General features: G+C 64.7%; 362 protein-coding genes, 1 tRNA gene, 2 pseudogenes and 1 riboswitch (1 of these 366 only partly in view). Of the genes and pseudogenes, 183 read left to right on the plus strand and 182 right to left on the minus strand.

What is annotated here, in order from left to right:
- A protein-coding gene (locus R3P95_RS18465) for a TetR/AcrR family transcriptional regulator (protein WP_317549100.1) crosses the window boundary here: on the minus strand, window positions 1-692 show its 5' portion. It extends 496 nt beyond the left edge of the window; only the first 692 of its 1,188 coding nucleotides appear in the window; it begins with the start codon at window positions 690-692; its stop codon lies off the left edge, out of view.
- Window positions 693-976: 284 nt separating this feature from the next.
- On the opposite strand from R3P95_RS18465, the gene R3P95_RS18470 reads away from it, so the two are divergent.
- Entirely contained in the window at window positions 977-1,351 is a 375-nt protein-coding gene (locus R3P95_RS18470; RefSeq protein ID WP_317549101.1) for a LuxR C-terminal-related transcriptional regulator, read from the plus strand.
- A 74-nt stretch (window positions 1,352-1,425) separates the two neighbouring features.
- Here the strand turns inward: R3P95_RS18470 and R3P95_RS18475 are convergent, their stop codons facing one another.
- Together R3P95_RS18475 and R3P95_RS18480 are read right to left on the minus strand one after the other, a co-directional pair.
- Window positions 1,426-2,097, minus strand: a complete 672-nt coding sequence (locus R3P95_RS18475; protein ID WP_317549102.1) for an SDR family oxidoreductase — start codon at window positions 2,095-2,097, stop codon at window positions 1,426-1,428.
- 13 nt (window positions 2,098-2,110) lie between these two features.
- On the minus strand, window positions 2,111-2,626 hold the full coding sequence (locus R3P95_RS18480; RefSeq protein ID WP_317549103.1) for a DinB family protein: 516 nt from the start codon (window positions 2,624-2,626) through the stop codon (window positions 2,111-2,113).
- Window positions 2,627-2,732: 106 nt separating this feature from the next.
- On the opposite strand from R3P95_RS18480, the gene ggh reads away from it, so the two are divergent.
- Complete coding sequence (gene ggh / locus R3P95_RS18485; protein ID WP_149408122.1) at window positions 2,733-4,070, plus strand: glucosylglycerate hydrolase; 1,338 nt, start codon at window positions 2,733-2,735, stop codon at window positions 4,068-4,070.
- Window positions 4,071-4,077: 7 nt separating this feature from the next.
- Here the strand turns inward: ggh and R3P95_RS18490 are convergent, their stop codons facing one another.
- Window positions 4,078-4,764, minus strand: coding sequence for a thioesterase domain-containing protein (locus tag R3P95_RS18490; RefSeq protein ID WP_317549104.1), 687 nt, complete (start codon window positions 4,762-4,764; stop codon window positions 4,078-4,080).
- Between the two features lie 217 nt (window positions 4,765-4,981).
- Here R3P95_RS18490 and R3P95_RS18495 point away from each other — a divergent pair, with 217 nt between their 5' ends.
- The gene (locus tag R3P95_RS18495) at window positions 4,982-5,674 is read left to right on the plus strand and encodes a glycoside hydrolase family 25 protein (RefSeq protein ID WP_394855444.1); all 693 of its coding nucleotides are present in this window, start codon (window positions 4,982-4,984) and stop codon (window positions 5,672-5,674) included.
- Window positions 5,675-5,747: 73 nt separating this feature from the next.
- Here the strand turns inward: R3P95_RS18495 and R3P95_RS18500 are convergent, their stop codons facing one another.
- Both R3P95_RS18500 and R3P95_RS18505 read right to left on the minus strand, forming a co-directional pair.
- Window positions 5,748-7,805, minus strand: coding sequence for a PhoX family protein (locus R3P95_RS18500; RefSeq protein ID WP_317549105.1), 2,058 nt, complete (start codon window positions 7,803-7,805; stop codon window positions 5,748-5,750).
- A 72-nt stretch (window positions 7,806-7,877) separates the two neighbouring features.
- Complete coding sequence (locus R3P95_RS18505) at window positions 7,878-8,990, minus strand: beta-mannosidase (RefSeq protein ID WP_317549106.1); 1,113 nt, start codon at window positions 8,988-8,990, stop codon at window positions 7,878-7,880.
- Window positions 8,991-9,278: 288 nt separating this feature from the next.
- On the opposite strand from R3P95_RS18505, the gene R3P95_RS18510 reads away from it, so the two are divergent.
- The 4 genes from R3P95_RS18510 to R3P95_RS18525 are packed head-to-tail and all read left to right on the plus strand — an operon-like array spanning window position 9,279 to window position 15,940.
- Window positions 9,279-11,261 carry a hypothetical protein gene (locus tag R3P95_RS18510; RefSeq protein ID WP_317549107.1) on the plus strand — a complete coding sequence of 661 codons (1,983 nt, stop codon included), beginning with the start codon at window positions 9,279-9,281 and terminating at the stop codon, window positions 11,259-11,261.
- Window positions 11,262-11,271: 10 nt separating this feature from the next.
- Complete coding sequence (locus R3P95_RS18515; protein ID WP_317549108.1) at window positions 11,272-12,792, plus strand: DUF2339 domain-containing protein; 1,521 nt, start codon at window positions 11,272-11,274, stop codon at window positions 12,790-12,792.
- A gap of 11 nt (window positions 12,793-12,803) precedes the next feature.
- Window positions 12,804-14,297: a glycosyltransferase gene (locus R3P95_RS18520; protein WP_317549247.1), complete on the plus strand. Its 1,494-nt coding sequence runs from the start codon at window positions 12,804-12,806 to the stop codon at window positions 14,295-14,297.
- Window positions 14,294-15,940 carry a glycosyltransferase family 39 protein gene (locus R3P95_RS18525; RefSeq protein ID WP_317549109.1) on the plus strand — a complete coding sequence of 549 codons (1,647 nt, stop codon included), beginning with the start codon at window positions 14,294-14,296 and terminating at the stop codon, window positions 15,938-15,940. The genes R3P95_RS18520 and R3P95_RS18525 overlap by 4 nt, the downstream gene beginning before the upstream one ends.
- Before the next feature lie 10 nt (window positions 15,941-15,950).
- Here R3P95_RS18525 and R3P95_RS18530 read toward each other — a convergent pair whose 3' ends face one another.
- The 4 genes from R3P95_RS18530 to R3P95_RS18545 all read right to left on the minus strand — a co-directional run bounded on the left by R3P95_RS18530 (window position 15,951) and on the right by R3P95_RS18545 (window position 19,965).
- On the minus strand, window positions 15,951-16,679 hold the full coding sequence (locus tag R3P95_RS18530) for an amino acid ABC transporter ATP-binding protein (protein WP_068047565.1): 729 nt from the start codon (window positions 16,677-16,679) through the stop codon (window positions 15,951-15,953).
- A 1-nt stretch (window position 16,680) separates the two neighbouring features.
- The gene (locus R3P95_RS18535; protein ID WP_094687327.1) at window positions 16,681-18,489 is read right to left on the minus strand and encodes an ABC transporter substrate-binding protein/permease; all 1,809 of its coding nucleotides are present in this window, start codon (window positions 18,487-18,489) and stop codon (window positions 16,681-16,683) included.
- Between the two features lie 149 nt (window positions 18,490-18,638).
- Window positions 18,639-19,409, minus strand: a complete 771-nt coding sequence (locus tag R3P95_RS18540; protein WP_269596245.1) for an LLM class F420-dependent oxidoreductase — start codon at window positions 19,407-19,409, stop codon at window positions 18,639-18,641.
- 46 nt (window positions 19,410-19,455) lie between these two features.
- The gene (locus tag R3P95_RS18545; RefSeq protein WP_317549110.1) at window positions 19,456-19,965 is read right to left on the minus strand and encodes a TIGR04338 family metallohydrolase; all 510 of its coding nucleotides are present in this window, start codon (window positions 19,963-19,965) and stop codon (window positions 19,456-19,458) included.
- A gap of 98 nt (window positions 19,966-20,063) precedes the next feature.
- On the opposite strand from R3P95_RS18545, the gene R3P95_RS18550 reads away from it, so the two are divergent.
- The 6 genes from R3P95_RS18550 to R3P95_RS18575 all read left to right on the plus strand — a co-directional run bounded on the left by R3P95_RS18550 (window position 20,064) and on the right by R3P95_RS18575 (window position 27,137).
- Window positions 20,064-20,789, plus strand: a complete 726-nt coding sequence (locus tag R3P95_RS18550; RefSeq protein WP_317549111.1) for an ATP-binding cassette domain-containing protein — start codon at window positions 20,064-20,066, stop codon at window positions 20,787-20,789.
- Window positions 20,786-21,532 carry an ABC transporter ATP-binding protein gene (locus R3P95_RS18555; protein WP_317549112.1) on the plus strand — a complete coding sequence of 249 codons (747 nt, stop codon included), beginning with the start codon at window positions 20,786-20,788 and terminating at the stop codon, window positions 21,530-21,532. Before R3P95_RS18550 ends, R3P95_RS18555 begins: the two co-directional genes overlap by 4 nt.
- The gene (locus tag R3P95_RS18560) at window positions 21,529-23,043 is read left to right on the plus strand and encodes an ABC transporter substrate-binding protein (RefSeq protein WP_317549113.1); all 1,515 of its coding nucleotides are present in this window, start codon (window positions 21,529-21,531) and stop codon (window positions 23,041-23,043) included. Before R3P95_RS18555 ends, R3P95_RS18560 begins: the two co-directional genes overlap by 4 nt.
- 3 nt (window positions 23,044-23,046) lie before the next feature.
- Entirely contained in the window at window positions 23,047-24,798 is a 1,752-nt protein-coding gene (locus tag R3P95_RS18565; RefSeq protein WP_317549114.1) for an ABC transporter permease subunit, read from the plus strand.
- Window positions 24,795-26,060, plus strand: coding sequence for an MDR family MFS transporter (locus R3P95_RS18570; protein WP_317549115.1), 1,266 nt, complete (start codon window positions 24,795-24,797; stop codon window positions 26,058-26,060). The genes R3P95_RS18565 and R3P95_RS18570 overlap by 4 nt, the downstream gene beginning before the upstream one ends.
- 264 nt (window positions 26,061-26,324) lie before the next feature.
- Complete coding sequence (locus tag R3P95_RS18575; protein WP_317549116.1) at window positions 26,325-27,137, plus strand: MerR family transcriptional regulator; 813 nt, start codon at window positions 26,325-26,327, stop codon at window positions 27,135-27,137.
- On the opposite strand, the gene R3P95_RS18580 is transcribed toward R3P95_RS18575, so the two are convergent.
- Window positions 27,138-27,956: a DUF2786 domain-containing protein gene (locus R3P95_RS18580; RefSeq protein WP_317549117.1), complete on the minus strand. Its 819-nt coding sequence runs from the start codon at window positions 27,954-27,956 to the stop codon at window positions 27,138-27,140.
- 189 nt (window positions 27,957-28,145) lie between these two features.
- Between R3P95_RS18580 and R3P95_RS18585 the strand changes: the two genes are divergently transcribed.
- The 4 genes from R3P95_RS18585 to R3P95_RS18600 are packed head-to-tail and all read left to right on the plus strand — an operon-like array spanning window position 28,146 to window position 31,475.
- Window positions 28,146-29,426 carry an ABC transporter substrate-binding protein gene (locus R3P95_RS18585; RefSeq protein WP_149408105.1) on the plus strand — a complete coding sequence of 427 codons (1,281 nt, stop codon included), beginning with the start codon at window positions 28,146-28,148 and terminating at the stop codon, window positions 29,424-29,426.
- Window positions 29,427-29,440: 14 nt separating this feature from the next.
- The gene (locus R3P95_RS18590) at window positions 29,441-30,487 is read left to right on the plus strand and encodes a carbohydrate ABC transporter permease (protein ID WP_317549118.1); all 1,047 of its coding nucleotides are present in this window, start codon (window positions 29,441-29,443) and stop codon (window positions 30,485-30,487) included.
- Complete coding sequence (locus R3P95_RS18595) at window positions 30,484-31,305, plus strand: carbohydrate ABC transporter permease (RefSeq protein WP_317549119.1); 822 nt, start codon at window positions 30,484-30,486, stop codon at window positions 31,303-31,305. The genes R3P95_RS18590 and R3P95_RS18595 overlap by 4 nt, the downstream gene beginning before the upstream one ends.
- The gene (locus tag R3P95_RS18600; RefSeq protein WP_317549120.1) at window positions 31,302-31,475 is read left to right on the plus strand and encodes a hypothetical protein; all 174 of its coding nucleotides are present in this window, start codon (window positions 31,302-31,304) and stop codon (window positions 31,473-31,475) included. The genes R3P95_RS18595 and R3P95_RS18600 overlap by 4 nt, the downstream gene beginning before the upstream one ends.
- 3 nt (window positions 31,476-31,478) lie before the next feature.
- On the opposite strand, the gene R3P95_RS18605 is transcribed toward R3P95_RS18600, so the two are convergent.
- The 4 genes from R3P95_RS18605 to R3P95_RS18620 form a co-directional block, all read right to left on the minus strand.
- The gene (locus R3P95_RS18605; RefSeq protein WP_256980785.1) at window positions 31,479-32,204 is read right to left on the minus strand and encodes a peroxiredoxin; all 726 of its coding nucleotides are present in this window, start codon (window positions 32,202-32,204) and stop codon (window positions 31,479-31,481) included.
- Window positions 32,205-32,251: 47 nt separating this feature from the next.
- On the minus strand, window positions 32,252-32,620 hold the full coding sequence (locus tag R3P95_RS18610; protein WP_068047505.1) for a DUF5313 family protein: 369 nt from the start codon (window positions 32,618-32,620) through the stop codon (window positions 32,252-32,254).
- 88 nt (window positions 32,621-32,708) lie between these two features.
- On the minus strand, window positions 32,709-33,596 hold the full coding sequence (locus R3P95_RS18615) for a LysR family transcriptional regulator (protein WP_317549121.1): 888 nt from the start codon (window positions 33,594-33,596) through the stop codon (window positions 32,709-32,711).
- Window positions 33,587-34,006, minus strand: a complete 420-nt coding sequence (locus R3P95_RS18620) for an MmcQ/YjbR family DNA-binding protein (RefSeq protein ID WP_316631460.1) — start codon at window positions 34,004-34,006, stop codon at window positions 33,587-33,589. The genes R3P95_RS18615 and R3P95_RS18620 overlap by 10 nt, the downstream gene beginning before the upstream one ends.
- A gap of 108 nt (window positions 34,007-34,114) precedes the next feature.
- On the opposite strand from R3P95_RS18620, the gene R3P95_RS18625 reads away from it, so the two are divergent.
- Window positions 34,115-34,465 carry a nuclear transport factor 2 family protein gene (locus tag R3P95_RS18625; RefSeq protein WP_317549122.1) on the plus strand — a complete coding sequence of 117 codons (351 nt, stop codon included), beginning with the start codon at window positions 34,115-34,117 and terminating at the stop codon, window positions 34,463-34,465.
- A gap of 141 nt (window positions 34,466-34,606) precedes the next feature.
- On the opposite strand, the gene R3P95_RS18630 is transcribed toward R3P95_RS18625, so the two are convergent.
- Together R3P95_RS18630 and R3P95_RS18635 are read right to left on the minus strand one after the other, a co-directional pair.
- Window positions 34,607-35,689 carry an inositol-3-phosphate synthase gene (locus R3P95_RS18630; RefSeq protein ID WP_032396939.1) on the minus strand — a complete coding sequence of 361 codons (1,083 nt, stop codon included), beginning with the start codon at window positions 35,687-35,689 and terminating at the stop codon, window positions 34,607-34,609.
- On the minus strand, window positions 35,682-36,272 hold the full coding sequence (locus R3P95_RS18635; RefSeq protein WP_068047497.1) for a PadR family transcriptional regulator: 591 nt from the start codon (window positions 36,270-36,272) through the stop codon (window positions 35,682-35,684). The genes R3P95_RS18630 and R3P95_RS18635 overlap by 8 nt, the downstream gene beginning before the upstream one ends.
- A gap of 121 nt (window positions 36,273-36,393) precedes the next feature.
- Here R3P95_RS18635 and R3P95_RS18640 point away from each other — a divergent pair, with 121 nt between their 5' ends.
- Window positions 36,394-36,801, plus strand: coding sequence for a fatty acid desaturase family protein (locus tag R3P95_RS18640; protein WP_269596053.1), 408 nt, complete (start codon window positions 36,394-36,396; stop codon window positions 36,799-36,801).
- A 35-nt stretch (window positions 36,802-36,836) separates the two neighbouring features.
- Here R3P95_RS18640 and R3P95_RS18645 read toward each other — a convergent pair whose 3' ends face one another.
- The gene (locus R3P95_RS18645; RefSeq protein WP_317549123.1) at window positions 36,837-37,367 is read right to left on the minus strand and encodes a GNAT family N-acetyltransferase; all 531 of its coding nucleotides are present in this window, start codon (window positions 37,365-37,367) and stop codon (window positions 36,837-36,839) included.
- 191 nt (window positions 37,368-37,558) lie between these two features.
- Here R3P95_RS18645 and R3P95_RS18650 point away from each other — a divergent pair, with 191 nt between their 5' ends.
- From R3P95_RS18650 to R3P95_RS18660, 3 genes are all read left to right on the plus strand, one after another.
- A complete protein-coding gene (locus tag R3P95_RS18650; RefSeq protein WP_170944655.1) occupies window positions 37,559-37,990 on the plus strand; it encodes a DUF5318 domain-containing protein in 432 nt (143 codons plus the stop codon).
- A gap of 315 nt (window positions 37,991-38,305) precedes the next feature.
- Window positions 38,306-40,801, plus strand: coding sequence for a transglycosylase domain-containing protein (locus tag R3P95_RS18655; protein WP_411741442.1), 2,496 nt, complete (start codon window positions 38,306-38,308; stop codon window positions 40,799-40,801).
- A 112-nt stretch (window positions 40,802-40,913) separates the two neighbouring features.
- Entirely contained in the window at window positions 40,914-42,365 is a 1,452-nt protein-coding gene (locus R3P95_RS18660; protein WP_068047521.1) for a glycosyltransferase family 87 protein, read from the plus strand.
- Here the strand turns inward: R3P95_RS18660 and R3P95_RS18665 are convergent.
- The 9 genes from R3P95_RS18665 to R3P95_RS18705 all read right to left on the minus strand — a co-directional run bounded on the left by R3P95_RS18665 (window position 42,340) and on the right by R3P95_RS18705 (window position 52,165).
- The gene (locus R3P95_RS18665) at window positions 42,340-43,572 is read right to left on the minus strand and encodes a TerD family protein (RefSeq protein ID WP_317549124.1); all 1,233 of its coding nucleotides are present in this window, start codon (window positions 43,570-43,572) and stop codon (window positions 42,340-42,342) included. The genes R3P95_RS18660 and R3P95_RS18665 overlap by 26 nt on opposite strands.
- Window positions 43,573-43,662: 90 nt before the next feature.
- Complete coding sequence (locus R3P95_RS18670; RefSeq protein WP_032378705.1) at window positions 43,663-43,890, minus strand: helix-turn-helix domain-containing protein; 228 nt, start codon at window positions 43,888-43,890, stop codon at window positions 43,663-43,665.
- Window positions 43,890-44,489 (minus strand): hypothetical protein, encoded by a 600-nt coding sequence (locus R3P95_RS18675; RefSeq protein ID WP_317549125.1) that lies wholly within the window; start codon window positions 44,487-44,489, stop codon window positions 43,890-43,892. Before R3P95_RS18675 ends, R3P95_RS18670 begins: the two co-directional genes overlap by 1 nt.
- Before the next feature lie 84 nt (window positions 44,490-44,573).
- Window positions 44,574-45,305: an ESX secretion-associated protein EspG gene (locus R3P95_RS18680; RefSeq protein ID WP_317549126.1), complete on the minus strand. Its 732-nt coding sequence runs from the start codon at window positions 45,303-45,305 to the stop codon at window positions 44,574-44,576.
- A gap of 17 nt (window positions 45,306-45,322) precedes the next feature.
- Window positions 45,323-46,738: a PPE domain-containing protein gene (locus R3P95_RS18685; RefSeq protein WP_317549127.1), complete on the minus strand. Its 1,416-nt coding sequence runs from the start codon at window positions 46,736-46,738 to the stop codon at window positions 45,323-45,325.
- Window positions 46,739-46,777: 39 nt separating this feature from the next.
- On the minus strand, window positions 46,778-47,581 hold the full coding sequence (locus R3P95_RS18690) for an HAD family hydrolase (RefSeq protein WP_317549128.1): 804 nt from the start codon (window positions 47,579-47,581) through the stop codon (window positions 46,778-46,780).
- Window positions 47,578-49,911, minus strand: coding sequence for a phosphoribosyltransferase (locus tag R3P95_RS18695; protein WP_317549129.1), 2,334 nt, complete (start codon window positions 49,909-49,911; stop codon window positions 47,578-47,580). The genes R3P95_RS18690 and R3P95_RS18695 overlap by 4 nt, the downstream gene beginning before the upstream one ends.
- Window positions 49,908-51,056 (minus strand): HpcH/HpaI aldolase/citrate lyase family protein, encoded by a 1,149-nt coding sequence (locus R3P95_RS18700; RefSeq protein WP_149408095.1) that lies wholly within the window; start codon window positions 51,054-51,056, stop codon window positions 49,908-49,910. Before R3P95_RS18700 ends, R3P95_RS18695 begins: the two co-directional genes overlap by 4 nt.
- Before the next feature lie 23 nt (window positions 51,057-51,079).
- Window positions 51,080-52,165 (minus strand): hypothetical protein, encoded by a 1,086-nt coding sequence (locus R3P95_RS18705; protein WP_317549248.1) that lies wholly within the window; start codon window positions 52,163-52,165, stop codon window positions 51,080-51,082.
- Between the two features lie 219 nt (window positions 52,166-52,384).
- Between R3P95_RS18705 and R3P95_RS18710 the strand changes: the two genes are divergently transcribed.
- The gene (locus tag R3P95_RS18710) at window positions 52,385-52,960 is read left to right on the plus strand and encodes a TerD family protein (RefSeq protein ID WP_032396932.1); all 576 of its coding nucleotides are present in this window, start codon (window positions 52,385-52,387) and stop codon (window positions 52,958-52,960) included.
- Window positions 52,961-53,052: 92 nt separating this feature from the next.
- Window positions 53,053-54,150, plus strand: coding sequence for a DUF475 domain-containing protein (locus tag R3P95_RS18715; RefSeq protein WP_068048447.1), 1,098 nt, complete (start codon window positions 53,053-53,055; stop codon window positions 54,148-54,150).
- Between the two features lie 9 nt (window positions 54,151-54,159).
- Here the strand turns inward: R3P95_RS18715 and R3P95_RS18720 are convergent, their stop codons facing one another.
- From R3P95_RS18720 to R3P95_RS18730, 3 genes are all read right to left on the minus strand, one after another.
- Window positions 54,160-54,525: a helix-turn-helix transcriptional regulator gene (locus R3P95_RS18720; protein WP_149408094.1), complete on the minus strand. Its 366-nt coding sequence runs from the start codon at window positions 54,523-54,525 to the stop codon at window positions 54,160-54,162.
- Window positions 54,526-54,863: 338 nt separating this feature from the next.
- Window positions 54,864-55,562 carry a response regulator transcription factor gene (locus R3P95_RS18725; protein ID WP_149408091.1) on the minus strand — a complete coding sequence of 233 codons (699 nt, stop codon included), beginning with the start codon at window positions 55,560-55,562 and terminating at the stop codon, window positions 54,864-54,866.
- A 21-nt stretch (window positions 55,563-55,583) separates the two neighbouring features.
- Window positions 55,584-56,987: a hypothetical protein gene (locus R3P95_RS18730; protein ID WP_317549130.1), complete on the minus strand. Its 1,404-nt coding sequence runs from the start codon at window positions 56,985-56,987 to the stop codon at window positions 55,584-55,586.
- Between the two features lie 162 nt (window positions 56,988-57,149).
- Here R3P95_RS18730 and rpsF point away from each other — a divergent pair, with 162 nt between their 5' ends.
- The 7 genes from rpsF (at window position 57,150) to R3P95_RS18765 (ending at window position 64,814) form a co-directional block, all read left to right on the plus strand.
- Complete coding sequence (rpsF, locus tag R3P95_RS18735) at window positions 57,150-57,437, plus strand: 30S ribosomal protein S6 (RefSeq protein ID WP_008711385.1); 288 nt, start codon at window positions 57,150-57,152, stop codon at window positions 57,435-57,437.
- A 57-nt stretch (window positions 57,438-57,494) separates the two neighbouring features.
- Entirely contained in the window at window positions 57,495-58,046 is a 552-nt protein-coding gene (locus R3P95_RS18740; RefSeq protein WP_037195207.1) for a single-stranded DNA-binding protein, read from the plus strand.
- A gap of 42 nt (window positions 58,047-58,088) precedes the next feature.
- Window positions 58,089-58,331, plus strand: coding sequence for a 30S ribosomal protein S18 (gene rpsR / locus R3P95_RS18745; RefSeq protein ID WP_032396926.1), 243 nt, complete (start codon window positions 58,089-58,091; stop codon window positions 58,329-58,331).
- A 14-nt stretch (window positions 58,332-58,345) separates the two neighbouring features.
- A complete protein-coding gene (gene rplI, locus R3P95_RS18750; protein WP_032378698.1) occupies window positions 58,346-58,801 on the plus strand; it encodes a 50S ribosomal protein L9 in 456 nt (151 codons plus the stop codon).
- Between the two features lie 234 nt (window positions 58,802-59,035).
- Window positions 59,036-61,315 (plus strand): bifunctional SulP family inorganic anion transporter/carbonic anhydrase, encoded by a 2,280-nt coding sequence (locus R3P95_RS18755; RefSeq protein WP_317549131.1) that lies wholly within the window; start codon window positions 59,036-59,038, stop codon window positions 61,313-61,315.
- A 521-nt stretch (window positions 61,316-61,836) separates the two neighbouring features.
- The gene (gene dnaB, locus R3P95_RS18760; RefSeq protein WP_317549132.1) at window positions 61,837-64,479 is read left to right on the plus strand and encodes a replicative DNA helicase; all 2,643 of its coding nucleotides are present in this window, start codon (window positions 61,837-61,839) and stop codon (window positions 64,477-64,479) included.
- Window positions 64,480-64,556: 77 nt separating this feature from the next.
- Window positions 64,557-64,814: a DUF3297 family protein gene (locus R3P95_RS18765; RefSeq protein WP_269596037.1), complete on the plus strand. Its 258-nt coding sequence runs from the start codon at window positions 64,557-64,559 to the stop codon at window positions 64,812-64,814.
- Between the two features lie 42 nt (window positions 64,815-64,856).
- Here the strand turns inward: R3P95_RS18765 and R3P95_RS18770 are convergent, their stop codons facing one another.
- The 8 genes from R3P95_RS18770 to R3P95_RS18805 form a co-directional block, all read right to left on the minus strand.
- Window positions 64,857-67,037 (minus strand): heavy metal translocating P-type ATPase, encoded by a 2,181-nt coding sequence (locus R3P95_RS18770; protein ID WP_317549133.1) that lies wholly within the window; start codon window positions 67,035-67,037, stop codon window positions 64,857-64,859.
- Between the two features lie 19 nt (window positions 67,038-67,056).
- Window positions 67,057-67,341: a DUF1490 family protein gene (locus R3P95_RS18775; protein WP_068049254.1), complete on the minus strand. Its 285-nt coding sequence runs from the start codon at window positions 67,339-67,341 to the stop codon at window positions 67,057-67,059.
- Window positions 67,342-67,432: 91 nt separating this feature from the next.
- Window positions 67,433-68,188: a class I SAM-dependent methyltransferase gene (locus R3P95_RS18780; RefSeq protein WP_317549134.1), complete on the minus strand. Its 756-nt coding sequence runs from the start codon at window positions 68,186-68,188 to the stop codon at window positions 67,433-67,435.
- Between the two features lie 23 nt (window positions 68,189-68,211).
- Window positions 68,212-68,685, minus strand: a complete 474-nt coding sequence (locus tag R3P95_RS18785) for a GNAT family N-acetyltransferase (protein ID WP_317549135.1) — start codon at window positions 68,683-68,685, stop codon at window positions 68,212-68,214.
- Between the two features lie 14 nt (window positions 68,686-68,699).
- Complete coding sequence (locus R3P95_RS18790) at window positions 68,700-69,035, minus strand: hypothetical protein (protein WP_149408082.1); 336 nt, start codon at window positions 69,033-69,035, stop codon at window positions 68,700-68,702.
- A gap of 39 nt (window positions 69,036-69,074) precedes the next feature.
- Complete coding sequence (locus R3P95_RS18795) at window positions 69,075-69,584, minus strand: putative immunity protein (protein ID WP_317797930.1); 510 nt, start codon at window positions 69,582-69,584, stop codon at window positions 69,075-69,077.
- Window position 69,585: 1 nt separating this feature from the next.
- Complete coding sequence (locus R3P95_RS18800) at window positions 69,586-69,762, minus strand: hypothetical protein (RefSeq protein WP_188078866.1); 177 nt, start codon at window positions 69,760-69,762, stop codon at window positions 69,586-69,588.
- Window positions 69,763-69,926: 164 nt separating this feature from the next.
- Window positions 69,927-70,298 carry a VOC family protein gene (locus tag R3P95_RS18805; RefSeq protein WP_317549137.1) on the minus strand — a complete coding sequence of 124 codons (372 nt, stop codon included), beginning with the start codon at window positions 70,296-70,298 and terminating at the stop codon, window positions 69,927-69,929.
- A gap of 148 nt (window positions 70,299-70,446) precedes the next feature.
- On the opposite strand from R3P95_RS18805, the gene R3P95_RS18810 reads away from it, so the two are divergent.
- Both R3P95_RS18810 and R3P95_RS18815 read left to right on the plus strand, forming a co-directional pair.
- Window positions 70,447-71,127: a thiamine pyrophosphate-dependent enzyme gene (locus R3P95_RS18810; RefSeq protein WP_317549138.1), complete on the plus strand. Its 681-nt coding sequence runs from the start codon at window positions 70,447-70,449 to the stop codon at window positions 71,125-71,127.
- Complete coding sequence (locus R3P95_RS18815; RefSeq protein WP_317549139.1) at window positions 71,127-72,026, plus strand: transketolase family protein; 900 nt, start codon at window positions 71,127-71,129, stop codon at window positions 72,024-72,026. The genes R3P95_RS18810 and R3P95_RS18815 overlap by 1 nt, the downstream gene beginning before the upstream one ends.
- Here R3P95_RS18815 and R3P95_RS18820 read toward each other — a convergent pair whose 3' ends face one another.
- The 3 genes from R3P95_RS18820 to R3P95_RS18830 form a co-directional block, all read right to left on the minus strand.
- Entirely contained in the window at window positions 72,027-72,485 is a 459-nt protein-coding gene (locus R3P95_RS18820) for a DUF6194 family protein (RefSeq protein ID WP_317549140.1), read from the minus strand.
- Between the two features lie 76 nt (window positions 72,486-72,561).
- Window positions 72,562-73,185 carry a luciferase domain-containing protein gene (locus tag R3P95_RS18825; RefSeq protein WP_317549141.1) on the minus strand — a complete coding sequence of 208 codons (624 nt, stop codon included), beginning with the start codon at window positions 73,183-73,185 and terminating at the stop codon, window positions 72,562-72,564.
- 66 nt (window positions 73,186-73,251) lie between these two features.
- Window positions 73,252-73,830 (minus strand): hypothetical protein, encoded by a 579-nt coding sequence (locus R3P95_RS18830; protein WP_317549142.1) that lies wholly within the window; start codon window positions 73,828-73,830, stop codon window positions 73,252-73,254.
- Between the two features lie 277 nt (window positions 73,831-74,107).
- Here R3P95_RS18830 and R3P95_RS18835 point away from each other — a divergent pair, with 277 nt between their 5' ends.
- Window positions 74,108-74,383: a PLD nuclease N-terminal domain-containing protein gene (locus R3P95_RS18835; RefSeq protein WP_317549143.1), complete on the plus strand. Its 276-nt coding sequence runs from the start codon at window positions 74,108-74,110 to the stop codon at window positions 74,381-74,383.
- On the opposite strand, the gene R3P95_RS18840 is transcribed toward R3P95_RS18835, so the two are convergent.
- Window positions 74,376-75,770 (minus strand): aminotransferase-like domain-containing protein, encoded by a 1,395-nt coding sequence (locus R3P95_RS18840; RefSeq protein WP_317549144.1) that lies wholly within the window; start codon window positions 75,768-75,770, stop codon window positions 74,376-74,378. The two genes, R3P95_RS18835 and R3P95_RS18840, sit on opposite strands and share 8 nt — an antisense overlap.
- On the opposite strand from R3P95_RS18840, the gene R3P95_RS18845 reads away from it, so the two are divergent.
- The 4 genes from R3P95_RS18845 to R3P95_RS18860 all read left to right on the plus strand — a co-directional run bounded on the left by R3P95_RS18845 (window position 75,769) and on the right by R3P95_RS18860 (window position 80,272).
- Complete coding sequence (locus tag R3P95_RS18845; protein ID WP_317549145.1) at window positions 75,769-76,710, plus strand: DMT family transporter; 942 nt, start codon at window positions 75,769-75,771, stop codon at window positions 76,708-76,710. The genes R3P95_RS18840 and R3P95_RS18845 overlap by 2 nt on opposite strands.
- A complete protein-coding gene (locus R3P95_RS18850) occupies window positions 76,707-77,927 on the plus strand; it encodes a pyridoxal phosphate-dependent aminotransferase (RefSeq protein WP_149406755.1) in 1,221 nt (406 codons plus the stop codon). Before R3P95_RS18845 ends, R3P95_RS18850 begins: the two co-directional genes overlap by 4 nt.
- Before the next feature lie 124 nt (window positions 77,928-78,051).
- The gene (locus tag R3P95_RS18855) at window positions 78,052-79,215 is read left to right on the plus strand and encodes an NADH:flavin oxidoreductase/NADH oxidase (RefSeq protein ID WP_149406756.1); all 1,164 of its coding nucleotides are present in this window, start codon (window positions 78,052-78,054) and stop codon (window positions 79,213-79,215) included.
- 115 nt (window positions 79,216-79,330) lie between these two features.
- Window positions 79,331-80,272 (plus strand): DUF808 domain-containing protein, encoded by a 942-nt coding sequence (locus R3P95_RS18860; RefSeq protein WP_094638341.1) that lies wholly within the window; start codon window positions 79,331-79,333, stop codon window positions 80,270-80,272.
- Window positions 80,273-80,284: 12 nt separating this feature from the next.
- Here the strand turns inward: R3P95_RS18860 and R3P95_RS18865 are convergent, their stop codons facing one another.
- The 3 genes from R3P95_RS18865 to R3P95_RS18875 form a co-directional block, all read right to left on the minus strand.
- Window positions 80,285-80,497: a hypothetical protein gene (locus tag R3P95_RS18865; RefSeq protein ID WP_149406757.1), complete on the minus strand. Its 213-nt coding sequence runs from the start codon at window positions 80,495-80,497 to the stop codon at window positions 80,285-80,287.
- Window positions 80,498-80,505: 8 nt separating this feature from the next.
- Window positions 80,506-81,048: an ArsR/SmtB family transcription factor gene (locus tag R3P95_RS18870; protein ID WP_317549146.1), complete on the minus strand. Its 543-nt coding sequence runs from the start codon at window positions 81,046-81,048 to the stop codon at window positions 80,506-80,508.
- Between the two features lie 93 nt (window positions 81,049-81,141).
- Entirely contained in the window at window positions 81,142-81,513 is a 372-nt protein-coding gene (locus R3P95_RS18875) for a VOC family protein (RefSeq protein WP_317549147.1), read from the minus strand.
- Between the two features lie 63 nt (window positions 81,514-81,576).
- Between R3P95_RS18875 and R3P95_RS18880 the strand changes: the two genes are divergently transcribed.
- Window positions 81,577-82,011, plus strand: coding sequence for a MarR family winged helix-turn-helix transcriptional regulator (locus tag R3P95_RS18880; RefSeq protein ID WP_269596015.1), 435 nt, complete (start codon window positions 81,577-81,579; stop codon window positions 82,009-82,011).
- A gap of 2 nt (window positions 82,012-82,013) precedes the next feature.
- Here R3P95_RS18880 and R3P95_RS18885 read toward each other — a convergent pair whose 3' ends face one another.
- From R3P95_RS18885 to R3P95_RS18895, 3 genes are read right to left on the minus strand one after another with little or no spacing between them, the layout of a single operon-like run.
- Window positions 82,014-82,823: an alpha/beta fold hydrolase gene (locus R3P95_RS18885; RefSeq protein WP_317549148.1), complete on the minus strand. Its 810-nt coding sequence runs from the start codon at window positions 82,821-82,823 to the stop codon at window positions 82,014-82,016.
- A 13-nt stretch (window positions 82,824-82,836) separates the two neighbouring features.
- The gene (locus R3P95_RS18890) at window positions 82,837-83,559 is read right to left on the minus strand and encodes a pirin family protein (protein WP_149406762.1); all 723 of its coding nucleotides are present in this window, start codon (window positions 83,557-83,559) and stop codon (window positions 82,837-82,839) included.
- A complete protein-coding gene (locus tag R3P95_RS18895) occupies window positions 83,556-84,008 on the minus strand; it encodes a MarR family winged helix-turn-helix transcriptional regulator (RefSeq protein WP_094669507.1) in 453 nt (150 codons plus the stop codon). Before R3P95_RS18895 ends, R3P95_RS18890 begins: the two co-directional genes overlap by 4 nt.
- 85 nt (window positions 84,009-84,093) lie before the next feature.
- Between R3P95_RS18895 and R3P95_RS18900 the strand changes: the two genes are divergently transcribed.
- Window positions 84,094-84,585, plus strand: a complete 492-nt coding sequence (locus tag R3P95_RS18900) for a VOC family protein (protein WP_149406763.1) — start codon at window positions 84,094-84,096, stop codon at window positions 84,583-84,585.
- Window positions 84,586-84,615: 30 nt separating this feature from the next.
- Window positions 84,616-85,398 carry a pirin family protein gene (locus R3P95_RS18905; protein WP_149406764.1) on the plus strand — a complete coding sequence of 261 codons (783 nt, stop codon included), beginning with the start codon at window positions 84,616-84,618 and terminating at the stop codon, window positions 85,396-85,398.
- Here the strand turns inward: R3P95_RS18905 and R3P95_RS18910 are convergent.
- Window positions 85,395-86,951 (minus strand): cation:proton antiporter, encoded by a 1,557-nt coding sequence (locus tag R3P95_RS18910; protein ID WP_317549149.1) that lies wholly within the window; start codon window positions 86,949-86,951, stop codon window positions 85,395-85,397. The genes R3P95_RS18905 and R3P95_RS18910 overlap by 4 nt on opposite strands.
- A 58-nt stretch (window positions 86,952-87,009) precedes the next feature.
- Window positions 87,010-87,813 (minus strand): SDR family oxidoreductase, encoded by an 804-nt coding sequence (locus R3P95_RS18915; protein ID WP_317549150.1) that lies wholly within the window; start codon window positions 87,811-87,813, stop codon window positions 87,010-87,012.
- 35 nt (window positions 87,814-87,848) lie between these two features.
- On the opposite strand from R3P95_RS18915, the gene R3P95_RS18920 reads away from it, so the two are divergent.
- Together R3P95_RS18920 and R3P95_RS18925 are read left to right on the plus strand one after the other, a co-directional pair.
- The gene (locus R3P95_RS18920; protein WP_149406766.1) at window positions 87,849-88,649 is read left to right on the plus strand and encodes an ABC transporter ATP-binding protein; all 801 of its coding nucleotides are present in this window, start codon (window positions 87,849-87,851) and stop codon (window positions 88,647-88,649) included.
- Window positions 88,646-90,229 carry an ABC transporter permease gene (locus tag R3P95_RS18925; RefSeq protein ID WP_317549151.1) on the plus strand — a complete coding sequence of 528 codons (1,584 nt, stop codon included), beginning with the start codon at window positions 88,646-88,648 and terminating at the stop codon, window positions 90,227-90,229. Before R3P95_RS18920 ends, R3P95_RS18925 begins: the two co-directional genes overlap by 4 nt.
- Here the strand turns inward: R3P95_RS18925 and R3P95_RS18930 are convergent.
- Window positions 90,221-90,781, minus strand: a complete 561-nt coding sequence (locus tag R3P95_RS18930) for a sugar O-acetyltransferase (RefSeq protein ID WP_149406768.1) — start codon at window positions 90,779-90,781, stop codon at window positions 90,221-90,223. The two genes, R3P95_RS18925 and R3P95_RS18930, sit on opposite strands and share 9 nt — an antisense overlap.
- A gap of 10 nt (window positions 90,782-90,791) precedes the next feature.
- On the minus strand, window positions 90,792-91,298 hold the full coding sequence (locus R3P95_RS18935) for a GNAT family N-acetyltransferase (protein ID WP_317549152.1): 507 nt from the start codon (window positions 91,296-91,298) through the stop codon (window positions 90,792-90,794).
- 32 nt (window positions 91,299-91,330) lie between these two features.
- Between R3P95_RS18935 and R3P95_RS18940 the strand changes: the two genes are divergently transcribed.
- Together R3P95_RS18940 and R3P95_RS18945 are read left to right on the plus strand one after the other, a co-directional pair.
- A complete protein-coding gene (locus tag R3P95_RS18940; protein WP_317549153.1) occupies window positions 91,331-92,281 on the plus strand; it encodes a D-2-hydroxyacid dehydrogenase in 951 nt (316 codons plus the stop codon).
- 53 nt (window positions 92,282-92,334) lie between these two features.
- On the plus strand, window positions 92,335-92,778 hold the full coding sequence (locus R3P95_RS18945) for an SRPBCC family protein (protein ID WP_317549154.1): 444 nt from the start codon (window positions 92,335-92,337) through the stop codon (window positions 92,776-92,778).
- Here R3P95_RS18945 and R3P95_RS18950 read toward each other — a convergent pair.
- Window positions 92,775-94,025, minus strand: coding sequence for an Nramp family divalent metal transporter (locus R3P95_RS18950; RefSeq protein WP_300514765.1), 1,251 nt, complete (start codon window positions 94,023-94,025; stop codon window positions 92,775-92,777). The genes R3P95_RS18945 and R3P95_RS18950 overlap by 4 nt on opposite strands.
- A gap of 97 nt (window positions 94,026-94,122) precedes the next feature.
- On the opposite strand from R3P95_RS18950, the gene R3P95_RS18955 reads away from it, so the two are divergent.
- Both R3P95_RS18955 and R3P95_RS18960 read left to right on the plus strand, forming a co-directional pair.
- The gene (locus R3P95_RS18955; RefSeq protein WP_317549155.1) at window positions 94,123-94,467 is read left to right on the plus strand and encodes a class I SAM-dependent methyltransferase; all 345 of its coding nucleotides are present in this window, start codon (window positions 94,123-94,125) and stop codon (window positions 94,465-94,467) included.
- Window positions 94,464-94,883 carry a hypothetical protein gene (locus tag R3P95_RS18960; protein ID WP_317549156.1) on the plus strand — a complete coding sequence of 140 codons (420 nt, stop codon included), beginning with the start codon at window positions 94,464-94,466 and terminating at the stop codon, window positions 94,881-94,883. The genes R3P95_RS18955 and R3P95_RS18960 overlap by 4 nt, the downstream gene beginning before the upstream one ends.
- On the opposite strand, the gene lppU (R3P95_RS18965) is transcribed toward R3P95_RS18960, so the two are convergent.
- Window positions 94,880-95,506, minus strand: coding sequence for an LppU family putative lipoprotein (gene lppU / locus R3P95_RS18965; RefSeq protein ID WP_188078723.1), 627 nt, complete (start codon window positions 95,504-95,506; stop codon window positions 94,880-94,882). The genes R3P95_RS18960 and lppU (R3P95_RS18965) overlap by 4 nt on opposite strands.
- A gap of 96 nt (window positions 95,507-95,602) precedes the next feature.
- Window positions 95,603-96,847: a molybdopterin-dependent oxidoreductase gene (locus R3P95_RS18970; RefSeq protein WP_317549249.1), complete on the minus strand. Its 1,245-nt coding sequence runs from the start codon at window positions 96,845-96,847 to the stop codon at window positions 95,603-95,605.
- 236 nt (window positions 96,848-97,083) lie between these two features.
- On the opposite strand from R3P95_RS18970, the gene R3P95_RS18975 reads away from it, so the two are divergent.
- The 3 genes from R3P95_RS18975 (at window position 97,084) to R3P95_RS18985 (ending at window position 100,712) form a co-directional block, all read left to right on the plus strand.
- Window positions 97,084-98,367: an HNH endonuclease gene (locus R3P95_RS18975; RefSeq protein ID WP_317549157.1), complete on the plus strand. Its 1,284-nt coding sequence runs from the start codon at window positions 97,084-97,086 to the stop codon at window positions 98,365-98,367.
- Window positions 98,368-98,487: 120 nt separating this feature from the next.
- Entirely contained in the window at window positions 98,488-99,726 is a 1,239-nt protein-coding gene (locus tag R3P95_RS18980; RefSeq protein ID WP_317549158.1) for a lipase family protein, read from the plus strand.
- Between the two features lie 14 nt (window positions 99,727-99,740).
- Complete coding sequence (locus R3P95_RS18985) at window positions 99,741-100,712, plus strand: endonuclease/exonuclease/phosphatase family protein (RefSeq protein ID WP_317549159.1); 972 nt, start codon at window positions 99,741-99,743, stop codon at window positions 100,710-100,712.
- A 15-nt stretch (window positions 100,713-100,727) separates the two neighbouring features.
- On the opposite strand, the gene R3P95_RS18990 is transcribed toward R3P95_RS18985, so the two are convergent.
- Genes R3P95_RS18990 through R3P95_RS19020 form a run of 7 tightly spaced genes read right to left on the minus strand, consistent with a single transcriptional unit; the run spans window position 100,728 to window position 103,477 of the window.
- A complete protein-coding gene (locus tag R3P95_RS18990; RefSeq protein WP_094638315.1) occupies window positions 100,728-101,306 on the minus strand; it encodes a hypothetical protein in 579 nt (192 codons plus the stop codon).
- Entirely contained in the window at window positions 101,303-101,845 is a 543-nt protein-coding gene (locus R3P95_RS18995; RefSeq protein ID WP_317549160.1) for a DUF6286 domain-containing protein, read from the minus strand. The genes R3P95_RS18990 and R3P95_RS18995 overlap by 4 nt, the downstream gene beginning before the upstream one ends.
- A complete protein-coding gene (locus R3P95_RS19000; RefSeq protein ID WP_317533048.1) occupies window positions 101,842-102,222 on the minus strand; it encodes an Asp23/Gls24 family envelope stress response protein in 381 nt (126 codons plus the stop codon). The genes R3P95_RS18995 and R3P95_RS19000 overlap by 4 nt, the downstream gene beginning before the upstream one ends.
- Complete coding sequence (locus R3P95_RS19005) at window positions 102,215-102,394, minus strand: hypothetical protein (protein WP_027495126.1); 180 nt, start codon at window positions 102,392-102,394, stop codon at window positions 102,215-102,217. Before R3P95_RS19005 ends, R3P95_RS19000 begins: the two co-directional genes overlap by 8 nt.
- Before the next feature lie 15 nt (window positions 102,395-102,409).
- Window positions 102,410-102,694: a hypothetical protein gene (locus tag R3P95_RS19010; protein ID WP_149406778.1), complete on the minus strand. Its 285-nt coding sequence runs from the start codon at window positions 102,692-102,694 to the stop codon at window positions 102,410-102,412.
- Window positions 102,695-102,698: 4 nt separating this feature from the next.
- Window positions 102,699-102,974, minus strand: a complete 276-nt coding sequence (locus tag R3P95_RS19015) for an Asp23/Gls24 family envelope stress response protein (RefSeq protein WP_068049455.1) — start codon at window positions 102,972-102,974, stop codon at window positions 102,699-102,701.
- Between the two features lie 11 nt (window positions 102,975-102,985).
- Window positions 102,986-103,477 (minus strand): Asp23/Gls24 family envelope stress response protein, encoded by a 492-nt coding sequence (locus R3P95_RS19020; RefSeq protein WP_068049443.1) that lies wholly within the window; start codon window positions 103,475-103,477, stop codon window positions 102,986-102,988.
- A gap of 149 nt (window positions 103,478-103,626) precedes the next feature.
- Here R3P95_RS19020 and R3P95_RS19025 point away from each other — a divergent pair, with 149 nt between their 5' ends.
- The 8 genes from R3P95_RS19025 (at window position 103,627) to R3P95_RS19060 (ending at window position 112,269) form a co-directional block, all read left to right on the plus strand.
- A complete protein-coding gene (locus R3P95_RS19025; RefSeq protein WP_082898669.1) occupies window positions 103,627-104,214 on the plus strand; it encodes an RNA polymerase sigma factor in 588 nt (195 codons plus the stop codon).
- Window positions 104,199-104,657: a hypothetical protein gene (locus R3P95_RS19030; RefSeq protein WP_149406779.1), complete on the plus strand. Its 459-nt coding sequence runs from the start codon at window positions 104,199-104,201 to the stop codon at window positions 104,655-104,657. The genes R3P95_RS19025 and R3P95_RS19030 overlap by 16 nt, the downstream gene beginning before the upstream one ends.
- 89 nt (window positions 104,658-104,746) lie before the next feature.
- A complete protein-coding gene (locus R3P95_RS19035) occupies window positions 104,747-104,830 on the plus strand; it encodes a potassium-transporting ATPase subunit F (protein ID WP_082898670.1) in 84 nt (27 codons plus the stop codon).
- 7 nt (window positions 104,831-104,837) lie between these two features.
- Window positions 104,838-106,502, plus strand: coding sequence for a potassium-transporting ATPase subunit KdpA (gene kdpA, locus R3P95_RS19040; protein WP_317549161.1), 1,665 nt, complete (start codon window positions 104,838-104,840; stop codon window positions 106,500-106,502).
- Window positions 106,499-108,499 (plus strand): potassium-transporting ATPase subunit KdpB, encoded by a 2,001-nt coding sequence (kdpB, locus tag R3P95_RS19045; protein WP_094670695.1) that lies wholly within the window; start codon window positions 106,499-106,501, stop codon window positions 108,497-108,499. Before kdpA ends, kdpB begins: the two co-directional genes overlap by 4 nt.
- Before the next feature lie 2 nt (window positions 108,500-108,501).
- Window positions 108,502-109,158 (plus strand): potassium-transporting ATPase subunit C, encoded by a 657-nt coding sequence (locus tag R3P95_RS19050; protein ID WP_317549162.1) that lies wholly within the window; start codon window positions 108,502-108,504, stop codon window positions 109,156-109,158.
- Window positions 109,142-111,595, plus strand: a complete 2,454-nt coding sequence (locus tag R3P95_RS19055) for a sensor histidine kinase KdpD (protein WP_317549163.1) — start codon at window positions 109,142-109,144, stop codon at window positions 111,593-111,595. The genes R3P95_RS19050 and R3P95_RS19055 overlap by 17 nt, the downstream gene beginning before the upstream one ends.
- The gene (locus R3P95_RS19060; RefSeq protein ID WP_300514710.1) at window positions 111,592-112,269 is read left to right on the plus strand and encodes a response regulator; all 678 of its coding nucleotides are present in this window, start codon (window positions 111,592-111,594) and stop codon (window positions 112,267-112,269) included. Before R3P95_RS19055 ends, R3P95_RS19060 begins: the two co-directional genes overlap by 4 nt.
- Before the next feature lie 12 nt (window positions 112,270-112,281).
- Here R3P95_RS19060 and ggt read toward each other — a convergent pair whose 3' ends face one another.
- The 3 genes from ggt to R3P95_RS19075 form a co-directional block, all read right to left on the minus strand.
- The gene (gene ggt / locus R3P95_RS19065; RefSeq protein WP_394855445.1) at window positions 112,282-114,204 is read right to left on the minus strand and encodes a gamma-glutamyltransferase; all 1,923 of its coding nucleotides are present in this window, start codon (window positions 114,202-114,204) and stop codon (window positions 112,282-112,284) included.
- A gap of 30 nt (window positions 114,205-114,234) precedes the next feature.
- Complete coding sequence (locus R3P95_RS19070) at window positions 114,235-116,466, minus strand: putative bifunctional diguanylate cyclase/phosphodiesterase (RefSeq protein WP_317549165.1); 2,232 nt, start codon at window positions 116,464-116,466, stop codon at window positions 114,235-114,237.
- Between the two features lie 166 nt (window positions 116,467-116,632).
- The gene (locus R3P95_RS19075) at window positions 116,633-117,607 is read right to left on the minus strand and encodes an NAD(P)/FAD-dependent oxidoreductase (RefSeq protein ID WP_149406787.1); all 975 of its coding nucleotides are present in this window, start codon (window positions 117,605-117,607) and stop codon (window positions 116,633-116,635) included.
- A 237-nt stretch (window positions 117,608-117,844) separates the two neighbouring features.
- Here R3P95_RS19075 and R3P95_RS19080 point away from each other — a divergent pair, with 237 nt between their 5' ends.
- Window positions 117,845-118,087 carry a hypothetical protein gene (locus tag R3P95_RS19080; RefSeq protein ID WP_317549166.1) on the plus strand — a complete coding sequence of 81 codons (243 nt, stop codon included), beginning with the start codon at window positions 117,845-117,847 and terminating at the stop codon, window positions 118,085-118,087.
- On the opposite strand, the gene R3P95_RS19085 is transcribed toward R3P95_RS19080, so the two are convergent.
- Entirely contained in the window at window positions 118,084-118,239 is a 156-nt protein-coding gene (locus R3P95_RS19085) for a hypothetical protein (RefSeq protein ID WP_300514699.1), read from the minus strand. The genes R3P95_RS19080 and R3P95_RS19085 overlap by 4 nt on opposite strands.
- 254 nt (window positions 118,240-118,493) lie before the next feature.
- On the opposite strand from R3P95_RS19085, the gene R3P95_RS19090 reads away from it, so the two are divergent.
- The gene (locus R3P95_RS19090; RefSeq protein WP_317549167.1) at window positions 118,494-119,384 is read left to right on the plus strand and encodes an SGNH/GDSL hydrolase family protein; all 891 of its coding nucleotides are present in this window, start codon (window positions 118,494-118,496) and stop codon (window positions 119,382-119,384) included.
- A gap of 63 nt (window positions 119,385-119,447) precedes the next feature.
- Entirely contained in the window at window positions 119,448-120,089 is a 642-nt protein-coding gene (locus R3P95_RS19095) for a LysE family translocator (RefSeq protein ID WP_317549168.1), read from the plus strand.
- Here R3P95_RS19095 and atzF read toward each other — a convergent pair.
- Genes atzF through R3P95_RS19120 form a run of 5 tightly spaced genes read right to left on the minus strand, consistent with a single transcriptional unit; the run spans window position 120,014 to window position 126,753 of the window.
- Entirely contained in the window at window positions 120,014-121,774 is a 1,761-nt protein-coding gene (atzF, locus tag R3P95_RS19100) for an allophanate hydrolase (RefSeq protein WP_317549169.1), read from the minus strand. The genes R3P95_RS19095 and atzF overlap by 76 nt on opposite strands.
- A complete protein-coding gene (locus R3P95_RS19105) occupies window positions 121,764-123,776 on the minus strand; it encodes a 5-oxoprolinase/urea amidolyase family protein (RefSeq protein WP_317549170.1) in 2,013 nt (670 codons plus the stop codon). Before R3P95_RS19105 ends, atzF begins: the two co-directional genes overlap by 11 nt.
- Entirely contained in the window at window positions 123,773-124,414 is a 642-nt protein-coding gene (locus R3P95_RS19110; protein ID WP_149406791.1) for an urea amidolyase associated protein UAAP2, read from the minus strand. The genes R3P95_RS19105 and R3P95_RS19110 overlap by 4 nt, the downstream gene beginning before the upstream one ends.
- Window positions 124,411-125,199: an urea amidolyase associated protein UAAP1 gene (locus tag R3P95_RS19115; protein ID WP_317549171.1), complete on the minus strand. Its 789-nt coding sequence runs from the start codon at window positions 125,197-125,199 to the stop codon at window positions 124,411-124,413. The genes R3P95_RS19110 and R3P95_RS19115 overlap by 4 nt, the downstream gene beginning before the upstream one ends.
- A 6-nt stretch (window positions 125,200-125,205) precedes the next feature.
- Complete coding sequence (locus R3P95_RS19120; RefSeq protein ID WP_068049473.1) at window positions 125,206-126,753, minus strand: amino acid permease; 1,548 nt, start codon at window positions 126,751-126,753, stop codon at window positions 125,206-125,208.
- Between the two features lie 188 nt (window positions 126,754-126,941).
- On the opposite strand from R3P95_RS19120, the gene R3P95_RS19125 reads away from it, so the two are divergent.
- The 4 genes from R3P95_RS19125 to R3P95_RS19140 are packed head-to-tail and all read left to right on the plus strand — an operon-like array spanning window position 126,942 to window position 129,594.
- Window positions 126,942-127,643, plus strand: a complete 702-nt coding sequence (locus R3P95_RS19125) for a TetR/AcrR family transcriptional regulator (RefSeq protein WP_283347180.1) — start codon at window positions 126,942-126,944, stop codon at window positions 127,641-127,643.
- Window positions 127,640-128,305: an SDR family NAD(P)-dependent oxidoreductase gene (locus R3P95_RS19130; protein WP_317549172.1), complete on the plus strand. Its 666-nt coding sequence runs from the start codon at window positions 127,640-127,642 to the stop codon at window positions 128,303-128,305. Before R3P95_RS19125 ends, R3P95_RS19130 begins: the two co-directional genes overlap by 4 nt.
- Window positions 128,306-128,336: 31 nt before the next feature.
- Window positions 128,337-128,777: a cupin domain-containing protein gene (locus R3P95_RS19135; protein ID WP_317549173.1), complete on the plus strand. Its 441-nt coding sequence runs from the start codon at window positions 128,337-128,339 to the stop codon at window positions 128,775-128,777.
- Complete coding sequence (locus tag R3P95_RS19140) at window positions 128,770-129,594, plus strand: spermidine synthase (RefSeq protein WP_317549174.1); 825 nt, start codon at window positions 128,770-128,772, stop codon at window positions 129,592-129,594. Before R3P95_RS19135 ends, R3P95_RS19140 begins: the two co-directional genes overlap by 8 nt.
- Before the next feature lie 12 nt (window positions 129,595-129,606).
- Here R3P95_RS19140 and R3P95_RS19145 read toward each other — a convergent pair whose 3' ends face one another.
- The 5 genes from R3P95_RS19145 to uraD are packed head-to-tail and all read right to left on the minus strand — an operon-like array spanning window position 129,607 to window position 133,540.
- Entirely contained in the window at window positions 129,607-130,383 is a 777-nt protein-coding gene (locus tag R3P95_RS19145) for an IclR family transcriptional regulator (RefSeq protein ID WP_317549175.1), read from the minus strand.
- A 31-nt stretch (window positions 130,384-130,414) separates the two neighbouring features.
- Window positions 130,415-131,815 carry a nucleobase:cation symporter-2 family protein gene (locus tag R3P95_RS19150; protein ID WP_317549176.1) on the minus strand — a complete coding sequence of 467 codons (1,401 nt, stop codon included), beginning with the start codon at window positions 131,813-131,815 and terminating at the stop codon, window positions 130,415-130,417.
- Window positions 131,816-131,827: 12 nt separating this feature from the next.
- Entirely contained in the window at window positions 131,828-132,718 is an 891-nt protein-coding gene (pucL, locus tag R3P95_RS19155) for a factor-independent urate hydroxylase (RefSeq protein ID WP_283347185.1), read from the minus strand.
- A gap of 5 nt (window positions 132,719-132,723) precedes the next feature.
- Window positions 132,724-133,062: a hydroxyisourate hydrolase gene (gene uraH, locus R3P95_RS19160; protein ID WP_317549177.1), complete on the minus strand. Its 339-nt coding sequence runs from the start codon at window positions 133,060-133,062 to the stop codon at window positions 132,724-132,726.
- Entirely contained in the window at window positions 133,055-133,540 is a 486-nt protein-coding gene (gene uraD, locus R3P95_RS19165; protein ID WP_317549178.1) for a 2-oxo-4-hydroxy-4-carboxy-5-ureidoimidazoline decarboxylase, read from the minus strand. Before uraD ends, uraH begins: the two co-directional genes overlap by 8 nt.
- Window positions 133,541-133,817: 277 nt before the next feature.
- Here uraD and R3P95_RS19170 point away from each other — a divergent pair, with 277 nt between their 5' ends.
- Genes R3P95_RS19170 through allB form a run of 7 tightly spaced genes read left to right on the plus strand, consistent with a single transcriptional unit; the run spans window position 133,818 to window position 141,251 of the window.
- The gene (locus tag R3P95_RS19170) at window positions 133,818-134,213 is read left to right on the plus strand and encodes an allophanate hydrolase-related protein (protein WP_032385160.1); all 396 of its coding nucleotides are present in this window, start codon (window positions 133,818-133,820) and stop codon (window positions 134,211-134,213) included.
- Between the two features lie 12 nt (window positions 134,214-134,225).
- Window positions 134,226-135,050: a hydroxypyruvate isomerase family protein gene (locus R3P95_RS19175; RefSeq protein ID WP_317549179.1), complete on the plus strand. Its 825-nt coding sequence runs from the start codon at window positions 134,226-134,228 to the stop codon at window positions 135,048-135,050.
- Between the two features lie 9 nt (window positions 135,051-135,059).
- Window positions 135,060-135,956 (plus strand): 2-hydroxy-3-oxopropionate reductase, encoded by an 897-nt coding sequence (locus tag R3P95_RS19180; RefSeq protein WP_283347189.1) that lies wholly within the window; start codon window positions 135,060-135,062, stop codon window positions 135,954-135,956.
- Window position 135,957: 1 nt separating this feature from the next.
- On the plus strand, window positions 135,958-137,757 hold the full coding sequence (gene gcl / locus R3P95_RS19185) for a glyoxylate carboligase (protein ID WP_317549180.1): 1,800 nt from the start codon (window positions 135,958-135,960) through the stop codon (window positions 137,755-137,757).
- A gap of 2 nt (window positions 137,758-137,759) precedes the next feature.
- Window positions 137,760-138,893 carry a glycerate kinase gene (locus R3P95_RS19190; RefSeq protein WP_317549181.1) on the plus strand — a complete coding sequence of 378 codons (1,134 nt, stop codon included), beginning with the start codon at window positions 137,760-137,762 and terminating at the stop codon, window positions 138,891-138,893.
- Window positions 138,890-139,933: an allantoicase gene (gene alc / locus R3P95_RS19195; protein ID WP_317549182.1), complete on the plus strand. Its 1,044-nt coding sequence runs from the start codon at window positions 138,890-138,892 to the stop codon at window positions 139,931-139,933. Before R3P95_RS19190 ends, alc begins: the two co-directional genes overlap by 4 nt.
- Window positions 139,884-141,251, plus strand: a complete 1,368-nt coding sequence (allB, locus tag R3P95_RS19200) for an allantoinase AllB (protein ID WP_394855439.1) — start codon at window positions 139,884-139,886, stop codon at window positions 141,249-141,251. The genes alc and allB overlap by 50 nt, the downstream gene beginning before the upstream one ends.
- Window positions 141,252-142,266: 1,015 nt before the next feature.
- Here the strand turns inward: allB and R3P95_RS19205 are convergent.
- Entirely contained in the window at window positions 142,267-143,850 is a 1,584-nt protein-coding gene (locus tag R3P95_RS19205) for an integrase (RefSeq protein ID WP_317549184.1), read from the minus strand.
- A 404-nt stretch (window positions 143,851-144,254) separates the two neighbouring features.
- Between R3P95_RS19205 and R3P95_RS19210 the strand changes: the two genes are divergently transcribed.
- A complete protein-coding gene (locus R3P95_RS19210; RefSeq protein ID WP_317549185.1) occupies window positions 144,255-146,168 on the plus strand; it encodes a nucleotide-binding protein in 1,914 nt (637 codons plus the stop codon).
- A gap of 603 nt (window positions 146,169-146,771) precedes the next feature.
- Here R3P95_RS19210 and R3P95_RS19215 read toward each other — a convergent pair.
- The 6 genes from R3P95_RS19215 to R3P95_RS19240 form a co-directional block, all read right to left on the minus strand.
- Window positions 146,772-147,854 carry an XdhC family protein gene (locus R3P95_RS19215; protein ID WP_317549186.1) on the minus strand — a complete coding sequence of 361 codons (1,083 nt, stop codon included), beginning with the start codon at window positions 147,852-147,854 and terminating at the stop codon, window positions 146,772-146,774.
- Window position 147,855: 1 nt separating this feature from the next.
- Complete coding sequence (locus R3P95_RS19220; RefSeq protein WP_149406809.1) at window positions 147,856-149,298, minus strand: NCS2 family permease; 1,443 nt, start codon at window positions 149,296-149,298, stop codon at window positions 147,856-147,858.
- A 122-nt stretch (window positions 149,299-149,420) separates the two neighbouring features.
- The gene (locus R3P95_RS19225) at window positions 149,421-151,745 is read right to left on the minus strand and encodes a xanthine dehydrogenase family protein molybdopterin-binding subunit (RefSeq protein ID WP_283347194.1); all 2,325 of its coding nucleotides are present in this window, start codon (window positions 151,743-151,745) and stop codon (window positions 149,421-149,423) included.
- Entirely contained in the window at window positions 151,742-153,094 is a 1,353-nt protein-coding gene (locus tag R3P95_RS19230) for an 8-oxoguanine deaminase (protein WP_317549187.1), read from the minus strand. The genes R3P95_RS19225 and R3P95_RS19230 overlap by 4 nt, the downstream gene beginning before the upstream one ends.
- The gene (locus tag R3P95_RS19235) at window positions 153,091-153,564 is read right to left on the minus strand and encodes a (2Fe-2S)-binding protein (RefSeq protein WP_317549188.1); all 474 of its coding nucleotides are present in this window, start codon (window positions 153,562-153,564) and stop codon (window positions 153,091-153,093) included. Before R3P95_RS19235 ends, R3P95_RS19230 begins: the two co-directional genes overlap by 4 nt.
- Before the next feature lie 2 nt (window positions 153,565-153,566).
- Window positions 153,567-154,433 (minus strand): FAD binding domain-containing protein, encoded by an 867-nt coding sequence (locus R3P95_RS19240; protein WP_317549189.1) that lies wholly within the window; start codon window positions 154,431-154,433, stop codon window positions 153,567-153,569.
- Window positions 154,434-154,587: 154 nt separating this feature from the next.
- On the opposite strand from R3P95_RS19240, the gene R3P95_RS19245 reads away from it, so the two are divergent.
- Window positions 154,588-156,087 carry a PucR family transcriptional regulator gene (locus R3P95_RS19245; protein ID WP_317549250.1) on the plus strand — a complete coding sequence of 500 codons (1,500 nt, stop codon included), beginning with the start codon at window positions 154,588-154,590 and terminating at the stop codon, window positions 156,085-156,087.
- Between the two features lie 24 nt (window positions 156,088-156,111).
- Window positions 156,112-156,408, plus strand: coding sequence for a putative quinol monooxygenase (locus R3P95_RS19250; protein WP_068048495.1), 297 nt, complete (start codon window positions 156,112-156,114; stop codon window positions 156,406-156,408).
- Between the two features lie 24 nt (window positions 156,409-156,432).
- On the opposite strand, the gene R3P95_RS19255 is transcribed toward R3P95_RS19250, so the two are convergent.
- From R3P95_RS19255 to R3P95_RS19265, 3 genes are all read right to left on the minus strand, one after another.
- Window positions 156,433-158,277 carry a bifunctional diguanylate cyclase/phosphodiesterase gene (locus R3P95_RS19255; protein ID WP_317549190.1) on the minus strand — a complete coding sequence of 615 codons (1,845 nt, stop codon included), beginning with the start codon at window positions 158,275-158,277 and terminating at the stop codon, window positions 156,433-156,435.
- Between the two features lie 91 nt (window positions 158,278-158,368).
- Entirely contained in the window at window positions 158,369-160,738 is a 2,370-nt protein-coding gene (locus R3P95_RS19260) for a lysylphosphatidylglycerol synthase transmembrane domain-containing protein (protein WP_317549191.1), read from the minus strand.
- Between the two features lie 9 nt (window positions 160,739-160,747).
- Entirely contained in the window at window positions 160,748-161,335 is a 588-nt protein-coding gene (locus tag R3P95_RS19265) for a GNAT family N-acetyltransferase (protein WP_068048498.1), read from the minus strand.
- A 204-nt stretch (window positions 161,336-161,539) separates the two neighbouring features.
- Between R3P95_RS19265 and R3P95_RS19270 the strand changes: the two genes are divergently transcribed.
- Window positions 161,540-162,688, plus strand: coding sequence for a macrolide family glycosyltransferase (locus R3P95_RS19270; protein ID WP_317549192.1), 1,149 nt, complete (start codon window positions 161,540-161,542; stop codon window positions 162,686-162,688).
- Window positions 162,689-162,695: 7 nt separating this feature from the next.
- Here the strand turns inward: R3P95_RS19270 and R3P95_RS19275 are convergent, their stop codons facing one another.
- From R3P95_RS19275 to R3P95_RS19300, 6 genes are all read right to left on the minus strand, one after another.
- A complete protein-coding gene (locus tag R3P95_RS19275; RefSeq protein WP_283347203.1) occupies window positions 162,696-163,166 on the minus strand; it encodes a hypothetical protein in 471 nt (156 codons plus the stop codon).
- 69 nt (window positions 163,167-163,235) lie between these two features.
- A complete protein-coding gene (locus R3P95_RS19280) occupies window positions 163,236-163,562 on the minus strand; it encodes a hypothetical protein (RefSeq protein ID WP_037194906.1) in 327 nt (108 codons plus the stop codon).
- Between the two features lie 85 nt (window positions 163,563-163,647).
- On the minus strand, window positions 163,648-164,427 hold the full coding sequence (locus tag R3P95_RS19285; protein ID WP_317549193.1) for an AIM24 family protein: 780 nt from the start codon (window positions 164,425-164,427) through the stop codon (window positions 163,648-163,650).
- On the minus strand, window positions 164,397-165,074 hold the full coding sequence (locus R3P95_RS19290) for an AIM24 family protein (RefSeq protein WP_094669906.1): 678 nt from the start codon (window positions 165,072-165,074) through the stop codon (window positions 164,397-164,399). The genes R3P95_RS19285 and R3P95_RS19290 overlap by 31 nt, the downstream gene beginning before the upstream one ends.
- A gap of 1 nt (window position 165,075) precedes the next feature.
- Window positions 165,076-165,684: an AIM24 family protein gene (locus tag R3P95_RS19295; RefSeq protein ID WP_068048507.1), complete on the minus strand. Its 609-nt coding sequence runs from the start codon at window positions 165,682-165,684 to the stop codon at window positions 165,076-165,078.
- Window positions 165,685-165,751: 67 nt separating this feature from the next.
- Entirely contained in the window at window positions 165,752-166,729 is a 978-nt protein-coding gene (locus R3P95_RS19300) for an LLM class F420-dependent oxidoreductase (RefSeq protein ID WP_283347205.1), read from the minus strand.
- Window positions 166,730-166,788: 59 nt separating this feature from the next.
- Here R3P95_RS19300 and R3P95_RS19305 point away from each other — a divergent pair, with 59 nt between their 5' ends.
- Window positions 166,789-167,202, plus strand: a complete 414-nt coding sequence (locus R3P95_RS19305; protein WP_283347206.1) for a VOC family protein — start codon at window positions 166,789-166,791, stop codon at window positions 167,200-167,202.
- 3 nt (window positions 167,203-167,205) lie between these two features.
- On the opposite strand, the gene R3P95_RS19310 is transcribed toward R3P95_RS19305, so the two are convergent.
- Window positions 167,206-168,309: a S1C family serine protease gene (locus R3P95_RS19310; RefSeq protein WP_317549194.1), complete on the minus strand. Its 1,104-nt coding sequence runs from the start codon at window positions 168,307-168,309 to the stop codon at window positions 167,206-167,208.
- Window positions 168,310-168,403: 94 nt separating this feature from the next.
- Between R3P95_RS19310 and R3P95_RS19315 the strand changes: the two genes are divergently transcribed.
- Entirely contained in the window at window positions 168,404-169,237 is an 834-nt protein-coding gene (locus tag R3P95_RS19315; protein WP_317549195.1) for a DUF72 domain-containing protein, read from the plus strand.
- A 41-nt stretch (window positions 169,238-169,278) separates the two neighbouring features.
- On the opposite strand, the gene R3P95_RS19320 is transcribed toward R3P95_RS19315, so the two are convergent.
- The gene (locus R3P95_RS19320; RefSeq protein WP_317549196.1) at window positions 169,279-170,085 is read right to left on the minus strand and encodes an IclR family transcriptional regulator; all 807 of its coding nucleotides are present in this window, start codon (window positions 170,083-170,085) and stop codon (window positions 169,279-169,281) included.
- A gap of 109 nt (window positions 170,086-170,194) precedes the next feature.
- Between R3P95_RS19320 and R3P95_RS19325 the strand changes: the two genes are divergently transcribed.
- The 5 genes from R3P95_RS19325 (at window position 170,195) to R3P95_RS19345 (ending at window position 175,264) form a co-directional block, all read left to right on the plus strand.
- A complete protein-coding gene (locus tag R3P95_RS19325; protein WP_394855440.1) occupies window positions 170,195-171,070 on the plus strand; it encodes an isocitrate lyase/PEP mutase family protein in 876 nt (291 codons plus the stop codon).
- A gap of 5 nt (window positions 171,071-171,075) precedes the next feature.
- Window positions 171,076-172,341 carry a 3-isopropylmalate dehydratase large subunit gene (locus tag R3P95_RS19330; RefSeq protein ID WP_394855283.1) on the plus strand — a complete coding sequence of 422 codons (1,266 nt, stop codon included), beginning with the start codon at window positions 171,076-171,078 and terminating at the stop codon, window positions 172,339-172,341.
- Window positions 172,338-172,886 carry a 3-isopropylmalate dehydratase small subunit gene (locus tag R3P95_RS19335; RefSeq protein WP_317549197.1) on the plus strand — a complete coding sequence of 183 codons (549 nt, stop codon included), beginning with the start codon at window positions 172,338-172,340 and terminating at the stop codon, window positions 172,884-172,886. Before R3P95_RS19330 ends, R3P95_RS19335 begins: the two co-directional genes overlap by 4 nt.
- Window positions 172,883-174,202, plus strand: coding sequence for an MFS transporter (locus R3P95_RS19340; RefSeq protein WP_317549198.1), 1,320 nt, complete (start codon window positions 172,883-172,885; stop codon window positions 174,200-174,202). The genes R3P95_RS19335 and R3P95_RS19340 overlap by 4 nt, the downstream gene beginning before the upstream one ends.
- An 81-nt stretch (window positions 174,203-174,283) precedes the next feature.
- Complete coding sequence (locus R3P95_RS19345; RefSeq protein ID WP_317549199.1) at window positions 174,284-175,264, plus strand: NAD-dependent epimerase/dehydratase family protein; 981 nt, start codon at window positions 174,284-174,286, stop codon at window positions 175,262-175,264.
- Window positions 175,265-175,444: 180 nt separating this feature from the next.
- Here R3P95_RS19345 and R3P95_RS19350 read toward each other — a convergent pair whose 3' ends face one another.
- Window positions 175,445-176,011: a TetR family transcriptional regulator gene (locus tag R3P95_RS19350; protein ID WP_149406825.1), complete on the minus strand. Its 567-nt coding sequence runs from the start codon at window positions 176,009-176,011 to the stop codon at window positions 175,445-175,447.
- 119 nt (window positions 176,012-176,130) lie between these two features.
- Between R3P95_RS19350 and R3P95_RS19355 the strand changes: the two genes are divergently transcribed.
- Window positions 176,131-177,714 (plus strand): MFS transporter, encoded by a 1,584-nt coding sequence (locus R3P95_RS19355; RefSeq protein WP_094640520.1) that lies wholly within the window; start codon window positions 176,131-176,133, stop codon window positions 177,712-177,714.
- Between the two features lie 65 nt (window positions 177,715-177,779).
- Here R3P95_RS19355 and R3P95_RS19360 read toward each other — a convergent pair whose 3' ends face one another.
- The 3 genes from R3P95_RS19360 to R3P95_RS19370 form a co-directional block, all read right to left on the minus strand.
- Entirely contained in the window at window positions 177,780-178,532 is a 753-nt protein-coding gene (locus tag R3P95_RS19360; RefSeq protein ID WP_068282717.1) for a GTP pyrophosphokinase, read from the minus strand.
- Between the two features lie 422 nt (window positions 178,533-178,954).
- Window positions 178,955-179,110: a DUF6131 family protein gene (locus tag R3P95_RS19365; protein ID WP_094611554.1), complete on the minus strand. Its 156-nt coding sequence runs from the start codon at window positions 179,108-179,110 to the stop codon at window positions 178,955-178,957.
- Between the two features lie 93 nt (window positions 179,111-179,203).
- Window positions 179,204-181,153 (minus strand): DEAD/DEAH box helicase, encoded by a 1,950-nt coding sequence (locus tag R3P95_RS19370; protein ID WP_317549200.1) that lies wholly within the window; start codon window positions 181,151-181,153, stop codon window positions 179,204-179,206.
- A gap of 48 nt (window positions 181,154-181,201) precedes the next feature.
- Between R3P95_RS19370 and R3P95_RS19375 the strand changes: the two genes are divergently transcribed.
- From R3P95_RS19375 to R3P95_RS19395, 5 genes are all read left to right on the plus strand, one after another.
- Complete coding sequence (locus R3P95_RS19375) at window positions 181,202-181,915, plus strand: type 1 glutamine amidotransferase (RefSeq protein ID WP_317549201.1); 714 nt, start codon at window positions 181,202-181,204, stop codon at window positions 181,913-181,915.
- Window positions 181,916-181,924: 9 nt separating this feature from the next.
- Window positions 181,925-183,103, plus strand: coding sequence for an alpha-hydroxy-acid oxidizing protein (locus R3P95_RS19380; protein ID WP_317549202.1), 1,179 nt, complete (start codon window positions 181,925-181,927; stop codon window positions 183,101-183,103).
- Window positions 183,103-184,398, plus strand: coding sequence for an alpha-amylase family glycosyl hydrolase (locus tag R3P95_RS19385; RefSeq protein WP_317549203.1), 1,296 nt, complete (start codon window positions 183,103-183,105; stop codon window positions 184,396-184,398). Before R3P95_RS19380 ends, R3P95_RS19385 begins: the two co-directional genes overlap by 1 nt.
- Before the next feature lie 74 nt (window positions 184,399-184,472).
- A riboswitch (TPP riboswitch) is annotated at window positions 184,473-184,565 on the plus strand.
- A gap of 49 nt (window positions 184,566-184,614) precedes the next feature.
- Window positions 184,615-185,376 carry a 3-oxoacyl-ACP reductase gene (locus R3P95_RS19390; protein WP_317549204.1) on the plus strand — a complete coding sequence of 254 codons (762 nt, stop codon included), beginning with the start codon at window positions 184,615-184,617 and terminating at the stop codon, window positions 185,374-185,376.
- A 1-nt stretch (window position 185,377) separates the two neighbouring features.
- The gene (locus tag R3P95_RS19395) at window positions 185,378-186,646 is read left to right on the plus strand and encodes an LLM class flavin-dependent oxidoreductase (RefSeq protein ID WP_317549205.1); all 1,269 of its coding nucleotides are present in this window, start codon (window positions 185,378-185,380) and stop codon (window positions 186,644-186,646) included.
- Between the two features lie 10 nt (window positions 186,647-186,656).
- On the opposite strand, the gene R3P95_RS19400 is transcribed toward R3P95_RS19395, so the two are convergent.
- From R3P95_RS19400 to R3P95_RS19410, 3 genes are read right to left on the minus strand one after another with little or no spacing between them, the layout of a single operon-like run.
- Window positions 186,657-187,547, minus strand: coding sequence for an alpha/beta fold hydrolase (locus R3P95_RS19400; protein WP_317549206.1), 891 nt, complete (start codon window positions 187,545-187,547; stop codon window positions 186,657-186,659).
- A 12-nt stretch (window positions 187,548-187,559) separates the two neighbouring features.
- Window positions 187,560-188,666: a PDR/VanB family oxidoreductase gene (locus R3P95_RS19405; protein WP_121871449.1), complete on the minus strand. Its 1,107-nt coding sequence runs from the start codon at window positions 188,664-188,666 to the stop codon at window positions 187,560-187,562.
- The gene (locus R3P95_RS19410) at window positions 188,663-189,562 is read right to left on the minus strand and encodes a metal-dependent hydrolase (RefSeq protein ID WP_094669920.1); all 900 of its coding nucleotides are present in this window, start codon (window positions 189,560-189,562) and stop codon (window positions 188,663-188,665) included. The genes R3P95_RS19405 and R3P95_RS19410 overlap by 4 nt, the downstream gene beginning before the upstream one ends.
- Window positions 189,563-189,676: 114 nt before the next feature.
- Between R3P95_RS19410 and R3P95_RS19415 the strand changes: the two genes are divergently transcribed.
- Window positions 189,677-190,192, plus strand: coding sequence for a hypothetical protein (locus tag R3P95_RS19415; protein ID WP_149406833.1), 516 nt, complete (start codon window positions 189,677-189,679; stop codon window positions 190,190-190,192).
- A 78-nt stretch (window positions 190,193-190,270) separates the two neighbouring features.
- Here the strand turns inward: R3P95_RS19415 and R3P95_RS19420 are convergent, their stop codons facing one another.
- Window positions 190,271-190,738 (minus strand): 2-isopropylmalate synthase, encoded by a 468-nt coding sequence (locus R3P95_RS19420; RefSeq protein ID WP_317549207.1) that lies wholly within the window; start codon window positions 190,736-190,738, stop codon window positions 190,271-190,273.
- A gap of 229 nt (window positions 190,739-190,967) precedes the next feature.
- On the opposite strand from R3P95_RS19420, the gene R3P95_RS19425 reads away from it, so the two are divergent.
- A complete protein-coding gene (locus tag R3P95_RS19425; protein ID WP_068048586.1) occupies window positions 190,968-192,170 on the plus strand; it encodes an ATP-binding protein in 1,203 nt (400 codons plus the stop codon).
- Window positions 192,171-192,177: 7 nt separating this feature from the next.
- Here the strand turns inward: R3P95_RS19425 and R3P95_RS19430 are convergent, their stop codons facing one another.
- Window positions 192,178-193,359 (minus strand): alkane 1-monooxygenase, encoded by a 1,182-nt coding sequence (locus R3P95_RS19430; protein WP_317549208.1) that lies wholly within the window; start codon window positions 193,357-193,359, stop codon window positions 192,178-192,180.
- 173 nt (window positions 193,360-193,532) lie between these two features.
- Between R3P95_RS19430 and R3P95_RS19435 the strand changes: the two genes are divergently transcribed.
- Window positions 193,533-194,387, plus strand: coding sequence for an alpha/beta hydrolase (locus tag R3P95_RS19435; RefSeq protein WP_317549209.1), 855 nt, complete (start codon window positions 193,533-193,535; stop codon window positions 194,385-194,387).
- Between the two features lie 28 nt (window positions 194,388-194,415).
- A complete protein-coding gene (locus R3P95_RS19440; protein ID WP_317549210.1) occupies window positions 194,416-195,261 on the plus strand; it encodes a patatin-like phospholipase family protein in 846 nt (281 codons plus the stop codon).
- Between the two features lie 9 nt (window positions 195,262-195,270).
- Here the strand turns inward: R3P95_RS19440 and R3P95_RS19445 are convergent, their stop codons facing one another.
- Entirely contained in the window at window positions 195,271-196,179 is a 909-nt protein-coding gene (locus R3P95_RS19445; protein ID WP_283347216.1) for an amidohydrolase family protein, read from the minus strand.
- Window positions 196,166-196,852: a dienelactone hydrolase family protein gene (locus R3P95_RS19450; RefSeq protein WP_283347217.1), complete on the minus strand. Its 687-nt coding sequence runs from the start codon at window positions 196,850-196,852 to the stop codon at window positions 196,166-196,168. The genes R3P95_RS19445 and R3P95_RS19450 overlap by 14 nt, the downstream gene beginning before the upstream one ends.
- Window positions 196,853-196,990: 138 nt before the next feature.
- On the opposite strand from R3P95_RS19450, the gene R3P95_RS19455 reads away from it, so the two are divergent.
- Window positions 196,991-197,968: an NADPH:quinone oxidoreductase family protein gene (locus R3P95_RS19455; protein WP_283347218.1), complete on the plus strand. Its 978-nt coding sequence runs from the start codon at window positions 196,991-196,993 to the stop codon at window positions 197,966-197,968.
- Window positions 197,969-197,988: 20 nt separating this feature from the next.
- Here the strand turns inward: R3P95_RS19455 and R3P95_RS19460 are convergent, their stop codons facing one another.
- Window positions 197,989-199,329 (minus strand): ABC1 kinase family protein, encoded by a 1,341-nt coding sequence (locus R3P95_RS19460; protein ID WP_283347219.1) that lies wholly within the window; start codon window positions 199,327-199,329, stop codon window positions 197,989-197,991.
- Window positions 199,326-199,889: a TetR/AcrR family transcriptional regulator gene (locus tag R3P95_RS19465; protein ID WP_317549211.1), complete on the minus strand. Its 564-nt coding sequence runs from the start codon at window positions 199,887-199,889 to the stop codon at window positions 199,326-199,328. Before R3P95_RS19465 ends, R3P95_RS19460 begins: the two co-directional genes overlap by 4 nt.
- Window positions 199,890-199,990: 101 nt before the next feature.
- Here R3P95_RS19465 and R3P95_RS19470 point away from each other — a divergent pair, with 101 nt between their 5' ends.
- A complete protein-coding gene (locus tag R3P95_RS19470) occupies window positions 199,991-200,608 on the plus strand; it encodes a DUF998 domain-containing protein (protein ID WP_188078732.1) in 618 nt (205 codons plus the stop codon).
- Here R3P95_RS19470 and R3P95_RS19475 read toward each other — a convergent pair.
- Window positions 200,591-201,370 carry an enoyl-CoA hydratase/isomerase family protein gene (locus R3P95_RS19475; RefSeq protein ID WP_317549212.1) on the minus strand — a complete coding sequence of 260 codons (780 nt, stop codon included), beginning with the start codon at window positions 201,368-201,370 and terminating at the stop codon, window positions 200,591-200,593. The genes R3P95_RS19470 and R3P95_RS19475 overlap by 18 nt on opposite strands.
- Before the next feature lie 77 nt (window positions 201,371-201,447).
- Here R3P95_RS19475 and R3P95_RS19480 point away from each other — a divergent pair.
- Window positions 201,448-201,521 (plus strand) — tRNA-Met (locus R3P95_RS19480).
- 55 nt (window positions 201,522-201,576) lie between these two features.
- Here the strand turns inward: R3P95_RS19480 and R3P95_RS19485 are convergent.
- The 5 genes from R3P95_RS19485 to R3P95_RS19505 form a co-directional block, all read right to left on the minus strand.
- The gene (locus R3P95_RS19485) at window positions 201,577-202,215 is read right to left on the minus strand and encodes an LON peptidase substrate-binding domain-containing protein (protein ID WP_149406842.1); all 639 of its coding nucleotides are present in this window, start codon (window positions 202,213-202,215) and stop codon (window positions 201,577-201,579) included.
- Window positions 202,212-203,126, minus strand: a complete 915-nt coding sequence (locus R3P95_RS19490; protein WP_317549213.1) for an alpha/beta fold hydrolase — start codon at window positions 203,124-203,126, stop codon at window positions 202,212-202,214. Before R3P95_RS19490 ends, R3P95_RS19485 begins: the two co-directional genes overlap by 4 nt.
- Window positions 203,127-203,225: 99 nt before the next feature.
- Window positions 203,226-205,781: an alpha/beta fold hydrolase gene (locus tag R3P95_RS19495; RefSeq protein ID WP_317549214.1), complete on the minus strand. Its 2,556-nt coding sequence runs from the start codon at window positions 205,779-205,781 to the stop codon at window positions 203,226-203,228.
- A 183-nt stretch (window positions 205,782-205,964) separates the two neighbouring features.
- Window positions 205,965-208,487, minus strand: a complete 2,523-nt coding sequence (locus R3P95_RS19500; RefSeq protein ID WP_317549215.1) for an ABC transporter permease — start codon at window positions 208,485-208,487, stop codon at window positions 205,965-205,967.
- Window positions 208,488-208,555: 68 nt separating this feature from the next.
- On the minus strand, window positions 208,556-209,290 hold the full coding sequence (locus tag R3P95_RS19505; protein ID WP_068048639.1) for an ABC transporter ATP-binding protein: 735 nt from the start codon (window positions 209,288-209,290) through the stop codon (window positions 208,556-208,558).
- A gap of 75 nt (window positions 209,291-209,365) precedes the next feature.
- On the opposite strand from R3P95_RS19505, the gene R3P95_RS19510 reads away from it, so the two are divergent.
- Window positions 209,366-210,130, plus strand: coding sequence for a deoxyribonuclease IV (locus R3P95_RS19510; protein ID WP_317549216.1), 765 nt, complete (start codon window positions 209,366-209,368; stop codon window positions 210,128-210,130).
- Here the strand turns inward: R3P95_RS19510 and R3P95_RS19515 are convergent.
- The 5 genes from R3P95_RS19515 to R3P95_RS19535 all read right to left on the minus strand — a co-directional run bounded on the left by R3P95_RS19515 (window position 210,108) and on the right by R3P95_RS19535 (window position 214,681).
- On the minus strand, window positions 210,108-210,803 hold the full coding sequence (locus tag R3P95_RS19515; protein WP_149406848.1) for a condensation domain-containing protein: 696 nt from the start codon (window positions 210,801-210,803) through the stop codon (window positions 210,108-210,110). The two genes, R3P95_RS19510 and R3P95_RS19515, sit on opposite strands and share 23 nt — an antisense overlap.
- A 106-nt stretch (window positions 210,804-210,909) precedes the next feature.
- Window positions 210,910-211,386: a DUF309 domain-containing protein gene (locus R3P95_RS19520; RefSeq protein ID WP_317549217.1), complete on the minus strand. Its 477-nt coding sequence runs from the start codon at window positions 211,384-211,386 to the stop codon at window positions 210,910-210,912.
- A 39-nt stretch (window positions 211,387-211,425) separates the two neighbouring features.
- On the minus strand, window positions 211,426-212,691 hold the full coding sequence (locus R3P95_RS19525; RefSeq protein ID WP_394855441.1) for a multidrug effflux MFS transporter: 1,266 nt from the start codon (window positions 212,689-212,691) through the stop codon (window positions 211,426-211,428).
- Window positions 212,692-212,751: 60 nt separating this feature from the next.
- Window positions 212,752-213,696 carry an aldo/keto reductase gene (locus R3P95_RS19530; RefSeq protein WP_283347282.1) on the minus strand — a complete coding sequence of 315 codons (945 nt, stop codon included), beginning with the start codon at window positions 213,694-213,696 and terminating at the stop codon, window positions 212,752-212,754.
- A gap of 52 nt (window positions 213,697-213,748) precedes the next feature.
- Entirely contained in the window at window positions 213,749-214,681 is a 933-nt protein-coding gene (locus tag R3P95_RS19535; RefSeq protein WP_283347225.1) for a DNA-3-methyladenine glycosylase family protein, read from the minus strand.
- A gap of 176 nt (window positions 214,682-214,857) precedes the next feature.
- On the opposite strand from R3P95_RS19535, the gene R3P95_RS19540 reads away from it, so the two are divergent.
- The 4 genes from R3P95_RS19540 to R3P95_RS19555 all read left to right on the plus strand — a co-directional run bounded on the left by R3P95_RS19540 (window position 214,858) and on the right by R3P95_RS19555 (window position 219,347).
- Window positions 214,858-216,051 (plus strand): MFS transporter, encoded by a 1,194-nt coding sequence (locus R3P95_RS19540; RefSeq protein WP_283347226.1) that lies wholly within the window; start codon window positions 214,858-214,860, stop codon window positions 216,049-216,051.
- Window positions 216,052-216,171: 120 nt separating this feature from the next.
- On the plus strand, window positions 216,172-216,714 hold the full coding sequence (locus R3P95_RS19545; protein WP_283347227.1) for a ribonuclease H family protein: 543 nt from the start codon (window positions 216,172-216,174) through the stop codon (window positions 216,712-216,714).
- 171 nt (window positions 216,715-216,885) lie between these two features.
- Window positions 216,886-218,295 (plus strand): hemolysin family protein, encoded by a 1,410-nt coding sequence (locus R3P95_RS19550; protein WP_223145655.1) that lies wholly within the window; start codon window positions 216,886-216,888, stop codon window positions 218,293-218,295.
- Window positions 218,292-219,347 (plus strand): hemolysin family protein, encoded by a 1,056-nt coding sequence (locus R3P95_RS19555; RefSeq protein WP_149406853.1) that lies wholly within the window; start codon window positions 218,292-218,294, stop codon window positions 219,345-219,347. The genes R3P95_RS19550 and R3P95_RS19555 overlap by 4 nt, the downstream gene beginning before the upstream one ends.
- Here R3P95_RS19555 and R3P95_RS19560 read toward each other — a convergent pair.
- Both R3P95_RS19560 and R3P95_RS19565 read right to left on the minus strand, forming a co-directional pair.
- Window positions 219,315-220,202 carry a pirin family protein gene (locus R3P95_RS19560; protein ID WP_317549218.1) on the minus strand — a complete coding sequence of 296 codons (888 nt, stop codon included), beginning with the start codon at window positions 220,200-220,202 and terminating at the stop codon, window positions 219,315-219,317. The genes R3P95_RS19555 and R3P95_RS19560 overlap by 33 nt on opposite strands.
- Window positions 220,199-220,570: a hypothetical protein gene (locus R3P95_RS19565; RefSeq protein ID WP_317549219.1), complete on the minus strand. Its 372-nt coding sequence runs from the start codon at window positions 220,568-220,570 to the stop codon at window positions 220,199-220,201. Before R3P95_RS19565 ends, R3P95_RS19560 begins: the two co-directional genes overlap by 4 nt.
- Window positions 220,571-220,871: 301 nt before the next feature.
- Here R3P95_RS19565 and R3P95_RS19570 point away from each other — a divergent pair, with 301 nt between their 5' ends.
- Complete coding sequence (locus R3P95_RS19570; protein ID WP_317549220.1) at window positions 220,872-221,990, plus strand: GGDEF domain-containing protein; 1,119 nt, start codon at window positions 220,872-220,874, stop codon at window positions 221,988-221,990.
- A gap of 96 nt (window positions 221,991-222,086) precedes the next feature.
- Here R3P95_RS19570 and zapE read toward each other — a convergent pair whose 3' ends face one another.
- Entirely contained in the window at window positions 222,087-223,013 is a 927-nt protein-coding gene (gene zapE, locus R3P95_RS19575) for a cell division protein ZapE (protein WP_317549221.1), read from the minus strand.
- A 59-nt stretch (window positions 223,014-223,072) separates the two neighbouring features.
- Between zapE and R3P95_RS19580 the strand changes: the two genes are divergently transcribed.
- On the plus strand, window positions 223,073-223,633 hold the full coding sequence (locus tag R3P95_RS19580) for a TetR/AcrR family transcriptional regulator (RefSeq protein WP_317549222.1): 561 nt from the start codon (window positions 223,073-223,075) through the stop codon (window positions 223,631-223,633).
- An 11-nt stretch (window positions 223,634-223,644) separates the two neighbouring features.
- Window positions 223,645-224,688 (plus strand): glycerophosphodiester phosphodiesterase family protein, encoded by a 1,044-nt coding sequence (locus R3P95_RS19585; protein ID WP_317549223.1) that lies wholly within the window; start codon window positions 223,645-223,647, stop codon window positions 224,686-224,688.
- A 10-nt stretch (window positions 224,689-224,698) separates the two neighbouring features.
- Here the strand turns inward: R3P95_RS19585 and R3P95_RS19590 are convergent, their stop codons facing one another.
- Complete coding sequence (locus tag R3P95_RS19590) at window positions 224,699-225,586, minus strand: oxidoreductase (RefSeq protein ID WP_317549224.1); 888 nt, start codon at window positions 225,584-225,586, stop codon at window positions 224,699-224,701.
- A gap of 35 nt (window positions 225,587-225,621) precedes the next feature.
- Here R3P95_RS19590 and R3P95_RS19595 point away from each other — a divergent pair, with 35 nt between their 5' ends.
- The 5 genes from R3P95_RS19595 (at window position 225,622) to R3P95_RS19615 (ending at window position 231,950) form a co-directional block, all read left to right on the plus strand.
- A complete protein-coding gene (locus R3P95_RS19595; protein WP_269595683.1) occupies window positions 225,622-225,831 on the plus strand; it encodes a helix-hairpin-helix domain-containing protein in 210 nt (69 codons plus the stop codon).
- 211 nt (window positions 225,832-226,042) lie between these two features.
- On the plus strand, window positions 226,043-226,825 hold the full coding sequence (locus R3P95_RS19600; RefSeq protein ID WP_317549225.1) for a putative protein N(5)-glutamine methyltransferase: 783 nt from the start codon (window positions 226,043-226,045) through the stop codon (window positions 226,823-226,825).
- 46 nt (window positions 226,826-226,871) lie between these two features.
- Complete coding sequence (locus R3P95_RS19605; RefSeq protein ID WP_149406861.1) at window positions 226,872-227,573, plus strand: type 1 glutamine amidotransferase domain-containing protein; 702 nt, start codon at window positions 226,872-226,874, stop codon at window positions 227,571-227,573.
- Window positions 227,574-227,681: 108 nt separating this feature from the next.
- Window positions 227,682-229,997 (plus strand): endopeptidase La, encoded by a 2,316-nt coding sequence (lon, locus tag R3P95_RS19610; RefSeq protein ID WP_317549226.1) that lies wholly within the window; start codon window positions 227,682-227,684, stop codon window positions 229,995-229,997.
- 87 nt (window positions 229,998-230,084) lie between these two features.
- Entirely contained in the window at window positions 230,085-231,950 is a 1,866-nt protein-coding gene (locus tag R3P95_RS19615; protein ID WP_317533508.1) for an ABC transporter ATP-binding protein, read from the plus strand.
- Here the strand turns inward: R3P95_RS19615 and R3P95_RS19620 are convergent.
- The 3 genes from R3P95_RS19620 to R3P95_RS19630 all read right to left on the minus strand — a co-directional run bounded on the left by R3P95_RS19620 (window position 231,947) and on the right by R3P95_RS19630 (window position 236,733).
- Window positions 231,947-232,936, minus strand: coding sequence for an iron-siderophore ABC transporter substrate-binding protein (locus R3P95_RS19620; protein WP_317533507.1), 990 nt, complete (start codon window positions 232,934-232,936; stop codon window positions 231,947-231,949). The two genes, R3P95_RS19615 and R3P95_RS19620, sit on opposite strands and share 4 nt — an antisense overlap.
- 85 nt (window positions 232,937-233,021) lie before the next feature.
- Window positions 233,022-234,236 (minus strand): lipase family protein, encoded by a 1,215-nt coding sequence (locus R3P95_RS19625; RefSeq protein ID WP_068048673.1) that lies wholly within the window; start codon window positions 234,234-234,236, stop codon window positions 233,022-233,024.
- A 226-nt stretch (window positions 234,237-234,462) separates the two neighbouring features.
- A complete protein-coding gene (locus tag R3P95_RS19630; RefSeq protein WP_149406865.1) occupies window positions 234,463-236,733 on the minus strand; it encodes an ATP-dependent DNA ligase in 2,271 nt (756 codons plus the stop codon).
- Window positions 236,734-236,792: 59 nt separating this feature from the next.
- Between R3P95_RS19630 and R3P95_RS19635 the strand changes: the two genes are divergently transcribed.
- Complete coding sequence (locus tag R3P95_RS19635; RefSeq protein WP_179272040.1) at window positions 236,793-237,221, plus strand: type II toxin-antitoxin system Rv0910 family toxin; 429 nt, start codon at window positions 236,793-236,795, stop codon at window positions 237,219-237,221.
- A gap of 159 nt (window positions 237,222-237,380) precedes the next feature.
- Here R3P95_RS19635 and R3P95_RS19640 read toward each other — a convergent pair whose 3' ends face one another.
- Together R3P95_RS19640 and R3P95_RS19645 are read right to left on the minus strand one after the other, a co-directional pair.
- Window positions 237,381-237,785, minus strand: coding sequence for a hypothetical protein (locus R3P95_RS19640; RefSeq protein ID WP_149406866.1), 405 nt, complete (start codon window positions 237,783-237,785; stop codon window positions 237,381-237,383).
- Window positions 237,778-238,158 carry a hypothetical protein gene (locus R3P95_RS19645; RefSeq protein WP_149406867.1) on the minus strand — a complete coding sequence of 127 codons (381 nt, stop codon included), beginning with the start codon at window positions 238,156-238,158 and terminating at the stop codon, window positions 237,778-237,780. The genes R3P95_RS19640 and R3P95_RS19645 overlap by 8 nt, the downstream gene beginning before the upstream one ends.
- Before the next feature lie 250 nt (window positions 238,159-238,408).
- Between R3P95_RS19645 and R3P95_RS19650 the strand changes: the two genes are divergently transcribed.
- From R3P95_RS19650 to R3P95_RS19685, 8 genes are read left to right on the plus strand one after another with little or no spacing between them, the layout of a single operon-like run.
- Complete coding sequence (locus tag R3P95_RS19650) at window positions 238,409-238,933, plus strand: MSMEG_0572/Sll0783 family nitrogen starvation response protein (RefSeq protein WP_068048684.1); 525 nt, start codon at window positions 238,409-238,411, stop codon at window positions 238,931-238,933.
- Between the two features lie 9 nt (window positions 238,934-238,942).
- Complete coding sequence (locus tag R3P95_RS19655) at window positions 238,943-239,998, plus strand: MSMEG_0568 family radical SAM protein (protein WP_149406868.1); 1,056 nt, start codon at window positions 238,943-238,945, stop codon at window positions 239,996-239,998.
- Entirely contained in the window at window positions 239,985-241,415 is a 1,431-nt protein-coding gene (locus R3P95_RS19660; RefSeq protein ID WP_262498485.1) for an MSMEG_0567/sll0787 family protein, read from the plus strand. The genes R3P95_RS19655 and R3P95_RS19660 overlap by 14 nt, the downstream gene beginning before the upstream one ends.
- Entirely contained in the window at window positions 241,412-242,305 is an 894-nt protein-coding gene (locus R3P95_RS19665) for a carbon-nitrogen hydrolase family protein (protein ID WP_149406869.1), read from the plus strand. Before R3P95_RS19660 ends, R3P95_RS19665 begins: the two co-directional genes overlap by 4 nt.
- Window positions 242,298-242,588, plus strand: a complete 291-nt coding sequence (locus R3P95_RS19670) for an MSMEG_0570 family nitrogen starvation response protein (protein ID WP_149406870.1) — start codon at window positions 242,298-242,300, stop codon at window positions 242,586-242,588. The genes R3P95_RS19665 and R3P95_RS19670 overlap by 8 nt, the downstream gene beginning before the upstream one ends.
- Window positions 242,585-243,859, plus strand: coding sequence for an MSMEG_0569 family flavin-dependent oxidoreductase (locus R3P95_RS19675; RefSeq protein WP_149406871.1), 1,275 nt, complete (start codon window positions 242,585-242,587; stop codon window positions 243,857-243,859). The genes R3P95_RS19670 and R3P95_RS19675 overlap by 4 nt, the downstream gene beginning before the upstream one ends.
- Window positions 243,860-243,866: 7 nt before the next feature.
- The gene (locus tag R3P95_RS19680) at window positions 243,867-244,718 is read left to right on the plus strand and encodes a carbon-nitrogen hydrolase family protein (protein WP_037194809.1); all 852 of its coding nucleotides are present in this window, start codon (window positions 243,867-243,869) and stop codon (window positions 244,716-244,718) included.
- Window positions 244,715-245,776, plus strand: coding sequence for an MSMEG_0565 family glycosyltransferase (locus R3P95_RS19685; protein WP_149406872.1), 1,062 nt, complete (start codon window positions 244,715-244,717; stop codon window positions 245,774-245,776). Before R3P95_RS19680 ends, R3P95_RS19685 begins: the two co-directional genes overlap by 4 nt.
- On the opposite strand, the gene R3P95_RS19690 is transcribed toward R3P95_RS19685, so the two are convergent.
- From R3P95_RS19690 to R3P95_RS19700, 3 genes are read right to left on the minus strand one after another with little or no spacing between them, the layout of a single operon-like run.
- A complete protein-coding gene (locus tag R3P95_RS19690; protein WP_149406873.1) occupies window positions 245,758-246,789 on the minus strand; it encodes an adenylate/guanylate cyclase domain-containing protein in 1,032 nt (343 codons plus the stop codon). The two genes, R3P95_RS19685 and R3P95_RS19690, sit on opposite strands and share 19 nt — an antisense overlap.
- Entirely contained in the window at window positions 246,782-248,209 is a 1,428-nt protein-coding gene (locus tag R3P95_RS19695; protein ID WP_149406874.1) for an HAD-IB family hydrolase, read from the minus strand. The genes R3P95_RS19690 and R3P95_RS19695 overlap by 8 nt, the downstream gene beginning before the upstream one ends.
- The gene (locus R3P95_RS19700) at window positions 248,206-250,503 is read right to left on the minus strand and encodes a glycerol-3-phosphate 1-O-acyltransferase (protein WP_149406875.1); all 2,298 of its coding nucleotides are present in this window, start codon (window positions 250,501-250,503) and stop codon (window positions 248,206-248,208) included. Before R3P95_RS19700 ends, R3P95_RS19695 begins: the two co-directional genes overlap by 4 nt.
- Window positions 250,504-250,899: 396 nt before the next feature.
- Here R3P95_RS19700 and R3P95_RS19705 point away from each other — a divergent pair, with 396 nt between their 5' ends.
- A complete protein-coding gene (locus R3P95_RS19705) occupies window positions 250,900-251,625 on the plus strand; it encodes a DUF6319 family protein (protein ID WP_149406876.1) in 726 nt (241 codons plus the stop codon).
- A 66-nt stretch (window positions 251,626-251,691) separates the two neighbouring features.
- The gene (locus tag R3P95_RS19710) at window positions 251,692-252,348 is read left to right on the plus strand and encodes a chymotrypsin family serine protease (protein WP_149406877.1); all 657 of its coding nucleotides are present in this window, start codon (window positions 251,692-251,694) and stop codon (window positions 252,346-252,348) included.
- A gap of 82 nt (window positions 252,349-252,430) precedes the next feature.
- Here the strand turns inward: R3P95_RS19710 and R3P95_RS19715 are convergent, their stop codons facing one another.
- Window positions 252,431-253,039 carry a TetR/AcrR family transcriptional regulator gene (locus R3P95_RS19715; RefSeq protein ID WP_317549227.1) on the minus strand — a complete coding sequence of 203 codons (609 nt, stop codon included), beginning with the start codon at window positions 253,037-253,039 and terminating at the stop codon, window positions 252,431-252,433.
- A gap of 192 nt (window positions 253,040-253,231) precedes the next feature.
- On the opposite strand from R3P95_RS19715, the gene R3P95_RS19720 reads away from it, so the two are divergent.
- Window positions 253,232-255,370 (plus strand): MFS transporter, encoded by a 2,139-nt coding sequence (locus R3P95_RS19720; RefSeq protein WP_394855442.1) that lies wholly within the window; start codon window positions 253,232-253,234, stop codon window positions 255,368-255,370.
- 203 nt (window positions 255,371-255,573) lie between these two features.
- Here R3P95_RS19720 and ilvD read toward each other — a convergent pair whose 3' ends face one another.
- On the minus strand, window positions 255,574-257,289 hold the full coding sequence (gene ilvD, locus R3P95_RS19725; RefSeq protein WP_317549229.1) for a dihydroxy-acid dehydratase: 1,716 nt from the start codon (window positions 257,287-257,289) through the stop codon (window positions 255,574-255,576).
- 223 nt (window positions 257,290-257,512) lie between these two features.
- On the opposite strand from ilvD, the gene R3P95_RS19730 reads away from it, so the two are divergent.
- From R3P95_RS19730 to R3P95_RS19745, 4 genes are read left to right on the plus strand one after another with little or no spacing between them, the layout of a single operon-like run.
- Window positions 257,513-258,514, plus strand: a complete 1,002-nt coding sequence (locus tag R3P95_RS19730; RefSeq protein ID WP_317549230.1) for an Acg family FMN-binding oxidoreductase — start codon at window positions 257,513-257,515, stop codon at window positions 258,512-258,514.
- A complete protein-coding gene (locus R3P95_RS19735) occupies window positions 258,511-259,413 on the plus strand; it encodes a universal stress protein (RefSeq protein ID WP_317549231.1) in 903 nt (300 codons plus the stop codon). Before R3P95_RS19730 ends, R3P95_RS19735 begins: the two co-directional genes overlap by 4 nt.
- Window positions 259,410-259,772, plus strand: coding sequence for a hypothetical protein (locus R3P95_RS19740; RefSeq protein WP_149406882.1), 363 nt, complete (start codon window positions 259,410-259,412; stop codon window positions 259,770-259,772). Before R3P95_RS19735 ends, R3P95_RS19740 begins: the two co-directional genes overlap by 4 nt.
- A 37-nt stretch (window positions 259,773-259,809) precedes the next feature.
- Window positions 259,810-260,688, plus strand: coding sequence for a universal stress protein (locus tag R3P95_RS19745; protein ID WP_317549232.1), 879 nt, complete (start codon window positions 259,810-259,812; stop codon window positions 260,686-260,688).
- Window positions 260,689-260,702: 14 nt separating this feature from the next.
- Here the strand turns inward: R3P95_RS19745 and R3P95_RS19750 are convergent, their stop codons facing one another.
- On the minus strand, window positions 260,703-262,139 hold the full coding sequence (locus tag R3P95_RS19750) for an MFS transporter (protein ID WP_317549233.1): 1,437 nt from the start codon (window positions 262,137-262,139) through the stop codon (window positions 260,703-260,705).
- The gene (gene lppU, locus R3P95_RS19755) at window positions 262,136-262,735 is read right to left on the minus strand and encodes an LppU family putative lipoprotein (RefSeq protein ID WP_317549234.1); all 600 of its coding nucleotides are present in this window, start codon (window positions 262,733-262,735) and stop codon (window positions 262,136-262,138) included. Before lppU (R3P95_RS19755) ends, R3P95_RS19750 begins: the two co-directional genes overlap by 4 nt.
- Window positions 262,736-262,821: 86 nt before the next feature.
- Between lppU (R3P95_RS19755) and R3P95_RS19760 the strand changes: the two genes are divergently transcribed.
- The gene (locus R3P95_RS19760) at window positions 262,822-263,871 is read left to right on the plus strand and encodes an ATP-dependent DNA ligase (RefSeq protein ID WP_094669158.1); all 1,050 of its coding nucleotides are present in this window, start codon (window positions 262,822-262,824) and stop codon (window positions 263,869-263,871) included.
- Window positions 263,872-263,873: 2 nt separating this feature from the next.
- A complete protein-coding gene (locus R3P95_RS19765) occupies window positions 263,874-264,959 on the plus strand; it encodes a DNA polymerase domain-containing protein (RefSeq protein ID WP_317549235.1) in 1,086 nt (361 codons plus the stop codon).
- Between the two features lie 132 nt (window positions 264,960-265,091).
- Here the strand turns inward: R3P95_RS19765 and R3P95_RS19770 are convergent, their stop codons facing one another.
- Entirely contained in the window at window positions 265,092-265,478 is a 387-nt protein-coding gene (locus R3P95_RS19770; RefSeq protein WP_317549236.1) for an SdpI family protein, read from the minus strand.
- Window positions 265,479-265,621: 143 nt separating this feature from the next.
- Window positions 265,622-267,478: a Na+/H+ antiporter NhaA gene (gene nhaA, locus R3P95_RS19775; protein WP_317549237.1), complete on the minus strand. Its 1,857-nt coding sequence runs from the start codon at window positions 267,476-267,478 to the stop codon at window positions 265,622-265,624.
- A gap of 222 nt (window positions 267,479-267,700) precedes the next feature.
- Here nhaA and R3P95_RS19780 point away from each other — a divergent pair, with 222 nt between their 5' ends.
- Complete coding sequence (locus tag R3P95_RS19780) at window positions 267,701-268,726, plus strand: zinc-binding metallopeptidase family protein (RefSeq protein ID WP_149406888.1); 1,026 nt, start codon at window positions 267,701-267,703, stop codon at window positions 268,724-268,726.
- A gap of 118 nt (window positions 268,727-268,844) precedes the next feature.
- Window positions 268,845-269,585: a GAF and ANTAR domain-containing protein gene (locus tag R3P95_RS19785; protein WP_269595231.1), complete on the plus strand. Its 741-nt coding sequence runs from the start codon at window positions 268,845-268,847 to the stop codon at window positions 269,583-269,585.
- Window positions 269,586-269,612: 27 nt separating this feature from the next.
- Here the strand turns inward: R3P95_RS19785 and R3P95_RS19790 are convergent, their stop codons facing one another.
- The 4 genes from R3P95_RS19790 to R3P95_RS19805 are packed head-to-tail and all read right to left on the minus strand — an operon-like array spanning window position 269,613 to window position 272,735.
- Entirely contained in the window at window positions 269,613-270,278 is a 666-nt protein-coding gene (locus R3P95_RS19790) for a class I SAM-dependent DNA methyltransferase (protein WP_262498487.1), read from the minus strand.
- Window positions 270,275-271,024 (minus strand): PIG-L deacetylase family protein, encoded by a 750-nt coding sequence (locus R3P95_RS19795; protein WP_149406889.1) that lies wholly within the window; start codon window positions 271,022-271,024, stop codon window positions 270,275-270,277. Before R3P95_RS19795 ends, R3P95_RS19790 begins: the two co-directional genes overlap by 4 nt.
- On the minus strand, window positions 271,018-272,013 hold the full coding sequence (locus R3P95_RS19800; RefSeq protein ID WP_317549238.1) for an acyl-CoA dehydrogenase family protein: 996 nt from the start codon (window positions 272,011-272,013) through the stop codon (window positions 271,018-271,020). Before R3P95_RS19800 ends, R3P95_RS19795 begins: the two co-directional genes overlap by 7 nt.
- Window positions 272,010-272,735, minus strand: a complete 726-nt coding sequence (locus tag R3P95_RS19805; protein ID WP_149406890.1) for a glycosyltransferase — start codon at window positions 272,733-272,735, stop codon at window positions 272,010-272,012. Before R3P95_RS19805 ends, R3P95_RS19800 begins: the two co-directional genes overlap by 4 nt.
- A gap of 296 nt (window positions 272,736-273,031) precedes the next feature.
- On the opposite strand from R3P95_RS19805, the gene R3P95_RS19810 reads away from it, so the two are divergent.
- The 5 genes from R3P95_RS19810 (at window position 273,032) to R3P95_RS19830 (ending at window position 278,329) form a co-directional block, all read left to right on the plus strand.
- Window positions 273,032-273,943, plus strand: coding sequence for a L,D-transpeptidase (locus tag R3P95_RS19810; RefSeq protein ID WP_317549239.1), 912 nt, complete (start codon window positions 273,032-273,034; stop codon window positions 273,941-273,943).
- A 133-nt stretch (window positions 273,944-274,076) separates the two neighbouring features.
- Window positions 274,077-275,009: a carbohydrate ABC transporter permease gene (locus R3P95_RS19815; RefSeq protein WP_176460333.1), complete on the plus strand. Its 933-nt coding sequence runs from the start codon at window positions 274,077-274,079 to the stop codon at window positions 275,007-275,009.
- Complete coding sequence (locus R3P95_RS19820) at window positions 275,006-275,896, plus strand: carbohydrate ABC transporter permease (protein ID WP_317549240.1); 891 nt, start codon at window positions 275,006-275,008, stop codon at window positions 275,894-275,896. The genes R3P95_RS19815 and R3P95_RS19820 overlap by 4 nt, the downstream gene beginning before the upstream one ends.
- A 28-nt stretch (window positions 275,897-275,924) precedes the next feature.
- Window positions 275,925-277,250, plus strand: a complete 1,326-nt coding sequence (locus R3P95_RS19825) for an ABC transporter substrate-binding protein (protein WP_068048804.1) — start codon at window positions 275,925-275,927, stop codon at window positions 277,248-277,250.
- Window positions 277,250-278,329: an ABC transporter ATP-binding protein gene (locus R3P95_RS19830; RefSeq protein WP_317549241.1), complete on the plus strand. Its 1,080-nt coding sequence runs from the start codon at window positions 277,250-277,252 to the stop codon at window positions 278,327-278,329. The genes R3P95_RS19825 and R3P95_RS19830 overlap by 1 nt, the downstream gene beginning before the upstream one ends.
- Here the strand turns inward: R3P95_RS19830 and R3P95_RS19835 are convergent.
- Entirely contained in the window at window positions 278,307-279,617 is a 1,311-nt protein-coding gene (locus R3P95_RS19835; protein WP_317549242.1) for a cytochrome P450, read from the minus strand. The two genes, R3P95_RS19830 and R3P95_RS19835, sit on opposite strands and share 23 nt — an antisense overlap.
- 32 nt (window positions 279,618-279,649) lie before the next feature.
- Window positions 279,650-281,608: a M13 family metallopeptidase gene (locus R3P95_RS19840; RefSeq protein ID WP_317549243.1), complete on the minus strand. Its 1,959-nt coding sequence runs from the start codon at window positions 281,606-281,608 to the stop codon at window positions 279,650-279,652.
- A 54-nt stretch (window positions 281,609-281,662) separates the two neighbouring features.
- Here R3P95_RS19840 and R3P95_RS19845 point away from each other — a divergent pair, with 54 nt between their 5' ends.
- The 4 genes from R3P95_RS19845 to R3P95_RS19860 all read left to right on the plus strand — a co-directional run bounded on the left by R3P95_RS19845 (window position 281,663) and on the right by R3P95_RS19860 (window position 285,952).
- Complete coding sequence (locus tag R3P95_RS19845; RefSeq protein ID WP_317549244.1) at window positions 281,663-282,277, plus strand: TetR/AcrR family transcriptional regulator; 615 nt, start codon at window positions 281,663-281,665, stop codon at window positions 282,275-282,277.
- A complete protein-coding gene (locus R3P95_RS19850; RefSeq protein WP_317549245.1) occupies window positions 282,274-283,152 on the plus strand; it encodes an ABC transporter ATP-binding protein in 879 nt (292 codons plus the stop codon). Before R3P95_RS19845 ends, R3P95_RS19850 begins: the two co-directional genes overlap by 4 nt.
- The gene (locus tag R3P95_RS19855) at window positions 283,149-284,732 is read left to right on the plus strand and encodes an ABC transporter permease (RefSeq protein WP_317533492.1); all 1,584 of its coding nucleotides are present in this window, start codon (window positions 283,149-283,151) and stop codon (window positions 284,730-284,732) included. The genes R3P95_RS19850 and R3P95_RS19855 overlap by 4 nt, the downstream gene beginning before the upstream one ends.
- Window positions 284,733-284,833: 101 nt before the next feature.
- Window positions 284,834-285,952, plus strand: a complete 1,119-nt coding sequence (locus tag R3P95_RS19860; protein WP_317533491.1) for a GGDEF domain-containing protein — start codon at window positions 284,834-284,836, stop codon at window positions 285,950-285,952.
- 18 nt (window positions 285,953-285,970) lie between these two features.
- Here R3P95_RS19860 and R3P95_RS19865 read toward each other — a convergent pair whose 3' ends face one another.
- Both R3P95_RS19865 and R3P95_RS19870 read right to left on the minus strand, forming a co-directional pair.
- Window positions 285,971-286,447, minus strand: coding sequence for a DUF4190 domain-containing protein (locus R3P95_RS19865; protein ID WP_317533490.1), 477 nt, complete (start codon window positions 286,445-286,447; stop codon window positions 285,971-285,973).
- Between the two features lie 111 nt (window positions 286,448-286,558).
- Window positions 286,559-287,323, minus strand: a complete 765-nt coding sequence (locus tag R3P95_RS19870) for a pirin family protein (protein ID WP_317533489.1) — start codon at window positions 287,321-287,323, stop codon at window positions 286,559-286,561.
- 157 nt (window positions 287,324-287,480) lie between these two features.
- Here R3P95_RS19870 and R3P95_RS19875 point away from each other — a divergent pair, with 157 nt between their 5' ends.
- The 4 genes from R3P95_RS19875 (at window position 287,481) to R3P95_RS19890 (ending at window position 290,804) form a co-directional block, all read left to right on the plus strand.
- Window positions 287,481-288,866, plus strand: coding sequence for a maltokinase N-terminal cap-like domain-containing protein (locus R3P95_RS19875; protein WP_317533488.1), 1,386 nt, complete (start codon window positions 287,481-287,483; stop codon window positions 288,864-288,866).
- Between the two features lie 86 nt (window positions 288,867-288,952).
- Complete coding sequence (locus R3P95_RS19880) at window positions 288,953-289,120, plus strand: hypothetical protein (protein ID WP_156516139.1); 168 nt, start codon at window positions 288,953-288,955, stop codon at window positions 289,118-289,120.
- Window positions 289,121-289,284: 164 nt separating this feature from the next.
- Window positions 289,285-289,719: a GtrA family protein gene (locus tag R3P95_RS19885; protein WP_394855318.1), complete on the plus strand. Its 435-nt coding sequence runs from the start codon at window positions 289,285-289,287 to the stop codon at window positions 289,717-289,719.
- A 128-nt stretch (window positions 289,720-289,847) separates the two neighbouring features.
- Window positions 289,848-290,804, plus strand: coding sequence for an acyl-ACP desaturase (locus R3P95_RS19890; protein ID WP_149406902.1), 957 nt, complete (start codon window positions 289,848-289,850; stop codon window positions 290,802-290,804).
- Between the two features lie 17 nt (window positions 290,805-290,821).
- Here R3P95_RS19890 and R3P95_RS19895 read toward each other — a convergent pair whose 3' ends face one another.
- From R3P95_RS19895 to R3P95_RS19910, 4 genes are all read right to left on the minus strand, one after another.
- On the minus strand, window positions 290,822-291,514 hold the full coding sequence (locus R3P95_RS19895; RefSeq protein ID WP_317533487.1) for a response regulator: 693 nt from the start codon (window positions 291,512-291,514) through the stop codon (window positions 290,822-290,824).
- Window positions 291,507-293,189 carry a sensor histidine kinase gene (locus R3P95_RS19900; protein ID WP_394855317.1) on the minus strand — a complete coding sequence of 561 codons (1,683 nt, stop codon included), beginning with the start codon at window positions 293,187-293,189 and terminating at the stop codon, window positions 291,507-291,509. The genes R3P95_RS19895 and R3P95_RS19900 overlap by 8 nt, the downstream gene beginning before the upstream one ends.
- A 47-nt stretch (window positions 293,190-293,236) precedes the next feature.
- The gene (locus tag R3P95_RS19905) at window positions 293,237-294,622 is read right to left on the minus strand and encodes a GntP family permease (RefSeq protein WP_317533485.1); all 1,386 of its coding nucleotides are present in this window, start codon (window positions 294,620-294,622) and stop codon (window positions 293,237-293,239) included.
- A gap of 90 nt (window positions 294,623-294,712) precedes the next feature.
- The gene (locus R3P95_RS19910) at window positions 294,713-295,726 is read right to left on the minus strand and encodes a Bug family tripartite tricarboxylate transporter substrate binding protein (protein WP_262498490.1); all 1,014 of its coding nucleotides are present in this window, start codon (window positions 295,724-295,726) and stop codon (window positions 294,713-294,715) included.
- 109 nt (window positions 295,727-295,835) lie between these two features.
- Between R3P95_RS19910 and R3P95_RS19915 the strand changes: the two genes are divergently transcribed.
- Entirely contained in the window at window positions 295,836-296,540 is a 705-nt protein-coding gene (locus R3P95_RS19915) for a M50 family metallopeptidase (RefSeq protein ID WP_094640494.1), read from the plus strand.
- A 25-nt stretch (window positions 296,541-296,565) separates the two neighbouring features.
- Here the strand turns inward: R3P95_RS19915 and R3P95_RS19920 are convergent, their stop codons facing one another.
- Window positions 296,566-297,036: a YdeI/OmpD-associated family protein gene (locus R3P95_RS19920; protein ID WP_317533484.1), complete on the minus strand. Its 471-nt coding sequence runs from the start codon at window positions 297,034-297,036 to the stop codon at window positions 296,566-296,568.
- Between the two features lie 130 nt (window positions 297,037-297,166).
- On the opposite strand from R3P95_RS19920, the gene R3P95_RS19925 reads away from it, so the two are divergent.
- Window positions 297,167-298,129 (plus strand): SMI1/KNR4 family protein, encoded by a 963-nt coding sequence (locus R3P95_RS19925; RefSeq protein WP_317533483.1) that lies wholly within the window; start codon window positions 297,167-297,169, stop codon window positions 298,127-298,129.
- A gap of 40 nt (window positions 298,130-298,169) precedes the next feature.
- Entirely contained in the window at window positions 298,170-298,778 is a 609-nt protein-coding gene (locus R3P95_RS19930; RefSeq protein WP_317533482.1) for a YdeI/OmpD-associated family protein, read from the plus strand.
- A 7-nt stretch (window positions 298,779-298,785) separates the two neighbouring features.
- Here R3P95_RS19930 and R3P95_RS19935 read toward each other — a convergent pair whose 3' ends face one another.
- Window positions 298,786-299,364 carry a TetR/AcrR family transcriptional regulator gene (locus tag R3P95_RS19935; protein ID WP_317533481.1) on the minus strand — a complete coding sequence of 193 codons (579 nt, stop codon included), beginning with the start codon at window positions 299,362-299,364 and terminating at the stop codon, window positions 298,786-298,788.
- Between the two features lie 56 nt (window positions 299,365-299,420).
- On the opposite strand from R3P95_RS19935, the gene heR reads away from it, so the two are divergent.
- Window positions 299,421-300,203, plus strand: coding sequence for a heliorhodopsin HeR (gene heR / locus R3P95_RS19940; protein ID WP_317533480.1), 783 nt, complete (start codon window positions 299,421-299,423; stop codon window positions 300,201-300,203).
- Window positions 300,200-300,985 carry an SDR family oxidoreductase gene (locus R3P95_RS19945; protein ID WP_317533479.1) on the plus strand — a complete coding sequence of 262 codons (786 nt, stop codon included), beginning with the start codon at window positions 300,200-300,202 and terminating at the stop codon, window positions 300,983-300,985. Before heR ends, R3P95_RS19945 begins: the two co-directional genes overlap by 4 nt.
- Here the strand turns inward: R3P95_RS19945 and R3P95_RS19950 are convergent.
- A complete protein-coding gene (locus tag R3P95_RS19950; RefSeq protein WP_317533478.1) occupies window positions 300,982-302,385 on the minus strand; it encodes a GntP family permease in 1,404 nt (467 codons plus the stop codon). The genes R3P95_RS19945 and R3P95_RS19950 overlap by 4 nt on opposite strands.
- Before the next feature lie 116 nt (window positions 302,386-302,501).
- On the opposite strand from R3P95_RS19950, the gene R3P95_RS19955 reads away from it, so the two are divergent.
- The 5 genes from R3P95_RS19955 to R3P95_RS19975 all read left to right on the plus strand — a co-directional run bounded on the left by R3P95_RS19955 (window position 302,502) and on the right by R3P95_RS19975 (window position 306,889).
- On the plus strand, window positions 302,502-303,467 hold the full coding sequence (locus R3P95_RS19955; protein WP_149406912.1) for a lysophospholipid acyltransferase family protein: 966 nt from the start codon (window positions 302,502-302,504) through the stop codon (window positions 303,465-303,467).
- 96 nt (window positions 303,468-303,563) lie between these two features.
- Entirely contained in the window at window positions 303,564-304,559 is a 996-nt protein-coding gene (locus R3P95_RS19960) for an ABC transporter ATP-binding protein (RefSeq protein WP_317533477.1), read from the plus strand.
- Complete coding sequence (locus tag R3P95_RS19965; RefSeq protein WP_317533476.1) at window positions 304,556-305,311, plus strand: ABC transporter permease; 756 nt, start codon at window positions 304,556-304,558, stop codon at window positions 305,309-305,311. The genes R3P95_RS19960 and R3P95_RS19965 overlap by 4 nt, the downstream gene beginning before the upstream one ends.
- 15 nt (window positions 305,312-305,326) lie before the next feature.
- The gene (locus R3P95_RS19970) at window positions 305,327-306,064 is read left to right on the plus strand and encodes a lysophospholipid acyltransferase family protein (protein WP_149406915.1); all 738 of its coding nucleotides are present in this window, start codon (window positions 305,327-305,329) and stop codon (window positions 306,062-306,064) included.
- Between the two features lie 66 nt (window positions 306,065-306,130).
- Window positions 306,131-306,889, plus strand: coding sequence for an SDR family oxidoreductase (locus tag R3P95_RS19975; protein ID WP_032396725.1), 759 nt, complete (start codon window positions 306,131-306,133; stop codon window positions 306,887-306,889).
- Between the two features lie 79 nt (window positions 306,890-306,968).
- On the opposite strand, the pseudogene R3P95_RS19980 reads toward R3P95_RS19975, so the two are convergent.
- The 5 genes and pseudogenes from R3P95_RS19980 to R3P95_RS20000 form a co-directional block, all read right to left on the minus strand.
- Window positions 306,969-307,968 (minus strand): annotated as a pseudogene (locus R3P95_RS19980) (SDR family oxidoreductase).
- Window positions 307,952-308,746 carry an SDR family NAD(P)-dependent oxidoreductase gene (locus R3P95_RS19985; protein WP_149406916.1) on the minus strand — a complete coding sequence of 265 codons (795 nt, stop codon included), beginning with the start codon at window positions 308,744-308,746 and terminating at the stop codon, window positions 307,952-307,954. Before R3P95_RS19985 ends, R3P95_RS19980 begins: the two are co-directional and overlap by 17 nt.
- Window positions 308,747-308,864: 118 nt before the next feature.
- Window positions 308,865-309,713: a 3-hydroxybutyryl-CoA dehydrogenase gene (locus R3P95_RS19990; protein ID WP_317533528.1), complete on the minus strand. Its 849-nt coding sequence runs from the start codon at window positions 309,711-309,713 to the stop codon at window positions 308,865-308,867.
- Window positions 309,714-309,718: 5 nt separating this feature from the next.
- A complete protein-coding gene (locus tag R3P95_RS19995) occupies window positions 309,719-310,876 on the minus strand; it encodes an acyl-CoA dehydrogenase (protein WP_068048956.1) in 1,158 nt (385 codons plus the stop codon).
- Window positions 310,877-311,023: 147 nt separating this feature from the next.
- The gene (locus R3P95_RS20000) at window positions 311,024-311,671 is read right to left on the minus strand and encodes a TetR family transcriptional regulator (RefSeq protein WP_317549246.1); all 648 of its coding nucleotides are present in this window, start codon (window positions 311,669-311,671) and stop codon (window positions 311,024-311,026) included.
- Window positions 311,672-311,787: 116 nt separating this feature from the next.
- Between R3P95_RS20000 and R3P95_RS20005 the strand changes: the two genes are divergently transcribed.
- The 3 genes from R3P95_RS20005 (at window position 311,788) to R3P95_RS20015 (ending at window position 315,391) form a co-directional block, all read left to right on the plus strand.
- Window positions 311,788-312,132, plus strand: a complete 345-nt coding sequence (locus tag R3P95_RS20005) for an ArsR/SmtB family transcription factor (protein WP_149406920.1) — start codon at window positions 311,788-311,790, stop codon at window positions 312,130-312,132.
- Window positions 312,133-312,240: 108 nt separating this feature from the next.
- Window positions 312,241-313,938, plus strand: coding sequence for a SulP family inorganic anion transporter (locus tag R3P95_RS20010; protein ID WP_317533474.1), 1,698 nt, complete (start codon window positions 312,241-312,243; stop codon window positions 313,936-313,938).
- Between the two features lie 40 nt (window positions 313,939-313,978).
- Window positions 313,979-315,391: a xylulokinase gene (locus R3P95_RS20015; RefSeq protein WP_149406922.1), complete on the plus strand. Its 1,413-nt coding sequence runs from the start codon at window positions 313,979-313,981 to the stop codon at window positions 315,389-315,391.
- A gap of 42 nt (window positions 315,392-315,433) precedes the next feature.
- On the opposite strand, the gene R3P95_RS20020 is transcribed toward R3P95_RS20015, so the two are convergent.
- The 7 genes from R3P95_RS20020 to R3P95_RS20050 form a co-directional block, all read right to left on the minus strand.
- Window positions 315,434-316,507: an SDR family oxidoreductase gene (locus R3P95_RS20020; RefSeq protein WP_149406923.1), complete on the minus strand. Its 1,074-nt coding sequence runs from the start codon at window positions 316,505-316,507 to the stop codon at window positions 315,434-315,436.
- A gap of 65 nt (window positions 316,508-316,572) precedes the next feature.
- On the minus strand, window positions 316,573-317,310 hold the full coding sequence (locus R3P95_RS20025) for a sulfite exporter TauE/SafE family protein (protein ID WP_394855316.1): 738 nt from the start codon (window positions 317,308-317,310) through the stop codon (window positions 316,573-316,575).
- Window positions 317,310-318,305 carry an ABC transporter ATP-binding protein gene (locus R3P95_RS20030; RefSeq protein WP_317533473.1) on the minus strand — a complete coding sequence of 332 codons (996 nt, stop codon included), beginning with the start codon at window positions 318,303-318,305 and terminating at the stop codon, window positions 317,310-317,312. Before R3P95_RS20030 ends, R3P95_RS20025 begins: the two co-directional genes overlap by 1 nt.
- Window positions 318,298-319,317 (minus strand): ABC transporter ATP-binding protein, encoded by a 1,020-nt coding sequence (locus R3P95_RS20035; protein WP_317533472.1) that lies wholly within the window; start codon window positions 319,315-319,317, stop codon window positions 318,298-318,300. The genes R3P95_RS20030 and R3P95_RS20035 overlap by 8 nt, the downstream gene beginning before the upstream one ends.
- On the minus strand, window positions 319,314-320,300 hold the full coding sequence (locus R3P95_RS20040; protein WP_149406927.1) for an ABC transporter permease: 987 nt from the start codon (window positions 320,298-320,300) through the stop codon (window positions 319,314-319,316). Before R3P95_RS20040 ends, R3P95_RS20035 begins: the two co-directional genes overlap by 4 nt.
- Before the next feature lie 8 nt (window positions 320,301-320,308).
- Window positions 320,309-321,238 (minus strand): ABC transporter permease, encoded by a 930-nt coding sequence (locus R3P95_RS20045; protein ID WP_068048905.1) that lies wholly within the window; start codon window positions 321,236-321,238, stop codon window positions 320,309-320,311.
- Between the two features lies 1 nt (window position 321,239).
- Window positions 321,240-322,817 carry an ABC transporter substrate-binding protein gene (locus tag R3P95_RS20050; protein ID WP_094640497.1) on the minus strand — a complete coding sequence of 526 codons (1,578 nt, stop codon included), beginning with the start codon at window positions 322,815-322,817 and terminating at the stop codon, window positions 321,240-321,242.
- Window positions 322,818-323,156: 339 nt separating this feature from the next.
- Here R3P95_RS20050 and R3P95_RS20055 point away from each other — a divergent pair, with 339 nt between their 5' ends.
- Window positions 323,157-324,152: a 2-hydroxyacid dehydrogenase gene (locus R3P95_RS20055; protein ID WP_317533471.1), complete on the plus strand. Its 996-nt coding sequence runs from the start codon at window positions 323,157-323,159 to the stop codon at window positions 324,150-324,152.
- Window positions 324,149-324,544, plus strand: a complete 396-nt coding sequence (locus R3P95_RS20060) for a universal stress protein (protein WP_149406930.1) — start codon at window positions 324,149-324,151, stop codon at window positions 324,542-324,544. The genes R3P95_RS20055 and R3P95_RS20060 overlap by 4 nt, the downstream gene beginning before the upstream one ends.
- A gap of 7 nt (window positions 324,545-324,551) precedes the next feature.
- Here R3P95_RS20060 and R3P95_RS20065 read toward each other — a convergent pair whose 3' ends face one another.
- Window positions 324,552-324,728 (minus strand): hypothetical protein, encoded by a 177-nt coding sequence (locus tag R3P95_RS20065; RefSeq protein ID WP_188078738.1) that lies wholly within the window; start codon window positions 324,726-324,728, stop codon window positions 324,552-324,554.
- 708 nt (window positions 324,729-325,436) lie between these two features.
- Entirely contained in the window at window positions 325,437-326,579 is a 1,143-nt protein-coding gene (locus R3P95_RS20070; protein ID WP_287454789.1) for a hypothetical protein, read from the minus strand.
- Between the two features lie 173 nt (window positions 326,580-326,752).
- Between R3P95_RS20070 and R3P95_RS20075 the strand changes: the two genes are divergently transcribed.
- The 7 genes from R3P95_RS20075 to R3P95_RS20100 all read left to right on the plus strand — a co-directional run bounded on the left by R3P95_RS20075 (window position 326,753) and on the right by R3P95_RS20100 (window position 334,360).
- Complete coding sequence (locus R3P95_RS20075) at window positions 326,753-328,243, plus strand: site-specific integrase (protein WP_235386888.1); 1,491 nt, start codon at window positions 326,753-326,755, stop codon at window positions 328,241-328,243.
- A 236-nt stretch (window positions 328,244-328,479) separates the two neighbouring features.
- Complete coding sequence (locus tag R3P95_RS20080) at window positions 328,480-330,036, plus strand: hypothetical protein (protein ID WP_052683786.1); 1,557 nt, start codon at window positions 328,480-328,482, stop codon at window positions 330,034-330,036.
- Entirely contained in the window at window positions 330,033-332,210 is a 2,178-nt protein-coding gene (locus R3P95_RS20085) for a hypothetical protein (protein ID WP_052683785.1), read from the plus strand. The genes R3P95_RS20080 and R3P95_RS20085 overlap by 4 nt, the downstream gene beginning before the upstream one ends.
- On the plus strand, window positions 332,192-332,578 hold the full coding sequence (locus R3P95_RS20090; RefSeq protein ID WP_287454774.1) for a hypothetical protein: 387 nt from the start codon (window positions 332,192-332,194) through the stop codon (window positions 332,576-332,578). Before R3P95_RS20085 ends, R3P95_RS20090 begins: the two co-directional genes overlap by 19 nt.
- A 139-nt stretch (window positions 332,579-332,717) precedes the next feature.
- A complete protein-coding gene (locus R3P95_RS26175; protein ID WP_045196664.1) occupies window positions 332,718-333,116 on the plus strand; it encodes a GNAT family N-acetyltransferase in 399 nt (132 codons plus the stop codon).
- A gap of 125 nt (window positions 333,117-333,241) precedes the next feature.
- A complete protein-coding gene (locus R3P95_RS20095) occupies window positions 333,242-333,874 on the plus strand; it encodes a class I SAM-dependent methyltransferase (protein WP_235386886.1) in 633 nt (210 codons plus the stop codon).
- 321 nt (window positions 333,875-334,195) lie between these two features.
- A complete protein-coding gene (locus tag R3P95_RS20100) occupies window positions 334,196-334,360 on the plus strand; it encodes a hypothetical protein (RefSeq protein WP_156399697.1) in 165 nt (54 codons plus the stop codon).
- 141 nt (window positions 334,361-334,501) lie between these two features.
- Here R3P95_RS20100 and R3P95_RS20105 read toward each other — a convergent pair whose 3' ends face one another.
- Window positions 334,502-335,395, minus strand: coding sequence for a LysR substrate-binding domain-containing protein (locus R3P95_RS20105; RefSeq protein WP_317533469.1), 894 nt, complete (start codon window positions 335,393-335,395; stop codon window positions 334,502-334,504).
- Window positions 335,396-335,549: 154 nt separating this feature from the next.
- On the opposite strand from R3P95_RS20105, the gene R3P95_RS20110 reads away from it, so the two are divergent.
- Window positions 335,550-337,058 (plus strand): SulP family inorganic anion transporter, encoded by a 1,509-nt coding sequence (locus R3P95_RS20110; protein ID WP_269595170.1) that lies wholly within the window; start codon window positions 335,550-335,552, stop codon window positions 337,056-337,058.
- A gap of 30 nt (window positions 337,059-337,088) precedes the next feature.
- Complete coding sequence (locus tag R3P95_RS20115; RefSeq protein ID WP_149406932.1) at window positions 337,089-337,496, plus strand: MerR family transcriptional regulator; 408 nt, start codon at window positions 337,089-337,091, stop codon at window positions 337,494-337,496.
- An 8-nt stretch (window positions 337,497-337,504) separates the two neighbouring features.
- On the opposite strand, the gene R3P95_RS20120 is transcribed toward R3P95_RS20115, so the two are convergent.
- Both R3P95_RS20120 and R3P95_RS20125 read right to left on the minus strand, forming a co-directional pair.
- Entirely contained in the window at window positions 337,505-338,761 is a 1,257-nt protein-coding gene (locus tag R3P95_RS20120; protein WP_317533468.1) for a lipase family protein, read from the minus strand.
- Between the two features lie 158 nt (window positions 338,762-338,919).
- Window positions 338,920-340,506 (minus strand): ribonuclease J, encoded by a 1,587-nt coding sequence (locus R3P95_RS20125; RefSeq protein WP_373454847.1) that lies wholly within the window; start codon window positions 340,504-340,506, stop codon window positions 338,920-338,922.
- Between the two features lie 377 nt (window positions 340,507-340,883).
- Between R3P95_RS20125 and R3P95_RS20130 the strand changes: the two genes are divergently transcribed.
- The 4 genes from R3P95_RS20130 to R3P95_RS20145 are packed head-to-tail and all read left to right on the plus strand — an operon-like array spanning window position 340,884 to window position 345,473.
- A complete protein-coding gene (locus R3P95_RS20130; RefSeq protein WP_317533467.1) occupies window positions 340,884-342,374 on the plus strand; it encodes a SulP family inorganic anion transporter in 1,491 nt (496 codons plus the stop codon).
- A gap of 56 nt (window positions 342,375-342,430) precedes the next feature.
- Window positions 342,431-343,969, plus strand: a complete 1,539-nt coding sequence (locus R3P95_RS20135; RefSeq protein ID WP_317533466.1) for a flavin-containing monooxygenase — start codon at window positions 342,431-342,433, stop codon at window positions 343,967-343,969.
- A complete protein-coding gene (locus R3P95_RS20140; protein ID WP_317533465.1) occupies window positions 343,966-344,811 on the plus strand; it encodes an SDR family NAD(P)-dependent oxidoreductase in 846 nt (281 codons plus the stop codon). The genes R3P95_RS20135 and R3P95_RS20140 overlap by 4 nt, the downstream gene beginning before the upstream one ends.
- Window positions 344,808-345,473 (plus strand): TetR/AcrR family transcriptional regulator, encoded by a 666-nt coding sequence (locus R3P95_RS20145; RefSeq protein WP_317533464.1) that lies wholly within the window; start codon window positions 344,808-344,810, stop codon window positions 345,471-345,473. Before R3P95_RS20140 ends, R3P95_RS20145 begins: the two co-directional genes overlap by 4 nt.
- Here R3P95_RS20145 and R3P95_RS20150 read toward each other — a convergent pair.
- From R3P95_RS20150 to R3P95_RS20170, 5 genes and pseudogenes are all read right to left on the minus strand, one after another.
- Window positions 345,466-345,690: a ferredoxin gene (locus R3P95_RS20150; protein ID WP_317533463.1), complete on the minus strand. Its 225-nt coding sequence runs from the start codon at window positions 345,688-345,690 to the stop codon at window positions 345,466-345,468. The two genes, R3P95_RS20145 and R3P95_RS20150, sit on opposite strands and share 8 nt — an antisense overlap.
- The gene (locus R3P95_RS20155; RefSeq protein WP_317533462.1) at window positions 345,687-346,901 is read right to left on the minus strand and encodes an NADH-ubiquinone oxidoreductase-F iron-sulfur binding region domain-containing protein; all 1,215 of its coding nucleotides are present in this window, start codon (window positions 346,899-346,901) and stop codon (window positions 345,687-345,689) included. Before R3P95_RS20155 ends, R3P95_RS20150 begins: the two co-directional genes overlap by 4 nt.
- Window positions 346,898-347,455 carry a ferric reductase-like transmembrane domain-containing protein gene (locus R3P95_RS20160; RefSeq protein ID WP_149406939.1) on the minus strand — a complete coding sequence of 186 codons (558 nt, stop codon included), beginning with the start codon at window positions 347,453-347,455 and terminating at the stop codon, window positions 346,898-346,900. Before R3P95_RS20160 ends, R3P95_RS20155 begins: the two co-directional genes overlap by 4 nt.
- Window positions 347,452-348,411 (minus strand): annotated as a pseudogene (locus tag R3P95_RS20165) (FAD:protein FMN transferase). The gene R3P95_RS20160 and the pseudogene R3P95_RS20165 overlap by 4 nt, the downstream one beginning before the upstream one ends.
- Window positions 348,408-348,668, minus strand: coding sequence for a hypothetical protein (locus R3P95_RS20170; RefSeq protein ID WP_149406941.1), 261 nt, complete (start codon window positions 348,666-348,668; stop codon window positions 348,408-348,410). The pseudogene R3P95_RS20165 and the gene R3P95_RS20170 overlap by 4 nt, the downstream one beginning before the upstream one ends.
- A gap of 113 nt (window positions 348,669-348,781) precedes the next feature.
- Between R3P95_RS20170 and R3P95_RS20175 the strand changes: the two genes are divergently transcribed.
- Window positions 348,782-349,456: a response regulator transcription factor gene (locus tag R3P95_RS20175; RefSeq protein ID WP_317533460.1), complete on the plus strand. Its 675-nt coding sequence runs from the start codon at window positions 348,782-348,784 to the stop codon at window positions 349,454-349,456.
- A 6-nt stretch (window positions 349,457-349,462) separates the two neighbouring features.
- Window positions 349,463-350,848, plus strand: a complete 1,386-nt coding sequence (locus tag R3P95_RS20180) for a sensor histidine kinase (RefSeq protein ID WP_317533459.1) — start codon at window positions 349,463-349,465, stop codon at window positions 350,846-350,848.
- A gap of 4 nt (window positions 350,849-350,852) precedes the next feature.
- On the opposite strand, the gene R3P95_RS20185 is transcribed toward R3P95_RS20180, so the two are convergent.
- Window positions 350,853-351,779 (minus strand): alpha/beta hydrolase, encoded by a 927-nt coding sequence (locus R3P95_RS20185; RefSeq protein WP_317533458.1) that lies wholly within the window; start codon window positions 351,777-351,779, stop codon window positions 350,853-350,855.
- 81 nt (window positions 351,780-351,860) lie between these two features.
- On the opposite strand from R3P95_RS20185, the gene R3P95_RS20190 reads away from it, so the two are divergent.
- Window positions 351,861-352,403, plus strand: coding sequence for a TetR/AcrR family transcriptional regulator (locus R3P95_RS20190; protein ID WP_317533457.1), 543 nt, complete (start codon window positions 351,861-351,863; stop codon window positions 352,401-352,403).
- Window positions 352,404-352,425: 22 nt separating this feature from the next.
- Here the strand turns inward: R3P95_RS20190 and R3P95_RS20195 are convergent, their stop codons facing one another.
- From R3P95_RS20195 to R3P95_RS20210, 4 genes are read right to left on the minus strand one after another with little or no spacing between them, the layout of a single operon-like run.
- Window positions 352,426-353,373 carry a GGDEF domain-containing protein gene (locus R3P95_RS20195; protein WP_149406945.1) on the minus strand — a complete coding sequence of 316 codons (948 nt, stop codon included), beginning with the start codon at window positions 353,371-353,373 and terminating at the stop codon, window positions 352,426-352,428.
- Window positions 353,374-353,423: 50 nt separating this feature from the next.
- Entirely contained in the window at window positions 353,424-354,692 is a 1,269-nt protein-coding gene (locus tag R3P95_RS20200; protein ID WP_394855315.1) for a glucarate dehydratase family protein, read from the minus strand.
- Entirely contained in the window at window positions 354,692-355,618 is a 927-nt protein-coding gene (locus R3P95_RS20205) for a 5-dehydro-4-deoxyglucarate dehydratase (protein ID WP_317533455.1), read from the minus strand. The genes R3P95_RS20200 and R3P95_RS20205 overlap by 1 nt, the downstream gene beginning before the upstream one ends.
- A gap of 32 nt (window positions 355,619-355,650) precedes the next feature.
- Window positions 355,651-357,249, minus strand: a complete 1,599-nt coding sequence (locus tag R3P95_RS20210; RefSeq protein ID WP_149406947.1) for an aldehyde dehydrogenase (NADP(+)) — start codon at window positions 357,247-357,249, stop codon at window positions 355,651-355,653.
- Window positions 357,250-357,537: 288 nt separating this feature from the next.
- Here R3P95_RS20210 and R3P95_RS20215 point away from each other — a divergent pair, with 288 nt between their 5' ends.
- From R3P95_RS20215 to R3P95_RS20230, 4 genes are all read left to right on the plus strand, one after another.
- Window positions 357,538-358,884 (plus strand): enolase C-terminal domain-like protein, encoded by a 1,347-nt coding sequence (locus tag R3P95_RS20215; RefSeq protein WP_317533454.1) that lies wholly within the window; start codon window positions 357,538-357,540, stop codon window positions 358,882-358,884.
- A gap of 14 nt (window positions 358,885-358,898) precedes the next feature.
- Entirely contained in the window at window positions 358,899-359,855 is a 957-nt protein-coding gene (locus R3P95_RS20220) for a 2-hydroxyacid dehydrogenase (protein ID WP_317533525.1), read from the plus strand.
- A gap of 263 nt (window positions 359,856-360,118) precedes the next feature.
- Entirely contained in the window at window positions 360,119-361,432 is a 1,314-nt protein-coding gene (locus tag R3P95_RS20225; RefSeq protein WP_317533524.1) for a TrkH family potassium uptake protein, read from the plus strand.
- On the plus strand, window positions 361,425-362,090 hold the full coding sequence (locus tag R3P95_RS20230) for a potassium channel family protein (RefSeq protein ID WP_149406950.1): 666 nt from the start codon (window positions 361,425-361,427) through the stop codon (window positions 362,088-362,090). Before R3P95_RS20225 ends, R3P95_RS20230 begins: the two co-directional genes overlap by 8 nt.
- Here R3P95_RS20230 and R3P95_RS20235 read toward each other — a convergent pair.
- Window positions 362,074-363,549, minus strand: coding sequence for a mannitol dehydrogenase family protein (locus tag R3P95_RS20235; protein ID WP_149406951.1), 1,476 nt, complete (start codon window positions 363,547-363,549; stop codon window positions 362,074-362,076). The genes R3P95_RS20230 and R3P95_RS20235 overlap by 17 nt on opposite strands.
- A complete protein-coding gene (locus R3P95_RS20240; protein ID WP_149407089.1) occupies window positions 363,546-364,568 on the minus strand; it encodes an NAD(P)-dependent alcohol dehydrogenase in 1,023 nt (340 codons plus the stop codon). The genes R3P95_RS20235 and R3P95_RS20240 overlap by 4 nt, the downstream gene beginning before the upstream one ends.
- 115 nt (window positions 364,569-364,683) lie before the next feature.
- Here R3P95_RS20240 and R3P95_RS20245 point away from each other — a divergent pair, with 115 nt between their 5' ends.
- Genes R3P95_RS20245 through R3P95_RS20265 form a run of 5 tightly spaced genes read left to right on the plus strand, consistent with a single transcriptional unit; the run spans window position 364,684 to window position 370,007 of the window.
- Complete coding sequence (locus R3P95_RS20245; RefSeq protein WP_094640484.1) at window positions 364,684-365,709, plus strand: sugar-binding transcriptional regulator; 1,026 nt, start codon at window positions 364,684-364,686, stop codon at window positions 365,707-365,709.
- Window positions 365,706-367,058 carry an extracellular solute-binding protein gene (locus R3P95_RS20250; protein ID WP_441344161.1) on the plus strand — a complete coding sequence of 451 codons (1,353 nt, stop codon included), beginning with the start codon at window positions 365,706-365,708 and terminating at the stop codon, window positions 367,056-367,058. Before R3P95_RS20245 ends, R3P95_RS20250 begins: the two co-directional genes overlap by 4 nt.
- Window positions 367,055-368,005 carry a carbohydrate ABC transporter permease gene (locus tag R3P95_RS20255; RefSeq protein ID WP_037196012.1) on the plus strand — a complete coding sequence of 317 codons (951 nt, stop codon included), beginning with the start codon at window positions 367,055-367,057 and terminating at the stop codon, window positions 368,003-368,005. Before R3P95_RS20250 ends, R3P95_RS20255 begins: the two co-directional genes overlap by 4 nt.
- The gene (locus tag R3P95_RS20260; protein WP_068049004.1) at window positions 368,005-368,889 is read left to right on the plus strand and encodes a carbohydrate ABC transporter permease; all 885 of its coding nucleotides are present in this window, start codon (window positions 368,005-368,007) and stop codon (window positions 368,887-368,889) included. Before R3P95_RS20255 ends, R3P95_RS20260 begins: the two co-directional genes overlap by 1 nt.
- Window positions 368,890-368,900: 11 nt before the next feature.
- Window positions 368,901-370,007: an ABC transporter ATP-binding protein gene (locus R3P95_RS20265; protein WP_094640485.1), complete on the plus strand. Its 1,107-nt coding sequence runs from the start codon at window positions 368,901-368,903 to the stop codon at window positions 370,005-370,007.
- Here the strand turns inward: R3P95_RS20265 and R3P95_RS20270 are convergent.
- Window positions 370,004-370,477: a DUF3995 domain-containing protein gene (locus R3P95_RS20270; protein WP_317533453.1), complete on the minus strand. Its 474-nt coding sequence runs from the start codon at window positions 370,475-370,477 to the stop codon at window positions 370,004-370,006. The two genes, R3P95_RS20265 and R3P95_RS20270, sit on opposite strands and share 4 nt — an antisense overlap.
- Before the next feature lie 77 nt (window positions 370,478-370,554).
- On the opposite strand from R3P95_RS20270, the gene R3P95_RS20275 reads away from it, so the two are divergent.
- Entirely contained in the window at window positions 370,555-372,270 is a 1,716-nt protein-coding gene (locus tag R3P95_RS20275) for an AMP-binding protein (protein WP_394855314.1), read from the plus strand.
- 68 nt (window positions 372,271-372,338) lie between these two features.
- Here the strand turns inward: R3P95_RS20275 and R3P95_RS20280 are convergent, their stop codons facing one another.
- Entirely contained in the window at window positions 372,339-373,124 is a 786-nt protein-coding gene (locus R3P95_RS20280) for an alpha/beta fold hydrolase (protein ID WP_317533452.1), read from the minus strand.
- Window positions 373,125-373,286: the final 162 nt, after the last annotated feature.

Genomic DNA, 373,286 nt, shown 5'->3' on the forward strand with positions numbered 1-373,286 from the left:
GCGAGCGTCACCAGGAAGTATCCGTTGTCGAGGAAGAGCGCTTCCGTGGCCGCGATGACGTCGGCCTCCAGGTCGGGGCGGAGGGAGGCGGCATCGTCGAGCGCGCCGACGGGGTCGGGTTCGGTCGAGTTCCGATCGGAATGCACTGGGTCGACGGCCCAACGCAGGATCGAGGTGACTGCCTCGGCTACCTCGCTCGTGGCAACGGAACCGGGCGTGAGCATCTCGCGAAGAGCGTAGCCGTCGAGAAGTGCGCCCAGGGCAGTGGACAGGGACGTCAACGACAGCGGCCGACGCACGGACCCGCCCTGAGCTTGGATGGCCTGACCCACCATGGTGCGCAGGTCGGCATTCAGGCGCTCGAATTCGGGGGTGACGGCTTTGCGTGCCCCGTCGTGGTCGCTGGCGAGCAGGGTGGCGACCAGGCGCCGACGCATCAGGCCGGAGGTCAGGTCCTCGAACAGGGCGGACATCGGTGCGGCCGCGTCTCGCAGCCCGGCAGGCGGGTCGATGGGCGTCGTGCCGGTGTAATTCACGGTGAGGTTTTCGAGAAGATCCGCCACGAACGCTTCTTTGCCGCCGGAACCTCCACTGCGGGAGTTGCCTGGGTAGGTGTTGTGGAACGTTTGATGCGACAGCCCAGCACCGTCGACCACCGCCGAGATGGACAGCGAACGGGCGAGGCCGGTCATGTCCACGTCGTTCAGGAGCCGGTATCCGGCGTGGAGAAATTGTTCACGCGGGACGGGCCTGGGGTTCAACGTCGACCGCCTTCACTGGACTTCACAGCACCTGAATGGATCACGAACCATAGCAATCGAGTGACCGAGCTCGCAGTGTTTAGTTCTAACTACATGTCTGTGTAGTCGAAACACTCGAATCGATGTTGTTCTCGAATTGGTTTGTGTTGCAGGGGGTTCGCGGGCCGTGGTCCGATACTCATCGGCCTCAAGGCCGGTATCTCGAGGAGGACCCGATGGTGTTGATCGATCGTCGACCCCAAGTCCAGACGCGCGTCGCAGTGCCCGGGACAGTGCGTAACCCTCTCGGCCCGAGGCCGCCCGTCACCCGTTCCACTCTTGCATCGGGGCGAGTCCATGGCCGACGGCCAACGCCGACGTACGCGTCACCCGGACTGACCGAGCGTGAAGTTGCAGTCCTGAAGGTCTGGTTGGACTGCGACTCCAAAGTCGAAGTCGGTGCGCGCCTCCACATCGCCCTGGGAACCGTCAACACCCACCTGACACGAATTCGAGACAAATACTCCCGCGTCGGTCGGGCAGCACCGACCAAGGCGGCACTCGTCGCCAGGGCCCTGCAAGACGGCATAGTGAAACTCGACGACCTCTGAGCGCTGTGAGCGGAAACTCGACCCCTGCTACGAGGCCGGAGTGGAGTGTGCGCAACGACCGAGGGGACTTTCGCTCACCTGGTGCGCAGCACCACTTCGGTGGGATGTGCGTCGGCAGGAGTATCGATGGCGTTGCGTACTGCACGGGCAACGGTGCTGGGCTGCAGGAACTTCGAGCCGTCGTATTCCCCACCCTCGTGCGCGACGATCTCCTGCTGCATCTCGGTGTCGATGCGTCCGGGATGCACCGACGTCACGCGTAGCGACGGTTCCTCCTGTCGCAGTGCATCTCCGAAGGCCCGGAGCGCGAACTTGCTCGCCGCGTAGCCGCCCCAACCGGGGTTCGCACGAATACCCGCACCCGAATTGATCAGCACCACATGGCCGTTCGCCTTTCGTAGTGCAGGAAGAAGCAAACGAGTCAGCTCGACGACGGCGATCACGTTCACCTCGTACTGCCGCCGCCAGTCATCGGCAGTCGACTCCTCGACCGTCCCCAGCGCCGCGACTCCGGCGTTGTGCACCAACACATCCAGAGAATCGATGCCCGACGCGGCCGCCGCAACCGCGTCGGGATCGGTCAGTTCCACCGGCCACGGGGTAGCTCCTGCCAGTTCCGACGCGATCGGCTCGAGAGATTCGGCCGATCGTCCGCCGAGCAGTACGTGGTGATCCGGCGCGAGAAGTCGGGCGATATGGGCCCCGAGGCCACGGCTTGCTCCGGTCACCAACGCAGTACGAGTCATGAAAGCAGGTTACTCAAAAGCTCATACCGGCTTCGGCTGCCCAGGTCCGGGTGGTGTTCGCTCCGTCGAGTTCTTCACGAATGATGTCCGCATGTCCCGCGTGCTGGGAGATCTCGCGCAGAATGTGAAGCACCGTGAATCGTGCGCTCTGCCAGATGCGTTCGGGTGCCCATGGTGCCGTCGGCACCGGGACCGACAGGTCGAGGTCCAACGTCTCGAGCGCAGCCGAGGTGGAACGCGCAACCTCTTCCCATTCGGCGATCAACCCCGCGACGGTTTCGTTCTCGGCCATGACGTACTCGCCGCCGGCGCTGGCCATGTCGAATTCCGCGTTCTCGTCCAGGTCGGCGATCACCTTCATCCAGTGCCGTTCGTTGCTGATCACGTGATGCAGCAGCCCACCGAGGGTCAGCTCGCTCGTGGTGGTGCGGGTGCGCGCCTGTTCCTCGGTGATTCCGCGGACGGTGATGTGAAAATTGGCGCGTTGTTCGTCGAGCATCTTCACGATGTCGGTGTTCTCGGTGGTCATTGTTCCTCCTGGTGGTTGGTGATGTTCACAGTAGGAGCGATCGAGGACAGGTTCGGTCCGCAATTTCAAACGAGCGGAATGTCGCCTGTGCACGCAAACTGTCTGCATGGGCGATCGAGGTTTCACTTCCACGCAGCTGGCAGCGCGCGCGGCATATCTGCTCAGGGGCAACGACCTGGGCACCATGACCAGTGCGGCTCCGCGGCTGTATCCGCACATGTGGAGCTGGGATGCGGCATTCGTCTCCGTCGGACTGGCTCCGCTGAGCGTGGAGCGGGCCGTGGTGGAGATGGACACCTTGCTCTCCGCGCAGTGGAAGAACGGGATGATCCCGCACATCGTGTTCGCCAACGGTGTCGACGGCTACTTCCCCGGGCCGGCGCGGTGGGCCACCGGCACGCTCGCGTCGCACGCACCGATGAGCCCGCAGACCTCGGGCATCACGCAACCCCCGGTCCACGCGATCGCGGTGCAGCGCATCCTGGATCACTCCAAGCGCCACGGACGCACGACGCGTGCCGTCGCCGAGGAGTTTCTCGATCGCCGCTGGGGTGATCTGGTGCGGTGGCACCGCTGGCTCGCCCAGGCCCGCGATGTCGACGACAACGGAAGAATCGCGGTTTTCCACGGCTGGGAGTCGGGGATGGACAACTCGCCGCGGTGGGACTCGGCCTACGCGAATGTGGTTCCGGGAGAAATGGATCCATACTTCCGGGAGGACAAGGCGGTCATCAGCGACGCCTCCCAGCGGCCCAGCAATCTCGAGTACGACCGCTACATCTGGCTCGTGGAGGAGATGAAGCAGGTCGGGTACGACGACGACGCATTGAAGACGAAGATGAGCTTCGCCGTCGAGGATGTGTTCGTCAGCGCCATCTTCGCGGTGGCCTGCGATGTGCTCGCGACCATCGGCGAGGACCATTCGCGTCCGCACTCCGATGTTCGGGAGCTGCGGTCGTGGGGGGAGAAGTTCCGCAAGGGAGTGATTGCGACGACGGACGCGCGCTCCGGCGGGGCCCGCGACTTCGATCTGCGGACGGGCCAGTGGATCGGCACCGAGACCATCGCGATGTTCGCGCCGTTGCTGTGTGGCGGCCTGCCCCGCGAGCAGGAACGCAATCTGCTTCGGATCTTCGAGGGCACGAGATTCTGCGGGCACCCGGATCTGCGCTACGCGGTTCCGCCGTCGACGTCGCCGGTCTCGAAGGACTTCCGTGCCCGTGAGTACTGGCGCGGGCCGGTGTGGCCGGTGATGACGTGGCTGTTCTCGTGGGCATTCGCGCGTCGTGGGTGGTCCGAGCGGTCACTGTCGTTGCGCGACGAAGGCCTGCGCCAGGCCAGCGACGGCAGCTTCGCCGAGTACTACGAGCCGTTCACCGGCAAGCCGCTCGGCAGCATGCAGCAATCGTGGACGGCCGCGGCCGTGCTGGATTGGCTGGGGTAGAGCGAGATCAGCTGAGGTAGCTGTCGACCAACGGGCCGACGACGTCGAACGAGGTGGCGTCGGGCACGAGGTACTTGGCGACGGTGCCGCAGACGAAGGGATGCCACGCGGAACCGGAGTCGGTCCCCAGGGACGAGACGGCCAGGATGTCGCCGAAGTAGATGCCGGGCAGGTGGCGCTGAACGAGTTCGTCGTTGTGCGAGGCGACGGCGAGCAATTCTTCGACATGGCTGCGATCGATCTCGTCACCCATGGCGGCGAGGAGATCGGCACCCTCGGCGCGGGCCCGGACAGGGTCGCTGTCGAGCAGCGTCAGTGCGCCGACCGTGACGTTCCGATTCTGCAGTTCGACGGCGATGGCGTGAGCGAGAACTCCACCGAACGACATGCCGAGGAGGTGGACGGTGCCGTCGGTCTGGATGCGAACGATGTCGTCGGCGTACCGCGCAGCCAGTGCCGCGAGGGATTCGGCGCGCTCACCGGACGCGGGTACCTGGACGCCGTAGATGGGGCGGTCGTCGTCCACGTGAGCGGTCAGGCCCGCGTAGCAATCGACGAGACCCACCAAGGGGTGGATGCAGAAGACGGGGTCGAGGTGTCCGGTGGTTCGGATCGGTGCGATTGTCGGCACCGCGTAGTCGGACGGGTCGAGCTCCGTGAGAGCCAGATGCGAGAGATCGTTCACGACAGTCATGGGTGCGCCTCCGAGCCAAGAGATGTAGTTCGTGTTTCCATTGGACTTGTTTGTTCGTGCCGACTCTGGGTATGTCGCCATCGGCAGCGTGAGTGTTACCCACGTCTCATCACCGACGACTCAATCACGTCTGTGGACAGAACGCATTAGTGACTGTTCACCATTGAGTGCCCAGGTCCGGGCCCCTAACCTCACCCGGGTGGTCTTCTCCCGCACGGTGCGTGCCCTGTTCGGATTGTTCTCGGTCGGCGTCATCGCCTGCTCTGCGCCCGGGATCGCGTCCGCTGTTCCGCAGGGTCCGGACGTCTCGTCGTGGCAACACATCGACGGCACCGCGATCGATTGGCATGCCGTCGAGGCTGCGGGCCACGGCTTCGCGATGGTCAAGGCCACCGAGGGGCTGGATTACGTCAACCCGTACTTCGTCGAGGACTCCATCGTCATGCGCACGGCAAACGTGGCGCGCGGGGCGTACCACTACGCCGATGTGACGTTGTCACCCGAGCTGCAGGGCGCGTACTACTCGGCACTGGTGTTGGGCATCAACGGTCCAGGCGATCTGCCGCCGGTGCTCGACCTCGAAGATGCCAAGGGTAGGTCGCCGGCCGAGGTGATCGACTGGACGCACCGGTATCTCGATACCGTCCAGACGCTGACCGGACGTCAGCCGATCATCTACACCTATCCCAACTTCTGGCGGACGGCGATGGCCGACACCCACGAGTTCAACAACTATCCGCTGTGGATCGCCGACTACGGCGACGAGCTGGGGCCGCTGCCCGGCGGCTGGACTGACTGGTTGTTCTGGCAGTTCACCGACCGCGGCACGATTCCCGGAATCGACGGGCGTACCGACATCAACCACTACGCGGGCACATCGGAATCGTTGAGGACATTGGCTCGCTGGTAGTCGACCCCACCACGCCGTGATCGCCGCGAAGGTCCATGACCTCGCGGCGATCCGGCGCTGACGTGTACCGCTACTACGCCGACTTCCACACGGCGACGACGGAGGGCCGCGGCTGGGTGTCGCCGCCGTCGGGCCAATGCGAGATCGGCGCGTCGGCGGTGGCGTCGTCGCTTTCGCCGGGGTGCTGCACGCACACCACGACCCGCTCGTCGGAGATGATCGGGCCGCAGGTCTCGCCTCCAGCGGGAACGGTCAGGAACTGGCGGGTCTCTCCGCGGCGGGGGCCGTCGAGTACCACGGCGAACAGGCCGTCGTTGGAGTCGAGTGCGTTTCCGTCGGTGGAGACCCACAGGTTGCCCTTGGCGTCGAACGCGAGGTTGTCGGGGCAGGAGATGGGGCTGACCTGGCTCTTGTCGAAGCCGCCGAAGTACGTGTCGGCCTCGTTCGGGTCACCGCACACCAGCAGCAGGTTCCAGGTGAAAGACGTACCCGCGTGGTCGTCGTCGAGCTCGAGTACCTGGCCGTTCTTGTTGGTGTTGCGAGGATTGGCCGTATCCGCCGCGGCCTTGCCCTCGGTGCCGCGGTTCGAGTTGTTCGTCAGCGCAACGTAGACCTTGCCGGTCACCGGGTTGGGCTCGAAGTCCTCGGGGCGGTCCATCTTGGTCGCGCCCACCTTGTCGCCTGCCAAGCGGGTGAACACTGCGACCTCCTCGGCGGACATACCGTCGACGAGCGACGTGCCGCGGCCGTCCTCGCCGGTCTCGAGCAGCGGGACCCACGTTCCGGTGCCCTTGAACTCGCCGCTCGGGGGGAGACTGCCGGAGCCGTCGATCGCGTCCGGGGAGTCACCGGTGAGGGTGGCGACGTACAGCGTGCCCGCGTCCAGCAGTGTCATGTTGTTGCGCATCGCCGCTGCGCCGGTGCCGGGCATCATCTTTCGGCTCGAGACGAACTTGTACATGTAGTCGAAGCGCTCGTCGTCACCGCTGTAGGCGACGACGGTGCCGTCGTCGGTGACGTAGATGGTGGCGGCCTCGTGCTTGAAGCGTCCCAGCGCGGTGTGCTTGATCGGAGCCGACTGCGGATCCCACGGGTTCACCTCGACGACGTACCCGAATCGGTGGGGCTCGTTGGGCTCCTGCGCGATGTCGAAACGCTTGTCGAAGGTCTCCCACTTGCGGTCGCTGGCGGCACCCTCGATGCCGTAGCGGGCGAGTCGCTCCGCGGCCGCGGTCTCGGTGACCGACTCGGCGTTGCCGAAGTACTGGTTGAAGTTCTCTTCGCCGGAAAGCACAGTGCCCCAGGGCGTCAGGCCACCCGAGCAGTTGTTGAACGTGCCGAGCACGCGGGTACCCGTCGGATCGACGCTCGTCTTGAGGAGGTCGCTGCCCGCGGCGGGGCCGGTGACGACGAACTCCGTCGTGCCGGTGATGCGTCGGTTGTACCGGCCCATCGCAGGGGTGAGCTTGCCCGAGTTACCCTCGCCCTGAACCTGAACCACGCTCAGGCCGTGTGCGGCCAACGCGATCTCGAACTGCTCGCGCGTCGGGTTCTCTTCGTCGTAGCCCTTGAACATCGCAGGCTCGGTGGAGTACTCGTGATTGACGACCAGCAGGAACGCGTTGGGGGTGCCCTCCACCGGCAGCAGACCGGCGAAGTCGTTGTTGAAGCCGAACTGCATCGCCTGGGCGGCCGCGGTCTGGTTGTCGAAGTCGAATGCCGGAGCGCCCTCGACCACCGGATCGCCCCAGCGGATCACGACGGCCTGCTCGTGGCCCTCGGGGATCACGACGGCGTCCTCGGTGTTCGGTTCGACCGCAACGAAATCCACACCGTCGACGGGCGGGGTGTCGGCACCCGACGTGCTCGAGGTTCCGCTTCCGGTGGTGGCGGGCTCATCGGTCGAGCACGCCGCGAGAGCGCTACCGGCACCCACGGCGAGCACCGCCATGGCACCGCCCTTGATCACACCGCGCCGCGACATGGCGGTCTTGACGATGTCGCCGAAGTACTGACCCTTCGACGTGTTGGGAACCTCGTGGAAACACGCATCCCCGCACTTGTACTTGCACGTCAATGCTGACCGCTTGGAGCTTCCGTCGTGAACCGCGAACAAGGGTAGTGGCTTCATGTCACGGCACGCTGTCACCCAAAAGCGAAAGTAAAGGAACGCTCAGGTGAAGTCGCGGACAACGAGGATGCCCTAACGTCCGATCGTCTGCCACAGCGGATCGCCGGGTCCGATGTCGTAGGTGCACTCGCCCGGCCGCGGGTCGGGTACGAAGGCCCACAGCAGAGCTCCGGCTGTGCCTGCGGCGCGTTGGCCGTCGATCTTGGTGGCGATACTCGTTGCGCGAGAGCCGATATCGCCACAGGAACCGGCGAGTTGGCCGATCTCCCCGACCAGGAGGGGTTTGCCCACCGCAGCGCTCTGGGTGATCCGCCGCTGCAGCCCGTTCCACTGATCTCCGGGCAACGGCACACCGTCGAATCCGTAGTCGTGGTACTGCAGCACATCGACGAACGACGACTGGGCGAGGTACTCGTACTCGTCACCCTGGCTACCGCACTGTCCGCCGCCGGTGAGACCGGCGGTGATCAGGGTGCGGGGATCGACAGTGCGGAGCTGCTGCCCCGCGGTGTCGAAGAAGGAGCGCAGAACCTGGGCGGCGTCGGCGGTGCATGTCCGGGTGGTCCACGAGCACGCCGCGTCGGTGCACGAGCTGGTTTCCGGTTCGCCGACCAATTCCCATGCCGCCAGCGCGGGCGAATCCTTCCACCGGTTCACAGCGGTGAGCATCCACTGCTCGAAGCTCGTGACCGCATTCGTGTCGGCGACGGCAGGGGGCGTCGTCCATCCATCGATGTACCACTGCCTGCCTTTGAAGACGTTTCCTTCGCAGGCCCCGTCCTGGGGCGAGAGAACCGGGACGACCAGTTGTCCGTGCGCCTCGGCCGCCGCGAAGACCGCGTCCATCGGGCGAAAGTCGAGTGCGCCGGTGAATCGGTTGATCGCCAGCGCCTGGAATGCGTTGAACCGCGTGAGGGAATGTGGAGGCAGGGCACCGAAGTAGCCGTTCAGGTCCACCATCGCTCCACAGCCTGCGTTGGCCGACCAATCGGTGGCAAGCTGATAGGCGTTGAATCCGGTCGGCCACCAAGGATTTCCGTCGAGTGCGAGACCGTCGGCGCTTGCCGTGACGCGGGCACCGGACCCGGGGGCTGCTGCCGCGTCGGGCACACCGGTACTCAGCGCGAGGGACAGCACTATTGCTGCGCCCACTGCGCACCGTGAAAACATCGAAACGATCCGCATCGGTGTAATGCTAGATGTCTGCTGCGCGAATTTCTAAAATCGTGAATTCGACGGCCCCTGGACGGAAATATCACCGTATTCGTACAATTCGACGAGCACCGTTGTGTCGGAATTCGATTCCACCGGGCCGAGCCGCTCATTGAGTCGAACTTTCGTGTCGCCCAGTATGTTTCTGGCTGCATTTCGATCCAGATGGGTAAATGCACGACTTTCCGATGTACCGAAGATCGGGAATACGCAGTACAGTTCGGGTTTCCGTTTCATTATGCGAAAGCTGGAAATCCCCCAATGCGAATCGCATACGTTGCATCGACGGCAGTTCTCGTCGCAACTACGTTTCTGCTTACGGCCCCGTTCGTATCGGCGCAGCCGATCGATGGAGAGCAACAGGATTATGTGGACCGCTTCACCTTCGGCGAATTGGGACTGGGTCGGTCCACCACCGTGGACTCGACCGGACAGACCACCAGACTGACCGTGCCGTCCCCTGCAGGCTCGGTGCCCTCGATGCTCGATGCAGTGTTGACGGTGCCTGCCTGGCTCGACCGGGGGTGGGTCGACGTCGAATCGGACGGTCGGCCGATCACCCGCCTCACACTCGACAACACCGCACCGACCACCGCGGTGTCGATTCCACTGGCTGCGGTGCCGACGGTCGACGGAGCAATCGCCCTCGATCTGATCCCGTCCCTCATTCCCGACGATCGATACTGCCCCGATCCTGCGTCCGATGCGGTCCGATTGATCGACGCGACCGTGGCCTACCAGGGGCAACCGGCGGTGCCTGGGACCATTGCGGACTTTCTGCCGGTAGTGCTGACGACGCTGACGCTGTTCGTTCCATCGGACGGGGATCGCGAAACCATCACCGCCGCAACGATTGTGGCAACCTCGGTGATCCACCACTACGGGGCGCAGCCGGTCCGGGTGGCCGTGCGGCCGGACAGTGAGCTGGCAGGGGCGGCACCGGACGGACCGTTCGAGAGGTCGGTCGTATTGGCGAAGAACTCCGACGCCGGTGTGGAACTGATCTACCCCGTCGACCAGGCTCCACCACGGATGTACCTCACCGGTACCGGATCGGATCTGACCGATCAGGCCCGCCTCATCACCAGTGATCTCTCCGACATCGCAGTCTCCACGGCTGCTTCGGCAGGACCATCGTCGGCAACAGCGCAACTTCCGCCCGAATCGATCACGCTCGACGACCTCGGCATCGGCACGGTGACCGGTTCGGGCGGTGCCACGGCGACCGCGTCGATCACGATCGATCAGACCCGGCTCGGCCGATCTGCATCGAACCTGTCCGTGCACCTGATCGGCAGCTACACACCGGGCGCAGGATCGGTGCGGGCCACGGTGAACGGGTCACCGCTCGCAGTGTGGGAGGCCGACGACACCGGTCGGCTCGATCGTTGGATCGACGTTCCGAATTCGGCACTGTCCCGCGTCGAGACACTCGACATTTCCGTCGACCATCCGTCGACCACGGGTGGCGGTGGTTGCTCCGCGGCCGCCGATACGAGTGTGACCGTGGACGGTTCGACTCTGGTGCGGTCGTCGGATTCCACGACACCGGTCCCGCTCGGCCTGCGATCGATGCCGCAGGCGCTGATGCCGCAGTTCGAGATCGCGATGGCCGACGAGTCCTACGCGGGAGTCGTCCGAGCGGTCACGATGGCAACCGGACTGCAGCGTCTGTCGAGTCTGCCCCTCCTCCCGGAGGTCGTGTCGATGGAGCAGGCGCTCGACGGTAGCGCCCCCGCGCTCGTGATCGCGCCGGTCTCGGAATTGCCGGACACGGTGACGCTGCCGCTGTCGTCGATCGACGAGACGACATTTCGGGTCGCAGATCCGGAGTCCGCCGGCGGTGCCGTCGAATTGACGGTCGACACCGACGAGCCCTTCGCGACGGTGCAGGTGACGTCGGTGCAGGACAACGCAGTTCTCGTCGGATCCTGGAACTCGGCTCCGGACCGATTCGACGCGATGCTGTCCTGGCTCGACGACGACCCGGCTCGGTGGTTCGCGCTCGACGGCGACATCGTGTTCGCCGCGCAGAACACCGAACCGATCTCCCTGTCGAGCGCGGCACTGTCCGGTGCGGACGACACCGTAGCGGCACCCGAGAACACAACCGACCGAACGACGGTGCTGGTCGTGGGAGTCGGTCTTGCGGTCCTCGCAGTCGCAGGCGTGGGCGCACTCGTGCTTGCGCTTCGAGCGCGCCGGTCGACGACCGAGCCGAGCCGGCACAGCGACTCGACATGAGCGACTCGACATGACAGTGGACATCGCCCCGAACACGGGCGCGGAGCCGACCGCGCCGCCTCGGTGGCGAGCACGGCGTCCGCTCGGCATCCTGGTCGTGCGCTGGGTGGTCCTTCTCGCCTGTGTCGTTCTCGCGTTCCTTCCCACCTGGGTGCGGCTGGCGCAGGAGGCGTCCGACGGTGCCATCACCGCGTACATCTTCGTGTTGCCCCTGCTCGCTGTCGTTGCGGCGCAGGGGGTAGCGCGGCGTAGGGCAGACGAGTTGCCCATTCACGACCGGCAGACCGACAACATCGTCGGCGGTATCGGCTTGTTGGTGTCCATCGCGATCAAGGCGCTGTGGCTGCCGCGCTACGCCGACCAGTACGAGCTTGCGCACCTGGATGTCCTTGCAGCGCTGGCATTCTTCTTCGGTGGCGCGATCCTGATGTTCGGACTGCGGCCGGTGGGTCGGTTCTGGTCCGTCTGGCTGTTGCTGCTCGCGTTGAGTCCGCTGGGCTACCGGTTGGTCGCCATCGGTTTGGGCGGAGGCCGTTTCGCTTACGCGGCGGTAATGGTGCTCTTGGCGGGAATAGCCGGTGCCATCGCCGTCGGCCGCACCAGGCGGCGCGGATGGCTCGGGTTCGTCTGCACCGTCGCGTCCGGATTGGCAGTTGCAGCAGCGATGTTGACGGTGTGGCCACAGATCGACATCGTCTGGCTGCAGCTCGTCCCGACCGTCGGCGCGGCAGCAGTCACCGGAAGCGCCTTCTATCTCGCTGCTCGTCGCGGCCGATTCGACGAGCGTCGGCCGCGCCGCCTCGCTGTCCCGACGGCGAAATGGTCGCCGAGCTCGATCGTCGTCGCGATCGTGGCGGCAGCGGTCCTGGCTCTCGTTCCCCTACCCGACCGCACCCCCGTGGCGGCACCGGCGGGACCACCTGGTGCGGCATCTGTTCCCTTGGTTCCGCCGGTCGGTTTCAGCGAGATCGACATCGAGCAATTCGATTGGGTCCGTGCGTTCTTCGGAACTCGAGCCACTCTGACTCGGCAGACGATGCGCGCCGACGAGGGCAATTCCGCCTGGGACCTGCGGTCGAGACCACGGACCGTGGTGGTCGACGTTCTGTCGACGACCAATCGGGCCAGTCTGGCCGTCTATCCGGAGAGCACCCTGTATCGCTTGACCAACACGCGCACGAGCCAACCCCTGACCGTCGATCTCGGACGCGGGGTGACGGGTGCGCTGTACACCTCGGTCAGCGACGCACTGCTGCTCACCTGGACCAAGCTCGTGTTCCAGTGGCAGCGAGGCGATGTGTTCCAACGTGTGACCGTCATCAGCGTCGACAATCACGACCTCGACGCCGCGTTCCCGCAACCGATGCCGTCGATGGCATCGAATCTCGGTACGGCGATCGGCACCTTGCTGCGAGGCAACGCCATCTCCATCGACGACGATCCGGAGTACAAGGATCGTGAGCTGTTGACGACCTTCGGCACCGGACTCGTTCGCCAGCAGTGGGCCCTGGCGGACGGTGCGCCGCTGTGACCACAACTCCCATGGAGAGACGACCGACGCCCCCGCGTGTCGGAACGGAAACCGAAGAGTTCCGAGCAGCTGCGCTCTACGACGCGATCAACGGGTTGGCCGATCGAAATCCGCTGGCGTCGGCCGCAATTGCGTTCGTTCCCTGGCAGAAGTACACGGCGATCGGGGCTGCGCTGTCGCTCCTCGCCTGTGGAGTGTTCGCCCCGGTCGGAACGCTGCTCGCGGTCACGGTCGTCTGCACCATCGGGTATCTGCTGGCGATGATCGACCGCCTACTGCTGTTCTCCCGTGGTCTGGACGCGTCGGCGATCGTCACGGTGACCGACGAGGAAGCCCGAGCCGTTCCCGATGATCGGCTGCCGTACTACACCATTCTGGTTCCGGCGTACGACGAGCCGGAGGTGGTGGGTGACCTCATCGCGGCGATGACCGGACTCGACTATCCCGCCGACAAGCTGCAGGTTCTGTTGCTGCTCGAAGAGGACGACGAGGTCACCATCGAGGCGGCCGCGCGCAGCGGCGTCAGCGATTCGGTGGACGTGGTCCTGGTCCCCGCAGGCGACCCTCGCACCAAGCCGAAAGCATGCAACTACGGATTGCATTTCGCCACCGGGACGATCGTGACGATCTTCGATGCCGAGGATCTGCCCGAGCGACTGCAACTGCGTCGCGTCGTCGCTGCTTTCGAGCGGCTGCCCGACACCGTCGCGTGCGTGCAGGCGAAGTTGGCTTTCCACAACGGTTCTCAGAATCTGCTGACCGGGTGGTTCACCGCGGACTACGCACTGTGGTTCGGGTATCTGCTGCCCGGTCTGATGGCCAGCACCTCGCCGATTCCCCTCGGCGGAACATCCAATCATCTGCGCCGCGATGTCATCGACGAGGTGGGGGCCTGGGACGGCTTCAACGTCACCGAGGACGCCGATCTCGGTGTGCGCATCGCGGCCTCGGGCTACTCGACGGCGGTGCTGGACTCCACCACTCTCGAAGAGGCCAACAGCGATCCGATCAACTGGGTTCGCCAGCGCTCTCGTTGGTACAAGGGCTATCTGCAGACGTGGCTGGTGCACATGCGCAGACCGGTCGCCACGGTTCGTGCCCTCGGCCCGGTCGGCACCTACCGCTTCACCTTGTTGCTCGCGGGAACACCGATCACCGCATGCATCAACATGGTCTTCTGGTTCACCACGGCGGCATGGATTCTCGGCCAGCCGGCATTGGTGGCCGAGCTCTTTCCGCCGTACATCTACTACTTCTCGTTGCTGTCTCTGGTGGTGGGCAACATCGCCACGGTGTACATGTACCTCATCGCGAGCCGAGAGAGCGACAACGCGTACCTGCTCGTTCCCAGCCTCACGATGCCCCTGTACTGGGTGATGATGAGCGTGGCCGCCATCAAGGGGTGTTGGCAGCTGGTTCGCAATCCGTCGTACTGGGAGAAGACGTTCCACGGCCTGTCCGGCCCCGCCGCGCCGCCGCCGGTCGGCGAAGAGCAGAACACGTGAATCGGCGCACCCCCTGGATCGTGTTCGGCAGCGCGCTGGCGGGCTACCTGGCGGTGGGGCTGACTCTGAGCATGCGTTTCGGCTATCTCCTCGGCGACGCATTGTCGCGAACCTCGGCCGCGCAGGCGGTGCTGCTCAGCCGCGATCCGCACGTGTCGGCCATCGGCTTCATCTTCACGCCGTTGACGGCCCTCGCACAGTTGCCCATGGTCGCCTTCGCATCGTGGTGGCCGGCGATCACCCGGTGGAACATCTCGGGCATCGCGGTGTCGGCGGTGTTCATGGCCGGTGCAGTGGTGATGATCCACGGGATCTGCCGAGACCGCGGACTCCCCGGCCGATACAGCCTCCTGGTCACCGTCGTCTTCGCGATCAACCCGATGATCGTCTTCTACGGAGCCAACGGCATGAGCGAGGCAGGCTTCCTGTTCTTCCTCTGCTGGGCTGTACGACGGTTGATTCGATGGATGAACACCGACGACGTTCACGATCTCCTGTTGGCAGGCGTCGCATTGGCTCTCGCCTTCCTCGCTCGCTACGAGGGCGTCGTCCCGATAGCTCTGGCCGCGGTCCTGGTGGCGGTCGTGACGGCTCTTCGTCAGGGCCGGCTGTATTGGAAAAGCATGCGCCGCAGAGCAATTCTGGACGCAGTACTCGTGGCAGGGCCCGGCACGGCAGTGTTTCTGGTGTGGATCAGCACGAGCTGGCTGATCACCGGTGAGGCGCTCGCCCAGCTGTCCTCGAGCTACGGAAACGCCGCAATTCTGACGCAGTCCGGCGGGCCCAGCGGTGACCTGATCGGCACCGGCCTGTTCTCGCTCGGTGCCGTCGTCGTGCTGGGACCGGCGTTGCTGGTGACGCTACCGCTGGCCGCGATGCTGGCGCTGCGTCGCCGAGACCTCGAATTCCTGGTGGCACCACTGCTTTTCGGTGGGGTGCTCGGATTCCAGGCCGCAAGCTACATCACCGGTTCGACGTTCGGCTTCCTGCGATTCTTCATTTGCGCCGTTCCATTGGCCGCAGTCGTTGTGGTGCAACTGTTTCCGGCTTCCGGAGAACGGCCGACCCGGCGCGCAGGGGCCTACCGGCGGCACCGCCCGGTGCTCGCGCCGCTGCGTCCTGCCGCCGCGGCGGTGGCAATGACGGTCTGTGCGCTGGCTCTTCCTGTGACGGGGTGGGCGATGGTGCAGCCGGGTCTGTCCAGTCAGCAATACGCCCTCGGCAGTCTCCTCGACGAGAATCCCCGAGCCGACGATCCCCAGGCGATCGCGGCCCGTCGAGTCATCGATTCCTTCTCCACCGAACGTCGACTGGCGTCGTACCTCGACGGCCAGAACCTACCCGAGGGCTCGATCCTCCTCGACACCGTCTACGGGTTCGCCGTCGTGGCAGCGTCGGAACACCCGAAGCGGTTCGTGGTTCCGTCCGACCTGGACTTCACCGAGATCCTCAACAACCCGGCATCGGCGGGCGTGCAGTATCTGCTGACGGTGCCCAACGAGGGCCGCGGAGTGTCCGACGCGGTCAACCGGCGATATCCGACGATCTACGACAACGGAGCCGACCTGTATCCACTCGTTCTCGAAGTTCCGAACGACGGTGCAGATCAACCGGATTGGCGTCTGTACCGGGTACCGGGCTGACCGACACTCGCTACAGCACCTGCGACAGAAACGTTTTCAGCCGATCGGTGTGCGGATCGTCGAACAACTGCTCCGGCGTTCCGGTTTCGACGGCGCTGCCGTGGTCCATGAACAGCACCCTGTTGGACACCGATCGCGCGAAGCCCATTTCGTGGGTCACCACGACCATGGTCATTCCGCCCTTCGCGAGGTCGGCCATCAGCGCCAGTACGCCTTTCACCAACTCGGGGTCCAGAGCGGAGGTGGCCTCGTCGAAGAACATCACCTCGGGCTTCATGGCCAGGGCCCGGGCGATGGCGACACGTTGCTGTTGCCCACCGGACAGATTGCCCGGACGCGAATCCGCCTTGTCGGTCAGTCCCACCAGCTCGAGCTGATCCATCGCCGCCGCACGAGCCGCCTCCTTGGACAGGCCGAGCAGCTTGCGCGGGCCCAGAGCGATGTTGTCCGCAACGGTCTTGTGCGGAAACAGGTTGAACTGCTGGAACACCATGCCGATGCGCTGACGCAGCTCGTCGGGGTTGTCCTTCAGCACCGACTTGCCGTCGAGCAGGATGTCTCCCTGCTCGGGCTCGTGCAGTCGATTGAGAGCACGCAGCAGAGTCGACTTACCCGAGCCCGACGGTCCGATGACCGTCGTCGTCGTGCCCGCCGGAACGTCGATGCTCACCCCGCGTAGCACCTTGTTGGTACCGAAGGACAGGTGAATGTCCTTGCCTACGAGCGAAACAGAAGTCATGTCAGCCTCTTTCCACGACGACGGCCTGCTCGACCGGGTCCAGCGTCTGCTCGGCCTTGCCGGTGCGCAGTCGCTTGTCGATGTAGTTCACGAGATGGGTGAGCGGCACGGTCAGCACCAGGTAGAACAATCCGGCGGCGACGAGCGGGGACAGATTTCCGGTCTGTGCGTTGAGATCTCGACCGACTGCGAACAGCTCGCGTTGAGTGGCGAGCAGTCCGAGGAAGTAGATCAGCGACGAGTCCTTGATCAGTGAGATGAACTGGTTCATCAGCGCCGGCAGAACGCGTCGGACACCCTGTGGGACGACGACCAGGTTCATCGACCGGCGACGGCTGAAGCCCAGTGCCCGCGCAGCTTCCATCTGACCGGCCTCGACGCTCTGGATGCCGGATCGGAAGATCTCACCGATGTACGCGGCGGCGAGCAGTGACAGTGCCGCGGCACCGAGCCAGTACGGATTGCCGCCGGTCACCCCCTGCACCACCGGTCCGATTCCGAGTCCGATGATCAGAATGATGACCACGGCCGGCAATCCGCGGAAGATGTCGGTGTAGACGCGCGCCGGCCAGCGCAGCCAGCGTGTGCGAGACAGCCCGGCCAGGGCCAGCAACATGCCCAGGACCGTACCGATGATGCCCGACGCCAACGCCAGAATCAGCGTGTTGGGCAGGCCCACCTTGAACAGGTCCGGGATGGCGGACTTGTACAGCGACCAGTCGAAGAACGTATCCCCCAGCTGTGCCAGCGTGGATTTGGGTTGAACGGCAACGGCTTCGGGAGCGTCGGCGTCGTTCTGTGCTGCGATGGCAGCGAAGTCGGGTAGCTCGGGCTCGGGGGCGGCCTTGCTGCCGGGCTTGAAGCCGTCGGGCAGCTCGCGTGGAACCCAGTCGGAGTACAGGGTCGCCCAGGTGCCGTCGGCGATCACCGCATCGAGCCCGGAGTTCAGCGCGTCGATCAGCGGCTGATTGTCGCGAGCGACGGCCCAGCCGACGAAGTTGTTCAGCGAGAACGTGTTCTGCGTGATCGCGGTGCCGTCTTCCGGCTTGACCAAGCCTTCCGCCTGTTGGGACGGGGCCACCCAGGCGTCGATCTGCCCGGTGCGCAGGTTCGCGTACGCGGTGTTGTAGTCCGGGAACTTCACCGGATCGAGGCCGAGCGTGTTCACCACGTAGTCGTCCTGCACGGTGCCCTGCACCACGCCGATCCTGCTGCCTGCGTTCAGGTCCTCGAACCTGGTGATCGGACCGCCGGTGGTGGCCACGAGGGAGAAGTAGCCGAAGTCGTATCCGTTGGTGAATCCGACGGTGTTGCGTCGCTCGTCCGTCGTCGTGATCGAGGACGACCCGACGTCGAAGCGGCGGCCCGCAACCTGCGCGAGCAGACCCGAGAACTCGGTGCCCGAGAAGTTGATCTGCAGACCGAGCTTCTCGGCGACAGCCTTCAGCAACTCGTTGTCGTACCCGGTGTACTGACCGGCCGAGTCCAGGCAGATGCTCGGCGGCGCATCGGACAGGGTTCCGACGGTCAGCACTCCCGGCGTCGCCAATCCGAGGGACGCGGTGTCGATCCGGTCCAGCGGGGTGACATTGTCCGTCGTGTACCTGTCCTCCGTCGCGGCCGCTGCGGCGGCGTCGAAGTTCGTCGGGGTGGACGACGCACTGTCGACTCCGGGAGGGGCGCACAGGTCGGTCGGACCTGCCGCCGCCTGATCATCGGAATTCGACGTGCCACACGCGGCGAGCGTGAGGGCCATCAACAGTCCGAGAACGAGAACCACGAGCGCGCGTGAGGCGCGTACGGCAACCATGTACAAAACCCTAAGCGGACCAGGGCCCACTCACCCAAACGCGCCACGCGCAAGGGTTTCGCTCAGCGAACTGGAGTGGGCTGCGTAACTGGTCGTTCCGCAGGCTCCACTCCTGCGTAACTGGTCGTTCCGCAGGCTCCACTCCTGCCCTACTTGTGCGCGTCCCGCCACGCGATGGCCTGGCCCAGTTCGGCCAGGTCGTACTCGGGTCCGTTGACGCCGACGGTGAACAGGGTGGCTCCGGCGTCGACGAAGTCCTGGGCGGTGTCCGCTCCCGGCCACGCGACCGAGCGGGTGATGACCGAGACGTCGCGTCCGACGGTGGTGCCGTGCTCGGCGAGGATCTCGGACTTGCGCTTCAGCGCCTCGAGGTCGGCGAAGCTGTGCCAGATGTGCGCGTATTCGGCCACCATCTTCAGGGTCTTCTTCTCTCCGCCGCCGCCGATGAGGATCGGGATGTCGCGGGTCGGTGCCGGATTTCCGACGTCCAGTCGGTGGCGGATTCTGGCGAGGCTCTCTTTCAGCAAGGCCAGTCGCGAACCGGCCGTGCCGAACTCGTACCCGAAGTTGTCGTAGTCCTTCTCGTTCCAGCCGGCGCCGATGCCGAGGATCAGTCGGCCGCCACTGATGTGGTCGACGGTGCGTGCCATATCGGCCAACAGGTCCGGATTGCGGTAACCGCCGCCGGTGACGAGTGCGCCGATCTCGACGTTCGACGTCTGCTCGGCCCAGGCCCCCAGCATCGTCCAGCACTCGAAATGCGCGCCGTCGAGGTCGCCGTACAGCGGATAGAAGTGGTCCCAGTTGAAGACGATGTCGACGCCCGCATCCTCCGAGCGCAACACCGCGTCGCGGATCAACTGATAGTCGGGAGCGTGCTGGGGCTGAAGCTGAACACCGATCTTGACGGTCATGGACATCTCCTCGTCGTGTGGGCTGCGTCTCCCATGATGCACCCGAACGGCATCAGCCGATGCGGACGCCGCTCTCGGCCATCATCGCGCGCAGTACGAACCCGGCCTCCGAGCCGACGATCTCGCCGACGAGAGTGATGTAGCGGTCGACGAATGCGCCGCCGTGCTGCTCCTCGTTCTCGTCGGCGAAGTGGTGCGCGAGCTCGTGCAACACCACCAGTTCCCGCAACGCCCACGCCCTGTTGCCCCGATGCAGGGGCACCGCGATGGTGGCGGTGTCCGATTCGTAGTGCGCCGCAGCCGAACCCGATCGGGCTCGGACGGTGACCACACGACCGGCATCGGGCCACGTTGCGGCAACCCAATCCAGAGCGAGCACCGCATCGACATATGCCTGCACCGAGTCGATGGAGGCAAACTTGCGCTCGATAGGCAGCGTGATCTGCGAACCCATCACCTGCACCATGCGAAGGTCCCGCTCCTCGGCGCGATCGAACATGGTGCGAACCAGTTGTTCTGCGTCGTAGACGGCCGCTCGTTGCGCGTCCCTCGCCCTGCTCATTCGGTCAGCCTAATTTGTGTCGTCCTCCCGACTCGCCTACAGTCGTCTATCGACAACGATTGTCGAAGTCGTTCCCATTTCTATCCTCAGGAGAATCCGTGCTCGCCGTCGATGACCTCTGCATCGACGCCGGACGCGCGCGGATCGTCCGGAACGTGTCCTTCGAGATTCCCGACGGCCGACGCCTGGGCCTGCTCGGCGCGTCCGGATCAGGAAAGTCGCTGATCGCGTCGGCGTTGGTCGGAGCGCTCCCGCCGGGCATCACCTGCACCGGCCGCATCGTCGTCGACGGCCACGGCGTCGCCGGAGTTCCGACGCCCCGCCGGCCACGCCCCGCCCGTCCGGCGATGGTCTTCCAGGATTCGGCCACCGCACTGAACCCGATGGTCACCGTCGGCAAGCAACTCCGCACACCCGACGCCTCCGCGCTGCTCGAGCGCGTGGGTCTGCGCGACACCGAACGCATCCTGGCCTCGCACCCGCTCGAGCTGTCCGGTGGGCAGCGTCAACGCGTCTGTATCGCAGTCGCATTGGCGCGTGAGAGTCCGCTGGTGATCGCGGACGAGCCCACGACGGCCCTCGACGTGATCAGTCAGGCGCGGGTGCTCGACGCTCTCCGTGAGGTTGCGTCGCTGCTGCTGATCACGCACGACATCGCCGTCGCCGCGCAGCTGTGCGATCACCTGATGGTTCTCGACTCGGGCAAGGTCGTCGAATCCGGTTCCACGGCAGCAATTCTCGACAGGCCCGAATCCGATCTCGTGGTGCGCATGCTCGATCGGGCTCGCGCCGCCGATCCGTTTCGTCAGCTGGTCGCGCCATGACGGGCTTGGTGGCCACGGACATCACGCGCACCTACGTACGGCACGGCTCTTCTCGTACCGCGCTGGACGCTGTCTCGTTCACGCTGCCACCGGCCGGTCGCATTGCCGTGGTCGGCGAATCCGGTTCGGGGAAGACGACGTTGCTGCGCATGCTGTTGGCGCTGGATGTGCCCTCCGAAGGGGCCATCGAATTGGACGCCCGCACAGTACGTCCGGGTTCCGCGCGATCGCTTCGGTGGTTTCGCAGACTCGTGCAGTACGTACCCCAGGATCCGGCCACCAGCCTCGATCCACGCCGCAGTGTGCTGGATCTGGTGGCGACGCCGCTTCGACTTCTGGGCGTCGACGGCGATCATCGAGCCAAAGCAGGTGCCGCAGTCGCCGCTGTCGGGCTGGACGAGCGTTATCTGCAACGCCGACCGACGGAACTGTCCGGTGGTCAGAATCAACGCGTCGCCATCGCGCGCGCGGTGGCATGTGAACCGCAGTATCTGCTGGCGGACGAGCCGGTCAGTGGGCTGGACCCGGATCTGCGTGAGCAGGTCCTCGCAGTCCTGGCCGGACTGCCCAGCGCGTTGCTGATCGTGAGCCACGACCTGTCTGCAGTCGCTCGACTCTGCAGCGACGTATCGGTGATGCACGACGGCCGAATCGTCGAAACCGGCAGCGTACGAGGCATTCTCACCGAACCACAGCACTCCTACACCCGAGACCTGATCGACGCCGTACCCCGGCTTGCATGACCACCACAGGAGATCCATTGACCACCACTCTGTTGTCTACCAACGTGTTCCGTATCGGCGCCCTGGCAGCGGTAGGTGCCCTCACACTCACCGGCTGCTTCTCTTCGGGTGCCGCCGACGACACCGCAGATCGAGCCCGCGTGGCGATGCTGCAACCACCACGATCGGGGCTGTCGCAGTTCAGCGATGATGCCTTCAAGCTGTCGCGCTGGTCCACCGCCGAAACCCTCGTCACCCTCGATGATCTCGGCGACACCGAGCCCGCGCTGGCCACCGCCTGGAATCGCGTCGACGACCGGACCTGGAGTTTCGACCTCCGGCCCGACGTGAGGTTCCACAACGGTGCGCCACTCGACTCCGCCGCAGTTGTCACCGCACTGACTGCTGCCACTACCGCCGCGCCGAAGCCGCGCATCCTCGACGGTGTCGAGCTGACGGTGACCGCCACCGACGACGACACGGTGGAGGTGGCGACCGAGGACATCGATCCGCTCGTGCCGCAACGCCTCTCGAGCCCGCAGCTCGCCATCCTTGCGCCCGAGGCCTATTCCGCCGGCGGCAGCAACCCCGTCGGAACCGGCACCGGACCTTTCGTGCTCACCGCAGTGAACGGCACGTCCAGCGCCACGCTGGACCGCAACGAGAACTACTGGGGTGAGCCCGCGAAGCTCGCCGGCATCGACGTCGACTTCGTGCCCGACGGTACGGCCCGCGCAGCAGCGCTACGTAACGGCACCGCCGATGTGGTGGAGGCGATTCCGGTGTCGCAGGCCGCCAACATCGACCAGTCGCTGGTGCACGAGGTTCCGATGCCGCGCACCAACACCCTGTACCTGAACACGTCGTCCGGAGTGTTCGCGGACCCCGCCATGCGCGCCGCCGCACGGGAGTCGGTGGACAAGGATCGTCTGGTCGAGCAGGTGTACGAGGGTCGCGCCGACGCCGCGAACGGACTGCTCGGCCCCGCGCTGCCGTGGGCGGCGGACCGTCCGGCGCGCACCGAGACCCCGGCGGGCGATGCCACCGGCAAGAAGATCACCCTCGCCACGTTCACCGACCGCGCCGAACTTCCCGAGGTCGCCGTGCTGCTGCAGCAGGAACTCGAGGCGAAGGGCTTCGTGGTCGAGCAGGTGGTGCGCGAATACCAGTTCATCGAAACCGACGCGCTCAGTGGTGCATTCGATGCCTTCATCCTCTCCCGCGCCACCGTCCTCGACTCCGGTGACCCGGTGGCATACATGTACTCCGACTTCGCCTGCGAGGGATCGTTCAACATCTCCCAGTTCTGCGACCCGCAGGTCGACGCGGCGCTGGCTGATGCCTCGGCCACCGAACCCGGAGACGACCGCCGCGCCGCGATCCTGGACGCCGAGAAGCTCATCCTGGAGAAGGATGCGGCCGTGCCGATGCTGCACGAACGCGTCATCCAGGGTGAATCCGAAGGCCTCACCGGTGTCGCCCGCGATCCGCGGGAACGCATGCTCATCACCAACCAGACCGCCTTCGAGTAAGCAGTGAGAACAGCGGTCTCGCGGCTGGTTGCCGTCGCCGGTGTGGTCCTGATCGTCGGGATGCTGCCGTGGCTGTCGAACCGCGATCCGGCACTGAGCATTCTGCGGGCCCGCTCGGCCGAACAGGAAGCAACCCCCGAGGCCCTGGCGGCCATTCGCCGCGACCTCGGTCTCGATGCCGGGCCGCTGCGGATGTTCTGGGACTGGCTCACCGGCATCGCGTCGGGCAATCCCGGAACATCGTGGAACACCGGCAAGCCCGTACTGCCCGGTGCCCTGGATGCATTGACGGTCTCGCTCACCCTCATGGGCTTCGCGATGCTGGTTGCGGTCGTCACGGCCGCCCTGGTCGTGCTTCCCAGCGTGCGGGCGGGGTTGCGTGGCACCCCGAAGCGAACCGGGGGTGGCGTCGCCGCAGCGCTCACGTCGATGCCGGAGTTTCTGCTCGCGTCGGTGCTGGTCCTCGTCGGAGCCGTGTGGTTGTCGTTCCCGGCGTACGGCTGGAACGGCCCGGAGTACGCGGTGTTGCCTGCACTCGCGCTCGGGTTGCCTGCAGGCGGGCTGATCGGACGCCTTCTCGCCGACGCGATCGCCGTCACCTTCACCGAGGGGTGGGTCATCACGTGGACGGTCGCAGGCTTCTCGCGGCGGCAGATCGCCGGTGCGGTTCTGCGCCGTGCCCTCCCCGGGCTCGCATCGCAGATCGGGCTGATCATGGTCGCCATGACCGGTGGCGCAGTGGCCGTCGAAAAGGTCTTCGCCATACCGGGATTGGGCCGCACCACTCTCGGTGATGCGCAATCACAGGATCTTCCCGCCCTGCAGATCGACATCATCCTTCTGCTGGCTGTCAGCGCCGTTCTCGGGATCACGGCAGAATTGGCTCGACGGCTACTGCTCGGCAGCGCCCTGCACGAGAAGGCGATGCCCATCCCGTCCGGCGTGTTCCACCCGTCACCGCGGCGTTGGGTGGTGCCGATCGCTGCGGCGTCGGTCCTGCTGACCATGGTCGTGGCCGGACTGCCACGCGACGGCCAGGCGACGACGCGGGAGAAGTTCGCGGCGCCATCATCGGCCCACCCCTTCGGTACGGACGCGTCGGGCCGAGATCTGTTGGCCCGCGTCGCCGACGGCGCACTGCGCTCCATCGGACTCTCGCTCGCGGTGACGTTCGCGGCCCTGGTGGTCGGCGTGCTGCTGGGACTGATTCCGCGGGCCTCGCGAGGTCTGGTGGAGGTCACCAATGCGGCACCGCCCGTCGTCACCGGCATTCTCATCGCGGCGATCTGGGGTCCGAGTGCAGGCGGGGCGGCCGTTGCCGTTCTCATCGTCACGTGGGCTCCGCTCGCCGCGCACACTGCCGCTCTGGTCGAGGAGACTCGTGCTCGGCCGTACATCTCCATTCTGCCGACACTCGGGGCAGGCAATGCGCGAATCCTGTTCGGATCCATCGTGCCCAGCGTCGTTCCGGTAGTGCTGCGGCACGCCATGATTCGGCTTCCCGGTGTCGCTCTTGCTCTCGCGGCCCTCGGATTCCTCGGCCTCGGTCCGCAACCCCCCACTGCGGATTGGGGATTGATACTGTCCGACGGGGTCGCCGCCGTCGAACGGGCACCGTGGGTCACCGCCGCTCCCCTCGCGTCCTTGATCGCACTCGCCGTTCTCGCAGTCTCACTCGCCGGTGCCACCTCGGGGCGTGTGCGCAAGACCGGTAGCGTCATCGAGAAAGTCGACGCAGGAGGGCGCAGTACGTGAGCACGAGGACCGACGGATCGCCGACGCGATGGCGGTGGTCGTTTCTGGTCGATCTGCGACGGGCCACCCCCACCGTCCGCTTGCTCGTCCTCACCCAAATGACCTTCAACATCGGCTTTTTCATGGTGTTGCCCTATCTGTCGGTGCATCTGACGAGCGACCTCGGGCTCGGTGCCGCGCTCGTCGGAGTGGTTCTCGGAATCAGAACCTTCTCGCAGCAGGGACTGTTCTTCGTCGGTGGCACCCTCGCCGATCGGTGGGGTATCAAGCCGGTCGTCCTCGTCGGTTGTGTTCTGCGGGTGCTGGGATTTGTCGGTCTCGCCTTCGCCGATTCTCTGCCTGCCGTGTTGATCGCCACGGTGATGGTGGGATTTGCAGCCGCATTGTTCTCCCCTGCAGTCGAATCCGCAGTGGCGATCGAGGCGGGCAAGAGCGAACGCGACGGCGGACCCACGCGCGTGGAGAGCTTCGCGCTGATGTCGGTGTGCAGCCAGATCGGCTCCTTCACCGGCCCGCTCGTCGGATCGGTGTTGCTGCTCGTCGATTTCAGGATCGCGTGCCTCGTGGCCGCGGCAATCTTCGTTCTGGTCGTCGCCGCTCACGTGCGGTGGCTGCCGCGTGAGCGCGGCGAACATCGCGACGACCCATGGCTCTCGGGCTGGACCGACGTGGTGCGCAACCGAACCTTCGTGCTGTTCGCGGTGGCGATGAGCGCGCAGTTGGTGGCCTACAACCAGCTGTACCTGCTGCTGCCACTCGAGGTCGAACGCGCCTGGGGCTCGCAGACCGTGCTGGGGTGGTTCTTCGCGATCTCTGCAGTACTCGTGGTGGCAGCGCAACTGCCCATCACCCGACGCGTCGCCGCGGTATCACCGAGGATCACGCTGCCGATCGGATTCGCCGTCATGGCAGTTTCTTTCGCCCTGGTCGCGGCATTCAGTCCCTTCGAGTTGGAAGGTCTGGTCGGTCTCGTCCCGGCCGCCCTGTTCGTGCTGCTGCTGGCACTGGGGCAGATGATCGCCATGCCGCAGGCCAGGGATCTGGTGCCGCGTATGGCCGCCGAACGTCGACTGGGCTCGTACTACGGATTCATGGCCTCGCTCGGGGGCATCGGAGTGCTCATCGGATCGACCGCACTCGGTGTGGTGATCGACGCCTCCCCCGACACCGGCTGGGGCGCAGCCATCCCATGGCTGGTCGCGGCCCTGTTCCCCATCGCCAGTGTCATCGGACTGCGCGTGGTGCTCGCTCGCCTCGACTGACCTGACCCGCCGCCCCCAAGCCCGCCGCCCCTGAGCCCCCGTCGCCCCCGAGTCCCCGCAAATGCGCGCGCGTTTGTCATACGCGAGCAGATTCGTCTCCGATTCGACGCGAATCCCCGCGCACCTGGCGAATGCGCACGCATTTGCGACCGGCCCCGGCTACACACAAATCCGCAGCATCGAAGTTCGGCCGTGAACCGAGTGTCACCCCTGTCCCAAGGCAAGAGTTCACTCTCCCGCAGGGGGAGGGGTCAGAATGTCGACATGAACGGTTTGCTGACGATCGGTGAGTTCTCTCGGATCACGCACCTGTCGGTCAAGACGCTGCGGCGCTATCACGAGTCGGGTCTGCTCGAGCCTGCGACCGTCGACGACTACTCCGGTTATCGGTACTACGACACCGATCAGGTTGCGACGGCGCAGGTCATCAGGCGGTTCCGCAGTATGCAGATGCCCGAGCGTGAGGTGAGGGCGATCGTCACCACACCTGATCCCGACGCCCGAGCCCGACTGATCACCGAACACCTCACTCGGCTCGAGCGGCAGTTGGACGACACCCGATCAGCGGTCACGGCCCTGCGGCGACTCCTCGACCCGACGCCACCGACCATCGAGGTTCGACGCATCCTCACCGAAGAGTGCTCCGTCGCAGCGATTTCCGAGATGGTCGACGCGTCCGACGTGCTGGATTGGTACAGCGAGGCGATGGCCGAGATCGACGCAGCTGCATACGAAACCACCGGACCTCCGGGTGGGTTGTACGACAACGAGTTGTTCACCGAGGGCCGCGGCGTCATGACGGTGTACGTGCCCACGCTGGAGCCGTTGTCCGTCAACAGGATTCGGCCGATGGTGTTGCAACCCACCGAACTCGCGATGACGGTACACAGCGGTGCCCACGACGACATCGACGTCACCTACGGCGCTCTGGGGATCTACGTGGAGACCAACGGCCTGGCCATTGCGGGGCCGGTTCGTGAGGTCTACGCCGTCGGGCCGCGTGATACCGAGGATTCGTCGCTGTGGCGCACGGAAATTGGATGGCCGGTGTTTGCGGCATCGCCGCGAACTCGGTAGTCAGCGACCCAACTGCCGGCTCGCGGCGTCGATTTCGGCATGACCGCCGATCTTCGCGTTTCGACCCGCTCGATCTCCGGCCTTTCGGGCACCCTCGGAGTAGCCGGCGTTCGCGCTCTGGCCGCGCCAGTGTCCGCGCGCGGTCGAGGTCTGTCGGTAGTAGTCGCGGAGTTCGATCTCCTTGTTGCGCAACACCAACGCCGTACCAGCGCCCTGTTGCTCCTGTGCGATGGCCTTGGCCTCGGTGTCCGTCTTCACGTCACCGAGTCGTTGACCGATGCGCGACGCGAATGCGGTCTGGAAGTTGAGCCGCGCCGTCACCGCAGCGACGGGCACTTCCTCACGCCGGGTGTAGCGTCGGCGATTCTTGATCTCGGTGACGGTACGGATGGCCGTCTCGGATTTGTAGGCACCGGACTTGATGTACGCGTCGGAGGCTCGCACCATCTGGATCAGCAGCGAGGAGTAGAGGGCTTCGGTCGTCTCGATGTCGGAGTCGAAACCGTAGGCGAACACCTGCGTCGACGATCGGGACACATCGCATTGGACGTCGTTGGCGTGCGCGATGGACACGAACAGTTGCACGTAGGTCTTGAGTCCACGCTTGCCCGGTTCTCCGATGGGGATCACCTTCTGGCTGGGTGTTGCCTGCCGTTCCCGCGACGCGCTGTGCGAACGAGCCACTGCCAGATCGACCGACGCCGACGTGGCCAGACGCTGAGCTGCCTCCATGAAGGCCTCGGCCTCGTGTGGATTGTCGGTGGACTCGGCCTGGCGCAGCAGCCCGCCGATCCGCGTCAGCATCTTGTCCGAACTCATGAGCGAAAGGCTACCGGCCCCCTACGACACGTCCTGGTTGACCGATTCAGGAACGCAATAACGACCACTGCGCGGTGCGATGTGTGCCACAGTACCCATCGACATATGTGTCGGGGGGAGCATCACAGCGAGATTCTGCGTGCCCATCTCCGGGCACATACCACCGCGTAGAAGTAAGTGGAGAGAACAATGGCGTCTTTGATCACGAAGGTGGCGGTGGTTGCAACGGCAGCCACGCTGCTGACGCTCACCGGATGTTCGAGCGACAGCGGTTCGGGCGGCGATTCGGGTGCTGCATCCGAAAATGCCGACGGCCGTGGACCTATCACCTATGTAGAGGGCCAGGACACCACCGAGACCGGTGTCGTCCAGCAGATCATCTCGGAGTGGAACTCCAGCCACCCCGACGAGCAGGTCACCTTCAAGGAGCAGTCTGCCGACGCCGATCAGGCCCACGACGACTTCGTCCAGCAGCTGCAGGCTCAGCAGAGCGATTACGACGTGATGGCACTCGACGTCGTCTGGACCGCCGAGTTCGCGGCCAAGGGCTGGCTCGTGCCGCTCGAGGGCGAATTCGCGCTCGACAACGCAGGCGTTCTTCCCGCGACCGTTGCCAGCGCGACCTACAACGGCACGCAGTACGCCGCACCGAAGAACACCAACGGCGGACTGCTCTACTACCGCAGTGATCTGCTCCCCGAGGCGCCCACCACCTGGGCCGAGCTCACCGAGGACTGCCAGGTCGCCCGGGACAACAACATCGACTGCTACGCCGGACAATTCGCCCCGTACGAAGGTCTGACGGCCAATGCGTCGGAGATCATCAACGCGCACGGCGGATCCATCGTGGACGAGGACGGCAAGACCCCCACCGTCGACAGCCCGGAGGCGAGGGCAGGACTGCAGACCCTCGTCACCGCGTTCGAGACCGGCGTCATTCCGGCTCAGGACACCACGTTCAAGGAGTCCGAGAGCCAGCAGGCATTCCAGGACGGTCAGACCTTGTTCCTGCGCAACTGGCCGTACGTCTACGGCACCGCGGCCGAGGAAGGATCGACTGTGGCCGGAAAGTATTCGGTCGCACCGCTTCCCGGAGTCACCGGAGTCGGCACCTCGACGCTCGGCGGATACAACGCCGCGATCAGCGCGTACTCCGAGAACAAGGCCACCGCTGCCGACTTCCTGCGATTCCTGCAGGGCGAGCAGGCTCAGCGCATCATCGCCGAGGGTGCACTGCCGCCCGTGCTCGCATCGCTGTACGACGACCCCGCACTGATCGCCGCGATGCCGTACCTTCCCGCACTGAAGGAATCCATCGAGAATGCAGTTCCGCGTCCCGTAACCCCGTTCTACCCGGCCGTATCGAAGGCCGTGCAGGACAACGTGTCTGCCGCCATCAAGGGTGAGAAGAACGTCGACCAGGCGATCACGGACATGCAGGCCGGCATCGAAACCGCCGGCGCCAACTGATTTCGGGAGAACCAATGGCTGTACCTGCTGGTGTGACCAGTGGGGCCGGCGCAACCACCGCGGCCGGGGGCTCGTCCCCCGGCCGCGGTCGGCATGTGCGGTCCAAGAACAAGCGCTTCGGCCTGACGCCTGGTCGGGCCTGGCTGCTGATCGCACCGACGCTGGTGATCCTCGCGATCGTCATCGTCTACCCGGTCGTTCGAGCTCTGGTGATGTCGTTCTCCAAGGATCCCGGTCTCGATCCGGCCACCGGCATGTTCGTCTCCGGTGGCTCTGCGGGTTTCGCCAACTACACGCATTGGATACTGCAGCAATGCACGTCGGCGTCGGGCACGCTGGTGCCCTGCCCGCCGGGAACTCTCGGTTCTCAGTTCTGGGGCGCGGTCGGCAACACCGCGTTCTTCACCGTCGTGACGGTGTCCATCGAGGTGGTCATCGGCTTCGCCATGGCCGTGATCATGGGCAAGACCTTCGCCGGACGGGCCCTGCTGCGCGCCGCGATCCTGATCCCGTGGGCCATCCCGACGGCGGTCACGGCCAAGCTCTGGTACTTCATCTTCGCGTACGACGGTATCGCCAATCGCATTCTGGGAACGAACATTCTGTGGACCGGTGATGCCTGGCCCGCGCGTTTCGCGGTCATCATCGCCGATGTCTGGAAGACGACGCCGTTCATGGCGCTGCTGATCCTGGCCGGGCTGCAGATGATCCCGGCGGACGTCTACGAGGCAGCTCGCGTCGACGGTGCGTCGGCATGGCAGCGTTTCACCAAGATCACGCTGCCACTGGTCAAGCCCGCGCTGATGGTCGCAATTCTGTTCCGCACCATGGACGCGCTGCGGATGTACGACCTTCCCGCCATCCTCACCGAAGGCAATCCCGCCACTCGAACCATCTCGATTCTTGTGGTGGAGCAGATCCGGCAGGGATTCAACAGCGCTGCGTCACTGTCGACCATCTCGTTCGTCATGATCTTCGTCGTGGCGTTCATCCTGGTCAAGTTCCTCGGTGCCAATGCCGTTGCCACTCAGGACAATCAGCGTAAGGGGGCCGGCCGATGAAGCAGGCTCGCATCTATCTCGGCGTTGTGGTCATTCTCGTGTGGGGACTGGCACCGTTCTACTGGATGGTCGTCACCGCGTTCCGCGACCCGCGCTACACCTTCGACACGACGCCGTGGCCGACGCATGTCACGTGGGAAAATTTCGACAACGCCCTGTCGACCGCGAACGGCAACAACTTTCTGCGGGCGGTGGGCAACAGCCTCATCGTCGGCGGAGCGACCACGCTGATCGCACTGACCATCGGCATCTTCACTGCGTATGCACTCTCGCGCATCGACTTTCGCTTCAAGTACGTGGTGACGGGCATCATCCTGGGTGCCTCGATGTTCCCGGTCGTCGCGCTGGTCACCCCGCTGTTCCAGTTCTTCACCAACATCGGATGGATCGGCAGCTATCAGGCCATGATCATCCCGAACATCTCGTTCGTACTGCCGTTGACGATCTACACGCTGGCAGCGTTCTTCGCCGAATTGCCCTGGGAGCTCGAAGAAGCCGCCCGGATCGACGGTGCCGGACGCTTCCAGGCCTTCCGATTGGTGATGCTTCCACTTGCCGCACCTGCCCTGTTCACCACCGCCATCCTCGCGTTCATCGCCGCGGTGAACGAGTACCTGCTGGCGAGTCAGCTCTCGAGTGACAGCACCGAGCCGGTGACCGTGGCCATCGCGCGGTTCACCGGCAACGATCCGCTGGTGGTGCCGTATGCCGCGATCATGGCCGCCGGGACCATCGTGGCCATCCCGTTGGTGATCATGGTGCTGCTGTTCCAACGCCGCATCATCTCCGGCTTGACCGCAGGCGGCGTCAAGTCGTGACGGCACAGGATCATCTGCAGCTGCTGGCGGGCATTCTGGGATTCTTCGCGCTGGTGGCTCTCGGGTTCGCGGTCGCCGGGATCATCGGGGGTGATCCCGGCGTACTGCCGTCGCTGGCGCTGCTGGGTCTGCTTGTCGCACTGTGGTTCACCGTCAGGAAGGTTCGCTGACTCTCAGCGTGCGCGGATAGCACCTTCGATGTCTTCTGCACTGATCGACCGTGTGCAGAAGAACCAATCCTGGCATTCCACGTCGGAATCGGTACCGTCCATTCGGTCCGCGGCAGTACCGCAAGAACCGGCCGGTGGCACGATGACCGGGTCGCCCGGGCGCCAATCTGCCGGCGTCGCAACGTCGAATGCGTCTGCGGTCTGCAGTGCCTTGATCAGACGCAGGATCTCGTCGAAGTTCCGACCGGTGCTCAGCGGGTAGTAGATGACTGCGCGCACCACACTCTTCGGGTCCACGACGAACACCGCCCGCACTGCCTTCGACGAACTTTCGCCGGGCATGATCATGCCGTACGCGCGGGCGATGTCCATCGAGATGTCCTCGACCAGAGGAAACTTGACCTCGATGCCGGACATCCCGTTGAAACTGATCTTGTCCTTGATCGTGCGCAACCACGCGATATGGCTGTACAGACCATCGATCGACAGTCCGACCAATTCGGTGTTGTACTCGCGCAATTCGTCGGACATGGCGGCGAATGTGATGAACTCACTGGTGCAGACGGGTGTGAAATCTGCGGGGTGCGAGAAGAATATGACCCATTTTCCGCGGTAGTCGGCGGGGAAGTCGATCGGCCCTTGCGTGGTGACTGCGGTGAACGACGGAGCGCGGTCTCCGATTCGTGGCATTCCGACGTCGGTCGCGGGCTCTGTCTGGGTGCTGGTCATGGGTTCCTCGTCCTGTGCTGTTTTCGGTCGGGTATCGGGTGTGGTGGTCAAGGGTGCCTGTAGTTGGCCTCGTAGGTCTTGCGGTCGCGTTCCGCACTGGGCGTAGCGCGCGGAATCGAGGCTGCGTCGATCCCGTGTTGCCCGAGCCGGAACGCGCGATAGATCAGATGCAGTGCCGAGGCGAAGTAGACGACCGGGACGAAGATCAGCATCATCATCAGACCCGCAATCCAGTTCGGCCCTGGAAACAGGAGGAACAGCAAGAGCACGGCGGCCAGTGGAACGAGGAATCGGGCCAGATAGCGCGGAGTGGATCCACGTCCGGTCAGGTCGTGGAGGACCCAATCCCGTAGGTCGTCCGGGAGGACGCCGCCGACGTCGTAGCGAAGACGCTGACCGAAGGTGGGAGTTTTCATGTCTTCGACCGTAGGTTCGCATCGGCACCGGGCGCTGGGGTAGGAAGTCCCGACCTGTGCGCCGAACGACTCCGGTTCTCGATCCGGTTCAGATCGCGGTGGAACCGAAGGCACCCAGCGTCATCGAGACCAACCTCGCCGACGCGGCGTTCGGTTTCGGGGTCCAGACGAGAGCCAACATCGCTGCCGTGGTCGAATCCGCCAGCTCCACAACAGTAAGTCGATCGCCGTAGGTATCGATCATCGATGCGCTCAGAATCGCCACTCCTACACCGCGCGCAGCGAGGTCGGCGACTGCGTCGGGAGCGCTGGCCTGCAACGTGATCGACGGTGACAGTCCCGCTCCGGCGCAGTCACGGTCGAACACCGCCCGCACTCCGGTACCCACCGGAAGCGAGACGATCGGGTAGTGGTTCACCTGCGCCAATGTGGCCCGCTCGAGCGATGCCAACGGATGGTTCTGTGACACGGCCGCGCAGATTCGCTCCTCGATGATCACCGTCGATTCCAGTCCATCGGGGGTCCGAGCCGCGACGCCGACGAGTGCGAGATCCAGTTCCCCTGAGCGCACATCGGCTACCAGACGATCCGAATTTCCCTCCTGCAGAGCAAGTTCGACGCCAGGATACGTGGAACGGAAGCGGGCCAACGCGTCGAACAGTTGTGGGACGGTGCACGCGGTCACCATGCCGATCCGTACCGATCCGCGTAGAAGTCCGGCAACATCGTCGACGGATTGCCGAACCGAGTCGGCGGCGGCCAGAGTCGCACGGGCGTGTGTCAGCGCGGCCTGGCCTGCGGTGGTCAATGTTGCTGTGCCGCCGGATCTGTCGATCAATTCGGCACCGAGTTCTCGTTCGAGCGCGCGGATCTGGGCGCTGACGCCGGATTGGCTGATGTGAACTCGGGCCGCGGCGCGCGTGAAGTTCGCTTCCTCGGCCACCGCGACGAAGTACTCCAGCTGCCTCAGTTCCACTGCTGAACACCCAGATTCGGACCCTCGCCGGCGTCGAGTCTGGCGACGTTGCGCTTCGGGGCAGTGATGCGGTAACTGCAGTCGATCAGTTCGGCGGCCTCGGCCCAGACGTCGTCATCGGCGTCGGAGAGGTCGAAGCCCACCCAGCCGGCCGGTCCGAGGTAGGCGGGGTGGAAGTACCGGGGTTCGAGCTCGCAGGCACGCTGTTCCTCGGCGCTCTCGCATTTGACCAGAATCGAGAGGTCGTGTTGGTCGCCGCCTTTGACGCCACCGCCGAAGTACACGAAGACCGAGGACGTACGGAAGGTCGGCCGTCCATGGGAGATCTTCTCGGACACCTCGGGATAGGCGAAGGCCAGCGCGCGGACGCGTTCGAGGACCGGATGCTTGGACGTGGGATCGATGGCCACCAGCACACGATAGCGCGCTAGCTTCAGCTGGGGCTATGAGTAGAACTTCTGATGATCATCGGAATCAACTGTTGGACTTCTGACCCGGTGCTCTCGAGACTCGATGTCATGACACGGACACCGAAAGAAGTTGCCGCGACCTACTTCGAGGCCTGGAAAAGCAAGGACTTCGACACTCTGACGTCGATCCTGCACGAGGACGCGACATTCCGGGGGCCACTGGGCACAGCGGCCAACGGCGCGGAATGTGTGGCGGGATTGAAAGGAATGTCGGAGATCGTCACCGACATCGATATCACCCACGTCTTCGTGGACGGCCCCAACGTACTGACGTGGTTCGATCTGCACACGTCGATCGCCTCCCCGGCAAGCACCGCCAATTGGCAGCGAATCGAGGACGGAACAATCAGGGAAATCCGGGTGACATTCGATCCACGAGAAATCACCGCGGCCGGATAGACGAACGCCCACCGGTCCACTCAATGTGACATTCAGTGACCTTTTCGGGGGTCAATGTCACATCGAGTGGACCGGCGGGCGGGGGCAGTGGCGCGGATGAGTGCCGTCGCGGGCGCTCAGTCACATCACTGTCGCAGGCACCTATGCGTCGATGATGAACGCTTCGAGTTGTTCGCGAGCGACGTCGTCGGCCAGCTGCTTCGGCGGGCTCTTCATCAGGTAGGCCGAAGCCGGGATGACCGGTCCACCGATGCCGCGGTCCTTGGCGATCTTCGCGGCGCGGACTGCGTCGATGATGACGCCTGCGGAGTTGGGCGAGTCCCATACTTCGAGCTTGTACTCGAGGCTCAGGGGAACGTCACCGAAGGCGCGGCCTTCGAGGCGGACGTAGGCCCACTTGCGGTCGTCGAGCCAGCCGACGTGGTCGGACGGTCCGATGTGGACGTCCTTGGCGTTGAATTCCTTCTGCAGGTTCGACGTGACGGCCTGCGTCTTGGAGATCTTCTTCGACTCGAGGCGGGTGCGTTCGAGCATGTTGAGGAAGTCCATGTTGCCGCCGACGTTGAGCTGCATGGTGCGGTCGAGCTGCACGCCGCGGTCTTCGAAGAGCTTGGCCATGACGCGGTGGGTGATGGTGGCACCGACCTGGCTCTTGATGTCGTCGCCGACGATGGGGACGCCCGCGTCCTCGAACTTCTTGGCCCAGACGGGATCCGAGGCGATGAAGACGGGCAGCGCGTTGACGAAGGCGACGCCTGCGTCGATGGCGGCCTGTGCGTAGAACTTGTCGGCTTCTTCGGATCCGACGGGGAGGTAGGACACGAGGACGTCGACCTTGGCGTCGCGCAGGGCCTGCGCTACGTCGACGGCGTCGCCGTCGGCCTCGGTGATGGTCTCGCGGTAGTACTTGCCGAGGCCGTCGAGGGTCGGTCCGCGCAGGACGTGGACGTCCTTCGGGGGTACGTCGGCAATCTTGATGGTGTTGTTCTCGCTGGAGAAGATGGCCTCGGAGAGATCGAAGCCGACCTTCTTGGCGTCCACGTCGAACGCGGCGACGAACTCGACGTCGCGGACGTGGTACTTGCCGAACATGACGTGCATGAGGCCGGGGACGGTGGCGTTCTCGTCCGCGTCCTTGTAGTACTCGACACCCTGGACCAGGGATGAGGCGCAGTTGCCCACACCCACAATGGCCACGCGGATTGCGTTGTTGTTCTCACCCATGGTCGGGTTCTCCTTCTGTCTTGACTGTCCTGTTTGGTGCTGTGCGGGACGGTGCTGGGTTGGGGTCGGCCTGCTCGGCTGCGATGACTTCGTTGAGCCAGCGCACCTCGCGTTCGCTCGATTCGAGTCCGAGCTGATGTAGCTGCCTGGTGTAGCGGTCGAGTGTCCCGTTCGCCTTGGCCACAGCGTCGCGGAGGCCTTCTCGGCGCTCCTCGACCTGGCGACGTCTGCCTTCGAGAATGCGGACTCGAGCTTCCGCGGGAGTCCGACTGAAGAAGGCAAGATGTACGCCGAATCCGTCGTCGGTGTAGTTCTGCGGTCCGGTGTCGGCCACCAGTTCGGCAAATCGTTCCCTGCCGAGCGGGGTGAGCTGATACACCCGTTTTGCTCGTCTCTTCACGAGCAAGTCGGGACCGGCGTCCTCGGCGATGAGACCGTCGGTTTGTAGTCGACGGAGTGCCGGGTACAGCGATCCGTACGAAAACGCTCGAAAAGCTCCGAGCAGGCCGGTCAGCCGCTTGCGGAGCTCGTAACCGTGCATGGGTGATTCGAGAAGCAGTCCGAGAATTGCGAGCTCGAGCATGCAACTCCCCCTTCTCGAATCCAACGGTCACATCATGACGATGCGATTGATCGCACTATCGAAGAATGTATCGCGCCGATACATATTCTGACAACTCGGCCGTGCACGTATCGTGCGACACATGACCCCGGTCGACGCGCTTCTCGCCGCCGCGGCCCTCCACCTGGGCTTTCAGATGGTGGTGACCGGCGTCGTCTATCCGGCGCTGGCGGAGGTTCCGGACGACGACTGGTCGCGTGCCCACGACGCGCACTCGCGTCGGACAACCCTCGTCGTCGGGCCGGTCTACGGTCTGCTCGCAGCTGCGTGTCTGTGGGTGTTGGTGTCCGGGCCGATCGATGCGGTTGTCTTGACGAGCATCGGCGGCGCGGCGGTCTCGGCGTCGGCGACTGCCTTCGTGGCTGCCCCCACCCATGGCGAACTGGGGCGTGCGGGACGCAACGAACACCTGATGAGTCGGCTGCGATCGGCGGACCGCGTACGTCTCTGCGGTGCAGTGGTGTGTGCGTTTTTTGCACTGTCGGCGTGATCGAGCGCGGGTGAACGTGCAAGTGGCCAGTCGGCTCAGTGAGACGGTGCCACCATCAGCACGGCGTCGACTCGATACTCGCCCCACTGCTGTGCAGACGTCCCGATCTGTTGCCACCCTCGCCTCCGGTAGAAACCGAGGGCAGCGCTACTCGGCTCGACGAGCAGAACCGCCACGCGCCCTGCATCGCGCGCAGCATCGATCGCGTGTGCAAGCAGAGTCGTTCCACTGCCCGGTACCGAACCGTCGGTGACCAAGCGCGACACCACAGCGAGTCGATCGGCAGCCACCCCCGTTGATCGGCACCACTGCGCGCTTGCGTCGTCCGCACCGGGATCGGTTCCCGGTGCTGCCGTCGAGTGCAGCGCGATATGGCCGACGACGGCGTCGTCGGACTCGGCGACCCAGGCCGCGAGTTCGTTCGGTGGGACGAGCCAGTCGGCTCGCACCGCCACTGCGCGCACGGGATAACGGTGTAATTCGTGCGCACGTTGCAGGATGGGCAGGAGAGTGGTCAGGTCGCCGTGTCGTCGGGGGCGCACGTGGATTCCCGATGTGGCCGACATGCGAGCAAGTGTAGGGACCGGAGCTCACACCGAATCGACGTCGGTGCGATCTGCGTCTCTCGCCTGCGTCGAGGGGCAGACCGCGTCGGCACAGGTGGAGAGGAGTTTCCGAGGGCCGAAATGGGCCCTGCTCGCCGTCGAGGCGGGGTTCGCAGGTCCGCATCGGATGGGCCGCACGTACTCTGGTCCTCGTGCGACTTCAGCGACAGGTGGTGGACTACGCCCTTCAGCGTCGGTCGCTGCTGGCCGAGGTGTACTCCGGAAGGACGGGCGTCGCAGCGGTCTGTGATGCGGATCCGTACCTTCTTCGAGCCGCCAAGTTCCACGGACGTGGCAGCGATGTGGTGTGCCCAATCTGCCGCAAGGAGCAGCTCACGCTGGTGTCCTGGGTGTTCGGTGAGAAGCTCGGGGCACTGTCCGGGTCGGCGAGAACGGCGGACGAACTCGTCCGTCTCGCGGCGACCCAGGAGGAGTTCTCGGTCCACGTGGTCGAGGTGTGTAGGTCGTGCAGTTGGAACCACCTCGTCCAGTCCTATGTCCTCGGGGCCGTCCCCGCGCCCAAGCAACCCCGTCGTCCGCGATCGGGTTCCCGTCAACCGAACCGTCGAACAGCGAGTGAGTGACACAATCGCTCAGCTGATCCCATCCACCGAGAATTCGACGCGGCCGCCGAAATTACTGGAGATTCGTACGTGAGTTCCCCCTACGACAACAATCCGGGTAGCAACGAACCGGGCCGTAGCGACTCCGGACGGCGTCCCGACGTGCCCGGGCCGCCGCGCGGCAGTCGCCATTCCGACCCACCCGGGCGTCGCCCGGTACCTCCTCCCGGCCAGCGTCCGATGCCCCCGCAGGGCCGTCCCCCGATGCCTCCGCCCGGCCAGCGACCGGTACCCCCTCCCGGTCAGCGACCGGGACCTCCTCCCGGGCAGCGTCCGATGCCGCCGCAGGGCCGTCCTCCGATGCCTCCTCCCGGTCAGCGACCCGGTCCTCCTCCCGGGCAGCGTCCGATGCCCCCGCAGGGCCGACCTCCCATGCCCCCGCAGGGCCGACCCGTTCTGGGCAGGCCGCCGGTGGATCCGGTGAGTGGACGTCCCGCAGGCGAACGTCCCTACGGCGAACGTCGGTACGGAGAGCCGCCCATCGCGCCTCCTGTCCGATCCACTGCCCCGACGGGCGTCACTCGGTCCGGCGCTGTGCCACCACCCCACGAACCGAACGATCCATCAGTTCTCTCCTCGGGCAGCGAGCCGCCCGAGCCGCCCGAAAGAGGTCCCGCCGCGAAAACGAAGAAGAAGTCCAAGTGGCGGGTCGCTCGACGCACGATGTACGCGTTGATCGCCCTGGGTCTGATCGTGCCGATCCTGGCGTTCATGGTGGCCTACACCGTCGAGGACGTGCCGCGTCCCGGCGACATCAGAACCAACCAGGTCGCCACGATCTTCGCGGCCGACGGCTCGAGTGTGCTCGGCAAGGTGGTGCCGCCCGAGGGCAACCGAACCGACGTGACGATCGATCAGATCCCGGAGCACGTGCGCAACGCCGTTCTCTCGGCCGAGGATCGCGACTTCTATTCCAATCCGGGATTCTCGGTGACCGGTTTCGGCCGGGCTCTGCGTGACAATGTGCTCGGACGCGACAGTGCCGGCGGTGGCTCGACCATCACCCAGCAGTACGTCAAGAACGCGCTGGTCGGTAACGATCGGACGCTGACCCGAAAGATGCGTGAGCTCGTCATCTCCTCGAAGATGGCGCGGCAGTGGTCCAAGGACGACATTCTTGCGGCGTACCTGAACACCATCTACTTCGGACGCGGTGCCTACGGCATCGCCGCCGCGTCGACGGCGTACTTCGGCAAGTCCGTCGACCAGCTGTCGGTGGAGGAGGGTGCGGTTCTCGCCTCCGTCATCCAGCAACCCTCCAATCTCGATCCCGAGTTCAACCCCACCGGCGCGCAAGCGCGTTGGGACTACGTGCTCGACGGCATGGTCTCCCAGGGTCAGCTCGATGCGACCCAGCGGGCGTCGATGATGTTCCCGGCGGTGGTTCCGAGCGCGCAGGTCGATACCGGTGATGCTCAGGATGCCGGGCCGGACGGCTTGATCAAGGCCCAGGTGCTGCGAGAGTTGTCGGCGGTGGGTATCAGTGACCAGGACCTCAACACCGAGGGGCTGCAGATCACCACGACCATCGACCCGAACGCCCAGGCGGCCGCGGTCGAGGCCGTGAACGGCAACATGGAGGGCGAGCCCTCGGAGCTGCGGACGGCGTCGGTGTCGATCGATCCACGCACCGGTGCGGTCCGCTCGTACTACGGCGGTGCGGACGGTCGAGGATTCGACTTCGCCCAGTCCGGCTTGCAGACCGGATCCTCGTTCAAGGTGTTCGGTCTTGCCGCCGCGCTGGATCAGGGCATTCCGCTGTCGAAGATGTACGACAGCTCCCCGCTCGACGTCAACGGCATCGAGATCAGCAATGTCGAGGGTGCCTCCTGTGGAACGTGCACCATCGCCGAGGCGCTGAAGCGTTCACTGAACACCAGCTTCTACCGGATGATGCTCAGCATGGACAACGGTCCGCAGGCCATCGCGGACATGGCACACAAGCTCGGCATCCCGCAGGAGATCGAGGGCGTCGGACCCACCCTCACCGAGCCCGACAACGCGGGCCCCAACTACGGAGTCGTGCTCGGCCAGTACCAGTCTCGCGTCATCGACATGGCTTCTGCCTACGCGACATTGGCTGCGTCCGGCGTCTATCACACTCCGCACTTCGTGCAGAAGGTCGTCACCGCCGACGGCACCGTGCTGCTCGACCGGGCTCCCGAAGCCGGCCAGCAGGTCGTCTCGGCTGCGGTTGCGGACAACGTGACCTCGGCGATGCGTCCGATCGCCGGCTACTCCAACGGTCACAACCTCGCCGGCGGTCGCCAGTCGGCAGCCAAGACCGGTACCGCTCAGCTCGGAGACACCGGTCAGAACAAGGATGCCTGGATGGTCGGCTACACGCCGTCGCTGTCGACTGCCGTCTGGGTGGGCACCGAGCAGGGTCTGCCGCTCGAGAACAGTTACGGCGGACCGATCTACGGATCGGGCCTACCGTCGGACATCTGGAAAGACACGATGGACGGCACGTTGGACGGCACCTCGAACGAGACCTTCCCGACGCCCGAGGCCATCGCGGGTCAGGCCGGTGTGCCGCAGTACTCGGCACCCGCTCCGGCGACGACGGTGGCACCATCGACAGCTCCGCCACAGGTGACTCTGCCCATTCCGACGGAGATCTCGCCGCCGGTCGTCATCACTCCGCGGCAGGTCGAGATTCTGCCCGGCGTGACCATCCCGCTTCCCGGACTGGCACCGGCGCAGCCCGCGGAACCCGAACCGGCGGCACCCGAACCGGCAGCGCCCGAACCGGCAGCGCCCGGGCAGTAGCGACGCGGCGGTGACGACCGAACCCGACCGCAAGGGTCGAGCCGTGGCGAGCCCCGGTCGCCTCGATTCGGCGAGCGCTGCGGACCGCGATCTACCCAGTCGTACCGATCCGATGACCGAGGAACTGTCCTCGGTCATCGGCGGTCCGGTCGGCAAGCACGCGGTGATCGGTCGGCAGCGCTGGTTCACGGCGCTCCGGGTGATTCTGCTGCTCGCGGTGGTCTTTCTCTGCTTCGGTTGGTTCGCCAAGGCCGCGTGTATCCAGCAGGCACCGGTGGGACCGGGCGGTGAGCTCGGACTCGATTGGAGTGGCAGTCGTCAGTACGTGGCGATGTGTTACTCCGATACCGTGCCGCTGTACGGGGCGGAGCGACTCGATCAAGGTGCGTTCCCGTACAAGAAGTCCTGGGAAGAGACCAAGGCCGACGGGTCGAGTCAGATTCGGTACATGGAGTACCCGGTGCTCGCCGGGCTCTACCAGTACGGGTCGATGGTCGTCGGAAAGGCATGGAACTCACTCAGTTTCCTGCCGCAGGCGTTGCCGGTCGTCGTGTACTTCAACGTGGTTGCCCTGGGATTGGCCGTCGCCTGGTTGGTCACCGTGTGGGCCACTGCAATAGCCGCCGGACGCCGCATCTGGGACGCGGCCCTCGTGGCGGCCTCACCTCTGGTGATCGTGCACGGATTCACCAATTTCGACGCTCTCGCAACGGCTTTCGCGCTCACCGGTTTGCTGGCATGGGCCAAGAAGAAGCCGGTACTGGCCGGAGTTCTGATCGGTCTCGGCGGTGCCACCAAGCTCTATCCCCTGCTGTTCCTCGGGCCCCTGCTGGTGCTGTGCTGGCGCACCGGAAAGATGCGCGAGTGGGGCATCACCGCCGGTGCGGCGATCGGTGCCTGGTTGGCGGTCAATCTTCCACTGGCGCTGCTGTATCCGTCGGGATGGTACGAGTTCTTCCGGCTCAATTCCGAGCGTGGTGCGGACCCGGATTCGCTGTACAACGTCGTCACCTCGTTCACCGGTTGGACCGGTTTCGACGGTCCCCTGTACCCGGGCGACAAACCGTTGGTTCTCAACGCCGTGACGCTCGTGTTGTTCGCCATCGTGTGTGCGCTGATCGCGTACATCGGCACGACGGCACCGACGCGGCCGCGGCTCGCGCAGCTGGTGTTCCTGGTGGTCGCCGGGTTCCTGCTCACCAACAAGGTGTGGAGTCCGCAGTACTCGCTGTGGCTGGTTCCGCTGGCCGTACTGGCGTTGCCACATCGTCGAATCCTGTTGGCGTGGATGACGATCGACGCCTTCGTCTGGTTCCCGCGGATGTACTACTACCTGGGTGTGGAGAACAAGGGTCTACCCGAACAGTGGTTCACCGCGACCGTCGTGGTGCGCGATGTCGCCGTGATCGGATTGTGCGCGTTGATCGTTCGGCAGATCTACCGTCCGGCGGAGGATCTCATTCGGAACGGCAGCGCCGTCGACCCGCTCGGTGGCGTGCTCGACGGCGCTGCAGATCGGACGACTACCGCCCGCAAGGTCACATATAGCGGCCGAGCTGTTTGACGGCTTCACCGGCATGCTTGGCCTGGATACCGTCGCCGATGGCCTGGAGCTTCCATTCGCTGCCCTGGCGGTACACCTTCGCCATCACCAGACCGGTGAACGGCATGCCGCCCTGCAGGGTGAAGCGGGCCAGTTCGGTGTTGGTGGTGTTGTCGACGAGACGGCAGAATGCGTTCGCGACCTGCTCGAACGTCTGACCGCGGTACGACGTGACCGTGAAGACGATGCCGGTCACGTGCTTGGGTACCCGCGTCAGGTCGACCACGATCACCTCGTCGTCGCCCTCGCCTTCGCCGGTGAGGTTGTCACCCTGGTGCACGATCGAGCCGTCCTTGGCATTGAGCTGCCCGTAGTAGACGACATCGTTGACGTTGCGGTCGGCGAGCATGATCGCCGACGCGTCCAGGTCGATGTTCGCTGCTCGGCCGCCGCCGCCGAAGAATCCGCCCTTCTTCGGAGTGGTCACCGGGTCCCAGCCGAGACCCATCCGGATGACCGTCAGAGCCACGCCGCCGTCCTTGCGGAGGGTGACCTTCTGGCCCTTCGTGAGGCTGACGGGCTTGGACTTGGTGAGGCTGACTTCCGGAGCCTCGGTGGGGACCGGTGCGGCGGGTGGTGCCGGCGGGGCAGCCGGCGGCGGTGGAGTGACGGGAGCGGGAGGCGGTGTCGGTGCGGAAGGTGTGGGAGCAGGGGCGTCGTCCACGGACACACCGTGATCGGTCACCAGGGCGGCGAATCCGCCCGCGTAGCCCTGCCCGACGGCTCGCACCTTCCAACTTCCCTGACGGCGGTAGATCTCCAGCGCGATCACGATGGACTCCGAGCTCAGGCCATCGATTGTGTACTCGTACAACACATTTCCGGCTGTATCGCTCACTCGCGCCACGGGGGCGGTGGATCGCCCGAAGTTGCTCGACGCGTCGTCGAGGGTGATGACCGCGCGGATCTGCTCGATGTCGGCGGGCACTGCAGCGAGCGACACGGCGAGCCGGGCCGGTCCGCCCTGGCCGGGCTCGAGGCGAACACCGGGGCCGGTGGGCTGATTGAAGAACACGAAGTCGGCGTCGGTGCGTACTTTTCCGGCGTCGGTGACCAGTAGCGCGGACAGGTCCGCAGGTACGGCCAGCGAGATGGAGACGACGACGTCACCGACGGTGAGGGGGCCGTTCTGACCCTTGGACAACGGTTGACCGGCCGGAGCAGACAATGTGATGGACTCTCTCTCGTAGTGCTGGTTACCGTCATCCAATGTACTTGTTCGATTTGTCCGACTGGTGTGGCTGCGATCGGGCGGACGTCAGATCTGGCGGAGGGTGAACAGGTCGCCGGGTGTGCAGCCGAGGACGCGACAGACTGCGGTGAGCGTCGAGAATCGGATGGCCTTGGCACGGTCGTTCTTGAGCACCGACAGATTGACGACGCTGACCCCGGCGAGACGGGAGAGTTCCGCGAGGGTCATACCGCGGGCGTCGAGAATCTCGCCCAGATGACAGACGACGAGGTGGTCTACGAATTCCTCCGCCATCAGACCAGACCATCGGCATCGCGAGCGAGCTTGGTGCCCTGGGTGATGGCGGCGTAGACGAACTGCAGGAAGGTTGACACGGCGATTGCGATCCAGAGGCCGGTCACAGGCCGCACAGTATCGATGGTCGTGCTCAGCTCGAGCGCACCGGCGACGCTGTTGGTGCCGAGCATGTTCATGAACCCAGTGATGATGGGGTACGCGAGAATGCACACGCCGATCAGCACGACGTCGGTGCGCGCGGCGTTGGTGAACGTATTCCCGGCGATCACACGGTTGCAGAAGCGGTAGAAGAACAGTAGACCCGCCAAGATGATGACCAAACCGACGATGATCGCGCCGTAGCGCATCACGTCGATGAAGCCCAGCAGTCGCGCGACCTCGGTCTTCGGAACACTGAGCTCGATCGAGTTTCCCGGTTGCAGTTGGCCCCCGAACAATTCCACGGGTGGTGTGTTCCACTCCGGTTCGACCGTGGCGAGGACGTAGTCCGAAGAGTTGTACTTCCACATCTTCCAGCCGGACCAGCCCACGGCCAGTGCCGCGTAGAACACCATCGCCCACTTGTTGGTCCGCATCGAGCTCAGTCCGTATGCCATCCCGCCGCCTCCATATCGATAGTCGATAACAACGAATATCGATAACCTATCGAAAATCGATAGGGTGTCAAGAGCGCGCCGTTCTCACCGCCTCAGCGCCACTGCCACGTGCCGTCCGATCTCCGACGCCAGGCCGGTCGTATCGGCGGGCGCGATGTCGATCGTTTCCGCGGAGTGGACGATGTACCGGCCGTCGTGCTCGAAGTCCATCCAGAAGAACGACACGGCATCGGTGTCGCGGCGGTTGTCGTAGGTCTTGCCGCGCGCGACGATGATCTCGCCGACTGCAGACCGTGGGCGGTCGAAGAACGACCGGAACCGCTCGTCCGCCGTCGCACCCCGGGTTGCGGTGGACAGATGCGACCCACCCGAAGTCGTTGCAGCAATGGCACGTTCGAGTCGCTCGGCCGGTCGGCGGCCTGCAGCGATGTTCGGTACGGATCCGAGAACGACGGCGGGGGCATGGGCAGGGCCGGTCAGTTCGACGGTGACGGCACCGCCCGAGGAGGCGTCGGGCCCGAGCTCCTGAGTGAGCACCGCGGCAGTGTCGTGGCGAATCGCTGCGTGGCTGCGCACGATGCCGTGACGAGAATCGATTGTCTCGCCGCGACATTCGATGCGAACGATCGGGTCGACGACGGTCCGAACAGCTGCGCCGAGCTTCTCGTCCATCATCGCGTCGATCCTCGCCGACGCCTCGCTCCGCAGCTGTCGGAGTTCGTCCACGGTCTCGACGTCGATGGTGACCGCCAGGGGGTACGGCAGTCGGTCGCGTCCGAATCGACTGCACAGCATCATGAAGTCGATGCCGGGCATGGTCCATTTCGTCACCGTCAGCCGCCGAGTACCGGAGGTGCGACCAGGGGTAGATCGCCGATCAGTTCGCTGCCGTTGCTCACATCGACGAGGTAGCCGGGAACGGCGTGCTCTCCGTCGTTGTCGCCGGCTCCCCGTGCGCCTGCTGCGCCCATGGCACCCATTCCCGGCATTCCGTGTGCTCCCGTGCGGCCGGCCGACGCCGCAGCTGCGCTGCCCGCACCGCTGCCTCCCGCACCGCTGCCTCCCGCCCCGCTGCCGCCCGCACCGATCCCGCCCGTGCCGCCGCCGATCGGAGAGCCGAGAATCGAGCCGCCGTAACCCGATCCGGTACCGGAACTGCCTCCGGATCCGGACCCGTATCCCGCACCGCCGCCGTAGCTCGAACCATTGGATCCTGCGAAGCCGCTGCCGCCCGGTCCTGTTCCGCCGAACCCCCCGCCGGGACCTGCGCCGACCCCGGAACCCGCACCACTGCCGGAAGCGCCCGGCCCGGTGGCCGAGGCGGCTCGAGTTTCGCCTGAGTTGTCGGCCGGAGGCAGGGAACCCGAACCGCCCGACCCGGGCTGCTCCGATGCCGCAGTACCTGCTCGACCCGCTTCGACAGCCTCGGTGCCGCCGGCCTGCGCCTGCGCTGCCGTATCAGCCCCACCCTCGGTACCGGAGCCGCCGGGCGAGGTCGACCCGATACCCCCATCTCCGCCCCCGGCAGAACTGACGAGTCCCCAGCTGCCGCCGGAACCACCACCGTCAACGACCGGGTTGTGCGCTGCCGGTAGCACCGGGACCTCGGAATCGGACTGCAGCACCCCTGGTACGTAGACCGAGCGCATGATTCGGCGTGCTTCTTCCTGCTGCTCCTCTCGGGCCGACACCACCTCTTTCGCGGCGAAGGGGATGGGCAGCAGGGAATCGATCAAGCTGCTTTCGGCTCCCGCAACCACCGGCGGCATCCTCGACTTCGTCTGCGTGAAACCGGAGTGCGCCTCGAGCAACTTGTTGCTGATCAGACTCATGGAGGTGGACAGCGCGTTCGCAGACGAGACGTAGTCGCCCACACCGCCGCGGACGGCGTCGGCTGTAGGTCCCGACCAGCCCGACGTCATGGCCGCCTCGATGCCGGACCGGAAGCCGTCGGATCCGCTGTTCGCGGCAGCGGACAAGTCGTTCCAGTTCTTGGACGATTCCCCGATGGTTTCGGTACCCAGCGATTTCACCATGGCCGCGATCTGCTCGTGCGGCATCACCTCGAACGCCTCCGTGATGACCACTTCGGCCGGCTCGAACTCGCCGCGGTAGTCGAGGGCCACGTTCGCCTTCTCGAATGCCGCATTCAGAACGGAGCCGAGAAATTCGGGGCCGACCGGCGTCACGAACGCACTGGTGACGATGTTGTCGATCGTCGCCGCGAGTTCCTCGTACGGATCCGTCATGCCCACCCCTTGCCCTACGTCTGCCTCCCCGACGAACAGTTAGACGCGGCGCACGGCGGTTCGGTTCCGCAGCCACTCGAGAATTTCCTCGCTGGCCCGGACACCGGAGGACTCGGTGACGGTCAAACCGGGTCGAGTGAATCCGAGCAGCTCCAGTTCGCCGTGCCGCGGACGGATCGCGGCGTCGGCCGCGATGAGCATCTCGGCGTCGAGTGCACCGTCACCTGCGGCGAGGACTCGGGCGTCGGCGTCGAGGGTGCCGTCCTGTACCAGCCTGGTCCGAACCTCGGCCACCGCAGAGCTCTTGCACACCGCGTTGGGCATCGTGTAGATCTTGCGCCCCTGTTGCGAGACGTTCCAGTCCCTAGCGGCGCACCACTGCGACCACTCCGCGACGAAGCCCTCGGGCACGGCCGCCGTGTTCACCACCAGGTAGCAGAACAGGCCGTCGGCTTCGCGGTACTTGAGGACCCAGTCCTCGGAGACCCTCGATCTCAACTCGGCACCGATGCCGGTCAGGTTCAACTCGAACCCGTTGCGCCAGTGCATGTCCGGCTCGCCGTCGACAAGAATGTTGCCGCCGTTGCTGGTGATGGCGTACCGCCACGGGGCACCTGGGAGTGCGATCCGCCGAAACTGCTCGATGGTACGTGTCGTGGTCGGCACGACCACAACATTCTCGCTCAACTCGCGCAGCAGAGAGATCGAACGAGAAGACATGTACGACAACGGCTTTCCCTCGTACAGCTCCACGCACTCGAACGAATCGTCCAGGGGCACACCGAGTGCGCCCTCGGAGAAGATCATCGTACGGTCGAGATCCACCGCGACGAGAGCGCTCACGACGCGTCCCCGCTCGACACGTTCTTGATCAGCCCCATACACGAATATGCGAGGTCGGGAACCACATCCACCGGCACTCCCCTGGCCGCGGCGAGCATCCTGATGTGTTCGTGCTCGGGCGCATCGGCCTCGCGCACCAGTACTCGCCACGGGACACGACGCAGCAGCACCCGAGTGGTTTCGCCGACGCCGGGTTTGACGAAATTGACGTGCGATATGTCGTACTCCTCGCGGACCTTCTCCACCGATGCCCAGCCGGACCACGTGGGCGTTCGGTCGGAGCCGAGAACCGCTGCTACAGAGGCATCGACCTCGTCCCGGACGTCCTCGAAACGGGCAGCGACGGTGTCGAGCAGGTGACGCGAGACGTCGTCGGGGGCGAGATCGGCGTAGTACTTCGCGCCGTGGAAGTCCCCGGGACGAATCAGACTGTCGTTGAGCACGGTTCGTGAAACCAGGCCCGACACAGTCGAGTTCAGACAGGCCGAGGCGATGAGGAAGTCGTCGCGGGTGCCGTAGGTGCGAGCGCAGTTGCCCGGATCGGCGAGCACGGCGAGGTCGTCGTCGAACTCGGCTCCGGGGAATTCGCGCAGCGCCGCGGTGAGCTCGCGGGCGATCGCGCCCTTGCCCGTCCAGCCGTCGACGAACACCACCGAGCGCGAATCGTGATGCTCGGCCAGGTAACGCAGGGCCACGGCGTCGATGCCTCGATCGCGCACGATCGAGACGGCATAGTGCGGAATCTCGAGGCCATGGGCTGCGAATGCCCAGCGGCGCATAAGAATTCCGACGGGTGTCCCCGCGCGGGCCAAGGACGCCAGTGCGATGTCGTGTCCGCGCTCGGCCAGCACGACCTCGGTGACGGTGCCGACCGCGACCGCCAGCCGTGACGCGCTCTCCTGCAGCACTTTCTCGAACAGTTCGCGGTAGGCAAGATCCGGTTGATACTCGACCGGAAGCGATTCGGCGTAGTGGGCTTCGCCGGCCTGAATGCGCTTCTCCCGCTCCTCGATTCCTGCTTCGAGTGAGACCGACGAGAGGTCCTTGAGCAGCCAGGTGACTTCGTCGGCTGCGTACGAACCGAATTCCGGCCCTCGCAGCGGACGTGCCCGCCGCGAGACTTCGAGAGCCACCGGGTCCGCGCCCGTGACGACGACCAGCAGCACGTCGGTACCCGAGGCGGCCAGGGTCTCGGCGGCTGCTGCCAGAGCGTCGGTGTCGGCGGGGGCGTCGGCGACGAGCACCAGTGTCGCGTCGTCCGGTCCGGACGCGTTGTAGAGGTAGCGCAATCCCGATTCGTCCTCGGGCGCAGTGAACTCGAAGCCGCGGCGCAGGGGGTAGCCGGGCACGTCGAGAACGTAAGCCGGTGACCGAGTGGTGGTCTGGAACAGTGCGGTGTGCCCGCGCTCCTGCAACGCCGCCGCCAGCCGGAGCGGCAGGTACATGAGCTCCTCGTGGCCGATGACGACCACCGGTGCCGATCCGGGGAGCGAGGAGTCGACGGTGGTTGCGAGAGCATCGATCGCCGAGTCGAAACCGGCGGCGTCGGATCGGAGGAACCCGTGCCGGCCGCCGTCGGGCAGGGTTGCCGGCCACTGCGCATCGACGCGGCGAACCGAACCAGGCTGTGCAGCAACCGGATCGAACTCCGGATCAGGGAGGGCCAGCACCGTCTCCACCAGGCCTGGCTCGAGCTCAACCGATCCCTGCGCCAGGCTCACGTTGTCGATCCGAACGCCGAGTTCTGTTGCCACCGCCGCAGCTGCAGCGAGATGCTCGGTGGTGCGCATGTCCACCAGGGACGCGATGACGTAGTGCGCGCGGCCGGCGGATGCGTGAATCTGCCGAAGGGCATCGAGCGCGGTCGCTCCGGTCGAGATCTCGTCGTCGACGAGTATCAACGGTAGGTCGCCGGCCAGAAGGTCGGCCGAGGTGGGCATCAGCAGGTGGTCGGTGGCGTGTGAGTGACCCTCCTCGAACTCGCCGTGCACGGTCATGCCGGGAACGTGGCGACGCGTCGAGTGCAGGTAGCAGTGCGCGCCCAGAGCCGTCGCGACGGTATGGCCCAATCCGGTTGCAGTTTCGGCAAATCCGAGCACGTCGACATCGGAGCCGCCCACCGCGGTCTGCACCAGGGCGGCCAGTTCGTTGCCGGCGGAGATGACGACGTCCGGATCGACGGGTATGTGTTTGCCGAGCACCGTCGAGACCAACAGGTGGGCGCGGCGAGGGTTCCGACGCAGACCGGGCAGCACCAACTGTGTTGCCGTCCAGGACGACGACGAACCGGTGTCGGTGAGCACGATTCCGTCGGCCGGATTCGCGTTCATCGCTGTGCCAGTGCGGTCAGTAGATCCACGAACGTGATCCCCTCGTTGGTGACACCGAACGCCCTGGCGCGTACCACCGTCTGTTTCGCCCAATTGCGGTGCGGTCCCAGCTCGTTCATCTTGTTGCGGTAGCCGGATGCCTGGACGCCGCCCTGGTCGGAGGAGAGAATGTCGAGTGCGTCGTGGTATTCCTCGTGCGTCACCGCGGACAGCGCGTGCACGGCAGGCACGTGCGAGGGGTGGATGACGGTCTTGCCCTGAATGCCGTTCGCGCGGTCGAGTGCCACCTCGCGCAGGAGGGCGTCGAGGTCGCTGCTCACCAGTTGCTGGCGAAAGCGCACGGCCTCCTGATCGACGAACGGCGTCTGGCGCAGCAGCGGGCGGAACATGCGTTCGTGGTCTGCGAAGTACTCCCACACCGGTCCGGTGATGACGAAACCCGATCCGTCGTAACGACCCAGGTGATTGACGATGGCGCTGATGACGTCGGCGACGACGCGGACGTCGTAGATCGTCAGGTCGCGATCGCGGCGGATGCCGAAGGTGCCGCACATGTCGGTGGCCCCGATTCGCACCGCCAGCACGGTGTCGCGGTACTCACCGAGGAGTTCACGGATGGCAACCAGTTCCGCGTCGCGTGTCTCCCGGTGCACCACTTCCGTGGATTCGAGGACGGGCATGGCGAACAGACGGGTGCCGTGTGTCGTGGACGCGGCGACGATCTCGTCGAGGAACTCGGCTCCGCGTGCTGCCGTGAACTTCGGTACGACGAATCCGGCGAGCCCGGCGGCACCGTGGTTCAGGCCGGCGCAGATGCTGCGGATGTGCGCGGCGGTGCGAGCTCGAACGAACACCAGTGATCCCGAACCCGAGAGTTCGTTCAGAGTTCGTACGGTGTTGGCCAGCGCTTCTTCCAGATTATGGTCCGCCACAGCGTCTTCGAGATCGATGACGATGGACCGAACCCCCTCGTCGGTGCGTTTGTTCACCGTCGCGGTCAGGTCGGGACGCGTAGCCGGGATGTACAGCGTCGCTCCGAGAGCCGTTGCCACGAGGTCGTTTCCGTCGCTCGTCTCGATGTCCTCCGGCTGCAGGAAGAACACTCGTTCACGGGTGTCTGCGTCGAGATGGCGAAAGTGTTGCACCACTGTCCTTCGTGTGAATGTGATCAGTGCGAGGTTCGCATGCGGTCGATCACGCCTGCGATGAAGTCCGAAATGGTATCCAGATCCTGCAGATATGACCAGTAGTCGGGGTGGGTACCCGACAGGGCTGTGCTCGCCCTGTCGATCCGGGCGAGCTGAGCATCCAACACCGAGCCCCATTCGGCAACCAGACCACGGTTGACCGCGAGTTGTTGGGCGTCACGAAGTTTGAACCGCACTTTGTTCTCGGTCTGTTTCGGATCGGCTTTGACAGCGCGCAGCAGACGAACTCGGTCGGTGACCGCGTCGACCAGTTGTTCGGCATCGCTCAGGTGTTGGCGTGCCTGGGTCACCAGATCCAACGAGTGTTCGGGATTGCCCGCGTCGAGTGCAGAACGCGCTGCGCTCAGATCCTCGTCGGCCTGCTCGATGTGGTGCGCACTGGACCGTTCGTTGCGAGAGAGGTCCGCCGAGCTCTTGGCGTTGAACTCCCGCAGCAAGCTCGAGAAGGCCGGGGCAATGCCCTCGGATCTCGTTCGCACCGCTTCGATTCGGGTGCGCACCGAGGCCAGTGCCGTTCGGGCCTCCTGAAGGCGGCCCGGAGCCGAGTTCACTGCGGCACGCAGTGCTGCCGCCCGATCGCGGACCAGGGCGGCGTGCTCTCGGGCGCGCAGGGGGTCGCGCTGATCGGCCTGCAATTGCGTTGTTGCCGAATCGAGTTCGCGCCACGCCTGCCGGAGTGAGGGGTAGCCGGCAAACTGTTCGTCGACGGTCGATCGGGCGGCGTCGGCCTCGGCCAGGGCGTCCTGGACCAACCGCGGGGTCGCGGCGAACTGAGCGGAGGACTGCTCGAGGGTGTCTCGGTGGGCGTCGTAGAACCGATCCACAGCCGAGCTGGCGTCGTGCAGAAGCGCGGTCGCTCGGTCGAAGGCCGATCTGGCGGCAGGAGTGGTGATTCCGTCGAACTGATCGACGGCGGCGAGGTAGGCGGCTCCGGCATCGAAACATTGCTTCTCGGTGTCTGCCCACCGGCTCGCGAGTCGATCCTGAGGACGCAGTGCGGTGGAGGCCTCGACGCCCGCCGAGGCGATGGACTGACGTTTGTCCATGTCGAGGAACGCGGCGACAGCGTTGTCCTGGGAACGACGCGCGGCGGCGTCGGATTCGGCACCCCGGCGGAACACCCCAGGCCAGCGACTTGTCACCTGCTCGATAGTACTGACGGGAACCCTGGCGATGTCGTACTCGTTGGCGGAGTACGTCCAAGAACCGGACATTCCCACTACGGTTGAACCCGTACGGGAAACCAATTGCGAAAGGACCTCTCCATGGGCGTCAGCCTCAGCAAGGGTGGCAATGTCTCGCTCACCAAGGCAGCTCCGAACCTGACCGCGGTCGTGGTCGGTCTCGGATGGGACATCCGCACGACGACCGGCACCGACTTCGATCTCGACGCCAGCGCCATCGCTCTGAACTCGACGAAGAAGGCCTTGAGCGACGGGCACTTCGTGTTCTTCAACAACCTGAAGTCTCCGGACGGCTCCATCGAGCACACCGGCGACAACACCACGGGTGAGGGCGACGGAGACGACGAGCAGATCAAGGTCGATCTCGCCGCAGTACCGCCGGAGATCGAGACCATCGTCTTCCCCGTGTCGATCTACGATGCGGACGCACGCTCGCAGTCGTTCGGTCAGGTGCGCAACGCGTTCATCCGCGTCATCAACCAGGCCGACAACTCCGAGCTCGCTCGCTACGACCTCAGCGAGGATGCCTCCACCGAGACCGCCATGGTCTTCGGTGAGCTGTACCGCAACGGCGCGGAGTGGAAGTTCCGCGCAGTCGGTCAGGGCTACGCATCCGGACTCGCAGGAATCGCCCGCGATTTCGGGGTAAACGTGTAGTAAAGGCCCTCTCAAGATTGGGAGTACCCCCGCCTCGTCATTCATGATGGGCGGGGGTTTTTCCGTCTTTAGTCTCGAGAAGGGCCACGCCTGTGGTTGTGAAGATCTTCGGATGGTCGATCGCGGTCACCATCGTGTCCGTGATCGTGGCTTTCCTGTACGGCGGGATCGAGGCGATGATCCTCGTGCTCATCCTCGGCGTGCTCGAGGTGTCGCTGTCCTTCGACAACGCCGTCATCAATGCCACTGTGCTGCGACGTATGAGCGAGTTCTGGCAGAAGATCTTCCTCACCATCGGCATCATCATCGCGGTGTTCGGCATGCGGTTGCTGTTCCCGCTGGTCATCGTCTGGGCCGCGTCCGGTCTGGGCCCGGTGGCGGCACTCGATCTGGCACTGAACCCGCCCGCCGACGGTGCCGCGACCTTCCCGGACGGGTCGCCGAGTTACGAAACTCTGCTCACCGACGCGCATCCGCAGATCGCCGCGTTCGGTGGCATGTTCCTGCTGATGTTGTTCCTCGGCTTCATTTTCGAGGACCGCGAGATCACCTGGTTGAGCTGGCTCGAGAAGCCCCTCGCCCGGATCGGCCGCCTCGATCAGCTCTCCGTGGTCGTCGCAGGCCTGCTGTTGGTACTGAGCGCCGAGTTCCTGGCCGAGGACGACAAGATCTCCACCGTCATGGTCTCGGGTGTGCTGGGCATGATCACCTACATCTCGGTCAACGGACTCGGCGAGCTCTTCCACGTCGAGGAAGAGGGCGAAGAGTCCTCGGGCGGACCGAGCGAACTGGCGAAGGCGACGGGTAAGGCCGGATTCTTTCTGTTCCTCTACCTCGAGGTGCTCGACGCGTCCTTCTCGTTCGACGGTGTCATCGGTGCCTTCGCCATCACCGCCGATCCCATCATCATTGCGCTCGGCCTCGGCTTCATCGGCGCGATGTTCGTCCGCTCGATCACGGTGTTCCTGGTCCGCAAGGGAACGTTGTCCGACTACGTGTACCTCGAGCACGGTGCGCACTGGGCGATCGGCGCGTTGTCCATCATCCTGCTGGTCTCGATCGGTGTGCACATCAACGAGCTGATCACCGGTTTCGTGGGAATTCTGTTCATCGGAGCCGCCCTGCTGAGCAGCATCCGACGCAACAAGCGTCTGGAGAACGAAGGCGTGGAGACCGCAGTCAGCGTCTGACCGGCGAGTTCACAGCTCCGAGATATCGACCAGCCCGTCCTGCAGGGCCCGTGCGACGAGGGCGGCTTTGGTCGGTGCCGGGCGCCCGACCGAGGTGTACTTGGCCCGAATTCGGGTGAGGTGTGTGTTGACGGTGCCGAGCGAGAGAAACAGTGTCTTCGCCACTTCGGTCTTCGAGTCGTGTCGAATCCAGCAGAGCAGCACCTCGATCTCGCGGCCGGTCAGATCCGGTCGCGGCGGGAACGGGCTCGGGGCGGCCGGGACGGGGTGTATCTGCATCGCAGGCGGAACCAAGCTGATGGGCCCACGTGAACGGTGCGTCGTCGGGACTCCCGCGTCGTCCGCGGAGGGCAAGGGTTCGAGCAGTGCAGACATCAATTCTCCCGGACGCCGTAGTGGGTTGAGACCAACTAAACCAATGGGAATGATTCTCACAGGTAATTCGCAGGTTTTCTGCCCTGACTATTAGGGGCATTGAACCGTCAACCGTCCGATGAGCGTGTCACGAAGCTACGACAGACTGCCGGCCGTCGGCATCGAGTTCGATCCGCACGTCGGCGCTCGAGTCGCTGACCAGGATGGATACGATCCTCGCGCGGCCGGGCGGCAGTATCCGAGCGGTCACCACACCGCTCGTCGAACCCCTGAGTGCGTCGGAAACCGCGGTGCTCACCCGCGTCGACACTGTGGGATGAACCACAGCAATCAGCGGGTCAATCCTGCGGAGGTAGTTCGGGCATCGGCAGCCAGCCGTCCTCGACCGCTCGCTTGTACAGATCGGTTTTCGTCGGTGCCGGACGCCCGGCCTCGGCGTATTTGTTGCGGATCCGCACCAGGTAGTCGTTGACGGTCTGCTCGGACAATCCGGCGAGGCGGGCAACGCGTCCGGCCTTCTCGCCCGACGCGTAGAGGGCGAGTACCTCGCGCTGACGCGGACTGAGTCCGACGTCGGGGAGCTGCGGATCGCCGTCGATCGCGGCAGCCCAATCCGTCGTGACGACCTGCCCGCCGCTCGCTGCGCGTCGGATCGCGGAGACGATCGCCGCCGCGGGGGCGGACTTTCGGACCACGCCGAGCACACCTGCACGGGCTGCCGAACGAACGAGAAAGGCGTTCTCGGCTCCGGTGTAGACGAGGACGCGCGCGCCGGCGGCGTGCAACTGCTCCACGTTCGAGCGGGGTGACGAACCGTCACCCAGACGAAGATCGAGCACCACCAGATCGAGTGTCGGCTGTTGGGCGAGCAGCTCCGCGACCGTGGCGGCGGTGGACACCAAGTCCAGGTCGGGTTCGTCTGCGAGCATGGCCTTGAGTCCGAGCGCTACCGATTCGTGGTCCTCGACGAGGCCGACGCGTCGTACATCGGTGGTTCGTCTCTCGGTGTTCTCCTGCGATTGCGACACCTGTGTCATGTCCCCGCCCCGCCCTACGTGCTACTGCCCCGGTGATGTTGTCAGCGATATCGTTGCTGGTCGGGGCGATGATACAGACGCCTGGTCGGTTTCGCCCGGGAACGGAACCCGCATCCGAGCTCGGAGGAACAGCACGAAGAACACCAGCAGCAGCAGCGCTCGTCCCCACACTCCGACGAGAACGAAGAACTCCTCGTCGGTGGCATCTGCCCCCGAGGCCAACGCGGCGAAGTACTTGAAGACGCCGATTCCCATCGACAGATCGACGACCAGATACGCGGCGACGAGCCCCCACGGGACCCGAAGCAGCACCAGGAAGGGCAGCAGCCACAGCGTGTACTGGGGCGAGTGCACCTTGTGCAGCAGCATGAAACCGCACAGCATCGATCCGCTGACCGCGACCCACGGGTACGTCCCGACGACCTTCGCGCGACGCCATCCGAGCCACAGCGCGAGAGCGAACGCGGCGAACACCAGCAGCGGCGACGCCACGTCGACCACGTTCTGGAAGGAGGCCTCGGCCTCGGCGTAGGCATCGGGATTCATCTGGTCGTTGATGTAGAAATGGCGCAATCCCCAGTACCAGATGGAGTTGGTCGTCAGGTCTGCCTGCCGCAGCGACTGGAACGTGAACGACGCCCGCCATCCTTCGTAACCGAGCACCGCGAACGGCAGATTCACTGCGACGACCGTGCCGATGGCAGCGCCGGCCACCATCAGGCCGCCGCGGATGTCCCAGCGAGCTCGGACGGTGTCGGCGGACTCGCGTCCACCGATGCCGCCGGTGACCACGTACGCGATCAGGGGCAACACGAATGCTCCCGGATAGAGCTTGAGGCAGAAGCCGACGGCCAGCAGCACCGAGGCGAGAATCGCCTTGCGTCGCAGCGGCATCGGCAGCGTCATGACGAATATCGCTCCGACGGCGGTGGCCACGACGGGAAGCTCCCAGTTGTGGAAGGCGTACATCACCAGAGGCGGGCCGATCGACCAGAGCAAGGCGGGCCAGCCTGCCATCCGGCCGAGCATCCAGGCGGTGAGCAGACCGAACGGCGCGAGAATCAACGCCGAGGTCAACAGGAACTGTGCATCGGTGTGGGCCGGAATGGCTCCGAGCCACATCAGCAATCCACTGAGGACCGGGTACTCCACCGTTCCGCCCGTGAGGATTCCGTCGCTGGTGATGGCCCCGTGAATGTACGGAAAGATGTGATTGTCGATGTCTCGGCCGAGCCACAGGAATTGGATGTCGGAGTAGCAGACCGAGGAATCCTTGATGGCGTCGAACATCGTGCTGCGACCGGAGGCGTCGAACGGCGCGACCGCGCATCGGGCCTTGTTCAGATAACCCAGAATCAATCCCACCGCAGCCATCGCGACGACCACGACGACCGTCATCGGATTGGCGCGGACCCCGGATCGCATGGTGCAAGACTATGACGCGCGAACGCCGGACCGTGCGCCCGACGCGAATTAGCAGGTCAGGGCCCGCCTCGTGTATCTTCGAGGGGTTGCTGACGCAACGACCCTCCTGCCACGGACAGTCCGTGGCCGTTTTCACTAGTCCACAGGAGGTGATGAGGTCTTATGCGTCATTACGAATTGATGGTCATTCTCGACCCCAATCTGGACGAGCGCACTGTCGCTCCGTCGCTCGATACGTTCCTCAATGTCGTTCGCAAGGATGGCGGCACCGTCGACAAGGTCGATGTGTGGGGCAAGCGTCGTCTGGCCTACGAAATCCTCAAGCATGCCGAGGGTATCTACGCCGTTGTGAACCTCAACGCCGAGCCTGCCACGGTCAGCGAGCTGGATCGTCAGCTCGGACTCAACGAGTCCGTTCTGCGCACGAAGGTCCTGCGACAGGGCAAGTAATTGTCGTTGCCCGCCTCTAGGCTGGCATCTACAACGCTTACTACTGAAAGAGGAACCATGGCAGGCGAGACCGTCATCACCGTCATCGGAAACTTGACGGCTGATCCAGAACTTCGATTCACCCCCGCCGGTGCGGCGGTTGCCAACTTCACGGTTGCATCCACCCCGCGCACATTCGATCGTCAGACGAACGAGTGGAAAGACGGCGACGCGCTCTTCATGCGCTGCAACATCTGGCGCGAGGCAGCGGAGAACGTTGCCGAGAGCTTGACCCGAGGCTCGCGAGTGATCGTGAGCGGACGGCTGCGGCAGCGCTCGTACGAGACGCGTGAAGGTGAGAAGCGGACAGTCGTCGAGCTCGAAGTCGACGAGATCGGACCTTCACTTCGCTACGCCACCGCAAAGGTCAACAAGGCCAATCGCGGTGGAGGTGGCGGCGGAGGCGGCTTCAACTCCGGCTCCGGCTCCGGTTCCTCCGGCGGATCGGGCGGCGGCCGCTCGAACTCCTCGTCCAACTCCGGTTCCGGCGGAGACGATCCCTGGGGCAGTGCCCCGGCGGCGTCGGGCTCCTTCGGCGGACGTGGCGGAGACGAAGAGCCACCGTTCTAGATCCTTCGATCGAGAACAACCAGATGTAACGGAGAAAGACCCATGCCCAAACCGCCATTGCGCGACAAGGTGCTCAAGAAGAAAGCGTGTTCCTTCTGCAAGGAAAAGAACACGTCGATCGATTACAAGGACACGACGTTGCTGCGTAAGTACGTCAGCGATCGCGGAAAGATCCGTGCTCGCCGTGTCACCGGCAACTGCGTCCAGCATCAGCGTGACGTGGCCGTTGCCGTGAAGAACTCGCGTGAGGTAGCACTGCTGCCTTACGCCGCGACGGCTCGATAGAAAGGGCGATTGGTATGAAACTGATCCTCACCGCTGATGTGGACAACCTCGGTGCGCCTGGCGACACCGTAGAGGTCAAGGACGGCTACGGCCGTAACTTCCTGCTGCCCCGCGGATTGGCCATCCAGGCCACCCGTGGAGCTCAGAAGCAGGTCGACGGCATTCGCCGCGCTCAGGAAGCTCGTGCCGTCCGCGGCCTCGAGCACGCCAACGAGCTCAAGCAGGCCATCGAAGGCCTCGAGGCCGTCACGCTGTCCGTGAAGACCGCGGGCGACTCGGGCAAGCTGTTCGGCTCGGTCACCGCGTCGGACGTCGCTTCTGCTCTGAAGGCTGCCGGTGGCCCGGTCGTCGACAAGCGCAGCATCGATCTGCCGAAGGCTCACGTCAAGAGCACGGGCAAGCACGACATCGTCGTGAACCTGCACCCCGACGTGACCGCGAAGTTCAAGCTGGAGGTCGTCGGAAGCTGATTTCAGCTTTCGGCCCGTTTCGGTCGAACAAAGCCCCACGAACCCTGGGTTCGTGGGGCTTTTTCGTGTCTTCTCACAAAGATCAACTGTCGCAATGGGTTCCGATTTGTGAAGCATCTCTCTTCGGAGGTTCGTGAGCAAAGCTTTGCGTACTCTTTAGGCGGGGCGACATCGAACATCATCACCAACTGGATCCACCCGACCTGACGCCTAGACGCCCGGAGGAACGCTGCCGTGACCACGACCGTGGAACCCGATTCCGACCCCAGTCCCGAGGCCCGACCCGAGCCGCAGTCTCGCGTCGGGTCGATCCTGAAATACGACGTACCGGCCTCGTTGGTCGTTTTCCTTGTGGCAGTACCACTTTCGATCGGTATCGCCGTCGCCTCCGGTGCCCCGATCATGGCCGGCCTCATTGCCGCCGTGGTCGGCGGAATTCTCGCCGGCATACTCGGCGGATCACCGTTGCAGGTCAGTGGGCCCGCTGCGGGACTGACCGTGGTGGTTGCCGAGCTGGTCAACCAATTCGGTTGGGGCGTAACGTGCGCGATCACGGTGCTGGCCGGTGCTGTGCAGATACTGCTGGGAATGAGCCGGATTGCGCGCAGTGCGCTGGCCATCTCGCCCGTGGTGGTGCACGCCATGCTCGCCGGAATCGGTATAACCATTGCGCTGCAACAGATTCACGTACTTCTCGGCGGTGAATCCGAAAGCTCCGCGGTTCAGAACGTCCTCGCCATTCCCACGTCGGTCGCCAACGGCCAATGGCCGTCGATCATCGTCGGCGGAATCGTGGTCGTGCTCATGTTCGGCTGGCCGCGATTGGCTGGAGTGTCGGGCGTGATGGCGAAGATCACGAAGGTGCCGGCTGCGCTGGTCGCGGTGGTCACCGCCACCGCGGTCTCGATCTTCTTCTCCCTGGATGTCGAGCGAATCGAGTTGCCCGGCAACCTGATCGAATCGCTGAGCTTTCCGATCATGCCCGACGGGCAGTGGAGCGCCTTCGCGACCGGCGTCATCACCATCGCGTTGATCGCCAGCGTCGAGAGTCTGCTCTCCGCGGTGGCCGTCGACAAGATGCACAGCGGTGAGCGCACCAACTTCGACCGGGAACTGATGGCCCAGGGAGCGGGCAACATGGCCTCCGGTGCCATCGGCGGTCTGCCGATCACCGGCGTGATCGTGCGCAGCGCCACCAACGTCAAGGTCGGTGCCAAGTCCCGTGCGTCGGCGATTCTGCACGGAGTGTGGATTCTGATCTTCTCGGTGCTGTTCATCTCGATCGTGGAATTGGTTCCGTTCGCCGCACTCGCCGGATTGCTGGTGATGATCGGTGTGCAGCTGATCAAGCTGGCAGACATAAAGATCGCCAACAAGACCGGAGACATCGCGGTCTATGCAGTGACGGTTGTCGGCGTGGTGGCGCTCAACTTGCTCGAGGGCGTGTTGATCGGTTTGGCACTGTCGATCGTTCTCGTGCTGCGCCGTGTGGTGTGGGCGAAGGTTCGCGCAGAGGAGACGGTCGACGGCACCTGGCGCGTCACCACCGAGGGGTCGTTGAGCTTCCTTGCGCTTCCACGATTGACACACGTACTGTCCACCGTCCCCGCAGGCACCGTCGTCACCGTGCATCTGGGAGTGGATTTCCTCGATCATGCGGTGCACGACGCTCTGAACGAGTGGATTCGTCAGCACGAACTCGGCGGCGGCACGGTGAGAGTCGAGGAAGTGGGCACGGCGTCGATGGCAGCTGCTGCCGAGGGGCCGCCCAAGCGCGGATCTGCGACGGTACGTAGCTCGTTGGCACCGTGGCGGGCATGGCAGCTGAAAAACGATGTGACGCAAGATGATTCACCTGTCGCGCTGCGGGCGGTCCTGAGTGGTGTTGCCGAGTATCACCGCACCCACGCGCCCAATATTCGACCGCACCTCGAGGGTTTGACCGAGTCTCAGGATCCCGACACGCTGTTCCTCTGCTGCGTGGATTCGCGCGTGATGCCGAACACGATCACCAGCAGCGGACCTGGCGATCTGTTCACGGTCCGAAACATGGGCAACCTCGTGCCGGCCCAGGGGCAGGACTGCTCGGTGGAGGCAGCGCTGGCCTTCGGTGTCGATCAACTGGGTACCTCGTCGGTGGTGGTGTGCGGACACTCGGGCTGCGGTGCCATGAAGGCGGTGCTGAGTGGACCGGAGAACGCCGCGGACGAGTCGGTGGCGGAATGGCTGGGTCATGCCATGACGAGCCTGGATGCGTACCGCAGCGGGCACGTGGTGGGCCGTCAGGCGGCAGAGCTCGGCTTCGGGGAGGCGGACCAACTCGCGATGGTGAACGTGGCGGTGCAGTTGCAGACGCTCACCCGTCACCGGGTCGTCGGCCGAGCCAATGCCGAGGGGCGGTTGCGCATCACCGGACTGTTCTTCGACATTCCCACGGCACGAGTGCTTCAGATCGGTACCAAGGAGGTCACTGTGCTGGACCCGGCGATGTGCCCGCAGGAGATCGGTAGCTGAGCTTTCGTCAACAGTGTCGAGGGGCCCGATTCCGAGCGTGGAATCGGGCCCCTCGCGCGCAAACGGGACACTGGTCTGTTTCTGTGAGTCATCCCAGCCACTGTGACCTGGTTCACCCCCGGGTTCACCTGGTATTTACTCAACACGCCCGAGCTGTCAATTCGGCCGACACGCCGATCCAGAATCGATGCACAGGAAGAAAACTTTATGTACATGCCCTGACCTGCCGAAAACACCGAAACTCGAAAAGTTATACCCAGGTTATCCCCAGACGGTCAACACGGTTGTTCAAGACCATCCACATTTCGTGCACAGGTTCATCCACAGGCCGTGTTGTGACTCCTGCCGATAGCGCTTAACGTCCGTGCAGCGTCTCTCTCGATGCCGTGCAGCGGCGACGAGACAGTGCGAATCCGGTGCCGAAAAAGCTTGTCGGTGCCCGGGGGTAGAACTTGCTACACAGCACCGCCGGGTGATACCCGACGATGCCGACGACAATGGGGAGAGGACGGCCGGTTCGCGTGGCAGTTGTGGACGATCGAGGACAGTCCGACTACTCCGGCCCCTCGTCAAGCGAGGGGCCCGGCGAGGATTTCGGTCGCCAGCCCCCACAGGACATGGCCGCGGAACAGTCCGTTCTGGGCGGTATGCTGCTGAGCAAGGACGCCATCGCAGACGTGCTAGAGGTGCTTCGTCCCGGCGATTTCTACCGGCCGGCCCACCAGAACGTGTACGACGCCATCCTCGACCTCTACAGCCGCGGTGAGCCTGCCGACCCGGTGACCGTATCGGCCGAGCTGGATCGTCGCGGGGAACTCAAGCGCATCGGCGGCCCGCCGTACTTGATCACCCTCACCCAGACGACGCCGACGGCAGCCAATGCCGGGTACTACGCCGAGATCGTCGCGGAGAAGTCGATTCTGCGTCGCCTCGTACAGGCCGGCACCCGCATCGTGCAGTTCGGTTACGCCGGAGCAGACGGGCAGGACGTCGCCGAGGTCGTCGACCGCGCGCAGGCCGAGGTGTACGAGGTCACCGAGCGGCGCACCTCAGAGGACTTCCTCCCCCTCGAGGAACTCCTGCAGCCCACGATGGACGAAATCGACTCCATCGCCAGCCGTGGCGGCATATCCCTGGGCGTACCAACAGGATTCGCCGAACTCGACGAAATCACCAACGGCTTGCACCCTGGTCAGATGATCATCGTGGCGGCGAGGCCTGGTGTGGGCAAGGCGCTCGCCCTCGACACGCAGCTTCCAACGCCCGACGGCTGGACCACGATGGGCGAGGTGGCGGTGGGCGACCACCTCATCGACGCCCACGGCATGCCGACCAGAGTCGTGGCGGCCACGGACATCATGCTCGATCGACCGTGCTACGAGGTCGAATTCTCCGACGGCACAGTCATCGTCGCCGACGCGGAGCATCAGTGGTTGACCGAGACCAGGGCGTCACGAAAATCGGCGCAGGCCGCGGCGGTCAACTACAACCGGACCCGTAACCAGAAGACGTTCGCTGCCGTGCGCACCACCGAGGAAATCGCGAACACTGTGCGCTGCGCGACGAAGGATGCGCGCATCAATCACTCGGTCACCAATACCGAGGCCGTTCAGTTGCCCGAGCGTGAGCTTCTGGTGCCGCCCTACACCCTCGGCGCATGGCTGGGAGATGGAACGTCGGCCTGCGCGAAGATCACCAGCGCCGATCCCGAAATCATCGCCCGTATAGAAGGCGAAGGTCTGCACGTGGTGGCGTCGGAGAAAGCCGCACTCCGATACTCGATCAAACTTCCTACCGAGGTCGTAGAGGCAAAGGACTGTGTCGTCTGCGGCAAGCAGTTCGTGCCGTTTCCGCTCAATGTCCGTACCTGCGGCCAATCTTGCGGCGGCAAAGCGCGTTTCATGTCCGCTCCGGTCGCTGCACCGACATGCATCGACTGCGGCAAGGTGACGACCGGTTTGCATCGCTGCCAGGCATGCCGCAACTCGATCGGGACCGTGCAGGCGCGTTTACGGACGATCGGCGTACTGGGCGACAAGCATGTACCCATCGGCTACCTCCGTGGTTCCGAGGCTCAGCGACGTGCGTTGTTGGCGGGTCTGCTCGACACCGACGGCACTGTCACCGGGGGTGGCTCGGTTCAGTTCTCGGTGACCAGTGAGCGGCTCGTTCTCGGGGTGCGTGAACTGATCGTCAGTTTGGGCTATCGCGTGCAGATGTCGACCAAGAGGGTCCGAGGTCGCAGCGAAGCGTCGTCGACGGCGTTCACTCTGACGTTCGCGACGGACGATGTGGTGTTCGGTCTGCACCGGAAGCAGATGCTGCACAAGGAACGTCGCGCTGCCGGATCTACCGTGAGGTCGGGATCTCGATTCATCGTCGACGTTCGCCGAGTCGACTCGGTTCCGGTTCGCTGTGTCGAGGTCGACAACGCAGAGCATCTGTATCTCGCCAGCGACTCGATGATTCCGACTCACAACTCGACGCTGTCAATGGATTTCATGCGTTCGTGCTCCATCAAGCACGGCATGCCCAGTGTCATCTTCTCTCTGGAGATGAGTCGCACCGAGATCGTCATGCGACTGTTGTCCGCCGAGGCGAAGATCAAGCTCGGCGACATGCGTTCGGGAAAGATGACCGACGACGACTGGACCAAGCTGGCCCGCCGAATGAGCGAGATCAGCGAAGCGCCGTTGTTCGTCGACGATTCTCCGAACCTGACGATGATGGAAATCCGAGCCAAGGCGCGTCGCCTCAAACAGCGCAACGGTCTGAAACTCATTGTGGTGGACTACCTTCAGCTGATGTCGTCCGGCAAGAAGGTCGAATCCCGTCAGCAGGAGGTCTCGGACTTCTCGCGTCAGCTCAAGCTGTTGGCGAAGGAACTCGAATGCCCGGTGGTCGCGGTCTGCCAGCTGAACCGTGGTCCTGAGCAGCGAACCGACAAGAAGCCGATGGTGTCCGACCTCCGTGAGTCCGGCTCACTCGAGCAGGACGCCGACATGGTGATTCTGCTGCACCGCCCCGACGCGATCGAGCGCGACGACCCCCGCGGCGGTGAGGCCGACTTGATTCTCGGCAAGCACCGTAACGGTCCGACCGCGACGATCACCGTGGCACACCAGCTTCACCTGTCCAGATTCGTGGACATGGCGCGGGGCTAGGGGTCATCAGCGCGGGATCGCGTATTCTCGCTGTGAATCAACCGAGCACCTGACGCCGCATTCGACGAAAGTGATCCATGCCAGAGGACCAGAACGTAGACGTTCCACCGAATCACCTCTCGATCGATCCGCGGAGCCCCTTCTACAACGAAGAAGTTCTTCAGCGGGACGTGGGTATTCGCTTCAATGGCGTCGAAAAGACCAGTGTCCGCGAATACAACGTGACCGAGGGTTGGGTGCGAGTCGAAGTCCCCACCGCGAAGGATCGCTTCGGAAATCCCATGCTCGTCAAGCTCAAGGGCACGGTCGAACCGTACTTCCGCGGCGCGAAGTAGCGGACTTCGTCGAGTACCTCGATCGCGTTCGGGCGCTACTGATCAGATTCGGTATCGGATCAGGCGTGAGCTGTTGCCCACCACCGCGACCGAGGATGCGTTGTGCAGAATCGCAGCGAGCACCGGAGACAGTGCTCCACCGGCGCTGACGACGAGGCCCAGTGCATTCACCGCGATCGACATTCCGTAGTTCTGCCGGATGACGGAGACCGAATGTCGGCCGAGATCGCGAACGTCGAGCAACCGTGTCAGGTCGTCGCTGGCCAGAGCTACATCGGCCGTCTCGACGGCAACATCGGTGCCCGCCAGGCCCATTGCGATTCCGATATCCGCGACGGCGAGTGCCGGAGCGTCGTTGGTGCCGTCTCCGACCATCGCGACGACGTAGCCCTCTTCTTGTAGCTTGCGGACTGCTTCGAGTTTGTCGTCGGGCATCACCTCGGCTCGCCACTCGGCAATGCCCAGTTCGGCGGCTACGGCCGCAGCGGTCTCGGGGTGATCTCCGGTGAGCATGACGATGCGTTCCACACCGTCGGCGCGAAGGGTGTTCAGTACTTCCAGAGCATTCGACCGGACCTCGTCGCGCAGGCTGATCAACCCGACCAACACCCCGTCGACAGCGAGCAGCAATGGGGTCTCGGCCTGACGCTGAAGTCGCGAAACCCAGTCGGCTGCATACTCGGACACGTCGACGTTCTCGCTGCGCAGCAGCGAAGGACTGCCCAGCAGCAAGGTCCGGCCGTCTGCGACGGTGCGCATGCCGAGACCGACGAGCACCTCGCATTCCTCGTGCGGAGGAATGACGATGTGGCGTTCCTCGGTGCTGCGAATCACGGCCTCGGCCAACGGATGTCGAGAATGAATTTCGGAACTGGCCGCGTACGCCAGTACCTGCTCCGGCTCCCAGTCGTCCTGAAACGACACGACATTGGTGACGACGGGACGCCCGACTGTGAGGGTTCCGGTCTTGTCGAACACGAAGGCATCGACTCTGCCTGCCTGTTCCAGATGCGATCCGCCCTTGATGAGAATGCCTCGGCGAGCACCGTTTCCGATAGCGGCGCTGATGGCCGTCGGAGTCGACAACCCCACCGCGCACGGACATGCGACGAGCAGCATGGTCATCGCTCGTCGGACATCGCGGGTGACAACGAGCGTGAGGGCCGACAGGATGAACGACGCGGGTACGAACCGACGTGAGAAGTTCTCTCCCACAGTCTGAATCGGGGCGCGGTCTTCCTGCGCTTCCTCGACACGGGAAATGATGCGGCCGATCGTCGTATCGCGGCCCACCGCAGACGCGCGGATGACGATGCGACCACGAACCACGACGGATCCGGCGTGGATGCGGTCGCCTGCAACGATCGATACCGGCAGTGTCTCACCGGTGATCGCCGACTGGTCGACCACCGCGTCCCCATCGACGACGGTCCCGTCCACCGGAACGCCGACGTGGTCGTGCACGACGACCTCGTCGCCGATCTCCAGCCGATCGACGTCCACGGAGATCTCGGAACCGTCGGGTAGCCGGATCCATGCGGTGTCCTGCGTGCCGGTCAGGAGATCGGAGATTGCCCGACGAGTGCGCTTGAGGGTCAGCTCCTGCAGGTATTCGCCGATGTTGAGCAGCCACAGCACGGTCAGGGCAACGACATTCTCGCGGAGTACGAGACTTGCCACAGTGGCAGCGCTGACGAGCGCGTCGGTGCCGGCGGACCGGTTTCCGGCCAGCGAGCGCAGCGCTCCCTTCAGGAACGGATAGCCGGTGAAGATGGTGGCTCCGGTGGCTACGACACGGCTGGTGGGGCCGAGGATGGGTGGCCGCCGGAAGGCATAGCGACGGAAGCCGAGCAGGACCAGCGCGGCCCCGCCGATGGTCATGCGCAGGACGTCGCCGTTGCTGACGTCCGCAGACCGTGGGCTACGGACTGGTACGAGTCCCCAGTCGGTGGTGCGACCGGCGTTCACTGCGTCGAACAACTCGGCCCGGTCGATGCGGGAGCGGGAGTACCAGACCACAACCGATGCGGTGCGGGGATACGCGTGGACGGCCCGCACGCCGCGAATCTTGTCGACGTGGTCTTCGACGGCGACCGCGCGACCCGGACTGGACCGCAGCCAGTCGACGCGGAGCCGCATGCGGCCGGCTGCGTCGGACAGGATTTCGATGCCATCGGCGCGGTCGGGAGCCGCATCGAGCGAGTGTTCGACGAGCGTCGTCATAGTCGGCGTGCTGTCGCGCTCAGTGCGAGTGGCCGTGGCCGACTTCGGTGGCCGAGGGTGGCGGTACCTCTTCGCCGAGTCGGTCGCGTGCTTCCGCAACGACATCGGACACAGCCAAACGCGCTGATTCGGCGTGGATTTCGGCTTTTCGTGCGGCTCGGAGGCCGAGTTCGGTTGCCGATACCGCAGCCTTGCGGACGGGAGCCTTGTCGTACAGCTTCTTGGCACCGTTGTATGCGGCGACGCCGACTGCGCCTGTTACGACCGTCGATACTGCCTTCGCGACGATGATCGGAAACGCCATGTTGTAGCTCCTCGCATTCGAACCTGACCCACTTATTGGGAATCGTATTCGTTTTGTTCGGCTGTGGCGACTTCCGGGGTCGCGGGAAGCATCATCGGATCGGCATCGTGGTGCGGAACGCTCTGGTCACGTAGGGAAGGTCGATCGTCGTCGAGCCGTTCAGGCCCAGTTCGTCGAACAGTGCGGCGAGATCCTGGTCGATGCGGTTGCGCTCATCGGCGGTGGCAGTGATGTAGAAGCTGCGCGACCGAACCAGGTCGGTCAGCTGGGACCGAGTCACAGTCCGCGACCACGCCCACCGCTCCTCGTCGAGCTGTTGGAACGGTTCTGCGATCGGCGGTGGACCGTCGTCGAACATGGTCAGGGCTCCACCACGTGAGACCACCGAGTTCAGTCGACGAACCCACGGCTGCGATTCGTCGCGAAGGTTCCAGATCAGTCCCAGGGTGCCGCCCGGGCGAAGAACCCGGCCGATCTCGCGTGACGCGGCCACTGGCTCGACCCAGTGCCAGGCCTGTCCGAGCAGAACGGCATCCACGCTTCCGTCTTCCAACGGGAGGGACTCGGCAGTGCCGACGTGGGCGGAAACGCCGGGCACTGCGTCGCGCAGGGCGTCGAGCATGGCGGGATCAGGGTCGACGGCGACGGCATCGCACCCTGCAGCGACGATGATGCGGGTGAGCTTGCCGGTGCCGGCTCCGACGTCGGCGACAAGAGGACGCCTGCCGACCTCGAGAGCGGGTTCCAGCAGCCATTCGACCGCGGCCGACGGGTACTCGGGGCGAGCAGATTCGTACACGTCGGCGACGGTCCCGAACGACGTCGAGCTGTTATCTCGGCTAACCATATAGCCAGGTTACATCTCCTGCGTCAGTTCAGTTCGAGTTCGTAGTAGAGAGCCTTCGGTCCCTCGCCGCGGCCTTCGTGGCAGTCGAACCCACGCTTTTCGTATACGTGTCGCGCCGCCTCGTCGTCCTCGGAGGTATTGAGGTCCATGTAGGTGGCACCCCTGCCGCGTGCGTGCTGGATGACGTCGTCGAGAAAGGTTGTGCCGTGGCCCTTCCCGCGAACACCGGGCTGGATGTAGAACTCGGCGAGGTAGGCCTCGAGGTCTGCGCTGAGAGTACCGGTCCGAAAGCGCAGTACCGCAACACCGATGGCAGGAGTCCCGAATGTCAGCACGCTGGTGTCGCCCGACTTCACCAGAGTATCGAGATGTGCTGCAAGCCAGTCGGGCTCGGGCACCGGGTAGTCGTACTCGCGATTGAAATCGATCAACAGCTGCGCAGCCTCGATGAATTCGGCGGCATCCTGGACGGCACGTGTACCGCTGACCGATGTCATCGACTTCTCCCCCGTCAGTGATCCGGTTGAACGAGATTCTTCGCATCGAGCAGACCGAGACCGGGATGCATCTCTCGTAGCGCTTTGATGGCGTGGACAGTTCTGCCGGATTCTGCGACCACCGCGTCGACATCCTCGGCGGGTACAGCCTCGGGTTCGATCTTGTGGGGCATCAGCCAGGCCCGACCGTGTCGGTGCCAAAGCCATGGGGCGGCTATCGCCAACACTGCCAGCTTCGTCCAGTTCCACATCGTTGGTTCGGTCACTATGTCGGCGATCGTAGAGAACACGACCAAGGCCAGCCAGATGCCGAGCAGATACCGAGTCCACCGACGTTGACGGTCGTTCATGTGCCCATGGTGTCACCGACGCTCGGTCGAGACAATGCGTCAACGACGCAATTCGGTATCGAGTCGAACCATGAGAACGCTGAACCTCGTTCCCCCGACGGCCGGAGACGGATACCGGCGCAAGACCGATCGTAATGACGTGTCGGCCTGGGAATCGATCCATTCGATCTGTTCCGCAACAGCTTTGGGATGAGTGAGCACCAGATGCACGGCAGAACCGAGAATGTGTTTGACCTGATGTGGGCTGTGCAGCGGATGGAGAAAGGCAGCACCGGCCGCGTGCATTGCGGACAGTGCGGCGTCTGTGGCCGCAGATGCCGGCACCTCGCGGGCAGCTTTGTGTGCTGCCCAGGCGAGTTGGCGGAGTGCTGCCGTGCGCTGGCCGGTTTCGGCAAAAGTCTCGGCACCCTCGATCGCCGCGCGTGGACGCGTGTCGTCAGGTTGGGCCATCTCGTAGATCGGCAATGCCCGTCGTGCGCAGGTAGCTGCGAACGCCGCCACGTGTCGAATGTCTTCGAGGCTCAGCTCGACTGCAGCACTCCCAGCCACCTCATGCCTCGCGAGTTCGTCTGCGGGTGAGCACGAATCCGAACTTGGACATAATCAACCCGGTGATCGCACCGAGTGTTGCGCTTGCAATGGGGACCAGGTAGAGCCACAGCGTCGACAGGCCTCGAGTTCGTCGGTTGAACGAATCGTTCATGGATTCCACGAATTCGTCGCTCATCGTGACTCCTCGCAGAGGCTCATAGCCACCCGAATACACGACCCCACTCGTGTTGGTAGTCATCTCACCGATCGCGTACCAACCCAGTGGGGCCAATCCGACTATGAATCCGAACAAGAGCAGAACGATCACGAGATTGCGCACTGTTTCAGGCTGTGTCTTTGTCAACCGTCGTACACCTCCGTGGTGATGCAGAAGGGGTGTCCGGCAGGGTCGAGGAGAACGCGCCAACGGGGGTCAGGCTGGTCCGCCGCCTCGGTCGCTCCGCATTCGACTGCGTAGGAAACAGATCCCGCGAGGTCCCCTCCCGCGTCCAGGTCGAAGTGCACGATCGGCGTCGACGGCCACACGGGCGGAATGTAGTTCGCTACTTTCTGCGCAACGATATTCAGGCCTGCCTGCGTGCGTATGCCCGAGTTCGACGGGTTCTCCCACAACAGCTCTCCACCGAGTAGGGCGAGGTAGAAGCGAGCCAGCTCTGCCGGCTCGGTGCAGTCGATGGACGTCCCCGCTACAGCGAGGTGTGTTCGCGGCATGTCTGGAGACTACGGGCGGTGGTGCGCGCAGTGTCCACAATTCCCCTCGAGAATCTGGAAAGCGCCTCTGAGCACAAATGTTGGACACCCACCGCACCACCCACTTCTGCCTTGACCTCGAGTGCACTCGAGGTTGCAGGGTGGGGTCATGCAAAGGACTTACGACGAGTTGCCGCAACTCATGACACTGATGACGGGCGACGAAAAGCACAGCACCAGTGCCACTTCGACGCTGGATGTGTTGTGGGTGCTGTACTCCGACATCCTGCGGCTCGATCCTGCGAATCCCGATGACCCGAATCGTGATCGGTTCTATCTGTCCAAGGGGCATGGTCCGATGGCGTACTACGCCGTGCTAGCGGCACGTGGATTCTTGACGCCCACCGAGCTCGCGTCGTTCGGCAGCTACCACTCTCCGCTGGGTAATCATCCGGACCGCACGCTCGTTCCCGGGGTCGACATCGGATCCGGATCTCTCGGTCATGGTCTGGCGCTGGCCGCTGGAACTGCTGTCGCGCTGCGGATTCAGAAGTGCATCGCCCGAGTCTTCGTGCTGATCGGCGACGCGGAACTCGACGAGGGCAGCAATATGGAAGCCATTCAATTTGCTGCGCGGTCCGAGTTGGGCAATTTGACCGCCGTGGTGATCGACAACGATTCTGCCGGTCTGGGTTGGCCCGGAGGTATCGCCTCGCGGTTCGCCGTCGAGGGGTGGCACACCTCTGACGTCGACGGTCGAGACCACAGTGCTCTTCGCCAGGCGTTTCGCGCCGATCACGCAGGCCGTCCACATGTGGTGGTCGCTCACGTCGAAAAGAAGGAGAGCTGATGAGTGCATCGCTGAATCAACGCGAGTACTTCTACAGTCTGGTGCCCCGATTGTTGGCGCAGAACGAGCGAACAGCGTTGGTGCTGGCGGAGATCGGAGTCGGATATCTCGAACCACACCTCACCCCCGATATTCGATCGCGGGTGATCAACATCGGGATTCGAGAGCAGGCGATGATCGGCGTCGCCGGTGGTCTGGCCCTGGCCGGAATGCGGCCGATCGTGCACACCTTCCCGCCGTTTCTGATCGAGCGACCCTTCGAGCACGTGAAGCTCGATCTGGGGCACCAGGGCGTCGGTGCCATCCTGGTGAGCTCGGGCGGGTCCTACGGATGGCCGCAGGGAGGCGAGACACATTTCGGTCAGAGAGATGTCGCACTCCTCGACACGCTGGGCGAGTGGACGGTCCACGTCCCCGGTCACGTAGACGAGGTCGAGTGGATGCTGCACGGCGCGGCGGCCACCGACGATCGCGTGTACATCAGGCTCGACGGGGTGTGCAACGATCGCCCGTACGGACGGTCCGACGGGATGTTCACCGTTCTGCAGCAGGGCAATTCGGGAACCGTCATCTCCGTCGGACCGATGACGGACCGAGTTCTGGCCGCGGCGTCGGGCCGCGACCTGACGGTGCTGCATGCGTCGTCGATCAGGCCCTTCGGCAGTGCCACTCTACGAGAGACGCTGACGGCACCGGACATCATGATCGTCGAGCCGTATCTCGCGGGAACGTCTGTGCTGCAGATCGATCGGGCCATTGCCGATGTGCGTCATCGGGTGTTGGGTATCGGGGTGGAGCCCGGAGAGCGTCGCAAGTACGGCACAGTGGCCGAACACGATCGGGCCAACGGCCTGGACGTCGAAGGGCTGTCCCGATCGATGGACGACTTCTTCGCGTGATCAGCCCTGGCGTCGTTCGTATCTGCTCTTGGCAACGTTGTAGGCGGAGTCCAGTAGTTCCCGAACGTGTGTCTCGGTCTGCGCCGACGGGTTGACCACCGAAAGCCAGCCGGCGGTGCCGTATTGAGGATGGGCGGCGATGACATCGTCGCTGTCGGCCTGGGGTGCGTGGGCCGCCTCGCGGGGCGGCACTCCCAGAATCCTCTCGAAATCCTGCTTTCCTGCAACGATATTGACGCGGAACGCGCCTGGCCTGTTCAGTTGGGACAATTCGTCACCCGGGTAGTTCTTGGTCACGATGGTTGCGAACGGCTGCGTCGTCGGGATCGTCCCGTCGGGTGAGTAGTAGAAGAACGCATCGCCCCAAGCAAGTTCGGGAGTTCCATCACCCTCTCGTGGGCGCTGCGTCACGGTGCCCTCGAAGCTGGCGACCACGTTCACGATGTCGTCGAGTGCCATTCATCGATCGTCACATGTTCGGCAGCTTCTGCCCAGAGTTCAGCCGACTTTGTCCGTACCCCGCTCGAGTGCAGAGTCAGGCCCTCGCGGTGGAGATTGCGCGACCGATGATCTGTTCGATTCCGTAGATGTCGTCGGAGTCTCGTGGTGCGTAGAGGAAGACGTAGGTCTCGGGTAGCCCGAGGAGCGGGCGTCCGGCCAAGGGGTGCAATTCGCCCCACCCGGCGGAGATGACGGTCTGGGCGTCGTCCGGCTGCATCACCACGTGCATCGAGCCTTCGCTCTCGTGTACGTGCAGAACTTCGCCTTTCGTTCGCGATATCCACGGCGCGGCAGCATTGATGTCCGAGACGTACAGCGCGTCGCCTCGTCGCTCGAATCGACTGCGCTCCATGTGAAACGGCGATTCCGATCCGGCGTGTTCGGTGACGGCGGCAGTCAGACGCTCGATCGAAGCAGGGGTACCTCGATCGGTGAGTTGGCGATGAGGAATGGGGTGCGGCGCGATCGACGGCCGAAGTCCGGGGCGCTGCTGGAGGTGCCAGTGCAAACCAGGACTCGATGTGCCGGCGACCGTCAGTGGATCGCGTCGAGCAAGTGGCCTCAGGGCAGTGGTGATCAGCCAGCCGCCCACGTTCGCGGGAAGTCCGCCCGGCCCCAGTCCCATCCACGCGGCGTAGTCGTTCTTGACGTTCTGCACAGTCCCCCCCAGGTCACGTCGCTCAGTGACAACGTAGCCCGGAGGGGCCTGTCGTGGGTAGCTCTCTCAGGCCGGGCAGCTCACGGTGTAGGTCCAGACGGTGCCGGCCGGTCCCGTGACGCGCACCAGAACATTGGTTGCGGTGCCGGGCGGAACTGCCACCACCACCGAGCCGACGCCGGTGCTGCCGCCGACATAGCCGGTGTTGTGGATCAGTGCGCCCTGGTAGAACACCTCGATCTGATCGGGAACGTCGACGGTGTCGTAACTGAGAACGAACGACGTCGGTCCGGTTCGACCCAACTCGTGCAGGGTCTCCGTCACGCCCTCTTCGCCCGACAGTGTCGAGGCGTTGCACTGCTGGGTCGCGATACCTCCGTTCGCCGAACCCGTGTCGATCCCGAGGATGCCGCCGGCGATGGCACTTCCGCTGCCGAGAATGCGTACACCGTTGTCGATGATGTTCCCGCCGTCGAGAATCGCACTGCCACTGTCGACGATGGCGCTGCCGCTGTCGACGATCGGGCCGAGTTCGGGCTGGGCCAGGGCCGACGCGGGCGCGGCCAGTGTGAACGCTGCGGCGGTCAGGGCCACCGCCACCGAACGGCGCGCCAGGTTCTTACGAATTCCACTCTTGCTCGACACAATTCCTCCACCGAAAGTACTGGACGGGCTGTCCGTCTCAGCGATGGTGACACAACGGAACCGCGCCGGATATCCCTTGTTCGGATGATCGTTCGGAGCCAAATAGTCTGTGCCCCAGAGGCTTGTGTCGTTCGGTCGACTGAACAACGGGGCCGACCCGGACCGCGTCGTACATCTCGAGATGTACGACGAAATACCCACGCAGACCGATGTGGCGCGGCCTGCCGGTTCGTAACGTTGACCAGGTCAACGAAACAGCAATATCGGAGGAACCGTCATGCACGCCGTAACACTTCTGTCTCAGCAACCGTCCACCACCGAGCAGGTGCTGGGGTGGGGGTTGGGAACCACCGTTCTGGTGGCAGTGCTCGGCGCGGTTGTGCTGTTCGTTGCTGCGCTGGTCAGCATCATCGGCTCGCCGAACTACACCGTCGCCGGTCGCGCAGTGTGGATCTTCGTCGTACTGGCGTTCCCGTTCCTCGGTCCCCTGGTCTGGTTCGTGTGGGGTCGGAAGTCGACGTTTGCCGTCGATGCCTCCAACGGTCTCAGATGATCGAGCCGATCGTGCGCGCCGCGTCGGCGAACTCCCCGGGGTTGGGGCCCGCGTAGTTGAGTCGAAGGTACTTTCCGGTTGGTTCGGCGGGGAAGTAGTCGTCGCCGGCCCCAACGATGACGCCCGCCGACTTGCACTCGCGCACAATGTGTTCCAGATCTGCGTCGTCGCTCAGTCGCATCCAGAGATTGAGCCCACCTCGGGGCACCGCGTCGAGATGTCCACGCGGTGCGAACTCGATGAGGCTGTTCGCCAACAAGTCTCGACGCGAAGCCAGCTGAGTACGCAACCGCCGCAGGTGGGTTCGCCAGGCAGGCTGCGTGACCACATCGAGCGCCACGGCTTGCAGAATCCCGCTGACATACATCGATTCGGCTCCCGCATCGGCGAGGATGCGCTCGTGTGCGGGCCCGCGAGCAATCAGGCCTGCCAGGCGAACCGAGGGTGACACCGTCTTGGTGAGTGAGCGAAGGTAGACGACATGCCCGGCGTCGTCCCGTGCGGCCAGCGGACTCGGCTCGGCGGTGATGCCGAAATCGTGGGCCGAGTCGTCCTCGATCAGAAACGCGCCGTGGCGTCGAACAGTGGCGAGGATCTGTTCGGACAATGTGGGCGACCACTGTGCACCGGTGGGGCTGGCGAACGTGGGTTGGGCATAGAACGCCCGAGCGCCGGTGTGCGCGAATGCCCGAGCGAGCGCGTCGGGGTCCGGACCGTCGACGCCGCTGGGTATCGGTACGACGCGGACACCTGCCTGCGTGGCAGCAAGGATCGCGCCCCAATATGTCGGGGACTCCATGAGCAACGGCCGCCCGGCACCGACGAGGGCCCGAAATGCCGTGCTGAGTCCGGTCTGGCTGCCGGGGATGATGACGACGTCACTGGCCGACGGTGGCGTGATGCCCAACGGTGTCGACATCCCCAGCTCGGCGGCGAACCATGCCCGCAGTTCCGGCAGACCTGCTGTGGGTGGTCGGTCGATCACCGCGTCGGTGCGGGAGGCGCGAGTGAAGGCCGCGTGAACGAGCCGCTCCGGCAACAACTCCCGAGCCGGATAGCCAGAATGCAGAGCGATCACGTCGCTGGAGGTCGACTGCAGAGCCGCCGGCAGTTGCAGTCGATTGTCCGGCGCTCCCAGAGCTGCAGTCTGCCATCCGTAATCGTTGGGGCGGGCTGTGCGCACCGTCTTGACGAATGTGCCGACACCAGGCCGGCTTTCGATGACGCCCTGCGCGATGAGCGTGCGGAGAGCCTTCTGAACCGTGACCGGGCTTGCCGAATGTTCGGCGACCAGGGCGCGGGTGGACGGCAGCCGGGCTTCCGGTGGCGCAGTCGCAATCCATATTCTCAGTGCAGACACGATCCGGGAACTGCTATCGTCGGACATGACACAGCATAGTAGCGCTACTCGGTCTGGGACGGGTCTGCTATCCCGCGCCGGACTGCTCTGGGGCCTGGCAGGCGTCACGGCGTTCTCGTTCACTGTGCCGCTGACCCGCGTCGCCGTCACCGGGGGTCTGTCCCCGCTTTTCGTCGGAACTGGACGCGCTGTGGTCGCCGCCGCATTGGCTGCGGTAGCGCTCGCCGCTACTGGGCAACGGCTGCCTCAGGGGCGGCAGTGGATGCGGCTCGCGGTGATCGCGGCCGGTGTCGTCATCGGCTTCCCGGTGCTCACCTCGTACGCCCTCACCACTGCATCGGCCGGGCACAGCGCCGTTGTCATCGCATTGCTGCCGGCCGCCACCGCCGTCGTCGCTGTTGTCCGCGAACGGCAACCCGTGCGGCCGATGTTCTGGTTGGTCGCAGGCGTGGGCGCTGCCGTCGCAGTCGGATTCGCTGCTCTGCAAGGTGGGCAGTCGGCGGGTGTGCAGTGGTCGGATCTGCTGCTGCTCGGAGCAGTGGTCGCCGCGGCGGTGGGATACGCCGAGGGCGGCCTGTTGTCGCGAGAACTCGGCGCGTGGCAGACGGTGTCGTGGGCGCTGGTCGTGTCCGTACCGGTCACCGGCGCATCGGCCGCGTTCGCGTGGTGGCAGCAACCCTCGACAGCCGGCGCGCCCGAGTGGACAGCCTTCGGGTATCTGGCGGTGGTGAGTATGTACCTGGGGTTCTTCGCTTGGTACCGGGGACTGGCAATCGGTCCGATGTCCAGCGTCAGCCAGGTCCAGTTGATCCAACCTGTGCTCACCATCTGCTGGGCCGCGATCATCCTGCGCGAGGGCTTGACGTGGCCGGTGATCGTGGGTGGAGCGGCGGTCATCGTGTGTGCAACAGTGGCGGTCCGGACCCGGATGTCGCCGACCGTTCGGCAGGAGGAGTTTTCGAAATGACGAAATCGATCGATCAGGCGCGCAAGCTCGAGAACGTGCGGTACGACATTCGTGGACGCATTCTGGACAAAACCGAAGAACTCGAGGAGCAGGGGCACGCGATCCTGCGGCTCAACGTCGGCAATCCTGCCCCGTTCGGTTTCGAGGCACCGGACGAGATCATGATGGCAATGATCCGCAACCTCCCTACCGCACAGGGCTATTCGGACTCCCGCGGTCTGTTCTCCGCCCGTACCGCGGTGGTCCAGTACTACCAGACCAAAGGCCTGACCGATCTCGACGTGGGCGACGTCTACCTCGGCAACGGGGTATCGGAATTGATCACGATGACGATGCAGGCGCTGTGCAACCCGGAAGACGAAATCCTGATCCCGTCGCCCGACTATCCGTTGTGGACGGGCTCGGTAGCCCTCGCCGGGGGCGTACCCGTCCACTATCTGGCCGACGAAAGCCAGGACTGGGCACCGGACTTCGAGGACCTCGAAGCCAAGATCACCCCCCGCACCCGTGCGATCGTGGTGATCAATCCCAACAACCCGACGGGAGCGGTGTATCCGCGTGAGGCGCTGGAGCGATTCGTCGACCTGGCGCGGAAGCACGATCTTATTCTGCTTGCCGACGAGATCTACGAGAAGATCGTCTACGACGGGGCGGAGATGATCAATCTCGCCACTCTGACGGGCAAAGATGTTCTGTGCCTGACCTATTCGGGTCTGTCGAAAGCGTACCGGGTGTGTGGATTTCGTGCCGGTTGGCTGGCGATCACGGGCCCGCGTCGGCGTGCGGCGAGTTTCATCGAGGGCATCACCCTGCTGTCCAACATGCGCATGTGTGCGAATGTCCCGGCGCAGCACGCGATACAGACCGCGCTCGGCGGTAGGCAGTCGATCGAGGATCTCCTACTTCCGGCGGGCAGGCTGACCGCGCAGCGCGATCTGGCGCATCGCATGCTCAACTCCATCGACGGAATCAGCTGCGTGCAGGCAGCGGGTGCGCTGTACATGTTCCCCAAACTCGACACCGAACGCTTCGGCATCGTCGACGACGAGAAATTCGTCCTCGACTTGCTCGAGTCCGAGAAGATTTTGGTCAGCCACGGCCGCGCATTCAATTGGGATGTGCCCGATCACTTCCGACTGGTGACCCTGCCCAACGTGGACGACCTCGCAACGGCACTCGAGCGGCTGGGCAACTTCATGAGCTCGTACCGGCAGTGAAGATCGGCCCTCACACTCGGGTGAGTTCGACGGTGAGAAAACCGTCACCGATTTGCACCACCGGTGTAGTCGGTCGAAACGTGCCAGGTGATGAGGTGGTTCTACCGAGGAAAGGACCACTGCCATGCCCGATCTCTTCAGTCCGTTCACGCTCAAAGGCGTCACGCTTCGAAACCGCATCGCCATGTCGCCGATGACGATGTACCGCGCCGTCGACGGGAAGATGAACGACTTCCACCTCATGTATCTCGGTGCGCGTGCGGCAGGCGGCTTCGGGATGGTGTTCCCGGAGCAGGTTGCGATCACGCCCGACGGACGAACCACTCCCGGATGCGCCGGGATCTACGACGACGATCAGATCGAGGGTCACGCTCGCGTGACGGCGATGATCAAGCAGATGGGATCGGTTCCGGCGATTCAGCTGGGCCACACCGGACGCAAGGGCAGTGAAGTGCCACCGTGGCAGGGCGGACACCAGCTTCCGGCAGACCATCCCGACGGTTGGGAGTGTGTTGCGCCGTCGGCGATTCCCTACGGCGGCGACCACTCGTTCCCCGTCCACGAACTCACCGTGCCCGAGATCAAGGCGATCCATCAGAGCTACGCCGACGCAGCTGTTCGTGCTGCGGAAGCCGGGTACGAGTGGCTCGAAATGCACTACGCCCATGGTTATCTCGGTGCCAGCTTCTTCTCCCCGCTGGCGAACCAGCGCACCGACCAGTACGGCGGAAGCCTGGAGAACCGGGCACGGTTCCACCTCGAGGCACTCGACGCGGTGCGTGAGGTGTGGCCCGAGAAGTACCCGCTCACCATGCGATTGGGCTCGGACGACCATCACCCCGACGGAGTTCAGTTCGACGAATCCATGATCGCCATCGGATGGATGAAGGAACACGGCCTGGACATGGCGGATGTCAGCCTCGGCTTCAACACCGACGACATGGTGGACCCACCGTTCGGCGACATGGGGTTCATGGTCGAGCGCGCCGCGCGGGTCAAGCGTGAGCTGGATATTCCGGTGACGTGCAGCTGGAACCTCGGTGTTCCGGAAAATGCGGACGCCGTGATCCGCGACGGCAAGATCGATGTGGTGTTGCTCGGTCGTCCGGCGCTGGCCAACCCGCACTGGCCGGTGTGGGCTGCACGCGAGCTCGGCCACGGTGACCCGTTCTCGCTGGTGCCCGAGGACTGGAGCTGGTGGTTGAAGAATTTCCGAGGACACGACCCGAGCATCGGATTGCCGCCTGCGAAGGTCGTCGAGGTCGAGGAGGAGCGCAAGATCGCGTAGCCACCGACAAGGAGGGGCCGGACGGCGATCACAGACCACCTGCGGACGGTAGGGTTCCAAGGGCTCGCATCATGAGGAGCCCAGTGGTGTTCTCGTATCGACGCGGAGGTTTGTGATGGCCGGCGGACTCGTAGCCCTGCTCGACGACGTGGCAGCGCTGGCGCGTCTGGCAGCTGCGTCCATCGACGATGTCGGTGCGGCGACAGGCAAGGCGACGGCCAAGGCCGCCGGCGTCGTGATCGACGACGCAGCGGTGACGCCGCAGTACGTTCGCGGTCTCGCAGCCGAACGTGAACTGCCCATCATCAAGCGCATTGCCGTCGGCTCGCTGCGCAACAAGCTGCTCATCATTCTGCCGATCGCCTTGTTGCTCAGTCAGTTCCTACCGTGGCTGTTGACGCCGATTCTGATGCTCGGCGGCTGCTACCTCAGCTATGAGGCCGCGCACAAGATCTGGGGTGCGCTGTTCGGCCACGGCGACCATCACGCCGCCGCCGAGGACGAGCCGCGCGACGAGGACACCGTTGTCTCCGGCGCAGTGCGCACCGATCTGATTCTGTCCGCCGAGATCATGGTCATCGCGCTGGACACCATTGCTGCAGAGGACTTTTGGAGCCGCCTGATCATCCTGGCGGTTGTCGCCGTTGTCATCACGATCGTCGTGTACGGAGTCGTCGCGCTCATCGTGAAGATGGACGACATCGGTCTGAAACTGGCCGACGGCTCCACCGGATTCGTGGAGAAGTTCGGCCGAGGCCTGGTCAAGGGCATGCCGAAGGTCATGTCGGTGCTCTCGGTCGTCGGCACCGCGGCGATGCTGTGGGTCGGCGGACACATCCTGCTCGTCGGTATCGACGAGCTCGGATTCCATCCGATCTACGAACTCGTGCACCACGGCGAGGATGCCGTACGAGGCGTGGCCGGCATCGGCGGAGTGCTGGCGTGGATCGTCAACACCCTCGCGTCGGCGATCATCGGCGCGATCGTGGGCGGCATCATCGTCGCTGCGCAGCTGGGGATCTCGAAGGTACTCGCCAAGCGGGCTGCCGCGAAGTAGTGGCCGCTTTCCTCACCGATGAATGAGCTCGAGCACCCTTCGCTCGGACACGGAGACATCGGCGAGCGATGCCGTCAACTCGTCCCATGCGCGCTGAACGCGAAGTTCGTCGCGGCGCAGGCGTTTCTGGGCAGCAGCCAGTCTGCGGCGCTCGGCTCGAAGCACATGCAACTCGCGATCGTGCCGGGCGATGAACAGGTACGTGTGCGGATCGAACGGATACATGCCAACTCCTATGGTGTCGTGGGGAATCCGTGCATCAGAACCATGACGTGTTCGCGGTCCCCCGAGGTCGCGGCTTCCCCATGTCGACGCCACCTGTCCACGACGGCACGTAATTCCACGTCCATCTCGGCGGTTTCGCTCGCGGTCAGTCGCAGGACGTTGTCGGTGCTGAAGGCAGCCGATACCCACTCCGGACCCCAGGATTCGGATGTTCGATCGAAGTTGCGCAGACGAGACCACTGGTGTGCCAACCAGGAGTCCTTGGATGCTTTCGCAACCTGTAGCGATTCGGGTGAGTCCGCAAAGTCGTTCTCGGACCAGCTGAACCCGTTCTCGTTGGCCTCCGACCACCAGCGCTGACGTTTGTCCGATCCGTTCTCGACCTCCTTCACGAACCCGTGCTCGGCGAGTTTCCGCAGGTGATAGCTCACCGAGGCGGGTGACTCGTCCACCAGATCGCCGAGCTGGGTCGCTGTCATGGACTTGTTGGCGCGCAACGCATAGAGCAGTCGCAGCCGGATGGGATGCGTCAGCGCCTTCAGCTCGGACATGGCCGTCAGCTTCCGCGGCGTCCGATCCGGAGGTGGTGGGGGCATACGACAACCATAACCCGAAAGAAATATTTCGCAATAGTTCTTTCGGAACTAACTGCTGTGCACGGTCACCGCGTATCCGTCCGGGTCTGACAGGACGAAGGTCTTACCGAATGGGCCGTCGAAGGGTGCTGTCAGGATGGGCACGTCGGCGGCGACCAGTGACGCGTGCAACGCCTCGGCGTCGTCGCAGGAGAGCCACAGGGCTACCCCCAGTCCCGCTTGTCCGCTGTCGAGATCGGTTTCGGGAGCTGGGTTTCGGACGGCGAACGGGATGGGTGAGGTCGTGAACACCACCGCGCCGGGGGGTGCCTGGGGAGCGCGGACCAGACCGAGCCGGCTCTCGTAGAAGTCTGCGCTGACGGCGAGGTCGCGTACTTGCAGAGAGAGGAAGCTCGGTCCGGAAACGGTAGCCGTGGTCATGTGGGGCCCTTTCGAGATGGTCGTCAAGTTCTTGACGGTTGGAATGTATGTCAAGATGTTGACATGAGTCAAGTGGACCTCGACACCTCGATCGGTTACGCCCTCAAGCGGGCAACCTCCGCCCTGCGTTCGGCGATGGACGACCGCCTCCGCGAACTCGACATCACGGTCTCGCAGTATTCGAGCCTCGAACTCCTCGCACACAAGCCGGGGCTGTCCAACGCAGAGCTCGCCCGCGCGGTGTTCGTCAGTAGGCAGGCAACCCATCAGCTGCTGGCCGGGCTGACGCGCGATGGCTTGGTGGAGATCGAAGGCACCGGTCGAGACCAACGCCTACACGTGACGGCTCGGGGAATCGAACGCCTACGACAAGCGTCGGCCGCCGTCGCAGACGTGGAACGCACCATGATCGAATCGCTCTCCGCGCAGGAGCGGGAAGTGCTGCATCGCAATCTTGTTGCGTGCGCGGAGGCATTGGGCGGCCACCCGCACGCGTGACCTCACTCGATCGAGTCGAGGAACTCCAGCATCGCCGTGTTGAACTCGTTCGACCGGTCCATGTTCGCGGCGTGGCCGCATTTGTCCAGCACTACCGATCGACCGTGTGAGTTGCCTACGACGGACTCGGAAGCGTGTGCAGCAGGCCAGAACTGACTCTCACGCCCGGCGACCATCAGGTACGGCCGATCCGTTGCTGCGATGGTCGCGCGCCAATCCCGGGCAGCATGGTCTGCGAGCAGAGCCTGCATCGGCGGGGTATCGGGCGACGCCATCTTCGGAACCGCACGTAGCGCGAGCGCGAGCTTCAGGAGCGACGGCACGGACTTCCACTTGGGCAGGCCGTGTCCGGTATCGGGTATTCCGTTGTCGAAGAACGTCGTTCGGTTGTCCTCGGTGAGACCGTAGAAGCCGTTCTTCCAGTAGGAGCTGTTCACCATCTTCGGCGTCTGATCCACCGATACGACGGCTCGTACGTGCTCGGTGCCGAATTGCGAGATGTACGACCAGATGGTGCTCGCCCCCATGGAGCCGCCGATCAAGACGGCCTCGTCGACGCCCACCTCGGACAGGAAGTTCGCCACGTCGCGTCCGTGTCGCTCCATGGACGCACCGTGGGTCGGTGCCTCCGAGGCACCGTGTCCTCGTCGATCGAGCGCGAGAACGCGATATCCGCCGTCCACCAACGCTTTCTGCTGCAGCGCCCAGGTCGTCGCGGGCGCGCAGAAACCGGCAATGAGCACCACGGCCGGGCCTGTGCCCTCGTCCAGATAGTTCAGGGTGACAGCATCATCGGTGGCGATGGTCGGCATAGTCGACACTCCCTCAGGCGAAGGTGGCGTGCATTTCCCAGATCATGATTTCGCTCGCGGTCGATGCTGTCACACGGTGTCCGCCGGTGGAGGTCAGTCGCACCGCGTCACCCTGGGCGAGATCGCCGATGTCCTCGAACATCGCCGAACCGTCGGCCACGAAGACGTGACCGAACGGAGCGTCGGGAACGGTGATGGACTGTCCGCGCCGGAGCCGCGCAACGTGCAGTGCCGCAAAGCGATTGCCGATGTGTATTCCACTTCTGCCCGGCATTCCCGATGCCACACAGACCAGCTCGCCGGATGCCAACTCGTCGCGCACGTCCAGTTCGTCGTACGAGGGCACCCGTCCGTCGGCATCCGGCGGGATCCACATCTGTACGACGCGTAGCTTGTCGCGGCTGGTCAGGCTCGACGCGTTGCGTTCGGTGTGGCGAATGCCGGTGCCCGCACTCATGCGTTGAATCAGACCGGGGCGGATCAGTCCGGAATTGCCCTCGGAATCGGTGTGCGCGAGCGTGCCCTCGAGTACCCACGTGAGGATCTCCATGTTCCGGTGCTCGTGCGAATCGAAGCCCTCACCGGGAAAGACGGTGTCCTCGTTGTGCACCATCAGCAGGCCATGCGCGTTCGCAGCCAGGTCGTAGTTGCCGGTGGCGGGGAAGGACTGTTTGGAGTCGAGCCATTCGTTCCACCAGTGATGCCGCTGCTCGCCGGAAATGTGGGTGAGGGTCACGACGCGTGGTTCCGCATTGCCGAGAAAGTGCGGGTGAGGGCCGCGAGATCCTCTGGGTTCACCAGGTCGAACATGTTCTCCCGTACCGCTGCGGCGTGCCCTGGACTGGCCTCGGCGAGGGTGCTGAGGCCGGACTCGGTGAGCTCGGCGGACATGCCCCGCTTGTCGTCGTCGCATTTGACGCGTCGAACCCAACCGCACTCGACCAACCGGCTGATGGCCCTGGTGACGCCGCTTCGAGTGGTGGTGACGGCGTCGGCGAGTTCGCTCATGCGGCGTCGGCGATCGGGCGCTTCGGAGAGCACCACCAGCAACTCGAAGTCGGTGAACGAGATACCGGAGTCGCGAGTGAGCTGGTTGTCGAGATCGCGAAGCAGCAGCCGAGTCGCGTCGAGGTATGCGCGCCAGGCCGACTGTTCGTCCTGGCTGAGCCACCGTGGAGATTCCATGGGCCCATATTAGTTGACAACGCAACTACTCGGTGTACTGTCGTGGTAGTTGACGAAGCAACTACTTGACCCGAAGGGTAGAGCGATGACCGAGACAGATCAGCACACCATCGAGCGTGACCGCATCCGTGCCCAGCACATGAAGCCGGCAGGCGAGCGGCCCGCGTCGTCGGCACGGGGACTGCATCACACCGCCTTGGTCAGCAGCGACGTCGAAGCCACGGTTCGCTTCTACCAGGATCTCCTCGAGTTCCCGCTCACCGAACTCATCGAGAACCGTGACTACCCGGGCTCCTCGCACTTCTTCTTCGATATCGGTAACAGCAACCTGCTGGCGTTCTTCGACTTTCCCGGACTCGACGTCGGACCGTATGCAGAGGTGCTCGGGGGCCTCCACCACGTGGCGATCAGCGTCGAGCCGACCAGGTGGGAACACCTGCGTACCAAGCTGATCGACGCCGGAGTGGAACTGATCGAGCACAGCGATGTCTCGTTGTACTTCCGCGACCCCGACGGTGCGCGTCTCGAACTGATCGCCGATCCACTCGGTGAGATGTACGGCTCGCACGTTCTCTGACCCCCATACTTCGAGATTCGAGGCAATGACATGACCTCTGCAGCAACCACACTCGACGTCCGACGGGCCGACGACCGATTCAAGACCAAGATCGGCTGGCTCGACTCCAAGCACTCCTTCTCCTTCGGCAATCACTTCGATCGTGGCAACACCCACCACGGCGTCTTGATGGTCAACAACGACGACATCGTCACCCCCGGGCAGGGATTCGACACCCACCCACACCGTGACATGGAGATCGTGACCTGGGTACTGCAAGGATCGCTGGTGCACCAGGATTCGATGGGCCACTCCGGCGTCATCTATCCCGGTCTCGCGCAGCGCATGAGTGCAGGCACAGGAATTCTGCACTCGGAGAAGAACGACTCGTGGCGACTCGGTGAAACCGCCGGCTCGTACTCGGGCAAGCACGGCGATCCCGTTCGATTCGTCCAGATGTGGGTTGTGCCCGACGAACAGGGCATCACCCCGGGCTACGAGCAGCTCGAAATCGACAGCGAATTGCTCAGTGGCGGGCTGGTTCCGGTGGCGTCAGGGATGGCGCGCCACGCCGATCACGCGGCGATCCGAATCAAGAACAAGTACGCCGCGATGCACGCTGCACGTCTGCAGCCAGGACAAGCCCCGGTCGACGTTCCCGACGCGCCGTTCGTGCACATCTTCGTAGCCGAGGGCGAAGCGATGCTCGAGGGTGTCGGCGTACTTGCCGAGGGCGACGCCGTGCGGATCTCCGGAGGCGGCGGGCAGAAACTGAGCACCGCAACCGGAGCCGAAGTGATCGTGTGGGAAATGCACGCGGCGATCGCCGGTTAGTCGGTTTCTCGGTGCGGGCGGAAGGAGTGCTCCTCGTGGTCGAGTTCGTGTTCGAGGCTGCGCATGCTGTTGTCCGGTAACCGGCCGGCGTCTCGCCAGCACAGCAACTCCTCACGCTCGACGGCCAGGATGCGTCGCCGGGTACTCATCGCGGCGATCTGCTCCGGTGAAATTACCGAATCGCCCACTTCGGATTCGTCGAGGTGATCGAGCCGGCGGTGGTAGCGGTCGATGCGGTGTTCCAACTCGTGCCGCAATATCTCCCGACCCTCGTCGTCCAGATTCTCCTCGTCGGCTATCCGATCCAACTGTGACAGAGCAGCTTTCGTCGAACCCTCGCGCGCTTCGTTCCGTAGTCGCGCCTCCTCTGCGGGATCGGCCACGACGTTCAACCTGCGTACCAGTGGAGCGAATGTCAGCCCCTGACCTATCACCGTCACCAGCACGACGAGAAATGCGCAGAACAGCAGCAGATCTCGGCTCTCGAACGGCTCGCCCGAGTCGATGGTGAGCGGCAACGTGAAGACGGCGGCGACGGTGATGACTCCGCGAGTGCCTGCCCAACTCATCACCACCGCCTCGCGGGCGGACAGCCCCGTGGTCAGCAACCACAGCGGCCGCAGCAGGAGGACGCCGGCGAGCGTGACCGTGACTGCCAGGGCGATGGTCGTCCCCGAGTAGGCCGACAGGCCGCCCACCACGGTGGGCAACTGCTCGCCGATCAACAGAAACACGAAGCCCTCCAGCAGAAGATCGATCAATCGCCACACCGCGCTGGTCTGTAGGCGGCTGGCTCCGGAGATGGCGTGACGGGTGTGGTGACCGATCACCAATGCTGCAACGACGACCGCCAACACCCCGGACGCATGCACTTCTTCGGCCGCGACGAACGGCGTCGCCAGCGACACGATGTTGAGCAGTAGCGAATCGTGAACGAACCTCTGCACCAATCGAATCAGTAGTGCAACGATGAGGACCACGACGATGCCGCCTGCTGCGGCGAGCACGAACAATCCCCCGGCATGGGCGGCTGTCATGTCCTGACTCGAGATCGCGGCGATCGCCACGGTCAGCATCGTCAGCGCGGTCGCATCGTTCAGCAGTCCCTCGCCTTCGATGAGCGTCACGAGCTTCGGTGGGATGCCCGCGCGTCGACCCACCGCGAGCGCCGCCACCGGGTCCGGTGGTGCCACGGCAGCACCCAGCGCCATACCGGCCGCCAACGTGATGCCGGGCACGAGCAGCCAAAGGCCTACTCCCACCAGTGCTGCCGTGGCCACCACCAAGGCCACGGACAAGCTCAGAATCGTCCATACGTTGCGGCGGATGGCGATCAGTGAAGAGTTCAGCGCAGCGCTGTACAGCAGCGGTGGAATGACCAAGGTCAGAACGACCTCGGGGTCGAGAACGATGTCGGGCAACGCCGATGCCGAGACCGCCAGGCCGGCGAGGGTCAACAACGCGGCCGCGGGCAGCGTCGTCTTCTTCGAGATCACCTGTGCGGCGACGATCAGACCCGTGGCGGCCAGGACCAAGCCGAGAGTTTCTATCACGGTAAGTCGAGAGGGAAATAGTTCACCCGGCTGTATTCCACCAGGTCAGAGGTTCAAACTATCTCTTCAACCCGAACATCTTCGCAATTGTCTTCTCCATGAAGGTCGCCGGGAGCAATCGCCGCGCCAGAAACACGACCGGTGCGTTGCTTCCTCTGGCGTACAACGGTTTCGGCTTGTCGGCTTCGATGGCCGTCAACACCACCTCCGCGACTTGCTCGGCGGAGATGCCGGTTCCCTCCTTGCGGTCCAGGGACGAGATCGCGGTGTGGAAGTCGTCTCGGTGGACGGAATCCGGTGCGATGTACTTGGTCCGACGCTCACTGATTCCGGTGTTGATCGAGCCCGGCTCGACGGTGGTCATCCACACGCCGAAGGGTGAAAGTTCCAGGCGCGCGGCATCGGAGAAGCCCTTGATGGCGGCTTTCGTCGACGCGTACGACGAGCGGTAGGCGAGCGGGAAGCTCGCCAGCATCGATCCGATCATCACGATGCGGCCGTAGCCACGCTCGCGCATACCGGGAATGACGGCCTGGGACAGCGTCACTGCACCGAAGACGTTCAACTGGAACAACCGCTCGATGGCATCGGTCGGCAGCTCCTCGAACGGCCCGGACTGACTCTCACCGGCGTTGTTGACCAACACGTCGACGACACCGAGATCGGCGACGAAGTTCCGGATCGAGTCGGCATCGGTGAGGTCGAGAGCGCGATACTCGACGCCGGTGGCCCGTTGCGCGTCGGTCATCGAGTCCGGATTGCGGGAGGTGCCGATCACTCGATACCCCCGGGCGAGGAGCGCCTGCGCTACCGCGCGTCCGATACCCGACGAAGCTCCGGTGACCACTGCCGTGCGATTCATGCCCAGATGGTACCGGGACGGCTGATCGATACCGGATGACGAACCGTCCCATACCGGTTAGTCTGTTACCCGTGCAAACGAATTCTGCTGCCCTGCTGATCGAGCACCTCTGTATGGCTTTCGGCCCCAAAGTCGCAGTCGACGACCTGTCGCTGATGGTTCCACCCGGTTCGATGTTCGGACTCGTCGGCCCGAACGGCGCTGGCAAGACGACGTGTCTGTCCATGGCGGTCGGTCTGCTCAGGCCACAGTACGGCCGAAGTCTGGTGTTCGGACGAGACGTCTGGGCCGATCCCATCGCCGCGAAGGAGCTACTCGGAGTACTGCCCGACGGGCTCGCTCTGCCGTCCCAGTTCACCGGCCATGAGCTCTTGACGTACTTCGGACGACTGCGCGCGATGCCGGAGGACGTGATCGCACAGCGTCGGGACGAGCTGTTGGACGCGTTGGATCTTGCCGACGCCGGGGGAACCGTCATCGCCGACTACTCGGCGGGTATGACCAAGAAGATCGGGCTGGCCTCGGCGCTGCTGCACGGCCCCCGGCTGTTGGTGCTGGACGAGCCCTTCGAGGCGGTCGACCCCATCTCCTCCACCACCATTCGCACCATTCTGGTCCAGTTCGTCCGGTCCGGCGGATCGGTGATCCTGTCGAGTCACGTGATGGCACTCGTCGAGCAGCTCTGTACCCACGTCGGCGTCATCACCGGTGGCCGAGTCGTGGCTGCGGGCACGGTGGACGAGGTCCGCGCCGGCGGAAGTCTGGACGACGCCTTCGTTCGCCTGGTCGGTACTCGCGAACAGAACCCCGACGGCCTGTCCTGGATGCGCTCGTGACGTCTCTCGGTCGAACCGTCCTGCAGATGCGAATCACGCTCTACCGCAGGCAATTCAGGGGCGGCCAAGCAGTGGTGAAAAGCGTGTTCGGGTTGCTGGGGCTGGTCTTCGCGGTACTGGCGTGTGTGTTGTCTGCGCGCAGTGGAGCCTCGCAGGTGTTGGTCGGCGGCACCGTGAGCCTCGGGCTGACACTGATCGGTCTGAGCTGGGTGCTGTTCCCGGTGCTCTCGGGGATCTCCGACGACAACATCCAGCCCCGCCACTTCCAGATGCTGTCGGTGAAACCCTCACGCCTGGCGCGTGCCCTGTTGGCCACATCGGCGTACGGGATGCTGGTGCCGTTGACGGCCATCGCGACCGCGTCGATCCCGATCTACGCCGTGTCCCGTTCTCTCGCAGCACTTCCGCTTGCCCTGGTGGCCTGGCCAGCGACCGTCGTACTCTTCGTGACGCTGTCCAGGGTGGTCACCGTGGCGATGTCTCAGCTACTGAAGAGTCGGCGTAGTCGAGAGTTCGCTCTGCTGGCGTTCGGTGCGGTGTTCGGCGGCCTGTACTTCCTGCAGTTCCCCATCACCCAGAACTTCTCTCGGGTGCTGTCGGGCGAAGTGACATGGCCTCTGACGCTGGCACATTCGATTCCGTTCAGCTGGGGCATCACCGGAGTCGACGCTGCGCTCGACGGCAACTGGCCTCTCGCGATCGGCGCAGTGGCGGGACTGCTGCTGCTCGACGTCGCAGTGGTGTGGGCGTGGCAGCGACTTGTGCTGCGGCTCTTCGAGGGGCGGGTGTCCGCCTCGTACGGCGCGTCGCGGAAGCAGACGGCAACGAACGGCCGCAACGGTGACACCGGCTGGCGCACCACCCGTGTCGGCGCGGTGGTGATGCGGGAGTTGTCCCTGTGGGGCGGCGATATGCGTCGTCGAAGCCAGTTGCTGTCGGTGCTGATCTTCACGGTGCTCGGAGGCGTCGGTCCGTTGCTGACCGATTCGATTCCGTTCACCGCAGAGTGGGGTGCGTGGATGGTGATCTACATGGCGATGGGCGCGGGATCGAATCTGTACGGCCTCGACGGCAGTTCCATGTGGCATCTGGTGATGATTCCGCAGGCTCTGCGCGACGACGTCCGTGGTCGGCAGATCGCGTGGCTGATGGTTGCCGCACCTTTCGCGATCGTGTCGACGACGGTCGTCCGAGTGTTCGGCGACCTCGGACTCGACCGGTTGGCGGTCCCCATTTCGGTGACGCTGTCGATGCTCGGCGTCAGTGCAGGGCTCATCGTCGTGATCTCGGTCCGTGCCGCCTACCCGGTCCCCGAACCCACCAAGGCCTTTTCGCTGAACACCCGAGGGTCGTTCAACGGAGGTTCGTTCGCATTGATCTTGCTGTCGATGGTCGTACTCGGAGTGTCGGTGGTGCCCGGTCTGCTGCTGGCACTGCTCCTGCCCGGTGCGTTCGCGTACCTGTCCGTTCCTGTGGCCGCGGCTATCGGGTGGCTGGGCATCTGGTGGGGCGCCCGGATGGCCGTCGGCACCCTCGTCGGTGACTCCGACAAGATCTTGCACGAGGTGATCTCACGGTAGGGCGCGAATGGTCCGACTCGGGTTGCCGGCAGCGAAGGTGTGCGGCGGCACGTCCCGGGTGACGACGCTGCCTGCACCGATCACCGAGTTCTCGCCGATCGTGACGCCCGGGCACACGATGACTCCGCCGCCCAGCCAGACGTTGTTCCCGATGACGATGGGAAGAGCACTCTCCCAGCGTGTTCGGCGCGCCTCGTGATCCTCCATGGGGTGCAGCGGCGTCAGCAGTTGTGCCCGTGGTCCGATCGACACATCGTCGCCGATGGTGATGGGCGCGCAGTCCAACAGGATCGCGTCGTAGTTGAGGAAACTGTTCGATCCGATGGAAATGTTTGTGCCGTAATCACATTGGAACCTGGGCATGATCCACGAATCGTCTCCGAAGGATCCGAGCAATTCGCCGAGAATCTCCCGACGCTCTTCGTTCCGGTCTGCGTCGGTTGCGTTGAATCGGTCCAATAGCCTGCCGCACGCCACCCGAGACGCCACCAGTTCGGGATCGTTGTCTCGGTACAGTTCTCCGCGCAGCATACGATCCCGGTTCTCGCCCATGGACGAGACACTACCGATCGGTCGGCTTCTCGAACAGGGCAACGCTGAACCATGCACTGCCCTCGGCGAACTCGCGGCGGCCGACGTAGCTGAACCCCTGATTCAGGTAGTAGCTGCGCAACGCGTCGTTGGTCTCGGCGCAGTCCAGACGCAGCAACGAGCGTCCTTCCCGGCGGGTCTGCTCCGACGCCCACTCGAGCAGTGACGCACCGAGGCCGGTCCCGGCCTCGCTTCTGTCGATCACCAATCCGTGTACGTAGCAGGCCAGTTCGTCCTGCTCGGGCCAGATGGCCGGGTCGGATCCGATCAAGCGCAGTGCTCCGACTATCGGGCCGCCGGGATCGCGTCGGGCGACGTAGAACTCTCCTGCCTCGATCTGCGCTGCGACAGTGCCGAGGGGCACCTCGCGTGGCGTCCACTGATCGATCCCTCGATCCGAGAGCCAGTCCTCGGCTGCGTGCCGGAGGCCGAGTATCGTTGCCGCGTCGGCGGCAGTTGCGGGTTCCACGGTGAGCACGGTGCCATGGTACGGAGGTGGCGAGTTCTGTGGTGAACGTGCTTGTGGTCGAGAGCGGTTCGGACCGGCGTTCCTTCCCCCTGATCGATGGAGTCGACTTCCGAAGCTGCCTGATGGACGAACTCGCCGACGCGGTGTCGTGGGCCGAGGTGCTGCTGTTCCGGACCTTCGAGACTGCCGATCTGCGGGGCGTGTGGCCCGGTGCCGAGAATCTTCGCTGGATCCACGCGTCGAGTGCCGGAGTCGATCGACTGCTGGATCCGGTTCTGCGCGAGAGCCCGTGGATGCTGACCAATTCCGGTGGCATCCTCGACCGGGCCATCGCCGAGTACGTCGCAGCCGGCATTCTGGCGTCGGTCAAGAAGTTGCCCCGGGCGCTTGCTCGGCAGCGCGAGCGGGTGTGGGAGCACAGAGTTACCAGCGGGATTCACGGTCGCGCCGCTCTCGTCGTCGGTCCCGGTTCGATCGGACGCGAAATCGCCCGGATGCTCGGAACACTCGGTATGCGCGTCGAGGCCGCGGCAACGTCCGAGCGACCGGGCGATTCGGAGTTCTCGCGGATCCGAAACTTTCGAGAATTGCCCTCGTATGCAGGCGAATACGACGTGATCGTGTTGGCGACACCGCTGACCGATGCCTCGCGCGGACTCGTCGACGCGGCGGTGCTGGGGGCCATGCGTTTCGATGCAGGCCTGGTCAACATCGCCCGCGGTCCCGTCGTCGACGAGCAGGCCCTGTGCGATGCCCTGGGATCCGAAGGGATCGGGTGGGCCGTGTTGGACGTGTTCGAGGTCGAACCATTGCCGGACACGAGCCCGCTGTGGGACATGGACAACGTCATCCTGACCGCGCATCTGGCGGGCGACTCCGACGATTTCGCGGAGCGTCTGTGGGCGCTGTTCGAGGACAACCTGCAGCGGTACGTCCGTGGTTCGGAATTGGTCAACGTGGTGGATATGCAGGCGGGATACGTGCGCCGCTGAAACGGACCGCCAAAGTATGCGTAACACGCCGTAGCATGTACTAGGGTGCACGAGTGCGTGAAATCAATCGTTCGGCCGTGGCATCGACCAGTCGCGATGCGGCATTCGCCTACATGGACGACTTCAGAAACGTCCCGCAGTGGATGTTCGGCATCACCCGGTTCGAGCCGAAGAGCGACATCCTGTCCGGTCTCGGAGCTACGTACGACGCGACGATGCAGATCGGTCCGAAGGCTCTCACCTCCGTTGTGCACGTGACCGAATGGGTCCACAACGAGAGGCTCACGCTCGAATCGGTCGAGGGCCTGTCCAACTCGTCCACGTGGTCGTTCTCCGACACGGCAGACGGCGGTACCCGTCTGGATGTGGTGTTCCGCTACAGCCTTCCCGGCGGAATTGCAGGCAAGGTGCTCGGCGCTGTGGTCGAACCCGTTGTGGGTCAGGCGATCAAGCACACGGAGTCGACGCTGCGCGCCCGCCTGGAAGCGGCCGACTAATACACGTACTTGTCGAGTGCGTCCAAGACCTGGTCGACGGCGAGCCACGCGAACAGGAATGCGCAGACACCCAGCGTCAGGTTGGTGAACCAGCCGTTGCGCCACTGCTGTGGCACCCGATCGCTGTTGAGCAGAATCAACAGCGTCACCGCCAGGAACGGCATGAACACCGCCCCGAGGACGCCGTACGCGAGCACGAGTCCGATAGGTTGGTCCAGCCACAGCAGCGCCATCGGCGGGAACGTCAACCATGCGACGTACCAGCGGAAGTACTTACCGCCCACGCGTGTTTCGGGGTGGCCCTGTTCGAGCCCCTTCAGATTGCCGACGAAGTCCGCGAACATCAGGCTCACTCCGTTCCACACCCCGATCAGGGACGAGAACGACGCCGACCAGAATCCGATGAGGAAGACGTACCCGAACACCGTGCCGTAGCGCTCGGCGAGCACGTCGGAGAGTTGAATCAGGCCCTGATCGCCGGTGGAGATCGCGATCTGCGACGAGTACAGCAGTTCGGCACCGACGATGAGCATGGCGAGGACGAAGATGCCGGAGATGACGTAGGCCATCGAATTGTCGATGCGCATGACGCGCATGAATTTCGGTGTGATCCAGCCTTTCTCGCGCAGCCAGTAGCCGTATGCGGCGAGCGTGATGGTGCCGCCGACGCCACCTGCGAGGCCGAGGACGTACACGATGGAGCCGTCGGGAATGGTGGGGACGATGCCCTTGACGATGGCGGGAACGTTCGGAACCGCTACTACCGCAGCACCGATCACGGTCACGAACATGATGCCCACGAAGACGGTGATGATCTTCTCGAAGAACCCGTAGCTACCGAGCCAGATCAACGCGAACCCGAGGAGCCCGGACGCGATGGCGACAACCTTCAGATCCAAGGCCGGGAACAGCGCGACGATCGGCAACGCGCTCGACGACATCGCCGCAGCACCGTAGACGAATCCCCAGATCACGATGTACGGCGCGAAATAGACCGTCGTCCACTTACCCAGCGAACGCCAGCCCTGAAAGATCGTGTTGCCCGACGCCAACGTGTAGCGGCCGGCACCCTCCACCAGAACGACTTTCATGACGACGCCGACGATGATGACCCAGAGCAGTGCGTAGCCGTAGCGCGAGCCGGCCACCAGAGTCGCGACGAGGTCGGCAGCCCCGATGCCGGTTGCGGCGACCACGAGTCCGGGGCCGACCACCTTCCATTTCGGAGGTGCAGTGGTCTCGGTCATCGATTCTCCTCGTGCGCCGGGGGTTGCTCAGTGACCTGTCTCACTCTTTACGAAACGTACGGTTCCTGGCAAGTCAGCGCTCGGTACCGTCGATGCGGTGACCGACGGAGAGCAGTCATCGCGTGCACTGAGCTTCGGCAAGGTTGCCGAGAATTACGACCGGGCCCGTCCCGGCTACCCCGCCGAGTTGTACGCGGACATCATGACCGGCGACGGGCTGCGAGTGCTCGAGGCGGGAGCAGGTACCGGTAAAGCCACCGTTGCCTTGGCTGAACTCGGTGCGTCCGTCGTTGCGGTGGAACCGGATCCGGCTATGGCAGAGCTGGTTCGGCGGCGCACCGAGAACCGCGACGTCGAAGTGCAGGTGTCACGGTTCGAGGATTGTGCAGTCCCGGCGGCGTCGTCGATGTTGTGGTGGCCGCGCAAGCCTGGCATTGGGTGAACCACGAGCGGGGCGCTGCGGTGGCAGCCCGTGCGTTGGTTCCCGGCGGTGCCCTTCGGTTGTGGTGGAACATGCCGGGCGACCTAGAGGGCCCGGCATGGGAAGCGGTCAGGGCGGCCTACGACGCAACCGAGCCCGAAGTGGCCCACCTGTTGGTGCGTTCTCTCGGTGCGCAACCGGAGTCGAACGTGCCCCGCGCTGCCGGCTTCGGTCCGTGGACTACCTCGACATACGAATGGGTTCAGCGCTATTCCGCAGATGAATTCTACGCCATGGCCGCCACGTACTCGAGCCATCTCGTCCTGGACGACCGGCGCCGTGCCGAGGTCCTGAACGCGGTGCACGAGGCGATCACCCGCCACGGCCACGTCGACTACCACTACGTCACACAGATGGTAACGGCGCAGCGCGACTAGGAGACCGTCGTGGTGCAGACGACGAATTGCCTTGAATCGTAGGCGAATCCACCCTCGGGGCATTCGTTGGGATCGGCGGTACCGGTCTTGATCTCGGTGACCTGTTCGACGTCGGTCGCGGTGGGGTCGTTGCAGTCGACTCGTGAGGGCTCGTCCATACCGACGGTGGGCACGCTCATGCAGCCGTCGACGACCCAGTCGACGTCGAGGCACAGTGCCCCCTGCTCCACACCGTCGAGTGTCTCGTAGTAGGTCTGATTCACGTCGGTGGGGCACTGCTCGTTCTGCTCGGCCTTGGCGATGACCTTGTAGTTCGATTCCATGCTGCCGCATTCGGCGTTCTCGATGGTGGCGGCCGTCATCGTTCCGCCGAGTTGGACGCATTGACCGATCTCGACGTCGATGTCGGTGGAGCCGCCGGCGTCGATGCCTTCCTGGCCGGATACGTCATCGGTGGTGCCGGCCGCGGCGGACGTGGAGGACGAGGTGGTGGTGTCTGCGGCAACGGCATTGCCCGATTCGGACGACGAGCATCCTGCGGCGAACAGCAGCGTGAGCGCTGCACCTGCGGCGAGGAGGCCTCTGGAGAAAGCAAGCATCGTGGCATGACCTTCGGAACTCATCGAGGCAAGAGAACACACACTCGTCGGCAGCCCCACGGGCCACCGAAGAAAGATTCTTTACCATTCACGGAGGTTTGAAAAGCGCACAGCCGGAAGTCACGAACGGAACACGATGGTGGCAACCCATTTGGTGTTGTGGACGCCCGGAAGAGCGGGAACGATCACGCGCGCGGGAAATCCGTGATCGAGCGAGAGATCCACGCCGTTGACTTGCAACGCGAGCAACGAATCCGGATGGCTCGCTTGATTTCCCTGTAGTACCGCGCGCGTGAATGCACCGTTCTGCTCGAGCGAAGTGACCTCGGCCGATCGCGGTGCGGGTACGCCTGCGAGCGCGGCGAGTTCGGCCAACGGGACGCCGGTCCACGCCTGCGTGGTCGACCATCCTTCTACGCACGCGATCGGAAGTTCGGCAGTGCGCTGCGGCATCGACAGCAGCCTGCCCCGAGAGAGCACCACCGGGACGGCGTCGTCGGCTGCGCTGCTGATCGTCAGTTGCCAGTCGGGCCCGGTCTGCGCCTCGGTGATCCCCGCAGCTTCGGCGGTTCGGTTGATCTGGAAGTCGTTGGGGCCGTCACCGTACGAGCGTCCCCGAGGCAGCAGAATCGCAGCCTTGCGCAGCACTCCTCCGAGCGTCTGGCCGACGGTCAACACCGCGACGAAACCCATTCCGGCAGCGACCAATCCGATGGCTCCGCGTCGGCTCATGGTCGACGGGGGGCTGTCGTCGGTCTGCTGGTCCGGAGCGTCGTTGCGGGCCCGCAACACGTCCATCAGGGACTCGGACCTCAGGGTGCGCCACATCAGCGGAACCTTGAGACCGAGGTGCACGAGAAATCCGGAGATGAACACCCAGGCACCGAAGTAGTGAGCGGCGTAGAAGTCGAAACCGAACACGTAGTCGTACTGGATGTTGAGAACGCCGGTGACGATCTCGAACAGCAGGCCACCGACCAGTGCCAACAGCGACAGTCGTTCGAGCGCATGTGCCGGCGATCGGACCGGTGGTAGTTCGACGAGCTTCGGCATCACCGACCACAGTTTGGCGATGACGAGTGGCACGATGATCAGGCCCAACCCCACGTGCAGGCCCTGGGTGAGTTGGTACAGCCAGGCAGGGTCGGTGGGCCAGTCGAAGTACGGCAACCGCAGCCACCCGACGGCTCCGGGTCTGGCCTGGCCGAACTGTGGTCCGTAGGCGCTGTACGAGAGCAGCCCGGTCACGGTGATGATGGGCAGCGCAACGAGCAGTACCGCACCGAACAGCGACGTCAACCACGTGCTGCGCAGCGGACTGCGAAAGCGCGCGAGAGGATTGCGGACGTCGGCCATGTAGGGCATTCGCAGCCCAGTCGATGCCGGATGCCTCGTGGCCTGCTCGGGTACCGGCGGGTCGTCGCTCACGTGCGCCTACCGCCCTCCGCTCGGAACCAGCATCCGGTGTCAGTATCGGGCCGGACAGCGAGAAAGCAAGCCCGGAACGTCCCCGCGGGGACGCGTCGGACCTCGTCGAGAAGTTCTTGTCGGTACCGCGTCGTACGCTTCATCGAACATGCATTCGATGAATGGGGGCGTTCATGAGCGACATGCAAGAGACTGGATCCGAGGCGGGACGGATCGAGACGAGAGAAATCGAGACCGAGATCTGCGCTCTGGCCGGTCAGATCGCTGCGGCGTCGGCGCAGTATCTGATTCTGGTGGGTGAGTTCGATGCTCGACGCGGATGGGCGGGATGGGAAGTACGGTCCTGTGCGCACTGGTTGTCGTGGCGTGCGGGAGTCGACCTGCACACGGCCCGTGAGCAGGTACGGGTGGCCAAGGCGATGCGGGAGTTGCCGCTGATCACCTCGGCGTACCTGAGCGGCACGGTTTCCTACTCGAAGGTCCGGGCGATGACGAGGGTGGCCACGGTCGACAACGAGGCGTCGCTGCTGCAGAAGGCGCTCGATGCACCCGCCGCCCACATCGAGCGTCTGTGCCGTGGCCTGAAGAAAGCGATGCGTCCGACCAGGGGTAACGGAGTCGATGCCGATCCGTCCGTAGGGCGGTGGCGCTGGGACGAGGACGACGGCTCGCTCGTGTTGACGGCGCGTTTTCGGCCCGAGGACGGCAAACGGTTTCTGGCTGCATTGACCAGGGTGGAGTACGAGCGCACTCGAACCGAGGGCGAATCCGAGGGTGACCGGGCGGCTCCGGCACCGTCCAACCCGGTGCCGGCGATGATTGCCATGGCCGAGATGGTCTGTGCCGGAATGGATTCTCCGGTTGTCTCACCGGCAGCGGAAGTGTTGGTCCACCTCGGCGGCATCGAGGAGGCGGGTCACGATCATGCCCATTTCGACGACGGCCCGGGTCTGGACGACGAAACGTTGGCTCAGGTGCTGTGTTCTGCGGTCATGCGGACGGTCGGTCACGGCGGCCTCGGCAAGACTGTGCGGTGGAGTTCGACTGCGAAAGCGCCGAGCCGAACCCAATTGCGGCAGTTGATCATTCGGGATCGATGCTGCACGGTGCCCGGGTGCGGGCGCACTCGATTTCTGCATGCCCATCACGTCACCTACCGCTCACGGGGAGGCAAGACCACGCTCGACAACCTGGTCCTGCTGTGCGGCGAACACCATCGAGCGCTGCACGACGGCTACTTCTTCATCGAAGCCCTCGACGATCAACGCTTCTCGTTTCACCATCCTTCGGGAATCGAGATGATTCATGCACCGACGATGTCCGGCGACGCGGACGAACTCCGGCGGAGACACGAAGGCATCGCGCCCGATTCCATAATCCCGAACTGGGGTGGGGAGGGCCTCGACCTCAGCTACGCGACCGATGTCCTGATCACCAATTGGCAGCAGGCTGCATGAAATGGGGTCGTTGAGGGCAAGTTAGTGTGACGGCGAGACTCGGACAAGAAGCGGTGGGACATGAGCGTCGACAGATCGATAGAGGACGAACAGCCTTGGCCGGTGGAACGAGCACCGAGCTTGAGCGACGCGACCAGGCCGGAGGACGACCCCTTCTACGCCGCGCCCGATGGGTACGAAGCGGCTCCACCGGGGACGATTCTCAAGGTGCGGCCGGTCGAGGTCGCGATGTTCGGTCGTGTGCGCCAGCGAGTCGATGCGTGGCAGCTGCTCTATCGCACCGCTGATCTCGGCGGGTATCCCCAGGCCAGCGTCACGACGGTGCTGCGCCCGCGGGACGCGGAGCCGGTACTTCTGTCGTATCAGTGTGCGATCGACGGCGTCGCATCCTCGTGCTTCCCGTCCTACGCGCTTCGGCGTGGCTCGCGGGCGTTCGGCGCGGTCCCACAGTTCGAGTTCCTGCTGGTACTGCACGCCTTGCGACGAGGGTGGACCATCTCGATCCCGGATCACGAGGGACCCGACGGCCACTGGGGTTCGCCGCAGGAACCCGGGTTCTGCACGCTCGACGCCATCCGCGCGGCGTTGTCGTTCGAGCCGCTCGAATTGAACGACAGCACGCCGGTCGCGCTGTGGGGCTACTCGGGCGGCGGGCTCGCCACATCCTGGGCGGCGGAGATGGCACCGGAATACGCACCGGAGATCGAGCTGGTCGGTGCCGCGCTCGGCTCCCCCGTCGGAGATCCGGGTTCGGCGTTCACCCGGCTCAATGCGACGCTGCACGCAGCATTGCCGACACTGGTGGTGGCCGGCCTGCGGCGGACCTACCCCGAGCTCGATCGGGTCATCCGTCAGCACGTCAACGAGGACGGAATGCGCATTCTCGATTCCGTGGAGTCGATGACGACAGTGCGCGCCGTGACCAAACTGGCCAGGCACGACCTGGACCACTACATCGACGTTCCGCTGGCCGATCTGTTGGCACTGCCCGAGATCGTGCAGGTGTTCCTGGATATTCAGCCCGGGCGCACCGCCCCGACGGCACCGCTGCTGGTCATTCAGTCGGTGCACGATCAGATCATCGCCGTCGACGACGTCGACGGACAGGTGGATCGGTACATCGAGGCCGGAGCCCACGTGACCTATCTGCGGGATCGGCTGAGCGAGCACCTGTCGCTGCACCCGATCGGTGCGCCGCTGACCTTGGACTGGTTGTCCGATCGATTCGCCGGAGTGCCGGTCGAAGAACCGTCGACACGAACGGTGTGGTCCATTGCGTTCTCGTTCGCGGCGGTTCGCGGTTTGTTGTCGATGACCTGGACGACCATCCGAGCGTTGGTCGGCGGCGTGCGAGCGTAGCTACTCTAGGGCGGATGCAGCGAACCTGGATACGAATACTGACCGGCACGATCGCCATTCTGGGCATCGCCACCGGGCTCGTGGCACTGGGCGTCTACTACACCGACACCCGGGTCAACGTCCTGATCGCGCTCGCGTCGTTCGTTCCGCTGATGTTCATCGCCGTGGTGGTCGGTGCCCTGGTGGCGTTGATCGGTCGGCGCTGGGTTCTGGCGGGTGTCTCCGCACTGGTTCTCGCTGCAGGCGCAGTGGCCTACGCACCGCTCTACGTGGCGGACGCGGCACCCGAGGACGCGACGGGCAGCGAGGGCGTGCGGTTGCGCGTCATGCAGGCGAATCTGATGATCGGGCTGGCCGATCCCATTGCTGTGGTCGGTCAGGCCCGCGACAGTGCCGTCGATGTAGTCACGATCCAGGAACTGACCGACGCGTCGGTGGTCGGTCTCCGTGACGCCGGTATGGACGAACTCTTTCCCTACAGCTACCTCGAGCCGCACGTGACCGGCGGCGGCGGAGCCGGAATCTACAGCCGATTCCCGATCTCGGACAACCGGCAGCTCAACGGATACGGCCCGGTCAATCTCGCCACCGAGGTCGAGGTCCCCGGTTCCGAGCCGGTCACGCTGCTGGCCGTGCATCCCGGTCCCGCCTACATCACCCCGGCGGACATCTGGACCGCTGAATTGGACACGCTCCGAAACGATTTGGAGGCGGTGGCAGGCACCGGCCGGGTGATCGTCAGCGGGGACTTCAACACCACGTACTCGCACAAGAAGTTCCGCAACCTGCTCGACGTCGGATACTCGGACGCCGCAGCACAATTGGGCAAGGGCCTGATCCCGACCTATCCCACGGACAAGGGCACGCCCGCTGTCGTCGGGATCGACCACATCCTCACCAACTCCGGCCATGCGCGGTCGCTGGAAAGAGTCGATCTCCCCGGATCGGACCATCACGGCCTGATCGGGGAGATCGAATTCTCCTGAGCGTGCGAGCGGAAGTCAGCTCACGCGAACGGACTGCTTTCGAGACTTTCCGCACTGCAACAGGATTCGCACTGCGGCGGGAGTGCCGTCCAGTGACGTCACGATGTCGTTGCGCGTCTGTGCCGCCACCGCGGAGACCTTGTCGAGTGTCGTCACGGCCGGGTCGATGGTCGCGGTGATCTCGACGACCCGCTGACCGCGGTCCGACACCGATCGGCCGTGTGCCGACACGACGCCCTCGTGAGCTGCCAGGGACTTGGCAGCACTCTTGGCGGCGGTGGTCAGATCGACACTGAGCCTGCCGTCGACATCCGAGTCTGCAGTGGACGAAAACGCGACGGTGCCGACCGAACGGCGGGGCAGGTGCGCGAGCAGCCACCACAATCCGAGAAGTACGAGAACGATCGCGGCTGCTCCGAGAGCCCAGGGCCACCACCCGGCGTCGACCGTGGTGTCGACGAACGCGGCATCGATGCGCTCGCGGCCCGGGAACTGGCCACGTTCCCACGCGATTGCTCCGCCGCCGAGGGCGATCAGTGCGAGTCCGACGACCGCTGTGCTGGTTCGGTCGACCGAGGCAGTTGCGCGTTTCACGATGGTTGTCCTGTCGTTCGCACTCGCGTGCGGACTTTCGGTGCCGGCGCGAGTGGGCGGAGAGCGTCGTCGACGGAGGTGACGATCGACGATTTCAGCGCTGCGGTGTCGGTGCCCGTCACGGTCGACGCGGCGACGGTGACCTTCTTGTTGCCGGCCTTGGCCGTCGCGGAGTCGACTCCGGCGTTGTCGAGAGCGGCGGTGCGGGCAACAGCGGCGACGTCACCCTTGCGGAGCCAGACGTCCTGCTCGGTGAGGGCACGATGGGTCCGCCGGCGAGGCTTGACGGCGAGCAGGACGAGGATGAATCCGACGACGACGGCGGCGATCCCGCCCGGCAACATCCAACTCTGCGCGGTGAGCCCGTCCAGGTTCGTGGCAGCGGGGCCGACCCACTCGGGGCCGTCGATGGCACCCAGGTTCAGCAACGCTTCTCGGCCGAGGACCACACCGGCTCCGATGAGGACGAGTGCGAAGAGGATTGCGGGTACGGCTGCGGCGGGGTTGGCTACCGGCTTCTTCGTCGCTTTCGCGGTCATTGCACTCTCCCTTCTTCGACGGTGGCTTCGGCGGGTACGCATTGGACGGTGACGTCGACTCGATCGACGGTGTAGATACCCAGCTCGGACAGATCCCGGGCCACGGCGGCACGAACTTCAGCGGCCACCTTCGCCAGCGGCGATGGCCAGGTGACCGCCACCGCGACCTGGGCGCGAACGCGCGAGCCGTTGATCGTCACGTCGGCCTTGGGTAGGTCACGCCCACCGAGGACGCGCAGGCCCGGCTGAGGATCGGCAACGGCGTCGGTGCTGCGGGCAGCGAGTACTGCCAGGCGCTCGACGGCCTTGTGCTTGATCTCCAGTGATCCGCGTTCGCCGGCGTCCTCGGGGGTGTCGGTCGCAGCTGTCTCAGTCACGACCGCGACCACGCATGATCGAGTTCAGGTCCAGTTCGCCGTCGATGTAGCGGCCGACGAAGAATCCGAGGCCACCGAGAACGATGGCGATGAGGAAGCCGGTGAAGCCGCCTGCCGCTGCGGCGATGGCCAGCAGAAGTCCCACGAACAAACCGATGGTTGCAGTGGTCATGGTCTTGATCTCCACTCAGAGTTCGAAGTAGTTGCGCCTGGTGACGCGTTTGCGGATACGAGCGATCCGCTTGGGAAGTGTGCGTAGCGGGGACGGAATCGAGGACGCACGGAATGCCGTCGGTGTGCTCGCTGCGTTGACAGGGGCCGAGGGCAGCACCGCGAATCTTCGGTCGACATCGGCGAGTGCGGCCATGTACCGGGCCGGGTCGCCGCCGATGTCGGGGTGGTGTTCGCGTGCCACAGCGCGCCGAGCCGCCTTGTACTCGGCGGCTCGGTCGTACGCTGCGTGCTGGTTCACCTGGTCAGACTCGCACAATGTCCTCGACGGTGACGTGCACGGGCCCGTCGACCATCGTCGCCACTGTGCGTCGTACTGCATCGGCCGTCTCGCGGACTGCGACACCGAACTCCAGCGATACGTGGACCTCGGTCCCGTCCTCACCGATTCGGATGCCAGCGATACGACGCCCGGGCAGATACGTAGCGGCCTCACCGAACATGCCGCCGTGCAGCCCGACGACACCGTCGATCGCCAGTACGGCGTCGGCGATGTCCTCGGACCTGTCACGTTCCGTCATGTGCGGGTCGGTCACTGCACTCGGGTGGTGGCGGGCTCGCTGGTGGTGTCTTCGTCGTCCGAGCCGTCGTCGAGGTAGATGTCGTGAACGACGATGTTGACCTCGGTGACCTCGAGGCCGGTCATGCGCTCGACGGCGTTGATGACGTTGCGACGGATGCCTGCTGCGAGGTCTGCGATGGAGACGCCGTAGTCGGCGACGATGTCGATGTCGACCGCTGCCTGACGCTCGCCGACCTCGACCGACACGCCCTGCGACTGGTTGACGCGGGCACCGGGGATGCGCTCGCGGAGAGCGCCGATTGCGCGGCTGGCTCCGCCGCCGACGGCGTGCACTCCCTGGACCTCACGGGTGGCGATGCCGGCGATCTTGGAGACGACGGTATCGGCAATGGTGGTGCGGCCCTGCGAGCTGACGAGCACGGAGTCCGACTTGGTGGTGATGTCGGTCTTTCCTTCGCCTGCTGCGGATACGGTTGCCTTGGTGTCCGTCGTGGAGCTCATGAATGCCTCTCTTCGTTGTGTGTCTTCGGTGCAGAGTGTGTGACAGGAGTTGGTCGTAGCTCGATCGGTGAAACGCACGTCCGGATAAAGTGACCTACGTCATAGATTACGTCTACTGGTAAACCGGTATCGAAAGACTTGCGTGATCGATGACCACGATGAAGCGAACTGGGGGCCCGATGGAGTGGGTTGACGCGTCGGACCGCGTTCTCGTCGGCGCTGCGGCGCTGGGCGAGACCGATGCGTTCGAGGAGATCGTCCGGCGCTACGGCCCGGAGATGTTCCGCTACGCGCGCAACATGCTGTCCGATCAAGGTGCCGCCGAGGAGGTGGTGCAGGACGCATTTGTGGCAGCGTGGAAGGGCCTCGACAATTTCCGTGGGGACTCGGCTCTGCGAACATGGTTGTTCTCGTTGGTCTCGCACAAGGTGATCGACCATCGCCGCAAGCGCAGCGTTCCACCCGCCGAAGATTGGTTGTTCGAGCGCAAGAGCACCGGCGCGGGCAGCAATCCCGAGGCCGATGTCGAGGCCGACAGCTTCATGACCGAGCTGGGCGTCGCGCTCTCGGAGCTGCCCTACCGCCAGCGGGCCTGTTGGTTGCTTCGCGAGGTCGAGGGCCTGACGCATCCCGAGATCGGCGCGATCATGACGTTGTCCGCAGGCGCAGTACGTGGTCAGTTGACCAGAGCACGAGCAACATTGAGCGAAAGGTTGGCAACATGGCGAACCCAGTAGAGCCGGATTCGGTTCTCGCGCGTGCTGCCACCGAACTTCGGGACGCACCGCAGGAACCGAATTGGGTGGACATCAGCGCGTCCATCCTCACGAAAGTACGCAACACCACCAGGCGTACGTGGCCCATCGACAGCGCGTATCCGCTGGGTTCCACGGCAGGATCGGCGGACTCGCTGCGGATCAGCGATCACATCGTCAAGACGACGCTCCGGCGTGCACTCGCAGGTGTACGCGGCGCGCAGCCGACCGAGATCGACCTCGACCTCGACGACCATGCCTGTATAGGCCTGTTCGTCGCGGTGATCGGGGTGTACGGCGACGACCTGCAGGCCGCGGGAGACGAGCTGGCGACCATCGCGATCGACACCGTGTCGGATCTGCTGGGCACCACCCTCGGACGCGATGTCGTGGAGATCCGCGTCGACGACATCGAGGAGCGCTAGCGTAAAAACTGCGTCATGACCGCTGGTCGACGGCGTAAGAAAGCGTAAGGAACGCGGCTCGGCTCGGTAGCGGGATTCAGGATCGAGCAATGACCGAATTGCTCTGTCTCGTGGTTGCCGCATGTGTTGCGGTGTACCTGTTCGTCGCTCTCCTCGATCCGGAGAGGTTCTGACGCCGCCATGAATCCTGCTCTTGTCGCGGGCCTGCAGATCGCGGTGGTGATCGTCGTGCTGGCTGCGGCGTACGTACCGCTCGGCGATTACATGGCCCGAGTGTTCGACTCGTCCCACGACACGCGCGTCGAGCGTCTGCTCTATCGGGTGGCTCGGGTGAACTCCGCCTCGGAACAGACGTGGGTGGGTTATTCCACCAGTCTGCTGGGGTTCTCGTTCGCCGGCGTCGTGTTCCTGTTCGTACTGCAGCGAATTCAGGGTGTGCTGCCGCTGAACGGGGGCCTGTCCGGGGTCAGCCCGGCGATGGCGTTCAACACCGCCGCGTCGTTCGTCACCAACACCAACTGGCAGTCGTACGTCCCCGAGACCACGCTGTCGAACCTGACGCAGCCGCTGGGCCTCGCGGTGCAGAACTTCGTCTCTGCCGCAGTCGGTCTCGCGGTTGCGATCGCCGTCATCCGTGGCTTCGTGCGTGTCTCCACCGGCGGTGAGCTCGGCAACTTCTGGGTCGATCTCACTCGCGGGACACTGCGCATTCTGTTGCCGCTGGCGCTGCTGGTGGCCGTGATCATGCTGACTCAGGGCACCATCATGTCGTTCTCGACCGGATTCACCTCCACCGGACTGGATGGGCAGACGGTCACCAATGCGCTTGCGCCCGTTGCCTCTCAGGAGGCGATCAAGGAGATCGGCACCAACGGCGGCGGCATCCTCGCAGCCAACTCGGCGCATCCGTTCGAGAACCCGACCCCGCTGACCAACATCGTCCAGATCATCTCGTTGCTGTTGATCCCGGTCGCGCTCACCCGCACGTTCGGCACCATGGTCGGCAACCGCAAGCAGGGCCTGACGCTGCTGGCGGTCATGGCCACGCTCTGGGCCACGCTGCTCGCGGTCACGCTGTTCGCCGAGTCCGGAACCCGTGGCGTCGCAGCAACCGCCGCGGGCGCGATGATGGAAGGCAAGGAAGTCCGCTTCGGCATTCCGGCGTCGGCGTTGTTCGCCGTGTCTACCACCGGAACATCCACCGGCGCAGTCAATTCCGCCCACGACAGTATGTCTGCACTCGGTGGCGGAACAGTACTGCTGAACATGCTGTTCGGCGAGATCGCGCCAGGCGGCGTCGGCACCGGCCTGTACGGATTGCTCGTGCTCGCGGTCATCGCCGTGTTCGTCGGTGGCCTGCTCGTCGGCCGCACTCCGGAATTCCTCGGCAAGAAGCTGGGTCGACGCGCCATCACGATGGCCGCGCTGTCGGTACTGGTGATGCCAATCCTCGTGCTCGTCGGCACGTCCATCACCGTGATTCTCGAATCGACGACGAGCTATCAGGGCAATCCCGGTATCCACGGCTTCACCGAGATGCTCTACGCCTACTCGTCGGCCTCCAACAACAACGGCAGCGCTTTCGGTGGACTGACGGTGACCAGCGACTGGTTCCAGATCTCCCTCGGTGTCGCGATGCTGCTCGGCCGCTTCCTGCCGATCGTCTTCGTGCTGGCATTGGCCGGATCGCTGGCGACCACCAAACGCAGCGCACCCAACGCAGGCACGCTCCCCACCGACGGGCCGCTGTTCGGCACATTGCTGATCGGCACCGCGATTCTCGTCGCCGCCCTCACGTTCTTCCCCGCACTTGCTCTCGGACCCATAGCAGAGGCCATGCAATGAACCTGTCACTGAGAACGGCCGTCCCCGGCGCGTTCCGCAAACTCGACCCGAGGCACCTGGCCCGCAACCCGGTCATGTTCGTCGTCTTTCTCGGCTCCATCGTCACCACCATCCTCTCGATCGCCCAGCCGTCGGTGTTCGCCTGGTTCGTCACCGGATGGCTGTGGTTCACGGTGCTGTTCGCCAACCTCGCCGAATCCGTTGCCGAGGGCCGCGGCAAGGCCCAGGCCGCCAGCCTGCGAAAGGTCAAGCAGGACACTGTTGCCCGACGTCGCACCGCATCCGGAGTGGAAGAGGTCGCCGGTGCCGAATTGCTAGTCGGCGACGAGGTGATCGTCTCGGCAGGTGAGGTCATACCCGGTGACGGCGACGTCATCGAGGGCATCGCCACCGTCGACGAGTCGGCGATCACCGGAGAATCGGCTCCCGTGGTGCGCGAGTCCGGCGGCGACCGATCGGCGGTGACCGGCGGAACCATCGTGCTCTCGGACGAGATCGTCGTGAAAATCACTGCAGCGCAGGGTGAGACGTTCGTCGATCGAATGATCGCACTCGTCGAGGGCGCGGCTCGGCAGAAGACGCCGAACGAGATCGCCCTGAACATCCTGCTCGCGTCCCTGACGATCGTCTTCCTCTTCGCCGTCGTCGCCATCGGTCCGATGTCGAACTACGCAGGGCAGCAGCAGGATCCGATCCAGCTGATCGCACTGTTGGTCTGTCTGATCCCCACCACGATCGGCGCGCTGCTTTCGGCGATCGGCATCGCGGGCATGGACCGACTGGTGCAACGCAACGTGCTCGCGATGTCCGGACGCGCAGTGGAGGCGGCAGGCGACATCGACACGTTGCTGATGGACAAGACCGGCACCATCACGTTCGGTAATCGCCGTGCGACCGGACTGCACCCGGCCACAGGCGTCGACGCCGTCGAACTGGCTCGGGCAGCCCGACTGTCCTCACTCGCCGACGGCACCCCCGAGGGCCGCAGCATCGTCGAACTGGTCGAGCGTGACTTCGAATCTTCGATGGCAGAGGGCGAATCCGAGCGCGGCGAGTTCGTGGCCTTCACGGCGCAAACTCGGATGAGTGGGTTGGACCTACCGGGCATGGAGATTCGCAAGGGTGCAGCGGATTCGGTCTACAGCTGGATTCGTGAGGGCGGCGGCACGGCGGATCTCGACGCCACCGTCCACGACATCGCCCAGAACGGCGGTACGCCGCTGGTGGTGGCGGTACGCGAGACCGGTTCTGCTGCTCGTGCTCTCGGTGTCGTGGAGCTCTCCGACGTGGTCAAGCCGGGCATCGCCGAGCGGTTCGCACAGCTGCGCGCCATGGGAATTCGGACGGTCATGGTGACCGGCGACAATCCGCTCACCGCCAAGGCCATCGCCGCCGAGGCCGGGGTCGACGATTACCTCGCCGAGGCGACGCCCGAGGACAAGCTCACGCTGATCCGGCAGGAACAGGAGGGCGGCAGGCTGGTCGCGATGACCGGCGACGGGACCAACGACGCCCCGGCTCTCGCGCAGGCCGACGTCGGTGTCGCGATGAACACCGGCACCTCGGCCGCCAAGGAAGCCGGCAACATGGTCGACCTCGATTCCGACCCGACCAAGTTGATCGAGATCGTCGAGATCGGCAAGCAGCTCCTCATCACCCGCGGTGCGCTGACGACGTTCTCGCTGGCCAACGATCTGGCGAAGTACTTCGCGATTCTGCCGGCGATGTTCTCCACCGTCTATCCGCAGCTCGGTGGGCTCAACATCATGCGTCTGGCGACGCCGGAATCGGCGATCCTGTCTGCGGTGATCTTCAATGCACTGGTGATCGTCGCGCTGATCCCGTTGGCGCTCAAAGGTGTTCGCTACACCCCGGCGTCGGCGGCAGCGCTGCTGCGCCGGAACTTGCTGGTGTACGGCGTCGGCGGCGTCATCAGCCCGTTCGTCGGCATCTGGCTCATCGACCTCCTCGTTCGACACATTCCAGGGATTGGCTGATCATGCGCTTCGTACAGGGATTTCTTCGCCAGGTCGTGGCCGGCTTCGCAGTGCTGCTGGCATTGACGGTCGTTCTCGGCATCGGCTACCCGGCCGTGGTCTGGGGCATCAGCCGTATCGGGACCGACTCCGCCGAGGGTTCGCCGCTGCGCGACGCTCGGGGCTGCGTCGTCGGAAGCTCGTTGATCGGCGTCGACCCGCAGGTGGCTCCGGGAGAGCCGGATCCGTTCTTCCACACCCGCGTCACCGGGTCGGTGTCCGACGACGACGCGTTCGCTCCGGGGGATCCGGCCGCGGCCCTGCCGACCAACCAGGGGCCGTCGAGCGAGGTACTGGCGTCGTTCGTCGAGCAGCGCCGCGCTGCCATCGCGGCCCGGGAGAACGTCGATCCGGCTGCGGTACCGGCCGATGCCGTCACCGGGTCCGGTTCGGGGATCGATCCCGACATCAGCCCCGCCTACGCGGCCATCCAGATCGCGCGAGTGGCTCAGGCCAACGGGACGTCGGTGAGCGACGTCGATGCTCTGGTCGCGGAGTACACGCACGGGCCGCAGTACGGTGTACTCGGTGCCGAAGCGGTGAACGTTCCGGAGTTGAACCTGGCACTACGGGACACATACCGGCCGGGTGAGGAGACAGGCTGTGGCGGACAGGGGTGAGCTGCGGATCTACCTCGGCGCAGCGCCCGGCGTCGGCAAGACCTTCGCCATGCTCGGCGAGGCGCATCGACTGCGCAGCCGGGGCTGCGACGTCGTGGCGGCGGTCGTCGAGACACACGGCCGAGCGCGAACGATCGACGCGCTCGACGGCATCGAAGTGTTGCCGATGGCGACCGTCGAGTACCGCGGGTCCTCGGCGCAGGAACTCGATCTCGACGCCGTCCTGGCCCGAAAGCCGCAAGTGGTGCTCGTCGACGAACTGGCGCACACCAACACCCCCGGCAGCGTGCACGGCAAGCGGTGGCAGGACGTCGAAGTGCTGCTCGACGCAGGCATCGACGTCATCTCCACCCTCAACGTCCAGCATCTCGAATCGCTCAACGACGTGGTGCAGCAGATCACCGGGGTGCCGCAGCGAGAGACCGTGCCCGACAGCGTCGTTCGAGCCGCTGACGAGGTCGAGTTGGTCGACATCACCCCCGAGGCGCTGCGCAGCAGATTGCGGCACGGCAACGTCTACGCCGCCGAGAAGGTCGACGCCGCACTGAGCAACTACTTCCGCGGCGGTAACCTCACCGCCCTGCGCGAGCTCGCGCTGCTGTGGATCGCCGATCAGGTCGACGCGGCACTGGTGAAGTACCGCAAGGACAATCGCATCACCGACACGTGGGAGGCCCGCGAGCGCGTGGTGGTGGCGGTGACCGGTGGCCCGGAATCGGAGACGCTGCTGCGCCGCGCCAGTCGCATCGCCTCGAAGTCCAGTGCCGAGCTGATGGTGCTGCACATCGTCCGCGGCGACGGGCTCATGGGTGTCTCGGCGCCGCAGATGGGTTCGGTGCGCAAGCTGGCCGCCGGGCTGGGTGCCAGCGTGCACAGTGTCGTCGGCGACGACGTGCCGACGACGCTGCTCGACTTCGCCCGCGGGGTGAATGCGACGCAGCTGGTGATCGGCACCTCGAGACGGTCACGTGCCGCCCGCATCCTCGACGAGGGCATCGGCGCGGCTGTGGTGCAGAACTCGGGAAAGATCGACGTACACATGGTCACCCACGCCGAGCAGGCCACCCGCAGGGGCATGCAGGTCGATTCGGGTCGTCGACGGATCATCGCGTGGGTCGCCGCCGTCCTGGTGCCGTGCCTGGCCGCGGCCGTACTGAGCACGGTCGGACCGGACTTCGACTCCAGCGGTGAGAGCGCCCTGTTCTTCATGGTGGTGCTCTGTGTCGCGCTGCTGGGAGGGGTTGCGCCGGCAGCACTCTCGGCATTGATCGCGGGCTTCCTGCTCAACTACTTCTTCACCACACCCCGGTACAGCCTGACGATCGCCGAGCCCGACAACTTCGTCGTCACCGTCGTGCTGCTCCTCGTCGCCGTTGCCGTCGCCGCCCTCGTCGACGCCGCCGCCCGGCGGACGCGTCAGGCACGCCGGGCCACCCAGGAAGCCGAGCTGCTGACGCTGTTCGCCGGATCGGTACTCCGCGGAGCGGATCTGACCGCACTCCTCGAACGCGCCCGTGAGACCTATCGGCAGACAGGCGTTGCGCTGTGGGACAACCAGTCCGGATCCATCGTGGGCAGCGCAGGTGCGCAGGCCCCGGTCGATCGAGCCGCAGCCGACACCGAGGTCGACGCCGGTGACTTCACGTTGCTGCTCGTCGGCGAACGTACCCGCGCGCACGATCGGCGGGTACTCGCAGCGGTGGCCAACCAGGCGGCCGGCATGGTTCGTCAGGCGCGCCTCGCCGAGGAAGCCAGCCGAGCCAACGCGCTCGCCGAGGCCGACGCGTTGCGTCGAGCATTGCTCTCCGCCGTCAGCCACGATCTGCGGACGCCACTGTCGGCGGTCAAAGCGGCGTCCTCGTCGCTGCGCAGCACCGACGTGCAATTCTCGCCCGAGGACACCGACGAATTGCTCGCCACCATCGACGAATCGGCCGATCAGCTGACCGCGTTGGTGAGCAATCTGCTCGATTCCTCGCGGCTGCAAGCGGGCGTGGTTCAGCCGAGCCTGCGACCCGTTTACGTCGACGACGTGTTGGCCGGCGCATTGATCGGAGCCGACGATCGGGTTCGAGTGGACGTGGGCGATGTCGAAGTGCTGGCGGACCCGGGTCTGCTCGAGCGGGTGCTGGCGAACCTGGTGCACAACAGTGCCCGCTACGCACCCACCGGCGACATCATCGTCAGTGCGGCGGTGCACGGCGAGTGGGCGAGTATCTCCGTCGCCGACCACGGCCCCGGCATCACCGAGGGAGCCGAGGAGACGATGTTCGACGCGTTCCAGCGCCTCGGGGATCGCGACAACTCGGTGGGCGTCGGGCTCGGGTTGTCGGTGGTGCGGGGATTCGTGCGGGCGATGGGCGGTACCGTCACGGCATCGAACACAGTGGGCGGCGGGCTGACGATGACGGTCGAGTTGAAGGCGGCGAGTAGGTGAAGGTGCGGGTGCTCGTCGTCGACGACGAGCCGCAGATCGTGCGGGCGCTGCGGATCAACCTCAATGTCCGTGGGTTCGAGGTGGTCAGCGCGGCGAGTGGCGGCGAGGCGCTGCGGGTGGCCGCGAACTTCCACCCGGACATCGTGATTCTCGACCTCGGGTTGCCCGACATCGACGGAATCGACGTCATCGCCGGTCTGCGCGGCTGGACCGACGTACCGATCCTGGTGCTCTCGGCTCGCACCGATTCGGCCGATACCGTCGAGGCGTTGGACGCCGGTGCCGACGACTTCGTCACCAAGCCCTTCGGCATGGACGAGTTGCTGGCCCGATTGCGCGCCGCGCTGCGCCGTGGACCGCACTCCGTCGCCGACCCCGTTGTCGTCACCGAGGACTTCACCGTCGATCTCGCCGCCAAAACCGTTGTACGGCAGGGCGAGAACGTGCACCTGACCCGCACCGAATGGGGGGTTCTCGAACTGCTGGTGCGCAACGAGGGCAAGCTGGTGTCGCAGAAGGACATACTGCGTACCGTGTGGGGACCCGGGCACGAGCGTGAAACACATTATCTGCGAATCTATCTCGGCCAACTGCGGCAGAAGCTCGAACGAGATCCGGCCTCCCCGGTGCATCTGATCACCGAAACCGGTATGGGCTACCGGTTCGTGAGTTAACCGCGCTCGCACCTATCCACCGAGTACCTCACCCTCGCGGCGTGGGTCCGCTCCACCGATCCAACCGCCGTCGGTTCGTTGCAGCGCACTCAGTCCGCTGGACTGGTCGGCGACCGACACCTGGTGGCCCATCTCGCGGAGCTGCACGACCACCGGATCGTTCTCGCCCATCACGTTCGGGTGCTCACCGCCGTAGTTGGTCGACGGGGTGTTGGCCGCACCGAAGTCGACCATCGACACCGCCTGCTGCGGATCCATGCCCCAATCGAGCAGTCCCACCAGTGTTTTGACGACGAACTGGATGATCACCGAACCGCCGGGAGAGCCGGCGACGAGCGTCAGATCTCCGCGCGTGCCGTCGTCGTTTCGGTCGAAGACCAGGGTCGGTGCCATCGAACTGCGAGGACGCTTCCCCGGCTCGACGCGATTGGCGACCGGCGTACCGTCCTCGGCCACCGGCGATGCCGAGAAGTCGGTGAGCTGATTGTTGAGCAGGAAGCCGTCGACCATGTGGAACGAGCCGAAAGCCGATTCGACGGTCGTCGTCATCGAGGCTGCATTGCCCTGGCTGTCGACGACGGAGATGTGGCTGGTGCCGAACTCGGGATCGGTGGACGAGGCGAACTGCACCGGGCCGAAGTCGCCCGGCTGCGCTGTGCCCATGGATCTGCCCTCGTCGATCAGTCCCGCTCGCTCACTGAGGTATTCGGGATCGAGCAGTGCATCGGGGGATCCGCCGGGCAGTGGTACGAAGTCCGGATCGGCGACGTACTTGTCGCGGTCGGCGTAGGCCAAGCGCTCGGCCTCGGCGATCAGGTGCACGCCCTCGGCCGTCGGGGTTCCGCCGTTGGCGTCCATTCCCGTCGGGGCGTACTGCGCGAGATCGAAATTCGACAAAATTCCCATCGCCGACGCCACCGCGATACCGCCCGAGGACGGGCCGGGCATACCGCAGATGTCGTGGTCGCGATACTCGGTGCAGACGGCCGTGCGGGTCTTGGGCTCGTACGCGGCGAGATCCTCCAGCGTGATCTGTCCGGGGGTACGGCCGGCGGTGGTGTCCGCGGTGGCGTCGACGATGGCCTGCGCGATGTCACCGGTGTAGAAGGCGTCTGCACCGTCGGTTGCGATGGCGGAGAGCGTCTTCGACATCGCCGGGTTGTTCAGCACCGTCCCGGCAGGCTTGCCGGTGCCGTCCGGCTGCAGGAAGTACTCCTTGGACGCGGGGTCGAGGGCGAGCTTCGGTGCCGAGTCGGCAATGGACGATGCCATGCGCGGGCTGATCTCGATTCCGTTGTCGGCGAGACCGATTGCGGGGTCGAACAGCTCACCCCACTGCTTGGTGCCGTGATCGTCGTGGGCTTGCTCGAGCATCCGGAGCACCCCGGGGACGCCGATCGATCGGCCGCTCGAACGGGCATCGGGTTGCGGCAGAGTGCGATCGACGTCGTCGATGTATCGCAGGTAGTCGCCGGTCGCACTCATCGGGGCGGTCTCGCGGCCGTCGTAGCTCTGTACTTCACCGGTGGCCGCGTCGTAGTACATCAGGAAGGCCCCGCCCCCGATGCCGGAGGACTGCGGCTCGACGAGGCCGAGCACCGTCTGCGCCACGATCAGCGCGTCGGCCGCGGTGCCACCGTCACGCAGGACCGCGCACGCGGCCTCGGTGGAGACCGGGTTGGCCGTCGAGACGGAGTACGAGGCCGTCTCCACCGGAGCCATGTCGGATCGATACCCGGTCGCCACTTCGGGATTGGTGGAGATGTCACCCGAACTCGCACTCGGCGTCCCCTCTACCGGGGTGCCGCCGCTGGCACCGAGAACACAGCTGTTCTCGGTTGCAGGGTCGGGATCGGTGCTCTCGCTGCTACTGCACGCGGCGAGCGGCACCAGCAGTAGGGCACACGCAAGGACAGTCGAGCGGTGCACTCCGATTACAGACACCGCCCGACGCTAACACCCGGCTCACCTGCCGGCACGGGTCTCGGCAGATTCGAGAAGCCAATGCGCGACAGGTGCCGGTCTACCGAACAGAAAGCCCTGCGCGAAGCGGCATTCGAGAGCCTCGATGATCGCGGCCTGCTCCTCGGTCTCGACGCCCTCGGCCACCGTGGCCACCGGCAGCGCCGACGCCATGGCGACGATCGCGCGAATCAGCTGCGTGTCGGATTCCGAAGTGCCGATCTGGTGGACGAACGACTTGTCGATCTTGAGCAGTGCGATCGGCATCGCGCGCAGCCTGCTCAACGAGGAGTAGCCGATACCGAAGTCGTCGAGAACGATGAGCACACCCATCGCGGCGAGTCGGTCGAGAACGCTTTTCGCCGTACCCATGTCGTCGATCAGCACGCTCTCGGTGATCTCGAGGGCCAGATCTGCTCCGTCGAGGCCGTACGTGTCGAGCAGTCGCGCGACGATCACCGGCAACGAATCGTCACGCAACTGCATCGGGGACACGTTCACCGACATGGTGACGTCCTGCCCGTTGGAACGCAGTGTCACCAGATCCGACATCGCAGTGCGCAGCACCCATTCGCCGATTTCCTTGATGAGGTTGGTCGATTCGGCAATCGGGATGAACTCGTTGGGGGTACGCACTCGCCCCTGCCAGTTCCAGCGCAGGAGTGCCTCGTAGACGACGGTGGTGCGTGAGGTGGTCTTGATGATCGGCTGGTAGTACACCTCGAGCTCGCCGCGTCTGATCGCGCCGCGCAGCGCGGTGGCGGTCTCGATCGCGGATGTCGCTCGGGCCCGCAGGGATTCGTCGAAGAACGCGTAGCGCGCCGCGCCGAGAGATTTCGCGTGATACATCGCGGTGTCGGCTTCGCGGATGGCGTCGTGCAGTCGGTCCGCGTCTGCGATTCCCACCGAGGCCGTGACGTATGCCGTTGCGGCGCTCAGAGGGAACGGCTCGTTCGTCCGATCGATGATGCGGCGGGCCAACGCTTCTGCTCCGCCGCGATCGCGGCGGGTCAACACGACGAACTCGTCACCGGCGTACCTGACCACGGTGTCGGCGGCACCGACGGCGGCGCGGATGCGTCGCGCTGCGGCCACGATGAGTTCGTCACCGACGCGGTGGCCGTACGAGTCGTTGACCATCTTGAAGTTGTCGAGGTCGACGAACAGGACGCACGTGCGCCCCGGAGTCTGGGTGCGCTCGAGCCGGGTGAATTCCTCGTCGAGCATCGTGCGGTTCGGTAGGCCGGTCAACAGATCGTGAGCGGCCAGGTATTTCGCGTGCTCCTCGCCGACCTGCACTCGGGTCAGTGCGCGTTCGCCGCGCAGGAAGGCCCCCACCAGGATCGAGGCGAGCAACAGGGACCGCACGATCAGATCTCCGGTGGACACGGCCGAGCCCAGCAGTGGGACTGTGGCGCAGACGACCAGCAGCGTCACCACGAACACGACGCGGCGGCTGCTGTGCGCCGGTGCAGGAGTCTGCCGCTGGGAGACGGTGCGCATCGACGGATCCAGGGCGGCCATCGCCAGGGCGAGATACGCGAACAGGTAGATGCCGTCGAGCAATCCCGAGGACGGCGCGTCGTCGGTGGTGGCCGCGAAGGCGTACGAGATGTCGCCGACGAGTGTCGCGACGAGTGCTACCAGAGCCCACTGCAGCGCTGGGGTACGGGGTTTGGACGAGAACAGCAGGTAGGTGGTCAGGGTGATCAGTGCCGCGTCGATCGCCGGATACAGCCCGTTGAACACCGTCGATGCCGACGAACGGGGAGATCCGAGGGCCGGAGAGATGAACAGCAACCACGACAGGAACAGGGTGCCGAGGAAGATCAGGCCGGCGTCGACGAGCGGAGTGATGTCGTCGATCGACCGGCGATCTCGAATCCACCGAGACAGTGCGTACCCGACGAGTGCGTACCCGGTCAGGGTGAACAGATCCGGTAGCAGCGGAAAAGAATGGTTCAGAGCGGTGGGATCGCTGCGGAGCGAGACCCCGAACATGAACAGCACCGAGGCACCGAACAGTGCCCACCAGCATCGAGAGTCGTCGGGACGGTATCTACGGATCGCGGCGCTGATGGCCAGTACCGATCCGACTGCGACGGTGGCCAGCACACCGGCCCGCACTCCGGCGTCGCCGAGAACGAAGACGGTGCCCGCGACGACGACCACGGCACCCAGACCGACGGTTCGTACGGTGTGCATGGCGAAGGGCGCAGCGACCTTCGTATTCATCGAAGGACCTACTTCCTTCTCGCTCGTAGCGTTCGCGTGCCTGTTCGCGGCGCCTCCATGGGTGAATATACGTCTTTGCGCAGCGCACACGGGGCCGAAGACGACCCGGAGCCCGGAGAAGCTCAACAGATGTTGTGACAGCGCACAGGCGCCAGTCTCCGGGCATTCAGGAGGCGATGGCCTTCGCCTGTTCGACGGCGAGGCGAACCTCCTCCTCGATCAGGTCACCGTTGATCGCCGCGCCTGCCTTGACTCCGGCCGCGGACGCCGCCACGACGGTGTCCATCGGTGCAGACACGTTGCCCGCAACCCACACGCCGGGCACGGATGTGGCACCGACGGGGTCGGCCTCGACGTACGTGCCGAGAACATGGTCGTTCATGACCATCTCGGTCGTGGCCAGCCCCAGCGACAACAGGACGTCTGCGCGGGAGGTGAAGTTGGGTCCGACGACCAACGCGTCGAGCCGGATCTGTGTGCCGCTCGCGAGTGTCACTCCGACGATCGCGTCGCCCTCGACATCGACCCGAGCGATCTCCCCGTCGACGACCTCGATGCCACGTGCGGCAAGTCGCTCGCGTTCTTGGGTGGCCGATTGTGTTGCCGTGTGCGCGAACACCGTGACGTGCTCGGTGAGCTGACGCCACATCTGTGCCTGATGTCCGATCATGGCGCTGCCGATGATGCCGATCCTGCGATCGCGTACCTCCCAGCCGTGGCAGTACGGGCAGTGCAGTACGTCGCGCCCCCACCGATCGGCGAGGCCGGGGATGTCGGGCAGTACATCGGTGAGGCCGGTGGTGACCAGGAGGCGGCGGCCGCGGACGACGGAACCGTCGGCGAGAGTCACCTCGAACCCGGCTTCGGTTCGACTCGCGGACGTCGCGACACCCTCGACGATGCGTGCGCCGTAGTGGAGCGCCTCGTCTCGGCCGAGGCGAACCAGCTCGAGAGGCGACTCGCCGTCGCGGGTGAGGTAGTTGTGTGAATGCGCTGCCGGAGCGTTGCGGGGATCGCCCGCGTCGATGATCGCGACGGATCGTCGGGAACGGCCGAGGGCCACGGCGGCGCTGAGTCCGGCGACTCCGCCGCCGACGATGATCGCGTCGACCGGAGTGTGTCGATCGGTGTCTGTAGTCATGGGGAGAGTGTCCGACACGGACAGGAAGTTGGCAATAAATCTTGCCAGGGCAGCAAATAATCGAAGAGGAAAATACCCCGGGACGGCGTTGGTGGCCGTAAACGGGCGAATTACCGAATTGTGATCGTGCCGACTGGCATCGAGGCTGTCAGCGGGCGAAATAAGCGCGGATCTACCGCTTGAACAGGCCGTTCACTCGAGGTCTACTGGTCGGTAAGAATCGAGCCGGGGGGGCGTATGGGGCATTTCGAGATCGGCGAGACCGTGATCACGGTACGCAATCTGGGGCACCTACGGTGGCGCAGCGGGATACCGAGGGGCACCGTGGGAATCGTCGTCGGAGTCGACTGGCTCGGTGACGCTCGCGTGAGCTTCACCGTCGGCGATTCGATGCGCACCCGAGGTGAGACGGTGGAGCACATCGTCGCCGACGGCGACGTCCGCACGTTGCGGGCCGCGCCCCGCCGTCTGATCGGTTAGTTGCTGTCGGTTCGCTCGTCGTCGGTCGCGGGACCGGTTTCGATCGCTCCGCCTTCGCTCGACCAATCGTTGTCTTCTGCAGCCGCGGCCGGATCGGACGTCACGTCCTTCTCGGCGTCGGGGGTCTTCGAGTCGTTGTTGTGGGTAGTCATGATGCCGGACTACCCGCGCGGTGGAAGAAGCAATCGTCGGCCACCGCGCGGGTAAGTATGCGGTGGTCTCTACAGCCCGAAGGGCAGCGTTCCCGGTGCCAGCTCGAAGCCGCTGCTGCCAGCGGAGATGGAGCCGAAGCCGCTGAGGATCTGGTTGATGAACGCGGTGATCATGAAAATTCCTCTGTTCGATGCGATGGACGTCTGTCCTGGACAACCCGGTCGAGATTACCGGCATCTGTAGCGTCGAAGCTGTGAGGAGCCAGGGAATTCTCGTCGGTCTTGCTGTGTCCGCCTGCGTACTGGCGGGCTGTTCGTCGGACTCTTCGGTGTCGGAAGCGCCTGCTCGGTCGTCGGACGCGTCCGTTCCGCTGAATTACGTCGCGCTGGGTGACTCGGCCGCATCGGGCCCGCGGATCCCCGATCAGGTCGGCGCACCGGGATGTCAGCAGTCCGATTCCAACTATCCGCACGTACTCGCCGAGGACTTGGCAGTCGGCTCGTTCGTCGACGTCACCTGCTCTGGTGCGGTCACCGAGAACATCGTCTCCACTGCGCAGGGAACATCCAGCGGCGAGGTGCCCGTGCAACTCGATGCGCTGAGCGCCGACACCGATCTGGTGACCGTCACGATCGGCGGCAACGACATCGGCCTGGTGTCGACGGCCGTGGGCTGCCTGACCTTCACGGCGTCGTCGGCCACCAACGTCTGCAAGGACCGTCTCACCGCGGGGGGCGTCGACTCCGTGGCCGCGGCCATCGAGGACGCTGCACCGAGCTGGGGAGCGATGCTCGACGCGGTGGCCGACCGTGCGCCCGACGCGCGGATTCTGGTGGTCGGTTACGGCACCTATCTGCCCGACGGTGGCTGCTTCCCCACGCAACCGATGCTGCCGGCGGACGCTGACTACATCCAGGGCAGCATCACCGCCATGAACGAGGCACTGAAGCAGCAGGCGGACGAACACGGTGCAGAGTTCGTCGACACCGAGGCGCTGAGTGTCGGCCACGACGTGTGCGTGGCTGCCGATCAGCGGTACTTCGAGGGGGTCGTCCCGCAGAATCCTGCGGCACCCCTGCATCCGACGGCGGCGGGAATGGCGGCGATCGGTGCCGCGGTGGCCTCGGCAGTGCGTGCCGGATAAGGGAACCACGACACCGTAACTGGCTCTTCTCCTGCAGGCCGGTAGACGTGAAGTCTTGACCGCATGGTCTCGTACTCCGCAGTTCTCGGTGTGTTCGCAGTGGCTCTCGCGTTGGTTCTGACGCCGGGGCCGAACATGATCTACCTTGTCTCGCGCAGCATTTCGCAGGGCCGACGGGCGGGACTGGTATCGCTGGCCGGCGTCGCGATCGGATTCCTGATCTATCTGACGGCCACCAATCTCGGCCTGGCCGCGGTGTTCACGGCCGTGCCCGCCCTGTACACGGCAGTCAAGCTCGCCGGCGCGGCCTACCTAGCCTGGTTGGCGGTGCAGGCCGTGCGCGGGACGGTGTCCGCATTCGAACCGACCGAGCTGCAACAGGATTCGAACCGCCGGCTGTTCACGATGGGCTTGGTGACCAACCTGCTGAATCCGAAGATCGCGATCATGTACATCTCGGTCATCCCGCAGTTCGTCGACCCTGCAGCGGGACACATTCTGCTGCAGGGATTCACGCTCGGCGGGGTGCAGATCGCCGTGGCCGTAGCGGTCAACCTGGCGATCGTGGTGCTCGCCGGATCGATCGCGCAGTTCCTCGCCGTTCGCCCGACATGGCTGCGGGTGCAGCGCTACGTCATGGGCACGGTGCTCGGGCTGCTCGCGGTGCGAGTGGCGACCGATGGGGGCAAACCGGTCCCGGCGTGAGCTCTGTACGCGCGCCAGCCGCCGAATTCGGTGATGTCGGTTCCCGCCTCGGCCGCGTCATGCGCACAGCAGAATCCGGTGACCCAGCGACCGTCGGACAATTCGACCGGACCCAGACCCATCGGTGACGGGAGCCCGGCGAGGAAGGTCCCGAGCGCCGCAGCGGACATGCGATAGAGCTCTCCGGAGATGGGAGCGCCGTCGCCTGCCCGCCGTATCAGGCCGGGTTTGGGCGGGGTGGTGTGCAAATCCACCAGCCGGTAGTCCGCCGTGGTCGTCACCTCGCCGCTGAATCGCGCACCGCGATCGGTCAACTGGTGATGCACCGGAAAACCGCGCAGATGTGCGCCGACGGCCAGTACCTCGATGCCGTCGTCGATCAACGACGGTGACTCGATTCCGCTCAACTGTGCGGCCAGGTCGATTGCGATCTGATCCTCGAACGCGGGTACGACGACCATGACCCCGAACGGAGTGCCGTCCGCCGTCGGAGCTCCGGGAACGGCGACTGCGGCCATGTCGAGCAGGTTGCAGAAGTTGGTGAACGTACCCAGTCGCCGGTTGATGCTCATCGGATCCGACTGCACGGCTGCAATAGTGGGATGTTCGGTGGTGGTGGGTAACAGCAGGCCGTCGAACTCGCTGAGGAGCGTGCGGGCTGCTGTCTTCGCTCGTGCCAGGACATCGAGATCATCCACGTATCGGTGCGCGGACGGCCCTGCTGCCGAGCGGACGATCGCGGCCACCGTGGGATCGGCACCGGCGGGCGCGGTGTCGAGGAACTCCCCGACGGCCGAATAGCGCTGCGCCACAATCGCTCCGTCGTACAGCAGTGTCGCCGCGTCGAGCAGCGCCGAGATGTCCACCTCGGCGTGGGACATGCCCTTGTCGGCCAGGCCGGCGATCGTCTCCTCGAATGCCCGACGGTACGCCGGGCTGAGCGACGTCAGATCCTCACCTCGTGGGACGGCCACACGGGGCTGCGGGGATGCGGCCAGTCGGACGTCGGCGGGCCAGGCCCGGCTGCGGGAATCGGTGGCAGTCGGACCGGCCATGACTTTCATGGCCGCAGTGGCACCGGCGAGATCACGGGCGAGAACGGTGACGCAGTCGTAGTCGGCGCAGGCGGGAACGACACCGGTGTTCGGCACGATGCCCAGTGAGGTCTTGATGCCCACGATTCCGTGGAAGGCTGCGGGTACTCGACCCGATCCTGCTGTGTCGGTGCCGATTCCGATGTCCGCGATGCCCAGTGCCACCGCAACGGCGGACCCGGAACTCGAGCCTCCCGAGACCAGCGTTGGATTCCAGGCGCACCGCACCGCGCCGTAGGGGCTGCGAGTGCCGACCAATCCGGTGGCGAACTGGTCGAGGTTGGTCTTGCCCAGTATCAGTGCGCCCTGGCTGGTCAGTCGCTCGATGGCGACAGCAGAGGCCGAAGGGGTGTAGGCGAACTCGGGGCAGGCCGCGGTGGTGTGCAGACCGGCCACGTCGATGTTGTCCTTGACCGCGACCAGTGTGCCGGCGAGCGGTAGATCGGCACCGGCCGCGAGCGCCTCCTCGAGGGCGACTGCCTCGGCCAGCACGTCGTTCTCGTCACGCAGGGTGATCCAGACCTCGGGCCGATCCACCTCGGCGATTCGCTTGTAGGCCTGCAGAACTCGCTCTCGCACTTCAGGCTGCATCGGTCTTGCCCTTCGTCGTATCGAATTCGCCTGCTGCCGACCACGCATCGCGCTCGGCACCGAAGGCAACGGCTTGCGTCGCGCGGAACTCGGCGATGGAGTCCGCGTTGGTCTCGAGGAAGGTCTCGTGCTCGGCCAGCGAGAATTCACCGTCGGTGATGTCCACGCCGCCGCCGCGGCCGGCTGCCAGATCTGCGCGCAGATCCATCAGTTCCTCGGGTTCGACCGAGTACCAGGAGATTCGGTCGAAGAACCGGAGCAACCACGGGGTGCCCTCCTCGAATGGGCCGTCACTGTAGGCGGCGCTGTGGTTCCACACCTGCGTGGTTCGACCCACGAACTGGTATCCGCCTGGACCCTCCATGCCGTAGATGCACAGGTATGCCCCACCGATGCCGACGGCGTTCTCCGGCGTCCAGGTTCGCGCCGGGTTGTACTTGGTTGTCACCAGGCGGTGTCGCGGATCGAGTGGTGTCGCCACCGGAGCGCCCAGATAGACGTCACCGAGTCCGAGCACCATGTAGTCGGCGGCGAAGACGGTGTCGAACACGTCTGCCACCGAGTCGAGTCCGTTCATGCGCCGAATGAACTCGATGTTCCAGGGGCACCACGGAGCGTCGGCGCGCACACCGTGCATGTATCTCTGGATCGCTTCCCGGGTCGAGGGGTCGTCCCACGAGAGCGGGAGCCGAACCCGGCGGCTGGGAACCACGAGCTCCGAGGCCGCGGGAAGATCGTCCTCGACCTCGGACAGCAGACCCATCAACGAATCGATGGACAGCACATCGGGATTCACCTTCACCTGCAACGAGCGGATGCCCGGGGTCAGGTCCACCAACCCGCGCGGGGCGAGTGCCTCGACGCGCTGGTGCAGGGCGTGGACTCGCGCACGCAGGGCCAGGTCGAGTTTCATGTCGCCGTACTCGACGAGGACGTTGTCGTCTCCCGAGCGCCGGTAGGTGACGCACGTGTCGGCGTCGCGTCGAGCGAGGACGCCGTCGTCCCCGTCGCCGCCGGCGGAGAACACTGCAGGCAGAGAAGCGCGCCGAGCGAGTCTCAGTGATCCCAACGGCGCGGTGGCCGCGGCTCGCACCGGTACAAAGCGGATGGTGTCCCCGGGGCGGAGCTGGCCGAGCTTCCACCGCTCGGCGGCGACAACGGTGACGGGGCAGACGAATCCGCCCAGACTCGGGCCGTCCGGTCCGAGCAGGATCGGGGTGTCGCCGGTGAAGTCCAGTGCGCCGACGCTGTAGGCGTTGTCGTGAATGTTGGACGGGTGCAGTCCGGCTTCGCCGCCGTCGGTCCTGGCCCACTGCGGCTTCGGCCCGATGAGCCGGACCCCGGTGCGATCGGAGTTGAAGTGCACCTCGTAGCGGGTGGCGTAGAGGGTGTCGATGTCCTCGCGGGTGAAGAACTCCGGCGCGCCGTGGGGGCCCTCGGTGACGGCGATGTCCCAGTTCGACGTCAGCACCGGCAGGTGTTCCATCGGTATCGGACCGAGGATCTCGGAGTTGTCCGAGCGTCCGGCCAGGCCGATGACGTCGCCCTCGCCGAGGGTGCCGCCGCGATGTCCGCCGAACTTACCGAGAGTGAACGTTGCTGCGCTGCCGAGATAGTCGTCGACGTCGAGGCTGCCCTGGATCAGAACGTAGACCCGTAGCCCGTGCCCGGTGGTGGTGCCGACATCGAGGGTGGCGCCGGCGGGAACCAGCACCGGCTTCCACTGCGCGGCCGATCGGCCGTCGATGCGCACCGGTACCGCTGCACCGGTGACGCAGACGTAGGTGTCGGCGTCGAACGTCAATGCCGGCCCGGCCATGGTGGATTCGAGACCCGGGGCACCCTCGGGATTGCCGAGCGCGACGTTGCCGAGCCGGAACGACAGGTCGTCCATCGGCCCCGACGGCGGTACGCCCACCTTCCAGTACCCGATGCGACCCGGCCAGTCCTGCACGGTGGTGATCATGCCGGGTCGCTGGACGGTCATCTTGGTCGCGTTCATGCTCGACCGCCCGGCTCTCGCGTCACGATCATCCGCACCGCGGTGGGGTCGAATCCGTTGCAGGGGTTGTTGATCTGCGGGCAGTTGGACACCAGGACCAGCGTGTCGATCTCGGCACGCAAGGAGAGCTTCTTGCCGGGAGCCGACAGACCGTCGACGATGCCGAGCGTGCCGTCGGCGTCGACGGGGACGTTCATGAAGAAGTTGATGTTGGGCACCAGGTCCCGTTTGCCGAGTCCCCACTTGGATCCCTCGATGAGGAAGTTCTCGACGCACGCGTGCTGATGCTGGGTGTGGTGGCCGTAGCGCAGAGTGTTCGATTCCTTGGAGCACGCACCGCCGACGGTGTCGTGGTTGCCGACCTCGTCGTCGACGATCGTCATGATCGGTGTCGAATCATCGCTGCGCAGAACGGTTCCGGTGGTCAGGAACAGGTTCTGCTGAGCGGTGACGGTGGCGGGGGCGGAGTAACGGATCGAGTGATCGTGCGCGCCGTACATCAGGGTGTCGACGGCTTGATTGCCGTACAGATCGACGATCGTCAGTACGTCACCGGCTTCGACGACGGCGGACCACGGGCCGAATGCGGGGGCGATCTCGTCACGAACGATCGTGGTCTCGAGGGTGCTGGCGGTCATTGCGCTGCCTTCCATGCGTTCTCGGTGTTCTGTACTGCGCGCTGGTATTCCGGTTCGGTGTTGTCGAGGGTGAGTAGTTCCTCGGGTGCTCGCCACGCCAGCACGTCGAGGGCCGTGGTGGGGTACTCGGACCTCGGGTCTAGCGGGTGAGCGGTGTTGGCCAGCAACACGATCACCGGCAGGTGGATCAGCAGATCCACCGACTTGCCCGCTCCCGCCGAGCCGGTGCCGACAAGAGCCCCGTCGGCGTCGACTCTCACGCCGTGAAAGAAGGACAGGGACGGTGCGACGTCGCGTGGTTCCAGTCCGTGCTTCGCCGCGGCCAGGGTGAACAGTTCGCGGCCTGCGGGAGCCGACGAATGTGGTCCGCTGACTCCGTATTTCGCGGTGTTGGTAGCGGTGGAGGTGGTGCCGCACAGGGCGTCGTGGTGGCCGGAGGTGTCGTCGACGATGGTCGCCAGAACGCGCCCCTGATCCGAGAGCAGAGGATGGCCGGCACTCAGATACGCCTGCCACGGCACCTTGACGGTGTCGGCGGTGTTGAGTCGCTCCCACGGGGCGTCGGCGCGGTAGAGCAGCAGATTGGCGCAGGCATCACCGTCGACGTCGACGAGGCGTAGCCGGGTTCCGCGAGCGAGGACCTTGGTGGTGTAGCTGCCGCCGGGGACCGATTCTGCCCAGGTGAGCTCCGAGATGCCCTCCGGTGCAGTGGGTGCCGGTGCGACCGTCGCCTGGGAGCGTGCGTGTTCCTTGGCGGAGTGGGTCGTTGCAGTTGCCGTGGTCATGCTGGTTCAGGCTCCGATCGTGACGGGCTTGGGGTGGGCTTTGCCGCGGGGTAGGCAGGCGATACCTACGACGATCACGGCCAGGACGGTCAGGGGTGCGGCCCAGCGCAGCAGTGGGAATTCGCCGGTGGGGTCGAAGATCTCGGCCCGCGGCCACGACAGGTTGACCACCATCAGGCCGCCGTAGAGAACTGCGGCGATGTTGACCGGCAGGCCGAGGCGTCCGAGGGTGAAGAGCTTCTGGCCGTCGGAGTCGTGCTGCACGCCGCCGTGCGGCCAGCCCTTGAGTCGCTGGATCAGCAGCGGGACGGTGACCATCATGTACGCGAGGTAGATCAGCACGATGCAGACGCTGGAGAGCGTGGTGAAGATCGCGGAGTTGCCGACGTTGACGGCCAGGATCGCCACGCAGGCCAGACCGATCAGGACCGAGGGTGCGATGGGAGTTCCGGTGCGCGAGTTGACCTTCGCGAGAGCCGTCGAGGCGGGCAGGCGTCCGTCGCGGGCCATGGAGAACATCAGCCGCGATGCCGCGGTCTGGATGGCGAGGGTGCAGATGAACACCGCGATGGCGACGTCGACCAGCAGTACCTTGCCCCACGGTGAGGTGAGGATCGAGTCGATGACGTACGGAAGCCCCTGCGTTGCGAGCTGACCGTCGGTGAGGCTCGGTGCGGCCATCAGTGCGCCGACGATCATCAGGCCACCGCCCAGTGCCGATGCGGAGAGAGCCAGACGGATGGTGCGCGGCGCGACGCGTCGGGGATTGCGGGTTTCCTCGGCGAGTTCGCCTGCCGAGCCGAAGCCGACCATGACGTAGGCCGCCATCAGGCCCGAGACGATCCAGGCACCGATGTAGCCGGGATCTGCTCCGGCACTTCCGGTATCGAACACCACCTGTGGTCCGCGCTCGGCGTGGGTGAAGAACACCAGCACCAGCGCGATGACGCCGACGATCTCGCAGGTGACGCCGATGCTGTTGATGCGCGACATCCAGTTCACGCCGATGCAGTTGATCGTGGTGGTGAGCACCAGCAGAATCGAGCCCAGCACAACGGCATTCGCGGCTCCGCTCGGCGAGGTGAGTGCGGTGTCCTCGCCGATCAGCTGGAAGCCGCCCCAGATGCTGGGGAGGACGACCTGCAGTGCGATCGCGGCGGCGGAGGCGGTGACGATCTGCGCGATGATCATGAACCAGCCGGCGAACCACCCGACCAGCTCACCGCCCATACGCCTGGACCAGTGGTAGATCGCGCCCGAGATGGGATAGCGGGCAGCGAGTTCGGCGAAGTTCAGGGCCACCATGAACTGCCCGAGAAACACGAGCGGCCAGGTGAGGAAGAAGGCCGGGCCACCGAAGCTGAAGCCGAGTCCGAAGAGCTGGAAGATGGTGGTGAGAATCGAGACGAACGAGAAGCCGGCGGCGAAGGACGCGTACTTGCCGAGGCTGCGGTGCAGCTGCTGGTCGTAGCCGAGGGAAGCCAGATCGGAATGGTCGGTGGTGGGCGAGGGTTCCGAACCCGAGCCCGGGGCCGGCAGTGTTGTCGAGCTCATGGAAGTCTCCTACGGGCGAGGTGGGTGGTGAGTGACCGCCCGCTGCATCGCCGAGGCGGGTTTCTGTCAGTTGATAGTTTTCGGCACCGCCGTTCCCTGGCGGTGTCCGTCGTGAAACAACCTCGTTTCGTCTATTTCGATCAGATGACAGAAATCTCACCGTCACGTCGACCTGACAAGATGCAGTCATGACCGGAGCAGGCAGGCCAAGGCTGAGCACGAAGAAGCGGCCGGGCGACACCGCTCGCGAGGAAATTCTCGACGCCTCGGCCGAGCTCTTCACCACTCGCGGATTCACCAATACCTCCACCCGCGTCATCGCCGACGCCGTCGGTTTGCGTCAGGCCTCGCTCTATCACCACTTCGCCACCAAGGACGACATACTCGACGCGCTGCTCAGCGGCACGGTCGATGCGCCGCTGGCCGTCGCGCTGCGCATTCGGCAGTCGGGAGCCGAGGCGGCGACCCAGATGTACGCACTGGCCTACTTCGACGCCGGACAGCTCGGTGCGTCCACCTGGAATCTCGGCGCGCTCTATCTACTGCCCGAACTGCGCAGCGAGCGCTTCGAAACCTTCCGCGACCATCGGTACACGCTGATGAGCCTGTATGCGGACATTGCGTCGGACACGTTGGTCCAGCTCGATTCCGAGCGCAGGCCGGGTACCGAGGACCTACCGTTTCGCCTGGTGGAGACCGTGGTGAACGCGCGAGCCGATCGGGAGAACGGCCGCCGGGACGCGACGGCGGACGCGGCCGGAATCGCCGAGGCCGCTCTGCGGGTACTCGGCTGGACCGGGGATCTCACCGCGTTGCATCGGACTGCGGAGGCCCTGCTCGAGACGGTCGTCGGAATAGTCTTCGAGCCTCGGTCCTTGCATTCGACATGACATCGATAGCAATAGTCGGAGCAGGTGCAGGTCTCGGAGCAGCAGTCGCGCGCAAGTTCGGCGCGCAGGGCTTCTCGGTCGGCCTCATCTCTCGTAATCAGTCCCGTGTCGACGCGCTCGCCGATCAGCTCGCTGCCGACGGTATCTCCGCGAAGGGATTCGTCGCCGATGTGCGCGACCCGGCCTCGATCGCGTCGGCGCTGGAGCAGGTCACCGAGACACTCGGTCCCATCGAGGTACTGCAGTACAGCCCGCTGCCGCAGAAGGACTTCATGCGACCCGTGCTCGAGACCACCCCGGCGGACATGGTCGGGCCGGTCGAGTTCTCCATCTATGGACCGATCGCCGCCGTCCACCAGGTGTTGCCGGGCATGCGGTTCCTCGGCGAGAACAAGGGCACGATTCTGTTCGTCAACGGCGGCTCTGCGGTGAAGCCCGGGCGTACGGTCACCGGCACGTCCATCGCGTTCGCAGGCCAAGCCGCCTACGCGCAGCTGCTCAACGAGGAGCTGGCCGGCGAGGGAATCCAGGTGTCGCAGTTGATCATCGGTGGCGCCATCGACGGCAAGGATCCGAAGAAGAGCCCCGAGGCACTCGCCGAGCAGCTGTGGAGTCTGCACACCGAGCGCGACAGGTTCCGGGTTCAGGTCGCCACGGACTGACTGTCTCCATGGACTGACTAGGGTTGCGTGCATGACATCGTTGCCCGACTGGGCCCTGCGCCTCGACCTCGCACCCCACCCCGAGGGTGGTTGGTTCCGGGAGACCTGGCGCAGCGAGGTCACGATTCCACAGACATCTCTGCCCGACGGTTATCCCGGCCCGCGCGCGGCAGGCACGGCAATCCTGTTCCTGCTCATGCCAGGTCAGCAGTCGGCGTGGCACACCGTTCGCGGCACCGAGATGTGGCTGTATCACCGCGGAAGTCCGGTGCAACTCGATCTCGGCGGCGCAGGGGACGAGCCGGGTGAAGTGACTTCGCTGCTGGTCGGGCCGGAATCTCCGCAGCAGATCGTGCCACCATCGGTGTGGCAGCGCGCTCGGCCGGTGGGCAACGAACCGAGCCTGGTCAGATGCACCGTCACCCCGGGATTCGATTTCGAGGACTTCCGACTCGAGGGCCGACGTGGGTAGGAAGCGGGCCTCGGCACCGGCCGGCTCCCTGCAACCCGGAGTGTTCGAAATCGATTCGGGCACCTGTGAATTGGTCCGTGACGCGTTCTCGGACGACGGGTGGGTCGTCAACGTCAACGACGTCCCGAGTTCGCACATCGACATGAACGACCCCACGGTGCTCGAATTCGAGTACATGCGGTGGATCTCGGGACTGGTTCGGGCGCAGTGGGATTCAACGTTTCCTCTGCGTGCGCTGCACCTCGGGGGCGGGGCGTGCACCCTGGCGCGCTCGTTCACCGCGGAATATCCCGGGGCGCGTCAGGTGGTGGTGGAGCTCGACGGCAAGCTTTCGGAACTCGTGCGCGAATGGTTCGACCTGCCACGAGCACCGCTGCTGCGCATCCGCGTCGGCGAAGCTCGGGCGGTCACCGAGACGCTGAACGAGAACAGTCGCGACCTCATCGTGCGAGATGTATTCGCGGGAGCAACAACTCCGGCCCCGCTGCTCACGGCCGAGTTCACCGAGCATGTTCGACGCGTCCTCTCCCCTGGCGGCATGTATGTCGTCAACTGCGGTGACCGCCGGGATCTGTCGCTCGCGAAGCAGGAGGCGTCGACTCTTCGCAGTGTCTTTCCGCACCTCGCGATCGTCGCGGATCCGGCGATGCTCAAGGGCAGGCGCTACGGCAACATCATCATCGCCGGCAGCGATGTGCCGATCGGGGATTCGTCGTCGCTGGCTCGGGAGCTTCTCGGTGGCGCTGTTCCGGCGCACGTGTGGTTGACCGAGGAAGTGCAGTCCTTCGCGCGTGATGCGAAAGTGTTGCGGGATTGAGACGCTGCAACATCAAGACGCTGGGTTGTTGCTCGCGAGGTCTTTCGCCAGTCGCTCGGCGGCCGAGATCAGCAGGGGCACGAACTGCTCGGCCGATTCGAGGGTGACGCGTGCTGTCGGTCCGGCGATCGACATCGCCGTGAGGGTCGGGGCACCGAGTACCGGTACGGCGAAGCAGCGGACGCCGACTTCCTGCTCACCGTCGTCGATGGCATAGCCGCGTTCGCGGATCACCGCGAGGTCTTCGAGCAACGCGTCGAGCGTGGTGATGGTGTTGACGGTGCGGGGAGCCATGCCGAGGCGGCCGACGATCGCTCGGACAGCGTCGTCGTCCAACTGCGAGAGCAGCGCCTTGCCGACGCCGGTGGAATGCGGCAACACGCGCTGACCCACCTCGTTGAACATCCGCATCGCGTGTTCGGACGGGACCTGCGCGACGTACACCGCCATGTCGTCCTCGAGAAACGCCATGTTCGACGTCTCGTGCGTGATCCGGACCAGTTCCGCCAGATACGGCTTGGCCCATCCTCCGATCAACTTCGAGGCGCTGTCGCCCAGACGAATGAGCTTGGTGCCCAGTGCGTATCGGCGGGACGGCAGCCGGCGGACGTAGCCGAGCGAGACGAGGGTTCCGATCAGACGGTGCACCGTCGGCATCGGCAGATCGGTACCCTCGGCCAGTTCGCTGATCCCGATGGATCCGCCCGAGGCAGCCATGATGTCGAGCAGCTCGAACGCACGCTCCACGGACTGCACCCCGCCACCTGCCGCCACAGTCCCACCTCGCATGCTCGTAGCTTCTACCGATCTCGATAGAACACTACTGGTGATGCCGCGTCGCCACCGGCGGTGCAGCGGTGACCACCGAGGGCGAGGGTTTCTGCCCGATCGTGACGACGTTGAAGGCGATGTTCAGCAGGACGGCGACGATGCTCGCGGCGCTGATGCCGGAGTCGAGCACCACGTGGACCCAGTCCGGGAACGCCGCGTAGAAGCCCGGCACCGCGATGGGGATGACGCCGAAGCCGATGGCCACCGCCACGATGACGAGGTTCAGGTTGCCGTCGAACTCCACCTTGGACAGCGTCCGGATGCCGCTGGCCGCCACCGAGCCGAACAGCACGATGCCCGCACCGCCGAGTACCGGCAGCGGCACCGAGGCGACCACCAGTCCGAGGACGGGGAAGAGCCCGAGGAACAGCAGTACCGAGCCGCCGGCCGCGACGACGTAGCGACTCTTGATTCCGGTGACCGCCACCAGACCGACGTTCTGGGCGAACGCACTGGCCGGGAAGGTGCCGAACACGGGAGCGATGGTGGTGGCGACCATGTCCGCTCGCAGCCCGTCGCCGACGCGTCGAGCATCGACATCGGTACCGACGATCTCGCCCACGGCCAGGATGTCCGCGGTGGTCTCGGTCATGATGACGAGAATGACCACCACCATCGACAGGATCGCTGCGATCTGGAAAGTCGGGGCTCCGAACGCGAACGGCTCGGGGAGGCTGAAGATGGCACCGTCGCCCACTCCGGAGAAATCGGCCTTGCCGACGAGAACGGCGAACAGCGTGCCGACGATGATGCCGATCAGGATCGACAAGCGCGAGAGCGTGCCCTGCACCAGCCTGCTCACCAGCAGCACCACCACGAGGCTGAAGGCCGCGAGCCCGATGTTGGACATCGAGCCCCAGTCGGCGGCCTGCTGATCACCGCCCATCGCCCACCGAACCGCAACGGGCAGTAGCGATATACCGATGACGGTGATGATCGTGCCGGTCACCACCGGTGGGAAGAATCGCACGATCTTGCTGAAGAACGGGGTGATGAGGATGCCGATGGCACCGGCAGCGATGATGGCACCGAACACCGAGTTCAAGCCACCCGGCCCGCTCGCGATGGCCACCATCGTCGACACCGATGCGAACGAAATACCCTGCACCAGCGGCAACTTCGCCCCGAAGTACGGCACTCCAAGGGTTTGCAGCAAGGTGGCCGCTCCGCTGACGAACAACGCGGCCGAGACCAGCAGCGCGATCTCGGTTCCGGTCAGTCCCGCTGCGCCGCCCACGATCAGGGGCGGTGCGATGACTCCGCCGTACATCGTCAGGATGTGCTGCAATCCATAGACGTACGACCTACCGATCGACAACCGCTCGTCCTCGGGACGGGCGGGGTCGTGCGGCGCATGGGTCTTGGTCGACGCGCGTTTCGTCAGCTTCATGTCGGCTCGCTCCTAGCAGAATCCGGGCACGGTATCCCAGGCGCGGCCTGCGTCCGGGGCATCGTCGCGTTCCACCGTGGCCTCGATCAGGCCGTAGGGACGATCCGCGACGTAGAAGACCTCACCGGGGTTGTCGAGTCCGAACGGCTCGAGGTCGACGAGGAAGTGATGGATGTTGGGCATCGAGAACTTGATCTCGCCGATCTCCGGGTGGGCTTCGAGAACCTGCTTACCCATCTGGAACAGGCTCTGCTGCAACGCAAGAGAGTGAGTGGACGCAAAGGCGTCGAGCATGATGGAACGAACGTCGTCGAAGGTCTTGTCGAAGTCCAGCTCGGTGGTGAGGTACCGCCAGCGGGCGCTGACCGACGTGGCCAGGATCCGGTCCGTGGTCTCCTTCAGTGTGGTGTACCGGTCCTTCGGGTAGCCCCAGAATTCCGACGCCGTCGAATTGAGCACCACGAGGTCGCTGATGCCCGAGACGATGGAGATGTCTTCTCCGTCGATCGTGACGATCGTGTTCCGCTTCTCGTCGCCGGCCTTGACGAACGAGTGGTCGTAGCCGTCTTCACCGTTTGCGATACGCGACCACTGGTACTGCTCGATCTCCCAGCGTCCACCGGTGATCCAGTCGAAATTGCCGGTGAAGTGCTTCCCGAGACGAAGTGCGAAGTTCTCGATCGCGCCGATGCCGTCCCGTGCGAAGGCGTACACGGTGTTCTTCTGGGTGTCGGTCGCGACGACGTGGGCGTTGTCGCCCTCGGTGTGGACGGCCTCGAGGTCGCCGCGCAGCTGCGAGGTGACGCTGACGTCGGTGATGCGGTGGCGAGGAGTCTCGCGGTCGATCCGGACGAGTCTGCATTCGGCTTTGCCGTACTGGTTTGCTCCGAGCACGATGGTCATGGGTTCTAGCTCCCTCGATAGGTGGTGAAAGCGAACGGGCTCAACAGAAGTGGGATGTGGTAGTGCTGATCGGGTGCGGTGATCTCGAAGGTGACGACGACCTCCGGGTGGAAGCATTCGGTGTGTTGGGACGCGAAGTACGCGCCGGTTGCGAAGGTGAGGCGGTAGATGCCCGGTTCGAGTTCGGCGGGACCGAGCGACGAGACCCGGCCCTGCTCATCGGTGATTGCATCGGCGACCGGGGTGTCGTGGTGATCGGCAAGCACGATCGAGACCCCCTGCGCAGGAACGCCTCTCGCTGCATCGAGCACGTGAGCGGTCACATGACTCTTCGCGTCAGGCATCGCCGAGACTTCCTGTCGCACGAATCTCGGCGATCTCCCGCAGCTCGTGTTCGACGACGACGGCCTCGGTCTCGGGGTCGTTGTCGAGCCTGCTGTGCAGAGCGTCGAGAACTGCGTGGGCATCCCGGCCGGCGGCCCTGATCAGAAACACCTGCCCGAACTGGTTCTCGTAGGCCAGATTTCCTGCTCTCAGCCGCTGTTCGACGGTCGCGTCGGAGATGTCGACGCCGGATTGCTCGTTACTCGCGTGCCGAGCGCCGGCGTCGTCGCCGTCGGGTGTCTCGCCGATACGCGGATGTACGGCGAGTGCGCGGTGCACTTCCTCGGCTGTCAGGGGTGCCGCAGCGCGATGGATGGCGTGGCGCAGGGCCTGCACGTCGGTGAACGGTCGGGCGCTCAGAACTTCCTGCACCCAGCGAGGCACGTCGAGGCACAGCGAGAGTGTGCGTGCCGCGTCGGCCTCGGAGGCCGTGTTCAAGTCGACGACTGTATCCGATTCCGCAATACGAAATGTTGATTCCACCAAGTGAGCGTGACACCGATCACATGCAGTGTCAAGGGTCGATCTCGAGGCATCCACGTCGATCCGTTCGGCGTTGCTGCACTGCGGTATTGGGCACTTCGGTCGCGCGGACCGTGCACTCGGGTCTTGACAGATCCACGTGGCGCACGCCACACTCGGTTCATTAAACGGAATAGCTATTCCACAATACGGACTTTGAGTCCGACCCATCGAGCCCGAGAGGAACGACTTCATGACGGAGCTCTTCTGCAACGGTGGTGCGATGCGTGGCGGCAGCCTGCACCACAACGTCTCGTCCCACCCGTTCGTGGGGACGGTGCGCACCACCCCGAATTACCGCTTCTTCTCGGTACGGGACGAATTCCCGGCGCTGTTGCTCGATCACACTGCCGGCGCGGCCATCGAAGGCGAGCTCTACGACATTCCTCTCGACGACATCCGGACGGCGTTCCTGCCGGACGAACCGCCGGAGCTCGAGCTCACCGTGGTGGCGCTCGAGGACGGGCGCTCCGTCCTGGGCGTCGGCCTGCGGCCAGGGGTGCTCGATGCGCAACCGGACGAGCTGACCGACATCACCTATGCCGGCAGTTGGCGTCGCTACCGCGGACTACCGCAACCTCAGAACTGAAAGGCACCCTGCATGAACACTTTCGCTGACTCTCGGCTCCACTACACCGTCAACTGTTCCATTCTCTTCACCGATGTTCCGCTGCTCGATCGACCGCGGCGAGCCCGCGATGCCGGCTTCGATGCCGTCGAATTCTGGTGGCCGTTCACGAATCCGGTGCCGTCCGACGCCGATGTCACCGCGTTCGTGTCTTCCATCCGTGATGCCGGGGTGCAGCTGACTGGACTGAACTTCGCCGCCGGCGATATGCCCTCAGGCGATCGCGGGATTCTGTCCGATCCAGCGCAGAAGCAGGCGTTCCGCGACAACATCGACGCCACGGTCGGCATCGGCGAACAACTCGGCACCACAGCGTTCAACGCCCTCTACGGAAATCGCATCGACGGCGTCGACCCGCTCGACCAGGACGAGGTCGCGATCGAGAACCTGGCGGCAGCAGGGAAGGCCGCAGCGAGGATCGGTGCCGTCGTGCTGGTGGAACCCGTCAGCGGCGCGCCCGCCTACCCGATCAAGTCTGCTGCCGGTGCCGTCGCCACCATCCGCCGCGTCGCGCGTGAGCAGGACGTACACAACCTGCGTCTGCTTGCCGACCTGTACCACCTCGCCGTCAACGGAGACGACGTGCCCGCGGCGCTCGATGCCCACCACGATCTGATCGGGCACGTGCAGATCGCCGACTCACCGGGCCGCGGAGAACCGGGTACCGGCTCACTCGACCTCGGCGGACAACTCGCCGGCCTCGCCGAACGGGGTTACGACGGTTACGTCGGACTCGAATACAAAGCCACCCAGCCGGATCCGTTCGCGTGGCTCGAACTGGCCACCACTACCAAGTAGGGATTTCTCATGAGCACCATTGCATTCATCGGCCTCGGAATCATGGGCAGTCCCATGTCCGTTCATCTCGCCAAGGCGGGCCATCAGGTGGTCGGCTACAACCTGACCCCCGATCGCACAGGTCCTTTGGTCGAGGCGGGCGGCACCGCAGCCGATTCCATCGCCAAGGCCGTTCATGACGCGGACGTCATCGCGATCATGGTCCCCGATTCTCCGGATGTGCAGGAGGTTCTCGCCGGTGAGGGCGGGGTGTTCGACAATGCTCGACGCGACGCTCTGATCATCGACTTCTCCAGCATCCGTCCCGACGTCACCGCCACGTTGGCTGCCGACGCGATCTCACGCGGCTTCCGTATCCTCGATGCCCCGGTCTCCGGTGGCCAGGCCGGTGCCGAGAACGCGACCCTGTCGATCATGGTCGGTGGCAGCGCGGACGACTTCGCCACGGCCAAGCCGATTCTCGACGTCGTGGGCAAGACCGTCGCGCACGTGGGGCCCAGTGGCTCCGGGCAGACGGTCAAGGCAGCCAACCAGCTGATCGTGGCCGGCAACATTCAGGTGCTGGCCGAGGCGATCGCGTTCCTCGAGGCCTACGGCGTCGATCTGGCAGCGTCGGTCGAGGTTCTCGGCGGAGGCCTCGCCGGTTCGGCCGTGCTCAACCAGAAGGCGCAGAAGATGCTGGACCGCTCGTTCGAGCCCGGCTTCCGTATCGACCTGCACCACAAGGATCTCGGCATCGTCACCTCCGCTGCACGTGAAGCGGGCGTCGTGATCCCGATGGGCGCCGTGTTGGCGCAGCTGATGGCCTCCGCTCGCGCCAACGGCGATGGCGGACTCGATCATTCGGCGCTGTACCGCGGTGTCGCTCGGCTCTCGGGCTCCCCGATCTCGAGCAAGGACAACTGACATGGTCAAGATGCGCGCGGCCGATGCCGCGGTGAAGATTCTCGAACTCGAAGGTGCAACAACGGCATTCGGTCTGCCCGGTGCCGCGATCAACCCGTTCTACGCGGCGATGCGCAACCACGGGGGCATCCGCCACGTGCTGGCCCGCCACGTCGAAGGTGCCTCGCACATGGCCGAGGGATTCACCCGGGCTGCTCCGGGCAACATCGGCATCTGTATCGGAACCTCCGGCCCGGCCGGCACCGACATGATCACCGGGCTGTATTCGGCCATGGCCGACTCGATTCCGATCCTCGCCATCACCGGCCAGGCCCCGGTCGCGAGGTTGCACAAGGAAGACTTCCAGGCCGTCGACATCGCGTCGATCGCCGCACCGGTGACCAAGATGGCGATGACGGTGCTCGAACCGGCCCAGGTTCCCGGTGCCTTCGCGCAGGCGTTCCACCTGATGCGCTCAGGACGGCCCGGACCGGTGCTGATCGATCTGCCCATCGACGTGCAGCTGGCCGAGATCGACTTCGATCCCGACACCTACCAGTCGCTGCCCGTGCACAAGCCCGTTGCCTCGCGCGCTCAGGCAGAGAAGGCCATCGACATGCTCCTGGCTGCGGAGCGCCCGTTGATCGTGGCCGGCGGCGGAATCATCAACGCCGACGCCTCCGACCTGCTCGTCCAGCTCGCTGAGATTCTCGACGTTCCGGTCATCCCGACCCTGATGGGCTGGGGCACAATCCCCGACGATCACCGTCTCGCGGCAGGCATGGTCGGCTTGCAGACCGCGCACCGGTACGGCAACGCGACGATGTTGGCCTCGGACTTCGTCCTCGGCATCGGAAACCGTTGGGCCAACCGGCATACCGGCGGGTTGGAGACCTACCGCAAGGGACGCAAGTTCGTCCACGTCGACATCGAGCCGACCCAGATCGGACGTGTCTTCGCGCCGGACTACGGCATCATCTCCGACGCCAAGGCGGCCCTCGAGCAGTTCGTCGCCGTCGCCGAGGAGCGCCGGGCAGCAGGCACGCTGCGTGATCTGTCGGGCTGGGTCGAGGACTGCGCGACGCGTAAGCGGACGATGCATCGGCGCACGCACTTCGACAACGTGCCGATCAAACCGCAGCGCGTGTACGAGGAGATGAACAAGGTCTTCGACCGCGACACCCGCTACATCAGCACCATCGGACTCTCGCAGATCGCGGGCGGGCAGTTCCTGCACGTCTACTCTCCCCGCAACTGGATCAACTGCGGTCAGGCCGGCCCACTGGGCTGGACCATTCCCGCGGCACTGGGAGCGGTGGCTGCCGATCCGTCGGCGAATGTCGTTGCACTGTCCGGAGATTACGACTTCCAGTTCATGATCGAGGAGTTGGCCGTCGGTGCGCAGTTCAACCTGCCGTACGTGCATGTGGTGGTGAACAACTCGTACCTCGGGCTGATCCGGCAGGCGCAGCGCGCCTTCGACATGGACTTCTGCGTGCAGTTGGGATTCGACAACATCAACCACCAGGAGACCTTGGACGCTCAGCCCGGTATCCCCAAGGGCTACGGCGTCGACCATGTGCAGGTGGCAGAAGGGTTGGGCTGCAAAGCGCTTCGCGTCACCGAGCCCGACCTCATCGGCGAGACGTTGGTGCGGGCCAGGACGTTGGCGAACGAGCACAAGGTCCCTGTCGTGGTGGAGATCATTCTCGAGCGGGTCACGAACATCTCGATGGGCACCGAAATCGACAACGTCGGCGAGTTCGAGGAACTGGCCAACACGTCGGCCGACGCCCCCACTGCGCTGCTCCTGCTGGACTAGAGATGACGCGGATTCTGCTCGCTCCCGACAAGTTCAAGGGCTCGCTGTCGGCAGCGGAGGTCGCGCAGGCGCTGGCCGAGGGAATGCTCTCGGTCGACTCGTCGCTCGAGACGGTATGCCTACCCGTCGCCGATGGCGGTGACGGCACCGTCGATGCTGCCGTCACCGCAGGGTGGGATCGAGTGGCAGTGACCTGCTCGGGACCGACCGGTGAGCCGGTGCAGACGTCATACGCCCGTCAGGGTGAGGTTGCGGTCGTCGAACTGGCGTCGGCGGTCGGGCTCGAGCTTCTTCCCGACGGACAGCCGGATGCGCTGGGAGCCAGTACGTTCGGTCTCGGTACCGTCATCGGGCACGCTCTGGAGGCAGGTGCGCAGCGTCTCGTCGTCGGACTCGGGGGCAGCGCATCCACCGACGGCGGCGCAGGAATGCTCAGCGCGCTCGGTGCGCGGATCCTCGATGCCGACGGCAACGACGTTGCGCTCGGCGGTGGTCCGCTGCGGGGCGCAGTCCACCTCGACCTGAGCGGCCTGTTGCCGTCGGCTCGGAATGCGGTGTTGGAGCTGGCTTGCGACGTCGACAATCCGTTGCTCGGTGTTACCGGAGCCGCGGCTGTCTACGGCCCACAGAAGGGTGCAGGACCGCAGGAGTTGCTGTATCTGGAACACGGGATGCGGCAGTGGGCGCATTTGGTACGCAACGCAATCGGCCGCGACATGAGCGGTCTCGCCGGCACCGGAGCGGCCGGCGGAACCGCCTTCGGTGCCATGGCCGTACTCGGTGCTGCGGCCAAGCCGGGGATCGAGACCGTGCTCGAGCTGATCGACTTCGGCAGCGCTCTGGCGTCGGCCGATCTGGTCGTCACCGGCGAGGGCTCGCTGGACGAGCAGAGCCTGCACGGCAAGGCACCGATCGGAGTCGCTCATGCAGCGCGCGCGGCGGGGGTCCCGGTGATCACCGTGGCGGGACGCAGCGTCGTCGGCTTGGATCGATTGCGCCCCTTCGGTATCACCGCCTCCTATTCGCTGACCGACCTGGAGCCGGACCCGCAGATCTCCATGCGTGACGCGGCTCGGTTGTTGCACGAGGTAGGTCGAACGTTGGCCACCACACACATTTTGGAAGGAACTTCATGACCGGAACCGATTTCACCACGCTGACCGACCTTGCTTCTCGGGCGCTCGGAGGCAGCGTCTCCGCAGCGAACGACGAGCTGTTCGCCCAGCGCGAGAACTTGATCAAGCCGGACGCTCCGCTGTTCGATCCCGCGGACTTCGGGCACAAGGGAAAGGTGTACGACGGGTGGGAGACTCGGCGTCGCCGCGACGAAGGCGGTCACGACTGGGCGATCGTGCGACTGGGTGCACCGGGCATCGTGCACGGCGTCGTGGTCGACACCGCACACTTCACCGGCAACTACCCGCCGTTCGTCTCCGTCGAAGCGGCGTCGATCGAGGGCTACCCGTCCATCGAGGATGTGCAGAACGCGGAATGGCACAGCATCGTCGACAAGTCCTCCGCAGTCGGTGACACTGCGAACATGTATGCGGTGGACGATCGGCACCGGTGGACGCATGTGCGGCTGTCGATCTACCCCGACGGCGGCGTTGCCCGGTTCCGTGTGCACGGCCAGGTGGTGCAGGATCCGCGGTTTCTCGCCGGCACCGTCGATCTGCTCGCCGCCGAGAACGGAGCTCGGCTCACCGACTGCTCCGACGCGTTCTACTCCTCCCCGGCCAACATCATCCTGCCCGGGCGGGCTCGCAACATGGGCGAAGGCTGGGAAAACTCGAGACGACGCAACGGCGGCAACGACTTCGCGATCTTCGCCCTCGCTTCACCCGGTGCTCCGCGGCACGTGGAGGTCGACACCAGCTACTACGTCGGCAACGCACCGGGTTGGATTCGACTCAGCGCCATCGATTCTCGTCGCCGACACATCACGGACCCGACGGCATGGAACGAGATTCTGCCCCGTACCGCCGTTCAGCCGGATACGCGTCATCGCTTCCTGTTGAACGAGGCCGATGCGTACACGCACCTGCGACTGGACGTGTACCCCGACGGAGGACTGTCCCGATTGAGATTGTTCGGTGAACTCGACGCCGAGGCTCTCGATGCGGCAGATGTTGCGTGGAAGTCGTCCGAGCTCCAGAGTGTTTCCAGTGCAGTCTGATTCGGCGGATCTCGTTGTCCGCGCTTCGCGAGCGGTGATCGGAGGCCGGGAGGTCGCTGCCTCGATCTCGGTATCGGACGGCCGGATCGTGGCGATCGACTCCTATGATGCTGGTGCTTCGGTGCTCGCCGGCATCGTGGTCGAGCTCGGGCCAGACGAGGTGTTGCTGCCGGGTTTGGTGGACACGCATGTTCACGTCAACGAGCCGGGGCGCACCGAATGGGAAGGGTTCGCCAGCGCCACCCGGGCTGCCGCGGCTGGTGGCATCACCACCATCGTCGACATGCCGCTCAACAGCATTCCCCCCACCGTCGATGTTGCGGCGCTGGACGTCAAGCGCCGGGTAGCGGCCGAGAAGTCGGTGATCAACGTCGGTTTTTGGGGCGGTGCCGTGCCGGGGAATCTCGACCAGCTGCGACCGCTGCACGATGCGGGAGTATTCGGCTTCAAGTGCTTCCTGCTGGCGTCGGGAGTGGACGAGTTTCCGCCGCTGACGATCTCGGAACTGGAGAAGGCTCTGATCGAGATCGCATCGTTCGACGGGCTGATGATCGTGCATGCCGAGAACGCAGAGGTGATCGCCGAGGCACCGTCGGCGGCGGGCCGTGAGTACTCGGGATTCCTCGAATCGCGCCCACGTGCCGCCGAGAACCGGGCTATCGAGCAGGTGATCGAGCTGTCTCGGCGGACGGGGTGTCGGGTGCACATTCTGCATCTGTCGAGCGCCGATGCGTTGCCGATGATTGCGGCGGCCAAGCGGGACGGTGTTCGGGTGACGGTCGAAACCTGTCCGCACTATCTGTGTTTCGACGCCGAGGCCGTGCCAGCTGGGGCGACCCAATTCAAGTGTTGCCCACCGATCCGCGAGGCAGGCAATCGCGAGTTGTTGTGGCAGGGTTTGGCCGACGGCACGATCGACACCATTGTCACCGATCACTCCCCCTGTACGCCCGACCTGAAGCGCTTCGACACCGGGGACTTCGGCGATGCTTGGGGTGGCATCGCGTCGTTGCAAGTGTCGCTGGCTGCGGTGTGGACCGAGGCGCGTGCCCGTGGTTTTGCACTGACCGACATCGTGCGGTGGATGGCCACCAATACCGCCGACCAGGTGGGCATGACCGATCGCGGACGCATCGAAATCGGTAGCGCTGCAGACCTTGTGGCGTTCGATCCCAATGAGAAATTCACCGTCGACGTAGCGCAGCTGTACCACCGCAACCCGGTGACCGCCTACGATCGACTGGGTTTGTCGGGTGTGGTGCGACGGTCGTGGATCGCGGGGTCGGAATCCTCGACCGGGAGATTGCTGGCGCGATAGCAATCGCCTTGTGAGAAGCAGCCCCTAGAACGTCGGTGCTCAACTGCATTATCGACCAGGCCATTCGCGAAGTGGGGCAGTGTCATCCCTGTGCACTGACCCTGTTCGGTTCGGCTAGCAATGCCGACGACGCCGATTGCTTGTCGCACAGTCTGGCTCGCGGGACTGAGACATAGTCATCGTCCCGTGTCGGTGTTCTCCTCGATCGGGGTCCATCGCGGATCCGAAGCCGAGCACATCCGCGGCGATGTCGAAGCCCTCAACGCCGAACTGTAGAACGTCGAACGTACCCAGACAGGCAAAAGACTCGAAGGAAACAGGGCAGAGCTCGAATCCGCCCTTGAACAGGCCGGGAAGGATCGGGGACGTGGTACGGCCGAACTTCGTTCGGCGTGCTCATACAGGTCGAGACCATGGCATACACCGTCGACACGGACCTGAGGAGAGCAGAGGGCTCAACCGATCGAGACAAGTAACGCCTCGGCGATTTTGAGGTGGTCGAGCTCTGGGACTTTCCGAACAGTTCAGCTGAAAAGTCTCTCGAACGAAGTTGCCCGGCGATGGGAGATCAAGGACGCGAAATCAGCCCTGAAGCCCTGCCCGAGATGTTGCCCGCGCCGAACGCGTGGTGGCAACGGAACTAGAGCAGGTTAGGTAGTGGATGCTCAACCCCGTCCTCGCATACATCGAACAACTCGGCAGGGGCAGGGCCGACGATGTAGGAGCAATGACACTCGACGGCGAGACTGCTTTCCACGCCACCACGGACAACGCAGGAGAGCACAAGCCGCTGGAGTCGGGGCGATCTATCGACCCGTTCCGGAAACGTCCTCAGTGCTGTGCCGACCACCCGGAACGGCCAAGCCGTGGCGTGACACCAGCCGCGGAGTACCGGAATCAGATCTGGGCACGAGCCCGAGAACGGGAGGGATTCGACATGAGACCTACAAGCCCAGTCCGTCTCTGTATCTTGAGGATCGCGCAGTCCGCTGGAGCGGAGGTGGGCGATTCCGGCTCAGGCGAACTCGAAGAGATCGAGAAGATTGCCCGGTTCGCTGGCGGACGCCGGCGTCAGGTACGGAATGCGGGCGTCCAGCATTGCTGACATCTGTATGGGCTTCATGCCGAATTTTAGACCGACGTACACCACACGGTCGACTCCAGCGCCAATGAGTGGGGAGACCGTTTCGGTGGTCGAGTGCAACGTCTGTTCTTGGGTCTGACCAGCATGAGCAATGAGGTTTCGTTTGCGGTACAGCCGCACGAACTCGCGACGGAGGATGTTCTGCGCTTTTTCCAATGCCCCTCTCGGATCGCTCAGAGCGGGTTTGATGCGTTTGAGGGCGAGATTGTCGGTCTCTCTTGCGAAGACGACGTCGCCGCTACACGCTCGCATTTGGAACAGCTTCGCGCGGTCGACGTTATCCGCACACCCCTTGATGTGAGTCGCGACTGCGTCGTCGAACTGCTCAGCGTACGTCCATGCAAGTTGCGTGAACTCAGCTCGGATCATGCTGGCTGCCACGATAGTCGCGAACCTTCCCGCTGCGAGCACGTCGGGATGATCACCAACACCGACAAGCAGCGATTCGATGGCCGACCATCCGCTCATGACGGCGATATGCGGTGGGCTCGTCCGAAGTGGCTGCACCAGAGCGAGCGCGCTTACGATGAAGTCCGGGGTCGTCAGTTCGCGGATTCCGCCCGAGAGCTCGAACGTTCTAACCTCGATTATGCGGTCTGTCGCTTGGGTTCCGTAGGCGTTCTTCTTGTCCTTGGACCACATGCGATCGCAGATTCGGATGGGGCGTCGGGCACCCAACTCAAACTTGGTTTGAAGGTCGAAAATTTGTGCTCGAACACGGTCTATCGCTCCGTTGATGTCCCTTGCCTTTACGGTCAGAAGAATGGCCCCTTGATGACGGATGCTGTCGGCGTTGGGGGCATGCGACTTCTTCCACTCGCGAGTCTCCTGGGGGTTCAGCCATCCGGGGCTTGCACCGCCTGTGACATCGAACGGCGGGATGGTGGAAATCGGTACACAGAAGGCGAAGTCCCTCTCTGGGAGGGCCAGTCGGTCACCAGCAGCACGGAGGAAGTCCGCCACTGTGGTTTCGTCGCTTTCCTTCTGCAGTGCTCGTATCCAGGTGTAGAGGCTGCTCTTGTGGTAACCCGCATCCAGGATGTGCGCAGTGATCCTGCGAGCAGCGCCTTCCACTTCGACAGGCCTCCCGTTCTCGAACTCCAACGCCCAGTTGGGCAGATAGTCGAGGTGCATACGACGAAGGTGTGCATCCAACGCAATCCAACTGTGGCTAGCGCTGCTCACTCCACCTTTGATGTCGTTAAGGTGCTTCTTTACGGACTTACCTCGGTCGGCGATGCCTGGATCTGTACCCATCGCCTGCTCGAAGTGTGATTTGATGTCTTTGAGAGCAGATTCGGGCAAGTCTGGATTGACGCATTCGTCCAGTACCTCTTGGGCCAGCCGTAGGGTGCTGCTTCGCCACAGTCGTCGGTTCCAAGGCGTGTCGGTCGAGGTGAGTTCGAGCATCCTCGACACGAAGCCGATGCTCTGGGGGTCTTCCACAAGCGTCATGTGTGTTACGCTACAGACGTAAATGGGTCCAATCGCTCAGCTTTGCTAGCCATTGGCCCATTCCTTCCTAGAAGGCCGAGAGACCTCCGAAGCTTGCTTCGGGGGTCTCTCTTCTTGTGACAAGTCCCTCTCCCGGCCCTACCGACGAACCGTTGCCAGTCCCAGCGCAAACAGGGATTTTGCTCCGTCATCACGAGAACACTTGTCCCCAAAAACATCGTTGACCGTATTGCAGGCGTCCCCGATGGCGGGCACGGTGGGCGATCCGGCATTCTCTGTTGATGAGCACCCGCAAGAAGAAGCTGCCACGCCGAACGTTCGGGCAAACACTCGCTGCACCGATGTCGGCGTTTTGGGCCGGAGGTGGCGGTCCTACCGACTCCGTGACTCGGTCAGCGATCGGGATGGCAGGGCTCGACTGGGACGGGACCAACAAACAGGACCGGGTTCAGAATGCGCTTTGGCATGCAGACGATGGGCCCGCAGTCGAAGCCGTTTACGAGCTTGTCCGGGTACTTAGAGACCAGGGAACATTTACCCGCGCCACGCACGATGAGACTGTTGGCGTCAACGTGGCGCGGATACGCAAGACTTTACGTGAGCACGGGTTGGTGCTCACCGAGTCGGGCGAACTCGAAGAACACGATGGGCCAGAGGACGACGACGGCTCAGCGCACGCCGCTGGTAGCTCCGTCGGTTCAGCAGACGCCGATGGCAACTCCGCTGATACCGAAACAGCAGCAAGATCCGTCCCTGACCGAGAGGCAGCACCCGCATTCACGACTGCTCATTCCAACACCGGTAGTCCAAATCCGCGCCTCGTCTTCCTGGTGCACGGGCGCGATCACCGCATCAAGGCTTCCATGGTGGATCTCATCGAAGCCTTTGATCTGAAGGTTTTGGAATGGGAGGACGCAGCCAAATACACCGGGATGCCCTCGCCCACGACGATGCAAATCGTGAGCGCTGGCATGGAGGCTGCAGCAGCAATTGTCGTTCTCTTCACCCCGGACGACGAGGGCCGATGCAGAGAACCGTTTCAATCTGAGCACGACGGTCCGCAGGAAAAGGAGTACACGCCTCAAGCTCGCATGAACGTCATCTTCGAAGCGGGAATGGCGATGTACAAAGACCCGCAGAAAACCCTTCTGGTCAGATTTGGCTCAGTCCGCGAAATGTCGGACATCGCCGGCGTGAACTACATCCAAATCAAAGACACCCTCGACGCCCGGCGAGCCATAGGTAACCGTCTTACGCTCGCAGGTGCCGACGTGGACATAAGTCGTGAAAAATGGCGAACCGCTGGAGATTTCACCATGCCGGTCGTAACCTCGCCCAGCTCCTTGACTCCCTCTGCAAGCGGGCCGACCGTTCAGCCGGAACCCCCACCCGAAAATCTCGCCGTTACGGTCACCACTTACTTGTCGACCCCAGGCTCGACCAGGCAGTACGAAGCGCTGGTCAAGAAAATGGCCAGGACACTTCGCATTGAAATCAATACTCTCCCACTGACAGATGAGGGCGACGAACCCCTCGAATCGCTGGAAGGCCGGTATCGAAAGCTGTTCGAGCTGTCAAATCCGCTACTTGCAGTATTAAAGACGTCCCTCGACTTCGGTACCGATGGCATCAAGAAGTCAACGTGGAGTGAGGCGCTGCAGAATTTGGTCGACGCCCGGAACAAGGTCCGCACCCCCTCTGGCTCGGTACTCTGGACAGCTCCCGACCGGCGGTACGAACAAGCCCGCCACCTCCCCGCGCTACTCGCTCTGCGCGTTGCTGGCTTGACTGCGCTGTGTTGCAACGACTCCGCCGCCACTTTGTGGGTCGACATGGGCAAGGAAGTCACCTGGCGACCCCCCGAACGGAGCGCTCCTCTTCCGAAGAAAGCTGCGCTGGAGATTCTCGATGAATACGAAGTGCTCGACGAGCGCTCGGTTTCGGAGTTCGCTGCGCTACGTAGCAATCCGGCCGCAACGACTGCTCTCGGGCGATACTTGCGCAAACTCCTCCGACCACTCTTCGAGGATGAATGCCCCAGTGACGACGACTGGGAAGACATCAACGACCAGTTCGAGTATCGCCGAGCCATGCTGTACGTCAGGAGAGGGTTGGACGTTCCTCCCGCCCTTGCCGCTACTGGCAGCGGCAGATGGACCAGCGCTGGATGGAAGCCGGAGATCGACTTCCTGTCCGCTGCCGAGTCTGCGCCGGACGACTGGCCGTGGTGGCAGATCGTCGGCGATCCACAGCAAGTGGGTACTGCCACAAGCAAAGTGCGACTTCAGCTCGGGGAACGCTTTGGGCGCCGCTACTAAGTGAAGTGCGACTCCTGGTCTACAGCCCGCAACCGTGGTCCAGCCTGAGCTCCTCCGACGCGGGATGGGTCTGGATCGGCACCTGCCGGGACCCCGGCGCGTGTGTGCCCGTCCGCCCGGGCGCATCTGCCAGGAGGCGTGCAATGTTCTGCTGCGCCTCGACCGCTCTACCGGTCCCGGAGGATTCGCGGGTGCGTTGTTCAGCAGCGTGCCGTTCGCTGGCCAGCGTCACTGCCCGCAGCCGTCGGCCTTTTGCGGCGATGGCAGTGTCGAAGACCGCGGCGGCGGAGAGATCGGTGGTGCGTTGCGCGATCGTCGGCCTTTCGCTGTTCGTTCTTCGAGTCCCCTGATGCTGCCCACCACGACACCTGTTCTGTCGATTTCCAGCAGTTGCGTTCCGTCGTCTGCAGCCAGACGTGAACGACCGGGGCTCGATGGAGATCACTGTCGCAGCTATGGACAGTTGTGCCGACAGAACCACCGATCGCGCAATGGTCGGCCGTGTATCTTCCGGAGGCGGGTTCGCAGAAGGACGAATTGTCAATCGTCCTTCCGAACTCCAACGACACGACGGCCTAACGGACGCCCACCGGATTCAGGTGCCTACGCGTACTTCGCACCAGTTGAACGTGCGTCGTGGTGGATCGGGCCCGCTGTATGTGTCAGTGGCAGAGCGCTACCCCCGCGTCGCACTGCGACGAATTCCGCCGCGATGGCCAGCGCGGTTTCCTCCGGAGTTCTTGCCCCCAGGTCCAGGCCGATCGGCGACTTCAAGCGTGCGAGCTCGTGCTCTGTCAGACCCACCTCACGCAACCGGGCCGCGCGGTCGTCGTGAGTCCTGCGTGATCCCATGGCTCCGACGAACGCAACGGGCAGTCGCAGGGCCACCTCGAGCAGCGGCACATCGAACTTGGCATCATGCGTCAGCACGCAGATCACCGTCCGGGCATCGATCATGGTTCGCGCCAGGTAGCTGTGCGGCCATTCGGTGACTACCTCGTCGGCGTCGGGAAACCGTGCAGCAGTTGCGAATACCTGCCGCGCGTCACAGACCGTCACGTGATACCCGAGGAACTTGCCCACGCGGGCGAGTGCGCCTGCATAGTCGATTGCCCCGAAGATCAGCAGCCGCGGGGCAGTGGCGTAGGACTGTACGAACACGTCGAGATCCGGCCGGCACCGCACCGACCGAACGCCGGTGCCCCCGGAGTCCAACATCGCCAGCGCCTCACCGACGACAACCGCGTCGACGTCGGAAAAGCCGGTCGTTCCCATGATCGCCGAGGAGGACACTGCAAGCGATTCCCCTGACCCGGAGAGCATCGTGACCGTGGCCACCGCAGCGTCCGACGCGATGGCCGCGAGCACGGCACGCGGAGGCCCTAGGCGGACGAACACCTCGATCACTCCCCCGCAGGTCAAGCCGACCGCGAAAGCGTCGACGTCGCTGTAGCCGAACGACTCTCGCTTGGACTCACCGGTCTCGAGAACCTCGCGGCACAGCTCGTACACGGCGCCTTCGACGCAGCCACCGGAGACGCTGCCCACTGCTTCACCGTCGGCGCAGACCGCCATCGCGGCACCCGGAAGCCTTGGGGCACTTCCGGATACCGCGATGACAGTCGCTACCGCATAGGGAATGCCAGCGCGGTCCCAGGCGGACAGGCGATCGACGATCTCTTTCACGTTACGAGATTCCCAACGCTTCTTCGATCGGGTGCAGGGCGAAGTAGACCAAGAATATACCCGACATCAGATACAGCAGCCAATGCGTCTGGCGTGCTTTGCCTTTGGCCAGACGAACGAGGGTGTACGAGATGACACCTGCCGCGACTCCCACGGTGATCGAGTACGTGAACGGCATCAGCACAATGGTCAGGAAGGCGGGGATCGCGATTTCGGTGTTCTCCCAATCGATCTTGCGTACGTGCGTCATCATCAGCGCGCCCACCAGGACCAGGGCCGGCGCAGCTGCACCGACGGGAACCACCCCGGCCAACGGAGTGAAGAAGATCAAGCTGGTCAGCAACCCGCCTGTGACGACGCTGGCGAGACCGGTTCGGGCTCCTTCGGTGACGCCGGCCGCAGATTCCACGACGGCGGTGTTGGCGGAGCCGTTGATCGCACCTCCGACGATGGCACCGATGCCGTCGACGGTGAGGATGCGGCTCAGTCCGGGCATCCTGCCTTGCTTGTCGACCAGGCCAGCTTCCTCGCCGACTCCGAGGATGGTGCCCATGGCGTCGAAGAAGCCCGACAACACCAGTGTGAACAGGACAACCGATGCCGTGACGATTCCGGCTCGGGCGAAGCCGCCGAACAGGTCGACGTTGAACAGTAGGTCGAATTGTGGTGTGGCGACGATGGAGTCGGGCACCTTCGGTACCACCGGGCCCCACGCCTCCGGCTCGATATCGAACACCGAGTTCAGGATGATGGCCAGATTGGTGGCCACGAAGATGCCGATCAGCATCGCGCCCGGCACCTTCCGAACGAACAGCATGATCATCAGGATGAGCCCGACGCAGAACACGAACACCGGCCAGCCGGCGAGCTTGCCGAACGTGCCGAGGGTGACGGCGGTTGCTGCTGACTCGTGGTGCCCGACGAACCCGGCGTCGACCAGACCGATGAGCGCGATGAATGCACCGATCCCGACGCCGATCGCCTGCTTGAGCACCAGCGGTATGGCATCCATGATGAGTTGCCGAATGCCGGTGAGGGCGAAGACGACGATGACGACGCCCTCGAGAACCACCAGACCCATCGCCTGCGGCCAGGTCATGTACGGGGCCGCCTGGAACACCACGATCGGCGTCACCCCGAGGCCGGCTGCCATCGCGAGGGGCGCGTTTCCGACGACCCCCATCAGGATGGTCGTCAGCCCGGCGGACAGTGCCACCATGGTCGACAACTGAGCCGGATCGAGCGTGGCACCGGTGACATCGCGTGCATCACCGATGATCAGAGGGATCAGAACGATCAGGTAGGCCATGGCCACGAATGTGGTGACACCACCACGAATTTCGCGTGACAGCGTCGAACCGCGGCCGGTGATGTCGAAGAACTTGTCGATCTGGGATCGACCTCGTCCGCTTTGGCGAGTGCTGGATGTGTCTACGTCGGTCATGATCGGCCCTCCCAGGGCGTGATCAACCTCGTCGAGCGTCGGGCCGGGCCGACATGCCGGGGGAGTTGGCGTCGGTACGGTTGTGCCGGAGAAGGTTTCGTCGAATGGGGATGAAACTCGGATCAGCTGTTGATGATGTGTTCGGGTCGAACGGGTACGCGGGTCAGCGCGAGTCCGGTGGCGTTGCGGATGGCTGCGACGACGGCGGGCGTCGACGAGAGGGTGGGTGGCTCGCCGGCACCGCGAAGGCCGTACGGTGCCAGGGGATCCGGGTTCTCGAGGATGTCCAGCTTCATGGGCGGCATGTCGAGAATGGTCGGAATCAGATAGTCGGTGAACGACGGGTTCTTCACCAGACCGTCCACGACGACGATTTCTTCCATCACCGCGAGGCCGAGGCCCTGGGCTGTGCCGCCGTGGATCTGGCCTTCGAGTGAAAGCCGGTTGAGGATCTTGCCGACGTCCTGCACGGCCGCCATCTCGACGACCTTGACGAGTCCGAGTTCGACGTCGACGTCCACCACTGCGCGATGGACACACAGGGCGAGCTGGGTGTGGCTCGCGCCCTGTCCGGTGACCGGATCCATTCCGCTGGTGGGGCGATGGTGGAATTCACGCGTCTGCTCGATGACGCGATCGCCGAGCACGTCCTCGATCGTGGCCAGCACGCCGTCGGTGGCCGAGACGATCTTGCCGCCGTCGAGGCTGAGGTCGGCCACCGCGCGGCCCAGGTACAGGCCGGCCAGGACGAACACCGCCTCGCGCACGGCCTCGCACGCGGTCTTCACTGCGCCACCGGTCATGTACGACTGGCGCGACGCGGACGAAGAGCCGGCATTGCCGACCCTGGTGTCGGCGGGATGGATGACGACCTTGGTGACGCCGAGTTCGGTGCGCGCGATCTGCGCCTCCAACGTCACCAGTCCCTGGCCCACTTCGGCAGCAGCCGTGTGCACCAATGCCGTTGCTTCGCCGCCGATCACCTCCAGCCGGACGCGAGCAGTGGAGTAGTCGTCGTAGTTCTCGGAGAAGCAGATGTTCTTGATGCCGACGCCGTATCCGATCCCACGTACGACGCCTTCGCCGTGGGTGGTCTGCGATGCCCCACCTGGCAGATTTCGAATGTCCGACGCGTCCAGCGGGGCAGGCAGTTCCATCGCTTCGGCTCGGGCGAGCATCTCGGCCAGTGGGGCAGGGGCTTCGATGACCTGGCCGGTCGCGAGGATGGAACCTTGGCTGACGGCGTTGATCTGGCGGATTGCCACCGGTCCGATACCGCAGGCCTCGCCGAGCTTGTCCATCATCGACTCGTATGCGAAACATGCTTGCACTGCGCCGAATCCACGCATCGCACCGCACGGTGGATTGTTGGTGTACACCCCGTACGCGTCGATCTCGATGTTGGGGATGACGTACGGTCCGACACCGAGCGAGGCCGCGTTGCCGACCACGTTGAGAGTGGCCGAGGTGTACGCACCGCCGTCGAGGATGATCTCGACATCGGCGAACACGAGCTTGCCGTCCCTGGTGGCACCGTACTCGTAGTGCATCTGTGCGGGGTGGCGGTGTACGTGGCCGAAGAACGACTCGTACCGGTTGTAGACGATCTTGACCGGCTTGCCGGTGTGCATGGCGAGCATCGCCGCGTGGATCTGCATCGACAGGTCCTCACGGCCACCGAATGCACCGCCGACGCCGGCCAGCGTCATTCGGATCTTCTCCTCGGGCAGGCCGAGACACGGCCCGATCTGCGCCAGATCGTTGTGCATCCACTGGGTCGCGACATAGAGATCCACGCCGCCGTCCTCGGCGGGAACGGCCAAGCCGGACTCGGGTCCGAGGAACGCTTGATCCTGGATGCCGACGGCGAAGTCGCTGCTGACGATGACATCCGCGGCGGCCCGTGCGGCGGCGACGTTGCCGACGCGCACCGGCTGATGTCGCGCCACTCCGCCGCGTTCCTGCACCTTCGGGTAGTCCGGATCCAGGGCTGCGCGTCGGGCATCGGTGAGAGGCTCGAGCACGTCGTAGACCACGACGATCTTTTCCATTGCGCGCCGCGCGGTTTCGGGATGATCGGCTGCGATCAACGCGATCGGTTCGCCCTCGTGCCGCACCTCGTCGAAGGCCAGCACGGGCTGATCCCACGTGTGGTCGAGTCCGAAGCACTTGCGCCCCGGTACGTCCTCGTGGGTGAGTACCGCCTCGACGCCGGGAGTTGCCAGCGCCTTCGAGATGTCGACAGAGACGATCTTCGCGCGGGGGTGCGGGCTACGAAGGGTTGCGCCCCAGAGCATCCCGTCGATGAACAGATCCGATGAGTAGGCGAACTCGCCCTTGACCTTCAGCGTGCCGTCGGGTCGCAGCGGGCTGTCGCCGACGCGACCGCGACCCGGGGCGGGGATGTCGGCGGGGGCTTGCCGGGGTGTGGTGGTCGGGGCGCTCACAGCACGTCCTCCGCGAGTTTCATCAGGCGACGGTGCGCATCGGCTCCGGCGCGGCCTATTTCGTCCTGCGGTGCGCTGGTCAGGACATCGTTCTCGACGATCGTCCGGCCTCCCACCATCAAGCGCGCGAGCGGTGGTGTCTGCCCGTACGCGAACGCGACGACCGGGTCGTCCACCGCCGAGTAGAACCCGTCGGTGCGCCAGATCGCGATGTCGGCCAGTTTGCCGACCTCGAGCGAACCGATCTCGCTCTGTCGGCCCAGTACCGTTGCGCCGCCCAGTGTTCCGATCTCGAGTGCCTGACGCGCGGTCAGTGCTGTTGGTCCGTACTTGGCCCGCTGCATGTACATGGCCTGACGGACCTCGCCTGCCAGGGGCACCATTTCGGCCGAGGCGGAACCGTCGACCCCCAGGCCGACGGGTGCGCCGGCGGCGAGCAGGTCCGAGATGCGGGCGATCCCCGCGCCGAGCCGAGCATTGGAGCTCGGGCAGTGGGCGGTCCCGGTCCCGGTGGCCGCCATCTTCGCGATGTCGGAATCGTGCAGGTGCACTGCGTGGGCGAACCACACGTCGTCGCCCAACCAGCCGACCTGCTCCATGTATTCGACCGGGGTGCAGTTCATCTGAGCGAGGCAGTGCTCCTCTTCGTCGAGGGTCTCGGCCAGATGCGTATGCAGCCGAACGCCTTTGGCGCGGGCAAGCCCCGCGGACTCCACGAGTAGCTCTTTACTGATCGAGAACGGTGAGCAGGGCGCGACCGCGATGCGGAGCATGGAACCGAATGAGGCGTCGTGGTAGGTGTCGATGGCCTCCGCGGTGGCCGTGAGGATGTCGTCGAGTGATTCGACCACCTCGTCCGGTGGCAGGCCGCCGTCGGACACACCCCGGTCCATCGAGCCTCGGCACGGCTGGAAGCGGACTCCGATGCGCTGCGCCGCGTCGATCTCGGCGGCGAACAGATCGCCTCGGCCCTGGGGGAAGATGTAGTGATGATCGGTGCTGGTGGTGCATCCCGACTTCGCCAGCCATCCGAGCCCGGCTGCGGCAGCACCGCCGACGACCTCGGCATCCATCTTGGACCACGGCTTGTACAGCGCGACAAGCCATTCGAAGAGAGTGTTGTCCTTGGCGAGGCCCTGGGAGGCCCACTGGTAGAGGTGGTGGTGTGTGTTCACCAAGCCCGGGGTGACCAGGCAACCGGAGGCGTCGATGGTCTCGGCGCCGGGGATGATCGGGGCGGGGCCCGATCCGATGGCGGTGATCATCGTGCCCTCGACGACGAGGTAGCCGTCGGGGATTTCGTCGCCGACGATGGGCGCGATGTAGGCACCCGAGATGACAGTGGTCATTTGGCTTCGGCCTTTCGAGTTGCTGCAAGCCGCACGGCGTCCAGGATCTTCTCGTATCCGGTGCAGCGGCAGAGGTTTCCGGCAAGTGATTCACGGATCTCGACGTCCGACGGATTGGGAACGCGCTCGATCAGATCGTGTGCTTGCACCACGAGCCCGGGGGTGCAGAAGCCGCATTGGACGGCTCCGCATTCGACGAACGCCTCCTGCATCGGATCGAGCTTGTCGCCGTCGGCGAGGCCTTCGACGGTACGGATCTCGCGGCCCTCGACCTGACCGGCGGCCACCAGGCAGGCACATGCGGGGACGCCGTCGAGATAGACGGTGCACGAACCGCATTCACCTTGTTCACACGCGTTCTTGGATCCGGGGAGTCCCATGCGTTCACGCAGCAGGTAGAGCAGACTCTCGCCCTCCCAGACGTCGTCGGCTTCCATGTCTTTTCCGTTGATGGTGCAGTTGACTCGCATGTTCAGGCCACCTTCCGTGCGGCTGTGAGGTCTCGCCATGCCCAGCCCAGTGTTCGCCGGGCCATCACGGACAGGGCGTGCTTGCGGTAATCGGCAGTGCCTCGTACGTCGTCGATGGGACTTGCTGCCGCACTGACCAATCGGCCGAATTCCTCCGATACCCGCGGATCGAGGGCACCGTCCCACTCGAGTTCGGCCGCGAGGTAGTTCTCGGCATCGTAAGCCCGGCGCGGCGTCGGCGCAGCGGAGCCGAGTCCGGTACCCACGCGACCCTCCTGCGGAAACAGTGCGATCGAGAACGAGCAGACGGCGATGACCATCGCGTTGCGGGTGCCGATCTTGGAGAAGTACTGCGGTCCCGCTGCCGGCGCTACGTGAAAGGCGCGGATGAGTTCGTCGGGCAGGCAGGAATTGCGCTTGACGCCGAGGTAGAACTCGGTGGCGGGGATCATGCGTACTCCGCGCTCGGCCGATTCGACCTCGACGGTCGCGCCCGCCGCGAGCAGAGGCGCGTGCAGATCGCCTGCTGGCGACGCGCCGCCGAGGTTGCCGCCGACGGTCCCGCGATTGCGGATCTGCGGTGAACCGACGGTGCGGGACGCCTGGGAGATGCCGGGGAGCATGTTTCCGAGCTCGGCGATGATGCGGACGTACGGCACGCCTGCGCCGACCCGCAGCGTCCCGTCGGGAAGGCGCTCCCACTCGGTGAGTTCGGTGATCGAATTCAGATCCAGCAGTGCGCCCGGCCGGTGCAGGTCGAAGTTCATCTCGACCATGACGTCGGTGCCGCCCTGGATGGGCACCACGTCGACGTCGTCGGCCTTCGCGGCCAACGCGTCGCCCCAGGTCTGTGGTCGTAGAAATTCCATCGTGCTGCTCTCCGCTCACGTGTCTTTCGGTCGTGTTCACCCAGTACAGCCGCCGGAGGCCACGCGAACGAGAGACAGGAACGACGAAGTATGACGCCGATCACAGTGTAGGTTTTGGAGGATCATACGAAGAGGAGGTCGATGCACCGTGAGAATGCGTGATCTGGCCGATCTCCCCGACCTGAAACTGCAGCCGATCGTCACTCCCGAGCACTTCGATCCGACCATCCGATGGGTCGTGACCACCGACATGCTCGATCCGAGTCGATACCTCAGCGGCGGAGAGCTGGTGCTGACCGGTCTGATGTGGCGGACGGGCCCCGAGGACTCGAGGACGTTCGTCCGGGCGGTGTCCAAGGCCGGAATCTCGGCGCTGGCGGCATCCGACGACGGCGTGGTGCCCGACGACCTGGTCGACGCCTGCCTCGAGCACGGCCTGCCGCTCTTTCGGGTGCCTGCCGACATCGCTTTCGCCACGGTGACCGAGAGCGTGGTCCGGCAACTGTCGACGGCCCGGGCCTCGGACCTGAGCCTGGTGCTCGATCGGCATCGACGCCTGGTGGCGAGCGCGGGGCCCGGTGGGGGTCTCGGTCCGCTGCTGGAGATGGTCAGCTCCGATCTGGGGATGAACTGCTGGGTGGTCACCTCATCGGGGCGGGTACTCGCCGGATCTGACAATCCGCCGGACACCGAAGCAGTGGCGCAGGACTTCATGAGCTCGGTACGGCTGCCGCGCTATTGCCCTGAGCAGCGAGTCTCGGTGTTCGCCGTCGACGGTGAGTCCGCACCGCGGGTCGTGGATTGGTTCGTGGCCTTCGAAAGCGATTGGCAGACATGGGATGCGCCGAGGCTTTCCCTGGCCGGACAGCTGGCGTCGATCGTGGCGGTGGAACGCAGTCGCGTCGACGATCGCCTGTCCGGGTCGGGAATTCTGGCGCAGGAATTCGTGCGCACGATCGTCGGCGGTGCGACGGCCGCTGACATCCTCGCCCAGATGCACGTCATCGGGCTCGATATCGAAACACGGTACGCCGCAGTGGCTGTGGCCACGTCCGGGGAGACGTTGCGGCTCGGCGAGCTCCGCCCGCTGTTACGAGAAGTGCTGGCACCGTTGGAGATCACGCTCGGGATCGTCGACGGTGAGGCCATAGCGTTGGTGGAGGCGAGGACCGATCGAACCGATTCCGTTCGGCGAGCGGTCCACACGTTGGCACCGGGACTGGTCGGTAGCGGCACCTCGATCGGTGTCAGCGCTCCGACCGCGCCCGCCGACATCCGAAGCGCGATCGAGGAAGCGCGCTACGCCCGCAGACTCGCCGAGCGTCGTGGCTCGGACTGCAGTGTCGTCGGGCACGACGAATTGGCCACGCTGACAATACTTCTCGCCAACGTTCCCGACGACGTGCGACGCATGTTCACCTCGAGACTACTGACTCCCCTGGTCGACTACGACGACCTGCACAACAGTGATCTCGTCGAGACACTGTCGGTGTACCTCGACACCAACGGAGCCTGGACGCGATGTGCCGAACAACTGCACATGCACGTCAATTCCGTCCGATATCGCATCCAGCGCATCGAGGAACTGACCGGCCGCGATCTGTCGCGACTGGAGGACAGGATCGAGTTCTACTTGGCACTACGTCTGCGGTGACCCGTCGCGGTCTACCCTGGAGCCATGGCTCTCATTGCAACACTGGATCTGACGTTCAAGCCCGAGTCTCTCGCCGACGCGCGAGCACTGCTGCGCACGGTGCTGGCCGAAACCCGCGCGTTCGAGGGTTGCCTCGGCGTCGACGTGTGGGTCGACGAGGAGAACGAGGCCCACGTGGTGGCCTACGAGACATGGGAGTCGGCCGAGGCCGATGCGAAGTACCGCGAGTTCCGCGCCGGTCCCGGCCAGATCACCGAACTGCCGCCGATGCTCGCTGCCGCTCCGACACTGACGAAGTTCACGGTCGACTCGTCGATCTAGTTCTCGGCTGGAGGGGCCGCGCAGCTAACCGGTGATGTCCGACAGCGGTAGTGGTCGTCCGGTGAGAAAGCCCTGCACCATGTCTGCTCCGAGTTCGGCGGCCACTCGGAGTTCCGCTTCGGTTTCGACGCCTTCCATGATGACCGTCGACCCGATCTCGTGTGCAAATCCGATCACCGATGCAGCGGCGGCCCTTCGGATCGGGTCGGTGTCGATTCCGTGCACAATTGCGTAGTCGATCTTCAGGGTGTCGGGGCGCAGTTCGACCACCTGGCGAAGTCCGGCGAAGCCGGCACCTACGTCGTCGACGGAGATGGATATGCCTGCCCCGCGCAAGGATTCGATGGTTCGGGCGACCGCGCGGTAGTCGTGGACCCGCTCGTGTTCGGTGATTTCGATGTGGAACTGTCGGTTCTTCTGGAACGGCTGCAGTACGTCGGCCAGGTCGGTCGAGCGAATGGTGTCGGCAGACGCGTTGAGCGAAATGAAGATCTCGCAGGGAAGTGACGCGGACGCGGCCAGCGCGCGGTCGATGGCGGCGGCTTCGAGAAGCGGTCCGATTCCCGCATTGGTGGCGTCGCGGAACCACATCGTCGGCGAGCCGTAGCCGAAAGGAAAGCGAGACAGTGCCTCGTAACCGACAACCGTTGTGGTGACCGTGTCGCAGATGGGTTGGAACACCACGTCGGGCCCGCCTCGCGAGATCAAGGTCTCGATGCGCGTGCGGATGTCCGCTCGCGTTCCGGTGCTGGTTCCACGGGCGCTGCCGTCGTCCTCGGAGAGTCGAGACTTGTCGCGATACATCTCGATATCGGCCGATGCGATCAGTTTGCGCACGATGGTAGGGGTGATGGGTTCGCCCCCGAGTAGTTCCGAGGCAGAACCGACACTGGCGGTGAAAGGCGGCCCGGAGAAGCTTTCGTCGAGACCGATCCGGATCCTGTGGTCGGCCGATTCGATCTCGCCGGGCGAACCGATGTGCACGATGACGAACTCGTCTCCGCTCAGGCGCGAGACCACCGATGTCTGCGGTACCGCGGCGGTGAGCCGTGAGGCGATCTCGATCAGTACTGCATCGCCGGTGGGATGACCGAATCGGTCGTTGATGTCCTTGAACCGATCGATGTCGAGAACGGTGACCCCGATGGTTCGATCCGAGGGGCTGTCGGTGGAGGCGGTACCGACGTCATCGATCGCCTCGAGCAATCCGCGCCGGTTGTACAGGCCCGTGAGCGAATCGATGACGGCTCCCGATGCCCGAGAACGTAGATGCCGGATGTACGCCCGCATCATCAAGGGGGTGAGGTACAACGTGACGACGGTGACTGCGGTCGCCGCCACCAGCCACGGGTTCTTTCCCTGGCCGACCGCAAGTACGCCGAGCGCAAGTACCGTCGCCACCGAGACCGCCAGGTGAATCCACATCACTCGGAAAGAGCTTGCAATGACGGTGAAGACAGCCACGATCGTGAACATCATGCATCCGGCCAGCGGCACATAATGGTCGGTGCTGCTGAAAAGGATGCCCACGATGCCGACGTCTGCGTAGAACACGAAGGCATTGGCCACACGCGGTGACGGCCATGGTCCGAGGAACCACGCGATCGCCACCGGTATCGTCGTCAATGCCCCGATGAGGACGAATACCGCCAGGCCGTCGTAGTGGATGCCGGTGGGAACCATCAGGATCCCGGACAGACCGAACAACAGTGTCAGGGTTCCGACGAAATACCGCACCCAACGCTCGCGCGCTGTGTTCGCGAAGTACGTGTAGTCGTCGTCGACGCTCGCGCGCGTGGCGTCGAGCCCAGGCCTGTATCGCGTACGGCCCTCGGCCGTCACCGCAATCCCCGGTCTGGAAATGGGCATACCTCTCATGGGCAGATCCCCGGCCGGCTGAACGCTACCAGCGCCACGTGGAGCTGTGCCGGAATCGGGCATACACGCCGTCTGCAGTGCGTCAGACCATGTCTCGCTTGGTGAGCCACCGTAGTGTCGGCCACCCGAGAAACACCGGCAACCAGCAGGTCAGGACGCGATAGAGCAAGACCGACGGCACGGCGATGGAGGCGGGCACTCCGAAGGCGGCCAGACCACCGATGAGTGCGGCCTCCACGGCACCCACACCGCCCGGCGTCGGCGCGGCCGAGGCCAGAGTTCCGCCGATCATCGTCACCACCGTCACGGTGACGAACGTGGTGCCGCCGCCGAAGGCCTCGATGCTCGCCCACAGTGCGAGCGCGGCACCCAACGTCGTGGCCGCGCAGCCGAGGATGATGATCGAGAACCGTTTGGGGTCGCGGGCGAGTTCGCCCAGTTCGCCGAGGACTTCCTTGATCTGCGGACGAACGGCGACCCGCAGCCAGCGTCGTAGCTTGGGTACGAACATGAACGTCCCGACGACGCCGAAAGCGGCACCTGCGATGAGATACAGCACGGTGTTGCCCGGCACCATGTTCGACAGACCGGACGAGGTGCCTGCGACGACGCTGAAGAAGATCAGCAGGCTCACGTGCGTGATCACCTGGACCGATTGTTGCAGCGCCACAGCCGCCGTCGCGCGAACCGTTCCCAACCCACCCTTCTGCAGGAAGCGCACGCTCAGGGCCAGTCCGCCGACGCCGGCGGGTGTCGTCGTCGCCGCGAAGGTGTTGGCGACCTGCATCACCGTCAGATTCCAGAAGCTGACCTTGCCCAGCGCGCACGCCCACAACGCGGCTCCGGCACCGACGTACGTCAGCGCGGACACCGCCAGACCGAGCAGAGCCCACCACCAGTTCGCCGAACCGAGTTCGGTGACGAACGCGGGCACCGCACTGATGAACGGGTATGCGACGTAGACCAATCCGATCAACAGCACGAGCGAGATGATCTGGTTGCGGCTGAATCGGGTGACCTGTTCGGCCTCGATCTTGGCGGCACCGGTCTGCTCGAGAACCTCGAGCCGGACTGCCTTCATCGTCTTGTCGGCGTCGCGCACCGATTGGCGAATACGCGGCGGGATGGCGGACTTGGTCAAGCGACCCGAGGCCGCAACCACGGTCTCGAAGCCGAGTACGTCGATGGCGGTGGCGACGGCGCGCTGGGAGCCGAACAGGTCTGCGGTGGTGAGCAACAACTGCGCGACGTCGGATTGCATCTGGGAATCCGAGGCACCCAGTTCGGCATGACCGAAACCGCAGAAGAGGGCCTTGCCGTCGTTGATCCGGAGTTCGTTTCGGTGCAGGTCGCCGTGGGAGATCTGGTTCTCGTGCAGAGTGTGCAGGGCCGACCACAGAGCGCCAAGGGTGGCGTCGTCGTGCTCCGCCTCGATCGGATCACCGATGGGAAGGCTGTGCGCGTACAGGGTCCATCCTCTGTCGAGCGCGGCCACCGCCAGTGGGTGACTTCCCGCCGCACCCAACCCCTTGATGGCAAGGCCCATCAGGGCACGATGCTCGACGGCCCGGCGCATCGACGCGTGCAGCGGCGCAGTTTCGCTGCCACGCAGTGTGATCCACCGCCAGGACTGGCGTAGGGCACCGCCGCTGCGCTGATTCTGCCCGTACAACTCGACCACCACATCGGCGTCGGGAGTGTGTGCGTTCAACACCAACGGGCCGGGGCCGGCCGGGCGGACGACGGTGAAGCTGCGAACGGTGACACCGCGGCTGTGGAACAGGCGAACCGCCGCGTCGAGCGGAACCTCGAGCGCGGGAGTGCCGACGAGCAACACGATGACGGCTCCGACGAGCCAGCCGACCGCAAGTCCCAGCATCGAGCGAGCCGGAACCACGGTGGAGACGACAAGGTGCATCGGTACGAAGGCGAGCAACAGCGTCCACCATGCTCGACGCCACTTCGCGGACAGGCCGGGGCCGGAGACCGTCAGAGCCGCAGCCAGCATCGCGATCCAGCGAGAATCGTCGAGGAATTGCGCGAGGAACGTGTCGAGTCGCTCCGGAACGTCGAGGTCCCAGGTGGGAGTGGAGATCCCGGTTCCGGTGATCGACAACGCCAGCGCGGCGAGCAGTGCCGCGGCCGCGTACCCGGCGAGGAGTTTCCATTTGCGGCCCGCGATCAGTCCGATCAGCACGCCGAACGGGAGCGCGAGAATGGCGACGCCGTAGACGATGTAGACGGCATTGGATTGGTCGGGGCTGAGCACGCCGACGATGTTCGACACCGATTGCTCGAGTGCGTCCCACTGATTTCTGGTGATCAGCGAACCGGCGATCACCACACCCAGTAGCGCCGCGGCCGATACGACCCGAATGATGTCGCTGGTTCTGCGCACCAGCGGCTGAAGCAGGTTCCCCGCTACGGGAACGTCCCGCCCATCCACACGCATGGGGTCAACCTACCGTGCGGTACGCCTGCGGAGTTCGTTGCGGACGGTGGGCCATTCGGATTCGATGATCGAGAACACGACGGTATCGCGCAACGAACCGTCGGACATGCGTTGATGATTGCGCAGAATCCCGTCCTGCTTCGCACCCAGTTTCGCGATCGCCGTCCGCGACTGCAGGTTCATCCAATGGGTACGGAATTCGACGGCGATGCATCCCAGTTCCTCGAATGCATGCGTCAGCAGCAGCAGTTTGCTCGCCGGATTGGTGCCGGTTCCGTGCGCGGAGCGGGCATTCCACGTGTATCCGATTTCGACGCGACGGTTGGTGGCGTCTGCGTTGCAGAACGTCGTCGCTCCGATGATCTGCCCGGTGTCGTTGCGGCGCAGCGTGAACGGAAGCATCGTGCCTGCGTCGAGCAATCCGAGTCGACGGTCGATCTCGGCCGCCATGTCCTCGGGCTTCGGAACGCTGGTGTACCAGAGATTCCACAGCTCCCCGTCGCGGGCGGCATCGCACAGACCTTCGAGGTGATCGTGGCTCAGCGGCTCGAGGGTCACGAGATCGTCGGTGAGGGTCACCGGTTGCAGAAAGGACATTCGCCGACGATACGTCGGATCTGCCCGTCCGGGAAAGCATGACGATCAGCGCTGCGGTGACGGCCATGAGTACTAGGGCAACCACCTCGGTGAAGGCGGGATCACAGCAGGCGACCATCACGGTCTCGCTACCGTTACTGCTGGATCTGATCGCCGACGAAATTCGCTGGCTCGCGGTGCGCGATGCGCCCTACGGTGGGGATCATGCACATCGCCATGATCGGCACTACGGCTCCCAGCCACATCTATCCATCCCTGGCCGTGATTGCCGAGCTGGTCCGGCGAGGACACCGCGTCACCTATGCCGTCGGTGATTCTCTGCGACACGTGGTCGAACCCGCGGGCGTCGAGGTGGTGCCGTTCACCTCGATACTTCCCGACGGAGAGGCGTCGTGGCCGGATGATCCGGCCGCGGCGATGCAGGTCTTCCTCGACGAGGCGATCGCGTCGTATCCGGTGCTCAACGCGTTCTACGACGACGATCAGCCGGATCTGTTTCTGTACGACATCGGCGGCATGACGGCACCCGTCCTCGGGGTGCGCTACGGGGTGACGGCAGTACAGCTCTCGCCGACGTACGTGGCGTGGGATGGATACGCCGAGGATCTTTCCGATGTACTGACGCCGATGCGTGAATCCGCTGGTGGCCTGCAGTACCACGCTTCGTACACGGCGTGGTTGCGAGAGAACGACATCGACGCCGATCCCTGGGAGTGGATCACCTACCCGCAGCAATGTCTGTCGCTCATCCCGAAAGTGATGCAGCCCAACGCGGATCGGGTACCGGATTCGGTGCGGTTCGTCGGGCCGTGCCTCGATCCGGTACGCCTGCAGGACCGCAGCTGGACGGCGCCCGACGCGCCGATCCTGTACATCTCATTCGGTACGGGCTACAACGAGCGACCAGAGTTCTACCGACTGTGCATCGAGACCTTCGCGAACACCGACTGGCATCTGGTGATCTCGATCGGCCGACGCGTCGACCCGGCTGCGCTGGGTCAGCTGCCTGCCAATGTGGAACTGCACGAGCATGTTCCGCAGCTCGCGGTGCTCGATGCCGCCACGGTCTTCGTCACTCATGCCGGGATGGGTGGTTGTACCGAAGCGCTGTGGTTCGGTGTCCCGACCGTGGCCATCCCCCAGGCCGTCGATCAATTCGGCAATGCGGCGATGCTCGCCGAACTCGGCGTCGGCGTGCACCTGGAATTCGAGAAGGTCTCGGCTTCGAGCCTGGCCGACGCAGTTGCCCAAGCTCGCCAATTGGCACCGCGCGCAGCGGCGATGAGTGCCCAGGTGCGGGCACACGGTGGCGTCGAACAGGCGGCCGATGCGGTAGAGGCGTTCCGGAACTAGCTCGACGTCACGCCTGTCGAGCTGCGGCCAGGATCTCCAGCTGCGTGAACGTCTCGGCGTAGGTCTCGCGAACCCGATCCCAGGATGCCGTCATGTCCACGCTGTGCGGATCGGGAATCGGCAGCGCGTAACCGTATTGGGAGCGTGGCACAGGATTGCCGGGCAGGACGAGCACCTGTGTGAACGCCGCAGAATCGGGATTGAACGTCAGGGTGTGAGACGCGACGTTCCGGTCCCAATCCTCCGACGGCCACGACAGGAAGATCACATGCTGCGGGCCCTCGGCGACGTCGGTGTACGAGACGTAGCTGCCGTAGTGATCCTCGCCCGGCGACACGATCTTGTACGCGCCGTTGTCGGTGTAGATCAGTAGGGCCTCGGCGAACGGCTTCCGATCGAACAACGCCGTGTACCTGAGCGCGTGCACGAACACGGGTTGTCCCAGCGGGATCGAGACGGACTCTGTGTGTGCGGTCATGAGAATCGACTCCATCTACAGCGAATCCGGTGCAGCCAGCCGCGCTGAGCGCGGTCCAGTGCACCCGATTCAGTCCTCCAGAACGCTGACGCTCACGCCGTAGGGCAGGAAGCGGACGCGTCGGCGCGGGTCGGTGTTGTCCTTGTGCGCACGCAGGGCATCGAGTTCGGTGGCGTAGAGCTGGTCGATCTGAGGTGATCCGGCGTCGTCGACGCTGTAGATCGCCCAGACTCCGTCCCCCTTCTGACCTGTGGTTTCGGGTTCCGGCGGAGCTTTGGGAGCCCCGGCGTTGGAGGCGAACAGCGATCCGACCACCTCTCGTAGTCCCTCGGTTGCCTCACGGGCGAACTTGTCGAAGTCGTCGGATCCGAATCCGAACGGTCCTTGGTTGGCCATGGCTGTACCTCCTGAAGGTGAAACTCCAGTATGCGCGTTCTCGCCGAACAGCCGCCGTGTTCACCGTCGAGGTGCTGCAAGGCGGCTACTGCTGTAGCCGAGCCCCGATGGTGTTGTGCAGCGCCCGCAGCGAGTTCTGGCCGAGCGAGACCGTCTGCGACTCGACGTACCGCAGCAGGTGTGAATCGTCGAGCACCTTCTCGCTGGACTGGATCAGCACAGTGCCGGCCCCGGTGAAGTCGAACTGACGCTCCTCGCCGCTGTTCGCCCCGAGGAATCCGCGGGCCGCACCGAGGAAGTTCTGCATCCAGTCGGCGTCGAAGTGATGCGACGGCGAGGGGCAATCCGCCCATCCGACAAGGGCTTCCGGGTCGATACGGAGGGGCGGCTCGGCGAACATGACGGGGCCGTTGGACGAGGCCAGGAACTTGCCGGTGCCCAGCAGGGTCAGGAATCCCTGGACCATGGACTGTTTGAGATCCAGAGTCGGCTCGAACGCAAGGAGGTTCGCCGCCCGGATGGTGAGGTTGCCGTCATCGAGGTCGTAGCTGTTGATGTTGAAACCGCGATCGCCGAGGATCAGCTTGCCCTGACCCTGCGCGAGTACCCAGTCGTTCGAGTACAGCGGAGACGAGAACCGAGCCGCGACGATGGCGGGCATGGACGTCTGCCCGAGCGGCTCGAAGCGAACGTTGCCGTAGTACGCGATCATTGCGCCCTTCGACGTGAACCACGGCTGGCCTGCGAGTTCGACGCAGAACGCGTATTCGTTGCCGGGAACGTTGTCGTTGACCGGGAGGGTGTACGGGGTGTGTATTTCCACGACAGTGCTCCCTAGAACTTCTGCTCGGACGCCTGCACCCATACGGTGCCCATGCCGGTCATCTTCAATTGGATCGCCTCGCCGCTGCCCTTGCCGACGGCGTCGCGCCATCCGACGTTCGCGGAGATGTCGACGTTGATGTTGCCGATGTGGCAGACGTACGCCTGCGGATCGACGACCACCTGGGGGTGATCCGGTCCGATCTGCAGCGGAGTCGCGCCCCCGTGCGAGAGAACCGCGACGCTGCCCTGGCCGGTCAGTTGTGTCGTGAACAAGCCCTGCCCGGTCATCGCGCCGCGGACCGCTCCGCGTACTCCGCCCTGCGAGGTCAGAGCGACGATGGAACTCTGGAGGTAGCCGTCGTGCACCAGCAGTCGATCGGCTTCGACGGTGAGCATCGACGAACCGTCGAGATGGATCACCTCGATGTACAACCCGGCATGGCCGTAGAAGACTTCGCCCTGCCCCTCGGCGGCCATCATCGCCACGTGCTCGCCTGCCATCATCCGTCCGGCCATCCCGGCGACGCCGCCCATGCCCGGCATGGCACCCGCGCCGCCGCCCATCGAGTGCGGAACGAACCGAACGTCGCCGGTGTAGTAGAGCATCGATCCTCGACGCGCGAGCACGTTCTGATTGGGTGCCAGAACGGATTTCACTACTTTGCTGTTGACCAGTTCGAGTGGCACGTCAGCGCTCCTCGGGTTGGATGTAGACGACGCCCTGGCCGTCGAAGCGGAGGGAGAACGCCTCGCCGCTGCCGCCGCCGATGGCGGAGCGCCACGTGACGTCGGTGACGAAGCTCTGGTTCAGTTGGCCGCGATGGGCGACGAACGCGTCGGGATCGACGACGAGTGGGTACTGCGGATCGACGGCGAGGGCGATGATCGGCCCACCTTTGGACAGCAATGCCACGGTGCCGGACCCGCTGACGACGGTGGTGAACAGTCCCTGGCCGGAACTGGCACCGCGCAAGCCGGAGAATTTGATGTCGGTCTTCAGTTGCCCTGTGAGAGCCAGCAATTGGGACGACTCTACGTGCAGGTTGTCGCCCTGGACCTCGACGAGAGTGATGTCCTGAGCGTCGACGGCGAAGTAGACGGTGCCCTTGCCGGACACGTCCATCAGCGATAGCGATTCGCCCGTCACCTTCTGTTTGAGTGCGGCGCGAAAACCGCCGCCGCCACCCATACCGGCGCTCTTGAAGGCGACATCGCCCTCGTACGCCACCATCGAGCCCGACATCGCGCGCAGGGAGTCGCCGGTCAGGTCGGCGACCAAGACGCGGTGCCCGTTCATCCTCAGCTGAGCCACGGGGGAACTATGCCACCGCACGCGCCCCCGCGGCTACTGCTGGAGCAAATTTCTAGACGAGCGGCTTCAGAGCTTTGCCTGCCAGTTCGACGGCTCCCGGCTGGTGACCGTTGGTGATCAGGTTGATGATGATGCCGTCGATGCCCTGATCGAGGACCCGCTTCTGTACCTGCTCGGCGACGTCGTCGGGGGTTCCGCAGAAGTGCCGATCGGTGGCCTTCGCGGCGTCCTCCTCGGACAGGTTCGTCAGGTCGAGGCCCTGCTTGAGCACGAACTCACGCTGCAGTTCCTTGGCCTTGTCGCCGTTCTCGTCGATGATGACGAACGCGAGGAAACTCGTCTCGAGGTCCTTGGGGTCGCGGTCGACCTCCTCGCAGCGGGCCTGGACGGCAGCCATCTTGCGCGGCAATTCGTTTGCGTCGCAGATGATGTTGAGGTGATCGGCGAACTGTGCGGCCAAGCCGAACGTCTTCTTCTCGCCACCGCCGCCGAGCATGATCGGCAGGTCGTCGCGGATGCGGGGCTCGTTCATCGCGTTTTCGACCTGGTACCAGAGGCCGTCGAACGTGGGACGCTGGCCGCGGAGCATCGGTTCGATGATCTGCAGTGCCTCGTCGAGTCGCTCGAAACGGTCGGTGAACGTGCCGAACTCGAGTCCGAAGCTCTGGTGCTCGAGTTCGTACCAGCCGGCTCCGATCCCGAGGATCGCGCGACCGCCGCTGACGACGTCCAACGTGGTGACGGTCTTGGCGAGGATCGCCGGGTTGCGGTAGGTGTTGCCGGTGACCAGCGCGGAGAGCTGGATGGTGTCGGTGGCCGTCGCGAGCGCGGACAGCGCAGAGTAGGCCTCGAGCATGGGCTCGTCGGGCTTGCCGATCCCGGGAAGTTGGTAGAAGTGATCCATCACGAATGCGGTGTCGAACCCGGCCGCTTCGGCCTCGCGCGCCTGCGCGATGACCTGGGGAAAGAGCTCTGCGACCGAACCGTCGTAGCTGAAATTGGGCATCTGGTAACCGAGGCGAATAGTCACGAGATCCACGCTACTCGGATATCGGCCCGTGGCATGTGCCGGAGCGCGATAATTCGACGATGACATCCTTGGAGCTGACCAGGCAGCCGTTCTCCGGATTCGCCGTAAACGACCTGCAGGCGGCGCGCACGTTCTATGCCGAGACGCTCGGACTGACGGTCACCGAGAACGAGATGGGCATGCTCGAGCTGCACCTGGGGACCGGGACGATCGTGCTGATCTATCCTCGTCCAGGGCACGTACCCGCGCAGTACACCATCCTGAACTTTCCGGTGGCCGATATCGAGAGCGCTGTCGACGCCTTGATCGCCAAAGGAGTTGTGTTCGAGCAGTATCCGGACATACAGGGTCGTTCCGCAGGCTCCACTCCTGCCATGCGTACCGACGAGAAGGGAATCTTTCGCCATGGCGGACCGCTGATCGCCTGGTTCACCGACCCGGCGGGCAATGTGTTGTCGGTGCTGCAGGACTGACCCTCAGGCTGTCGGCATTCCCGCGGCGAGTGTGATTGTGCCGGAGCTGGTTACGCCTGCGTCATCGACCCATTCGACGACGGCGGGCTCGCCGGGACGACGTCCGAGCAGCGCCTCCGACAGGTCCGACGAGGATTCGATCTCGGTGCCGTCGAACGTCACGATCACGTCCCCCGCGGACAATCCCAGCACCTCCGCCGGGGAATCGAACGTCACCGATACGACTGCCGCCCCGATCGCCGGCTTGTTCTCGAAGACCGACACATCGCGCACCGAGACCCCGAAATACGGTGTGGGGCCCACATGCACTGTGCCGCCCGACTGCCCGGCGATCACCTGATCGAGCACCGCGACCGCCTCGGAGATGGGGACGGCATACGCCTCGGGCGCCTGTGGCGGTGAGAACTCGGTGCCGTTGCGCGCCTCGTCGGACAATCCCGCGGTGTTCACACCCACCACCCGGCCCCAGGCATCGAAGAGGGGCCCGCCCGAATCCCCCGCTCGCACATCGGCATCGACGCGAATCATTCGCTCCAACGTATTTCCCGAACCGTCCACCGAACTGCGCGTACGCACCTGCTGATCGAGGGCGGTCACCGCTCCCGGTGCCGGAACCAAGACCCCTGCACCCGAGGCATTCCCGACGGCGGTCACCGCATCACCCACCTCGGGAAGTGGGTCCGGGGCAAGCTCGACCACCGGCAGGTCGGCCGCGGTGATCAACTGCACGACAGCCACGTCACGAGATTTGTCGTAACCCAACACGGTGGCGTCGTAGATGAGTCCGTTGCCCATGTGCACTGCGCTGATGTCGGTGGCGTTCTCGACGACGTGGAAGTTGGTGAGCACGATTCCGTCGGGGGCGACGACGAAGCCCGTGCCCGCGACCCCGGAGAATCCTGCGGACGCAGACAAGGTGACGACGGTGGGATCGACGCGAGCTGTGAGCTCTTCGAGCGTCAGGGGTGGCGGTTCGACGACGGGTGCGACGGCCGGTGCCGGAGTTGCGACGAAGTCCGCGGTTCCGGGATCGAGCGACGGCGTCGCGAAGAGCCACACGCCGGCAGCGACCAGCGTCAACACCACCGCTCGTCCACCCGACCGCATAGAGACCGATTATGGTCCGGTGGCGATGGTGGTGCCAGCTAGTTGGCAATCACAGCCAGCGGTACCTCCCTGTGCGCCCGGCTACAGTCTGCTCATGCCCGCGTCGCATCGACCCCGAGTTCTGATCGGCATCTCCGGCTGGACGTATGCGCCCTGGCGAGGAGATTTCTATCCGGCGGGCTTGGCGCATCGCAAGGAACTCGGGTACGCGTCGGAACATCTGACATCGATCGAGATCAACGGCACGTTCTATGCGATGCAGAAGCCGTCGAGCTTCACCAAGTGGCACGACGAGACGCCGGACGGCTTCGTGTTCTCCATCAAGGGTGGTCGGTACGTCACCCACATCAAGCGGCTCGTCGGAGTCGAGGCGGCACTCGCGAACTTCTTCGCCACCGGGGTGCTGACGCTGGGCGACAAGCTCGGACCGTTCCTGTGGCAGTTGCCGCCGAATCTCGAATTCGACGCGCAGAAGATGTCGGATTTCTTCGCCATGTTGCCCCGAACGGTCTCTGCCGCAGTCTCGTTGGCGGGCATGAGGGACGACAAGCTGGCAGAGGATCGAGTGTTGTTGCCCGCTTCTTCGTCGCGGCCGCTTCGGCACTGTGTGGAAGCGCGGCATCAGAGTTTCGCCTCTGACGCCGCAGTGGAGTTGCTGCGAGAGAACGATATTGCGTTCGTCGTTGCCGACACCGCCGGTAAGTACCCGTACGTCGACACCCCTACAGCCGATTTCATGTACGTCCGCCTGCACGGCGACGAGGAGCTGTACGCCAGCGGCTACTCAGATGAGGCGCTCGACGGATGGGCTGCGAAGATCGCGGACTGGACGGCAACTGGCCGAGACGTCCACGTGTACTTCGACAACGACATCAAGGGCTACGCACCCTTCGACGCAATGAAACTGATCGAACAAATCGGTAGATGAGTATTCGGCTCTCTAGCGCAGATCATAGATATGCGGATAGTTCAATGTTCTCCTCCTGGCGCAGGTAGAGCTTCTGCAACCCGAGACAAACTCTTCGCGGCGGCCAGAATCGTCGCGACCTTTGCGCTGAGGGCATCGCCCTCGAATGTCTCCGCTCGGCCGCCTACGCTGATCGACGCAACGACCGCGGCGTCCCGTCCGAGTATCGGTGCGCCGACGGCCGCGACGCCGGTGAGGTAGTCCGAATTGCTCAATGCGTACCCCTTCGATCGGATCTGTTCGAGGCGTGTCAGCAACTCGTCCGGGGCCGTCGGTGTTCGATCCGTGAAGGCCGGTAGATCCTGGGTGAGCCAGCGGTCGCGAATCCGAGCAGAGAATGCCAGCATGGCCATCGGGCCTGCGGTGGCGTGATACGGGAGAACCGAACCGATGGAAATACCCGCGACCACAAGGGGATTGCTCCCTTCATGGCGATCGATGCAAACGGCTCCCTCGTCTGCGGGAACCATGAGATACGCAGTGTCGCCGAACTTTTCGGCAATCTCCGACAGGTACGGTTGTGCCGCACCGCGGATGTCGAGTTGGGTCAGTGCCGACGACCCGATCTCGAACACGGGCATGCCGATTCGATACGAGCCCTCAGCCGTCCGGTCCACCCAGCCGGCGTGGATCAGTGTGGTCATCAGTCTGTGCACTGTCGTCTTGTTCATTCGACTTGCCGTCGTCAGCTCGTTGAGCGTCCACACGGGGTGCGTCGTATCGAAATGATCGAGCAGCGTGCAGGCCTTGACCACCGCGCCCACGATGTCGCGGCCGGCGTGGTCGTCGGACTCGGTGGGCGATGCCACGTGTGCTCCTTCGATCGGACTGGGAAGTGCTGCCGCCATCCTACGAACCCCCCTTGACTTGTGATCGCCACCATTCTAGTTTCGGAATGCATTCCGCAATACGAAATGGATGGTGCTCATGACCGCGACACTCAGAGATCTGACCGAACAGGGCCTGGTGTATGCCCCGGGCGTATGGGACGGACTGACGGCGAAGCTGGCCGAACAGGCCGGGTTCTCGGCCTTGTGCGCATCCGGCTTCGCCGTGTCGGCGGCCCTCGGGCTGCCCGACGCGGAGCTCTACACGATGACCGAGAACCTCCAGGCGGTGCGCACGATCGGCGAAGCGTCCTCCCTCCCGCTCGTCGCGGACATCGACACCGGCTACGGCAACGCCGTCAACGCGGCGCGGACCGCGGGCCGATTCGCGGCCGCGGGCGTGCAGGGTGTCTTCATGGAAGACCAGCTCTCACCCAAGAAGTGCCCGATCTGCGTCGGCGAGCCGGTGGACCTCATCAGCATCGAGGAAGCGTCGGGCAAGGTTCGAGCCGTCCGGGATTCGCTGCCGGAGCACGTCCTGATGATCGCCCGCACCGATGCTCGTGGCGACGACGCGATCCGACGCGCTACCGCATACGTCGACGCCGGTGCCGACATGATCATGCCCGTCACCAAGACCTTCGAGACCGCCGACGAGTGGGCTCGCTGTCATGACGCGGTAGGCGTTCCGCTGATGGCGACTTTGACCGCGTCGACCTGGACCGAGCGTGAGTTCACCCCCGAGGTTCTCGGGCAGATCGGCGTTCGACTCGCCCTGCTGCCCACCCAGGTGCTGATGGCCGCCACCGGAGCAGCTCGTGAGGCTCTGCGCCGATTGGCCGGAGGTGAAGCGCCGGCCGACGTGAGCGCCGACGCGTTGCAGCACCACGAGTTCGTCGATCTCATCGGCTTCCCGGAAGTGGAAGCAGCACAACGCAAGTACCTTCCTGCCGACGCGAAGGTGTGATCGGTATGAGCTCCGACGCACTGACGATGGTCGAGAAGATCCTCGGCCGAACCTGTGATGCCGATGTGGTGCACGCTGGAGAGAATCACGCCGTCCGGCCCGCTCGCATGATTGCCTACGATTTCCCCGGCTACACCGACGTGATGTTCCGGCAGATGCGCGAGGACTTCGGCATCACCGAACTCGACGACCCATCTCGCTACGTCGTCTTCATCGACCACATGCTCACCAAGAAGAACGCCAAAGAGCAAGAGGTGCATCAGGTCACGCGAGACTGGTGCGAGTTCTACGGCATCGAGCTGCACGAGGGCCGAGGCATCGGCCACCAGCTCACTGCCGAACTCGGACTCGCGACGCCAGGAGACTTTCTCGTCCACTTCGACGGGCACATCAGCGGAATCGGTGCCTTCGGTGCACTGGGTTGGGGCATCCGTCGGGATCTGATCGAGGCCTGGGTGACGGGACAGCTGTACGTCGACATCCCGGCCACCACACGGTTCGACCTCGTGGGTGAGTTCGGTGCCGGCGTCGACAGTCGCGATCTCGTTCACACGATCATCGACCTGGTCGGTGCCGACGGATGTGCCCATCAGGTGATGGAGTTCGGTGGTCCCGGAGCGCGGTCGATGAAGATCGACCACCGCCAGGGTCTCTGCGGAATGGCGATGTTCACCGGTGCGGTCTCGGCGATCTTCGAACCCGACGAACTGTCTCTCGCCTACGCCCACGACGTCGCCCGGCAGGCGTTCACCCCCGTGCTCCCCGACGAGGGTGCCACTTACGCGGCGCACCACACCATCGACCTGTCGACCATCGTTCCGCAGGTGGTGCAACCCGGTTCGGCTCGCGCAGCCAACACCCACACCGCTGCCGATCTGGCCGGAATCCCGATCACGAAGGCGTTCATCGGATCCTGTGCCAGCGGCCGCATCGAGGACCTGCGCGCTGCTGCACTGGTGCTCGACGGGCGGACCGTCGCCCCCGGCGTCGAGTTGAACGTGGTACCGACCTCCCAGAAGGTGCATGATCAAGCCGAAAGCGAAGGGCTGCTGGACATCCTGCGGTCAGCTGGTGCACACATCGCGGTGTCGAGCTGCGACTTCTGCTTCGGATACCAGAAGCCCCTCGCGGCCGGCGAGAACTGTATCTCCACCGGGGTGCTCAACATCTCCGGGCGAATGGGTAGCTCCGACGCCAACATCTACATGGGTTCGCCCTTCACCGTCGCGGCCAGCGCCCTCGCCGGGACGATCGCGCAGGTGGGGTCGTGAGCGCCTACCCGCCTCCGCCCGACGTCATCAACGGTGCGGTCGCGTGGATATTCGGTGACGACTTCGATATCGACCTGGTCGTGGGCGTTGCGAACATCAAGTCCTACGACCCCGATCATTTGAGGTCGGTCTGCATGGCGGCGTACGACCCGGAATTCGTGGATCGAGTTCGACCCGGAGACATCATCGTCGGTGGGCGGAACTTCGGCTACGGACATCCGCACTATCCGCCGATGGTCGCGCTGCGCAACCTGGGCATCAGCGCCGTTGTGGCGGAATCGTTCTCGCCTGGATTCTGGCGTGGAGAGACCTTCAACGGTATGCCCCTGATCACCGTTCCCGGGATATCCGACGCGGTGGCCGTTGGCGACGATGTCAGACTCGACTGGCGTCGGGCCGAGGTGTCGAAGCAGGACGGCACCACGATCACCGGCCATCCACCGAATGCCCGAACCGTCGCCGTCATCGAAGCGGGCGGTTCGTACGAACTCCTTCTCTCCGAACACCGAAGCAAGCAACCACTCACAGAAGGATCAGCGCGATGACGAACACCGAACACTCCCGCGCAGGAGTTGCACCGCCCAAGGCGGACACCACGACCGCGCGTCGAGCTGCGCTGGCCGGAGGTGTCGGTACGCTCATCGAGTACTACGACTTCGCGGTCTACGGCTTCCTCGCCGTCATCATCGCACCGCTGTTCTTTCCATCCACCAGCCCAGGCGTGTCGATTCTCGCGACCCTGGCCGTGTTCGGCGTCGCCTATGTCGCCCGTCCGCTCGGCGGAATCTTCTTCGGTCGGCTCGGAGACCGCAAGGGTCGTCGGCACGCCCTCGTCATCACCGTGGTGTGCATGGGTGTTGCCTGCGGCATTCTCGGACTGCTGCCGACGCACTCGAGTGTCGGGGTGCTGGCCCCCGTTCTGCTGGTCATCATCAGGCTCGCCCAGGGATTCTCGGCAGGTGGTGAGATCGGCGGTGCCGCAACCTACATCGCCGAGTCGGCACCGCCGAACCGTCGAGGATTCTTCGGGTCCTTCACGCCGGTGGGATCGACTCTCGGCTTCGCCGTCGCCGCAGCCGTCGTCGGGCTCGTGGCTCTGATCACGACCGACGAACAAATGTCGTCGTGGGGATGGCGCATCCCGTTCCTGCTGGCTCTGCCCCTGGCCTTCGTATGCCTCCGTGTGCGGCTCAAGCTCGAAGACAGCCCCGAGTTCGAGGAAATGGCAGCCAAGAACGAGGTCGCCAAGAGCCCGTTGAGCGACGTGGTGAAGAAGCAACCGTGGTCGGTGCTACGCGTCGTCGGCATCGCGATCGCCATGAACGGATCCGGGTACATCGGACTGACCTACTTCAGCGTGTATCTGATCAACGACCTCGGCTTCTCGAAAGACTCGGTGTACTGGACGTCGGCTGTGGCAATTGCATTGGCCTGCGCCACATTTCCGCTGAGTGGGATGCTCACCGACAGATTCGGCCGCAAACCGGTGCTGCTGTTCGGCTATGTGGCCTACGTGATCATTGCGCTGCCGGTGTTCATGATTCTCGGTGCCACGTCGAGCATTCTCGTCGTCGGCGTCGTCTACTTCGTCTACATGGTGCTCAACGGCTTGGTGCAGGTCCCGGCTTTCCCGCTGTTCACCGAACTCTTTCCTCGGGCAGTTCGCTACACCGGAGTGTCGTTGGGCTTCAACATCGGAACGATCGCGGCAGGTGGAACGGCACCCTACGTGGCGGCACAATTGGTCGAATCGACCGGCAATGCCATGTCACCGGCGTACTGGGTCATGGGCGTGTGCGTCATCGGTGTAGCGACGGTACTGACCATCAAGGAGACGGGACACAGCAAGCTTCCTGTGTAGCCCGAGCCGCTCTGCTGTCAGCAGAGATCCGAACCGGGCGTTCGGCAGAACGGACGGACTGCTCACCGGCACACTGGATTCATGAAGCTATTGGTCCTCGGTGGCAGCGACTTCGTGGGGCGAACTGCCGTCGAACATGCTCTCGATCTGCAGTGGGACGTCACGGTACTCAATCGCGGCACAACCGCGTCGGATCCTCGTGTCACACAACTTCGGGGAGACAGACGCTCGCCCGACGGACTGAATGAGATCCGAGAAGGTAACTGGGACATAGTCTTCGACACCTGGTCGTGGGAACCGGACGTGGTGGCACAGTCGGCGGCGCTGCTCGCCGGTCGAGTCGGTAGCTACATGTATGTCTCCAGCCGTTCGGTGTACGACGCCCCGCAAGCGGGAGCTACCGAGACCTGGCCGACGGTGCAGGGACCTGGCGAGGACTATGCGCGATGCAAGCTCGGCGGCGAGCAGGCCGTAGTCGCCGGCTTCGGTACTGATGCGTTGCTGGTTCGCGCCGGTCTGATCCTGGGACCCTACGAAAATATCGGTCGACTTCCCTGGTGGCTGAACAGAATCGAGCACGCCGGGGATGTGCTTGCGCCCGGTCCGGTCGATCTGGCACTGCAGTACATCGATGCCCGTGATCTGGTCGCTTGGAGTCTGGACGCTGCCGCCCGGGGTCTCGGCGGGGCATTCGACGTGGTGAGTCGGCCGGGTCACGCCACGATCGGCGAGCTTCTGCAGTGCTGCATCGACGCCACCCGGTCCGACGCACGCTTGTGCTGGGTGGAGCCGGACGTGCTCCGCACTGCAGGTGTGCAGCCGTGGACGGAGCTCCCGATCTGGATTCCGCCGGGCGCGGATCATGATTCGCTGCATGCATCCGACGTATCGAAGGCATTCGCCGCGGGGCTTCGGACGCGACCGATTCAGGAGACCGTCGCGGACACGTGGACGTGGCTGCAATCGCTGAAAGGTCGATCGCCGATGAGGAGTGATCGACGACCAGTCGGGCTCTCGGCAGACCGTGAAGCGGCGATTCTGGCGGCCTGCGGGCTCATGTGAGTTGGCGAGGTACGCGTAGGGAACAGATGCGCGCGGAATTGTCAGACGCGTTCGGAATCGTCAACGGATCGGTGTCGAATTCGCGCGCGTATGGCGAACGCGCGCGCGTTTGCGGGAAAATCGGCCCGCTACCCAACTATTCGTAACTCTTCACTCGAAGCTAGATGTCGATAGACATTGCTACGGAGTGCAGAGTCGTCGGACCGCTGCTTCGATTTTCGACGCCCGACGCTGGTGTTCGGCGTCGTCGACGGGTCCGCAATCACTGCCGGGCGCGGTCATCCAGGCCGAGGTGATGCCGAAGATCATGGTGAACAGGTCGTCGACGGTGAAGGCGTCGGAGATCAGTCCGTTCTGCTGCGCGGCCGCCATGGCGTTTCGTCGCTCGGCGATCACCGCATGGATGTCGTCGGCACCGGCGACCGCTGTGCCGCCTTGAAGTTGCGTCCACAGCAGCAGTCGGTGCTCCTGGGGATTCGCGGCGAGGTGCAGATATTCGCGCGCGGCGTATCCCCCGAGATCGTCGACGGTGAAGGGAACCGACTCCAGGAAGCGCGCGAATCCGTCTTCCACGACGGCCCGGAACAGTGCTTCCTTGTCTCCGAAGTATGCGTACAGGCGTTCCTTGCTCGCCTTGGCCGAGACCGCGATGCGATCGACCCGTGCCCCGGCCAGGCCGTGCTCGGAGAATTCTGCGCGGGCAGCGACGACGATGCGGGCGCGGGTGGCGCTTGCGTCAGGCTTCATGGCGGCCACCCTACCGCCAACCAACTAGTTCGTTTGACAGTCGGTCCATCGTCGCTTACCTTTTCGGTCGGGACATTTTTCGTGCCCAGAGAATCAACGAGTACGAGTGGGGTAGAAACATGTCGCAGGTCTCCGAACACGGGGCGCTGGCCGAGAATCCGAATTACGAACGCCGCTGGTTGGTGCTCTGCATCGTCGCCATCACGCAGCTCACGATCGTGTTGGACGGCACCATCGTCAACATCGCCCTGCCGCAGGCGCAGATCGACCTCGGCATCAGCGACACCAGCCGCACCTGGGTGATCACCGCATACGCGCTGGCGTTCGGCGCGCTGCTGCTGCTCGGTGGTCGAATCGCGGACTACTGGGGCCGCAAGCGCTCGTTCATCGTCGGCATGGCCGGCTTCGCCGTTGCCTCCGCCGTCGGCGGACTCGCCCAAGAGGGCTGGCAGCTGTTCATCGCACGCGCAGGTCAGGGCGTCTTCGCTGCACTGCTCGCACCCGCAGCGCTGGCGATCCTGACGGTCACCTTCACCGACACCAAGGAGCGCGCCAAGGCATTCGGCGTGTTCGGCGCGATCGCCGGTGGCGGCGCAGCCGTCGGACTGCTCCTCGGTGGAGTGCTCACCGAGTACGCGAACTGGCGCTGGTGCCTGCTCGTCAACATCCCCGTCGCCATCATTGCGATCGCCGCCGCAGTCCCGCTGGTCAAGGAGAGCAAGGCACACGGCGACACCCGCTACGACCTGCCCGGAGCGATCCTCGTCGCGCTCGGACTGGCCTCGCTGGTCTACGGCTTCACCGAAGCCGAGGACGGCTGGGCGACGGTACCCACCATCTCCTTCATCGCTCTCGGCCTCGCGCTGCTCGCCGCGTTCGTCGTGGTCGAATCCAAGTCCGCCAACCCGCTGCTCCCCCTGAGCGTTCTGCTCGACCGCGACCGCGGTGCCGCATACATCGGGTCGGCCGTCATCGGTGCAGCACTGCTCGGTGGCACGTTGTATCTGACCTTCTACTTCCAGATCGTGCTCCAGATGAGCCCGGTCATCGCCGGTGTCGCGTCGCTGCCGATGACCGGCGGAATCCTGATCACCGCCGCGATCGCCTCGGCACTCGTACCGAAGATCGGGCCCAAGCCGATGATGGCCGTCGGGCCCGTCGTCTCGGCGATCGGCCTGCTGCTGCTCACGCAGATCGGCGTCGACACCTCGTACTGGACGCACGTGCTCCCCGGAGTCGTACTACTCGGGCTCGGTCTCGGCCTGCTGATGGTGCCGATGCAGAACGTCGCTCTCATCGGCGTCCCCGATCACGATGCGGGTGCCGCATCCGCGCTGATCAACGCGACGCTTCAGGTCGGCGGCGCACTCGGCGCAGCGGTGTTCACCACGGTGTACACCTCGTCGAAGACGACGTTCCTCGCCGAGAACCCGGCACCGACGCCGCCCGCAGGAGTTCCTGCGGAGGCTCTTGCCGGCCAGGAAATCCCCAGCGACGAGATGCTGGCCGCGCTACCGGAACCGATCCGCAACTTCGTGCTCGCCACCATCGATCACGCTTTCGCAGCCGAGGTGTCGGGCTACGCGTGGGCCTTCGGAACCGCCGCGATCCTGGTCGCGTTGGTGTGCCCGGTCGTGCTGGTACTGGTCCGTGCCAAGAAGGACGACCTGCCAGTCGGGGACACTCCGGTCCACATCGGCTAGCGCATACGAGAACAGAACCCCGCTGCTCGCCCGTCGAGCAGCGGGGTTTTTCGTTGTGGTGACCGTCAAGCCCGATCGGGGTCGATCGCCTCGGCCTGCGCCGTGAGCAGCATGTGCAGCAACTCGGGAGGCAGAGCCATGGGCGGCAGCGCGCCGAGAGCGATGGAGTTCTCCGCCTCGCCGCCCAGCTCGACCACCTCGTCGTGCAGGCTTTCCATCTTCTCGTCGAGCTTGTTGGCGCTCTCGGCCGCCTCGGTCAGCTCCGCCAACAGAGTCTCCGGAATCTGCCCGCGATACTTGTAGAAGATCTTGTGCTCGAGGCTCGCCCAGAAATCCATCGCGATGGTTCTGATCTGCAGTTCGACGAGGACCGGCTGGACGCGATCGGACATGAACACCGGAATCTCGACGATCAGATGCAAGCTCTTGTAGCCGTTGGCTTTCGGGTTCGCGATGTAGTCCTTGATCTCGACGACGCGCACGTCGCTCTGACTGCTGAGCATGTCGGCGATGCGGTAGGTGTCGGAGATGAAGCTGCAGGTGATGCGCACTCCGGCGACGTCGAAGATGTTCTCGCGAATCGCATCGAGAGTCAGGGCGCACTTCTTCCGCTGCGCCTTCTCGAAAATGCTCTCCGGAGTCTTCAACCTCGACGAGACGTGCTCGATGGGGCTGTACCGGTGAATGTGGGTGAATTCCTGCTTCAAGATGTTGATCTTCGTGATCAGCTCGTCGATCCCGAACTTGTAGCTCATCATGAATCGCGTGAAATCTTGTCTCAGTTGACCCAGATCGACGACGGGCTCACTGTTGTTCATACCGTCGATTGTCCACGACGGGCGACTGTGTTCGCGCAGCGCGGGAATCGAAGCTGGCGTCACTGCACGAGTTGCGTAGCTCCGGCGTGAACAGCACGACGCCACAGCGTTCGCACTGATGGGTGCGGTGATGTCCGCGGTCGCACGAACAGGCCCGTGAACCCACCAATACCGAACCGGCGACGAGTGGATGGCCGTTGGTGCAGCGAGAAGGCGCTCGTTCTGCCCACCGATCGCCGACGCGATAGAGCGATCCGGCAACCGGGTCGGTGTCGCGCTCGTCGGATGCCATCGCGCGCAACCGCCTTCGACACTGTCTACCGTCCGATATGGACCGCCCGAAGTGGCTCCGCTGGCCGCATCGCCAACTTCGGGGGCCCGCTCAGACTAACAGAAATCGAACGTGTGTTCTAACTCGTAGGTCAAAACCACGTCTTGCGGCCACCGACTGCGCGCCCCATCGAACCGAGCAACGTCAGAACCGCGCCGACGACGACAAGAATGATGCCGATGGTCGTCAAGATCGAGATGCCGGCGAAATAGCCGATGAGGGCGAGGATGATTCCGAGAACGATCATGACTACTCCTGGTGCCACTGTGAGCCCGCTACCGACGAATTGCCGATGGGACCGAACCTACTCGGGCGCGTGGACGATTGCTCACAATTGTCGCTATTTTCCGGCGTCCACTTTCGCGGCGAGAAACGCCTCCGGGTCGATGAGATCCGCCTGCCCGACGATCGATCCCAGGTCAGCGATACGTTCGATACCGGTCAGCACCATCTCTTCTTCGACCGTGCCCTCGGCGTAGCCGTAGTAGCAGGTCGACGTCGTGTGGTTGTGGTCCTTGTCTATTCGGTTGGCCCGGCCCTCGATCTGCCGAATGTCGATGGGCGTCCACCGGGGATCGTGAATCAGCGTCACGCGTGGTGCGAGGGTGGAAACCGTGCCCTCCGGGAGCAGTAATTCGTTGGTGTGCAGGTTGATCGCACTGGTGGTTGTCGAGACGATGACCGACGCGTCGCCGGTTTGAAAGCGTCTGATCGACGCCTCCTGATCCGGGCTGCTCATACTCCCGTCGACGACCGCGACCTCGAGGCCCTCGTCCCGAAGCGTCTGCGCCAACGCCGCCACCGACTCGCGGTAGAACATCGAGACGAACACCTGATTGCCGGCCTTGACCCAGGTGCGCACCTGATCGGCCGACGCGGGAATGCGTAGGTACGAACACTTCTGGCGGAATCGCAGGGTCGCGGCACGAGTGCTCGGGTTCTTCTGCAGCACGCGCTTGCCGCCGACGGCCTTCCAGATCGGTAGCCCGACTTCCTTGCGGTAGTCCACCCACGCCGAGTTGTACAGCCGCTTCTGCGCGGCGGTGAGTTCCTGGCCGAGCGGCTCGCGTGGGGTCGGCGGCGAGGGGCGCGAAATCGACCACGGCACAGCACCTCCCGACAGCCACCCATGTACGGACGCGATATCGCGGGCGCGTCGGGCCGCGTCCTCGGGCTCCCACCGCCACGTCGTCAATCCCGTCGTCGCCTTGCCTGCCTTGACGGCGAACCCCGATTCGATGAGGAACTCGGCCCACTTCATCGTCACCGCATAGCCGAGATACTCGTCGTCGCCGAGGATCTCGACCCCGCGGCTGCGCTCGACGGCCCTCGCCATGTAGGCGAAGTGCAGCGGCTGATAGCCGGGAGTGGCAGACATCCACACCACCGAGCGCGCCGCCTCCTGATACCGCCAGAGGATCTGCGACTGCTGGGATTCGATGTTCATCAACGCATGCGATTCGTCGGCGATCACCACGTCGATGTCGAACCGCAGTTCACCGAGCGAGATGGTCCGCTTGTTCTGTGTCCGTTTACGTTTGCCCAGATCGGTCTCCGGCGGCACCGACAGCAGCTTCTTCGTCGACTGATACGTGATCAACAGCCAGCGTTTGCGATCGGACGGCTCGATATCGGCCTCGCTGTCGGCAATGGTTCGACGCCATCCCGGCAACGCGCCCTTGGGCGCAACCACCAGTACGGTCCCGATCTCGGCCGCCGACATCTGCCGAACGGCCTCGCATACCGCGAGCGTCTTGCCCAGACCCGTCGAATCCATCTGCGCGAAGTACGGGAACCCGGCCTCGAGGGCAGCGAGATGCCGTCGTACCGATTCGAGCTGCGTGTCGCGAGGCTGCATCGCACGGTCCCGAACCACCTCGTCACGCCATGTTTCGTTGGCGTCGTCCTCGAGCCACCGCTGCAGGCTGTACGGCATCGACTCGTACGGCTGCAGATACTCCGGCAACGCGGTGCCGTAGTACGCGAAGACCCGCGGACCCGGGTACCAGCGCGCCCCGGCCGCACCCGCCGCCGACCTGTCCTCGAACGGCACGTCCAACACCCAGACCCGCTCCCCGGGATCGGGAACCCGGAGATCCGGTGCTGCAGCCTTGCGGGACGAGGTCTTGCGCGGAGCCGCTCTCTTGCGTGGTGCGGCCTTCTTCGGGGCAGCTTTCGTCGTTGCAGGCTCGCCGTTCTTCGCGGCCGCGAACTTTCGCGCAGCGCTGCTCTGCCCGGCCTTGACGGTGCGGGCAGTGGTGGATCGGGCTGTGCGTCTACGAGGTGGCATCGGATCCAGTCTGTCGTACGGTGTGCACGAACACCGTAAAGGAGCCCTGTGACATACCCGAACGACCCGCGCGCTGTAGTGCTCGTCCACGATCAGGACCCGGCTCTCGCGCGACGCGACATCGGCACTCTCGACGCCGAGTTACGCACCAGGGGTTTCCAGTTGGACGTGCACTCCTTCGACCACAGCCCAGACCTCGCGCCGCCACCACTGTCCGGCGCACAGCTGCTGGTCGTCATGGGCTCGCCCGACGCCGCGTACGACGACACGCTGGCCTGGCTCGCGCCGGAGATCGCGTACGTCCGGGAGGCGATCGACACAGGGGTCCCGATCCTGGGTGTCTGCTTCGGCGGACAGTTGCTCGCTCGGGTACTCGGCGGCACCGTTCGCAAGTCCGAGCATCCCGAGTACGGATTCGTCGACGTCGAGACGTCCGAGCCCGAGCTCATCGCCCCCGGACCGTGGATGGAGTTCCACGGCGATACGTTCACCGCTCCCCCGCAGGCCACGGTGATCGCCCGCAACGAGTCCGCGCAACAGGCCTTCGTGCTCGGGCCGCACCTCGGGTTGCAGTTCCACCCCGAGATCGACCTCGACACCTACGACGCGTGGGCTGCGGCGTGGGACCGCGACGGCGTCGAACATGCGGTGGACACCCGCGAGATCAGACGAGCGATCGCGGACGCCGAACCTGCAGCTCGGGTGCGTTGCTCGGCTCTGCTCGACGCATTTCTCGCCCGATCCTCGGCGGTGCCCCGGTAGGGTCGAACGATGACCGAGGCCAGGCCCAGCAACTTCAGCGATCACCAACTCGGCATCTACGCCGCCGGGATGTTCGCGCAGCAGACACCGTCGATTACCACCAATCTGGCGAGGCTGGAGGAGCAGGCTGCCGAGACGCTCTCTCCGGAGGCCCTCGGCTACATCGTGGCCAGTGCGGGCAGCGGCTCGACGGCGCGTGCGAACCGCACCGCCTTCGACAAGTGGGCCATCACGCCCCGGATGCTGCGCAGCTCGGCGGCTCGTGATCACGCGTGCACCGTGCTCGGCACCGACATGCCTGCCCCGCTCATGATCGCTCCCGTGGGCATTCAGACTCTCGCGCACCCCGAGGGGGAGCTCGCCACCGTCCGCGCCGCCGCGGAACTCGGTGTGCCGTACATACATTCGACCCAGGCCTCGCACTCGTTCGAGCAGATCGCCGAGGCAGGTGGCGACGCTCCGCGCTGGTATCAGCTCTACTGGCCGACGGACGAATCGGTGTTGCTGAGCTTCCTGCAGCGTGCGAAGGATTCCGGATTCAGCGCGCTGGTGCTGACGCTCGACACGACGCTGCTGGGCTGGCGGCCCGCCGATCTGGACCGCGGTTACCTGCCGTTCCTGGCCAACCTCGGCATCGAGAACTACCTGAGCGACCCGGCGTTCCAGGCCGGCCTGGGGCAGCCGGTCGAGGAGAATCCCGTTGCCGCCGCTATGCATTGGGCGCAGATGTTTCCCAACCCCGGTCTGTCGTGGAAGAATCTGGCGTTCCTCCGGGAGCACTGGAGTGGGCCGATCGTGCTCAAGGGAATCTGCACCGTGGGCGACGCCCGAGAGGCGGCCGCGCACGGGGTCGACGGCATCGTCGTCTCCAACCACGGCGGCCGGCAGATCGACGGGGCCAGAGCGTCACTCGACGCGTTGCCGTCCATCGTAGAGGCGGTGGGCGATGAATTGACAGTCCTGTTCGACTCCGGAGTACGCACCGGAGCCGACATGGCCAAGGCTCTTGCTCTGGGAGCCGATGGGGTGCTGCTCGGCCGACCGTTCCTCTACGGCCTGGCGCTCGGTGGTCAGGAGGGCGTCGCGCACGTATTACGTTGTCTGCTGGCCGAATTCGACCTGGTGACCAGCCTGTCCGGCCATACCGGCGCAGGCGAACTGGGCCGCGACTCGATCATGGAGTCCTGATGGAGTGGACGAAGCACGCCATCTGGTGGCACCTGTACCCGCTCGGCTTCACCGGTGCGCCGGTGCACGGCTGGGACGGTGAATCTCAGGCGGATCTGCACCGGCTGAACAGAATCGAGAACTGGCTCGACTACGCACTCGAACTCGGTGCGTCGGGCATCGCCCTCGGTCCGATCTTCGAGTCCGAGAAGCACGGATACGACACTGTCGACTATTTCCACATCGACGGCAGGCTCGGCACCGACGAAGATATCGACTCCCTGATCGCCGCGGCGCACTCCCGCGGTCTGAAGATCATGTTCGACGGCGTCTTCAACCATGTGGCGCAGAGTTTTCCGAAGTTTCAGGAAGCGCTGACCGAGGGTGCGGACTCCGAGGCCGCGGGGTGGTTCCACCTCGATTGGTCCGGTGAAAAGCCGACGCATCGCAACTTCGAGGGCCACGACGAACTGGTCGCACTCGATCACGAGAGCCCGGATGTGCAGCAGTACGTCGTGGATGTCCTGTCGCACTGGCTCGAGCGAGGCGTCGACGCCTGGAGGCTGGACGCGGCCTATGCGGTATCGCCGCGTTTCTGGGCCGCGGTGTTGCCGAAGGTTCGGGAAAAGCACCCGGACGCATACTTTCTCGGCGAGGTCATTCACGGCGACTACGACCGAATCGTCTCGGCCTCCACGCTGGACTCGGTCACTCAGTACGAGCTGTGGAAGGCCGTCTGGAGCGGTCTGAGCGAGCTCAACTTCTTCGAGCTCTCCCATGCGCTCGAGCGTCACAACGGCTGGCTCGACGCCTTCGTGCCCGCCACGTTCGTCGGAAATCACGACGTCAACCGCATCGCCAGCGTCATCGAGGACGAGCGACATCTGCTGCACGCCTTGGTGGTTCTGTTCACCGTGGGCGGTATGCCGATGATCTACTACGGCGACGAGCAGGCGTTTCGCGGAATCAAGGAGGATCGAGTCGGCGGTGATGACGAGGTGCGTCCGGAGTACCCCGACACGTCCGAGAATCTCGCTCCGTACGGTTGGCCGGTCTACCGAGTGCATCAGGAGCTGATCGCACTTCGGCGTCGCAATCCGTGGCTGTACTCCGCGCGCACCGAGACGCTCGAACTCACCAACACCGCACTGCTCTATCGCGCGCACGCCGACGGCGAATCGCTGACGGTCGCGCTCAACCTCGGTGACGACGCCATCGACTACCCGGTTCAAGGCGACGAGGTGCTCGCAGGCGAAGCGGATCTGCACGACGGGCGGGTGAGCGTCCCGCCGCACGGCTGGGCCGTGATCGGCTGAACGCGTGTATTCGGTTCCATTTGCTTCTCTAGCGTGAAAACAAGACACGGCGAGAAACCGCTACAGGTACAGTCGACCGCGACACGGGGTGCCCGTCAGGGCTGAGAACACACCCGTCGAACCTGATCTGGTTAGGACCAGCGAAGGGAATGTCGTGGCGTTGCGGTATTCCTGTCCCCTCGTGACGGTCCCGACCTCGAACGAGAGGCGAGGCGCATGAAATTCGACGAGCAGACAGTGTTGGTCACCGGCGGTGGACGCGGACTGGGAGCAGCGATCGCCGCGGCGTTCGCCGGCCAGGGTGCCCGAGTGGTGATCGACTACCGCAACAGCAAAGATGCCGCCGAAGCGCTGGCGAACCGACTCGGTGAGAACGCGATCGCGGTCCAGGGTGATGTCACCGACGACGCCGCGGTGGCCGCGCTGTTCGATACCGCGCGTGAGCATTTCGGCACCCCGATCACCACCGTCGTCAACAACGCGCTGGCCGATTTCTCGTTCGACGGAGACGCACGGCCCAAAGCCGACACGATCACCTGGGAGCGTTTCGACGCTCAACTGCGCGGCAGCGTCCGCGCGGCGTTGTTGACCACCCAGGCCGCACTGCCGGGCATGCGCGAGGCGGGGTTCGGACGAATCATCAACGTGGGCACCAACTTGTTCCAGAATCCAGTAGTCCCGTACCACGACTACACGGCCTCCAAGGCGGCGCTGCTCTCGCTGACCCGCACTCTGTCCGCCGATCTGGGCGCAGACAACATCACCGTCAACATGGTCTCGGGTGGACTGCTCCGCACCACCGACGCCAGCTCCGCGACCCCGGCCGAGGTGTTCGATTTCATCGCCGCCTCGACCCCGCTGCAACGCGTCACCACCCCCGAGGAATTCGCCGACGCTCTGCTGTTCTTCGCCTCGCCGTGGGCGCGGTCGGTGACCGGCCAGAATCTCGTCGTCGACGGTGGCCTGGTCAAGGACTGACATGCATCTCAACGCTTTTCTCTACGGTTGCGGCCACCACAGCGCGGCGTGGCGTCACCCCGATTCGCGAGTGGAGGACTTGGGCGATATCTCGTACTACGAGGAACTCGCGCGGCTCGCCGAGCGGGGCAAGTTCGATGCGGTGTTCTTCGCCGACGGTCATTCGGTACGCGACCCGGCCGGGGCAGGCACCTGGTTCCTCGAACCGATCACCGCGCTGTCCGCCATGGCGCGGGCCACCACGCACATCGGCCTCGTCACCACGGTCTCGTCGACGTTCTACACACCGTTCCACGCTGCACGCATGTTGGCGTCGCTCGATCACATCAGTGGCGGCCGTGCTGGTTGGAACGTCGTCACCTCCATGTTCGACGCCGAAGCACGCAACCACGGGATGGACGTCATCCCGGCTCGTGAGGAGCGATATGCCCGCGCCGAGGAGTTCGTGGATACGGCTCGGGCGCTGTGGGATTCGTGGGATGCCGACGCGTTGACGCTCGATCGAAGCGGACACTACGCCGATCCGGCGAAGGTGCACTCGATCGACCACGACGGCAAACACTTTCGGGTCGACGGCCCGCTGACGGTGCCGCGGTCGCCGCAGGGGAAGCCGGTGCTGTTTCAGGCCGGCGCGTCGGGCCCGGGCCGGGATCTGGCCGCGAAGTACGCCGAGGCGATCTATGCCGTTGCCTACGATCTCGTTGCAGCGCAGAGCTATTACAACGACGTGAAGGCGAGAATCCGGCATGCGGGCCGCGACAGCGCGACAGTGGGCATCATGCCGGGTTTGGTGACGTACATCGGGTCGACCATGGACGAGGCTCGCCGCAAGAAGGCCGAACTCGATGAGCTGCTGCCCACGGAGCAGTCACTGGCGATGCTGTCGACGTTCACCGGACAGGACTGTGCTGCCTGGGAACTCGACGCGCCGGTACCGTCCCTGCCTCCGGCGGCCGAGTTCGCCGGACCGCAGGGTCGCTACGAGACGATCCTGCGGATCATCGAGAAGGACGCCCCGACTGTGCGGGAGTTGCTCGGCACCCTCGCTGCGGGCGGCGGCCACGCGACGATGATCGGCACGCCGGAGTCCATCGCCGACGAGATGCAGTCGTGGATCGGCCGCGGTGCCGACGGCTTCAATCTGATGTGTCCGCGCTACCCGGACTCATTGGCGGACTTCGTCGATCAGGTGGTGCCGATCCTGCAGCGGCGCGGTGTGTTTCGCGCCGACTACACCGCGTCGACGCTACGCGGGCACCTGGCCGGGTGATTCGTGAACATCAGTCCAGCGAGTCGATGAATTCCCTCGTCAGTCTTGCGATGTCGTCGGCATGGGAGATCGGCGACCAGTGTCCCGCCGGAATGTCGTTGCGCGTGAGGTTCTTCACCCACTTGCCGGTGTCGTCGTAGTGGTACGGACGCACCGCGACGTCCTCGGTGTTGACGATGAGGTGCACGGGGATGTCGATGTACCGCTCACGTGGATTGCCCAGGAGCGGAATGATGTTGGCCCGGTAGAGTTTGGTGCCGTTGGTGGCATCCGACCACAATGTGGGGTTCTGGGTGACGAGCTTCGGATCGACGCCCGAGAACTCCTGGAGGAACGCCGGCCACCCCTTGGCGAACTGCCGCTTGATGCGCAACGTGGACAGGCCGGGGATGTGGAAGGTGACGGTGTACCACGACGCGCGTACCTGGGCGAGCACCTGCTTGATGCCGGTGAGGGTGGGTTTGCGCAGGCGCGACTGCGACCACTTGCCGAGGTGATCGAGGTTCGGCCCGGAAATCGATGTGTACGAACGAATTCGGTCCTTCGCCTGGGGCTGGGCTGCGGCCTCCCATACCTCGACGGCACCCCAGTCGTGGGCGAGCACGTGCACCGGGGCGTCGGGGCTGACGGCGTCGGCGACGGCATAGAAATCCGAGGCGAGCCGGGCCAGCTTGTACGCCGACTGCTCCGCGGGGACCGAGCTCTCGCCTGCGCCGCGGGAGTCGTAGCTGATCACCCGGAAGCGGTCCTCGAGCTGCGGCACGATGTGGCTCCACAGCTCGTGAGTATCGGGCCAGCCGTGCACGAGGACGATGGGATCGCCGTCGGGATTGCCGCTCTCGAACACCGCCAGCCGGATTCCCTCGTTGATGACCGTGGTACGAACCGCGTTGCTGCTCAACAGTTTTCCGTTCTATAGATCGAGTACGAGACGCCCGCTGCGTGCGCGTGAAACGCAGATGAGCATGTGATCGCGCTGCTCTTCCGGCGTCAGTCTGTTTTCCAGGTGCTCGGGCTCACCGGAGAGCACCCGGACCTTGCAGGTACCGCAGAAGCCCTGCTGGCACGAGTACGCGACGTTGGGTTTCTGCTCCTTGACCGCCGTCAGCACGGAGGCGTCGGCGGCGACGTCGAGCACAGCGCCCGTGCTGATCAACTGCACCTCGAACGGCGTGCCGTCGAGAATCGGCGGCGGACCGAATCGCTCGAAATGCAGTGCGGTGGATGGGCATTGGCGAAAGTCGCGGCGGACTGCGTCGAGCATGGGGGTGGGGCCGCAGCAGTAGACGGCACCGCCTGCGGGTGCGCGCTCGAGCAATTCGCCCTCGGTGGGGTACCCGTGCACGTCGTCGGTCCGGACGAACACCCGGTCCGATTCCCAGCTCTCGATCTCGTCGAGAAAGGGCATCGTGTCGCGTGATCGACCGCAGTACACGAATTGCCAGTCCATGCCGAGAATTCTTGCGGCGCGGACCATCGCGATGATGGGAGTGATCCCGATACCGCCGGCGATGAACAGTGCGCTGCCGTCGCCGACGAAAGGGAATCCGTTGCGGGGGCCACGGACGGTGACCTCGGTGCCGGGTTGCAGTCCGTGCATTTCGATGGATCCGCCTGCGCCGGTCGGGATTCGGCGCACCGCGATGCGATAGGAGCTGCGATCGGAGGGATTTCCGCACAGTGAGTACTGCCGGCGACGGCCCGAGGGCAGGTGCAGATCGAGATGACAGCCCGGATGCCAGATGGGCAGCTGTGCACCCGTCGGCGACGCAAGGGTGAGGGCTGCAACATCGTTGTCCTCGGCGACGATCTCGCGTTCGGTGACGACCAACTTCAACGCCGAATCGGGGTTGTGGCCGGCGACGGCGTCGTTGTACTCCGCTCCGGCCGCCGCCTGCATGTACCCGTTGAGAAACGTACCGAGCAGCTGCATCGAGCGATCCGGACGCCCACGCCCGCGCAGGTCCGGCGGAGCATCCTTGGGGAGCAGCCGCGGGACGCGCCGTGAAGACAGCTTCACCTCGCTGCAGCCTGAGCGGCCGGCGAGGACGCAAGGTACCGGACGGCCTGAGCTGTGGAGCCTTCCTGGCTGGGGTGATACGACTTCTTGAGGTAGCGCGACATGCTGCGACCGACGTGCGTCAGCGCGGGAAGGGTGCCGCGTTTGACCGACTTCCGCCACAGTGCCGAGCGCGGCTTGCGGACGGACTTCGGTGCCGACTGCAGCTCCGGGTCGTTCTTCATCAGGAAGATGATCCCGCGCATCCAGATGTAGGCCATCAACGGCACGACCACGACGAACGTACGCAACCGGCGAACCTCGCGCTTGTCGAAGTATCGCAGCGTGTCGTAGGCGACCGAGCGGTGCTCTACTTCCTCGGCACCGTGCCAGCGCAGCAGATCGAGCATGGTGGGGTGGATGCCCGCGCGGTCGAGACCGTCGGCGTTGAGTACCCAGTCACCGAGAAATGCCGTCACGTGCTCGATCGCGGCGATCAGAGCCAAGCGTTCGACCAGGTTGTTCTTCGATCGAAGGCTGGTCACCGAATCGGAGCCGAGGACCTTGCCGAAGGCCCACTCCATCTGGTCGGTGAACGGAGTCGGGTCGAGTCCTTTGGCCTGGAGATGCACGAGTACGCCGGTGTGTGCCTCGGCGTGCACGGCTTCCTGGCCGATGAAGCCGATGACGTCGTCGCGCAGCTTCTCGTCGTCGATGTACGGCAGGGCTTCCTTGAACGTGTCGACGAACCAGTGCTCGCCGGCGGGCAGCAGCAGATGCAGCACGTTGAGTACGTGCGTGGTGTACGGATCGCCCGGCACCCAGTGCATCGGCAGATCGCTCCAGTCGAACTTGACGTTTCTGGCTTGCAGCATCACTTCACCGGGATCCGATGCGACGATCTTCCGTTCGCTCATCGAGCCACCTCCTCCACGTTCGCAGGTGTGGCCGGTGCCACAGTGCGAGACTTAGTATAAACACCGGTAACAGATAAAGGGAACCGTGACGGTATCCGATGAGACACTTCTGTCATGACCGACTCCTCCCCCGTGTCGACTCCCCCGAGTCGGATGCCCGTCACCTGGCCTGCCGAATGGCCCGCCGAAGTTCGGCGCATCGCTGATGCCACGAATGATGCGCTGGCTGCTGTCGCCTTGCAGAATTCGGTGGCGTTCGACGATGCCGTCGAATCGTTGGGCCGCTCGGACTCGGCAAAGGCCGGGCACGTGCATGCCGAGATGGTACGCACGTTGCTCGAAGAGGTATACAGCGACGGATTGACCGGCGAGAACGTCCAGGAGGTCCTCGGCCGAACCGTACGAGGAGCGGACTGGCTGCCGAACCTGGACATCGACGGGTTCGTCGAGGTGCTCACCGGAGCGCTGGGGGTGTCCGACATCGAAGAGCAGTCGCGAGTGAGGCCGCGTCCGGCGCACGCGTTGCTGGTGGTCGCAGACCTGCTCGCGGTGCGCCGTGGCCGAGCCGAGACCTATCTGCGGTACGCACTGGCCGAGGTGCGCCGCGCCGAGACGATCGAGATGCCCTAGGAAAGTCTTCGCCTGTCTTGCATACGCGCTAGACCGTCGAAGAAAGCGCTACCGATGCAGGACGTGGCGTCGTGTCCGCTAGCGATGCAGAATGTTCGCTCCGGCGATGACGGCTCGCACGGCCGACAGGTGTGCGTCGGGATCCATGCCCATCGACCATTCGCGGCGACCGTCGTGCTCGGCGAGGACGAAGGTGGCGGTCTCGTCGCCGATGATCTGCTGGTGGAACGAGAGGATCTCGATGCGGAATCCGGCGTCGTGGAGCATCGACGTCAATGCCTCGATCGGCCCGTAAGTCGTTGCCGCACAGGCGATGATCGTATCGCCGACGCCGAAGGTCGCGTCGAACTCGATCCTGCAACCCGTCGACTTGGTCCCGGTCCATGACCCCAGTCGAAGAGGCCCGGTGCTGGGCGAGAAGCGGTCGGTGAAGTTCGTCCACGACATGTGTTGCCAGGTGATCTCGTCGCGCATCGTGCGCGGCAGGGCGCAACCGAAACGGGCGTGGAACGGATCTGTGGCGAGAGTGGAAGCAAATGCATTCATGAGGGTGGTCCTGGCGAATGTGAAGGGAGGACCGAGAGAGCACGACGACCCGCAGCGAGGGGTCGGTCCGAATCAGACCCCGCTACGGCGGCGTACTACGAGAATGCGCTTCACACCCCAGAAAGTAGTCCTCCGTCGCAGCCGCGCGCAAGTATCGAGTGAATACAGATCTCTAGGACACGAACTAGATGTCCGCATATATCGCACGATTCGTTGTAACTTTGGCCCCATGGACCCCGTGCGTAACCCCTACGCCCCCGGCGCCGGCCAGCGCCCACCCGAGCTCGCAGGCCGAAAGAAGCAGCTCGACGCCTTCGACGTCGTACTCGAACGCATCACCCGCGGCAGGCCGGAACGCAGCGTCGTTCTCACCGGGCTGCGAGGCGTCGGGAAGACGGTGTTGCTCAACCAACTCCGATCCGCGGCGATCGCCCGCGGCTGGGGCACCGGCAAGATCGAGGCTCGGCCGGACCAGGAACTGCGTCGACCGCTGTCGTCGGCGCTGCACATGGCGGTCCGCGGGATCGCGGCATCGCATCGCGATCCCGAACGCGTCGACGAATTCCTCGGCGTCCTCAAGGCCTTCGCCCTACGCGCCACCGCGGACAAGGGCATGCGGGAGCGGTGGCAGCCCGGCATCGACGTCCCGGCGAAGACCGGCCGCGCCGACTCCGGCGACATCGAGATCGACCTCGTGGAACTGCTGCTCGACGCCTCCGCGCTGGCCGGCGACGTGGGCGTGGGCATCGCCATCTTCATCGACGAGATGCAGGATCTGGGTGCCGCGGACATCTCCGCGTTGTGTGCGGCGTGCCATGAGCTCAGTCAGGACACCGCGCCGCTGATCATCGTCGGGGCCGGCCTGCCACACCTACCTGCGGTGTTGTCGGCATCCAAGAGCTACTCCGAGCGCCTGTTCAGTTACCACCGGATCGGTCGACTCGAGCGAGCCGCGGCCGACCTGGCGTTGATCGCTCCGGCCGACCGCGAGGACGTCGAATTCACCCCCGACGCGCTCGACGCGCTGTATGCGGCCGCCGACGGCTACCCGTATTTCGTCCAGGCCTACGGCAAGGCGACGTGGGATCTCGCGGCCGACACCCCGATCACCGTCGAGGACGTGCGCGTCGCCGCTCCGACGGCGGAGGAGGAACTGGCCGTCGGATTCTTCGGTTCTCGCTACGAGCGTGCGACGCCTGCCGAGCGTGAATACATGCGTGCGATGGCCGAACTGTCCGTGGACGACGGCTCGGTGCCGACCTCGGCCGTGGCCACCGAGCTGAAGCGCAAGCCTGCATCGCTGTCTCCCGCTCGCGACGGACTGATCAAGAAGGGCCTGATCTACTCGGCCGAGCGCGGAACCATCGCGTTCACGGTGCCGCACTTCGGTCGCTACCTGCGGGCACAGACCGACGAACCTGCGGCGGTGTGAACTCTCACTACGCCTCAGCGCGCTCGACGCACAGTTGCTCGAGTTTCCGCACTGCCTTGGGGTCGGAGTGGTCGACGTTGACGAGCTCGGCGTCGCCGTCGTAGAAGTCGATCAGTCGCTGATCCATCACCTTGCGCCACAACGGCGGAACCAGCGCGCAGAAGATCATCACTGCATATCCGGCCGGTAGCTGCGGGGACTCGTCGACGGTGCGCAGTGCCTGGTAGCGGCGCACCGGATTCGCGTGATGGTCGCTGTGCCGTTGCAGGTGGTACAGAAACAGGTTGCTCCACAGGTGATCGCTGTTCCAGCTGTCGCGGTGGGTCGGTTTGCCGTATCGACCGCTCTTGCGCTTCTGCCGCAGCAGCCCGTAGTGCTCGAGGTAGTTGGCTGCCTCGTAGAGGACGATCGCGATCGCAGCCTGCAGGAACAGATACGGCACGGTCACCACACCGAAGACGGCGATCAGCACGCCGAACAGCACAACGCTCATGGCCGCGGCATTGAACAGGTTGTTTCGGTACGACCAGGGAGACAGGCCCTGGCGGGCGAGGCGTCGAGTCTCGAGCTCCCAGGCCGAGCGCAGGCCGTGCACGATCGTGCGCGGCAAAAACTTCCAGAACGACTCGCCGAACTTTGCCGACGCCGGATCCTCCGGGGTGGCGACGCGGAGGTGGTGGCCGTGATTGTGCTCGACGTAGAAGTGGCCGTACAGGGACTGTGCCAGTGTCACCTTCGACAGCCATCGCTCCAGACGCTCACGCTTGTGGCCCAGCTCGTGCGCGGCGTTGATGCCGACCCCACCGACGATGCCGACGGTGATGGCCAGGCCGATCCGCTCCGGAACTCCCAGCGGGCCGTGCGCCCAGAGATAGCAGGCCGCAACGAGTCCCGCGTACTGCAACGGCAGGAACAGGTAGACGCACCAGCGGTAGTACGGATCCTTCTCCAGCGCGGCGATCGCCTCGTCCGGGGGATTGCTGCGGTCCACTCCGGCGAATCTGTCCACCAGTGGCAGTGCGACACCCATGATCATCAGGCCGAGGGTCCAGAACGCACCGGGCCCGAGAAGGGTCACCAGCCCCCAGGCCAGGAACGGGCTGAGAGGAATCGTCAGCCCCAGCGGCCACAGGTAGCGTTTGGGGTCGCGCCACCGCGGCGACGTGCTCGTGGCGGACTCATCACGCATTCTGGATTCTTCACTCCTGAGTCCTGGTCGGTGCCGTGCCCCGAGGTGCGGGGACAAACGGTAGTGGCGTGTCACAACTACATCGCCCGTTCCACCAGGATAGTTACCCAAGCAAATTTTGCAGGTTCTCCGATGGGCCGTCGAACGCCCCGCTGCCCTTGTACGGTGACCGGATGAAGCATGTCGAGTCGTCGTTCGTCGGAGTTCACGGAACCCGAATCGTCTACGACGTCTGGACCCCCGAGACCACGTCGACCGGGATTGTGGTGCTCGCCCACGGCCTGGCCGAGCACGCGGGCCGGTACCGGCACGTCATCGAACGGCTTGGCTCGCTCGGCCTCGTCGTCTACGCGCCCGACCACCGCGGACACGGGCGATCCGGTGGCAAACGGGTGTCAGTGGACAAGTGGTCCGACTTCACCGACGACCTGCACACGCTGTTCGGCATCGCAGCTGCCGAGCATCCGAATCAGCGCACCTTCCTGCTCGGCCACAGCATGGGCGGTGCCATCGCACTGTCCTACGCCCTCGACCATCAGGCCGATCTCGACGGTCTGATGCTGTCCGGCCCTGCCGTCGTCCCCAGCGTCGGGCAACCGAAAGCCCTGGTGGCGGTCGGTAAGCTCCTCGGACGCTTCGTACCGGCCGCCCCGGTGCTCAAGCTCGATCCCACTCTCGTCTCTCGCGACAAGGACGTCGTCGACGCCTATGTCGCCGACCCGTTGGGCTACCACGGCAGCGTCTCGGCGGGCCTTGCCGCGGCGATGCTGGGCGTCGGGGACACGTTCCCTGCTCGCCTGCCGTCGCTGAAGATTCCCGTGCTGCTCCAGCACGGGACGGCGGACCGCTTGGCCGACGTCTCGGGCAGCGAGCTCATCGCCGAACTCGCCGGATCCGACGACCTGACCCTGAAAACGTACGACGGGCTGTTCCACGAAGTGTTCAACGAACCGGAGAAGGAGCGCGTACTCGACGATCTCATCGACTGGCTGCGTCCACGTGTACACACCGGCGCTGTAAGTTCCTGACGGATCTTTTCGAAGAAGGGGTACGACCATGACCAGGCGAGCACTCGTATTGGGCGGCGGCGGAGTCGCAGGCATTGCGTGGCAGACGGGTGTCCTACTGGGATTGGCAGAAGCCGGAGCCGACGTCAGCGACGCCGAGATGCTGTTGGGGACCTCGGCCGGGTCCTCGGTCGCAGCCCAGATCTCGAGCGGAGCCGCCTTGACCGAGCTGTTCGAGCGGCAGGCAGACGAAGCGAAGCAGGACCACGAACCGCATGCCGAGGCGACCATCGACGAACTGGTCTCCATGTTGGCTCGGGCTGCCCAGAACTCCGACGGCAGTGCCATCGACACGCGCAGGCGTATCGGCACCGAGGCGCTGTCGGCCTCGACGATCAGCGAGCGTGAGCGCAGGGCCATCATCGAACGACGGTTACCGTCGCACTCCTGGCCGAACCGCGATCTGCGTATCGTCACGGTCGACGCGGTGAGCGGTCGTCATCGGGTTCTCGATCGTGGCTCGGGCGTTCAGTTGGTCGATGCGGTGGCCGCGAGCTGCGCCATCCCGGGAATGTGGCCGCCGGTGACGATCGGTGATCATCGTTACGTCGACGGTGGTATCCGCGCCAGCGAAAATGCGGATCTGGCAGTCGGTTTCGAGAAGGTACTGGTGTTCAGAGTCGGTGCACTCGACCTGGAGCACGATCCGTTCGACATCGAACGTGAGCGGCTGATCAAGGGCGGCTCGAAGGTGGAAGTGATTGCCCCCGATGCAGATTCGGCAGCCGCGATCGGCCCCGATGCCACCGACATCGCGGTCCGATCGGCTGCGGCCGTCGCCGGACGAGCGCAGGGCAATGCCATCGCCGAGCGTATTGCCGAGTTCTGGGTCTAGAGAACCTCTCTAGCCGAACAGCGCGGCTCCGTTCCCCCAGCACACTGCACGAACCCAGTCGTCTCCCAGGTCGAGTCGGCGCACCGCCTGCAGGGCATGCAGATACGGGTACGGGATGTTCGGATAGTCGCTGCCGAACAGAATGCGATCCTGCAGGTCGACCAGCCGGGGCAGTTCGTGTTTCGGAAACGGTGCGCTCGCCTCGGAGAAGTCGGTGAACGACATCGTGGTGTCCAGCCGCACGTTCCGGTAGCGATCGGCCAGATCGAGGAAGTCGCCGTACTCCGGCATCCCCATGTGCGCGATGATCAACGGGAGCTCGGGAAACCGTTGCAGCAGTGCCGCAATCGGCTCCGGGCCGGTATGGGTGCCGGGTGCCGGACCGGATCCGCAGTGGATCACCACGGGCGCCTGCGCGTCCGAGAGTGCGCCCCAGACGCCGTCGAGCAGGGGATCGTTCGGTGAATAGTTCCCGACCTGAATGTGCGACTTGAAGATTCGGGCACCGCTCGTCAACGCCTGCTCGACGTACTCGGTGGCACCGTCCTCGGGGTAGAAGGTGGCGGTGTGCAGGCAGTCGGGGGTGCGCGCCGCGAAATCTGCTGCCCAGGAATTGAGCCAGGCTGCCATCGCCGGCTTGTGCGGGTAGATCATCGACGTGAAGTGCCGGACTCCGAACCCCCGAATGACCTCGAGCCGTTGCTCTTCGGCGAACCGGTAGGAGATGGGCCAGACGCTGCCGGTCAGCGGCCCGGCGCTGTCGAAGTAACTCCACACCTTGTCCATCACGTTCTTCGGCATGAAGTGCGTGTGGACGTCGAACAGTCCCGGCAGCGACAGTTCGGTCCAGAATGCGACGATGCCTTCGGTCTCGTCTGCGAGTTCGGCGCCGGAGCGGGGCGGCTCAGCGCGCGACATGGGCGTCGAACCACTCGAGCGTCTTGCCCCAGGCGTCGGCGGCGGCGTCGGCGTCGAACACGGCGGGGCGGTCGTTGCAGTGGAATCCGTGCTTGCCGTGCTCGTAGCGGGTGATCTCCGTGTCGACCGGCGCCGTCGCGGTGATCTCGCGCAGCGTCTCGACTTCCTGAACGGGGATGCCCTCGTCCAGATCCCCGAAGAATCCGTGCCAGGGCGTCTGCAGTGCGTCGCCCACCGACGCCATTGCGGGGTAACCGAAGCGGCCCTTGGCGATTCCGCCGCCGTAGAACGTCGCTGCCGCACCGAGTTGCCGTCGAACAGCGGTGTGGAACGCGACGGTGCCGCCCATGCAGAAGCCGACGATCGCGATGGACGAGGGCTCGAATCCGAGCTCGGCGAGCGCACTCGCCGCCGCGTCCACGTCGGAGTCCACCTCGTCCGCCTGCAGCCGCCCGATTGCCGCCATCGCCGAATCCATGTCCGAGTACGACAACACGGTCACACCCTCCTGCCGGTGGAACAGGTGCGGTGCGACCGCGACCCAACCGGCGGCGGCGAGGCGGTTGCAGACGTCGACGATGTGATCGGTGACGCCGAAGGCTTCCTGGATGACGATGACGCCGCCGCGGGCATCCCCGTCGGGACGGACGACGGTGAGGGGAGTGGTGTTCATCCTTCGATTGGAGCACACCACCAGGAGTGGAGCCTGCGGAACGACCCAGCAGGCAGGAGTGGATGCCGGTAGCGACGGTGATTGCTGCAGTTTTGTACGGTGGCGTGCAGGGAACGATCCCGACCGAGAGGACAACTCATGCGCGCGGTACAGATCTCCAGCCTCGACGGACCCGACTCGGTGAGTGTGGTGGACATCGACGAGCCTGCTGCGCGCGACGGGTCGGTGGTCATCGAGGTCCATGCCGCCGGGGTCGCTTTTCCCGATGCGTTGCTCACTCGCGGGCTCTACCAGTACAAGCCCGAGTTGCCGTTCGTCCCCGGCAGCGAGATCGCCGGCATCGTTCGGTCGGCTCCGCCGGAGTCCGGCTTCTCCGCAGGTGATCGAGTAGCGGCCTTGACAGGACTGAGCGACGGTATGGCCGAGGTCGCCGTCGTATCCCCGGACACGGTGTTCGCGCTGCCGGAGTCGGTGTCGCTCTCCGCAGGGGCTGGGTTGTTGTTCAACGATCTGACGGTGCACTTCGCGCTCCGGGAACGTGGCCGGTTGGCACCGGGCGAGACGGTTCTGGTGCACGGCGCAGCAGGGGGCATCGGAACCTCCGCGCTGCGAATGGCTCCGGTACTCGGGGCATCTCGGGTGATTGCTGTGGTGAGCTCGGAGGCCAAGGCCGACATCGCACGATCCGCCGGAGCCACCGACGTCGTTCTCGTCGACGGCTGGAAGGACGCGGTGAAGGAGCTGACCGGCGGCCGTGGCGTCGACGTCGTCGTCGATCCGGTGGGTGGTGACCGGTTCACCGACAGCATTCGCTCGCTCGCACCCTCGGGCCGAATCCTGGTGCTGGGCTTCACCGGTGGTGAGATCCCGACGGTCAAGGTCAATCGACTGCTGCTCAACAACGTCGACGTCGTCGGCGTCGGTTGGGGTGCCTGGTGGATGACGCGCCCGGGTTACCTCGCCACTCAGTGGGCCGAGATCGAACCGCTCCTCGCCGATGGATCGCTCGGTGCGCCGGAGCCGTCGGTGTTCCCGGCTTCCGATGCTGCTGCTGCCATTGCCTCGCTGGAGAACCGCACTGCGGCAGGCAAAGTGGTGCTCGACTTCACTCGGTGATGCTGTGTCGAGCTGCCGGCTCATTCCGGTAGCTCGACACCCCTCGCCTCGGCCAGTGCCGCGATCTCGGCGGGAAAGACGTTCTTGAACACGAACGGGTCGGTACCCAGGGCCCAGTTCGGGGCCAGTTCGATGGCGTATCTCTCGAAGTAGCCGAGTTGCTTGGCCACCAGGATCAATTCCTCCGGGCTCGACGTCTTGTACTGCTTGCCCATGTTCACCAGCGCTCGAATGAAGTCGGCCAGGCTGAAGTGCGCGAGCGTTGCCGAGAGCATCGGAGCGAACACCGACTGCAGGATCGCCCCGACCTCGGCGTCCGAACCCATCTGCGGCGCAACGATTCCCAGCCGCTTGACGGTACCGGCCAGTCGGGTGAAGTCGCCGTCGATCACGGTGGCGTGAAACAGATCGAGCAGCAGTGCGCGCCACTGCTCGTCCACCTCGCCCATGACTCCGAAGTCGAGGAATGCCACCCTGCCGTCGTCGAGCACCCACACGTTGCCCGCATGCACGTCGCCGTGGAAGAGACCGTGCAGCACAAGGGCTTCCATCCAGACCTTGGCGGCGCGGCGGACGATGAGCTCGGACTGCTCCCCTGGCTCGTAGCGGTCGAGTGGGGAGCCGTGCATGCGTTCCATACAGATGACGCGGCCGCCGCAGTAGTCCAGGAACACCTCGGGCGCGGTGACGTGGGCGTTGTCGCCGAACGCGCCGATGGCCGCGCGAAAGCTGGCCTGACGCTTCGCTTCCACGGCGCTGTCGAGTTCGGCGAAGGTGGCGGCGTGCAGGTCGACGATGATCGCCGACGCGTTGGCCGTGGCGAAGAACGGAATGAACTTCTCCAGTCCGCGGGCGATGAGGTACGCGATACGAAGGTCGATCTTCATGCGGTGATAGATGCCTCGCCGCTGTACCTTCATGACCACTTCGCGGCCGTCGTCACGGCGCACGCACAGATGCACCTGAGCGACCGAGGCGGACGAGAGCGGCACGTCGTCGAACGAGGAGAACAGGTCGTCGATTCCGCGGCCCAGATCGGCCTCGATCACCGCTCGTGCCTGCGACCCGGGAAACGGTGGCACTTCGTCGAGGCAGCGCAGGCAGGTGTCGGCGAGGACCTTGGGAAACAGCCCGGGCGAGGATCCCATCAGCTGCCCGACCTTGACGAAGGTGGGGCCGAGAACGAAGAAGGCGTCGACGACGGCCTCCGAGGCGTGCAGCGGCCACCCGCGCCGTGGCGCGCGCACCCAGCGGCCGATCGCGACGACTTGGAAGTACGCCAATACCGTGCCGATGACGATGAGTCGCAGCAGTTCTCGTATTCCGAACGTCTTCAGCTGGGGTGCGGGCTTGGGATTCATACGTGCACCCCCACCGGCACGCGCGCCGCCGAGGCTTCCAGGCGCGTCAACAGTCGATCGAACCGCGTCGCATCGTCCGAGGCGCGTGAGAGCACCAGTGCGCCCTGAATTCCGGCCACGATCTCCTCGGCCAGTTCGGCTGCCGATTCGCCGTGTCCCAGGCGGCTCAGTACCGGGGTGAGCGCGTCGATCCAGTGGGTGAAATGGGCTGCGACGCGGCCCGAGAACACAGCACGTTCGAGACCGAGTGTGAATGCGCCGAACAGGCACACCAGACGATTGGACCGGAAGTATCGCGCGGTCTGCTCGAACATCTCGTGCGTCGTCGACGCGGCATCGGTGCCGTGTCGCAACGGCTCGAACACGTTGTGGTGGAACCGCTGCTCCACGTCGTCGAGGACGGCCTCGGCCATCTCCTGCTTTCCACGCGGAAAGTAGTGGTAGAGACTGCCTTTCCCCAGGCCGGTCTGTTTGCTGATGACCGCGAGGGAGGAACCGTCGAACCCGTGGTCGCGGAACACCCCTGCGAGTATCGGCACCACGTCGTGGCGATCGCTCATGAGCCGGTACTGTACCAATCGGTACACGCCAGGTGTATCGGGGCTCCGGGAGTGGAGCCTGCGAAATGACCCATCGGGGCTCCGGGAGTGGACGTGCAGCTGTGAAGAGAACGACCGTCCTGGCCGCCGGGGCCTTCCTCGTCGGTGGAGTGACCTATCTGGCCGCCGAAGCCGTCGCCGCACTCGGTTGGACGGACCGGCCGTACAGCTACGCCCGCAACAACATCAGCGATCTCGGAATCCCCGACATCTCGCCGCTGCACGCGGTGATGAACACCGGCTTCGTCGTCGACGGCACGTTCTTCGTCCTGGCGGGGCTTGGACTGTCCGTGCTCTTCGAGGGCCGGGCGCGGTGGATCGTCGCCGGCACCTCCGTTGTGCACGGTGTCGGCAGCATCGTCGTCGGGCTCGCCCACGCCTCGGTGGACGGGGCTTCGACGCCCCATGCGGTGGGTGCAGGCATGGCTATCGTCGGCGGCAATCTGGTGTTGCTGGCGGCAGGTCGGTACGGCGGCCGCGTCGGCGCGCCGCGCTGGTACACCGTGGGCAGTGCGACTGCCGGAGTGGCCGGTCTGGTGGGGCTGACCCTGTTTCTCGCCGATACCGGAATCCTCGGCGGCGGAACCTTCGAGCGCATCTCGGTCTACACCATCATCGGATGGGAGATCGTCACCGGCGCAACGATTCTGGTCAAGCGTCGCCTATCCGAACTCGGGTGACTCCTTGGCGAGAAAGGCGCGCACGCCCTCCCTGCCGTCCGCCGACTCGAACGCCTCCTCGAACACCGGCAATGCCCGTTGCGCCGGTAGGCCAGGGGACTCGCCGAACGTGAGAGCGAGGGCACGCTTGTTCGCTCGAACAGCAGAACGGGACTTGTGCGCCAGCGTCTGCGCCAAGCCCAGTGCCACCGACAACGACTGCCCGCGTGGAGCGACCCGATTGATCAGACCCCACTCCAGTGCAGTCTCGGCCGAGATCGGCTCGCCGAGCAACACCAGTTCGGCGGCAAGCGCCTGACCCACCCGCCGCAGCGCGCGCATCGACCCGCCGCTGCTGGGGATCACACCGAGGTCGATTTCCGGGAGTCCGAGTCGAGCCCCCGCGTCGGCGACGACGAGGTCGCAGCACAGCGCCAACTCGAGGCCGCCGCCCAACGCGAATCCGTGGATTGCCGCGACCGTCGGCAGCGGCAGATCGTCGAGCATCTCGAGGGTCGCGTTCTCGAGAATGCTCTTGCGGGCGAGCACGTCACCGCGGTCCTGCATCTCGGGCATCTCGGAAATGTCCGAGCCGGCGCTGAACACCCGGTCGCCGGTGAGAACGACCGCCCGAATCGCGGCGTCGTCGGCCAACTCGAGAAGGACGGCGCGCAGTCGCCGCGTCGCCGGACGGGTCAGCGCGTTGACCGGCGGGTTGCTCAGCGTGATCTGCGCGACGGCGGCGTGCGGAAAGGTCAGGACTGGAGACGGCGCGTTGGGCATACCTGAACGGTAGAGCGTGCGGCTGACCTGGCGATTGGGAGACTGCCGAGATGGCATGTAGCGTGGTGAACACCCGACGCGGGGTGGAGCAGCTCGGTAGCTCGCTGGGCTCATAACCCAGAGGTCGCAGGTTCAAATCCTGTCCCCGCTACTACACAAGTCAGGCCCGACATCGATGATGTCGGGCCTGACTTGTCTCGTCGGTATCAGGGTTGCAGTCTGAACTGCACGACCGCCGTGACGTTCTCGATGGCGTCGTCGAGTGCGGTCTTGCGCGCTCTGGCGTTCGGTGCAGACAGGATGTCGAGTCGATCGGACTGACCCATCGGAATCAGTGCCGCCAGCGACCAGATCTTCTCGGCGGCCGAGATCGGCAGGCCCAGGAAATCCGGAACACCGGGCGTGGAAACGACTTCCGACGATTCGAGTCGACCGATCAGCTCGTAGAGATCCTCGACCCGCGCCCAAGTGGCGTCGAACTCGGTGTCGGCGATCACCGCATCGGTCTCTTCGTCCGGCCACGCTCGAACGTCGGCCTGTGGGTACGGATCGTCCGGCAGCCAGGCGTCGATCCTGATCCGTTCGCCGCCGACGCATTCGAGCAGATACCGGCCGTCGCCGATGGACTCGTGACCGATGATGTGTGCCGTCGTGGCCACATCGTGCCGGACGTCGCCGCCACCGGCCTCGTGCCCACGCGCGATGAGGACCACACCGAAGCTCGGATCGTCCTGCTTCAGGCAGTCGTGGACCAGAGCTCGGTAGCGCGGCTCGAAGATGTGCAGTGGTAGGCGTTCACCGGGGAGCAGCACGCTGCCGAGCGGGAACATCGGGGTCACGCTCACGGGTGCTGCAACGGAACAGCCGCCGGGGTGATGGCCGCAGGCGCGCTCTTGTCGGACTCGTTGGCACCGAGGAACTCGTCGAGCAAGCGGAAGAAGAAGTCCGGCTCGTCGAGCTGGGGAAAATGGCCGGCGTCGGGAAAGATCTCGACGCGACTGTTGGGAACTTCACGTCGAATGTTGTCGGCGTGCTTGGCGGGAATCATCCGGTCCTTGCCGCCCCAGACCAGCAGCGACGGAATCGACTCGAACTTTTCGAAATGTTGCTTCGCGCTCACGGTCTGCCCCCGCGGGCCCACCACGGCCCGCGTCGACGCCAGGAACGCTCCACGGGTGGAGCGGTCTGCGACCGAACGGAACGACCTCCAGGTCTCGGCCATGCTGGGACCGGGCTTGACCGGCAGACCCCATTTGCCCAATTGCGCCAGCGCGCTTTCGGTATTCCTACGGAACCAGTCCGATGCGAGCAGTGGCAACACCAGCTCACTGCCGGGCAGCGTCGCTGCCTTGAGCACCAGGCTCACCTCCGGACCGAGGCCGCCACTGCTGACCAGCGCGAGGCGATCGACTCGCTCGGGAAAGAGATACGTCAGCTGCATGGCGATGCCGCCGCCGAGAGAATGACCGACCATCGGTGCGGAGTCGATGTTCAGGTGGTCCATCAGGTCGCGAATGGTGGCCGCGTGCGAACTCAGCGAGTAGTCGCCGGACGGCTTGTCGGAGTCTCCGTGCCCGAACAGGTCCGGAGCGATGACGCGATACTTCTGCGACAGACGCTCGAGCTGCGGGCCCCAGGACCGATGCGATCCGAGCAGGCCGTGCACCAGAATCACGGGTGGGCCGTCGCCCATGTCCACGTATCGCAGGACGTCCTTGTGTAGTTCTACCGACTGCAATTCGTACGATGAACTCATGGTCGACCTCCTCGTCGTGTGATGCCCGGATCGGCGCGTGGCTCGGTGAGCCGTTGGCACAAACGTACAAGCTGAGCCCACACAACGACAGACCGTCGATCAGCGCGCGACGCCCGCTTCGTCGAAGGTGTTCGCGATCGTCTCGGCCAAGTGCTCGGCCATCGGTTCACGCAACATGTCGACGTGATCTCCGGAGATGTCGACGAAGGTCAGCTCACCACGGCCGACCGTCTGCCACGACCGGAGATCTTTCACGTTCTCCGCTGTGCGAACCACGGTCATCGAACCCGACCACGGTGTCGGCACATGCTTGTTCAACGCCACGTACCCGATACTTGCGAAGACCAACCACTCCATCGTCGTCGGGTACCGCAGCAATCCGGCGCACTGCATACGCAACCAGAGGGCCGCGGTGCCGATCCGGCCGAGGTGGAAGCCCGCCTCTTCACGCGTCTGAGCCGGCGGGGCAGCCGGAACCTCGGTACCGCCGGGCAACCTGTCCAGCAGGTGCCGAAACAGCCGCGTGTCGAGGAGCAGCAGGTGGGGAGACCCCAGGCCGGAGTCTCGGATCTCCTCCGCCATCGCGATGGCTATCCAGCCGCCGAGCGAGTGGCCGACCAGGTGGAACGGGCCGTCCGGCTGGACTGTGCGAACGGCGTCGACGTAGCGTTTCGCAGTTCGCCGGATGGTCCGGTCCGGTCGTCCGCGCTTGCCGCGGCCGTGCGCCTGCAGGGCGTACACCGGCCGGTCGGCGTCGATGTGCTTGACGAGATTCAGAAATGCCATCGCACCGACGCCTGCACCGCCGATCAGGAAGATCGGGGCCTTGCTTCCCTCTGTGCGCAGCGGCACGAGCACATCGTGTTCGCCGGCCGTGCGTCGTCGCGCAGTTGCCGCGTCTTCGAGGCGGGCGTCGACTGTCACGGCCAATTCTCGAACAGTGGTCGCCGCGAACACGTCCTCCGGTGTCAGATCGATCTTCAGGTTCTCGCGGAGTTGGGCCAGCATGGCCGTGGTGGTCAGTGAGTTTCCGCCCAGCGCCAGGAAATCCTCGTCCCGTCCGATGGTGTCCAGCCCGATCGCGGTGCGCGCGGCCTCGGCCACGATGTACTCGGTCGGGCCGACTGCGGTGCGCTCGACGCGTCGATCGGCTGGCTCGGGCAGCGCGCCGCGGTCGAGCTTGCCGCGTTCGTTGCGCGGCATCGCGTCGAGCGCGACGATGTGGGTGGGCACCATCCACTCCGGCAGCGTCCGGCGCAGCGACGCTCTGATCTCGCCCACGGAGGGTCGACGACCGGAACGCGCCGAGCACACGTAGGCAACCAGGTCGGTGTCGGTGCCGGAGGTCCTGCCGATCACCGCTGCGTCGCCGATCTCCGGCATGGCGCGCAGTGCTGCCTCGACCTCGGCCGGCTCCACCAGGTATCCGCGCACCTTGACGGCGTCGTCGATGCGGCCGGCCAGGTGCAGCGTCCCGTGTTCGTCGAGTCGTCCCAGATCGCCGGTGCGGTACCGGAACAGACCGTCGCCGAGCGCGGCGAATCGCTGGGAATCCCGACCGGCACCGCCGAGGTAGCCGTCGGCCAAGCAGCTCGACGTCACCCGTATCTCGCCGATCACGTCCGGTGCACACGACGAACCGTCGGAGGTCACGACTTCGACCAGCTTGCCTGCGATGGGTCTGCCCGCAGGGAGAAAGCCCGACGGCAGCGCTCGTTCGATCGGGTATTCGCTGTAGGCGACGGCACCGGCCTCGGTGGTCGCGTACCAGTTGACCACCGTGGCGCGGGTGTCGAATCGCCGCCGAAAACCGTCGGCATCGTCGGCGTGCAGGGATTCCCCGTATGTGATGACCAACCGCAGCGTGGGTACGGCCCGCCCGGTGGGTCCGTGATCGGCCGCGGCGACTGCGCGCAGCAGCGACGACGAGCAGTGCAGCGTGGTCAGGGAATGCGCGGCTGTCCACTCGACGGTGCTGCTGGGCACACCTGCCCTCGGGTCGCGGCAGTGCACGGCGGCACCGCTGAGCAACCCCGCGAACAACGTGTTCAAGCCGGCACCGAAGCTGACCGGAAGCGAGTTTCCCACGCGGTCGTGTGGGCCCAACGCCAAGGCGCTGGCGACTTCGTATGCCTTGGTCAGGCACATGCGGTGACTGAGGATCACGCCCTTGGCGGTGCCGGTGGATCCCGAGGTGTAGTTGATCACCGCGGTGTGGTCGCCCGACAGCGTCGGCAGCGGCACACACGAGTCCATGGCGGCGGCGACGGTGGTGGAGTCGATCGCCGTCGCACCTGCTTGGTCGATGATCGTGGCGCGGCGCTCGGCGGGAAGCATGGGGTCGAGCGGCACCAGGGGATGACCGGCGGCGACGACGGCCAGCATCAGCACGATCGAGTCTGTCGTCGCGTCGGTGTCCACGGCGAGCGGCCGAGAATCGGCGGGAAAGAGCGTGGCGATCTTGCGAGCCAGAGAGTAGGCGCGATGGAGGAGCTCGTCGAAGGTCAGGGAAGAGCCGTCGACATCGAGTGCGACGGCGTCGGGCAGTGCGTGAGCCACCTCGCGGTAGCGGGCCATCAGGGTGTCGCGGCGTTCCGGCCGGCACAGTGGGGCCAGTGAAAGACGGGTCGGCGCATCGATGTCCTGAATCGACATGATTCTCCTTGCACGAGCCCGACCCGTGATGTCGGAGTCGGTTTGAAACCTACAAACCGGCTCGAAGACTGTTTTACCGACTCAAAGGTAGACGTGCGGGACCTTTCTGTGCAAGCGGAAAACCGGACATTCCACAACAATCGGGTGACGTTGCGGAATGCCCGGTCTGTTTCGGACTTGGCCCTACAGGTCCGCGATGGCCTCCAACGGCTTCGTACGCGCGGCTCGCACGGCAGGCCACAGTGCCGCCAGAACACCGACTACGGCCGATCCGAGCAGCATCGCCACCACCTGGCCCCACGGCACGGTCATGGTGCCCAGGCCCTCGTCGCGCAGGGTCTGCACGAATCCCCACCCGAACGCGATTCCGAGGACCACGCCCACGATCGCGCCGAACAGCGCGATGAGCAGCGACTCGAGATAGATGATGCGACGGACCTGCGGCCGCTGCATGCCTATCGCGCGCAGCATGCCGATCTCCCGACGCCTCTCCACCACCGACAAGGCCAGCGTGTTGACGATGCCGAGCACAGCGATGACGACGGCCAATGCCAGCAAGCCGTACAACACCGCGAGCAGCGTGTCGATCTGCTGTCCCTGGCTACCCTTGAACTCCTCCACGTCTTGAACCTGGACGACGACGAACGGTTTGGTCGCGGCTTCGAGGTCGGTGCGCAGTGTGTCGAGGTCGGTGCCGGGTACGGCCTTGACGAGAACCAGAAGGTCCGAGCGGGTGATCGACGGCGTCACCTCCTGGTAGATGTCGCCCGAGACTATCCAGTTCCCGATCAGCGGATTGTCGGTGAAGACCCCGGTGACCGTCACCGGGACGGACGCACCGTCGACGGTGTCGAAGGTGACCTCGGTTCCGACGGTCCAGCCGCGGCTCGCCGCTTCGGTTTCCGACACCGAGAACCCGTTGCTGTTCAGATCTGCCGTGCCCTGGACCATCGACAGCTCGAGCAGTCCCTCGGGGGAGCCGTCGATCGCGGCGCCGAACTCCTCCTGGCCTGCGATCGTCACGAACACCGGGTGCAGCACCGCAGTACGGTCCACGCCGGTCACCTGCTGCGCGGCCGTGGTGGCACCGGTCGGAACGCCGATCGACTGCGGGCCGGAGAGGATGTAGTCCGCCTCGACCCCGGTGTCGACGAGTGAGTCGACGCTGGCCTTGGCGGTGGATCCGAGCACGCCGATAACGGTGACGAGCATGAGTCCGAGCATCAGGGCGAAGGCGGTGGCCGCGGTGCGTCTTGGGTTGCGTACCGAATTGGTCCTGGCCAGTCGCCCGATCGCTCCGAACGGACGGGTGATGACGGCCCCGAGTGCGCCGACGACCGGCCGTGACAGCGACGGCGCGGCCAGTGCGGTGGCGACGATCAGCGCGACGGCTCCCGCGCCGACCGTGGCAGCGGCCGCCCCGCCGGTCGACTGCGCGCCGATGATCAGTGCGGCAGCGCCCGCGATTCCGAGGCCGACGCCCACGAACGTTCGGGTACGCAGGGTGTCGCCCGCGGAGGCGAACTCCTCGCGCATCGCGGCGACCGGTGGAATCTTGGCTGCCCGCCGGGCCGGCGCGTACGCGCTCAGCACGGTGACGACGATGCCGACGGCGAACGCGACGACGACGGTGCGCGGCTCGAGTGCCAACGGTCCCGACGGCAGACCCAGATCGAAGGCGTTGAGCAGTGCCCGTAGCCCGTAGGCCAGCCCTACCCCGCCGACGAAGCCGAGGATGCTGCCGATGACGCCGACAACGAGAGCTTCGAGAACGACCGATCGGCTGACCTGCCCGCGGCTGGCTCCGACGGCGCGCAGCAGTGCCAATTCGCGGACGCGCTGAGCGACGATCATCGAGAACGTGTTGTAGATGATGAAGGTGCCGACCAGCAGGGCGATCCCACCGAAGGCCAGCAGGAAGTAGTTGATGAACGACAGTGCCGACTCGACCTCGGCCTGAGTCTCGGCCTGTACGTCCGCGGCGGTCTGGACCTTCAGGTCGGGGAACGCCGCGGCGATCTCGTCGCGAAGATCGCCCTGAGTCAGCCCTTGCGCGGAGAGATCGTTGCCTGCGACGTCGATGTACTGCACGTGGGCACCGTCGGTGAACAGCTCGTTCGCCTGGCTCTGCACGAACTGGATCCCGATGTATCCACCGGATTCTGTTGCTGTCGAATAGATTCCGGTGATCGTGATGTCGGTGATGCCCTTGGACGGCACGAGGACCTGGGTGGCGTCGCCCACCTTCAGTCCGGCGCGCTCGGCACCACCGGCGTTGATCGCGACCTGACCGGGAGCGGTGGGAGCCGAACCGTCGACGAAGGTGGTCGGATCACCGAGTCGTTGGTCGTCGGGGAGATACGACTCGCCGATGGTCGGTGCGCCACCGGACTGTACGGCGGCACCGTCGGACCCCAGCAGTACCAACTGTCCGCCGACGTACGGCGATACGGCGCGCACGTTCGGCAACGCCGAGATCGCCGCGATGTCCTCGTTCGGCACGCCGGACGAGCGTGCGTCCTCGGGGCTCACTCGAACATCCGCGCCCTGCGCGGTATCGGCGAACAGAGAGGAGAAGGTGCGCTGAAGGGTGTCGGTGAACACGAACGAGCCCGCGACGAATGCCGTGCCGAGCACGACGGACAGCACGGTCAGTGCCAGTCGAACCTTGTGTGCGGCAAGGTTTCTCAGTGACACCTTGCGCATGGGATTGCCCGACGACTTTTGTCGAGATGGTTTGTTGGAGACAGATTTCTTGGCGATGGAGTGCGCCATTATCGGACCGTCTCGAGTTTCTTCATCCGCTCGAGTACGGCGTCGGCCGTGGGCGAGTTCAGCTGATCGATGACTGCGCCGTCGGCGAGGAACACGACGCGGTCGGCGTAACTGGCCGCGCGTGGATCGTGCGTGACGATGACGACGGTCTGATCGAATTCGTCTGCGGCAGTGCGCAGAATCGACAGCACCTCGCCGGACGAGCGGGAGTCCAGGTTACCGGTGGGCTCGTCGCCGAACACGATGTCGGGTCGGCCTGCCAGTGCACGGGCGCACGCCACTCGCTGCTGCTGTCCGCCCGAGAGTTCGCTGGGGCGGTGATCGAGGCGGTCGCGCAGGCCGAGTCGGTCGACCACGGTGTCGAGCCATTCTTTGTCCGGCGTGCGGCCGGCGATGTCGAGGGGCAGGGTGATGTTCTCCAGCGCGGTGAGGGTCGGCACCAGGTTGAAGGCCTGGAACACGAATCCGATTCGGTCCCTTCGCAATCCGGTCATCTCCTTGTCGGAGAGCGCCGTCAACTCGGTGTCGCCGATGGTCACCGTTCCCGAGGATGCGTTGTCCAAGCCGGCCAGGCAGTGCATGAGCGTGGACTTGCCCGAACCCGAGGGGCCCATGATGGCGGTGAATTCTCCGCGAGCGAATTCGACGCTCACCCCGGACAGTGCGTGGACCTGGGTGTCCCCTGATCCGTAGACCTTCGATACGTCGACCGCACGTGCGGCAATGTCGCTCATGGGTGCCAGTGTTCCAGCGTTCTGCGCCGGTCGCTATCAGGGGAGACCCTGAACACCACCTCTATGATGGGCGTCATGCGCATCGGAGCCCACGTCCGCGACAGCAGCGACCCTCTCGGAACGGCCGAGGCTCTCGGCGTCGACCTCGTCCAGATGTTCCTCACCGATCCGCAGAAGTGGAACAAGCTCTCCCCACATCCTCAGGGCGAGGCGTTGCTGGCCGGCGATGTCGACGTGGTGGTGCACTCGTCCTACGTCCTCAATGTGGCGAGCTTGAACAATCGGATCCGCATTCCGTCGCGCAAGGCCGTCGTCGAGCAGGCTGCTGCTGCGGCCGAGATCGGGGCCATCGGTTTGGTCGTCCACGGCGGCCACGTCCGTGAGGGTGAGGACACTGCCAAGGGAATCGACAACTGGCGCAAGCTGTTCGAGCGCCAAGCGGAGCAGGGCGGCTTCGCCGTGCCGATCTTCGTCGAGAACACCGCAGGCGGAGACTCCGCGATGGCACGCCACTTCGACGACATCGCCCGGTTGTGGGACGCGATCGGTGAATTCGGTGCCGGCTTCTGCCTGGACACCTGTCATGCGTGGGCCGGGGGCGAGGATCTGGTCGACGTGGTCGACCGGATCAAGGCCATCACCGGACGAATCGATCTGGTGCACCTGAACAACTCACGCGACGAGTTCGACTCGGCCAGGGACCGGCACGCCAATCTCGGCACCGGGACGGTCGACGCCGAGATTCTGACCGCCGTCGCACTTGCGGCCGACGCGCCGGTGATCCTGGAGACTCCGCCCGAGGGGATCGAAGACGACGTCAGGCTGCTGAAGAGCCTGTAGTGGTGAGAGCGAGGTCGTTCACGGCCGACGCCCACAGCCGGATCAGTTCGTCGATGCCCGGCAGATTCGCAGCCCAGGCGATGCGCGCGAGTGCGGTACCCGCACCCGTCACGGTGATCCCGATGTCGATGGCGTGATCGCGACTGGGCTCTGCCAGTGCATCCTCGTGCACGATGATCTGTGCTCCTGCGCGCGAGGCCAGCGCGGGATAGTTGCGGGCCAGCGCGTAGTCGCAGCCGCCGTTCGGCACCGAGTCGAGTCGCCTCGCGACCTCGTCGACGAGGTGCTCACGGTGCGAAGGGACGGCGAGCGCGTCGACGGGAAGCGTGGGAAGCCGGACCGGGTGAAGTGCGCCGGTGCTCTCGAGGTCGAGGTCCACCAGCACGCCGGCCGAGGAGCCGCGACGGTTGTTTCTCTGCCACGTGGACACGGCCGAGCCCAGAGCGGCGAGCAGCAGAATGCGGCGGTGGTGTCGGCCGTCGGGCAGAGTGAACGTCATCGACGTCTGTTCGAGGACTGCGGTGTGTTCGGTGAGCAACGGCCGCTCCGCCGGAGTCAGGACGGCCACCCAGTACGGAACCTGTTCGGCTACCTCGGTGCAGAGAGTGCGTCCGAGCTGAGCCGGACTGATCGTCTCGCGGTGCACGAGTCTGAGCGGTGCGAACACGGTCACGGCGACGAACCCCACTTTCGGTGCAGATTGTCCTAGCCTTACCTAACCCTCGCCAGGCTAGCTCAAGCCGTGATCGGACGCCAGGACGCCCCCTGTCGGGATCGGTTCAGCCGGTGGCGCGCAGCGCCGGAATGCCGGGAGCGACCGGCAACCTTCCGGTCTCGAGCTCGCCGAGCAGGCCCTCCGACCAGGTCAGCAGCCCGGTGACGTCGAGGTGGTGCGGTGGGTTGCACTCGAAGCCGACGAGCCGGTCGTGTCCCTGCCGAAGCAGCGAGGCGGCGCCGACGCGATTCCCGCGCATCAGATGGGTCAACCCGACGGCGAGTTGGGCGAGGCCCTGCCACAGCGGACGCTCGTCGGACGGGCAGCTCCTCCAGGTGCCTTCCAGTACCTCGTGCGCATGGAACGGCATGTTCGCGTCCAGGAATCTCTGCGCTTCGACGAGAGCGGCGGTGGGCGGAAGCCGAAGGTCGTCCGGCACCCGTGGGGTTCCGTTTCCACCGCGAGCCATGGGACGCCCAAGACCGTCACGAGGCCTGGCATTGAGGGGTTTACCGTGCGCATCACGTTCGCGTTCGGCCATGGCGGAAACCCTAGTGTGTGGTGGCCCGCACCACCGTGCTCATCGGTGGGAAGACGAGCGCGCGGTGATGACACCCAGCGCGATCAGCGCTGCAGCAGAGGTCACGACCATCGTGGTGGCCACAGCGATCGCGTCGTTTCCGAGCACGCCGACGATCGGCGCGACGATGGCACCGAGTCCGAACTGAGCTGCTCCGAGGAGGGCAGCGGCACCGCCTGCTGCCTCACCGTGCCTGGACAGTGCGAGCGCGGGCGCGTTGGGCATCACGAATCCGACGGCCCCGAGCACGAACCACAGAGGGACGACGAATCCGGCCATGCCGCCGACCCCGGTGATCGCCAGGACCGTCATGACAGCACCCGCGAACACGGCGAAGGACAGCGCCGTCAGCACGATCTGCACCGGTGCGAAGCGTCCGAGCAGAAGGACGTTGAGCTGCGAAGCCCCGATGAGCGAGATGGCACCGGCGGCGAAGACGATCGCGAACTGCTGCTCGTCGAGGCCGAACTCCTCCTGCAGGACGAACGACGACCCGGCGATGTACGCGAACAGCGAGGCCATCGCCAGTGCGGCGACGAGGACGAGAACGACGAACTGGGCGTCCCGCAGCAGTGAACGGTAGGTACGCAGTACCGGCATGACGCCGCTGGCGCGGCGACGCTCGGGCGGCAGCGTTTCGCGGAGCGACACGATGGCAAGAGTCATCAGAGCGACACCCATGATCGCCAGCGCCGCGAACACGAGACGCCACGATCCGACCAGCAGCACGCCACCGCCCAGCGACGGAGCCAGCACGGGAGCGACGCCCATGACCAGCATCAGGCGGGACAGGACGGTCGCGGCGGCGCGGCCGCTGAACAGGTCGCGCACGATGGCCATCGCGACCACGGCTGCGGCCGCAGCACCCAGACCCTGTACGACGCGAAGGCCACCGAGAACAGCGATGTTGGGAGCCACGATGCATGCCACGGAGGCCAGGATGTGCACTCCGGTGCCGACGATGAGTGGCAGCCGTCGGCCGACGATGTCCGACAGCGGCCCGATGATCAGCTGACCGAGGGCAAGGCCGACCAGGGTGCCTGCGAGGGTGAGCTGCACGGCGGACGAGGACGTGTTCAGGTCGTCGGCGATCGCCGGAAGAGCCGGCAGATACATGTCGATGGTCAAGGGGCCGAGCGCGATGAGCGCGCCGAGCACCAGGATCACCCGCAGGCGTTCCTTGGAGGTCGGCTCGGGGGACGTCTTCGTTGCCTGTGCTTCGGCTACGGCTGTCTCGGTTGCTGACGTGTTCGGTGCTAGGGCCACCCGAGGTTCAGCAACCGGGGTACTCGTTCTGTTCCCGTTGCTGACTACAACTTTCGTGTTCTAGGCCACGGCATCGGACAGTACCGTCAGCTTCTCGACTTCCTGGCTGGTCAGAGCCAACGCCGGCGCATCGAGCAGGGCCGGTAGCTGAGATATCTTGCTCGCACTCGCGATCGGGGCGGTGACTCCCGGTCGGGCCAGCAGCCAGGCCAGCGCGACGCTCGAGATCTCTGCCGCACGGGATTCGGCGATCTCGCGCAGACCCTGCACCACGTCCAGACCGGCATCGGAGAAGTATCCGGTGGTCAGTCGTTCTCGCTGCTTGCCGGCCAAGTCCTCGCGGGTGCGGTACTTGCCCGTCAGGAACCCGGCGGCGAGGGAGAAGTACGGGAACACACCGAGGTCGTTCTCGACGGCCAGGTTCTGCAGCTCGCCCTCGTAATCGCGACGGGCCACGAGGTTGTAGTGCGGCTGCAGTGCGATCGGCGGAGCGAAACCGTTCTCCTTCGTCAGTTCCAGCCACTCGCGAACGCGTGCAGGCGAGTAGTTCGAGATTGCGACGTGCCGGACCTTGCCTGCTTCGACCAACCCGTCGAACGCGGCGAGGGACTCCACGAGTGGGGTCTTCTCGTCGTCGTAGTGCGCGTAGTAGACGTCGATGTGGTCGGTCTGCAGCCGGCTCAGCGACGCGTCGGCGGCAGCCCGGATGTTGTCCGCGGCCAGTCCGCGGAACTCGGGATGCTGGCTGACCTTGGTGGCGATGACGACGTCGTCCCGGTTTCCGCGGGCTCTGGTCCAGTTGCCGATGATGGTTTCGGATTCGCCGCCGGAGTTGCCGTCGGCGAATGCCGAGTACGAATCCGCGGTGTCGACGAAGTTGCCTCCGCCCGCGGTGAACGCATCGAGAATCTCGAAGGACGCAGCCTCGTCGCTGGTCCAGCCGAAGGTGTTCCCGCCGAGGGCGAGCGGAAAGATGTCGAGATCGGAACGGCCGATGGCAACCACGGACAAACCCCTTACGTTGGCGTACAACTCGACTGTACGAGCAGTTCGGGGCTCAATGCCACGTGTGGTCCACCAGAGCGGTTCGCGGACCGAATTTGGGCTTGGTGGCCTTGCCGCTCAGGTACAGCAGCCGAATCGCGCGATGCCGATGCGGGGCCAGGGGCTGCAGATACTCGACCATCTCCGCGTCGTCGATCGGTCTACCCAGCAGTGACCAGCCCACCACCGACGCCAGGTGGTAGTCGCCCACCGACAATGCGTCGGGATCCCCGAGGGCGCGTTGCGCGGTCTCGGCCGCCGTCCAGACACCGACGCCCGGGATGGCTCGCAGCCTGCGCGCAGCGTCCTCCGGTGTCATTCCCGACGCCTCCTCCAGGCGTCCGGCCGCGCAGGCAGCGCGGACGATGGTCTTGGATCGGGCCGGGTCGACGTTGGCTCGGTGGTAGTCCCACGACGGAATGCGGCGCCACACGTCGGGTGTGGGGAAGACGAACATCGGCTTGGGCGTCGGACCCGGTGCCTTGTCGCCGAACTTGCTCACCAGGTACCGCCACGATCCGAATGCCGAAATTCCGTGTACGCGTTGTTCGATGATCGCCGGAATCAGGGCCTCGAGTACCAGTCCGGTTCGACCCAGTCGCAGGTGCGGTAGCTGCCGATGGGCTTCCCGGAGAATCGGATGCTCCGGTGCGAAGGTGCCGGCGTCGTCGTCCAACCCCAGCAGAGCGGGTGCCGCGTCCAACAGTTCGGGTGCGCCGGGGCCCCAGGCTCGAACCTGCGCGCTCGTCGGCGACACCTGTGTCAGGCGGTAGGTCACCGGGCCCGAACTCATCCTCGACGTGCGCCAGATCCCGCCGTCCGGCGTCGACTCGTAGGTGGGATCACCGCCGCCACGGCGCAACGGCGACACCGACATCCGGACGTCGATGCGCTGCTCGGACGTGACCAGGCGCGCGATCCCGTCGGTACCGGCGTCGTCGGGCATCGGTTCGTCACCTCCGAACGGTCGTGGCCATGCGGACCGAGTGGGTCCCCGTCAGGGCGTCGGTCGACACTGTTGCAACGTCGACGGCAAGATACATAGTGCCTCGCGGAGCGCAGGAGTGCCGCACGGAGTCTCTCGCCGCCTCTGGCCAGGTCTACAGCGTCAGGAGGATTTTCGTGGCTCGATCGAGTGCCGCATCGTTCGTCGGAGTCGCGTACGCGTTCGTCGTGGCGATGATGGGTACGACCATGCCGACGCCGCTCTACGCGTTGTACGAGGTCGAGTTCGGGTTCTCCGTATTCGTCGTCACGCTGGTGTTCGCGGCGTACGCGGTCGGTGTACTCGCCGCCCTGCTGGCTTTCGGGCGGTGGTCGGATTCGCTCGGTCGTCGTCCGATGCTGTTGGCGGGCATCGGGTTCGGTCTGATCAGTGCCGTGGTGTTCGTGACTGCGGGCTCGCTCACGGCGCTGGTGATCGGGCGGGTGCTGTCCGGATTGTCGGCTGGAATTTTCGTCGGAACCGCGACGGTGACCCTGATCGAACTGGTGCCGGACAAGTGGCGGGACCGTGCCCCGGCGATCGCCACGGCGGCCAATATCGGCGGCCTCGGCCTGGGTCCGCTGGTGGCCGGGTTGCTGGCCGAATACCTTCCGCAACCGCTACGCCTGACCTTCTTCGTCGACATCGGCCTGCTCGCGGTGGCCGCTCTGGCGGTGTTTCTCGCTCCCGAAACCGTTCGGGTCGCAGCGGGGGCGCGCCCGCAGATGCAACGACTGTCCGTACCGGCGGACGTTCGTGGCACTTTTCTGCGCGCGTCGATCGGTGGTTTCGCCGGTTTCGCAGTGCTCGGCCTGTTCACCGCGGTATCACCGGGATTCATCGCGGGGGTGCTGCAGATCGACAACCATGCCGTCACCGGTGTCGTGGTGTTCGCGGTCTTCGCGGCATCCGCGACCGCGCAGATCCTGCTGGGCCGGGCCGATCCGACGTCGGCGCAGCGCTGGGGTTGCTTCGTTCTGACGATCGGGCTGGTGGTCCTGGCGCTGTCGCTGCTCCTGACGTCGCTGCCGGTCCTGGTGATCGCGGCGCTGCTGTGCGGCGTCGGGCAGGGCGTGACGTTCAGCAACGGTATGGCGGCCATCGCCGCTGGGCTTCCGCCGGAACGTCGAGCAGAAGTGACCTCGACGTTCTTCGTGGTGCTGTACGTCGCCATCTCGTTGCCGGTCATCGGGGCCGGGGCTGCGGCGAACGAATGGGGATTGGTGACTGCGGGACTGGTGTTCTCCGCGCTCGTCGCAGCGCTCGCGGCGGTGGCGTTCGTGCTGCTCACCCTCGACGGCAGGAAGGCCAGGGAGTCCCACTACGCCTGACCCGGTTGGCAGTGCGCCGGAATCGAATTCGCACTGCCGCGCAGTCGAGTGCCAAGTACCTCGGTGTTCGTGCGCGAGTCACCCGGAGTTTGTCGGTGCCCCGAAGTAGGGTCTGAGACCGTGATCATCGTGAGTACGGACGGCTCGTGTCTGCGTAACCCCGGCGGAGCAATCGGGTGGGCGTGGGTCAACCACACGGGGCCGAGCAACTCCGGCGGTGAGCCCTCGGGCACCAACCAGGTTGCCGAGCTCAGGGCCCTGCTGGAGGCGGTTCTGGCGCACCCGGGCCCCGAGCCGCTGTTGATCGAATCCGACTCGCAGTACGCGATCAAGTGCGCGTCGGAATGGCTCGCGGGCTGGAAGCGCAAGGGCTGGAAAACAGCGGGCGGTACTCCGGTGCGCAACCTGGAGCTGGTGCAGAGCATCGAGCGAGCCATCACCGAACGTGAGGGTCCGGTCCGGTTCCGGTGGGTCCGCGGACACGTCGGCAATCACTTCAACGAAGCGGCCGACGCCTTGGCCGGTGAGGCCGCACGCGCCGTGGCCGCCGCCGGTACGCCGGCACCGGTAGCGACAACACCGGCTCCGGTGGCTGCTGCCCCTGCCTCTCAGGCACCGGTGACACGGCCCACGTCCGACGACGCGGTCCCGACGCTGTTCTGATCGGGCATCCCGCCCGGACGTGAGAATTGGACAACGGCAGCCGGTAGAATCTGGACATTCCACTCGAATCGGATTCTCTGACACCGGAGGCGTCGAGCGCACTGTGCACTCCATAGACTTCTTTCGGCCACCCGTGGCCGCTGCTCCGGCCGTTCGTTCTCGCGTGATCGCATGGTGATCACCGCGCTGCTTTCCTTGCTCCTCGGCTTCGTGCTCACCGCCGCGATCATCGCGGCCAACGGGTACTTCGTCGCCCAGGAGTTCGCTTACATGTCCGTCGACCGGGCGACATTGCGTACCGGTGCCGAGAAGGGCGACGCGTCGGCCGAGCGGGCACTGAAGGTCACCAAGCGCACGTCGTTCATGCTGTCGGGCGCGCAGTTGGGTATCACTGTCACCGGTCTGATGGTCGGATACGTGGCCGAGCCGTTCATCGGAGAATCGCTGGGCGAGCTGCTCAGCAGTGCCGGAGTGCCCATCGCGGTGGGCATTTCCATCGGCACGGTTGGCGCTCTCGTGCTCGCGACCGTCGTGCAGATGATCTTCGGCGAGCTGTATCCGAAGAATCTCGCCATCGCCAGTCCCGATCCGCTGTCCCGACGCCTTGCCCGCTCGACGCTCATCTACCTGGCCGCCTTCGGTTGGCTGATCACCTTCTTCGACAAATCCTCCAACGCGATGTTGCGTCTGCTGCGAGTCGAGCCGGTGCACGACGTGGACAGCAGCGCCACCGCGAAGGATCTGGAGAGCATCATCGAAGACTCCCGCGCGAGCGGGGATCTGACCGAGGACCTCTCGTTGCTGCTCGATCGCATCCTGGACTTTCCCGAGCGCGATGTCGCACACGCGATGATTCCTCGCACTCGGGTGGATGCGGTCACGCCCACCACTGCCATCGGTGAGATGCGGGCGCGGATGGTGCGTGCGCACACCCGGTATCCGGTGATCGGCGACCGTGAGGAGCCGATCGGTGTGGTGCAGCTGGCCGAGGTGATGGCCGCTGCGCCCGACGACACGCGGCCGGTCACCGAGATCATGCGGGCACCGCTGATCGTGCCGGAGCTCATGCCACTCGAAGATGCCCTGGAGTTGTTGTCCAGCACCAAGAACGAACTGGCGTGCGTCATCGACGAGTACGGCGGATTCGCCGGGGTGCTCACCATCGAGGATCTCGCCGAGGAATTGGTCGGCGAGATCACCGACGAGCACGACGACGAGGACATCGCAGGCGTGCACGATCAGGAAGACGGAGTGTGGCTCATGGACGGCGACGTCCACGTCGACGAGGTCGAACGCACGATCGGTCGCGACATGCTGTTGCCGCGAGGCGATTACGAGACGCTCGCAGGCCTGCTCATCGCGGAGGGCGGGAATCTGCCCGAGGTCGGAGACACCGTTCGTATCGATCTCGCGGTGTTCGGAGCCGATCTGATGGAAGACGAACCGCCGCGTCCGTCCCTGGAAGTCGAGGTGCTCGAGGTGGACCGGCACGTGCCGAGTGAGCTGAGAATCAGACTGCACGAGAACTCGCCGGACGGCAGCGAGGCGTCGTCGGAGTCGGACGAGGACGCGGAGCGATGAACGCGTGGGTCGTCGTCGCGGTGACGGTACTGCTCATCGCGCTGAGTGCGTTCTTCGTCGTCATCGAGTTCGCGCTGCTCGGTGCCCGTAGGCATCGACTGGAGGAGAAGGCAGGCACGAGCCGATCGGTTCGGGCCGCGCTGCGCGGAATGAACGAGTTGACGATCATGCTGGCAGGCGCGCAGCTCGGCATCACTGCCTGCACCTTCGCTCTCGGTGCCGTCACCAAGCCTGCCGTCGATTCCTGGCTGGGCCCGGTGTTCACCTCGTGGGGTGTGCCGGGATGGTTGGCCGGAACCGCCGCGTTCGCGCTGTCGCTGTTGCTCGTGACGTTTCTGCATCTGGTGATCGGTGAGATGGCCCCGAAATCCTGGGCCATCGCACACCCCGAACTCGCTGCCACCATCATCGGGTTGCCGTCTCGGGCGTTCATCCGCCCCTTCCGGCTGTTCCTGGTGTGGGTCAACAAGATCGCCAACACGCTCGTCCAACGGTCGGGAGTGGAGCCGGTCGAGAACGCTGCGGTCGGCGGCCGCGACGCCGAGACCATCCGCAACCTCGTCGAGTACTCGTCGCAGGTCGGCGTACTGGAACCGGAACTGCAAACCCAGATCACCCGGGTGATCGAACTCGAGACGCTGACCGTCGAGAAGATCACGGTGCCCGACTCCAAGGCGACGTCGGTTCCGCACGGTGCCACGGTGTCCGACGTGCAGGCCGCGGCGCTGCGGTCCGGTCACCTGCGGGTACTGCTCACCGACAGCGCAGGCGCGACGCCCGGTGTCGTGCACGTGCGCGACACGTTGCTGGCAGCCGCCGAGGAACCCGCCGCCGACTACGCACGGGAGGCCTACTCGGTCGACGGATCGACACCGGTGTACGAGTTGCTACGGCAGATGCGCAACCGCAGCGTTCAGCTCGCGGTTGTCGAGACCGACGGACAGTTCCTCGGCATCGTCACGCTCACCGACGTCATCAAACGCGTACTGCCCACGGCTCGTGCTGCACAGCAGGACAATTCAGCCGCGCGGTTGCATCCGACTGTTGGGTAGCGCAGGTGCGTGCAGTCGAGATCCCGGATAGCCCTCGACGGTGCCGAACTGCTCGCTGCCGCGCTCGTAGGCGGCCCGGTACTCGACGACGTCCTCGTGGCTGCGGCCGACGAAGTTCCACCACATGACGATCTGCTCCCCGAACGGCGGTCCACCGAGCAGCAGCATCCGCACCGGCTCTCGGGTCGGATTGTGCAGATCGAGCGTCGAATCGCCCGGTTCGCGATAACCGAGTTCGGCTGCGGCGAGGACGGTCTCGTCCATCGTCACGGTGCCCTGATCGACGATGACGCCGTGTTCGAACGTCGGGTCGACGTCGAGGGTGACGCGGGCTCCGGCGTCGAGCACGATCTCGGCTCCGAGGAGTGGGGTGAACGTGGCCACCGGCGAGGTCTCGCCGAGCAGTGAGCCGAGAAACACTCGAGCCGTCAGCCCCTGGCTCGTGTGAGTCCGCGGCACGTAGTGCTCGAAAGCCGGCTCGGTGAAACGAGAGCGAGCCGGAAGTGCCACCCACAGTTGCATGCCGTGCAGAATTTCGGTCTCCGGGGTGGAGGTTTCGGAGTGACTGATGCCGTAGCCGGCCGTCATCAGATTGAGCTCTCCAGGACGCACCATGGCATGCGATCCGACGCTGTCGCGATGCTCGATCTCGCCGGAGAACAGCCAGCTGACGGTCTGGAGTCCGGTGTGCGGATGCGGCGGCACGTCCATCGACGACGTGTCGGGGCCGTAGTGGTCGGCGAAGCACCACGCGCCGATCAATGAACGCTGTCGCTGGGGGAGCGTGCGCCGGACCTTCAAGGCGCGAGGACCGCCGAGGGGAACCTCGCGTGGGGTGAGAATCTCGATGGTCATACGTGCAACGCGGTTCCGCTGAGCAGCCGCACGTCGTAGGACTCGGCCGCACCGTGCACCTCGGTCGATCCACCGTGGACCGTGTACAGCACCGCATACGAGGTGAAGGTGGCCGGTTGGCCGTCGTCGGAGTCGATGGTGACGCGTGGCAGTACGACCAGCAGGTGGGTCCGGTTGCCGTCCGACAGATTTTCGACGACGGTGCGAACCTCGAAACCCAGGTCGGATCGAGTGACATCGGTGGACTCGAGCGTCTGTCCGCTCAGAACGAGTTGCGCCGCCCAGACGCCTGCGGATCGATGGGCATCGAGGGTCCCGGTGATGTCGTCGCCGGTGAAGTCGTAGTGATTCGCTGCTGTGAAAGGCATGGTCACAGGCTATGCCTCGGGTCGACGAAAAACTTCGAAAGAATTTCTCATCCGGTACCCATCCGCCTTGCGAGGTGCTGCGAATGTCCAATGAGACACCCGCTACTGCTGTCGCCCCCGACCGCCGTCAGTAGTGGGTGTCTCCCTTTGTGTGTGGAGCACAGGTGTCCACACCGGTTGGGCAAGCGACCGTCGAGCGCTACGCAGGCTGGGCGAGACCGGATCAGGAGATTTCGGGCGAGCCGAAACGATGATCGGTACGCTTTCGCACCTGGGCAGTTCGTTTCACAAGGGGAGCCACATGCACGAAGACTCTCGATTGCCCGCATCGCGCCACGGCGAGCGAACGAATGCGTCCCTACGACCACGTTCGGGGCGGGTACACGGCGAGACACGTAGTCGCCACCGCAAACGGTCGACCACCGTCTCGTCGCCGAGATCGATCTCGAGCATCACCGTTCCACCGCTCGGTCCGCAACCCAGTGCGGCTCAGGTCATCCGCCATTGGTTCGCTGCTCCGCACGATTTCGACTGGATTTTCGTGCACAAGTCGACTCGTCCGCTGCACCGATTGATCCGAGTCGTGTTCGCGAGCTGTGTGGCGCTGTACGCCGCCGTGTCGATGCTGATGCTGGCCTCACCGAACGGGCCGACCGGATCGGGTCCGGTTGCCTACGTGATCTTCATCCTGGTTCTGCAGTGCGCCGCCATCGTGTATCTGCTGTTCGGGCCGCTGCCGGACCGCAAGTGGCAGGTGGTGACTTTCCTGGTATTCGGCGATGTCGGTCTGGCGTCGGTGATTCTTCTCGATGTACCCACGTCGGCGCTGATCGGCACGTTCCTCTTCGCGCTGACGGGGTCGATGTGCACCTTCTTTCTCGGACCGAGGCTGCTCGTAGCGCACCTCGTGTTCGCCAATCTGGTGATCGTCTACATCGGGGCGGCCGCGTACGTACAGGGATTGTGGGGTCCGTGGGATGCGATCGCCGCAGTCCTCGTCGCCGGAGGTGCGACGTCGGGTGTCCCGATCTTCGCCCAGATCGCCTGGTCGCTGGTGTGCGAGGATGCACGGCAATCCGAGATCGATCCGCTGACACGGATGAAGAACAGACGCGGACTGCAGAACGCCATCGAGGATCTGTGGTCGGTCGCTCGCGGCGAGCGGTTGGCATTCGTTCTCGTTCTGGTCGACATCGATCGGTTCAAGAGCGTCAACGATCGCTACGGTCACGACCAGGGTGATGCCGTCATCGTGCTCGTTGCCGACCGTCTCCACGGTCACCTCGGGAAGTCGGGCGTGGTGGCGAGAACCGGGGGCGAGGAGTTCGTGGCCGTCCTCGTCGGCGAGGCAGAACAACTGTGTGAACTGGTACTCGAGGTGAGTGGCACTCTGACGGATTGCTCGGTCCGATACCGGTGACAGTGAGCGCAGGCGCAGTCGTGATCACTCCTGATTCCGACGCGTGGACATCAGGGGTCGACGTGGTCAACGATGTCACGCGCGCGGCGGACTCCCTCATGTACCGGGCGAAGGCGAACGGCGGAAATCGAACGGTGCTCGAGTCGATGTAGGGCCCAACTCACTGAGCCTGCTGACCAATCGATCGGTGTCGAGACCCGAACATCCGACGGCGAATTCATCCAGCGGGACGAGGGCGTGGAAGTCGACCCGCACATCACGGTCGTAGGCGACGTCCACGAGATTCGCGAACCGCTGCGCGGCGAACTCGTCGACAGTCGACAGCGGGGGCACCTCGGTGACGGTCAAGCTGGCTGTCTCCTCGAACAGTCGAAGGTAATCGCCCGTCGAGCGAGCGGCGCAGCAGAGATCGGCAAACGTCCGACCGTCGATGCCAGACTCGAGGATCCAACTTCCCGACGCGAATCGCGACCCACTGGTGCCGGCGGCGCGGTAGTCGACGGGACCGTCGACGCAGATCACCTCGAGATTCCTCTTCAGCTTCTCGATCGTCGGAACGAAGGTTGGGTGGTACAGCGGATTGGGCAGCAGGTCGTCGGGGGCGTAGTTGGAGGTGACGACCAGAGCGACCTCGCGGGCGAAGAGGGCGTCGAGCATGCGCGTGATGAGCCGGGCGTTGTCGATGTCGTGGACGTGGAACTCATCGAAGCACAGCAGTTCGGCCTGCACTCCGGTGTCGCCCGTCGAGAGGACGTCGTCGATGGCAGCGTCGATCGAGAAGCCGTGACGGAAGTACGCAGCGTGCAGGTCGCGAAAGAAGCTATGGAAGTGGACGCGCTTCTTCGCTGTGGTCTCGGCCCCGGCGAAGTAGGCGTCGAGCAGCCAGGTCTTGCCGCGGCCGACCGGACCCCACAGGTAGACGCCGACGGCACCGGGGGTCGAGAGCGCGTCGGCGGCTGCGGCTTGCGCGTCGTCGAGGGTGAAGTCGGCTTCGAACGTGTCTCGCGGTGCGCTCGGCCTCATGATCGAACCGTACGCCGCGATCCTCTACTTTTGTAGAGTGGGTGTGTAGGGTCACGCTCATGGATCGCCGAACCGCCATCGCAGATACGGCGCTCGAAGTCATCGCCCGCGACGGCCTGCGGGCACTGACGCATCGGGCGATCGATTCGGCGCTCGACTACCCGGCAGGGTCGACGTCCTACTACTTTCGCACCAAGTCCGATCTGTTGGCTGCAGTGGCCGCCCGCCTCGTCGAGCGTTCGCATGCGTCGTTCATGGAAACAGCCGGCGACGAGAGCGATGTCGCCACGGTCGTCGCGCGCTATCTCCACGATGCGCTCACTCATCGAATGATCGAGCTTCGGGCCCGCTACGCTTTGATGCTCGATCCTGCTGTTGCGCAGGATGTTCGGGATGTGCTGGCTAGATCGTTCTTCTCGCTCGACAGGGCGCGGGAGTTGTTCGACGAGCCGGCTCATGGAGGTGGCCTGGTCTCGCTCTGCGAGGGCTTGATCGCCGACGTGGTGTTCGGCCGCCGCACATCGAAAAATGTTGCAACGCTGCGAATACCGATCTCCGTCTACCTGCAGGGTACCGGGAGTTCACTGCGAGGGACCCGGGTGGACACCGACCCTCCGTAGCCTCGTCGAGCATGCGATTCGGTCGATTCCTGCCTCTGGTGTGCGTTCCCCTCGCGGTGTTGACGGGGTGCGGAACGGACACGGCAGCGGACCCGACCCCGCTCGGCTCGTTCGATCTGCAGGCGCACCGCGGCGGACTCGGCTTGGTTACCGAGAGCACCATCGAATCGTTCACCAACGCACTGCAACTCGGGGTGAGCACCCTCGAATTGGATACTCAGATCACCGAGGACGGCATCGCGATCGTCACCCACGACCGCAAGGTCTCGGACAGCAAGTGCGTCGATACCGGTGCGCTCACACCGGGGGACTCCGAGTTTCCGTACGTCGGGAAGTTCGTGAACACACTGACACTCGCGCAGATTCGCACTCTCGACTGCGGAGCCCTACCTCTCACGGACTACCCGGAGCAACGACGCGTGCCCGGCGCTCGGATGCCGACCCTCACCGAGGTGTTGGATCTGGTGAAGTCGGCCGAAGCGCCGGATGTGAAGCTGAACGTCGAAACCAAGGTCGAGGCGGGCAGCCCCACCGAAACTGCTCCGCGCGAGCAGTTCGTCGACACGGTTCTGGCGACCATCCGCGACGCAGACATGCTGGACCGGGTCACCGTGCAGAGTTTCGATTGGGGCGCACTGAAATTGGTCCGCGACGCCGAACCCGAGGTGCCTGTGGTGGCGCTGACCAACGGTGACTTCCTGCAGGTGGGCCAGGACGGTGCTTCTCCCTGGCTGGGCGGAATCGACGTCGACGATTTCGGTGGAGATGCGATTGCCGCGATCGATTCGTTCGGAGCGTCGGCGTACTCACCCGTGCAGGGGACCCCGCAGAGCGGGAAGGTCGGCGACCCCGACTTCGAGCTCTACGTCACCCAGGACATGGTGGACTCCGCGCACGAGCGCGGAATACGAGTGATCCCGTGGACCGTCGACGATCCCGACACCATGCGCGCGCTGATGGATCTGGGCGTCGACGGCCTGATCACCGATTACCCCGACCGATTGCGCACCGTCATGAGCGAGCGCGGACTAGCATTGCCCGCGCCCGCCCTGTGACGATTCCCCGTCAGAACGGGTAGCCGACTCCGGTCAACTTCTCGCTGGCGTCCCACAGCTTCGCAGCAAGAGCGGGGTCCTGTGCGGTCTTGGTCATGCTCGCCGGGCCCGGCTTACCGCGCGTCTCGAACAAGGACTTGGGGCCGCTGTACGTGCCGCCACCCGCAACGTCGACCGCGTAGAGCGTGGGACGTGCTCCGGCACTGGCGGATTGCGAAAAGAACTTCAGTCCGATCGGAGCGAGAGTGGACAGGATCTTGTTGCTGCCCAAACCGTCTGGGCTCGAGTACAGCTCGGTGGCCGAGATTCCGGGGTGCGCGGCATTGCTGGTGATCTTCAGTCCGGCCTTGTCGATCCGGCGCTGGAGTTCGAGCGCGAACAGGATGTTCGCGAGCTTGGAGTTCGCGTATCCACGCTGGGGGTTGTACCCACGTTCGAGCTGGAGATTGTCGAAATCGAGCTTGGGGCCCTGCCGGTGCGCGACGGAAGCGATGGTGGTGATCTTGGCGTCCGCAGCGAGCTTGGGGAACAGCAGGCCGGTCAGGGCGAAGTGGCCGAGGTGATTGGTGCCGAGCTGGAGCTCGAACCCGTCCGCCGTCTCGGTTCGCAACGCAGGCATCATGACGCCGGCGTTGTTGATCAGCACGTCGATCGACTCCGGTGCCGACGCGGCGTACTCACGAACCGAGGCCAGGTCGGCGAGATTCAGGGTGGCGGTGTCGACGGTTCCGTTGGGTGCCTCCGCCGAAATTTTGGCCGCGGCGGCATCGGCCTTGTCCTTGTTGCGGCACGCGAGCGTCACGTGGTCGCCTCGCTTCGCCAACTCCAAGGCGGTGTAGTAGCCGATACCGGTGTTCGCACCGGTGATGACAACGCGTCTCTGCTTGGTTTCGGGCACGCCGCCAGGCTACCGGTCTGTTTTAGACTTTGCCCGTGAGCAGAGCAGAAGCCGACGAACATGCGGAGTTTCCGAAGGGCACCGGAAATCCCGCGTCTAGGGCACTCCGCGCGGCGGGATACCGGTGCCTGGACGATCTCGCCGGGGTGCCCGCGGCCGAGCTAGAGACACTGCACGGTGTCGGTCCGAAATCGCTGGCAGTCATCCAGGCAGCACTGGAGCAGACCGGTCGATCGCTGGGTTGAATGCCCCAAGTCTCAGACTCAGTGACTCGGTTGCGTCAACGCCGACCTGCCGGTTCTGCCTCGAAACTTCATCGTCGTGCGTGCCTACCAGGGCCGAGCAGATCCGATGGGCCGTGGAATCCACGTTTATCGGACTCTCCTCTCCTGCGACATACCGGGCTACAGTGTTTCGACGAAGCAGCTGGGCGCACGGCATTTCAGGAGGCCGTCCATGGCGGAACTCGAGTACGACGCGGTGGTGACCTCGCTGCGCGCTGCCGGGTGTGTATTCGCCGAGGAGGAAGCAGAGATCCTCGCCGAGTCCGCGTCCACTCCGGCCCAGCTGCAAGAGATGCTCACACGCCGCATCGCCGGCGAACCGCTCGAGCACGTTGTCGGGTGGGTGTGGTTCTGTGGTCGACGCATCGCCGTCGAACCGGGCGTGTTCGTTCCGCGACGCCGCACCGAGTTTCTCGTCGAATGTGCTGCAGCGCTGCGTCCTTCGGTGCTGTTGGATCTGTGTTGTGGATCTGGAGCAATAGGGCTGTCGGTCGGTGGCGTCATGGAATTGCACGCCGCCGATATCGACGCCGCGGCGGTCGCGTGTGCCAGGCGCAACCTCGATGCCGACGGGGGCGCGGTGCCGGTCGGTCACGTGCACGGCGGTGACCTGTACGACGCACTACCGCCGGAACTGCACGGCAGATTCGACGCGATCGTCGTCAACGCTCCCTACGTCCCGACCGGCGACATCGGGCTGATGCCGAGAGAGGCGCGGATCCACGAGCCGCACATCGCGCTCGACGGCGGTACGGACGGTGCCGGGATTCATCGTCGCGTCGCCGTCGGCGCGCCGGAATGGCTGGCCCCAGGCGGGCATCTCCTCGTCGAAACCAGTGCAGCACTGATGCATTCGACGCTGCAGACCGTGGTCGAGGCGGGATTCGCAGCCAGTATCAGCGAGTCCGAGATGTTCGACGCCGTCGTGGTGATCGGTTCGATGGGCGAGCTGTGATCGACCGGGTGTTTCGATCGTGGGTCTTCGTGGCATTCCCCGGGGCATGACTACACTGCTGTTTGCGGTAACCGCTGCCGATCACTGGACCTTGAACGACGGAAGTAAGCACCCCACCGGATACTGGGCCGAGGAGCTCGTCGAGTCCCATCGCACGTTCGTCGACGCAGGCTGGGACATCACGGTCGCCACGCCGGGCGGCAAGGCTCCGGTCGTCGACCAGGGCAGCCTCGCGGTCGATGCCAACGGCGGCGACGAAGAGAAGGTGGCGGATCAGAAGAGCTACCTCGCCTCTATCGAGTCGATCCTGTCCTCGCCCGCAAAGCTCGAGGAGCAGAAGGCGTCGGACTTCGACGTCGTCTTCGTTCCCGGCGGTCACGGACCGATGGAAGACCTCGCCGTCTCCGAGAGCTTCGGTGCACTGGTTGTCGACTTCCTCGACTCGAACAAGGTGGTGTCCGCGGTGTGCCACGCACCGGCCGCTCTTCTTCCTGCCGTCCGCAGTGACGGAACCTGGGCATTCGACGGGTACGAGCTCACCGGATTCACCGACGAGGAAGAGACCCAGGCCGGTCTCGCCGAGAAGGCTCCGTGGCTGCTCGAGACCCGGCTGCGCGAGAACGGCGCGAAGTTCGATTCCGTCGATGCGTGGGCACCGAACGTCGTCGTCGACCGCAACCTGTACACGGGTCAGAACCCGGCGTCGACGCGTCCTCTCGCCGAGAAGCTGGTCAGCGCGCTGAAGTAGCAGGTCTGGACGGTCGGCGTTCTGCCCACGGAGAACAGTGGACACCGAAGGGAACATCACTACTGCTTTCGAAGTTGAGCCCCAATAGCTCAATCTTTTGGAGGAGAAGTGACCGAAACCGTTCGTGTCCCCGTGCTTTTTCTGACCGACCCGATCGTCCTGCCCGGAATGGTGGTGCCCGTCGAGCTCGACGAGGCTGCGCGCGCCGCCGTCGACGCGGCGAAGGCGAGCAACGATGACACGTTGCTCGTCGCGCCGCGTCTCGAAGACCGCTATGCCGCGTACGGCGTCCTCGCCACGATCGTGCAGATGGGACGCCTGGCCGACGGCCGTCCGGCCGCGGTCATCAAGGCCGGCCGCCGCGCCCACATAGGCCACGGCGTCAGCGGACCCGGCGCTGCCCTCTGGGTGGAAGCCGAACCCGTACCGGACGAGGCCGCAGGCGATGACCTCAAAGCCCTTGCTGCCGAATACAAGCAGCTCGTGGTGGCGATGTTGCAACGTCGCGACGCATGGCAGGTGATCGACTCGGTCAACAAGCTCACCGACCCGGGCGCGATCGCCGATACCGCCGGCTACGCGTCGTATCTCACCGACGTGCAGAAGCGGGACCTTCTCGAAACACCGGACGTGGCAACGCGTCTGACGTCCTTCATCGAGTGGACCAGGGCCCATCTCGCCGAAGTCGAGGTCAACGACAAGATCTCCGGCGATGTCCGCGAGGGCATGGAGAAGACCCAGAAGGAATTTCTGCTCCGGCAGCAGTTGGCGGCCATCCGCAAGGAACTCGGCGAGGACGAGCCCGACGGTGCCGACGACTACCGCGGCCGTGTCGAGGCTGCGGACCTGCCCGAGAAGGTGCGCGAACAGGCGCTGCGTGAGGTCGGCAAACTGGAACGGGCCAGCGATCAGAGCCCCGAGTCTGGCTGGATCCGCACCTGGCTCGACACCGTGCTCGATCTGCCGTGGAACAACACCACCACCGACAACAACGACATCGATTCTGCACGTGCGGTTCTCGACGCCGACCACCACGGCCTCGACGACGTGAAGGATCGAATCGTCGAGTACCTGGCCGTCCGGGCGCGTCGCTCCGAACGTGGTCTGCAGTCGGTCGGTGGGCGTGGGTCCGGTGCCGTCATGGTGCTCGCGGGCCCGCCCGGAGTCGGCAAGACCTCGCTCGGCGAGTCGGTGGCCCGTGCGCTCGGTCGAAAGTTCGTGCGCGTCGCTCTCGGTGGCGTCCGCGACGAGGCCGAGATCCGTGGGCACCGTCGTACGTACGTCGGTGCATTGCCGGGTCGGATCGTGCGGGCCATCGGTGAGGCGGGATCGATGAATCCCGTTGTCCTGCTGGACGAGATCGACAAGGTCGGCTCGGACTATCGCGGCGACCCCAGCGCCGCTCTGCTCGAGGTGCTCGACCCGGCGCAGAATCACACGTTCCGTGATCACTACCTCGATCTGGATCTCGACCTGTCCGACGTGGTGTTCCTCGCCACCGCCAACGTGATCGACCAGATTCCCGGCCCGTTGCTCGACCGGATGGAACTGGTGACCATCGACGGCTACACCGAGGACGACAAGGTCGTCATCGCCCGGAACTACTTGCTCCCCCGTCAGATGGACAGGGCGGCAATCACATCCGAGGAGGTGACGGTCACCGACGCCGCGCTCCGCACCATCGCGGCCGAGTACACCCGTGAGCCGGGAGTGCGCCAGCTCGAACGCCTGCTGGCCAAGGCCTTGCGCAAGGTCGCGACGAAGTTGGTGGGCACAACCGAGGTTCTGTCCATCGACGAGCCGGACCTGGTGACCTACCTCGGTCGTCCGCGCTTCACCCCCGAGGCGCACGAGCGCACCGAAGTGCCTGGTGTGGCAACGGGTCTGGCGGTCACCGGACTCGGCGGCGACGTATTGTTCATCGAGGCTGCGTCGACCGAAGGCGATCCGGGTCTCAAGCTCACCGGTCAACTCGGCGACGTGATGAAGGAGTCCGCGCAGATCGCACTGTCCTACGTGCGCTCGCACGCAGCACGATTCGGCGTCACGCAGGAATCTCTCGACCGCAGCATCCACGTGCACGTTCCGGCGGGCGCGGTGCCGAAGGACGGTCCGTCGGCGGGTGTGACGATGGTGACGGCCCTGGTGTCGATGGCCACCGGACGGCCGGTGCGCTCGGATGTCGGCATGACCGGTGAGGTCACGCTGAACGGTCGGGTGCTGCCGATCGGCGGGGTGAAGCAGAAGTTGCTGGCTGCGCAGCGTGCGGGCCTGAAGACGGTGTTCATACCGGCGCGCAACGAACCGGATCTGGACGATGTGCCCGCAGAGGTGTTGGAGGCGTTGGATGTTCGCCCGATGACCGACGTCGCCGACATCATTGCGCTCGCCCTCGAGCCGACGGCCGCAACCGTGGCGGCGTGAGTTCGGTGCAGTCGAGGTCGGTAAGGGGATCCGCACTTGACCTCGACCTATGTCGAGGTTCTACGTTGGTGACATGAGGTTGATGACATGAGCATGGAGATGACCGCCTGGAACCAGATGTATCGCACGATGAACAGGCCGGACACTCAGTCGTCGTTCTCGAAGGTGACGGCCCGCAGGATCCTGACGTTCGCTGCGCCGCATCGCCGTGCCCTCGGTGGGTTCCTGGTGCTCAGCGTGGCCCTGGCCGTTCTCGCCGTGGCCACGCCGGTGTTGGCCGGCCGGGTGGTCAACGCCATCGTCGACGGGCGCGAGCTACGAGTGGTGGTGTGGCTCGCCGTGGCGATCGCGGCCATCGCTCTGGTGGACGCCGTGGTCGGTCTGATCAATCGGTGGCTCTCGTCGAACATCGGCGAGAGTTTGATCCTGGATCTGCGGACCGCGGTGTTCGATCACGTGCAGCGCATGCCGGTCGCATTCTTCACCCGAACCCGCACCGGTGCGCTGGTGAGTCGACTCAACAACGACGTCATCGGCGCGCAGCGCGCATTCAGCACCACGCTGTCCGGGGTCGTCAGCAACCTGGTGACGTTGGTGCTGACCCTGGTGGTGATGATCGGGATCTCCTGGCAGATCACGCTTCTGGCATTGATTCTGCTTCCGGTGTTCGTGCTTCCCGCTCGCCGGATGGGTCGACGCCTCGCGCGGTTGCAACGTGAAGCGGCAGCTCACAATTCGGCGATGAGTACGCAGATGACCGAACGATTCTCGGCACCGGGAGCAACACTGGTGAAACTGTTCGGTCATCCCGAACAGGAATCGGTCGAGTTCGCGGTGCGCGCCAAGCGCGTCCGAGACATCGGTGTACGCAGCGCCATGGTGCAGACGGTGTTCGTGACGGCGCTGACTCTCGTCTCGGCACTGGCCCTGGCCGTGGTGTACGGGCTCGGCGGCTTCTACGCCCTGCGGGGGACGCTCGACCCGGGTTCGGTTGTGGCGCTGTCTCTTCTGCTGGCTCGCCTGTATTCCCCGCTGACTGCGCTGGCAAGTGCTCGGGTGGAGATCATGAGCGCACTGGTCAGCTTCGAGCGGGTCTTCGAGGTTCTCGATCTGGTTCCACTCATCGCAGACAAGCCGGACGCCCAGACTCTGCCGCCGGGGCCGGTGGCCGTCGAGCTCGACGACGTTCGGTTCGCGTACCCGTCTGCGGACAAGGTCTCGCTCGCCTCCCTCGAGGAGGTCGCGACCCTGGATTCACGAGGGGGAGAGGAAGTGCTGCACGGCGTCTCGTTCCGAGCCGAACCCGGTCAGATGGTCGCGCTGGTCGGTACGTCCGGTGCGGGCAAGTCCACGATCGCACAGTTGATCGCACGGCTGTACGACGTCGACGGCGGTGCGGTTCGACTCGGAGGCGTCGACGTGCGAGACCTGACGGCCGAATCCGTCCGCGGCACAGTGGGAATGGTGACCCAGGACGGTCATCTGTTCCACGAGAGCATCCGGTCGAATCTGTTGTTGCCTCGGCCCGAGGCAACCGACGACGAACTGTGGGATGCGCTGTCGAGGGCGCGGCTGGCCGACCTCGTGCGATCGCTGCCCGACGGCCTGGACACCGTCGTCGGCGAGCGAGGGTACCGACTCTCCGGCGGTGAGCGTCAGCGCCTGACGATCGCGCGGTTGCTGATCGCGCAACCACGAGTCGTCATTCTCGACGAGGCCACGGCTTCACTGGATTCGACGTCCGAGGCCGCCGTGCAGGCTGCGTTGGCCGAGGCGTTGGAAGGAAAGACGTCGGTGGTCATCGCGCACCGGCTCTCGACCATCAGGGTAGCCGATGTGATCCTGGTGATCGAGGACGGGCGAGTCGCCGAGCGAGGTACGCATGACGAGCTCCTCGCCGCGGGAGGTCGTTACGAGGAACTGCATCGGACGCAGTTCGCACAATCCGGTTAAGCGTCCGGAACCACCGTGGACGGGTCGTCGTCGGTCGCCGCTGCGAGCATCGGGGTGAATCCGTCGATGGCGTAGTCCAGGGAGAGCGGACTCGAATATCCCAGGGCCGAGGGCAGATCGGTGCTGAACGAGCCGATGTAGACGGTTCGATCCTGCTCGACGACGTCGAGTGCGGCGATGATCGGGTTGGCCTCTAGCTGCTCGCGGCTCTGGCCGGCGATGACAAGGACGTCGGTGTCGAGTCGGTCGAGGTTCTCGGGACTGATGGTCTCGGAGGCGTCGGGAATCTCGAAGCCGAGGTCGGTGAAGAACAGAGCGCGGATGTCGTCCCTGCCGAGCAGTAGGTAGCTGCCGTCGTCCATGACGAACGCGAGAGACAGTGACTTGCCGGTGAACTGAGGATTCTCGGCCTCGGTGTCGGCGAACTTCTGCTCGAGCGTGGCCGTCCGGTCCTGTGCTTCTTGCTGCTTGCCGAGTGCTTCGCCGACGACGGCGAACTCCTGCTGCCACGTCGCGGCCGGAACGTTGTCATAGCCGCCGATGTCGGCGATCGTCGGGGCCATCCCGGAGAGCTGGTCGTACTGGCCCTGGTTGATGAAGGAGTACGGGCCGAGAATCAGGTCGGGTGCCTGCGCCGCGATCTGTTCGAGGTTGAGATCGGTGCTGCCGACCTCGGGAATCTCGGTACCGCCCAACGCTTCCTGGGCCCATGGGCGCTGCCGGTAGTCGTAGCTGAGGTTGCCGCGGGTCGCGACGGGCTTGACGCCGAGCGCGAGGGCGAAGTCCTGCTCGTTGAACCCGATCGTCACGACGCGGGTGGGCTCGGTGTCGATGACCGTCTCACCGAATCGGTGATCGACGGTGACCGGAAATCCGTCGGCGCTCCCGGAGTTACCGGTGGGTTCGGGCTCGTCGGTGGACGAGCAGCCGACGGCCAGCGCCAGAACCGAGGCACCGGCGACGACGAGCTGGACGGACTTCTTCATGGGGTCTCCTCGCAACGGAACTTAGCGAGGTTAGCCTAACCGACCCATCGAAGCGTCGATCATGTGCCGGGGTCGGACGTCCCGATCAGCAGGTGGACGTCGCCGGTACACCGGCGAATCGCTGGTCGATCCATTCGAGTGCCTGCGGAAGGCCGAGCACTGCAGCAGTCAGGTGATCGTTGCTGGGCACCTTTACCTCGGTCACCAGTACTCCGGCGCGGCAGTACCGGGCAATCGTGTTGTCGATGGCGCTGACCGGGATCAACGCATCGGAGGGGCTGTGCCACTCGAAGTACGGTGCTTTCGGTACGCCGGGGTACAGCTCGACGCTGTTGTCGTTGACGGCGGCGATCGCTTCCGGGCTGCTGATCAGGTCCAGCGTGCCAGCGACCTCCATGGCGCTCTTGCCTGCGCCTGCCGCGATGATGTCGTTGGTGCACCCGTTCTGGATCTGGCTCTCGATCTGCTTGCCGAGCGGGTTGAGCTGAGAGCTGATCGGGATGCGGGTGGGGTACTCGCGCTCGATTCCGAGCGCGGCAGCGAACGCCAGACCGAACATGGGGTGCGGGGCGAAACCGAGATCTCGGGCCATGCGCTCGAGGTTCATCGGAGCACCACCGTTCGCGCTGCCGACGATGTTCAGCTCGGGTGCGTAGTCGTTCTGAAGCGCAGCTGCCCATGCTGTCGCCATTCCGCCACCGGAGTAGCCGGCCAACGCGACCGGGCTCTGCTGAACCTGGATGGGATCGAAGCGCTGAGTGGCGCGAATGCTGTCCAGCACGATCTGTCCGCCGAGCCTGGCGGCACCGTAGGCGCTGTTGGGTCCGAGGTGATCGGCGATGACGACGGTCCAGCCGCGCTGCAGTACTGCATTCAGTGCGGGTGCTTCACGAATCTGGAGATTGGGGTCGTTCGTCCACAGCGCTTGTGAAGGTGCACATTCGAGACCGAGAGCATTGATGATGTGTTGGTAGGAAAGCACCGGCCCGTTGGGTGCTTTGTTTTGCGGAACCAACACGGTATTGATTGCGGCGATGGGATCGCCGGCCGAATTGGTGGAGCGGAAATTCAGCTGCCACACGTCGACGCCGAAGAATCCGGGGGGCGGGGGCATCGGACGGCTCGAGATCACATCGCCCGGTGCGAGCGCATCGAGATCCACAGGCGGAGAGTAGAAGCCGTCGGCGATAGGCGTCGGATACAACGGCGCTGCAACTGCCTGACCTGCGCCGACGAGTGACGAACACAGGACAGCAACCGCCGTCATGCTGACAGCACCTGCCAACTTGAGAACCCGCATGTGGTAAACCCCTCCGTGCCTGAACCGAAGCGACGAGCGCTGCGGTGATCTGGCAAGCCCCCATAGAGCCGGCCCGCAAACCGTTATAGCTGACGACTCGTGACTTGTTACGCTCCCCCGGAAACGATGTGCGCCACGGTACGCATCCGCTCATTTTATGGCAACCGAACGTTACCTATGCTCGTTTCTTCGGTAGAAATCAAGTATTCGACCGAGGGCATTCTTGTCATTCCTGACGCACCGCCTTCGGTTCCTTGTCCGGGCGCAGACCGCGCCAGCTCGGATGCCGCAGATGGCCGGATTCCGTGGCCTCGTAGAACCGGACCTCGCCGACGAGTACAGGCTCGACCCACACCGCTCCGTTCCGATCGGCCGGGGGCAACACCGAGGAGAAGGGACTGTCCGACGCCTCGAGAGGGGCCAGGAGGGCACCGAGCGTATCGAGCGCACGATCGTCGAACCCGGTTCCGACGCGTCCCACGTAGCGCAGTCGCTCCCCGTCGGGGATGCCCATCAGTAACGATCCGAACCCGCCGGAACGGCGACCCTGTCCCCGACGCCACCCACCGATGACGACTTCCTGGGTGCGCCAGTTCTTGAACTTGATCCAGGTGTGGGCGCGCTTGCCGGGTTGGTAGACGGAGTCGGTGCGTTTGGCGACGACACCTTCCCAGCCCCGCTCTCTGCTTTCGGCGATGGCATCCGCAGCGGTCCCCGTCAGTCGTGGTGGCACCAGCACGGAGTCGAGTCCGGTGGTGAGAAGTTCGAGCAACCGTCGTCGATCCGAGTACTTCTTGCGCAGCAGTGACGTGCCGTCGAGGTGAAGCAGATCGAACGCGATGAATCGGATCTCGTCACGGGTCGCGTTCTGCAGTTTCTCGAAGCTGCTGACACCGCTGTCGTCGAACACGACGACTTCCCCGTCGACGACGGCGTCGTGCTCGGCAAGGTCGTCGGCGAACGATTGGAGTGCACCGAATTTCTCGGTGTAGTCGTTACCGCTTCGCGTGCGCAGCGTCATCGAGCCGTGCGTCAGTTCGGCGACGATGCGGAACCCGTCCCACTTGCCCTCGAACGACCACTCGTCGTTCGGAAGATCGCGGATGTCGCCTGCGGTGGCGAGCATCGGTGAGATGTTCTTGGGCTCGGGCTTGTCGGGTGCGTCTTTCATCAGGTGCATCAACCACTGGCTGCCCTTGGTGCGGATCAGCGCGAACCGCCCGCGCGCCTTCTGTCCGTGCAGGACGACGATGACTTCGTCGTCTCGCCACTTCTCGAGTTCGTAGGTTCCGCTGTCCCAGATCGTGACGTCGCCGCCGCCGTACTCGCCCTTGGGTATTCGTCCGGAGAATGTCGCGTATTCGAGCGGGTGGTCCTCGGTGTGTACCGCCAGTCGATTCTGCTGCGGGTCGACCGGGATGTTCTTCGGAACGGCCCACGACACCAGGACGCCGTCGTGTTCGAGTCGGAAGTCGTAGTGCAGCCGTCGGGCATGATGTTCTTGAATGACGAAGGTGTCGTTGTTGCCCTGCGGCTCGGTGGTGGTCGGTATCGGCTCGGGAGTCTTGTCGGCGCTGCGCATGCTGCGGTACTTGACGAGTTTGTCGGTGGTAGCGCTACTTTCGGGTGCCGACTCCATGGTGGGGTCCAGTTCTGCCAGTAGATCGCCCAGGTCACGGAATCGCTCGAGCACCTCCTCGAACCGAAGCTGTTGCAGGCCCGTCGCTTCCAGCTCGTCCCACGTGCGTGGTGCTGCGACGGTGGGTAGGGTTCGCCCGCGTAGCGAGTACGGGGCGACCGTCGTCTTCTTGCCGTTGTTCTGGCTCCAGTCGACGAACACTCGACCGGTTCGCTTTGCCTTCGCCATCGTTGCCGTCACCCGGTCCGGAGAGCGCTCTTCCAGCAGCGTGGCAACACGTTTGGCGACGGTGGAGGCCCCCGAGGTCGACAGCGGTTTCTCCAGCGGGACGTACAGGTGAATTCCCTTGCTGCCGCTGGTGACCGGATACGCGGTCATCCCGATATCGCCGATCAGATCCCTTATCTCGCAGGCGACTTCGGCGCACCGGGCGAGATCCACGTCGTCACCGGGATCGAGGTCGAAGACCATGCGGGTGGCGGGGCCGGGATCGTTGCCGTCGAATCGCCACTGTGGCACATGCGCTTCGATGGCCGCCTGCTGGCCGAGCCACGCGAGATCGGCTGCGGTGGAGAACAGTGGGTAGGTGACGACGCGGTCGGAATGCTGCATCGAACGTCGATCGAGCCAGTCGGGGGCAGACGCAGCGAGGTTCTTCTCGAAGAACGACGACTGGTCGACGCCGTTGGGCCAGCGCTTACGGGTCACGGCTCGGCCGACGAGGTGCGGGAGCATGGCGGGTGCGATGGCAACGTAGTACTCGATGATGTTGCCCTTGGTGGTGCCGGTTTCGGGGAACAGCACTTTGTCGAGGTTGGTGACGGAGACCTTCCGACCCTCGATCTCGAGCGTGGCCATCGTCATAGGTTAACGGCCGCCGTCTGAAGATGCGGGGGAGTTGTGACAGGCTCGAATACATGGCGACGATCAGTGTCTCGGTACAGATGCCCGAAAATCCGCAGGGCGCGTGGGACAAAGCTTCCGCGCTCGATCGGTTCGACGAGTGGATGACCATTCACGGTGGATGGTGCAGCCCACCGCCGAAGAAGGTCGGCAAGGGCACCGAGGTGGAGTCGCTGGTCAAGGTCAAGGGCTTCAAGAACACGATCAACTGGACCTTCACGGAGTACGAAGAGCCGAAGTTGATCGAGATGTCCGGCCGCGGCAAGGGCGGGGTGCGGATCTCGCTGACGGTCCATGTGCGTGAGGCCGAGGGTGGTTCGGAGCTGACACTCGACGCGAAGTTCGGCGGGGGTGTGCTGTTCGGTCCGGTGGGATCGGTGGTGGCGCGGGCGCTGGACACCGATGTCAAGAAATCCGTTGCGAACCTGGCGGCATTGAGCTGACACGTCTCTGCTGAAGTAGCTGCACGACAACCTCTTCCAGCCCCGCACCGGTGTTTCGGTGCGGGGCTGGAGACTGCATGGGATGCTCCACTCAAGGCCTCGATCGAGAGATTCCCCGCGTGCGACCCGTCCGAGTGGAGCAAAAATTGCGGAAGACCCCTACCGCTGCCGAGTCTTTCGCAACCACCACAGTCCCGCGATGGGGAGCACTACCGGGATGAAGACGTAGCCCGATCCGAAGTGCGACCACACCGTCGGCTCCGGGAAGTCCTGGGGCTGGATGTAGCTGAGGGCACCGATGCCGACGACTCCGACGAGTTCGATGATGCAGGACACCGTCACCACGCGTCGGGATGCCTCGGTTGCTCGGGCCAGTCCTACCGTGGCCACGATGTAGACCACCGCCGCGAAAGCCGACAGCAGATACGCGATCGGGGCGTCGTCGAATCGAGTGGCGAGCTGAACGATCGAGCGTGCTGTCGCCGCGACGGCGAACACGGCGTAGACGGCGATCAGGAAGCGCCCGAATCCGGTGCGCGTTGCTTGCTGGAGGTTGTCAGGCATATCCGGCCCAGATCTGGCTCAGGCGCAGCACCATGGCCGCGAGGGTGAGGACGGCAACGAGCAGTACCGCGGTGCCGCCGCGGGAGCGGTCGCCAAGGGACCACCACGTCCCGAGCGGAAGCAGAAACAGCAGTCCGACGAGGTAGGACCCGAACGTCAGCCGGTGTATGTCTCGATCCGAGGTGAACATCATGACGAATCCGATGACGGCCTGCAGCGCGACGACGGCCTCGGTGGCAGCGATGGTCCAGAACAGGGCTCGATCGGACTTGTTCTTGAGCAGGACCGGTCGGTTCATGGCGAGCTTCGCGAGCACCCAGATGCCTACGACCAGGGACAACGCGTACAACAAGCCGGTGACGGCGCCGATCATCGAGTTCCTCGTCAAGTTCGGAGTGGATGGGTGGTTCGACCTCCACACTATCCGCGTAACGCCACGTCAACACTGTGAGGCCCTCGAAACACGGCGTTGTTCCGGGTGTGACCAATCGGAAATGGATGGGGCTTGTACTTGTTCCATGCCCGCAGAGGATCTGCTCTCTCGCCGGACATGACCTTTCTTCCCACGGTGGCCACAGGCGTCCACCTCATCCAGCCAGCTCTGCGAACTTCAGGAGACACCCGTGTCAGACATCGACCAGGCCATCGCCGAGAACATCAAGAAGTCGCTCGAAGAGATTCCGCACCCCTCACTCCCCAAGGGCAGCAACATCTACGGCTCCACCAAGATCTTCCCCGACTACAAGGCCGAGAACGGCGAGAGCTACTTCACGCTGGTGCACGGCATCGCACACGAGTCGTCGGTCTCCTTCGTCGCTGTGCTCCAGGCCACCCGCGCTCTGCGCAAGGGCTTCGAGTCCGCCATGTACTTCTACGGCCCCGGCGCTATCAATTGCCTTGCCACTCGGGGCTTTCCGACGACCGGTGACTCCGGCTTCCCGGGCGAGCAGAACATCAACGATTCGCTCGCGACATTCATCGCCGAGGGCGGCACCGTGTTCTGCTGCCGCTTCGGGCTCGCACTGCACGGTGGCCGCGAAGAGGACCTCATCGAGGGCGTCATCCCGGCCCACCCCCTGGACGTGCAGGACGCGTTGATCCACTACGCGCGCAAGGGTGCCATCATCAATTCGACCTACATGGTCTAGGGGATCCCGATGTCCATCTCTACACGCGTGGATCTGGCGTTGCTCGGAATTCGAGGAGCAACGCCGGTGTCCAGAACTGCCGGTGCAGGCCCGAGTGACGATGGACATGTCCGCATCGATGGCCTCGGCGCAGCCATCCCCCGCAATCCGCTCAGCCCGTACGTTCTCGAAGAGGGTCGAGTGTTGTTCGACGGCAACGACATCGGACTCGATGTTCAGGCCGTCGATCGCCCGAAGTTCTACGACCTCGCCACCGCCGACGGCGTCGCCTACGAGAAGATCGCCAAGCTGCACGGCTCCAGCGTCCTCGCTACGACAGTGGTGCAGACGTGCATCCGCTACGACGCCGACCAGCGGTGTCGCTTCTGCTCCATCGAGGCCTCGCTCGAGGCCGGCGACACCATCGCGGTCAAGACCCCGGCGCAGTTGGCCGAGGTGGCCGAGGCGGCGGTGCGACTCGACGGCGTCACACAGATGGTCATGACGACGGGCACCTCGGCTGCAAAGGACCGCGGTGCTCGCCACTTGGCCCGATGCGTGCGCGCGATCAAGGCGGTGGTTCCACAGCTGCCGATCCAGGTGCAGTGCGAACCTCCCGGCGATCTGCAGACGATCCAAGATCTGTACGACGCCGGAGCCGAATCCATCGGCATCCACGTCGAATCTCTCGACGACGACGTTCGACGCCGGTGGATGCCGGGCAAGGCCTCGGTCTCGATGGACGAGTACCGCGCGGCGTGGAAAGAAGCGGTTCGTGTCTTCGGACGAAACCAGGTTTCGACTTACATCCTGGTGGGACTCGGTGAGGATCCCGACGAATTGGTCGCAGGCGCAGCAGAACTGATCGAGATGGGGGTCTACCCCTTCGTGGTTCCGTTCCGGCCGCTGGCCGGAACGTTGGCAGTGGACATCGACCGAGCGACGGCCCCCGGCCGAGACGTTCTCGAAAACGTCACCCGACGCGTCGCCAAGGAACTTCAGGCCGCGGCGATGCTCGGATCCGAACAGAAGGCAGGCTGCGCGGCATGCGGTGCGTGCAGCGTTCTGCAGAATGCGGGAGGCTGACATGTTCGGTGTCGTGGAACTGGGCGACCTTGCCGGATTGTCCGGTACTGCAACCACTGTCGTCGAGCCCGGGTTCATCGTCCAGCCGTGCGGAAGTACAGCGGAGCTCGACGCCTATCGTGCACTCCGGAGGGCGACCTTCGTTGCCGAACAGGGCTTGTTCGCCGGCACCGATCAGGACGACATCGACGACGACCCTCGAGCAGTCGTTCTGGTCGCCACCGATCGGGACGGCACCGTGCTCGGCGGAGTGCGGCTGGCACCCTGCACCGCGGCGGATCTGGGGTGGTGGGCGGGAAGCCGGCTCGTGGTCGCTGCTTCGGCGCGCACCTCCGGCGTCGGGCCTGCCCTTGTTCGGGCTGCCTGCGCTCACGCCGAGAGCAGAGGTGTTCTTCGATTCGACGCGACTGTGCAGAAGAGCAACGAGCAACTGTTCACCCGCCTCGGGTGGATTCGCCGCGGCGACGTCGTGGTGGCCGACACTCCGCACGTGGCGATGTACTGGCCGATCGACCGGATCGAACGGCTCGTCTCCTCGACCAAGGCGATGCTCGCCGGGGTACTCGCACCTCTCCGGGCGCAGCCACTCGGACTCGGTGCCAAAGGCTTTCGCGGAGACGACGGCGTTCCGGTACCGGGGAGCGACATGATCGCTGCGTGCGATGCCATCATCCCGTCCATGGTCGATCGCGACCCCGAGTGGGCCGGCTGGTGTGCCGCGCTGGTCAATCTGAACGACCTCTCGGCGATGGGTGCCCGAGCAGTCGGCATGCTCGATTCCGTCGGCGCACCCACGCAGAGTCGGCTGACCCGCATCATCCGGGGTCTCGCCAATGCCTCTGCAGCGTGGCAGGTTCCGGTGCTCGGAGGCCACACCCAGGCCGGGGTGCCGTCGTCGCTGTCGGTCACCGCACTCGGCCGGACCTCGCGACCGGTGCCGGCCGGTGGCGGTGGCGTCGGCGATCGGTTGACGCTCACCGCAGACATCGAAGGCGAGTGGCGACGCGGATACCATGGTCAGCAATGGGATTCGTCGTCTCGTCGGAACTCCGACGAACTGACGGCCATGGCGACGTTCGTTTCCCGAACCGCACCCAAGGCCGCCAAGGACGTCTCGATGGCAGGCCTGGCCGGCACCACCGGAATGCTGGCCGAGGCGAGCGGGACGGGTGCAGTACTCGACGTCGCCTCGATACCGAAGCCCGACGCAGCGTCGATGGGCGAATGGATCACGTGTTTTCCAGGGTTCGCGATGATCACCGCGGACCGTCCCGGTGCACCCACTGCACCGTCCGGACCTGCGCTGTCCGCAGTCTGCGGAGAGCTCACCGACATTCCGGGCGTCGCACTGCGATGGCCCGACGGAATCACCACTCGCGCGGTCACGTCCACCGTGACCGGATTGGGAGAAGCATGACCACCCACCCGAAGCCCATCACCATTTCCGTCGCCGCAGCCGAATTCGGACGCGACATGGAGCAGGGCTACGCCACCATCGCCGCGTTGCTCGAGGAATCGCGCAATCGCGGTAGCCAACTGCTCGTCCTGCCCGAGGCCTGCCTCGGCGGCTACCTGCCGAGTCTCGGCGGGGGTGACGAGACCGAGGAATCGCGGCAGCGTCGACTCAAAGCCCTGCCGCCGGCCCTCGAACTCGACGGCCCCGAGATCAGACGCGTCGTCGACATGGCCGGCGACACCGTCATCACGTTCGGCTTCTGCGAGAAGGACGGCGATACCCGCTACAACGCCGCAGTGACGGTCGACGGCAGTGGAATCCTCGGCTCGTACCGCAAGGTGCACCAGCCGCTCGGTGAAAATCTCTGCTACGACGCGGGAGACAGCTACTCCGCCTTCGACACTCCGATCGGCCGCATGGGGATGCAGATCTGCTACGACAAGGGATTCCCCGAGGCAGCAAGGGAACTGGCGCTCGACGGTGCCGAGATCGTCGCCTCCATCTCGGCCTGGCCGACGGCCCGCACCGCCACTGTCGAGAACATGGAAGAGGACCGCTGGAAGCAGCGGTTCGACATCTACGACCGAGCCCGCGCTCTCGAGAATCAGATCATCTGGGTCGCAGCCAATCAGGCAGGTACCTTCGGATCTCTCCGATTCGTCTGCAGCGCAAAGATCGTCGGGCCCGGCGGGGAGATTCTCGCCGGCACGGGCGTCGAACCCGGCTTGGCGACGGCCACCGTCGACGTCGCTGCCCTCATCGGCGCAGCACGTGGCGGCGGCATGTACAACCTTCGTGATCGCCGACCGTCCGTGTACCGGACCATCACGAAGGAGCCGATCCATGCCTGAGATGTCGTTCCTCGTTCGATGGCCCGACGGACGCGAACAGTCCTGTTATTCACCGTCTCTGGTGATGCACGACTACCTGACGCCCGGCCAGGACTACCCGGTGGCAGAGTTCGTGCAACGGACGTCGGAGGCGTTGACGATCGCGAGCGATCGAGTGCTCGCCAAGTTCGGCATGCGGTGCACCTCGGCCGCGCAGCAGATGGAGGAGATTCACGGTGTCAGTGCCTCGTACGAGGCCGGTGCTGTTCGCGTACTGAGCATGTCGGGAGCTGAATTGCTATGACGGAGAATCACAGTGCAATAGAAAACTACTCCGTGATCGTCATCGGCGGCGGGCAGGCCGGCCTGTCCATCAGTTGGCATCTGACTCAGCGTGGCATCGAACATGTGGTGTTGGAGCGTGAGACGATCGCGCACGAGTGGAAGGACTCCCGCTGGGACAACTTCACCCTCGTGACGCCGAACTGGCAGTGCGCGCTCCCCGGGTACTCCTACGACGGTGACGATCCCGACGGATTCATGCAGCGTGACGAGGTGTACGCCTTCGTACGTCGCTACGCGGAAAGCTTCGATGCACCGGTCCGAGAGCACGTTTCGGTCGATCAAGCACTCCAGTCTGCGGCGGGTGGCTTCGACCTCCAGACTTCCGCCGGCCCCATGCATGCCGATCAGATCGTCGTCGCCGTCGGTGGGTACCACATCCCCACAATCCCGAGGTTCGCCGAGAAGCTTCCACGTGACATCGTCCAGATCCACTCCTCCGAATACCGCGGGTCACACCAGTTCCCGGACGGCGACGTGCTGGTCGTCGGCACCGGCCAGTCCGGTGCCCAGATTGCCGAGGACCTGCACGTCGACGGCCGCCGCGTCCATCTGGTGGCGGGCACCGCTCCCCGCGTCGCGCGCTTCTATCGCGGCCGCGACTGTGTCGCCTGGTTGCACGACATGGGGGTTTACGATGTCTCCATCGAAGATCAACCCGGCGGCGTCGGCAAACGCGAGAACACGAACCACTACGTCACCGGACGTGACGGTGGGCGAGACATCGACCTGCGCGCATTCGCCACCGAGGGCATGAAACTCTACGGCCGCCTACTGGGAGTCGAGGACGGCGTTCTGCAGTTCGCGCCCACCCTCGAGGCATCCCTCGACGCTGCGGACCGCGTGGCCGAGAGCATCAAGGACAACATCGACGCCTACATCGAGCGCGAGGGAATCAGCGCGCCGAGCGAGGAGCGTTACGTTCCGGTGTGGCGTCCGGAGACCGAGACCACCGAACTCGACCTCGCCGCCGCCGATATCAAGGCCGTCGTCTGGTCCGTCGGCTTTCGCACCGACTATCGCTGGCTGAAGGTCGGCGCGTTCGACGGCGAGGGCCACCCGACGCACAACCGAGGCGTCACCTCGGTGTCCGGCCTGTACTTCCTCGGTCTGCCGTGGCAGCACACCTGGGGTTCGGGGCGATTCGCCTCGGTGGCGAGGGACGCTGCGTTCCTCGCCGATCAGATCGGTCTCGAGATCAGTGCCGCACAACCCCAGAGTCAGATGGTCTGAGCTTCTCGTGGCCCCCATCAAGATCGGCGCGCTGGCAGCGCATTTCGGGAGAGATGTCGACCGAGCCGTACTGAAGATCACCACGATCATCTCCAGTGCGGCCCGAGAAGGCATCGATCTCCTGGTGCTGCCCGACGCGTCCCTCGGGGGCTACATCAACAGTCTGAGCAATCCGGATCCCGCGGAACTGCCGCCCACCCTCGATCCCGACGGTCCGGAACTGGCGGCGATCATCGCCGCGGCCGGGAACATGACGATCTGCATCGGCTACACCGAGCTGTCGAAAGGTCTGCGGTACAACGCTGCTGCCTGTCTGACCGGAGACGGAATCCTGGGTAGTCATCGCAAGGTGCACCAACCTCTCGGGGAGTCGCTCGCCTACGCGGCCGGTGACCACTTCGAGGCCTTCGACACCCCGGTGGGGCGGATGGGCATGTTGATCGACTACGACAAGACGTTCCCGGAGTCGGCGCGGACGCTGGCGCTCGACGGCGCGAGAATCATTGCGGCCCTGTCTGCTTGGCCCGCCAGCGTCACGGATCGAGCGTCTTCTCTTCCGAACGATCGGCAGTCCCGTCTGTTCGATCTGTACGACGCAGCCCGGGCGGCCGAGAACCAGGTGGTGCTGGTCTCGTCCAATCAAACCGGAGTGATGGGTTCGCTGCGCTTTCTCGGGCAGGCGAAGATCGTCGGCCCCGGTGGCGACGTGCTGGCGCGGACCTGGTCCAAAGGAGGCCTTGCGGTGCACGAGATCGATGTCGACGCCGAGGTCGACCGAGCGCGCCGGGGGCTGCATCACCTGGCCGAGCGTCGAGTGGATGCTTACCCGAATCTGTTGCAGGAGAAGCCGGGTCAGTGAAGATCAGCCTGTCGACCTACTCGTCCAAGCCGCGCGGCGGAGTGGTGCACACACTGGCGCTGGCCGAGGCGCTGGCGCGCGCCGGGCAGGACGTGTCGGTGTGGGCCCTCGGCCGCGGTGGCGACAGTACGTTCTTTCGTGACGTGGACCCCGCCGTCGACATCAGAATGGTCCCGTTCGAGCACCGGGAAGGGGAGAACGTCGGAGAACGAATTCTGCGGTCGATAGATGTTCTGCGGCAGGCGTTCACACCGGAGGAGTACGACATCGTCCATGCGCAGGACTGCATCTCCGCCAATGCCGTCGGCCGCTGCATCAGGACCATCCATCACCTGGACGAGTTCACCACGCCCGAGCTGGCCGCGTGCCACGAACGCGCGATCACCGCCCCGTACGCGCGCATCTGCGTGTCGGCGGCGGTGGCGAGCGACGTTCGCCGCGGATGGGGATTCGAGCCCACGGTCATCCCCAACGGCGTCGACGCCGAGAGGTTCACCGCAGCGGCGCAATCGGGCCGATCGCACTGGCGCGAGAAGCTCGGCCGATACGTGCTCGCCGTGGGAGGTATCGAACCGCGCAAAGGCAGCCTGGATCTGCTCGACGCCTTCGCCCGGCTGCGGGCGCACGACCTGAGATTGGTCTTCGCCGGCGGCGAGACGCTGTTCGACTATCGCGACTATCGCGCGGAATTCGACCGCCGCGCAGCCGAACTCGGTATCGAACCGGTGATACTCGGTACCGTCGACGACGACGAGTTGCCGCATCTCGTGGCACAGGCTGCTGTGCTGCCGTTCTTCTCCACCAAGGAGGGCTTCGGACTGGCCGCCATGGAAGCACTCGCGGCGTCGACTCCCGTCGTCGCGCGAGATCTGCCGGTACTGCGAGAAGTGTTCGGCAACAGCGTCACCTACGCGTCCTCGGCGCAGACCATGGCAGCCGAGCTTCAACGTGCCGTGCGAGAACCGCAGGATCCGCTACCGGGCCTGACGCTGGCGCACAGCCTCACGTGGGACGAGGCTGCGCGTAAACATCTGGAGTTCTACTCCTCGCTCCGGTGACCGCTGCGCTTGTTGCGCTTGAGCCGATGGGGCTTGAGCTTGTGGAAACCCTTGACCCGTAGTGAGCGAATCGATTTGAGGTAGAACTCGGAGTCGTGACGCAGTTCCTCGGTCATGACGGTGTCGACGAGAGTCGTTCCCGGATTGGCCGAACTGGTCAGGCGCGCAGCGATGTTGACCACGGACCCGTACAGATCACCGTAACGGGCGAGAACCGGCCCCCAGGCCAGCCCGACCCGCAGATCCGGCATGTCTTCCTGTTCGGCGAACGCGTCCTGCAGGTCGAGGGCGATGTGGGCGGCGTCCTCGGGAGTCTGCGCGCTGAACATCACCTCGTCGCCGACGTTCTTGATCACCGAACCACGCCCGCGCGCAATGATATTGGTGGCGAGAGACTCGAACTCCTCGAGGAGCGTGGTCAGTTCGCCGATGTCGAGTCGACGCGTCAGGCTGGTGTAGCCGACCATGTCCGCGAAGCCGACGGCCATGACGGGGCTGTCGGTGGCGTCGTCGGGAGCGGCGATGGACCGTCCGGCCGCCGCGGCCAAGTGCCGTCGCCAGGTGTACGCCTGGAGTGCTTCGAGGGTGGGGACCGTCTCGGCAGCGATATCCCTGGCGTTGTGCCGGATGGCGTCGATGTCGTTCTGGTCCTCGTCGCTGCTGGTGATGCGCTCGAGGATGTGAGAGTTCACCACGCCCACTTGCCATTCCGCGAGTCTGGACATCGACTGGCCGAGAGTGCGCGCGATCGCGACCTCCATCTCGGGCTTGATGACCTTCTGCTCGGTGAGTCCGGTGATCAACTTCAGTGCCTCGAGGTCCGCATCGGTGTAGACGACGGCCTCGGTATCGGTGTGGATGGGAAAGCCCATGCCGATCCACAGCGCGATTACCCGTTCGAGCGGCAACCCCGACCTGTCGACGATGTCGGACCGGGTGTACTTCGGAGTGCCACCCAGGAGATTGCGTTCGATCTCCGCTTGCACCACCGAGTTGATCTGGTTCTCAGGCATATCCCAACGTTCTGTCGAAATAGGAACGGACATCGTCCACGTACGCGTCGATCTTGTCGGGCTCCCAGTCCGTGGTGGGAATGGGCTCGCCGATGGTGACCTTGACGGTACCGGAATGGACGGTGAAATCCTTTTTCCACATCACGTCACCCGCGTTGTGGATGACGATGGGAACGATGGGCACTCCGGCCTGCATCGCCAGGTGGAAGCCGCCCTTCTTGAATCGGCCGAGACGCGACGTCGGCATCCGCGTGCCCTCGGGCGCGATGGCGACGGAAATGCCACTGTGCAATTTCTCTATGGCCGGACGCATCGCCTCGCGCGCCTGAGAGGGATCACCACGATCGACGTAGGCGACGTCGAAAATCCTTCCGAGCAGTGCGAATCGTGGGTCGCGTTCGAGTTCTCGTTTGGCGACCGCGGTGATGTCCCGTCGAAGAATGGAGGTGACGATGATCGAGTCGGCGGTGCTCTGATGGTTGAACATGAACACGGCAGGCCGCGCCGACCACGCGTTCTCGGTGCCGGTGACGTCGAGCTTGACTCCGGCAATGGTCAGAGCGATGTCCGGCGCAATGGTGCTCGTGATGTTCGCTCCGTTGCGCCTGCTGCGCGTCAGTAACCCGAGGCCGAGGCCGATCGATGCGCTGGCCAGCACCGACCCCAGGGCTGCGGTGCTGCGCACGGCCGAGGTCAGATCGGTGCCGCGCTTGGGGCTCTCCAACGTGAGGGAGGGCCACTTCTTCTTGGCGGCGTAGCGCTGCAGCTCGGGATCCGGGTTGAGGGCGATGGGACGGCCGACGGCCTCGAGCAGTGGAATGTCCTCACCGCCGTTGGAGTAGGCGAAGCAGCCGGCGAGAGCGATTCCCTCACGTTCGGCGTAGTCGATCGCGGCCTGGGCCTTGCGTGGTCCCCACAGCGAATCGCCGACCAGCTCCCCGGTCAGGATGCCGTCGGTGACCACCGGAGTGGTGCACAGCAGTGTCTCGAACATCATGTCCTGCTGTACGGGCAGCGCCTGGTACGGCGTGGCCGAGGTGGCCATCACCAGTCGATGACCGGCGTGACGGTGTGCTTCGACGAGGATGCGGGCCTGTGGGTAGATCATCGGCGCGATCTCGTTGCGGAACAGCGTGTCTGCCTGTTCCATCAGATCGTCTTCCCGACGGCCCTCCAGGCCCCGGACGGCCTTGCCCATCAGGTTGTCGACCGGGGAGTTGCGCATCCGCATCTCGACGACGGCACTCGATATCTCCCACAGTTCCTTGACCGTCACGTCGAGAGTCTTGAGCCGTTCGAGAAATACTGCACGGGCGGAGAACCCGTTGATCAGGGTGCCGTCCAGATCGAAGAACGCAACGGTGTCTCGGCCGGGTGGAGCGGCGGCAATCGCGATCAGTCGATCGTCGAACTCGGTCATGAATTGTTCTCCTCGGGGGCCGAGATCGGTTCTACCTCGCGCAGCATCTGGTGGGCCATGTCGCGGATCGTGCGTACCTTGCGTGCCCACTCGTCGATCTCGAGCGCGAATGCTCGACGCCGCCGGGCTATACCGTCGGACGTGGAGTCGACGAGATCGCGATTCTCGGCCAATTGCAATGCTGTATCGAACAATTCGCCGGAGATCGACTCGCTGTGATCGAGCTGCTGACGAAGTCGTCTGGCCTGAGCCGCACCGAGGCATTCCGTGATGAACTTCGCCTTGTCGAACTCACCGCTCTGCGGCAGCAACATCAGCTGATCGGCAACCACCTGGTACGCCTCGAAGATCGGCTGCAACACGCGGTGCGCCAGATGCAGATCCTGCGACTGCAGTTGCCGTGCAGCATATTCGGGGTCGCTGATGTTGGCGCGCCAGTCCGGGTCGATGAGATCGACCTCGGATTCGAGCCGTTCGCCGAAGTCCTTCTTGTCGCCGAAGAAGAACTCGAACTTGAGCAGATCACGTAACTGCAGTGCCGACTGCCACAGCGACTCCTGGGTCAGTGGCGTCGAATCGCCGCTGGTCGGCAGCACGACCAACTCGCCGATGGCGCGCATGACGAAGAAGTGGATTGCGTTGTTGCGGAAGAACGCTGCGACCAGATGCTTGTCCTGAGCCAGGTAGAACAGGGGCTCGGGACCGTCGTCGAAACGCTTGACGACGTTGGCGTTGACCTGTGCGATGACGGCCGAGCGCACGACGTCGACGTCGGCGATATCCACGCCGCCCGCGGTGGGCAGGTTGCGGCGCTTGATGTAGCGGGCGAGCGGGGCGATGATGGCCCACATCTCGTTGACGTTGAGGGCGCGATCCTCGATGCCCAGCAGGGCCATGGTGACCAATGCGGCCGGCGTTACCGGAGTCGCGTCGTTGATCGCGTGCGAGACACCGAGCGCGATCTTCTGCACCGCCACTCGCTTGTCGGAGTTCTCGGCGACGATCGACGCCACCGACATCGGCTCGCCGAAGTTCAGGTACACGTTGCCGCGCAACGTGCCCTGCGCGCGGATGTACCCGATGGCCATCCGAATGCCCTCGGCCTGCTTCTTCGCGCCGTGCGATTCCTCGGCCATCGCACCGACCTCGTGCAGCCGGTCGTAGGTGATGGACGTCGGAACCAGGTACACGTCCTCGGCATCGCTGGTCTCGAGTGCGTCCACCAGATAGGTCAGCAGGCCGAACCGCGGCGGGCGGAGCTTCCCGGTGCGGCTACGGCCGCCCTCGATGTACCACTCGAGGTTGAACCGCTTGCTCAGCAGGAAGCTCATGTACTGACGCAGCGTCCACTTGTAGATCGCGTCGGAGAACTTGCGCTGGATGAGCACGACGCCACTGCGCTTGGCGATCGGACCCAGCGGCCAGAAGCCGACGTTGATGCCGCCCATGACGTGGTTGAGCGGCAGGCCTTCGGCCAGCAGTGCCGGACGCAGTACGAGCGGGTCGAGATAGGAACGGTGATTGGGCAGGAACACCAGCGGATAGTTCTTGTTGAGTTCGCGCACCTTCTGCAACTGATCACGATCCACGTCGACCTTGTACGCCCGGGAGAAGTACGCCCCGAGGGTTCCCCACATCTCGACCGCGCGACGGGTCTCGGTTGCGACCATCTCACCGAGGATCTCCTGGACGCGGGTGTCGACGGCGTCGCGATCCTGGCCGACCTCCTCCGCGAGTTCGGTGATTCCGTCCCGGAACTTCTTCTGTTCCGTCATGTCCTCGACGACGAATCGCGGGATCTTGTACTCGGAGCCGATGACGCCGCGCTCGGCCTTGTCCAGCGCCAGACTGGCCTGACGAAGAATGAACGATGACAGGGACGTGCCGCCGCCGCGCTCGAACCGATCCTGCAGATCACTGAGAGTCGCGGGCTCACCGACCAACACCGCGGAGTGGTCGGGGTCGTCGCCTGCCACCCATCGCTGCCACACCTGCGTTGGCTTGGACCGACCACGGGGCGCGAAGATTCGGTGCAGAATGCCGCTCTTGCGATCGGACAGAGTCACCCGCAGCGGGATCAGCAGCGGATCGTCGGCGTAGCCGCGAACACTGTCCGACAGTGACGTTTTCGCCTCACCGGAGAGCACCACCGACGGCGGTCGCGGTTCGCCGTCCGGCGTGGTGGCGTCGATCCACTGATTCAGAGCCTGAACCTCGAGGGTGGATTTGGCGTCGAGCAAATACACGTGCGGACCGTCGCTGAGCGACTGTTCGTCCGCGTCGAGGTGGTACATCGAAACTCCTGTTCCGTACCTTCGCAAGAAGGCACGCCGCCAGGCTACGCGGCAGAAACCGTGTGCGAGGGCGGTTCGGTGAGGTGGTTCCGGGACGCCGATGTCGCCGAGAGTCGCGCGGCTACTCGCGGGTACCCCGGTGGGGTCGATGGCTTCTCGAGTGCGCGCGCGGCGCGCAGGCCGGCTGTCGTATACAGTGAGATGCATCGGCCTTCCCGGCCAAGCAAATCTAAGTGTTAATCCAAGTTACAGTTACTTGAGGTTACAGTTACTTGGATTAACAGATAACCCCCCTCTCGATACGCCGATCCGACGCGCCCTGCGCTGCCCCGGCCCCATCTCACCTGCAAGTGTGCGACAGTATTCGCAAACACTTTCGAGAAAGGCCGGTAGTCGATGCCACCCCGTGGGCGCGCCGTGAACGATTCGTTGACTCCCGAGAACCTGACGGCTCTGGCCGCCGCGCTCGCCGAGGGGCGTCGCGCCACCGTCTATCTTCGTGAACCCAACCCGAGTCTGGGCCTGCCCGAGGGTACGTCGGCGAAGGTCGTTTCGATCGACGGCACCACGGTCACCATCAGCCCGAAGGGTGTCAACGACGAATTGCCCTACGAGGCAGAGGAACTGCGCATCACTCGCGACGCGGCAACCCCGCCTGCGCCGGCCAAGCGCGTGCCCGCGAAGAAGGTGGCACCGCCTCAGGCGCCGCCGGCAAGGAGCGCCGAGCCGGTGCAACCCAAACCCGTAGCGGTTCGGCCCGACGCGGAACCGGCACAGCCCAAGACGGTGGCGGAACGCCCCAAGGCCGTGCAACCGCCGAGTCCGGCTCCCCGTCGAGCCAAGAAGGCGCCGGGCGGCGTCAGCGTCACCATTCATGCGGGGGCCGACAACGATTGGTCGGTCACGGTCACCCAGGGGGCGAAGCGGCCCACCAAATCGCAACCGGTGAGCCCCGAGTCGGTGAGCCGCGCTGTTCGGGAGTTGGGCGATCCCACCGCACGCGACGCAGTCGAGGCCGTCATCTCCCACGCGCGCGAAGAAGCCGCTCGACGCGTCGCGGAACTGAGCCGACAACTAGAGGAGGCGCGCACCACCCTTGCCGCCCTCGAGCAGGACGTATGAGCGACTCGCTCGTGTTCGTACACCTGTTGTTGCTAGGGTTCTGCCGACACCGCTGAGAGGGAGTACATGTTCAAGAAATTCATGCTCGTCGTCGTGGGGGCGGCTGCAATCGTAGCCAGCGTCGGCGTGGGGACCGCATCCGCGGCCACTCCAGCTGCTCTCGGCGGCGGCTCGGGGATCATCGTCGGAGGTCAGGCGGAGTGCACGCTGACGACGATCGGAAACGACCGCAACGGAAATCTCGTCGGCTTCACCGCCGGCCACTGCGGCCAGGCGGGCGCTTCCATCGTCCCCGAGTACGACACCTCCCTCGGTGAGGTCGGCCGCATCGCGTTCTCCAATCCGGAATTCGATTACGCCCTGATCGAATTCCAGCGTGACAAGGTCGCACCGATCAACCGCGTCGGCAACGTGACCATCTCGCAGGTCGGCCCGCCGACGGCGTTCCCGAACATCGTCTGCAAGGAAGGCCGTACCACCGGCAACACCTGCGGACTCGCCTACGGCGACATCCTGCAGTCGCAGGAGACCTGGGCTCAGCTGTGCGTCGTCGAAGGTGACTCGGGCAGCCCGGTCGTCGTCGGCAACACCCTCGTCGGCATGGTCAATGCCTACCTCGGCGTGGCGTGCTTCGGACCCGAGGTCGGTACCAACTTCGACGCGATCCTCCGCAACGTCGATCAGGGCAACGGACTCGGCGCAGGATTCGTCCCAGCTCCCTAGATCCACCCGTTTTCGGCCGAAGGCCCCGTTCGCGCAACACACCGCGACGGGGCCTTCGTCGTGCGTGGGGTCGGTACTGCTCTCAGCGGGCGCGGGCGGACGACCGAACATCTGCGACTATGCGTTCCGCGTCGTCCGGTGCGATTCCCAGCAGCACCAGGCTCGACGTCGTCGCCGCTCCGGCGGGGTCGCCGATCAATCCTGCGTTGGTGGCGTCGAGGATCGACAGCGCAATGGCCTCGATATTGAGGATCAGCACTTCGGCGGCGAGGTACGAGGAGAACACACCCTCACGCTGTCCCCGTCGGATGACCGCGGCGGCCGACTCGCGCATCGGAGTCAGTAGATCGTGAATGCTGTTGTGTCCCAGATCGGACCGTGCGACCGCGAGTAACAGCCGGTACTGATCTCCGACGCGTGCCAGGGCCAGTGTCTGCCGAACGAACACCGTCACCGCCGATTCGTCTGCGGCAGGAACGCGGTTGAGCGCAGCCGAAATTCGTTCCGCTGCTTCCACGGCGATACCGTCGATCAACGCTTCGCGAGAGGCGAAGTGGGCGTACACGGTTCGCCGGACCACTCCCGCAGCGGCGGCGACGTCGTTGATGGTCGCATCGGGATTGTCCGCCAGCACCCCCTGTGCAACGTGCAGAATTCGCGCTCGATTGGACCGGGCGTCACGTCGTTGCACGGGCGGCGCAGCTGCGTCCCGTGCAATCGAACTCGACTCCGTCGTCTTACGCACAGGACAACAACTAGCACGATCGCGGGCGGGGAGTGTGGTTGCCGCCACAAAAGATTGCCAATCCTAGCCGACGCTTCCTAAGCTGCACAGCACTGTGCAAGGTGTGTCTCGCACTTTGCCAACGGGGGGGAACACACGATGACACTGCTTGCGATGACGCCTGTCCAAGATATGCACAAACCGTACCCACGACGCTGGTCGGCTCTGGTGGTGTTGTGTCTGAGCCTGCTGATCGTGGTCATGGCCAACACGTCCCTGTTGGTCGCCGCACCGTCGATGACACTCGACCTCGGTCTGACGAGTAGCGACCTGCAATGGGTGATCGACGGCTATACGGTCCCTTACGCGTCGTTGATGTTGCTGTGCGGGGTGATCGGAGATCGTTACAGCCGCCGCGGCGCTCTGATTCTCGGCCTGATCATCTTCGTCGCCGGATCTGTGGCCGGTGCACTCACCGATGCCACCCTCGGGGTGATCCTGGCCCGCATCGTCATGGGTGTCGCCGCAGCCATCGTCATGCCCGCCACCCTGTCGCTGTTGGTCGCGACCTTTCCCAAGCGGGAACGCGCCACCGCTGTCACCGTGTGGGCGGCAACCTCGGGACTCGCGATCGCGGCCGGGCCGCTGTTGGCGGGCTGGCTTCTCGAGAGCTTCACCTGGCACTCGACGTTCCTGATCAATGTTCCGATCGCGTTGGCCGCCATCGTCGGTGCCGTCGTGCTGGTCCCGCCGTCACGGGCCGTCGACCCGGGTGCGATCGACTGGATCGGTGGACTGCTGTCGGTGCTGGCCGTGTCGACCATCGTGTACGCCATCATCGAGGGGATGCACTTCGGCTGGACGGTCGGGCCTCTGTACTTCGCGCTCGTCGGGCTGCTGTCGGTCGTCGGCTTCGTGGGATGGGAACTGCGCCATCCCAATCCGTTGCTCGACGTCCGGATGTTCTCTTCCCGCATCCTCAGCGGTGCCACCCTCGCGGTGCTGATCTTCTTCCTCGTCACTTTCGGCGCCATCTACTTCGTCGCCCAGTATCTCCAGTTCGCTCTCGGCTACGGTCCGGTGTCCACCGGCGTTCACCTCCTGCCGTTGGCCGGCGCGGTCTTCGTCGGATCCGGAATCACGATGTGGCTCACGCCGAAACTGGGACCGCGCGTCACCGTCACCGCAGGCATGATCGTGGGAACGCTGTCGGTCGTCTCGCTCATCGGGATCGATTCGACGGCAACGTATTCCGACTTTCTTCCGGTGCTGACGCTGCTCGGTCTGGCAATCGGACTGTCCGTCTCGCCCTGCACCGACTCCATCATGGGCGAGTTCCCGGACAGTAAGCTCGGGGTGGGCGGCGGCCTCAACGACACCGCCCTCGAACTCGGCGGATCGCTCGGTATCGCTGTGCTCGGATCGGTGCTCGCCGCGTCCTACCGCCAGGGCATCGAAGGATTCCTGCAGACCTTCCCCGGCAAGCAACCGAACGGCCAGTACACCGGACAGGCGGCGGAAGGGCTTGCGGCATCGCAGGATTCGTTGGCCGGTGCGGTGATCGTTTCCGACGTCATCCGTGACCAGAACGCATTCCTCAGTGGGTTCGCCGACAATCTCGAAGCCAATGCCGTCGCGGCGTTCGGTGACGCAGTGGTGCACACGAGTGTTGTTGCCGCCGTCGTGTTCGGCGTCGGCACGGTGATCGTCGCGCTGCTCATACCGTCCAAGAATGCGACTGCGGCGACGTCGTCGGAGGAGATCGAGTTCGAGCCGATCGTGCCGTTCGTCGCACCGCCGGCGAAGGACCCGGCAGCCGATCGTGAGGTTGCCGAGCTCGAGCAACTACTGGAGCGGCCGTCGGCGAAGCCCCAGAATTCCGGCGCACGGCACGCGTTGCGCACCGCGGAGGAGACCGCACCGATACCTGCGCACACCGTGGCCGAGCCGGCTCTGGTGGACGCCGAGCTCGAGCGTCCCAGCATCTATCAGCTGGCCTCGAAGGTGTACGAGTTCGACGCCTCCGTCGCCCGACAGGCCACGGTGGACAGCAAGTCCGGCGACCGCGTGACGATCCACCAGCTCGCCCTGTCCAACCTGGCGCGCACCCGACGCGTCGAGGCCGAGGAAGCCCTCGACGCAGCCCTCGAACTCAGCGATCTGCCGGTTGCGCCCACACCTCAGCCGCCCGAACCCACCGAGCCGCTGCAGACCTTCTACCAGCGAGCCAGTAAACAACACGCCAACTGCACGGCATTCAAGGAACGCTCGAGCTCCATGTGGGCAATGCCGCTGTAGTCGCACTCCGCCCGCCTCGGGCCCGCCCGCCCGCGCACCCAACCCCGCCCGCGTCAATGGACCATTGCACCGCCGAGACGTATGCAAAGTGCCTTCGACGCGCACGGTGTCCTTGCGTGAATGGACCATTGCAGCGCCGAGACGTATGCAATGGTCCATTGACGCGGCAGGGGGGCAGGGGGGGGCGGGCGGGAAGGGGACGGCTAGATCAGCACCGCACCGTTCGAGGCCGATCCGACCAGCTTGGAGTATTTGGCCAACACTCCTCGGGTGTAGCGCGGCGGCAGTGGTGCCCAGCCCTGTGCGCGGGAGTCCATTTCGGCTGCGTCGACGAGCAAGTCGAGGGTGCCCTTGCCGACGTCGAGTCGGATCTGGTCCCCGTCGCGGACGAAGGCGATGGGTCCGCCGTCGACTGCCTCGGGTGCCACGTGTCCGACACAGAGGCCGGTGGTGCCGCCGGAGAATCGGCCGTCGGTGAGCAGCAGGACGTCCTTGCCGAGTCCCGCACCCTTGATGGCTCCGGTGATTGCGAGCATCTCGCGCATTCCCGGCCCGCCCTTGGGTCCTTCGTAGCGGATGACCACGACGTCGCCGGCTGCGATGGTGCCGTCTTCGAGGGCGTCCATGGCCGCGCGTTCACGCTCGAAAACTCGTGCGGTGCCGACGAAGACGTCGGAGTCGAAGCCTGCGGACTTGACGACGGCTCCGCCGGGGGCGAGCGATCCTTCGAGGATGGTGATGCCGCCCGTCGGGTGGATCGGCTTGTCGAGTGCGCGCAGTACCTTGCCGTCGGGGTCCGGGGGCGCGATGTGAGCGAGGTTCTCCGCCACGGTCTTTCCAGTGACCGTCATGCAGTCGCCGTGCATCAGGCCTGCGTCGAGCAGAGCCTTCATCACGACGGGAACTCCGCCGATGGCGTCGACGTCGGTCATGACGTGCTTGCCGAACGGCTTGACGTCGGCCAGGTGGGGAACCTTTGCGCCGACGCGGGTGAAGTCGGCGAGGGTCAGGTCCACCTGCGCCTCGTGGGCGATGGCCAGGAGGTGCAGTACCGCGTTGGTCGAGCCGCCGAAGGCCATGACGACGGCGATGGCGTTCTCGAAGGCTTCCTTGGTGAGGATGTCGCTGGTGCGGATGCCGCGTCGCAGAAGATCGACGACGGCCTCGCCGCTGGCGTGGGCGAATCCGTCGCGTCGGCGATCGGGAGCGGGAGGAGATGCGCTGCCGGGCAACGACATTCCCATCGCCTCGGCGGCGCTGGCCATCGTGTTGGCGGTGTACATTCCGCCGCAGGCACCTTCGCCGGGGCAGATGGCGCGTTCGATGGTGTCGACGTCGGCCCGCGACATCAGTCCGCGCGAACAGGCACCGACGGCCTCGAAGGCGTCGATGATCGTCACCTGGTGCTCGCTGCCGTCGGACAGGGTCGCGAACCCGGGCAACGTGGAGCCGGCGTAGAGGAAAACACTCGCCAGGTCCAGGCGCGCTGCGGCCATGAGCATTCCGGGCAGCGACTTGTCGCATCCGGCGAGCAGGACGGAACCGTCGAGACGCTCTGCGCTGATGACGGTTTCGACGCTGTCGGCGATCACCTCACGGGAGACCAACGAGAAGTGCATGCCCTCGTGACCCATCGAGATACCGTCGGACACCGAAATGGTGCCGAATTCCAGCGGGTAGCCGCCGGCGGCGTGGACGCCCTTCTTGACGGCCTTCGCCAGACGTTCGAGCGAGAGGTTGCACGGGGTGATCTCGTTCCACGACGACGCGACGCCGATCTGGGATTTGCCCCAGTCTTCGTCGCCCATCCCGACGGCGCGGAGCATGCCGCGCGCTGCCGTTTTCTCCAGTCCGTCGGTGACGTCGCGACTGCGCGGCTTGACGTCGATGTCTTCGGGGGGATTCTGCGGGGTCGTCATGACTCTCCTGAGCGGTCGGCGGACGGTCGCGTCCTCAGGTTCCGCTCCTGAGTCGCATTCACCGTCAACACTAAACCTGTGGTTGCGGCTCTCGATCGGCATGCACCCAACTCGTACGTCTCGAGTGCCCTTCATCGAGTGACGAATGGCCCTGTCGAGCAACACCGGCTCGGGGAGAGAGTGGGTGTGTCACCGCATCGCGGTGGGAGTCCGAGGAGAGACGATGAACGATCAGCCGGATACGGCCGTGGTGGAGATGCTGGTGGAGCTCGCGTGTCGCGCGCCGTCGGTGCACAACAGTCAGCCGTGGAGGTGGATCTACTCCGAGCACGTACTCGATCTGTACACCGACAGCTCGCGCGTGCTCGGGGCGATAGACCCGACCGAGCGACAGATGGTGATGAGCTGCGGGGCTGCCTTGGACCATCTGCAGAAGGCCGCGGCAGCCAACAGGTGGACGACAGAGATCGACCTGTTGCCGACCCCGGGTGCACCGGATCATCTCGCGCGCGTCCGTTTCGTGCACGACGCGCATCCTCGGTCGCACGAGTTCGACCTGCTGACCGCGATCAATCGGCGGTACTCGGATCGGCGAGCGTTTGGGCCGGTGCCGAGCAATCGCGATCTGACGCGATATCTGGGCCAGGAGCACTACGGCACCGAGATGACCGTCCTGTCGACCGAGTCCAAAGAGACGTTGGCGAAGGCATCGACTCTGAGTGCGAGCGTACGTAAGTACGACGCGACGTATCAGGCCGAGATCAGGTGGTGGGCCGGGCACGCGTTCCGATCGGGAGGAATTCCGCCCGAGGCTTTGACGAACCGCGCGGATGCATCCAGGGTGCAGGTCGGACGAGTGTTTCCCGAACCGCACCGGGTCGCCGCGACCGTGACACACGAGCCGGTCGAGGACGAATCCACCGTGGTGCTGCTCGAGACGTCATCGGACGAACGCCTGGATTGGCTGCAGAGCGGTCGAGCCATGTCTGCCTTCCTCCTGGCAGCGACAGCGGACGGACTGGCGACGTGCCCGTTGACGCACATGACGGAACAGTCGGGTAGCAGGCGCTTGGTCGAGTCTCTCGCTGCACGCACAGGGGTGGCGCAGGTGCTGATTCGAGTCGGTAAACCGATGATCGGCTCACCGCCACCCCGAACCCCACGACACGCGGTGGCGTCGGTGCTCTCGGCACCCGCCCGCGCAACGAACAGGAGACGATCATGATTCTCGCAGGACACCAGAAAATCGTTGTCGGCGTGGACGGCTCGCCCGCCAGTATCGACGCTGCCCGCTGGGCGGCCACCCTGGCAGAGAAGGTGGATTCTCCGCTGCTGATCGCCGGGGCAGTGCAGCAGCCCGTGTTCTACATGGGCGAGCCCGCATCGGTGGTGCCGAGGGAGGTGTGGGACGAGCAGCGACGCGCGGCCGAACGCGTCGTCGCCGACGTTGCCACCGCGGTGCTGGCCCATCATCCGAATCTGGCCGTGACCACCTCGGTGGAGGAAGCGACCGCATGCACGATGATGGTCGGGTACTCCCGCACCGCGCGCATGCTCGTCGTCGGCAACTCCGGTTCCGGCCCGATCGTGTCGGCGTTGTTCGGGAGTACGGCGCAGGAGACCTCGAATGCGGCCCTGTGTCCGGTGATCGTCTGGCGGGAGGGAGTCGGCACCGTCGACGCACCGATCCTCGTCGGTATCGACGGCAGCGCGACGAGTGAGGTGGCCGTCGAGCAGGCCTTCGATCTGGCGTCTCTGTTGGGTGTGCCGATGATCGCCGCGCTTGCCTGGAGCTCGTTGTCCCAGGGGGCAGCGCTCTCCCTGCCGGGATCGCCCGACAGTGCCGAGATCGAGCGCGAGCAGCGAATGCTGCTGTCGGAATGTCTTGCCGGATGGAGCGAGAAGTATCCGGACGTATCCGTCGAACATATTGTGCAACAGGGTAATCCAGCGCATCTGTTGATAGACCTGTCCAAGCGTGCCGGCCTCGTGGTAGTCGGTAGCCACGGACGAGGAGTGGTGGCGAGGGCACTGTTCGGATCGACCAGTAGCAACCTCACGCGGCACGCGCGCTGCCCGGTGATGATCTGCAGAGACACGACGACAGCGGGGACTCGACGATGACGAACGACGCACGAGCAGCGGCAGGCACCCGGCGGATGGAGACCGATTCCATCACCGTCGACAGTCCGGCATCGACAGGGTCGACAGTGTTTCCGGTGACCACCGCGTCGACCGGCGGCAGCGTGTACGCGGTGATGATTGCCGAATACGGACCGCTCGCCGGAACCTCCCCGGACGGACACGATCTGAGAACAGCGGTGCTCGGCCGGTGGCCGGGGGTGCGCGTGTTCGAGCGGCGCAGCACCGGTGTCAGCGGGGCCGACCCGCGCGGCTACGAGACCTTCTACGTCGAGCTCGAATCGAGCGGATGCCGCACCGATATCGATACCGACGAAGTATCTGCCCTGTTCCACCCCTGACCGACCCGACGGCTTCCCATCGAGACAGGAACACATCATGAGCAATTCCACCGACCGCGTGCTTCCCATCCTGGTGGGCATCGACGGCTCCACCGAGGCCGATGCCGCAGCGCTGTGGGCCGCCGCCTACGCCGCGAAGACACATTCGTCCGTTCGGTTGATTCACGCTGTCCCCGAGGGGGATTGGTACGGATCGGCAGCGTTCGTCGACGGCGGTGCGCTCGAGCGGGACCTCCGCATGATCGGGCGAAAGCATCTCACCCGCGCGGCCGGAGCGATGCACGACGTTGCACCCGACGTGTCCGTCGACATCGTCAGCGTCGACGGCACCATCGCGTCGTACCTGTCGAATGCCGATGCCGAATTGATCGTGCTGGGATCGAGGAAGTCGAGTGCACTACGAGACCTGACGTTGGGCAGCAACACCCTTCGGGTCGTCACGCACGCCCGTTGCCCCGTACTGCTGGTGCGTGGTGGTGGGGAGAGCGTCGATCCCGGCCGGCCCATCGTGGTGGGCGTCGACGGAAGTGAGCAGTCGGATCGAGCGTTGAGTGCAGCGCTCGAGTTCGCCCAGACCGTCGGTGCACCGGTGGTCGCGGCGAACTACTGGGGATTCGCGGCCCAACCCGGTCTGGGAACGGGATTCGAGGAGATCGACTGGGTGAGCATTCGCGCGCACGAAAAGCATTGGCTCGAAACGCATGTGGAGAAGATGCACGAGAAGTACCCCGATGTTGCACTGACGACCGTGAGCGCCCAATCGAGCCCGACACGAGGCCTGCGCGCGATGTCGGCGTCGGCGTCGATGCTCGTGGTGGGTTCTCGGGGTCGAGGTGCTCTGCGTGGGACGATTCTGGGGTCGGTCAGTCAGAATCTCGTTCACCACGCCGACTGCTCGGTGCTGATCGTGCGATGACCCAGTGCGGTGAGTCACGCGCTCCGACGCGAGGCAGGTGGTGGTGAGCCGATGTCGCAGTGCGGGGGACAGTTCGACGCGTCCTCGCCGGTGCCGCGAATCAGTACCGCCGCGATGACCGCACCGATCACCAGCAATCCGGCGCACATCAGCATGGCGGTGTGGAAGCCGTCCGAGAACACCTCCGGCGCAGCGTAATCGGATCCAGCGATACCGGCGAGCGCAGGGAGCGCGGCTACGGCGAGCAGTTGGCTGGTGCGGGCCACGGCATTGTTGACTCCAGACGCGATTCCGGCACGATCGGTGGACACCGCGCCCAGAACCGCTCCGGTCAGCGGGGCCACCAGAGCGGACAGTCCGAGCCCGAAGACGAGAACCGCGGGCAGAACGTCTGTGGCATAGCTGGATCCGGGTCCGATGCGCAACATCAGCAACAGCCCCAGTGCCGAGAGCAGCGGCCCGACGGTCATCGGAACACGAGGTCCGATGCGTCCGGCAATTCTGCCCGCGCGGGCGGACAGGACGAGCATGAGAGCGGTGATCGGCAGCGTGGCCACCCCGGCCGCGATGGGTGAGTAGCCCACGGCGAACTGCAACTGCAGCACCAGAAGAAAGAACACGCCGCCCAGAGCCGCGTACACGGCGAAGGTGACGAGGTTGGCCGCCAGGAACACTCGGGAGGCGAACAGTGACGGCGGAACCAGTGGATCGTGCGAACGACGCTCGATCACCACGAACACCCCGGCCGCGACGACACCCAGAGCGAGCGCGAGAGCATGTGACTCGATCAGACCGTATGTGAGCAGACCCAGCGCCGCCGCGACGGTCACCGCTCCCGGTACGTCGAGTCGGCCGGATGCGTGCGGATCTCGGCTCTCGGGAACATGTTTCGCTGCCACCCACACGACCACGACGGCGAGCGGGATGTTGATGAGGAACACCGAACGCCAGCCGACGGCGTCGACCAACCAGCCGCCGAGCAACGGACCGACCGCGGACGCGACACCGCCGAGACCCGACCACAGACCGATCGCAGCTCCTCGGTCCTCGGCCCTGATGGAGGCCGAGATCAGCGCGAGGGAACCCGGCGTCAACATGGCCGCCCCGACTCCCTGCAGCAACCGCGCCGCGATCAGTACCTCGATGCTGGGAGCGAGCCCGCACAATACCGACGCGGCCGCGAACCAGACGGTGCCCCAGACGAACACCCGCCTTCGCCCCAGCCGGTCACCGAGGGACCCGCCCAGCAGAATCAGCGAGGCCAGCGTCAACGTGTAACCGCTCAGCGTCCACTGAAGACCGGTGACGCCCGAACCGAGATCGCGACCGATCGCGGGTAACGCGATATTGACCACGGTGGCGTCGAGCATCGCCAGAGCCGAACCGAGCACCGTGGCTGCGACGATCCAGCGCCCCCGAGCGCTCGAGACCGAGATGTCGGTGGCGGTCACAACCGTTCGACGCAGACGACGAAGTTGCGTGAGTCCTTCTCGAATCCGTACAGCGCGGGGTCGGGGCAGTCGTCGACGGACGAGGTGCCCTGCAGGATGGTCACGACGCGGCGGGTGTCGGCACCGGGGGTCGCGCAGTCGATCCGCTGAGCGAATTCACCGACGAGGTCCATGCATCCGCCGACCTGCCAGTCGATGTCGAGGCACAGGGCTCCCTGTTCGATGTCGAAGTAGGTCTCGTAGTAGTACTGATCCGCATCCGCGGGGCACTCGGCCGAGGTGGGCGTCTTGGCGAAAACGACGTAGTTGGACTGCGGAGATCCGCAGGTCGCGTTGTCGATGGCCGCCTCGTCGACGGTTCCGCCCAGTGCCACGCACTCGCCGATCTCCACGTCGATGTCGACACTGCCGCCGTCGTCGATGTCGGTTTGCGGTGTGGTGGTGGGAGGGTTGGTGGTCGTGGTGGCGGGAATGGTGGCACCGGAGATGGCGACGGCGGTACCGGACACCTCCGAGGCACACCCGGCGAGTATCAACGCCGCGCACGACGACAACGCCAGCACGAGAGCGCGGACCGAACGACTGGATGACGCCATGGTGAGTCCTGCCCTCGTAGGTTCGACCGTGCTCGTGTAGAAAATATCGGACTCGCTCGTCGGCTGCATGAGGCAGGATGAACTGCGTGGATCTTCCTCTTGCCGTGCCGGTCGCACCGATGCTCGCCAAAGCCGCGAAAGTGGTGCCCGCACAGCCCGAGGACGGGCCCGCGGTGTGGTCGTACGAGCCGAAATGGGACGGGTTTCGCGCGATCGTCTTCCGTGACGGAGACGAGGTAGTGCTGGGGTCACGTGGCGGTAAGGACCTGGCACGCTATTTCCCGGAGTTGGTGGAGGCGATCAAGGCCGAGCTGCCCGAGAAGATCGTCGTCGACGGCGAGATCGTCGTGCCCCGCGAGAAGGACGGATCCACTCGTCTGGACTGGGAGTCGCTGTCCGAACGGATTCATCCCGCGGCGAGTCGGGTGACCATGCTCGCGGAGAAGACTCCCGCGCAGTTCATCGGCTTCGACCTGTTGGCCGTCGGCGACGAGGACCTGACGGGTGAGCCGTTCTCGACGCGGCGAGCGAGACTGCTCGACGCGGTGGGTACCGGAGGCACGAGCTGCCACGTCACCTCCGCCACCGACGACGCGGCGGTGGCCGAGGATTGGTTCGAGCGTTTCGAGGGTGCCGGACTCGACGGTGTGGTGGCCAAGAAGCTCGACGGTCTCTATCTGCCGAACAAGCGCGAGATGGTCAAGATCAAGCATGCGCGTACCGCCGACTGTGTGTTGATCGGCTACCGAATCCACAAGTCCGGCAACGGTATCGGATCTCTGCTCCTCGGTCTGTACGACGGTGACGACCTACGCATGATCGGCGGCGCGTCGGCCTTCACCGACAAGCGACGGCTGGAACTGCTCGAAGAACTCGAACCGCTCCGGCTCGGCGACGACGTCACGTACGACGGTGAAGCGACCCGCTGGAATTCGTCCAACGACCGCAACTGGATCCCGGTGCGCATCGAGCGGGTCATCGAGGTGGCCTACGACCAGATGGAAGGGGCTCGGCTGCGGCACGTGGCGCGGTTCCTGCGGTGGCGACCCGATCGTGAGCCGCGCTCGTGCGCCTACGACCAGCTCGAGGTTCCGGTGCGCTACGACGTCGCCGACGTCATCGCCGGGGGACGGTAGCCATGGCCGCGAAAACACCACCGGCGTTCGTGCAGGCCGGCGAACGCGAAGTGCGGGTGTCGAGCCCCGAACGCGTGATCTTCGAGGCCACCGAACGCACCCCGGAGATCACCAAACTGCAGGTGTGCGAGTACTTCGCGGCCGTCGGGGAGCCACTGATGCGGGCGATCGGTGACCGCCCCACCGCGATGGAGCGTTGGCCCGACGGCTATCGCGAGGGGATGCGATTGGCACTCGGCCCCCAGGACAAGGAGGGCGACGGTTTCTATCAGAAGCGGTTGCCCAAGGGTGCGCCCGAGTGGATCGAGACGGTGAAGATCGCGTTCCCCAGCAAGCGCACCGCCGAGGAGCTGTGCCCGTCCGAATCCGCGTCGCTGGTGTGGGCGGCGCAGATGGGCACGCTGACGCTTCATCCGTGGCCGGTGCGACGACCGGACGTCGACCATCCCGACGAGCTCCGGCTGGACCTCGATCCGCAGCCGGGAACCACGTTCGCCGACGCCCTGCGAGTGGCGGACGTGACCCGAGAGCTGTTGGAGGAGCTGGGTTTACGCGGCTACCCGAAGACGAGTGGTAATCGGGGCATTCACATCTACGTCCGCATCGAGCCGCAGTACACCTTCGAGCAGGTGCGCCACGCGGCCATCGGCCTGGGCCGCGAACTGGAACGGCGCGACGACGGAGTGACCACCAACTGGTGGAAAGAGGAACGCGGAGAACGCATCTTCATCGACTACAACCAGAACAATCGAGACCGAACCATCGCCAGTGCATGGAGTCTGCGGGCCCGGCCGGGTGCGACGGTGAGCACTCCGATGACGTGGTCGCAGTTGGCAGAAGTCACCGATCCACGTGAGTACAACCTCGTCACGGTGCCGGAGCTGGTCCAGGACGGAGACCCGTGGGCCGATATGGACGAGCAGGCCTACTCCCTCGAACCCCTTCTGCAGCTGTGGGAAACACTGCCGGGCGGGGAGCTGAACTTCCCGCCGGATTACCCCAAGATGCCCGGCGAACCGCCCCGAGTGCAGCCGTCGAAAAAGGTCGCCGAGCACTGGGATGCGGAGGGGAATCGCACGGAGAGCTGACGGAGTCGGGCAAGGTTGCACACTACGACGCCGTATCGACGGGATTCAGTCGACGCGGGTGCGTTCTGTGCAATCCTGCCCGGGTGGTCGCCATGGCGATGTCGCTGTCGCGACTGCCTTCACGGAAATCCATCACTCGACGCGTGCATGTTTTTTCGCTTCGCGATCGGCCTTGATTCCGCTCAGGGTCAGGACGACGGCTCCGCCGAGTGTCAAGGCCACCGAGAGCGTCAGCATGGCCGTGGCGGGGACAGAGCCCAGGACCAGTAGCCCCGCGATCAACACCGCTGATGCGAGGCACTGGGTGGCGCCCGCCATCATGTAGGGATATGCGGCTCTGTGGCCGGCGACCCAGGCTTCCTTGCTGGACTTGGTGGCCCGCGTTTTGATGCCGATCAACGAATTGGGTTCTTGGTCCGGGTCTTTGGTCACCAGTGCGGTCACGTACACCGTCAGCGACAACACGAACAGTGTCAGCGCGATCGCTCCGGTTATCGCGCGCGCGGATTCTGCGTCCACGGTCGATCCCTTCTGTTGCCATACGCCTCACTGCAGCATACCGTCCGGTCTACTTCGAGCCGCCGGGCAAGGTTGCACACTACGAAGCCGTATCGACGGGATCCGGTCGATCGAGCCGTGTTCTGTGCAACCTTGCCCACGACTCACATGGATTCGAGTTCCCGGATCAACGTCGCCGCATCGTATGGTCCGATGTGCCTGGTCAGGTTCTTGTCGCCGCGTCCCAGGTAGAATGTCGGGGTGCCGTCCACGTCCGAGGACGAGGCGTCGAGTTCGTCGTCCTCGACGCGAACGACGTGATCGCCGGTGCGGATGTCGTCCTCGAATTTGTCCATGTCGAGGCCGAGTTCTCGTGCGTAGCCGTCGATGTCGTCGGGTTCGAGAGCATCACTGTTGCGGAACAACAGATCGGCCATCTCCCAGAACTTCCCCTGCGCTGCGGCGGCCTCGCTGGCGTACGCGGCGTAGCGGGCGTGCGGGTGATAGTCGTCGAGCGGCAGGTGTCGGTAGACGTAGCGCAGGTCGTCGCCGAAGTGTTTGCGTACCTCGGCGACGCTGCCGGTTGCCTTGCTGCAGAACGGGCATTCGAAATCCGCGTACTCCACGATGGTCAGTGGTGCGTCGGCCGGACCGCGGATGTGATCGCGCTTGACGTTCACCGGGCGCAGAATGCGCAGGGACGCCTCGGCTTTCGGTGGATGAATCTTCTCGTCGATGCGGAACAGGAGCCAGCCCAACACCGCCGCGATGACCGAGGCGGCCAACACTCCCACGCGTGCCTCGTCGGCCAGGAGTTCGTCGTCGAGGGCGAGGTCGATGATGAACAGGGAGATCGTGAACCCGATGCCGGACATCGCCGCACCACCGGCGATGTGCGACAGCGTCAGTCCCGGAGCCAGGGACGACGGCCGCAGTTTCGCGAAAACCGCAGAGGCCGCGGTGATTCCGACGAGCTTGCCGAGGACGAGGCCGGCGATGATGCCCCACGTGAGCGTCGAGGTCGATGCAGCTTTCAATGTCTCGGAGCTCAGCACCACGCCGGCGTTGGCGAGCGCGAAGATCGGCACGATGATGAACGCCGTGTACGGCTGATAGAGCCGCATGAGACGTTCGTTGACCGACACCGCGCGATCGAGTCCGAGGCGGGCCGCGCGGGCGTATTCGGGATTGGGCGACTGCCGGAACGCGCGCGTCAGATCCGACGCGCGTTCGACCTCGGTGCGTCGCGGCGGGTAGACCGGAAGGATCAGCGCGATCATCACTCCGGCAAGCGTGGGGTGCACTCCGGACTCGTACATTGCGACCCACGTGAACAGTGCGACGACGAAGTAGCCGACTCCGCGCCACACCTCGAGCCGGCGCAGCAGGAAGATCAGTCCGAGCCCGACGAACGCCAGGATCAGCGGCACCACGTCGAGGTTGTCGGTGTAGAAGAACGCGATGATCGCCAGCGCGCCCACGTCGTCCGCGACAGCGAGCGTGAGCAGGAAGATGCGCAGCCGCGCAGCCTTCTTCGGTCCGAGGACGGCGAGCGCCCCGAGCAGGAACGCAGTGTCGGTGGAGATGACGACGCCCCAGGCCTGGGCAGCGGGCCCGGACGGATTGAAGGCGAGGAACAGCAACGCAGGCGCGGCCAGGCCGGCAACGGCAGCGACGATCGGAATAGCGGCACGGGATCGGTCGGTGAGCTCGCCCATCGCGAACTCGCGCTTGACTTCGAGGCCGACGACGAAGAAGAACAGCGCCATGAGCCCGTCGTTGACCCAGTGGGCCAGGTCGAGAGAGATGCCGTGCTCGCCGATGGTGATCGACAGCTCCGTGTGCCAGAACGACTGATAGGTCTCGCCGAAGGGTGAATTGGCCCAGATCAGCGCGATGAGTGTCGCCGCGAGCAGAAAGCCCGCCGCCAGGGTCTCGCTGTTCCTCTCGCCGCGAGCTCGCGAGATCCGTTCGACGAAACGCGCCATCGGCCGATTCGTCGGCGTGATCTGATCTGCCATCTTCCGGCCCGCGTCCTCTCGGAGATTGTTGTGAAGCAGTCTGTACCAACGCGGCGGTCGGCGCTTTGCTTCCACGCAGGTGGGAGACCACAGAGTAACGTTATTGCGCCGCCGAATCCGCCGCGCGGCGAGAGATGTGCACGACATATTCGACAAACGGCATTAGTCCGCACATAAACGGGAATACGAGTCCGACTCAACCCCTGCCACGAAGGAACATCCATGCGTGATTTCATCTGCCGCAAATGCGGACAGAAGCTGTCGTTCGAGAACTCACTGTGTCTGAGCTGCTCGAGCGCACTCGGCTTCCATCTGCCGAGCAGAGCCCTGCTGGTGCTCCCGGACAAGGCCGACGACGGTGTCGCCGAGGCAGAGGTGGACGGGGCCACGTGGAAGATGTGCGCCAACCTCAACACTGCGCGCTGCAACTGGCTCGTCGACACCGCCGACACCGACGAACTCTGCGTGTCCTGCCGGCTCACCCGCACTCGCCCCGCCGACGACGACGTCGACGCGATGGCCGCCTATGCCGACGCCGAGACCAACAAGCGTCGCGTCGTACTCGAACTGACCGAACTGGGACTGCCCATCGTGGGCCGGGACGAGGACACCGCGACCGGCCTGGTGTTCGATCTGCTCTCGAGCGCAGAACAACAGGTGATGACCGGCCACGACAACGGCTTGATCACCCTCGACCTCGCCGAGGGAGACGACGTGCACCGCGAACAGTTGCGCGTCGCGATGTCCGAGCCGTATCGCACGCTCGTCGGGCACTTCCGGCACGAGATCGGCCACTATTACCAGATGGTGCTGGTCGGAGACGGTGAGCATCGCGCGGCCTTCGAGGAGCTGTTCGGGGATCCGGATTCGAGCTACCAGGACGCCCTCGACCGCCACTACAGCGAAGGCGCGCCCGAGGGCTGGGAAGACAACTACGTCTCGTCCTACGCCACCATGCACCCCGCCGAGGACTGGGCCGAGACGTTCGCGCACTACCTGCACATCCGCGACACCCTGGACACGGCCGCAGCGTTCGGTATGGCCCCGGCCGGTTCGACGCTGGAGAGCCCGTTGCCCGGTGACGTCGGCTTCGATCAGATCGTCGACTGGTGGTTGCCGCTGTCGTGGGCGCTGAACCAGATCAACCGATCGATGGGACACCAGGACCTCTACCCGTTCGTGCTGCCGCCGACCGTCGTGAAGAAAATCGGGTTCGTGCACTCGCTGATCGCACCCAGCACACTCTGATGCCCCGCTAACGGTCGTTGAGCTTTGCTTTCAGGGGCGTATCCTGTGTTGTCGGCACACCGCCGATGCCGGGATGCGCCCCTGCGCAGTAGCAGGGCTGGTGCAACATCAGGACGAGGTGACGACCATCAGCGAGCAGACAATGGATTCGACGGGCACGCGCTCGCGGGTCACCGATTTCGAGCTGAGTCGACGACTGGCCGAGGTGGCCGAGAAGCTGCGGCGTCAGCATTCGGATCCGGATCGAGTTCTGGCCGTCATCACCGAGTCCGCGGTGGCCAATGTGCCGTCCGCCGAGTTCGCGTCCATCACCACCGTGCTGCAGGGCAAGTTCGTACACAGCGCCGCGCTGTGTGGGGAGCCCGCCGGCCACTGCGACAAGATTCAGGAGCAGCTGGGCGAGGGACCGTGCCTCGAATCGGCAATCGAACAGACGACCATCAGGATCGACGACATGGACAGCGACACCCGTTGGCCGCAGTTCGCCGACGCGGCGTCTGCGCTCGGGGTCAAGAGCATGATCTGCTTCCAGCTCTACGTCGAGGGAGTCAACTTCGGCGCGCTGAACCTGCACTCCACTCGTACCGACGCGTTCAGTGCCGAGGCCGAGTCGATCGGTTCGCTGTTCGCAGCGCACGCGGCCATCGCGTTCTCCACCGCCCGCGAGGAGCAGCAGATCAGGGCCGCGTTGACCAGTCGAGACCTGATCGGTCAGGCCAAGGGCATGTTGATGGAGCGCTACAACCTGAACTCGCAGGCGGCATTCGCCTTGCTGGCCAAGCTGTCTCAGGACACCAACGTCAAACTCGCCGATCTCGCCGAACAGCTGGTCATCGACGCCGCGAAATCGACCGACTGAGCCCTGTCCCCTGGAGGTCGAGCGCAGTCAGCGCACATCGAGGCCGTCGGTGCTCGCGACCGACACCGCCGGACCGTCCGAGGCGACGAAGACCTCGATCCGAACGTCCTCGTCCAAGTACCGACTCAGTAACGCCAATCCTGATGTTGCAGCGATGATCTCGTGCACACGATCACCCGAGATCGGATAGTCGTCCACGTCGTGACGCCAGTGCGCGGCCACCAGAGTGCCCCCTGCTTCCAGGTGATCGACTGCGCGAGTCATCGCCGATGCGAGATCCGCGGCGTCGAGGTAGTAGCCGACCTCGCTGACGACGATCAGATCGAACGTCTCCTCGGGTGTCGGCAATGCCGACCAATGGTCGGACAACGACCACAACGCGAATTCGACTGCGGCAGTCTCACCTACACGCGCGCGGGCCGAATCGAGAGCACTGTCCACCACATCGGTCGACACCACGTGATCGCACCGGGTCACCAACTGTTCGGTGAGCACGCCGATGGAGCAGCCGGGTTCGAGGGCTCGCCGATAGTGCGGCTTCGGCAGCGAGGCCATGGTCAATGCGTACTTGCGCCGCTCGTACCACTTGCTGTCGAGCATGAACGGATCGTCCTTGGCCGCATAGACATTGCGGAAGTAGTCGGCACCCAAGCTGGTCGGAGAACCGTGGCTCGTCCGAGAATCCATGCTCATGCGAACACCACCTCGAACGGTCGCCGGTAGCGGGCCAGTATGTGCGGCGGCAACACCGCTCGATCCGCGGGGTGATCGGACAGGGGCCGGATCTGGGAATCGAACTGCTCGATCGACGCGCGCTTGGCGTCGAGAGCGTGCGGCGGGAGATCGACACGGCGGCATCGTGTCCACGGAACTGCAGGATGGTTCGGAGTTGCCCAGTGCCACATCCAGATCGGGTACTCGACCACCGGTATCCCGACGGCGTTCGCCGCAGTGAGACAGGCCCGCGCGGTGGCTTCGTGGTCGGGATGACCGTCTCCGCGCCATGGCGTCAGGCACCAGGTGCCCGGGGTGGCGTCGAGCAACGGCATCAATGCGTCGGCCACCGCACCCTCGTGCTGCTCGACGGCACCGTCGGCGATCTGCAACCGCGTCGGAGAGTGGTCGATTCCCAACTCCGCCAACGCGCGTTCGGACTCAACGGGGCGTCGTGCCCGCAGATCCTCCGCCGTCACCGTCGGGGAACCGGGGTGCGAGCCGTCACCGTCGGTCACCGCGACCACCCTCACGTCGACCCCTGCCGCGGCCGCCAACGACAGTAGGCCACCGACGCCGAGCACCTCGTCGTCCGGGTGCGGGGCGACGACGACCATCGTGACGACGTCCTTCCACTGCAGACCGGGGATGGACCAGTCGGCCGACATCCAATCCGACTCTGCGGTACCGACATCGACTTCGGCGTCGAATGCGTTCTCTACCATGGGTTGTCCTCCTCGGCGATGTCCTGCCCGAGGGCTTCGAGATCGCGTTCGGCGTGGCTCTGCCTCAGATAGACGGTCAGATCTGCGACGCGCCGCGCATGCTCGGCATCGCTGCACAGCGGGCCGGCACCGAGAGCGCGACCGACGCGGTCGATGCACTGGGTGGCCGCGTCCTCGACCACTGCCCGCACGATGCGGGCTCGGGTCCGGGCTCGACCGGAACGGTCGAACGGATCGGCGTCCACTTCGGCGGCCGCGGTGGTCAGTGCGCTCGACGCCGCACCGAGTGCCGCTGCGATGGCACCGAGATGTGCGGCACGGTGCGGGTCCGGCCTGGTGCGGACGGCGGCGTGCAGCGTGTCCGCCACTGCGCACGCGCTACCGAACCAGGCGGCCGACACCCCGATGGCACCGTGCCAGAAGCCAGGACGGGTGAGGTAATCGGTCGGTCCGCCGACCGCAACGGCCGGGACGCTGTCGAATGCAACCGAGCCGGAATCGCTTTCGCTCATCCCCACGGCATGCCACGTGTCGGGTACCGGAGTTGCGCCCGGATGTGTCAGATCGACGGCGAACAGCCGCGGACTTCCCTCGACGCGCGCAGTGACCAGAGCGTTCGTACACAGTGACGCACCCGAGCACCACGGCTTCGTTCCGGTGAGAACCCAGCCCGAATCCTCCAGCACCGCCTCGAGAATCGGAGCAGGCGGTTCCGCAGCCCACACTCCCCAGATCTGACCGCGCTGTGGCGTCGGGCCGTCGAGTTCGTGCAGGATCGCGATCGCGTCGGTATGCGCTTCGGACCACCGGCCCAGCACCGTGTTGTGACGGCTCAGGGCGGCGAGCGACTGCCAGCGCAGATCGGTGTATCCCGAGCCGGGCAGTGCCAGGTCGAGACGACCGTCCGCCTCGAACGCCAAGAACGCATTGCGCAGACCGGTGTCGACGTCTGCGCGGCCGGTGGATTCGAGAAAATCGGTCTCGCTCATGCGGTGGCCTCCAGGGAACGTAGGAATCCGGCCATGCCGTCGGGTGCTCTGCCGCTGAGGCGACCCGACGTCGTGACAGGGATGTCGCACACTCGACGGCACTCGATGCCGCCGAGCTCGAGGCGTCGGACCAGATCGTGGTCCTCGCCGGTGGTCAAAGGTGCAAATCCCCCGACGGAGAAGTACTCGGTCGCTCGGACGCCGAGGTTGGCGCCGTGCACGTGTGGGTGGCCGAATTCGTGCCGGTAGTGCGCGTCGTACGACGATCGCAACCCGAGGTTCTCCTCGACGTGGCCCTCGAAATCGACCGCCACTGTTCCCGCTATCGCTCGAGCGCCCTCGGCGGCATGCCGGAGATGGCCGAGCAGCCAGTTCTCACCCACCCTGGTGTCCGCATCGGTGGTGACGAACCAGGTGGCGTCGAGCCGACTGCCGTCTCGCGAGCCGGTCGCGAACCCGGCGGCTCGGGCCGCTCCGACGTTCCGATGGGCTACCTCGATCGCCGACACCGACGGGTGACGTGCGGCGATGTGCGCCGAGTCGTCGGTGCAGGCATCGAGTACGACGACCGTCGAGACGGTCACCGCCGCCACTTCGACGGCGCGGCGCTCCGCCCGGGACAGGGCCGTCAGACAGGCGTCGAGCAGATCCTGCTCGTTGTGTGCGGGTACGACGACGACGATGTGACTGACTGGGGTACGGGGGAAAGCATCGGAGATCACGGTCCACCCTTTTCGGACACCGGACGAAGAAGAGTCCGTTTCGGAAACCGCCGGTGTCTGGACGGGATGTGCTCCCCTCGCACATACCCGTTCCCCGGCTGCCGACACATGCGTCCTGGCCTGCAAAGACAGTGCTCGGGACCGGTTGCGGGAAGATACTCGTACTCGCGGTTTCTTTCGCCCGTTTCAGAAATATCCGATTAGCAAATGTCGGGGCGGTATGTGTTAATGGGCTTTGCTCACGCACAGCTCTGTCGGTGGGCATCGCGACGCAGCACGAAGGATGGTCGGGTTACATGGCATCACCGGTTCGCACACGCAGATTCGCCCGTATCGGCGCGATCGTTGCAGGTACAGCCCTTGCTGCGTCCGCCGCATTCGGTTCGGCACAGGCCGCGCCACTGTGGCCCGGCGGCCCGGACGTCTCCATTCCCGGCATGCCGGGGTCCTCGGATCCGGCTGCGCCCGCTCCCCAGCAGCAGATCGTCCCGCAGCTCGCGCCCGCGAACTTCGCCGATCCGAGCATCAGCCCCTCCGGCGGCGAGGTCGTCGGAGTCGCGCAGCCCATCGCCATCCGCTTCGACGAGGCAATCGGTGATCGTGACGCCGCACTGCGAGCCATTCGCGTCACCACGAACCCGTCCCTCGACGGCCACTTCTACTGGATCAACGACACCCAGGTCCGCTGGCTGCCCAACGAGTTCTACCCGGCGCACACCCAGGTGACCGTCGAGGCAGGCGGAGCGAAAGCCGAATTCTCCACCGGCGACTCCATCATCACCACGGCCGACGACAACACCAAGCAGATCACCGTCACCCGCAACGGCGAGGTCGTCCGCACCATGCCCACCTCGATGGGCAAGGTCGGACACGAAACCCCCAACGGCACCTACATCGTCGGCGAGCGGTTCCGCGACATGTACATGGACTCGTCCACCTACGGCGTCCCGATCGACTCCGAGGAGGGCTACCGCACGTACGTCGAGTACGCGACGCGCATCTCCTACAGCGGCATCTTCGTGCACGCGGCCCCGTGGTCGGAATCGCAGCAGGGCTACTCCAACGCCTCGCACGGCTGCCTCAACGTCAGCACCGAAGACGGCAAGTGGTTCTTCGAGAACGTCCAGAAGGGCGACCCCGTCATCGTCGTCAACACCGACGGCGGCACCCTGAGCGGATCCGACGGTCTCGGAGACTGGAACCGCTAGAGCGGCTTCGCCGCACGTGAATGGAACTTCGTAGCCCACTACGAGTTTCCGCTCACATAGGTTGGTCTGCCCGACGGTGAGCGTTGGGGCCCAGTTCACTGTTCGTTAGCCGAGGCTGAGCACAGTCCTCGCAGTGAGTGCAACAACCGAACGAGTGCTGCCCAGGGCACGCGAGAAGCGTTTCTTCTCGCGGCCGTGGACCGATTACGCTCTGTTCCTGATTCTGGTGGGCCCCAACCTGGTTCTGCTGGGCGTGTTCACATATCGGCCGCTGGTCGAGAATTTCCAGTTCTCGTTCTTCGACTGGAACCTGTCCTCGCCCACCTCCACGTTCGTCGGCTTCGACAACTATCGCGAGTGGGCCTCCCGCGAGGACACCTGGCAGATCGTCGGCAACACCGTCGTGTTCACTGTCGCCGCGGTGGTGGGCTCATTGGTTCTCGGCCTGGTGCTGGCGCTGCTGCTCGATCGAAAGCTCAGGGGCCGCAACTTCGTTCGCTCCGCCGTCTTCGCCCCGTACGTCATCTCGGGTGCCGCGATCGGCATCGCGTTCCAGTTCGTCTTCGACCCCAACTTCGGGCTGGTCCAGGATCTGATGCGACGCCTCGGCCTGGGCGCGGTTCCGGACTTCTATCAGGACCCGAAGTGGGCGATGGTCATGATCACCGTGACCTACCTGTGGAAGAACCTGGGCTACACCTTCGTCATCTACCTGGCGGCCCTGCAGGGCGTGCGCAAGGAATTGATGGAAGCGGCCGAGATCGATCAGGCGAGCCGCTGGACCACGTTCCGCAAAGTGCTTCTGCCGCAACTACGTCCGACGACGTTCTTCCTGTCGATCACGGTGCTGCTCAACTCGCTGCAGGTCTTCGACATCATCAACGTCATGACGCGCGGCGGCCCGCTGGGCACCGGCACCACCACGATGGTCTACCAGGTCTACGAGGAGACGTTCCGCAACTTCCGAGCCGGCTACGGTGCCACCGTCGCGACGATCCTGTTCCTCGTGCTGTTGATCGTCACTCTCGTGCAGGTACGAATCATGGATCGAGACGATCAGCGATGACTGTGACCGACAAGCCCGATACGGCGACGCCGGAGAAAGTGCCAGGGCCGCGCGATCAGCAGCGTGCGCGTCGCAGCGCGAACATCCTCGGATACGCGGCCATGTTCGCCGTCCTGCTGATGATCGGGCTGCCACTGTTCTGGATCCTGATCACCTCCTTCAAGGATCGACCGGATATCTACGTGCAGCCGGTCACGTGGTGGCCCAGCGTGTTTCACCCGCAGAACTACGACGAGGCGACCACGGAGGTGCCGTTCTTCACGTACCTGCGCAACTCCATCATCATCACCACGGCCGTGTCGTCCATCAAGTTCGTCCTCGGGGTACTCAGCGCCTACGGTCTGGTGTTCCTGCGCTTCCCGGGCAAGAACATCGTCTTTCTCGTCATCATCGCCGCGCTCATGGTGCCCAATCAGATCACCGTCATCTCCAACTACTCGCTCATCTCCGAGTTGGGTTGGCGGAACTCGTTCCAGGGCATCATAATTCCGCTGGCCGGCGTCGCCTTCGGTACTTTCCTGATGCGCAATCACTTTCTGTCGTTGCCGCCGGAGATCATCGAAGCCGCGCGGATGGACGGTGCCGGGCCGGTACGGCTGATGTTCCGGGTGATCCTGCCGCTGTCGGGCCCGACCATGGTGGCCTTCGCCATCATCACGATCGTCACCGAATGGAACGAATACCTCTGGCCGTTCCTGATGTCCGACGACTCCTCGGTCGCACCGCTTCCGGTGGGATTGACGCTGCTCCAGAACAGCGAGGGCTACACCAACTGGGGCGCGGTGATGGCCGCGACGGTGCTGACCATTCTGCCGATTCTTCTCGTCTTTCTCGTCCTGCAACGCCACATGATCAAGGGCCTCACCTCCGGTGCGGTCAAGGGCTGATTCACCTCACTATCAGGAGTCGAACACCATGGCACACATCATCAATCGGCGTGGCTTCCTCACGCTCACCGGCGCAGCTGCGGCCGCCGCAGCCCTCGCGGCGTGCAGCGGCCCCGGGTCGGGCGGGTCGGGCGGCGAGGCTGTCGAAGGCGATGCGAACACCATCAACTTCTGGTCGAACCACCCGGGCAAGTCCCAGGAGTTCGAGAGGGAACTGATCTCGCGCTTCCAGGCGGAGAACCCAGGCCTGACGGTCAATCTCATCGACGGTGGCAAGAACTACGAGGAGGTGTCGCAGAAGTTCAACGCGGCGCTCTCGGGCAACGATGTGCCCGACGTCGTCGTGCTCTCGGACGTCTGGTGGTTCAACTACGCGCTCACCGGTGCCATCGAGCCGCTCGACAAGCACTTTTCCGCAGCAGGCGTCGACCAGTCCGATTACGTGGATTCGCTGCTGGCCGACTACAACTGGAACGGCAACCACTGGGCCTTGCCCTACGCGCGTTCGACGCCGCTGTTCTATTACAACAAGGCCGTGTGGCAGCAGGCCGGACTGCCCGATCGCGGGCCGGCCACCTGGCAGGAGTTCGACGAGTGGGGCCCGCGCATCCAGGCCGTCGTCGGAGACGGCAAGCTCGCTCACGGTTGGGGTAACGCCGTCGACTACCTCGGTTGGACGTTCGAGGGACCGATCTGGACGTTCGGCGGATCGTACTCCGATCAGTTCGAGCTGAAGTTCGACGACCCCAATACCATTGCGGCAGGCAAGTTCCTGCAGGACATGATCCACACGAAGAAGTACGCCGCGGTGTCCAACGACATCGCCAACGACTTCGCCGCGGGCATCCTGGCGTCCACCATCGCCTCGACCGGCGACCTGTCCACCATCAAGGCCGGTGCCGCGTTCGAGTTCGGTACCGCCTTCCTGCCGGCCACCGACGGCACGCCCGGCTGCCCCACCGGTGGTGCCGGCCTGGCCATCCCGGCGAAGATCTCGGAGGAGCGAAAGGTGAACGCGCTCAAATTCATCGACTTCGTCACCAACGGTGCCAACACCGCCTACTTCTCGCAGAACACCGGTTACATGCCGGTCCGCAAGTCTGCGCAGCAGGACCCGTCGGAGATCGCATTCCTCGAGGCGAACCCCAACGCGAAGACGGCCGTCGACCAATTGGCGCTGACTCGCTCGCAGGACTACGCCCGCGTGTTCGTCCCCGGTGGCGACAAGATCATCGGCAGCGGACTCGAACAGATCGCGCTGCAGAACGCCGATGTCGCAACGACGTTCGCGTCCATCTCGGATCAGCTGCAGCAGATCATCGACCGCCAGATCACCCCGAAGCTGCCGAAGTAATGGCCGCCGTTCACTACGCCGGTGTCTCGCACCGGTACCCGGGTGCCGATTCGCTCGCTGTCGACAATCTCGAACTCGACATCGCGGACGGTGAATTCATCGTTCTCGTCGGGCCTTCGGGCTGTGGGAAGTCGACCAGTCTGCGGATGCTCGCCGGTCTCGAGTCCGTCGAAAGCGGCCGTATCGACATCGGCGGAGTGGACGTCACCTCGCTGGCTCCGCGGGCCAGGGACGTTGCGATGGTGTTCCAGAACTACGCGCTGTACCCCAACATGACCGTCGGCGACAACATGGGATTCGCGCTGCGCAATGCCGGAATGAGCAAGTCCGACACCGCAGCACGAGTACTCGACGCGGCGAGGATGCTCGAGCTCGAGCCGTTGCTGGGTCGCAAGCCCGGCAAGCTCTCCGGCGGGCAGCGTCAGCGAGTGGCCATGGGGCGCGCCATCGTGCGTCAACCCAAGGTGTTCTGCATGGACGAACCGCTGTCCAACCTCGACGCCAAGCTGCGAGTGTCGACCAGAGCCCAGATCGCCGGTCTGCAAAGACGACTGGGCACCACGACGGTGTACGTCACCCACGATCAGGTCGAGGCCATGACGATGGGTGATCGCGTCGCAGTGTTGCTCGACGGGAAGCTGCAGCAGATCGCCGCTCCGCGGGAGCTGTACGACAACCCCGTCAACACGTTCGTGGCGGGATTCATCGGGTCACCCGGAATGAATCTGGTCGACGCCCCCGTGCGCGACGGCGCGGCCGTACTCGGCGAGTTGCGTATCCCCGTCCAGTCCTCGGCGGGTGAGCGCGTCGTTGTCGGTATTCGCCCGGAGTCCTGGGATCTGGTGGGCGAGGGCAGTGGCCTGCAGCTCACCGTCGAGCTGATCGAGGAGCTGGGTGCGGAGTCGTTCGTCTACGCCTCCGCGCCCAGCACCGACGGCGGTTGGTCGACAACCTCCGGCCGTATCGCGGTTCGTGTCGACCGCAAGTTGTCGATCGCCCTGGCCGAAACCATTCGACTGGTGCCCAAGCTGGACGAGCTGTTCTTCTTCGACTCCGTTACCGGCCTGCGGTTGTCGTAGCCGGTTCACCGAGGTCGATGGGCAGCGTGGCCCATCCGTGCAGGACTCGGGTGTTGCGACGGGTTCCTTCGCCTGCCGAGCGCAGGTGGGGGAATCTGTCGAACAACGCCTTCAAGCCCACTTCGGATTCTGCCTTCGCGAGCGCTGCCCCGAGGCAGTAGTGGCGTCCACCCGAGAACGACAGGTGTTTACCGGCATTGGCGCGGGTGACGTCGAACCTGTCCGGGTCCTCGAACACCAGCGGATCCCGATTGGCACCGGCGAGCACCAGCACGACGAGCTTGCCCTCGTGCACCGTCACTCCCTCGACCTCGACGTCGCGCTTGGCCATCCGTGCGGTCAGCTGTACCGGCGATTCCATCCGCAACATTTCGTCGATGGCCGTCGGCCAGTGCGACGGGTCCTGCTGCAGTACGGCGAGCTGGTCGGGGTTGTCGAGTAGCAGTTGGATTCCGCTGCCGAGGAGGTTGACGGTGGTTTCGAAACCTGCGGCCAACACCAATCCCGCCGTGGCCCTGAGCTCCTCGTCGTTGAGGCCGACGCCCTCGTCCTTCGCGGCGATCAGCTGACTCATCAGATCGTCACCGGGATTGCGGCGCAGTTCTGCGATGTGTTGCGAGAGCCAGGCGTCGAATCCGATCAGGCCGCGCTCGACCTGCTTGAACTGATCCCACGACAAGCCGATGTCGAGACTGGGTGCGGCCATCTCACCGAATTCGAGAACCCGCTGATTGTCCTCGACCGGTACACCGAGGATGCGCCCGATCACAGCAACCGGCAGGCGCGCGCAGTAGCGATCGACGATGTCCACGACCGGGGAGCCGTCGGACAGCTCGTCGAGGAGAGCATCGGCCGTTTCCTGCACCTGATCGCGCATCTTCTGCACCGCGCGGACGGTGAAGACCGAGGACACCAGCTTCCGGTACCTGGTGTGGTCCGGCGGCTCCACCGAGAGCAGTGAGGGCGGCAGGATCGGGTGCAGAGCCCCGGATCTGGTGTGCTGCTCGATCCACCGCAACGGCCCGGGAAGGGTCGCACCCAGCTGCGTGACGCGGAAGTCGTCCGAGCGCAGCAGGTCGAACGCCACCCGGTGATGCACGGTGATGTTCGAGATCCGAGTCTTCACCAGCGGCGCGGTGGCGCGCAGCTTCTCGTAGACCGGCGTCGGATTGGCCCGCGTCACCGGATCGGCCACCAGCATCGCCTGCGGATCGCCCGCAGCCGCTGCTCGTTTGGCCGCGAACCGAATCACCCCGTGAGCAGCAAGCCAGCGTGCGTATTCCCTCATCAAAATTCCCTCCCCGATTGCCCTACCTGGAATTACCAGATCTTGACGCGCTTCCCCGGGTCCAAGTACAGCGCATCTCCGGGCTGTACGTCGAATGCTTCGTGAAAACTGTCGAGATTTCGCACGACGCCGTTGCAACGGAACTCCGGCGGCGAGTGCGGATCGACGGCGAGTCGGCGGATCGCCTCGGCGTCGCGAGCCTTGGTGCGCCACACCTGCGACCAGCCGAAGAACACTCGCTGCAGGCCGGTCAAACCGTCGAGCACCGGTGCTTCCTTGCCTTCGAGCGAGATCTCGTACGCGGCGACGGCGATCGACAGACCACCGAGGTCGCCGATGTTCTCGCCGATGGTGAACTCGCCGTTCACCTTGTGGCCGGGCAGGGCCTTGGGCTCGAACTCGTTGTACTGCTCGATCAGGGCCGTGGTGCGCTTGCCGAATTCGGTGCGGTCGCTGTCGGTCCACCAGTCGACCATGTTGCCGTCACCGTCGTACTTGGCACCCTGATCGTCGAATCCGTGGCCGATCTCGTGGCCGATCACCGCTCCGATACCGCCGTAGTTGGCCGCGTCGTCCGCCTCGGGGTCGAAGAACGGTGGCTGCAGAATGGCTGCGGGAAAGACGATCTCGTTCATGCCGGGGTTGTAGTACGCGTTGACGGTCTGGGGCGTCATGAACCACTCGTCGCGGTCGACGGGTCCGCCGAGCTTGTCGAGGTCGCGCTGGTAGTCCGCGGTGTAGCCGCGGCGGTAGTTACCGAGCAGGTCGTCGGCGCTGATCTCGACGCCCGAATAGTCACGCCACCGATCGGGGTAGCCGATCTTGGGGGTGAACTTGCCCAGCTTGTCCAACGCCTTCTGTCGAGTCTCCGGGCTCATCCATTCGAGCTCGGAGATGTTGCGGCGGTACGCCTCGGTGAGATTGTCGACCAGCACCTTCATTCGAGCCTTGGAGTCGGCCGGGAAATGGCGTTCGACGTAGAGCTTTCCGACGGCCTCACCGAGCACGTCCTGCACCAGGGAGACGCCGCGCTTCCAGCGCTCGCGGTTCTCCTCCGTTCCGGTCAGCGTCGTTCCGTAGAACGCGAAGTTCTCGTCGACGATCGCGCTCGTCAGAAACGGTGCCCGTGAATGCACGACGCGCCACGCCAGCCACGCCTTCCACGCTTCGATGTCCTCGGAATTCCACAGCGAGACGAAAGTGGTGAGGAACGGAGGCTGCCGAACCACGATCTCGGCGAACTGCTCGGTGGTTGCGCCGAGACCGGAAATCCAGGCGGCCCAGTTGAATCCGGCACCGCTCTTGACCAGCGTGTCGAAATCGACGAGGTTGTAGCTCTTCTCGGCATCACGCCGGGCGACGACATCCCAGTGACCGGCGGCAATCTTCTGCTCGAGGTCGAACACCGTCTGCGCGTCGTACTCGATACCGCTGAGCGCGAACATCTTCGAGATGTGCGCGATGTAGCTCGCGCGGATCTCGGCGTACTCGTCCTGGCGGTAGTACGACTCGTCGGGCAGGCCGATTCCGGACTGGCTGAAGTGCACGAGGTAGCGGTCGGACTGCTTGGCGTCGGTGTCGACGTAGTGCCCGATGGCCCCGCCGACGCCGGTGCGCTGCAGGGAGCCGAGAACGCCTGCGAGGGTGACGAGGTCGGTCGCGTCGGAGATGGCGGTGAGCTCGTCGGCGATGGGTGTCACGCCGAGCTGCTCCGCGCGGTCGGCATCCATGAAGCTGGAGAACAGGTCGCCGATCTTCTGCGCGTCGCTTCCGGCGGGCGGGTTCGCGGCGGCGGACTCTTCGATGATGGTCTGGACGTCGACCTCGGCGCGGTCGTACAAGGTGCGGAACGCGCCGTCGACGGCGCGGTCGGCCGGGATGGCGTATTCGTCGAGCCATTTGCCGTTGACGTGCACGAACAGGTCGTCCTGTGCGCGTGTGTTCTCGTCCTGGTAGCTGAGATCGATGCCCGAGTTCACTACTGAAGTCATCCGTCCATCTTTACACTCTTGCGCTCGATTGAACGGGTGTTTAATGTGCTGTACATGCGTACAGCGTCGGAGGATCTCAGCACCAGGGCTCGAATCCGTGACACCGCGATCGGCGTTTTCGGCTCGCAGGGTTTCACCGCTGGCGTGCGGTCCATCGCCACCGCGGCAGGTGTCTCTCCCGGGCTGCTCAACCACCACTTCGGGTCCAAGGACGGCCTGCGCACTGCATGCGACGAGCACGTCCTGCGGGTGATCCGGGAGTCGAAGGCCGCCTCGGCCGCGCCCACCGCGATGATGGAACAGCTCGCGGCCATCGACGAGTACGCACCGCTCGTGGCCTACATCGTCCGCAGTTTCGCCGCGGGCGGCACGTTGGCACGAGAGTTGTTCGAGCACATGGTCGCCGACGCCGTCCGCTACATCGACGACGGTGTTCGCGACGGCCGTTTCACACCCAGTCGAGACCCTTCGGCACGCGCCCGATTCCTGACGCGGCAGAACGTCGGCGGACTGCTGCTGTACGTGCAGATGGCCGGCCCCGACGTCGATTTCCGGGAGGCCCTGAGCGCGCTCGGTGACGAAATCATGCTTCCTGCACTCGAGCTCTACACCGACGGATTGTTCACCGACTCCCAGGCTTTGGACACCTATCTGGAGGCCACGTCATGACCGAAGCAATTTCCGTCGACGGCCTGGTGAAGACGTTCGGTTCGGTCCGGGCGCTCGACGGACTGGACCTGCACGTACCGACCGGTGAGGTGCACGGATTCCTCGGCCCCAACGGGGCAGGCAAATCCACGACCATTCGGGTTCTGCTCGGTCTCGTCCGCCCCACGTCGGGACAGGTGCGGTTGCTCGGCGGCGACCCGTGGGCCGACACCGTGGCGCTGCATCGACGCCTGGCCTACGTTCCCGGCGACGTAACCCTGTGGCCGTCGCTCACCGGCGGTGAGGTGATCGATCTGCTCGGCCGGATGCGCGGCGGACTCGACCCCGCCCGCCGCGCCGAACTGCTCGAACGGTTCTCCCTCGACCCCGGCAAGCGCACCCGCACCTACTCCAAGGGCAATCGGCAGAAGGTCGCGCTGATCTCGGCCCTGGCCTCCGACGTCGAGTTGCTGATCCTCGACGAACCCACATCGGGACTCGATCCGCTGATGGAACAGCACTTCGGCGACTGCGTGAAAGATGCTGCCCGACGCGGAGTCACGGTGCTGTTGTCTTCGCACATCCTGTCCGAGGTGGATGCGCTGTGCAGTTCGGTGACCATCGTCAGAGAGGGGCGGACGGTCGATACCGGGACTCTGGCCTCGATGCGGCACCTGACCCGCACCACTATCACTGCGGTGCTCGACCGAGTGCCCGACGGTCTGGCGACACTGCCCGGAGTGAGCGCGGTGAGCGTGGACCGTTCCTCCGTCACCTGCACGGTGGAGAACGACGTCCTCGCGGCGACGATGCACGTGCTGGCCGACGCGGGAGTGCAGAGCTTGTCCAGTTCCGCGCCGACGCTCGAGGAACTGTTCCTGAGGTACTACGCATGAATGCCATGACCGGAACGGGGGCGTTGCTGCGGTTGTATCTGCGCCGCGATCGTCTGGTGGCACCGGTATGGATCGTTCTGCTCGGCGCGCTGCCCTTGCTCTACGCGGTCAGCTTCGAGGGTCTGTATCCGACGGCGGCGGATCGTCAGGCCTTCTATCTCGGCACGCTGTCGGCACCGGCACAGGCAGCGCTCGTCGGCCCGATCTTCGGCAGCGATCTCGGTGCCCTGGTGTCGTGGCGCTCGGGGCTGGTGTTGGCACTGGTTCCGCTGGCGGCGATCCTCACCGTGGTTCGGCACACCCGCGGTGAGGAGGATGCGGGTCGGACCGAGCTGATCGGGTCGACGGCCGTGGGACGGCACGCGGGCCTGGCGGCAGCGATGCTGGCGGCGGGCGGCGGGGTGGCGGCGACGGGCGCGTTGTCGTCGATCTCGCTGTGGGGATTCGGGCTCCCGGTGGCCGGGAGCGTCGCATACGGGGCGTCGGTCGCCGTGGTCGGAGCGGTATTCGTCGGCTGTGCGGCCGTGGCGGCACAGGTGGCGTCGGGGGCGCGAGCGGCTCGCGGTTACGCCCTCGGCGTGCTGGCCGCGGCGTTCGCAGCGCGTGCAATCGGCGACGCAGGCTCGGGCACCCTCTCGTGGTTCTCGCCGATCGGCTGGTCGTCGCAGGTGCGGCCGTTCGCCGACGAGCGGTGGTGGCCGATGCTGCTGTCACTGACGACCGCCACAGCGTTCTGCGTCGCCGCGTTCGCCGCTGCGAATCGACGCGATCTCGGTGCCGGCTTGCGGGCCGGACGCCGCGGCCGTGCAGCGGCCCTACCCTCTCTGTCCGGGCCGATCGCTCTCGCGTGGCGTCTCTCGCGCGGGACCGTTGCCGTCTGGACCGTCGGGCTCGCTCTGTTCGGCATCGCCATCGGATCGTCCACCGGCGGGATCGGTGACCAACTCGGCAGCAGCGCTGCCATCGGTGACGCACTGGAGAAGTTCGGTGGCAGCACCGTCGAACAGTCGTTCATCGCCGCTGTGCTGAGCATCGTGGGCGTCGTCGTCGCCGCGTTCGCCGTCTCGGCCCTGCTGCGGTTGCACAGCGAGGAAGAGGCGGGCCTGGCCGAGATCGTGCTGGCCACCGGCGTCTCGCGCGTGCGATGGCTGGCAGGTCACCTGCTGTGCGCCGTCCTCGGCGCAGCGTGGCTGCTGCTGGTCGTCGGTTTCACCATCGGGCTGACGTACGGGTCGGCCACCGGCGACATCGCAGGCGAACTGCCGTCCGTCCTGGTCGGTGCACTAGGTCAGCTGCCGGCCGTATGGGTGGTGACGGCCATCGGCGTGGCACTGTTCGGCGCTCTTCCTCGATTCGCGACCGTCCTCTGGGCCGTTCTGGCCGGTTTCGTCGCGCTCGGCCAGGTCAGGTCCGTGGTCGGCTTACCTCAGCCATGGCTCGATCTGTCGCCCTTCACCCACGTTGCGAGACTGCCGGGAGCAACGCTCAGCCTGGTGCCGATCGGCTGGCTCGTCGCGGTTGCCATCGTCGTCGGCATAGGAGGTTTCACAGCATTCCGGCGAAGAGACATCCGAGGCTGACGGCGGTCGAATAGCATTCTCCGTGGCCGATATGTCCGGCCCGGTCCGACGACGAAGCGTCCGGTCCGGTGATGGTCGGCTGGAACGTGCATGGAGGTTATGTGCAAACGACATTCCTGCGCACCTGGTGGAACCAGCCGCACAGCTACGAGTCGGTTGTCAGTTACCTTGCGCTGCACGGTGCGCTCGCGCCGTATCGCCTCGCTGCAGCTCTGAGCACGTTCACGTACGGACTCGGTGCTGCTGCGCTGCTCTGGCTCACCGACGCCCCGCCGACCTCGGCGATCGCCAGGTCGGTCTTCGTCGTTGCGATCGTGTCGACACTCCTGGTCGGTATCGCCTGGCTGAAGGCTCCGTGGCCGTCGAAGCGCGTGTCGGTGATGTTCGCCGCGTACTCGGACATCGGAGTAACGCTGGTTCTGTTGTCCTACGGATCGCCGCAGACCGCATTCGTGGCCCTCGCGATGCTCGCTGCCAACAGCGTGTACGTCCAGCTCTTCCACAGTCCGAAAGTTATGGCGCTCCACCTGCTGTGGGCCGGAGCGGCCGTGACGCTGTTCTTCGTGCTGATCCTGCTCTCGCCCGAGGCCGATCACGGTCTGGCGGTCGCGCAACTCGTGGTGCTCGTCCCCATCACGTTCATGGGCCCCACCTTCTTCCAGTACCTGCTCCTCAAACTGCAGGTCCAGGCGCAGTCGGCCAACTTCGACCCGCTCACACAGGTGCGCAACCGACGAGGGCTCGACGAGGCACTACCGGTGTATTTCCTCGGTGCGACCGATGTGTCGGTGATGGTCGTCGACGTGGACCGATTCAAGTCGATCAACGACAGATTCGGTCACCACCAGGGCGACGCCGCCCTGCAGCTCGTCGCACGCCGGTTGACCACGGACGGTGTGCTGGTCGCGCGGGTGGGCGGTGAAGAATTCGCGGTGGTGACCAAATCGGCCGAGAACGAGGCCCTCGCACTGGCCGAGAAGTACCGATCTGCCGCCTACTTCGCGGACGACCCCGCACCCTTGACAGTGAGCATCGGCGTCGCGCACTGCACGTATCCCGTTGCCGAAGGCATCGGTTTCGACGTCGTCGAACTCACCACACTGTTGCTGCGACGTGCCGACGCGGCGATGTACGAAGCCAAACAGCAGGGCGGCAACCAGGTGGTCGTGGCGGGCTCGACGCCCCGAAACGATCGGACTCCGTCAGGCACCGAGACGTGAGTGCGGCGACGCTGCGACTCAGTTAGGAGTCGAGTCGTCGTACTGGTTCTCGACGTTCTGCTGGAATTCGTCGGCACATTGCTGTTGCGCCGCAGTATCGCTGCCTGCGTTGCTCAGGCAGTCGGTGAAGTCCTGGCCACCCACTGCGTTGAACAGGCCGACGCCGACGACGACGAGAACGATCGACAGAGCTGCGGCCACGAAGCCGAGAATGATCGCGACGAGCGACACGGTGCCGTTGGTGGCGGTGCGCTTCTTGTACCGGGACCGTCCGATGAAGCCGAGAACGATGGCGATCAGGCCGAGAAGAATTCCGCCGACGATGGTCCAGGAGAACAACACGCCCAGAATCGCGAGGACCAGAGCCACGGTGCCGACGGTGTTCTTCGGTGCTGTCGGCTGTTGCTGGTACCCGCCCTGCTGGGGGTACTCACCAGGTGACGGATAGTTTCCGGGCGGGGGATAGTTTCCAGGCGGCGGATTCTGATTCGACACGTTGAGTACCTCCGAAATCGGCGATCGTGAACGCTGGGAGTGTATGCGGGTGGCTCCGGTGCGCACAGGAGCCACGTGCTCCCGTGATCAACTTGTCATCGAACACGTATGTCAACCGCCGAGTCGCGAATGCATCTCCCAGATCAGCACCTCGGCCGGCTCGGTAGCGGTGATACGTTGTCCGCCAGTCGAACTCATGCGGACGGCGTCACCCTCCCAGAGCTCGCCCACACCCTCGAGCGTGACGGTGCCGCGCGCGACGAACAGGTGCACGAACGGGGCGTCGGGCACCGTTACCGAGGTTCCGGGCAACAACCTCGCCGCGTGCAGCGCGGCCGACTTCTGGGAAATCCCGATCGCAGCCTGACCGCGGTGCTTGTCCATCCCCGACGCGACGGTGACCAGCCCGCCTCGCAACAATTCGTCGCCGATCTCGAGCTGCTCGTATCCGGGAGTGGCACCGGGACTGTTCGGCAGCACCCACATCTGCACGAAGCGAACGGGTTCGGTGTGCCGGTTGCCGTCGATACTCCAGGAGTCGTTCTTCTCGGAGTGCATGATGCCCTTGCCTGCGGTCATCCGTTGCGCGAGGCCGGGATGGATGATTCCGGAGTGCCCGATGGAATCCTGATGCACCAGCGAACCCTGCATCACCCACGTGACGATCTCCATGTCGCGATGCGGATGTGTCTCGAAACCTTGACCGGCAGTGACGATGTCGTCGTTGTTGACCAGCAACAGTCCGTGATGGGTGTTGTCGGGGTCGTAGTGCTGGCCGAAGGAGAACGAATGTTTCGAGTCCAGCCAGGACACACGGGTTTTCGATCGATCACCGGCGCGGTGTACGTCGATGTGGGCGGTCAGCGGAGCGGACATGTGACCACTCTACGAGCATGTCTGTGCACCGGCGTACGACCTGCATAACGTTCGGGTGTCTTTGCGGTCGGTGTGTGAGCCTCGCCGGGAGTGGGTAGGTTTCGCTGCGTACGGTCACAAGCTCTGCAAACTCCCCCGAAGGCGGCGAGAGATTCTCATGGTCGGTTCCAGCTCGAGTGTCGCACGCACGGTCGAAACCCAGCTCGAGGATGCTCTGGCGGCGTGGTTGCCAGGTCAACGGTGGTTCGGCGCAAAGGGTTCGACGGTCGGTGCGGTGCGGATCGTCGCACGCGACGTGCTTCGGGACGAGCCACATTTCGCGGCCGAGCATCTGCTGGTGGAGGTGCAGTTGACGCAGGACGGTGCGGCCGTCACACAGACCTACCAGGTGCCCCTCGGTTTTCGGACCGAACTGACCGACGACCTCCGACCGTGGATACTGCCCGTGGCAGGCGAGGTGGCGGTGTTCGACGGTTTGCGCGACCCCGAGATCATCGGCCTGTACGGGGATGCGCTTGCCGCCGGAAAGGCCACGGGCAGCATCGAATTCAAGATCGTCGACGGTTCGAGTGTGCCGAGCGGTCTGCGTGGTCGGGTTCTGGGGGCCGAGCAGTCCAACACCTCGGTGATTCTCGGTGATCTGCTGTTGCTCAAGCTGTTTCGTCAGGTGCCGCCGGGCATCAGCCCCGATGTGGAACTGCATCGCGCGCTGGCGGAGGCAAGGAGCGTCAACGTCGCACCACTTCGGGGCTGGCTCGAAGCCGAAGTAGGCGGCGAGCCCACCACCCTCGGCATGGCTCAGGATTTCGCCGCGAACTCCGCCGAGGGCTGGACCGCGGCACTGGCCAGCGTGCAGGAGGTGTTCGATTCCCCGCAGACGCCGATCGAAGACCTGCCCGCCGATTTCGCCCCGGACGCGCATCGAATCGGAGCAGCTGTGGCGCAGGTGCACCACGACCTGGCATCGGTGCTGGGCACCGCCGAACGGTCGGTCGAATCGACTGCCGTCGAGGAGATACTCGCTCGCATCTCCGGAGTGGCACGGGTGGTGCCGGAGATCGCGCAGTACATCCCGGCGGCGACCGCTCTGATCTCGCGGGCGGAGGCGTCGAACAGCACCACGGTGCAGCGCATCCACGGCGACCTGCATCTGGGTCAGGTGCTGGGCACTCCGGAACGGTGGCTGCTCATCGATTTCGAGGGTGAGCCGGCGAAGACCTTGGCCGAGCGCAGGCAGATGGACAGCGCCTTGCGTGACGTGGCGGGAATGCTGCGCTCGTTCGACTATGCCGCCAACCACCTGCTGGTCGATCTGCCCGAGGACCAGTCGGCGCGAGAGCGTGCCGAGAAGTGGGCGGCCCGCAGCATCGCGGCATTCTTCGACGGATACGCCTCGGTGGCTGGGCACGATCCCCGCGAGGAGGCCGACCTGTTGCGTGCATACGAGCTGGACAAGGCCGTGTACGAAGTTCTGTACGAGGCGCGCAACCGACCTACCTGGCTGTCGTTGCCGATGCGCGCCGTTGCGCGCCTGGTGAGCTGATCGGTGAGTTGATCGGTGCGCTGGGGGTGCACGTCGACGGGCCTGTCTACGACAAGTACCGTATTGCCTGACACGGGAGGCAGGACATGAACGGTATCTTGGCAATTTTCGGCATCGCGGTGGTCGTCATCACCATCGTCGTGGTGGTCGTGCTCGTTGCGGTGTTGTTCGTCGCATCGATCAAGCCCAACAGTCTCAACATCGACCTGGACCGCAAGAAGCGCGCTCGGGAAGAAAGTTCCACGAAGGCCTGAGACTTCCGTCACGCCCGAGACCGATTCGTTCTCGGGCGGAGTTGTATCGAGTCGAAGCGCCGACCGACGCTTCCGGTTCTACAACTGGAGTCCTCGTGAGCACTTCCCTGAAAGCTCCGGCCGCGTCCGGGTCGTCGGGCTGTGCGCCCCGCATCAGGTCGCGGATGCTCGGCGAGTCGGTGCTCGCTCAGTTCACGCGCTTCGTGATCGTCGGGGTATCGAGCAACGGTGTGTACGCCCTGTTGTTCGTCGCCCTCGCTTCTCTCGGATCGTTCACTGCCAACCTCGCAGGTGTGGCCGCAAGTACCGTGCTCGCCAACGAGCTGCACCGCCGTCACACCTTTCATGCGGCCGGTCGTGTCGGCTGGTTCCAGACGCAGTGGGAAGCCGGGGGACTGGCCCTGATCGGGCTTGGTCTGAGTACCGCCTCACTGGCCGCAGTGCACATCCTGTTCCCGGCAGCGCCGACGTACGTCCAGGTTCTGGTCGTCATCGCTGTGGGTGGCATCTTCGGAGCCGCCCGGTTCCTCGCACTCCGTGGCTGGGTGTTCCGTCCGGCGACGCTCGCGTCCTCGGGTTCCGGTCTCGCCGCTCGCTGAGCTGTGACGTTGCACCACTGCGTGCAGACATCGATTGCTACCTCTAACAGAATCCGGGCAAGCCTCCGCGTGTTGCGCATCGATCGCCCTAGGCTTGCGAGCTGACGTCAACGCGAGGAGGCATCTCGATGGCCAGGGATCTGACACAACTCGAGCTTCTGCAAGAGCTGGTGCCCACTGCCGAGGACAATGTGAACCGTCACATCTCGATGGCGCGGGAGTGGCACCCTCACGACTACGTCCCGTGGGACGAAGGTCGTAACTTCGCCGCACTCGGCGGCCAGGACTACGACCCGGAGCAGTCCAAGCTCTCCGACGTCGCACAGGCCGCGATGATCACCAACCTGCTCACCGAGGACAACCTGCCGTCCTACCACCGTGAGATCGCCGAGAACTTCTCCCAGGACGGTGCCTGGGGAACCTGGGTCGGTCGCTGGACCGCCGAGGAGAACCGCCACGGCATCGTCATGCGCGACTACCTCGTCGTCACCCGCGGCGTCGATCCCGTCGCCCTCGAAGAAGCCCGCATGATCCACATGACCAACGGCTACGTCTCGCCCGCCGGTGCGGGGGTCGGTCTGCTGCACTCGGTCGCCTACGTGACCTTCCAGGAACTCGCCACCCGCGTCTCACACCGCAACACGGGCAAGGTCTGCGACGATCCGATCGCCGACCGGATGCTCCAGCGCATCGCCGCCGACGAGAACCTGCACATGATCTTCTACCGCAACATCACCGGCGCAGCGATGGACATCTCGCCCGATCAGACGTTGCAGGCTGTCTCGGACATCGTGATGAACTTCGTCATGCCCGGTGCCGGGATGCCGAACTTCCGCCGTAACGGTGTGCTCATGGCCAAGCACGGAATCTACGACCTGCGTCAGCACCTCGAGGACGTCGTCTGGCCGGTGCTGCGCAAGTGGAGCGTGTTCGAGCGCAACGACTTCACCGCACGCGGGGAGAACAAGCGCGAAGAACTCGCCGCGTTCCTCGAAGACCTCGAGCGGCAGGCCACCAAGTTCGAGGAGATGCGCGATCGGTCCCTCGCCCGCGAACGCGCGAAGGCCGAAGCACGCGCGTCCTAGTGCAGCGAAGCCGCTGTTCAGGTCGAGTCGGTTGCTCGGTATCGGTGAACCGGCCTTCCGGCGCGGCCGTATTCGAGTCGGACCGTGAGGACCCCCGTAGAGGCATAGTGCTCCAGGTATCGCCGCGCGCTCACCCGCGACAGACCGGCGAGGTCTGCGCATTCACTGGCCGATACCTCGCCGCCCTCGCGAACTGTCCGTAGCACCAGCGACCCGGTTTCCTGGCTCAGCCCCTTCGGCAGGCTCGGGCCCGCGGACGGACTCGGTGCCCCGAACAGCGAGTCGATCACCGACTGGTTCATGCCTTTCGAGCTCGACAGCGCACGAGCTCGTCTGCGGAAGTTTCCGAGTTTGTCCAGTAATTGTGGGTACTCGAACGGCTTCACCAGATAGTCGGCCGCTCCACCGTGGAGGGCACGGCGCACGGTGTCCAGTTCTCGGGCTGCGGTGACGACGACGACTGCCACGCCGTTACCTTCGCTGCGGAGGCGTTGCAGCGCGTCGAGACCCGAACGGTCCGGGAGATGGACGTCGAGCAGCACCAGATCGGGTGCAAGCGTGCGGACTGCAGCGACTGCATCTGCCGCGGTGTGAACCACGCCGACGGTGCGAAAACCAGGGGTGGCATCGACGAATCGTCGGTGTATGTCTGCAACCATGAAATCGTCGTCGACGACGAGGACTTCGTAGGTGCGGTCCGATTCACTCATCTGTCCCGTCACCTCCGACGCCTGCCACGCGCGCGTTCCCGTGTCGCGGTGATTCGTGGTCGTACGGAATACGGACGGTGAATCGTGCACCGCCGGTTCCCGGAGCATCGTCGACCTCGGCGGTGCCACCATGCTGGGTGCTGACGATCCGGACGAGCGCGAGTCCGATGCCTCGCCCTCCCGGTGTCTCCGTCTTCGATGTGACGCCGCGCGAGAAGATTTCGGCGCGCATGCTGTCGGGAACACCTGGTCCGGAATCGGCGACCTGCATCTCGATGCCGTCGGAATCATCGATGTCGACCACGACGCGGGCACCCGTGCTTCCGGTCGAAGCGTCCACGGCGTTGTCGATCAGGTTGCCCAGCACGGTGATGATGTCGGTGGCGAGCATGGGATCCAAGGTCTGCAGCCGAGAGGTCGGATTCAGTTCCAGCGCAACACCGGTCTCGGCAGCCAACGATGTCTTCGCGATCAACAATGCCGCGACGGCCGGGTCGGAGATACTTCGGGTGACGGCGTCACTGATTTCCGCTCGACGGCGTGTCAGCGCACCGACGAAGTCCGTCACTGCGTCGTGGTCGCCGAGTTGAGTCAGACCCGAAATGGTGTGCAACTGGTTGGCGAATTCATGAGTCTGCGCACGCAATGTGTCGGTGACCGACTTGTGGGAGGACAGCTGACTCTGCAGCCGAGCCAGCTCGGTGCTGTCACGCATGGTGGTGACCGTACCGATACGTCGGCCCCTGCTCGAGGCCGACCGCCGACTGAGCACCAGCATTCTCGTCGCCGTCGGGAGCACCACATCGCCGCTGTCCTGGGCGTCGATCAGGTACCGGCGGACAACTGGATCCAAGGGAACCTCGTGAATACTCTGGCCGATCACCGTGGCTGCACCGGAAGCATGCTCGGTCAGGCCGAGGAGTTCGGCGGCGCTGTCGTTGAGGACCGTGATCACACCCTCCGTGTTGACTGCAATCACCCCCTCACCGATGCTGTGCAGCAACGCTTCTCGATGATCAGCGAGACTGGCGATCTCCTCGACCTCCAGCCCCCGTGTGTGGGTCTTGATACGCCGAGAGAGCAGCAAGGAACCGATGAGCCCGAGGACTGCTCCGAGTCCGAGATACAACAGCAGCGGTGCCCCGGCATCGGCGACGAGGCGCCAGGTGGACGGGTACGTCGAGCTGACGGCAACCACGGCCAGAACCTCGCCTGTCGGCGAGAGAACCGGGACGTGACCGGAGATCGATTCTTGTCCGTCGACCCGGACATCGCCGGTCCAGGCCCGTCCGTCCTCGGCATCACTCGCACCGAGTTCCCCGGCGATCCCGACGCGATCCGGAACGGAGGAAGCGACGATCACGGATCTGCCCACGTCGGTCGCGTCCAACACGACGACGTCGGCGACGGATGCCCCGGACAGGTCGACGGCCCGGTCCACCTCCGGTGCCAAGACCTTGTCTGCTTCGACGGATGCAACCTGTTCGCGGACAACAGGAGTCGAGGCGAGGTTCTCGGCGACGGCGAGTAGGCGTCCGCCCTGGGTGTCGCGGAATTCCACACCGGCCTGGTGCACCGAGACGCCTGCTACCGCGACCAGGACCACGGCGACGACGACCAGCTGCAACAGCAGAACCTGGCCTGCCAGGCTGCGCGGTGCCGGTCGTCGTCGCATGTGCCTCATGATGCCTGCAACCCCCTCCGACCGTGTCGAGTACGGAGTCAGATCGACGCCAGGACGTACACGACCGACGACAAGGCGAACCCGACGAGCGAGATCAGGGTCTTGATGACACTCCACGTCTTGAACGTCGTCGGGACGTCCATACCCAGAAGCTTGCCGATGAGCCAGAAGCTGGCGTCGTTGACATGGGGGAAGATCGACGACCCTGCAGCGAGGGCGAGAATCATCGCGACCGTCTGTACCGGGTTCAGCCCCGCTGCCATGATCGAAGCACCGAGGAGCCCGGCCGACGTGGTGATGGCCACGGTGGCAGTGCCGAGGGCGATGCGCAGGATGGCTGCGACGGCGAAGGTGGAGACGATGAGCGGAAGGCCCAGGTCGCGAAGCGTCTCGGCGAGGGCGTCACCGATGCCGCTGGCGAGCAACACCGCGCCGAACATCCCGCCGGCCCCGGTGATGAGTACGACGGGAGCAATCGGCTTGAGCGCGTTGTCGAGCAGATCTTCCACGAACGTGGCCGTGCGGCCGCGACGAAGTGCGAGCACGTAGATCGAGACCATGACCGTGATGAGCAGGGCAACGGGTGTGGATCCGATGACCTGCGGGACGGTGACCAGCGGCGAGTTCTCGTCGAGGCTGCCGGTTCTGGCCGCTGTTGTGAGCGCCGTGTTGGCGAAGATGAGCAGCAGCGGAAGCATGAGCAGCGCGATGATCACACCCGGCTTGGGAGGGTTCTCCACCGTCTCCACCTGCGGGCCACCGCTCAGCAGATCCGGCACCGGGAGATAGATCCGCTTGCCGATGAAGGTGCCGTACAGATGCCCGGCGATGAACCAGGTGGGCACTGCCACGAGAATGCCGATCAGGATCGTCAGTCCGACGTCGCCGCCCAACAGGATGGTCGATGCGACGGCACCTGGGTGCGGCGGCAGAAACACGTGCATGGTCGACAGTGCCGCTGCAGCGGGCAGGGCGTACAGCAGGACGCTTCCACCGAGCCGCCGAGCCACGCCGAAGATGATGGGGAGCATCACCATGAAAGCGGCGTCGAAGAAGATCGGGAACCCGAACAGCAGCGACGCGACTCCCAGCGCGAACGGGGCGCGTTTGTCGCCGAACTTCCGGACGAGCGCACTGGACAGCGCCTGTGCTCCACCGCTGATCTCGGCGAGCCGGCCGAACATGGCACCCAATCCCACGAGAAGCGCAACTTCACCGAGGGTGGTACCGAATCCGTCGATCAGTACGTCCTGGATCTCCGAGATCGGAATGCGCGCAGCGAAAGCCGTTCCGAGAGAGACGATCACGAGTGCCAGAAGCGGATGTACCTTCAGCTTGATGATCATCAGCAGTAGTACCGCGATGGCGATACCGGCGATCGACAGCAGCGCCGTTGTGGAAAGGGTTTGGACCCATTCGTCCACGAGATGTCCTTCCGTGATTCGATCAGCGCACGGCGAAACCTCGCAGTGCACTGTTGGACGCCGACCTCGATCGGCAGTTCGGGGTGGTTGTTACCGGGTGATGCCGAATTCGGCCAAGGTGGTTCTTACTCGAATATCCTCTGTCGCAATGAATTCCGAGAACTCATCCCCAGTGAGGAACGAGTCGGTCCAACCGCGCAGAGGCATCGCGGCCTGCCATTCGTCCGTGTCGCGCATACGGGTCAGCGCGTCGACCAAGCCGTTCCGGGCCGAGTCCGAAATGCCGGGTGGAGCTACGAATCCGCGCCAATTGGTGAATTCGAGCGGGATCCCGGACTCGGTGAGTGTCGGGGCGTCGTACGCGGCGGTGACACCGCGGGACCGTGCGTCGGGCGGCTTCGATACTGCGAGGATGCGAAGCGAACCATTGTCGACTTGATCGATGTACTCACCCGCGCCTGCCACGCCCACGTCCACAGTGCCGTCGAGTACTGCCGCGAGGAGATCACCGGCACCGTCGAACGTCACCAGGTTCAGGGCCTCGGTGTCGATGTCGGCTGCACGGGCCAACTCCACGGTGAACAGGTGATCGGGCCCGCCCAACGCAGAGCCCACGCCGACGACCACCTGCTGCGGTCCGCGACGCCAGGCGTCGAGGAAGCCATTCAACGACGGCATCGGTGAGCCCGATCGAACGACGAGAGCCTCCGGTTCGTCCACCAGCCGTGCAAGTGCGGTGGCGTCCGACAGTCCCCAAGGTGCCTCGGCCACCTGCGCGACTCCGACAACACCCACCCCGACCATGCCGATCAACGCACTGTTGCCGGTCTCACGAACGAGCCTGGCCAGCGCGACGGAACCGCCACCGCCGATGACGTTGAACTTCTCGATGGGCCCGGTCAAGCCGTGCTTCTCGAGAATGCGCGACGCGGTTCTGGCAGTCACGTCGTAACCGCCGCCCGGAGTGTTGGGAATGAGCATCCGTAGATCCGACGGAGTCGTCGACCGACCGAAGCCGGTACACCCGGCCGAGAATGCCATCGGCAACGTCGCCAGGCACGCCAGCGCGCGCCGTCGCGTCATCGAGCTCGGTGGATTCGTCATCGTGCTTTCATCTTGACCCACGGCCGTGACCGCCGTCACCCATAGGTAACCAATGATCACAAAGTTCTTTGTGGTCCTGCGGTGCTTCGGCGTTGCCGCATACTGGGGTGTGAACGAATTCTGGGACCGCATTTCCGCGGTGAGTCCTGATCCGCCGGTGTGGATCGTCCAAGTTGCCGCGCTGGCCGCTCTTGTCATCGTGGTACTGCCGCAGACCTGGCGCATCGCTCGCAATGTCGTGACCATCGCGCACGAGGGCGCGCACCTGTTCGTTGCGCTGATCACCGGCCGACAGCTGATGGGCCTGCGACTGCACTCCGACACCTCGGGCGTCGCGATCTCGAAGGGCAAGCCCACCGGCCTCGGCGTCATCGCGATGACCTTCGCCGGCTACGTAGGGCCGTCGCTGCTCGGTCTCGGTGCCGCGTTCGTGCTCGGAACCCAGCATGCAGTCGCGGTGTTGTGGATCGGCGTCGTGTCGATTGCGTTGATGCTGTTGATGATTCGCAACATCTACGGGCTGCTCTCGCTCGTCGTCGTCGGCGCTGCCCTGTTCGTCGTGTCCTGGTGGGGCACCGGAGAGCAACAGGTCGCTGCGGCGTACTTCATCACGTTCTTCCTGCTGATCGCCGGTCCGCGTCCCGTTCTCGAACTGCAGAAATCACGCAGCGCAGGACGGGCCAGGGATTCCGACGCCGATCAGCTGGCTCGGTTGACCTTCCTCCCCGGCATCGTCTGGGTCGGCCTGTTCCTGCTCGTCACCGTCGGCTCACTGGCATTGGGGGCGTGGCGAATTCTGATGCCGGTGCAGTGACGGGAAGCCGGGTGGTCCTACCGGTCTACGAATTGTCGGTCAACATCCTCACCAGTCGGGCCACCCGATCTGCGCGGGTCTGCTCGCGCGCCGCGTTGTCGATCGGCATCAACAATTGGCGCCGTTCGCTGGCGCGCTTGCGCTCCCAGGCCGCTGTGCACTGTGCGTTCTCCATTGCCTCCTCGAGGTCTTTCGGAACCGGCACCAGATCGGGGTCGGCCGGCTCGAATTCGCACGACAACAGATCACCGATGTTGACGCCCAATCGGCGCTGAAGGCCCGCACCGACATAGACGAAGGACCCGGGCATCACATCTGCATCAGCCTTGTTCAGTCCCAAGTTGAGGCTGAGGCCGTCGATCGAACCGTCGATCCGGCGCGTCGGCCATCGCTTCGCGGCCTCGACCAATTCTGCCGGGACTCGGACGATGGCATACGTGTTCTTGCCCCACGTCAACGGTTCGAGCACTCCGTCGAATCGAATGCGATCACTCACGATTACCTCGCATCGTAGACACACCGCTGAGGGAAAATTCGCCCACGATCGCAGCATAAACGAACGATCTCTGCGGAATGGAGACTCGCATCGAACCCCCTTGCAGATCGAGAACCATTAGATTCGAGTCGTGAACCTCTCCGAGGTATGGACCGCATACATGGCGATGCTTCGTGAACGTGCGCCCGTCACCGCCGCCTCGATTCGGCCCCCACGGACATTGGATGAGCGAGAGGCCGCGGAACGTGAGACCACGCCGTGGACGTCGGAACTGCGAGAGTTCTACGGACTGCACGACGGGCAGCACGAAACCTACGGCGAGGACTACGTTCCGGTCGGCTCGGTGTTGCCGGACTTCACTCTCTGCTCGCTCGACCGAGCTGTGGATCGGCACCGGTTCAGTCTCGAAAATCTGCATCCGATCGACGATCTGGGTGAGGACTGGCCGGCCGAAGTGCTTGCTCAGGAGGCAGGTGAGACGGCCGAGATGTTCGTCCCGGCATATGTTCCCATCGCCGAAGACGGTTCAGGCAGCACACTTTACGTCGACACGCGCCCGGGTGCTCGGCAAGGCTGTATCCGCAGTTTCTCGTACGATTCCGCAGACCAAGGCGCGCCCTGGTTCAACTCGCTGACCGAGTACATCGCAGCGGTGCACCGCAGCGTCGAGACCGGATCGGCGATCTACGACGACGTGACGCCCACGTTCGTGGAGGGCGTGCTCCATTGGCGTGACCCCGCGTTATCGGAGGGATCGATGGCATACGCGGCTACTCTGCCAGTCGTTCGAGTGCCATTCCCGCTCATCGATTTTCGACCATCGCAGCTCTCGGACGACGACGATCTGATCGATCTGGATCACGTGCGCCGCACCGTCATCGAGACCGCTCGGAGGCTGCATCCGCAGGCCATGGTCGAGGACGCCCGAGCGGTATATCGGCAGGTGCCGCGCGTGCGCGGTGCCAACATGAATTGGTGGGTGTCGATGGATGGATCGGAGGTGGTCTACACCGCGATCGTCACCGGAGAAGATCACGACGTCGTCGTCCTGGAGCTTCCATCCGGGGGATGCGTCTTCGAAGTGGACGAGTGAGACGGGCGCTGGCCTGATCCCGACGAACGAAGGGATACGCATGGCCGTCATGGACGACGCACCGAGAGTGCATGCCGAGACACGTGCGCAGTGGCGCAAGTGGTTGTCCGCCCATCACGGAGCTGCGGAATCGGCGTGGCTGGTGTCGTGGAAGAAGGCCACTGGAAAACCGGCGATCAGCTACGACGCCGCCGTCGCGGAAGCGCTCGCGGTGGGCTGGGTGGACAGTCGACCCCGCAAGCTGGACGACGAGCGAACCATGTTGTATTTCTCGCCCCGCAAACCCGCGAGCGCGTGGTCCCGTCCGAACAAGATCCGTATCGAGGCCCTTCGCGAAGCAGGCCTGATGCTTCCGGCGGGAGAGCGCGCCGTCCAGGCTGCCGTGGCCAACGGAGCATGGACCGTTCTCGACGAGGTCGAGGATCTGATTGTTCCCGAGGACCTGGCCGCCGCCTTCGCCGAACACGTTGATGCGGAAAATAATTGGAACCAGTTTCCGCCGTCCGCGCGTCGCGGGATTCTGGAGTGGATCGTGACCGCCAAGCGGCCCGAGACCCGAGCCTCTCGAGTGCACGAGACTGCTCGGCTCGCTTCGATCGGCGAGCGCGCAGCTCGATGGCAACCCAAGCGGGACCGACAGCCGGGGTAGCCGACCGTCACACGCGAAGCGATCCTCGAAAGATGATGTCCAGCAATCGGCGTCGCGCCTCGGTAGGCGATAGCTGTTCCTCCAGCACGTGAGAGGTCATCGAGGTGATCCCCGCGATGACAAGCCCGGCCAGCATCTCGACATCCACATCGGCCCGAAGACGTCCTTGCCTGCCCAGAACCGACAGCAGCCCGTGTACGTCTGCGCGGAACCGTTCGATGTGTCCGGTGACGGCCTGCGGCGGCGATCCCAGTGCGGCCGCCGTGAGCAGGGCCCTCGTCGGGGATTCGACGAAATAGTTCAACTGCAGGTCGATGTAGTCACCCAGCACCGTCATCGGATCCGACCCTGCGCCCCGGTCCAACACGTCCTGAAGCCGCGCCTCGACGCGCACCACTTCCTGCTCGACCCAGGCTTCCAGAATCCGAGGCACGTCCGGAAAGTAGCTGTACAGAGTAGGTCGGGACACCTTCGCACGCGCGGCTACTGCGGACATCGTCATGCGCCCGGTCCCCTGCTGGCCGGCCAATTCGATCGCGGCGAGCATGATCCGTTGGCGAGCGGACAGCTCTTCGTCCGTCTTCACAGCGTTCTCCCCACCACTCCTTGTCAGCAGCCTTACAACCTGTAAGGCTATCGGTCATGGCACGCACTCCGCACCCGGCCGTCGCGACCGAGCATCCTCTGTCTCCGGACAGGCTGAGGCGACTCCGCATCTGGAACCTCTCGCTGTCCGCGCTGCACGCTGTTCAGGCCATCGCGGTGCTCGTCATCGCATCCGACTTCGCCATCGATGTGACCACCGCCTACCCCGCGGGACCGCCGGGAACGGTGGTTCCGCAAGCGCAGGAAGCGTTCGCGGTTCCCATCGGTATCGCCGTCGCCGTCTTCCTCGCACTGGCGGCGGTGGATCACTTCGTCACCGGGGTTCCACTACGAAAGTCATACGAACGCAACCTCTCTCGCGGTATCAACCCGTTTCGATGGCTCGAGTACAGCGCCAGCGCCACGATCATGGTGGTCCTTATCGCCCTGTACGCCGGCATCACGCAGATCAGCGCGCTGATCGCGATCGTGGGTGCCAACGTCGCGATGATCCTGTTCGGTTGGCTCCAGGAGCGCTTCAACCCACCTGGACAGCGACCGGACCTCACCGCGTTCTGGTTCGGCTGTGTCGCCGGTGCCGCACCCTGGGTAGCGATCACCGTGAACCTCGTCGGTGCCTCGGAAGTTCCCGGGTTCGTCTACGGAATCTTCTTCTCGCTGTTCGTCTTCTTCATGAGCTTCGCGGCCAACCAATGGCTGCAGTACCGAAGGATCGGGCCGTGGCGGGACTACGCATTCGGCGAGTTCGTCTACCTCGTACTCAGCCTCGCCGCGAAATCTGCTCTGGCCTGGCAGATCGTTGCCGGGTCGCTCGCATGATCGGACGCGGAAGGTCACACCCGGGGTCCTTCGACGACGACGTGGTTCTCATCACCGGCGCGACATCGGGCATCGGTGCCGGACTCGCCACCCGGTTCCACGCTCGTGGGGCCCACGTCGTCGTCACCGGTCGCGACAGCGTGCGCCCGAGTGTGATGGCCGCGGAGCACCCCGGCATGACGCCGATCGTCATGGACGTCTGCGACCCGGAATCCGTGGGCCGCGCGATAGCGGAGATCGCCGGTTCGATTCCGCATCTGACGACTCTGATCAACAATGCCGGAGTCCAACGCCCACTGGACTTCTCGGCGCACGAGCAGCCGGAGAGTGTCGACATCGCCGACGAGATCGCCACCAATTTCACCGGCCTCGTGAACGTCACCTCGGCAGCGCTGCCCCTCCTGCGCCGTGCTCCTCGCGCGAGGGTGGTGCACGTGGGCTCCGGCCTCGGTTTCGTTCCGCTCACCGGCGCTCCCGTGTACTCCGCGACCAAGGCAGCCGTGCATTCGTTCACCGTCAGTCTTCGGCATCAACTGCGCCGAACCACCGTTCAGGTCGTCGAACTCGTCCCGCCGATAGTCGACACACCGTTGCACCGCAGCATGGACAGCGCGCCGCCGATGGCGATGCCGTTGGAGAAGTTCCTCGACAAGACGATGGCCGGACTCGACAGAGGCCGCGACGAGATCGCCATCGGACTGGGCCGAGTGTCGATCATCGGGTCGAGGCTTGCCCCGTCGGTCTTGCTCGGACTCGTCAATCGAGGCAGTCCACCCCGCTAGAACACCACCCACAGCAGTGATGCCAGGGCGAAGATCGCCAGTCCCAGTGTCGTTTCCATGACGGTCCAGGTCTTGAGGGTCGTCTTCTCGTCCATGCCGAAGAAGCGGCTGACGAGCCAGAAGCCGGAGTCGTTGACGTGGGAGAGCACGGTGGCTCCAGCGGCCAGGGCGAACACCAACAGCGCGATCTTGAAGTTGCTCAGATCCAATTCGGCCACCTGCACCGAGATCAGTCCTGCGGTCGTGGTGAGCGCGACGGTGGCCGAGCCCTGCGCGACGCGTAGCGCGGTGGCGATCAGGAAGGCCTGCAGCAGAATCGGCAGTCCGATATCGGACAACGAGGAGGTGAGCGACTGCCCGATGCCACTGGCTCGCAGCACTCCACCGAACATGCCGCCGGCACCGGTGATCAGGATGATCGAGCAGATGGGCCCGAGGGCCTGATCCATGTACTTGGCACCGTCGGCCACCGGGAAGCGCCCCGGCGCGAGGATGAACAGAGCCAGCAGCAGCGTGATGAGCAGCGCGATCGGTGTCTGACCGATGAGCGTCAGCGCTGCGGCCCAGGTCTCGTCTCCGGTCAGCACACCCGACGTGGTCAGTGTGTTGACGACGGTGTTGAGAGAGATCAACACCAGAGGCGTCAGCAGAATGAACAGCACCGCACCGAACTTCGGAGCCGGATCGCGCAGCGCGGCCATTTCCTTGTCGTGCTCTTCGGAGCCGGCAGCGCCGTCGGAGAAGAGATCTGCAGGCAAGGTGTGGAACCGCTTGCCGAGCTGGGTACCGACGAGGTACGAGCCGACGAACCAGGAGACGACGGCAACGGGAACGCCGACGAGCAGTACCGATCCGATGTCGCCGCCGAGGAGTTCGGTGGCAGCGACCGGACCGGGGTGCGGAGGAACGATGGCGTGCATCGCGGCAAATGCGCCTGCGGTCGGGAGGGCATACAGCAGCACCGATCCGCCGAAACGTTTGGCGACGGTGAAGATGATCGGCAGGAAGACGACGAGGCCCGCGTCGAAGAAGATGGGGAAGCCGAAGATGAGTGCGGCGACACCGAGCGCCAGAGGTGCGCGTTTGGCCCCGAATCGGTTGATCAGGGTATCGGCCAATACCTGTGCACCACCGGTGATTTCGAGCAGTCTGCCGACCATCACGCCGAGCGCGACGAGCAGCGCCACCGAGCCGAGCGTGGAACTGAAGCCCGAGAGCAGGGCCGACGGCACGTCCGCCAGCGGGATCCCGGCCGCGACGGCAGTGACCGCGCTGACCAGGACCAGGGAGACGAAGGCGTGCAGTTTCACCTTCATGATGAGGAAAAGCAGGATTGCAACGGCTGCGGCGGCGATCAGCAGCAGAGCTGTCGTTCCGTATGCCGGTTCGATCGGATCCATCGGTATACCTCGTTCGCTCGGCTCGAATTCTGACCATAACGGACACTCGGGACGTCGCGCGGGGTTACGAGCGCTGGTTGTGAGTCGGCTTCGGACGGGTGGAGTACGGTGCGGGTATGAGTGATGGGGATCACGTACTGGGTGGGGACGGCTCCGAAGAACCGACGAAGGAGCAGCTGCGCGAGCAAGCGCAGCGGTACGCCGCGGCAGCGCGCCTGAAGATGAAAGAGCGTCGGGAGAAGTCGTCCGGGGGCCTCGGAGCGGTGGTTGCCGAACGCGCAGGCGGCTGGGACCTCGACGATCAGAACACCGTGGCGATGGACCGGCAGCAGCGACTCTGGAACGGGGTGATGGACCGCTACTTCCGGATGGAGATCGACGGTTGGGAGACCATCCCGGAGTCTCCGGTGCTCGTCGTCGGCGTGCATTCGGGTGCGCCGTTCGTCTGGGACGCGTGGACCGTCGGCGCTCAGTGGTGGCGGCACTTCGGTGAAAGACGCATTCTGCACGGCACCGCGCACGATGCCTTGATGGCGTTCCCGTTGATCGGAAAAGTCTTTCGATCCATGGGGGTGCTTCCCGCGGCACCGGACTCGATGTCGACGGCACTGGCCGAGGGCCGAGACGTCATCGTGTGGCCGGGCGGCGAGGTCGATTCATTGCGGCCCTGGAGCAAACGGGACGAGGCGACCCTCGGTGGCCGAACCGGCTTCATCAAGCTCGCCATTCGGATGGGTGTTCCCATCGTGCCGGTGGCGACGGTGGGTGGGGCAGACGCGATGCCGGTGCTCATTCGCGGCGACAAGCTGTCGAAAGCGTTGAAGCTGGACAAGATTGCGCGGTTGAAGGTCTTTCCGATCGCGATCTCGCTGCCGTGGATCATTGCGCCCGCGGCGTTACCGCAGATTCCGTTGCCCGCGAAGATTCGCACTCGTTTCATGCCGCCGGTCGAACTGGACCACGATCCGGCGCGGTGCGAGGACGAGGCGTACGTCGACGCCAAGTACGACGAGGTGCGCGCGAGCATTCAGTCCGGGATGGATGCCCTGGCCCGCAAACGAAAGTTCCCCGTCTTCGGTTGATCGACCGCCGCAGTGGCATCGCGGACCGAAGCTGACCGCGATCGTTTCTAATGTCTCCGTCGTAGGGATTCACCGCTACGACGAGGGGCGTCACAGATGATCGAAACTTCGGGATTGACCAAGACTTTTCAGCAAGGCAAGAAGACCGTCGAGGCGGTGCGCGGCATCGATCTGACGATCGGTGAGGGAGAGTTGGTGGCTCTGCTCGGCCCCAACGGGGCAGGCAAGTCGACCACTCTGCGGATGCTGACCACGTTGCTGGCACCGACGTCGGGATCGGCCCGCATCGCCGGATTCGACGTGGGCGAAGATCGGGACCGAGTGCGCCGCAGCCTCGGCTACGTGGGACAGGGCAACGGTGCGGGCCACAATCAGCGCGTCCGGGACGAGCTGGTGGTGCAAGGGCAGTGCTACGGCATGACGCGTCGCCGATCAGGCAGTCGCGCAGACGAATTGATCGAGGCACTCGAACTCGGCGAGCTCGCGACTCGTACCGTGTCGACGCTGTCCGGCGGGCAGCGTCGACGACTCGACATCGCACTGGGTCTGGTGCATCGGCCGCCGTTGCTGTTTCTCGACGAACCGACCACGGGCATGGACCCGCAGAGCCGGGCGAATCTGTGGGACCACATTCTTCGGCTGAGGCGAGAGATGGGCACCACCATCGTGCTCACCACGCACTATCTCGACGAGGCCGATTCGATGGCCGAGCGGGTGATCGTCGTCGATCGCGGCACCGTCATCGCCGACGACACCGCCGCCGCACTGAAATCGGAACTGGCAGGTGATCTGATCGTCCTCACCGTGTCCGACGCGTCGGCGCTGGCTGCGCTTCTCGGCGGTGTTGCCGGTGTCAGAGACGTGACGGTGGCGGGTTCGCGTCTGAACATCCGGGTCGAGCGGGCCGAGGTGGTTCTTCCGGATCTCCTGCGGCTGAGCGAGTCTCATGGCATCAGGGTGCTGACGGCGGATACGACGCGACCGACCCTCGACGACGTGTTCCTCGGCCTCACCGGGCGCAGTCTTCGTGAGAGCACCGCGACGGATTCCGCATCTCTCGAAACCGCAGGCACGGCAGGAGAACTCCGATGAACGTTCTGTCGGGAAGCACATTGGTGATGGGCCGCGAACTGCGGCCGATGGTCCGCGATCCGTTCACGGTGATCTTCAGTCTCATCCAACCGTTGATCCTGCTCGCACTGTTCGGCCCACTGCTCACCGAGGTGCCCGGCCTCGGGGACGGAAGCGTCTGGGACTGGTTCGTTCCGGGGGTCCTCGCGATGATCACCATTTTCGGAACCTCCATGACGGGCTCGAATTTGTTGGCGGAGCTGCAGCAGGGGTCTCACGAACGGATGTTGGTGACCCCCTTGCCGCGATCGGCGCTGCTCGTCGGGCGCGCGTTCAAGGAAATGGTCCCGCTGGCTGCGCAGGCCGTCTTGATCATCCTGGTCGCCTTACCGCTCGGCCTGTCCGTGAATCCGGTCGGTGCCGCCGTGGGCATCGTGTTGCTCGGCGTGTTCGGTGTCGGTCTGGGCGCGTTGTCCTACACGCTGGCTTTGGCTGTGCGCGGCCAGGATTGGGTGTTCTGGTCGATACAGCAGACTCTGATGTTCCCGCTGCTCATCCTGTCGGGCACGATGCTGCCGCTGACGGCCGCACCGGGGTGGATGCAGTTCCTGGTGAACATCAACCCGCTCGGGTACCTGGTCGATGCCGAACGTGCACTGTTCGCGGGCGACTTCACAAGTTCGACGGTGACGGCCGGTGTCTTCGCGGCCGTGGCTACCGCTGCGGTCGGACTTACCGTCGGGATCCGGGCTATGGGTTCCTCGCGGGTGTGAGGCTAAGCTCGGCTCATGGATCGGCCTGCGGTAATTCTCGAAAACGATGTGACCGTGTACGACTTCTATCTGCGTCATCAGCAGAATCGTCAGGTCGCGAGGTTGGCTTATGCCACCCTGGCCAGGCGATTCCGCCCGAGGGTGTCGTATCCCGACGGTGCCCGTGAGGAGTTGCGTCGTCTCGTCTACGACAACACGCGTCTGCTCATCGCGGTCAATCATCTGACCGAGAACGATCCGTACACCCTCGCAGCGGCGGCATGGGCGTCGCCGCTGCGTCCGGTCATCGGTCGCACCCGGGTGCTGGCCAAGGACGAGCTGTTCCAGGAACCCAAGCAGCGCAAGCGAATCGACATGATGGGCGGTATCCCCGTCTTCCGCGGCAAGAATCACGGCATGCGGGCCGTCAGCGCCGCGGGCAACCGCATGATGGACGTCAGTGCCGAGCGAATGAAGCGAGGCGACGATCTTGCGGTGTTCCCCGAGGGGACCTGCAATCTCGAGGATCCGACGACGGTGCAGCACGTCGGCAGCGGTATCGGCCACATCGCGATGCGGGCGCGCAAGCTCGGGGTCGAGCCGGTGCTGATCTGTATCGGTCTGAGCTACGGTCCCGGTGCGCCGAAGGTGAAGCAGGCGAGCGTCTACATCGACACGCCCATCACCGATTTGCCCGAGAAGCCGATCGACTTCACCCGGGTGGTGGCAGAGGGAATGCAGAAGGCACTCGACGGAGCGGTGGCTGCGTACTGATCGCATTGTCGGTGTTGATAGAAACAGAGGACAGTTATCGAGTTCGGCGTCGTAAGGGAGATATTCGTGAGTGATCAGATCAAGACGGCCATTGTCACCGGTAGTGCACGGGGAATCGGTGCTGCGGTAGCCAAGCGGCTGGCCAAGGACGGTTTCGGAGTTGCCGTGGTCGACCTCGACGAGGCCGCGTGCAGCGACACCGTCGGCGCGATTCAGGCGGCAGGCGGGCAGGCAGTGGCCATCGGTGCCAACGTTGCCGACGAGGAATCGGTGCAGACCGCCGTCGATCGCATTGCCAGCGAATTCGGTGCGCCGACCGTACTGATCAACAACGCGGGCATCACTCGCGACAACCTGCTGTTCAAGATGACGGTGCAGGACTGGGATTCCGTGCTCGGCGTCCACCTGCGCGGATCGTTCCTGATGACCCGCGCGGTCCAGAAGCACATGATCGACGCCAAGTGGGGCCGCATCGTCAACCTGTCGAGTACGTCTGCTCTCGGCAACCGCGGACAGGCCAACTACTCCGCAGCCAAGGCCGGCATGCAGGGCTTCACCAAGACCCTCGCCATCGAGCTCGGCAAGTTCGGCGTCACCGCCAACGCCATCGCCCCGGGATTCATCGAGACCGAGATGACGGCAGCCACCGCAGAACGCGTCGGCATGCCGTTCGAGGACTTCAAAGCCGCTGCTGCGTCGCAGATTCCGGTCAATCGCGTCGGACATCCCGATGACATCGCGCACCTGGCGTCGTTCTTCGTCAGCGAGGGTGCCGGCTTCATCTCGGGTCAGGTCGTCTACGCCGCCGGTGGGCCCAAGGACTGACCTCTCCTGAACGCGTGAATGGACCATTCACCAGCCCAGACGGGTGTGAATGGTCCATTCACTCAATACGGGTGACGATCTACGGCGTCGGCATACCACCGTTGACGTTCAGTGTGTCGCCGGTGACGTAACCCGATTCGGCCGACGACAGATAGATGTACGCGCCGGCGATCTCGGCGGGCTGTCCTGCGCGTCCGAGCGGTGTTTCCTTGCCGAATTCCGGCAGTGCCGACGTCGGCTGGCCGCCGGCTGCCTGCAGTGGTGTCCAGAACGGTCCCGGCGCAACGACATTGACGCGGATTCCCTTCGGTGCCAACTGCTGTGCGAGGGCCTTGCTGATGGTGTTGATGGCCATCTTCGTGGTCGCGTAGTCCACCAGTCCGGGTGACGGTGTGTATGCCTGGATCGAGCTGGTGTTGACGATGGTGGAGCCGGCGGGCATGTGCGGCACCGCTTCCTGGATGATCCAGAACAGTGCGTAGACGTTGGTTTTGAACGTCTTCGACGAACTGCTGCTTACCTGCGACGTTGATCAGCAGGTCGAGGCCACCGAGCTCGTCGACGGCAGTGCGCACGATGCCGCGCGCGGCCTGCTCGTCGGTGAGATCTGCCGGTGCCAGGACTGCGGTGCGGCCGGCATCGCGGATCAACTGCGCAACCTCCTGCGCGTCCTTCTCTTCTGCCGGTAGGTAATTGAGAACCACGTCGGCACCCTCGCGTGCGATGGCAATGGCTGCTGCTCGTCCGATTCCGGAATCGGCACCGGTGATCAAGGCCTTGCGGCCGGTGAGGCGTCCGGATCCACGGTATGTCTGCTCACCGTGGTCGGCGAGGGGCTGAAGATCTGCGGCCAGGCCGGGCGGATCCTGGTGCTGCTCCGGGAAGCCGTCCTGGCGGTACTGCGTGACGGGGTTGGTGAAGGTGTACTGATCGCTCACTGTGGAATCGTCTCCGAATACGGTGAAATGCGTGAAGAACCTCTGCTTGATTCCGTGTATCTCACGCATGCCCCGAAGCGGTCGGCCACAAACTGTGACCGACCGGACCGGCCCTACGAAAAACTCAGGGCAGTATCGCATCGACGTAGCCGCCGTCGACGCGTAGAGCGCCACCGGTGGTCGCAGAGGCCTGCTCGGAGCTCAAGTAGACGATCATGTTGCCGATCTCCCTCGGCTCGATCAGGCGTCCGATGAGCGATTGTGGCCTGTGCTCCTTCATGAACTGCGCCTGCGCCTCGTCCCAGGGGAGGTCGTCGCCGACGAGCTCGCCGACGAACTTCTCGACGCCCTCGGTGTGGGTGGGGCCCACGATCACGGAATTGACCGTGACTCCGCTTCCTGCAGCAGCTTTCGCGAATCCACGGGTCACTGCGAGCAGGGCGGTCTTCGTCATTCCGTAGTGGATCATCTCCTCGGGAATCACGACCGCGGAATCGCTGCAGATATTCTGGATTCGGCCCCAGCCCGCCTCGGTCATCGCCGGCAGATACGTGCGGATCAGCCGGATTGCCGAGAGCACGTTCACCTCGAAATAGCGTCGCCATTCGTCGTCGTCGATGTCGAGAGCGGGTTTGGCTCCGAAGATGCCGAGGTTGTTCACCAGAATGTCGACCACCGGCACCTTCGCCAGCAACGTCTCGACTCCGTCGGCCGTCGCGAGATCGGCAGCGACGACGATCACCCGCGCACCGGGCACTGCCGTCAGCAACTGTTCCTCGGCCGAATCCAGCGCCGACTCGCTGCGGCCGTTGAGGACCACGCGCGCACCGGCGCGGGCCAATTCGGTGGCAATCGCCAATCCGATGCCCTGACTGGAGCCGGAAATCAAAGCGGTGCGGCCGTCGAGATCGATGTTCATGAAGCCTCCCAGAGTTGTGGAACGACTCCAGTGTGCGCCTTTCGAAGACGTGAATGGTCCATTCACCGGCCCTGACGGGGGTGAATGGACCATTCACGCAGAAGGGGGCGGGGGACTACTACGAATACGAGTAGAAACCCTTACCGGTTTTGCGACCCAGCATTCCGGCGTCCACCATGCGCTGCAGGAGCGGCGGCGGCGCGTAGTGCGGTTCGCGGAACTCCGCGTACAGCGACTCTGCGACCGCGAGGGTGACGTCGAGGCCGACGGTGTCGGTCAGACGCAACGGTCCCATGGGGTGTGCGCAACCGTTGACCATGCCCTCGTCGATGTCCTCGGCGCTGGCGAAGCCGGACTCGAGCATGCGGATGGCCGAGACCATGTACGGGATGAGCAGTGCGTTGACGATGAATCCGGCTCGATCACCGGCGCGAATCGTCTTCTTGCCCAGCGTGTTTCCGGCGTAGTCCGTCACCGCTGCGACGGTTTCCTCGCTGGTCAGCAGGCTGACGACGATTTCCACCAACGGCAGTACCGGCACCGGGTTGAAGAAGTGCACGCCGACGACCTTGTCGGGACGCTTCGTCGCGTTGGCCATCTTGATGACCGGGATCGACGAGGTGTTCGTGGCCAGGATTCCCTCGGGCTTGACGATGGAATCGAGCTTGCCGAACAGGTCCAGCTTGAGCGACTCGATCTCCGGTGCTGCCTCGACCACGAGATCGCGGTCCGCGAAATCGCCGATCTCGAGTGTCAACGTGATTGCAGCGCGGGCCTTCTCGGCTGCGTCGGCTTCGATGCGACCGGATTTGACGGCGCGAGCGAAGGACTTGTCGAGGCGAGCTTCTGCGGCGTCGGCCGTCGCCTGGCTCGTCTCCAGGATCAGTACGGAACTGCCGGAGCGAGCACACATTTCGGCGATGCCGGCACCCATGGTGCCGCCGCCGATGACGCCGACGAGGTTGATGTCGCTCATTTGAGCAGCGCCCGCGACATGACGACACGCTGAATCTGGTTGGTGCCCTCGTAGATCTGGGTGATCTTCGCGTCACGCATCATGCGCTCGACCGGGAAGTCGGTGGTGTAGCCGGCACCGCCGAAGAGCTGCACGGCGTCGGTGGTGACCTCCATGGCCACGTCCGAGGCGAAGCACTTGGCAGCCGCGGAGATGAACCCGAGGTTCTTCTCGCCGCGCTCGGCGCGGGCTGCGGAGCTGTAGACCATCAGGCGGGCGGCTTCGACCTTCATCGCCATGTCGGCGAGCATGAACTGCACTGCCTGGAAGCTCGAGATCGAGGTGCCGAACTGCTTGCGGTCCTTGGTGTATGCGATGGCCGCGTCGAGGGCACCCTGTGCCAGGCCGACGGCCTGTGCGCCGATGGTGGGGCGCGTGTGGTCGAGTGTTTCCAGCGCGGTCTTGAAGCCGGTACCGGGCTCGCCGATGATGCGATCGCCGGGAATCTTGCAGTTCTCGAAGTACAGCTCGGCGGTGGGCGAACCCTTGATGCCGAGCTTCTTCTCCTTGGGGCCGACGACGAATCCCTCGTCGTCCTTGTGCACGATGAACGAGGAAATGCCGTTGGCACCCTTGTCGGGATCGGTCACGGCCATGACGGTGTACCAATCGGACTTGCCGCCGTTGGTGATCCAACACTTGGAGCCGTTGAGGATCCAGTCGTCACCATCGGCCTTGGCGCGGGTGCGCATGCTCGCCGCGTCGGATCCCGCTTCGCGCTCGGACAGGGCGTACGACGCCATCGCACCACCGGCGAGGGATGGCAGAACCTGCTTCTTGAGTTCCTCGGAACCCTTGAGGATCAGGCCCATCGTGCCGAGCTTGTTGACCGCGGGGATCAGCGAGGACGAGCCGCAGACGCGTGCGACCTCTTCGATGACGATGCAGGCAGCGACGGAATCGGCACCCTGGCCGTCGTATTCCTCGGGAACGTGGATGGCGTTGAAGCCGGAAGCGTTGAGCGCTTTGAGTGCTTCCTCGGGAAAGCGGGAGTCCTCGTCGACCTCTTTGGCGTACGGAGCGATCTCCTTCTCCGAGAGCGCCCGAATGGCTGCGCGCAGTTCGTTGTGCTCGTCGGGCGATTGGTACAGATCGAAGTCGGGATTTCCGGCCATGTCGGCCACGCTCCTCGGTGTGTCGGGGGTGGCACTGCCCACGGAGGGCACTCAGTGCCAAGGATTGCCCCAGTGTACGTCTGAATTCGGCTCTGTTCAAGACCGGGTCTCCGGCATCCGGCACTCAGTGCCATCGCGTCGGGTACGTCAGGTGCTTGTGTGATCGGCCAAGGCGTCGACGACTTTGCTGACGGACGTGCCCCGGGGGAACGACGCGACGACGATCTCACCTAAGAACTGCGCGCGCACTTGCGCGAGTGCCGAACGCAGATCCTCCACGGACGTCGGGAGGCCGTCGCGGATCATCCGACGAAGGATGTAGTTGTGCGTCGCGGTCACCGTGGCCGAGAACTGCAGGATCTCGAGGTGAGGGTGATCGGGCAGAACACGCTGCAGATAGTCGACGAAGAGTCTGTCGTAGCGAAACACGGTGACGATTTCTCGATCGCGCAGTGCGGGGATCTTGTGCACCACCTGGTAGCGCAGGCGCGACATGTCCTGCCAGTCGGAAAACCGCTCGTACACCAACTGCGCGGCGTCGCACACGGCCCGCCAGGGATCGCCCTCGTTCGCTTCCAGGAATGCGTCGGCCTGCTCGAGCAGTATTTCGTGATCGGCGAAGACGACGTCTTCCTTGGCGCGGAACTGACGAAAGAATGTCCGACGCGAGATGCCTGCGGCACCGGCGATGTCGTCCACCGTCGTCGACTCGTAGCCCTTGACGGAGAACAGGTCGAGGGCCGCCGTGGCCACGGTGAGCCTGAAGTCGGTGGATTCTTCGGGGTCTCCGCGCATGGGAGTGAAGGTAGCCGAGTTTCGGGACGGGCAGGGAGGTCGTCCACTTCGGTCTGTTGATTGCTAGTGTTCGCAAGTAGCCTGCTCCGCGGTGGCGGGTGCCACGGGAGGACTTCATGGCCACGGATTCGAGCCGGCCGCTCTACAGAATGAAAGCCGATTTCTTCAAGACGTTGGCGCATCCCGCGCGTATTCGCGTGCTGGAGTTGTTGAGCGAGCGTGAGCACGCCGTGTCCGAGATGCTTCCGGAAATCGGCATCGAGCCGGCCAATCTGTCTCAGCAGTTGTCCATCCTGCGGCGCGCCGGTCTCATCGAAGGCACGCGGGAAGGCCTGTCGGTGTCCTACACATTGACGTCGCCGAAGGTGGCCGACCTGTTGGTCGTCGCGCGGGAAATACTCACGGGAGTGGTGGCCAACCAGGCCGAGCTGCTGGACGGCGAGTCCGGAGCACGTACCTGACTCGACGGCCCGAGATGGTCTGGCTCACGTCCCTGTTCACCTGATTCATTACTTGCTAAACTTAGCAAGTAGATCGATCAGGATCGATGACTTCTCAGAAAGCGTCACATGTCCGAACCGACGAAACCTTCCCGCACGACCGACGCCGTCAGGGCTGTGACCGCGCTGCTGCCCAGGTGGAGCGAGTGGAAACCGGCCTTCCGCGCACCCGGCGCGGATCTGCTGGCCGGGCTGATCGTGGCCCTGGTCGCGTTGCCTCTGGCACTCGGCTTCGGCGTCAGCACCGGGCTGGGTGCGGCGGCGGGTCTGACCACGGCGATCATCGCGGGAGTCGTCGCCGCGGTGTTCGGCGGATCGAGATTTCAGGTGTCCGGGCCGACCGGCGCCATGACGGTGGTGCTCGTGCCGATCGTCGCCGAGTACGGGCCGACCGGAGTGCTCGCCGTCGGGCTGATGGCCGGAATCATTCTGCTGGCGCTCGCCGGTGCAGGCGTCGGACGAGCCGTCCGGTACATGCCGGCACCCGTCATCGAGGGGTTCACCGCAGGTATCGCCGTCGTCATTGCGCTGCAACAGGTTCCGTCGGCCCTGGGTATCACCGACGCCGAGGGCGAGAAGGTGTGGCAGTCCGCGTTCGACGCGGTGCGCTCGTTCGTCTCGAATGCGAGCGTTCTGACGCCCACCGTGGCCGTCACGGTCGCGATCGTCATGCTGGTCGGCGGCCGCTTGGCTCCGAAAATCCCGTTCTCCCTGGTTGCGGTCGCCGGAGCAACGGTGGTCACTCAGTTGTTCGACCTCGACATCGCCCGCATCGGCACCATTCCGTCGTCGTTGTCCGCCCCGAGCCTGAGCTTCTTCCACCTCGGTGACGTGACGGCGTTGTTGGCACCGGCGTTCGCCGTCGCCGCGCTGGCTGCACTGGAATCGCTGCTGTCCGCGACCGCGGCGGACTCGATGGGCGTCGGCCCGCGGCACAATCCCGATCGTGAGCTGTTCGGGCAGGGACTGGCCAACATCGCCGCGCCGTTGTTCGGCGGGATCCCCGCCACCGGTGCCATCGCCCGTACTGCCGTCAACGTTCGGTCCGGAGCGCGCACCAGGCTCGCCGCGCTCACCCATGCGGTGATCCTCGCCGCCATCATGTATTCCGCCGCGGGCTTGGTGGCCGACATTCCCCTCGCGGCTCTGGCCGGGGTGCTCCTGGCGACGACCGTGCGAATGGTCGAAACAGCCTCCATCCGAGCAATTTCCCGCGCCGGTCGCGGCGACACCGTGGTGATGGCGTCGACCTTTCTCGTCACGGTTCTGTTCGATCTGGTGACGGCTGTGGCGGTCGGCGTCGGGTTCGCTGCGGTGCTGGCACTGCGCGCCGTCGCGCGATCGGCCACGGTCGAGCAGGTACCGCTCGATGCACTCGACGCGGTCTCGAAGGAAGAAGAAGGCCTGCTGCGCGAACACATCGTCGCCTACCGGATCGACGGTGCACTGTTCTTCGGAGCTGCGCACAGCTTCCTGCTCGAGCTCGCCGACGTGTCGGACGTGAAAGTGGTGATCCTGCGCATGTCGCGAGTGACCACCATCGATGCCACCGGAGCTCTGGTCCTCAAGGACACGATCACCGAACTCGAACATCGCCGCATCACCGTCCTCATCTCCGCAGCCAAACCCGAACACCTGCGTCCGCTGACGGCGCTGGGCGTGTTCACCACCAAGGACGACGAAGCGCGCCGTGTTTTCGAGACCACGCCGCAGGCCATCGCCTACGCGCGCACGTTGGTGACCGAGGCAACCGCGCCTCGCGGGTAGGGTCGTAGATCACACTTGCGTAGGAAAGGACCCGCTCACCGTGGCTCTCGTTGCCGGAATCGACTCCTCCACCCAATCGTGCAAAGTCTTCGTTCGTGACGCCGAGTCGGGGGAGTTGGTCCGCCAGGGGCGAGCCGCCCATCCCGACGGTACCGAGATCGACCCGCAGCGATGGAAAGATGCGCTCGACGAGGCTATCGCTGCCGCGGGCGGACTCGACGACGTGGACGCGGTGTCGGTGGGCGCGCAGCAGCACGGCATGGTCTGCCTCGACGACAACGGATCCGTGGTCCGTAAAGCCCTGCTGTGGAACGACACTCGATCGGCGCAGGCCGCGACGGACCTGGTGTCCGAGTTGGGCGAAAAAGAAGGCACCGACGGCGGGCAGGCCTGGGCCGACGCCGTCGGAGTGGTTCCGTTGGCTTCGATCACCGTCGCCAAGTTGCGATGGCTCGCCGACCACGAGCCCGAGAACGCCGATCGCACTGCGGCGGTGTGCCTTCCGCACGATTGGCTGAGCTGGCAGCTCGGCGGGGCATCAGGGCTCGACGCTCTGGCCACCGATCGAGGCGACGCCAGTGGCACCGGATACTTCTCCGCGGCCACTGGCGAATATCGAACGGATCTGCTGCAGTTCGGTTTTCGGGGTCGTAACCCACTGCTGCCCCGCGTGGCTGCGCCGAACGAGGCGATAGGCCGCACGTCGGGTGGGGCACTGATCGGGCCGGGGACCGGAGACAATGCCGCGGCAGCCCTCGCCCTCGACGCTCAGCCCGGCGATGTGGTGGTCTCGATCGGCACGTCGGGTGTCGTATCTGCCGTGACCTCGGTTGCGGCCGCAGACGGTTCGGGTCTGGTCGCCGGATTCGCCGACGCCACCGGCCGGCAGTTGCCGTTGGTGTGCACTCTCAACGCTGCTCGCGTCCTCGATGCGACAGCGCGGATGCTGGGCGTCGATCACGACGAGTTGTCGCGGTTGGCGCTGTCGACGACGAGCGACGGTGTGGTGATGGTGCCGTACTTCGAGGGCGAGCGCACTCCCAACCGTCCCGATGCATCCGGTGCAATTCACGGTCTGCGACTGAACAATTCGACGCCGGGCCACCTCGCGCGAGCGGCCGTCGAGGGACTGCTGTGCGGTTTGGCCGACGGTATCGACCATCTGCGTTCGCAGGGGGTCGAGACGAAGCGGGTGCTGCTCATCGGCGGCGGTGCGAAGTCTGCGGCATTGCGCGAGTTGGCCCCGGCCATTCTCGGCGTTCCGGTGATCGTGCCCGAGCCGGGTGAATACGTCGCCGACGGTGCCGCGCGCCAGGCGGCGTGGACACTGGCCGGGACCAGCGAGCCGCCGACCTGGGCGCAGGCAAAGTCGAAGACATACGAGGCCGACCCGACCCCGGCGGTGCGGGAGCGCTACGCCGAGTATGCGGCTGCGCCGCAGTGGCGTGGTTGAGTGCCGCAGAGGGCACTTAACCGCACCACTGCGCGTAGCGCACTAGGGAATCAGACGCGCATCTCGGTATCGCTGAATCACCGAGGCAATGGCATCCGGGGTGGATCGGAAGCCGAGGAAACCGGCCTTCTTCGACTTGTTCATGTCGGTCAGGCATTCCATGTCGCGGCCGAGGTCACCGTCGGTGTGCCACCACGACGCCAGGCGGGAGACATCGCTTTCGACCAGATCGTGCTTCTCGGCGATGCGCTTCCACGTTGCGGCCGCGTCGGACATGCGGGATTCGAGCGGACGCGGCTCGCTGTCGTAGCCCTCGGGCTCGACGCCGAAGTGCGCGGCGAACTGCGGCCACAGCCAGCGCCAGCGGAAGACGTCACCGTTGGCGATGTTGAACGCCTCGTTGTGCGCGTTGTCATCGGTCGCAGCCCACACCATCTGCTCGGCGAGCAGGTCCGCGTCGGTGAGGTCGGTGAGCCCGTTCCACTGGGTCTCGGAACCGGGGAAGACGAACTTCTCGCCCAGCTCCTTGCAGATCGACGCGTACACGGACAGCGTCAACATCATGTTCATCGCGTTGCCGACCGCGAATCCCGAGATGGTGTGCGCGCGGTGCACGCTCCATCCGAATCCGAACTTCTCGGCACCGGCGAACAATTCGTCTTCCTGCGCGTAGTAGAAGTTCGGGGTGTCGAGGCGATCCTCGGTCTCGTGGAACGGCGTCTCGGCCATCACTGCCTCGCCGTAGGCGTCGAACGGCCCGAGGTAGTGCTTGAGGCCGGTCATCAACGCGACGTGCTTCACCGAGTCGAGGGGGCCGAGCACGTTCAGCACGTTGCGTAGCGTCGCCGAGTTGACCTCGATGTTCTCCTGCTCGGAGTCCTTCTTCATCCATGCGGTGAAGAACACGACCTCGGGGCGCAGGTCCGTCAGCGCCTCCTCGAGCGAGGCCGGGTCGAGCAGATCGGCGGCCACACCGATGACGCCGTCGACCGGAGTGCTGCCACTACGGCTGAGTCCGTACGTGTCCCAGCCTGCGTCGAGAGCAACGCGGCACAAGGCTTGTCCGGAGATGCCGGTGGCACCGACGATCAAGGCGCGGGTGTTGTTCGTAGTCATCGACACCGACTACCCGATCGACGCGTTCCGACACGAGATGGCGATTCAACTCACTATTTCGTGAGTTAGGCGAGCGCCGACACCTGCTGGACAACGAGCACGAGCGCGCCGACGGCGGAGACGCTGATCGCGACGATGCGTAGGCGTCGACGGTCGAGCACGCGGTTGACGAGACGGGATAGCAAAAATCCGAGAACGGTCGCCGGGGCCAGGAACACGAACAGCGTGGCGGTATGGGCATCCACCGCGCCGGCGACCGCGAGTACCGCCAGCGAGATGATCGAGCCGACGAGAAAGAAGCAACTCATGGTGCTGCGCAGTTCGGCTCCGGTGTTGCGTTGCCACACCAGGGCCATCGGCGGTCCGCCGATGGAGGTGGCCGTTCCCAGAATTCCCGACGCGGCCCCGGCCACTATCAGATTTCGTCTGTGCGGCAACGGGACCCAACCGAAGGACGTCAGTGCGACGCCGCCCAGCACCACCAGCGCGAGCAGGATGGCCAGTCCGCGCTCGGGCAACAGCACGAGCAGTAGTGCGCCCACCACCGAACCGGGCAGCCGACCGGCCAGCGCCCACCCTGCACCCGAGAGGTCGAGGGCCGTGCGATCACGAACCAGGACGAGCACACTGACCACGACGGCCAGCATGATGAGCGTCGCCGGGATCAGGCCGGGGTCCACGATCGCCACGATGGGCGCGGCGAGCATCCCCATGCCGAATCCGATGGACGCCTGCATCGCCGATGCGAAGAAGATGGCCAGGGCGACGACGACGAATCCGGTGATGCTCAGGTGTGTCGCCATCACGTCCCGGCGGCGACGAGGCCGAGATTGCCTGCGACGAGGGGATAGTGGCATTCGGCGATGTGATCGGCCTCGTCCGCGTCGAGCGCAACCGGGGGTGCCTCACTGGCGCAGAGTTCGGTTGCCTTCCAGCAGCGTGTTCGGAACCGGCATCCCGACGGCGGATTCAGCGGCGACGGTACCTCGCCCTTCAGCAGAATCTTTGTCCCGCGGTTCGACGCGTCGAGAGTGGGTGCGGCCGACATCAACGCCGCGGTGTACGGGTGGGCGGGCCGATCGAATACTGCCTCGGTGGCGCCGGATTCGACGATGCGCCCCAGGTACATCACCGCAACACGGTCGGCGACGTGTCGCACCACCGACAGATCGTGCGAGATGAACACGTAGGAGATGCCGAGTTGCGTCTGCAGATCGTTGAGCAGGTTGAGCACCTGCGCCTGTACCGAGAGATCGAGTGCAGAGACCGGCTCGTCGCAGATGATCACGTCGGGGTTCAGCGCGAGCGCCCGCGCGATGCCGAGGCGTTGGCGCTGACCACCGGAGAACTCCTGCGGGAAGCGGTTCTCGTCGCTCGGGCGCAGGCCCACCAGGTGCAGCAGTTCGCGGACCCGTGCCGAGCGATCGCGGCGAGTCTTGTACAGGCCCTTGTGGGTTCGCCACGGCTCGCCGATGATGTCGCCTGCCGTCATGCGTGAGTTCAGGGAACCGTACGGGTCCTGGAACACCATCTGCACGCGTCGACGCCACGCGAGGAGTTCCTTGCCGCGCAGCGCGAACGGATCGATGCCGTCGAAGGCGACCGTGCCCGAGTCGGGTCGTTCGAGCATCATCAGGGTGCGTGCGAGAGTGGATTTTCCGCAACCGGATTCGCCCACCAGGCCGAGGGTTTCGCCACGCCGCAGGTCGAGATCGATGGCGTCGAGGGCACGGAGCTTGCCGCGGCCGACGTCGAAGGTCTTGTTCAGACCGCGCACGGTCAGCAGTTGCTCAGACATGGCTGGTTACCTCGTTCGGGAAGTGGCAGGCCGACATTCGGCCGGTACCGACGGATTCGAGCGGCGGGCGAGCACTGACGCAGATGTCGCGGGCCAGGGGGCAGCGGGCCTGGTACACACACCCGTCGGGAATGGAATGCAGGTCCGGTGGCGTGCCGCCGATCGACTTGAGATCCTCACCGCGGACGGCGTGGACGGGCACCGAGTCGAGCAGTCCCTTCGTGTACGGATGGCGCGGTTCACCGAACACCTCGGACACCGGTCCGGTCTCGACCACGTTGCCCGCATACATGATGGCGACCCGATCGGCTTCCTCGGCGACCAGCGCGAGGTCGTGGGTGATCAGCACGACGGCCATGTCGTGTTCGGTACGTAATTCCTTGAGCAGAGCCATGATCTGGGCCTGGACCGTCACGTCGAGCGCGGTGGTGGGTTCGTCGGCCAGCAGTACCGACGGACTCAGTGCCACGGCCATGGCGATCAGCAGACGTTGGCGCATACCGCCGGAGAACTGGTGTGGGTACGAGTCGGCGCGTGATTCGGGCTCGGGAATTCCCACTCGGGTCATCAGCGCGATGGCTTCCGCGCGTGCTTGCTTAGCGGACATACCCCGGTGAATCCGAAATGGTTCGGCCAGTTGAGTTCCGACGGTGTAGACGGGATTGAGGGCCGTCAGTGCGTCCTGGAAGACGATGGCCAGTTCGGTGGCGGCGATGGTGCGCCGCACCTTGGTCTTGGCGGTGACCAGGTCCACCTCACCCATCTCCACCGAGCCGCCGGTGATGTCGGCGATGGGCTCGAGCAATCCGACGATGGCCTGTGCCGTCATGGACTTACCGCAGCCGGATTCACCGAGCAGAGCGAGGGTTTCACCGCGTCGGGCGGTGAAGGTGACGTTGTCGACAGCGCGAATGACGCCGGACGGAGTCCGCAGATCGACGGTCAGTCCGCGAACGTCGAGGGCGACGCTGCCGGTATCGGGTCGCTGGGGTGCGGTTGCCGGTGCGCTCATGAAACGACCTTTCGTACGGGGAGCAGGCGAGACCGCTTGGAGCGGGGGACGTTGAGTCGCCACCGCTGCGCCGGATCGGTGGCGATGCGGGCCCAGGCAGCGAGCACGGTGGCCGAGACGGTCGTCAGCACGATGGCCAGACCGGGGAAGAACGAGAGCCACCAGGCGGTCTGCAGGTAGGTGCGGCCCTGCGAGACCATCAGTCCCCACGAGACGTCCGGTGGCTGAATGCCGATGCCCAGGAAGCTCAGTGACGATTCGGCGAGAATGACGAAGCAGAAGTCCAGGGTCGCGACGGTGAGCAGGGTCGGGAGCAGAATCGGGGCCACGTGCCGTCTGATCACCGATCCGCTCTTCGCACCGAACGTACGGGCGGCATCCACGAACAACCGACTCTGCAGTTCCGCGGACTCGGCGCGGGCGGTGCGCAGGTAGATCGGAATGCGCGTAACAGTGAGGACCAGAACGATGTTCGCGGCACTGGGCGAGAAGACGTAGAGCACCACGACGGCCATCAGCAGCGACGGGAAGCTGAGGATCACGTCGGCGACGCGCATGGCCGCGGTCTCACGCCAACCGCGATGGAAGCCGGCCCACATGCCGATGAACGAGCCGATGATCGCCGAGAGGATCACGGCCGGAATAGCCACCGAGAGTGTGGTTCTGCTGGCCACGATCAGCCGGGCCAGCATGCTGCGTCCCAGCGGATCCGTGCCGAGGATGTTCATCCACCCGGTGTCGAGGGTGAACGGCGGCAGATTCGAGCGGTCCAGATCCTGATCGGTGGCAGCGTCGCCGACGAGCATCGGGCCGAAGATCGCGGTGAGGAAGACCAGTACCAGAATCGCGGCGGCGACGGTGGCGACCCTGTCGCGCAGCAGCAGCTTCCACAGCGGGGCCGACGCCTTGCGGGCTTCCACCGGAACCGACGGTGGAACATCCTCGGGCTCGGATGTTTTCGGTGCTTCGAAGTCGAGTGACATGTTCTTACCTAGACCTTCACCTTGTCGCGAACCCGGGCGTCGAGCAGTGCGTAGCAGGCATCGATGACGATGTTGAGCACGAATATGCTCACCGCGGTCAACAACACGGCCGCCTGCAGAACAGCGAAATCTCTCTGCAGGATGGCGTCGATCATCAACTTTCCGATGCCGGGCCAGCCGAAGATGGCCTCGACGACCACCGCGCCGTTGACGAGCCCGACCATGAGGTCGCCGGCAACGGTCAGCGCCGGTGCAGCGGCGTTGCGCAGAGCGTGGTGGGTGACGACCCGAAGATCGCCTGCCCCTTTGCTTCTGGCCAGTCGCACGTACGGTGCCGACAGCGCCGAGACCATCGCGCCGCGTACCACCTGAGTCAGTACGCCGAGAGGGCGAATGAGCAGGGTGGCGATCGGCAGTACCCAGGAGAGCATTCCGCTGTCGACGCCCGAGGTGGGCAGCCAGCCGAACAGGATGGCGAAGACGTAGACACCCATGATGGCGAACCAGAAATCGGGGATGGACGCGGCCGTCATCGACAGCAGGCTCGAGATGCGATCGGCCAGCGAGTTGGGTCGGTAGGCAGCCCAGCACCCGATGATCACAGCGCCGAGGATGGCGAGGAACATCGTCGCGAACGCCAACTGCAGCGTCGCGGGGAACGCGCGTAGTGCCATAGCCGACGCGTCCTCACCGGTGCGCAGCGACTGCCCGAAGTCGAGTTGCACGACACCCTTGAAGTAGTCCATCAGCTGCGTCAGCACCGGCTGATCGAAGCCGTTGGTGGCGCGGAACGCCTCGCGTTGGGCCTGGGTTGCAGATTCGGGCAGGTACAGGCTGGTGGGGTCGCCGGTGAGCCGAGCGAGGAAGAACACGCCCAGCAGAACGACGAACAGCGGGATCAGGCTGGTGTAGATCCGTCGGCGCAGGAATCTGAACATGTCAGGGCCTCTCGGTGTCGGCGCGGGTCATGGCGGCCAGGTGCATTTCGTCGACCGTGGCCGAGTTGGGGGTGTAATCGACCGAGGATGCCTTGGCGAGCACCCCGTTCATGTGCGCGATGTAGGCCATCTGCATGATGTCTTTCGGTTCGTCGGCGAACACCTGCGCGTAGGCGGCCTGCCTGTCCTCGCCGGTGAGAGCCCCTGCGGCAGCGATCTTCCGGTCGAATTCAGCTGTGCCGTAGGCACTCTGGAATCCGTCACTGGTGAAGTACTGATCGACGGTGAACGCGGAGTCGCCGGCTTGATTGCCGTGCTGAATCACCAGCAGATACGGGCCGACGTCGGGGAACGGCCGCTCCTGGTACTCGGCGGTGCCTGCGGCGTCCATCATTTCGATCGTGACGTTCATGCCGATCTTGGACAGTGAGTTCTGGATGACCTCTACCGTCTCGTTGATCTTCGGGAACTGCCCGGTGCGTCCGATCAGGCGGATCTCGGTATCGACGGGTACTCCATCGGCCCGGGCCTCGTCGATCAGTGTGCGGGCCTGGTCCATGTCGTAGGGCCACGGTGTCAAGTCCTCGTTGAAGCCGACGACACCCTCGGAGATCAATTGTTCTGCAGGGGAACCGAGTCCACGGAACAGTGCCTTGACGATGCCCTCGCGATTGATGGCGTAGTTGATCGCCTGGCGTACGCGCATGTCGTCCAGGGGCGGTTGCATGGCCTGGATGCGCAACGCCGTGGTTTCGTTGTTGGGGTACGCGACTCCCAGATCGCCTGCACCGTCCTCCGGTCCGACCGAGGTGGCGATCTCGGCCTCACCGTTGGTGACCATCGAGGCGCGGACGCTGCCCTCGCTGCGCCACTGGTACTCGGCCCTGGCGTACTCGGGCTTCGGGCCCCAGTAGGTTTCGTTGCGCACCAGCGAGAGCTTCTGGCCGTAATCCCAGCGCTCGATCGCGAACGGTCCCGTTCCGATCGGCTCGCGTACCCGCTCGGTGTAGCTCGAGGTGCGGGGCACCATCTCCACGAACGAGAGCCGAAGCGGCAGAATGGGATCGGGCTCGGGCGACTGCACGGTCAGCGTCATCGGGTCGACTGCGGTGACCACCAGGTTCGCGTCGCCGAAGACGTATCCCTCGACGTTGCAGCCCAGTTCGGAATTGACGGTGCGATCGATCGAGAACGCGGCGTCCTCGGCCTCGAAGGGACTGCCGTCGCTGAACGTCACGCCGGGGTGGATGGTGAACGTCCATTCGGTGTCGGAGGTCTGCTCCCACGAATCGGCGAGCTTGGGCTCGAGATCGCCGGTGCTGGGGTTGCGTTCCATGAGCGGCTCGGTGATGTTCGAGCGCGTCACCACACCCACCGACGTGAGCGAGACGTCGCAGGCTTCGAGGGTCGGCGGCTCCTGCGGCAGAACGATGCGAAGAGTATCTGCGCGGGCGGCTCCGCCGTTGTTGGAGTTGGCGACTGTGCATCCGCTCGCGACAAGTGAAAGTGACAGCGCGCCAACGGCTATTGCGGCGACACGGTGGGTCCGTCCCTGCTGCACGAAGAGTGCAGGGCTCATGGTGGCCTCCAGTGGGAAAAAGGATCCGCGTCTGCAAGTCGCAGCCGAATCTGTGACGGTAGACACACGGTATGAGCGGGTCATCTCCACCGTCAACCGGACGAAATCGACTTTTCGTCCAGTTCTGTGGGTCACAGTGACGGCTTGACTGCGGTCCGAGTCACAGCATTGCTGGACTGACCAGGCAAGATGCATGACAACCCCGGCAGAGCTGCATCGGCGACGCGTCGTTCATGCCGTTTGGGTATCGGTCCATGTTATTTCCGTGTTGGACAGGTATTCGAAGGGCGGCATACCGTACAGGAAACGCGCACGCTCCACCATCTCGCGAGGAGAACCATGGTCACCGTCAGCTCGCAGAAAACCTCTGTGTCTCAATCCGATTCGCAACGAAGCGGTCGAGTTCTCCGAGTGGGACCGCTGAAGCCGTCGTTGATGGACACCCTGGTTACCGAGTACGACGCGCTGGAACTGCCCGAGGGCGACGATCGCGACGAGTTCCTGTCCGAGCACGGTGCGTCGATCTCTGCGGTGGTCACCTCCGGCCGCACCGGCGTCGATGCCGCCTTGATGGCCCGGTTGCCGCAGCTGGGAGCGGTGGTGAACTTCGGCGTCGGCTACGACACCACCGACGTCGACGCGGCAGCCGAACGTGGCATCGCCGTCAGCAACACCCCCGACGTGTTGACGGACTGTGTGGCCGACCTCGCCGTCGGTCTGGTGATCGACACCGTGCGCGGCCTGTCCTCGGCCGAGCGATTCGTGCGCGCCGGCCGCTGGCCCACCGAGGGCAACACGCCGCTGACGCGTCAGGTCACCGGAAAGCGTGTCGGAATCATCGGCCTCGGCCGCATCGGCTCGGCAATTGCCGATCGGCTCAACGGTTTTCGCTGCGAGATCTCGTACCACAATCGCAACGAGATAGACGGTTCGCCCTACGTTTACGCTGCCAGCCCGACAGCGCTCGCCGAGAACGTCGACGTACTGATCATCGCCGCATCCGGCGGTTCGGGGACTGCGCATCTGGTGGACCGCGCAGTGCTCGAAGCTCTGGGACCGCAGGGGTACTTGATCAACGTGGCCCGCGGGAGCGTCGTCGACGAGGAGACCCTCATCGAGTTGCTCGCAGCGGGGCAGCTCGCCGGAGCCGGCCTGGACGTGTTCGCCCACGAACCGGACGTGCCCGACGCTCTGGTGGCGATGGACAACGTGGTGCTGCTGCCGCACGTGGGTAGCGCGACGGTGGAGACGCGGGCCGCGATGGAAGCGCTCACGCTCGAGAACCTCGATCGCTTTCTGGCCGACGGCACCCTCGTCACGCCGGTGACGCGATGACCGTCGTCGTCGGCTACTCGCCGACCACCGAGGGAAAAGGCGCACTGCCGTTCGCATTTCGCGAGGCACACATGCGTGGGACGGACCTGATCGTCGTCGCCGAGGACAGCAGTGCATCCGATGCCGACTTCGGTGCGGCCGTCGAATCCGCCCGCGAGGAGGCGTCGGCCATCGGCGTGACGACGAAAATTCACGACAACGAGGCCGGCCGCTCGCACGCCGACAATCTGATCGACCTGTCGTTCGAGGAGCAGACGCAACTGGTCGTCATCGGCATCAGGCGTCGATCACCCGTCGGAAAGCTGTTCATGGGCAGCATCTCCCAGCGCGTTCTCCTCGAGGCGCACTGCCCGGTGACGGCCGTCAAGCCGCCGGTGGGGACGCCGCGTTGAGTGCGCTTCATCGGCGGGTCCTGCCGTGTCGAATCAACACCGCGATACCCAGTCCGATCAGGGTCAGAATCAATGGTGCAACTATCGCCATGTTCGAGCCGATCGCAGTGAACAAGATGAACGCCGCGAGAGCCGCGAGGAAGTACACAGCAGCGAAACGCGGTGTCCAGAAAACAGTGTCCATCGGGCCCTCCTGAGTGAGAAGCGATGTGGCGGCGTCCGAAACCTTTACCGGAAGCCGCACTGGTAAATCCTAAGTCAAAGTAACGACCGTCCGCCACCCCTGTCATGCAGACGATCCATCTATCCAAGAATCTCGCGTAGCGATTTCTCGAACCTCGCTGGTGCTCGAATTGGCATGTCGATTTCGTGTCGGTGGGTCGGGCTACGGTTTACGTACTCACGGGGGAGAGAGTGGCGGGAGCGTCCGGCGATCTGACGCCAACGGCTCGGCAAGGTCCCCACCCACGATGTCTCGACCCCATCTGGAAGGAACCTGCCAGGTGCCAGCACAAGCCTGGATCACCCTCATCGTCGGTTTGATTGCCGTCGTCGGCGTGGTGGGAACCGTCAGCCAGCGCACTCGTGCGGACAACCGTTCTCAATCCTGGCTTCACTAGTCCGTTGGACACGTGTCCGGAGTATTTCTGCGAAGTGCTCTCGTCTCGCAAAGTGCTTCGTGGCGCGGATGAGGTTGAAGGCGCGCCAACACCAGGCAGGTCGCGCTGAGGCAGAACCCCCGACGAAGGTGCGAGAAGGGGTGTCTCAAGGTCTGGGTGGAATTGTTCGTTGATTGCGTGACCGCGATGGACGTGGTCGCCTGTGAAGGCATCGAGGTCGGCGGTCCGACTATCGGGCACCTGCCAATGGAATTGGCAGGTGCCTCAATGCTTTAAACAATCTCGTCCAGCCATCTGTCGATGACGCGCTTGAGGACATCGGGTCGAAGGCGCTTGACCTCTTCGATTTCGGTAACCCTTTTTCTGACCTTCGCAACCCACTCGGACGGGAAATTGAACGGCAATCGTTCGGAAGTGCGTGGCGTCCGTACCGGGGTTTTGCTTAGCTCCTCGGTCGGAAATAGGTCGAGCAAAGACATCATCTGGCGCGGGGTGGGTGCGAGCGGTTGCCCGGCGACTCCCCACTTCAGAATGGAGTTTCCGGCGCTTTCCACACACAAGCCGTCTTTGTGCGCGAAGTCGTGCCGGATTTGAGAGAGCTCGTAGAAGAACTCCGACTTCACATCGTTCCTGTCCCAACCGTGGCCTTCGGCGTCAGTTCCGTGTGCGGTCGCAAGTCTTTCCCGATACACGTCTTCCCACATCGCAGCGATGGTGCCGAACCATTGGCCATATGCCATCCGGTACAGGGGTGGAGGTGTGCCACCGCTGAACATCTCAGCAAAAGCGGCGGCTTCGTTTCCGGGTGTCATGATGGAAGGGGGAGCGGTCATCAGGCTCGATAACATCGACATGGGAACTGCACCATCAGTATTTGTGCTCTGCAGCTTCATTGTCGGCACATTCAGGTGGTCACCGACGGCCTTGCCGTTGTCCTTTGATTCACGCCACTCAACGATTTTCGTCGACAGCGCGTGGCACGCGGTCAGTGTGAGCAGCAGCGCGACCCGGTAGCTCTCGGCGAATTCGGCGATCACTTCGTCGACCGTTTGCACGCGTAGGGAGGGGTCCCCATCCAGGGTTGTCGCAACCGATCCAGCGGCAGCTCGTAGCTCATCCAATGCGTCGCGCAGCTCACCGTTCGTTTTAGGGAGGTTAGGTTTGCCCAGTGAATCGAACTTGTGCAGAGCCGCCGCCAGCGGAGCGATGGCTAGCGCGATGTGTCCCGCGGGCGCATCGCCGTCGAGAGCTTCGATCTGGTCCGCGAACACGCCTTGGAGCGTTCCTACGATAGTGGCCATGTTTATCCGTGCGTCGCGGTCGACGGGTAGGCCGCCCGTCAGCATTTGATCCGTGGTCGAGTGCACGGAGCGGGCGTTCGCGAGCCAGCGTTCGCGACGGTCGTGGAGTGCCATTCCCACAGGATAGACACTGCGCATGTGACGGGATCCGTGTTCGAGGACTGGTGAAGTTCTGTTCGGACAGTCGGTCCGCGTGTCTGGCGCAGGTCGCTTTACGGTCGGTAATACCCTGCAGGTATGAGGCAAGGTCTGGACCGAGCGCAACTCAATATCGGTTGAGGTGAATCGTGGCGGTCGGCTGGTTCGTGAGATTCTACGATTTCAGCCGCCCGTTAGTTCGAGTTGACGTCGCGGGGATCGCCTTCGACGATGTACTCGCACTAGCCAAAGCCAACGGGGCCAGACATGGAACGCCTTACTTTCTGAGTCCAGGGGGCAGGGCAGATGGCCGACTCAACGCTTTTTGGCGCTCGCCGGTGCTTTGGGGCGCAGCAGATAGCACAGTCCGTCGCTACGCCCTCAGCATCAAAGTCTGGTTGGACTTCCTACACGCCGTGGACGTCGAATGGACCGCGGCCACCTCGAACGACCTCGCAGTGTTCAAGAACTGGCGGATGTCAGTAGAAAGCAATCCGGATCCTGTATCTGCCAACACATTCCGGTTGGACCTGGCTGCCGTGCGGAAGCTGTATCTGTGGGCTGCAGACGAGTGCGGCGTGGCGAATCCCGTGCGGAGCCATGTGCTGTCGGGCGGCTACCGAGGCGAAACTCGGCTGGACGCCACGCCTTCGGATATCCGCACGTCAGACGTCAAATGGATGACTCCTTCGGCATTTCGGCAATGGCGCACCATCGGTTTGAGCGGATACACGCGCGACGGCCAGCAGCGTGAACGGTGGGTTGGACGCACAGAGGACCGCGACGTCGCGTACGCAGACGGGCTCTACGGTGCCGGGCTGCGGATGGGGGAGTGGGCCAGCGTGCTCACGTCCGAAATTCCCGGGGTCTCGACGGAGCGACTACTGCGTCTCAGGCTCGCATCGGCCTGCGCAAAGTCCGGCGTCTCTCGTCCCTACTGGTTGCGGCGAGCGGTCTTACAGGCTGTTCGGTTCTACATCGAGGACGGTAGCCGTCAGGCGGTAGTGGCAGCAGCTCAGCGCAATGGACGGTACGACGTCGTCCCTAATAAATGGGTGGTCGATGAGATCGGTTCGAACGGCATCTTGCTGGCAACCGATCAGGACGGGGTGCGACGTCGGGTGAATGTGGACAGCGTGGGTCCTTCGTTGCGGAGTCGACTGTTCATCCGTACTCCGGCGGGATTGGAACCGATGATGTTGTTCCTCAATATGGATGGTCTTCCGCGACATAAAGCAGCTTGGTACAACACCTTTCGTGATGCGAACAGGCGAGCGGCAAAGGAGCTGGGTGACCGGTCCGGGAGGCTGTGGTGTCGCCCGCACATGCTGCGGCACAGCTTCGCGCTGCGGTGGTACTGCATTGCGACCTTCGTCGCCTGGCAACGAACCGACATGCTCACCGTCGCCGAGCGCCGAGATTTCCGCAACCAGCTGGGCGACGTCTGGTTCTTGTTGGCGACGTTGCTCGGGCACCGAAGTGCGGAAACTACCAGGCAGGTCTATCTGGAGCCGTTTCAAGGGTTGCAGGTCGAACAGCTGGTGGCGCTGATGGACGCAGACGATCGGGACGCGCTGGAGCGGTTGGCCGGCGCTGTCGGTGCCGGGCATCCGCGTGTCATCGAGGGGATCGGGCCGTGACGGTGGGGAGGCCTGCTACGCCGCCTCCGGCGGGGTGGGTGGCACCATTTGTATGCGGTCCAGAGCTTCAGGTGCCGTTCATCAGTGAGGATGGGACGCAGCGCGCCGTCTTCGATTTCGATCGCCTGCCCTGTGACGTCAGGGTGCGAAAAGAACTGGCGACGTGCTTCACCGCCGTGAACGGGCCGTTGGGGACGAGCCGTCGCGTTAAAACTGCGCAATCTTATTGGGGCACAGTGCGGTTCGTCTCGAAGTGGCTGGCGAAGACGCGCCCGGGACTACGGTCGCTGAGCGAGTTGACCGCTGCGGACATCGAGATGATCTGCATGGCGCTGCGGTTGCCGAGTGGGGACAAACGTTGTTACGAGTTTCGGGTGCTTCTGCGTGCCGGCACGGTGCAGCTCCGACCGGGCGTCATCGACAGGTTCGCTCAGTTCGATAAAAAGGTTCGATCCGACCCCGCGCAGCCGTATTCCGACGTCGAGTTTCAGCGCATCACAACGGTATTGCGCGCGATGGTTCGGAACGCGAAAAGCCGGCTGCGTGAACATCGTCAGCTGGTCACGGACTACCGAGCCGGAAAATTCGATGATCTCGATCGAAACGAACCACGCGTGGTTCTTGCCGAGGTGCTCGACTACTGCATGCGGACCGGCTCACTTCCCCTGACCGGCATACGCACACCGAAGCGATCCGCCAGGGCGTGGCAGGCGTATCTCGTCGGCGGCAGCCGTCCCCTCCACACGCTGATTCACCTGACCGCTGGGGAAGCGTGGGCATTCGCGATGTTGCTGGCCGCGACCACCGGACACAACCGATCGGTCATCGAAGCCCTCCCTGCCCGTCACCATCTCGCGACCGCAGCGGACGAGCCTCAGATTGCCCTGGTCGAGATGAACAAACCCCGCAGAGGCCGGCGAGCTCGAATGACCGTTCCCCTGACCGGCGTGCCGCCTGAGCTACGTTCGCCCATGGCCGACCCCCGACCACCGCGCATTGCAGAGACGTCACTGACCAGTGCATACGGAGTGTTCACCCTCCTCCTCGACCTCACCGAGCCCGGCAGAGCAGTCTTGAACACCCAGTGCGCGTTCGTCTACTACAACCCAACCCCGCCCGCCCGGGGCGCGGTCGTATTGAGCGATGGACTGCCCGCCGACGGGGACCACCGCCGTTGCCATCCCCGCTGGCTTCGGCCCTGGCTGACCGGAAACGAACAGGACGACGCACTGCTCCTCGGGATTGGCTTCAACCGTATGCGCAAGACCTACCTGGAGCGGACCCGGACGCCGACCGCGCACACTCCAGCAACATTGGCCGGCTACCTCTCCCGGATGGACACTGTCCGCTTCGAGGGATTTCAGATCGTCCACGAAGCATTGGCCGAACAAGTCGAGTCGGCGCTTGCGCGCCGTGAGATGACACTCGAGCAGAATGCGATGGTCGCGGGCGACGATACGGCGTTGGGGGTATGCACCGACTTCACTCATTCACCTCTCGATGGTGGTCGGACATGCTCTCAAAACTTCCTCAGTTGTCTGGACTGTTCCAATGCCAGAGCGTTACCTCGGCATCTACCCATGCAGCTCGCCGTCCTCGACGCGCTGCGCGACCTCAGAGCCGCTCTGACAGCCCACCGATGGGCACTCGAATACGCCGGTCGTGTCGCGCAGATCGAGGACATGATCAGCGCATACGAGCCTGCACAAGTACGCGTGGCCCGCGAGAAGATCTCCGACGATGAGCGCCGCCTGGCTCTGCGATTACTGGACGGAGTGTTCGACACGCCATGAGTCGGCCAGCATCGGCATCTGCGCCCGAATTTCCCGTAATCGACGGCATTGCAGCAGTTCCCGATGCTCCCGTGTTCCACCGCAGGCCATTGCACGAAGTCGGGTCGATCGGTGCACCTCGGTTCGGTGACGATTTCTGGGACCTCACACCCGCGATGCATCTCAGACACCGGAAAGTGACCGTGAACTGGCTGGCATTTCCCGCCGAGTTCCGTGAACCGATGAAGCTTTACACCTTCGCGCTGATCAACGTCACAAACCGTTCCCCACGGCTCGTCGCCGCCAACAGCGGATTTCCATCCCTTCCGACGATCAAGCACGACCTGCAACACTTGCGACGTTTTGCCGGGTGGCTTGTCGGACGCGGCTATCACAGGTTCGATCAACTCCACGACGATGACCTCGACGACTACGCCAGGCTCGTACTTTCCAGAGAAGATACTTCGGCGAGGGTCAAACGCTCGTTGTTGTGCGCAGTCATGAGACTGCACGCATACCGGGAATACCTGCCAGAACACTGTCGACTGCAGGTCGTTCGTTCTTTGTGGGGAGCAGCCACCGCAGGTCAGATCGTAGGCGTTTCAAATGCAAGCAGATCGGAGAACGCAACATCTCGCATCACCCCGGATGTCATGGGAGCACTGCTGTCCGCCGCGCTCGTCACCATCGACGTCATCGGCCCTGACATAGTCGGTACCGCCATCACGGTATCGACCATGCGCCGAATTGCCCACGAAAGCATTGGCAGGCAACAGCCATCTCGATGGGGTAAGCCTGATCTGGCCGGCGCGACAGCGAGGTTCGAGACCCTACTTCCGGCGTTGCGGGAGGCGAAGATCCCTATACCTGGGATCGGAGGCAGCGCCCTCGGCATAGATGTCGAAGGCCTTGCGGTCGGCAGCTTCATGGACACGACAACCCTCAAGGGGATGGCCTCACTGATCTCCGACATTGCGCAACAACGGATCCCGACCACAGTGGACCTCCTGCGAGTAACAGACTTTTCAGAGATCACTGGCCACCGATGGCGGGATGAACCCGTCGGGGCCCGTGAGTTGCTCAAACTGATCGACCACGTCGTCGCAGCGTGTTTGGTACTCACCACCTACTTGTCGGGCATCAGGCCAGGGGAAGCGCTGAATCTCAGACGCGGTTGCATCAGCCGCTCGAAAACCCTCGAGCTCGTATTCCTCTCGGGCACCCAAGAGAAAACCCAACCCGGTCGCCGCGAACGCTCACCTGCGACCATTCCGTGGGTTGTCACCGAGCACGTCGGCAGGGCCATCGCTCTCCTGGAACAACTGGCTCCAGGAGAACTACTGTTCCCCTACGCCGGGAGATACACGCCAGATGCGTTTCAGCACTCCAGTTCTCGTGTTATGTCCGCCAGTCGTGCAAACCAGCGAGTGCGTGCTTTTGTCGAGTGGTTCAACACCGACATTGCCGGGACAGTCGGACACGAGCAGATAGCCGCCGACCCCCATGGGCCGATCACGCTGTCTCGATTTCGCCGTACATTGGCCTGGCACATCGTCCGCCGACCGGGTGGACTCATTGCCGGAGCAATTCAGTACGGGCATCTGCGAACTCAGATCACCCAAGGTTATGCCGGTCAGGCTGATGCAGGATTCAACGACGATGTCGGATTTGAGGAGTTCTTGCTGCGCTGCGAGACCATCCATGCGGACCACCAACGACTACAATCTGGCGAACAAGTTTCCGGCCCAGCGGCCAGCAGTTACATCGGCAGGGTCACCGCTGCCCGAGAATTCCTCGGGCACAGCGTGAGTTCCCCAGCGCAAGCACGGGCGTTACTCGCCAACGAAACCCTGCAGATTCATCACGGAGCGTTCCTCACCTGCGTCTACCGAGCTGAGACAGCAGCGTGTCGAGATGCGGCCCAAAGCGATACCGCTCCGGTCTGGCGGAAATGCAAGCCCAGCTGTCGCAACATCGCTCGAACGGACCAGGACATCGATGCTCTCGAAGCGCACAACGATGATTTGATCAGCGACCCGCTCCAGCTGCATCTACCGCTTCCGCTGCGGGCGCGTCTCAACGAACGCACAACGTCGAACTCGGCGATCATCTCCGACCATCGAGGCACGGCGACATCAGCATCCAATCTGCACAAACATCAACCACAGGCGGAAACGTGGACAAGCGAGTTCTGATTCAGAAAGCAATCGCAAACCTCATCTCGGGGAACCCGACCTGCTCAGACGGCAAGCTTACGGTCAGCAACCTGGCGAAGGAAGCAGGTTTGCACCGGCAGAGGCTCTACGACGAGTTCCCTGACCTGGTCGAACACTTTAGAACGCAAGCGGGGTCATTCGCCCCGGTCGGTGTCCAAAAGCAGCTGCAACTCGCAGAATCAGCCATCGAGCAACTCGGCAAACGTAATGACGAACTTGTCCAGCAGATTAAGGAACGCGAACTGCGAATAGAAGTCCTTTCTGCTCTCGTCGTCGAACTGACCCTCCAGCAGGAGCAGCTCAATCTGGTGTATCTGCGTCCGAATCAGGCTGGGCGACATCCCTAGGCGCATCACCTGAAGCTTCCCTGGACGGCCGACTTCGCTATCGATCCTTGGCACGACCTGTCTCACACGTCTCCCAGAAACCAGTACTTCATCGCGGCAAACGTTTTGCGAGGTAGCGCATATTTCTAAGCTGTTCGACATGGCCATTGATTTCCGAGTCCGACCTCCCGTCGACGACGATGAGCTGTCGCGACTGCATCACGATGCGTTCGGCGGGGTCTACGAGTTTGTGCCGTGGAGATCTCGGCTGGAGAGGCACAGCAAGTCATGGATTTGTGCCTTCGATAGTGGGGAGCTCTGCGGGTTCGTGCACGCAGCATGGGACGGAGGCAAGCACGCGTTCCTGCTCGACACCGCGGTTGCTACACGATGGCGACACCAAGCAATCGGGACCCAGCTCGTCTCCTACATCGTTTCCGATTTACGAACCACCGATGTCGAGTGGCTACACGTCGACTACGAGGCACAACTCGACGAATTTTACTCAATTGCATGTGGATTCGATTCAACTTCCGCTGGGATACTACGACTGAAGTGACCGAGTCGACGAGATTCACACCACGGATTCGCGAGCACTATTCTGGGTTGTCCCCGCCTGCTAACCAGACTGCCAGCTCTCCGGTGGCGGCAAGCCGAAATCTCGACTACAGGAAAGCGCCGTACGTGACACTTGAACCTGATAGCGACCCGAGCCACGAAGAGCGTCCATGGAACATCAACATTCACTACGACGGATTGCTCGACTCCTTGGTTTCTTCCGACGCGCACGATGTCCTCGACGTCGGATGCGGTGACGGGTTCCTGGCCGCCCGCTTGGCCAGGCGTATTGCGCGGGTAACTGCCTTGGACGTCGATGAACCGGTGCTGCAACGCGCCGAGGCGCGGTTCCCGGACGTCCCTGTTCGGTGGATGAACGGTGACGTCGCGATCGTAGATCTGCCCGAACACAGCTTCGACGCAGTGGTTTCCAATGCCACCCTTCACCACCTAGGCGATACCCGCGCCGCGCTCCGCCGGTTGTCCGCGTTGGTGCGTCCCGGCGGGACTCTTGCTCTGGTGACCTTCGTCAAACCATCAGCGCGCGAAGCCCCGTATTGGTTTGCCACATGGGTTTCCACCGCAGTTGTCAAACGGTTGCGGGGCAGTTGGAGGCATACCGCACCCGTCAGCTGGCCTCCCCCGGAGACCCTCCGACAACTTCGTAATAACACCCACGCCGCTCTTCCCGATGCCCAAGTACGTCGACTCCTCTACAACCGCATCCTTATCACCTGGCGAGCAAGTCCAAGCAGCTGACTATAAGTACCTGCCCGCGGGCCGCGCAGCACACGACAGCCGATCCTGGGTGATCTTTGATAGCTCCCCGGACACAACTGTCCAACAGTGAACCTGGCAACGCATCACCTGGTGCCTCGAGAGGACCGTCAGCGAGAACGACGACGAAGCCGCACTCGGCTGGAAAGTGTTCGGCACCGTTGCCACGACTCCGTTCATCGCGCGCTCCGATCGCGACACGCTGCAGGCGATCGCAGATCTCACCGTGAAGCCACAGGACGACCTGGCGGAACCTGCCGAAACCGGCGACAATGAAAACGACACAGAGACGGAGGACCCCCGATGACCACCACCGAGAACCGCCCCGCGGGCCGTGGACGCTCGATGAAAGTCCGGTCCGCAGCCGCCGAAGCATCCATCAAGCTCCGCGAGTACGACAATAAGCCCGTCCCGCAATGGCTCCGTGACGTCGCAGCTGGCAAAGACACCAAGCCGCCCAAAGATTGAGCAACCCACGAACCCGACAAGGCCCGCTCCCAACCAGGTGCGGGCCTTCGTTGGCTTTCGAGGCGCGCCGTATTCACACGAGCACTCGACCGAGACCGGCTTCGGGCACTGTCGAACCACGGCTCGATCAGCAGGAAATAATCACGACCACTCCCGCGCCGGCAGCACATCGGTCATGAAGCGGTGCAGTGCCGGGTTGTCGTTGTCCACTCGCCAGGCGGCGTCGAGTTCGACGGGACGTTCCTTCACGGTCCGAACCGGCCGGAACACAACACCTTCCGGCCGCATGGTCGACGCGGACTCCGGCACCAATGCCAATCCGATGCCGGAACGAACGAGCACCAGCATCGTGTGGACCTGGGTCACGTACTGCACGTAGCGCGGAGACACCCCGACGATGGTGAAGGTACTGATCAGCAGTTCGTGGAAGTACCGCGCATCGACCGGTGAATACATGATGATCGGCTGCTCGTCGAAGTCCTCCACCGACAGTTCGCTCTTCTCGGCCAGCGGATGAGTGTCGGGCATCGCCGCGATCAACGACTCGTGCAGCACCGGCCGCGACGCGATGCCCGGACGCTTGAGCGGTGGCCTGGCCAACCCGAGATCGATATCGCCGACGGCCAAGGACTCCATCTGCACCGCCGAGACCATCTCGCGCAGAACGAGTTTCACGTCGGGCAACTTCTCGCGTGCGGCGTCGAGCAACTGCGGCAGCACCGCATGCGCCGATGCGCCGGTGAATCCGACGACCACAGTCCCCAGGTCGCCGGTGGGGACGCGTCGCACCGTCAGCAGTGCTCCTTCGGCGAGGTCGAGGATGCGTCGCGCCTCGGGTAGAAAGGCCAGGCCTGCTGCCGTCAGAGTCACCGATCGGCTGGTGCGGTCGATCAGCTGGACCCCGACCTCGCTTTCGAGCTGTTGGATCTGCCTGCTCAGGGGCGGCTGCGTCATGTGCAGACGCTCGGCAGCGCGGCCGAAGTGCAGTTCCTCGGCGACGGCGATGAAGCAGGACAACCTGTTGAGCGAGAACATCGATTCATTCCTTGCATCGCGCTGGCGGTTCCGGCATGCCTTGTCATATCAATCTAGCGGAGAGCCGACAGTGGCGACGAGTAGCAACCTTCCCTCCGGTAAGAGTAGAGTCGCCCGCGCAGGACGTCCCCTGCACTCATCGAATGGAGCCGTCGTGTCTCGAGCTGCCCAGGTGCCTGCCACCGCCGTCGAAGACGTCTCGGTGCTGGGTGCATTGCGCTCGCCGAAGCGGCTGAAGACCGAAGTGCTCGCAGGCCTGGTCGTGGCGCTGGCGTTGATTCCGGAGGCCATTTCGTTCTCGATCATCGCCGGCGTGGATCCTCGCGTCGGGCTGTTCGCGTCGTTCACCATGGCCGTCACCATCTCCATCGTCGGGGGCCGGCCGGCAATGATCTCCGCGGCCACCGGAGCGATTGCCCTGGTCGTCGCCCCCTTGGCGCGCGAGTACGGCCTCGACTATCTGATCGCAGCAGTGATTCTCGGCGGAGTACTGCAGGTCGTGCTCAGCGTTCTCGGTGTCGCCAAGTTGATGCGATTCATTCCGCGCAGCGTCATGGTCGGATTCGTCAACGCGCTGGCGATCCTGATCTTCAGCTCCCAGGTGCCGTATCTGATCGGGGTGCCGTGGTTGGTCTACCCGATGGTCGCCGTGGGCCTGCTCATCATGTTCTTCCTGCCCAAGCTGACGACCATCGTGCCGGCACCGCTGATCGCGATCGTGATACTCACCGGCGTCACACTCGTCTTCGCGTTGGCGGTTCCGGATGTGGGCGACGAGGGCGAACTGCCGTCCTCGCTACCGTCGTTCCTGATTCCGGACGTGCCGTTCACGTTCGACACACTGTCGATCATCGCGCCGTTCGCGCTGGCAATCGCGCTCGTCGGCCTGCTGGAGTCTCTGATGACGGCCAAGCTCGTCGACGACATCACCGATTCGCATTCCGACAAGACCCGCGAGGGTTGGGGTCAGGGTGTGGCGAATCTGGTCACCGGATTCACCGGCGGTATGGGCGGCTGCGCGATGATCGGCCAGACCATGATCAACGTCAAGGTCTCCGGTGCGCGTACGCGGATCTCGACATTCTTGGCCGGAGTCTTCCTGCTGATCCTGGTCGTCGGTCTCGGCGACATCGTCGCGCTCATTCCGATGGCCGCACTCGTCGCGGTGATGATCATGGTCTCCATCGGCACCTTCGACTGGCACAGCATTCATCCGAAGACGTTGCGGCGCATGCCCAAGAGCGAGACCCTCGTCATGGTGGCCACGGTCGCGGTCACCGTCGTCACCCACAACCTCGCGTACGGCGTGTTGGTCGGTGTGGTCACCGCGATGGTGCTGTTCGCTCGACGGGTCGCCCACCTGACCGAGGTCGTCGATGTGGCCCATCCCGACGAGGACACCCGCGTCTATGCGGTGAAGGGTGAGTTGTTCTTCGCGTCGAGCAACGATCTGATCTATCAGTTCGACTACGTGGGAGATCCGAAGAACGTCGTCATCGACATGTCCGAGTCGCACATCTGGGACGCATCGACCGTGGCGACCCTCGATGCCATCACCACCAAGTACGCCGCGAAGGGCAAGACGGTGGAGATCGTCGGCCTGAACGCGTCGTCGATCGAGCGGCACGACCGCCTCAGTGGAAACCTCGGTGCCGAACACTGACTAGGGTGGGCGATCGAGGAGAGGCGGCACATGGCAGACGACGGCATGCACATGCAGATCGGACAGGTAGCTCAGAGAACCGAGCTGTCCATCCGTACGGTGCGTCACTACGACGACGTCGGCCTGGTCACGCCCTCTGCTCGGACCGTCGGCGGCTTTCGGCTGTACACCGAGTCCGATGTCGAACGCCTGCTCGTCATCCGTCGGATGAAGCCTCTGGACTTCACGCTGGCCGAGATGAAGCAGCTACTCGAATCCCTCGACGTTCTGGGCGATGCGAACGCGACCGACGACGATCGGTCGTCGGCCGCGGCTTTCGTTCGTGAATGCCACGCCAAGGCAGAGGAAAGCTGCCGCACGTTGCGGCGGCAGCTCGCCTACGCCGAGGAACTGACCGAGGTGCTGTCGACTCGCGGGGCAGCAGCCCGGAGCGAGTAGGTTCGGCTCTAGCGGCCGAAGCTACTGCATCCAGGTCGAACCGGAATTCCCGCGAGGCGGTCGTCCAACCACGCGAATGCACCGGGAGCTCCACTGCCGGCAACGATGCTGTGCTCACCCAGGTATTCCTCGAGGCGGACGTCGGCTCCGCGTGAACACCACTTGTCGAACACGGCCTCGGGACCTTCCTTCGGAATCCAGAACTCCTGCTGTCCGTGATACAGGAACACCGGTGCCGTCGGGGTTCCGCCGTCTCCCAATCGATTCTGATCGGCAACCGCGCGCGCCAGCGGCGAATCGAACGCATCGGGAGTGATGGACAGTGACTCGATGCGGATCGGAGCAACGATTCCCAACGGTGCAATCCCGACGATGCACAGGTCCTTCGACGCCTGTGCGAGCCGCCACCCGTCGTCGTTGTAGAGCGACAGCATCTCCGGGTACTCGCGCGCAACGCCCATCGCTGCCGCGAGGAACACCGCCGACGCTGCGTTGCCGTTCATGGACTGACGTAGCAGCGCGAAGTCGGTGGGCGTTCCGCCGAACGCTGCGCCGACGATGTTCAGTTCGGGGGCGTAGGCCGGAGCCTCCTGCACGGCCCAGCCCGATGCGATCGCCCCACCCGAGTAGCCCGTAATACCCAGGGGCGCGGTCGGGTCCAGGCCGAGCGCGGCGGTCGTGACCGCACCGCGCAGACCGTCGAGTACGGCGTGCGCCGCCATCGGTCCGACGGCGTACGCATGGCGTGGCCCCTGATGGTCGGTGACTACGACGGCGTAGCCCCGCGCCAGAAGCAGCTGCACGGGTGCCAATTCCGGAGCGATGCCGCGTTGCATGGTCCACGATGGCTCACACGTGGCACCGAGCGAATCGATGGCCATGTTGTAGGCAACAACAGGGCGCGGACCCGGCGAGGTCCAGGGTGCGGTCGGGACGATGACGCTGGTGACGATGGCAGCGGGGCGGTCCTTCGCGTCGGTCGAGGCGACCAGCAGTTGGGTGGTGGTGACCGGGGTGACAAGTGGTCCGACGGTGACGCTGCGGGTCCGCAGAACTGTTCCGGGAGCGGCTGTTTCGTATCCGGGCGGCGGAACGACCCACGGATCGTCGAGCGGTGTCGCGGCGATCGATTCGGCGGTTCGCGGTGGATTCTGGAAATCGCCGAGTGGATCGGCACCCGCCGACCATTGCCCGCCCGACACCACCAACGAAACCGCAGCGACCGCCGCTGCACACCGACGGCCGAACTTCGCAAACTTCCCCATCTGAGACCCCCCGGTCCAAGTTCCGGATCGTTACCGGAGCTTTCCAAACGACTCTAGGGGCCGGAACCATCTACAGGGGCCGAACGCACTCTTTTCTCGGATCGAACCATGATGAAATGTTTCAGCGTCACGTCACCTCGCCACTGACAAGAGATCCTCTAGCCGTCGACGACCACCGGGACGATGAGGGGCTGACGGCCCAGGGTCTGCTTGGCCCATCGCGCCGATTCCTGCACGATGCGCTTCTCGATGTGCTCGCGTGAGGCGACGTTACCGTCGCTCTCGCGGGTCAGAGTCTTGCCGATCGCCTTGGCGAGTGAGTCGAAAGCGTTGGCCTCGTGGGCGAATCCGCGTCCGATGAAGTCGACGTCGTCGACCAGCAGGCCGGTGTCGGGGTCCACGATCGCGATGACCGTCAGCACGCCCTCGTTCGCGAGCAGGCGACGTTCCGCCAGCGAATCCTCCGTCACACCGCCGACGGCACTGCCGTCGACGTAGATCAGTTCGATGGGGACGGAGCCGGTGATCTGCGCGACGCCGTCGAACAGGTCGATGACGCTTCCGTTCTCGGCGATCAACACTCGATCGCGGGGAACGCCGGTCCTGATCGCGAGATCGGCGTTGGCGCGCAGATGTCGCGACTCACCGTGTACGGGAAGCACATTGGCGGGTTCGAGGATGTTGTAGCAGTAGACGAGCTCACCTGCGCTGGCGTGACCGGAGACGTGCACCTTCGCATTTCCCTTGTGCACCACGCGTGCACCCTTGTCGACGAGACCGTTGATGACGCGGTAGATCGCGTTCTCGTTTCCGGGAATGAGGCTGCTCGCCATCAGCACGGTGTCGCCGTCGCCGACCTTGATCTGATGCTCACCCGACGCCATCCGCGACAGCGCCGCGAGAGGCTCGCCCTGCGATCCGGTGCAGATCAGCGTGATCTTGTTCGCCGGGAGTCTGTTGAGCTTCGGTAGATCGACGACGAGCCCGTCGGGCACATCGAGGTAGTTCAGATCGGTCGCAATCTTCATGTTGCGCACCATCGATCGGCCCACGAACGCAACCTTGCGGCCCTGCGCATGCGCGGCGTCGAGTACCTGTTGAATGCGGTGCACGTGACTGGCGAAGCTCGACACGATCACGCGCCCCGTCGTTTCGCGGAACACCTTCTCGATGGCCGGGACCAGATCGCGTTCGGAGACCATGAACCCGGGAACTTCGGCGTTGGTGGAGTCGACGAGGAGCAGATCGAGCCCTTCCTCGCCGAGGCGTGCGAAGCTGCGGAGATCGGTGATCCGGCCGTCCAGCGGGAACTGGTCCATCTTGAAGTCGCCGGTGTGCAGCACTAGCCCGGCGTCGGTGCGAATGGCGATGGCGAGACCGTCGGGAATCGAGTGGTTGACGGCGATGAACTCGAGCTCGAACGGGCCTTCCTGACGGGTTTGGCCCGCCTCGACCTCGATCAGCTTTGTCGAGACCTTGAACTCCTCGAACTTGGCAGCGAGGAAGTGCAGTGTCAGACGTGACGAGATGACGGGGATGTCACCGCGCTCGCGCAGCAGGTACGGGACGCCACCGATGTGGTCCTCGTGACCGTGGGTGAGGACGATCGCGACGACGTCGTCGAGACGATCGCGGATGCAACTCCAGTCGGGGAGGATGACGTCGACGCCGGGCTGGTGCTCTTCGGGGAACAGGACGCCGCAGTCGACGATCAGCAGTTTTCCGTCGTATTCGAAGACGGTCATGTTCCGACCGATCTCGCCGAGACCGCCGGTCGCGATCACGCGAAGGTGCCCTGCCTGGAGCGCGGAGGAGGATCGCTTTCTCGGTGCGGCGGGGGATCTGCGGTTCCGTGGTGATCTCGACATGCCTCTTACGCTACGGGGGGCCTCCGACCTGGTGTCGACCCCGGTCCGAAGACTGCCGATTTGCGTCAACTCTACTGTTGCGTAAGAGTAGGGATCAGTTTCCCGACTGTTTCTCCCCACCTGATGTGTGCGGGACGCGTGAGATGCCCATCGGGCTCCACGAACAAAGCCTTCGGGCGCAGCGATGCGCCCACCCATGGATGAGAGCGGCCGTTGGTCGGCACGTGAAGTCCATCGATCACGAATGGAGAGATATGAGCGACTCCGCCGAGCGGATTCCTACCGTCATGGGTGCCCTGCGGTCCCCCCGAATGCTCAAAACCGAGGTGCTGGCCGGCCTGGTTGTCGCGTTGGCGCTGATTCCCGAGGCCATAGCCTTTTCGATCATTGCCGGTGTCGATCCGCGAGTGGGCCTGTTCGCGTCCTTCACGATGGCCGTGTCCATCGCGTTCCTGGGTGGTCGTCCCGCGATGATCTCCGCGGCCACCGGTGCGATTGCCCTGGTCATCGCCCCGGTCGCCAAGCAGTACGGCCTCGACTACTTCATCGCCACCGTCATCCTCGCCGGCGTCCTCCAGGTGGTTCTCGGGGTCCTCGGCGTTGCCAAGCTGATGCGCTTCGTTCCTCGCAGCGTCATGGTGGGCTTCGTCAACGCATTGGCAATTCTGATCTTCACCTCGCAGTTCCCGTCGCTCATCGGAGTTCCGTGGCTGGTGTACCCGCTGGTGGCCGTCGGTCTGCTGATCATGTTCCTGCTCCCCAAGGTCACCTCCGTCGTTCCCGCACCTCTGGTCGCCATCGTGCTGCTGACCGTTGCCACGATGGTGTTCGCGCTGAACGTCCCCAACGTCGGCGGCGAGGGCGAATTGCCGTCGAGCCTGCCCGCACTGCTGTTTCCCGACGTTCCCCTGAATCTCGAAACTCTGAGCATCATCGCTCCGTACGCGTTCGCCATGGCCATCGTCGGACTGCTCGAGTCGCTGCTCACCGCCAAGCTCGTCGACGACGTCACCGACACTCACTCGAACAAGACCCGCGAAAGCTGGGGCCAGGGCGCAGCCAATGTCATCACCGGCTTCTTCGGCGGCATGGGTGGTTGCGCGATGGTCGGCCAGACGATGATCAACGTCAAGGCCTCGGGTGCCCGGACGCGCATCTCGACGTTCCTCGCCGGTGTGTTTCTCTTGATCCTCGTGGTCGGACTCGGCGATGTCGTGGCGTTGATTCCGATGGCCGCTCTGGCGGCCGTCATGATCATGGTCGCGATCGGGACGATGGATTGGCACAGCATTCATCCGAAGACGTTGCGGCGCATGCCCAAAAGTGAAACGGCAGTCATGCTGGCAACCGTGGTCGTCACCGTCGCCACCCACAACCTGGCCTACGGAGTCGTGGTGGGAGTGGTCACCGCGATGGTGTTGTTCGCTCGACGGGTCGCCCACCTGACCGAGGTGGTCGATGTGGCCCATCCCGACGAGGAGACTCGGGTGTATGCGGTGAAGGGTGAGTTGTTCTTCGCGTCGAGCAACGATCTGGTCTATCAGTTCGACTACGTGGGGGATCCGAAGAACGTTGTCATCGACATGTCCGAGTCGCACATCTGGGATGCATCGACCGTCGCGACCCTCGATGCCATCACCTCGAAGTACGAGGCGAAGGGCAAACATGCCCGGATCATCGGCCTGAACGCCGCATCTGCCGAACGGCACGTTCGATTGAGTGGGCAGCTGTCCGCCGGGCACTGACGCAGCAAGTCCGGTTCCGAAACCATTGCGGAATCGCGCGTCATCACTTTAAAGTGATGACGCGCGTCATCGGATCGCGTTTCGTGCGGGAGGGGTTCGTCAGCATGCACATTCACACCGCGGTGATCATCGGCAGCGGTTTCGGTGGCCAGTGCGCCGCGAAAGCACTGCTCGATCGGGGAATCGACGACCTCGTGATTCTCGAAAGGCGTCCCTTCCTCGGTGGCACGTGGAAGCAGAACCGCTACCCGGGTGCAGCCGTCGACGTGCAGAGTCCGCTCTACTCGATTGCGTCGGAGCCGTTCGAGTGGACGCGGATGTTCGCCGAACGCGAGGAACTCGACCGATACACCCAGCACGTGCTCGATTCCAACGGGCTGCCTGCCCGAACACATGCGAACACGGATGTGCAGAAGATCGAATGGGTCGGTGATCACTGGGCGATCTCCACCTCGCGCGGCGAGTATGCGGCGAAGTTCGTGGTCAATGCCTCGGGACCCCTCAGCACTCCCGTCGTGCCGCTGTTCCCTGGCCGAGAGAAGTTTCAGGGCAAGCAGTTTCACACGAACGACTGGGACACCGGGTACGACCACGACGGCAAGCGGGTGGCCATCGTCGGCAGCGGTGCCAGTGCCGCGCAGGTGATCCCTGCGATCCAACCCGACGTGGAGCAGCTGCACGTTTTCCAGCGCACCCCGCACTGGGTGATGCCCCGTCACGATCGCGAATTCACGCCGTGGCAGCGCAGGTTGCTGAAGTTGGAACCGATCCGCAGGCTGGTCCGCGCGGGGATCTACTGGAGTCTCGAAACTCGCATCATCGGCTTCAAGTACTCGCGGACGATGTTGAAGGCGGTGGCGCAGCGAACTGCGTTGAAGCACATCGAGTCTCAGGTGCCGGATTCCGAGCTTCGAGCGAAAGTAACCCCGGACTACGTCATCGGGTGCAAGCGGGTTCTGCTGTCCAACACGCTCTATCCCGCGCTGGGGCAGGCGAACGTCACCCTGCACGACAAGAACGACGGCATCTCGGAAATCACCGAGACCGGAATTGTCACCACCACAGGCGAACACGTCGATGTCGATCTTCTGGTGTGGTCCACCGGATACGACGCCACCGACGGAGTCATCTCGTACCCGGTGATCGGACGTGACGGCCGGGCCCTGTCCGACGTCTGGGATCCCTACCCACGTGCCTACCTCGGCACCACGATTCCCGGATTCCCCAACCTGTTCGTCGTCACCGGACCGAACACCGGAATCGGCCACACCTCTGCGATCTTCCTCATCGAGGCGCAGATGGAGTACATCGTGCGGGCCGTCGACGCCGTCCGGCAGGTGGGTGCGACGGCCATCGAGGTCACCGCAGCTGCCGAGCAGGAATACACCGACACGATTCATCGCGAGATGGAGGGCACCGTCTGGAAGGACGGTGGCTGCCACAGCTGGTACCAGTCCAAATCCGGGCACGTCGTTGCCATGTTCCCCGGGTTCAGCTTCACATTCCGCCGGTGGGCCAAGCGTTTTCGACCCGAGGCTCATCACATCCACCGGTCGTCCACCGAGGCGACGACGAAGGACGAGGTATCGGCATGAGCAAGCACACCGGCCAGGTCGCGCTGATCACCGGCGCGGCAGGCGGTATCGGTTCCGCCGTCGCCACCGCGCTGCATCGACGTGGTGCCTCGATCGTTCTGGTCGACATGAAATCCACCGATCTCGAATCGGTGGCGGCGAAGCTGGGCAACCAGCGCGTGGCGATCGCGTACGCCGACGTCACGGTGCGCGAGCAGCTCGACGCAGCCGTCGCAACCGCGATCGACACCTTCGGCACGCTCGACGTAGTGATGGCCAACGCCGGAATCTCCAGTGGTGCACAGGCATCGACCGTTCGCTCCGTGGACGACGGAGTCTTCGAGCGGGTCATCGGCGTCAACCTGATCGGCGTGTGGAACACGGTGCGGGCCGCTCTGCCGCACATCGTCGAGTCCGGGGGCTACGTGCTGCTCACCTCGTCCACGTACGCGTACCTCAACGGCCTGGCGAATGCGCCGTACGCGGCTTCGAAGGCGGCGGTCGAGCAGCTCGGTCGTGCTTTGCGCGCGGAACTTGCGGGCACGAAAGCGACGGCTGGAGTGCTGTATCCGGGATGGGTGGCGACGCCGATCGCCGAGGTCGCGTTCGGCGGTGACGACGTGGCGACGGCCATGATCGACCGGGCTTTTCCCTCGCCGCTGCTCCGTCCGATCACGCCGGACAAGCTCGCGCGCGTGGCCGTTCGAGGTATCGGACGGCGGGCTGCGCGTATCGCCGTCCCCGGTCGCTGGATCCCGATCTCGATACTGCGCGGCATCGTGAACCCGATCATGGACGCCGCGATGGAGCGGGACGCCGAATTGATCCGTCTTACTGCCGAATTGGATGCCCGACGGTCATGAGCACGGTGTCCGAAGCCGCAGGTCGCGCCTACGGCGGTGAGAGCGCGGCCGACCGCGATGATCGCCGGCGGCGGCAGCTGCTCGACGCCGGGCTACGGGTGTTCGGCAGCGTCGGGTACCGCGCCGCGACGGTCCGCGGACTGTGCCGCGAGGCCAAGATCGCCGATCGAGACTTCTATCGGCATTTCGACAAGACCGAGGACCTGCTGCTCGCCGTTTACGCCGAATGCATTGCGCACCTCACCGATTCGGTATCAGACGCAATCGTGCAGGTGGACCGGGACGGTGATCTCAGGGATGTTGCGAAGCAGTTGCTCGACCCCTTCTTCCAGGTCATCGAAGATCCGCACCTGGCCCGAGTGGTGTGGATGGAGGTGCTCGGGGTCAGCCCCCGAGTCGAGCAGACGTACCTGACGGTGATGCAGCAATTCGGAACACTGCTGCTCGGCTACCTCCGTACGTTCGCGGGCGATGTTCCCTCGGGCCCCGATCTGGATGTCGACCTGCTCGCCACCGCGGCCATCGGCGGCATCAGCCACACCGCGATGACCTGGTATCAGAGCGGCTACGCCGCAGACCGACGCATCGTCGTTGCGACCATTGCGACCATGCTGGCCAACATCGTCGCGCCCCTCGCCCTGCCGACCACACGATCTACCTGATGCGCAACGCCATTCGTGGACACAGGCGAACGGCATCCGCGGCTCGTTGTGCGTCGCTTCCTTCGAGGACGACGGTGCTCCCACCGTGGCGGGCGAGTGGATAACCCCACTCGTCTCTGATGAGAGTGTCGGGGAGCAGTTCGGTGCACACGCCGCGTCCGTCGCAGCGTGTCCAGTCGATGTGCAGGACCGCCCCACGTCGGTGGTCGGTGGTCATCGGATCCGTCCTCGGTGAATCTCGCACGTGTCCAGTCGATGCAGGTGTACGTCCTGAGCGAAGACCGACATCGCCGATCGGATCAGGCGGGCGGTTCCGTCGGGGTGATGGCACGCGCCGCGGCCGTCGACCAGTCGCGTGTAGCGCGCGATCTCGGTGATCGCGCCGTCGGCGTCGTCGCCGATCGACAGTCGTGAGAACGCGTCGGCCAATCGCGGCAGACCGTTGAGGCAGGGACCGCATTGCCCGGCACTCTCGTTCGCCAGATAGCGGACGAACTCGGCGGTGGCCAGCAGGCCGCACGAGCCGGTCCCCAGGACGTGGACGATGCCTGCGCCGGGGCGGGACCCGATGTCTGCCAACGATTCCTGGGACATGGTGCGCCCGGTCAGCGCGTCACGGTCTACCCAAGTGCCGTGAAATCCGCCGAGTAGCACTGCTCGCACCGAGCGTAGGTCGACGCCCGCACCATGGGTGAGCATCTCCTCGATCGACGCACCGAGAGGGACCTCGGCGACGCCGGGGCGTCGCACTGCGCCCGAGTAAGTGACGAGCATGGTGCCGGGCTCCGATGCCGTTCCCCGCGAACGGGACCACTGCGGTCCCAATCGCTCGATCAGGGCGATGTGCGCGAGGGTTTCGACATTGAGCACCAGGGTGGGTCGTCCACGAACCCCGGCCTCCGACGCGCGTGTCTTCTTGTCCCGGGGTAGTGCCGGACCGCCCTCGATCGCAGAGATCACCGCGGACTTCTCGCCGGAGACGAAGCCGGGAGCGGCCGCGATCACCTGGATCTTGGTGCGATCCCAGCCGGTACGACGTCGTTCGTCGACGGCCGCCTGGACGGCGTCGACGCGCGCCGGGGGCGCATACAGGTAGCAGTCTCGGGCACGGATGGCGGACGCTGTCGCGGCGATACCGTCGAGCACCAGATGCACCGACCGATCGAGCAGCACACGGTCTTTGCGGCTCAACGGTTCTCCCTCGGCAGCGTTGGCGACGAGTACTGCCTTGCGGCCGGTGATCGAGCGCATCTTCGCGCCGGTGGGAAATGCCGCGCCGCCGTGCCCGAGGAGGCCGGACCGAACGACGGCATCCACCAGGGACCCGTCGTCGGGTGGACGTGCTCCGTAGAGCTCGGTGTGACGGCGCAGATCGTTCGTGCCGTCCTGTGCGAGCAGCGACTCGGCGAGATATGTCGGTGCGGTCATCGGCTTACCTTCACTCTGGTGTGCTGGTGTTCTTGGAAGTTGCGGCGCAGTCGCCAGGTCGTGGCCGAGGCGACGACCACCGTGCAGGCGAACGCGGTGGCCAGGAACCATCCGCTCCCCGAATCGGTTCCGTTGCCGAGAGCGTGGGCCAACGCGATCGGCCACAGTGCGTACGACAGCCAATGCACTGCCCGGAAAGTGCGGAGCCCCAGTCGGTGTCGGAGTAACCCGGTCAGAGTTATCGCGATCAGCAGATCGAATGCGAGGGTGCCCAGTCCGAGCCAGAACGGCTTGTACGCCCCGGCGAAGGGAGCGATCGCGTCGATCAGGTGCAGTTGCGCATACGGGTCGAAGAACAGTGACACGATGTGAATGCCGACGAACATCGATCCCAGAAGTGCGGTGCTGCGGTGCAATTCGACGACCCCGAACCGGGGCACGGTCAACAGGGGTCGCCCCGACCGAGTGAGGATTCCCGATGCCACCGCGAGGGTCAGCAAGACCAGGGCGGCCATGCCCGAGCCACGGCCCAGTGCCCATAGTGCCTCACTCATGATCGGTCCTCTCCGTCGTCGGGCCAGTGGCCGCTGTGGATGATCGTGCCGTCGGCGGCCACCGACCGGGCGGGCAGTCCGATCCGGTCGAGCCAGGCCGTCGCGGCCGGCCCTCGAACGATGCACGCGGTACTGACCGTGTTGGCGGTGAGAGCGCTGGAGGCAATCACTGTCACTGTGCGCCAGAAGGGTTCGGCCGGACGCGCCAGCTGCGGATCGAGAATGTGATGGAGCATCTGCCCCTCGTGCATCCAGCGTCGTCGGAGGGTGCTCGATGTCGCCACCCCGGTGTCGGATCCGATGACGACGACGGTCGAAGGTTCGCCCTCACCGTCGCACACCTCGATACGCCAGCCGTCGTCGGGATACGGCCCACTGGTGGCGATATCGCCACCGAGGGAGACGAGCACGCCGGTCCCGAGCTCGTCGTGTACTGCGCGGGCACACCGATCGGCCGTCAGTGCCTTGGCCGTGGCACCCAGGTCGAGACCGACGCCGTCGGGGATCGTGACGTGATCCTCGCCCAGGGTGACCATCGACTAGTCGCTTTCCGTGATGAATCCGGTTCTGCTGATGGCAGATTCGATCTCATCGCAGGGCGGGACCGTCGGACCGAGATCAGCGAAATCTCGGTCGTATCCCAGGTGCACCAGTGCCGAACCGACGGTGGGATCTACGTCTCCGCCGGTCAGTCGCGCGGCGGAGAGTGCGGCCTCGAGAAAAGCGTGCAGAGTCGGGCTGATGGAGGTGGGACGACCGCCGGCCCGCGCGAGCATCGACAGTTCCGAATCGGGCCTGAATCTGCTGCAGGCGGCATCGACCGCGGCGAGTTCGGCACGCACGATGCGTTCTGCGTGTTCGATGGTGCCGGGTTCGGTGACCGACAGCTCGGCTGCGCAGCCCCACACCGACCAGCTCCTGGAGGCCGTGGTCGTCCCTGCAGCGACGCCGGTCACGATCCCTGGGTCCTGGCGTGTGTGGCACCGGAGCCGGATGTGGTGCTGGGCGTCGTGACGCGAGGGGCCGAACCGAATGTCGGTGCGGTGGCTGCATCGTCGCTGTCCACCGTGTCGGCCACCGTTGCCGTGGACTCGGGTTCGTGTGTGTCGAGGTACGCCAGTGTCGCGGTTCCGCCGAAGACGGTGATGCCGAGGGCTGCGATCGCCGCAGTCGCGATGCGGGTGCGGCGGTACCCCTGCTCCGGTGTGTTCATGGAGACCAGTGTGCGGCGGTGGAGCTGAAGGATCGCTGAAAGATCCTGCACGGATGGGCCGTCGATCTGATGTACTCGTGTTCCCTGCCGCCCCAACGATTCGAGAGGGCGTTGTGCGAGTACTACTGGTCGAGGACGAGAAACTCCTGGCGGAGACCATCCGTCGTGGTCTCGATGCCGAAGGATTCGTCGTGGAAGTCGAGTACAACGGCATCGACGGCTTCGACAGTGCGGTCACCGGCGATTTCGACGCGATCGTGCTCGACATCATGCTGCCGGGAAAGCAGGGGTACGACGTCGTTCGAGACCTGCGTAAGCAAGGGGTGTGGACGCCGATATTGATGCTCTCGGCGAAGGACGGTGAATACGACCTGGCCGATGCCTTCGATCTCGGTGCGGACGACTATCTCGTCAAGCCGTTCTCGTTCGTTGTTCTCGTCGCTCGGCTGCGTGCCCTCGTTCGACGGGGTGCACCGGCGCGCCCGGCGGTTCTGACGGTCGGGGACCTCGAGCTCGACCCCTCTCGCCACCGCGTGACCCGGCAGGGGACGGAATTGGCGCTGACTCCGCGGGAGTACAGCGTGCTCGAATACCTGATGAGGCGAAACGGCGTGGTGGCGAACAAATCCGAGATCGTACGTTCGGTGTGGGACGCCAACTACGACGGAGACGAGAACATCGTGGAGGTCTACATCGGCTACCTGCGCAAGAAGGTGGATCTCCCGTTCGAGACCAGACTGATCGAGACGGTGCGTGGTGCCGGTTACCGCATCGCCGCGGGGCACTGACTCCTGATGCGCCTGCACACAGACATGCTTCGGCCTCGATCGTGGACGGTTCGCGTGCGATCGGCGGTGGCGTCGACGCTCGTCGTGGCTGTGTGCCTGATCGCGGCGGGTGGTGCGCTGGTCGGTGTCCTCTACTCCTCGCTCGAGAGGTCGGCCGTGTCGGCGGCCTCTGCCCGCGTGGCGCTCATCGCTCAACAATGGGAATCCGAGGATCGAGACGACGACAGGGGGCCGCGCGTCGAGAACTCTCTGCTCGCGACGGATGGGCAGGTGGGCATCGTGCAGGTCGTCGACGCATCGGGGGCGGTGCTGGAGAGTTCACGCGGTGATGCGACCACACCGCTGACGACGCAGCAGGTTCCGTCGTCGGGGGTGCAGGACCTCGGCCGAGTGGATATCCGCGGAATCGGTGAGTTCTGGGTGTTCGCGACGGGAGTGACGTCGGCTCGGGGCGGGGCGACCGTGGTGGTCGGGGCCGACCGGGAGCCGGTCGAGAAGGTGGTGGGCACGGTGGCGCTCCTGCTCGTCGCGGTCGGTCCCTTCGTCGTCGCTCTGGTGGCCTTCGCCACGTATCGGCTGGTCGGTGCCGCCCTGAGTCCGGTGGAGGACATCAGGTCTCGGGTCGCTTCGATCTCGGGAGCTCGACTGATCGAACGTGTTCCGGTTCCCGACACGCACGACGAGATCGCCCGTCTCGCACTCACGATGAACCACATGCTCGAGCGGCTGGAGGCGGGCCAGCGCGCTCAGCAACGCTTCGTCAGCGATGCCTCACACGAATTGCGGAGTCCCTTGGCGACGATCACGGCGGCATTGGAGTTGGCGGAGGCGAGACCCGAACTGCGCGATGCGGCGCTGGTGAACGATTCGTTGCTTCCCGAGGCGCGGCGGATGCGCCGGCTCATCGAAGATCTGTTGGTTCTCGCACGGTCCGACGAAACCGACGCTGCTGCCGTCTCCGGTGACGTGGATCTGGAGGATCTGTTGTACGAGGAGGCCAAACGTGTTCAGGCCACGTCCGATGTAGCGACGGAGTTGTCCATCGTTCCGGTCCGAGTGAGCGGCGACCCCTACGCGTTGGCCCGCATGGTGCGCAATGTCGTCGACAATGCCGTTCGGCACGCGGAATCACGAATCATGCTGTCCTGCTCGGTGTCCGGAGATGATGCGGTGATCGTGATCGACGACGACGGTCCGGGAGTGCCGGTGTCCGAGCGGACGCGAGTGTTCGATCGCTTCGTTCGGCTGGACTCGTCGCGAACCCGGGACGAGGGAGGTGCCGGTCTCGGCCTGGCGATCGTCGCCGATACTGTAGCCGCGCACGGCGGTAGCGTGCGGGTGACGGATGCCGCCACCGGGGGAGCTCGATTCGAGATCAGGCTTCCCCGGTGAGGGTCTACTGCACCGGCACAACCCTTTTCAGGAACGCCAGTTGTTCCTCGACGATGGTCGGGAACAGCGGCTGCACGTAGGGGTCGAAGTGCCCACCCTTGTGGATGTGCACGGTGGCGTCGGGAATATTGCGCGCGACCTTCTGGCACACCGCCGCCGGCGTGATGGCGTCCTCCGACATGATCTGCACCAGTACCGGACAGGTGATCTTCGACGCGGTCCTACCCGGCGAGTACAGCCCGATGCGTAGAAGGATCCGTGCTGCAACGGTTTCGGGGTAGGCGCCGGATTGGAGCCCGGACTCGGCGAGAAGTTTGTCGCGACCGGGCGCGGCGTCGGGCGTGGCCATCACAGCGACATCACCGGGGTAGCCGACGGATTCGACGTAGCGGGGGGACTTGCCGCGCACTGCGCGAATCTGGTCGATCACCGCCGATGGGGCGAGCTTCACGGTGCGCCGAAGTCCGGTGGCGCGCACGGCTGCGATGCCGTCGACGTGCGGAACCTGAGCGATGACAGCGGCGAAATTCTCTCCGGCACCTGCCCTGGTGAGCACGTGTCCGCCGGCGAAGGAGGTGCCCCAACCGACGATGCGAGCGGAGTCCACACCGTCGAGAGTCCTGGCGTAGGCGACGGCGTTGGTCCAGTCGACGAGCTGCTTGCCGATGTCGAGGAGCTGCCGCGGCTGGCCGTCGCTGTCGCCGAAGTGGCGGTAGTCGAAGACGAGAACCGTGTAGCCCGCGCGGGCGAAGATCTCCGCATAGGCGAAGAGGCGAATGGCACGCGGGGTGCCGAATCCGTGGGCCATCACCACGGCCGGTGTGTCGGCGGTGGCTCCGGTCGGCCGATACACCGCAGCGGCGCAGCGCACTCCCTCGGAGTCGAACCATTCGTCGGTGCGGGTGTATCCGGCCTGGTCGTCGGCGCTCATGTGGTGGTCCTTCGTCTGGTCCTTGATCGGCATTCAAGAAGCTAGCACTGTCTTGAATGATGATCAAGATAAGATGTCGACATGCCGCGCAACCGTCGACCCGTCGATCGCGCCGAGAAGCGCTCCGAGATCGTGAGCGCCGCTCGGTCGCTGTTCGTCGACGACGGCTACGAGCACACGCCGATGGGGCGGATCGCGACTGCGGCCGGAGTGACCACCAATACGATCTACTGGTATTTCGGTGACAAGGACGAGCTACTCGTCGGGGTGCTGGACGAGATTCACACCGATGCGCTGGCTCGGTTCGCCGCGCTCACCGGGCTCTCGGTGAACGAGCAGGTCCTCTGGGTGGTGGAGGAGCTGGAGAAGTATCACCGGCTGGTCGACACAGTGCACTCCCGCACCTCGGTATCCTCGTGTCTCGACAAATGGCACAACAATTTTCACTCGTTGTGGGAGCAGTGGATCGCCGCCGAGCTACGCCGCGAGGAGGTCGGTGAAGCCGAGATCGAACCGACGACTCGCATGATCGTCTTCGTCGTCGAGGCCATGTTGACGCACCCGCAGGACGAGGCGTCGAAACGCGCCATCATCGATCTGCTGTTCCGCAAGGTCGGCGTCTGACGGTCGTCGGATCGCTGGAACGTCAGTCGTGCATGGTCGTTCGGTTTCGGCCCAGTTTCTTCGACTCGTACAGCGCTCGGTCGGCGCGCTCGAGGGTCGCGCGGGCGGTCTCTCCGTCCTGTCGACATGCCACCCCTACCGAGATCGTCAGGTCCGCGGGCAACTCCGTCCGCACTCGATCGATGGCGGTGCGCAGCTCGGCACCCGTGCCGGTGACGCACAGCACGGTGAATTCGTCGCCGCCCGAGCGGCTCAGCAGATGCTGCGGCGGGAGGCAGTTGCGTAATGCATCCGAGACGGTGACGAGTGCGTGATCGCCTGCCGCGTGCCCGAAGTCGTCGTTGATCACCTTGAAGTGATCGATGTCCACCACGGCGACGGCGTCGATCTTTCCGCTCGCGACCGTTCCCGGCCGAGCGTCCAGCTCTCTGGTCAATCGCCGCCGATTCGCGAGTCGGGTCAGATCGTCGATCTCGGAGGTCGATGCAACGCTCTGGACCCAGGCCGCAGAGATCGCGATTGCCACGAGGACGAGCTCGGCGTTGACCACCAGAACAGGGTGCAGGTCTCCCACCACGAGGCCCAGGTACGCGATGTAGCTCGCGTTGAGAACCGTTGTACGCCAAGCGATACGGTTGGGCAGGACGATGAACGCCGGCGTCACCAACAGTAGCTGGAGAAAGATCCCGGACAAAGCCGCGATCTCGCCGCCCGCAGCGGTGCAGAACAAGGCGATACTCGTCAGGCCCGACAGATGCATCAACAGGTACAGCCGCCGGGAAAGTACCGGTGCTGCGGCGATCATGTAGACGCCCAGTGCGCACCACAGCACAGCCAACGCACACAGGACCGCGGCGGCCCGGGGGGACGCCGCGACGACGATGACGACACCGACCAACCCGCTGACGAGGCAATTGACCCCGGACGTCCGCGCTACCGACGCAGGAGAGTACTGCCAGCCACTGTTCACACCACTAGCCTCTCGCACGGTCCCCACGACCTGCTGGCGAGTTTAGCCCCCTACCAGCGTGGGCACGTGTTCTCGAAGCTCGGATCGATGCTCTGCATGTAGCCGGTGTCGTCGCGATCGCGGATACCGCAGTCGAGGTACTGCTGATGCAGCGCTGCGAGGGCGTCCTCGTCGATCTCGATGCCCAACCCCGGCCCGGTGGGCACGGCCACCGCACCGTCGACGACGTTCAACACCCCGGGTACGACGACGTCCTCGTTCTTCCACGGCCAGTGCGTATCGCAGGCGTAGGTCAGATTGGGCGTCGCCGCGGCCAGGTGCACCATGGCGGCCAGACTGATGCCGAGGTGGCTGTTCGAGTGCATCGACAGACCCAGCTCGAAGGTCTCGCAGATACCGGCGAGCAACCTCGATCGTTGCAGGCCGCCCCAGTAGTGGTGATCGGACAACACCACCTGCACCGAATCCTTCACCACCGCGGGCCGTAGATGATCGAACGCGACGACGCACATGTTGGTGGCGAGTGGCATCTTCGCCTCTCGCGCGACCTCGGCCATCCCGTCGAGTCCTGGTGTCGGGTCCTCGAGATACTCGACGATGCCGTCGAGCTCGGCGGCAACGCGGATGGAGGTGTCGACGGTCCACGCTGCATTGGGGTCCAGCCGGAGCGGTAGCCCGGGGAATGCCTCCCGCAGGGCCTTGATACCGGCGATCTCCTCGTCGGGCGGGAAGACGCCGCCCTTGACCTTGATGGCCTCGAAGCCGTACTCGTCGATCATCTTTCGAGCCTGCCGAACCAGGCCTTCCGGATCGATCGCCTCACCCCATTCGTCGGGCTGCTGCCCGGGATGCGCAGCCCACTTGTAGAACAGGTACGCGCTGAACGGAACCGAATCGCGCACCTTGCCGCCGAGCAGATCCGACACCGGTCGTTGCAGTACTTTTCCCTGGACGTCCAGGCAGGCGATCTCGAAGGGTGAGAACACACGGTCGGTGGTGCTGGCCGTGGTGATCATTCCGGCGACGCCGTCACCACCGGTGATCGACAGGGTTCCGAGTACGGAGTCGACGGCGTCACGAATCGCGTTGAGTGCGAACACGTCCAGGCCGGTGATGGCCTGGGCCGCCGCGTCGAGACGAGCCAGGTGTGCGGTGTCGGCGTACGTTTCACCGAGTCCGACGACGCCTGCATCGGTATCGAGCTGGATGATGGCGCGCAGTGCGTACGGCTGATGTACACCGACGGTGTTGAGCAACGGAGGGTCGACGAACGCGATCGGGGTGATCCGAGCGCCGGTGATCAGAATCGGATCCTGCATCAGTGCACCGCGAGCTCGTCCGCCAGCGCGGCCCGGCCGGCGGCGACGATCGCGGTCAGTTCCTCGAGGTGCGGTGCACTGATGTCCACCAGTGGCGGACGCACGGGGCCTGCCGCGATGCCCTCCATCGTCACGCCTGCCTTGATGAGAGAGACGGCGTAGCCGGGAACCTTGTCGCGCAGGCGAACCAGCGGGTGGAAGAACTCGCGCAGCAGTGCGGCTGTGAGCTTCTCGTTTCCGCTGTCGAGGGATCGGTAGAACGCCAGCGCAAGCTCGGGCGCAAAGGCGAACGTTGCCGAGGAGTACAGCGTGACACCGATGGCCCGGTAGGCCTGCTGCGAGACCTCGGCGGTGGGCAGGCCGTTGAAGAACTGGAAGGGCTTGCCCGACGGTTCCAGCGCGTCCAGTACCGCGCGAACGATGCGGCCGACCTGATCGAGATCACCAGTGCCGTCCTTGAATCCGACGACGGTGGGCAGCTGCGCCACCTCGACGGCCGAGTCCTCGGTGAAGCGAGCGTTGCCGCGGTTGTAGACGATCAGTGGCAGATCCGAGGCGCCGGCAACGGCCTTGGTGTAGTTGACCAACCCGGCCTGCGGCATCGTCACCAGATAGGGCGGGAGCAACAGGATTCCGTCGGCTCCGTTGGCCTCCGCGCTCGCCGCGAATGCCTTTGCCTGGGCGACGGATCCGCCTGCACCGGCGTACACGGGTACGCGGCCGGCAACGACGTCGACCGCGGTGCGCACGATCTTGCCGAACTCCTCGCTTTCGAGAGCATGGAATTCGCCGGTGCCGCACGCGATGAACACTCCACCGGGTCCCGCATCGACACCCTTCGCGATGTGCGCGGCCAGCAGGTCGTAATCGACCTCACCGGCGGCAGTGAACGGGGTGACGGGGAAGAACAGGACTCCGTCGAGCATGGTGGTCTCCTCGAGAACTAGGTGGGGGTGAGTCAGTCTTGGGTGAGCTGGCCGTCGACGCGGCGGAAGATGCCCTCTGGGTTGCCGTCGGCAATTGCACTGGGCAGCAGAGACTTCGGCACATCCTGGTAGGAAACAGGACGCAGGAAGCGCTCGATGGCCAGAGATCCGACCGAGGTGGTGCGGGAATTGGAGGTGGCAGGGAAGGGACCGCCGTGGACCATTGCGTGGCCTACCTCGACGCCGGTGGGCCATCCGTCGAACAGGATGCGGCCTGCCTTGAGTTCGAGAACCGAGAGGAGTTTGCCTGCCTCGGCGTGATCGGACTCGTCGGCATGGACAGTGGCGGTCAGCTGCCCTTCGAGGAGCGCGGCGACGTCGCGAACCTGCTGTGCATCGGTGCAACGAACGATGAGGCTCGACGCGCCGAACACCTCGGCCTGCGCTGCGTCGGAGGTGAGGAACGTATCGGCGTCGGTGGCGAACAGCGCTGCGCGGCAGGCGTTCGGGGCCTGTGCGTCGGTACCCCTGGCGAGCTCGGTCACGACTTCGCTCAAAGTGTCGACGCCCTCGGCGTAGCTCGCGGCGATGTTCGGGGTCAGCATCGTGGTGGGTGTGGACTCCTGGACAGCGGCGGTTGCTGCCTCGGTGAAGGACTGCAGGCCGGGGCCGTCCACGGCGATGACGAGACCGGGGTTGGTGCAGAACTGGCCCGAGCCCATGGTCAGCGATGCGACGAAGGCGCGGCCGAGTTCGGCTCCCCGGGCGGCGAGTGCGCCGTCCAGGACGAACACGGGGTTGATGGAACTCATCTCGGCGTACACCGGGATGGGCTCGCGGCGACCGGCCGCCGCGGCGACGAGAGCCGTTCCGCCCGAGCGTGATCCGGTGAAGCCGACGGCCTTGATGCGAGGGTCCGTCACCAGAGCGGTACCGAGTCCGCGGCCGGAGCCGAACAGCAGTGAGAATGTGCCCGAGGGCATTCCGGTGGAGGACACCGCGTCGGCGATTGCGCGGCCGACCAACTCGGACGTTCCCGGGTGGGCGTCGTGTGCTTTGACCACTACGGGGCATCCGGCTGCGAGGGCGGACGCGGTGTCGCCGCCGGCGACGGAGAAGGCGAGTGGGAAGTTGCTGGCTCCGAACACTGCTACCGGTCCCAGGGGGATCTGTCGCTGGCGGATGTCGGCGCGGGGGAGGGGCGCGCGTTCGGGCTGGGCCGGATCGATACGGGCTCCGTTCCAACTACCCTCGCGCAGAACGGAAGCGAACAGACGCAGTTGCCCGGTGGTGCGGCCGACCTCGCCGGTGATGCGGGCCAGCGGAAGCCCCGACTCGGCGACGGTGCGCTCGATCAGGGTGTCGCCGAGCGCTGCGATGTTGTCGGCGATGGTCTCGAGGAACTGCGCGCGGGTCTCCGAGGACGTGGCCCGGTAGTCGGCGAATGCGTCGGCCGCTGCGGCACAGGCCTTCTCGACGTCGTTGTTGTCTCCGTGCCCATAGGCGGGTTCGAGATCTCTGCCGGTGCTGGGGTCGATTCCGTGAATCTGCGCGCCGGCACCGAATACCGGGACGCCGGCGATGATCATCCGGCCGGTGAGATTGGTGGACTGTGTCGTCGACGCTGTCATGGGGTGACTCCTAGGGCTGTGATGCGGTGCGTGCACTGACGCCGAGGCGTGACCTGGCTCATAGCTCACCACGGTAGAAGGGCGATCGATACATGTCCAAGTCTAAAAAAGTCGTATTCGATCCACTCTCGGTATCGATCGCGCTGCCAGGTGTGATGGGCTCCCGTTGTGCGTACCGATGCCACTACTGCATCGGTCGATGCGCAGATGGTCTTGGACATGAATCGATCGGGAGTCCTAGTCTCGTCTGTGAGCCGAGTCACCGATGGCGTATGAGAGAGGTCGGACATGAGCGTCCCCACGAGCACCCCCGTCGTCGCCGAGATGCGCGTCATTCCCATTGCCGGTCACGACGACATGCTGCTGAACCTCAGTGGAGCCCACGCCCCGTACTTCACCCGCAATCTGGTGGTGCTCACCGATTCGGATGGGCGCATCGGCGTCGGTGAAGTGCCGGGTGGAGAGGCGATTCGGCAGACTCTCGACGATGCGCGGGTACTCGTCGAGGGCCAGGGCATCGGACGGTACAACGCCGTGCTGGCCGAGATGCGCCGCACGTTCGCGGATCGTGATGCCGGGGGCCGTGGCGCGCAGACCTTCGATCTGCGGATCGCGATTCACGCTGTGACCGCGGTGGAATCGGCGTTACTGGATCTACTCGGCCAGCATCTCGGCGTCAGCGTCGCCGCGTTGCTGGGAGACGGTCAACAGCGTGACAAGGTTCAGGCTCTGGGCTACCTGTTCTTCGTCGCCGATCGCACCAAGACCGACCTCGCCTACCGTGGTGCAGCCGACGAGGCCGCCGGGGCAGACGACTGGATGCGCATCAGGCACGAGAAGGCCATGGATCCCGAGTCGATCGTGCGCCTCGCCGAGGCGGCGCAGGCCCGATACGGATTCCAGGACTTCAAGCTCAAGGGTGGTGCGCTGCCCGCCGCCGAGGAGGCCGCTGCGGTGCGCGCACTGGCCGAGCGATTCCCCGAGGCTCGAATCACGTTGGACCCCAACGGCGGTTGGTTGTTGAAGGACGCCATCGAGACGTGCCGTGGACTGCGCGATGTCCTGGCCTACGCCGAAGACCCCGTCGGACCGGAGGGCGGATTCTCCGGTCGAGAAGTGATGACCGAATTCAAGCGCGCCACCGGGTTGCAGACCGCGACCAACATGATCGCCACCGACTGGCGCGAGATGGGCCACACCATCCGATCCGGTGCCGTGGACATCCCGTTGGCCGACCCGCACTTCTGGACGATGGCCGGTTCTGTCCGCGTAGCGCAGCTGTGCGATGCGTGGGGTCTGACGTGGGGTTCGCACTCCAACAATCACTTCGACGTGTCACTGGCCATGTTCACCCACGTCGCCGCGGCCGCTCCAGGAACGATCACGGCCATCGACACGCACTGGATCTGGCAGGACGGACAGCGAGTGACCAAAAAGCCGTTCACGATCGAGGACGGCTACCTCACCGTGCCCGACAAGCCGGGTCTGGGTGTCGAGCTCGACTTCGAGCAGATCGATGCGGCGCACGAGCTGTACCAGAAGGAAGGTCTCGGTTCCCGCGACGACTCCATCGGTATGCAGTACCTGATCGAGGGATGGACGTTCGACAGCAAGCGGCCGGCCCTGGTGCGATGAGTTCCGGTGCGCGGATGAAGATCGTCGTCGGCGACCGTAATGTGCTGCCGCATCGGGAGCAGTTCGAGTCGGGTCTGCCCGCCGATGCCGAGGTGGTGTGGTGCGTACCGTTCGACGAGAGTCGGGTCATCGACGAACTTGCCGACGCGGACGTCTACGTCGGCGGCAAGTTCAGTGCGGCCATGGGTGCCGCTGCGCCGAATCTGCGTATGGTGCACGTCGCGGGCGCTGGAACGGACAATGTCGATCGTTCCGGATTGGCAGACGATGTGCAGGTGTGCAACACGTTTCACCACGAGCAGTCGATTGCCGAGTATGTCGTTGCTGCGACCGTGATGTTGCGACGTAAGTTTCTGCAACAGGATCGGGCGCTGCGCGAGGGGCGGTTCGTGACCGCCGTCTACGACCCGACCATCGCGCAACCGTTGTCGCTGAGCGGTGCCCGCATCGGATTTGTCGGCTTCGGGCATATCGGTCGAAGAACCTGGCAACTGTTCCAGGCCTATGGGGCAACCGGCGCTGCGGTCACCGGGAGTGGACGAGCTCCGGATGAGGGCCTCGAATGGGTCGCTGATGCAGGGGGTTTGACGAGGCTCGCCGATTTCGCGGATGTTGTCGTGGTCTCCGCACCGCTGAACGAGCACACTCGCGGGATGATCGGTGCCGACGAACTTCGGAGGCTGGGTGAGGACGGGATACTCGTCAACGTCGGCCGTGGGCCCTTGGTGCAGGAACAGCCACTGTTCGACGCACTGTCTCGCGACGAGATCGCCGCAGCTGCCATCGATGTCTGGTACCGCTACCCGGGGCCGGACGGTGTGGGCGAACCGAGTTCGCTGCCGTTTCGCGAACTCGACAACGTGCTGATGACGCCCCACTCGTCGGGCGTCACGCACCACACGTTCGTGGGCCGAGTCGCCGATATCGCGTCGAACATCAGTGCATTGGGGCCGCGGGCAGTGGAGCGCTGACACGCAGGTGCGCGGGAGTGGAGCCCGCGGAATGACCCAGGTGCGCGGGAGTGGAGCGCTGACGCGCAGGTGCGCGGGAGTGGAGCCCGCGGAATGACCCAGGTGCACGGAAACTCGACCTCTGCTACGAGTTTTCGTGCACGTGCCGCGAAGCGGCTCTTCCACTCGCATGGGGCGAAGCGGAGCGTACTGTTTCTCGGGTGACAGACGCTCACCAGGCATCGCGATGGTCCGCGATCTTCAGGCCGACGCCGGTTCGGGTCATGGCCACAGGGTTCGCGCTCGCCATCGCGATCGGTGCGGGCGTGCTGTCGCTGCCGGCGGCGACCGTGCCCGGCAGCGAGACCGGGTTTCTGCAGGCGTTGTTCACGTCCACCTCGGCCGTCAGTCTGACCGGCCTGATCGTGGTGGACACTCCGGTGTACTGGTCGGGATTCGGGCAGGGCGTGATCCTTGCCCTGATTCAGATCGGCGGGTTCGGGATCATGACGATCGCGTCCCTGGTCGGTCTGGTCCTTGCCGATCGAATAGGTCTGCGCGGCAGGCTCAACGCGGCCGCGGAGGTGCGTACCTCGGGGCTGGGTGATGTCCGGAGCGTCGTCGTCGGCGTGTTCCGCACCAGTCTGATCATCGAGAGCGTCGTCGCGACAGCCCTCGCGGCGCGCTTCTTCCTCGGATACGACGAGTCTCTCGGTCGTGCTCTGTGGCTGGGGACCTTTCATGCGGTCTCCGCGTTCAACAACGCCGGCTTCGCGCTGTTCAGCGACAACATGATCGGGTTCGCCACCGATCCATGGATCTGCATTCCACTGTTGATCGCGGTCGTGTTGGGCGGCATCGGATTTCCGGTTCTCTTCGAGATCGCCCGTCGAGTTCGGTCCCGAGCCAAGGGCGGTCGCTCGCCCCACCGCTGGTCGCTGCACACACGACTGACGCTGACCGTCACCGGAGTTCTGTTGGTACTCGGACCGACGGTCGTGATGCTCTTCGAGTGGTCCAGAACGCTGGGAGGATTCGGCTTCTGGGACAAGATGCTCGTCGCGACGTTCCAGGGAATCATGCCCCGAACCGCAGGGTTCAACAGCGTCGATTACGCGGATGTCGACAACGCGACCCTGCTGGTCACCGACGTCCTGATGTTCATCGGTGGTGGCAGCGGCGGAACCGCAGGCGGCATCAAGGTCACCACGTTCGCACTACTGCTGTTCGTCATCCTGGCCGAGATCCGAGGTGACCGAGAGGTGACGGTGTTCGATCGTCGGATCGACGCGCGCGTGCAACGTCAGGCGTTGACCGTGGCACTGATCGGCGTCGCGTTGGTCATGCTCCCGGTCGTCGCGTTGCTGGCGGGCACGGACTTCGACCTCGACGTCCTGCTGTTCGAGGTCGTCTCGGCCTTCGCCACCGTCGGTCTGTCGACCGGTATCACCGCACAGTTGCCCGGGTGGGGACAGATGATCCTGATCGTGCTGATGTACCTGGGCCGCATCGGTTCCATCACTCTCGTCAGCGCCCTCGCCGCCCGCGACCGCGGTCGGCGCTACACGCTCCCCACGGAAAGGCCGTTCATTGGCTAGGAAACCGTCCTCCGACGTCGTCGTCGTCCTCGGCCTCGGCCGCTTCGGCAAGTCGCTGGCGCTGGAACTGATGGGCCAGGGCGTCGAGGTCCTCGGCATCGACACCGACGAGGCTGTGGTGCAACGTGTCTCGGACCGACTCACACACGCGGCCGTGGCCGACACCACCGACGAGGAGTCGTTGCGCCAACTGTCGGTTCACGAGTACGACCGCGCAGTCGTGGGCATCGGATCCGATCTCGAGGCAAGTCTGCTGACCGCGTCCGCGCTGATCAACCTGTCGGTGTCCAACATCTGGGCCAAGGCGATCAGCAACGCGCACGCCAAGATCCTCAACCAGATCGGCGTGCACCATGTGGTGCGGCCCGAGCACGACATGGGTAAGCGCGTCGCCCATCTGGTGCGCGGCCGAATGATGGACTACATCGAATTCGACGACGGTTTCGCCATGATCAAGACCTCTCCGCCCGCCTCCATCATCGGAAAGAAGCTGGGCGAAAGCGGAATACGCACCAAACATCGCGTCACCGTCGTCGCGGTCAAGCGACAGGGCGAAGGATTCACCTACGCCACGGCCGACACGGTGATCGGTGCGGGCGATACCGTCATCGTCTCCGGTCAGGTTCGAGACGCCGAACGATTCAGTGAGTCGACCTGAGCGATTCCAGCGTCTCGCGTGCTCCCCGCTCCTGCAGAGACGACAGTTGTTTCGTGTACTCGGCCACGAACCGCTCGTTGTCGATCAGATCCCCGAACACTGCGCGGTTGGCGATGAACGCCGTGGGGTTCTCGCGCTGACTCTGCGCGATCGGCACCAGTGAATCCTTGAGCTGGTCGACGATCTCGATGGGCTCGCCGGACTCGTCGACGGCCTCGGCGTATCGAGCCCAACTGGCCACCACTGCGGTGGAGCGGGTGATCTCACCGCCGGTCTCGAGGTTCTTGCGGATGACAGGTAAGAGCCACTTGGGGATTCGGTCCGAGGACTCGGCGCACAGGCGAGCGACGGTATCGCGGATCTCGGGGTTGGAGAACCGCTCGATCAACGTCTTCTTGTAGTCGGTCAGATCGATGCCGGGGACCGGCTGCAGCGTCGGGGTCGCCTCCTCGTCCATGTAGGCGAGCAGGAAGTCGGCGAACAGCGAATCCTGGCACACCTCGTGGACGAGGCGATAGCCGCTGAGGTAGCCGAAGTACGCGAGCGCCTGGTGGCTGGCATTGAGCAACCGCAGCTTCATCAGCTCGTAGGGGGTGACGTCCTCGACCACCTGCACGCCCACCTCTTCCAGCGGTGGACGGCCGAGGGTGAAGTTGTCCTCGAGCACCCACTGCGTGAACGGCTCGCCTGCAACGGGCCACTGATCGTCGATGGCGTAGCGCAACGAAAGTTGCTCGGTCACTTCCGGTGTCGTGACCGGCGTGATGCGATCGACCATCGAATTGGGGAACGCGCCCTCGGCTTGGATCCAGTCGGCCAACGCCGGGTCCTTCAGGCGCGCGAACGCGGTGAACGTCGACTGCGCCATGTGTCCGTTGCCCTCGATGTTGTCGCAGGACATGATGGTGAACGGTGCCATTCCGCGGCTCTTGCGTCGAGCCAATGCTTCGATCACGAGGCCGAATGTCGTTGCGGGAACAGCGCCGTCGGCGAGGTCGGCGACGATGGCCGGATTGTCGGCGTCGAACTCGCCCGTCGTCGCGGAGAAGTTGTAGCCACCCTCGGTGATGGTGAGCGAGACGATCTTCGTCGTGTCGGCTGCCATCTTCTCGATCACGGCCTCGGCGTCGTCCGGTGCGAAGAGGTACTCGACGATGGAACCGATGACGCGGGTGTCCCACGTGCCGTCGGAATGCTTGAGCGCCAACGTGTACAGGCAGTCCTGTGCCTGCATGACGTCGTTCATTCTCCGGTCGCCGGGCAGTACGCCGACGCCGCAGATTCCCCAGTCCAGCGCCTGCCCCTGCTGCAACAGACGGTCGACGTACATCGCCTGGTGGGCGCGATGGAAGCCGCCGACACCGAAATGCACGATGCCGACCGTCACCTCGGATCGGTCGTACGTCGGAACCGCGACGTCCTCGATGAAGTCGGCGAGGTTCTGCGAGTTCAACTTCATGCGTCGTTCTCCTTCGAAAGTCCTGGAATCACTACGGCTTTGATGCTTCCGGGTTGCCTGTCTGCGTTCAATGCATCCTCGACGCCATCGAGCCCGAATCGCGCCGTCACCATCGCGTCGAGATCCACCATGCCCGACGCCACCAGCGCGCGTGCGATCGGCCATGTGTTGGCGTAGCGAAAGACGCCGGTGAGCAGCAATTCTCGGTTCTGGATCAGCGAGATCGGCAGCGGATAATCTGATCCACCCATGCCGACGAGGACGACCGTGCCTGCGGGCCGGACCGCGTGGATGCCGTCGATCACGGCTCGGGCCGCACCGGACGCGTCGATGAACGCATCGACCGTCAGGGAGCGCACGTCCTCGGCGGCGGGGTCGAGCACGCGAGTCGCGCCGAACCTCTGCGCGTTGGCCCGGCGGGAAGCGTCGATGTCGGTGACGATCACCTCGGTGGCACCGAACGCGCGCGCGACCTGCGCGGTGACGAGCCCGACGGGCCCCGCTCCCGCGATGAGCACGCTCGAGCCCGCGGAGATCCGCGCTTTCTGGGCCGACGCGATGCCCACCGACAGCGGTTCGAAGAGCGCAGCAGCCTCGTCGGAGATGTCGTCGGGGACGTCGTGGGCGAAGGTCGATTGGATCAACACGTACTCCGCGAGCGCGCCGTCGATGGGCGGCGTCGCGAAGAACTCCATGGCCGGGCACAGATTGTAGCGGCCTGCGCGGGACTGAGCGCTGGTGGGATCGGGGCGCTGCGGCTCGATGGACACGCGCTGCCCGACGCGGGTGTCGGAGACGTCGTTGCCCACGGCCACGATGACGCCCGCGGCCTCGTGCCCGAGTACCAGGGGGCCGTCGACCACGTACTCGCCGATGCGCCCCTCCCGGTAGTAGTGCGCGTCGGAACCGCACACCCCGACCGCCGTGACCTGTACGAGGACCTGATCGGGCGCGGGGGTGGGGACGGGCCGTTCTTCGAGTCGTATCTCCTGTGCTGCGGTGAGGACGCTGGCCTGCATGGACTGTGGCACGGGCCGCCCGCCGTCGGGGGGTGTTGTGTAGATCACACCTTAATGTTAGCTTAGTGAGCAGATGAGCACGAGCTGAGCATCTGCTCACAACTTGGGAGGCGAAATGGATGGATCGTCATCCGGTCCGGCGGGGTCGAAGTCTCCGCGGTCCGGAGAGGATCTGCGCCTGGCTCTGCGCGCCGCGACCATGTACCACCTCGAAGGCGCGACTCAGGCCGAGATCGCCGTGAAGCTCGGTGTCTCACGCCCCACAGCAGGGCGGTTGGTTGCACGCGCTCGCACCCAGGGACTGGTGACCATCGAGATCAACGTTCCCGACGACCTGCAGGGCACCGTGCACGCCGACATCGAGCGTGAACTCGAAGCGCAGTTCGGGCTGACCGAGGTGCTCGTCGTCTCGGACGTCATCGACGGCACGGACGCCGGCTACGGTTCCCTCGGCCGGGCAGCGGCGACGCTGCTCTCTCGTCGGCTCCAGGACAAGGATGTGCTGGGCTTCACCTGGGGACCCGAGACGGTGGCGGTCGCCAGCTCGCTCAAGACCAGGTCCACCAAATGTGCTGCGGTGGTGCAACTCGACGGTTCCATCACCTCGGCCGACTACCAGACCGGCGTCGAGTACACACTCGGACGGTGCGCTGCGTACCTGCAGGCGACACCCATCAGGCTCAATGCGCCGCTGTACGCCGATCAGGCTACTGTCGTTGCGTTGGAGCAGGACTCCGTGATCTCTCGCGCACTCAAAGCCGGGACCGATGCCGATGTGATGATGTACGGCATCGGTCCCGTTTCCACGTCCACCACATTGTTCGAGGGCAGCTTCATCGACCTCGAGGTGCTCGACGAACTGCGCCGACTCGGTGCGGTCGGTGAGATCGGCGGACGGTTCTACGACGCCGACGGCAAGGACACCGGCGGATCACTCCCCGGCCGAACCGTGTCGGTGGGGCTCGACGCCATCAGGGCCTGCGATCGGGCGGTGCTCGTCACGGGCGGAAAACGAAAACACGAAGCGCTGCTCGGTGCACTGCGCGGTGGACTGGCATCGATCTTGGTCACCGACATCGAAAGTGCGCGTTGGCTTGTGGATCGATCCACATCAGCGTCGAATGGAAAGGTATCTCAGTGAAAGTTCTACCGAAGGTGGTTGTCGCGACCTCGCTCGCGACGACCTTGGTGGTGTCCGGATGTGCCGGTGCCGGCTCGTTCGGTGGTGATGGTGACGGTACGACGGTCACCGTCGCGATCGTCTCGAATTCGCAGATGTCCGATGCCATTTCGCTTGCTCCGGAGTTCGAGGCGGAGAACCCGGGTATCAACCTGAAGTTCGTGTCGCTCTCGGAGAACGAGGCCCGAGCCAAGATCACGGCCTCGGTCGCGACCGGCGGCGGTGAGTTCGACGTGGTGATGATCAGCAACTTCGAGACCCCGCAGTGGGCCGAGAACGGTTGGCTGACCAATCTTTCCGAGTACGCCGACGCCACGCCGGGCTACGACGAGGACGACTTCATTCCCACGCTGAAGGAGTCGCTGTCGTACGAGGGCAGCATGTACTCGGTGCCGTTCTACGGTGAATCGTCGTTCCTGATGTACCGCAAGGATCTGATGGAGCAGGCCGGTATCGACATGCCTGCCGAGCCCACCTGGCAGCAGGTGGCCGACGCCGCAGCCGCTCTCGACAGCCCGGGCCTGTCCGGAATCTGCCTGCGCGGCAAGCCCGGCTGGGGTGAGGTGCTCGCACCGCTCAACACGGTCATCAACGCGTTCGGCGGCCGCTGGTACGACGAGAACTGGAACGCCCAGCTGAACAGTCCCGAGGTACGCGAAGCCGTGCAGTTCTACGTCGACACCGTGCGTGAGCACGGTCAGGCCGGCGCGGCGACCAGTGGGTTCAGTGAGTGCGGAACGCAACTCTCCCAGGGCAACACCGCCATGTGGTACGACGCCACCTCGGCCGTCTCGGTCCTCGAGGACCCGTCGTCGAGCAACGTCGTCGGGCAGATCGGTTACGCCAAGGCCCCGTCGGCGGCCAAGGGCGACAACGGTTGGCTGTACTCCTGGGCACTGGGCATCCCCAAGACCAGCGAGGCACCCGACGAGGCATGGAAGTTCGTTTCGTGGATGACCAGCAAGGAATATCTGAACAAGGTCGGTAACGAACTCGGGTGGGAGCGTGTGCCTCCCGGAAGTCGACTCTCGACCTACGAGATTCCCGAGTACGCGGAGGCGTCGGCGGCCTACGGTCAGCTGACCCTCGACTCCATCGACAGTGCCGACCCGAACGACCCCACCGTGGATCCGGTTCCGTACACCGGAGTCCAGTTCCTGACCATTCCGGAGTTCCAGGACCTCGGTACCCGGGTCAGCCAACAGATCAGTGCCGCGATCGCCGGACAGATCAGCGTCGACGACGCGCTCGACCAAGCGCAGCAATACGCCGAAGTGGTCGGCAGGACGTACCAGGAGGACCAGGGATGACCACCACCGAAGAACGGACGGCTCCGGCCGAACCGGAGAAGTTCGTACCGAGACCGAGAACCATCTCCAAGGCAGAGGGGTGGCGTCGACGCGGGCCACTGTTGCCGGCGTTGGTGTTCGCCATCATCGTCACGCAGATCCCGTTCCTGTTCACGCTGTACTACTCGACGCAGTCCTGGAACCTCGTTCGTCCGGGTTCGCGTGAGTTCAACGGTCTGAACAACTACATCGACGTGTTCCGCGACAGTCAGTTCCGCGAGGTCGCGATGAACACCGTGATCATGATCGTCGGAACCGTGATCATCTCGGTGGTCCTCGGCCTGGCCCTCGCTCTGCTGCTCGATCGAAAGTTCATCGGACGAAGCCTGATTCGCACGCTGCTGATCACCCCGTTTCTCGTCACCCCGGTCGCCGGTGCGCTGATCTGGAAGACGACGATGTTCGATCCCGTCTTCGGCCTGATCAACTTCGCGCTGAGCCCGTTCGGAGTCGGTGAGATCGACTGGGTGTCGCGGTTCCCGCTGGCCGCGGTCATGACGAACCTCGTGTGGCAGTGGACGCCGTTCATGATGCTGCTGATCCTCGCCGGCCTGCAGTCCATGCCGAAGGACATCGCCGAGGCTGCGCGTGTCGACGGGGCAGGCCCGTTCAAACTCTTCCGTGAGTTGACGTTGCCGCACCTGCGCCGCTTCATCGAACTCGGCACCGTCCTCGGTGCGATCTATCTGGTCAACACCTTCGATGCCGTCTACATGATGACCTCCGGTGGACCGGGAGTCGCGTCGGCGAACTTGCCGTTCTACATCTACCAGCGTGCCTTCCTCGGCTTCGACATCGGTCAGGCCGCGGCCATGGGCGTCGTCACCGTGGTGGCAACCATCGTTCTCAGCACACTGGCGCTGAGACTGATCTTCAAGAGCTTCAGCGCAAACGAGGAGGCGGCGTGATGAGCACGGCAACCACGAGCAAGAAGAAGGCCGTCGCGCAGACCTCCGACGGGCAGGAGATCCGGAAGAAGAGCAAGTGGGGCCCGGGCACGATCTGGTCGTTCGTTGCCTGGGTGGCCGGTATCGCCTTCTTCTTCCCGGTTCTCTGGATGGTGATCACCGGCTTCAAGCAGGAGGCCGACGCCTACTCCAACCCGCCGAAGCTGATCTTCACCCCCACCCTCGATCAGTATCGAGGTGTCCTCGAGAGCGGCATCGGCACCACCCTGCTGAACTCGGCGTTCGCGACGATCGTCTCGACGATTCTCGTTCTGCTGCTGGGTGTTCCGGCAGCATTCGCGCTGTCGCTGCGGCCGGTGAAGAAAACCCAGGACGTGCTGTTCTTCTTCATCTCCACCAAGATGCTGCCCGTCGTGGCCGTCATCGTTCCGCTGTACGTCATCGTCGGTGACATCGGCATGCTCGACAACATCTGGGCACTGGTGATTCTCTACACCGCGATGAATCTGCCTATCGCCGTGTGGATGATGCGCTCGTTCTTCATGGAGGTGCCGTCGGAACTGCTCGAGGCCGCCAGCATGGACGGTGCGTCGCTGTGGACGTCGGTCCGCGAGGTGATCCTGCCGCTCGTCTCTCCCGGTATCGCAGCGACGTCGTTGATCTGCGTGATCTTCTCGTGGAACGAGTTCTTCTTCGCCGTCAACCTCACTGCCGTTCAGGCCCAGACGATTCCGGTGTACCTCGTCGGATTCATCACCGGCCAGGGCCTGTACTGGGCCCAGCTTTCCGCCGCTGCGACGTTCGCAGCACTCCCCGTCGTCCTTGCCGGATGGTTCGCGCAGAACAAGCTCGTGCGCGGTCTGTCCTTCGGCGCCATCAAATAGGAGAAAGTCTCATGGCTGCAATCACGTACAAGAAGGCATCCTGCGTCTACGAAGGTGCCGATTCGCTCGCCGTCGATTCCCTCGACCTCGACATAAAGGACGGCGAGTTCGTCGTCCTGGTCGGACCGTCCGGCTCCGGCAAGTCCACCGCACTTCGGATGCTCGCCGGTCTGGAGGAGATCGACGGCGGCGCAATCGAAATCGGCGGCAAGAACATGGTGGGCGTCCCGTCCAAGGACCGCGACATCGCCATGGTGTTCCAGAACTACGCGCTCTACCCCAACAAGACCGTCGGCGAGAACATGGGCTTCGCGCTCAAGATGCGCGGAGTGAGCCTCGAGAAGCGTCAGGCACGCGTGGCCGAAGCGGCCCGTCTGCTCGATCTCACCGAGTACCTCGATCGCAAGCCCGGCAAGCTCTCGGGCGGCCAGCGTCAGCGAGTTGCCATGGGCCGCGCCATCGTTCGTGAGCCGCAGGTGTTCTGCATGGACGAGCCACTGTCCAACCTCGACGCGAAACTGCGGGTGCAGACGCGTACGCAGATCGCGGCGTTGCAGCGTCGGCTCGGCACCACGACGGTCTACGTCACCCACGATCAGGTCGAGGCCATGACGATGGGTGATCGCGTCGCCGTCCTGCGTGGTGGCAAGCTGCAGCAGTTCGCCTCTCCCACAGACCTGTACGACCACCCCGTCAACGCGTTCGTCGCAGGATTCATCGGCTCCCCGGCGATGAACCTGATGACGGTACCCATCGGCTCGGGCGGCGTGCAGATCGGTAAGTTCCTGCTCCCGCTCGAGCGCGACGAGCTGACCAAGCTCGCGAGCCTGGGGATCGACGAGGTCACCATCGGAATGCGGCCCGAGAACATCGGCATCGTCCACGGCGGCGGCGAAGGCTTCGAGGGCAAGGTCGATCTCATCGAGGAGCTCGGCAGCGAGTCGTACGTGTACGCGCACCTCGACGACCCGAAGGTGAAGGGACTCGACGGGGGACCCGTGTCGTTGGTTGCGCGTTCGGCAGTGCGTGCCCCGGCGAGGATCGGAGAGAGCATCGGACTGAAGCGCCTCGACGGAGCAATCCACCTCTTCCACCCGGAAACAGGCGAGCGCATCTAGCGCGGCTGGTACGGCGCTTTCCGCGAGAGGATCAGCGCCGTCAGCAGGGTGGCACCCCAGAGCAGGAAGATGCCGTCGAAGAACAGGTGCCCGTACTTGACGCTTCGGTTCTCGTCCGAGGCGATCAGGCCGATCACCGCTCCGACGAACGACGTTCCGCCCCAGAGAATCAGCAGCACCGAGCCGGGCCAGGATATGCCGAGGACGATCGCCGGCAGCCTGGTCCGGTTCTGTGCTGCCAGGCGCGGCCGGTTCATGTAGGCGAGGGCGGGAAGAATTGCCGCTGCAAGTTTGAGCAGCGTGAGCACCAGCAGTGCTGTTCGCGCAGTCTGCGGTTCGGTCTCGACCCATTCCGTGGCGAATGATCCGACGGTGTTCAACATCCATCGGCCACCTGCAGCCCAGTAGCCGGAAAACGCGGCGTGAACTAACCCCAGCGCACCTGCGATCGCGAAGTATCCGATGGCCACGGTGAGCGAGGCTAGCCGAGTTCTCACCCCCGTTCAGGGGTAGCGCGGGATTGTTCATCTCCCCTACCGTGGCGGTGATGAGCATCACAGGCTACGGAGGAAGCATGGCCGAATCGGCACATACGGCATTCAGGAACGCTCGCGACCTGCTGCTCGACTCCTACGGCGAGTACGACCGCGCCGTAGAGACTTTCGAGTGGCCGTCGTTCGGTGAGACGTTCAACTGGGCCATCGATTGGTTCGACGCGATCGCCCGTGGCAACGACGGCACTGCGTTGTGGATCGTCGAAGAGGACGGCAGCGAGGCCAAGTACAGCTTCGACGACATCGCGCGTCGTTCCGACCAGGTCGCCAGGTGGCTCGAGCAACAGGGCATCGGCCGCGGCGACTCGGTGATCCTGATGCTCGGCAATCAGGTGGAACTGTGGGAAGCGATGCTCGCGGTGATGAAACTGGGCGCGGTGTTGATGCCGACCACCACTGCCATCGGGCCCGCAGACCTGACCGACCGTGTGGTGCGCGGCAATGCGCGCGCAGTGATCGTGAACCCCTCGGACACCGGCAAATTCGACGACGTACCCGGGGACTACCTGCGCATCGCCACCTCCGCTCGAGATGGCTGGGTCGACTATGCCGAGGCTCGTTCTGTCGAGGCCGTACCGTTCGAGTCCGTGACGGCTCCCACCGACCGCCTTCTCATGTACTTCACCTCCGGCACCACCAGCAAGCCCAAGCTCGTCGAACACACCCAGATCTCTTATCCCGTCGGGCATCTGAGCACCATGTACTTCCTCGGTCTGCGTCCGGGCGACGTGCACCTGAACATCAGCTCGCCGGGTTGGGCCAAGCATGCGTGGAGTTGCTTCTTCGCGCCGTGGATCGCCGAGGCGACGATCTTCATCTACAACTACGGAAAATTCGACGCGAAAGCGTTGCTCGAGCAGATCCGCCGGGCCGAGGTGACGACGTTCTGTGCTCCACCGACGGTGTGGCGCATGCTGATTCAAGCCGACCTCGCCGGTGGCGGTGGTTCGCTACGCGAGGCCATCGGAGCAGGTGAGCCCCTCAACCCCGAGGTGATCTCGCGGGTGCAGCGGGAGTGGGGCCTGAACATCCGCGACGGGTTCGGCCAGACGGAAACCACTGCGCTGGTTGCCAATACACCCGGCGCGGTACTCAAGTCCGGCTCGATGGGGAGGCCGCTGCCGGGCGTGCCGGTGGTGATCGTCGACCCCACCACCGGCGAACTCGCCGACGAAGGCGAGATCTGCCTCGACCTGGCGCAGCAGCCGTTCAACCTGATGACCGGATACCTCGGCGACCCCGAACGCAACGCCGCTGTCATGGCCGACGGTTACTACCACACCGGCGACGTCGCATCACGGGACTCCGAGGGCTACATCACCTACGTCGGCCGCACCGACGACGTGTTCAAGGCCTCGGACTACAAGATCTCCCCGTTCGAACTCGAAAGCGTGCTCATCGAACACCCCGCCGTTGCCGAGGCCGCGGTGGTGCCCGCCCCCGACGAGACGCGACTGGCCGTCCCCAAGGCGTATGTGGCATTGGCGTCGGGCTGGGAACCCAACGAGGACACCGCGTTCGAGATCCTCAAGTACGCCCGCGAGCACCTTGCGCCGTTCCTGCGGGTGCGCCGAATCGAGTTCTTCGAGCTACCGAAAACCATCTCGGGCAAGATCCGCCGAGTGGAACTGCGCGCCCGCGAGGACGCGGCCGTCGGACCGCTGGAGACCGAGTGGCGTGACGACCAGTTCCCTGCACTCAAGAGGTGATGTGGCTGTCCACTATTTGCGGTGGGAGGCGGGATCCCGATTCTCGAGGCGAATAGTGGACGCTCAGGTCACTTGTCCCAGAACCGTTCGAGAATCCCGAGCACTTCGGTGGACGCCGCCATCGTTGTCGCGTGATCGAATCCGCGGATGACATGCAATTCGGAGTTCGGTACCAGCGCCGCGGCAGCTCGGGTGTCGTCGAGCCTGGTGCCGTCCTGACTGCCGACGTAGAACAGCGACGGCTGGGTGAACTGCTGCAACGCGTCGTCGGATAGGCCCGGATCGGCGTCGGATGCTCGAATGTACGCGGCCATGGCCTGGGCGTCGTTGGTGGAGAACACCGCTCGCGTACCGGCATCGATCGGGAACATACGGTGGCTGTTCCACGCCTCGAGGAACCCGTCCATGCCACCCTGCTCCAACACGTCTGCGCACCCGGGGAAGAACAGGCGATCGAACGCGCCGGCCTGAGCGCCGTGACTACCGCCGCCGACGGCCAGCGATCGCACTCGCTCGGGAGCCGCTGCCGTCAGCGCCAACCCGGCCCGAGCCCCGAACGAATACCCCAGATAGTCGACGGTCTCCGCGCCCACCGCGTCGAGCACCGCCGTCAGATCGCCGACGATCGTGCTCATCGCATACGCGTCGGGAGAATGGGGTTTCTCGCTGCGGCCGTGCCCGCGACTGTCGATGAGAATCAACTGCCGAGCGCCGCGCAGCGCCTTCACATAGCCGAACGTCCGCCAGATCGTGTGCGTTAGAAAACTGCCGTGCACCATCAACAACGGCGGGCCGGACCCCACCACCGTGTACGCGATCCGTGTCCCATCGTCTGCATTCGAGGCATACTCCACCCCGCAATCCTCCCGAACGAAGTCCACTCAATGTGACATTGACCCCCGAACTGCGCTTGTGGGTCATTCCGCAGGCTCCACTCCCGTCCACTGAATGATGCTCCTATGTCTGTCAAGGGCTGGGTGTGGGCTTCAGTAGGCCGAATATTTCGCGGGCGATGG

The sequence above is a fragment of the Rhodococcus cercidiphylli genome (genome assembly GCF_033042225.1).
GTDB lineage: Bacteria > Actinomycetota > Actinomycetes > Mycobacteriales > Mycobacteriaceae > Rhodococcoides.

Excerpts from the sequence above, each read along its gene's own strand:
- rpsF (WP_008711385.1), top strand. The coding sequence starts at position 57,150 with ATGCGTCATTACGAATTGATGGTCATTCTCGACCCCAATCTGGACGAG.
- R3P95_RS18810 (WP_317549138.1), top strand. The coding sequence starts at position 70,447 with ATGCAAAGGACTTACGACGAGTTGCCGCAACTCATGACACTGATGACG.
- R3P95_RS18985 (WP_317549159.1), top strand. The coding sequence starts at position 99,741 with ATGCAGCGAACCTGGATACGAATACTGACCGGCACGATCGCCATTCTG.
- R3P95_RS19730 (WP_317549230.1), top strand. The coding sequence starts at position 257,513 with ATGAACGATCAGCCGGATACGGCCGTGGTGGAGATGCTGGTGGAGCTC.
- R3P95_RS19460 (WP_283347219.1), bottom strand. The coding sequence starts at position 199,329 with ATGAATCCCAAGCCCGCACCCCAGCTGAAGACGTTCGGAATACGAGAA.
- R3P95_RS19665 (WP_149406869.1), top strand. The coding sequence starts at position 241,412 with ATGACCACCCACCCGAAGCCCATCACCATTTCCGTCGCCGCAGCCGAA.
- R3P95_RS19020 (WP_068049443.1), bottom strand. The coding sequence starts at position 103,477 with ATGAGCTCCACGACGGACACCAAGGCAACCGTATCCGCAGCAGGCGAA.
- R3P95_RS18880 (WP_269596015.1), top strand. The coding sequence starts at position 81,577 with ATGAGTCAAGTGGACCTCGACACCTCGATCGGTTACGCCCTCAAGCGG.
- R3P95_RS19275 (WP_283347203.1), bottom strand. The coding sequence starts at position 163,166 with ATGACCGCACACACAGAGTCCGTCTCGATCCCGCTGGGACAACCCGTG.
- rplI (WP_032378698.1), top strand. The coding sequence starts at position 58,346 with ATGAAACTGATCCTCACCGCTGATGTGGACAACCTCGGTGCGCCTGGC.
- R3P95_RS20140 (WP_317533465.1), top strand. The coding sequence starts at position 343,966 with ATGAGCAAGCACACCGGCCAGGTCGCGCTGATCACCGGCGCGGCAGGC.
- R3P95_RS20105 (WP_317533469.1), bottom strand. The coding sequence starts at position 335,395 with ATGTTCTCGCTCAACAGGTTGTCCTGCTTCATCGCCGTCGCCGAGGAA.
- R3P95_RS18740 (WP_037195207.1), top strand. The coding sequence starts at position 57,495 with ATGGCAGGCGAGACCGTCATCACCGTCATCGGAAACTTGACGGCTGAT.
- R3P95_RS19285 (WP_317549193.1), bottom strand. The coding sequence starts at position 164,427 with ATGGGTGCAGGCGTCCGAGCAGAAGTTCTAGGGAGCACTGTCGTGGAA.
- R3P95_RS18705 (WP_317549248.1), bottom strand. The coding sequence starts at position 52,165 with ATGGACAAACGTCAGTCCATCGCCTCGGCGGGCGTCGAGGCCTCCACC.
- R3P95_RS19280 (WP_037194906.1), bottom strand. The coding sequence starts at position 163,562 with ATGGCCAACCAAGGACCGTTCGGATTCGGATCCGACGACTTCGACAAG.
- R3P95_RS19535 (WP_283347225.1), bottom strand. The coding sequence starts at position 214,681 with ATGCCCGACGACGCCGGTACCGACGGGATCGCGCGCCTGGTCACGTCC.
- R3P95_RS19330 (WP_394855283.1), top strand. The coding sequence starts at position 171,076 with ATGAGCTCCGACGCACTGACGATGGTCGAGAAGATCCTCGGCCGAACC.
- R3P95_RS19615 (WP_317533508.1), top strand. The coding sequence starts at position 230,085 with ATGAGCATGGAGATGACCGCCTGGAACCAGATGTATCGCACGATGAAC.
- R3P95_RS19605 (WP_149406861.1), top strand. The coding sequence starts at position 226,872 with ATGACTACACTGCTGTTTGCGGTAACCGCTGCCGATCACTGGACCTTG.
- R3P95_RS18870 (WP_317549146.1), bottom strand. The coding sequence starts at position 81,048 with ATGTCCGAGCTGAAGGCGCTGACGCATCCCATCCGGCTGCGACTGCTC.
- R3P95_RS19820 (WP_317549240.1), top strand. The coding sequence starts at position 275,006 with ATGACTGTGACCGACAAGCCCGATACGGCGACGCCGGAGAAAGTGCCA.
- R3P95_RS19170 (WP_032385160.1), top strand. The coding sequence starts at position 133,818 with ATGACGGAGCTCTTCTGCAACGGTGGTGCGATGCGTGGCGGCAGCCTG.
- R3P95_RS18720 (WP_149408094.1), bottom strand. The coding sequence starts at position 54,525 with ATGTCTGCACTGCTCGAACCCTTGCCCTCCGCGGACGACGCGGGAGTC.
- R3P95_RS19095 (WP_317549168.1), top strand. The coding sequence starts at position 119,448 with ATGGTCTCGTACTCCGCAGTTCTCGGTGTGTTCGCAGTGGCTCTCGCG.
- R3P95_RS19440 (WP_317549210.1), top strand. The coding sequence starts at position 194,416 with ATGACCAGGCGAGCACTCGTATTGGGCGGCGGCGGAGTCGCAGGCATT.
- R3P95_RS19510 (WP_317549216.1), top strand. The coding sequence starts at position 209,366 with ATGCGCATCGGAGCCCACGTCCGCGACAGCAGCGACCCTCTCGGAACG.
- lppU (WP_188078723.1), bottom strand. The coding sequence starts at position 95,506 with ATGAGTTCCGAAGGTCATGCCACGATGCTTGCTTTCTCCAGAGGCCTC.
- R3P95_RS20245 (WP_094640484.1), top strand. The coding sequence starts at position 364,684 with ATGGATGGATCGTCATCCGGTCCGGCGGGGTCGAAGTCTCCGCGGTCC.
- R3P95_RS19175 (WP_317549179.1), top strand. The coding sequence starts at position 134,226 with ATGAACACTTTCGCTGACTCTCGGCTCCACTACACCGTCAACTGTTCC.
- R3P95_RS20030 (WP_317533473.1), bottom strand. The coding sequence starts at position 318,305 with ATGTCTGAGCAACTGCTGACCGTGCGCGGTCTGAACAAGACCTTCGAC.
- R3P95_RS19350 (WP_149406825.1), bottom strand. The coding sequence starts at position 176,011 with ATGAAGCCTGACGCAAGCGCCACCCGCGCCCGCATCGTCGTCGCTGCC.
- R3P95_RS19950 (WP_317533478.1), bottom strand. The coding sequence starts at position 302,385 with ATGGATCCGATCGAACCGGCATACGGAACGACAGCTCTGCTGCTGATC.
- R3P95_RS18970 (WP_317549249.1), bottom strand. The coding sequence starts at position 96,847 with ATGCCCTACATGGCCGACGTCCGCAATCCTCTCGCGCGCTTTCGCAGT.
- R3P95_RS18800 (WP_188078866.1), bottom strand. The coding sequence starts at position 69,762 with ATGAGCGACGAATTCGTGGAATCCATGAACGATTCGTTCAACCGACGA.
- R3P95_RS20255 (WP_037196012.1), top strand. The coding sequence starts at position 367,055 with ATGACCACCACCGAAGAACGGACGGCTCCGGCCGAACCGGAGAAGTTC.
- R3P95_RS19050 (WP_317549162.1), top strand. The coding sequence starts at position 108,502 with ATGCGCTTCGTACAGGGATTTCTTCGCCAGGTCGTGGCCGGCTTCGCA.
- R3P95_RS19205 (WP_317549184.1), bottom strand. The coding sequence starts at position 143,850 with ATGACGCTTGTGGAAGACCCCCAGAGCATCGGCTTCGTGTCGAGGATG.
- R3P95_RS18930 (WP_149406768.1), bottom strand. The coding sequence starts at position 90,781 with ATGGGCGAGAACCGGGATCGTATGCTGCGCGGAGAACTGTACCGAGAC.
- R3P95_RS20100 (WP_156399697.1), top strand. The coding sequence starts at position 334,196 with ATGACCACCACCGAGAACCGCCCCGCGGGCCGTGGACGCTCGATGAAA.
- R3P95_RS19235 (WP_317549188.1), bottom strand. The coding sequence starts at position 153,564 with ATGCGAGTCAACTGCACCATCAACGGAAAAGACATGGAAGCCGACGAC.
- R3P95_RS19765 (WP_317549235.1), top strand. The coding sequence starts at position 263,874 with ATGGCCGCGAAAACACCACCGGCGTTCGTGCAGGCCGGCGAACGCGAA.
- R3P95_RS19565 (WP_317549219.1), bottom strand. The coding sequence starts at position 220,570 with ATGCCTTTCACAGCAGCGAATCACTACGACTTCACCGGCGACGACATC.
- R3P95_RS19740 (WP_149406882.1), top strand. The coding sequence starts at position 259,410 with ATGACGAACGACGCACGAGCAGCGGCAGGCACCCGGCGGATGGAGACC.
- R3P95_RS18765 (WP_269596037.1), top strand. The coding sequence starts at position 64,557 with ATGCCAGAGGACCAGAACGTAGACGTTCCACCGAATCACCTCTCGATC.
- R3P95_RS19855 (WP_317533492.1), top strand. The coding sequence starts at position 283,149 with ATGAATGCCATGACCGGAACGGGGGCGTTGCTGCGGTTGTATCTGCGC.
- R3P95_RS19655 (WP_149406868.1), top strand. The coding sequence starts at position 238,943 with ATGTCCATCTCTACACGCGTGGATCTGGCGTTGCTCGGAATTCGAGGA.
- R3P95_RS18730 (WP_317549130.1), bottom strand. The coding sequence starts at position 56,987 with ATGCGATCCGGGGTCCGCGCCAATCCGATGACGGTCGTCGTGGTCGTC.
- R3P95_RS19640 (WP_149406866.1), bottom strand. The coding sequence starts at position 237,785 with ATGCCTGACAACCTCCAGCAAGCAACGCGCACCGGATTCGGGCGCTTC.
- R3P95_RS19745 (WP_317549232.1), top strand. The coding sequence starts at position 259,810 with ATGAGCAATTCCACCGACCGCGTGCTTCCCATCCTGGTGGGCATCGAC.
- R3P95_RS19930 (WP_317533482.1), top strand. The coding sequence starts at position 298,170 with ATGGCCGTCATGGACGACGCACCGAGAGTGCATGCCGAGACACGTGCG.
- R3P95_RS19880 (WP_156516139.1), top strand. The coding sequence starts at position 288,953 with ATGAACGGTATCTTGGCAATTTTCGGCATCGCGGTGGTCGTCATCACC.
- R3P95_RS19635 (WP_179272040.1), top strand. The coding sequence starts at position 236,793 with ATGGCGACGATCAGTGTCTCGGTACAGATGCCCGAAAATCCGCAGGGC.
- R3P95_RS18915 (WP_317549150.1), bottom strand. The coding sequence starts at position 87,813 with ATGAATCGCACGGCAGTGGTCACCGGAGCTTCGTCGGGTATCGGACGC.
- R3P95_RS18790 (WP_149408082.1), bottom strand. The coding sequence starts at position 69,035 with ATGAACGACCGTCAACGTCGGTGGACTCGGTATCTGCTCGGCATCTGG.
- R3P95_RS19270 (WP_317549192.1), top strand. The coding sequence starts at position 161,540 with ATGCACATCGCCATGATCGGCACTACGGCTCCCAGCCACATCTATCCA.
- heR (WP_317533480.1), top strand. The coding sequence starts at position 299,421 with ATGGCACGCACTCCGCACCCGGCCGTCGCGACCGAGCATCCTCTGTCT.
- R3P95_RS19690 (WP_149406873.1), bottom strand. The coding sequence starts at position 246,789 with ATGCCTGAGAACCAGATCAACTCGGTGGTGCAAGCGGAGATCGAACGC.
- R3P95_RS19370 (WP_317549200.1), bottom strand. The coding sequence starts at position 181,153 with ATGCCACCTCGTAGACGCACAGCCCGATCCACCACTGCCCGCACCGTC.
- R3P95_RS18725 (WP_149408091.1), bottom strand. The coding sequence starts at position 55,562 with ATGACACAGGTGTCGCAATCGCAGGAGAACACCGAGAGACGAACCACC.
- R3P95_RS20225 (WP_317533524.1), top strand. The coding sequence starts at position 360,119 with ATGGCCACAGGGTTCGCGCTCGCCATCGCGATCGGTGCGGGCGTGCTG.
- R3P95_RS19835 (WP_317549242.1), bottom strand. The coding sequence starts at position 279,617 with ATGAGGGAATACGCACGCTGGCTTGCTGCTCACGGGGTGATTCGGTTC.
- R3P95_RS18535 (WP_094687327.1), bottom strand. The coding sequence starts at position 18,489 with ATGGTTGCCGTACGCGCCTCACGCGCGCTCGTGGTTCTCGTTCTCGGA.
- R3P95_RS18840 (WP_317549144.1), bottom strand. The coding sequence starts at position 75,770 with ATGTCCGACGATAGCAGTTCCCGGATCGTGTCTGCACTGAGAATATGG.
- R3P95_RS19475 (WP_317549212.1), bottom strand. The coding sequence starts at position 201,370 with ATGCCCAACGCGCCGTCTCCAGTCCTGACCTTTCCGCACGCCGCCGTC.
- lppU (WP_317549234.1), bottom strand. The coding sequence starts at position 262,735 with ATGGCGTCATCCAGTCGTTCGGTCCGCGCTCTCGTGCTGGCGTTGTCG.
- R3P95_RS19360 (WP_068282717.1), bottom strand. The coding sequence starts at position 178,532 with ATGAACAACAGTGAGCCCGTCGTCGATCTGGGTCAACTGAGACAAGAT.
- R3P95_RS18895 (WP_094669507.1), bottom strand. The coding sequence starts at position 84,008 with ATGGAATCTCCACGGTGGCTCAGCCAGGACGAACAGTCGGCCTGGCGC.
- R3P95_RS20005 (WP_149406920.1), top strand. The coding sequence starts at position 311,788 with ATGGCCACGGATTCGAGCCGGCCGCTCTACAGAATGAAAGCCGATTTC.
- R3P95_RS18885 (WP_317549148.1), bottom strand. The coding sequence starts at position 82,823 with ATGCCGACCATCGCCACCGATGATGCTGTCACCCTGAACTATCTGGAC.
- ilvD (WP_317549229.1), bottom strand. The coding sequence starts at position 257,289 with ATGACGACCCCGCAGAATCCCCCCGAAGACATCGACGTCAAGCCGCGC.
- R3P95_RS20160 (WP_149406939.1), bottom strand. The coding sequence starts at position 347,455 with ATGAGTGAGGCACTATGGGCACTGGGCCGTGGCTCGGGCATGGCCGCC.
- R3P95_RS18815 (WP_317549139.1), top strand. The coding sequence starts at position 71,127 with ATGAGTGCATCGCTGAATCAACGCGAGTACTTCTACAGTCTGGTGCCC.
- R3P95_RS18630 (WP_032396939.1), bottom strand. The coding sequence starts at position 35,689 with ATGGGTGAGAACAACAACGCAATCCGCGTGGCCATTGTGGGTGTGGGC.
- R3P95_RS19120 (WP_068049473.1), bottom strand. The coding sequence starts at position 126,753 with ATGAGCTCGACAACACTGCCGGCCCCGGGCTCGGGTTCGGAACCCTCG.
- R3P95_RS18670 (WP_032378705.1), bottom strand. The coding sequence starts at position 43,890 with ATGGCGGAGGAATTCGTAGACCACCTCGTCGTCTGTCATCTGGGCGAG.
- R3P95_RS20180 (WP_317533459.1), top strand. The coding sequence starts at position 349,463 with ATGCGCCTGCACACAGACATGCTTCGGCCTCGATCGTGGACGGTTCGC.
- R3P95_RS19365 (WP_094611554.1), bottom strand. The coding sequence starts at position 179,110 with ATGATCGTTCTCGGAATCATCCTCGCCCTCATCGGCTATTTCGCCGGC.
- R3P95_RS19780 (WP_149406888.1), top strand. The coding sequence starts at position 267,701 with ATGCGTGATTTCATCTGCCGCAAATGCGGACAGAAGCTGTCGTTCGAG.
- R3P95_RS18850 (WP_149406755.1), top strand. The coding sequence starts at position 76,707 with ATGACGAAATCGATCGATCAGGCGCGCAAGCTCGAGAACGTGCGGTAC.
- R3P95_RS18675 (WP_317549125.1), bottom strand. The coding sequence starts at position 44,489 with ATGGCATACGGACTGAGCTCGATGCGGACCAACAAGTGGGCGATGGTG.
- R3P95_RS19105 (WP_317549170.1), bottom strand. The coding sequence starts at position 123,776 with ATGAACGCGACCAAGATGACCGTCCAGCGACCCGGCATGATCACCACC.
- R3P95_RS19965 (WP_317533476.1), top strand. The coding sequence starts at position 304,556 with ATGAACGTTCTGTCGGGAAGCACATTGGTGATGGGCCGCGAACTGCGG.
- R3P95_RS19390 (WP_317549204.1), top strand. The coding sequence starts at position 184,615 with ATGAAATTCGACGAGCAGACAGTGTTGGTCACCGGCGGTGGACGCGGA.
- R3P95_RS18685 (WP_317549127.1), bottom strand. The coding sequence starts at position 46,738 with ATGACGGATCCGTACGAGGAACTCGCGGCGACGATCGACAACATCGTC.
- R3P95_RS20130 (WP_317533467.1), top strand. The coding sequence starts at position 340,884 with ATGAGCGACTCCGCCGAGCGGATTCCTACCGTCATGGGTGCCCTGCGG.
- kdpA (WP_317549161.1), top strand. The coding sequence starts at position 104,838 with ATGAATCCTGCTCTTGTCGCGGGCCTGCAGATCGCGGTGGTGATCGTC.
- R3P95_RS19500 (WP_317549215.1), bottom strand. The coding sequence starts at position 208,487 with ATGCGCAAGGTGTCACTGAGAAACCTTGCCGCACACAAGGTTCGACTG.
- R3P95_RS20125 (WP_373454847.1), bottom strand. The coding sequence starts at position 340,506 with ATGACCGTCTTCGAATACGACGGAAAACTGCTGATCGTCGACTGCGGC.
- R3P95_RS19585 (WP_317549223.1), top strand. The coding sequence starts at position 223,645 with ATGCGATTCGGTCGATTCCTGCCTCTGGTGTGCGTTCCCCTCGCGGTG.
- R3P95_RS18785 (WP_317549135.1), bottom strand. The coding sequence starts at position 68,685 with ATGACATCGGTCAGCGGTACACGTGCCGTCCAGGATGCCGCCGAATTC.
- R3P95_RS19490 (WP_317549213.1), bottom strand. The coding sequence starts at position 203,126 with ATGAGTTCATCGTACGAATTGCAGTCGGTAGAACTACACAAGGACGTC.
- R3P95_RS19125 (WP_283347180.1), top strand. The coding sequence starts at position 126,942 with ATGACCGGAGCAGGCAGGCCAAGGCTGAGCACGAAGAAGCGGCCGGGC.
- R3P95_RS19895 (WP_317533487.1), bottom strand. The coding sequence starts at position 291,514 with ATGAGTGAATCGGACCGCACCTACGAAGTCCTCGTCGTCGACGACGAT.
- R3P95_RS20065 (WP_188078738.1), bottom strand. The coding sequence starts at position 324,728 with ATGGACACTGTTTTCTGGACACCGCGTTTCGCTGCTGTGTACTTCCTC.
- R3P95_RS18505 (WP_317549106.1), bottom strand. The coding sequence starts at position 8,990 with ATGCGGATCGTTTCGATGTTTTCACGGTGCGCAGTGGGCGCAGCAATA.
- R3P95_RS18655 (WP_411741442.1), top strand. The coding sequence starts at position 38,306 with ATGCCGCCGCAGGGCCGTCCTCCGATGCCTCCTCCCGGTCAGCGACCC.
- R3P95_RS20135 (WP_317533466.1), top strand. The coding sequence starts at position 342,431 with ATGACGCGCGTCATCGGATCGCGTTTCGTGCGGGAGGGGTTCGTCAGC.
- R3P95_RS19435 (WP_317549209.1), top strand. The coding sequence starts at position 193,533 with ATGAAGCATGTCGAGTCGTCGTTCGTCGGAGTTCACGGAACCCGAATC.
- R3P95_RS18865 (WP_149406757.1), bottom strand. The coding sequence starts at position 80,497 with ATGTATCCGTTCGATCCGCACACGTACCTGTTCATCGCCCGGCACGAT.
- zapE (WP_317549221.1), bottom strand. The coding sequence starts at position 223,013 with ATGAGGCCGAGCGCACCGCGAGACACGTTCGAAGCCGACTTCACCCTC.
- R3P95_RS19415 (WP_149406833.1), top strand. The coding sequence starts at position 189,677 with ATGACCGACTCCTCCCCCGTGTCGACTCCCCCGAGTCGGATGCCCGTC.
- R3P95_RS19450 (WP_283347217.1), bottom strand. The coding sequence starts at position 196,852 with ATGAACACCACTCCCCTCACCGTCGTCCGTCCCGACGGGGATGCCCGC.
- R3P95_RS19800 (WP_317549238.1), bottom strand. The coding sequence starts at position 272,013 with ATGAGCGAGACCGATTTTCTCGAATCCACCGGCCGCGCAGACGTCGAC.
- R3P95_RS18775 (WP_068049254.1), bottom strand. The coding sequence starts at position 67,341 with ATGGCGTTTCCGATCATCGTCGCGAAGGCAGTATCGACGGTCGTAACA.
- R3P95_RS20045 (WP_068048905.1), bottom strand. The coding sequence starts at position 321,238 with ATGTTCAGATTCCTGCGCCGACGGATCTACACCAGCCTGATCCCGCTG.
- R3P95_RS19620 (WP_317533507.1), bottom strand. The coding sequence starts at position 232,936 with ATGAAGAAGTCCGTCCAGCTCGTCGTCGCCGGTGCCTCGGTTCTGGCG.
- nhaA (WP_317549237.1), bottom strand. The coding sequence starts at position 267,478 with ATGGCAGATCAGATCACGCCGACGAATCGGCCGATGGCGCGTTTCGTC.
- R3P95_RS19970 (WP_149406915.1), top strand. The coding sequence starts at position 305,327 with ATGGATCGGCCTGCGGTAATTCTCGAAAACGATGTGACCGTGTACGAC.
- R3P95_RS18555 (WP_317549112.1), top strand. The coding sequence starts at position 20,786 with ATGACGGGCTTGGTGGCCACGGACATCACGCGCACCTACGTACGGCAC.
- R3P95_RS18805 (WP_317549137.1), bottom strand. The coding sequence starts at position 70,298 with ATGCCGCGAACACACCTCGCTGTAGCGGGGACGTCCATCGACTGCACC.
- R3P95_RS20220 (WP_317533525.1), top strand. The coding sequence starts at position 358,899 with ATGAAGATCGTCGTCGGCGACCGTAATGTGCTGCCGCATCGGGAGCAG.
- R3P95_RS19945 (WP_317533479.1), top strand. The coding sequence starts at position 300,200 with ATGATCGGACGCGGAAGGTCACACCCGGGGTCCTTCGACGACGACGTG.
- R3P95_RS20260 (WP_068049004.1), top strand. The coding sequence starts at position 368,005 with ATGAGCACGGCAACCACGAGCAAGAAGAAGGCCGTCGCGCAGACCTCC.
- R3P95_RS18540 (WP_269596245.1), bottom strand. The coding sequence starts at position 19,409 with ATGTCCATGACCGTCAAGATCGGTGTTCAGCTTCAGCCCCAGCACGCT.
- R3P95_RS19005 (WP_027495126.1), bottom strand. The coding sequence starts at position 102,394 with ATGACCACTGCAACCATCGGTTTGTTCGTGGGACTTCTGCTGGCCATC.
- R3P95_RS20150 (WP_317533463.1), bottom strand. The coding sequence starts at position 345,690 with ATGACCACCGACCACCGACGTGGGGCGGTCCTGCACATCGACTGGACA.
- R3P95_RS20000 (WP_317549246.1), bottom strand. The coding sequence starts at position 311,671 with ATGCGCGGAGACCCCGAAGAATCCACCGACTTCAGGCTCACCGTGGCC.
- R3P95_RS18905 (WP_149406764.1), top strand. The coding sequence starts at position 84,616 with ATGACCTCTGCAGCAACCACACTCGACGTCCGACGGGCCGACGACCGA.
- R3P95_RS19085 (WP_300514699.1), bottom strand. The coding sequence starts at position 118,239 with ATGACTACCCACAACAACGACTCGAAGACCCCCGACGCCGAGAAGGAC.
- R3P95_RS20190 (WP_317533457.1), top strand. The coding sequence starts at position 351,861 with ATGCCGCGCAACCGTCGACCCGTCGATCGCGCCGAGAAGCGCTCCGAG.
- R3P95_RS19180 (WP_283347189.1), top strand. The coding sequence starts at position 135,060 with ATGAGCACCATTGCATTCATCGGCCTCGGAATCATGGGCAGTCCCATG.
- R3P95_RS19810 (WP_317549239.1), top strand. The coding sequence starts at position 273,032 with ATGGCATCACCGGTTCGCACACGCAGATTCGCCCGTATCGGCGCGATC.
- R3P95_RS18820 (WP_317549140.1), bottom strand. The coding sequence starts at position 72,485 with ATGGCACTCGACGACATCGTGAACGTGGTCGCCAGCTTCGAGGGCACC.
- R3P95_RS18510 (WP_317549107.1), top strand. The coding sequence starts at position 9,279 with ATGCGAATCGCATACGTTGCATCGACGGCAGTTCTCGTCGCAACTACG.
- R3P95_RS20265 (WP_094640485.1), top strand. The coding sequence starts at position 368,901 with ATGGCTGCAATCACGTACAAGAAGGCATCCTGCGTCTACGAAGGTGCC.
- R3P95_RS20040 (WP_149406927.1), bottom strand. The coding sequence starts at position 320,300 with ATGTCACTCGACTTCGAAGCACCGAAAACATCCGAGCCCGAGGATGTT.
- R3P95_RS18545 (WP_317549110.1), bottom strand. The coding sequence starts at position 19,965 with ATGAGCAGGGCGAGGGACGCGCAACGAGCGGCCGTCTACGACGCAGAA.
- R3P95_RS19960 (WP_317533477.1), top strand. The coding sequence starts at position 303,564 with ATGATCGAAACTTCGGGATTGACCAAGACTTTTCAGCAAGGCAAGAAG.
- R3P95_RS19795 (WP_149406889.1), bottom strand. The coding sequence starts at position 271,024 with ATGGTAGAGAACGCATTCGACGCCGAAGTCGATGTCGGTACCGCAGAG.
- R3P95_RS19210 (WP_317549185.1), top strand. The coding sequence starts at position 144,255 with ATGGCAGGGCTCGACTGGGACGGGACCAACAAACAGGACCGGGTTCAG.
- R3P95_RS20060 (WP_149406930.1), top strand. The coding sequence starts at position 324,149 with ATGACCGTCGTCGTCGGCTACTCGCCGACCACCGAGGGAAAAGGCGCA.
- R3P95_RS18835 (WP_317549143.1), top strand. The coding sequence starts at position 74,108 with ATGCACGCCGTAACACTTCTGTCTCAGCAACCGTCCACCACCGAGCAG.
- R3P95_RS20025 (WP_394855316.1), bottom strand. The coding sequence starts at position 317,310 with ATGGCGACACACCTGAGCATCACCGGATTCGTCGTCGTCGCCCTGGCC.
- R3P95_RS18530 (WP_068047565.1), bottom strand. The coding sequence starts at position 16,679 with ATGACTTCTGTTTCGCTCGTAGGCAAGGACATTCACCTGTCCTTCGGT.
- R3P95_RS20035 (WP_317533472.1), bottom strand. The coding sequence starts at position 319,317 with ATGAGCGCACCGGCAACCGCACCCCAGCGACCCGATACCGGCAGCGTC.
- R3P95_RS18995 (WP_317549160.1), bottom strand. The coding sequence starts at position 101,845 with ATGACCGCGAAAGCGACGAAGAAGCCGGTAGCCAACCCCGCCGCAGCC.
- R3P95_RS19410 (WP_094669920.1), bottom strand. The coding sequence starts at position 189,562 with ATGAGCGAACGGAAGATCGTCGCATCGGATCCCGGTGAAGTGATGCTG.
- R3P95_RS19255 (WP_317549190.1), bottom strand. The coding sequence starts at position 158,277 with ATGCCCATTTCCAGACCGGGGATTGCGGTGACGGCCGAGGGCCGTACG.
- R3P95_RS18875 (WP_317549147.1), bottom strand. The coding sequence starts at position 81,513 with ATGACCACGGCTACCGTTTCCGGACCGAGCTTCCTCTCTCTGCAAGTA.
- R3P95_RS19830 (WP_317549241.1), top strand. The coding sequence starts at position 277,250 with ATGGCCGCCGTTCACTACGCCGGTGTCTCGCACCGGTACCCGGGTGCC.
- R3P95_RS19080 (WP_317549166.1), top strand. The coding sequence starts at position 117,845 with ATGGGGCATTTCGAGATCGGCGAGACCGTGATCACGGTACGCAATCTG.
- R3P95_RS19295 (WP_068048507.1), bottom strand. The coding sequence starts at position 165,684 with ATGAACGGGCACCGCGTCTTGGTCGCCGACCTGACCGGCGACTCCCTG.
- ggh (WP_149408122.1), top strand. The coding sequence starts at position 2,733 with ATGGGCGATCGAGGTTTCACTTCCACGCAGCTGGCAGCGCGCGCGGCA.
- R3P95_RS20010 (WP_317533474.1), top strand. The coding sequence starts at position 312,241 with ATGTCCGAACCGACGAAACCTTCCCGCACGACCGACGCCGTCAGGGCT.
- R3P95_RS19900 (WP_394855317.1), bottom strand. The coding sequence starts at position 293,189 with ATGCGACGACGACCGGCACCGCGCAGCCTGGCAGGCCAGGTTCTGCTG.
- R3P95_RS19720 (WP_394855442.1), top strand. The coding sequence starts at position 253,232 with ATGACACTGCTTGCGATGACGCCTGTCCAAGATATGCACAAACCGTAC.
- R3P95_RS19315 (WP_317549195.1), top strand. The coding sequence starts at position 168,404 with ATGCCCGCGTCGCATCGACCCCGAGTTCTGATCGGCATCTCCGGCTGG.
- R3P95_RS18470 (WP_317549101.1), top strand. The coding sequence starts at position 977 with ATGGTGTTGATCGATCGTCGACCCCAAGTCCAGACGCGCGTCGCAGTG.
- R3P95_RS19340 (WP_317549198.1), top strand. The coding sequence starts at position 172,883 with ATGACGAACACCGAACACTCCCGCGCAGGAGTTGCACCGCCCAAGGCG.
- R3P95_RS18590 (WP_317549118.1), top strand. The coding sequence starts at position 29,441 with ATGGCTGTACCTGCTGGTGTGACCAGTGGGGCCGGCGCAACCACCGCG.
- R3P95_RS20170 (WP_149406941.1), bottom strand. The coding sequence starts at position 348,668 with ATGAACACACCGGAGCAGGGGTACCGCCGCACCCGCATCGCGACTGCG.
- R3P95_RS19130 (WP_317549172.1), top strand. The coding sequence starts at position 127,640 with ATGACATCGATAGCAATAGTCGGAGCAGGTGCAGGTCTCGGAGCAGCA.
- R3P95_RS19850 (WP_317549245.1), top strand. The coding sequence starts at position 282,274 with ATGACCGAAGCAATTTCCGTCGACGGCCTGGTGAAGACGTTCGGTTCG.
- R3P95_RS19070 (WP_317549165.1), bottom strand. The coding sequence starts at position 116,466 with ATGAATACGAAGGTCGCTGCGCCCTTCGCCATGCACACCGTACGAACC.
- R3P95_RS18585 (WP_149408105.1), top strand. The coding sequence starts at position 28,146 with ATGGCGTCTTTGATCACGAAGGTGGCGGTGGTTGCAACGGCAGCCACG.
- R3P95_RS18900 (WP_149406763.1), top strand. The coding sequence starts at position 84,094 with ATGACCGAGACAGATCAGCACACCATCGAGCGTGACCGCATCCGTGCC.
- R3P95_RS19395 (WP_317549205.1), top strand. The coding sequence starts at position 185,378 with ATGCATCTCAACGCTTTTCTCTACGGTTGCGGCCACCACAGCGCGGCG.
- R3P95_RS18645 (WP_317549123.1), bottom strand. The coding sequence starts at position 37,367 with ATGTCGGCCACATCGGGAATCCACGTGCGCCCCCGACGACACGGCGAC.
- gcl (WP_317549180.1), top strand. The coding sequence starts at position 135,958 with ATGGTCAAGATGCGCGCGGCCGATGCCGCGGTGAAGATTCTCGAACTC.
- R3P95_RS19495 (WP_317549214.1), bottom strand. The coding sequence starts at position 205,781 with ATGTCGATTCAGGACATCGATGCGCCGACCCGTCTTTCACTGGCCCCA.
- R3P95_RS19840 (WP_317549243.1), bottom strand. The coding sequence starts at position 281,608 with ATGACTTCAGTAGTGAACTCGGGCATCGATCTCAGCTACCAGGACGAG.
- R3P95_RS18780 (WP_317549134.1), bottom strand. The coding sequence starts at position 68,188 with ATGGTTAGCCGAGATAACAGCTCGACGTCGTTCGGGACCGTCGCCGAC.
- R3P95_RS20145 (WP_317533464.1), top strand. The coding sequence starts at position 344,808 with ATGAGCACGGTGTCCGAAGCCGCAGGTCGCGCCTACGGCGGTGAGAGC.
- R3P95_RS19035 (WP_082898670.1), top strand. The coding sequence starts at position 104,747 with ATGACCGAATTGCTCTGTCTCGTGGTTGCCGCATGTGTTGCGGTGTAC.
- R3P95_RS19660 (WP_262498485.1), top strand. The coding sequence starts at position 239,985 with ATGCGGGAGGCTGACATGTTCGGTGTCGTGGAACTGGGCGACCTTGCC.
- R3P95_RS19015 (WP_068049455.1), bottom strand. The coding sequence starts at position 102,974 with ATGACGGAACGTGACAGGTCCGAGGACATCGCCGACGCCGTACTGGCG.
- R3P95_RS18845 (WP_317549145.1), top strand. The coding sequence starts at position 75,769 with ATGACACAGCATAGTAGCGCTACTCGGTCTGGGACGGGTCTGCTATCC.
- R3P95_RS19580 (WP_317549222.1), top strand. The coding sequence starts at position 223,073 with ATGGATCGCCGAACCGCCATCGCAGATACGGCGCTCGAAGTCATCGCC.
- R3P95_RS20085 (WP_052683785.1), top strand. The coding sequence starts at position 330,033 with ATGAGTCGGCCAGCATCGGCATCTGCGCCCGAATTTCCCGTAATCGAC.
- R3P95_RS19710 (WP_149406877.1), top strand. The coding sequence starts at position 251,692 with ATGTTCAAGAAATTCATGCTCGTCGTCGTGGGGGCGGCTGCAATCGTA.
- R3P95_RS18515 (WP_317549108.1), top strand. The coding sequence starts at position 11,272 with ATGACAGTGGACATCGCCCCGAACACGGGCGCGGAGCCGACCGCGCCG.
- R3P95_RS20235 (WP_149406951.1), bottom strand. The coding sequence starts at position 363,549 with ATGAAGTTGAACTCGCAGAACCTCGCCGACTTCATCGAGGACGTCGCG.
- R3P95_RS19875 (WP_317533488.1), top strand. The coding sequence starts at position 287,481 with ATGGTCGGTTCCAGCTCGAGTGTCGCACGCACGGTCGAAACCCAGCTC.
- R3P95_RS19455 (WP_283347218.1), top strand. The coding sequence starts at position 196,991 with ATGCGCGCGGTACAGATCTCCAGCCTCGACGGACCCGACTCGGTGAGT.
- R3P95_RS19305 (WP_283347206.1), top strand. The coding sequence starts at position 166,789 with ATGACATCCTTGGAGCTGACCAGGCAGCCGTTCTCCGGATTCGCCGTA.
- R3P95_RS18490 (WP_317549104.1), bottom strand. The coding sequence starts at position 4,764 with ATGACTGTCGTGAACGATCTCTCGCATCTGGCTCTCACGGAGCTCGAC.
- pucL (WP_283347185.1), bottom strand. The coding sequence starts at position 132,718 with ATGACCATCGTGCTCGGAGCAAACCAGTACGGCAAAGCCGAATGCAGA.
- R3P95_RS18975 (WP_317549157.1), top strand. The coding sequence starts at position 97,084 with ATGAGCGACATGCAAGAGACTGGATCCGAGGCGGGACGGATCGAGACG.
- R3P95_RS18500 (WP_317549105.1), bottom strand. The coding sequence starts at position 7,805 with ATGAAGCCACTACCCTTGTTCGCGGTTCACGACGGAAGCTCCAAGCGG.
- R3P95_RS18660 (WP_068047521.1), top strand. The coding sequence starts at position 40,914 with ATGACCGAGGAACTGTCCTCGGTCATCGGCGGTCCGGTCGGCAAGCAC.
- R3P95_RS19600 (WP_317549225.1), top strand. The coding sequence starts at position 226,043 with ATGGCGGAACTCGAGTACGACGCGGTGGTGACCTCGCTGCGCGCTGCC.
- R3P95_RS20215 (WP_317533454.1), top strand. The coding sequence starts at position 357,538 with ATGAGCGTCCCCACGAGCACCCCCGTCGTCGCCGAGATGCGCGTCATT.
- R3P95_RS19995 (WP_068048956.1), bottom strand. The coding sequence starts at position 310,876 with ATGGCCGGAAATCCCGACTTCGATCTGTACCAATCGCCCGACGAGCAC.
- R3P95_RS19420 (WP_317549207.1), bottom strand. The coding sequence starts at position 190,738 with ATGAATGCATTTGCTTCCACTCTCGCCACAGATCCGTTCCACGCCCGT.
- R3P95_RS19555 (WP_149406853.1), top strand. The coding sequence starts at position 218,292 with ATGAACGCGTGGGTCGTCGTCGCGGTGACGGTACTGCTCATCGCGCTG.
- R3P95_RS19380 (WP_317549202.1), top strand. The coding sequence starts at position 181,925 with ATGACCGAGGCCAGGCCCAGCAACTTCAGCGATCACCAACTCGGCATC.
- R3P95_RS19115 (WP_317549171.1), bottom strand. The coding sequence starts at position 125,199 with ATGACCACGGCAACTGCAACGACCCACTCCGCCAAGGAACACGCACGC.
- R3P95_RS19790 (WP_262498487.1), bottom strand. The coding sequence starts at position 270,278 with ATGAGCATGGATTCTCGGACGAGCCACGGTTCTCCGACCAGCTTGGGT.
- R3P95_RS19505 (WP_068048639.1), bottom strand. The coding sequence starts at position 209,290 with ATGAGCGACATTGCCGCACGTGCGGTCGACGTATCGAAGGTCTACGGA.
- R3P95_RS19240 (WP_317549189.1), bottom strand. The coding sequence starts at position 154,433 with ATGGAATTTCTACGACCACAGACCTGGGGCGACGCGTTGGCCGCGAAG.
- R3P95_RS20205 (WP_317533455.1), bottom strand. The coding sequence starts at position 355,618 with ATGCTCGACGGAGTCCTGTTCTTCCCCGTCACCCCGTTCACTGCCGCC.
- uraH (WP_317549177.1), bottom strand. The coding sequence starts at position 133,062 with ATGCCTGACGCGAAGAGTCATGTGACCGCTCACGTGCTCGATGCAGCG.
- R3P95_RS18950 (WP_300514765.1), bottom strand. The coding sequence starts at position 94,025 with ATGACCGAGACCACTGCACCTCCGAAATGGAAGGTGGTCGGCCCCGGA.
- R3P95_RS19345 (WP_317549199.1), top strand. The coding sequence starts at position 174,284 with ATGAAGCTATTGGTCCTCGGTGGCAGCGACTTCGTGGGGCGAACTGCC.
- R3P95_RS18610 (WP_068047505.1), bottom strand. The coding sequence starts at position 32,620 with ATGAAAACTCCCACCTTCGGTCAGCGTCTTCGCTACGACGTCGGCGGC.
- R3P95_RS20185 (WP_317533458.1), bottom strand. The coding sequence starts at position 351,779 with ATGAGCGCCGACGACCAGGCCGGATACACCCGCACCGACGAATGGTTC.
- R3P95_RS19250 (WP_068048495.1), top strand. The coding sequence starts at position 156,112 with ATGGCTCTCATTGCAACACTGGATCTGACGTTCAAGCCCGAGTCTCTC.
- R3P95_RS20275 (WP_394855314.1), top strand. The coding sequence starts at position 370,555 with ATGAGCATCACAGGCTACGGAGGAAGCATGGCCGAATCGGCACATACG.
- R3P95_RS19570 (WP_317549220.1), top strand. The coding sequence starts at position 220,872 with ATGCACGAAGACTCTCGATTGCCCGCATCGCGCCACGGCGAGCGAACG.
- R3P95_RS20020 (WP_149406923.1), bottom strand. The coding sequence starts at position 316,507 with ATGACTACGAACAACACCCGCGCCTTGATCGTCGGTGCCACCGGCATC.
- R3P95_RS19675 (WP_149406871.1), top strand. The coding sequence starts at position 242,585 with ATGACGGAGAATCACAGTGCAATAGAAAACTACTCCGTGATCGTCATC.
- R3P95_RS19870 (WP_317533489.1), bottom strand. The coding sequence starts at position 287,323 with ATGTCCGCTCCGCTGACCGCCCACATCGACGTACACCGCGCCGGTGAT.
- R3P95_RS18640 (WP_269596053.1), top strand. The coding sequence starts at position 36,394 with ATGACCCCGGTCGACGCGCTTCTCGCCGCCGCGGCCCTCCACCTGGGC.
- R3P95_RS18635 (WP_068047497.1), bottom strand. The coding sequence starts at position 36,272 with ATGCTCGAGCTCGCAATTCTCGGACTGCTTCTCGAATCACCCATGCAC.
- R3P95_RS19030 (WP_149406779.1), top strand. The coding sequence starts at position 104,199 with ATGGCGAACCCAGTAGAGCCGGATTCGGTTCTCGCGCGTGCTGCCACC.
- R3P95_RS19630 (WP_149406865.1), bottom strand. The coding sequence starts at position 236,733 with ATGGCCACGCTCGAGATCGAGGGTCGGAAGGTCTCCGTCACCAACCTC.
- R3P95_RS20240 (WP_149407089.1), bottom strand. The coding sequence starts at position 364,568 with ATGCAGGCCAGCGTCCTCACCGCAGCACAGGAGATACGACTCGAAGAA.
- R3P95_RS19700 (WP_149406875.1), bottom strand. The coding sequence starts at position 250,503 with ATGTACCACCTCGACGCGGACGAACAGTCGCTCAGCGACGGTCCGCAC.
- R3P95_RS18710 (WP_032396932.1), top strand. The coding sequence starts at position 52,385 with ATGGGCGTCAGCCTCAGCAAGGGTGGCAATGTCTCGCTCACCAAGGCA.
- R3P95_RS18580 (WP_317549117.1), bottom strand. The coding sequence starts at position 27,956 with ATGAGTTCGGACAAGATGCTGACGCGGATCGGCGGGCTGCTGCGCCAG.
- R3P95_RS18920 (WP_149406766.1), top strand. The coding sequence starts at position 87,849 with ATGACGAACCGTCCCATACCGGTTAGTCTGTTACCCGTGCAAACGAAT.
- R3P95_RS19705 (WP_149406876.1), top strand. The coding sequence starts at position 250,900 with ATGCCACCCCGTGGGCGCGCCGTGAACGATTCGTTGACTCCCGAGAAC.
- R3P95_RS19560 (WP_317549218.1), bottom strand. The coding sequence starts at position 220,202 with ATGACCATCGAGATTCTCACCCCACGCGAGGTTCCCCTCGGCGGTCCT.
- R3P95_RS19985 (WP_149406916.1), bottom strand. The coding sequence starts at position 308,746 with ATGAACATCGATCTCGACGGCCGCACCGCTTTGATTTCCGGCTCCAGT.
- R3P95_RS19135 (WP_317549173.1), top strand. The coding sequence starts at position 128,337 with ATGACATCGTTGCCCGACTGGGCCCTGCGCCTCGACCTCGCACCCCAC.
- R3P95_RS19355 (WP_094640520.1), top strand. The coding sequence starts at position 176,131 with ATGTCGCAGGTCTCCGAACACGGGGCGCTGGCCGAGAATCCGAATTAC.
- R3P95_RS19075 (WP_149406787.1), bottom strand. The coding sequence starts at position 117,607 with ATGACTACAGACACCGATCGACACACTCCGGTCGACGCGATCATCGTC.
- R3P95_RS19220 (WP_149406809.1), bottom strand. The coding sequence starts at position 149,298 with ATGACCGACGTAGACACATCCAGCACTCGCCAAAGCGGACGAGGTCGA.
- R3P95_RS19310 (WP_317549194.1), bottom strand. The coding sequence starts at position 168,309 with ATGCGGTCGGGTGGACGAGCGGTGGTGTTGACGCTGGTCGCTGCCGGC.
- R3P95_RS20070 (WP_287454789.1), bottom strand. The coding sequence starts at position 326,579 with ATGGCACTCCACGACCGTCGCGAACGCTGGCTCGCGAACGCCCGCTCC.
- atzF (WP_317549169.1), bottom strand. The coding sequence starts at position 121,774 with ATGCAGCCTGAAGTGCGAGAGCGAGTTCTGCAGGCCTACAAGCGAATC.
- R3P95_RS18575 (WP_317549116.1), top strand. The coding sequence starts at position 26,325 with ATGAACGGTTTGCTGACGATCGGTGAGTTCTCTCGGATCACGCACCTG.
- R3P95_RS19465 (WP_317549211.1), bottom strand. The coding sequence starts at position 199,889 with ATGAGCGATCGCCACGACGTGGTGCCGATACTCGCAGGGGTGTTCCGC.
- R3P95_RS20155 (WP_317533462.1), bottom strand. The coding sequence starts at position 346,901 with ATGACCGCACCGACATATCTCGCCGAGTCGCTGCTCGCACAGGACGGC.
- R3P95_RS19150 (WP_317549176.1), bottom strand. The coding sequence starts at position 131,815 with ATGAAGCTGACGAAACGCGCGTCGACCAAGACCCATGCGCCGCACGAC.
- R3P95_RS19245 (WP_317549250.1), top strand. The coding sequence starts at position 154,588 with ATGCGTGATCTGGCCGATCTCCCCGACCTGAAACTGCAGCCGATCGTC.
- R3P95_RS18560 (WP_317549113.1), top strand. The coding sequence starts at position 21,529 with ATGACCACCACAGGAGATCCATTGACCACCACTCTGTTGTCTACCAAC.
- R3P95_RS19325 (WP_394855440.1), top strand. The coding sequence starts at position 170,195 with ATGGTGCTCATGACCGCGACACTCAGAGATCTGACCGAACAGGGCCTG.
- R3P95_RS18860 (WP_094638341.1), top strand. The coding sequence starts at position 79,331 with ATGGCCGGCGGACTCGTAGCCCTGCTCGACGACGTGGCAGCGCTGGCG.
- R3P95_RS18595 (WP_317549119.1), top strand. The coding sequence starts at position 30,484 with ATGAAGCAGGCTCGCATCTATCTCGGCGTTGTGGTCATTCTCGTGTGG.
- R3P95_RS19645 (WP_149406867.1), bottom strand. The coding sequence starts at position 238,158 with ATGATCGGCGCCGTCACCGGCTTGTTGTACGCGTTGTCCCTGGTCGTA.
- R3P95_RS18520 (WP_317549247.1), top strand. The coding sequence starts at position 12,804 with ATGGAGAGACGACCGACGCCCCCGCGTGTCGGAACGGAAACCGAAGAG.
- R3P95_RS19735 (WP_317549231.1), top strand. The coding sequence starts at position 258,511 with ATGATTCTCGCAGGACACCAGAAAATCGTTGTCGGCGTGGACGGCTCG.
- rpsR (WP_032396926.1), top strand. The coding sequence starts at position 58,089 with ATGCCCAAACCGCCATTGCGCGACAAGGTGCTCAAGAAGAAAGCGTGT.
- R3P95_RS19550 (WP_223145655.1), top strand. The coding sequence starts at position 216,886 with ATGGTGATCACCGCGCTGCTTTCCTTGCTCCTCGGCTTCGTGCTCACC.
- R3P95_RS19845 (WP_317549244.1), top strand. The coding sequence starts at position 281,663 with ATGCGTACAGCGTCGGAGGATCTCAGCACCAGGGCTCGAATCCGTGAC.
- R3P95_RS19885 (WP_394855318.1), top strand. The coding sequence starts at position 289,285 with ATGCTCGGCGAGTCGGTGCTCGCTCAGTTCACGCGCTTCGTGATCGTC.
- R3P95_RS20115 (WP_149406932.1), top strand. The coding sequence starts at position 337,089 with ATGGCAGACGACGGCATGCACATGCAGATCGGACAGGTAGCTCAGAGA.
- R3P95_RS26175 (WP_045196664.1), top strand. The coding sequence starts at position 332,718 with ATGGCCATTGATTTCCGAGTCCGACCTCCCGTCGACGACGATGAGCTG.
- R3P95_RS19385 (WP_317549203.1), top strand. The coding sequence starts at position 183,103 with ATGGAGTGGACGAAGCACGCCATCTGGTGGCACCTGTACCCGCTCGGC.
- R3P95_RS19955 (WP_149406912.1), top strand. The coding sequence starts at position 302,502 with ATGAGTGATGGGGATCACGTACTGGGTGGGGACGGCTCCGAAGAACCG.
- R3P95_RS19260 (WP_317549191.1), bottom strand. The coding sequence starts at position 160,738 with ATGCGTGTGGATGGGCGGGACGTTCCCGTAGCGGGGAACCTGCTTCAG.
- R3P95_RS19145 (WP_317549175.1), bottom strand. The coding sequence starts at position 130,383 with ATGCGAGGTGGGACTGTGGCGGCAGGTGGCGGGGTGCAGTCCGTGGAG.
- R3P95_RS18855 (WP_149406756.1), top strand. The coding sequence starts at position 78,052 with ATGCCCGATCTCTTCAGTCCGTTCACGCTCAAAGGCGTCACGCTTCGA.
- R3P95_RS19230 (WP_317549187.1), bottom strand. The coding sequence starts at position 153,094 with ATGACCACTGTCATCTCGGGTGCCTACATCGCGCCCATCGTCGGCGAC.
- R3P95_RS20120 (WP_317533468.1), bottom strand. The coding sequence starts at position 338,761 with ATGGGGAAGTTTGCGAAGTTCGGCCGTCGGTGTGCAGCGGCGGTCGCT.
- R3P95_RS18695 (WP_317549129.1), bottom strand. The coding sequence starts at position 49,911 with ATGAACGCGAATCCGGCCGACGGAATCGTGCTCACCGACACCGGTTCG.
- R3P95_RS20055 (WP_317533471.1), top strand. The coding sequence starts at position 323,157 with ATGGTCACCGTCAGCTCGCAGAAAACCTCTGTGTCTCAATCCGATTCG.
- R3P95_RS19910 (WP_262498490.1), bottom strand. The coding sequence starts at position 295,726 with ATGACGAATCCACCGAGCTCGATGACGCGACGGCGCGCGCTGGCGTGC.
- R3P95_RS18680 (WP_317549126.1), bottom strand. The coding sequence starts at position 45,305 with ATGCCCGGCATCGACTTCATGATGCTGTGCAGTCGATTCGGACGCGAC.
- R3P95_RS19110 (WP_149406791.1), bottom strand. The coding sequence starts at position 124,414 with ATGACCGCCAGCACCCTCGAGACCACGATCGTTCGTGACGAGATCGCC.
- alc (WP_317549182.1), top strand. The coding sequence starts at position 138,890 with ATGACCGGAACCGATTTCACCACGCTGACCGACCTTGCTTCTCGGGCG.
- R3P95_RS18480 (WP_317549103.1), bottom strand. The coding sequence starts at position 2,626 with ATGACCACCGAGAACACCGACATCGTGAAGATGCTCGACGAACAACGC.
- R3P95_RS19265 (WP_068048498.1), bottom strand. The coding sequence starts at position 161,335 with ATGTCCTTTCTGCAACCGGTGACCCTCACCGACGATCTCGTGACCCTC.
- R3P95_RS18625 (WP_317549122.1), top strand. The coding sequence starts at position 34,115 with ATGACACGGACACCGAAAGAAGTTGCCGCGACCTACTTCGAGGCCTGG.
- R3P95_RS19430 (WP_317549208.1), bottom strand. The coding sequence starts at position 193,359 with ATGCGTGATGAGTCCGCCACGAGCACGTCGCCGCGGTGGCGCGACCCC.
- allB (WP_394855439.1), top strand. The coding sequence starts at position 139,884 with ATGTTGCGTGGAAGTCGTCCGAGCTCCAGAGTGTTTCCAGTGCAGTCT.
- R3P95_RS19025 (WP_082898669.1), top strand. The coding sequence starts at position 103,627 with ATGACCACGATGAAGCGAACTGGGGGCCCGATGGAGTGGGTTGACGCG.
- R3P95_RS18770 (WP_317549133.1), bottom strand. The coding sequence starts at position 67,037 with ATGACGACGCTCGTCGAACACTCGCTCGATGCGGCTCCCGACCGCGCC.
- R3P95_RS19445 (WP_283347216.1), bottom strand. The coding sequence starts at position 196,179 with ATGTCGCGCGCTGAGCCGCCCCGCTCCGGCGCCGAACTCGCAGACGAG.
- R3P95_RS20210 (WP_149406947.1), bottom strand. The coding sequence starts at position 357,249 with ATGACAGCGTCGACGACACAGTCCACCAATCTCACCGGCCGGATGATC.
- R3P95_RS19825 (WP_068048804.1), top strand. The coding sequence starts at position 275,925 with ATGGCACACATCATCAATCGGCGTGGCTTCCTCACGCTCACCGGCGCA.
- R3P95_RS20200 (WP_394855315.1), bottom strand. The coding sequence starts at position 354,692 with ATGCAGGATCCGATTCTGATCACCGGCGCTCGGATCACCCCGATCGCG.
- R3P95_RS19695 (WP_149406874.1), bottom strand. The coding sequence starts at position 248,209 with ATGACCGAGTTCGACGATCGACTGATCGCGATTGCCGCCGCTCCACCC.
- R3P95_RS18605 (WP_256980785.1), bottom strand. The coding sequence starts at position 32,204 with ATGACCAGCACCCAGACAGAGCCCGCGACCGACGTCGGAATGCCACGA.
- R3P95_RS19670 (WP_149406870.1), top strand. The coding sequence starts at position 242,298 with ATGCCTGAGATGTCGTTCCTCGTTCGATGGCCCGACGGACGCGAACAG.
- R3P95_RS18475 (WP_317549102.1), bottom strand. The coding sequence starts at position 2,097 with ATGACTCGTACTGCGTTGGTGACCGGAGCAAGCCGTGGCCTCGGGGCC.
- R3P95_RS19520 (WP_317549217.1), bottom strand. The coding sequence starts at position 211,386 with ATGGCCGAACGCGAACGTGATGCGCACGGTAAACCCCTCAATGCCAGG.
- R3P95_RS19190 (WP_317549181.1), top strand. The coding sequence starts at position 137,760 with ATGACGCGGATTCTGCTCGCTCCCGACAAGTTCAAGGGCTCGCTGTCG.
- R3P95_RS19890 (WP_149406902.1), top strand. The coding sequence starts at position 289,848 with ATGGCCAGGGATCTGACACAACTCGAGCTTCTGCAAGAGCTGGTGCCC.
- R3P95_RS20050 (WP_094640497.1), bottom strand. The coding sequence starts at position 322,817 with ATGAGCCCTGCACTCTTCGTGCAGCAGGGACGGACCCACCGTGTCGCC.
- R3P95_RS19425 (WP_068048586.1), top strand. The coding sequence starts at position 190,968 with ATGGACCCCGTGCGTAACCCCTACGCCCCCGGCGCCGGCCAGCGCCCA.
- kdpB (WP_094670695.1), top strand. The coding sequence starts at position 106,499 with ATGAACCTGTCACTGAGAACGGCCGTCCCCGGCGCGTTCCGCAAACTC.
- R3P95_RS19625 (WP_068048673.1), bottom strand. The coding sequence starts at position 234,236 with ATGCGGGTTCTCAAGTTGGCAGGTGCTGTCAGCATGACGGCGGTTGCT.